Here is a 457,208-nt window from a genome sequence, read left to right as displayed (position 1 = left end):
CGCGGCCCGCATCGCAGCCTGACGACGCTGATGGACGACGCGCACGCGGCGCTGCATCCGACGCGAGGCGCGGCGGCCGCGCTCGCGCGCTTCGACCTCGCGCGCTCGACCGTATCGTTCTGCGGCACCGGCAACATCTCGGCGGTCGCGCTGCGCACCGGCGCACCGGCCAGCGCGGGCAGTCCGCCGAACCGCAGCGGCACGCCGCGCGACAGCTATCAACTGGTATCGCGCAACGGCATCGTCGGCCACACGATGCGCGGCACCCAGGAATTCGAACTCGCGTGGCGGACCGACTCGCTGCTCGTCCTGCATTCGGACGGCATCGGCACGCGCTGGGACCTGTCCCACTACCCCGGACTCCAGCAGCAGCCGGCCGCGATCATCGCGGCGGTGCTCTACCGGGATTTTTCGCGGCGGCGCGACGATGCGACGGTGGTCGTCGTGAAGGCGCGGCCAGGTGTGCGGTTAAGCCATGATGACGCGACTGTTGCGGCTGCGCGTTGAACGCGAGCGGGACGTGGTCGGCGCGCGCCGGCAAGCGCGCGCCCTCGCGGCCGCGCTCGGCTTCTCCGCGCTCGACCAGGCCCGCATTGCCAGCGCGGTGTCCGAGATCGCGCGCAATGCGCTCGACTACGCGGGCCGCGGCGACGTCGCGTTCGGCTTCGACGAGCGCGACGCCGCGCAGGCGCTCGTCGTCGAAATCGCGGACCGCGGCCCCGGCATCCGCGACCTCGACGCGGCGTCCGGCGGCCGGCTCCGCTCGCCGCACGGAATGGGCGTCGGCATCGCCGGCAGCCGGCGGCTGATGGACCGCTTCGAGATCCGCTCGGCGGCGGGCGATGGCACGACGGTGACGATGGCGCGCGCGCTGCCGCCGGACCGGCCGGCCGTGTCCGCGAGCCAGTTGAACCAGGTCGTCCGCGAGATGGCCGCGCTGCAGAACGACGACGCGTCGCTCGGCGAAATGCGGCAGCAGAACCGCGAACTGATCGCCGCACTCGACGAACTGCGCAACCGCCAGGAGGAACTCGCGCGGCTCACGCAGGAACTGGAGGCGACGAATCGCGGCGTCGTCGCGCTGTACGGCGAACTCGACGAGCGCGCGGAGGAACTGCGCCGGGCCGACCAGATGAAGACGCGTTTCCTGTCGAACGTGAGCCACGAACTGCGCACGCCGCTCAGTTCGATCCGCGCGCTCGCGAACCTGCTGCTGAACCGGCTCGACGGCAGCCTGACCGGCGAGCAGGATCACCAGGTCCGGCTGATCCTGTCGGCCGCCGAAGGGCTCGGCGAAGCGGTGGACGACCTGCTCGACCTCGCGAAGATCGAGGCCGGCAAGGCCGACGTGCAGCTATCGCGGTTCGAGCCGGACGCGCTGTTTGCCGCGCTGCGCACGACGCTGTCGCCGCTGCTCGCGACGCCGGACGTGTCGCTCGAATTCGAGCCGGTCGCGCACCTGCCGGCGCTGGTGAGCGACGAGCCGAAGCTCACGCAGATCCTGCGCAATTTCGTGTCGAACGCGCTGAAGTACACGGAGCGCGGCACGATCCGCGTCGGCGCGCGGCTCGAAGCAGGAAACAAAGCGAGGAACGAACGGATCACGTTCTTCGTCGCGGACACGGGCATCGGGATTGCGCAGGAAGATCATCCGATCATCTTCGAAGAGTTTGGCCAGGTGCAAAACCCTCTCCAGCAACGCGTCAAGGGCACCGGACTCGGGCTGCCGCTGTGCCGCAAGCTTGCGGCGCTGCTCGGGGGAGGTGTCGGCGTCGAAAGCGAACCCGGCCGCGGCTCGACGTTCCACGTCACGCTGCCCGTGCGGCTCGACGAGCCGGACGACGCCGACCGCGAGGCAACGGACATGCCGACGGACGACGCGCTGCGCAGAGGGCTTGCACCGTGACCGCCGCCCTGCTGATCCTGAACGTCGACGACAACGAGGGCGCGCGCTACGTGAAGACGCGCGTGCTGCGCCACGCCGGCTACGACGTGATCGAGGCCGCGACCGGCGCGGCCGCGCTGGAAGCGGTGCGTCGCGACGCGCCCGCGCTGGTGCTGCTCGACGTGCGGCTGCCGGACATCAGCGGCATCGACGTGTGCCGGCAGATCAAGGAGGACACGGCGACCAGCACGACGCTGGTGCTGCAGACATCGGCCGCGGCCGTGCAGTCGTACGACAAGATCCGCGCGCTCGACGGCGGCGCGGACAGTTACCTGGTCGAGCCGGTCAAGCCGGCCGAACTGGTCGCGAACGTGCGCGCGCTGCTGCGGCTGTACAAGGCCGAAGCGGCGTTGCGCGAGGCCGACGGCCGCAAGGACCGGTTTCTCGCGACGCTCGCGCACGAACTGCGCAACCCGCTCGCGCCGATCCGCAACGCGATCGAACTGCTCGACCCGAAGTACGGCGCGAGCGAAACCGCGTGCGCGGACGCGCGGCTGATCGCGAACCGCCAGCTTGCCCACCTGGGCCGGCTGGTGGACGACCTGCTCGACGTGTCGCGGATCTCGCACGGCAAGATCGCGCTGCGGATGACGGCGCTCGATCTGCGCACGATCGTCGACGCGGCGGTCGAGACGAGCCGGCACCTGATCGACGCGAAGCGGCAGACGCTGACGATCGTGCTGCCGGACACGCCGTGCAGCGTGCTGGGCGACGGCATCCGGCTCGCGCAGGTGACCGGCAACCTGCTGTCGAACGCGGCCCGCTACACGCCGGAACACGGCCACATCGAGCTGCGGCTCGACTGCGGCGACGACCACGTGACCATCTGCATTCGCGACGACGGCAGCGGCATCGCGCCGGACGAGCTGCCGCGCGTGTTCGACCTGTTCATGCAATCGCGCGCGGCGGCCGGGCACGCGGACGGCGGGCTCGGCATCGGCCTCGCGCTGGTGCGCGAACTCGCGGAACTGCACGGCGGTTCGGTCGATGCGCAGTCGGACGGGGTCGATTGCGGGTCGGCGTTCACCGTCACGCTGCCGGTGCTGCGCACGCTCGCGGACGACGGCGCGAGCGCCGCGCCCGACGCGCTGGCGGGCGACGGCACGCATGCGGTGCGGCGCGTGCTGATCGCGGACGACAACGCCGATGCGGCGGCGTCGCTGCTGACGCTGCTCGAACTCGCGGGCCACGAAGTGAGGATGGCGCACGACGGCGCGGCGGCGCTCGCGCTGGCGGAGTCGTTCCGGCCCGACGTCGCGATCCTCGACATCGGGCTGCCGCAGATGGACGGTTACGAAGTTGCGCGCGCGCTGCGGACGCTCCCGGCGACCGCGCATACGCTGCTGATCGCGCTGACCGGTTTCGGGCTCGACAGCGACCGCCAGGCGGCGTCCGACGCCGGGTTCGACCGGCATTTCGTCAAACCGGCGAAGTTCGACGAGATGCTGCGCGAGATCGAGGGAGCGCCCAGCGTGTAGGTTTCCGGCGCGGCCCCTGCCGCCGTCGAACGCCATCCGCGCGAACGCCGGACCACGCTCTGCCCCACGCTTGCCCCCCAGCACGACCCGCGCCGTGTTGCAAAAAGCATAGCGTCAGGTTATAAATGCAAATAATTCTTATTTGCGCCGAACCGCATCGGCGTTGCCAAGGGAAAGGGATGCTTTGATGGCCGCCGTGCCTTCAGACGTGCGACAGGACGTGCACGCGCTTTACCGGGAGCACCACGGCTGGCTGCAGTCCTGGCTGCGCAGAAAACTCGAAAACACGTTCGACGCGCCCGATCTCGCGCAGGACACGTTCGTGCGCGTGCTCACCGCGTGGGGCCGCGGCCGGCCGCCCGAACTGCGCGAGCCGCGCGCGTACCTGACGACGGTCGCGCGCCACGTGCTGCTCAATCACTACCGGCGGCTGTCGCTCGAAAAGGCGTTCCTCGCGACGCTCGCCAGCCTGCCGGAAGCCGAAACGCCGTCCGTGGAGGATCGGCTCGTGATCCTCGAAACGCTGCACGACATCGATGCGATGCTCGACCGGCTCGCGCCGAAGGTCCGCACCGCGTTCCTGCTCGCGCAGCTCGAAGGCCTCCCCTACGCCGACATCGCGCTGCGGATGCAGGTGAACGTGCGCACGGTGAAACGCTACATGGCGACCGCCTACGAAGAATGCCTGCTGCTGACACCGTGACGCCGGCCCGCGCGGCCGACGACGCGCGTCCGCTCGAACGCGCGGTCGCGCGCGAGGCGGCCGCGTGGCTCGTGCGCCTGCACGACAGCCCGACCCGCGAGGACCTCGCCGCGTGCGAACGCTGGCGCGCGGCCGATCCCGAGCACGAGCGCGCATGGCAGCGCGCGCAGCAGCTCAACGCGAAGTTCGGCGTGGTGCCGGCGCACGTCGGCCTGCCGGTGCTCGGCCGCAAGGTCCGCGCGGGCCGCCGCACGGCGACGAAGACGCTGACGCTGCTGCTCGTCGCCGGGCCGGCCGGTTATCTCGCGTATCGAACGACGCCGTGGCGCGAATGGGCCGCCGACCAGCGCACCGCGACCGGCGAGCGCCGCTCGGTCACGCTCGCGGACGGCACGCGCGTCGACCTGAACACGTCCACCGCGTTCGACGTCGTGTTCAGCCGCGACGAACGCCGGCTCGTGCTGCATGCCGGCGAAATCCTCGTCGAGACCGGGCCGGACCTGCATCGCGACGGCGGCTATCGCCCGTTCGTCGTGCAGACCGGCCAGGGGCGCGTGCGCGCGCTCGGCACGCGCTTCGTCGTGCGCAGCGACGACGGCGGCGACCGCACGCGGGTCGCGGTGCTGCAAAGCGCGGTCGAGATCACGCCGGCGTCGGCCGCGCGGCTCGCGCGCGTGGTGGTCGCCGGGCAGCAGGCGTGTTTCACCGCGACCTCGGTCGGTCCGACGCGCGCCGCCGATCCGCACGTCGCCGACTGGACGCGCGGGATGCTGTTCGCCGAACACATGCGCCTCGGCGACTTTCTCGCGGAACTCGGCCGTTATCGCCGCGGGCTGCTGCGCTGCGATCCGGCGGTCGCGGACCTCGCGATCTCCGGCGCGTTCCAGATCGACCGCGCGGACGACATCCTCGCCGCACTGCCGCAGACGCTGCCGGTGCGCGTCGTCGCGCGCACGCGCTACTGGATCACCGTGATTCCGGCGGGGGCATAAGCCGCGCAGCGGCCGCCCTTTTCGCCCGTCTCCGTAATTTTTTTCGCTTCGGCTGTCCCCTTTGCCCGGCTCGCGTGTCATGTCCAGTGGAAAGACGTTCGCCACATTGACCAAGGAGCCACCGATGACCCGACGGCACTCTCGCCGCCACCCCGCCGCGCTGCGCGACGACCGCCGCCCGCCCCAGCCTCCGAAGCGCCGCATGCCGCCGTCACGGCCGCGCAAGATCGCGCTCGCGTCGCTCGGCGCAAGCCTCGCGCTCGCGGCCGCCGTCGCGCCGACCGCCCTCGCGTTCGCGGCGGACGCCGGCTCGAACCCGGCGAGCGCCGCCGCCAGGCAGACCTGGCGCGTGCCGGCCGGTCCGCTCGACGCCGCGCTGTCCGACTTCGCGAGCCAGGCCGGCGTCAGCATCCAGATGGACGCGCGGCTCGTCGAAGGGTTGAGGAGCCCCGGCCTGAACGGCGCGTTCACGGTGAACGAAGGCTTCGCGGCGCTCGTCGCGGGCACCGGCGTCGAAGTGGTCGAGAGCAGCAGCGGCGTCCATCTGGTGCGGACCCGCACCGCCGCGCCGCGCGCACAGCCTGACTCGCAGTCGGGCCAGCAACTGCCGACCGTGCACGTGTCCGCGCAGTCGAACCCGTATGGCGACACCGACGGTTACGTCGCGTTCTCCGGCCGCGCCGCCGCGAAAACCGATACGCCGCTGATCGAAACGCCGCAATCGATCTCGGTCGTCACGCGCGATCAGTTGACCCAGCAGAACGCGCAGACGCTGAACGCGGCGGTGCGCTACACGTCCGGCGTCACGGCGGAGTCGCGCGGCGGCACCGCGACCCGCTACGACCTGCTGAAGATACGCGGCTTCGACGCGGACACGTACTGGAACGGTCTCAAGCTGATCGGCAACGGCATGTATTCGGTGCCGCAGCTCGATCCGTACCTGATGGAGCGCATCGAGGTGCTGAAGGGGCCGGTCTCCGTGCTGTACGGCCAGGCGGCCGCCGGCGGCGTGATCGACCAGGAAAGCCGGCTGCCGACACCGCAGGCGCAGCACGAGATCGGCGTGCAGTTCGGCAACTACGGACACAAGCAGACGACGTTCGATTTCTCCGGACCGCTCGACGCCGACGCGCACTACCTGTACCGGCTGACCGGACTCGCGCGCAGCGAGGACGGCCAGGTCAACACGACGCGCAACGAGCGCATCGCGATCGCGCCGTCGTTCACGTGGCGGCCGGACGAGCGCACGTCGCTGACGCTGTACGCGCTGTTCCAGCGCGATCCGCGCAGCACGTCGTACGGCAGCGTGCCGCCGGAAGGCACGGTGCTGTTCGATCCGTACGGCAAGCTGCCCGCCGACTTCTACGACGGCGACACCGCGTTCGAACGCTTCAGCCGCACCCAGGCGTCGGTCGGCTATCAGTTCGAGCACAAGCTCGACCGCAACTGGACAGTGCGCACCAACGGCCGCTTTTTCCACATCGGCCAGGATTATGCGAGCGTATACGGCAGCGGCGTCGAAAGCGACTACCGCACGCTGGACCGCTATTCGATCGCGTCGACGGACAACATGAACACCGTCGCGCTCGACAACCAGGTCGAAGGCAAATTCGCGACCGGGCCGCTCGCGCATACGCTGCTCGCGGGTTTCGACTATCAGCACATGGCGAGTTCGTATCGGCTCGGCTACGGTTCCGCGCCGCCGCTCGACCTGTACGCGCCCGACTACGACCAGCCGATCGCCGACCCGGCGCGCACGCTGACCCAGGTGAGCAGCAACCAGTACGGCGTGTACGCGCAGGACCAGATGCGCCTCGGCCGCTTCGTGTTCACGCTCGGCGGACGCGAGGACTGGACCAGCACGACGACGCGCGTGGAGGGCTCGGGGCCGACCGACCAGTCCGCGCGCGCGTTCACGAAACGCGCGGGCCTGACCTACGTGTTCGACAACGGGATCGCGCCGTATGCGAGCTACACCGAATCGTTCTCGCCGCAGTCCGGCACCGACGCGAGCGGCCATCCGTTCGACCCGGAGCGCGCGCGGCAATACGAAGTCGGCGTCAAGTACCAGCCGACCCGTTGGGACGCGCTGTTCACGCTCGCGTGGTTCGACCTGAAGCGCAAGAACCTGTTGACGCCCGATGCGAACAATCCGGCGTTCCAGTCGCAGGTCGGCGAAGCGCGCTCGCGCGGCGTCGAACTCGAAGCGAAAGCGAGCGTCACCGATGCGGTGAACGTCGCGGCGAGCTACACGTATCTCGACACGAAATACATCCGCGACAACAGCGGCTTGCAAGGCAAGTTCATCGCCGGGGTGCCGCAGAACCAGGCGTCGCTGTGGGCGTATTACACGCAGCAGCGCGGGCCGCTCGCGGGGCTGTCGTTCGGCGCGGGCGCGCGCTACACCGGGCAGACGTACAGCTACGACAACACGTACAAGCTCAGCAGCTTCCTGCTGGTCGACGCGACGCTGCGTTACGACCTCGGCCGCGTGTCGTCGCGGCTGAAGGGCTCGGACCTCTACGTGAACGCGCAGAACCTGCTGAACAAACGCTACGTCGCGTCGTGCTATTACACGACGTGGTGCGCGTTCGGTTATGGGCGGCAGGTGTTCGCCGGCGCGAATTACCGGTGGTGATGGAGTGCGGCGACGGATGGGCTAATTCGTTCATCCGTCGCCGTCGCGCTCGTTCACCGGGGTCGTCCCGGTTGGTCAAGCCGTCTTCGGCGCGAGCAGATCCTGCAAGCCCATCGCGTGATAGATCTCGCGGCGCATCCGGTCCGCGACGCCGTTGACGACTTCCGCGCCGTCCTGTGACGGATCGATGTGCGTGCGGAACGGCCGCTTGCCGAACGGCAGATCGACGACGCGCGCAATCTCGCGCGCGACCGCTTCCGGGTCAGCATCCGCGGGTTCGAGACGCGCGAGTCCCTGCAACGCCTGCCCGGCTACACCCGCATACGGGCCGTTTTCGTATTCGGCCGCGATGTTCGCGTCGGCCGGCCGGCCCGCGTGCGCGAAGTGGTTCGTGCCTTTCGTGAACGCACCCGGCACGACGATCGTCGTCTCGATCCCCCAGCGCGCCAGTTCGGTCGAATACGACACCGCGAGCGCATCCATCGCCGCCTTCGCCGCGAAATACGGCGCCAGGAACGGCGGCGTGCCGCCGCGCGTCGACGACGAGCCGACCCACACCATCAGCCCGCGCCCCTTGCCGCGCAGATGCGGCAGCACCGCGCGGTTTACCCGCTGCGCGCCGAGCACGTTCACGTCGTACTGCTGGATCATCTGCCCGGGCGTGAACGCCTCGGCCGGGCCGAACATCATATGGCCCGCGTTGTGGACGATCACGTCGAGGCCGCCGGCTTCGTTCAGCATGTGCGCGATCGCGGCCGCCACCGACGCGTCGGACAGCACGTCGAGTTCGACCGTGCGCAGATCGACGGACGCGTCCTTCGACCACTGCGCGAGTTCCGCGACGCGCGGCGCGTTGCGCCCTTCCGTATCGCGCATCGACGCATAAACCGCATGGCCGGCCTGCGCCAGCGCGCGGGCCGTCATCAGGCCGAAGCCCGACGATGCCCCGGTGACGAGTATCGTGTGTTTCATTGCCCTGCTCCTCAGTTCGGTCGTTTCGATCGTTTCATTCGTTCGTTGGCCCCGAAAAAACGGACCGGTAATACGCGATGCCGCTGTCCAGATGCGCGCGAAAGCCGAAGCCGCGATCCAGCATCTGCCGCATGTCCTTGCGCTCTATGCGCATCACGTAGCTGTGCTCGTTCGTGACGAGCGCGCATGGCTCCCCGCGCGCGTCGGCTGCGTTGAACCATTTGCCGGGGTCCGCGTGGCCGCTGCGGAACACGCGGCCGTCATGCTCGACCTGCCAGCCGCCGTCGAGCAGGACCCAGTACGGTTCGTCCGAACCGCTGTCGTCACTCTCACCGCCGCCGCACTTCGCGACGACCGCGCCGGCCTCCGCTTCCCATTCGCGCGAATGGTCGATCACCCATTGCAGTTGCGCGGTGGACAGCGCGGTAAAGAACGGCGTATGCCGCAGCAGATGCAGGTACGTCACCGAAGGTTTCATCGTCATGTTCCGCGCGGCGTCCGGCTCCCGCTTCGCGCCGCATGCCGCCAGCCCGAGCGCCGCGATCAACGCCATGACCGGAATCGACAGACGCCGGCGCCAGCGCGCCGCGCGTTTGCAAACCGGTTCGATCGCCGCGTGAGTATTCACGCCCGGCGCGTCCATCGTTCAGGCGAGGCCGCCGTTCGCGCGCAGCACCTGGCCGTTGATCCACGCGCCGTCCGGGCCGGCGAGAAACGCCACCGCGTTTGCGATGTCGTCGGGCTGGCCGAGCCGTTCGAGCGGTGACATCTTCGAGAACTGCGCGATCTGCTCGTCGGTCTTGCCGTTCAGGAACAGGTCGGTCGCGACCGGCCCCGGCGCGACGCAGTTCACCGTGACCCGGCGGCCGCGCAGTTCCTTCGCGAACACGCGCGTGAACGCCTCCACCGCCGCCTTCGTGCCGTTGTAGATCGAATAACCCGGCAGGTTCAGCGCGAGCGTCGTGCTCGACAGGTTGATGATGCGGCCGCCGTCGCTGATGCGCGCCGCCGCCTCGCGCAGCATGTTGAACACGCCGCCGACGTTGATCGCGAACGTCTGCGCGAACAGTTCGTCGCTCGTCTGCGCGAGCGGCACGGTCTTCAGGATGCCCGCGTTGTTGACCACCACGTCCACCTTGCCGAGCTGCTGTTCGGCCGCTTCGTAGAGGCCGCGCACGTCGTCGGCCTTCGACACGTCGCCGCGCACGGCAATCGCGCGGCCGCCCTGCTGCACGAGTTCGGCGACGAGCGCATCCGCTTCGGCCGAACTGGACGCATAATTCACCGCGACGGCGAAACCGTCGCGAACGAGGCGGCGCGCGATTGCCGCGCCGATGCCGCGGGATGCGCCGGTCACGATCGCGACGCTGGATTGTTTTGCTGAAGTCATCGAGTTTCTCCTTGTCGATCCAGGTTGGCGCTTTAGCGCTTACCTGGAGCCCATAAAAACGGTTGCCGGGTTGTCGTACCGCTGGAACACAGTCACGATGATGGACGACGTCGAATCGAAGATAATTAGCGGCATTTCCGCATCACTATTCCGTTCACTTCAACTATCGGACATTTTTCTCGCCCATGGACCGCTTTCAGGAAATGCAGGCCTTCGTCCGGGTCGCCGAGCGCAGCAGCTTTTCGCAGGCCGCCGATGACCTCAACATTCCGCGCGCGACGATTACGAACCTCATCAAACGGATGGAGCTGCGGCTCGGCGCGCGGCTACTGGAGCGCACCACGCGTCAGGTTCGCCTCACGCACGACGGCGAAGCGTATTACCACCGCTGCGTGCGCCTGCTCGCCGATATCGAGGAAGCCGAAGGAACGTTCCGCAACGCGATGCCGAAGGGGCTGCTCGTCGTGAACCTGCAAGGCACGCTCGCGCGCAACTTCGTGATGCCGCGGCTGCCCACGTTCCTGGGGCGTTATCCGGAGTTGCGGCTGCACATCAGCGAGGACGACCGGCTGGTCGATCTGGTGCGCGAGGGCGTCGATTGCGTGCTGCGCGCGGGCGTGCTGCGCGATTCGTCGCTGATCGGCCGCCCGATCGCGGCGCTGGAGCAGGTGACCGTCGCGAGCCCGGACTATCTCGCGCGCTTTGGCGAGCCGGCGAGTCTCGATGACCTGTACGCGCATTTCGCGGTGGACTACGTATCGAGCGCGACGGGCAAGCCGGTGCCGCTCAGCTTTGTCGTCGCGGGGCACAACGAGGACGTTGCGCTGCGCTCGACCATCTCGGTGACCGGCGCGGACCTTTACACGGGCGCGGCGCTCGCCGGAGCCGGGCTGATCCAGGTACCGCGTTACCGGATCGCGGACGAACTCGCGAACGGGCACCTGAGGGCCGTGCTGGAAAATTTTCCGCCGCCGCCGATGCCGGTGTCGGTGCTGTATCTGCACAACCGGCAACTGTCGCCGCGCGTGCGGATCTTCACGCAATGGCTCGAAGAGATATTCAGGACGGTGCCTTACCGCGTGGAAGGGCTGCGCCGCTGAAGGTGGACGACTACTGCCCTTCGCCGGTCGCCGCCCAGCGCAGTTCGCTCAGATAGTCGTGTGCGTCGGTCGCCATCCACGAACGGCGGTATTCGACCGGCACGCCTTGCAGGTCGTAGCCGATCCGCATGGTCAGCAGCACCGGATGCCCGGCCGGCAGGCCGAAATCGCCGGCGATGTCGGCGGGCAGCAAACACGCCTGCAACCGGTCCTCGACCCGGCTGATCGACACGCTGCACTGCTGTTCGAGGAACGAGTACACGAGATGCGCGGGCGCGTCGTCGCTGCCCCACTCCTTGTCGCCGATGCGCGCATACGGGAAAGCGATCGTCTCGAACACCAGCGGCGCGTCGTCGAGCGTGCGGCGGCGGCGCAGCCGGTACACGAGTTCGCCCGCATCGAGCCGCAACGCCGCGCGCTCGGCAGCGTCCGCGGTCGCGCGCTCGCGCAGCAGGATCGTATCGACCGGCAGGCGGCGCATGCCGTCGTGCCGGTCCACGAGCCGGAAGAAGCTGGTGAACGCCCGCTCGTTGGTCGCGCGCGCGACGAACGTGCCGCGGCCTCGATGCCGCGTGACGAGCCCTTGCCCGCTCAACACGTCGAACGCCTTGCGGACCGTGCCGACGCTCACCTTCATTTCTTTCGCGATCGCCTCCTCGCCGGGCAGCAACTGCCCCGGCAGCCATTCGCCGCCGATGATGCGCTCGCGGATATGTCGTGCAAGCCGAACGAAAGCCGGGCTGAGGTCGAGTGGGGAGGTCATTTTTTAATTCTATATAGAATACAGAAATATCACTATAGAAATTGATTCCCTTCATCCCGCACTCCTCCTAAAGTTCGACCTCGACACTCGCCGAATGCCCGCCAACGCTTCGGTACCCGAAGAATTCATCGCAGTCGAGATTGCCCATGCCCCAGAACACTCATCGCATCACGTCGGTCGAAGCCCTGCACGTCGGCCAGTTCCTTTATGCCCGCATCCGCACCGAGGCCGGCCTGACCGGCTACGGCGAAGCCGGCTCGTGGGGGCACATCGAGGCCGCGAAGGCCGCGCTCGAAAAATTCGGCCGCTACCTCGTCGGCCAGGACGCGAACCAGATCGAACTGCACTGGAACGTGATGCAGCGTTTCTCGCACTTCCGCGGCGCAGCCGTGAACGCGGCCGTGTCCGCGATCGACATCGCGCTGTGGGACCTGCTCGGCAAGCGCCTTCAGGTGCCGGTCTGGCAACTGCTCGGGGGCGCATATCGCGACCGGCTGCGCGTGTACGGCCACGTGTACGCGGAAACGCTCGACGAAGTGCTCGCCGAATGCCGCCGTCTGCGCGAGGAAGGTTTCACCGCGGTCGGCCACATCAACCCGTTCCTCGACGAGCCGGAAGGCGAAGCGTATTTCCGCTCGCACGCCGGCAAGGTTCGCGATGCGAAGGAGCGCGTGATGGCGTTCCGCGAGGCGGTCGGCCCCGACGTCGATCTGCTGATCGAGATGCACCGGCGCCTGAGCCCGGCCGAAGCAATCGCGATCGGCCAGGTGCTCGAACCGCTGACGCCGATGTGGCTCGAAGACCCGCTGCGCCCCGAGTTCTACGCGCAGATGACGACGGTCGGCAACGCGATCCGGATTCCGGTCGCGACCGGCGAACGCTTCTGCTCGCCGGCCGAATTCCAGACGCAGCTCGCGGGCGGCGGCGTGCGGTTCGCACGCGCGTCGGTCTGCGTGTGCGGCGGCATCACCGGCGCGAAGAAGATCGCCGCGCTCGCGGAGGCGCAGAACGTCGATATCGCGCCGCATAATCCTCTGTCGCCGATCAGTCTCGCCGCGTGCATGCAGGTCGCCGCCGCGGTGCCGAACTTCGCGATCCAGGAATACCCGACCGGCTTCGAGAACCTCGTGCTGAAGTCCGGCCAGAAGCTGCTCGGCTCCGATCTCGTGAAGAGCCATCCCGTGCCGAAGGCCGGCTTCATCACCGTGCCGGACGCGCCGGGCATCGGCGTGGAGCTGGTCGACGACGTCGAGCATCGCCGCGAGCCGCTCTATCGCCCCGTTTCGATGCGCCGCACGATCGACGGCGCGCCGCTCGACCAGTAACGCACCGGACCACCGCCATGCCGCATCTGATCATCGAATATTCGCCGGGCCTGTTCCAGCCGGACGACCTCGCGCCGACGCTCGCCGAAGCCAATGCCGCGCTCGTCGCGAGCGGCGCGATCCAGAAGGAAGCCGACCTGAAATCGCGGATGATCGCGCTCGATACGATCCGCGTCGGCACCGAAGACGCCTTGCGCGGTTTCGTGTACGCGCAGTTGCGCGTGCTGCCGGGACGCAGCGAAGAGACGCGCGCCGCGATGACCGCATGCGTCGCGGATGTGCTGAGGAAACGCTGCGGGCGTCCGCCGGGCATGCAGGTGCAGTTGAGCGTCGAGATCGTCGAGATGGAGCGCGCGTCGTATGTGAAGGAAGTGTTGTGACGGCGCTTCCGTCACGCTGAAAGACCGGAGCGGGCCGGCGACACGCGGCCCGCGACACGAGAATAAAGATTATCAGGGAGACTGATCGTGAACGAGACCGTATCCGGCATCGACGGAGTCGGCAGGAACCGCTGGCTGATCGTGCTGCCGATGGTGTTCGCGGTGTACATGCTGTCGTACTTCGACCGCGTGAACATCGCGATGGCGCTGCCCCACATGACGAAGGAACTGGGGCTCACGCCGGTGCAGGCCGGCTGGATCGGCGGCGCGTTCGCGTGGGGCTACGCGCTCACGCAACTGCTCGCCGGTTATCTCGCGCTGAAGTTCGGGTCGAGACGGCTCGTCGCGATCTGCCTGCTGCTGTTCGGCGCGGCCGCGATGCTGACCGGCATCGCCACGACGTTCTGGCAGATCGTCGCCGTGCGGGTGCTGCTCGGCGGCGCGGAAGGCCCGGTCTACGCGGCGACGTCGATGCTGCTCGCGCAGTGGTTCATGAAGCCCGAGCGCGGCCGCGCGTTCGGCATCTGGAATCTCGGCGCGCCGCTCGGCGGCTTTCTCGCGGGACCGATTTCCGGCGCGCTGATCTCGCACTACGACTGGCGCGTGATGCTGATCGCGGAAGGTCTGCCCGCGTGGATCTTCTGCCTGGCGTGGTTCAAGGCGATTCCGAAGAGCCTCGACGTCGCGCGCTGGCTGTCCGATCCCGACCGCGACCTCATCAAACGCGACCTCGCGGCGGAACAGGCGTCGTACACGAAACCGGAAGTCGATCCGTGGTGGACCATCTTCAGCGAACCGGCCGTGTGGCTGCTGACGATCGGCTTCGGCCTGAACACGGTGCTGCTGTACGGCACGACGCTGTGGCTGCCGACCGTGATGAAGTCGTATGGCCAGTTGAGCGAAACGACGATCGGCTTTCTCGCGGGCGCGCCGTTCGTGATGTCGATGCTCGGCATCTACTACATCAGCCGCCGCTCGGACCGGCACGGCCAGGAGCGCCGCTGGCACGCGGCGATCCCGACGATGCTGACCGGCGTGCTGATGATCGCCGCCGCGTTCGTGCCGGCGCCGCTGTTCTACGTGCAGATCGCGCTGTTCATCGCGCTCGGCTTCACGTTGAAGATGCTGATGCCGCTCGTGTTCGCGCGGATCACCGAGATCCTGCCGATGCGCAAGGCGATGCCGGCCGTCGCGTTCGTCAGCGGGGTCGGCAATCTGATCGGGCAGTTCTTCGGGCCGCTGCTGGTCGGCTACGTGCGGGCCGCGTCGTCCGACTACAAGCTGTCGCTGCTCGCGCTCGGCGTGTCGGCGCTCATCGGCGGCGTCGCGATTGCGATGTCGAAGACGAAGGCGGAGCGGACCGCGCAGGCGCAGCGGGTCGTGCAGCGGGAAGGGGCGCGCTGAAGCGGGCGCGCCGGCAATGCGTTTCCTTCTTGTGTGGATCGCGGATGCGCGGCGCAGCGATCTTCCTCGCAACGATACGTGCAATGGCAAACGGCGACACCCGGCGGTAGGCCGGCCGCCGCCGCGTACGGCAGCCTGGTAACGGCGTCACCTTCTCCGTCAGAAGGCTGACGAAAACCCCACATGGTCGATGACTTGTGGGGTTTTTGCTTTTCTGGGCCATCACGCAGCGCATCATCGGGCAAGGTTTCATGGCGACGCCGCTGCTGCCGGATGCTCACCGTGTGTTCATCATGCTCCGCTGAAATCCGGCCGCGTCCGGCGCACGGCCCGGTCGCTGCGGCAACGTCAGCCATCGGGATGGCAGCGCGCGATACGGGTGCGAACGCTGCGGACAATGATGCGAACACCGTGCGAGATTCGCGCCCCACGACCAGCGGCATTGCGCCCTGACAATAAATTGACGAATCCTGGGACGGGCGCTGATTGTGGCCCGGGTCGTGTGCGGCGTAAAAATCCGCACCACACCGCGAACGGGTCCCCGTCGCGGCCTTCCCTTCTCCATGCACGCCTGACGTACCGGACCGCGCCTCTCAAAACAGCCTGCATGGAGCCGTGCCCGGCGCGAAAACCATGCAAGGAGTCGTCACCGCGTGATTATCAGCCCCCCGCTTCTACCCCAACTGGACCCCGCAGCGCTCGATCCAGCCCGGACCGATCCGATGATGGACGCCGTTGACAAATTTGAACTTCCACACGGTATGTATCCGATTGCCTTCGACCGGCGCTGGCATTGCGGACTGCATCTGTCGCCCGATTCTCATGGTCCTGTCCATGCGATTGCGGACGGTGAGGTGGTGGCGTACCGGGTTTGCCAGCACGCGATGGATTCCGGTCGCGGCAATGCGGGCTTCGTGCTGCTCAGGCACACCTCAGAGACCGGCGTGGGCCGGACGCTAACGTTCTACTCGCTCTACATGCATCTGCTGCCGCTGGCGGAATATCACATGTTTGGGCGCGACGGGAAACAGTTACCCGAATTCCTCCGCATGCCTTCGGGGCACGCCCCCAAAGGGGCGGTAACGACTGCGGTTTCGGGGAGCAAAAATCTGAAGGTGAGGCGCAAGAGCATTCTGGGCTTTCTCGGACGCCACGAGGACCGGCCACATCTGCACTTCGAAATCTTCATGACGCAGCGGGACTTCGAGACCTGGTTCGGGCATACGCAGCTTGGCAACATCGCGCCCGCCACACTCGACAGGTCTGAGTGGTGGGGACACACCTGTTTCACCATTCCGGCGGGCTGCGATTTTCACAGCCTGCCGCCGGGAACAGGCAACGACAACAAACTGCACGGAGTTGAATTTGAGCCGGGGCAGGAAGGCCGGAATCCCCTGCCGCTGCACGTTGAAACGTATTTCAGCAACGGCACGAAGTACACCAATGTCTGGAGCGAGGCGGCGGATGGCACCCACACGCTGCTGACGCCCCAGCCGGTGCCCGAAGCAGGCTACGAGTATGGCCTGTACGACCGCGCCACAGCGCTCTACCCAGCGTGCCCGAGTGACGGCTATGAACTCCTGCGCGTTGGCCGTATCGTATCTCCGACAAAAACGCTGCCCGCCAATGCACGCGCCACGTGGATGAAGGTCGCGTGGGCATCGGACAGGCAAGGGTACATCGATATCAACGCACAGAACATCACCAGGCTGTCGGATGCGGATTTCCCGTTTTTCATGGGATGGCAGACGGTGAGCGACGCCAACACCCCATTTGACAAGGACGGGTTGTGTGACATCGAAGTGCTGAAGAAGATGCTCAGGGACGTGAGCGATCACGAGTCCCTGGTCAGTCCGCAATTTACGGGACTCCGCGAGAAGGAAGAAACTCTGAGGCGTTATCTGCTCCTGACGCCAGGTGTCCGCGAGAAACTTCGCAGGTTCGTCTGTCTCGCGCCGAGCGAATGGGACAGCAGCCACAACGACACGCGCTATGCACAGCTGCTTGACGAGGGCGAGTTCTATCATGGCAACCGGAAGGGATACGACGATTTTCAGAAATACCTGAACGAGATCCAGTTCTGGGACGTGACCGGGTTGCCCACTGGCAAAAAACTCTGGTTCTTCCATCCGCTCGGTTTCATCCGGCACTTCAGGAAGTGCGGATGGCTCAGCGAAAACGAACTGCTTGGCATGCTGCCAACATCCGCGCTGCGCAACGCCAGGGCTGCGGACGGTCACAAGTATTGGGTTTCGGAGAAAATAAATATTACACAAGCAACGAAGAACCTCATTCGAAATAATCTGGTTTCTCTTAACGAAACGATGCAAAAATTTGGCATTTCTCCTAATCCGCTGCGAATGGCAGCGTTTCTCGCCAATGCGATGGAAGAAACGCAATGGTTTACCAGGCTTCACGAAGCCAATCCTGATGCCAAATATTGGCCATGGGATGGTCGTGGTTTTCTGCAACTGACGTGGCCCGATAACTACATAAAGTATTGGGAATTCCTCGGCCGCACCATTCCCGCAACATTGAAGCGTGAACTAAGTACCTCAGCCAGGACGGCCAGCAAAGAAGGAAAGAATATAACCGTCCAGGACAGCAGGCATCCGGCGCTCACTGCACAGATGACTCAGTGGCGTGCGGATGTTTCAGATGGTCGCCTTGATCCGGGCAAGAGTGCCGGTACATATTGGGCCTGGACGAAAGCCGCTGTTTACGCAGATAAATTTCCAGCTTTGCAGCGTCAATTTCAAAATATCACCAAACCAGACTTTCGCCCTGTTACCTACTACAGTTGCCTGAGCTATGGGCAGGTCGCGGCGACGGTGAATTTTGGCAGCCCGCAAAAAGACACCTCGAAAATTGCGCGTGTCAATGGAATTCTGGCGCGATATCAGGCTTATACGAGTGCGTTAATGATGCTGGCTGATGGCACGCTGTTTCCGAACTCGGAGGGCCAGGGCTGGGACAGCCCCGAGGGCTTTGAGCGGAGGGAGAATAATGATTTTTAAATTATTGATATTGATCCCGCTGTCCTTTGTGGCTGCTTCGATTTGGGCCAACGAAGGGAAAGGCGGGAACGTGATTGTCCACGAAATGAATCTGGATGGCTGCCACTTTAGGTTGACCGACCCCTACGGGGGAACACTTACACAACCTGGCGACGGCGGACCTCCGGTCGCAAATTACGAAGCTGAAATAAATCCTGAAGCTCGACGCCGATTCAGGACTGGGATTCAATTTGAATGCCATAACAACGTCAGCACGAAAGACCTTTCCAGTCTTGCGGGAATTGGGAAACGGGATGGTAGATGGATAATTGATTTTGACGGAGACGCAGAGGCAGCGAATACAAGGCTATATTCACTTCACGGCAAAGGATGGGAGGGAGCCGGTATCACTCAAGATCAAGCGGGAGAAGATGGGGCTCGGCGTGCATTTACATTTTGCATTATGCATGGGTCTCAAGCACTATGCGGCCAGGATGATGCTGTAATGTATCTGGACTATCCTGAAGAGAGTGTGCTGCCGCAACTCATTCGCCTGTTGGATAGTATTGAATTTGTGAACTGACAGGATGGCTCAGCGCCCCCCATACATGCGCCGCCTACGCATCCATCATCGCTCGCCGGGAATGGTCCAGATACCGGCGTCGTGGTCGAACTCTCCCCACGTCGTGCCGCACACCTCGCCCGCTTCGATGCCGCGAAGCCGCGCCTTCATGAACGCGGACATGTCACGCCTGCGCATCGCCGGTCGATGCTCTTTCTTCGCGTTCTATTTCGGCAACTGGCGGTTGCCCCCCGCTAACCGGATTCGCGGAGACAGCCACGTGCGCCCACGCCCTCCACCCGATACCGCCCCGGCGTGGTCCCCGTCGCGCGCCGGAACATGTCGATGAACGCGCTGATGTTGTCATACCCGAGTTCGAGCGCGATCGCCGTCACGCTCACGCCGTCGGCCACGAGTTCGAGCGCGCGCAGCAGCCGCGCCTGCTGACGCCATTGCGCGAAGCTCATCCCGGTCTGCGCGACGAACTGCCGGCTCAACGTGCGCGGCGACAGCCCGGCCCACGCGGCCCACTCCTCCAGACGGCGCGCATCCGCGAGATTCGCGGCCAGCGCGTCGGTGATCCGCGCGAGCCGCGCATCGTCCGGCGCCGGCAGTCCGAGCGATTCGGCTTTCGACGCCGCCAACTCGTCGAGGATCACTTCGGCGATGCGAACCTGCTGCGGATCGAGCGCGGTCCCCGGCCAGCCCGCCGCGCGATGGACGGCCTCGCGCAGCAGCGACGTGGTGCGGATCGCGCGCGGCTCGGCGGGCAGCGCCGCGCACCGGTCCTCGGCGATGAACACGCTCCAGCCGGAAAACGGGCCGTGCGAGCGCACCGAATGCTCGTAATGCGGCGGAATCCAGATCGCGTGAATCGCCGGCACGACCCATTGCTGCCGGTTCACGCCGACCGACACGAGCCCGTTCAGCGCGCCCATCAACTGCCCGCGCGGATGGCTGTGCAACGACGTCTCTCGCGACTCGCGCTGCGTGAGTTCGGCGGCGGCGACGAACGGGCCGTCGGACGACGTGACGAGATCGGCGCGGATGATCGGCGTATTCATGGCTCGAAAAGCGTATCGAATGGCCTTTATACCGGAGACGGGCCGACTCTGCACGCCTAGACTGAAGCCACTTCAACTTCATTCGGAGGCCCGCCGATGCGAGCAAACCAGATGCTGCCCGATCACGTAAACGAGGTCGACGTTCATGGCACGACCGTCCGCAAGGGGACCGTCGCGGCGTTTCTCGCCAATGCACGCGTATGGAGCGATCCGCGCGCGAGCGAACCGGCGCGCGCCGATGCCGCCGCCGATATCGTCGATGCGTTGCCGGCGCTGCGCGCGCTCGGCCTGTTCGACGTGTTCGACATCCGCGATGACGCGCTGCGCGCATGGATCGATGCGCAGCCGGCGACGTCGTCTGCCCGCGAGGTGCGGACATGAAGGCCGCCGTCGTCAACGGGCCGGGCGCGACACCCGTCTATGCGGATTTCGAAGCGCCCGCCGCAGCCGACGGTTACGCGCTGATCGACGTGAACGCGGCCGCGTTGAGCCACGTGACGCGCGCGAAGGCGGCCGGCACGCACTATTCGTCGTCGGGCGCGTTTCCGTTCGTCGCGGGCATCGATGGCGTGGGCCGGCGCGACGACGGCACGCGCGTGTACTTCTTCGCGCCGAAAGCGCCGTTCGGCTCGCTCGCGCAGCGCACGCTCGCGCCGGCCGCGAACTGCGTGCCGCTGCCGGATGCGCTCGACGCATCGGTCGCGGCGGCGATCGCGATTCCGGGGATGTCGTCGTGGGCGGCGCTCGTCGAGCGCGCGAAGTTCGTCGCCGGCGAGACGGTGCTGGTCAACGGCGCGACCGGCGCGTCGGGACAACTCGCGGTGCAGATCGCGAAGCATCTGGGCGCGGCGAAGGTGATCGCCACCGGGCGTCACGCGGAAACGCTGGCCGCGCTCGAAACGCTCGGCGCCGATTGCGTGATCCCGCTCGATCAGGACGAACGCGCATTGAGTCGCGCGTTCGAACCGCATCTGCGCGACGGGGTCGACGTGGTGCTCGATTATCTGTGGGGGAGCAGCGCCCGCACGCTGCTGGTCGGCGCGGCGACCCATCTCCCCGAAGGCCATCCGCTGCGCTTCGTGCAGATCGGCTCGATCGGCGGCGGCACGCTCGAACTGCCCGCCGCGGTGTTGAGGGCGTCGGCGATCGCGCTGCTCGGCAGCGGCATCGGCAGCGTTCCGCTGGACCGGCTGCTGAACGCGGTGCGCGAGGTGCTGCATGCCGCGCTGCCCGCGGGCTTGCGGATCGACACGCGGACGGTGCCGCTGGCCGACGTCGGCGCGCATTGGGACGATACCGGGAGTCGGGCGCGGACGGTTTTCACCGTGGCGGGGTAGCGGGACGGTCGGCGGTAATCGACGGTTGCGCCGTGGCGCCGAAACATCGAACGCCGAGGTCGGGACCCCGCGCTTCCGAAGATGCGCCCAAGCGGCGCCGAAAGTTCGAAGGGCCGCCGCACTCATCCCACGCATTTCGCGGGCCGTTCGCCTCGCCTCGCCCGTTGCTTCGGTTCCCGAAGCAACGGCATCACCCGAACGCCGCCGTCGCGTCCCGCACCGACTGGCCGGTAATCTCGGCCAGCCGGCACACGGTCGGCGTCGCCGACGACGCGCGTCGCAGCAGCACGAGCGGCAGGCTCGGCAATTCCGGCAGCCCGAGCGGCGCGCCGTCGAACTGGCGAAGCGACGCGGGCAGCCCGTAGCGCGAGCGCACCGTCAACCCGAGGCCGGCCGCCGCCGCGGCCCACAATCCGGCGAGGCTCGGCGTCGTGAACGCGACGCGCCACGGCACGCCCGCGCGATCCAGCGCGGCCGTCGCCGCGCCGAAGAAGCGGCACGGCCGGTCGAACGCGACGAGCGGCAGCGGCTCGTCCGACACCCGGACGAACGGCGTCGCCCCCTCGTCCGGCTGCGCCGCGCCGATCCAGCGCATCGGTGCATGCGCGATCTCCTCGCTGACGATGCCGTCACGCGCCGCGAGCGCCGCCGACGCCGCATCGCCCCACAGCAACGCGAGATCGAGCCGGTTCGCGTCGAGCCCTTCGAGCAGTTCCGCATTACGCGCGACGCGCGCCTCGATCCTCACCTTCGGATGCGCGCGTGCGAACCGGCCCAGCACGCCCGGCAGAATCGCCTCGCCGAAGTCCTCCTGCAAACCGATCCGCACCCAGCCGTCGAGATTCGCGCCGCGCACGGCGGTCGCGGCCTCGTCGTTCAGTTCGATGATCCGCTTCGCGTAACGCAGCATCGTGTGGCCGGCGTCGGTCAGCGCGAGTCCGCGCCCGGACTTCACGAACAGCGGCAGGCCGGCCTGCTCTTCGAGCTTGCGGATCTGCGCGCTCACCGCCGACGACGACCGCGCGACCCGGTCCGCCGCCTTCGCGAAGCTGCCGAGGTCGATGCCGGCGGCGAGGCTGCGCAACGCGGCGATGTCGAAGTTCGGCTGATTGAAAACCGGCTGCGCGGCGGCGTCGGGCTGCGACAACGGCGGTTGGCTCATACGGGGCACGGACATGGCCAATCATCCTGTTTTATCGAACGGTCGATGAAAAACTTTTCGATTTTCAGGATGAATGTACGGCGCGAGACTACGGCCGTCAATGTCCCTTTCCGTGGCCCTCAATGAACGTCTCCGTCAGCCTCCCCTCGTCGTCGGCCCGTCTCGGCCCCGCTCATCGCTGGCGCGTACTCGCGGCCGGCGTCGCCGCGAACCTGAGTTTTTCCGCCGCCGCGGCCGGCATCCCGACCACCGCCGTGTGGCTGCGCGCCGCGTACCGCCTCGACAATCACGCGCTCGGCGTCGTGCTCGGCGCGCTCGGGCTGGGCGTCGCGTTGCTCGAATTGCCGTGGGGCATCGCGGCCGACCGCTTCGGCGACCGCCGCGTGCTGCTGACCGGACTCGTCGCGACGGCGGCGCTGCTCGCGGCGATGGCGCTCGCGATCGTCCCGTCCGCGAACGGCGTGCCGCCGCTCGCGCGCGTCGCCGCCGCGATGATGGCGGTCGGGCTGTTCGGCGGCAGCGTGAACGGCTCCAGCGGACGCGCGGTGATGCGCTGGTTCGGCGAGCGCGAGCGCGGTCTCGCGATGAGCATCCGGCAGACGGCGGTGCCGCTCGGCGGCGGGGTCGGCGCGGCGCTGCTGCCGTGGCTCGCGTCGCACGCGGGGTTCGCCGCCGTCTACGCAGCGCTCGCGCTGCTGTGCGCCGCGTCGGCCGGACTCACGTGGCGCTGGCTGCACGAGCCGCCCGCCAGCGAAGCCGTCGCCGCGCCGGCGCATCCGCACGGGCCGCGCCGCGCGGCCGGACAAGGGCCGCTGACGCGCGTCGAAGTGTGGAAAATCGTGTTCGGCATCGGCCTGCTGTGCGCGCCGCAATTCGCGGTGCTCACGTTCGCGACGGTGTTCCTGCACGACGTCGGCCGGCTCGGCATCGCGGGCATCAGCGCGACGATGGTCGTCATCCAGCTCGGCGCGATGGTCATGCGGGTGTGGAGCGGACGGCGCACCGACCGGCTCGGCAACCGGCGCGGCTGGCTGCGCCGCGCGGTGTTGATCGCGGCGGCCTCGTTCACGCTGCTCGCGGCGGCGACCGCGGCGAGCCGCTACCTGCCGTTCGCGTCGATCGTAGTGCTGCTGGCGGTCGCGGGCATCTGCGTGTCCGCATGGCACGGCGTCGCGTACACCGAACTCGCGACGCTCGCCGGCACCGATCACGCCGGCACCGCGCTCGGGATGGCGAACACCGTCGTTTATCTCGGCCTGTTCGCGACGCCGATCGCGATTCCGTTCATGCTCGCGCATGCGCAATGGAGCGTGGTGTGGTTCGCGGCGGCCGTCTGCGCATGGGCGACGTGGCCGCTGTTTCCGCGCCCGCAGGCTACCGGCCGGAAGCCGATGGCATGACGCGCTCGACGGCCGCCGACGAACGAACCGGCTGCATTTCGCGGACCACGCCCGCCTGCCCGTTCGACGCGACGATGCCGCCCGCGCCCGACCTCATGCTGTCATTGCCCGCGTTGTGCGCCTTCCTGCATCCGGCCGCGCCGAACGCGAGCGCCGCCACGACGGCGACGTAGACGAACCGCTTCATCTGTCCTCCTTCATCGATGCGGGTTGCGCGGACCTCGGCCGCGCGCCCCGCACGCCCCGCACGCCCAATACCGCGCTGTGTTCGCAGCAGCCTCCGTTCCCGACGTTCGCCGACACCCGCTTCGCCCGCACGCAGATGACAGCCAACTGAATGCGTCGGGCATGTGACGTGCGTACCGCTCGACGCTCGCCCCGATGCTTTGGGCGCAACGAGTCCGAAAGACGATGCGGCCCGCATCGTCCATCGCATCCTTACCTTCAGAAAGGGATTTATTCATGACTCCCGCCACCCCGACCTATCGATCGAGATTCGCCACCGCGGTTTTCGATCTGCTCAATCCGATCCCGTATGGCCTCTTCGTCGGCACGCTGATCTTCGACATCCTCTATGCGGTCACCCGCAACGTGTTCTGGGGAAAAGGCGCGGCGTGGCTCGTCACGACGGGCCTGCTGTTCGCGATCGTGCCGCGCATCATCAACCTGTGTCATGTATGGCTGCCGTCGCGTTATCCGGTCACGCGCATCGAGCGATTCGATTTCTGGCTGAACCTGCTCGGCATCGTCGCGGCGATCGTCAACGCGTTCGTGCATAGCCGCGATGCTTACGCGATGGTCCCGCTGAACGCGATCCTGTCCGCCGTCACCGTCGCGCTGCTGAGCATCGGACGCATCGCGCACGCGCTCGACAAGTTCGGCTACACGGAGGCGGTCCATGAATAAGACCATCCTGAACGGCGCGCTCGCGATCGCAGGGGCGGCCGCACTGGCCGCCGCGCTCGGCGGCTGCCACGAGCAGGCGTCGTGCGCCGGCTGCACGTCGGTTTTCCAGAACCACTGCGCGATGCTCGACTCGATCAGCGAGGTCGGCGTGTCCGCGTTGTACTCGTACATCTTCGGGACGCCAGACTCGTCGAGCGTCAGGTCGAAGCGGCCGTACACGGAGGGATCGCGACGCTCCCACGACGCGCGGATCAGCGGCTCGAATGCAGCCGGAATCGCCATCCGCGAGAAGAGCCGCGCGCGGATCACGTAGTCCACCGCTTCGAGGCAGCGCGCATGCAGTTCCCGCGTCGCCCCCCATAGCGCGTCGATCTCGTTCTCGGTAAAGACGTAGGCCGCGTTTTCGACCCAGTACGGGAAGCGGCTCGGATCCGGCGTCTGCACGACGCCGTGTTCGTCGATCGAATGGAAGCGGAAACCGACCTCGTCCAGCCGTTTCGGCCAGTCGGCGCGTGGCCGCTGTGTTGTTCTTTGCATGGGCGACGCGGGTAGCGGGTTCGAATGTTTTGCCGCTATCGTACACCGCTGCTGTTTGCCGCGCGTCCAGTGGAGCACGCCCGTCTGGCCTGCATCACCGCATCCTGCTCCGGCGCGGACTGGAACGACGCTTCCATCAACGCGTGCCCCTCGTTCATCGCTTTCCGGAAACACGCGGGGTCCACGTCGTGCACCGCGCTCCGTGCAGATAGAGCGGCGACCAGCATCATCGTCATCAGCAAACCGGTGAGCGTCAGTGCGGCGACCCACCGTTCGGCATCGGCTTCTTCATTCGATAAGCGACCGCTTTCGTCATCTCCCACGCATTCATCCGTATCGAACATGCTTCGTCTCCGCCGAACTTCCACATGCCCATCTTCGTGCCGCGGCTAGAATATGAAAAGTTGAATTTCCTGACAATAACGTTCAGATTTTTCTAACCCGATCCGCCATGAGAGAGATAAGCCTCGACCGCCTGCGCACGCTGGTCACGATCGCGGATCACGGTTCGTTCGCGGAAGCAGCACGCGTGCTGCATCTGGCCGCGCCGACGGTCACGCTTCACATTCAGGAACTGGAGGAACGCGTCGGCGCGCCGCTGCTGTCACGCAAGCGTGGAGAGGTCGTCCCCACCGCGATCGGGGAGACACTGCTGGCAAAGGCCCGCCGCCTGCTGACGGACGCCGGACAGGCGCTGGACGACGTTCAGCGGCAGGTGCAGGGACTCGAAGGGCGCGTGCGGCTCGGCGCATCGACGGGCGCGATCGCGCATCTGCTGCCGAAGGCGCTCGAAGTGCTCGGACGGGACCATCCGGCCATCGACGTGCAGGTCGCGGTGCTGACGTCGCAGGACACGCTCGTCCGCCTCGCGCAAGGGTCGCTCGACGTCGGGCTGGTCGCATTGCCCCAATCCGCTATCGCCGGGCTCGTCATCAAGCCGTGGCGGCGCGACCCGGTCGTCGCGCTGATGCCCGCGTCATGGCCATGCCCGGCCGTCGTGACGCCCAGATGGCTCGCTGGCAGGCCGCTCATCCTCAACGACGCATCGACGCGGCTCTCGCGGTTGACGTCCGAATGGTTCGCGGCCGCCGGGCAACAACCGGTGCCGCGGATCGAACTCAACTACAACGACGCGATCCGGAGTCTGGTCGCGGCCGGTTACGGGGCCGCGCTGTTGCCGAACGAAGGCGATGCGTCCGCGACGCAGGAGCCGCGCACCGTCGTTCGGCCGCTTCGGCCCGCGTTGTGGCGGCGGCTTGGGATCGCGCATGCGAAACAGGTTGCGCGGGCCACGCAGCATGTGCTCGATGTGCTGGGGGAACTGAATGGCCGGCGAGAAAACGGGTAGCGTAATGCGCGATCTGTTTCGATAAGCGCCCAACCGTAACAACGCGCTTCGCCAACCCCGCAACGGAATACCTGAACCAGACTCAACTGCCGGGCTTTCAGAGCAGCCGTTGTGCGATCAACGTGGCTTCCCTCGTCCGGCAAGAAGTAGCCTCCTGCGAACCGCTCTGCACGGTTCGCAGGAGGCGGCGCAATCCTTCAGAGGATTGAATGCGCTTTCAACCAAATCCTTCAACGCTTTCACCATTGCGCACACCGCCGGCCTCTGCGCGTTTTCACCGATAAAAATTCTCGCACGATCGTGCGAAATTATCCCCGTACCGAACAGCAACCCGGCTATCCCGCTCGGCGCTGCGGTTAATGCCCGATGCCTCCCGCCCGCTCGACGCCGCCCTTGCAGCTTGCCAAGCCGATTTTTACTTACGGGTTCCTCAATAAATTCATGGGTAACGAATCCAGCTTAACTGGCCGCTCATAACGGTCTTGGGCCGATATCGGTCGCCCGCATTACACCCGGGCAAAACAGCCAATAGCACTGAATAACCGACGAAAAAATCGAAGTTTCAAACGTGCTCGTGACGGCCGCCGCCGATCCATCGAACACGTCGAAACAGCATCCGCACAACACCGATATCGCTTCACACATCGCACCACGTCAGCAGGACAGGGAGACTAGGGACCATGCAGGCAACGAAGAAAAACCACGCGGCAGCAGTCATCGGAATGATCGGCGCGTGCACGCTCGGCGTCGCGTCGGGCGCGCACGCGCAGAGCAGCGTCACGCTGTACGGCATCGTCGACGCATCCATCATGTACACGAGCAAGACGCAGAACCCGCTGACCGGCGGAAACGCGGGCCATCAGTTCTCGCTCACCGACAGCGGCCTGACCGGTTCCCGCTTCGGCCTGAAAGGCTCCGAGGACCTCGGCGGCGGACTGCGCGCGGAGTTCAACCTCGAAAGCGGCATCAGCGTCGCCAACGGCGGGCTCAACAATTCGAACGGCAACCTGTTCGGCCGCGAAGCGTGGGTGGGGCTGAGCGGCGGCTTCGGTTCCGTGAAGGCCGGCCTGCAATATTCGCCGTTCTTCCTGTCGCTGTACGACTCCGATCCGCGCGGCATGTCGTACTTCGGCAGCGGCCTCGTGAACTACGTCGACAACGTGCTGGTGACGGGCCTGTTCAATTCGAACGCGATCTCGTACACGTCACCCGAGTTCGCCGGCCTGCAAGGCAGCGCGATGCTCGCGCTCGGCGGCGCCGCGGGCGACTTCCAGGCGGGCCGGCAGTATTCGGCCGGCCTTCGTTATCGCGCGGGGTCGCTGACGCTCGACGCGGCGCTCTACAGCGGCAACGCGGGCGGCAGCGCGGCGACGACTCCGATCCCGAGCACGGTCGCGTTCACCGGCCGCACGATCGGCGCGAGCTACCGCTTCGACCGGCTCACGCTGAAGGCCGCGTTCGTGCTGTACAAGGTGGCCGGTTCGTTCGACAACCGCGTCTATTCCGGCGGCCTGAGTTATGCGGTCACGCCGGGACTCGTCGTGGACGCCGGCGTGTACGTGACCCGCGACGGAAACAACTCGAACAACCATTCGGTGATGGCGTCGTCGGGCTTGCAGTATTTTCTGTCGAAGCGGACCACGGTGTACGGGCAGGTCGGCGTCGTGAACAACCACGGCGCGATGGATACCGGGCTGTCGATCAACAACGCGCTGTATGCAGCCACCGGCTCGGGCACGACGGTCGGCGCGAACGTCGGGATCCGGCATATGTTCTAGCGTTCCGACCGCGCGATGTGCAATGCAGTCGCCGCCCGGCGCAGAGACGGGCGGCGGCTGAAATCTAGCCGTGTTGCATGACGGTCTGATCGTGCGTCGAATCTTGAGATGCGTTGGGCGATTTGACTTCGAGCACGGCGGCGAGGAAGCTGGTGAACGCGACCTGCAGCCCGATTACGACGGCAGTTCCCGATGCGATCAATGTTCGAATGAACTGACCGTAGGGCAACGGTCCGAGATCGACCCTCCACCACTGATAGATGCAATAGCCGATTCCCACCAGTCCCGCCAGCAGCAAAATTCCCGAGAAAATGAGCGCGCGCTCCAGCGTGATGGCTTCGGCCAGCCCGCTCATCCGGTAGCCTGGCGGAAGAAAACCTCTCGACGTCGCATATCGCCTGGCAACCAGTGAAAAGGTAATGCACTGGGTCCCGATGATGATCGTCATGCACCCGAGTACCGCGGTATGGACATCGAGCGCGATGTTCGGCGCGATATGAAACTGCCCCGGAAGCGCAATGACGGCCAGCAGAAACCCGATGGCAAAGATCGCGAGGCCGGGATAGAAGAACAGCCACTTGGGACTGAACAGCAGCAGGAACCGGAGGTGTCTCCACCCGTCCCGCCAGGTGCGCAGATGCGGAGGCCGCGACCGCCCGTCTTTTCGAAGGACGGTCGGGACTTCGCTCACGCGGTAGCCGGCCAGCGCGGACCTCACGACCATTTCGCTGGCGAACTCCATTCCCGTGCTTTGCAGATCCAGTTCCAGCATCTTTCTCCGGCTGAATCCGCGCAGACCGCAGTGGAAATCGCCGATACGAATATGGAAAAACAGGCGGCCGATGAAACTGAGAACAGGATTCCCCAGATACTTATGAAGAAACGGCATCGCGCCGGCTTCGATACCGCCCGCGAACCGGTTCCCCATCACGAGATCGCTTCCGGACCTCAGCGCATCGACGAACCCCGTTAAATCGCTGAAGTCGTAACTGTCGTCGGAGTCGCCCATGATGACGTACACGCCTTTTGCCTCGCGGATTCCGTGGATGAGCGCAGCGCCATACCCCCTCATGGGTACGTGCACGACGCGCGCGCCGTGCTGCTGGGCAATCGTTATGGATCCGTCCGTGCTGCCGTTGTCGGCAATGAGCACTTCCCCGGCTATGCCGCTTCTTTCAAGAAAGGCCTGCGCCTTGTCGATACAGACTGCGAGGGTTTCCCGCTCGTTGAGGCACGGCATAAGAATCGTGAGTTCCATGGTGCTCCTCAGTTGTCTGAGGAGGACTATGGTACACGCCCAGCGGGCCCATGGTGTTCTCTGTGTTCCCGATTGTGGCGGATGGCGGCATGAGCCGAGGCGCAAAGCACACCGGAATGCCTCGCGACGACCAGCGCCGGTGGGCATTGCGACCGATGGTCACCCGTTGGGCCGCCGTTGCGTAGGCTGGCCAGGGTTTCCCGACGACGTCCGTGAATGTTGGGAATGCTCGATAGATCGACTCGACGATCCCCATTCGACGGCAACCGCCTGCGCCAGACGCCGCGCCTACCCCTCCGCCACCCGAAACACCGCCACCGACTCGCGCAACTCGTTCGCCTGATCGGCGAGCGAAGCCGCGCTCGCCGCCGCCTGCTCGACGAGCGCCGCGTTCTGCTGCGTGACCGTATCCATCTGCGTGATCGCGATGCCGACCTGCCCGATCCCCTTGCTCTGCTCGGCCGACGCGATCGAAATCTCGTTCATGATCTCCGTGACCCGCGTGACCGATTGCAGGATCTTCTGCATCGAGTCGCCCGCATCGCCGGCGCGCACCCGGCCGCGATCCACCTCCGCGACCGCGCCGTTGATGAGCGCCTTGATCTCGCGCGCGGCCGCCGCCGACCGCTGCGCGAGCGACCGGACCTCGGACGCGACCACCGCGAAACCGCGTCCCTGCTCGCCGGCGCGCGCCGCCTCGACCGCCGCATTCAACGCAAGAATGTTGGTCTGGAACGCGATGCCGTCGATCACGCCGATGATCTGCCCGATCTTGCCCGAGCTTTCCGCGATGGTCGCCATCGATTCCACCACGTCGCTGACGACCTTGTTGCCCTCGCTGACCGTCGCCGACGCGGTGCGCGCCAGTTCGCTCGCCTGCTGCGCGCTCTGCGCGTTCTGCTTCACGGTCGCGGTCAACTGATCCATCGACGACGCCGACTCCGCCAGCGCCGCGGCCTGCTGCTCGGTGCGCTGCGACAGATCGTGATTGCCGGCCGCGATCTCCCGCGTGCCGACGGTGATCGACTCGGCCGTCTGCTTGATGCTGCGGACCATCCGCGTCAGGTTGTGCTGCATGTCGCGCATCGCCGACAGCAGGCTGTGTTTGTCCGCGGCGCGAATGTCGAACGCGATGTTCAGGTCGCCGTCCGCGATGCGCCGGCACAGTTGCGCGGCGAATTCGGGATCGCCGCCGAGGCTGCCGCGTATGCTGCGGATCGTCCACAGGATCCCGGCGGTCACGACGCCGCCGACGACGAGCGTCAGCACGAGGCTCCGCCACAGCATCGCGAAGAACGTCGCGTCGATGTCGTCGACATACGCGCCGGTGTAGATCACCCAGTTCCACTCCGGTATTTCGACGCTGTACGTGAGCTTGCGCGTCGGCTTCTTCTCCCCCGGCTTGATCCAGTGATACTCGCTGACGTGATCCGATCCCGCGCGCGCATGCGTGATGATCTGCTGCGTGATGTCGACGCCCTTCACGTCGCGCACCGTCACCCCTTCGGTCGAGTTCTCCAGCTTCGGCGCCGACGGCAGCAGCACGAGCATCAGCGGCGACAGTTTATAGATTCCGTAATAGCCGCTGTGATCGTCGCCATAACGGACGGGGCGCAGCTGGGCGATCACGTCGCGCTGCGCATCGGCGAGCGGCACTGCGCCGTTCGCAACCTTCGCGCGATAGCCGTCGATGATCCCGACCGCGACGTCGAGATGCTGGGCCAGCAGCCGCTCCCGCTCGTGGATCAGGTCGCTGCGGTAAAACCATGCGTCCGCAACGACGATCGCCACGATGCCGAGCCACATCAGCACGACGATCCCGAACAGCTTCTTCCCCAAGGTCAATACTTTCACGTCGTATCATCCGGTCGTTGTCGCCGCCATGAGCGGAGGCGCTTCATACAGACCCATCTACGGAACAACGCGGCAAAACTTTAAGACCGGAGCGACGGGGAAATCCCCGATTCCGTTTTTGGACGATACGCGCTGGCGCGCGTCGCGCGCCACGTCAACAGGTTGCGGGCAAGAACGGGGGTTCCGCCGGGCGGACGAAATGTCGCTAATGCGTTCGGCGCCGATCGCCATGAATTTAAGCAGGCGCACCATTAATTCATTGATTGACGATGCACCCTTCGCCATAGCGTTGAGGCGACCCGGCAACGACACGCCGACACGCGAAAACGTTTGCGCGCGCAGCGACCCCATCAACAGAGGCCACCGTTCATGCGGAAATAAAAAAGCGACGCACACCGCCCTGGCGCCGCCGCTCGAATCCAGCATCGCCCGCACGAAGCGCGCGGGAACGTTCGCCCTGTTGACCGCTCACTGCCGCATCGAAATAGCGAGCCGGTTCAGCGCATTCATCAACGCCACGACAAACGTCAGATCGGCGATTTCCGCCTCGCTGAAATTCGCCTTCAGCACGTCGAACACGTCGTCGGGCGCATGCGTGCGCGAGATGTCCGTCACCGACTCCGACCAGCCCAGCGCCGCGCGCTCGCGCGCGTCGTAAAGCGGGCTCGCGTGCCAGCCGGCGAGGCTGTCGAGTTTGTCGAGCGGATATCCGCCGTCGCGCAGCAGACGCGTGTGCATCTCCAGGCAAAACGCGCAGCCGTTGATCTGCGAGATCCGCAGATTCACCAGTTCGATCAACGGCTTGCCCAGCGTGCTGCGCGACAGCGCCTTCTTCGTTGCGATCAGCCCCTGGTATGCTTCCGGGGAAAGACGGGAATATTCGAGTCGAAGTGTGCTCATACCGATTCTCCATGGAAAGACCGAAGGGCGCGCGACGCCGCCACCGACCGGCGAAACGCCGCCAGTTGGCCGGCGTCCGGCGCGACGCCCTCCAGATAATGAAAGTCCGTGTCCGCGATGCCGATCGTGGCGAGCGCGTGGCGCAGATAAGGCGTCAGGAAATCCGGCTGGCGCGCAAACGGCCCCGTGCAGACGCCGCCCGAGCGGACCAGCACGAGCGCCGGGCGATCCTTCAGAAGCCCGACCTTGCCTTCGGGCGTGCCCGCGAAGGTGCGTCCGATCCGAAGCACGTAGTCGATCCACAGCTTCAGTGCGGCCGGAACCGTGAAGTTGTGCATCGGCGTGCCGACCAGCAGGAAATCGCAGCGCTCCAGTTCCGCGATCAGCGTTTCCGAACACGAGAACGCGGGGTCGTCGAACGCGCGCGAACCGGTGATCGCCATCGCGTAGTCGCCGGCGATCGGCGCAAGCGGCTCGGCCGCAAGGTCCCGCACCACGACGGACACGCCCGGATATGCGTCCCGCAGCCGCTCGATGACTTCGCGGGCGACCTGGGTTCCGAGCGACGTTTCGCCGTGCGGGCTGCATTGGAGGAAAAGAATGTTCTTCATCGTCGTTGCGTGAATCGCCTGAACCGTTCAAGCCGCCTGGATCGGCTGGCAGAAATGCAGGCCTTTCGAAAGAAGTCCGCTGCGAAAGTAGAAACGCTGCGCCATTGCGTTCGCGAGCCCGGTGTCGAGCACGAGGTACGCGCAGTCCGCACGGACCGCTTCGTCGCGAACCGCATCGAGCAGGCGCTGCCCGATGCCGTGGCTGCGCAGTCCATCGGCCACGACGAGGTCGTCGACGTACGCGAAGCGCCCATACAGCAGGTTCTCCAGCAGCCTGTAACCGGCGAGCCCGACGACTTCGGCGTCCTGTCGCGCGGCCAGCAGCCGGTAGCCGGCCGCCGCCTGACGTTGCACCTGCGCCGCGAACGCCGGCGCGTCGGCCAGATGCGGACGCAGCGCCCGCATCAGGTCGAAACACGCGAGCCGTTCCGGCTGGCTCTCCGCATGGCGAAACTGGATGACTGACATGACCTGGCTTCCCGGCTCCCGTTGACACGTTGCCACTTTAAGAAAAACATGGCATACCGGACAGGTGCAAGAATCGACAAAAGGACCAGGCCATGGCGATCGACACCCGCCTGCTCAAACCGAGCCGGAATCAGCAGGAGCCGATCTATCTTCAGTTGTATCACCGCGTGCGCGACGCGATTGCGAACGGCCAGCTCGGGCCGGGCGATCGCGTGCCGTCGGTCAGAAGTCTCGCGAGCGAACTGAACGTCGCGCGCGGCACGGTGGAAGCGGCCTGGCAGATGCTGATCGGCGAGGGTTATCTGATCGCGCGCGGCCCCGCGGGCACGGTCGTGTCGCCGCAACTCGACGGACGCACCGACGCGGGCCAACCCGCGACGCCCGCGCATACGCCATCGCCGCGCGCCGCGACGCGCAGCGCGTTGCTGCCGTTCCAGTTGGGCATGCCGGCGCTCGACGCGTTTCCGCGCAAGTCGTGGGTTCGGCTGGCCGGCCGCCGACTGCGGTCGATGCAGGTCGCCGACCTGACCTACCCGGACGCGGCCGGATACGAACCGCTGCGGCGCGCCATCGCATCGTATCTCGGCATCTCGCGCGGCATCGCGTGCTCGCCGCAGCAGGTGTTCATCACGGCCGGTTATCGCGGCGCGCTGGACCTGATCTGCCGCACGCTGTTCCGGCCCGGCGACGCGGGCTGGTTCGAGGATCCCGGTTATATCCATGCGCGCGAGTTCCTCCAGCGCGCCGGCATGAAACTCGTGCCGGTGCCGGTGGACGACGACGGATTAAACGTCGAAGCCGGACGGCGCCGCGCGCCGCGCGCCCGTTTCGCGGTCGTCACGCCGACCCATCAGAGCCCGCTCGGCGTCGCGCTGTCGCTGCCGCGACGGCTCGCGCTGCTGGCGTGGGCGCGTTCGCGCGACGCGTGGATCGTCGAGGACGACTACGACAGCGAGTTCCGCTATCACGGCCGGCCGCTGCCCGCGCTGAAGAGCCTCGATCGCGACGGACGCGTGCTGTACACCGGCACGTTCAGCAAGGTGCTGTATCCGGGGCTGCGGCTCGCCTACCTGGTCGTGCCGGAAGCGCGGATCGCGGACTTCGCGGACACGGCGGCCTGGACCGGCGGCGGCGGTTCGCTGCTGCTGCAATCGGTGGCGGCGGATTTCATCGAGCAGGGCCACTTCGTTCGCCACCTGAAGAAGATGCGCGGCCTTTACGCGACCCGCCGGACCTGGCTGGTCGATGCGCTGACGCAGGGGTTCGGCGACGCGCTGCTGCACGTGCCGCCGCGAGCGGGCGGCATCCACGTGCTCGCGCACTGGACGACGCCGCGCGACGACCGGCGGCTCGCGCAGGCGGCGAACTCGCAGGGGCTGGCGATCCAGCCGCTGACCGCGTGGTGCATGCGCGAGTCCGCTACACCGGGCATGATGCTCGGCTTCGCGAACCTGGAATCGGCCCGCCAGGCGCATGCGCAGGTGCGGCGGTTGCATCGGGCGGTTGCGGATCTGCTGTGAGAGCGAACCCGCTCGCCTGCTCGCTCCCGGCCTCGTCCGCCCCGGCGGACGACGACGGCCATTGGGGTCCGGCCGCCGCCAACACCGTCGTCAGTCAGCCCACGGGCGACCGCAATTGCAGGCGCGGCGCCCGTTCACCGCATCTGCACGACGATGCACGCGGCAATCCGGAGGTCTGATGCGAACCCGCCGCAATGTCGCTGCCGGAGATCCCACGCGTGCCGCCGGGGCGTCGAAAATCGAAGTCCGCGCGGCGACGACGCTCAAAGCTTCGCGCCGCCGTCGACGCGCAGCGTGTCGCCCGTCACCCAGTGCGAATCGTCAGACGCGAGGAATACGGCCGCGCCCGCGATGTCGTCCGGCTGCGCGATGCGCTTGAGCGCCTGCATGCCCAGCGTGAAATTGCGGCCGGCGTCCGTCTTCGCGAAGTTCGACATGTCGGTCTCGACGACGCCCGGCGCAATCGCGTTCACGCGAATCCCGCGCTCGCCGAGCGCGAACGCGAAGTGCCGCACGAGCGTATCGACCGCGCCCTTCGTCGCCGCATACGCGGACAGGTTGTTCACCGCCGAGCGCGCGGCGAGCGACGACAGCAACACGACGCTGCTGCCTTCGCCGAGCACCGGCAGCAGTTGCTGCACGAGGAAAAACGGCGCGCGCACGTTGACGGCGAACAGCCTGTCGAAGTCCTCGACGGTCGTTTCCTCGATCAGGGCGGCCTTCGACACGCCCGCGTTCGCGACGAGGATGTCGAGCCGTTCGCCGGCCAGTTCGCGCACGCGCTTCGCGAGTTCGTGCGGGCCGTCCGCGGCGCGCAGGTCGGCGGCGACCTTGTCGGCCCGACCGCCCGCCGCGCGGATCGCCTCGACCACCGCGTCGGCGGCCGCTCCGGCGCTGCCGTAGTGAACCAGCACGCGCGCGCCCTCGCCGGCCAGCGCGAGCGCGATGGAGCGGCCGATGCCGCGCGATGCGCCGGTCACGAGCGCGGTCTTGCCTGTCAAACGGGTCATGGTGAAGTTCTCTCGAATGTCGTCGATAAAAGAGTCAAGCGCGTGCGGTTACAGGTTCCGCGAGGAACTGCGCGACGTGCCGGACGAACCGCTCCGGGTACTGGTAAAGCGAGCCGTGGTTGGCGTCCGGATAGATGATCAGTTGCGCATCCGGAATGTGCTGCTGCAGGATCCACGAGTTGATCGAATAGATGATCACGTCGTGGTCGCCGTTGACGACGAGCGTCGGCTGCGCGATCGCGTGCAGGTAGTCGTATGGGTTGTCGCGCGGCGCGCCCCACTTCGCGAGCGCGGCGATCTGCGCGGGCGCGACCTTGTCGTCGACTTCGGGGTCGCGATCGTCGGCGCGCAGGCGAAAGCGTTTCAGGAACGCGCGGCCCGCCGCCTGGCTCGCGTCCGATGGCGCGAAGTGAATGCGCAGCCACAGGTCGTCCGGATGCGCGTACGACGCACCCAGGATCTCCTGCGCCTCGGGCGTCAGCGACACCATCCCTTCGCCGCTGCGCGGCCCGGTCCCGACGAGAATCAGCTTGCGCACCCGTTGCGGTTTCGTGAGCGCCAGTTGCTGCGCGATCAGGCCGCCCATCGAGAAGCCGAGCACGTCGACCTGTGCGAGGCCCAGCGCGTCGATGAACGCGCCGGCATTCGCGGCCATTTCCTCGATCGATTCGGGCACCGCGCCCGAACTGCTGGAAATCCCGGCGTTGTTGAACAGGATCACTTCGCGGCCCTGCGCGAGACCGTCGGTGACGGCCGGGTCCCAGTGGTCCATCGTGCCCGTGAAGTGGATGTTCATCACGAGCGGCACGCCGTCCGGATGGCCGAAGCGGCGATACGCAAACCGGATGCCGTTCGCTTCGACGTAGCGGGTCGGCGCGGTCTGGTGAGTCGGGGTGGTCATGGCTGTTTCCTTTCAGGAATCCGTTGAAAAGCGAATGCGGCGGCAGTTCAATCCGGGAACCGCGCGCCGAACATCGGCAGGCCGCTCGCGGACTGCGCGCGCGTCGCCTCGTCCTGCAGCACGTCCCAGTGCTCGGCCAGCCTGCCGTTCTCGAAGCGCACGATGTCGGCGGCGATCCACGCGGCGGCCCGGCCGTTTCCGGAGAAGCGGCCGTGCGCGATCACGTAGTCGCCGTCCGCGACGATCAACTGGTTCTCGTAGCGCAACGTGTCCGGCAGCGTGCGGATCAGGTCGAACAGCCCTGACCTTCCGGGCGCGATGTGCGCGCTGTGCTGGATGTAACTGTCCGACCAGAAACGCTCGGCGGCCGCATAGTCGCGCCGGTTGAACAGCGTGTCGAACGCTTCGAGCAGCAACGCCTTGTTCTGCCCGGGAGTTGTCGTGGCCATCTGGATCTCCATCGGCGCAAGACGCCGGTCAGGGGTGCAGCGGACGGGACCTTCGCGCGGCGGCGCTACGCATCTTCGCCGATCGAATCGACGCGGTCGGGGTAGAACGCCAGGTGATCGCGGATCTCCGCGACGGCCGGATACGGCGCTTCGTATGTCCAGATCGCGTTGACGGATCGTTCGCCACCCGAAGGAATCGAGTAGTACGCGGCGTCGCCCTTGTACGGGCAATACGTCGTGAGATCCGTTCGTTCGAGCGCGTGCATGACGACATCCTTGCGCGGGATGTAGAACACGGCCGGATAACGCGCTTCGCGCAGCGTGAGCGCGTCGCGCGTGTCGGCGATCACCTGGCCCGCGACGGTGACGACAACGCGCGACGGATTGCGCTCGATCGTGATCGGATGGTCGGGGCCGGGGATCTTCACGATTTTCCCGGTGGAAACAGGGCTTTCGGACATGGCTTGGCTCCTTTCTTCAAGCGGCTTCATGGGCCGGCGGATTCGTTTCTTGCGCCGGCAGGTCGTCGTAGGCGGGGAAATCGATGTACGCGCGTTCGTCGCCGCCCCAGAACGCATCGCGCCGATACGGCGCGAGCGGCAGATCGCGGCGCAGGCGCGCGGGCAGGTCGGGGTTCGAAGAGAACCACCGGCCGAACGCAACGAGGTCGGCGTCGCCGCGTTGCAGGATCTGCTCCGCGCTGTCGCGGCCGAAACCGCCGGCGGCGATGATCGGCCCGTCGAACACGCGGCGCAGAAACGCCGACGCAACCGGCGCCTGATCTTCGACCAGCGTTTCGGTGCCCATCACGCGCGGCTCGATCACGTGCAGATAAGCGAGGCCATACGCGTTCAGACGCCCGGCGAAATAACCGAACGTCGCTTCCGGGTCGCTATCGGAGACCGCGCCCCAGCGCCCGCTCGGCGACACGCGCACGCCGACGCGATCGGCGCCCCACACCGAAGCCAGCGCGTCCACCGCTTCCAGCGAAAAACGCGCGCGTTTTTCGATCGTTCCGCCGTATGCGTCCGTGCGCCGGTTCGTGCCGTCCTGCAAAAACGTGTCGGCCAGGTAGCCGTTCGCGTTGTGCAGTTCGACGCCGTCGAAGCCAGCCGCCTTCGCGCGTTCCGCCGCGCGCCGGAACGACTCGACCAGCGCCGGAATCTCGTCGATTTCGAGCGCGCGATGCGGCGAGTTCGGCACCCAGCCGTCCTGCGTGAACACGGTGGTTTCATACGGCACGACGGACGGCGCGATCGGCGCATTGCCCCAGCTCAGATCGACGTGAGACTGCCGGCCGTCGTGCGCGATCTGCATGAAGATGCGCGCGCCCTTCGCGTGAACCGCGTCGGCGACCTGTTTCCAGCCCTCGACGTGGGCGTCGGTATAGATACCGGGCGCGCCGAGATAACCGCGGCTGTCGTACGACGGATGCGCGCTCTCGGTAATCAGCAGCCCGCCTTGCGATGCGCGCTGCCGGTAGTACTCGACCATCATCGCGCCGGGGCTGTCGCCGGCGTCCGAGCGCAGCCGCGTCATCGGCGCGTGGACGACGCGATGCGACAACCGGAACGGCCCCACGGCCACCGGAGAAAACAGCTTCATGTCTTCGTCGGTCATTTCGGATACCCCTTTGCAGGGCCCATAAGCCCTGATCGATGCGCGTCGGCGAATGCCGGCGGACAACCAATCTAGCGGCCGCCGGCGCAAAGAAAAAAGACTTTCCAGGCTGGCCCGCATGCCTGGAAAGCATGGGGGGTTGTCGGGTCGGCTAAAGCCTCGATACGGGTTCGCTGCATGACGCTCATCCTTCCCCGCCCGGCGCGCGTTTTTCCCGCAACGCCGTCACGCGCCCGGCTCCTTCCCGCGTTCGCAGCGCGCCGAGCGCGGTCAGGAACGTCCGCAGATCGAGGCCGTTGCGGTAGTCGACGTCGATGTATGCGAGCGCGATCGCGCCGTCGCGATCGAGCAGATAGGTCGCGGGAATCGGCACGAGCCACGTTGCACGGCCCCGGCTGACCGGCGGTTCGTAGCCCAGCGACGCATAACGCGGGCGCAGCGCGGCGGGCAGCTCGAACGCCAGCCCGAACGCGCGTGTCACCCTCATGTCCGCGTCGACCAGCGTGCGGATCGGCATCGCGTCGTCGAACGGGCTTCCCGCGCACGGCACGATCGCGACGGCGCTCGCGCCGAGTGTCGCCATTTCGCGCTCATGCGCGGCAAGGCTCGCGAGATCGCGTTCGCCGAAACTGCACCACGCGCCGCGGGCGAAATGCAGCACGACCGGCCCGCGTCCCAGCAGCCGCTCAAGCGACAGCCTGCGCCCCTGCGTGTCGCCGAGCGAAAACAGCGGCGCATGTTTGCCCGCGCGCAGCGCGCCCGCTGCGGCGGCGGAGGCCGCCGTCATCGCCAGTTGCGCATCGGGGTCCGCCGCAACGCCGGACACTCCGCTAGAATCCGCTTGAACTATCGACATGGGCTTCACAAGGTATGCCGCGTGTTTCGACCGGCTTCGGGCTTCGGCTCATCCACCGCGGAACGAATCGGACCGGCTAGCCGACCCTCCACCGGAGAATCGCAATGGACCGCCTCGCGGCGATCGAAATCTTCATTCGCGTCGTCGATACCGGCTCGTTTTCGGCGGCGGCGAGGCACTTCGACATCGGACAGCCGGCCGTATCGAAGGCGGTCGCGCAGCTCGAAGACTGGCTCGGCGTCAAACTGCTGCTGCGCTCGACGCGCGCGCTCACGCCGACGGAAGCGGGACAGAGCTTCTATCAACGCGCGCGGCGCGCGGTCGAGGAAACGGACGAAGCGGTGCTCGCCGCGCGCGGCACGGCGGCCGGCCTCACGGGCAAGCTGCGGGTGTCGGCCGCGGTGTGCTTCGCGCGGCTGCACATCGTGCCGCGCCTGCCGGCGTTTCTCGACCAGCATCCCGCGCTCGACCTCGAACTCGTGCTCGACGACCGCAACATCGACCTCGTCGAAGAAGGCATCGACGTCGCGCTGCGCATGGGCGAGCTGGCCGATTCGAACATGACCGCGCGCCGCATCGGCGAAGCGCGGCGGCGGGTGCTGGCGACGCCCGCGTATTTCGGGCGGCATGGCGTGCCGGGCGCACCCGCCGACCTGCTCGCGCATCGCGCGGTCATCTACACGCGCGATGCGGGTGGCGAGGACTGGACGTTCCGCAAGGACACCGCCGAAGTGTCGGTGCGGCTGCAAGGCCGCGTGAAAATCTCCGCGACCGAAGGGCTGCGCGCCGCCGTGTTCGCGGACATGGGGCTGGCCATCGCGTCGGAATGGGCGTTCTCGCCGGAGCTGAAATCGGGCGCGGTCGTGTCCGTGATGGACGACTGGATGCTGCCGACGGTCCCGTTGTCCGCCGTCTATCCGACCGGCCGGATGGCGAGCACGAAGGCGCGCCAGTTCACCGCTTTCGTCGAGGAATGCCTCGCGCCCGAGTTCGCACCGGAACGGCTGGGCGGGCGCAGCGGACCGCGCGCCGCGTGACGGCGGGTGCCGGGCGGCACCGCGCATGGCTGCACCGCCCGGCACGTCGTCGTCGCCCGGAGCCATCCTTCGCCTCATCTGCAAACCCGTGTTCCCGAAGCGGTTGCGCATGATGGTCCCCGTCACGATCGGCGCCGGTCAGGCGGACTCGGTTTCGTCCAGCGCGGCATCGGCTCCCGCCGGCGCTGACGCAGGCGACGCGTCGTAAGCGGGAAAGTCCGAGTAGTGCTGCTCGGTGCCGCCCCAGAACGCGGCGCGCACATATGGCGTCAACGGCAGGTCGTGTTGCAGGCGATACGGCAGATCCGGATTCGACGAGAAGTGACGCCCGAACGCGACGAGATCCGCGTGGCCTGCTTCGACGATCGCCATCGCGCTGTCTCGATCGAAACCGCCCGCCGCGATGATCGGCCGCGTGAAATGCGGGCGCAGATACGCGGCGGCCACGGCCGGGTGTCCGGCGTGCAGCGTGTCGTCGCCTTTCACGCGAGGTTCGATCACGTGCAGATACGCGATGCCGTAGTCGTTCAGCACCTTCGCGACATGGCTGAACGTCGCTTCCGGATCGCTGTCCGAAATGCTGCCCCATTCGCCCGACGGCGAAATGCGCACGCCCACGCGATCCGCGCCGAACACCGAGATTAGCGCCTCGACCGCTTCGCGCAGGAACCGCGCGCGGTTTTCGATCGGGCCGCCGTATGCGTCCGTGCGCCGGTTCGTGCCGTCCTGGATGAACTGGTCGACGAGATAGCCGTTCGCGGCATGCAGTTCGACGCCGTCGAAACCGGCCTTTTTAGCGCGCGCCGCCGCGGCGCGAAAGTCCTCGACGATGCCCGGAATCTCCTCGATGCCGAGCGCGCGATGCGGCGACACCGGCACGAAACCGTCCTTCGTGAGCGCGACGCCGTCGAACGGCACGACCGACGGCGCGACCGGATCGGCGCCGCCCGTCACCTCGACGTGACTCTGCCGGCCGCCGTGGATCAGTTGCAGGAACACGCGGCCGCCCTTCGCGTGTACGGCATCGGTGATCGCCTGCCAGCCCGCGTGCTGGCCGTCGTGATAGAAACTCGCCGCGCCGAGGTACGAGCGCGCGTGAGCCGAGATGCTCGCCGCCTCGACGATCACCAGACCGCCTTCCGACGCGCGCTGACCGTAGAAGTCGGCCATCATCGGGCTAGGAATGTCGTTCGGCTGGAGCGTGCGCAGGCGGGTCATCGGCGCGAGCACGACGCGATGGTCGAGGTCGTATGCGCCGACCTTGATGGAGTTGAACAGCGTGGCCATGAGGTTGTCCTTCGAGAATGGATCGGGCGGCGGAGGGTTCCGGCGCTCACGCGATGCGTTGGGATCGAATGTAGAAGCTCGCGCCGGCTTCGGATAGCCGTTCGCGGGGATAGCGTTCATTCCGGATCCGGATGAATCGGCGCGCGGGACACCGTCCGCCGACTTCGATTCGCCCCCCCGTGGCCGCCTGCGCGGGCGGCCCGTCCACTCCGTTGCCGAATACCGCAGCGGCGGCGTCTAGACCGTCACGACGATCTTGCCGAACTGGCTGTTCTGCTCCAGATAACGGTGCACGTCGGCCATCTCGTCGAACTTGAACACGCGGTCGATGACCGGCTTCAGCGCGCCGCTCGCGAGCCCGCTCACGATGAATTCGACTGCCGCCTTGCGGCGCGTTTCGTCGCCGCTCGTCAGCCAGATGTTGTGCCCCTTGATGGTCAGCATGCGGGCGATCATCGGCAGCACCGGCAGCGGCGTCGGATCTTCGTCGAGCGCGCCGTACAGGTACACCGTGCCCTGGAACGACAGCGCCGCGATCAGCTTCGTGAAGGTCGGGCCGCCGACCGGATCGAACACGACGCGCGCGCCCTTGCCGTCCGTGATGCGCATGACCTCGGCCACCATGTCCTCTTCCCCGGTCGCGATCACGTGGGCCGCACCCGCTTCGAGCAGCGGCGCGCGCTTGGCCGACGTGCGCGTCAACGCGATCGAAGTCGCGCCGGCGAGATTGGCGATCTGGATGGCCGCGAGCCCGACGCTGCTGGACGCCGCCGGGATGATCACGAAGTCGCCTTTGCCCACCCGGGCGTCCTCGATCAGCGCGCCGTAGGGCGTCATGAACATCATCCAGACCGACGCCGCCTCGGTGAACGAAAGCGATGGCGGATGCTTCACGACCGCGTAAGCCGGCAGCGTGACGACCTCGCCATACGTGAAGTATTGATTCATCGAGAACGACGGGATCACGCTGACCGCGTCTCCGACGGCGATGCCGGTCACGTCCTGGCCGACCGCATCGACGATGCCGGCCGCCTCATAGCCGAGGCCCGCCGGAAACTGCACCGGCTCGATATAGAGATCGTTCCGCCACATCGATTCGGCGCGATTGATGCCGATCGCCTTCACCTCGATGCGGACTTCGCTGGGCGCGGGCGCGCGGACCGGCGTATCGACGAATTCGAGCACTTCCGGACCGCCGGCTTTCGAGAACTGGATGATGCGTGACATGCGAATCTCCTGAACGTGGTGAAATGAACGAGAACGACTCAAGCGTTCCGTCCCGCGTCGCAGGCCGGAAAACCGGAGTCGTGCCGCTCCGGAACGCCGCGCGCATGAATGGCGCAAGCGCGACCCGATGCGCGAGCGTTTGCGCACCGGCCAGCTTCGGCGTGAATGCAGCGTACTACGCGGCTGCATTCGCGTCCCGGCACCCAGCCTGCTGCGGCCAGTTGCGACCTGCTGCCCACTGCGACGAGTCTCGCCATTTCCGGATTCCCGCGATCAATCCGGCGCAACGAGCCGGAACACCGCAACGTGCGGCTCGGGACTGAGCCAATGCTGGTCGATCGCCCACCCGCCGAGCCGGCCAGCAATCCGAACGATTCGACGGTGAACTTGTGCGAGCTTTCGGTATGGAGCCGCTCGCCGGCCTTGAACGCGAAACCGCGGCCGGCAACGTGAACGAGCTGGTCGATCCGGCTGACGAGATGCATCTCGATCCGCTGCAACGGCGCGTTCCAGATCGCGCGGTGATCGAACGCGTCCAGGTCGAAATCGCCGCTCAATTCGCGGTTGATCCGCGCCAGCAGGTTCTTGTTGAAGCGTGCGGTGACGCCGGCCGCATCGTCGTACGCGGTGACGAGCGTTGCCGGATCCTTCACCATGTCCACTCCGATGATCAGGCTGCCGCCGGGTCCCAGCAGACTGCGCACCGTGCGCAGAAGCTGGACGGCTTCGGGCGGCGTGAAGTTGCCGATCGTCGAGCCCGGAAAGAAACCCACGCGCGGCGCATGGCCGACCGGCGAAGGAAGCGCGACGGCGCGCGTGAAGTCCACCGTCACCGGCAACACCCGCAGCGACGGATAATCGCGCGCGATGCGCGCGGCCGCCTGCTGCAACGCGTCCGGGCTGATGTCGATCGGCACATATGCGCCGACCTGCGGCGCCGCGTCGAGAATCAGCCGGGTCTTCTCGCTGGCCCCGCTGCCGAATTCGACCAGCACCGCGCCGCTTTCGATCGTCGCCGCGATCTGCGGCGCGCGGCTGCGCAGCAGCGCCGTCTCCGTGCGCGTCACATAGTATTCGGGCGTCGCGCAGATTTCCTCGAACAACGCCGAGCCGCGCTCGTCGTAGAAGTATTTCGGCGGCGTCGCCTTCTGCGGCATCGACAGGCCCGCGACGATATCCGCTTCGAAGCGGCCCCGGTCGTTGTCGTCGCCGGGTGAGCGCCGCGAGCCGGCATCGCGGGACGCATCGCGAGCCGCGTCCCGAACAAGCCGCAGCCCCGCGAACATCCAGCGTTGCTCCGGCCGGAAGAAGTTGCGGTAGCTGCACCGCGCATGCTCCGGCGACGTCACGCTCGCGCTGCCGCGCAGCACCATCTGCCCGACCATGAACTTGCCGTTGTACTCGCCGACTGCGTCGTCCGTCGCGCGAAAACCCGGATACGCGCCATACGCGCTTTGGGTCCATTGCCAGGCGACGCCGTCGGCCTGCTCCAGCAGGCCGGCGTTCGCCGCCGTCTCCCATTCCGCCTCGGTCGGCAGGCGCGCGCCCGCCCAGTTCGCGAACGCCGCCGCCTCGTAATAGCTGACGTGCGTGACCGGCGCATCGGGGTCCAGCGGGCGCAGCCCGGCGAGCGTCATCACGCTCCAGTCCACACCGTTCGCCGCGCGCTCCCAGTAGAGCGGCGCGCTCCAGCCCTCGGCCTGCACGAGCGCCCAGCCGTCGGACAGCCAGAGCCCCGCGCGCCGATAACCGCCGTCGTCGATGAACTGTAGCCACTCGCGGTGGGTGACGAGACGGTCGCCGATCTCGAACGGCTCGATCCAGGTTCGGTGACGCGGACGTTCGTTGTCGAACGCGAAAGCCGTTCCATCGTCGCCGATGTCGAGCAGACCGCCCGCATGGAACCGGAATCGCGCGGGCCGTCCGCCGCGATCGGCCGGCCAGTCCGATCGATAGGCCGGCTTGAGCGGCGACTGGGCGAACAGATGCAGCACGTCCATCAGCAGCAGTTCCTGGTGCTGCTCCTCGTGCGCGATACCGAGTTCGATCAGCGCAACCAGCGCGTCGGGCAGCGCGGCGTCGAACATCTGCGCCATCTGTGCATCGACGTAGCGCCGGTACGCGTCGATCTGCGCGCCGGTCGGCCGGGTCAGCAGGCCGCGCTGGCGGCGTGGCTGCCTCGGACCGAGCACTTCGTAATAGGAGTTGAACAGATACGCGAAACCCGCATCGAATACGCGATAACCGGGCAGATGCCCGCTCAGCACGAACGTTTCGAAAAACCACGTCGTATGCGCGAGATGCCAGTTCGCGGGGCTCGCATCGGCCATCGACTGCACCACCCGGTCCTCGGCCGCGAGCGGGGCCGCAAGGCTCGCCGTATAAAGACGCACGCGGCTGAAACGTTCGTGCAGATTTTCAACGGCGGAAGATTTCCGATCGTTCGTGCTTGCGGAAACCCGCGGATAGCGGCTTGTGTCTTCGGCGGAGTGATTCAGGCTCATACGGGTTCCCACGTGCGATCGGTTGATGGCCGGCCGCAGGGTCGCGCGCCGGTCCGCAGGAATTTATCCACTGACTTGATGACAAAGAAGGCTCGAATCGGGAATATCCGTCATTCCAGATCGGGATGAATGAGCTGGATGGCGACGCGACGGGGCTAACGACAACGCCGGCGAACCGCAGGACCGGGGCTGACGAATTGAAATTGAATGTATCGCCGCGCCGAAGCCCTGTCCTTTGGGATGCCTGATATAAGCTGATGCGGTCTGCGGGATGCTGTGGGCGTGCGACGCGATCCTGGAAACGGGCTTGCACGCGTGCAGAAAAAACGATCGAAAGCGCGCTAGCTGTAACGCCATCGCCCCGTTCGCGGCCAGCGGTTATGCGATACTTCAAAACCAGTGTGAACCGGCCACCCTATAACTGCACAGCGGGTCTGCGATGGAAACGCAAGCGCTGCAATCCGACGGCTTCTCGTTCGGCGCGACCGTCGTCGTGCCGCGCAGACGCGAGCTGCTGCACCACGGCATCCGCATCGACCTCGGCGACCGCGCGTTCGACCTGCTGCTCGTGCTCGTCGAAAGCCGCGGCTCGGTGTTGAGCAAAGATCGGATCATTGCGCAGGTCTGGCCGAACCGCATCGTCGAAGAGAACACGCTCGAAGGGCAGATCTCGATACTGCGCCGCGCGCTCGGCGACGATCGCTCTGCAATCCACACCGTCACCGGCCGCGGTTATCAGTTCGTTGGAGAACTCACGGGGACGGCGCCTGCCGCGAACGGCGCGCCGGTCGCGCCGACACGGGCGCCAACGCCGGCGCCGACGCCCGCGGGCATCCGCCTGCCGGCCGCCATCTCGCCGCTCATCGGCCGCGCCCAGGCGTTGCGCGACGTCGGCGACGCAATGCAACGGCATCGGCTGGTCACGCTCGTCGGCTCGGGGGGCGTCGGCAAGACGCGGCTCGCGATCGAGGCCGCGCGCCAGCTTGCGCCGCAGTTCGCGGACGGCGTCTATCTCGCGGAACTGGCGGCAACGTCGTCGGCCGATTACCTGCCGACGACGCTCGCGGTCGCGCTCGGTTTCCCGTCCGGCGACGGCACCGCGTCGCTCGACCGGCTCGCGGCCACGCTGCACACCCGGCACCTGCTGCTTCTGCTCGACAACTGCGAGCATCTGATCGAAAGCGCCGCGCAGATCGCGGAACGGCTGTTGCAGATCGCCCCGCGCGCGACGATCGTGGCCACGAGCCGCGAACCGCTGCGGATCGCGGGCGAATCCGTCTATCGCGTGCCGTCGCTTGAAGTCCCCGCCGACGAGCATGCCGCCGACGCGCGCGAATTCGGCGCGATCCGGCTGTTCGAGGAACGCGCCGGCCCCGACGTTTTTGCGTGCAGCGCGTCGAGCGACGCGTTGCAACTCGCGGTGCGCATCTGCCGCCAGCTGGACGGCATTCCGCTCGCGATCGAACTGGCCGCCGCGTGCGTGCCGACGATCGGTCTGCAAGGCGTCGCGGAACGCCTCGACGACCGCTTCCAGTTGCTCACGCGCGGCGCGCGAACCGCGCTGCCGCGGCAGCAGACGTTGCGGGCCACGCTGGACTGGAGCTACGGCCTGCTGCCCGCGACGCAGCGCACCGTGCTCGACCGGTTGAGCGTATTCGCCGGCCCGTTCTCGATGGAGTCGGCGCAGGCGGTCGCGAGCTGCGACGACCTTGCGCCGGACGCCGTCGTCGGCGCGCTGATCGAACTGGTCAACAAGTCGCTCGTGTCGACGATCGCGGGTCCGGAACGGCTGCGCTACCGGCTGCTCGAAACGACGCGTGCGTATGCGCGCGAACGGCTGGCCGCGAGCGGCTCGCTGGACGAATGGTCGAACCGCCACGCGCGCCACTTCCTGCGGGTTTTCGAACGCGCCGAACAGCAGGCGGCACAACGCATCGACATCGACTGGAACGCGTGTTACGCGCCGCATCTCGCGGACCTTCGCGCAGCGGTCAAATGGGGGTTCTCCGATCGAGGCGATCCGCAACTCGCGGTCGATCTGACGATCGCGAGCATCCCGCTGTCGATGCAGCTCGCGCTGCTGGAGGAGTGCCTCGCGCGCGCCGATCGCGCGCTCGAATGGCTCGCGGCAAAAGGCGACCCCGCCGGCGAGCGGGAAATGAAGCTCTATGCGGCGCGCGGGATGTGTCTGCTGTGCCATACCGTGGGTCCGCAGACGAGCGCCGCATTCAGCGCCGCGCTCGACATCGCGACCGGCACCGGCAATGCGGCGTATCAACTGCTCGGCCTCTGGGGACGCTGGATGTGCGTCTATCTGAACGGCCAGTATGCGGACGCGCTGCCGCTGTCGCGGCAGTTCGACGCCGTCGCCGGCGCATCGGCATGGACCTGCGACCGGCTGGCCGCGTACCGGCTGGCGGGCATGTCGCATCTGCTCCATGGCGGACTCGACGAAGCGCACGTGAACCTCGCGCGCGCCGCCAGTTCGCGCATCCAGCTTCCGCGCGCGCAGCGCATCCGCTTCCTGTACGACGAACGGATGCTGTCGCACGCGTCGCTCGCGCTGGTGCTGTGGCTCATCGGACGTCCCGGCGAAGCGATGCTCGCGGCCCGGCAATCGCTGGACGACGCGCGCGAACTCGATCATCCGGTATCGCTGTGCTATGCGTTGAGCGAAGCGGTCTGCACGCTCGCGGTGCTGACCGGCGACGAAGCGATGCTCGCGGACGCGGTCGCGGCGATGACGGTCGAAACGCGCCGCCATGGCATCTCCACATGGAAGGCCCGTGCGCAGATGTGGCGAGGGTTCGTCGAACTGCTCGCCGGGTCCGCGTCGGCGTGGAGCGAGCAGATCTATCCGGCGATGATCGGCATCGGCTCGAAGCGTTTTTATCTGTCGCTGACACCGTTTCTGTGCGCGACCGCCGGCCTGCTCGCGCGGCATGGCCAGGTCGCGCAGGCGCTGGACCTGATCGGTCCGGCCGTCGAGCGCGCGACCGAAACCGGCGACGTGTGCTCGCTGCCCGAGTTGCTGCGCACGCAAGCCGAACTGCTGCTCACGGCGTCGGGATCGGCTGTTGGGCCGGTAGCCGAAGCGATGCTCGACGATGCGCTCTCTCGCGCGCGCCGCCATCGCTTCGTTGCTTGGGAATTGCGCTGCGCAACGAGCCTCGCCGCGCTGAAGCAACGCCAGGGCCAAATCCAGGCGGCCCGCGAACTGATCGTGCCGGTGTATCGACGGTTCGCGCCGGATCTGAACAACCGCGATCTCGACGCCGCGCGGGCGCTGATCGCGTCTCTCGACAGCGGCGCGTAACAACAGGCACCGCGCGAATCCGGTTTCAGCCCAACGCGGCAAACGCCGGCTGATGCTGTACGCCCGGCCGCTCGCGCATCCTCGCATACCACTCGCGCAGCGCGTCGCATTCGTCCGGCACCGGCAGCTTCACGATCGCCGCGAAGATCAGGCCGGCGATCACCGTGATGTCGGCCATAGAGAACGCGCCCCCGGCGACGAACGGCTGCCGCTTCAGCACGTCGTCGAAGTAATGCATGCCCCTCACCGCCTTGTCGCGCTGCCGGAAGCCCCATTCGGCGTTCTGGTAAATCTCGACGTCCGGTCCGAGCCCCGGCGTGCCGTGATGGAAATACACGCTGATCGCATCGAGCAGTTCCAGTTCCGCGCGCTTGCTCATCATGTGGATCAGACCTTTTTCGAGCGGCGTCGTGCCGGTCAGCGTGGGCGCGCCGTCTAGCGTATCGAGGTATTCGGTGATCGCCGTGCATTCGGCGATCAGCGTGCCGTCATGGAGTTCGAGCACCGGCAGCGTGCCCGAGTAATTCTTTTGCGCGATGAATTCGGGTTGCTTATGTTCGCCCTTGTAGAGATCGACCATCACGAACTGGACGCGCGATTCCAGCCGCTTCTCGGCCAGCGCAATGCGCACGCGGGTCGGATACGGCCCGCGCGGGAAATCGTAGATCGTCATCATGGGAAGTTGTGTCGCGTCGAAATGGGCGATGCGGGAAGTCATAGGCCTGCCTCTCTGTCGATGGTCGTTGCACCGGGCCGGGCGACGTGGAACTACGCCGCCCACAAACCTACCTAACGTTTGTTAGGTTAACCATAGAGGGTATAATGCCGGGTGTCAACAGCCCTGTCCTGGTTGCGGAGGCGAAAGCAGTGAAGAACGATGCGGGTTCGAATTCGAAAGAGAAAATCCTCGCGGCCGCCACGACGATCGCGCAGGCGCACGGTTATGGCGGGCTGAACTTTCGCGACCTCGCGGACGCGGTCGGCATCAAGGCCGCGAGCATCTACCATCACTTCACGAACAAGGCCGATCTCGGCGCGGCGGTCGCGCGGCGCTACTGGCAGGACTCGGCGGCTGCGCTGGACGCGCGGCGGGCCGAATCGGCAGACCCGCTGCGCTGCCTGCGCGACTATCCGGACACGTTCCGCAAGGCGCTGCAAACCGGCAATCGCATTTGCCTGTGCAGCTTCATGGCCGCCGAATCCGACGACCTGCCGGAAGAAGTGTTGAAAGAAGTGCGGACCTTCGCGGACGTGAACGTCGCGTGGCTTGCGAAAGTGCTGTCCGAAGCAGGCGTGGTCGAGGCCGGACAAAGTGAAGCGCGGGCAGGCGCGATCTTCGCGGCCGTCGCCGGCGCGCAGCTCGTCGCGAGAAGCCGCTCGGACCTGGCGCTGTACGACATGCTGATCGACGGCTATCGCGCGGCGGGCCTGCTGCCGTCGTAGCGGCGTGCCCGTCCGCGCGGCGTCATCGCGCGAGATCGAAAAACGCGCGCGCGACGACCCCGCCGTTGACGATCAACTCGATCTCGTGCCTCCCCGCGTAATGCGTGCGCGTCGTGAAATCGCGGATCCGCTGGCTGCGGCTCAGTGCGACGTGCTGACCGGGAGCCAGCGTCAGTTCCTTCAGCTTGAACACCTTGCCCGCCGTCGCGCCGTTCTGCTTCACGTAGCCGATCCGGTAATCGACGACCAGGCGTTGCGCGATTTCCGCCGTCGAATGCAGTTCGCACGCGAGCGTGATCGTGTCGCCAAGGACGATCGTCGCCGGCGTCACGTCGAACGGCCCGACGCGGAGGAAGGGCGCATCCCCCGCGCCGAGCATCGCCAGCGCCTGCGCGTTGCCCTGCTTCACCAGCGTGCGCAACGCGTGGCGCACGATCCAGCGCGTGGACGCGTCGTCGATGCCCCATTGCTTCGCGCGCGCCAGCACCCACGCCGGATCGGTCTTCGTCACGTCGTTCAGATGGTTCGCCACCGACCGCCGCACATAGGGGCTCGGGTCCGCGCGCAGGTTGTCGAGAATCCGCGCGGCCAGCGACGGGTCGGCCTCGATCCCGCGCAGCCTGAACGACCACGGCAGGCGCGGCCGGCTGCCTTCGCTCGCGAGCCGGCGCACCGCGTCGTCCGCGTCCCGCGACCAGACCTCCATGATCGCGAGCGCGCGGTGCACGTCGTCGCGCAGAAATTCGCGCACGCCGAACTCGGAAGAGCCGAACGTCGTGAAGTATTTCAGCGCGTCCATCGAACGGTCGAATGCGTGGCGGCCATACTGGCCGACATAGTCGGGCGCGACGAGCGACACGAAGCCGTTGCCTAGCCGCGGCGCCGCTTCGGTCAGCATAATCAGCACCGCGTCGTAACCGCCCGGCAGCGCATGCGCGCCCGCGTCGATCGCGACACTCGCGCGGCGCACGCGCTCCATCAGCGTCAACGAGTCGAGATCGTCGAGCGCGGTCGATAAAAAAGCCTCGGCGTCGAAAGCCGGTTCGATCGACTTCAATACGGACGACAGGCTGCGGAACTGTCGCTCGCCCATCGACTGCTTGAGCGGAACGGCAACGGGAGTGGTCATCGTGATGGCGTATCCGGCGTCCGCACAGGGACACCGTCGGGCAAGGAAACAAGCAGTATCGCCGAAGCCGCTGTCAATTCCTGTCAGCAGCCGGCGCGCGAGCGGACAGCGCAAGCTGCTCGTGCAGCCCGCGCAGCAGATCGGCGCGGCGGGCCGGATAACGCGCGCCCTCGGTCGCGGCGAGAATCCGGTCGGTCCGGAACGTGCGGAACGCCTCGCGCAGTTCGCACCATGCGGCGAGCACGCGCGCGCTGTCCATGAAACCGATCTGCACCGGCCACACCACGCGCCGCGAGCGCCGCCCGGCCGCGTCCGCATAGACGATTTCGAGGCGGCGCTGCGCGCGGATCGCGTCGCGCAGCCGCGCCAGTTCGACCACGTTGTCGGGGAAGGACGGCGCAGGCGGCCCCGGCATCGCGAGCGGCGCATCGAGCGTCGCGCCCGCCTGCGGCGGCAGCACCGCCGCGATCTTCGTCAGCGCTGCCGCGGCGGCGGTTTTCAGCACGTCGTCGCCGCGCTGATCGACGTAGCGCAGGCCGAGCACGATCGCCTCCAGTTCGTCGCGCGAGAACATCAGCGGCGGCAGGAAGTGGCCCGGCTTCAGCACGTAACCGACGCCCGCGCCGCCCTCGACCGGCACGCCCTGCGCGGCCAGTTCGGCGACATCGCGATAGACCGTCCGCTCCGAGACCGACAGGTCGGCCGCGAGCTGCGCGGCCGTCACGGGCCGCCGCTTCGTGCGCAGGATTTCCATCAGGCTCAACAGCCGCCCCGAACGTGACATGCATGGCTCCGGTTCAACGACGATCTCGCGCCGCCGGCGCGACGGATCGCGCGGCAGCGTCCCGATGATTGTATGTCGTCGCGGACGGGTCTCGTTACGCAGCGCCGCGCGGCATTCGCGCTGCTGACAGGAACTGACAGCCGCGCCGCCTACGATCGGTTCAGGACAACCCGGACAACCTGGAGAATGCGATGCAAGACCTCACCCATGCACTGCCTGACGTAATCGCCGCTCACATCGCCGCGCACAACCGCCCCGATCCCGATGCGTTCATCGCGACGTTCGCCGCCGATGCGCTGCTGAACGACGCGCAGCGCGAATTCGTCGGCCACGATGCGATCCGCGCGTGGGCCGACAAGGAAATTTTCGGCGACCACGTGACGATGCAGGTCGAAAGCGCGTTCCGCCATCATGCGGACATCGTGGTCCATGCGCGGGTCGACGGCGACTTCGACAAATCGAAGCTGCCCGATCCGGTGATCCTCAGCTACTACTTCTCGCTCGACGCCGGCAAGATCGCGCAGTTAATCATCCTGCTGAACAAGTCGCGGTGGCATGGATAACGTTTCATTCGCGGGGAATTCGCGGGCCGCGCATCGACCGCGCGCGAACGCGTGCGGCGCTGCGCCGGCCTAACCCCGCGACGCCAGCAGCCTGATCCCGGCGACGCCGAACACGACCGCAAGGCATCCTTCCATCGCGCGACGCGTCCGCCGCCCACGATCATGTCGGTCTCCGGAATGAAGTCAGCCGACATTCCCGACGGAGGCCCGGCCCGCGAACAGAGACAGTTTTCGCGCGCGCCGCTGGGCCAGTCACGCCGGCCGCGTCCGGATGAAATCGATGAACGCGCGCAGCGGCGCGGGCACCAGACGGCGGCCCGGATAGTACAGAAACGGCCCGGAGAACGGCCGCCACCAGCCGTCGAGGATCGGTTCGAGCGCGCCGCGCTCGATGTGCGGACGCAGCCAGTCCTCGTATAGATGGACGATGCCCGCGCCGCCCAGCGCCGCGTCGATCACGAGGTCGACCGCGCCGCCGATCTGCACCAGCAGCGGACCGGACGGCTCGATCCGCACCACTTCGCCGCCCTGCTCGAACTCCCACGCCGGCATCGCGCCGCTCGGAAAGCGGCCGCGCAGACACGCGTGGCCCAACAGTTCGCGCGGATGCGCGGGCCTGCCGCGCCGCGCGAGATACGCGGGCGACGCGGCGGTCGCGAAACGCTGGATGCGCGGGCCGATCGGCACCGCGATCATGTCCTGCTCCAGCCGCTCGTCGTAGCGAATGCCCGCGTCGCAGCCGGCCGCGAGCACGTCGACGAAATTTTCGTCGGCGACGACTTCCAGCTGAATGTCCGGGTACGCGTCGAGGAACGGCGCGACGATCGACGGCAGGATCAGCCGCGCCGCGCTGACCGGCACGTTGAGGCGCAGCGTCCCCGCCGGCCGGTCGCGAAAGCCGTTGACCACGTCGAGCGCCGCTTCGACCTCGCTCAGCGCGGGGCCGAGTCGCGCGAGCAACCGTTCGCCCGCTTCGGTCGGCACGACGCTGCGGGTCGTCCGGTGCAGCAGCCGCACGCCGAGCCGCGCTTCGAGCCGGCGCACCGCTTCGCTGAGCCCGGACGCGCTGACGCCGGCCAGACGCGCGCCGTCGCGAAAGCCCTTCGCGCGCGCGACGGCCACGAACGCGTTCAGGTCCGACAGGTCGATCTGCATTGTGCGCCCCTCCGTACAGCCCGTGCGGATTATGACGGCTTATCGCGCAATGGCACAAGCTCTAAGCTGGCGTCATTCCCGTTACGGAGATCACCCATGTCCAGCAATCAACCGTCCGCCACCTTCAGGCTCGGCGACCGCGCCGTCAAACGGCTCGGTTATGGCGCGATGCAGCTCGCCGGCCCCGGCGTGTTCGGGCCGCCGAAGGATCACGCGGCGGCGCTGGCCGTGCTGCGCGACGCGGTCGCGTCCGGCGTCAATCACATCGACACCAGCGATTTTTACGGCCCGCACATCACCAACCAGTTGATCCGCGAGGCGCTGCATCCGTATCCGGACGACCTCGTGATCGTGACGAAGATCGGCGCGCGACGCGGCGCGGACGCATCGTGGCAGCCCGCGTTCTCGCCCGAAGCGTTGACCGGGGCCGTGCACGACAACCTGCGCAACCTCGCGCTCGACGCGCTGGAGGTCGTCAATCTGCGGATCATGTTCGACGTGCACCGGCCGGCGGAAGGGTCGATCGAAGCGCCGCTCACCGCGCTCGCGGAACTGCAGCGCCAGGGCCTCGTGCGCCATATCGGCCTGAGCAACGTGACGCCCGCGCAGATCGCGGAAGGGCGGCGGATCTGCGAGATCGTCTGCGTGCAGAATCACTACAACCTCGCGCATCGGGCCGACGACGTGCTGATCGACGATCTCGCGCGCGACGGCATCGCCTACGTGCCGTATTTTCCGCTCGGCGGCTTCACGCCGTTGCAGTCGTCGACGTTGTCGGCCGTCGCGGAACGCGTCGGCGCGACACCGATGCAGGTCGCGCTCGCATGGCTGCTGCGCCGCGCGCCGAATATCCTGCTGATTCCGGGTACGTCGTCGGTCGGACACCTGCGGGAGAATCTCGCGGCCGCATCGCTCGACCTGCCGACGGACGCGGTCGAGGAACTGGACAGGATCGGCAACGCCAATGCCTGATCGGGGGGCTACGTTCAATCGTTAAAGGTGAGGCAATGCAAGAGGAGCGGTCCTCCTGCATTCGTCCTTCAACGCGCCGCCATGCCGGCAGCGTGCATCACGAGCACGCGATATCGTGATACTTCCGGTTGTAATAGATCAGGATCCCGCTGTGCGGATTCGCATCGATCCGGTCCACCTCGCACAGCAGGATGTCGTGCGTGCCGACCGACACCGTGCTCGCGATCCGGCAATGCAGCGACATGATCGCGTCGCGCAGCGCGGGCGCGCGCCCCGCTTCCTCGATCCACTCGCCCGACTCGAACCGCACGTCCATCGGCGCCTTCGCGGAAAACGCGGCCGACAGCGGCTGCTGGCTCGCGCTCAACGTGTTGATGCAGACCGTGCGATTGCCGAGCGTCGCCGCATACGCGGACGAGTTGCGATTGATGCAGACGAGCACGCTCGGCGGCGAATCGGTCACGCTGCACACCGCCGACGCGGTGAATCCCGCGCGGCCCACCGCGCCGTCGGTCGTGATGATATGCACCGCGGCGCCCAGCCTGGCCATCGCGTCGCGGAAGTCCGTCACGCAGGGTTCGCCCTGCTGCGATTGCGCGGCCTTGCTGGCCGCGCTCAATACCGTGTCGATCGACATCGGAAATCTCCTCGTGCTGAAGAACCGGACGCGCGTCAGCGCGCGTGCCGGCTCACGGGGCGTTCGAGCCCCAGGTTGTCGCGCAGCGTCGTGCCGGTGTATTCCTTGCGCAGCCGGCCGCGCCGCTGCATCTCGGGCACCACCTTGCGCACGAAGTCCTCGGTGTCGTTCGGCACGACGTGGAACGCGAGCATGAAGCCGTCGGCCGCGCCGCCGTCGACCCACTCTTCCATGTAATCGACGATCTGCTCCGGCGTGCCGCAGACCGTCACCTTGCCGCGGTCGTAGCTCGTGTACAGCTGGCGCAGCGTCAGGTTCTGCTCGCGGATCAGCGTCGTGATCTGGCGGAAGTACGCCTGATGCAGATTCGCCTTCTTCGGAATCAGATGCTCGGGGATCGGCTCGTCGACCGGCAGACCGGTCAGATCCGCCTCCAGGTCCATCCCGAGCCGCATGCGGCCGACGTCCGGATGGATCAGGTTTTGCAGTTCGCGGTACTTGTCCTCGGCTTCGGCCTTGCTGCTGCCGACCATCACCGACAGTCCCGGCAGGATCTTCAACTGGCTCGTATCGCGGTTGAACGCGGACATCCGGCCTTTCACGTCCGCATAAAAGCGCTTCGCTTCGTCGAAGGTCGGATCGGACGCGAACACGACCTCGGCCGCCTCCGCCGCGAACGACTTGCCCTCTTCCGACGAACCCGCCTGGATGATGACCGGCCGCCCCTGCGGCGTGCGCCGGATGTTCAGCGCGCCGTGCACGCGCACGTGCTCGCCCTGGAAGTCGGTCACGTGGAATTTCTCGGGCTCGAACATCCGGCACGCGGCTTTGTCCGCGATGAATGCGTCGTCATCCCAGGTATCCCACAGGCGCATCACGACCTCGAAGAACTCGCGCGCGCGGGCATAACGCTGCCCGTGCGGCGGCAGCCGGTCGAGCCCGAAGTTGCGCGCCGCATAGTCGCTCGCGGTGGTCACGACGTTCCAGCCCGCGCGTCCCTGCGACAGATGATCGAGCGACGCGAACAGCCGCGCGAGGTTGTACGGCTCGTAGAAGCTCGTCGAGCCGGTCGCGCCGAGCCCGATGTGCTTCGTGCTGCCGGCGAGCGCGGACAGCAGCGTGACCGGCTCGAACATGTTCATCATGTACGGAAAGCGCGAGAAGTCGTTCAGCTTCTCGGTGCGCGCGCCGGGGCTGTCGGCGAGGAAAAACAGGTCGAAGCGGCCTTCCTCGGCGAGGCTGGCGAGACGCCGCCAGTAGCCGATGTTGGTCGTGGCGTCGGCGGGCGCCGTCGACTGGAGCCACGACGCAACGTGCTGGCCCGTCGCGTACGCGAGCATGCCCAGCACCATGTTGCGATTGTCCGTATTGCTCATGGCGTTACGTATCCTTGGTCGTTGGTCTGTGAATGTGGCCCGGCGCGATGCGTCGGGAAGAAAGCGGAACCGGCCGCCGCGCGAAGCGCATGCGGCGCATGGGGTGCATGCGGCCCGCGAGCGTCACGTGGGCCGCTCATGCCGCGCATTCGGCCACGACCGCGCGCACCGGCGCGTCGTCGATCCCGATGAAGCGCCGCACGCGCGCGGCGTCCGGCGAGCGGCGAATCTCGTCCGGCGACGCGAGCAGTTGCACGACGCCGCCTTCCATGAACGCGATGCGGTTCGACACCGACATCGCGAAGTCCATTTCGTGCGTGACGACCACCATCGTCATTCCTTCGTTCGCGAGATCGCGGATCACGTTCAGCACGTCGTCGACCAGTTCGGGGTCGAGCGCGGACGTCGGTTCGTCGAACAACATCACGTCCGGCTCCATCGCGAGCGCGCGGGCGATCGCGACGCGCTGCTGCTGGCCGCCCGACAACTGGTGCGGATACTTGTGCGCATGCGCGAGCAGGCCGACCTTGTCGAGCAGCGTCAGCGCGCGCGCGTCGAGTTCCGCGCGGCTGCCGCGCCGGTGATAGCGCGGCGCAAGCGTGACGTTCTCCAGGATCGTCCGGTGCGGAAACAGGTTGAAGCTCTGGAACACCATGCCGATGTGCTTGACGCCATGGCGCACGGTGCGGTTGCCGGGGCGATCGCGCGCCGACAGGTAAGCGCGGCCGAACAGCACGATCTCGCCGCCGTCCGGCCATTCGAGCGCGTTGACCGTGCGGATCAGCGACGTCTTGCCCGAACCCGACGGCCCGATGATCGACAGCACCTCGCCGGCCTTCACGTCCAGATCGACGCCCTTCAGCACGAGATGCTCGCCGTAGCGCTTCTGCACGCCGTTGAGCAGCAGCGCGGGCGCCGCGCCGCGAGCGTTCTGCTGAACCGCTACCCGCGCAGGGTGCGCCGCCTGCGCGCGGCGCAGCGCGCTGGTTTCGTCGTCGGACAGCGTGCCGGGCTTGCGCGCGGCGAGATTCATGTGCCGCTCGCCCAGTTGCATCAGCCACGTGAACAGCGACACGATCAGCACGTAGTAGATCGCGCACGCGAGCAGCGTTTCCATCACGAGGAAGTTCTGCGCGTACAGGCGCTCGCCGACGAGCAGCAGTTCGCTCAGCGAGATCGCGGACGCGAGCGACGTCAGCTTCACGCACGAGATGAACTGGTTGCCGAGCGTCGGCAGCGCGATGCGCAGCGCCTGCGGAATGATTACGAGCCGCTGCGCGCCGACCCAGCGGATGCCAAGCGCGGTCGCCGCCTCGTACTGCCCCTTCGCGACCGACATCAGCGCGCCGCGATGGATCTCCGCCATATACGCGGTCTCGGTCAGCACCAGCGCGATCAGCGCCGAATTGAACGGGTTCGACAGCACGCCGCCGGTGTGCGGCAGCAGTTGCGGCAGGTTGTACACGAACACGATCAGCACCATCAGCGGCAGGCTGCGGAACAGCCAGATGTAGACCGATGCGAAAACGGACAGCGTGCGCCAGCCGGACAGCCGCGCGGTCGCGAGCAGGAAGCCCGCGGCGGCGGCGATCAGCCACGCGAGCGCGCTCAGCTCGACGACCGTGAGGCTCGCGCGCCAGAACTCCGGCATCGCGAACAGCGACAGCATGTAGCGGAAATCGAAGTGCATGTAGGTCTCGCTGGATCAGGGCACCGGCAGCGGCGCGGGGCCGGATATCGCGGCCCGGACAGGGCCGCGCCGCTTACGACGCGCTCGCCGCGGGCGGCGGCTTCAGCCCGTAGCGTTGCAGCAGCGTGTCGTACTCGCCGGACTTCTTCAGTTCCGCGAGCGCCCTCACAACGGCGTCGTGCAGCGGCTTGTTGTCCTTGCGCACGAAGATGCCGATCGTCTGCGGGTTGATGAGATCCGTCGACGTGACGACCACACGGCCGCCCGACTTGTCCGCGAGCGCCTTCGCGGTCGCCGCGACCTGCATGCCGGCCTGCACGTTGTTCGACAGCATCGCCTGCAGCACGTACGACGTGGAGCCGAACTCGCTGACGACGATCGGCGGCTTGCCGTTCGGCGTGCAGTAGTGATCCGAAACGTCGTGCAGCTGGCCGACCCACGCGGTCCCCTGCACGATGCCGAGGTGCATCCCGCACAGGTCCTGCATCGTGCGCGGCTTCAGCCCCGTCGACGCGGCGACCATGATCGCGGAGCCGGTCTGCGCGTACGGAATCGGCGTGGCCTGCGACGCGCGCTCCGGCGTCACGTACATCGCCGACATGATGATGTCGAAGCGGCTCGCGTTCAGCCCGAGGATCAGTTGCGGCAGCGGCGTGTCTACGAACGCCGCGCTGCCGCCGAGCTGTTTCGCGATCGCACGCGCGAGTTCGGGGTCCGCGCCTTCGATCTTGTCGCCGTCGTAATACTCGAAAGGCGGATAGGTCGCCTGCATGCCGACCTTCAGCGTGCCGGGCGTGAGCGTCGGCGCGGGGTCCGCCGACGCGCCCGCCGCCGCGAATCCGGCGGCCGCGACGAGCGCGGAAACGATCCATTGCCGGCCTTTACTGATTTTTTTGTCCATGGTGGAGAGCCCTGCTGCGATGAGTGACGACGGCGAAAAGACACGCTCTGCGGCGCGAACGTGTGGTGTACCGCAAAGTCTGTGCCAGTAGGCTGTTATTTCGGGCGATCCTCGCGGCCCGCACCGAACCCCTTATGCGGCGTCCCGCCGCAGACTCTTTCGGGCTGCAAAGCGGTCGGCTGCCCGGCGCGCGCAGGCACCAACCTGGGTGCGACGACGCCGATCGTGCACAGCGCATGTGCGGGCCGCGTCTTTTTGGTGATATACGTGGCATACCACGCAGATCGTCCGAAAGCGTGACCGGGACTGGACGGCAAAAAAATGACTGTCGCCCTGCGAGCCTCTGCCGAAGCCGGCGCCAGGCCGCGCGCACCGCCGTCGGGCGCGTTCGCCGGACGCATCGCTTCTTCCTCAAATAATAAATGGCATACCACGCATACTGATATAGTGGCGACGCGACGCCGGGCCTCGATCCGCCCCGGCACACAACTTGCGGTACACCACGCATTGCAACAGGGAACCGGACCATCCATGCCCAAACTTCTTCTCAAACAAGGTCGCGTGATCGATCCCGCAGCCGGTGTCGACGCCACGCTGGACATTCTCGTAGACGGCAACACCATCGCCGCGATCGGCGCGGATCTGTCTCCGCAGGCCGTCGGCGCGGAAATCGTCGACTGCCGCGGCCGCCTCGTGCTGCCCGGCCTGATCGACACCCATGCGCACGTGTACCAGTACGTGACCGGCCGCTTCGGCCTGAACGCCGACCTGTGCGGCGTGCGCTCCGGCGTGACGACGCTCGTCGATCAGGGCGGCGCAAGCTGCATCACGGTGCCGGGTTTCCGGCACTACGTTGCGGAGCCGTCCGCCACCCGCGTGCTGTCGTATCTGTCCGCGTATCTGGTCGGCGGGCTCGAAGGACACTACTACCCGGACCTGTACCGCCCCGAATGCCTCGACGCGGACGCGTCGGTGAAGTCCGCGCTCGCGAATCCCGATCTCGTGAAAGGCATCAAGGCGCACGCGGAAATCGGCGGCTTCGCGCGCTGGGGCGTGGACGTGATGAAGATCGCGTCGAAGATCGGCCGCGACGCGAACCTGCCGGTCTACATCCACTTCGGCCAGTTGTGGCCGAAGCCGGAATCCGGCGGCCGCGCGGTCGATCCCGATTCGATCTTCAACCAGGTCGTCGACATGCTGAAGCCGGGCGACATCCTCGCGCATCCGTTCAGCCGCCATCCGGGCGGCTTCGTCGAGCAGAACGGCAAGCTGCATCCGCTCGTGCCGGAAGCGGTCCAGCGCGGGCTGCGCGTGGACGTCGGGCATGGCTCGCATTTCAGCTTCCGCACCGCGCAGCTCGTGCTCGAACAGGGCGTCATGCCGGACACCCTCGGCGCCGACATGCACGGCTACAACACGGTGGTCCCCGCGCCGCCCGGCACGCCTGATTCGCACCCGGACGAAGAGCACTCGTTCCTCGGCAAGACGCAGTTCAGCCTCGTGAGCGCGATGACGAGCATGCTCGCGCTCGGCCTGTCGCTCGACCACGTCGTGAAGATGGTCAGCGTGAACGCCGCGCAGATGATCGGCATGGATGGCACGCTCGGCACGCTGAAAGTCGGCGGCGTCGCGGACATCTCGGTGCTCAACGACGAGCGCGGCCGCTGGACGCTCGAAGACAACGAAGGCACCCGCCTCGTCACCGACCGGATGCTGACCCCCGCGTTCTGCGTGCGCGACGGCGTGCGCTACGACGCCGATGCGCCCAGCCTGCCGCTGCCGATGGCGGCCTGACCGTGACACCCTGACTGTTACACCGTCACAGAGCAATCAGGCGATGACGAAACGCCCGCCCCACCCCAACGGCCCCGACCGCCCGCAAGGCATCGGCGCGTCGCCCACGCGCAGGGAGGACGACCGCTTCATGCGCGGCCGCGGCGAATACGTCGGCAACGTCCGGATGGTCGGGACGCCCGACGTCGCGTTCGTGCGCAGCCCGGTCGCGCACGGCCACATCGTCGGCATCGGGAAACCCGCCGGTTTCGAGCACGCGGTCGGTACGCTCGCCGATCTGAACGGCGTGAAGCCGATCGTCGCGAATTCCGGACTGCCCGGCTTCAAGTCGTCGGAACAGCCGGCGTTCGCCGGCCCGAAAGTGCGGCCAGTCGGCCGCATCCTGCCGGGGCCGCACAAGGTGCGGCCGCATCCCGTCGCCTGTGATTACGAAAAGCCGTCCGCGTTCGACGACGCGATCCGCTTCGCCGCCGCATCGGACGGCAGGGGCAGACTCATGCCCGGCAACCAGTCGCGCGGGCCGATGATGAACCTGCGTCTCGCACAGCCGGACCGGCTGATCGATCTGCACGGCATCGGCGCGCTGCGCGAATGCCCCGCCTCCTTCTCCGCTTGCGCTGACCGCCGGCGCCAGACTTCTCTTTTCGACCGCCCATGAAAATCGAACAAAGCTTTATCGTGCCGTACCCGCGCGACGACGGATGGCAAATTCCCGGCGCCGTCGCGTGCCTGCCCGGCGCGTCGCTCGCGGCGCTGCCGCAGGACGGCGCGCTGAAACGCGCGATGATCGTCGCAACTTTCGCGGGCGACGGCCCGATGCAGCTGGACGACGACACGCGGCGCGGCAGCGTGAGCGGCGCGGGCGTCGACCGCAACAGCGCGTCGCGCGTGGACGTGAGGGTCGATCATTCGATCCGCGGCGTCGCGAAGGAACTGGCGACGCGCCTGACCAATGCGTTTGCGACCAACCTGAAGGCGAAGCTCGATGCGACGGCGGAACGCACGGCGGCCGCCGCGCAACCGGTGGCCGATGCGTTCGGCGCAACGGTTGCGGACGCACCCGGGTCATCGCCCACGGCGACCCCGGCCTCAGCGCCGCCGCCCGATCTCGGCAAGCTGTTCTGGAAGGTGCTGTGGGCGCGTCTGCTCGGCGGGTTCGGTGTCGCGCGAGGCTCGCGATGAGCGCCGGCGCACTGGCCGAAACCCGTGCCGCCGCGAACCGGGCCGCGCTTGCGCGGCTGCACGCGGTCCGACCGCAATGGAGCGCGGTCGTCCGCGCGCGCGACGCAGTCGGCCTCCCCGACTTCACGCTGCTGCACGCGGGGCCGCCGTTCGAAGACCCGGTCGGACCGCCGCCGCCAGTGCTGTCGTCGGCCGTGCTCGCGTGCCTGCACGAAGGCTGGGCGTCGACGGAAGCCGACGCCCAGCGGCTGATCGCGAGCGGCAAGGTGCGGCTCGTGGATGCGCAGTCGTATCGGGTGGTCGTGCCGCTCGCGGCGATCGTGTCGCCCGGCACGCCGCTGATCGAGGTGACGGACGCGGCCGCGCCGAACGATCCGCGCCGCCGCGCATGGTCGATGTTCGGCAGCGGCGCGGGCGCGCAGATCCGCTTCGGCACGCGCGAGCCGGCCGTGCTCGAACGGCTGCGCTGGCGCGACAACGTGTTCGTGCCGCTGCTGTCCGACGCGCTCGCCAACGGCCCGATCGAACTGTTCCCGCTCGCGGCGGCCGGTCTCGCCGGCGGCGACGACCTGCACGCCCGCACCACGGCCGCGACGGCCGCGCTCGCCGACCGGCTCGCGCTGCCGGCCGCGCACAGCATCCTGAGCCAGTCGCCGCTATTCTTCCTGACGCTATGGATGGCCGCGTGCCATCTGATGATGGACGCCGCCGCGAACGACGGCTCCGATCCCGACGCGACGCTGGTCGTCGCGCTGGCCGGCAACGGACGCGAAGTCGGCGTGCGGCTCGCGGGCGATCCGTCGCGCTGGGTCACGCTGCCCGCCGCCGCGCCGCGCGGGCCGCGCATCAAGCCGGGATCGACCGAGAGCGCGTCGCCGCTCGTCGGCGACAGCGGCGTGATCGACGCGGCCGGCTTCGGCGCGCAGGCGCTGCGCTTCGCGCCCGAGCCGGCCGACGCGCTCGCGCCGTGGCTGCCCGCCGGCTGGCAGAGCGCGCAACCCGCATTGCTCGCGGACGACTGGCCGGCGTTCGCGGGGCTGCGCTGCGCGCTCGACGCGGCGGCGGTCGCCGCGCACGGCACCGCCCCGCTCGCCGCGATCGCGATGATCGACGCGGCCGGCCGCGCGGGCCTGCTCGGCCGCGGGCTCTATACCGCGCCGGTCGCGTTGTTTCTGGCGGCGCTGAACCGGCGCTGACGCGGCCTCGGATTACGCGCGGCCCCGGCCGCGCCCTCCTTTAACGCGGACGCGCCTCCGGCGATCGACCGGAAGCGCGTCCGCCCACGAACCACTGCCATGCACATCAACGAACCCGGCCCGTATGCCGAAGTGGAACGCGCGTCGTCGGCCTATGAACTCGCGCTGACGACGAACGACGTCGCGCAGCTCGACGCGCTGTTCTGGGACAGCCCGCACACGCTGCGCTTCGGCGCGACCGAAAACCTGGCCGGCTACGACGAGATCCGCGCGTTCCGCTTGCAGCGCCCGTCGAAGGGCTTGATGCGGACCGTGACCGGCCGCTGGATCACGACGTTTGGCGACGGCTTCGCGGTCGCGAACATCACGTTCGCGCGCGACGGCGAACCGCGCGTCGGCCGCCAGTCGCAGACGTGGGTGAAGATCGGCGGCGACTGGAAGGTCGTCGCCGCGCACGTAAGCTGGATGGACGAACCGAAGCCGCAACGATGAACCACGCCGATCTGCTTCAACCGGGCCTGCATCGCGCGTTCGTGCGCGATGGTTTCGGCGCATTGCCGCCTGCCGCGTTGCCCTCTGCGGATACACGGTCGTCGTCGTTGTCGGGCGCGCGCCTCGCGGTCAAGGACGTGTTCGACGTCGCGGGCCTGCGCACCGGCGGCGGCAATCCGGCATGGCGCGACGCGCAGCCGCTCGCCGCAGCGACGGCGCCGGCCGTGAGACTGCTGCTCGAACGCGGCATGCGATGGGTCGGCAAGACCGTCACCGACGAACTGACGTACAGCCTCGCCGGCATCAACGCGCATTACGGCACGCCGGAAAACCCCGCCGATCCGGCGCGGCTGCCGGGCGGCTCGTCGTCGGGATCAGCAGTCGCGGTCGCGGCCGGCGACGCAGACGTCGGTCTCGGCACCGACTGCGGCGGCTCGATCCGCCTGCCGGCGAGCTACTGCGGCATCTGGGGCATCCGGCCGACGCACGGCCGCATCGCCGGCAACGGCTGCGTGACGCTCGCGCACAGTTTCGACACGGTCGGCTGGTTCGCGCGCGACGCCGCGCTGCTCGCGGACGTGCTCGGCGCGCTCACGCACGGCGAGCCGGCCGCGCCGTCGAACGACGTGCGCCGCGCGCGCATCGTCGTGCCGAACGAGCTGCTCGCGCTGCTGCATCCGGCCGCGCGCGCCGCGTTCGACGCGACGTGCGCGCGGCTGCGGGCGTCGTGGTCCATCGACGTGCGCGACGCGGGATTCTCGCCGCCGGCGTGGGCCGATGCGTTCCGCGTGTTGCAGGCGGCGGAGGTCGCGGCGCAGCACGGGCCGTGGGCGACCGCGCATCTGGATACGTTCGGCGCGGACGTGCGCGCGCGCTTCGCCGCCGCGCTCGCGATCGCGCCCGACCAGGCGGCGGCCGCGCAGCGGGTCCGGGTGGACGCGTTGCGCTCCGTCGCGCGGCTGTTCGCCGACGCGGACACGTTCGTCGTGATGCCGACGCTGCCGTGGGTCGCGCCGCGCGTGGATGCGTCCGGCGCGGAGATCGACGACATTCGCCGCCGCTCGCAGCAGATGCTGTGCATCGCGGGGCTGGCGGGCTTGCCTCAGGTGAGCTTGCCGTGGACTGCGTTCGACGGCGCGCCGCTCGGACTATCGGTCACCGGCGCGCGCGGCGACGACGAAGCCGTGCTCGCGCTGGCCCGCGCACTGCACGCGGCGTTGATGGATTGACAGGCTGACGGGCCGCCGCCGAAGCGGCGAGACGCAAGAAGACGCACGAAGACGGGCGCGGCATCGGCCGCGCCCGTTTCACATGAGCCGAAGCACCACGATGGCGATCCGCCGCGTCAGCGGATTTTCAGCGGCACGACGCTCGTGTCGTTGTTCGCCTCGACGAGGCGGATCAATTGCAGCATGAACAGATCGCGCTCGCCCGGCGGCAGATGTTCGAGCGTGCGGTCGTGCGCGCGCTGCACGGCGGGCCGCATCTTCTTCACGAGCGCGCTGCCCTTGCGCGTGAGCTTCACCAGCTTCATCCGGCGATCCTGCTCGGACTGGCGGCGGCTCAACAGGCCGCGCAACTCCAGCCGCGGCAACACCTCCGCGACGCTGCTGCGTTCGAGCCCGATGTCCGACGCGAGCGTGTTCTGATCGGTTTCGCCGTGCTCCGCGAGCGCGGTCAACAGGCTGTACTGGACCGGCGTGATGTCGAATTCGCTGGTTTCCTGCAGGAACAGCCCGCCATGAATCTGATGCAGGCGGCGGATCAGGAATCCCGGCCGCGAAAAGAGGAGCGTGCGCTCGTAGTACTGTTGCAGCGACGCCTGGACCGCCGCAGAAGAGTCGTTATCCAACATGGGTCACCGGGTTGATTGTGTATGCACGGCGGGATCATGCCAGCCCGCGGCCATCGCGGGTCCGGTCGATTATATAGACGCGATACCGATATCGCCAATCGACCTGCCGCCGCCCTCCCGGGCGGACACCGCACCGTGCCGTTCCGTCGTCCGTGGCATACCGCTTTTTCGGGCGGCCGGCCGACCGGCCCGCCTCGCCCTTCTGCACTGGAGACGTGCCGCCGCACGACGATGGAACGGCGGTCACGCCGTTTTCGCATACATGTGGTGCACCACGGGTTTGCGGATCATAGCATGACGTTGCGGACGCTCCGGATTCGCAACGCCGCAAACATGCGCTGCGACAGGCTTTGCCGATCTTTATATGTGGCATACCACTTATTGGCACGGCTATTGCGTAATGGGGTTGGGCCGTGACCACGCCGGCACATTATCCAAAACAGAATCCAATTCGCCCATGCATCTCATCTTGTCGATAGCCGGATACGGCCATCACCCCGCTGCCTGGGGCCTGTCCGGGCTCGCCGCGTCGCCGCAGGGCTTTCCGCAGCACGCGGGCGTCGTCGCGCGCGCGCAGTCCGGCGCGCTCGACTGCGCGCTGTTCACCCGTCCGCGCGCCGCCGGCCCGAACGGCGAACGCATCGACCTCGCGCCGGACACCACGCCGCTAGTCGGCTCGCTCGTCGCCAAGACGTCCGCGATCGGACTCGGCGCGACGGTGCGCGTCGCCTATACGGAGCCGTTCCACACCGCGCGCGCGCTCGCGGTGCTCGACGGCCTGTCGTCCGGCCGCACCGCGCTGCGCCTCGACCTGCGCCACAGCGCGGGCGGCGACCCGGCGTTCGCGCACGCCCGCGTGCTGTCGGCCGACGAGCACTACGCGCGCGCGGCCGAATACATCGACATCCTGATAAAGCTGTGGGATAGCTGGGAAGACGGCGCGATCGTCGCGGACAAGGCGAGCGGCATCTTCGCGGACTCCGACCGCATCCATCCGATCCACCATCAAGGCCCGTGGTTCAGCGTGCGCGGACCGTTGACCGCGGTGCGTCCGGTGCAGGGCCATCCGGTGCTCGTGTTCGACGACGCCACGCCGGCCGGGCTGCAACTGGCCGCGCGTTTCGCGGACCTGTTCATTACCGACTCGGACTCGCCGCAAGCCGTCCAGCGGCTTCGCGCTGAACTGCGCACGCTCGCGCAGCGCGCGGGCCGGCCGGCGGACGCGGTCCAGGTGCTCGCGACCGTGTCGTTCGTGCTCGCGGATTCCGACGCCGAAGCCGCCGCGCGCGCGCGCCATCTCGACGAACTCGCGCCGGAAGGCGCCGGCCTGCCCGGCCATCGTTTCGTCGGCACCGCCGACGGCCTCGCCGCGCTGCTCGACGCGTGGGACGCGGACAGCGTCTGCGACGGCTTCGACCTCGCGCCGGCCGTGTTGCCGGACGACCTCGACCGCTTCGTGACCGGCGTCGTGCCGAAGCTGCTGCGCCGCAGACCGGCCGCCCCGACCGCCACGCTGCGCGAACGCCTCGCGCTCGCGCGCCCGACGAACCGCTTTTCGGAATCCCGCTCATGACCCGGCAACTCCACCTGGGCCTCTTCATCTATCCGGGCGCGCACCACATCGCCGGCTGGCGCCATCCGTCGACGCCCGCCGCGTCCGTGACCGGGCTCGACTTCTATCGCGACGTCGCGCAGCTCGCGGAGCGCGGCAAGTTCGACCTGTTCTTCGTCGGCGACACGCTGTTCACGCGCGAGAAGGACGGCCGCTTTTTCGGCCGGCAGACGACGTCGAATCTCGACCCGGTGTCGCTGCTGTCCGTGCTGTCGTCGGTGACGACGAAACTCGGGCTGGTCGGCACGCTGTCCACCACCTATCACGAGCCGTATGAGATCGCCGCGAAATACGCGACGCTCGATCACCTGAGCGGCGGCCGCGCGGGCTGGAACGTGGTGACGACGTGGGAAGACAAGGCGTCGCTGAACTTCAGCCGCGAGCAAGCGATGGCGAAGGCGGACCGCTATGTGCGCGGCCGCGAGTTCATCGACGTCTGCACGTCGCTGTGGGACAGCATCGACGACGGCGCGGCCGGCTTCCTGCGCGACCCCGCGCACGTGCATCCGGTCGCGCATCACGGCGACAGCTTCGCGGTGTCCGGCGCGCTGCCGGTGCCGCGCCCAGTGCAGGGCTGGCCGGTGCTCGTGCAGGCCGGCGGCTCGCCGCCGGGGCTCGAATTCGCGGCGCTGGTCGCGGAAGCCGTGTTCACCGCGCAGACCGACTTCGAGATCGCGCGCGCGTTCCGCGCGTCGACCCACGATCGGATGGCCCGCTACGGCCGCCGGCCCGACGAAGTCGTCATCATGCCGGGCCTGTCGCCGCTGCTCGGCTCGACCGAGGCGGAAGCGCAGCGCCTCGAACAGGAACTCGGCGACCTCGTGCATCCGGAAGTCGGCATCTGGATGCTCAGCGAGAACCTTGGCTTTTCGCTGTACGACCGCGATCCGGACGACCTGCTGCCGGTCGACGAAATCCGCGCGGCGAAGAAGCCGACCGCGAACGCCGACATGCTGCTGACGAACGCGGCGCGCCAGAAGCTGACGATCTCCGGCAGCGCGCGGCTGATCGCCCGTTCGCGCGCGCATCACAGCTTCGTTGGCACCCCGGAACAACTGGCGGATCTGATGGAACGCTGGCTGCTCGGCGGCGCGTGCGACGGCTTCAACGTGATGCCGCCGTATTTCCCGCAGCAACTTAGCGTGTTCGTCGAACAGGTGGTGCCGGAACTCCAGCGCCGCGGCCTGTTCCGCGAGGACTACGAGGGCAATACGCTGCGCGAGCACCTCGGGCTCGCGCGTCCCGAACCGGGGCGTTTCCAGCGGATGCTCAAGCACGTGCCGGCCTGAAGCCCGACGCCTGGCGCGAACAAGGTTCGCGTCTCGTGCGTCTCGTACGTTGCCTGCTGTTACCCGCTGTTGCCTGCTCCGCACGCGTCGTCGCACCAGGCGTGCGGAGCGTCCGCAACACCCGTTCGCGCTTTCCCAGTTTCGCAGTGGAGACCCACGTATGACCGTATCCCCGCCGTACGCCGCCTCGCGGACGCAGCCATGAGGGGCGCGCATCCTCGCGTCGCGTCCGCGTCGCAGGCCGGCTTGACCGCCGCGCCGCCGCTCGCGGCGACGGCGGACGCGCCGATCCTGCGCATTCGCGGGCTCGGCGTCGAATTCGCCGGCGAGCACGGCGCGGCGCCGGCGCTGCGCGGCGTCGATCTCGACGTCGCGGCGGGCCGCTGCGTCGGCGTCGTCGGCGAGTCGGGCAGCGGCAAGAGCGTGACGTCGCTCGCCGTGATGGGGCTGCTGCCGCAGCCCGGCGCGCGCATCACCAGCGGCAGCATCAAATTCGAAGGACGCGACCTGCTCGCGATGTCCGCCGCGCGCCGCCGGATGCAGCGCGGCCGCGCGATCGCGATGATCTTCCAGGACCCGCTGTCGTCGCTGAACCCGGTGTTCACGATCGGCGACCAGATCGCCGAGGCGATCGTCGCGCACGAAGCCGTGGACCGTCGCGCCGCGCGGCGCCGCGCGATCGAACTGCTGGACCAGGTGCGCATTCCGTCGGCCGCGCGGCGCGTCGACGACTATCCGCACCGCCTGTCCGGCGGCATGCGCCAGCGCGTGATGATCGCGATGGCGCTCGCGTGCAATCCGCGCCTGCTGATCGCGGACGAGCCGACCACCGCGCTCGACGTGACCGTGCAGGCGCAGATCGTCGAGCTGCTCGACGAGATTCGCCGCGAACGCGGCACCGCGATCGTGCTGATCTCGCACAATCTCGGCCTCGTCGCCGGGCTCGCGGACGAGATCGCGGTGATGTACGCAGGCCGCATCGTCGAACACGGGCCGGCCGAACGCGTGATCTCGCATCCCGAGCATCCGTACACGGTCGGCCTGCTCGGCGCGGTGCCGCGCGCGGAGCCCGGCGACGCGCCGCTCATCGCGATCCCCGGCAGCGTGCCCGACCTGCGCATGCTGCCCGCGGGTTGCGCGTTCGCGCCGCGCTGCCCGTTCCGCCTCGACGCGTGCCAGTCAATCGAACCCGCGCTGAATCCGCTCGCGGCCGGTCATGCCGCCGCCTGTCACGCCGCGCCGCTGGAGCCGAACACATGAACCCGAACCCGACTCCGACCCGCGCGGCCGCGCACCACGAAGCGCCGCTGCTGCGCGTGCGCGACCTGAAGAAACACTATGCGGCCGGCGGCCTGTTCGGCCGGCGCGCGCGCGTATCGGCGGTCGACGGCGTGTCGTTCGACATCGCCGCCGGCGAAACGCTCGGCCTCGTCGGCGAAAGCGGCTGCGGAAAATCGACCGTCAGCCGGCTGCTGCTGCGGCTGCTCGATCCGGACGAAGGCCGCATCGAGTTTCGCGGCATCGACCTCGCGCGCCTGAAGCGCCATGCGCTGCTCGACTTCCGCAGCGATCTTCAGATGGTGTTCCAGGACCCGTTCAGTTCGCTGAACCCGTCGATGACCGTGCGCGAGCTGATCGCGGAGCCGCTAATCGTCCATCACGCGGACCTTCACGCGGGCATCGAGCGGCGCGTCGCCGAACTGCTCGAACGCGTCGGTCTGCACGCGGCGCAGATGCATCGTTATCCGCACGAATTCTCCGGCGGGCAACGGCAGCGGATCGGCATTGCGCGCGCGCTGGCGCTGGAGCCGCAACTGATCGTCTGCGACGAGCCGGTGTCCGCGCTCGACGTGTCGGTGCAGGCGCAGGTGCTGAACCTGCTGCGCGCGCTGCAGCGGCAGACCGGCGTCCGCATGCTGTTCATCTCGCACGACCTGATGGCGGTGCGCTACGTCGCGCACCGGATCGCGGTGATGTATCTCGGCCGGCTCGTCGAGACCGCGCCGACCCGCGCGATCTTCGCGACGCCGCGCCATCCGTACACGCGCGCGCTGCTCGGCGCGGTGCCGGCGCTCGAAGCGGGTCAACGCGCGCGCGTGGTGCTCGGCGGCGACCTGCCGAGCCCGCTCGATCCGCCGTCCGGATGCCGCTTTCATCCGCGCTGCGGGTTCGCGACCGACCGCTGCCGCAGCGAGACGCCCGAACTCGTCGCCGACGACGCCGGCCACGCGTGCGCATGTCATCACTGGCGCGACCTGCCGCGCTGGGAAGGACTGAGCCCGTCGCTGACCGAACCGCCTCCGCCGCGCGTCGCGCGGCTGATCGAGCGGTTCCGCCAGCCGGCCGCGCCGCTGCCGTTGCCGCTGCCGTCGTCTTCGTTGCCCGCGCGATCCGCGTAGGCCCGCTGCATCCGTTTGCGATCTCATTCAACAACAGGAAACCAGAACTTCATGCGCAAGCTTTCTTCGCTGCTTCTCGCCACGCTGCTCGCCTGCGTCGCCGGCCATGCGGCCGCGCAGGGCGTGCTGCGGATCGGCCTCGTCGAGGACCCCGACACGCTCGACCCGACGCTGAACCGTCTCGCGACCGGCCGCCAGCCGATGACCGCGCTGTGCGACAAGCTGTTCGACGTGAAGGCCGACGACCTGTCGCTGGTCCCGCAGCTCGCGACCGGCTACGAGGTCGCGAAGGACGGCAAGTCGGTCACGATCCGGCTGCGCCCCGGCGTGAAGTTTCAGGATGGCGAAACGTTCGACGCGAACGCGCTCGCGTACAACGTCAAGCGTCACATGACGCTGCCGGGCTCGCTGCGGCGCACCGAACTGAGCATGGTCGATCACGTCGACGTCGTCGATCCGTCGAGCGTGCGTTTCGTGCTGAACGCGCCGCAGGCGAACCTGCTGCTGTACAGCCTCGCGGAACGCGCGGGGATGATGGTCGCGCCCGACGCCGCGCAGAAGCTCGGCGACCGCTTCGGCTCGCAGCCGGTCTGCGCGGGCGAATACCGGTTCGTCGAGCGCGTGCCGCAGGGGCGCATCGTCGTCGAGAAGTTCGCCGGCTACTGGGATGCCGCGCACACGGCCGGCGACCCGGACCGGATCGAGTACCTGCCGATCGGGGATTCGACGGTGCGGCTGTCGTCGCTGCGCTCCGGGCAGATCCAGATCGCCGAGCGACTGACGCCGACCGACCTGCCGCAACTGGCGAACGATCCCCGCGTGAAGGTCGTGTCCGCGCCCGACCTCGGTTATCACTACATCCGCTACAACAGCGGCAACGGCCCGCGCGCCGCGATCTTCCACGACGTACGCGTGCGGCATGCCGTCGATCTCGCGATCGACCGGCGCGTGCTCGTGAAGGCGCTGTTCAACGATCAGTATCAGCCGGGCAACCAGTTCGTCGGCCCGACGAGCCGCTATTACGATCCCGCGCATCCGGTGCCGGCGCGCGACGTCGCCGCGTCGCGCCAGTTGTTGCAGCAGGCCGGCGTCGCGCATCTCACGTTCACGCTGCTGGTGCCGCCCGAGCGCGAGCGCCAGGAGGCCGCGCAGATGGTGCAGGCGATGCTCGCGGAAGCGGGCATCACGATGAAGATCGAAACGCAGGACGACGCGGTGATGCTGCAAAACGCGCGGCGCGGCAACTTCGACGCGATCTTCAACTTCTGGAGCGGCCGCCCGCATCCGGACGGCAACGTCTACGCGCAGTATTCGTGCAACGGGCCGACGAACGATTCGAAGTTCTGCGACCCGGCCATCGACAAGCTGATGGTCGCCGCGCGCGAGGCCACGACCGACGACGAACGCCAGCGCCTGTACCGCGAAGTCAACGGAATGCTCGCGCAGGCGTATCCGTCGTCCGTGCTGTGGCACCGCCGCACGTTCACCGGTGTCAGCGCGAAGCTGACCGGCTTCGTCCCGCACCCGGACAGCACGATCCGCGTGAAGGGCCTGCATTTGCAGCCATGACGAGGAGCCGCCCGTGATCCGCTTTATCGCGTTCGTCGGCCGCCGTCTCGCGCTCGCGCTGCCGACAGTGCTGATCCTGTCCGTGCTGATCTTCCTGTTGCAGCGGATGCTGCCCGGCGATCCCGCGCTCGCGCTGGCGGGCGGCGAGAACGTCGACGCGCAGATGCTCGGCGAACTGCGCCACAAGTACGGCCTCGACCTGCCGGTCTACGTGCAGTATCTGCACTGGATCGGCGGCGCGCTGCACGGCTACCTCGGCGTGTCGATGCGCGACGACATCGGCGTCACGCAGTTGCTCGTCGGCAAGCTCGCCATCACGCTGCAACTGGCGCTCGCGTCGATGACGCTCGCGCTGCTGATCGGCATTCCGCTCGGCATCGTCGCCGCGACGCATCGCGGCCGTCTCGCGGATCTGCTCGCGACGGCGGTCGCGCTGACCGGCATCTCGATTCCGCACTTCTGGCTCGGCATCCTGCTGGTGCTCGCGTTCTGCGTGCATCTCAACTGGTTTCCGGCGTCCGGCTACGTGCCGTTCTCCGAGAACCCGGTGCGCTGCGTGATGGGTTTCGTGCTGCCGTCGATCGTGCTCGGCACCGGCATCGCCGGCGTGCTGATGCGGCACATGCGCAGCGCGATGCTCGACGCGCTGCGCGCCGACTACGTGCGGACCGCGCGCGCGAAGGGGCTGACCGAACTGCGCGTCGTGCTGCGCCACGCGCTGCGCAACGCGCTGATGCCGGTCGTCACGCTCGGCGCGATCGAGTTCGGCCAGTTGCTCGCCGGCGCGGTGCTGACCGAGCAGGTGTTCTCGATTCCCGGCTTCGGCAAGCTGATGGTCGACAGCGTGCTCAATCGCGACTACCAGGTCGTGCAGGGGCTGGTGCTCGTGTCGTCGGTGATGTTCGTGCTCGCGAGCCTCGCGGCCGACATGCTGTATTTCCTGATCAACCCGCGTTTGAGGAGCTGACGATGGCTGTCGTCGTCCCGTTGCCGTCCGCCGCCATGCCGCGCGCGAAAAGCCGCCTGCGCGCCGCCGCCGAACGGCTGCTGCGCCGCCCCGCGAGCGTGACCGCAGGCGTCGTGATCCTGCTGTTCGTCGCGCTCGCGGTGTTCGCGCCGTGGTTCGCACCGCTCGATCCGCTGCATTCGGACTTCCTGATGGTGCGCAAGGGGCCGTCCGCGCTGCACTGGCTCGGCACCGACGAAGTGGGCCGCGACGTGCTGTCCCGACTGATCTGGGGCACGCGCGCGTCGCTGCTCGCGGGGATCGTGCCGGTGCTCGTCGCGTGCGCGGTCAGCGTGCCGCTCGGCGTGATCTGCGGTTATGCGGGCGGCTGGATCGACGCGGTCGTGATGCGCGTGACCGACGCCGTGCTCGCGGTGCCGTTCCTGATCGTCGCGATCGCGATGGCCGCGTTCCTCGGCCCGAGCCTGCACAACTCGATCCTCGCGATCGGCGTGGCGGCGCTGCCGACGTTCCTGCGCCTCGCGCGCGCAGCGGCGATGGCGATCCGCACCGAGGACTACGTCGATGCGGCGCGCGTCGTCGGCGCGTCGCCGCTGCGCATCGTGTTCCGCCACGTGCTGCCGAACATGCTGCCGCCGCTGTTCGTACAGGCGAGCATCACCGCGGCCGCGGCGGTGATCGCCGAGGCGTCGCTGTCGTTCCTCGGTCTCGGCCAGCAGCCGCCGTCGCCGTCGTGGGGCAGCATGCTGAACGCCGCGCAGCAGTACATGGTCGACGCGCCGTGGATGGCGGTTGCGCCCGGCGCGATGATCTTCGTGCTGGTCGTCGCGCTGAACGTGTTCGGCGACGGCGTGCGCGACGCGCTCGACACGAGGCAGCGTCGCTGAGCGCCGCCCTCTTCCCTTATCGACACACCAAAAAACGAAACCCGGAGAACCGATCATGCAACAGACCGTCTGGCGCCAGCCGATCACCACGCCGCACGCGTGGCGACGCGCCGACCTGCTCGACCACGACCGCTGGAAGCGCCGCATCACGGCCGCCGAGCAGCGCGAGGTGATCGCCGCGCTGCGCCACGCGCAGGCCGCGAACGTGCCGATGCTGCACTGGCAGACCGACGATTTCCCGCTCGACACGCTGCGCGGCACGCTGGACGAGATCGCGTCCGAAGTGCGCGACGGCGCGGGCCTCGTGCTGCTGCAAGGCCTCGACATCGCCGGGCTCACCGACGAAGAAGTCTGCATGATCTACTGGGGCCTCGGCGTCTATCTGGGCGAACCGCTCGGCCAGAATCCGAAGGGGGACCTGCTCGGCCACGTGTTCGATCAGGGCCGCGAATACGGCAAGATCGACGTGCGCGGCTACGAGACGAGCGCGTATCTGCCGTATCACACCGACCGCGCGGAACTGCTCGGCCTGATGTGCCTGCGCCAGGGGCTGGCGGGCGGCCTGAGCAGCTACGTGAGCGCGGCCCAGATCTACAACATCATCCTCGCGGAGCATCCGGAATATCTCGGGCTGCTGTACAACGGCTTCTACTACATCCGCCGCGAGGAGGCGCTGAGCGGCAACGGCGTATCGGCGCAGCCGCTGCCGGTGTTCGGCCACCAGGACGGCGTCGTGCGCTGCCGCTACATCCGCAACCAGATCAACGCGGGCGCGGACAAGCGCGGCATTCCGCTGACGCCGCTTGAGCGCGAAGCCCTCGACTACCTCGACTCGCTGACGCAACGCGACGACCTGCGGCTCGACTTCATGATGGCGCCCGGCGAGATCGCGTTCTGCAACAACCTGACGACGCTGCACTCGCGCACGAGTTTCGTGAACGGCCCCGAGCATCAGCAGCAGCGGCACATGCTGCGGCTGTGGCTGCGCTTCGCGAATCCGTGGCCGATCTCGGCGCTGTTCGGCGAGGACGGCAACTACGTGCTGCATGGCCGCACGGTCGTATCGACCGCCACGACCTGAGCGACTGGATGGACCCGGGCGCGGCGGCTGGTGGCAAGGCCGCGCCCGGTTGACTGACTGACGCAGCATCGACGACGACGAGCTGAATTTCCTGTCCACGATCGATTCCATATTAATACGGAATCCGAATCGACTCGATGCGCAATTGGAATGAAGCCGGCGAAGAGAACCGCGCGAACGCGCGGCGCTTCTCGCCGCACCGGTTCGAAGTGCATACGGCGCAGCCGCGCCGACAATCCAGTCGTCCTTCCGGACGCTTATTACCTTGGGGAACCCACGATGAAAAAGATCATGATGATCGCCGCGACGTCCACCACGCTCGGATGTCTGTCGACCGCGCACGCGCAAAGCTCGGTCACGCTGTACGGCGTCGTCGATGCGGGTCTGACGTTCAATAGCAACGCGAAGGGAGAAAAACAGTATGCGATGACGAGCGGCAACGCGTCCGGATCGCGCTGGGGTTTCCGCGGCAACGAGGACCTCGGCGGCGGCCTCAGCACGTTCTTCCGGCTGGAAGGCGGCTTCAGCACCACCAACGGCACGATCGGCCAGGGCGGCACGCTGTTCGGCCGCGGCGCCTACGTCGGGCTGGCGAGCAAGACGTACGGCGCGGTGTCGGCCGGCCGCCAGGCGACGATCCAGTACGACTTCATCAGCCCGTATCCGTCCGGCGGCACGTGGGCGGCGTCGGGCATCGGCTACGGCACCCACCTCGGCGATCTCGACGGCCTCGACAACTTCAACCGGATCAACAGCTCGCTCAAATACGTGAGCCCATCGCTGCACGGCCTTCAGTTCGGCGCCGACTACAGCTTCGGCGGCGTGCCGGGCCAGTTCTCGCAGAAGCAGACGTGGGGCCTCGGCGCGCAGTACCTGAACGGGCCGCTCGCGCTCGCGGTCGCGTTCAACGACGCGTATCAGCCGAACTTCTCGTTCTTCGGCAGCAAGGCAAACGACAGCGCGACCGCCAACAACATGACGAACCCGGCGTTCAGCGGCTACGCGACGGCCCGGACCCAGCAGATCTTCGCGGCGGCCGGCCAGTACGTGTTCGGCAAGACGACCTTCGCGCTCACCTACACGAACACGCGCTTCACCGACCTCGGCAGCGTGAACATCGCGGGTCTCGCCGCGCGTCCGGCCGGCTTCCGCGGCACCGCCGTGTTCAACATCGCCGAAGGCAACCTGATGTACCAGCTGACCCCGGCGCTGCAGCTCGCGCTCGCGTACACGTACACGCACAACGGCAACGCGGACGGCGTCGGCCCGGCGATCTACCACCAGGTGAACGTCGGCGCGGACTACTTCCTGTCGAAGCGCACCGACCTGTTCATCGACGCGTTCTATCAGCGCGCATCCGGCACCGATTCGACCGGCGGCCCGGCCGTGGCGGCGATCACCGGCGCAACCGCGTCCGATTCGAACCACCAGTTGCTCGGCCTCGTCGGCATCCGCCACAAGTTCTGAGCCGCTGCCCGGCGCGACGCCTGATCGGAGTGCAGCCTTGCCCCACCGCGAGGCATCGTTCCGGACTTCGAACGCACCCGCGTCGGGCATCGCGAATCGCCGGCACCCCGCGCGCATCGCCCGCTTTTTACGTGGTACACCACACACATGGGCGATGCGCGGTTATTTGATGCCCCTCAAGGTTTGTATGGCATACCCCTTGCTTTTAACCGATACAGCCTTGCTTGACGTCTCCCACCTCAACCGGAAATCGTGATGTCGAACTCCACCACGAACAACGACAAACCTGCCGCCGCCGTCGATACGCAACGCCGCAACGTGCTGCGCGCGGGCGCGGCCGCCGCGACCGCGCTCGCGATGCCCGCGATCGTGCGGGCCGACCCGAAAGTGCTGTATGTGAATTCGCAGGGCGGCACGTGGGAAGCCGCCGCGCGCAAGAACCTGTTCGATCCGTTCACGAAGGCGACCGGCATCGAGATCAAGACCGCCACCGGCGCGTCGTTCGCGAAACTCGCGTTGCAGGCGCGCACCGGCGTCTACGAGTTCGACATCGAAACGGTCGGCGCGCCGAACGTGATCCAGGCGATGAACGCGAACCTGCTCGAACCGATCAACTATTCGGTGCTCGGCCACGGCTCGGTGCCGTCGAACCTGATCCTCGAAAACGCCGTCTGCAATCACGCTTACTCGACGAACATCTGCTTCAACACGAAGAAATACGCGCCCGGCTCGATCAAGACGTGGAAAGACTTCTGGGACCAGCAGCGGTTCCCCGGCCCGCGCTCGCTCGGCCGCGAACTGTCGCAGACGATCGTGTTCGCGCTGCTCGCGGACGGCGTGCCGCGCGACAAGCTCTATCCGATCGACCTCGACCGCGTGTTCCACAGCCTCGACAAGATCAAGAACAGCGTGCGCGTCTGGTGGACCACCGGCCCGCAGATCCGCGAACTCCTCGGCGGCGGCGAAGTGGACATGGGCTCGGTCTGGCACGCGCACGGCGTCGCGCTGCGCAACAGCGGCGCGCCGGTCGAGATCGTCTGGAACGAGTTCACCATGGACCGCACGTACTGGATCGTGTCGAAGGGCACGCCGCGCGCCGACTACGCGTGGGAGTTCATCAAGTTCGCGCTGCAGCCGAAGAACAACGCCGGTTTCTGCGTGGACGGCGCATACGGGCCGGTCAATCCCGCCGCGTTCCAGTACCTGACGCCCGAGCAGACCATGAACATGCCGACCAATCCGAAGTATGCGAGCGGCGCGATCGAATACGACGGCCGGCAGATGGGCGAGGTGATGACCCAGGCGGAGCGGCGCTTCCAGCGCTGGCTGCAGCAATGACGATGCGCGCGAACGCCCTCGAACGCCCCAGCGGCGCGCACGCGGTCATCGCGGTCTGCGTGGCCGTGTTCATCCTCGCGCCGATGCTGATCGTCGTGCCGATGTCGTTCAGCTCCGCCCGCTCGTTCGACTTCCCGCCGCCCGGCTACTGGCTGGGCCACTATCGCGCGTATTTCACCGCCGACTGGCTGAAGCCGACCTTCAACAGCATCGCGATCGCGATCGCGTCGAGCATCGTCACGCTGCTCGTCGCGACGCCGGCCGCGTTCGCGGTGAACCGGCGCGACTTCCCGGGCCGCCGCGCGCTGCAGATCGTGCTGCTGCTGCCGATGCTCGTGCCGAGCATCGTGATGGCGATCAGCTACTACACGGTGTTCGGCCGCGTCGGGCTGAACCAGACGTATCTCGGCGTCGTGCTCGCGCACTCGTGCATCTCGATTCCGGTCGTGCTGATCGCGATGGCCGCGCCGCTGCGCCACCTGGACCGCAACCTCGAACGCGCGGCGCTGATCTGCGGCGCGACGCCGGTGCAGATGTTCCGCTACGTGACGCTGCCGCTGCTGCGCCCGGCGTTCGCGGTCGCCGCGTTTTTCGCGTTCATCCATTCGTTCGACGAAGCGACGATCTCGCTCTTCATCTCCAGCCGCGAGGTGTCGACGCTGCCGAAACGGATGTTCTCCAGCATCAATCTCGACGCCGATCCGGTGATCGCCGTCGCGTCCACGTTCCTGATCGCCGCCGCGCTGACCGTGATGGTCGCGATGGCGACGATTTCGCGCCGCCGCCAGGCGGCAGAGGGTCGCTCATGACTGCCCCTAATGCCCACACGGCCCACACGGCCCACACCGCCGCCGCGGTGCCGACCGCCGCTCCGTCGTCGCCGCGCCGCGCGAACACGCGCCGCTCGCGCGCGATGCAGGCCATCCCGACGTGGCTGCTGCTGTTGCCCGCGCTCGTCTATCTGCTCGCGACGTTCGGCGTGCCGCTCGCGAACACGTTCTGGACCAGCATCTCCGATCCGACGCTGTCGCTCGACAACTACCGCGCGGTGTTCACCGATCCGATCTACCTGACCGTCTACCTGCGCACGGTCGCGGTCGCGCTGGCGGTCACGGCGCTGTGCCTGCTGCTCGGTTATCCGCTCGCGTACTACATGGCGCGCAAGGGCGGGCTCGCCGCGACGGTGCTGCTCGCCATCACCGGGCTGTGCTTCTGGATCAGCTTCCTCGTGCGCACCTACGCATGGACCGTGATCCTCGGCAACCACGGGCCGTACACCGAGATCGCGCGCGCGTTCGGCCTCAATCCGCCGCCGGTGCTGCTGTTCACGACCGCCGCGTCGCTGATCGCGCTCACCCACATCCTGCTGCCGTACATGGTGCTGACGCTGTACGTCGTGCTCGCGAAGATCGACACGCGCCTGATCCGCGCCGCGCACAGCCTCGGCGCGAGCCGCCATCAGACGTTCTGGCGCGTGATCGCGCCGCTGTCGCTGCCGGGCGTCGTCAGCGGCTCGCTGCTGGTGTTCATCTTCTGCATCGGCTTCTACGTGACGCCGACGCTGCTCGGCTCGCCGCGCGACATGATGATTTCGAGCCTGATCGCGAACGAGATCGAGTCGCTGCTCGACTTCGGCACCGCGTCCGCGCTGTCGATGGTGCTGCTCGCCGCGATCATGCTGATGCTGTTCGTGTACGACCGCGTGGTCGGACTGCAACGGATCGCCGAATGAACGCGCCGGCTCCTTTCGATTCTCCGTTCGCTACGCCGCCCGGTCTGCGCGCGCTGTTCGCGCCGCGCAGCATCGCGATCGTCGGCGCGACCGACCGCCCCGGCCCCGCGTTGCGCATCCGCGCGTCGCTCGACGCGCTGGGTTTCACCGGCGAACTGCATGCGGTGAACCCCGCGCGCGCCGAGGCGCTCGGCCGGCCGTGCGCGCCGTCGCTGTCCGCGCTCGCGGCCCGCAGCGGCGCGCCGGACGTCGCGCTGCTGTGCGTCGGCCCCGAACGCGTCGCGGCCGCCGTGCTCGACGCGGCGCAGGCCGGCGTGAAAGGCGTCGTCGCGTATGCGAGCGGCGTCGGCGCGACGTCGCACGACGGGCGCGCGTCGCTCGACGTGATCCGCGCCGCGTGCGCGGAAAACGGCATCGCGTTCTGCGGCCCGGACTGCATGGGCATCCTGAATCCGGCCACGCGCTCGACGCTCTACATGGGCGAGATCCAGGACGCGACGTCGATCGGCGGCGACGTCGCGCTGATCACGCAAAGCGGGTCGATGGCGATCGGCCTGCTGACCGACGTGCGCCGCTTCGGCTACAGCCACGTGATCTCGACCGGCGCGGAAGCGGTGCTGACCGCCGCCGACTATCTGGCCGCCCTCGCGGACGACCCGGCGACGCGCGTGATCGTGCTGTTCCTCGAAGCGGTGCGCGACATCGGCCGCTTCGTCGCGGCGGCGGACCGCGCGCGCGAACGCGGCAAGCCGGTCGTCGTGCTGAAGGTCGGCAAGACCGCGTTGAGCCAGCAGGCCGCGCTCGGCCACACCGGCGGCATCGCGGGCGACGCGCGGGTGTTCTCGGCGCTGCTCGCGCGGCACGGCTGCATCGAAGTCTCGACGCTCGAAGAACTGACCGAAACGGTCGTCTGCCTGCGCGCCGCGCGGCGTCCGGCGCAGGCGGGCATCGGCATCGTCAGCCCGTCGGGCGGACACGTCGAATATGCGCTCGACACGGCCGCGCGCGCCGGCATCGACCTGCCCGCGCTGCCCGACGCGCAGCGCGCCGCGCTCGCGGCGACGATCGGCACCGTGTCCGCCCACGGCAACCCGGTCGATGCGTGGGGCAACGGCGATTACGAAACGAATCTGCGCGCGGGGCTCGACGCGTTCGCGGCGTCGCCCGCTCACGGCGCGGTCGTGCTCGTCACCGACACGATGGACGGCCAGCCGACGCGGCCGACCCGTTACGTCGATGCGCTGCTCGACGTGGCGTCGCGCTCCGACAAGCCGTTTTATCTGCTCAGTTCGCGCGCCGGGCTGTTCCGCCGCGAGTACGCGGACCGCCTGGCCGAACACGGCGCGAGCCAGTTGGCCGGCGTCGAACCGGCGCTGCGCGCGATCGCGAACGCAGCCGCATGGCGCGCGGCGAAGCCGCAACCGCCGCGCGCGCCGCAGATGTCGCCCGCGTTCATCGACGCGCTGCCGCGCGGCAAACACTGGCTCGACGAAGCGAAGGCAAAAGCGTGGCTGCGCGCGTGCGGACTCACGACGCCGGCCGGCGCGCTCGCGGGCGCAACCGACGACCCGTCGAAGCTCGCCGCCGAACTCGGCTTTCCGGTCGCGCTGAAGGTGATCGACGAGCGCATTCCGCACCGCACGCCGTATGGCCTCGTGCAGCTCGATCTCGACAGCGCGGACGCGGTGACGCGCGCGGCCGGCACGATCCGCGCGCGCCTCGCGACGCATTTTCCCGCGTGCGAGAACGTGCCTTTGCTGGTCGAGCGGATGACCGGCCCCGGCCTCGACCTGTTCGTCGGCGCGAGCACCGACCCCGAATGCGGACCGATGCTGATGATCGGCCTCGGCGGCTTCCTGCTCGAAACCGTGCGCGACGTCGTGGCGATCCCGCTGCCGCCGCGCGCCGGCGAAGTGGCCGCGCGGCTCGCGCAAAGCGGCCTCGGCCGCTTCCTCGCGAGCCGTTCCGGCGCGCTGTTCGGCGGCGTCGAGCCGCTCGTGCGGTTCGCGGAAACGATCGGCGACCTGTACGTCGCCGCGAACGGCCGCCTCGCGCTGATCGAACTGAATCCGGTCCGCGTCACCGACCGCGCGGCCGCGCCGGTCGTGCTCGACGCGCTGATCGCCACCGCGGAGGGACCCGCAGCATGATCGACACCCTGCTCGCCGAACAGCACGGACCGATTCTCGTGCTCACGCTGAACAAGCCGCAGAAGCTGAACGCGATCGACGCGGACATGCTCATCGAACTGGCCTTGCAGATCGAGGCGGCCGACATGGACGACACGATCGCCGTCACAGTGATCCGCGGCGCCGGCCGCGCGTTCTCGACCGGCTTCGACATGAGCGCCGGCGGCTCGACCGAGCCGGCCGGCCCGCGCCTGCGCGCGAATCTCGAACGCTTTCTCACGATCTGGCGCGCGCGCAAGCCGGTCGTCGCGGCCGTCGACGGCTACGCGCTCGGCGCGGGCTTCATCCTCGCGAATCTGTGCGACTTCGTGTACGCGTCCGAGCGCGCGACGTTCGGCGAACCGGAGATCCGCTACTGGAATCCCGCGTCGATCACGATCCTGCCGTGGCTCGTCGGCGTGCGCCGCGCGAAGCAGTTGCTGTTCTTCGGACGTCCGCTCGACGCGCGCACCGCGCTCGACTGGGGCCTCGTGAACGACGTGCTGCCCGACGCGAATTTCTTCGAGACCGTGCTCGACGCCGCGCGCCCGCTCACGCATCTGCATCCGGACGGCGTCGCCGCGCTGAAGCGCTCGATCAACGGCGGCTTCGACATCGCCGGTTTCGTCGATGCGCTGCGCGCGGGCGTCGATGCGATCGCACCGCTTTACGAACCGGATGCGCCGGCGAAAAACGCCGCGCGCGCCGAAGTCGAACGGCTCGGCTTCAAGGCGTATATCCGTCATCGAGACTCACTGCTGGGGAACTGAACCGATGTCACATTTGCAGCTAGTAGGCGTATCGAAGCATTACGGCGCGGTGCAGGCCGTGATCGACGCGGTGCTCGACGTGCAGGACGGCGAATTCGTCAGCCTGCTCGGACCGAGCGGATCGGGCAAGACTTCGACGCTGATGATGATCGCCGGCTTCGAGGAGCCGACCGCGGGCAGCATCCTGCTGGGCGGCAGGCGCGTCGAGAACGTGCCGCCGAACCAGCGGGACATCGGCATGGTGTTTCAGAGTTATGCGCTGTTCCCGCATCTGTCGATCGCGGACAACGTCGCGTTCCCGCTGAAGGTGCGCAAGTGGAAACGCGCGGACATCGACGCGGCCGTGCGGCGCGTGCTCGCGCTGGTCGGCCTCGAAGACAAGGCCGAGCGCCTGCCGAAACAGCTTTCCGGCGGCCAGCAGCAGCGCGTCGCGCTGGCGCGCGCGCTCGTCTACGAGCCGAAGCTGCTGCTGCTCGACGAACCGCTCAGCGCGCTCGACAAGAACATGCGCGAGCAGATGCAGATCGAACTGCGCCGCATCCACCGGCAGGTCGGCATCACGACGCTGTACGTGACGCACGACCAGAGCGAGGCGATGACGCTGTCCGACCGCATCGTCGTGTTCAACCACGGCCGCATCGAGCAGGTCGGCACGCCGCTCGACGTTTATGCGCGGCCGGTCAGCCGCTTCGCGGCGAGCTTCATCGGCGACAGCAACCTGTTCGACGGCCGGCGCGGCGCGCAGCCCGACGAACTGATCGCGGACGGCGGCCTCACGCTGCGCACGTCGTGCGCGCTGCCGTCCGGCGCGGCCGATGCGGCCTGCGCGCTGGTGCGCCCCGAGGACATCCGGATCGGCGCGGCGCCGGACGGCGCAAGCGTCAACGCGGCGTCCGCGCAGATCAGCAGCGTGCTGAACATGGGATCGAGCGTGCTCGTGATCGCGCGGCAGCCCGGCCATCCGGCGCGCGAACTGCGCATTCAGACCTCGGTCGCGGCGCTCGCGGGCGCGGGCGAAGGCGCGACGATTCCGCTGTGGTGGACGAGCGCGAGCACGTGGCCGATTCCCGCCGATGCGGCGCGTCATTGAGGGGCATTGAGCGCCATCGAGCGTCGCTGAACGTCACGGAACGTCGCTGAGCGCCGTCCCGCCGTTACCCGTTTCCGGCCTCGCCAGACTGACGAGGCCTCATAAGACCAAGGAGCTTCACATGCACGCGAACCGACGCCCGGACAAGATGAAACTGGGTGCCTTCTTCCATCCGACCGGCCATCACGTGGCCGCGTGGATGCACCCGGGCTCGCAGATCGACGCGGGCACCAACTTCCAGCACTACGTGAGCCTCGCGCAGACCGCCGAGGCGGGCAAGTTCGACCTGATGTTCCTCGCGGACAGCCTGTCGGTGCGCGAAGCGCCGCTCGACGCGCTGAGCCGCTGGCCGCAGTACACCGCGTACTTCGAGCCGATCACGCTGCTTTCGGGCATCGCCGCGAACACGAAGCATCTCGGGCTCGTCGCGACCGCATCGACGAGTTACAACGCGCCGTACAACGTCGCGCGCTCGTACGCGTCGCTCGATCACATCAGCGGCGGCCGCGCCGGCTGGAACGTGGTGACGTCGGGCGGCGCGTCGGTCGCCGCGAACTTCGACAACGTGTCCTATCCGCACGACGACCGCTACGACCGCGCGGTCGAATTCGCGGAAGTCGTGCGCGGCCTGTGGGACAGCTGGGACGACGACGCGTTCGTGCGCGACCGCGAGAGCGGCCGCTACTTCGATCCGGCGAAGGTCCACACGCTCGACCACGTCGGCGTGCATTTCTCGGTGAAGGGTCCGCTGAACGCGGCGCGGCCGCCGCAGGGGCATCCGGTGCTGTTCCAGGCGGGCGGCTCGCCGCCGGGACGCGAACTGGCCGCGCGGCTGTGCGAGGCGGTGTTCACGCCGCTGCATACGCTCGATGCGGCGCAGTCGTTCTATTCGGACGTGAAGGCGCGGATGGAACGCTACGGCCGCCGCCCGGACCAGTTGAAGATCATGCCGGGGCTGAATCCGGTGGTCGGCCGCACGCGCCAGGAGGCGCTCGACAAACACCAGTATCTGCAATCGCTGATCCATCCGGACGTCGGCCTCGAACTGCTGTCGAACGCGCTCGGCGGCTACGACCTGTCGGGCTGCGATCCGGACGGCCCGCTGCCGGACGAACTCGACTCGATGCACACCGAGGGCGGCCAGACGCAGTTCCGCAACGTGCTCGGCTGGGCGCGCAACGAGAAGCTGACGATCCGCCAGCTTTACGAGCGTTTCGCGGGCGCGCGCGGCCAGCGCACGGTGATCGGCACCGGCGAGGAGATCGCGGACCAGATGCAGTCGTGGTTCGAATCGTACGGCGTCGATGGTTATCTGATCCAGCCGCCGTATCTGCCGGGCGGTCTCGACGAATTCGTGGCCGACGTGATTCCGGTGTTGCAGGACCGCGGGCTGTTCCGCACCGAATACGAAGGCAGCACGCTGCGCGAGAACCTCGGGCTGGATCGGCCGAAGAGCCGTTACGCGCGGTCGGTCTGATCGCGCGGGCGCATCGAAGGAAAAGGTGATTCCGACCTGAAACCGGACCGGAGCGAGACTGCTCCGGTCCGGGGAGGAATTACCACATAAGAGCGTCTGGTTAGTCGATCAAGCTGTCCAGGTCGTGACGCCGGCCCCTGCTCCGCGGTTCGGATCGTTTGTCCACGATCATCTCCGGACAACGGGTTACGCCCTATCGGGGCCCTCCCGGAAATTCCTCCCTCCTTCTTCGGCCCAGGTCGGCCACCGCGTTACTTGCCGGGACAACCGATCCCGGACGCCATGCCTGCATCGGGTTCGGCGTGACCAGCCATTACCCGAACCTATCTTGAGCCGCTAAAGGGCCCGACCGGGCCGCCATCGTCGCGTGCGTCGTTGCTGCGTGCGCGGGGCGATCTGCGTCGTCCGTCGTGTCCCGGCCCCTTGCGGCGCGGAACGACGATTGCTCCACCTGTGCGCATCAGACCGGGGGAGCCAGCGACGACGACGGTGGGTGAATCGCAGCGACAGACGCATGAAGGTCTGCGGCCGCCTCGGAACCCTGGCCGTCGCCGCCTTTTCGCTGCGGGCCTTCGCGCCGATCGGCGCTTTTGTCGCGGGCTTCACGATCGCACCCAGGCCATCGCCAACGATCGCTCATTGATACTCAGGCTCGAACGCGCCGACGTCCCGCCCGCATGGATGGCCCGTCCGTTCAAGTTGTTCCGACCCATCATCCCAAGGAGCCGCACATGGCAACCCGCAAACGTCAGCCATCGAAAGACACGCAGCAGCCTGCACTGGACACGGCCTACCTGAACTCGGACAGCGGTCCGGCATTGCCGCCGGCGGCCGGCGCGACGCATCCGGCGTTGAGACAGGCGCGCGCCGTCGGGGAGACGGTGAGCGGCCAGCCCGCCAACCAGAACAAGGCGGCGGAATACGGCGAAAAGGCGGCCCGCCCGCCGGCCGGCGCGACGGTCGAACCCACGGATGAGACCGCCACCGCCAGCACGTTGTCGGAGAAGAACCGCTCCGGCAAGACCGGCGCGCGGGCCAGTTCCGGCGTGAACGCCGCCGGCGGCGAGCTGGTGCGCGTGCGCGCGGACAGCGGCGGTCAGGCGATGACCACCAACCAGGGCGTCCCGGTCGCGGACAACCAGAGTTCCCTGAAGGCCGGACTGCGCGGCCCCGCGTTGCTGAAGGACTTCATCCTGCGCGAGAAAATCACCCACTTCGACCACGAACGCATTCCCGAGCGGATCGTCCACGCGCGCGGCTCCGCCGCGCATGGCTACTTCGAATGCTACGAACCGCTGGCCGAACTGACGTCCGCGTCGCTCTTCGCGGAAGCGGGCAAACGCACGCCGGTCTTCGTGCGCTTCTCCACCGTGGCTGGCGAGCGCGGCTCGAAGGATACGGCCCGCGACGTGCGCGGCTTCGCGGTGAAGTTCTACACCGACCAGGGCAACTGGGATCTGGTGGGCAACAACATGCCGGTGTTCTTCATCCAGGACGCGATGAAGTTTCCCGACCTGATCCACGCAGTGAAGCCGGAACCGCATCACGGCATGCCGCAGGCGGCATCCGCGCACGATACGCTGTGGGACTTCATTTCGCTGATGCCCGAATCGACCCACATGATGATGTGGCTGATGTCGGACCGCGGCATCCCGAGGAGCTATCGCATGATGCAGGGCTTCGGCGTCCATACGTTCCGGTTCGTCACCGCCGAAGGCCTCTCCAGGCTGGTCAAGTTCCACTGGAACCCGAAGCTGGGGACGCATTCCCACGTGTGGGACGAGGCCGTCAAGATTTCCGGCGCCGATCCGGACTACCATCGGCGCGACCTGTGGGAAGCCATCGAGGCGGGCGAGTATCCGGAATGGGAACTCGGCGTGCAGATTTTCGACGAGGCGCAGGCGGACACATTCAGTTTCGACGTGCTGGACGCGACCAAGATCGTGCCCGAAGAACTGGTGCCGATCACGCCGATCGGCCGCATGGTGCTCGATCGCAACCCGGACAACTTCTTCGCCGAGACCGAGCAGGTCGCGTTCTGCACGGCCCACGTGGTGCCGGGCATCGACTTCACCAACGACCCGCTGCTGGCCGGCCGCATCCACTCGTACGTGGATACGCAGATCACGCGGCTGGGCGGCCCGAACTTCCACGAGTTGCCGATCAACACGCCGCTTGCGCCGGTCCACAACAATCAGCGCGACGGCATGCACCGCCAGGCCGTGCATCGCGGCCGCGTGGCCTACGAGCCCAACTCGCTCGCGGGCGGCTGCCCGTTCCAGGCGGGCGCGGCCGGTTTCGTTCCGTTTCCGGAGCCGGTGGCCGCCGACGAACTGCGCGGCAAGCCGGAGAAATTCGCGGAGCACTACAACCAGGCCACGCTCTTCTACGAAAGCCAGGCCGACCATGAGAAGCAGCACATCATCGAAGCGTTCTCGTTCGAACTGAGCAAGGTGGGCGTGCCGGGCATCCGGCAGCGTACGGTGGCGACGCTGCGCAACGTCTCGGAGGAACTCGCGCAGGCGGTGGCGGCGAACCTCGGGATGCCCGAACTGCCCGCGCCGTTGCCGAAGGCGACGACGGAGACGATCGAACCCGAAGTCACCCAGTCGGCGTTCCTGTCGCTGCTGGCCCGGCCGGGCGAAGGCGGCATCCGCACCCGCAAGATCGCCATCATGGTCACCGACGGCGTCAACGCGAAGACAATCAGCCAGGCGGCGCAGGCGCTGATCGCCGCGGGCGCGGTCGTTCGTCTGGTGGGTCAGCACATCGGGCTGATTCAGGCCGCGGACGGCGAAACCCTCGACGCGGATGCGTCGTTCAAGAACAGCCCGGCGGTCCTGTTCGATGCGGTGGTCGTCCCGGACGGCGAAACGGCCGTCGCGGCGTTATGTGCGGACGGGCTGGCGCTGGAATTCGTGCGGGAGCCGTTCAGGCACGGCAAGGCGCTGCTCGTCGTCGGCGAGGGCAGCCGGTTGCTGGAACAGGCGGGGATTCCGTTCGACAGTTCCGACCCGGGGCTCATCACCGCCGACGCCGCCGGGAAAGAAGGCCTCGCGCAGTTCATCGAGGCGGTGGAAAAACACCGCCATCCCGCTCGCGAATCGGACCCGCCGGCGGTGTAGGCGCGCGCCGCGCCGGTCATGCCGGCGCGGACGCCTCGGCGGAACCCGCGCCGAGCTGGCCGCGCGCCATCACGTAGCGGACGGCGCCTGCTCTCCTGCGTGCCCTGCATGCCCATCCGGCGCATCGCCGCCGGCCGGGTGGGCAACCAGTTCGCGCTGGTCCGGCGCGACGCGCGACGCGGCCACCACGTCGTGCACGAAATGCAGCTTGTCCACGATGCCGGACGCGAGCGCGAACGGATACGCGTCCGGCATCCCCATGCTCCGGTTCAGGCTGTTGAGCGCGTAGGTCAACGGAAACCAGCGGCCGATGAGATTCGCAAAACTCGCCTCGTCCACCGACGTCTGATCGGAGAGCTGCGGCAGCGACGTATCGGCGGGCGCGAGCACGAGACCGCAGGCCGTCGCGGTGTCGAGCGTATCGACGATGTGCAGATAGTGCGCCCAGGTTTCCGCCCAGTCCTCCCACGGGTGCATCGTCGCGTATTCGCTGATGTAGCGGGTTTCCCAGCCGTCCGGAGGGCCGTTTTCGTAATGCGCGTCGAGCGCCGCCTGATAGTCGGCCCGCTCGTCGCCGAACAGCCGGCGAAACGGTTCGTTCCATGCGGTGCCGTTCACCAGCCGGTCGAAGTAATAGTGGCCGATCTCGTGACGAAAATGCCCGAGCAGCGTCCGGTACGGCTCGCCGAGATCGGCGCGCACGCGTTCGCGCGTCGCGTCGTCGGCTTCGGCGAGATTGACGGTGATGACGCCCTGCGCGTGGCCGGTCATCACGGGCTCGGCGTCGGTCGACTGCTTGAACACGAAGCTCATGCCGCGCCCAGGCTGCTGCCCTTCCGGCTCGACCGGCAGCCCGAGCATCAGCAGCGTGTACAGCAGCCGTCGCTTTGCCGTTTCCAGCTTGTACCACAGCGAACGATTGGCCGGCTCGGTCAAATCGGGAATGATCCGGGTCAGCACGCATGCGGCGCACAGCGGCGAACCGGAGTCCGCCGGAATCATCCAGTTGCAGACATTCTCGACCGCATAGTTGTGGCATTGCCGCCAGGCGCCGTCGGCCGCCGCCGCGCCGAGGCTGCGCCACACCCCGTCGCCGGCTGGCTCGAACGCGCTCATTTCGCCGCTCTCAGGCAGGTAACCGAGCAGCGACCCGCAACGCTCGCATGTCACGTTTTCGAAGAACACCAGCTGCGAACACTTCGTGCAACGGAACGTTTTCATCGCGCAGGCCCTCACTGATCGCGGGTTGGCAATCGACGCCCGCCCCGGCCGCCATTCCACGCTTTCAAGGCCAACCTCAGCCGGACCGATCCGCAACGCGCGGCTTTTTTCAGTGGTCGGCCAGCCACGCGTCGCTGATGGCCGCGAAGATCGGCGGCACTACGTCGTGCCCTTCGAACGAAACGGGTGTGTCGTTCTTCGGGTAGTGCAGCAACGGCGATGCCCGCAAGGTTCGCAGCACGCGGCTGCTGTGCTGACCGGTTTCGGCCACGGCGTCGAGCGCCTCGCGCTCCATCCGGTGCAGCAGCGCCCACGTCAGCGTGCCGGCTGACCGGTGTTTCGCGACGATGGCGGGTATCGCGTTCCGGATTGCCGTTTCGGCGGCGAAAAATTCGTTCATGGGGGCGGTTTCCTGGCGGCTCCTGGTCCCGGATGGGATGGGGCGGGCGCTTGACGTCGGCGCGCGTCGCGCCGGCGAACGACGGGATATCGCGTTCGCGGCTGCGAGCATTCCAGACGTGTTCGCGCAGGATGCATTATGGACGACCTGCGGCGGCTGAACCTCCTTCTGGGCCAAGGCCGCGAGGCCCGCGCCCGTTTTCGTCATCCCGGATAGCGCGCGCCGCAATCAGAACGCCGCCACCCCGCCATCGGAGCGCAGATCGAACCCGCCTTCGAGGCTGCCGTCCGCATGCCGGATCAGGCAGCCCGCATGGCCGCACGCCTCGTCGTACGCGCCGAGCAGTTCGACCGTATGCCCACGTCGGCGCAATTCCTCGACGGTCTCCGCCGGAAAGCGGCTTTCGAGCTTCAGCGTGTCCGACGACTGCCCCCACGTGCGCCCGAGCAGCCAGCGCGGCGCGTTGACCGCATCCTGCGGATTCAGCCCGTGCACCGCGGTCCGCGTGAACACCGCCGACTGACTCTGCGGCTGGCCGTCGCCGCCCATGTTGCCGTACACGACGAGCCGGCCGTCGCGCAGTTCGGCGAGCGCCGGATTCAGCGTATGGAACGGCTTTTTCAGCGGTTCGAGCGTGTTGATGTGGTCCGCGCGCAGCGAGAACGACGCGCCGCGGTTCTGCCACGTGATCCCGCTTTGCGGCAGCACTATGCCCGAGCCGAACTCGTGATAGATGCTCTGGATCATCGACACCGCGTTGCCGTCCGCGTCGACGACGCCGAGCCACACCGTGTCGGCCGGCCCCTTGCCCTCGCCCCACGGCGCGGCCTGCTGCATGTCGATCGTCGCGGCCATCGCGTCGAGCGCGGCCGGTTCGAGGAACGAGACCGGATCGACGCGCATGTGCGCGGGGTCGGTCAGGTGCGCGTCGCGCGTGCCGAACGCGCGCTTCACCGACTCCACCGCCGCGTGCACGTAGTCCGCGCCGAGATGGTCGGTGCGCGACGCGTCGAGCCGGTCCATCAGCCCGAGGATCATCAGCGACACGAGCCCCTGGGTCGGCGGCGGCATGTTGTACACGGTGCCGAGACTGTGCGCGAGCGCGAGCGGCGTGCGGTCCTCCGCGCGATGGCGGCGCAGGTCGTCGAGCGCGAGCGGGCTGCCGGCCTGCTGAAGATCCGCCGCGATCTGCTGCGCGAGTTCGCCGGTGTAGAAGTCCGCGAGGCCCGCGCGCGCGAGATGGTCGAGCGTCGCCGCGAGGCGCGGCTGGCGAAACAGCGAGCCGATCGCCGGCGCGTGGCCGTCGGCGGTCAGGAACGTCTGCGCGAAACCCGCCACCGGCGCGAGGCCGGCGAGCTTGCCGTGCGTGTTCCGGTACTGGCTTTCGGTGACCGGCACGCCGTAACGCGCGTAGTCGATCGCGTCCGCGAGCAGGCGCGACAGCGGCAGACGCCCGCCGAGCCGCTCGCGCGAGATCGCAAGACTGCGCTCCCACGCGCTGATCGTGCCGGCGACCGTCAGCGCCGCGTCCGGTCCGCGAAACGGGATCGCGGCGACCCCCGCGTACCGGTCGCGGGTCGCGGCGGCCGCGGCCGCGCCGCAACCTTCGACGCCGACGAAGGCGCGCGATCCCGCGCCGCCGTTCGCGAGCGACAGCAGCCAGAAGCTGTCGCCGCCGATGCTGTTCATGTGCGGATAAACGACGGCGATGGTCGCGGCGGCGGCAACCATCGCCTCGACGGCGTTGCCGCCTTCACGAAGGATCGCGAGCGCGGACTGCGACGCGAGCGAGTGCGGCGCGACGGCGATGCCGCGTCGGCCGCGGGCGGGGTTCATCATGGCGAGCCCTGATCGATGAGTGAAAGTGAACCGGCCGGCACGCGAGCGTTCCGCATACCGTGGTATGCCACGCATCATACCGGTTTCGCGGGGCGCTCGCCAGAGAACGAAATGCTAGTGCCCCAGCGTCGCCCTCATCGCCGCCGCGTAACGGTCGCCGGCCGCTGCGCCGAACGACGCGGCTTCGTCGAGCGCCCGCCGTTCGGCGCGGGTCAGCACGATGTTCGCGGCCGCGACGTTCTCTTCCAGATACTTCACGCGGCGCGTGCCCGGAATCGGCACGGCCCCGGCCTCGATCGTCCACGCGATCGCAAGCTGCGAAGGCGTGACCTGCTTCGCGTGCGCGATCTGCACGATCTGCGCGATGCGTTCGATGATGCGCAGATTAACCCGAATGTTGCCGTCCTGGAAGCGCGGATCGAACCGGCGGAAATCGGTCGGCGCGAGCGTGTCGATGTCGTCCAGCTTGCCGGACAGAAACGCGCGCCCGAGCGGCGAATATGACACGGAGCCGATGCGGAGTTCGCGCACTGCGTCGCGCACGCCGTCGCGCTCGACGCCCCGCTCGAACAGCGAATATTCGACCTGCATCGCGATCATCGGCGCGTAACCGCGGAAATGCGCGATCGTCTGCGCCTGCGCGGCCTTCCACGCCGGCAGGCCGGACACGCCGAGATAACGCACCTTGCCGGACGCGACGAAATCGTCCATCGCGCGCAGCGTCTCCTCGATCGGCGCGGCGCGGTCCCAGTTGTGCAGCCAGTCCTACGCGCAGCTGCTGCGCATCGACGATCTGGCGGACATGGCCGGCATGAGCGCGTCGACGTTCCATCGGCATTCCCGCGCGATCACGACGACGACGCCGGTTCAGTACCAGAAGCAGGTCCGGTTGCAGGAGGCGCGCGTGCGGCTGCTGTCGCAGCAGGAGGACGTCGCGGCAGTGGGGTTTTCGGTCGGGTACAACAGCCCGTCGCAATTCAGCCGCGAATACAGCCAGTTTTTCGGCGTGCCGCCGGGAAAGGATGCGGCGCGGCTGAGGGACGTCGCGCGAGCGAACGGCGAGTGATCTCCGGATCCCGAAGCATCGGAACCGGTCACGCGTCACGCCGCATTCGCTTTCAGGATCTCGCTGACGAAATCGACGAACGCCCGCACCTTCGCCGCGCGATGCAGCCGTGACGGAAAGATCGCGTACAACGGAAACCGTTCGTCGGACCAGCCCGGAAACAGTTCGACCAGCCGGCCGCTTCGCAACAGTGCCTCGCAGCCGATCTCGATGATCTGCGCGATGCCGAAACCCGCCTCGCATGCGCCGAGCAGCGTGCCGGAATCCGACGTCAGCAATCGCCCCTTCACGCGCAGCGACAGCACCTCGCCCTTGCGGTGCAGTTCCCACGGATACGGCCGCCCGTTCGTCGCGTCGTAGAAGTCGATGCAGTCGCGCGTCTCGATGTCCCGCGGATGGGCGGGCTTGCCGTGCGCCTTGAGGTAGCCCGGCGACGCGACGGTGACGACGCGCGTTTGCGCCAGCTTGCGCGCGACGAACGAACCGGTCGGCGGCTCGCCGAAACGCAGCGCGAGGTCGAAGCCGTCCGCGACCAGGTCGCCCACCGAATCGCGCATGATCAATTCGACGAACAACTCCGGGTAACGCGCGAGGAATTTCGCCATGTGCTTCGACAACACGACCCGCGAGAAATACGGATCGATGTTCACGCGCAGCCGTCCGCGCACCCGGTCCGCCGACCCGGCCGCCTCGATCGCCGCTTCTTCGATCGCGTCGAGGTGCGGCCCCACCTGCTCGTAGAAACGCCGCCCTTCGTCGGTCAGCGACAGCGTGCGCGTCGTGCGCGCCAGCAGACGCGCGCCGACGCGCTGTTCGAGACGCGCGAGCGCGCGGCTCACGCCGGACGGCGACAACCCCAGCGCCTCGGCCGCGCGCGCGATCGTGCCCGCCTCCACCACCGCGAACAGAACGGAGACCCCGGAGAACAGTTTGCCGTCGATCGTCATCGTCTATTCCTGAGTAAAGATCACGAGTGAAATTACATAGGCGATATTGAATCACGAACCGGGCGGGACGATAGTGCAGCCATGTCGCCAGCCGGCGACGCCACGATGAAGGAGATCCCGCCATGCCGCTCAATCTCACGCGCCGCGCTTTTCTGTCGGCGTCCGCCAGCACCGTCGCCGCCGCCGCGCTGGGCGGCCTTTCCGTTCGCGCCCTGGCTGCGTCGGGGCAACCGGCCTCGGCGGCCGGCAACCCGGCGTTCGCCGCCATCGACAACGCATTGCAGCGCGCCGTCGCGAACCGGACCGTCGCCGGCGTCGTCGCGATGGGCGCGACGCGCGAAGGCGTCGTGTACGAAGGATCGTTCGGCAGCGCGAATCTCGACACCGGCGCGCCGATGTCGCCGGACACCGTGTTCTGGCTGCTGTCGATGACCAAGGCGGTCACCGCCGCCGCGTGCATGCAGTTGATCGAACAAGGCAAGCTCCGGCTCGACCAGCCGGCCAGCGACATCCTGCCGGAACTGAAGACGCCGATGGTGCTCGAAGGCTTCGACGCCGCCGGCCAGCCGCGCCTGCGGCCGGCGAAACGCGCGATCACGGTGCGCCACCTGCTGACCCACACGTCGGGTTACACCTATCCGATCTGGAGCGACAACATCGTCCGCTACGAGAAGGCGACCGGCATGCCGGACATCGCGCTGTCGAAGAACGCGTCGTTCACCGCGCCGCTCGAATTCGACCCGGGCGAGCGCTGGCAGTACGGCATCAGCATGGACTGGGTCGGCAAGCTGATCGAGGCGGTCAGCGACCAGTCGCTCGAAGTCTATTTCCGCGAGAACCTGTTCGCGCCGCTCGGCATGCGCGACTCCGGGTTCCTGATCGGCAGCGCGCAGAAGCGCCGCGTCGCGACGATGTACAACCGCGAGGCCGACGGCGCGTTGAAACCCGCGCCGTTCGAGATGAACCAGCGGCCCGAGTTCTTCATGGGCGGCGGCGGACTGTTCAGCACGCCGCGCGATTATCTGGCCTTCCTGCAGGCGCTCGTGCGCGGCGGCGAATACGGCGGCGCGCGTATCCTGCGGCCCGACACGGTCGCGGCGATGTTCCAGAACCAGATCGGCGCGCTCGACGTCGTCGAGATGAAAACGGCCGAACCCGCATATTCGCGCAGCTTCGACCAGTTCCCCGGCATGGCGCACAAGTGGGGGCTGTCGTTCGACCTCAACACGCAGCCCGGACCGCACGGCCGCAGCGCCGGCAGCGCGAGCTGGGCAGGCCTGCTCAACTGCTATTTCTGGATCGATCCGGTGCGGCACGTCACTGGCGCGCTGTTCACGCAGATCCTGCCGTTCTACGACCCGCGCGTCGTCGAGTTGTACGGCCAGTTCGAGGAACGACTGTACGGCGGGCTCGCCCGCGCGTGACGCTAAACCGGCGGACGTCAATGGGATGTGCGCCGCGACTCAACCCTTGATGGAGGAAACGATCATGTATGCAATTACTGGCATCACCGGACAGGTCGGCGGCGCACTCGCCCGCACGCTGCTCGCCGCAGGACAACCCGTGCGCGCCGTCGTGCGCGACGCCGGCAAGGCTCGCCAATGGACGGAACGGGGCTGCGAAATCGCGACCGCCGCCATGGACGACGCGGACGCGCTGACCGCCGCGTTCGAGGGCGCGGAAGGCGTGTTCATCCTGCCGCCGTCGGAGTTCGATCCCGCGCCCGGTTTTCCGGAGGCTCGCGCGGTCATCGACGCGGTGGCGAACGCGATCGAACGGGCGCAGCCGCGCAAGGTGGTCTGCCTGTCGACGATAGGCGCGCAGGCGACGCAGACGAACCTGCTCACGCAACGCACGCTGATGGAAGCGGCGCTGTCGAAGCTGACGATTCCTGTCGCGTTTCTGCGTCCGGCCTGGTTCATGGAGAACTTCGCGTGGGACGTGGAGCGGGCTCGCACGGACGGCGTGATCGACAGCTTCCTGTTGCCGCTCGACAAGCCGGTGCCGATGATCGCGACCGCGGACGTCGGCCGCGTCGCGGCCGGGCTGCTTCAGCAGCAATGGGAAGGTCTGCGCATCGTCGAACTCGAAGCCGCGCAGCGCATTTCACCGGACGACGCGGCCGCCGCATTCGCGAAGGTGCTCGGCCGCCCGGTAAAAGCGCGGGCCGTGCCGCGCGAAACGTGGGCGACGCTGTTCGCATCGCAGGGCATGAAGGATCCGCAACCGCGCATCCGCATGCTCGACGGGTTCAACGAAGGCTGGATCGAATTCGACGGCGACCGGGCCGATATCGTCAAGGGCGAGGTTCAGCTTGAAACGGTGCTGCGCGGACTCGTTCGGAAGGCGGCCTGAACTCGCCTCACGCGGCCCGGGGACGTGGCTTATCATGACAACGCAGGCGATGGCGACGCACTCGATCCGTCGAGCCGCCATCGCGAACGCTGCGCCCGCGCAGCATCGTTCCCGTCCGTCGTCATCCCGCCATGGAATCCGAACAACGCCGCCCGTCAACCGTCATCGTCAGCGAACGCTCCGTGCGAGTGTGGGACGTGCCGACGCGGCTCTTTCACTGGCTGACCGTCGTGCTCGTGATCGGCGCTTACGTCACGCAGCGGCTCAACTGGATCGACCTGCACGTGCGCATCGGCGAAACGCTGCTCGCGCTGGTGCTGTTCCGCCTGCTGTGGGGCTGCTTCGGCAGCGAGACTGCGCGGTTCCGCAGTTTCGTCGCGTCGCCGGCCGCCGCGCTCGCGCACCTGCGGCGCGTGCTGCGCCGCGAGCCGGACGTGCAGGTCGGCCACAACGCGGCCGGCGGCTGGATGGTGCTGCTGCTGATCGCGCTGCTGCTCGTCGAAACGCTGAGCGGGATTTACGTGTACAACGACGTCGCCGACGAAGGGCCGTTGAGCGAGATCGTCCCCGCCCCGGTCGCGAACGCGATCTCCTCGCTGCACGCGCTCGGCTGGGATCTGCTGCTCGCGGCAGTCGTGCTGCACGTCTGCGCGATCGCGGTTTATGCGATCGCGAAAGGCCACCACCTGGTCGGCCCGATGATCTCCGGCCGCAAGCGCCTGCCGTCCACAGTGCGGGCGCCGTCGCGCGCGCCGTTGTGGCTCGCGGCGCTGCTGCTCGGCTGCGCGGCGCTCGTGGTCGCCGCGCTTGCAACCTGGCTGTAAGCCGACGCCGTTCAACCCCGCCTCACCCGACACGCCGCTTACACAGACGATCGTTCCATACGAACGCCCATAACGAAGCGCGCGCAACGAGTTTCACCCGCGCGGCCATGCGCGCCGCATCTGGCATCGCGCGGCTTCCCACCGCCGTATCGCATGCCCGCTTACGGTTCGCGCGATGTCATCGCCGGGTCATGTAATCAAGCCATCGTTTCGCCAACACCCACCACGCGACGCTTGCGGCTGCGCCCCCGCGCACGCTTCACGCACGGCGGCTGCACATGCTTCGTCCCACTCATCCCGCGAGGCGATTCGACATGACGAAGAAGATCATCCCCGACGCATCCCCGAACGAAACAGCGCCCGGCGTATCGCGCCGCGGCTTCCTGAAGCTCGCCGGCGCATCCGGCTTCGCGAGCGCGGCCGGCGCGCTCGCCGGCGCGGCGAAAGCCGACCCGGCAACGTCCGACGGCACGCCCGAACAGATCCACCTGACGTGGGGCGAAGACCCGACGAGCGAAGTCGTCGTGTCGTGGGCGTCGCTCGCGGCGGCGTCGAATCCGCGCGTGACGATCAGCGCCGATCACGGCCATCGCGACACGCAGCATGCGGTGCAGCGCACGTACACGGACGGGTTGAACGGCGTCGTGGTGTTCACCTATCATGCGCGGCTGCGCAACCTGAAGCCGGGCACGACGTATCGCTACGAAGTCACTTCGGACAACGACAGTCAGGCCGGCTCGCCGTTCAGCTCGACGTTCACGACCGCGCCGCGCGGGCTCGCGCCGTTCCGCTTCACGAGCTACGGCGACCTCGCGACGCCGAACACCGGCTGGGTGCTGTCGTCGCCGCAGAGCCGCTTCGCCGTCGAGGCAGTCGAACGGTTCCAGCCGCTCTTTCACCTGCTGAACGGCGACCTCTGCTACGCGAACCTGAACCCCGCGCATCAGACCGACGTGTGGCGCGACTTCGCGAACAACAACCAGACGTCGGCCGCGAACCGTCCGTGGATGCCGTGTCCCGGCAATCACGAGATCGAATTCAACAACGGTCCGCAGGGACTCGATTCGTACCTGACGCGCTACACGCTGCCGGACAACGGCTCGCGTTTTCCGGGCCGCTGGTACAGCTTCCGCGTGAGCAACGTGATGTTCATCTCGCTCGACGCGGACGACGTCGTCTATCAGGACGCGGCCGCGTTCGTCGCCGGCCCCGCGCCGCTCGTGCCAGCCGCGAGCACGGGCCGTGCGCCGATCCCCGCGGGTTCGTCGTTCTACGTGCGCGGCTACAGCAACGGCGAGCAGACGCGCTGGCTCGAAAAGACGCTGCGCAGCGCATCCGGCGACCGCGACGTCGACTGGATCGTCGTGCAGATGCACCAGGACGCGCTCAGTTCGTCGAAGACCGGCAACGGCTCCGACAAGGGCATCCGCGAAGCGTGGCTGCCGCTGTTCGACCGGTACGGCGTCGACCTCGTCGTCTGCGGCCACGATCACGACTACGAACGCAGCTATCCGGTGCGCGGCTGCAACCGTCATGCGGGCATCGACGCGAAAACCGGCGAGCCGGTCGATACGCTGCAGCCGCGTCCGGTCACGCACACGCATTCGAGTGGCAACACGTTCGACACGAGCCACGGCACGATCCACCTGATTCTCGGCGGCGGCGGCACCAGCGCGCCGCTCGACGTGTACGGCGTCGACATCGGCAACGGCAATCCGCAGGCGCAGGTGTTCACGAAGCCGAACCGGCCGGTGCCGGGCACGGCCGCCGGCACGTTCGTGCGTCCGACCGCCGATGCGCTCGAAGACGCGATCTGGTCCGCGCAGCGCGATACCGGCACCGGCTACGGGATCGCGGTGTTCGACGTCGATCCGGGCCAGCACCACGGCCGCACGACGATCACGATGAACTACTATCACGCGCCCGGCGCGGACCAGACGCCGACCGCCAATTACGAACTGTTCGAGACGATCACGCTCGCGAAAGACCGGCGTTGAATGCCGAGACGGCCCGCGCCGGATCGTGGATCGGTGCGGGCCGTGGACGGCGAATGCTCCGGCAGGGGTGCCCGGGACTGATCGGATAAGATACGGCTCGCCAGTCATTCACCGGATAGATAAACGGAGTGTTTTCAGTGATCCAGCCGAGCAACGTATTCAAGGACAACCTCGCCCAACTGCCGGCGATCGACAGCATCGAACGCATCGACCTGGTCGACGGCCGCGGCGCGGTGGTCGCGAGCATCGAGAACAAGCCGGGCAAGCAGGGCTCGCTCGCGGTGTATCACTATCTGCGACAGGCGTTCGGCGCGCTGGACGCGAAGGCAGCGGAGCATGGTCTCGCGGTGTTCGCGGAGCATACGGCCGACGCGCGCAACCGTCCGGGCGCGCATCCGAATGTGGACCGGCTGCTGGAGATCGTCGCGGGGGCGGAGGGGTTGCGGATTGAGGTGGTGGCGAGGGGATAAAACGCGGCTACGGGGATGCGGAAGCTTGAATTCCAGTTTGTCCCGCTGAAGGCGCCGGGGCAGTACGCTGAGTCAGATCGGGCCAGAAGAATTGGTGGAGATCAGTCGAACTTGACCAGGTCCTTGAAGATCAGTTGACCCCAGCTATTGCCGCGCGCCTGCACAAGCAGACCACCTTCCGAAAGCCCACCAAGTTTGATCGGAGCGAAACCGAGTTTTTCTGCAAGCGCACCGATCTCCGTTGCGGCACTGTCATCGTCGCTCGCCAGGAACACGACTCTCCTGCCGCCATGCACGGCCGGGTCCTGGGCAAGGGTCGCCGCGACCAGATGGTTGAAACCCTTGACCAGCCGGCCGCCCCTGAAACCCTGCGCGATGAACCTGGACGAAGGTTGCCCTCCCAGTTCCTCGGGGGACACCCCATAGGCATTGGTCACATCGATGATGATTTTCCCTTGCCAATTGGGCAGCGCCTTCGCGACTTCCTGATGCGACTCGAAACGGACGGCCAAAAAGAGGATGTCCGCCTTGAGGGCTTCGGCCAGGGTCCTGGCAATGACCGTGGACCCGATCGCAGCCGCATCGGACGCAAAGCTTGCCGGGTCGCGCGTGGTGGCAATGGACACTTCGATGCCGTTGCGGGCAAACGCCTTGGCGAGCGCCTGACCAATCTTGCCGAAGCCGATGATGGCGTAGCTCATGTGCCCCCTCTTCCGCGTCAGAGTTGCGCCAAGCCGCCGTCAACGGCGACCTCGCTGGCGGTCATGAAGCTGCTGTCCGACGACGCGAGGAAGGCAGCCACCGCTCCGATCTCTGCCGGATCGGCCATGCGCTGGAGCGGAGTCATTGCGCCGTAGGCCTTCTGGCCCTCCTCGCCCAACGCCTCCTTGGCAAGTTCGGTCGCCGTCGCACCGGGCGACAGCACGTTGACCCGGATGCCGGTGCCCTTCAGGTCTTCCGCCCAGGTCCGCGCGAGGTTGCGCACTGCCGCCTTGCTCGCGCTGTAGGCCGTGAATCCGGGGGCACCCGTGGTGCCGGCGCTCGATCCGGTCAGGATGATCGAACCGCCCTCGCTCATCAGCGGCAGCGCCTTCTGGACGGTGAAGATCGTGCCTTTCACATTGGTATCGAAGGTTTCGTCAATATGTTCGGCGGTGATCTGGCCGAGCGGAAGCGGGCTTCCCGCCCCGGCGTTGGCAAAGACGATATCGAGGGTTCCGCGCTCCGTCTTCACCGCCGCGTAGAGACGGTCGAGGTCGGTCTCGTCGGAAACCGAACCCTTCACTGCGCGGGAACTGGAACCGAGATCGGCCACGGCGGCGTCGAGCGCTTCCTGCCGGCGGCCGAAGATGAAGACGAAAGCGCCTTCCTCGATGAAACGCTTTGCTGCGGCAAACCCGATGCCGGTAGCGCCGCCGGTAATCACGGCGGTCTTTCCATTCAGTCTGGTCATGTCATGCATCCTTCGTTGAGATGTACAGAAGCAGGAACCTGCTTGCTTGAAGTCAGTATGCTGCTCTGGTAACCTAACGACAAGTATGCACTTTTAGGTAAGTATAAAAATGACGACGCCCCCTGAAATCTGCGACACCGGCTGCGGGCTCAACGCCACGCTCCGCATCATCTCGGGCAAATGGAAACCGCTGATCCTCTTTTTCCTGCGCGGCAGCCCGAAGCGCTATGGCGAACTCAAGCGCTTGATCCCGGACGTCAGCGACAAGGTGCTGATCCAGCAGTTGAAGGATCTGGAAGCCGATCGCGTGCTGGCGCGAAATGACTACAAGGAGGTGCCGCCTCGCGTGGACTACGCGCTGACCCCGCTTGGCCGCAGCCTGGCCGAGGCGATCATCCCGCTGTGCACTTGGGGAACCGAACACGCGGTGGAAATGGCAAGCATCTTCGCCGCGCGTGATGCGTTGCCCTAGCAGGAGCTCAATCAGCCAATCGCGGGGCCTCGTTGTCTTTCAATCTCCCAAGACACCTCGACTCCTGGCGTTAGCAATCCAAGCTGGTGCGCGCCCGTGGCCGGTCCAGGTCGCCCTACTCTTCGGGTCAAAATACTTCGCAGCACCATTTCGCTTGCTGGCAGCTTTAGCTCCAGCCTTTTGCCGGCCACGTCGTCGCACACCAAGATGCGATTCAAGGTCGGCCAATGTCGGGCCATGCTTTTCCATCAACTCGCCGATCCTGGCAATGGCTGACAGCGCCTGCTTTTTTGACGATTGCATCCGCTTCTGCCTGCAACCGAAAAATTTTTGCCTGAATGTTCTCTAGCGTTACCATTAACCCTCCCGTCTTGGTAACGTGCCACACCGCTGTTAGTCGCCGCAGCAACATCGCACATGACGTTAGATCGCTCGGTGCCTCAACGGAGCGAACTTCAAGATATTGTCTACGCCCACTCGATTGCCAATCCACCGGCTGCGACCTTATCTGGATGAGAACGCAGCTGTTATCTGATTGGGCCTGACGTTTGACTGTCCGACGAAGCGCTCACGCAGACGGCTGGAGATGGCCAACTACCGACGGACGCGGAGAACCGAAGAATCGGTCATCGAATTGAGAAAAAATACCCGCCGCCCAATCTGCAAACACCTTGAGCTTTTCGGGCACGTGGCGATTCGATGGATAAAGCAGATGAACTGGATGCCGCGGACGAGTCCATTCCCGCAATAGCGGCACCAGCGCGCCACGCTCGATGTGAGGCCGCGCCAGGAACTCATAGGTCTGGCTGACGCCCAATCCCGCCAGAAGCGCCGTCAGACGAGCCGTACTCTCGTTGACGGCCAGCATGGCACTGTGGCCAATCTCGAACGTTTCCCGGCGCCGCCGGAACAACAGCGGATTCGGTTTCCCAGTCAGCGACGAGAAATAGGTGATCAGGCCATGTCCTTGCGCCAGTTGTTCCGGATGTGCCGGAACGCCATGTACCGTGAGATAGGCCGGGCTCGCGCACGTCACGTAATCGAATTCGGCGATCCGTTTCGCAACCAGAGACGTATCGGCAAGCACGCCGCTGCGGATTACGCAATCGACGCCCTCACCGATCAGATCGACCGGCCGGTCGCCCACGCCGAGATGAATCTGGATGTCCGGGTAACGGGCATGGAAATCGGGTAGCGCGGGAATCAGGATCGCGTTCGCTAGCGACGAGCCGATATCGATGCGCAGACGTCCGCGCAGTTGCGCATGGCTGCGCGCGACGAGCGCATCCATTTCCTCGACTTCCCCGAGCAGATGGAGCGCGCGCTCGTAGTATGCGGCGCCTTCCGCGGTGACCGTGACGCGCCGCGTCGTGCGCTGCAGCAGTTTGACGCCCAGATGCTTCTCGAGCTCCTGCATCAGCTTGGTGACGGTCGGCCGCGGCATGTCCAGCGAATCCGCCGCCCGGGAAAAGGATCGCGCTTCCGCGATCCGGACGAATACCCGCAGCGCAAGCAACTGATCGATCTTCATAAGGATCGTTTCTGCCGGTGAATGATGAATTAGGGAAGCCGGTCTTTATCCACCGTGCCATGCGCCCTATCGTGTCGAATCTTCATCCACGTTTCATTCAGCACGGAGCACGACATGAGCAGAACCATGGACGGCAAGATCGCCGTTGTCACGGGCGGCAGCACCGGCATCGGCCTGGCGACAGCCAGGGCATTCGCGCAAGCAGGCGCGCGCGTTTTCATCACGGGCCGCCGCCAGGCGGAGCTGGACGCGGCGGTCGCGGACATCGGCGCGTCGGCCACCGGGATCCGGGCGGACTCGGCCAGTCTGGCCGACCTGGAACGTGTGTTCGCGACGGTCAAGTCCGAAGCCGGCCGCGTCGACGCATTGTTCGCGAACGCCGGCGGCGGCTCCTTCCTGCCGCTGGGCGCGATCACCGAGGAGCAATACGAGGACACGTTCGACCGCAACGTGAAGGGCGTGATATTCACGGTGCAGGCCGCGCTGCCGCTGCTCGGCCAGGGCTCGTCCGTCATCGTCACGGGTTCCAATACGGGCATCATGGGCACTCCCGCGTTCAGCGTGTACAGCGCCACCAAGGCCGCTGTGCGCAATCTCGTGCGTAGCTGGATCCTCGATCTGAAAGGGCGCGGCATCCGCGTCAACACGGTCAGTCCCGGTCCGATCCGCACGCCGGGCCTGGTCGGTCTCGTCGGCCAGGACGCCGCGGCCCAGCAAGGCCTGCTCGACTACCTCGCGGACCAGATCCCGCTCGGCCGTGTCGGCGATCCGGAAGAAGTCGCGAAGGTCGTGCTGTTCCTCGCCTCAAGCGACGCCAGCTTCATCAACGGCGCGGAAATCTTCGTCGACGGCGGGCTCGCGCAGGTCTGAAGCCGGTCCGGACCGATGCGCTGCGCGGGCCCAGCCGCCGGTTTCCCGTGACCGGGCCCGCGCACGCATCCTCGCGCGTCAGGCAGTAAAGCCGCCGTTCACGTCGAGCACCGACCCGGTGATGTACCCGGCATCCGGGCCGGCCAGGAACACGATCGCGGCTGCCACTTCCTCGACGGTCGCGATGCGGTCGATCGCATGCGAAGCCATCACGATCGGCGGCAGGCTGCCGGCCGAGCCGGCGGCCATGTCGGTCGCCATGATGCCGGGCTGCACCACGTTGGCCGTGATCCGGCGCGGCCCGAGGTCGCGCGCGGCGCCCTTCGTATAGCCGATGACGGCTGCCTTGCTCGCGGCATAGTCGGCCGTGCCGGGGAAACCCACGCGCGTGCCGAGTCCCGAGCCGACCGAGATGATCCGGCCTTCGTCGCTGATCACTGGCGCGGCGGCCCGAATAGTTGCGACCACCCCCATCACGTTGACCTGCCACTGACGGTCGAGCGCCGCGTTGTCGATCTCGGGATCGTCGATCAGCTTGCCTTGAATCGCGAGCGCCGCATTATTGACGAGAATGTCGAGCCGCCCGAAATGGGCGACGACGCGCTCGATCAACGCCTTCGCCGCGGCCGGATCGCCCTGGTCACTCTGGATCGCGAGCGCGCGCACGCCTTTCGCTTCGAGTGCGGCAACCACTGCCGCGGCCTTCTGCGCCGACGCAACGTAGCTGATCGCCACGTCGGCGCCCTGTTCCGCCAACGCGGCGGCCGTCGCCGCGCCGAGGCCGCGCGAACCGCCTGTGACCAATGCCACCTTTCCTGCCAAACGCTTGTTCATGTGAGACTTTCCTTGTCTTGTGCCTGAAAATGGAACGGCGCCCTTCACCAGGGCAGCCGTTCGTCCTGGAAAAAGAATCCGCCGGTCGGCCCGTCCTCGCCCAGCGTCGCGTAGCGGATCGCCGTGCGCGCGCCGTCCTCAAGGCCGAGATCGGCATGCTTGCTGCCCATTTCGGTGCGCACCCAGCCCGGGTGGATCGCATTGATCTTGATCGGGCTGCCGCGCAACTGCTCGGCCAGCAGGATCGTGAACGCGTTCAACGCCGCCTTCGACGTGTCGTAGCCGAGCGCCTTGACCGGATACACCGGCGACGCCGGATCGGATAGATGCGCGAGCGAGCCGCGGATGCTCGACACGTTGACGACGCGCGCAGCCGGCGCCTGCTTCAGCAGCGGCAGCAGGGTCTGCGTGAGCAGCAGCGGCGCGAAGAAATTGACCTCGAAGGTCCGACGCACGACCGACTCGGGCACCTCGTCGATCGGACGATCGGGAGGCGTGGCCGCATCCGCGCTGTCGAGCCAGATGCCGGCGTTGTTGATCAGAATGTCGAGCTTGCCGAAGCGGCTGTCGAGCTCGCGAAACACTGCCGCACGATCGGCCTCGGACGTGACGTCGAGCTTGAGCGCCAGCGCCTCGCGGCCGTCGTCGCGCAACGCCTGCGCGACGGCTTCGGCGCGCGCCAGATCGCGCGCCGCGACGATCACATACGCACCGAGCGCCGCAAGCTGGCGGCACGTCTCGAGCCCGATGCCGCGCGTGGCGCCGGTGACCAGCGCGTGCTTGCCGCGCAGCGGCAGGTTGTTGGATGAGGTGTCGACCATGGTTTAGCCTCGTACGGTCTTGAATGCGCGGCGCAGTTCGTCGGTGAAGATCGCCGGCTGCTCGAACGCGGCGAAGTGGCCGCCGTGGTCGACTTCGTTCCAGTAGTACAGATTCGGCCACCACGCCTGCGCCCAATGCTTCGGCGCGCGCCAGATCTCGTGCGGGAAGACCGTCGCGGCCATCGGCAGCTCGATGCGGCCCGCGTTGAAGTTCGCGCCGTGACGCGCGTTTTCCCAGTAGATGCGCGCGGACGAGGCCGCCGTGTTCGTGAACCAGTACAGCGAAATGTTGTCGAGCATCTCCTCGGTGCTCAGCGCGTCCTCGGGATTGCCGTGGTTGTCCGTCCAGGCCTGGAACTTCTCGTAGATGTACATGGCCAGCCCGACCGGCGAATCGGCCAGCGCATAACCGATCGTCTGCGGCCGCGTGCCCTGCTGCTTGAAGTAGCCGTAACCGTCGTCCATAAACTTCTCGACCGATTCGATCGCTGAGGCCTCCGCCGCCGTCGGATGCTCGGGCAATGGCTCGGGGTACACGAACTGCCAGTTCACATGCGCCGCCTGCAAGCCGGCCGGGCGCACGTGGCCGAGCGCATGCGTAACGGCCGAGCCCCAGTCGCCGCCCTGGGCCACCCAGCGCGTATAGCCGAGCCGCTGCATGAGCGTGCCCCATGCCGTCGCTGTCCGCACGACGTCCCAGCCTTCCTCCGCGGGCTTGTCAGAAAAACCGAAGCCCGGCTGTGACGGGATGACCAGGTGGAAAGCATCGTCCGCGCTGCTGCCATAAGCCGTCGGGTTCGTCAGCGGCCCGATCACCTTCATGAACTCGACGATCGAACCCGGCCAGCCGTGCGTCATGATCATCGGCAGCGCATTCGCGTGCGGCGAGCGCACGTGCAGGAAATGGATACCGAGGCCGTCGATCTCGGTGCGGAACTGCGGATACGCATTGACCTTGCGCTCGAATTTTCGCCAGTCGTAGCGGTCGCGCCAGTATTCGACCAGCGTGCGCGCCTTGTCCAGCGGCACGCCCTGCGCCCAGCCGGCCGCGGTCGCGGCTTCGGGCAGGCGCGCGCTCGACAGGCGCAACTTCAGCGCGTCGATATCCGACTGGGGCACGGCAATGCGGAACGGCGCGATCTCGGTCGTCGCCGGCGGCAGGCTGAATGCAGCATGCGACTCGGCGATCCTGCCGCCAAGCGCGAGACCGACCGACGCGCCGGCCGTATGTTTCAGGAAGGTGCGGCGCGACGTAGAGGCCGCCGGATTCTTGTTTTCAACAGGAATACTCATGGATTTCACTGGTTCTGTGCTGCGTTTCGTCACTCAGGCGCCGACATTTCCCGCTTCCGTAATCCGCGGCGCCTGACGGCGCCGGGCTACGTCGACGAGATAGTCGAGCTTGCCGATGTCGAGGCCCATGTGGCGCAGGATCGCGTAGGCCGTCGTGACGTGGAAAAAGAAATTCGGCAGGGCAAACTCCAGCAGGTAGGCGCGCCCGTCGAAGGACACCCAGCGCCGACGGAGGTTGACCTTGATGACCCGGTCTCCACTGCCGATAAGGTCTGCTCGCGATACAAGATCCAGCAGCGCTTCCGTGCGGGCGATGCGCTCGCGGAGTTCGGACAGCGTGCGCTCGTTGTCCTCGATGCGCGGCACGCTGCGGCCGGCGAGCCGCATCGCGCAGGCCTTGGCCGCGTCGCTCGCATGCTGGATCTGGCGGCGCAGCGGATCCATGTCGTCGGCCAGCCGGGCTTCGAGCAGTGCCGTTTCCTCGAAGCGGCCGGCGGCCACATCGGCCTCGGCTTTTGCAAGCAACGCCGCAAGCGTGCGGAAACCGCCGCGGAACGTGGAGATGGACACGTCGTACATGTCGATCGATGCATCGTTCATGCGCGTACCTCGCGGCCGATCGGCGTCAACAACTCGAATCCGCTGAACGGTCCGCCGACTTCCATGCGACGGCCGCCATCGGCCAGGGAACCGAGCCCGAGCGGATGCAGGCCCATTGCCTCGATCAGCCCCGCGACGACCGACACGGCCACGTCGTCGTCGCCCGCTACAGGGATCACCCGCTGCAGGCCACTCGGTGCCGGCGCGAACATCTTCGCGAACGGCAGCGTGTTGAACGCTTTCACGACACGCGCCGATGGCGCCAGTCGGGCCACGATCTCGCTGCCCGACTCGCCATGCAGATCGTCTACACGGAAATCCGGCGCGTAGCTCAGGAAAATGTTCGTTGTGTCCACCAGGATGCGGCCGCCCCATGCGATGCCGGGCGTCAGCACGTCGCGCACCCGCGTCCACGGCACGGCGAGAAACACCACGTCCGCTTCCATCGCCTGACCGGTCGTGGCCGGCGTCAACGGCACGCCCGAATCCGCGAGCAAGGTCGAAAGATTTTGCGGACCACGCCGGCTTGCCACCGACACTTCATGACCGGCCGCAGCTAACCGGACGGCGAGCGTCATGCCCACCGTGGCCGCGCCGATGACTCCGATCTTCATTGCTGGTTCTCCAATACGACGGTTGAACGATGTGTCGCCGCCGGCGCCGCGCGACACATCAGAGCGATCACGACACCCGCGGCCGACACGAAACCACTGACGAGAAACGCCGCGTCGAGCCCCGAGTTATCGACCAGCACGCCGCCGATCGCCGCGCCGGCCGCGAGCGATATCTGGAATGCGCTGACCATCAGCGCTGAACCCGCCTCGTAGAGCGCCGGGGAAGCGTTGAACATCCACATCTGGACGCAGACCGGCACCGCGCCGAACGCGGCGCCCCACAGCATCACGACGGCGATGGCCCATGCCGGCGAGCCTTTGGCGGCCACGGCCAGCAGCACGGACGCCGCCAGCAGCGCCGCGGCGGCGGCAAATGCACCGCGCACGTCGGATCCCGCCAGACGCTCGCCGACGAACGAGCCGACGACGCCGGTCGCCGCATAGCCGGCCAGCGTCAGCGTCACACCGGTGGCGCCGAGGGCGAGCGTGTTGCGCAGATAGGGTTCGAGGAACGTGTAGGCGACGAAATGGCCGGCCGCGACGAAACCGCTGGCCAGCAGCCCGACCGCCGCCATCGGAATGCGCGCGAACGCGGACAACTGGCTCGCGCGAATCGCCGTGCGCATGACCAGACGCGGCAGATAGCGCAGTTGAACCAGCACGACCAGCAGGCCCAGCGCCGCGTTCGCTGCGAACACCATGCGCCAGCCGATCAAGCCGCCGAGACTTGCACCCACGGGCATGCCGAACACCGTTCCCGCCGAAATGCCGGCCGAGATGATCGAGGTCGCCCTTGCGCCGGCGCTTTCCGCCACCAGCCGGCGGCCGGCCGCGACCGCGAACGACCAGAGCCCGGCCACCGCCAGCCCGAGCATCAGACGGCTCGCGAGAAAGACCGGAAAATCCGGCGCCAGCGCGGCCATGACGTTCGACGCGACGATCGTGGCCGTCAGCGCGACGATGATCGCGCGCCGGTCCATCGCGCCGGCCAGCACGACCAGCAGGGGCGCCGCGAACGCCGCGACGAAACCGGGCGCAGTCACGGACAGGCCGGCCCGCCCTTCCGACACATGCAGGTCGAGCGCCAGCCGCGACAGCAGCCCGATCGGTAGAAATTCCGTCGCCACCAGCAGAAACGTGCCCGCCGCGATCGAAGCGACGCCCAGCCAGCCGTGCCTCGTATGTCCCTCGCCAGGCGCCTGCTGCCGGCACATCGATTCGCCCATGAAAATAAAGTATCAATCGTTACGATAACGAACGGTACTTTATTTGCCGCGAAGCCGTCAAGCGTTTTATAATGATCGGTATTGAAATCAGGCAGGCTTGCAAGACACAGTCATGGGTCGTCACAGAGAGTTCGATATCGACGAGGCACTAGGTGCCGCGTTGACCGTTTTCTGGCAGAAGGGATACGAGGGCACGTCGTTCGAGAACCTGACGCAGGCAACCGGCGTGGCCCGGCCGGGGCTCTATGCCGCATTCGGCAACAAGGAAGCCTTGTTCCGCCGCGCGCTGGACCGTTACGAAAGGGATTACCTGGGCTTCATGCAGGAAGCGTTGAGCGCACCGACCGCCCGGCAGGTTGTGGAGCGCACCCTGATGGGCTGCGCCGAACTGCACACGCGGTACGAGGCCACGCGCGGCTGTCTCGGCATCAACGGCGCGATGGCGTGTTCGGACGACAGCGAATCGATCCGGCACGAGCTGGCCGTGCGCAGGAGCGCCTCACAGGACGCGCTGCGGAAGCGGCTCGAACGCGCGAAAAAGGACAAGGATCTGCCAGCCTCGGCGGATTGCGCCGCGCTGGCGGCCTTCGTGATGGCCGTCTCGCAAGGCATGGCGGTACAGGCCAAGGCAGGCGCGTCGAGGAAATTGCTCGAGGGAATCGCCAGGCACGTCGTCAGCACCTGGCCGACGGGCGACAAATAAATTCGGTCCGGCCCGACGGACCGGACCCGGACCGCTCGCGTCAGATCTGGGCGAAACCGCCATCGACAAAAAGCTCGCCGCCAGTCATGAAACTGCTGTCGTCTGACGCGAGAAACGCGACGACCTTGGCGACCTCATCGTCCTCCCCGACCCGATTCAGCGGCGTGATGCCGGCGGCGTAAGTGTAGAACTGCTCCAGTTCTCCGCTCGGAAGGCCAGTTTTTCCATGGCCAGGCGTCAGGATCACACCGGGGCTGACCGCATTGACACGGATGGCTCTGCCCTTGAGATCGGACGACCAGGTGCGTGCGAATGAACGAACGGCCGCCTTGGTTGCGCTGTAGACACTCCAGTTGGCCCAGCCTTTCGATGCGACGATCGAAGCGTTCAGGATCACCGACGCGCCCGGCCCCATCAGAGGGAGCGCCTTCTGGACGGTCCAGATCACACCTTTCACGTTCACATCGAACTGGTAATCAACGTCTTCTTCCGCCAGGCTGCCAAGCGGTGCCAAGGTGGCGAGGCCCGCATTCGCAAAGACAATGTCAACCCGTCCGGCCTCCTCGCCAATCCGGGCATATAGCCGATCGAGATCGGCCGGCCGGGAAACATCGGTTTGTACCGCCGTCACCGTCGGCCCCAGCAGCGCGGCGGCCGAATCGAGCTCGGCCTGTCTACGGCCCGCGATATACACGCGCGCGCCTTCCTTCACGAAAACCTTGGCTGTCGCCAGACCGATTCCGGAGTTTCCCCCGGTGATGACCGCGATCTTTCCTTCGAGCTTGAGCATTGCTTCCTCCAGAGGTGGATAGAACCATCACGTTTCGGGACGCAACGCATTCGACCGCGCCCCATCATTCAATTCAAGTCCAATGATTGAACCGATTATGACCAACCCAGTCCAATCATGCAACCAGATTAAGCCCAGGAAGGACCGGCGCCGTCTGGACCGTATCTATCCGTGAAGATCCCGCACGCGCCGACCATCCCTGCGGTTTGATGATGAAACCAGATCACGTATCATCGTGGTATGCAATGCGCGGCACCGCAATTCGCACGTGCCGCGACGAAACAGGCATTGGAGGGAATCAGGTGAAACGCAAAAGTTTGGCCGATGAAAAATGTCCGATGGCGCGGAGCCTCGACATCATTGGCGACTGGTGGACGCTTCTGATCGTCCGCGATGCGCTTGCCGGCGTGAGCCGATTCAACGACTTCCAGCGCAGTCTCGGTGCCGCGAAAAGCAGCCTCAGTACCCGGCTCAAGGTGTTGGTGGATCAGGGAATATTCGATATCCAGCCGGCATCCGATGGCAGCGCCTATCAGGAATACGTGCTGACCGACAAGGGGCTGGCGCTCGCCCCTGTCCTGACAAGCCTGGCGCAGTGGGGTCTCGCCCATGCCTTCAAACCGGGGGAGCAGGCGTCCCAGTTGGTCGACAAAAAAACAAACCGCCCGCTAAAAGACATAGAACTGAGATCGTCTGATGGCCGGCGATTGCATGCCAGTGACATTCGGTTCTTATCTGGTCTTACCGAAATCCCCGCTTGATGCATCGGACATGAATGGTATGGATCGACCGCGGCCGGCAGACCCCGTCTCGATCCGTCACACCGATCATTCATTGTCTCTGCGCGCATGACCCATGACCGTGTCGCATCAGTATGAGCAGGAGAAGGATGCGTTTGCACGGATCGACACGACCTACGGCAGTGCAACCGGCGCAAGCGAGATGTTCCAGTGATACGTCCGCGATACCAAAGCTGTGCCCGCATGGGTCAACGTCGAACTGACGAAACAGGATGGCAGTACCGCGCGCCAGGACTGAGGGTGGCAGCAGACCCAATGGGACGTGCTCAGCCACCGGGGCGACGATCACGTTCATGCCGTGCTCAACGTGCTGGACAACGGCGTCACTCCAGACAGTCTCAAACGCGTCGCCGACGCGCCGACCTCGCATACGGTCGTAGTGCCGTACTGGCATGAAAACAGGGGACATCTTGTGGGTTTTCGTGCCTCATGCCGCCAGGCACTGAGCCAACCAGGCGGCGATATCGGCGCGACCGAGGTAGTGCGAGCGTTGCGCAGCACGGGACAGGTTTCGACCTGCTACTCGATGACGAAGGCATTCAACTCGACGTTGATACCGTTGAGGATTTGGCGCGCGCGGCGGCCCTTCTTGAGTTGCGTCGCAGTACAGGCTGAAATCAAAGCCTGCGCCTCAGCTATCTTTCAGCCCCTGGACGCACGGCCTTTCATCGTGAAGCAATCGCCCTCGGCAGACGGTCGATCTTTAGCGGCCGGCTGCATATCCTAATCAGGAAACCCGCGAGCCAATGCACCGGTCTCCGCCCTCCCAAGATCCGCGATCCCCTCCTGCAAAAACTCGACGAGCGTCCGTTGTGCCGCATTCAACACTCCGCCCGCGGTCACCAAAGCGAGCTCGGTCGGCGGCAAAGATGGCAGTCCCTCGCACAAACGATGCTCAGGAAGAACCGCCGTCGTCGGCAGCACTGAAATTCCCAGGCCCGACGAAACGGCAGCCTGGATGCCAGTCAGGCTTTGGCTCCCGAACGCAATACGCCAACGCCTGTGCGACTTGTCGAGACTGCGAATCGCACGCTGCCGGTACACGCAACCGTGCGGAAATAGCGCCAGAGGGATAGGTTCGTCACCCGCTTCTGCCTGCCACCCGGCCTCCGCGCTCTGAACCCAGACCAGAGATTCCGGCCACGCTGCGAGGCACTCGCCGCTGCCCGGCTCGCGCTTGATCAGTGCGATCTCGATTTCTCCGGCCGCCAACTTACGCTGCAGGTCAGCGCTCATTCCCGCCACCGTCTCCAGCCGCGCGCCCGGTTGTGCCTTGACGAAACCCGACAGCATGGCCGACATGCGGCGTGCGTCGAAGTCCTCCGGCACGCCGATCCGCACCGGCGTCAGTTTCACGTCGCTGGCCAGCGCGTCCTGCGCCTCCTGCGACAACGCCAGTAAGCGCCGCGCATATTGCGTCAGCATTGCGCCGTGCTCGGTCGTCGTCACCTGGGTGCCAGCACGATCGCGCAGCAGCAAAGGCCGTCCGACCAGCTCCTCCAGCTTGCGCACCTGTTGGCTGACCGTCGACTGCGTGCGATGCACACGCTCGCCTGCGCGCGTGAAGCTCCCTTCGTCGACAACGCAAACCAGCGTGTTCAGCAGTTCAAGATCCAACATGGCCAATCCACCCCGATATTTGAAATTCAACTTAACCACATATTTTAATTTAATTTCCAAATACCCATGAACCTCGCTAATCTCGGCGCCCATGACCTGATTATTTACCCTGGGAACGCACTTCCATGTCACTTCAGAACACCGCTCGCCCCCTGTGGCTCACGTTCGACTGTTACGGCACACTGATCCAGTGGGACGAAGGTTTGCAGGCCGCTGCTCGCCAGATCCTCGAGGCGAAGCCGGGCCATACCGTCGATCCCCAAAAACTCATCGGCGTCTACGACCACCACGAACACGCGCTGGAACAAACGCCGCCGCATCGCTCGTTCCGCGAGGTCGCGGGCGCCGGGCTGCGCCTCGCGCTGGAAGAACTAGGTTTGCAGAGCGACAGCAGCGACGCCGAAGTGCTGACCGGGCGCATTTCCGCCATGCCGCCGTTTCCCGAAGTGGTGAATACGCTACAGCAGCTCAAGGCAGGCGGTTATCGTCTGTGCATCGTGTCGAATACCGACGACGACATCATCGCGGGCAACGTCGCGCAACTCGGCGGCCATATTGACCGCGTGATCACCGCGCAACAGGCTGGCGCCTATAAACCCGCGCGACGCCTGTTCGATTACGCTCACGAACAACTGGGCGTCACGCGGGACGAGGTCGTGCATATCTGCGCGAGTCCGCATCTGGATCATGCGGCGGCGCGCGATATCGGTTTTCGCTGTGTCTGGATCGACCGCGGAACCGGGCGCGCGCTACTGCCCGACTACACGCCCGACGCCACGCTCGCGACACTCGATCAGGTGCCGGCGCTGTTCACGACACTCGGCTGGTAACACTTAAAGGCAACGCTAATGGCACACACACTTTTGTCCCCGGAATCCGTGACGCCGACGCGCCGCGTGGCGCTCGATTCCGACGCGATCAACGAGGCGCGCGTCGAACTGGCGGCCTGTTTTCAGCTCGCGGCGCAATACGGTTTCGAGGAAGGTGTCTGCAATCATTTCTCGGCGGTGGTACCGGGTCACGACGATCTGTTTTTCGTGAATCCGTATGGTTATGCGTTCTCCGAAATTACGGCGTCGAGGCTGTTGATCTGCGATTTCGATGGGCATGTCGTGGACGGTGAAGGCAAACCGGAAGCGACGGCGTTTTATATCCACGCACGGCTGCATCGGTTGATGCCGCGTGTGAAGGCGGCGTTTCACACCCACATGCCGAACGCCACCGCGCTTTGCCTGCTGCAAGGGCCGCCGCTCCTGTGGCTCGGGCAGACGGCGTTGAAATTTTATGGACGCACGGCTGTCGACGAACATTACAACGGTCTGGCGCTGGACGTGTCGGAAGGCGACCGTATCGCTCAGGCGATCGGCGACGCGGATGTCCTGTTCCTGAAAAACCACGGCGTGATGGTGGCCGGCGCCAGCATCGCGGAAGCTTGGGACGACTTGTATTACCTGGAGCGCGCAGCGGAAGTGCAGCTCAAGGCGATGAGCAGCAACCGGCCGCTGAAGCCCGTGCCGCACGATGTAGCGCAACGTGCCTACGAGCAGATGCGCCTGGGCGACAAGGAGAGCGCTCGCGCGCATCTCGACAGCGCGATGCGGGAACTCCGCAGACGCGGGATCCCGTTCGACAAGTAAACTGCAGGACCTGAAACTTCATCGAATAACCGTAGCAAGAATTGCCCGCCGAATTGTTTCGGCGGTATCGTCTTGCCGTTCAACCAAGCTGCATGGGAGAGATCGTCGAACCGCGACGGCGAGGGGAAAAACATCGCCTCAAGTCGGCGCTCCAGCATGTCCCGTCGACGGTACGCTCTTACTGTTTGCGATTTGACCGTACGCGCCAATGCCTGTTCCGCGAGCGAGTCTGGATAGTCAGTGCAGTCGGCAATCCAGTCGCGGAACGTGGAGCGGATTCCATGCACCGTGATATCGGTGCGGCCCAATATCTCCAGCGGCTTTAACATCGCCATATTTGATAACGGCTTTCCCTCCTTGAAACCGGGGAATAGCCAGCCACCCTTCGACTTCGCAGTTGCTTCGCGAACGATCTTCACGGCGTCATCCGGCAGTGGCTCGCGGTGTTCAATCTTCATCTTCATTCGCTCGGCGGGAATCGTCCAGACTTTCGCAGTCAGATCGAATTCCTCGGTGCGCGCAAACATGACTTCGTTGGTTCGCGTAGCGGTCAGGATCAATAGATGAAGCATTCGGGCAGCACGGCGCGGCCAGTGTTTCAGATCCCGGATAAATGCCGGCACATCCTCCGATGCCAACGCTGGATGATGCTGGACCTGTTGTCGCTTCTTCGTCCGCGGCAACACCCTATCTAGATGATCGACGTAACGCGCTGGATTCTCGCCAACACGATGACCTGGCTCAGCGATGAACTGTTCTGCCGCATCACGGAATGTGACCATTGGCGCAGCGTCGATCAGGTTCTTCCGGATAATTCCCTTTCGCGCCTCGATGGGGTCCGCTTCTGTTTCAGCAGGTCCCGGCATTCAACCGCTTCCTTGCGTGCCGCCGCAAGTGAAATCTGTGACAGTAGGCCAAGTCCCATCTCGCGACGACACCCAAATAGCGTGTACATGAAGATCCATGAGCGTGCGCCACTCCTGGCTATCTGCAAGTACAGCCCCCCACCATCGGCGTAATCGCCCGGCTCGACCTCTTTTGCAATGCGCATAGCCGTTAGTCTGTGCAATTGTCCCCTCTCTACCCCACTCTTACCCCACCTGGATGGCCAGATTGTGCGAAAACCGGCGAGAGCAGGCAAGCGACTCATTACCCCACAAAGCCCGGAAAATCATGGGTTCGCGGTGTCAATAGAGAGTCAATGGGAATGAACGGGAGCGCGATCTGGCGGAAGGCAGCAGACTACAACTGCCGCCCGGAAAGTGCCGCCAGGTTTGACTCCCGCTGTTACGGATTACCGCCCACGCACAATCGTACCCATACTTCACGCGACGTCACTGCGTCAGAATAGAACCCTAATTTTTCGAGCCGCCACCCAGAACTGCATTCCCTGTTTGTCCCCGCGCCCAGGCAGCGACCGGCGCACAGCACTCAAGTACTTGCACTTGCCCCAACGCAAGCCGCACGACGGCATGCTGCCCAGGTCGAGTGTTTAGCATTCTGCCAAAAGCGACCAACCTCTCCTTCATGACGGGCTATAACGCCCGGTTTGACAAGCCGCCGAAGAGCGACTTCGACGCGCACCGGCCACTGAGGGCTGACGGGAATCTGGATCAGCCGATAACGTGGCGCGGGACGCGCCGGGTGACAAAGTCGTTGACGGTGCAGTACGACCGGGTGATGTACCTGTTGGACGATACGTCGGAGAACCGGAAACTGATTCACCGCTACATTGACGTGTGGGAGTACCCGGACGGGCGCATCGAAATCCGCGCTAATGGCCAGGTACTGCCCTGTCCTCAATACGACCGGCTGACGCCAGCATCGTATGTCGGCAAGACGACTGAACGGGCGAAGAAGATCGCGTAACGGCCGCTGACCGTTATGGATGCAGGTCGACGCAAGGGACACTGCCGGGTATCAGCGAGGCGCCTAACACGAGGGCGCCCGCCGATCAGGCGAATCTAGAACCGCGTGACAATACCAAACTGCACACCGGTATCGTTCCCGCCTGCTTCGGGTGTCAGCGCACCCGAAGTCTGTGACATCGCATAGGCCGCCTTGCTATGGTTCGCCATGAAGGCCGCAGTGCCATACAGGGAGGTGCGCTTGGACAGGTTGTAGATATAACCCACTGCAAACAGCATCGCGTCCCGCGACGAATCACCGTGCTCATGCAGACGATTTACTGAGAAGCGAATCGCGTCCGGGCCGACCGGAATCATCCCGCCGAGCAGGTAAGTGCTCTGAATGCGCCCCGATGAGCCCACCCGTACGTTCTGATACAAGCCGTAGGCTTTGATGATCTTGAAATCGTACGTGCCGCCGACATTGATTTCGCGAATGTCGCCGACTTTGTAGGTGACGTTCGACATCGCTGCGGCGACACGCAGATCGTGCCCTTCATAGCCGAGACGCAGGCCCGCGAAATTGCCGTCGTGTCCGGTACCGTCTGCCAGATCGTATGGCTTGTTGCCGAATGCGTAATCGCCCTCGGCGAAAAATCCGCCGAGTGTATCCGGCGTCAGGTAAAAGACGCTGTTCGATGTGCGTGCCGCCGTCACGCCCGCTGATGCGAGCGTGAAAACACTGGAGCTGCCGACACCAAGCAACACGAAAGGATCAAACAGGAACAGGTTCCAGTAGGTCGGCGAAAAATCACGTCCGAGGCGGATTTCCCCATATTGCTTCGATTTGAGGCTGACGAACGAACGACGCCCGAAAAGCGATGAGGTCGCTGCCGCGGTGTTATCCACGCTGGCCGTCCCGCCCGTACCGTTGGTTGGATAGATGTCCCCTTCCAGGGTGAAGCCGGCCGACAGTCCCCCGCCGAGATCCTCTGTGCCAATAAGGCCAAATTTCGAAGAACTCAAACCGCTCGAATCCATCGAAAACTTGCTGCCGGCCCCACTCGCATGCGCATAGGTCACAGCCGCATCGAGAACCCCGTAGATCGTTACCGAACTCTGGGCGTACGTGACAGATGTAGCACTGCCAAGTAGTGCGGCAGAAACAAAAATTTTCCTTTTTTTCATCATGGTTCCCGTTCAAGATAGTTATTTAGCACTACTACGTTAGTAGTTCGATTTCGGGGCCAACAAACCCCTGACAAGAGGGGACAGCAACACTATCGGCACCAACGCCGATAGCGCAATCGCAAAGAAGACTACTTTGTTACAGGATGACGCAGCCAGAAGTCCATGTCTTCGTAGCGATCCTTGAAGAACGGAGGAATTTCCTTGTAATACGGCGTGCAAAGCCAGAGTCGCAGCAGATGCCGCTTTAGCTCGGGCTGGGCGAAATCTTCGAACGTGGTGCGCGAGTGCAGCACCAGATGATTGTTGAGAAACTGAAGGTCGCCCGGACGGAAATCCATATCCACCCGGAATTCTTCGCTCGCCGCCAGCGTATCGATCATGTCCATTGCTTCCAGTTGCTGGCCGGTGAGTCGCGGCACTTCGGGAAAGCGTTGCGCCGACCGAATATACGTCGGTCCATGCTGGGCGTAGAAGCGACCATTGAAGACCGCGAAACGCGGCTCGACGTAGTACGGCTTCCTGCCGGCAGGCTCTTCGCCGCGAACGTCTGCGTAGAAAGGACCGTACAACGCCTCGACCAGATCCGGCCGCGTATCCAGCATTTTGTCGTGGATCGCCGCTGCACTACAGATACAACTCAAACCACCGGCTTTCGCTGAACGGAAGCACAGCAGTCCGACCACGTCGCCCTGGTCGTTGTGGAACGGCAAACGCTGTGCGGTGTGATAGCCGCGTTGGGTTGGGTCCAGATACGGATCGCCGCCCTCGTCACGAACGTTCACAAGTAGATCGCCACGCGGGTTTTGTGCGAGGCCGACGCCCAGATGCGCACCGATGCCCCAATAGACCGTACGTGTGCCTTCAAGGCCGTAGTCGTCGATTTCGAGGCCGCGCAAAAACATGACGCCGCTCCCCTCTTCGAGTTCGACGCGCAATCGTTTCAGCTGCTCGCCGAAAGCGCCCAAGGGAAACTGCCCGGCGCCGAAAGGAATCGTTAACCCTGATGTACAGGCATTTTTCAATGCCCACTTAATATCGACCCGATCGGATTGCGTCAATTCATAGGACCACTCGCGATCCTGTTGAAAATCCTCGGTGCGCCATGCGTTAGGCGCTGCGATGCGGCTGCGTGACATTCTTCCTCCTTAGCGATTTTTTTTATTTAAGCACACAACCCCGAGAAAACCGATACAATTTTCAAAAATCGATTCTTTCCCTGGGGCGCCCCCGTGACCCGGGATGCATGAGCCTCGATGGACACGCAGGCCGCAATTGCGGCCTTTCTTGCGGGCACGATCGTCCGGACATGATTACCTTTTGGTCGCCGCATTTGACAGGAGTAGACATGAAGAAAGTGGTTCTGAGATTTGCACCCAAACTGGTCTTGCTGCTCGCAGGCATCGGCGTGTTGGGCATCGACAGTGCCTGGTCAGCGGACAAGGTGCGTGTTGGTGCGTATGCATCCATTGCGGATGCACCCTTCTATATCGCCTTGGACAAGGGGTTCTTCGCAGAACAGAATCTCGATGTTCAGGTCGAACAGGTCGATTCGGGCGCGGCGATGATGACCGAACTCGCGAGTGGCGGCCTCGACGCGTCGGGTGGGCCGCCGAGCGCCGGCGTGTACAACGCAATCCGTCAGGGCATCGACTTCAAGATTGTCGCGGACAAGGGGAGTTCTTCACCGGGTCACGGCTATTTTGCATTCGTTGTCCGTGAAGATTTGACGGACAAGATCAAGGCCCCCGCCGACCTCAAGGGTCGCGTGCTCGCCCTCACCGGCTTCAAAGACGGCGTCAGCAGCGAAGTCACCCTGCATCATCTGCTCGCATCATCCGGTATCAAGGAATCGGATATCAATCTGATCAACATGAACTTCGGTGATGTCGCTGCCGGATTGGGCACGAAGAACGTCGAAGTCGGCGTGCTGATCGAACCGCTGGTCAGTCAGGTCCAGGCGCAAGGTATTGCGACCGTCTGGAGGCGCGTAGACACCATCTACCCGAACCAGCAATACGGTGCGCTGCTGTACGGTCCCGGCATCATCAAACGGCCCGACGTCGCGAAGCGGTTCATGGTTGCGTACCTGAAAGCCGCGCGCTACTACACCGACGCAATCGACAACAAGATTCCGCGCGACGAACTGGTTTCGATTCTTACCCGGCATACATCGGTGAAAAATCCCACCGTTTACAAAACCATGGCATTCCCTGGCATCAATCCTAACGGCACACTGAATGTGCCCGGGATGAAGGAAGACATGCTGTGGTGGGTTTCGGCCGGGTACATGAAGCAACCGGTCGACATCTCGAAGATCGTCGATACGTCCTACGCAGAATACGCTGTCAAGAAACTCGGTGCGTACAAGTAACTTACTAACCGCGGCTCCATGGACCGGCGCATCGGGCGTCGGAATGTAGAGCCCAATTCTCGCCCTGAAATGAATCCGAAAATCTCTATCAACGGGCTGCGAAAAGAGTTCCATACGGGGCACGCGCCGGTCGTCGCACTTGAACGATGCAATCTCGATGTCCAAGAGGGCGAATTTATCTGCATAGTCGGACCTTCCGGCTGTGGCAAGACCACGCTGCTACGCATTCTGGCCGGCCTTGAAACGCCGTCCGAAGGCAACGTAACGGTTCGTCAAACCGATCCGACGAAGCCGCTCGCTACCATGATGTTTCAGGAAACCTCGGTGTTTCCGTGGATGAACGTGCGTGCGAACGTTGCGTATGGCCTGCGTCTGCGCGGCGTCGATCCGGCGCAGACGGAAAGCAAGGTGAATCACTTTCTGTCGCTGACCGGTCTTGAGCGTTTTGCCAATGCTTATCCACATCAACTGTCCGGCGGCATGAAGCAGCGCGTCAGTGTCGCGCGAGCGTTCGCCAACGATCCTGAAATTCTGTTGATGGACGAGCCGTTTGCGGCGCTCGACGAACAGAACAAGATTGTGCTGCAAGAGGAATTGCTGCGCCTGTGGAGCGAAACCCGCAAGACCGTCCTCTTCATCACGCACTCGATCGACGAAGCCCTGGTGCTCAGCGACCGGGTGATCGTGATGAGCGGGCGTCCGGCCCGGTTAAAGGCGGATTTGCGTATCAATTTTCCCCGGCCGCGCGCGGTGTACGACCTGAAAGACAACCCCGAGTACGCGAGCTTGAGCCGCGAGATATGGATGATGCTGCGAGAAGAGGTAGTCGGAAAATGAGCACCTTGAATTCGATTGAAGTAAAGATCGTCGCGGACAAAGACAGAAAAAAGTCGTTTTTGCACGGACTGATTGGGCGCGGCTGGTTCATGGCGATTGCGTCGCCCGTGCTCCTGCTGCTGATCTGGGAAGTACTAGTGCGTGTCGGTCTGCTCGACCCGCGGTTTTTTCCGTCGCCATCGTCGATCATCGAAGAGTTCTTCGCGATGAGCACAACGCCGGATCTTTGGATCGACATCGGGTACACGATCAGCCGGATGATGATCGGCTTCTTTCTCGGCGCGATCCCCGGGGTGTTTTTCGGCGTTGTAATGGGGATTTCGAAAACCCTGCGCAACGTCCTGCAACCAATCATCTCTGCGATTTACCCGATTCCAAAGATCGCGCTTTTCCCACTGGTAATGCTTATCTTCGGTCTGGGCGATCCGTCGAAATGGGTCATCGTCGCAATTGCCGTTTTCTTTCAGGTATTCATGAGCACACTCGCCGGCGTCGTAAATATCGACCGTATCTATCTCGATGTGGCGAAGAACTTCCACGCGACCCGCTGGCAAACGTACCGGACGATTGCGTTGCCCGCATCCGTTCCGTACATTTTCACTGGCTTTCAACTCGGCATGGGGATGGCGCTGATCGTCGTGATCATTGCGGAGAACTTCGGCACGAACCACGGACTCGGTTACGTCATCTGGCATTCCTGGCAGATCTTCGAGGTTCGGGACATGTTCGTCGCGTTGATTCTCGTTTCCCTGATCGGTTATCTGCTTCAACTCGGCATCGTGAAACTCGAACAAATGCTGATTCCGTGGAAGCGTCCGGCAAGGACAACGCGCTGATTTCTGGTTACGTTTGGAGTGACTCCTATGACAGCCCTCACTTTCCGCCCCATTTCCAGCCCGCTCCTGCGGCCGCCGCCCGGTCCGTGGAGCCACGCCATTGAGGTGCAGCCCGGTGCGCGTTTCGTCTACACCTGCGGCCTGGTCGGGACTCAGGCTGACGGCACGATCGAGCAAGGTATCGAAGCGCAGACGAAGCGCATCTATGACAACCTCGTCATCCTGTTGCAGGCGGCTGGCATGACAATGGCCGATGTCATCAAGATCAATACCTACATGCTCGACCTGAGCGAGCAACCCGCTTACGCACGCGTGCGCAATCCCTATCTTGGCGATGCACGCCCCGCAATGACGCTGCTCGGCGTCGCGCAACTCGCTCAGCGCGATTTGCGCGTGGAAGTCGAAGTTATCGCGGCAAAGCGCGACGTCACCGAATAACGCACGCTTCACTGTGGAGCCCTCAGCATGATTTCTAGCACACTGCCGAACCAGGATTTCGCGCAGCGGCCGTATTGGTGGGACGAAGCGCCGCCGCAGAACGAAGTGCGTCCTTCGTTGTCGAGTTCGTACGATGTCGCGGTAGTTGGTGGTGGATTTTCCGGGCTGGCGACGGCATTGGAGCTCGCGCGCAACGGCGTCAAGGTGGTTGTATTCGAAGCTGACCAGTTTGGCTTTAACGCGAGCGCACGCAATAGCGGCGGCGTCAGTTTCGGTATCGATTTTGCCGCCGTCACGCGCTGGCGAAAATGGGCGGGCGACAAAGGCCCCAGCGTCCCCGAACTCGCGCACGGCGCGCTCCAATCGCTGATTCACATGCAGGATTTCATCGCGAAGCATGCAATCGATTGTGACTTCCGCATGAATGGCCGCCTCACCTGCGCGACGACGCCGGAACACTATGGAATTCTGGAAAAGCGGATGGAAGCGACGAACCGATTGTTTGACGCGAACGCCTATATGGTGACACGTGGCGATCAGCACGAGGAAATCGGTTCTGATCGCTTTCATGGTGTGATGGTCATTCCACGTTCCGGTCAACTGCAACCTGCGCGTTATCTGCAAGCGCTATTGAAGTTGTGCCGTGAAGCAGGTGTGCATCTTGTAGACCGTACCACGGTTCGCCGTATGGATCGGCAAGGACCATCGCAGTTCACCGTGGTGACCGATGATGCAGCGATTCAGGCAACGTCTGTCGCGGTCACGACAAACGCGCAAGCGATGCGTCTGAAAGGGTCGCCACTCGGAAACCGCGTGATCCCTGTTGCGAGCCATATCATCGTTACCGAGCGTCTGCCGCAGGAACTTGCCAATCAGGTCGTGCCATTCCACCGCACGGGCGCCGATAGCCGGCGCTTGATGGCGTATTTCCGTCGGACGCCGGACGGTTCGCGTTTTTTGTACGGCGGGCGCGCGGCGCCGTCGGAGGTTTCCCCCGAGGAAGCCGCCGAAAAACTCTACGGCCGGATGATCGGGAGCTTCCCGTTGCTCGCAGGTAAGCGAATCGACTACGCGTGGGGCTGCAAGGTTGCGTTCACATTTGACCGCCTGCCCCACATCGGCCAGATAGACGGTCTGTATTACGTTGCAGGGTGCAACGGCAACGGCGTCGCGATGATGAACTATCTGGGTTTTCATCTTGCTCGTAAGATCATTGGTGGCGGCAACGAATCCTCCTGTGTGTTCGAGCAGGGTAATTTCCCGACTTTGCCGTTCTATACCGGTAAGCCGTGGTTTTTGCCTCTCATGACGATGGGCTTTGGTGCGCTTGATCGCCGTGAAGAACGCAAAGTGCAATGAAATTCATAAGGGAGTAGCGATGCAGACCTGGCTTATTGGAACGACCACTGTTACGCGCATTGAAGAGCAAATCGGGCCGAACGATACTCCGGCTGGAAGCTTCCTGCCTGCACTGGATCGTGAGCGCTTCGCGCAGCATTTTCCGTGGATGGTGCCGACGCACTACGACCCGGTCAACGACAAGCTGATCACCAGCAATCATTCGTGGTTGATCCGTACCGGAACGCACACGATCCTGCTCGATAGCTGCGCCGGAAATCACAAGGAACGGCCGTGGTTGCCCCGCTTCCATCAACTCGACGTGCCGTTTCTGGAACGATTGCGAGCGGCCGGTTCCTCGCCCGATGACATAGACATCGTGCTGTGCACGCACTTGCATACCGACCACGTGGGCTGGAATACCCAACTGGTCGACGGTCGCTGGGTGCCCACGTTTCCGAATGCGAAGTATCTGTTTTCCCGCATCGAGAACGAACACTGGGATTCGTCTATCGGTGAGCGGCGTACGCAGAATCCGGGCCGTGTGGCAGTGTACGACGACAGTGTGCTACCGGTGATCCAGAGCGGCCAGGCGGTGCTGCTGGACGGGGCACATGCAATCGACGACAAGCTGCTGGTCGAACCGGCGCCGGGCCATACACCTGGCCATATCATCCTGAAATTGAGCGACGCGGGCAAGTCCGGCGTATTTTGCGGCGATGTGATTCATCACCCGATTCAGTTGTACGAGCCGACATGGAATACCCGTTTCTGCGAGCGGCCAGAAGAGGCCCTGGTGACCCGCCGCAGAGTGCTCGAAGGCTGCGTGGAAAAACGTTCGCTGCTGTTTCCCACGCACTTCGCTGCGCCGCACGTTGCAGAAGTAGAAGCGGAAGGCGCGGCGTTCCGTCCGAAATTCGTATGTTGCAGTAACTGCTGATCAGCTCGTAGCAGTTCTGTTTCTACGGGACGGGCCGCCCGAATGACCGGGCGGCGCTTTCACGCCACCCGGATCGGGCAGCGGTCGACTTACGATGTTCAGACGTTCCAGTCCGGCAGATATCCGCCGTTAGCGTGGTGTCCGGCGATGCGGCAGCAGAAAGGCGCTGCAAAGTGCGTTGGCATCAGCAGGGACCCGCGTTCCGCGCAATCGTTCAGCATCCGGATACGAGTCTGGAGGGCGACGCCTGGATCCTCGTCGAAATGCGAGCATAGATCCGGATAGTGAAGTTGCAGTGGATGGTGAATTGTGTCGCCAGCAAACATCCCTTCGCTTCCTCCCGAGCGCACACGAATCTTCACGTTGCCTGCCGTATGGCCGGGCGCGGATTCCACGGTCAGAATATCGTCGACGCTATAACCGTCCTCGACGAATTGGACCTGACCGGCTTCGAGCACGGGCAAAAGACTGTCCTCGAACGCATTGTCGTTGATAGGTCTGGCCGCATAATCCGGGCGGCGTGAATCCCAACGGTCGAATTCCCGGCGGTTAAAAAGATATTTCGCATTTGGAAACGTGGGTATCCAGCGACCATCCTTCAACTGCGTATTCCAGCCGATGTGATCGGCGTGCAAGTGCGTGCACATCACGAAATCTACATCTCCGGGGTGAACGCTGGCGGCACGCAGACGTTCGAGCCATGGCACATCGCGCATGTGAAAATGCGGAATCGACGGACGCTGTTTGTGGTTGCCAATGCAACTGTCGATCAATATCGTATGATGCGGCGTACGCACGAGCCAGCTATGGATGCTGGTCAGCAGGCGATTTTCCGGTAAATCGACAAAGCGACGGGCCCATTCAGGCGAATCGTGCCACATCTGCTTCTGGATCGCCGGAAACATGAACTCCGGAGCGAGACCCGGCCCGTGATAGTCTTCGATTCGCGTAATTCGAGCGGAACCCAGTTGCATGTCCATTTTGTTTCAGCCTGTATAAAGAGACGTGCTCCCGATGCGCATACCGGGAGCGAAATGCCGCGATTACAGCTTCACACAAACATTGCGCAGTTCGGTATAGAACTCCAAGGAATGCAAACCGCCCTCGCGGCCGATGCCCGACATCTTCGCGCCACCGAACGGCGTACGCAGATCGCGCAGGAACCATGCGTTGATCCAGCAGGTACCGACCTCGAGCTGCGCAGCAATCCGATGTGCACGCTGCAAATTGCGCGTGTGTACTGCAGCAGCGAGCCCGTAACGTGTGTCGTTAGCAAGCGCAACGACTTCCTCTTCGGTGTCAAATGGAGCGATATGGCAGCAGGGGCCGAAAATTTCCTCTCGGACGACGGCGCTGCTTTCCGGCAGTCCGGTCCATACGGTCGGCTCGATCCACGCGCCTTCCGCCAGTTCCGCAGGCATAACTGGAATCCCGCCGCCGGCCACGATCATCGCACCTTCTTCTTTCGCGCGTGTGTAGTACGACAGCACCTTTTCGCGGTGACCCAGCGAAATCAGCGGCCCCATCTTGCCATTCGCATCGTCAGGGTGACCCGGCTTCGTGGTACGTGCGATTTCGCCGAAGCGCTGGACGAATTCGTCGAACAACGGACGTTCGACGTACACACGTTCGGTGCCGAGGCACACCTGCCCGCAGTTGGCGAACACCGCGCGGCTGGTGACTTCAAGTGCATTTTCGAGGTCGCAATCCGCGAACACAATCGACGGATTTTTGCCGCCGAGCTCCATCGACGTGGCCTTGATGCCGCTCGCGGCCGTTTCCAGGATCTTCGCTCCAGTTCCTGTCTCACCGGTAAAGGTAATCGCGTTGACACCCGCATGTTTTGTCAGGAATTCGCCTGCGGAGTCGGGACCGAAACCATGCACAACGTTGTATACGCCCGCCGGTACGCCGACCTTGTTCATCACTTCGCCGAGAAGCGTTGCGGTCGATGGCGTTTCCTCGGACGGTTTGACGACCACCGTATTGCCGCACGCGATCGCCGGGGCAACCTTCCACGTCATCAGCAGCAGTGGCAGATTCCAGGGGCACACCACGGCGATCACCCCCTTCGGACGGCGTAGCACATAGTTCAGCGCTGTCCCACCATCCGGCGTCGACATTTCGAAAAACTCTGCGCCAGCGCTCTTCACTGTATCGGCAAAAACCTTGAAGTTTGCGGCACCGCGCGGGATATCGAGGTGTGACGCGAGAGACCTCGGCTTCCCGGTATCGGCAACTTCCGCCTGCAGGAAGTCGTCGAAACGCAGATTGATTTCTTCCGCCACCGCATAGAGCATGTCCGCGCGGTTCTGTACCGACATGCTCCCCCAAGGGCCGTGCAGCGCAGCTCTGGCTGCTGCAACTGCCGCATCGACTTCAGCCTGACCGGCTTCGTGCACACGCGAAATCAGCGAGTTGTCGACAGGGCTACGATTGTCGAACAAGCGTCCGGATGCGGCAGGAACGAATTCACCGCCGATGAAGTTAAGCGTCTCAATCGCCATCAAACTCTCCACGTCTCAAATAAGGTACAACGAAATATAATCGATTATCCAAATTTAGTCGATTTTTGGTCTATAATCCCGAAGACTAAATTTGTATCCAGGAGTGGACCTTTATGGCGGAAATGCTTAATTCAGGCGCAGGCGCGGGTCAGACGCTGTCCTCGGCGGTTGCCAACACGCTGCGTATGCAGATCACCAGTGGCGCGATGCCGCCGGGCAAAAAGATCAACCTGGAAGATCTGCGTGCCGATCTCGGCGTTTCGCTGAGTCCGTTGCGGGAGGCGCTGTCGCGCCTCGCTGCCGAAGGGTTCGTTAGCCTCGAGAGCAATCGTGGGTATCGTGTCGCACCGGTTTCCGAACCGAATCTGGTTGAAGTGACGCGTTTGCGCACGATGCTCGAAACGTTCGCGCTGCGCGAATCGATAAGGCTCGGCGATAACGCATGGGAAAGCTCGATCGTCGCCGGCATCTACCAGCTCAACAAACGTATTGGTGCGAAGAACGTCGATCTCGACGACTGGGAAATCACGCACCGTACGCTTCATCATGACTTGTTGGCGGCATGCGGCATGCCGCTGGTATTGCATTTCTGCTCGATCCTGCACGATTTGAATGATCGTTATCGGCGCATGTTCCTTGAAGGCAACTCCCTCGATCCGTCGGTCGCTGATGAACATGCGAATATCTGCTCTGCCGCGCTTGCGCGTGATGCCGACAAGGCTTGTGCTTTGCTCAAGGAGCATATCGAACGTACCGGTATGAATGTGGCGGCAGCGTTGCGCAAGCGGAAACCTTCGGTGCCCGCCACCTGAAAACATCGGTAGTCAGCGCGCTATCCGGTACGCCGCGTTGCGTGGTCCCGCACCGCGGGCAGAGCCAGCCGGTCTTGCGCCTGACGTCCATGTCATTCCGCACCGGCGCTCTTTTGCTCTGCAGCTTCTGCTTCGGCCAGCGCATTCGGCATCACGTAACCGCAGCCTTTGCAGGTGCGATACGCTACATTGTCGTAGAAGTTGCGATAGGCTTGCGCGACCGGATCGACACCGTAGTTGCCGACCGTAAAGTGTTCTTCGTGCAGCAGGTGATCGCACTCCGGGCAATACCACTGGAATATATCCACCTCGCCTTCCCTGCGCGCCCGTTCGAGAATCATCGCGTAGGCGTCGGGCGGGAAACGCGGCGAATGCGGAATGCCTGCCGGCGTGTGAATGGCCGAGCCTTCTGGAATGATTGCGATCTCTTCCTTGCCCTCGGGCGTGCGATAGTGCAGATGCATTTCGCCCTTGATCTGGACCATCACTTCGTCGGTTGGATTGATATGGAATTCGCTGCGATAAGCGCGGCCACGAGCGACGAATACCAGCGATTCTGGCTGTTGCCACATCACGCTGACGTACTTGCCGCTTTCATTCAGGCTATCGACGCGATCCTTAATGCTGACGATGGGCATCTTGTACATATTGCCTCCGATCAGCCGAGGTAGGCGACACAATCGATCTCAACCAGCACGCCCGCGCGATGCGGTGTGCCCCCCGTGCAAGTACGCGTCACTTTTTCGCCGTTCAGCACTTCACGGAACGTCTCGTTGAACACCGGAAAATCCGAAGTGTTGCGCAAGCAAACGCGCATGTTAACCACGTGTGCGATAGTCGCGCCGCCGGCTTCGAGCACGGCAGCGAGATTCGCGAGCACTTGACGCGTTTGTGTCGCGATATCGTCCGCTGTGACCTTACGGGTTACCGGGTCGAGCGGACCCTGCCCCGATACGTACAGAAAATCACCCGCACGAATGGCTTGGGCGAGCGGCGACGGCTTGCTTGCGTCGGTGAACCCGGTAACGGGGGCCTGGGATGACTGAACGAGAATCTTGGGCATTGCTCAACTCCATTAGATTATTCGAGTGATCACTGGGCCGCGCGTTTGAGAAGATCGAGCGCGACATCCACGATCATATCTTCCTGCCCGCCGACCATGCGGCGCTTACCCAGTTCGACGAGAATGTCCACCGTCTTGAGGCCGTACTTCTTCGCCGCCACCTCCGAGTGCCGCAGGAAGCTCGAATACACGCCCGCATAACCGAGCGCCAGCGTCTCGCGATCCACCCGCACCGGCCGGTCCTGCAACGGACGCACGATGTCGTCGGCCGCGTCCATCAGCGTGTACAGATCGGTGCCGTGATTCCAGCCGAGGCGCTCCGCCGCCGCGATGAACACTTCGAGCGGCGCGTTGCCCGCGCCCGCGCCCATCCCCGCCAGCGACGCGTCGATCCGGTCGCAACCCTCTTCCACCGCGACGATCGAGTTCGCCACGCCCAGCGACAGGTTGTGGTGCGCGTGCATGCCGGTTTCGGTCTCGGGCTTGAGCACGCTCTTGAACGCGCGGAACCGGTCGCGCACGTCGTTCATGCTCAGCGCGCCGCCCGAGTCCACCACGTAGATGCAGGTCGCGCCGTAGCTCTCCATCTTCTTCGCCTCGACCGCCAGCTTCTCCGGCGTCGTCATGTGGCTCATCATCAGGAAACCGACGGTATCCATCCCAAGTTCGCGCGCGTACTCGATGTGCTGCTTCGAGATGTCCGCTTCGGTGCAGTGCGTCGCCACCCGCACCACGCGCGCGCCCGCGTCGTACGCGGCCTTCAGGTCGTGGATCGTGCCGATGCCCGGCAGCAGCAGCGTCGCGATCTTCGCGTGCTTCACCACGTCAGCCACCGCGCCGATCCATTCCAGGTCGCTGTGCGCGCCAAAGCCGTAGTTGAAGCTCGACCCCTGCAGGCCGTCGCCGTGCGCGACCTCGATGCTGTCCACCTTCGCGGCGTCGAGCGCGCGCGCGATGTCCTGCACGTTCTTGATCGAGTACTGATGGCGGATCGCGTGGCTGCCGTCGCGCAGCGTCACGTCGGAAATATAGAGTTTTTTACTCATGCCTAAACTCCAACGCCAAGCGACGTCCGCGCCATGCGCTCGGCTGTCGCGAGCGCGGCGGAAGTCATGATGTCGAGATTACCTGCGTACGCGGGCAGATAATGCGCGGCACCTTCGACTTCGAGGAACACAGAGGTTTTCGTGCCGCTGAACTCGCCAAGGCCTGGAATGATCAGCGGTGCGTGTTCGGTAATCACATCGAACTGGACATTCTGTTTCAGGCGATAACCCGGAACGTACGCGCTTACCGCACGCACCATCGCATCGATCGACGCTTCGACTTTTGCCTGATCGGCGAGCTCCGACAATACATAAACCGTGTCGCGCATGATCAGCGGGGGCTCGGCCGGATTCAGCACGATGACCGCTTTGCCCTTCGCCGCGCCACCGACCGTCTCGATCGCCTTTGAAGTCGTTTCGGTAAACTCGTCAATATTGGCGCGTGTGCCCGGACCCGCGGATTTGCTGCTGATCGACGCGACGATTTCCGCGTAGTGGACTTTCGCGACCGCCGACACTGCCGCGACCATCGGAATGGTTGCCTGACCACCGCACGTGACCATGTTGACGTTCCGTTCGGCAACGGTCTTATCCAGGTTCACGACCGGTACGCAATACGGGCCGATTGCAGCAGGCGTGAGATCGATCATGCGTATATCGGGCTTGTACTGCCGCAGGAGCGCGTCGTTTTTTATGTGGGCTCCCGCGGAAGTCGCATCGAATACGACTTCGATGTCCTCGAATACCGGCAGGTCGATGAGACCTTGCACACCTTCATGCGTCGTCGCGACGCCGAGACGCGCCGCTCGCGCGAGACCATCTGAATCTGGATCGATGCCGACCATTGCCCCCATTTCGAGGTACTCGCTGTTGCGCATGATCTTGATCATCAGATCGGTGCCGATATTGCCGGAACCGATAATCGCCACCTTCGTTTTTCGACTGTGTTTCACTAGCACTCCAGCGTTTCTATACGTCGCTTAGCCGCCGATCTCAGTGTCTGTCGAGTTCATGCGCGGTCTTGCCGGCGATCCCCCACTGCGTGCGGGGAACTTCGTCGAGCAAAACGCGAATGTTTTCGCGGGGTGCACCGACGCTCCGATGAATCGCTTCGGTGACAGCAGCAATCAACGCTGCTTTCTGTTCATCGGTTCGGCCATCCATGATCGAAATACGGGCGATAGGCATCTTTTGAATTCCTGATGGGACGCAGTTAAACGAGCTTCAATTCGGCGGTGCCGACACCTTGTACCGTGACATGCACCGTGTCGCCAGCATCGACGCGAAATGCTTCTGTTACGCCGCCGGTCATCACGAGCGTGCCGGCCGGCAGGGACTGGTTTTCCGCTGCGAGCATATTGACCAGCGCCGCGAGGCTTGCCGCCGGATGGCCCAGCACCGCAGCGCCGGCACCGGTGGCGAGCACTTCGCCGTTCCGTTCGAGCACCACACCGAGATTGCGCAGATCGAGCAGCGCCGCAGGCGCGCCTTTCGCACCGATTACGTAGCGGGCGGCCGACGTGTTGTCTGCGATCACGCTCACAAGGTCGAAACGAAAATCGCGATAGCGCGAGTCGATAACTTCAATCGACGCATACACCATATCGATTGCCGCCAGCGCTTCGGTTGCCGTACAGCCGGGGCCGCGCAGTTCGTGCGACGTGATGACCGAAATTTCGGCTTCGACCTTGGGATGGATCAGGTCTCGCATCGGCAACTCCGCACCGTCGACGAGGCAACTGCGGTCGGTCAGAAAGCCATAAATTGGGCGTTCTACGCCCATCTGCTTCATTTTCGCGAATGAGGTCAGCCCCATTTTCCGGCCCGACAGCCGCTCGCCGTTGGCCAGACGAATACGCAGAATTTCGTGTTGAATCGCGTAGGCGTCTTCCTGTGTGAGATCCGGCAAAGCGTCAGTGATTTTCGTAACTTCGCGCGCGTTCGTTTCGGCGTCGTGGAGCAACGCGGCGAGTCGTCCGACACTTGTCTCATCGAGAGTCGTGGATTGATTCATGATGAAATCCTCATTCGACAAAGCGGGCCCGGCACGAACCGAGCCCGCTGATTGTCATCGCGATGCTGTCGCCGGCAGCGACCGGAAACATGATCGACAGCGAGCCGGATAAAACGACTTCGCCCGCCTTCAGGCCGATGCCGAGTTCACCGAGTTGATTAGCGAGCCACGTTATGCTGGCGAGCGGGTCGCCAAGCGCGGCAGCGCCTGCGCCGGTGCCGATGATCTGGCCGTTCTTTTCGAGCACCATGCCGGCGCAGCGCAAATCGAGCGCGTTGAGTGGCGCAATCGCGTCGCCCAGAACAAATGCGCCGGACGATCCGTTGTCGGCAATCGTGTCCGCGATCCTGATCTTCCAGTCGCGAATCCGCGAGTCGACGATCTCGAAACACGGTACCGCGTAGGCGATGCTCGCGAGCAGATCGGCTGGCGTGAGACCGGGACCATGGATGTCATCCGCGATAACAAACGCAATTTCGCCTTCCGCACGCGGCGCGATGAAACGGCTGGCGGAAATCGACGCGCCGTCGTCGTACGACATGCTGGAAAGCAGCACGCCGAAATCGGGCTGGTCGACATCTAGCATGTCCATGACGACTTTGCTGGTAATGCCGATTTTTTTTCCGACCACCCTATCGCCCCGCGCCGTGCGGTGAGCGATCATCGCATGCTGGATGGCGTACGCATCACTCACCGACAACTGCGGAAATTCGACGGTCAGCGGATCGATGGCGCAGGCGGTTTCGAGCGCGTGATGTAATCGCGCGCCGAGCGCCTCGATATTGAACGGTTGGATCGTCATGACGGAGTGCCGGGTCAAGCCGAAGCGCCGTTTTTCGTTGCCGCCTCGGTGACCTCGCGGTGGGCGATATTGCCCATGATTTCGGCTCCCTTGTTGGCTGCGGACATACCGCGAAACAGGAAACAGAGATTAACCGTATCCTGCATTTCTCCCCAGCTCGCCCCAGCACGACGCGCCGCGATCGCGTGCAGCACCGCCGCATCGCTGCCGTCCATCAGCAGCATGCCGAACAGCATCAACTGTGCGGTTTTCACATCGAAGTTCTTCGGATACATCGCGTGCGTTCGCACTTTTTCTTGAAGATCGACGATGGCCGGATCAAGCGCGCCGGTGACGGCGAAGCGAGCTTCGATACGTGGCGGCACAAAGCCGATGAGTTCGCGATAGATGTCGGAACGCTCGTCGAAAGTTGCGGCGGGATCAGCATATTCGCCGATCGCCTCACGTACCGATTCACGGTTGATTCTTGCTGGAAGCATGCTGGTTCGGGTCGAAGCCGTATGGGTACCGTAGAGCACGCTCGCCTTCCGGCGCCGACGAGCGAAGGTCCTATCGATTAATGAAAAAATAATCGATGGACAATCTTAGGCGAGCACCTTGGCGTAAGTCAACAGGAAAATCGATTTTTGTAAACTAATCGGTTTTTGGTCGACTATCCGTCGGTCGTTGCGATGTGTGCCGGGGACACGAGACGACGCAATACAGCGACGCGCGTCGCACCATCGCCAGCTTTACCTCACTTGTGCCGCTGCGTGTTCAATTGACGCAGCGCGTCGTCGAAGATCTGCTCGGGCATCAGTTCGATGCTGACTTCGGTCGCCTCACCCGCACCTGGCTCTTCGAGTGTCTACAGTTAGTTCCGCGGCAGCGACGGATCGAAGAGGTGCCGGCACTGGCGACCGGGCATTTCTCAATATCACTGCGATGAACGAGAAGTTCCATATGCGCATGAGCCAGGCGGTGGGAAACAGCTTCTTCTATGACTTTGCCCGGTCCACGCATCGACATGTCCGCCGCCTGCTCGTCCATTTGTACAAGCTGGAGGCCGAGTCGACCCCGGAAGAACTGGATATCCAGTTCGAGAGGAATCTGGCTGAACACGACACGATCATCGAGATTGTGAAACGCAAGGATCGGCAAGCGCTCGTCGAGTTCCTACCGAAACATGCGAAGGTTACCTAAGACCGGTTTGTCGAGCTAATGAAAACCCGGAATGCGCCGGATTTCAAGCTGCGGGTCGGAAATTCACTGGTATAGCTATTCAGGCAGCAGACTCACACTGCCGCCCACAACGCCCCGCCAAGTTTGACTCCCACCGTTACGGACCGCTTCCTACCCATACTTCGCGCCGAACCGGCTCCGGGCGCTCCATTTGCAGGCTACAGAAATTTGCAGCACGGATGCTAGCCGTGAGCGAACGGATAGCTTGCCTGGACCAGTTCGGCGAGAGACAGTGACCAGCAATACCTCCCGTGACCTGCGGCGCTCCGTACCTAAGCATCTCGCTAAGCGACGCAGACATTGGCCATTAACGTGTGTCACGAACTTCGACTTAGGGATCGAGCCGAGCGTCGCAAACCTGAACGGACCACCAAACCATGAAATGGCGTAATAGCCTTCAGATACGAATGACCGAGGCCGTTATGGCAATGCACGACGGTAGTCGCTATGACCTCACGCTCAGCCTCGCGCACCAGGATCGATATCCTGAAGTCGAGGTGTTTATCATCTTCACCCAGGATGATTTCCCGTTCCGAACGTTTTAGTATGCGAAAGAAAGCGATAGCGTCGCCTCCTCGATCGAGTATTTCCTTTCTTAACTTTCGCGACGTCTTCAACCCAAACCGGCCCACTATCGCGTCGCGTAAGGCCAGCAGCATCCGTACCCATCGCGGTGACTGTCCAAGAATAGTCTCCGCCATGTCGGCCACATCGCAAACTTGGTTCGAAGTAAGTTTCACCGCAAAGGCATCGGCGAGATCTGCTCCGCAATATAAGGGCGCAATGGCACTTTCGCCAGGCAAATCGACTCGCACGATCTCGCGAAGACACGATGCAGGAATCATGGATTTGTCGATTTCAAACGGACGGCATCAACTGCTTGTCGAATACCACTTCGAGCGGTAACCAGGGGCCGAGCTGAACTACGCGACGATCAAGCAAGCCAGCCTTGATCATCGGCAGCAGATCGAGCTCTGCGTCGACCGCCGCGGCATTTTCCGCTTCGTAAACCAAGCTGACTACCGGTGGGCTCGGCTGGAAGTAGAACTCGCGCAAACTGCCCGTGCGATACGACTCCCAAACTACCTGCTCCTCCTCAACCAGATAGGGGCCAAACTCCGCAAGCGTTCGTTGAGCGGTCGGCGTCAAGAGTGCAAGAAATTTCATCATCTTCTCCATGGGAAGCCATCATTCTCATTGGACATTCAATACATGTGTAGTGACTTCTAATTCATGTTAGTGTTGACTTCATGTCAATACCGCCACTCCCCCCTGGTCTGATTCAACTTCTGTGGTTTGTACGCATTGTCGACGCTGGGTCTTTCGCCGAAGCGGCTCGCCAGGCCGGAACCACGACCTCGGCAATGTCGAAGGCACTCAGTCGTTTCGAGCAAACGTACGGTGTACGTCTGTTGCATCGGAGTACGCACTCGTTATCCTTGACCGATGAGGGCGAGCGCCTTCTTAGCGAAGGGCGCAGCTTGTTGAATGATTTGGAGCGCACGGAAAGCCTACTTGCCGAACTCGGTAGCGCCGGTGCTGCGGGACGTGTGCGGATCGTCGCGTCGACTGCTTTCGCGCGTACCTGCCTGATGCCCGAATTACCGGTCTTTTTGCGCGCGCATCCGGAAATCCAGATCGAGTTGCAATTCAGTGACGAGATGACAGATCTTGCTGCGCACGGCATCGACATCGCGATTCGCTCCGGCAAGCTCGATGGCTGGCCGGGTTATGTTTCCCGCGAACTTTTCAAGTTTCCATGGGTTGCCTGTGCGGCGCCGGAATATCTGCGTACCCACGGCATACCAGAAACCCCGGCGGTACTAGGCGAGCACTCGCTTATCGGTTTCAGAAACAAGGCGACGGGCCAGGTCGACAACTGGAACTTCAAATCACCGGTCGACCGTAAAGAACTGCGTTATGTACCCCGCGCGAAGCACGTATTCGATGACGGCGAATCGGCTTGGAAGATGGTTCGGGATGGATTCGGCATTGCCTGGGCACCTGCCTGGCTTGGTCTGGACGACTTGCGTGCGGGCCGCGTGGTCGAAGTGTTGAAGGATTGGCGCTGTGCGGCCGCCCCGCTCTACTCCGTCCGTCTTCAAAGACGGCTGACGCCGAGAAGAACGCATCTTGTTATGGACTTCATTGCGGCTTTACCCTCGCAGTGGCACATGTGATTGAAATGTACGGCTTAGCTGCATTCAAAGCCTTGTTCCTGTCACGCGCGCCATTCTCTGCCGAGCACAGCGTATAGGTTCGTCCTGCCCATCCTGCCGATCAACCAACTTCTCGCATCCTGCCTGGATGCACGCACGAACGCTCCATCGGCCAGGTAGAAGCCGCATTTTGTACGCGCACGTAACCAGAAATCCAAACTCGCCGTGCCGTTAGCAGCAGGATGCGCCACTTAAAAGCATTCTTGATCTTGTCAGTGTTGATTAGATCCACCAGTGTTTGGAAGATGGCGTAAGGTCCACTGGTAGTCCCCCCGAGAATTAACGGGTGTTCAAGGTAGAATTTTCTAGCAGCAGGATCGACAGGAAATTTTGCATGAAGACGTCCAGATTCACGGAAAGCCAGATCATCGGAATTTTGAAGCAGGCCGAAGCCGGCACACCCGTGCCAGAGTTGTGCCGCGAGCACGGGATGAGCAGCGCGAGCTTCTACAAATGGCGCTCGAAATACGGCGGCATGGACGCGGCTTTGATGACCCGGATGAAGGAGCTTGAGACCGAAAACGCAAGGCTCAAGAAGATGTACGCCGAAGAGCGATTCAAGGCGGAGGTGGTACGTGAGGCGCTCGAAAAAGAGTGGTGAGGCCATCTCGTCGACGCGAGATGGCCATCCGCGCAGTCAAGGAGCGGGCGATGAGCGTACGGGCGGCCTGAGGCGTTTGGCGTAAGTGAAACCTGCTACCGCTACCAGGCAAAGCGTTGCGCGGAAAACAGTGTGATCGCCCAGTGGCTTGTGAAACTCACGCACAATCAGCGCAACTGGGGCTTTGGGCTGTGCTTCCTGTATCGCATCTATCGCGAACTGGAGCTGAATCTGCGGATCAAAAATGGCCGGGAAGGCCCATATGGCGGAAGGCAGCAGGAGTCGAACCTACCTGGGAGCGGCTGACGCCCCCAACTGAGTTTGAAGCTCAGCCGCACCACCGGATACGGATGCCTTCCTTCGTGAAGAGATGCTGACGACCGGCAGCGATTCAAAGCAGTTCGTGCAATCGGGTGTCAGTGCGCAACAGGTGTAAATCGCGCTGGAAGCGAGTATATCCAACGCGATCGAAGAACTCCAGAATCTGGATCGCGCGCTTGCGGCCCAACCCCGTCGCATCACGGAACGCCGCGGCCCCCACCGCGCCGCCCTGCTCCCGCGCGATCCGCTCGACCACGCGCGCCAGTTCGCGCACGACGTCCGGATCGTAGAACAGATCGCGCACGACCTGATACACGCCACCGAGTCGCGCGAGCTTGCGCAGCAGCGCACGCACGCTGTCCTCCGGCTGCCGCGTCTCGCGCGCGAGGTCGCGCACCCACGGCGGATCGAAACGCCCCGCCGCGATCAGCGGACGCAACGCGGCCGCCAACGCCTCCTCCTTCGCATCGAGCGACACCGAATGCGACGGCAGATGCAGCCACGGCCCACTGCGCACCACGCGACCTTCCGCGACCAGCGCGTCGATCGCCGCGCGCCACACCGCGTCGCCCGCGAGCGGCGCCGCGATGCGCCGCAGGCGCGCGACGTCCGGCCCCTGCTCATCGGGCGAACGCGCATGAAAACCCGTCAACGCATCGACGATGCCGCTTCGCAACCGCTCCCAGTTGTTCCGCGCGATCACCATGCCGTCTTCGGCACGGCCCTGCGGCGCAATCGCGATCGCGTCGTCGGGCAGCGCGAGCGCGTCGGACGGCAGGCCGGTCAACTGCATCAGCGTCGCGCGCGCGAGGCCGCGCGGCGCCTGTTCGATCAGCGGTTCGATGCGCGCCTCGTCGAGCCACACGCGCAGCGCATCGAGCCACGCGCGGCGCTCCGGCGTGCGGCGACGCCGCGCGGGACCGAACGGATCGAGCACGCGGCCGCCGCCGATCGTGCGGCTCGCCTGCGCATTGCGCACGATGAAGCGGTCGCCCGGCAGCGCGGCGACCGGCGCGTCGAACACGAGTTGCACGCGTCCGCTTTGTCCCGGCGCGAGCGTCTCGCCTTCGAGCAGCGCGACGTTCGCGACGCGATGCGTGGTGCCGAGATGCACGTGCAGCGGCGACCAGTGCTGCAACGTGACGCCGCCGTCATCGAGCAATTGCAGTTCGACGTCGATGCGCGGCGACGTCTGCGCGAGCCTCGCATCGACGATCCAGTCGCCGCGCGTTATCTGGTCCTTGTCGATGCCGGCGAGATTCAGCGCGCACCGCTGCCCCGCATGACCGTGCTCCGTCGCGCGGTTCTGCGCGTGGATGCTGCGCACGCGCACCGGCAGTCCGGCCGGCGTGAGCGTCAACGCATCGCCGACGCTCACGCGCCCGGCGAACACGGTGCCGGTCACGACGGTGCCTTGCCCGGTCAGCGTGAACACGCGATCCACCGCGAGCCGGAACAGTCCGTCGTCGCGGCGCGCGTGCCACGCGATCGCCCGCTCGCGCACATACGCGTCGAGCCGCGCGACGCCTGCGTCGCCCGGCTGCATCGCGTTGGTCTCGAAGACCGGCGCGTTCGCGAGCATCGTCGTCGCGAGCCACGCGCGGATTTCGTCCGTCACCTGCGCGACGCGTTCCGCGCCGACGCGGTCGCACTTGGTCAACGCGATCGCGCCGGCCTGCACGCCGAGCAATTGCAGGATCGCGAGGTGCTCGCGCGTTTGCGGCATCACGCCGTCGTCGGCCGCGATCACGAGCAGCGCGAAGTCGATCCCGCACGCGCCGGCGGCCATCGTATGCACGAGCTTCTCGTGACCGGGCACGTCGATGTAGCCGAGCACGTCGCCGTTCGCGAGCGGCGTGTACGCGTAACCGAGTTCGATCGAGATGCCGCGCGCCTTCTCTTCCTTCAGGCGATCGGTGTCGACGCCGGTGAGCGCGCGCACCAGCGTGGTCTTGCCATGGTCGATGTGGCCCGCGGTGCCGACGATCACAGGCGCAACTCCGCAAGTTGCGCGACGAACGCCGCCTCGTCCGCGCTTTCGACGCAGCGCAGGTCGAGCCGCAGCGCGTCGTCTGCGATGCGGCCGATCACCGGCCGCGGCAGCGCGCGCAACGCGCGTTCGAGCTTCATCAGCGCGCGGCCGCTGCCGCCCTTGCCCGCATGGCGCACGACGAGGCCGAAGCTCGGCAGCACGTCCGCCGGCAGCGCGCCGCTGCCGATCTGGCTGAACATCGGCTCGGCGCTCGCCGCATACGCGTCGCCGAGCGCCTGTTGCAGCGCCGGCAGCGCGCGCGCCGCAGCGGCCTGCATGCCGGCGGCGGGACGCGTCAGCAAACGCAGCGTCGTCAGCCGCTCGCGCAGGAATTCCGGCGCGCGATACAGGCGCAGCACCGGTTCGAGCGCCGCGAGCGTCAGCTTGCCGACGCGCAGCGCGCGCTTCAGCGGATGCTTCTTGATCTTCGCGATCAGGTCCTTGCGGCCGACGATCAGCCCGGCCTGCGGGCCGCCGAGCAGCTTGTCGCCGCTGAACGTCACGAGGTCCGCGCCGGCCTCGACGGTCGCGCGCACGGTCGGCTCGGCGGGCAGCCCCCATTGCGTGAGATCGGTCAGCGTGCCGCTGCCGAGATCGACCGCAACCGGCAGGCCGTGGCGCTTCGCGAGCGGCGCAAGCTCGTCGAGTTCGACGCTCTTCGTGAAGCCGCTGATCGCGTAGTTGCTGCAATGCACTTTCATCAGCAGCGCGGTGCGCGCGTCGATCGCCGCTTCGTAGTCGCGCAGATGCGTGCGGTTCGTCGTGCCGACTTCGCGCAACCGCGCGCCGGCGCGGCCCATGATGTCCGGAATCCTGAACGCGCCGCCGATCTCGACGAGTTCGCCGCGCGACACGATCACGTCCTTCCTCGTCGCGAGCGCGGACAGCGACAGCAGCACGGCGGCCGCGTTGTTGTTCACGACGGTCGCGGCCTCGGCGCCGGTCAGTTCGCAGATCAGGTCGTCGATCAGGTCGTCGCGGTCGCCGCGCTTGCCGGTCGCGAGGTCGAATTCGAGGTTCGCCGGCTGCGTGAGCGCCTGCACAACCGCGCGCACCGCTTCGTCCGGCAGCAGCGCGCGGCCGAGGTTCGTGTGCAGCACGGTGCCGGTCAGGTTGAACACGGTCCGCAGCCGGCTCTGCGCACGCGCGTCGAGCGAGCGGGTCGCGTTGGCCAGCGCGTCGTCGATCGCGAACGGCTCTGGCCCGCCCGCGGAAACGGTCAGCGCGCCGGCCTGCGCATCGCGCCGCCAGCCGTCGAGCGTCGCGCGGATCGCGGCGAGCACCTGGGTGCGCCCGTGCAGTTCGATCAGCGGCTGCGCGCCGGCCGACGCGATCACGCGTTCGACCGACGGCATCCGCGCGAGCAGCGTGTTCAGCGGGCGCGCAGCGCCGCTCGCCGCAGGAATCGCGGCGTCGCTCACGTCGTGGTCGTCGCGCATGTCACTCTTCCGCGGGCGCTTCCGGCCACAGCAGCGGATTCGGGCTCGCGCGCCGATAACCCGCTTCGCCCATCAGCAGATCGAGCGTGAGGCTCGCGAGATCGTCCGCGAGCGGCTCGAACTCCATGTCCTTCTCCATGTAGCCGATCTTGCGGTACGTATGGCACTCGTCGCACGACTCGGCCTTCAGTGCCTCGTTGCCGCCCTCGATGCCGTGGTACGCGATGCCCTTCGTCGAATCGCAGTTCGTGCACTTCACGCGCACGACGTGCGTCTCGGTCGAGCACAGCCCGCACTGCACGTAGCGATACCCCTGGAACGCGCCGCCGATCCGCACGACGCTCGCAACCGGCGCGCCGCCGCACACCGGACACACGCCCGGCGCATCGACATAAGGCACGTCGCGCGCGTCGAGCCGGCTCGCGAGGTCGGTCCACACGACCTGCAACGCGGCCATGATGAACGGCGCGGTCGACGGCACGATCTCCGCGTAGCGCAGCGCGAGCACCGCGTCGGCCTGCGCGTCGAGCGCCGCGTCGTCCATCGCGCGCAGCGCGTCGAGCACGTTCGCGAGCGCGGGCGTCACCGCGCCGGCCGCCTCGACGCGATCCGCGAGACGGCGCAGCACGGCGCGCCACTGCGGGTCGCGCTCATTGGACAGCGCCGGCAGGATCGGCATCGAATGCTGCTGTGCGGCGGCGATCGCGTCGCGCGACGGCATCCGTGCGCTCAGGTGTTCGAGCGCCTGCTGCTGCGCGTCGGCGAGCGCCGCCATCAGCCGCACATAACCGCCGATCGGATTGTGGCCGGCGAGCTGGCGCAGCCGCTCGGCGCGCGTGCGGAACACGTCCGCGCGCTGCGGCAGGCGGATGCGCGGAATCGCGGACGGGTCGAGCGACTGGATCTGCTCGGGTTCGAGAATGCGTTGGGTCACGACAGGGCTACTCCAAACAGAAAGGCCGCCTCCCGAAAACGGGCGGCGGCCTGCATTGCACGCGCGAGCGCGTGCGTTGTATTACTTGATGCTTTCGCGGAACCAGCGCGGATGATGCTTCCTCGCCCAGCCCCACGTGACGGTGCCGCGCACCATCGCGCCGATGGAGCCCTTCACCCAGATCGCCGCATACACGTGGACGATGATGCCGAGGATCAGCACGAAGGCCGCTGCCGCATGCACGACCGCCGCGAGGCGGATCACTTCGATCGGGAAGTAGAACGAGAAATAGCGCCGCCAGATCACGATGCCGGAGAGCAGCAACAGCACCAGACAGGTCACCATCACGAAGAATAGCAGCTTCTGTCCGGCGTTGTAGCGGCCGATCTCCGGCAGGCGGTCCTCGCGGTTCGCGAGCACGTCGTCGATCTGCTTGAGCCACTGCACGTCGTTGCTGTCCAGATAGTTGTGATGCCAGAAGCGCAGCACGAGGATCAGGAACGACACGAACATCACCACGCCGACGAACGGATGCAGGATCCGCGTCCACTGGCCGCCGCCGAACAGCGCGGACAGCCAGAACATCGCCGGATGGAACATCGCGAGCCCGGACAGCGCGAGCAGCACGAAGCTGATCGCGGTGACCCAGTGGTTGCTGCGCTCGTTCGCCGTATAACGGACGATCAGTCTCGGTTCATCGCGTTGCATCGTCGTGCTCCTCCTTCTCGCCACGAATGCGGCGCCCTTCTTCGAGCGCCTCCCGTTCGTCCGCCGCCGTCGTTTCCATCGGGCCGACCCGCGTGTAGTGGAAGAAACCCGCGACCGCCGCGAGCGCCATGCCGGCGAGCGCGAGCGGTTTCGCCATGCCCTTCCACAACTGCACCATCGGGCTGATGCGCGGGTTGTCCGGCAGCCCGTGATACAGCGACGGCCGGTCCGCGTGATGCAGCACGTACATCACGTGCGTGCCGCCGACGCCCTGCGGGTCGTACAACCCGGCGTTCTCGAAGCCGCGCTCCTTCAGGTCGACGATCCGCTCTTCCGCGTGCTGCTTCATGTCCTCCTTGGTGCCGAACACGATCGCGCCGGTCGGGCAGGTCTTCACGCACGCGGGTTCCTGGCCGACGGCGACGCGGTCCGAGCACAGCGTGCACTTGTACACCTTGTGCTCGGTCTTCGACAGCCGAGGAATGTTGAACGGGCAGCCGGTGACGCAGTAGCCGCAGCCGATGCAGTTTTCCTCGTGGAAGTCGACGATGCCGTTCGTGTACTGCACGATCGCGCCCGGCGACGGACACGCCTTCAGGCAGCCCGGGTCCGCGCAGTGCATGCAGCCGTCCTTGCGGATCAGCCACGACAGGTCGCCTTCCTGATTCTCGTACTCGGAGAACCGCATCACGGTCCACGAATGCTCGGTCAGGTCGTGCGGGTTGTCGTACACGCCGGTGTTGAAGCCGACTTCATCGCGCAGGTCGTTCCACTCCATGCACGCGGTCTGACACGCCTTGCAGCCGATGCACTTGGTGACGTCGATCAGCTTCGCGACGGTGCCCGTGACCGGCTCGCGCACGCCAGGCGGCGGCGTCGTGGTGGCCGACAGGCGCAGGATATCCAGAGATTGCAATGCCATGTCGTCTCCCTTACGCCTTCTCGACCTTCACGAGGAAGGACTTGAACTCGGGCGTCTGCGAATTGCCGTCGCCGACCGGCGGCGTCAACGTGTTCGTCAGATAACCGGGTTGAGTCTGCCCCTTGAAGCCCCAATGCAGCGGCACGCCGACGTGCTGCACCTTCCTGCCGTCGATCGTCAGCGGCTTGATCCGCTTCGTGACCACCGCCACGGCAACCAGATAACCGCGGTTGCTCGACACCTTCACCTTGTCGCCGGCGACGACGCCGATTTCCTTCGCGAGGTCCTCCCCGATTTCGACGAACTGCTGCGGCTGGATGATCGCATTCAGCTTCGCGTGCTTGGTCCAGAAGTGGAAGTGCTCGGTCAGCCGGTACGTGGTCCCGACGTGCGGGAACGCCTCCGCGGTGCCGAACGTCTTGCGGTCGTCCGGGAACACGCGCGCGGCCGGGTTGTTGGTCGCGAGCGGGTTTTTCGGGTGCATCGGGTTGTGCCCGATCGGCGTCTCGAACGGCTCGTAGTGCTCCGGGAACGGCCCTTCGGCCATCCCGTCGCGCGCGAAGAAACGCGCGACGCCTTCCGGATTCATGATGAACGGCCCCATCCCGTGCTCGGGCGGCTCGTCCGCCTTGAAGTCGGGGATGTCCGGACCGGTCCACGCGCTGCCGTTCCAGCCGATCAGCTTGCGGGTCGGGTCGAACGGCTTGCCGCTCACGTCGCAAGACGCGCGGTTGTACAGCACGCGCCGGTTCGCCGGCCACGCCCACGCCCAGTTCAGCGTCTGGCCGATGCCGGTCGGGTCCGAGTTGTCGCGCCGGCCCATCTGGTTGCCGGCCTGGGTCCACGAACCGCAGAAGATCCAGCAGCCGCTCGCGGTCGAGCCGTCGTCCTTCAGTTGCGCGAAGCCGGACAGCTGATCGCCCTTCTTCACGAGCACCCTGGTCGGGTCCTTCGGATCGGTCTGGTCCGCCAACGCCTTGCCGTTGTACTCCTTCGCGAGTTCCTCGGGGGTCGGGCTCGCCGGATTCGCATACGGCCAGCTCAGCTTGACGATCGGGTCCGGGAACTTGCCGCCGTCCTTCTGGTACGCGGCGCGCATCCGCAGGAAGAGGCCCGACATGATCTCCAGGTCGCTCTTCGCCTCGCCCGGCGCCTCGACGCCCTGCCAGTGCCATTGCAGCACGCGGCTCGAACTGACGAGCGAGCCGTTTTCCTCCGCGAAGCAGGTGGTCGGCAGACGGAACACCTCGGTCTGGATCGTGGACGGATCGACGTCGTTGAACTCGCCGTAGTTCTTCCAGAACTCGGACGTTTCGGTCGCGAGCGGGTCCATGATGACGAGCCACTTCAGCTTGCCGAGCGCCTCCACCGTCTTGCGCTTGTCCGGCGCGGACGCGATCACGTTGAAGCCCTGGCAGATGTAGCCGGTCATCTTGCCCTGGTGCATCAGCTCGATCGCCTGCATCAGGTCATACGGCTTGTCGAGCTTCGGCAGGTAGTCGTAGCCCCAGTTGTTGTCGGCGGTCGCCGCATCGCCCCACCACGCCTTCATGAAGCTGACGAAGAACGCGCCGTAGTGCTGCCAGTAGCTCAACTGGTTCGGCCGCAATTGCTGGGTCGCGCGCTTCCTGATGTAGTCCGCGTAGTTCTGCTCGCCCTCGTTCGGCAGCGTCATGTAGCCCGGCAGCAGGTTCGACATCAGCCCGAGGTCGGTCAACCCCTGGATGTTCGAGTGGCCGCGCAGCGCGTTCATGCCGCCGCCCGCGATGCCGATGTTGCCGAGCAGCAGCTGCACCATCGCGCCGGTGCGGATCATCTGCGAGCCGACCGAGTGATGGGTCCAGCCGAGCGCGTACAGGATCGTGCCCGCGCGGCCCGGCACCGCCGTGCTCGCGAGCATCTCGCAGACCTTCAGGAACTTGTCCTTCGGCGTGCCGCAGATGTTCTCGACCACTTCGGGCGTGTAGCGCGAGTAGTGCTGCTTCATCAGGTTGTACACGCAGCGCGGGTGCTGCAGCGTGTCGTCGATCTTGACGAAGCCGTCCTCGCCCATCTCGTAGTTCCACGACGACTTGTCCGGATAACCGTGCTTCTGCGGGTCGTAGCCCGAGAAGATGCCGTCGTTGAACGCAAAGTCCTCGCGCACGATGAACGGGAAGTCCGTGTAGTTCTTCACGTACTCGTGCTGGATCTTGTCGTTCGTCAGCAGGTAATTGATGACCCCGCCAAGGAACGCAATGTCCGAGCCGCTGCGAATCGGCGCGTAGAAGTCCGCGACCGATGCGGTGCGGTTGAAGCGCGGATCGACCACGATCAGACGGGCCTTGCGGTGCGCCTTCGCCTCCGTGACCCACTTGAAGCCGCACGGATGCGCTTCGGCTGCATTGCCGCCCATCACCAGGATCACGTCCGCATTGCGGATGTCGACCCAATGGTTCGTCATCGATCCACGGCCAAACGTCGGGGCAAGACCTGCCACCGTCGGGCCGTGTCAGACACGCGCCTGGTTGTCGAACGCGAGCATGCCCGCGCTGCGGGCCACTTTATGGGTCAGGTAACCGACTTCGTTGCTGCCCGCCGACGCGGCCAGCATGCCGGTGGTCAGCCAGCGGTTGACGGTCTTGCCGTCGTCGGTCTTCTCGACGAAGTTCGCGTCGCGGTCTTCCTTCATCAGCGTCGCGATGCGGTCGAGCGCGTCGTCCCACGAGATCCGCTTCCACTCGTTCGAGCCCGCCGCGCGGTACTCGGGATAGTGGAGTCGGCTCGGGCTGTGGACGAAGTCGATCAGGCTCGCGCCCTTCGGGCACAGCGTGCCGCGATTGACCGGGTGGTCGGGGTCGCCTTCGATGTGGATGATGCTCGCGACGGCGTTCTTCGCGCCGTCGCCGAGACCGTACATCAGGATCCCGCAGCCGACCGAGCAGTACGGACAGGTGTTGCGGGTTTCAGTTGCGCGCGCCAGTTTGTACTGCCGGACCTCGGCCAACGCGGCATCGGGCGCGAAGCCCATCAGCGCGAGGCTGGAACCCGCCAGCGAGGTCGCAGAGACCTTGAGGAACTGACGCCGGGACATTTGCAGCATGATCGTCCTCGGCTATTTTGAGAGTTGTGGGTGGCGAAAGTATACGTCGTTTAAAAGAACCAGGTCGAAAACCCAACGAGACCGGGAGCGGTCATCTTCCCGTCGCCCGGACGCCGGCCCGATGCGGCGGCGCGGCATCGGCCGGCCGCCGCGGCACCGCAATTGCTATAGTCACGGGCAGAAGACGCCGCATCCGCGGCGGCCGGCCGGCTCCCGTCGGCCGGCCGCCGCGCCGCGCACGCCAACTCGACACGGGACGGGCATCATGGCGACGCTATCTCCGGAACGACTGCAGTCCGCCGCGCGCAAGGAAGCGTCGTGGGTCGTCGGCGCCTGCCGGCAGTTCTTCGACAACCGCTGCCCGTCGCTCGCCGCCAGCATCGCGTTCTACTCGGCGTTCTCGCTCGCGCCGACGCTTGTGATGGTGATCGCGGTCGCCGGCTGGTTCTTCGGCGACGACGCCGCGCGCGGCGAGCTGTTCCGCCAGGTCCACAGCGTCCTCGGCAACGACGCGGCCGCCGGCATCACGACGATCGTGCAGAACGCGCACCATGCGGGCAACGCGGGCAGTGTCGCCACGATGATCTCCATTTCGATGCTGGTAATCGGCGCGTCGGCGACGTTCTCGTCGCTGAACAGCGCGCTGAACATCGTGTGGCCGCCGACCGGCCCGCGCGCGTCGACGGTGTTCGCGCTGGTGCGGGTGCGGCTGATCTCGTTCAGCCTCGTGCTCGGCGTCGCGTTCCTGCTGATCGTGTCGCTCGTGCTCGACACCGCGATCACGTTCGTCGGCCACTGGCTGCTAGGCGACTCCCCCTATCTGATCGTCGGCAACCTGCTGCAGCTCGCGGTCGGGCTGCTGGTGCTGGCCGTCGCGTTCGCCGGACTGCTGAAGTTCCTGCCCGACGCGGACGTGCGCTGGCGCGACTCGCTGGTCGGCGGGATCGTCGCGGCCGTGCTGTTCTCGGCCGGCAAAAAGCTGTTCGCGCTGTATCTGACGCACGCGGGGCTCGCGAGCGCGTTCGGCGCGGCCGGCTCGTTCGCGGTGCTGCTGATGTGGCTGTACTTCTCGGCGGCGGTGCTGCTGCTCGGCGCGGAGTCCGCAGCGGCGCGCGGGCGGATGCACGATCCGCGCGGCATCTGGGGCGCGCGCAACGCGCCGCCCGGGAGCCGCGCGAAACTCGCGTCGGTGCTGGCGGCGTCGACGATCCCGGCGGCTGCGGCACACAAGGAAAGCAGCACAGGCACGACGCTGACAACCCAGGGTTTACACCGCGCGACGACAACGGACCACGCAGCGTCGGTTGCCACAACGGCAGCAGAAGGCGCCGATTCGGCGCGGCGGCCGGTCGGTTCGGGCAGCGAATCGTTGGCGGCGGCGACCTCGCGCGCGCGGATGGCGGGCGGCCTGTTCGGCTGGCGCCCGGGCGCCGGGCTGCGGATCGGCCGGACGATCGTCCGCGTCGAGCACCGCGCGACGCATGCGGCCGCGACGACGCTGATGCGCGCGGGCCGCACCGCGGTAGCGACGGACCGCTACGTGAAGCGCCATCCGTGGGGTTCGGTGCTGCTGGCGGCCGGCGCCGCGCTCGCGGTAACGGCGGCCGCGAATCACCGGCACGGCGCGACGAATGGATCGGGCGAAGGCGATATTGATGGACCCGGCAACCCGCGTCGGGATGGTTCCGCGCGCGCGGAAAAGCCGAAGCGATGACAGCTAACGATGTCCGACTTTTATTGAAAGCGACAATAATGCTGCGTCAACCATCCAATATTGGGCGTTTGACATCCTGCGCTGAGCCCTTGTATCGCAAGGGATTTCAGCGGGTGTCACCTTTTTGCGACAGTTCTTTTTTTTCAGTTCCGGAGTTTTAAGGGGGTACGTTATTCTCCACCGCGCAACAACTAGATTACCTATCTGCGTGGAGAAACTGATGAAAAAAATCACACTGTCTACCCTCTCGCTGGCCCTCCTGGCGGCCGCCGGCGCAGCGCAGGCACAGAGCTCGGTCACGCTCTACGGCGCGATCGACAACGGCATCCAGTACGTGAACAACAACGGTGGCCACAGCCAGGTCGGCCTCGCTGACAGCACGGTCGTGAGCGACCGCTGGGGCCTGAAGGGCTCGGAAGACCTGGGCAACGGCCTGAAGGCGATCTTCCAGCTGGAAAGCGGCTTCAGCGCAAACAACGGCAAGCTGGGTCAGAACAACTCGCTGTTCGGTCGCCAGGCCTATGTCGGCCTCGCGTCGGATCAGTACGGCACGCTGACGCTCGGTCGCCAGTACGACGCCGTGACCGACATGGTCCAGGGTCTGACGGGTGACGCATGGACGTACCTGTTCGCAACGCCGGGCGACGTCGACAACAACGACAACTCCTCGCGCTTCAACAACTCGGTCAAGTACCTGTCGCCGACCTTCGGCGGCCTGCAGGGCGAAGCCACGTATTCGTTCGGCGGCACGCCGGGTTCGGTCGGTGCGAGCCAAAGCTGGTCGGCCGCTGCAACGTACGGCATCGGCCAGTTGAGCCTTGCCGCCGGCTACCTCAGCATGCGCAACTCCAGCACCACGGATCCGGTGCGCAGCGGCTGGAACTCGGCAACGTCCAGCCAGGCTGGCACGGGCACGGTGTTCAACAGCAGCATCAACAGCGCGTTCGCGACCGCAGCTTCGATCGACATCGCGCAGGTCGGCGCTCAATACGTGTGGGGTCCGTTCACGGGCAGCATCCGCTACAGCAACGCGCTGTATCGTCCGGACGGCCAATCGGCGTTCACGAGCATCCAGCGTTACAACGTCGGTTCGGCACTGCTCCAGTATCAGGTCACGCCGGCCCTGTCGCTCGCGCTCGACTACGCCTACGTGAACGGCAGCGGCAACGAGTTTGCGAACGGCAGCAGCAGCCAGTCGTACAACCAGATCGGCGCAGGCGCTCAATACGGCATCTCGAAGCGCACGTCGTTCTACGTGGTCGGCGCGTACCAGCACGCCAGCAGCGGCCATACCGCATCGATCTCGTCGTCGGGCATCGACTCGTCGACGCAGAACCAGGTCATCGGCGTTGCCGGCCTGGTCCACAAGTTCTAATCGATCGGACATCCAGCTTCGGGTCTCGGCCCGAAGCGTCCGACACTTACAGCGCGCTTTGCGCGCTGTCTCGAACCAGCCTTCGGCGCAAGCCCTGGCTGGTTTTTTTATGGCCGGACCATACGCGTCGACAACCTCGAACATCGCGGATCAAGCACATAAAAAACGCACCGCCCAAACAAAAACCCCCGCGGACACAGGCCTGTGTCCGCGGGGGTTTTTCTTCATGACGGCCGCCGGCCGCGTCACGGCCAGCCGGCAACGACCGTCATCGATCAGCCAGCCGCTGCGTCCTTCAGCTTCTTCAGCGCGCGCGCCTTCACGCGGACCGACGCCGGCTTCGCCGGGAACCAGCGTTCTTCGCCGGTGAACGGGTCCTTGCCGAAGCGCTTTTTCTTCGCCGGCACGGCTTGCACGACGATCTTCAGAAGACCCGACAGCGTGAATTCGCCGGCACCCTTCTTGTGGACCGAACCAAGGATCGTGTCTTCCAGTGCGGCGAGCACGGCCTTCGCTGCCTTCGGCTCGACGCCTGCACGCTCTGCGACGTGCGTAGCCAGCGAGGCCTTCGTGAAGGTGTCCTTGATCGGCGACGGAACGCCGGACGCCTTCACGGCGACCTTCTTAGCTGCGGCAGCCTGCTTGGCGGGCGCTTTCTTGGCGGCAACCTTCTTGGCCGGTGCGGCAACCTTCTTGGCCACTTTCTTTGCGGAAGTCGGCATGTTTCTCCTACCAGTGTTGGTCATTGATCCATGAAGCACCTGCGGGATGCACGGGCTTCAACGGCGGATTCTACAAGCGCCAAAGCATTTTGCGTGACTCTTTTGCGCGCAGGACGCCAATTTGTTGCTCTGCGCAGACTGCCGATGCGTTTCGCAGCCTGTTTACAGGGGTAAACGTGACGGCGATGCCGTTCAGGCCTTCCATCACGCGGTATTACAGAGGCGCGGGAGCGCCGTCTGTTTCGCCGCGACGCGCCGCATCGCGACGGCGTTTCGTCGCGCGCACCGATCGCGCACCTGTCGCGTACCTTCCGCGCCCGCCTCCGCCGCAGCGACCCGCGCGCATTCCGAAGCATTCACGAAGCACGCAACTGCGCCGCGAGCGACGTCAGCGCGGCGTCGATCTGATCGACGCCGACCGCGCCATAACCGAACAGAAAACCCTGTCGCACGCGCGCTTTCAGATGAAACGGCTTCAGCGAATGCAGCCCGACCGATGCGCGGCGCGCCGCTTCGACGATCGCGGTTTCATCCAGCGGACCGACGACGCGCGTCGCGAGATGCAGCCCCGCCGTGTTCGGCGTCACCGGCGCGAGCCATTGCGCGAGCGGTCCGCGCAGATGCGCGAGCAGCGCATCGCGCCGCGCCGAATACGTCTGATGCATCCGCCGCAGATGCCGCGCGAAGTGGCCGTCCGTCATGAAGCGCGCGAGCGCGGCCTGGGTGAGCAGGCAGCCGTGACCGTCGCCGATCTGCCGCGCGCACACCAGCGCGCCGGCGAGCGTCGCGGGCGGCACCAGGTAACCGACGCGCAGATCCGGAAACATCGTCTTCGAGAACGTGCCGACGTACGCGACGAGGCCCGCGCGATCGAGGCTCTTCAGCGGCTCCATCGGCCGCCCTTCGAAGCGGTACTCGCAGTCGTAGTCGTCTTCGATCACGAGCGCGCCGCGCGCCTGCGCCCATTCGAGCAGTTCGACGCGGCGCGCGAGGCTCATCGGCATTCCGAGCGGGAACTGATGCGACGGCGTCACGTATACGATCCGCGCCGCCTTCGGCAGCTTCGCGACGATCAATCCTTCGTCGTCCACCGGCACCGGCACGACCTTCGCGCCGAGCGCGGCGAACGCCGCGCGAGCAGGCGGATAACCGGGGTCCTCGATCGCGGCGACATCGCCGGGCTTCAGCATCACGCGCGCGAGCAGGTCGAGCGCCTGCTGCGCGCCCTGCGTGACGATCACGTCGTTCCATTCGCTCGCGACCGCGCGGCTGAACGCGAGGTAACGCGACACCGCGAGCCGCAGTTCCTGCTCGCCGGCCGGATCGCGATAACGGCCTTCGCCGCGCGCCTGCACGCGCAGCGCGTCGTTCACGCAGCGCCGCCACACGTCGAACGGAAAACGCGACTTGTCGGTCACGCCGCCGACGAAATCGCACGCGACGCGCGCATCGGGCCGCGGCATCGGCACGCCTCCCGCATTCGCGCGCCACCACGGCTGCGCGAGCACCCCGCGCGGCGCACGGCGCGCATCGGTCGCCGCGCGGATCTGCGCGTTCGGATGACCGGCGCGCTGCGCGGGCAGCCGGTGCAAGCCGTCGGCGACGAACGTGCCCGCGCCGTGACGCGCGTGCAGGAAGCCTTCCGCGAGCAGCCGCTCGAACACGTCGAGCGTCGTCTTGCGCGACACGCCCAGTTGCTGCGCGAGATCGCGCGTCGAAGGCAGCCGCATGCCGCCCGCGAGCCGTCCGTCGACGATGCCCGCGCGCAGTTGCCGGTAGATCTGGCCGGCCAGATCGTGGCGGCCCGAAACGGTCACGTGAAGGTCCATCGGCGTCGATCGGCCGGCGCGCGGTGCGCCGGCGGCTCCAGAAAGTGGTTACCTGAAATACCCCCGCAGTGGCTATATGAACAGGCCAGTTGCGCGCCTAAGCTTACACCCGTGGTCTCCCGAAACGAATGCCCGACACCGGAGGTGATGCATGGAAACCCGTCTCGACTTCTACAAGGCGTGCCCCGAAGGCACGAAAGCGATGATCGCGCTCGAAGAGCACGTCAGCAAAAACTCGATCGAAAAGCCGCTCGCGGAACTGGTGCGGCTGCGCGCGTCGCAGCTCAACGGCTGCGCGTTCTGCGTCGACATGCACGCCACCGACGCACGCAAGGGCGGCGAAACCGACCGCCGGCTCGCGACCGTCAGCGTGTGGCGCGAAGCGCCGTTCTTCACCGAACGCGAACGCGCGGCGCTCGAATGGACCGAGTCGGTCACGCTGCTGGCGCAGACGCACGTGCCGGACGACGTGTGGGAACGGGTGAAGCCGCACTTCACCGAACGCGAGATCGCGGATCTGACGATGCTGATCGTCGCGATCAACGGCTGGAACCGCATCGCGGTCACGTTCCGCAAGATACCGGCTTGACCGGGCCTCCCAGACCTTCCCACGACCCGCGCGGCACGCGCAACCGTCCACCGACGATCCCGCCGCACTGGCAGTTTTTGCGACGATTCTGGCCGTCGCGCCGCGCGCGGCAACGCTACATTGGAGACCATTCGATCACCGGCCCTTCCAGTCGCGGCCACTTTCCTCGGGGGTTCGTCATGGCGCTTCAAATCGGCTTTCTTCTGTTTCCGCGCGTGCAGCAACTCGACCTGACCGGTCCGTACGACGTGCTCGCGTCGCTGCCCGATACGACCGTGCAGCTCGTCGGCAAGACGCTCGCGAGCGTCGCGTCGAGCACCGGCATGATATTGACGCCCGACACCACGTTCGACGACTGTCCGCCGCTCGACGTGATCTGCATTCCCGGCGGCGCGGGCGTCGGCGATCTGATGGAGGACGCGCAGACGCTCGCGTTCATTCGCGCGCAGGCCGCCCACGCGCGTTACGTGACGTCGGTATGCACCGGCTCGCTCGTGCTCGGCGCGGCGGGCCTGCTGCGCGGCCGCCGCGCGACCACGCACTGGGCGTTCCACGACCTGCTCGCGCCGTTCGGCGCGACGCCGGTCCGCGAACGCGTGGTCCGCGACGGCAACCTGTTTACCGGCGGCGGCATCACGGCCGGAATCGATTTCGCGCTGACGCTCGCGGCGGAACTCGCCGGCGAGTCCGCCGCGCAGGCAATCCAGTTGCAGCTCGAATACGCGCCCGCGCCGCCGTTCGACGCAGGCAGCCCCGATACCGCGCCGCAGGCAATCGTCGAGCTGGTGCGCTCGCGCTCGGCGGCGGCGCTGGCCGAACGCGCGCGGATCGTCGAACGCGCGGCCGCCGCGCTCTGAACCGCGCGGTCCGGCCCGGCGTGAACCGGCCCGGCGAGCCGCACCCTGCCGCGTCGCCCGCGCCGGTACCGGTTGCTTTCGCAACGGCCAGGGTTCTCCCTGTACTCCCACGACGCCGAGGATCGTATACATTGAGTGGCGAATGCGGCATTGCCGCATTCTTCTACAAGCCGTGAACAAACCCGCTCAACTATCAAGAGGGAAACTCGATGCGCTCCTCCGTCAGCAAGCTGACCATCGCCGCGGCCACCGCCGCCTTCCTGCTCGGCTCGGCGCTGCCCGCCGTCGCGCAGACCGCCGCACCCGCGCCGGACGCCACCACGCAGGCCGCCCCGGATGCACAGCCGACCACCAAGGCCGAGCAGAAAAAAGCGGCGCGCGCGCAGCGCAAGGCGGTCCGCAAGGCCGCCCGCGCGAAGAAAAACGCTGAACTGAAGAAGCTGGAAGACGCCGGCTACCGCCCGGCGACGAACGATCCGAACTACCCGGAAAGCATCCAGAACGCGCAGAAGAAGCTGAACGCACCGGCTGGCGCGAGCCAGTAACGGGCGCCTGGCGCGCCGGACCCTGGCGCGCTGTTGCCAGCGAACAGAGAACGGGCCGCATGCGGCCCGTTCTTTTTTGCGCGAGCGTGTCGGCCTATGCGCGATTCACGACGCCGTCACACTGACCCACCGATCTGCAACACGACTTCATGCTGCCACGATAACAAGCCCCGCGCACGCGCGATGTGCACGCCCGGCCACTTCGCATCGCGCCATGCGCGGGCATGGCTACTTCGCCGGCACCGGCGCAAGCGCCTCGTGCTGCGATTCGGTGCGCTGCTTCGCCTTGTGCACCATCGTGTACGCGTAGTCGACGCCCATCCCGTATGCGCCCGAATGCTCCTTCACGATCGCCATCACCGCGTCGTAGGTCTCGCGATGCGCCCAGTCGCGCTGCCATTCGAGCATCACCTGCTGCCACGTGACCGGCACCGCGCCGGCCTGCACCATCCGCTGCATCGCATAGTCGTGCGCCTCCTTCGACGTGCCGCCCGACGCATCCGCGACCATGTAGATCTCGTAGCCGCCCTCGTCCATCGCGCACAGCGCGAACGAGTTGTTGCACACCTCGGTCCACAGCCCCGCGACCACCACCTTCTTTTTCCCGTTCTTCGCGAGCGCGTCGCGCACCTTCTGGTCGTCCCACGAGTTCATCGACGTGCGTTCGAGCAGCGGATGCCCGGGAAACACGTCGAGCAGCTCCGGATACGTGAAGCCGGAAAAACTCTCTGACTCGACGGTCGTGATGATCGTCGGAATGTTGAACACCTTCGCGGCCTTCGCGAGCCCGACCACGTTGTTCTTCAGCACCTGGCGGTCGATCGACTGCACGCCGAACGCCATCTGCGGCTGATGGTCGATGAAGATGATCTGGCAGTTCGACGGCGTAAGCACTTCAAGCTTGGGATTGCTCATTGAGTGACCCTTCCGTGGTTCGTTGAGGGAGAACGGGTTCGACAGAAGCGGCATGCGTCGCGCGGAACCGCGCGCCATCCAGTCTAGGACACCGGCGCGCACAAGGAAAAAACGATTGACGGCGGCGACCCGAAAATTTCACGGGAAAGCCGGCTCGCGTTCATGCGCGCGTCATCGATTGCGGCTCTCCGCGCGTACGTCACGGGTTCTGGAAACGCCATCGTTTCTCATACCGGATCGAAGCGCCGAAAAAGGTTCGAAAACATCAGCAATGCGAATCTCATCATCTGCGCGACGAACGGGGTTCCCCCTTTTCTTCGCGAATCAAAACCGATACTCTTGCCCGTGTCGTCATTCGCTGGCCTGCACCTGCGGTAGATCCCGAGGCAATGGAACACGCATGCCGATTGCACCGGATCGCCACCGCATGGCTCACGCGACGCGGTCCGGCTGCCCACGCCGCACCGCTCGCCCGCATCCCGGCTCGCAGCACGCAGTCGCCTCACGCCGTCCCGGTCGGCCGCTTTCGCCGGACCGACCTTTCCCGCGACAACCCGAGGTCGAGCCGATGAAAATCTATCTGCTTTCGCTGCTCGCCGGCCTGCTGGTCGGCGTCATCTACAGCCTGCTTCACGTGCGCTCGCCCGCGCCGCCGCTCGTCGCGCTGGTCGGGCTGCTCGGCATTCTCGCGGGCGAACAGGTCGTGCCGGTCGCGAAGCAGATGCTGTCCGGCATCGGCTTTCACACCGCATGGCAGGAGTCGAAGTGCAATCAGCACATGTTCGGCGCGCTGCCCGGCCGCAACGCGCCGGACCCGACGGCGAAGACCTCGCGCGTCGCCGCGTCGGACTCACCGGAGAACCGCTCATGACCGCCGCATCCGCGAACGCCCCCGATCTGATCCTGCATCACGGCCGCTTCACGACGCTCGACCCGGGCGAGCCGGAAGCCACCGCCGTCGCGATCTCGCAAGGCCGCTTCAGCGCGGTCGGCAGCGACGCCGAGATCATGCCGCTCGCCGGCGGCGCGACGCAGTCGATCGACCTGCAAGGCCAGCGCGTGCTGCCCGGCCTGATCGACAATCATCTGCACATCATCCGCGGCGGGCTGAACTTCAACATGGAACTGCGCTGGGACGGCATGCGCTCGCTCGCGACCGCGATGGACATGCTGCGCGCGCAGGTCGCGATCACGCCGCCGCCGCAATGGGTGCGCGTGGTCGGCGGCTTCACCGAGCATCAGTTCGACGAGAAGCGGCTGCCGTCGATCGAGGAGCTGAACGCGGTCGCGCCGGACACGCCGGTGTTCATCCTGCATCTGTACGACCGCGCGATGCTGAACGCGGCCGCGCTGCGCGTCGTCGGCTACACGAAGGACACGCCGGAGCCGCCGGGAGGCGAGATCGTCCGCGACGGCCAGGGCAACCCGACCGGCCTGCTGCTCGCGAAGCCGAACGCGGCCATCCTGTACGCGACGCTCGCGAAGGGGCCGAAGCTGCCGCCCGACTATCAGCTGAATTCGACGCGCCATTTCATGCGCGAGCTGAACCGGCTCGGCGTGACCGGCGCGATCGACGCGGGCGGCGGCTTCCAGAACTATCCCGAAGACTATGAGGTGATCCGCAAGCTCGCGGACGCCGGCCAGTTGACGATCCGTCTCGCGTACAACCTGTTCACCCAGAAGCCGAAGGCCGAAAAAGACGACTTCCTGAACTGGACGAAGACGTCGAAGTACCACGACGGCACCGACTACTTCCGGCACAACGGCGCGGGCGAGATGCTCGTGTTCTCGGCCGCGGACTTCGAGGACTTCCGCGTCGCGCGGCCCGATCTGCCGGCGGAGATGGAGAGCGAACTCGAAGCGGTCGTGCGCGTGCTCGCGGAAAACCGCTGGCCGTGGCGTCTTCATGCGACCTACGACGAAACGATCAGCCGCGCGCTCGACGTGTTCGAGAAAGTGAATCGCGACGTGCCGCTCGCCGGGCTGCACTGGTTCTTCGATCACGCGGAGACGATCAGCGACCGTTCGATCGACCGCATCGCGGCGCTCGGCGGCGGCATCGCGGTGCAGCACCGGATGGCGTATCAGGGCGAATACTTCGTCGAACGCTACGGCGCGCAGGCAGCCGAAGCGACGCCGCCGGTCAGGCGCATCCTCGAAAAAGGCGTGAAGGTGTCCGCCGGCACCGATGCGACGCGCGTCGCGTCGTACAACCCGTGGGTCTCGCTTGCATGGCTGGTCGGCGGCAGGACGGTCGGCGGGCTGCGCCTCTATCCGCAGCGCAACTGTCTCAACCGCGAAACCGCGCTGCGGATGTGGACCGAGCACGTCACGTGGTTCTCGAACGAGGAAGGCAGGAAAGGCCGCATCGCGACGGGCCAGCTCGCGGACCTGATCGTGCCGGACCGCGATTACCTGACCTGCGCGGAGTCGGACATCGCCGATACGACGTCGCTGCTGACGGTCGTCGGCGGCAAGGTCGTTTATGCGGCGGGGCCGTTCGCGCCGCTCGACGCGCCGCTGCCGCCCGCGATGCCGGACTGGTCGCCGGTGCGCGCCTATGGCGGTTACGCGGGCTGGGGCGCGGCGCAGCGCGAGCGCGGCGCGCCGTTGCAGCGCGCGGCCGCGGCTTCATGCGGCTGTGCGAACGCGTGCGGCGTGCACGGCCACGCGCATGCGCGCGCGTGGTCGCGCGACGTGCCCGCGTCGGACCTGAAAAGCTTCTGGGGCGCGCTCGGCTGCGCGTGCTGGGCCGTCTAGCCGCACACGGGGTCTATGCGGGCATCGCAAGGCCGCGCCGGCGCGGCGCGGCCTTGCCCGTGCGCGGGCCAACGCCGGTTCACTCTGACAACAGGACTCGAACAATGCGCATCTCCTCCGCTTTCGCCGCGGCGCTCGCGAGCGCCAGCCTGCTAGCCGCATCGGGCGCACTCCCCCTTGCTGCGTTCGCGCGCCCCGCCGCCGCGCTGCCCGCCGTCGCGGTCGCGCCGCAGTACGGCACCACGCACGTGTATGTCGCACCCGACGACGTCGACCGTTTCGCGGCCGCGTTCGTCGCGACGTTCGGCGGCCAGAGTACGAAACAGGTCGTCGCGACGGTCACGCCGACGCCGAGCAGCACCACGTCGCAACTGTTGCAGACGCCGGTCGGCACCGTGTCGCTGTTCGGCTTCAAGACGCCCATTCCGTGGCCGTTCGGCGCGGAGCGCAACGGTTATCTCGTGACCGACATGGACGTCGCGGTGCGCGCCGCGCGCGCGGCCGGCGCGAGCGTGATCGTCGAGCCGTTCCCCGATCCGATCGGCCGCGACGCGGTCATTCAGTGGCCGGGCGGCGTGAACATGCAGATCTACTGGCACACGACGAAACCCGCGTATGCGGCGTTCGAGACGATCCCGGAGAACCGCGTGTACGTGGCCGCCGATCGCGTCACCGCGTTCGTCCATGACTTCGTCGCGTTCTCGCACGGCAAGGTCGAGTCGGACGACGCGCATGCGCCCGGCGTCGAGATCGGCCGGCCCGACGACACGTACCGGCGCGTGCGCATCGGGTCGCCGTTCGGCCGCGTGACGGTGCTCGTCACCGACGGGCATCTGCCCTACCCGTACGGTCACGAGATGACCGGCTACGAAGTCGCGAACCTGAACGACACGCTCGCGAAAGCGAACGCGGCCGGCGTGACCGTGCTCGTCGCGCCGTATCGCAGCGACGGCCGCGATGCCGCGATGGTGCAGTTTCCCGGAGGCTACATCGCCGAGATCCATGCGCGCGCGGCCAATCCGTAACGTCGCGCGACGCACCCGCGCGGCACACACGGCATGACGCCGCAACCACGATGCCGGCGCGCGGCGGCGCGCGGCCGGAGCGGCGCGCGATGACGGGCCGCGCGCATGCACGCCGCGCCGCGCGTTATGCGCGTTCGCTCGGCCCCGGCTGCGCGCTGCTGCTGTGCGCGGCCGCGCCGCTCCACGCGGAAGAAACCGACACGGTGCCGGTCGTGTCCGGGGTGCCGCAAACGCGCCCCGCGATCATGGCGAACCGCTGGCAGGAGAACTGGGCCGCGTTGTCGAACCCGGCGCTGCGCACGCAGCCGTTCGACTGGCTCAAGTACATTCCGCTGTCCGCGACCGATCCGTACAGCTACCTCTCGCTCGGCGCGACGCTGCGCGAGCGCTTCGAATCGTCGGATGCGTCGGGTTTCGGCGTCGGCGGCGTCGCGGGCGACTCCTATCTGCTGCAACGCTTCCAGTTCCATGTGGACGTGCATGTCGACCGCAACTGGGAACTCTTCACGCAGTTCGAGGACGTGCGCGCGTTCGGCAAGAACGTCGTCACGCCGGTGGACAAGAACCCGCTCGATCTTCGGCTCGCGTTCCTGTCGTACGTGAAGCCGCTCGACGCCGGCACGTTCAAGGCGCGCATCGGGCGGCAGGACTTCCTGTTCGATCTGCAACGCTTTGTATCGTCGCGCGACGGACCGAACGTGCGGCAATCGTTCGACGCGATCTGGGCCGACTGGGAATCGGGACCGTGGCGCTTCATCGGCTTCGTGAGCCAGCCCGTCGAATACCGCGACGTGACCGCGTTCGACGACACGTCGAGCGGCCGCATGCGTTTCCATACGTTGCGCGTCGAGCGCCACGTGTTCGGCTCGAACGAGTGGTCCGCGTACTACTCGCTGTACGAGCGCGGCAACGCGCGTTATCCGGACGCGAGCGGCAGCGAGCTCCGCAACGTGTACGACATGCGCTTCGCGGGCGCGGCGCACGGCGTCGACTGGGACCTCGAAGCGATGGGGCAGACCGGCGCGGTCGGCGGCAAGGACGTGCGCGCATGGGCCGGCGGCTCGCGCGTCGGCTATACGTTCGGCACTGCCGCATGGAAGCCGCGCATCGCCGTCCAGTTCGATGCGGCATCGGGCGACCGCCATGCGGGCGACGGCACGCTCGGCACCTTCAACCCGCTGTTCCCGAACGGCTACTACTTCACGCTCGGCGGCTTCACCGGCTATGCGAACCTGATCCACCTGAAGCCGTCGATCACCGTGAAGCCCGCGCCGAAGCTCTCGCTGATGGCCGCGGTCGGTTTCCAGTGGCGCGAGACAACCGGCGACGCGGTGTACACGCAACCGGCGGTCGCGGTGAACGGCACCGCGGGGCGCGGCAGCCTGTGGACCGGCGCGTACGGGCAGCTGCGCGCGGACTACGCCTTCAATGCGAACCTCACCGGCGCGGTCGAGGCGGTGTATTACCAGGTCGGCAGCACGATCCGCGATGCGGGCGGGCACAACAGTGAATATCTCGGCATCGAACTCAAATTCGGCTGGTAATTTCGCATCTGTAAATGCCGGGGCCGCATGGACTCAACGGGTCGCACCGCCTTGACTTTTCGATGCCTGCCATCTGAAATAGATGCGTTGTTCCATGATGATTAACTATGCAGATCAAATCGCGGGGTCATGCGATCGCACAGCAACAACGATCTGTTCGCTCGTCAGGGAGTCCACGCATGAACGTACCGAGGCAGGACACGCCCCCCCACCAGGCCGCCCCTTCTCCCGACAAACCACGCAAGACCGCCATCCCGATCGGACTCATTGCAGGCATCATCGCCCTCATCGTCGTACTGCTCCTCCCGCTGCCCGCCACGCTGCCCCCCGCCGGGCAACGGATGCTGGCAATCCTCGCGTTCGCGGTCGTCGTATGGCTCACCGAAGCGGTTTCGTATGAAGCGAGCGCGATCATCATCACGTCGCTGATGGCGTTCCTCGTCGGCACCGCGCCGAGCATCGACGACCCGAGCGTGATGTACGGCACGTCGCGCGCGATCACGATGGCGCTCTCGGGTTTCGCGAACTCCGCGCTCGCGCTCGTCACCGGCGCGCTGTTCATCTCCGCCGCGATGACGGTGACCGGGCTCGACAAGCGCATCGCGCTCGTCACGCTGTCGCTGATCGGCACGACGACGCGCCGCATCCTGATCGGCGCGGTCGCGGTGACGATCGTGCTGTCGTTCGTCGTGCCGAGCGCGACCGCGCGCAGCGCGTGCGTGGTGCCGATCATGATCGGCGTGATCTCCGCGTTCGGCGTGGACAAGCGTTCGAACATCGCGGCCGGCATCATGATCGTCGTCGCGCAGGGAACCAGCATCTGGAACGTCGGCATCCAGACGGCCGCCGCGCAGAACCTGCTGACCGTCGGGTTCATGGACAAGATGCTCGGCGGACGCGTCACGTGGCTCGACTGGCTGATCGCGGGCGCGCCGTGGTCGATCATCATGTCGGCGATCCTGATCGTGGTCGTGCTGAAGATGCTGCCGCCGGAAGCCGACTCGATCGCGGGCGGCAAGGAGGCGGTCGAGAAGTCGCTGCGCGACCTCGGCCCGATGACGGGACCGCAGAAGCGGCTGCTCGGCGTGTCGATCGGCCTGCTGGTGTTCTGGGCGACCGAAGGCAAGCTGCATCCGTTCGACACCACGTCGGTCGCCTACGTCGGCCTCGTGCTGCTGCTGTTGCCGCGCTTCGGCGTGATGGACTGGAAGACGGTGCAGAACCGCATTCCGTGGGGCACGGTGATCGTGTTCGGCGTCGGCATCAGCCTCGGCATCGCGCTGCTGTCGACGAAGGCGGGCCAATGGCTCGGCGACCTCGTCGCGCATCACACGGGGCTCGACAGCGCGTCGCCGTTCACCGCGTTCGCGATCCTGTCCGCGTTCCTGATCCTGATCCACCTCGGCTTCGCGAGCGCGACCGCGCTCACGTCCGCGATGCTGCCGATCCTGATCGCGGTGCTTCAGTCGATGCAGGGCGACTTCAGCCGGCTCGGCATGACGATGCTGCTCGGCTTCGTCGTCAGCTTCGGCTTCGTCCTGCCGATCAACGCGCCGCAAAACATGGTGTGTCTCGCGACCGATACGTTCACCGCGAAACAGTTCTCACGCGTCGGGATCGTGCTGACCATCATCGGCTACCTGCTGTTGATGCTGTTCAGCGCGACGTGGTGGCGCTGGCTCGGGTGGATCTGAACCTGCCGCATCGATAAGCACAGGGAGCTGCAATGGAAGTCACCATCGACGACGCGCGCCGTTTCGCGGCGGGCGCCCTCATGAAGCTGGCGGTGCCGGCCGACATCGCGGACGACGTCGCCGAGCATCTGATCGAATCCGATCGCGTCGGCTACGCGAGCCACGGCATGTCGATCCTGCCGCACTACCGGCGCGTGCTGACCGAAGGTTACGTCGCGTTCGACGGCCGGCCGGAACGCATCGTCGACAACGGCGCGCTGATCGGCTACGACGGGCACAACGGCTTTGGCCAGCACGTCGGCAAGGTCGTGATCGAAGACGCGATCGCGCGCACCCAGCAACGCGGGCAATGCATCGTCACGCTGCGGCGCAGCCACCATCTCGGCCGCATGGGCCACTACGGCGAACTGGTCGCGCAGCACGGCCTGGTGCTGCTCGCGTTCAGCAACGTGACGAACCGCTCGCCGACGGTCGCGCCGTTCGGCGGCACCGAGCCGCGGCTGACGACGAATCCGCTGTGCTTCGCCGGACCGCTGCCGGGCGGGCGGCCGCCGTTCGTCGTCGATATCGCGACGAGCGCGATGGCGGTGAACAAGGCGCGCGTGCTCTCGGAAAACAACCTGCCCGCGCCGCCCGGTTCGCTGATCGACGCCAACGGCCAGCCGACCACCGACCCCGGCGTGCTGTTCGCGGACCCGCCCGGCGCGCTGCTGCCGTTCGGCGGCCACAAGGGTTATGCGCTCGGCCTCGTCGCGGAACTGCTCGCGGGCGTGCTGTCCGGCGGCGGCACGATCCAGCCGGACAATCCGCGCCACGGCGTCGCGACGAACAACCTGTTCGCGCTGGTGCTCGACCCGCAACTGGACTTCAACCAGACGTGGCGCTCGCAGGAAGTCGAGTCGTTCCTCGCGTATCTGCTGAACTGCCCGCCGCAAGACCCCGCGCATCCGGTTCAATACCCGGGCGAATACGAAGCGGCGAACCGCGCGCGGCACGAGAAGACGATCGAGTTGCCGGAGTCGGTCAGGAAGCCGTTCGCCGACCTCGCCGCCGAACTGGGCATCGCGCCGCTCGCAGCGGTCTGAACAGCGAGGCGGAACGGCAACGCTCAACGACGAAGCCGACGGCGACTCCGAACGACGACGCGCTAGACGGCCACCGAGCCGACGTAGTTCTCGGCCATCGCGGTGGCCGCCGCGCGCGACGTCGTCACGTGTTCGAGTTCGGCCACCTGCAGGCGCTGCTCGAACGGCGACGCGTCGTCGAGCCGGTGCATCATCCGCGTCATCCAGTACGAGAAGTGCTCCGCGCGCCAGATGCGGCGCAGCGCGGTTGCGCTGTATGCGTCGAGCAGGTCGGTGCGGCGCTCCTTGTAGAACGCATCGAGCGCGCGGCTCAGCACGCGCACGTCGGACACCGCGAGGTTCAGCCCCTTCGCGCCGGTAGGCGGCACGATATGGGCGGCGTCGCCCGCGAGAAACAGGCGGCCGTGCTGCATCGTCGCCGATACGAAACTGCGCATCCCGACGATGTTCTTCTGGAAAATTCTGCCTTCGACCACATGGCGGCCGTCGCTCGAATCGACGCGCGCATGCAGCTCGGCCCAGATGCGGTCATCGGACCACTGATCGGCCGAGTCCTTCGGATCGCACTGGAAATACATCCGCTGTACGTTCGGCGAGCGCGTGCTGACGAGCGCGAAACCGCGCTCGTGGCGCGCATAGATCAGCTCGTCGGACGACGGCGGCGCTTCGACGAGAATGCCGAACCAGCCGAACGGAAACACGCGCTCGTAGTCGTTGCGCAGCGCGGCCGGAATCGCCGCGCGCGACACGCCCTGCGAGCCGTCGCAGCCGATCACGAAGTCGCAATGCAGCACCTGCGCTTCGCCGTCGTGCGTGAAGCGGATCGACGGCGTGTCGGTATCGACGCCGTGCAGCGACGTACCGGACACGTTGAAATACAGCGCGCCGTTCGCGGCGAGGCGCGCGGCGACGAGATCCTTCAGCACCTCGTGCTGCGCATAGACGGTGATCGACTTGCCGGTCAGGCCGGTCAGGTCGATGCGGCGGCGCTGGCCTTCGAACGCCAGTTCGAAGCCGTGATGCACCGCGCCTTCGGCCCTCATCCGTGCGCCGACGCCGGTTTCGGTCAGCAGGTCCATCGTGCCCTGCTCCAGCACGCCTGCGCGGATCGTCGATTCGATCTGGTCGCGGCCGCGCGCTTCGAGTACGACCGACTCGATCCCGCGCAGATGAAGAAGATGGGAAAGCAGCAGGCCCGCGGGACCTGCGCCGACGATGCCGACTTGCGTGCGCATTGCGATGTCTCCTATGCGAAATTGATTTTGCGCAAGTGTCGCTGCGAGCCGCCGTATCGCGCAACGCGATATCTCGAATAGGCATTATCCCGATCGCGAATAGCTGGTTGACGCGGGAATGCAGGCCTCGAAGCCTTCCACTCCCATGTCCCAAAATTTCCATGTAGTTGCAGAATTTGCGAGTGCCGACCGGAAACCGGGATAACGGCAACGGCCACGCGGCAGCCCTTGCGGAAACGCGCGGCGACCAGGGCAACGGAACGCGGCTTGCTATCGCGACGCGGTTTCCGATCCGACCGCTTTGCTTTCTCTCCGCTTTCTTGCCACGATGCCCATGCCGAATTTCCCGATGCCACGCCTCGAAACGACACGCCGCGTATCGCGCGCCCTGCTTGCGCTGATCGCCGCCGCATGCGTCGCCGCGCTGCCGCCGACGTCCGCCGCGCAGACGACGCAAGCGCCGGCCGCCGCCACGACGCCGCAGCAACAACAGGCCACACCGCAGCCGCCGTCCGACCTGTACGGCCAGCTTTATCGCGACGTCGAACTCGCGCAGGTCTTCGCGGACAGCAAGACCTTCGCGGACATGCTGCCGAACGTGCCGCCCGCGCAGATCGTCGCCGCCTATGACGACTTCCGGCAACAGAACCCGAATGCCGCCGATCCCGCCGCGCAGCAGGCCGCGCTCACGCAGTTCGTGAACCGCTACTTCTCGCCGCCGACGCACGCGGACGACCACTATGTTTCCGATCCGAACCAGGACGTCGTCGCGCACATCGACACGCTATGGAACGTGCTGATGCGCAACCCGGACGCGAACGCGAATCCGTATTCGTCGCTGCTGCCGCTGCCGCGACCGTACGTCGTACCCGGCGGCCGCTTCGACGAGATCTATTACTGGGACACGTGGTTCATCATGCTCGGCCTCGAAGCGAGCGGACGGCCCGAACTCGCGCGCGACGCGCTCGCGAACTTCGCGACGCTGATCGACCGCTACGGCCACATTCCGAACGGCAACCGCACGTATTACCTGAGCCGTTCGCAGCCGCCGTTCTTCGCGCAGATGGTGAGCCTCGTCGCGGAGCACGACGGCGACGCCGTCTATCTTCAGTATCTGCCGCAGTTACAGAAGGAATACGCGTACTGGATGCAAGGCAGCGAAGGACTGAAGCCGGGCGACGCCGCGCGCCACGTCGTCCGGCTCGCGGACGGCACGCTGATGAACCGCTACTGGGACGAACGCGGCACGCCCCGCGACGAGTCGTATCGCGAGGACGTGCTGACGTCGCAGGCGATGCCGCAACGCGATCCCGCCGACCTGTGGCGCAACCTGCGCGCGGGCGCGGAAACCGGCTGGGACTACAGCTCGCGCTGGTTCGCGGACAACCGGACGCTCGCGACGATCGACGTGACGTCGCTGGTTCCGGTCGATCTGAACTGCCTGCTCGTCGGACTCGAACGCACGCTCGCGAAAGCGTACGGCATCCAGGGCAACGCGCGCGCCGCCGCGCGGATGACGGAGCACGCGCAGCGGCGCGTCGCCGCGATCGACCGCGTGCTGTGGGACCCGCAGCTTCATGCGTTCGGCGACTACGACTTCGAGCATCGCACGCTCACGCACCGGCTCACCGCGGCGACGCTCTATCCGCTGTTCCTCGGCGTCGCGACGCGCGCGCAGGCGCGCGAAGTCGCCGCGTCGGTCCGCGCCGGACTGCTGCGTCCGGGCGGCCTCGCGACCACCCAGACGTCGAGCGGCCAGCAATGGGACGAGCCGAACGGCTGGGCGCCGCTGCAATACATCGCGGTGGCCGGGCTGCGCCGTTACGGCGACAGCGAACTCGCGCGGACCATCGCGACGCGCTGGATCGACACCAACCTCGTCTATTACCAGCGCACGCACAAGCTCGTCGAGAAATACGACGTGAGCGCGGCGGCCGCGAAGGCGTCGTCGGCGGGCGGCGGCGAGTATCCGTTGCAGGACGGTTTCGGCTGGACCAACGGCGTGCTGCGCGCGCTGCTCGCGATGTATCCGCAGACCGCGCCGGCCGTGCAGACGCAGCACTAGCGCGGCCGCGCCGCAGCCGCTGCGTCGAACCGCACGGCGGCCGCGCACGCAGCGGCGCGCGGGCCGGCGTACACTTTTCGGGCGCGGGCCGCGAGCGGCGCTGCGCTTCCCCGCAGCGTCACGCCATTGCCGGAGCCCTTCATGCGCCACGAAACGACCTTTCTGTTCGACCTCGACGGCACGCTCGTGGACAGCGTGTATCAACACGTGCTCGCATGGAAGGAGGCGCTCGACGCCGACGGCCTCGCGTTGTCCGTGTGGCGCATTCATCGCCGGATCGGCATGAGCGGCGGCCTGTTCCTGAACCAGTTGCTGCGCGAGACGCAGACCGAGATGAACGCCGAGCGCATCGAACGGCTTCAGCAGATGCACGCGGACGCGTACCGCCGCCTGAGCCATCAGGTGCGGCCGCTGCCCGGCGCGCGCGAACTGCTCGACGCGCTCACGCAGTCCGGCACGCGCTGGGCGATCGCGACGAGCGGCCGGCTCGCGACCGCGTCCGTGAACCTCGCGGCGCTGGGCGTCGATCCGGCCGTCACGACCGTCGTCACGCGCGACGAGGTGCGCCACGCGAAGCCGGACCCCGACCTGTTCATCGGCGCGGCGCTGCGGCTCGGCGTGCCGGTCGAAGAGACGGTCGTGGTCGGCGACAGCGTATGGGACATGCTCGCCGCGCGACGCTGCCGCGCGCTCGGCGTCGGCCTGCTGTCCGGCGGCTATGGGGCGGAGGAACTGGAGCGCGCGGGCGCGCTGCGCGTGTACGAAGACCCGGCCGACCTGCTGTGGCATCTCGACGAGGTGGCCGCGCGGCCCTGAACCAGTCAGCCGCGTCGGCCGCGCCGAACCGCCGGCGGCACGCCGCGCCAGGCACGCCGCTTGCTGCGGGACCGGGTTCGGACGGTCATGCGTCGCGGCCGTCCGACCCGCTGCAATGGCCGCGCCCCGTGCCACCCCCGTCCGGTGCACGGCACGCGCCATCGGCGTATGCTGACTGCGACCGCTTAAAAGAGACGGCCGGCTCGCGCCGCCGATCCGCGATGAACGCCTCTGCTCCCGCTCCCCGTGCGCAACCCGCGCCGCGCATCACCGTGGTCGTGCTGTCGCGCAATCACGTCCGGCAAACTGTCGATACGGTCGCGCGCCTCACCGCGCTGCCCGAAGCGCCTCGCGTGATCGTCGCGGACAACGGCTCGGGCGACGCCACCATCAGCCTGCTCGGCTCGCTGTTTCCGCAGGTGCGGATCATCCAGGGACTGCGCGACCTCGGCACCGCCGGTTTCAATCGCGCGATCGCGCTCGTCTCGACCGACTACGTCGCGTGCTGCGACGACTCCACCTGGTGGGCGCCCGGCGCGCTCGCGCGCGCGGTCCAGCTGCTCGACGCGAACCCGCAGGTCGCGGTGCTGAATGCGCGGGTCGTCGGCGACGACGAGCGCGAGATCCATCCCGGCTGCCTGATGCTCGGTGCGACGTCGCCGGGCGCGGACGGCCTGCCCGGCCCCGCGCTCGCGAACTACATGGCCGGCGCATGCATCCTGCGCACCCGCGTGTTCCGCGCGGTCGGCGGTTACGAGGAACGGCTCGCGGCCGGCGCGGCGGAAGAACTCGCGGCGCTCGACGTGCTGTCGGCCGGTCATTCGATCGTCTACTGCGAACAGGCGCTCGCGCATCGGCAGCCGCTCACGCGCTGGTTCACGCGCGCGCAGCACTGCGCGCTCGCGCGCAACTCCGCATGGGTCGCGTGGATGCGCCTGCCGGTGCGCGACGCGCTGCGCGCGACCGGCCACGCGCTGGCGGTGTTCGCGCGCCAGCATTCGCTCGGGCCGGCCGGCTTTTCGCTCTTTCGCGGCGCGTTCTGGACACTGTCGCGGCGGCGCGTCGTGCCGCCCGAAGTCGCGCTGCTGACACGCCAGGTGCGCCGCGCGGAGCGCAACGTCCGCACCGGCATCCCGGCGATGGCCGAGAAGCCCGACCGCTCGGGCCAGCGCGCGTGGTAGAGGCGGCCGCCCGCCGGCACTCGCGGCACGGCCATGCGTCGGGTACCATTGAATACCCCGATCGCGGCGCCCGCCCTCGCGCGCCGGCTTCGACCGGCAGTCACGGCGTCCCCCGCCGGCCCCGCAGACCATGACGACGCCCGAATCCGCCCTCGAATCGCGTAAGAGCCGCACGTCCGCGCCCGCCGGCACGGCCGGCACGCTCGCGACCGAGCGCCGTTTCGAGGCGCTCGTGCAGCCGATCGAGGACTACGCGATCTTCCTGCTCGACCCGACCGGCCACGTGCTCACGTGGAACGCCGGCGCGCAGCGCATCAAGGGCTACGAAGCACACGAGATCATCAGCCAGCATTTCTCGCTTTTCTACACGCCCGACGCGGTGCAGCGCGGCTGGCCCGATCACGAACTCGAACAGGCGGCGCTGCACGGGCGCTTCAAGGACGAAGGCTGGCGCGTGCGCAAGGACGGCGGCACGTTCTGGGCGAACGTTGTGATCACCGCGCTGCGCGAGCGCGACGGCACGCTGTCCGGGTTCGCGAAGATCACCCGCGACCTGACCGCCGAGCGCCGCCAGATGGAGGCGCTGCGTCTCAGCGAGGAACGCTTCCGGCTGCTGGTCGAGAGCGTCAGCGACCACGCGATCTTCATGCTCGATCCGAACGGCTTCGTCGTGAGCTGGAACAGCGGCGCGACGAACCTGAAGGGCTATCGGCCGGCGGAAATCGTCGGCCAGCATTTTTCGGCGTTTTATCCGCCGGAGGACGTCGCGTCCGGCAAGCCGGAGCGCGAACTGAAGGCGGCGGCCGCGCAGGGCCGCTGCCTGCACGAGGGCTGGCGCGTGCGCAAGGACGGCTCGATGTTCTGGGCGGCCGTCACGCTGACCGCCGTGCACGACGGCCACGGCCGGCTGAACGGCTTCGCGAAGGTCACGCGCGACATGACCGAAAGCCGCCGCAACGCGGAACTCGAACGTTCGAGCGAGCAGATGAAGCAGTTCCTCGCGATGCTCGCGCATGAACTCCGCAACCCGCTCGCGCCGGTGCGCAACGCCATCGCGATGATGCAGCTGGCGGGCGACGTGAGCCCCGACATCGCGCGGGCGCGCGACCTGATCGACCGGCAGATCGGCCATCTGACGCGGCTCGTCGACGACCTGCTCGACGTCGGCCGCATCACGTCCGGCAAGATCGAGCTGCGCGACGCGCGGCTCGACCTGCGCGACGTCGTGACCCGCGCGGTCGAAGCCGCGCAGCCGTTCACCGCCGCGCGCCGCCAGCGGATCGACGTGCAGATGCCCACCGCGCCGATCATGATGACCGGCGACGAAACCCGTCTCATGCAGGTGCTGCAGAACCTGCTGCACAACGCATCGAAGTTCTCGCCGGACGGCGGCCAGGTCGCGGTCGACGTGACGCCGGGCGCGCGCGCGGTGCAGATCCAGGTGCGCGACCACGGCCGCGGCATCCGCGCCGAGGCGCTCGAAACGATCTTCGGGCTGTTCAGCCAGGACAGCGTGATTCCCGGCCTCAACGACGGCGGCCTCGGCATCGGGCTGATGCTGTGCCGCTCGCTCGTCGAGCTGCACGGCGGCACGATCGACGCGGCGAGCGCGGGGCCGGGGCGCGGCAGCGTGTTCACGATCCGCCTGCCGCTCGTGCGCGACGGCGCGACGATGCCGGCGGCCGCCGCGCATCACGGCGCGCCGGCCGCGCTCGGCGAGTTGCCGCCGCTGCGCGTGCTCGTCGTCGACGACAACCGCGATTCGGCCGACAGCCTCGCGATGCTGCTCGAACTGAAGGGCCACGACGTGCGCGTCGCGTACAGCGCCGCGCAGGCGCGCGAGCAGGTCGAAGGCTTCACGCCGGACGCCGCGCTGATCGACATCGCGATGCCCGAGATCGACGGCTACGACGCGCTGCGCGAGTTGCGCACGCTGCCCCATCTCGCCGACACCGTGTTCGCCGCGATGACCGGCTTCGGCCAGGCCGGCGACATCGAACTCACGCGCGCGGCCGGCTTCGAGATGCATCTGGTGAAACCGGTGGACGTCGCGCTGTTCGACGAGGTGCTGACGCGCGCCGCGCAGCGCCGTTTCGCGCGCAGCATCGCGCATCTGCGGCCGTAGCGCCGCCGCGGCCGGCGCGTCAGTCCACGCGCGGCGTGAACGGCAGATAGTCGATCCGCGCGCCGCGCACGACGATCGCCGTCGCTTCCGGCACCTCCGCCCACGCATCCGGCAAACTGACGAGCGGCTCGGACACGATCAGATACGCGTCGTCGCCGACCGCCGCGATGCGCGGGTCGTCCGGATACAGTTCGTGCAGATGCCGGAACGACGTGCTGTGAAAGAGCGAGCGCGACTGCCGCTCGCTCGAATAACGCACCGCGATCAACTGCTCGCCGTCGCTCGCGCACACCGTCATGTTCAGCGGCTCGCGGACGCCGTGCGCGCGCCCGGTCGCCTCGACGAAACCGGCCATCCGTTCGAGCGCGGGCACCGGCGCATGTTCGAGGCCGAACGTCATCGCGAGGCAGAACATCACCTCGGAGTCGGTCGAGCCTTCGATCGTATTGAAGCGCCCCGGGTCGATCGCGACGACGAGGTCGCGCCGCATCAGCGGAAAGTCGCGGATCAGCCCGTTGTGCGCGAACAGCCAGCGGCGATGCCGGAACGGATGGCAGTTCGTTTCCTGCACCGGCGTATGCGTCGCGGCCCGCACGTGGGCGACGACCATCGGCGCGCTGACCGCGCGCGCGAGTTCGCGCAGGTTGCGGTCGTTCCAGGCGGGATGCACGCTGCGGTAGCGATACGGGATGTCGTGCGGATGCTGATACCAGCCGAGCCCGAAGCCGTCGCCGTTCGTCGTGGTCACGCCGAGCGTCGAATGCAGGCTCTGGTCGATCAGCGAATGCCGCGCGCGAAACAGCACGGTTTCGAGCGGCACGGCATTGCCGGAGTATGCGAGCCAGCGGCACATGATGCGGGTTCTCCTGTCGATGCGAAACGCGGACCATGAGGCCATCGGGCCCGCGGTTCGCTCATTGCCCGGCGCGCAGCGTGGCGATCGGGGTGAGGAAGCCTTCGAGGCCGGTCAGGATGATCTGCACGCCGATGCACAGCAGCAGGAACGACGACACGCGCAGCGCGACGCGCGTGCCGTCCACGCCGAGATACTGCGCGAGCCGCGCGGCCCGCGCATAGACGAAATAGACGACCAGCACGACGAGCACCGAGATCACGATCGACGCGACGCTCGACAGCAGGAACGCGGACAGCTTGTGCGTTCGGTTCGCGTTCAGCGCGATCGCGGTCGCGATGGTGCCGGGGCCGGTCGTGAACGGGATCGTCAGCGGGAAAAACGCCTTCGCATTCGCGAGGTGCGGGTCGAACTGCTCGACGGTCTGCGGCGCGTCCGGCTGCCGGTCCGGCGCATACAGCATCTGCCAGCCGGCGACCGCGACCGCGAGGCCGCCGCCGATCCGCAGCGCCTCGATCGAGATGCCGAAGAAATGCAGGATCGGCGTGCCGACGAAAAACGCGACGAGCAGCACGCAGAACGAATTCATCGCGACGCGCTTCGCGAGCATCCGCCGCTGCCCGTCGTTGAACGACGAGGTGCGGTCGAAGAACACGAACGCGCCGCTGACGGGGTTGATGATGCTGATGAGTCCGGTGAAGCCGAACAGGATGTCTGAAATCAGGCTGTCGATCATTGAGTCGGTCCGGTGATCCGGCGGTCGGGCGGTCCAGTTAAAGGGCGTGCGGTGGCGACGGCCCGGCTGCCCGCAAGTTTAATGGATCGGCCACGGCCGCGGCTCGCGCGGCACCATGCTTTCAAACGACATTCATTATTATTGGTTTCTTTACGGCACGCGCAGGACAGGCATAGAGTCATCCGGTCATAATCCGGCGATGACGCCCACAGTCCAGGGAGAGGTCCATGTCACTGAGGTTGCTTGCTGTGCTGCCCTTCATCGGCATCCTGTTCGGCGTGCCGTTCGTGAACCGCACCGAGCCGTTGATACTCGGCATGCCGCTCGTGCTCGCGTGGATCGTGATGTGGGTCGTGCTGACGTCCGTCATCATGGGCATCGTCTATCTGCTCGATCCGGCAAACCGCGTGCCGCCCGACGCAACCGACGCGGAGGCGCGCCCATGAGCAGCGCACTCGTCATCATCGCGGCGGTCACGCTCGCCGCGCTATGGCTCGGCATGCGCGCGCGCCGCGGCCACGACATGAACCTCGAACAGTGGTCGGTCGGCGGACGCAGCTTCGGCACCGTGTTCGTGTTCCTGCTGATGGCCGGCGAGATCTACACGACGTTCACGTTCCTCGGCGGCAGCGGCTTCGCGTACGGCAAGGGCGCGCCGGTCTACTACATCCTCGCGTATGCGACGCTCGCGTACATCCTGTCGTACTGGATGCTGCCGCCGATCTGGCGCTACGCGAAAACGCACCGGCTGATGTCGCAGCCGCACTTCTTCACGCGCAAGTATTCGAGCCCGTCGCTCGGCGTGCTCGTCGCGCTGGTGGACGTCGCCGCGCTCGTCCCCTACCTCGTGCTGCAGTTCAAGGGGCTCGGGATCATCGTCGCGACCGCGTCGTACGGCGCGATCTCGTCGACGACCGCGATCTGGATCGGCGCGGTCGTCGTCACCGCGTACGTGATCGTGTCCGGCGTGCGCGGCTGCGCGTGGAACTCGGCGGTCAAGGACGTGATGATCCTCGCGATCGCGCTGTTCCTCGGCATCTATCTGCCGATCCATCACTACGGCAGCCTGAGCGAGATGTTCCGCGCGATCGACGCCGCGAAACCCGGCTTCCTGACGTTCCCGCCGCGCGGCCAGGGCATCACGTGGTTCCAGTCGACGGTGCTGCTGACCGCGCTCGGCTTCTTCATGTGGCCGCACACGTTCGGCTCGGCGTTCACCGCGAAGAACGACCGTATCTTCCGCCGCAACGCGATCCTGCTGCCGCTCTATCAGCTGATCCTGCTGTTCGTGTTCTTCTGCGGCTTCGCGGCGGTGCTGAAGGTGCCGGGCCTGACCGGCGGCGACATCGACCTGTCGCTGTTCCTGCTCTCGCTGAAGACGTTCGACCCGTGGTTCGTCGGCGTGATCGGCGCGGCCGGCGTGCTGACCGCGCTGGTGCCGGGCTCGATGATCCTCACGTCCGCGTCGACGCTGCTCGCGAACGACGTGTATCGCGGCGCGCTGAACCGCGACGCGGACGACGCGAAGGTCGCGCGGCTCGCGCGTTTCTTCGTGCCGGTGCTCGCGCTGGTTGCGGTCGCGTTCACGCTGCACGGCGGCGAAACGATCGTCTCGCTGCTGCTGATGGGCTACAACTTCGTCACGCAGTTGTTCCCGGCGCTGATCTGCAGCCTCGCGACGCGCAATCGCGCGACGAAGCAGGGGGCGTTCTGCGGGATCGTCGCCGGCGTCGCGGTGGTGGTCGCGACGACGACGATGCACACGAGCATCGGCCAGTTGATGCCGTTCCTGCCCGATGCGCTGAAGGACGTGAACATCGGCTTCCTCGCGCTCGCGGTGAACGTCGTCGTGCTCGCGATCGTCAGCGCGATCACGCAACCGCGCACGCACGAAGAGCCCACGCACGCGGGCGCGCATTGAGCCGCGCGCAGCGCGGCCGTACCGCCGCTGACGAATACAGCCAACGACACGGCTGATAACCACGCAAGCGGCCGCGCAGCAAAACGCGCGGCCGCCTCGACGACGCGGCGCATCACACTGCATCGCGTGTCCCATCGCCCACGCGGTGCGGCCACAGGCATTCCCGCAGTCGCATGAAGGACTTCGCGCGAGAGACTTCATGTTTTGCATCAAGGGGCCGTAAAATGAACCGCCCTTTTCACAGTCTGTTCGCCATGAGCGCCTCCGCCGAGTCCACGCCTTCTTCTTCCGATATCGCGTCGGCCGTCCTCACCCCGGATGCGCTGCCGGTCGGCACGCCGCTCGCATGGCCGGTCGTCGACCGCGACGGCACGCTGCTGTTCGAACGCGGCGCGATGCTCGTCAACGACAGCGAGCGCGCGTTCCTGTTCGAGCATTTCGCGCCGTGCCGCGGCGACGCGTTGCCCGCCTCGGCCGAGGCCGCCGGGCCGCACGCGGACGCCGCGAACGAACCGCCGCCGGCGCCGGCCAGCGTGCGCGACATGCACCTGACGATCGGCGCGTCGATGGGGCTGCGCACCCAGGTGAACGGCGGCTCGCCGATGCAGCCGTGCAGGCTGATCGGCTTCGCGCCGAACGGCGCGCTGTTCGTCACGCCGCCGCATATCGACGGACATCCGATGCCGCTGTTGCCCGGCGAAAACGTCGAGATGGTCGCGATCGCCAGCCAGGCCGTGTTTCGTTTCGTCTGCACCGTGCTGACGCTCCACCAGGCGCCGCTCGATTACGTGGTGCTATCCGCGCCGGCCGCCATCCGCCGGCTGCGGCAACGCAAGTCGATCCGCGTGAACGCGCGGATTCCGGTGCGCTACGGGATCGGCGACGAAGGCATCGGCTACGACGGCATCGGGCTCGCGAAGGGCATCAGCGCGGTCGGGCTGTCGTTGACCGCGTCGCTGCAGCTCGGCGCGGTCGGCGACCGCGTGCGGATCGCGTTCCGGCTGCGCTCGGCGGCGCTGGATGCGCCGGTCGAAACCACCGCGATCATCCGCAACGTGCAGCCGGCGCGCGGCGACGACCCGTCGATCGCGCACGGCCTCGAACTCGACCACCTGACGCCGGCCGAGCAGATCGCGATGAAGGCCTACGTGTTCGACCGCCAGGAGGACCTGATGTACTGGTCCGGCGGCGTGAAATAACGCGGGTCACGCCCGCGCCGCCGAACCCCGGCACATGCGCCGGTTCGTCCATCGTGGCTAACGGGCCGCGTGGTACGATCGGCGCGACTTCCACTTCGCTGCGCGACCCGCCGGCTTGCGCGGTTTCATCCATCATGGTTTTACCCTTCGACGAAGCGGAACGCGCGGCCGTCTATCGCGCGATCTACGAGCGCCGCGACATGCGGCACTTCATGCCCGGCGCGGTCGATCCGGCGACGCTCGAACGCCTGCTCGACGCCGCGCATCATGCGCCGAGCGTCGGTTTCATGCAGCCGTGGCGCATCGTGCGGATCACCGACCGCGCGCTGCGCGAGCGGCTTCACGCGACCGTCGAACGCGAGCGGCTCGCGACCGCCGATGCGCTCGGCGAACGCGGCGACGCGTTCATGAAGCTGAAGGTCGAAGGCATCCGCGAATGCGGCGAACTGCTCGTCGTCGCGCTGATGGACCGGCGCGAAGCGCACGTGTTCGGCCGCCGCACGCTGCCGGAGATGGACCTTGCGTCCGTCGCGTGCGCGATCCAGAACATGTGGCTCGCGGCGCGCGCGGAAGGGCTCGGGATGGGCTGGGTGTCGCTGTTCGACGTGGACGAAGTGCGCGCGATGCTCGCGATGCCGGCCGGCGCGAAGCCGGTCGCGATCCTGTGCATCGGGCAGGTGGCCGACTATTATCCGGAGCCGATGCTGGAGACCGAGCGATGGGCGCGGCGGCGTCCGCTGCGCGAGTGCGTGCACGAGAACCGCTGGCCGGACGATGCGCGGTTCGATGCGGCCGGGCGGATCAACGGAGACGATGCGCCGGCCGGTCCGGCTGCCACACCCGGCGACTAGCCGTTACGCGGTTCGTTGCGGATTGCCCGACGCCGCGATCGCCGCACCCGCGATGCGAGCGAGCGTGCCGATACGACCGGCACGCACGATGCGTCTTTCCACTCCCGCGAATACCCGTTCAACGCTCGACCGGCGCCACCGACACGACCGCCGGCAACGCACCGGCCGCGGCCTTGCCGTCGAGCTTCACGCGCCACTGCGGCGCGTCCCCATACGGCAGCCGCGCAAGCGCGCCCGACACCAGATACGGCAGCGCCTGCTGCGCGTCCGCATGGCGGTCGCGCTTCACGGTCGTCACCTTGTACACCGCGTTGCCGTCCGGCAGCGAAAAGAAGCGCAGCGTCAGTTCGTGCAGATACGTCTGCCCGAACCACGGAAACGCCGGGCCGGTCGACGGCAGGCAGTCATGCGCGCAATCGGCGGAGCCGACGCCGATGTCGTCCGGCCGCGTCGCCCATGCGACCGACACCAGATACTTCGCGCCGTCGTCGCGCTGCACGAAGCCGTATTTCGCGAGGCCGTCGCGCAGCATCGCCTCGTACGGCGGATCGTCCGACAACGCCTGTTGCGCCGGCGTGCGCACGAGGCGATACGCCGTTGCCTCCTGCGCGTGCGACGCGCCGCCATTGGTGCGCGACGCGACAGGCAACCCGCCGTGCGTCTGCACCGCGGTCGTCACGCCCGCGCATCCGGCAAGCAGCGCCATCGCCAACGCGATGCCGGTCATCGACACAATCTTCACTGAATGACTCCGTTGGAATGTTCGGCGGCGGCGCGGCGTCCGCGCGGCTGCCCGTTCTTGCGCGTTTCGATGAAAAGGGAGCGCCGCCTCATGGCGGCGCATCGAGCGCGGGCAGCGACAGCGTGATCGTCGTCCCCCTGCCCGGCTCGCTTTCGACGCCGACGTCGCCGCCATGACGCGTGACGACGGTCCACACGAACGCCATCCCGAGCCCCGCGCCGCTGATCTCCGGCCGCTGTCCCGCATGGAAGCGGCGGAACGGCTCGAACAGCCGCGTCTGGTCCTCGGCCGCGATCCCGTAACCCTGGTCGCTGATCGCGCAGATCACGCGCGACGCCCCGCCGGTCGCCCCGCCCGTCGCCATGCGTATCGTACACACGATCCGCGTATCTTCCGGGCTGTACTTCACCGCGTTGTTCAGCAGGTTCACGAGCGCGCGCGTCATCAGCGAGCGGTCCGCGCTGATCCAGCCCATCTCGTCGCCGTCGCACTGCGTGTCGATCTGGATGCGCTTCGCGCGCGCCTGCGGCCACACTTCGTCGCTTGCGTCGATCAGCAAGTCCGCGAGGCTCGCCGGTTCGAGCGTGTAGGTCTGCGACTCCGCGCGCGCGAGCTGCACGAAGTCGTCCGCGAGCTTCAGCGCGCGGCGCGCATAACGCTCGATGCGCTCCATCACCGCGCGCGCCGGCTCCGATTCGATCGACCCGCGCTTGCGCTCGGTCTCGACCAGCGCGACGATCGACGCCTGCGGCGAGCGCATGTCGTGCGACAGGAGCCGCAACGCATCCTCGCGCTGACGCTCCGCGTCGTGCAGCGGCGTCACGTCGACGAGGCCCGCAATCCAGCCGACCGCCTGCCCCTGCGCATCGGTGCAACGCGCGTAGCGCAGCAGGTAGTCGCGGCCGTCGCGCGCGCGCACTTCGACGCCGGACGCCATCAATGCGGCGAACTCCGCGCGCGCCGGATCGAGCGGCGCGGGCCAGTTCGCGCGCGCGAGCGACGTCGCATCCGCGCCGCTGTCGATCGTCTTCACGAACTCGACGTCGCCGAACGCGTCGCTCATCAGCCGGCCTTCGGTCGCGCGTGCGCCGAGCCGCTCGAAATACGCGCGCGCCGCGTGGTTCGCGATCAGCACGACGCCGCGCAGATCGGCGACGAGAATCGGCTCCGGCACGGCGTCGAGGCTGTCCCACACGAAGCGGCGCATGTCCTGCAGCCGCTGCGCGGCCTGCGCCATCAGCGCCATCTGCTGCGCGAGCGCATCGCCGCCGAACTCGCCGCGCACCGCGGGCGTCTGCGCCTCGGGCAGCAGATACGGTTCGTCCGCGAGCCGGCGCAGTTCCTTGCGCAGATACGCCATCGTCATTTCGAGACGCCGCCAGCTCCACGCGGGATAAACGACGAGCAGCGCGACGATCGCCGGCACCGGCGACAGCCACAGCCGCGCGCCGTACAGCAGCGCGGCGCTGCCGCCGAGCGATGCCGCGACCAGCCCGACGAGCAGCAACAGCGTGCGCCACGGCGACAGCACGAGGAAACCGGCGACCAGCAGCGCGAGCGGCACGAGCGAGACCGCGACGACCCACGCGGACGACACCGGCTGGATCGCGGTGCCGGTCAGCAGCGTATCGAGCACGTTCGCGTGGATGTAGACGCCGGGCAGCGGACCCAGTTCGCCGGACAGCGGCGTCGCGAAGCGGTCGTACAGGCCGGACGCGGTGACGCCGACCAGCACCACGCGGCCGCGCAGCAGGTCGGGCGGCACCTGGCCGGCCAGCACCTGCGCGAACGACACCTTCCGGTACGCGTTCGCGCCTGCGCCGAACGGGATCAGGAAACGCGCCTCGCTGTCCGCGCCGGCGGCATGCGACGGATCGGCGGCGTCGCGCGTCGCGGCCGCGCGGTCCGCGAGTTTCACGTCGCCGTCGCGGATCTTGCGCCACAGCGGCACCATCAACTGCGGCCAGCGCGAATCCGCGTCGCCCTCGAACAGCGCGACGCTGCGCACGATGCCGTCGCTGTCCACTTCGAGATTGATGTGGCCGAGGCCGGCCGCCGCCTGCGCGAGCGGTCCGACCGGCCGCACCGCGACGCGGCGGCCGCTGTCGTCGGCGGGGTTCAGCAGGATCGGCAGGAACGACGGCACGCGCGACAGCGCGCGCGCGAAGCGCTCATCGTCGGGCGAACGCTCGGTGAACAACACGTCGTAGACGACCGCCGCCGCGCCGGCGTCCGCGAGCCGGTCGACCAGTTGCGCGTGCACGCTGCGCGGCCACGGCCAGCGGCCGAACGCGTCGATGCTCGCGTTGTCGATCTCGACAAGCACGATGTCCTGCGACGCGGGCCGCGAGCGCAGGTTCAGATAACGGTCGTAGACCAGATGATCGATGCCGGACGTCAGATGCCACAGCACGCCGAGCAGCACGACCACGATGCCGGCGCAGGCGGTGCCCGCCCATTCGAACAGGAACCGGCGTCCGATCGAGCGGCCAAGACGCGAGCCCGGCTGGACGCCCATGCGGGGCTCCGTCACCGGTCGAGCCGGAACGACTGGACCGGGGTGGCCTTCTCGTAGTAGCGGCCCCGGTCGAACTGTCCGGCGACGACCGACCAGTAATAGACACCGGCCGGCAGGTTGCTGACGACGACGTGGCCGCCGCCGACGTCTGGGCGATCGACGAGCGGCGTGCGCAGGTCGGGATTAGCGGCAAGCACGAAGCGGAAGCTGGTGCTCTCCGCGCGGCGGTCGACGAACCAGCGGAACTGGTAGCTGTGCACGCCGTCGGCCGGACCGCCGGACGCGCCGATGCCCATATGGCGGCGCTCGAACGCATAGGTGCCGGGCATCCCTTCGAGACCGTCCGCGCTGATCGCGGTGACGCGCACGAAGTACGTGCCGTCGTCGAGCGCGCCGACCGGGATGTGCGGACCGTCGGTGCGCACGTCGCGGATCGTGTCGAGCAGGCCCGCGTCGCGGCCGATCAGCGCGCGATAGCCGCGCGCGCCTTCGACCGGCGCCGCGTCGAACGCCACGTCGTCGCCGTCCTGGACCTTCGACGCGTTCAGGAGCGTCGGCGCGGCGAGCAGCGGCACCGGCGCGCCGATCGCGCCGCCGCGCGCGGTCACGCTGCCGTAGTTCGCGGCGACGAGCTGGGTGGACGCGCGCAGCGGCACGCCGGCCGCCGGCGCCTGCGACGACGCATCGACGCCGACCGCGCCTTCGATCACCTCGACCGCGGTCGAGCCGCTGTCGCGGTCGTAGTTCACGCGAAAGCGCGTGCCGCGCACGCCGGCGACCACCGACGGCGAACGGATCTGGAAGCGGTCGTCCTTCTTCGTCGCGTGCGTGACCTCGCTTTCGACCCGCCCGCGCCGCAGGCTCACGACGCGGTCGGTCGTGCCGGTCAGCACGGTCTGCCGCAGCGTCGACAGATCGAGTTCGGTGTCCGGCGGAATCATCAGATGCGAGCCGTCCGTCAGTTCGAGCGTGACGAAACCTTCGGAACCAGTGCGCACGCGATCGCCTTCGACCAGTTGCGTGCCTTCGATCAGCGGCAGATACGGGCCGTCGCGGAACGCGTGCTGCGCGGGGCCGCTCGTCGCGAGCACGTTCGCGCCGGGCATGTCCTGGCGCAGCAGCGCGACCGGCAGCAGCAGCTTGACGCCGGCCGGCAGCCGGCGCGGCGCGTCCACGCGGTTGATCTGCGCGAGCCGCGCCCAGTCGGCCGGATTGCGCAGATAACGCGCGGCGATGTCGTACAGCGTATCGCCCTTGCTCGTCACGTAGGTGACCGTCGCCGGCTTCGGCGGCGCGACGCGCGCGGCGGGCTCGCGGGCGTCGGCCGCGCCCGCGGCGAATGCGACTGCGGAGGCGACGAACCACAAGCCGAGCGACGACGCCCGCAGGCCGAACGCATCCGCGAACGGCCGGGTGACGCGGAGCGCGGTCACGCGTCGTCTCCGTCCACGCGTTCGAGACGGTAGCCGTAGCCGTAGATCGGCGTCAGCCGGTAGCCGTTTTCCGGCCGCAGGCCGAGCTTCGAGCGCAGCATCGACACGTGCGTGTCCATCGTCCGCGACGGAATGTCGGTGGACTGCTTCCAGATCACGTCGAGGATGTGCGCGCGCGACAGCGGGCGGCTCAGGTGCTGGAACAGCAGCAGCGCGAGGTCGAACTCCTTCTGCGTGAGCGCGACCGGCCGGCCGCTGACCGACGCCTGGCGCATCTTCAGATCGAACTCGTAGGTGCCGAACGTTTCCTTCAGTGTCGGCGGCTGCAACTGGTACGCGCGGCGCAGCAGCGAGCCGACGCGCGCGATCAGCACCGGCGCGGACACCGGCTTCACGACGTAGTCGTCGGCGCCGCTGTTCAGCATCGCGGCGATGTCGGTCTCGCGGCTGCGGCTCGTCATGAACAGCACCGGCAGACGCGTCGACAGGCTCTGACGCACCCAGTGCAACACCTGGTCGCCGGCCATGTCCGGCACGTTCCAGTCGAGCACCAGCAGATCGAATGTCTGCCGGCGCAACTGTTTGACCAGTTCGCCGCCCTTCGCGAACGCATGGCAGGCATGCCCCGCCGCCGTCAAGGTCTGACAGATGAAGTCGGTCTGGGCCGGATCGTCGTCCAGTACTGCGATTCTCATAGTGCCCCGCACGCAAGCTCGTTATTGATTGAATAGATGGTCCGGTCTCGACGACGGACGGCGTCGCCCGCCAGCCGCGTGCCGGCCGACGGCGAAACCGCTGTCGATGCGCATCGCTGCGTCGCGGAGGAGGACCCTGCGCGCAACCTTAGCGCCGCCGCTTGTCTCGAAATTGACCGGCGTACGTGATGGTCGGGAGCGCCTGTACACGGGACCTTGATCATAGTCGAAAACATCGTCGCTCCGTGACTGCGCACGGCGGACGCCGTGTGTCGCGGGGCGCTACGCATGCAGCCTGGCGACATGCTTCTCGGGGTCTGTCGAGGCCGCGTCGCCGACCGGCGGCGGCGCCAGCACCGCGGCCAGTTGCGCGCGCACGTGTTCCCACGCGGCGTGCGAATAGTCGGACTGCTGAGCAGCCCTCGCCTGCGCCAGCCGGAACACGCGCAATACGGTGGGCGCGGCTTGCGTCAGCCGGTCCGAGCGGCCGTGACGCGATTCGCGCAGCGCCTCGCCGAGCCACGGCATCTCGGCTTCGCACGAGTCGGCATATGCCTCCATCGCGGCCCGCGCATGCCGGTCGTTAGCGAGATCCAGTTCGACGCGCTCGAAGCCCGCTCCGCCGACCCGGTCGCGCTCGCGCGAATCGGGCGGAAACTGGATGATGCTGGATCGAAAAAACAGCATGGAATCTCTCTCGTTCGGGATACGCGACGCAGGTCCGCCGTCCGGCGCGACCGGGCCGGCGCGGCGCGCGCGGCCCGCTGCGCGACGAACCGCGCAGCGCCGGGTAGCCGATCCTGCGCACCCGCTTCTCCCTTTGATCCGCCGCCCGTGTGCCGGGCAAAAAAAGGCGGCGACAGTCCGGCCCGCCGGCCCGAATGCCGCGCGCCGGCGGATCCGTGAACCGGTCCGCCGGCGCGGCTGTCGCATCGGCCTGCGCGGCGGACGGGACCGGACGCCACCGCCCGGCATCCGCCACCCGCCCGCCGTTTTGCCTCGTTACACGCGAGACAACCGCGACTGTCGCCATTCCTCCCTGAAGCGCTGACTTTCCCAGCGTTGTCCGGCGAACTGCGGTTCGCTCTAGCTTCCTCGTTCCAGCACCGCCAGACGACGTCCGGCACCGAACCCCCGTAGCACAATTCCGGCTCGCAGCGGACTCGATGCGGACCTGTGTTCTTTCGTTGCGCGACGCGAAACGGCGCCGGGCAGACGCGGCCATTGTCTCGCGAAGTGTGCGGAGGAATTGTCAGAGATTGTCAAATCCGACGGGAATCGGTTAAAAAACGACAACGATAAGTGTCGCTCTGACAGAATTTTGATATTTCTATGCGGCGGGGGGGGTGCGCGCGAGGAATGATGCGCGGAGGAGAAGGATTACAAAACCCTGCGGCCAGGGATGGAGTGCCAGGCCATCCGATATCGCCTGAACGGGCGACGGTCGCCGTGCATAAGCCGCGCTGAAGGCGGTGTCCCACAGACGGGAAGCTGTGCCGGCCGAAACGCCGCGCGACTTATGTTGAACGCGATGGCCGGCACGCGGCCATCGCGGATGAAACCATCATCAACCTGGCTGCCGCCCCTCGCCCCGATTGCCTCCACCCTCGCCTGACGGATGACCGCCGCCCTGCGGCGGAGGCCCCGCGGGCCGGCCCGGTGCGGGCATCGGCGCCGGCGCGCGCATCGCGGGCGCGCCACCGTGCTCGAAACCGCCGCCCGGACCGCCGGGATGGAAACCGCGATCCGGCTGCGGCGCGGGCGGGCGTCCGCCCCCTTCAGGCGACATCGGATGCGGCTGGCCGTAGTTGCCGCCGGGCGCGGGCCGCGGCGCGCCGCCATCGCCGCGCGTGTTGCCGGCAAACCCCGGCGGCTGCCCCCATTGATGACCGCCCGCCGGCGGCTGGCCAGGACGCTCGGGCTCCGGCGGACGCATGCCGCCCTGCGGCGGCGCGGGCGGACGGCCTCCTTCCGGCGGACGCCCATACGATCCCGGCGCATACCCGCCTTCCGGCGGACGCATGCGCGGCGGCGACCCCGACGGACGGCCGCCATAACCCGGCGACGGCACGTGCGCCCAGCGGTCGCGCTCGCCGTACCACGGCCGGTCGCGATAGAAGCTGCCCCAATACGTGCCGAGCGAGAAGCCGATGATCGGCAGCCCGATCACCGAGCCGTATCCCTCCAGCGGCACGTATTCGCCCTGATACGGATATGACAGATACGCGGCATAGACCCAGCCGCGCAGGTCGGGCAGCGCGACGTCGCACCACGAATAGTCGCTGACGCAGCCCATCACCGTAACCGGCACCCCGGCCCCGATCCCCGACACGACCGGATAGTCGCCGGACGGTCCCGCATAAAGATTGACCGGGCTGCTCGTGTACGCGGACACCTGAGCGAACGCCTGCGCCGAAGGCCAGGCAAGGCCGGCGAGCGCGGCCATCGCCACGAGGACGCGCGCCGTATCGCGCTTCTGCATCGTTGATTTCTCCATCCGGCGGCACGCGGGCGCCGGCTTATTCGTTTTCTTCGAAGTAGTAATGGCCGAACTTGGCCTGTTTGGTGCGGATGTAGCGCTCGTTTTCCTCGCGCACCGGGATCGCGAGCGCAACCCGCTCCTGCACCGGAATGCCGTGCTTCGCCAGCGTGTCGAATTTCTTCGGATTATTGCTCATCAGCCGCACCGACGACACGTTCAGCAGACGCAGGATCGCAGCCGCCGAATCGTATTCGCGCGCGTCGTCCGGCAATCCGAGATCGAGATTCGCTTCGACAGTGTCGCGGCCCTGCTCCTGCAGCGCATACGCGCGAATCTTGTTCGACAGTCCGATGCCGCGGCCCTCGTGGCCGCGCAGGTACAGCAGCACGCCGCGCCCTTCGGCCGCGATGTAGTGCAGCGCGAGATCGAGCTGTTCGCCGCAATCGCAGCGATACGAGCCGAGCACGTCGCCGGTCAGGCATTCGGAGTGGAGCCGGGTCAACACGGGTTCGCCGTTCCCGACGTCGCCCATCACGAGCGCGAGATGCTCGGCGCCGCCGTCCTTCACGCGATAGACACAGGACGTGAACGTGCCGTAGCGGGTCGGCAGCGACGCGGTGGCGTCGAGCACGACGCATTCGTTGGCATTCTCGCCGCTGGCGCAAGGCGACTCGGGAAGCGTAGGCATGGTTCTGAAGCGGATGACTGGCGTAGTGCCGGCGCTCGGCCGGGTGAAGTTAGGAACCGGAGTTTAACGCCATTTGACGACGGCCGCCCCTGCCGGCAACAGTGCGTTCCATTTTCGGGCGAACGCTTCCGACGGCCGATACGCCGCCCCCGCATATACCCCGACAACCCGATTACAGCGTGCCGCCTATACTGAAAATCGCCTTCCCATGGCGCGGGCGGCGCCGCGCCCGCGATGCTGCGCCGCGCCAGCACACCGACCACCACGACGAACCATGGAGTCGCCCAATGACTAGCGTCGCACAGATATTGAAATCGAAGCAGGATCAGGTGGTGTTCACGATCGCCGCGTCCGATTCCGTCTACAACGCGATCAGGTTGATGGCCGAGAAGCAGATCGGCGCGCTGGTCGTGACGGACGGGAATGCGATCGTCGGCATCGTCACGGAGCGCGACTACGCGCGCAAGGTGGTGCTGATGGATCGCGCGTCGAAATCGACCCCGGTGAGCGAGATCATGAGCCCGCACGTGCGCTTCGTTCAACTCGACCAGACGACCTACGACTGCATGGCGCTGATGACCGAACGGCGGATGCGGCACCTGCCGGTGCTGGAAGGCGGGAAGCTGATAGGGATGGTGTCGATCGGCGACCTCGTGAAGGAAATCATCGCCGAGCAGCAGTTCACGATCGAACAGCTGGAGCACTACATCACGGGGAGCCCGGCTGCCTGACGGCAACCGTAAAAAAAGGCCCAATCCGGTGGGTTGGGCGAAGCCGCCAACCGGCGGCGGAGGTTCCAGATAAGGAAATCGTTGAACCGGTCCTGCTGCCGCGGAGTTGCCGTTGCGGCCGCAGACCGGTTTGCGCGGGGCGGCGGCCTACAACCGCCGCCGGTACATCAGTTGCCGAAGTAGACCGAGTTACGCGGGTTCGTCGCTTGGGACGCCTTGCCGGACTGCGTCGTACCGGCGGTAGCCGGACCGTAGCCGGTCGCATCCGCGCCCTGAGCCTGCGCGACGGCGTTTTCGTGCGCGACGCGCGCTTCGGCGGCCTGGATGTCGGCCGGGTAGGTAGCGTCGTTCGAGGTCGCCGGGTTGTAGCCAGCCTGTTCGAGCTGGATCAGTTCAGCGCGAACTTCGGCGCGGGTCTTCGGCGCCTGGTTGTCTTGAGCAAACGAGAGCGCCGGTGCGATAGCGACGGCGGCGACGAGGGCAGCTTGAATCAGGGTACGGGTCTTCATGATTTACCTCCAATGACTTGTTCTTGGCCGGCTCAGGTGCAGGACGCACCCGAGCAACAACTCCAGTGTATAAACACAAGGCACCAGGGCAAATACCTAATTGATACAAATACCGTTTCATGGCAGGCAACAATTTGGAGATGCCCGCCGGGAAAGCCTCGGCGCGGAACGGCGTCATCAAAAGCGCGCGAGTTCCCGCTTTTTTCATAAGGGGGACGAATCGAGATCGGCGGACAACAGCCGACGCGGACCGCTGACGAACGGGCTGCCCGCTTCGTAAAACCGGAGCGGCCGGTGCATCTCGCGCGACAGGCCGATCCGCGTCGTCACGCCGACCCGCCGCGCCCGCTCATCCACGCGACCGATCCACAACCCGTGTCCCGAGCACAGATCGACGCCGTCGAACGCCGCGCCGATCCCGAACGCCATCGTCAGCCGCCCCGGCCCGCGGGCAAGATCGCGCGGCGGCACGCCGGGTCGCCGCGCGGACATCGCGTCGAGCCCTTCGAGCGGCTCGACCGCGCGGATCAGCACGCCCGCGCCGACGTCCGCCTCCTCCGCCGACATGTTCAGCATGTACGACGACCCGTAAGTGAGCCGCACATACGCATGTCCGCGTTCGAGGAACATCGAGCGGTTGTACAGCCGCCGCCCGATGTACGCGTGACTCGTCGGATCGCCGACCGGGTATGCCTCCATCTCGACGATCCGGCCGGCCATGCGCCCGGTTGCGAGGTCGTGCACCAGGTACCGGCCGACCATGAAGCGCGCGAGTTCGACGGCATCGACCGGCAGTTCGTCGCGCCGCAGCGGCACGATCAGCAGCGGACCGGATGCCGCCGGGCCGCCGCCCGTATCGCGCGTCCGCCGCGCGCCGGCCCGCGCCGCGCCACCCTGCGCGGCAACGGCGGCAGGCCTAGCCCGACGCGACCCGCCCGCCCCCACGACTACCGCGCCGCCGACTGCGTCGCGCTACGCAGCTTCGCGACCTGCGCCGCGTTCACCGCATCGGCCCGGTTGTTCCAGCCCGCGCGGATGAACGTCAGCACGTCGGCGATCTGCCTGTCGTCGAGCGTGCCCGCGTACGCCGGCATCGGATACGGCGCCGGAATCCCACCGATCACGAGATCGCCGGTGCCGTTCAGCGTCACGTTGATCAGCGACACCGGGTCCTTGCCGAGCACGTTCGGGTTGCCCGCCAGCGGCGCGAGCATCGGCGCGAACCCACGGCCATCCACGCCATGGCAGTGCATGCAGTACGCCGCATAGACCCGCGCGCCCGCGTCGTTCGCCGGCCGCGCGAGCGACGCCTTCGTCGCCTGCGGGTCGTACGCATACGCCGGCCCGCCGTCGCCGCCCGCCGCCGGCAGCGACTTCAGGTAGGCTGCGATCGCGTTCACGTCCGAGTCCGTCATCGCCTGGGTGCTGTTGTTGATCACGCTCGTCATCGAGCCGAACGCCGACGCATGCGCGTTCGCGCCGGTCTTCAGGAACTGCGCGAGTTCGGCCTCGCTCCAGCGCCCGAGCCCGGTGTTGTGCTCGCCGGTCAGGTTCGTCGCGAACCAGCCGTCCAGCGACGCTCCGGTCAGGAACGCGCTGCCGCTTTCGTCGAGCGCCTGCTCGTTGAAGCCGACGCCGCGCGGCGTATGGCACGACCCGCAGTGGCCGAGCCCCTGCACGAGATACGCGCCGCGATTCCACGCGACGTCCTTGCCCGGCTTGTCCCGATAGACGCCCTTGTCGAGGAACACCGCGTTCCAGATCTTCAGCGGCCAGCGCATGTTGAGCGGCCAGCGGATGTCGGTGTCGCGGTTGGCCTGCTGCACCGGCTCGACGCCGTGCAGGAAGTACGCATACAGCGCCTTCACGTCGTCGTCGTTCACCTTCGTGTATGACGGATACGGCATCGCCGGATACAGGTTGTGGCCGTCGCGCGCGACGCCCTCGCGCAGCGCGCGGGCAAAGTCCTCCTCGGAGTAATGGCCGATCCCGGTGTCCGGGTCCGGCGTGATGTTGGTCGTGTAGATCGTGCCGAGCGGCGAGTTCATCGGCAGGCCGCCCGCGAACGGCTTGCCGTGCGGCGCCGTATGGCACGCCGCGCAGTCGCCGAGCTGCGCGAGGTACGCGCCGCGCTGCACCAGCGCCGCATCGGCGGACGCAGGCGCGGGCGCCGCGACGGCCGCCGACGCGCACAGCGCGGACACGGCCGCGAACGCCGCTGCGGCGAACCCGCGAGCGAGCCCGCGAACCGTCGGCCGTGCGGCATGCGCCGCACGGGCTTGTTCGAGTGCGTTGAGCATCGTCATCGTTGGGTTCTCCGCTTAAGCCGTCGTCTGCAGTTGCCGACCGACCGGAAGCTGCCGCAGCCGCTTGCCGGTGGCCGCGTAGATCGCGTTCGCGAGCGCCGGCGCAAGCGCCGCCGTACCCGGCTCGCCGATCCCTCCCGGCGCTTCCGCGCTCTTCACGATGTGCACCTCGATCTGCGGAGACTGATCGATGCGCAGGATCCGGTAATCGGTGAAGTTCGTCTGCTGGACGCGGCCGCGGTCGATCGTGATCTCGCCGTACAGCGCGGCCGTGATCCCGAAGATGATCCCCCCTTCGATCTGCGCCTCGATCGTCTCGGGATTCACGACCATCCCGCAATCGACCGCGCACACGACGCGGTTCACGCGCACCTCGCCGTCGTCCACCGACACGTCCGCGACCATGCTGAAGAAGCTGCCGAACGCGTGCATCACCGACACGCCGCGCCCCTGCCCCTTCGGCAGCGGCGGCCCCCAGTTCGCGGCGCGCGTCGCGACGTCCAGCACGTTCAGCGCGCGCGGCGACTTGCCGAGCAGGTTGCGCCGGTAGATGACCGGATCGGTCTTCGCGGACGCCGCGAGTTCGTCGACGAAGCTCTCGACGACGAACGTGCCGCGCGTCGGCCCGACGCCGCGCCAGAACGCGGTCGGCACCGTGCGCGGCTCCTCGCGCACGTAGTCGATCAACTGGTTCGGCAGGTCGTACGGCAGGTCCGCCGACACCTCGACCGCGTCCGGATCGACGCCGTTCTTGAACGCCGGCGGCGCGAAGCGCGCGATCACCGACGACCCGACGATCCGGTGCTGCCACGCGACCGGCTTGCCGTTCGCGTCGAGCCCGGCGGAGATGCGGTCGTAGTAATACGGCCGGTACATGTCGTGCTGGATGTCCTCCTCGCGCGTCCAGAACACCTTGACCGGCGTGCCCACCTGCTTGCCGACCTTCAGCGCCTGGGTGATCGCATCGACTTCGAGCCGCCTACCGAAGCCGCCGCCGAGCAGGAAGTTGTGCAGCGTGATCTGCTCGGGCTTGAGTCCCGTGACCGTCACGCCGGCGTCGATCGCGCGCGTCGGCACCTGGGTGCCGACCCAGATGTCGCACGCGTCGGCGCGCACGTGCACCGTGCAGTTGATCGGCTCCATCGTCGCGTGCGCGAGGAACGGCTGCTGATAGACCGCATCGACGCGCGTCTTCGCGGACCCGAACGCCTGCTGCACGTCGCCGTCCTTGCGGGCGACCGCGCCGTCGCGCTGCGCGGCGTTCGCAAGGTCGCCGACGATCTGCTGCATCGTCAGGTTCGCGCCCGCGCCTTCGTTCCACTTGATCGCGAGCGCCGCCGCGCCGCGCTTCGCGGCCCACGTATGCGCGCCGATCACCGCGACCGCGTTGTCCACCTTCACCACCTGCAGCACGCCGGGAATCTGCTTCGCATGCGTATCGTCGACGCTCGCGAGCGTGCCGCCGAACACCGGGCAGTTCACGATCGCCGCGTACACCATGCCGGGCAGCCGGACGTCGAGGCCGAACGTGGCCGTGCCGTCCACCTTCTCCGGCGAGTCGAGCCGCTTCGTGCGCTTGCCGATCAGCGTGAAGTCCTTCGGGTCTTTCAGCGTGACGGTCTGCGGCACCGGCAGACGCGCGGCCGCATCGACGAGGTCGCCGTACGCCGCATGACGGCCGCTCGCGTCGTGGAACACCTGGCCCTGGCGCGCATGGCAGGTCGCCGGGTCCACCTGCCATTGCTGCGCGGCCGCCGCGATCAGCACCACGCGCGCGGTCGCGCCCGCACGGCGCATCGGCTCCCATGCGTAGCGGATCGACGTCGAGCCGCCGGTCAACTGACCGCCGAGCAGCGGGTCGCTGAACAGCTTCGCGTTCGGCGGCGCGTGATCGACGGTCACGCTGTCGAGCGGCACTTCGAGTTCTTCGGCGATCAGCATCGGGATCGACGTATAGACGCCCTGCCCCATTTCGACCTTCGGGATGATGAGCGTGACCTTCCCCGCAGGGTCGATCTGCACGAACGCGTTCGGCTCGAACACGCCGCCTTGCGGCGACTCGTTGCCGTCGCCGCCGACCACCGAGCGGCGCGCCGCGCCGTCGCCCTGCGCGAGCGCCGGAATGCCGAAGCCGATCAGCAGCCCGCCGCCCGCGGCCACGCCAAGCGTCGCGCCGTATTTGAGGAACGAGCGCCGCGACAGCCCCGCGCCGCTGCCGTTGTTGTCGTCGGCCGTGCGGCCGTTCTGCGCGTCGAGGAGACCTTGTGACATCTCAGGCCTCCTTCGCGGCTTGCTTGATCGCCGCGCGAATCCGGTTGTAGGTGCCGCAGCGGCAGATGTTGCCGGCCATCGCGGCATCGATGTCCGCGTCGGACGGATTCGGGTTCGACGCGATCAGCGCCGTCGCCGACATCACCTGCCCGGACTGACAGTAGCCGCACTGCACGACGTCGAGCTCGCGCCATGCGTGCTGGACCTTCGCGCCGGCCGGCGTCGCGCCGACGGCCTCGATCGTCGTGACCTTGCGGTCGCCGACCGCCGCGACCGGCAGCACGCACGAGCGCACCGCCGCGCCGTCGAGATGTACCGTGCATGCGCCGCATTGCGCGATGCCGCAACCGAACTTCGTGCCGGTCAGCCCGACGATGTCGCGCAGCACCCAGAGCAGCGGCATGTCGGGCGGCGCATCGACCGTGTGGGTCTCGCCATTGATGTTAAGCGTCGTCGTCATGAAACGGCTCCGAGTGTGGGGGTTATTGTCGGTGTTGGACGACCAATGGAGCATCGGTCGCATGGGTTGTTTCGCACTGGATGCCAAATGCGCCGGCCGTGCGCGGGTTGCACGCACGGCCGGCCGGTTCGAGGCCGGAAAATTGTAGCGCCGCATTCCGCAACGCGCTGACGACTGCGCAGGCTGGCAATCTGCACATCGTTCGCCAGGATTTCTCACGCAGTACGACGCGACTGCGGCGATAGCCGGATCGATGCGCTACCATCGTCCGGACAGGCCGCCGGCGCACGACGCGCACGCCAGGACAGAAACCGCAAGCGGCCGCCAGGAACCAGGCCGAAGCGCCCCGCGCTTTCCCGCCACCCACGGAGCCGCACGATGAAAGAAGCACGCGCGAAGCAATTCCTGAACGACGTCCGCCGTCCGCTCCTCACGCTGCATAAGGCGATCCTCGATCACGAGCGCGCGTCGTATGAACGCGAGTTCGGGCCGGTGACGGCCGCCGGCTTTCTGCAGGTGCTGATCAACGGGTCGGGGTTTCGCTGGCTGATGCCGCTGTCAACGGTGATCGCGAACGTCGACGAGGCGCTCGACGCGAAAAATTCGACGGCCGAGGACCGCATCGGCGCGGTGCAAAGCGTGATCGCGCTGTTCGAGACGAACGGGCAGCCGTCGACGTTCCTCGAACGTTATCAGGCGCTGCTGCAGGCGAGCCCCGACGTGCTGCATCTGCATGCGCAGCTCGTGCCGATCCTGCAGGGCGTGAAAGCGGACTGAAGGTTTGCCGTGGGATGAGCAGCAGGCTTGCGCATCGCTAACCGCGCTGCGCGTCGCGCGGGCGGCGGACGGAACGGGGAGCGCCGTCGTCCGCCGCGCTCAACCGCCGCCACAACGTCGTCTTGCTGATCCCGAGCAGTTCGCAGACGCGCTCGCGATCGCCGTCGCACGCGTCGAGCGCCGCGCGGATCTCGTCCGCGTCGGCGTGACGGCGGCGCTCGCGCAGCGTCAACGCCCGCTGCGCGGACACCCGCGGCGACTCGAACAGTTCCGGCGCGATCGACAGCAGCACGTCCGGCGTCATCTGCCGCGCATCGGCATCGGCCAGTTCCACCGCCATCCGCTCGATCACGTTCTGCAACTCGCGCACGTTGCCCGGCCAGTCGTGCGAGCGCAGCGGCTCGCCGACCGGATCGAGCACGCGCGCCGCGTCGTCCACGGTCCGCACGCGCGCGGCCACGCGCGGCTCGCGGCGCGCGGCCTGGACCAGCAGTTCGGCCGCGAGCGGCAGGATGTCCGCGCCGCGTTCGCGCAGCGGCGGAATCGCGAGGTTCAGGATGTTCAGCCGGTAATACAGGTCCGCGCGAAACTCGCCGGCGGCGATCGCGTCGGTCAGCGCGCGATGCGTCGCCGCGACGACCCGCACGTCCACGCGCGTCGGCTCGGTCGCGCCGAGCCGCACCACCTCGCGCTCCTGCAGCACGCGCAGCAGCCGGCTTTGCAGCGGCAGCGGCATCTCGCCGATCTCGTCGAGAAACAGCGTGCCGCGATGCGCGGCCTCGATCAGCCCCGCCTTGCCGCCGCGCCGCGCGCCGGTGAACGCGCCTTCCTCGTAGCCGAACAGTTCGCTCTCCAGCAGCGTCTCCGGAAACGCGCCGCAGTTGATCGCGACGAACGGGAAATCGCGGCGCGCGCTTTCCTGATGGATGCCCTGCGCGACCATCTCCTTGCCGGTGCCGCTTTCGCCGCGAATCAGCACGGTCGCGTCGGACTTCGCGTAGCGCCGCGCCAGCTGCCGCACGCGCACGATCTCCGGACATGCGCCGATCAGGTCGTCGAGCCGGTAGCGCGCGACGAACTGCTGCGCGCGCTGACGCGAGCGCAGCGTGCGGTCGAGCCGTTCGACCGCGCGCGACTCCTGGAACGTCAGCACCGCGCCGGTCGTTTCGCCGTTGTCGACGAGCGGCCCGCGATGCACGACATAGCTGACGCCGCGCACCGTCTCCAGCGATTCGCCGTCGGCCGCCGGCATGCTGACCGCGATGTCCGGCGCAAGCTCGGCGAGCGGCCGGCCGGCGGCCGACGACGGATCGACGCCGAGCACCGCCGCGAGCCGCTGGTTGATCGCCTCGACGCGGCCGGCCGCATCGAGCGCGACGACGCCGTCGCGCAGATGCTGGATCACGCTGTCGAGCCGCTGGCGGCGCTGCGTCTCGCGCCACGTCGCCTGCACGATTTCGAGCGCGTTGTCGAACGCGGCGCGCACCGACGGCCGCGAATAGACGAACACCGACGCGAGCCCGAAGCGCGCCGCCAGATCGGTGACGAGGCCCGGCCCGACGATCGCGCGCACGCCGCGGTCGCGCAGGTCGAGCACGCACGCCTCGGCGTCCTGCGCGGTCTGGTACGACGCGAACACGATGTCGAGCCCGTACGCGCTGACGAAACGGCGCATCTCGACCGGCGTGTCGCCGTGCGTGACGAGCGCGACGGAGTCCGCGTCGCGGCGCGCGCGGGCAAGCGCCTGCATCACGTCGAAGCCGGTCGGCGCGACGAGGATCACCGGCACGTCCACGCGCGCCTTCAGATACGCGCCGTTCGAGCCGGCCGCGACGACGACGTCCGGCCGCGTGGGGCCGGCGGCGGCGATCTCGGCGACCGCCTGTTCGTAGCCGCGCGACACGAGCCGCAGGTCGGCGCGGTCGTCGTATTCGGCGGCGATGTCGCGAAACAGGTCGCGCAGGCGGCTGATGCCGATGGCCCACACGCGCGGACGCGGGCCGGTGGCGGGCAGGCGGTTCATGGCGAACGTCCCCGGTCGAAGCGGAAAACGCCATTATCCGCGCGTGATTTCATTTTTGAAATCGTAATTTCCTCAATGAAACAAAAATGCAATTTCACAGGATCCCTCCCCGCCGCGATCCGATGCGAAATCAACGCGTTAGCGCCGCCGTCCGCAACTGGCACGCTCCCTGCAAAAGACGTCCCGACTTCATCGGAGACACACGCATGAACAGCAAAACCCCCGCAAGCGCCGGCGCGAAATTCCGCGCGGCCGTCGCCGCCGAGCAGCCGTTGCAGGTCGTCGGCGCGATCACCGCCTACGCGGCGAAACTCGCCGAAGCCACCGGCTTCAAGGCCGTTTATCTGTCGGGCGGCGGCGTCGCCGCGAACTCGCTCGGCATCCCCGACCTCGGCATCAGCACGATGGACGACGTGCTGACCGACGCGCGCCGCATCACCGACGCGACCGGCCTGCCGCTCCTCGTCGACATCGATACCGGCTGGGGCGGCGCATTCAACATCGCGCGCACGATCCGCTCGTTCATCAAGGCCGGCGTCGCGGCGGTCCACCTCGAAGACCAGGTCGGCCAGAAACGCTGCGGCCACCGGCCGGGCAAGGAAGTCGTGCCAGCGGACGAGATGGTCGATCGCGTGAAGGCCGCCGTCGATGCACGCACCGACGATCAGTTCGTTATCATGGCTCGCACCGACGCGGCGGCGTCCGAAGGGCTGGACGCGGCGATCGAACGCGCGGTCGCGTATGTCGAGGCCGGCGCGGACATGATCTTCCCGGAAGCGATGAAATCGCTCGACGACTATCGCCGCTTCAAGGCGGCGGTGAAGGTGCCGATCCTCGCGAACCTGACCGAGTTCGGCTCGACGCCGTTCTTCACCGTCGACGAGCTGCGCGACGCGAACGTGGACATCGCGCTGTATTGCTGCGGCGCGTATCGCGCGATGAACGCGGCGGCGCTGAACTTCTACGAGACGGTGCGGCGCGACGGCACGCAGAAGGCGGCGGTCCCGACGATGCAGACGCGCGAGGATCTGTACCGGTACCTCGGCTATCACGCGTACGAAGACAAGCTCGACGCGCTGTTCGCCGCGAAGAAATAAACCAGAGAGATAAAGAGGACGACAACATCATGAGCGAAGCAGACAACAGCACCCCGGCCGCAGGCGCGTTCAAACCGAAAAAATCGGTCGCGCTGTCCGGCGTGACCGCCGGCAACACCGCGCTGTGCACGGTCGGGCGCACCGGCAACGACCTGCACTACCGCGGCTACGACATCCTCGATCTCGCCGGCAACTGCGAATTCGAGGAAATCGCCCACCTGCTGGTGCACGGCAAGCTGCCGAACGCCGCCGAACTCGCCGCCTACAAGATCAAGCTCAAGGCTTTGCGCGGCCTGCCCGCCAACGTGAAGGCCGCGCTCGAATGGGTGCCCGCGTCCGCGCATCCGATGGACGTGATGCGCACCGGCGTGTCCGTCCTCGGCACCGTGCTGCCCGAGAAGGACGATCACAACCTGCCCGGCGCGCGCGACATCGCCGACCGCCTGATGGCCTCGCTCGGCTCGATGCTGCTCTACTGGTATCACTACTCGCACAACGGCAGACGCATCGAAGTCGAGACCGACGACGACTCGATCGGCGGCCATTTCCTGCATCTGCTGCACGGCGAAACACCGTCGAAGTCGTGGGTCGATGCGATGCACGTGTCGCTGAACCTGTACGCGGAACACGAGTTCAACGCATCGACGTTCACCGCGCGCGTGATCGCCGGCACGGGTTCGGACCTGTATTCCGCGATCACCGGCGCGATCGGCGCGCTGCGCGGCCCGAAGCACGGCGGCGCGAACGAGGTCGCGTTCGAGGTGCAGTCGCGCTACGAAACGCCCGACGACGCCGAGGCGGACATCCGCGCGCGCGTCGAGCGCAAGGAAGTGGTGATCGGCTTCGGCCACCCGGTCTACACGATCTCGGACCCGCGCAACAAGGTCATCAAGGACGTCGCGAAGAAGCTGTCGAAGGAGCAGTCGAACACGAAGCTGTTCGACGTCGCGGAACGCCTCGAAGCGGTGATGTGGGACGCGAAGAAGATGTTCCCGAATCTGGACTGGTTCAGCGCGGTGTCGTACCACATGATGGGCGTGCCGACCGCGATGTTCACGCCGATCTTCGTGATCTCGCGCACCGCCGGCTGGGCCGCGCACATCATCGAGCAGCGTGTCGACAACAAGATCATCCGGCCCAGCGCAAACTACACCGGACCGGAAAACCTGAAGTTCGTGCCGATCGGGAAGCGTTGACGGCAACCGGGGCGCGCCCGATGCCGCGCGCGTCCCGTTGACCGTATCATTACGCGATCCCTATCCGCTCCGCCCCATGAATACCCAATACCGCAAACCTCTTCCCGGCACGCGTCTCGACTATTTCGACGCGCGTGCCGCCGTCGATGCGATCCGCCCCGGCGCATACGACACGCTGCCGTACACGTCCCGCGTGCTGGCCGAAAACCTCGTGCGCCGCTGCGATCCGCAGACGCTGACCGCGTCGCTCACGCAACTGATCGAGCGCCGCCGCGACCTCGACTTTCCGTGGTTCCCCGCGCGCGTCGTCTGCCACGACATCCTCGGCCAGACCGCGCTCGTCGATCTCGCCGGCCTGCGCGACGCGATCGCGTCGCAGGGCGGCGATCCCGCGAAGGTGAACCCGGTCGTGCCGGTGCAACTGATCGTCGATCACTCGCTCGCCGTCGAATGCGGCGGCTTCGACCCGGACGCATTCGCGAAGAACCGCGCGATCGAGGACCGCCGCAACGAGGACCGCTTCGACTTCATCAACTGGACGAAGAAGGCATTCCGCAACGTGGACGTGATCCCGCCGGGCAACGGGATCATGCATCAGATCAATCTGGAGAAGATGTCGCCGGTGATCCAGGTCGGCGATGGCGTCGCGTATCCGGACACCTGCGTCGGCACCGACAGCCACACGCCGCACGTCGATGCGCTCGGCGTGATCGCGGTGGGCGTCGGCGGCCTCGAAGCGGAGAACGTGATGCTCGGCCGCGCGTCGTGGATGCGCCTGCCGGACATCGTCGGCGTCGAGCTGACCGGCCGCCGCCAGCCCGGCATCACCGCGACCGACGTCGTGCTCGCGCTGACCGAGTTTTTGCGCAAGGAAAAAGTCGTCGGCGCGTACCTCGAATTTCGCGGCGTTGGCGCGTCGAGCCTCACGCTCGGCGACCGCGCGACGATCTCGAACATGGCGCCGGAATACGGCGCGACCGCCGCGATGTTCTTCATCGACGGCCAGACGATCGACTATCTGCGCCTGACCGGCCGCGACGACGAACAGGTGAAGCTCGTCGAGACCTACGCGAAAGCGGCGGGCCTGTGGGCCGATTCGCTTGCCGACGCGCAATACGAGCGCACGCTGACGTTCGACCTGTCGAGCGTCGTGCGCAACATGGCCGGTCCGTCGAACCCGCATCGCCGGCTGCCGACGTCGGACCTCGCCGCGCGCGGCATCGCCGGCCCGTGGGACGACGTGCCGGGCCAGATGCCCGACGGCGCGGTCATCATCGCGGCGATCACCAGTTGCACGAACACCAGCAACCCGCGCAACGTGATCGCGGCGGCGCTGCTCGCGCGCAACGCGAACGCGCGCGGCCTGACGCGCAAGCCGTGGGTGAAGTCATCGCTCGCGCCGGGATCGAAGGCCGTGGAGCTGTACCTCGAAGACGCGAAACTGCTGCCCGAACTCGAACAGCTCGGCTTCGGCATCGTCGCGTTCGCGTGCACGACCTGCAACGGCATGTCCGGCGCGCTCGATCCGGTCATCCAGAAGGAGATCGTCGAGCGCGACCTGTACGCGACCGCCGTGCTGTCCGGCAACCGCAACTTCGACGGCCGCATCCATCCGTATGCGAAACAGGCGTTCCTCGCGTCGCCGCCGCTCGTCGTCGCGTATGCGATCGCCGGCACGATCCGCTTCGACATCGAGCGCGACGCGCTCGGCACCGACGCGAACGGCCAGCCGGTCTATCTGAAGGACATCTGGCCGGGCGACGACGAAATCGACGCGATCGTCGCGCAGAGCGTGAAGCCCGAGCAGTTCCGCCGCGTCTACGAGCCGATGTTCGCGGCCAGCGCGGCAAGCGGCGAGACCACGACGCCGCTGTACGACTGGCGTCCGCAGAGCACGTACATTCGCCGTCCGCCGTACTGGGAAGGCGCGCTCGCCGGCGAGCGCACGCTGTCCGGGCTGCGGCCGCTCGCGGTGCTCGGCGACAACATCACGACCGACCACCTGTCGCCGTCGAACGCGATCCTGCTGGACAGCGCGGCCGGCGAATATCTCGCGAAAATGGGCCTGCCGGAAGAGGACTTCAATTCGTACGCGACGCACCGCGGCGACCATCTGACCGCGCAGCGCGCGACGTTCGCGAACCCGACGCTCGTGAACGAGATGGCGGTCGTGGACGGCGAGGTGAAAAAAGGCTCGCTCGCGCGGATCGAACCGGAAGGCAAGGTCACGCGGATGTGGGAGGCGATCGAGACGTACATGGAGCGCCGCCAGCCGCTCATCATCGTCGCGGGCGCGGACTACGGCCAGGGGTCGTCGCGCGACTGGGCCGCGAAGGGCGTGCGGCTCGCGGGCGTCGAGGCGATCGTCGCGGAAGGCTTCGAGCGGATTCACCGCACGAACCTGATCGGCATGGGCGTGCTGCCGCTCGAATTCAAGCCCGGCACGAACCGGCTGACGCTCGGCCTCGACGGCACCGAAACCTACGACGTCGCCGGCGAGCGCAAGCCGCGCGCGGACCTGACGCTCGTGATCCACCGGCGCAACGGCGAGCGTCTGGAAGTGCCGGTCACGTGCCGGCTCGACACGGCCGAGGAAGTGTCGATCTACGAAGCGGGCGGCGTGCTGCAACGCTTCGCGCAGGACTTCCTCGAATCGTCGAAGTCCGCCGCCTGAACGCGCCGGATTATCGTTAGCTCCATGCGGGCGGCGTCGAGAGAGGCCGCCCGCGCTCCATCAGGACACACCGCTCATCATGGCCCACGTACCGCAAATCAGGATTCCCGCCACGTACATGCGCGGCGGCACCAGCAAAGGCGTGTTCTTCCGCCTCCAGGACCTGCCCGAAGCCGCGAGGCAACCGGGCGCCGCGCGCGACGCGCTGCTGCTGCGCGTGATCGGCAGCCCCGACCCGTACGGCAAGCAGACCGACGGCATGGGCGGCGCGACGTCGAGCACCAGCAAGACCGTGATCGTCGCGAAGAGCAGCCGGCCCGGCCACGACGTCGATTACCTGTTCGGCCAGGTGTCGATCGACAAGGCGTTCGTCGACTGGAGCGGCAACTGCGGCAACCTCTCCGCCGCGGTCGGGCCGTTCGCGATTTCGGGCGGCCTCGTCGATCCGGAGCGCGTGCCGGACAACGGCATCGCCACCGTGCGGATCTGGCAGGCGAACATCGGCAAGACGATCGTCGCGCACGTGCCGGTCACGAACGGCGCGGTGCAGGAAACCGGCGACTTCGAGCTGGACGGCGTCACGTTCCCGGCCGCCGAAGTGCAACTGGAATTCATGGACCCGGCCGCCGAGGAGGAAGGCGCGGGCGGCTCGATGTTCCCGACCGGCCACCTCGTCGACGATCTCGAAGTGCCGGGCGTCGGCACGCTGAAGGCGACGATGATCAACGCGGGCATCCCGACGATCTTCGTGAACGCGGACGCGATCGGCTACACCGGCACCGAGTTGCAGGACGCGATCAACGGCGATCCGGCCGCGCTGAAGAAGTTCGAGACGATCCGCGCACACGGCGCGCTGCGGATGGGGCTGATCGCGAAGCTCGAAGAGATCGAGACGCGCCAGCACACGCCGAAGGTCGCGTTCGTCGCGCGGCCGGCCGATTACGTCGCGTCGAGCGGCAAGGCCATCGGCGCGGGCGACGTGGACGTGCTGGTGCGCGCGATGTCGATGGGCAAGCTGCACCACGCGATGATGGGGACGGCGGCCGTCGCGATCGCGACGGCGGCGGCCGTGCCGGACACGCTGGTGAACCTCGCGGCCGGCGGCGGCGAGCGCAACGCAGTGCGTTTCGGCCATCCGTCGGGCACGCTGCGGGTCGGCGCAGAGGCGCGCAACGTCGACGGCGAATGGACCGTCACGAAGGCGATCATGAGCCGCAGCGCGCGCGTGCTGATGGAAGGCTGGATTCGCGTGCCGGGCGATTCGTTCTGATTCCGCGGGCGGCGCACGGCGAGGTGTGCCGCCCGCCGCCCCCTCATCCGGTCGCCGGCCCCGCACGCAACGACGCCTCCCGGCGCGATGTCTGTCGCGCGGGAGGCTTTTTTACGTCGGGAATCAGGCCGGTGCAGCCGGTCCGGTCAACCGTTGGGCTGCGGCAGGTACGGCATCGGATCGATCGGCTTGCCGTCGCGGCGCAGTTCGAACAGCACCGCGACGCGCGAGTTGTTCTCGCTGCCCATCTCGGCGATCTGCTGCCCCTGGCGGACGACGTCGCCGGTCTTCACCAGCAGCCGCCGGTTGTGCGAATACGCGGTCAGGAAGTCCTTGTTGTGCTGGACGATGATCAGACTGCCGTACTCGTTGAGCCCGGTGCCGGCGTACATCACGCGGCCGTCGGCGGCCGCGAGCACCGGGTCGCCTTCCTTGCCGGCGATCTCGATGCCGCGCGTCTCGCCCGGCTGGAACGGCTCGATCACATGGCCCTGCGCGGGCCAGGCAAGCTGCACGCTGTTCGCATGGCGCGCGACGCCCGCCTTGACCTCGCGGGTCTCGGACGCGCTCTCGCTGGACGACTGCGCAGCGCCCGGCTCCGAGGCCGTGACCGTAACCGTCTGCTTCGACACGATCTTCAGCGACTGGCCGTTGCGCAGCCGGCTCGACGGCTTCAGCCGGTTCCACGCCTGCAGATCCTTCACCGAGCAGCCGTGCTTCTGCGCGATCCGCGCGAGCGTGTCGCCGCGCCGCACGCGATACCACACCGTTTTCGTAACCACCTTCGTGACCGGCCGGGCCGGCTGCGCAGCCGCGTCCGTCGCCGGCTGTGCGGCGGTTGCGCCGCTGGCGGCCGTGGCCGAAGCGGCCTGCGAACCCGCCGCCGCGTTCCCGGACGCGACGGTGTCGGGAAGCGGGTCCTGCTGGCCAACGTTTGCGCAGCCGCCTAAAAACACCACCAGACCCAGGCCGGCCCACCAGCCGGCCAGACCGTTCGCGCGCGCGCTGAAACGATCGTTGAACATTCATCACCTCCTGCAGATCGGGACGCGCGTCGCGCGATACCTGGCCACGGTGGGGTCTGCCGCGTTCGTACGCGCTCCCGCCCTTCGTGCACCGGTTGCAGCCCTGAGCCGCCCCGCATGAATTCCGCTCTCATCTTCAGAGAAAAAGAGCCCTTCGCATCACAACGCCGGCAAAACCGGCTGACACAATCTCGAAATAAAGACCGCATTGTATCGGTGTCACGGCGCGAGCGGCCCCAGCCGAACACTCTGATACAAATGTTAAATAACGGTAGTCTACCGTCCGAAGCCCTGTCAGCAATACAGGCGATCTATGTCAGATAACGGCAAGGGCTACCGGAAACTTGAAGGTCACTGCGTAACGCCGATGAAAGCTTTTTGAAATTCGGCTACCATCGGCAGCAGCCAGCGACACCGGCGCGCATGTCCGAGGAACTCCGACATCCACCGCCGGTCTCTTTCCGCTGTCTGCGCAGCCCGCCGCTCCGGCTGCTTCGCGGCTTGCACGCGCCTAACACACGGCGGCACTGCGAGCCTTCCGGAATTCCGTCACCGAGCCCGCCCGCCGCCCCACCGCCGCGGACCAGCCCGTTCACCCAGCCCATGCAACAGTCACCTTCCGGCCGCCTGGTCGAACTGGACTTTTTCCGCGGCCTCGTGCTGCTCGTCATCGTCGTCGATCACATCGGCGGCAGCATCCTGTCGCGCATGACGCTGCATGCGTTCGCGCTGTGCGACGCCGCCGAAGTATTCGTGTTTCTCGGCGGTTTCGCGACCGCGATCGCGTGGACCGCGCTGTGCGCGCGCCGCACCGAGGCCGCGGCCCGGCAGCGGTTCGTGCGGCGGGCGTTCGAGATCTATCGGGCATTCGTCGTCACCGCGCTGCTGATGCTGCTGGTGTCCGCGATCCTGCTCGCGTGCAACGTCGACGCGCCGAACCTGACGATCGCCGACCTCGACGACCTGACCAGCGCGCCGGCCGGCGCGCTGCGCGACATCGTGCTGCTGCGCCGCCAGCCGTATCTCGCCGGCGTGCTGCCGATGTACGTGCTGTTCGCGCTCGCCGCGCCGCTGGCGCTGCCGCTCGCGCGCACGCGGCCGTGGCTGCTGCTCGCCGGCAGCGTCGCGTTGTGGGCCGCCGCGCCGTTCGCGCGGCCGCTGCTGCCGCACGCACAGGACGCGCAGTGGGACTTCAATCCGCTCGCGTGGCAGCTCGTGTTCGTGCTCGGCGTGCTGGCGCGCGCGCAGCCCGTGTTCCAGCGCGTCAGCGCGCACCGCCTCGGCTGGATCGCGACGGCGGCGGCGCTCGTCGTCGTCGCGGCGGCCGCGTACTACCGGATCGAGCACACGCACCTGACGCTCGACGGCAACCTGAAGCGCAACCTCGCATGGTTCCGCGTGCTGAACTTCATCGGGAACGCATGGCTCGTCGCGCACCTGATCCAGCTCGGCTGGACGAGGCGGCTCGCCCGCGCGCTGCCATGGGTCGGCCTCGTCGGCCGCAACGGGATGCTGTGCTTCGTCGCGGGCGCGGTGATCTCGCTCGTCACCGACTCGGTGCTGTACTGGTACACGGACGGCTACCTGAACGTGCCGCTCGGTCTCGCCGCCGACGCGTTCGCGATCGGCGCGCTGCTGTTCGTCGCGTGGGCGTCGGACCCGGTCCGGCGGCGGCTGCCGTCGCGCGTGAAGCTGTCCGCCTGATCCGCGCAAACCGGGCTGTCGGGGACGGTGGCGATCCTGCTAGCATGTTGGCCCGCGCCGACCGCGCCCCGTTCCGATCTTCCGACGCCTGCCGCCATGCGCAGACTCCTCCGCCCGCTGCTCTTGCTTGCGTTCATCGCCGCCGCGATGCCGGCCGTGGCCAGCACGATCGTCGTGCGCACGTTCCATTCGGCCGCGCTGGAGCGCGACTGGCCGTACCTCGTTTATCTGCCGGCCGGCTATCGCGCCGACGCGGCCCGTTACCCGGTGCTCTACCTGCTGCACGGGAACAACGGCAACGCGATGGACTGGGTCACGCAGGGCCAGTTGCAGGCGACCGCCGACGCGCTGATCGCGCAGCGCGAGATTCCGCCGGTCGTGATCGTGATGCCGCAAGGCGGCACCGACTGGTACGTGGATCGCAAGGAACGGATGGAGACGGCGTTTTTCCGCGACCTGCTGCCGGACGTCGAAACGCATTTCGCGGTCGAGAACGAGCGCGGCGGACGCGCGATCGGCGGCGTGTCGATGGGCGGCTTCGGCGCCCTGCGTTATGCGATGCTGCATCCGGACGAGTTCTGCGGCGCGCTGCTGCTGTCGCCGGCGATCTATTCGGGCGACCCGCCGGTGAGTTCGGCCGCGCGGCGTGTCGGCGTGTTCGGCGACCGGCAGTACGATCCGCACGTGTGGCGCGCGCTGAACTATCCGGCGTTGTGGAGCGCGTACTTCGGGCAGCCGCGGCGCGTGCCGCTCTTCATCGCGTCCGGCGACGACGATCTGGCGATCCAGGCGGAATCGTCGCTGCTGTACACGCGGCTGCGCGACGCCGGCAACCCGGCCGCGCTGCGGATCGTGGACGGCGGCCATGTGTGGCCGGTGTGGCGCGGGCTGCTGCCCGCCGCGTTGAAGTACACGTTGGGGTGCGTGCGATAAGGGGTTTCTGCGACGCTGGCAGGCCGGTCATCCGGCGGCCAGCGCCTGCCGTTCGCTGCTGTTCACTGCTGGTCGCGACCGAAGGATTCCGCGATTTCGACATGGCATCGAGCCATGTCACCGCTGCATGCGGCGACGGTTTCGGCCATCGGCACGCCCGCCGTCGCCACCCTGCCCGCACAGGCTCCGCGGCCCACGCGGTTCGCTCGACGACACCGGTCGCGCGGGCTTCCTGCCCGTTTACCTGTTCAATCGGATCAATCCCGTCAATCGATCCAGTCGTTCCACAACACCATCAGCACCGTCATCAGCGCCGGACCGATGAAGATGCCGAGCAGCCCGAACGTCGTCGCGCCGCCGAGTATCCCGAACAGCACGAGCAGGAACGGCAGCCGCGTCGAGTTGCCGATCAGCACCGGCCGCACGAAGTGCTCCGCGACGAACACGACGACGAAACCCCACACGACGAGCCCGATCGCCTGCGCGACGTCGCCCTGCACCAGCAGCCACAGCGCCGCGCCGCAGAACACGATCGGCGCGCAGAACGGCAGCATCGCGGCAACCGCCGTCACCGTGCCGAGCAGCGCCGCGTGCGGCACGCCGGTCACGAGGTACGCGCCGCCGAGCAGCAGCCCCTCGCCGAGACCGACGACGACGAGCCCCGTCACCGTGCCGCGCACCGCGGCGGCCATCCGCTGCAGCAGCTGCGCGCCGTCCGCGCCGAACGCGCGGCGCGCGCCTTGCAGCACCGTGCCGGACAACCTCGGCCCCGCCTGCAGGATCACGAACAGCGTGACGAGCATGAAGCCGAACAGCATCGCCGCGTGCACGGCCCGCACGCCGAACTGCCGCCCGAACGACACGACCGCGTCCGAATGCAGCCCTTTCATCGCGGACGACGTATTGAGCGGCCGCCCGAGGTTCGCCTGCCACCATTCGGCGACCTGGCGGCTGCCGAACGGCAGATGCGCGACGAAGTCCGGCACCGGCAGCCCGTTCTGCTGCGCCGAGCGCAGCCACAGCGCCAGGTCGTGCGCCTCGCCGGCCGCCTGCACGACGGTCACCGCGATCGGCAGCACGACCAGTAGCGCGACCGCGAGCGTCAGCAGCGTCGCGATCACCGTCGTGCGGCCGCGAAACGCGCGATGGCTCTCGATCGCCTGATACGCGGGCCACAGCACGATCGCGATCACGCAGGCCCACGCGACGGCGGGGATGAATTCGCGCACGACCCACAGCGCAAGCAGCACGAGCACCGCGTAGAGCACGGCGGACGCGGCGCGCTGGAATTTCGGGTCGTTTGCGGGATTCGGAGCAGACGGACGACGGATCATGTAACCTCGTGAAAATTCGAATGGCGGCCCGGTTCGTTCGTGCCGGCGCGGAACCGTACCACAGCGCGCCGGCCATCTGCGACCGGCCGACGGCGGCGCCGGTCCCCGCCACGCCGCCCGTTCAGGATAAGATCAGCCCGCTCCGGAACCGTTCCGTCCCCGAACCGCCCCCTCCCGCCTGTCGCGTTCCGTACAACACTGCGTTGCACAAATTCGAGATGTGGACGCGGACGCCCGCCAAAGCCGCATTCCTTCGTGCACCGCAGCGAACCGTACCCGATTGTTGCGGAGACTGGAACAGTGTTTCAACCGCGACACAATGGCACTCGACCGCGGGCAGGTCTACATTTCGGCACACCTCATCTACGGAGCCGACAATGAAGACCAAACAATGCGTGGCGCTTGAGGGAGTCAACGGGGTGCGCATCGAGATACTCGAACGCTCCGACACCGCCCTGGTGATCCGCTGGGTCGAGCCGGGGCGCTGCCACTACGGCGAGCAACGCTGGCGACGCCGCTCCGCGCACACGTCGGGAACCTGCGCGGTGACGCGCCGCAAAATCCGCCGTGGCGACGCCGTGTTCAAGCCGGCCGAGCGCCCCGCCCCGCTGAACGCGTCCGTGATGATCGCCGCCGAAGTGTTCGGCAACCTCGGCGGCGAGTGATCCGGCAGACCGACTGCCTCACATCGTCTCCCCGCCTGACCGCTTCCGCTTCTCCCTCCTCGCTTCACCCGCCTTCGCCGGCGTTTCCGCCGGCGAAGGGACAGGCCGGCAAGCCTTCCGCGCTCCGCTCCATTCAGGCAGGCCGCTCCCCCCCGTCGTCGCGCCGGTTACCCAGTCCGATCACCCGCCCGATATACGCGTCCGCCGGCACATCTTCCGCCTCGCGCAACCGCACGACGCGCGCGAGGGTGTCCGCATCGAACGGCGCCGCGCGCGGCCCCGACGTATCGACGTGCAGCAGCATCTGCTCGCTCGCCGCGACCGGCTCCGGCCGGTCGTCCGCGAACATCTGCAGATACAGGTGCACGCGCCGCGCGTCGTGATCGATGACCGACACCCGCACCGTCACCCGCGCGCCTTCCCTGATTTCGTGCAGATAGTTCAGATGCGCTTCGAGCGTGTACATCGACCGGCCGCGCGCGGTCCGCTGCGTCGCGTCGAGTCCGATCGCATCGAGCAGCGCGTCGGTCGCGAAGCTGAAGATCAGCATGTAGAACGCGTCGCGCAGATGGCCGTTGTAATCGACCCATTCGCGGCGCACCTCGTCGCGATACACGACGCCTGACGATACGTTGACCACGCTTCCCCCTCTTGCGCCATGGAGGCAGCAGTTTAACCGCCGCGCCGCGAACACGAACGCAAACGCAAACGCCAGCCGCCGATGATTCGTGAGCCTTAACGTCGAACGCCGCGTCCGTCCACGCGACCACGCCGATAAATTGCGCGCGTCCGATCCGTGCGGTAAGGTGGGTCCGTTGCGCCGACGTGTCGCCCCGATGCCGCGCCGGCCGCCGCTATATTGAGCGAGCCCCGCAACCCCGCGCCCGCCGCGGCGCCCAACCGGATCACGCCCATGGCCGTCACCGCGCCTCCGCTTCAGCTTGCCCCCCAGCAGTTCTCGATCGACGTGATGCTCGAAAAATACGCGAAGGGCGACGAGCGGACCGCCGACGACGTCTATCGCCGCGTCGCGCGCGGCGTCGCGGCGGCCGAGCCGTCCGGGCTGCGCGACGAAATCGAGGCCCGCTTCTTCGACAACCTGCGCCACGGCGCGCTCGGCGCGGGCCGCATCATGAGCGCGGCCGGCAGCGGCATCGCGGCGACGCTGATCAACTGTTTCGTGCAGCCGGTCGGCGACAGCATCCAGGGCGTCGACGACGAAGGCCGCCCCGGCATCTACGTCGCGCTGCTGCAGGCCGCCGAAACGATGCGGCGCGGCGGCGGCGTCGGCTACAACTTCTCCGCGATCCGCCCGCACGGCGCGTACGTGCGCTCGACCGGATCGAGCGCGTCCGGCCCGTGCAGCTACATCGACGTGTTCGACGCGTCGTGCCGCACGGTCGAAAGCGCCGGCGCGCGGCGCGGCGCGCAGATGGCCGTGCTGGACTGCGATCATCCCGACCTGCCCGAATTCATCGAGGCGAAGCATTCGAAGGGGCGCTGGAACAACTTCAACGTGTCGGTCGCCGTCACCGACGCGTTCATGCACGCGGTCGAACAGGACCTCGCCTGGCAGCTCGTGCATCGCGCGGAGCCGTCGCCCGCGCTGCGCGCGGCGTCCGACGTGCGCCAGCGCGAAGACGGCCTGTGGGTCTACGCGGAAAAGCGCGCGCGCGCGATCTGGGATGCGATCATGCGCTCGACCTACGACATCGCGGAACCGGGCGTCGTGTTCATCTCGAAGATGAACGCGGACAACAACCTGCGCGCGCTCGAATCGATCCGCGCAACCAATCCCTGCGGCGAGCAGCCGTTGCCGCCCTACGGCTGCTGCAACCTCGGGCCGCTCGATCTCACGCGCTTCGTCGCCGACCCGTTCGCGCAGCTCGACGGCGGCGAGCCGTCGTTCGACTGGGACGCGCTCGCGCAGCGCACGCGCACCCAGGTGCGTTTTCTCGACGACGTGCTCGACGTTACGCTGTGGCCGCTCGACGAGCAGCGCGCGGAAGCCGCCGCGAAACGGCGCATCGGCGTCGGCTTCACCGGGCTCGGCGACACGCTGATCTTGCTCGGCCTGCGCTACAACGCGGAAGAAGGCCGCGAATTCGCCGCGCGCGTCGGCCGCGTGATGCGCGACGCCGCGTATCGCGCGTCGGTCGAACTCGCGCGCGAACGCGGCGCGTTCCCGCTGTTCGACGCGAAAACCTATCTGGAAGAAGGCACGTTCGCGTCGCGCCTGCCGGACGACCTGAAGGACGCGATCCGCGAGCACGGCATCCGCAACAGCCATCTGCTGTCGATCGCGCCGACCGGCACCGTGAGCCTCGCGTTCGCCGACAACGTGTCGAACGGCATCGAACCCGCGTTCTCGTGGACCTACCAGCGCACGAAGGTGATGGCCGACGGCACGCGCCAGACGTTCTCCGTCGAGGACCGCGCGTGGCGGCTGTATCGCGAGATGGGCGGCGACGTGAGCGCGCTGCCCGACTACTTCGTCAGCGCGCTCGACATGACCGCGCAGGAACACGTCGCGATGATGGCCGCGGTGCAGCCGTTCGTGGATACGTCGATCTCGAAGACCGTGAACGTGCCGGCCGACTATCCGTTCGACGCGTTCGAAGGGTTGTATCTGGATGCGTGGCGGCGCGGCCTGAAGGGGCTCGCGACGTACCGGCCGAACGAAACGCTCGGCGCGGTGTTGCAGGTCGCGCGTCCGCCCGAGGAAACGAATGGGGACAACCTGCACGATCCGCTGCGCGTCGCGATCGACCACCGGCCGAAGGGCGAGTTGCCGGCGGTCATCGAGAAGATCGAGTACCTCACACAGGCCGGCAAGGTATCGCTGTACGTCGCGGTGTCGTTCATGGAAGTGACCGGCGTGGTCGGCGGCGAGCAGATGACGATCGAGCGGCCGATCGAGTTCTTCATCCCGGTCGGCCAGCGCGACGAGTCGCAGCAATGGATCACCGCGACGATGCGCTCGCTGTCGCTCGCCGCGCGCGGCGGCTTCGTCGCGCGCGCGTTGCAGGACATGCGCAAGGTGTCGTGGGATCGCGGCCAGGTGCGGCTCGGCGAAACGCAGCGGCTCGACGGCAAGCGGATTCCGCTGTGGCACGACTCCGAGGTCGCGGCGATCGCGTATGCGATCCAGCAGATCCTGCATCGGCGCGGTTTTCTCGATGCGGAAGGCCATCAGGTGCCGACGCGCCTGCTCGCGCGGCATTTCGGGCAGCCGATGCCGGATGAGGTACTCGACGGTCCCGCTCACGCGGCGATCGCGATGTCCGGCGAACAGGTGCTCGACGGGCCGAACGCGCTGCCGCCCGACACGACGTTCGCGGCCCCGCACGCGATGCTCGGCCGCAAATGCGGATCGTGCGGCGCGAACGCGGTGATCCGCAAGGACGGATGCGATTTCTGCACCGCGTGCGGGGAGATCGGTTCGTGCGGATGAGGCGGGCGGCGGATCGGGGAATCGCTTTCTGCACGTTGGCGCGTCAGTTGGAACATCGCGTTTTGTGCAAGTCCCTATCGGGCATCTGGCGCCCGCCGTTTACCGGGCGGGCGCTTTCGACTTGACTGGCATCGCAGCGGGTTGTCGCTGCTGATGCCTGTTCATCCCTGCGAAATCAGGCGATGAAGATCGACCGGACTCCGCCGTCACCACATGGCGGCCCCATGACCCCAGCGTTGAGGACTAGACATCCTTTTCCCCTACCTCCTCTGCGCGATGGCACGATACCTGACGCCCATCCACTTCGCGAAGCTGCGGCACGTCCTGACGGCAGCGTTCAATCGCATACGGGCAGCGCTGATGGAAGGTGCAGCCCGACGGCGGATTCAGCGGCGACGGCAATTCGCCTTCAAGCTTGATCTTCACGCGGCGGTCCGCCTCGAAGATCGCGGGCGTCGCCGACAGCAGCGAGCGCGTGTACGGATGGCGCGGCCGCCCGATCACAGTCTTTTTGTCGCCAAGCTCCGCTACACCGCCCAGATACATCACCATCACGTCGTCGGCGACATGCTCGACCACGGCGAGGTTGTGCGAGATGAACACGTAGCTCGTGCGGAACTGCTCTTGCAGATCCATGAACAGATTGAGGATCTGCGCCTGGATCGACACGTCGAGCGCCGACACCGGCTCGTCGGCCACCACGATCTGCGGATCGAGAATCATCGCACGCGCAATCGCCACGCGCTGACGCTGGCCGCCCGAGAACATATGCGGATAGCGCTTCGCATGCTCGGGCCGCAGGCCGACGGTGCGCATCATGTGCGCGATGTGAGCCGCGCGCTCGCTGGCCGTGAGCCTGGTGTTGATGGCAAGCGGTTCGCCCAGGGTCTGCTCGACGGTCTTGCGCGGATTGAGCGAAGCGAACGGGTTCTGGAACACCATCTGCACGCGGCGGCGCAGTGCGGCGATCTCGTCGCGGTTAGCGCTTGCGACATCTTCGCCGTCGATGGTGAGCGTGCCCGAGGTGGGCGGCTCGATCATCGTCAGCTGGCGTGCGAGCGTGGACTTGCCACAGCCCGACTCGCCCACCACGGCGAGCGTGCGCCCACGCGTGAGCGCGAACGACACGCCGTTGAGCGCCTTCACGGCGCCCGTGCCGAACATGCCGCGCTTCACGCTGTAATGCTTCGTCAGATCATGCGCGACGAGCACCTTGTCGTCGTCATGCCGGGCCGCGGATTGCTGGACTGCGTTCATCGCGCGCCTCCATTCAGGGTTTCGGAAGCCACGTTCAGCGGCTTGATGCAGCGCACGAGCGCATGGCCGCCCGCATCCGCGACCGGGTCGAGCGTGGGCCGCGCGCGGCTGCAATCGTCCGCGACGTATTTGCAGCGCGGCGCGAAGAGACAGCCGCCCGGACGGTCGTCACGCCCCGGCACCATGCCCGGCAGCGCGGCGAGACGCGCGGCGCCCTTGTTGTGCTCGGGGATAGCCGCGAGCAGCGCCTCCGCGTACGGATGATGCGGTTTCGAGAAGATAGCGGGCACGCGGTTCGTTTCGATGACCTCGCCCGCATACATCACCGCGACGCGCTGCGCGACCTCGGACACCACGGCCAGATCGTGCGAAATCAGCACGAGCGCCATGCCGCGTTCCCGCTGCATGCGCACGAGCAACGCCATGATCTGCGCCTGAATTGTCACGTCGAGCGCCGTGGTGGGCTCGTCGGCAATCAGCAGCTTCGGGTTGCAGGCCACGGCCATCGCGATCATCACGCGCTGGTTCATGCCGCCCGACATCTGGTGCGGAAAATTGTCGATGCGGTTCTTCGCGTCGGGAATCCCCACCTGGTCGAGCAGTTCGAGCGCCCGAGCGTGCAGCGCGGACCCACGCAGCCCTTCGTGCAGCCTGAGCACTTCCTTGATCTGATAGCCGACCGTGTAGCTCGGGTTCAGACTCGTGAGCGCATCCTGGAACACCATCGCGATGTCCTTGCCCACGATGCGACGACGCTCCTTGCCCGTGGCGTTGAGCAGATCGCGGCCGTCGAAGGTGATCGAGTCGGCGGTGACCTTGCCGGGCGCGTCGACGAGACCCATCAACGCCATCATCGTCACGCTCTTGCCCGAACCCGATTCGCCGACGATGCCGAGCACTTCGCCCGGCGCCACCGAGAGATTCACGCGGTCCACGGCGGGCAGGCCGTTGAAGTTCACCGCCAGGTTGCGGATGGTAAGTAGATCGTTCATGTTCAGGCCATCCGTTTCAGCTTGGGATCGAGCGCGTCGCGCAGCCCGTCGCCGAGCAGGTTGATCGCGAGCACCGAGATCAGGATCGACAGGCCCGGCATCGTGACGATCCACCACGCGCTGTCGATGTAGTCGCGCGCCGACGCGAGCATCGCGCCCCACTCGGCGGCGGGCGGCTGCACGCCGAGGCCGAGGAAACCGAGCGCGGCCGCGTCGAGAATCGCCGAGCTGAAGCCCAACGTGGCCTGCACGATCAGCGGCGCCGTGCAATTGGGCAGCACCTGCGAAAACATCAGCCGCAGCGTGCCCGCGCCCGCCACGCGCGAAGCCGTCACATATTCCTTGTGCAGTTCGCCGAGCGCCGAGCCGCGCGCGAGCCGCACGTAACCCGGCAGCGCGACGATCGCGATGGCGAGCATCGTGTTCGCGAGACCCGGCCCGATGATCGCGACGACCGCGACCGCGAGCAGCAGCGACGGCAGCGCGAGCAGCACGTCCATGAGACGCATGATCGGCGTGTCGGCCCATTTCTCGAAGAACGCGGCGACGAGGCCGAGCACGATGCCCGGAATCAGCGCGAGCACGACCGACACGCAGCCGATCCACAGCGACAGCCGCGCGCCGTACATCAGCCGCGAGAGGATGTCGCGACCTGCTTCGTCGGTGCCGAGAATGAACTTCCAGTTGCCGCCGTCGAGCCACGCGGGCGGGATCTTCACGTAGTCGCGGTATTGCTCGATCGGACTGTGCGGCGCGATCACCGGCGCGAAAATCGCCACGACGATCAGCAGCAGCACGATCACGCCGGCGCCCACGGCGCCTTTGTTGCGGGAAAAGTTCGCCCAGAATTCGCGCAGCACGAGCGCACGGCCCGAAGGCGGCGTTACGGCGCGGGGCGCTGTGTTTTGAATGTCAGTCATCACGCCTCCTCGTTTTGAATGTTGTGTGGAGTGATCTTGTTCATGATGCGTGTTATCTCGTGTGCCGGATGCGCGGATTGAGCACGCCGTACAGCAAGTCGACGAACAGGTTCACGAGGATCACGAAAGTTGCGATCATCAGGATGCCGCCCTGCACCACCGGATAGTCGCGGCGGCTGATCGCATCGATCAGCCACTTGCCGATGCCGGGCCACGAAAAGAGCGTTTCGGTGAGCACGGCGCCTGCGAGCAGCGTGCCGACCTGAAGGCCGATCACCGTCACCACGGGAATGAGCGCGTTGCGCAGCGCGTGTACGACGATCACGCGCGCGGGCGAGAGACCCTTCGCGCGCGCGGTGCGGATGTAATCCTCTCGCAACACTTCGAGCATGGATGAGCGCGTCATGCGCGCGACCACGGCAAGCGGAATCGTGCCGAGCACGATCGCGGGCAGGATCAGGTGCGAGAGTGCGGACTTGAACGAGCCTTCGTCGGTGCCCGGCAGCAACGAGTCGATCAGCATGAAACCAGTCACGCGCGGAATGTCGAACTCCACGGCGATGCGGCCCGACACCGGCGTCCAGCCGAGTTGCGCCGAGAACACCATGATGAGGATGAGCCCCCACCAGAAGATCGGCATGGAGTAGCCGGTGAGCGCCGCGCCCATGACGCCGTGATCGACCACGGTGCCGCGCCGCAGCGCCGCGAACACGCCTGAGGGCAGGCCGACCGCCAGCGCGAAGATGAGCGCGCAGATCGACAGTTCAACAGTGGCGGGCAGGCGCGCGAGGAATTCGCCCATCACGCTCGTGTTCGTGATGATCGAGGTGCCGAGATTGCCTTGCAGCGCATGACTGACGTAGTGCAGATACTGCATCGGCAACGGCTCGTCGAGCCCGAGGCGATGCAGCGCTTCTGCGTGCATCTGCGGATCGACGCCGCGCTCGCCCATCATCACTTCGATGGGGTCGCCAGGAATCAGGTGGATGAGCGCGAACGCGAGGATCGTGATACCGATGAACGTGGGTATCACCATGCCGATGCGGCGCAATACGAAGCGGAACATGTCGTGTTCCCCCGAAAGCTTGAATTGAAACGCAACCGGCGACAGGGGCTCGTGACCCCGGTCGCCGGACCTTATCCGAACAGTTTTCCGTGTAAGTTGCTAACCGAACGAACGATGACCTGCTACGGCATTACTGCATGCTCACGCCGTCGAAGCGCGCGTAACCGAGCGGTTCGATGCGCATGTCCACCACCTTCTTGCTGACCGGCTGATAGACCGTCGAGTGCGCGATCGGCGAGAACGGCAGTTGCTGCGCGAAGATCTGCTGCGCCTGCGTGTAAAGCCTGGTGCGCTGTGCCTGATCCGAAGTCTGACGCGCCTTCTGGATCAGATCGTCGAACGGCTTGTAGCACCACTTGCCGAAGTTGTTGCCGTTCACGGCCTCGCAGCCGAGCAGCGTGCCGAGCCAGTTGTCCGGATCGCCATTGTCGCCGGTCCAGCCGATCAGCATCGTGTCGTCCTCGCCCGCGTGCGCGCGCTTGATGTATTCGCCCCACTCGTACGTGACGATCTTCGCGTTCACGCCGATCTTCGCCCAGTCGGCCTGGATCATTTCAGCCATCAGACGCGCGTTCGGGTTGTAGGCGCGCTGCACGGGCATCGCCCACAACGTGATCTCGAAGCCGTTCGGGAAGCCTGCCTTCGCGAGCAGGGCCTTGGCCTTCGCGGCGTCGTAAGGCTGCCCCGCGAGGCTCTTGTCGTAGGACCATTGCGTCGGCGGCATCGGGTTGGTCGCGGCCTGGCCCGCCCCCTGGTACACGGACTCGATGATCGCCTTCTTGTTGATCGCCATGTCCAGCGCCTCGCGCACTTCGAGCTTGTCGAGCGGCTTGCGCGTCACGGTGTACGAGAGATAACCGAGGTTGAAGCCCGGCTGCGACGGCATCGAGAGGTTCGCATCGGCCTTCAGCGGCGCGATGTCAGCGGGACGCGGATAACTCATCACCTGGCATTCGTCGCGCTTGAGCTTCTGCACGCGCACGCTTGCATCGGGCGTGATTGAGAAGATCAGCTTCGAGAGCTTCACCGCACCCGGCTTCCAGTAGTCCGGATTGCCGTCGAAGCGGATCGTCGCGTCCTTCGTATAGCTCTTGAAGACGAACGGCCCGGTGCCGACCGGGTTCTGGTTGATGTCGGCGGCCTTGCCGGCCTTGAGCAACTGGTCCGCGTATTCGGCCGAAAGAATCGACGCGAATTCCATCGCCATGTTCTGGATGAACGGCGCGTTCGGCTCGTTGAGCGTGAACTTCACCGTGTACGGATCGACCTTTTCCACCTTCGCGATGAGCTTGTCGAGGCCCATGTCGGTGAAGTACGGGAACAACACCGGGTAGGCCTTGCGGAACGTGTTGTCCGGATCGAGCATGCGGTCGAACGTGAACACGACGTCGTCGGCGTTGAATTCGCGCGTGGGCTTGAAGAACGGGGTGGTCTGGAACTTCACGCCGTGGCGCAGATGGAACGTGTAGACCTTGCCGTCAGCGGAAACATCCCACGACTGGGCGAGGCCCGGTTCCACCCTGGTGCCGCCGCGCTCGAATTCGACGAGGCGGTTGTAGACGGTGAACGTGTTCGCGGTGAAGTCGGTGCCCGTGGTGTATTGCGCCGGATCGAAACCGGCGGGGCTGCCTTCCGAGCAGTAGACGAGCGTCTTGTTCGGAAGGCTGCTGGCTGCGTGTGCGAGCGGGGCGCCAGCAATCGACACCGCGGCGACTGCGGCGAGCGAGGTCAGCCGCGCAACGCGCGACAGTTTGTTTTGTTTCATGTTTTCTCCAATTCGGTGCCGGCCGGAGCCGGCGTACAGCGATCTTGCAAGAGCCCGGGTGTGCCACAACAACCCACTGCTCCGGTGCGCCAAACGGCCCCGTGGACGGTCGGAATACTTTTATCGGCACACGGATTACGAGACGATATTCAGAGTCGCCCACATCCGGGTAATGCCTTGAGCCGTGGTGAAACAGGGCAATAAAAGTAACCTTGCCGTCCTGAATTGACCACTTCGTAGCGTATGGGACGGCACACAGCTGGATGCTCGGTAAGTGCCGCGCATTGACTGGCCGTTCTTCCAGTAGAGGTCGGGGAGGGGGCTTGCCGTCGACGCGTTAATCGACGCATCAACCGCCCCCGCCCCGTCAGATACCAGAACATCGCCTTTGCATCGGATAGACCCGCATACGTGCCATCGAGGTGTAGCGCGCCCGAAACGACTGCTCGTGGGCGCGTTGCAGTCCACGTCCATCGAATGGACGACAAAAATACCGTTCGTCCCATTGAAATAGTCGAAGGCGAGGCTTTGCTCAGGTCATGCGTCCACTACCCCGGGCTTCTGAACCTGCGATTAGAAGCTGTGGTACATGCCAACGTTGGCCTGAACCTGGTTGCCGCCCGATGCGGTATTGCCGAAGTCGGCAGCCGAAGCCTGAGCGCCCAGAGCATGGACGTAGGCGCCGATGGCGTAAAGCGAGGTGCTCTTCGACAGCGAGTACGTGGCACCCAGCGACACCTGGTTGACCGATGCCATCGTGCGCCCCCTGGCGGTTTGCTCAGGCGTGGCAGCCGAACCATAGACGTACGTGTACTCAGCAGCCAGCGACAGCGCCGGGGTTGCCTGATATTGCAGAAGACCGGCCAGCACGTTGAAGTGGACCGACGGTTGGCCATCGAAGCCCTGGTACTGAGCGTTCGAGTACCGCAGGCCAGCCGTGTACGAACCAAATTGGTATTGACCGGCGACTTGAGCGATGCCTGCGCTCCTGAACGCATTGCCGCCGTTGTAACCCGAACTCGGATAGCCCAGGGCACCGCCGAACGACGGTTGTGCCGTTGCGTTCTCCCAGCCGTTCTCACCTTGATTTGCAGCATGGAAGTAGCCGCCCGCGGCCGTCAGACCACCTTGAGCGTAGTCCGCGGCCACCGACCACGATTGCCCCGAACCCGTAGCACCGGCAACGCCGCCGAACGAGTACGCGCCTTCAACCTGGAAGCCTCTGAAGATCGGCGAAATATACTTCACCGCGTTATTCTGGTTCGTTGTGTTGTCGTTGTTGTCGACGTCGCCCGGGGTCGAGAATGCCGACGCCGAAACGGCGTCGCCCGTCAGGCCTTGAACCATTTCCGTCACGGCGTCGAGCTGGCGGCCCAAACGCAGGGTACCGTACCGGTCCGAAGCGAGGCCTACGTAGGCCTGGCGATTGAACAGCGAACGTGTGGAGCCAATGGGACCCTGGCCGCCGATGCCGCCGGTGGCAATGTTGAAACCATTTTCGAGCTTGAAGACTGCCGCGAGGCCGCCGCCGAGGTCTTCCTGACCCTTGAGGCCCCACTTGTTCGAACCTGCGGCGCCGCTATCGAGGCTGACCTTCTGATGGCCGCCGACGTTCGAGGTATAGCCGATACTTGAGTCGAGCATGCCATAGAGGGTGACCGACGACTGCGCCATTGCTGCCGAGGATGCTGCGAAAGCCGCAACAGAGATAACGCTGACCTTGATTTTGCTGTTTTTCATTGTTATTTCACTGACCAGGAGTAATTTTTAGTTTGGTTGAAACGGGTTTTTTTATTCGAATGCAGATGACGGCGCACGGCCTGCGCGTCGTCTCAAGCAGGAATGGCTAGCGTCACATTTGCGCGCAGCAGCAGATCGAGGTCATTTACTTCGTTATCCTTTCAATTTGACATAGGGAAGCACCGGATGTCTCGGCCAATCCGGTACTTCCCTGACTAGAACAGCCGCGGCGTCCCTACCCAGACGACTACCGCTTCCTTGCTTCCGTTGTTGCTCCAGCTATGCGGCACCGTGGACTGGTAATGCGCCGAGTCTCCCGTATGCAGCACAAACTCCTTACCCTCCAGCGCCAGCGACAGTTCACCGTCGAGCACGTAGAGGAACTCCTCTCCTGCGTGCGTGGTGACTTCCGAGCGCGTCTGGCCCACAGGCAGACGCACAAGGATTGATTCGAGCTGGCGTCCTCCGGCCGTATTCGTGAGCCGGGCGAACAGATTCGCCGAATCCGCGAAGCCGAAAAACTCAAGCTGATCGCCGCGCTTGACCGAACGTTCCTCCGATGGTGTTTCGACGAAGTACTGCATCGTCACGCCCAACGCCCGCGCAATACCCGAGAGCGAAGTCAGCGACGGCGAAGCCAGACCACGTTCCACCTGCGATAAAAACGGCTTGGAAATACCAGCCGCCGTTGCCGTCTGATCGAGCGTCTGGTTCAGCCGCTGGCGCAGTGCGCGGATCTTTTCGCCGAGCGCCAACGCAGCCGGGTCCTGCTTTCCATTTGTAGAAACCATATCAGGAACGAAAATTGTCGTCAAAAAATGTTTGATATAAGTAAATATCGTTTGATGCCCTTGCGACGTGCCGAACTTTCCCTTAGGGGAGCCGGCACCGAAGCAGCGCGTCAGCGAGGTCCGCGCCGTCACCGTGATGGACGATCAGACAGAAATGAAACTGTAAACCTGGTGCCCGCGATCCGCAGACCATCCGGGGAGGAGATACGACATCGCCTGGCGTCATAAGCGCGGCCCATGCCCAGCGGCACAATGAAACTCCCCGCGAATTCCGTATCCGCTAACCGAGCGCTCGTCATGCCGCCTGCTGTCCTGCGCGGCATACCGACTTCTTTCGAATTGCATAGGACGGGCGTAGCTCAACGTCGAGTGCGGACGCCCATGATTGTAGAAGCTCAACCAGTCGAGCGCCGCGTCCATCGCCTCGCGACGCGTCGCAAAGCGCCGCCCGTGAATACGGCGGTCTGCTGCCAGACCTGCAAATCGTGCGGTGAGCCCCAGTACGACCGCCATCCTGACTGACTGCTCGATTGCGTACTTGATACTCAATAGTGGCAAGCGACTCTTCGGGGCGCAGCGATGAAGAGCCTCGCGTGGCGGTTGGTCGAGTTGCTGCAGGGAGCGGATTATCGCCCCCTGTACGGCCGGCCGTGAACCGGGCCGTTCCGCAATTCAGGCTTCCCGACCTTCCCTTACGCTCCGGCGGCCTTCAAACGCAGCATCGTCCGCGGATGGACGTTGAACTGATTTGCGACCTCCGTGGCGGACTGAACGCGAAGTAACTCCAGCGCCTCCTGGCGTTGTGCCGGCGAAAGGGCTCGCCGTCTTCCCAACTGGCTGCCGCGGGCACGCGCGGCCGCTATCCCGGCGCGGGTTCGCTCGCTGATCAGGTTCCGCTCGAACTCGGCCAGCGCGGCCATCATGTGAAAGATCAGCACGCCACCAGAGGAACTCGTATTGATGGATTCGTTTAGCGAGACGAATTCGACGCCCCGCTTTTCCAGGCGGCCAATGAGGTCGACCAGTTTGCTCAACGACCTCCCCAGCCTGTCGAGACGCCATACGACCAGCGTGTCGCCTTTCTTCGCCTGGGCGAGAGCGCCATCCAGCCCACGCCGGCAGAACTCCGTGCCCGATACCCCGTGATCGGTGAAGAACTTGCTACAGCCTGCCGCGCGCAGCGCGTCGAGTTGCAGTGCCAGGCTTTGTTCATGAGTTGAAACGCGTGCATAACCGATTTTCATGATGTTTTCCGGGAAAGGGTTGGCCCTTTGCCTAACTGATGGTGATTGAAGCGGCATGTTGTTGTATTCCCCCGGCTATGCCGACACCATCTCGTTGACAAAAACGGTCCTTTTTGCCAATATGCTCTGATGAATAGGTAATCTTGGCGGGCGGCCGAAGGCCAGAGCCTTAGCCATCGAAATTGCCGGAGACAGAAAGGACCCATTTTGTGCCGCGGAGTTGTGGTAGAGGCCTGAGCTAATTGTAAAAATTTGTGCGCAATGCGACGGGTGACCGTGTGCTTTTGCCCGTCCCTGGAGCCGGAATGCGAGCAATCGAAAGCATGGCCATGGAAGTTCTGAACCACGACGAACTGGCGGCGATCCTGGGCGATCTGGCTATCGAAACGCACAGCAATGCAATGACGACGCAGTCCCCCGACTGGCAGATCGCCAAAGACGTTTTCGTCTCTCTCGCGGAAAACCGGCTGTTTTTCCGGCACGAAATGATCTGCGCCGTCGACGCGCCCACGGACATCCTCTATAGCGAGATGCTGGTGCGGATGAAGGTGGATGACCAGGTCCTGCTGCCCGGCCGCTTCATTCCCGCGCTGGAAAGACTTTCGCTGATGCGCCCGTTCGACCGTTTCGTGCTGGGCCGCACGCTCGATGCGCTCCGGGCCATTCCCGGCAAGCATCTCGGCTGCAATGTCTCGGCACAGAGCGTGCGGGACGATCACTGGTGGAAATCGCTCTTTCTCGAACTGGCCGCCGAACCCGAAGTCGCGTCCCGGCTGGTGGTGGAGATCACGGAGTCGGCGCCGGTGTCGCCGGTCGACGGACGCGCGTTCGTCCAGCGCCTGAGACGGCTGGGCGTGCGCGTCGCCATCGACGACTTCGGCGCGGGATTTTCCGCCGATGCCGCTCGGATGTGCGAACCCGACATCATCAAGATAGACCGCTCGTTTCTGCGGCATGTTCGACTGGGCACCCTTTGCATCCCTGAATTCGACCGTCTGGTCAGGGTGGCTCAGGACATCGCGCCGATCGTCGTTGTCGAGGGCGTCGAAACGCCCGACGATGTCCGGATCGCCCGCGATGCCGGCGCGCCCTGGATTCAGGGTTATTACATCAACGCTCCCGATGCGCCGGCTTCAATAGAGGCGGATTAACGACGCCGGGTTTCCCCTGATCGCCGATTCCCGCCCGAAGCCTCCGTCGAAGCGCTCGACCTTCGCGTTGTCGGTCGGCGTGCGTCGCCGTCTGAAAGCCCATTCGACATCGTTTTTCATGCCCGCGATTCACATCGCTTTCTACAATTATTGAATAAGATCAATAACGCGGCATGTGCAATTCATTCCCGATTTATTTATTTCCTGTTAAAAACCGGATCTAAATCTCTTCTCTATTGACGAGAGAAATTTCAGGATCAATGTTCGCGTCCGGTTGACGTCAAGCACTTCCACGCATCACGAACGCCCGTACGGAATAGCGGGCAAGCCACGCCCGTGCCACGCAAGCGTCACTAACACTTTGGTATCGTGCTAATACTTTGGTATTAGGCGGGCCTTGCCAAAATCCGGCATTCGGTGTTCCATACCGTCCATGCATCAGAACTCGCCCGTCTGGAATTCCGCGAGCGATCCGCCCGATGCCCAACCGGTCGCCCCGGGCATCGGGGCGGGGCCAATCGCGCGGCGTTCAAGCCAACCTGGGAAGAGCGACAAAAACAGTCCGCAGAATCATCCGTGACGCCATGCTCCGCAAGAAGTTTTCGCCTCCGACGCCACTCCCGCACCGCTCCGCCCGTCTGCGGGCGATCGACCAGTCGCCGCTGCCGAAAGAAGAGCTTTTGCGGCTCGCCCTGCGCTATCACTTCGCGCTTCGCTGGCTCGACTCGGACGACGGACAACTCGAACACTTCGTGCTGCTCGCGCAGCATTTCATGATCGCCCGCTCGTTGTGCAGGCTCGGTTGCCAGCAGATACCGGAAACCACGCTCGCCGACGCCGACGCGGCTATTTCCGCCTGGACCAACAAGGGAATTCAAACGGGCGTGTTCCGCGTAGACCGCGCCGCGTTCGACGCCATCCAGGCGTTTCTGCTCGCCCATGACGAACAACTGCGTACCGCGTCGCGCGCAGCGGTGTCCGTTGCGCTCGCGGACCTCGCGGAAATGAGGCAAAAAGCGGTGGAGAATAACGCCCAGCCGCACTCGCCGCTGCCGGCGAAGATGCCGGAAATCTCCGCGGCCGGGCGAAGCTGATTCGCTCCGTCGCCATGCCCGCTTGATCCGCGGCGATCGACATCAGCCGATACGGCGAGAACCCCCGAGCCGCGCACGATCACCGCAACAAAAAAAACGGGCCACCGCCGAAGGCGTGGCCCGTGTGAAGTGCGGCGGCAGTGACAGCGAACGGAGAAGCCAGCTCCGCTGATGCGCGCCGCAGCCGGGTACCGCCGGCTTTCCTGTACCGGGAACCGCGCGCGTGTGGCCCGTGTGCTTACTTCGTGCCCACGGTCTGCGACGGCACCCACTTGCCGTTGACGACCTTGTACACCGTCACGCCGCCATACTTCAGGTCGCCGTACTGGTCGTACGAAAGCTCGTTGGTCGTGATGCCCTTCATGTTCGTGGCCTTCAGCGCGGCGAGATAGACGTGCGGGTCGGTCGAGCCCGCTTTCTTCATCGCGTTGAACACGGCCATCGTGCCGTCGTACGCATACGGCGCGTACAGTTCCACCGGCTGCCCGAAGCGCTTCGAGTAGTGCTCCGCGAACTCCTTGCCGTTCGGCATCTGCGCGAGCGGGCTGCCCTCCGACGCGGCAAGGGTGCCTTCGGCCGCCGGGCCGGCGACCTTGATCAGGTTGTCGGACTGGAGCATGTCGGGGCCGATCAGCGTCGCGTTGATCGCGAGCGTGCGCATCTGCTTCAGCATCGGCGCGGCCTGGGTATCCGCGCCGCCGTAGAACACCGCATCGACGTTCGCCGCCTTGATCTTCGTGAGAATCGCACGGAAATCCACGGCCTTGTCGTTCGTGTATTCCTGATCGACCACGGTCGCGCCCGCCGCCTTCACGGCCTTCGAGAACTCTTCCGCCACGCCCTGCCCGTAGGCGGTGCGATCGTCGACGACCGCAAAACGCTTGAACTTGAGGTCCTTCGCGACGTAGTCGCCGAGCACGCTGCCCAGTTGCGTATCCGAGGTCAGCAGGCGGAACGTGGTCGGCAGGCCGAGGCGCGTATAGGTCGGCGCGGTAGCCATCGCGATTTCGGGGACGCCCGCCTTCGCGTAGATCGGCGCGGCCGGAATGCTCGTGCCCGAGTTGTAGTGGCCGATGACCGCGACCACGCCGTCGTCCACCAGCTTTTGCGCGACCGTCGTGCCGACCCGCGGATCGGCCTGGTCGTCCTGCGCGTCGAGCACGAAGTGCACCGGCTTGCCGCCGATCACCGGGTTGGTCGCGTTCATGTCCTCGATCGCCAGTTCGACGCCGCTCCTGAAGTCGGCGCCGTAGTGGGCCTGGCCGCCGGTCAGCGGCGCGGCGAAGCCGATCTTGACGTCGGCGGCCTGGGCGAAGGCCGCGGTGCTGCCCAGCGCGGCGGCAGCGTACGCCACCGCGGCGACGGCGGTGGCAAGGGTGCTCGCGCGCAGCGGCAGAAGGGATTCGGAATAGCTCATCAGATCTTCTTTCCTCACATTTTCACGTTGTTCATGGACACCGCTTTATCCTCCTTCACATGCTCGATGCGCAAGCCGCTCCGCTCAACGAACGGCGCGGCTCATAAAACACTTTGCATGGCTAACCATACGCATCGTCCCCGGCATGAATTACCGCACCAGAAGGATCGCATCCCATTCTTGCAGTCCAAAAAAATTGCGGACAACATTTTTCGTCGGCTGGCATTCCACACGCGTCGAAAAGCCACGGACGACCTGCAAAACACACGCTCACAACGCGAGCACGTCGCGGTATAGCGCGCCCGGAATACGCACGCCGTCCCGTTCGCTGCGCGCCCGCGCTTCGAACCTGCGCTGCGACGGCAGCCGCGCGCCCTGCCCGGTCACCGCGTCGAAAAGACGTTCGGCGCGCGCGTGTCCGTCAGCCGCGTCGTCGCCCAGGAAACGCCGCGGATCGATCGCGATCACGAGTTCGCCGTGGCACGGACTCGCGCCCGCGCCCGCATCGAACGCCTGCGACTCCATGCTGGTCAGATCGCCGATCAACGCGCCCGCGAGCAATTCCACCATCGCGGCCAACGCCGAACCCTTGTGCCCGCCGAAGGTTCGCATCGCGCCGTCGAGCGCCGCGCGCGCATCGGTCGTCGGCGCGCCGTCGCGATCGAACGCCCAGTGCTCCGGTATCGGCTTGCCTTCGCGCGCATGCAGTTCGATGTCGCCGCGCGCAATCGCGCTGGTCGCGAAATCGAAAACGAACGGATCACCGTCCGGACGCGGCCACGCGAATGCAATCGGATTGGTGCCGAACACCGGCCGCTTGCCGCCTTCGGGCGCGACCCAGCTATGACTCGGATTCATCGCGAGGCCGACGAGGCCCAGCGCCGCGATCGCCTCGACTTCGGGCCACAACGCGGAGAAATGAAAACACCGCTTGATCGCCATCGCCGCGAGGCCCTGCGAACGCGCCTTTTCGGCAAGCCGCGGCAAGCCCGTCTCGAACGCCAGCAGCGAAAAACCATAGTTCGCATCGACGGAAAGAACGCCCGGCGCGAGGTCGCGCAACGTCGGCTCGGCGCGCGGATCGACCTTGCCGCTCCTGATGGATCGCACGCAGCCGAGCAGCCGGTACAGACCGTGCGAATGGCACTCGTCGCGCTGTCCCTGCACGATCACGCGCGAGATCGCATCCGCATGAGCGGGCGACGCGCCGTGACGCATCAGCACGTCGCGAGACAGCGAAAAAAGTTCGTCCAGTGAAAGAACGACCTCCGTGCTCTCGTCACTCATCGCGTCCTCCGCTGTCGTATCCCGAGCCGTCGATGCATCGCGTATCAGAGGCCGACGTCCGGCAACGCCGGACGCGTGTCGAGCGCCTGTTTGACGATCGCCTTCACGTGCGCGAGCGCGTCGCCTTCGAGCGCGAGACGCGGCGGACGCGTGAGTGCGCTGCCGCGACCGACCAGTTCCTCGCACAACTTGATGCACTGCACGAGGTCCGGACGCGCGTCGAGGTGCAGCAGCGGCATGAACCACCGATACAGCGCGAGCGCCTCGTCGAAACGCTTCTGCTTCGCAAGCCGGAACAGCGTCTCGCCTTCTTTCGGGAACACGTTGGACATGCCCGACACCCAGCCCTCCGCGCCCACGGCGATGCTTTCGACCACCACGTCGTCCAGCCCCGCGAACAGCACGAAGCGATCGCCGACCGCGTTGCGCAGGTCGATGAAACGGCGCGTGTCGCCCGACGAATCCTTGAAGCAGACGATGTTCTCGCAATCCTGCAACGCGATCAGCACGTCGGGCGTCACGTCGTTCTTGTAGACCGGCGGATTGTTGTAGACCATCACCGGCAGGTCGGTGCTCGACGCGACGGCGCGGAAATGCGCGGCCGTCTCGTGCGGCTTCGCGGAATACACGAGCGCCGGCATCACCATCACGCCGTCCACGCCGACGCGCGCCGCCTCGCGCACGGTCTGCCGCGCGAACTCGGTCGTGAACTCCGCGACGCCCGCGATCACCGGCACCTTGCCGCCGGCGGCGTCGCGCGCCGCTTCGATCACGGCGATCTTTTCGGCAGTCGCGAGCGACGTGTTCTCGCCCACGGTGCCGCACACCACGAGGCCCGACACGCCGTCCTTCACGAGGTTGCTGACGACGCGATGGGTGGCGTCGAGGTCGACCGAGAAGTCCGGCTTCAACTGGGTGCTGACAGCAGGAAAGACCCCGCTCCACTGGATTGCGTTGCCGCTCACGATTCCTCTCTCCTTCGTTGAAAGTTGTGCCGACAGGGGGTCAGCGATTCGAAGAAGTATGGCTATCCGTAATACCGGTAGCTTGGAGGATTTTGCGGCTCAACGTGACGAAATCGGCATAGTGCCGCCGCGCGAACGCGCGCCGCCCGTCAGTGAAAACCCGCGGTAGGGATGGCCGCGACGCGCGCGGCGAGGAGACGTCAGGCAGCGGCTTCGCCAGCGGCCGGACCGGCCGAACCGCCCTGCGCGTGCGGATGCAGCAGCACGCGATACTCGCTCGGCGTCACGCCCACGGTGGCCTTGAACTGGCGCGTGAACGCGCTGTGATCGGTGTAACCGCAGCGCACCGCGATATCGGTGATGCTGAGGTCGCTCGCCAGCAGTTCGGACGCGGCGTCGAGGCGCGTCTTCAGCAGCATCTGCCTCGGCGTCAGGTGAAACACCTTGTGGAAGTACCGCTCGATCTGCGCGACGGACATGTTGGCGAGCGTCGCGAGATGGCTGAGCTTGAGCGGCTGCGCATAGTGCTCCTGGATGTGGCGCGCGGCGGCGGCGAGACGGCGGTACGCGGGATGCGTGCCTTCGGCGGCCTGCAGATCGCGCGAAATGCCGGCGACGCCGAGCACGCGCCCCTGCGCGTCGTGCAGCGGCACCTTCGAGGTCAGGCACCAGCCCGGCTGCCGGCCCGGATAAAGATGCAGTTCGAGCTGGTCGATGAGCTTGCTGTCGAGCCGCAGCACGGCCTCGTCCTGGGCCGTGTATACGCGCCCGAAACGCGCGGGAAACACGTCGGCGGCGATCTTGCCGATCAGCGCGCGCTTATCCTTGAAGCCGCAGCGCGCGGCCAGCGTGGTGTTCACGAGCACGTAACGCGCCTCGTGGTCCTTCACGAAAAAGACCACGTCGGGCATCGCGTCGAACACCGGTTCGAGCACGGAAAAATGCGCGACCATCTGGGCCAGCGTCGCATTCTCGATGATGGGCAAGGCCAGATCGACCATGGTGGTGAAGGCGTCCGGGAGAAGACACGCATTGTGCCGTCTCCGTCACCGCCGCGCATCTCCTTCTATGCCTTATCGAACCTGCGTTACTCTTCGAGACCGGCTTGCAGCAGCGTGCCGATGCGGGCCGGCGCGAGCGGCGGCCGCGGCGCGCCCTGGGTCCAGCCGAAGCAGAACGACGCCGCCGCGCCGCAGATCGCGCCCTGGCACGGCCCCATTCCGCAGCGGGTCTGAAGTTTCGCGTCGCGCCACGAACGATGCTGCGCGACGTCGCCGAACGCCACGTCCTCGCAGCGGCAGAACGTCGTTTGCGGCGTCGCCAGTTCGCACAGACGCGGATCGGGCGCGAACGCCGCGTGCAGGCGCGCGGCGAAACGCCGATACCGGTCGCGCTCCGCGAAATGCGCGTGCGCCCGTTCGCGTGCGCCGACTGCCGCATGAGCCGCGATGCGTCCTTCGACGGCCGCGAGTTCCATGCCGCCCACTCCCGTGCATTCGCCGGCCGCGTGGACGTGCTCGACCGACGTGGCCTGGTAAGCGTCCACGACGATAGCCGACGCATGGACATCGCCCGTGGACGCGCGATCGATCCGGCAGCCGAGCGCCGCGCCGAGCGACGTATTCGGCACGAGCCCGTACGCGCATGCAAGGCGATCGCAATCCACGCGGACTTCATCGCGGCCGCGCCTGATCCGCACGTGGGTCAGTTGCGCGTCGCCGCCCGCCTCGATCACGTTGGCGTCGAGCCAGTACGGCGTCGCGCGCAGGTCGTAACGCAGCCGCAGCGCCTGCGCGAGCTTCGCGGGCGTAGGGATCAACTGCATCGCGAACCGCCGCACGGCATCCGCGCCCGCCTGCTCGACCAGCGCGACGACGCGCGCGCCCTGGGCGCGCGCGGTCGCCGCAGCGGCGAACAACAGCGGACCGGTGCCCGCGATCACGATGCGCTGCCCCGCTACGTCCATCCCCCCCTTGATGAGCGCCTGCAAGCCGCCCGCCCCGGTCACGCCGGGCAGCGTCCAGCCGGGATACGGCAGGAACCGCTCACGCGCGCCGCTCGCGACGATCAACCGGTCGTAACCGAGCACGCTGCCCCCCTGCGCCGTTTCGGCAAGCAGTTGCCGGCCGGGCAGCGCCTGCACGATGCGCGTGCCGGCAAGCACCTGCAAAGCGCCGCGCTGCACCTGCGCATCGAGACGGTCGAGCAGCGCGCGCGCCGGTCCGCTGGCGCGATGCCTCGGACCCTGACGCCAGATCTGGCCGCCTGGCAGCGGGTTGTCGTCCACGAGCCCAACCCGCGCGCCCGACCCCGCGGCTACGTGCGCGGCGTGCAGCCCGGCCGGCCCCGCGCCGACGATCAGAACGTCGAATTTCATGCTCGCTCGTCCCCCGTGGCTATCGCCATGCCTTGCGCGCACAGCGTCTGACACGCGAGCCGATGCGGCACGCCGTCTATCGTCACGCGGCACTCCTGGCACACGCCCATTCCGCAAAGCGGGCCGCGCAACCCGCCGGTCACCGAGCGGCGGGTGACAACGCCGCCGCCATGCACCGTCTTGATGGCTTGCGCGATAGCCGCGACCACCGAACTGCCCTGCACCACTTCCACGGTCTGTCCGTCCACCGTTACGGCAACGCGCGGCTCAGCCATGGCTGGACTCCCGTCGGGCAAAGCGGCTGGGCAGGTACGGCGCCGCATCGATCGGCGCGGCCACCCCCGCGAACTGCGCGGCGATCAGCTTCCCCGTCGCGAGCGCGGTGGTTACGCCGAGTCCTTCGTGACCGGTCGCAAGCCATGTCGAACGATGCATGCTGTCGTCGGCGAAATGATCCGCCGGGCCGATCAACGGCAGGCCGTCAGCCGTCGAGGGACGAAACCCTGTCCACGCGCGAATCGCGTTGAGTGCGGGCAACCCCGGCATGTAGTGCGCGGCCCGCGCGAGCATCCGCGCGAGCACGGCCGCGTCGATCTGCGGGTCCACGCTGTCGAACTGGCGCGACGAACCGATCAGCAGTTGCCCGGTCGGGCGCGGCTGCACGTTGAACGCGACCGACGTGCCGCTCGCGTTGTGCGCGCTCTTGATGTAGCCGAGTTCGAGGATCTGATGGCGCACGGTCCCCGGATAACGGTCGGTGATGAGCAGATGGCCTTTTTTCGCCTGCAACGGCAGCCCCGGCAACAGCGCGGCGGCTTCGAGGCCGTTCGCGACCAGCACGGCGGCGGCGTCGATCGTGTCGCCGCCGGCCAGTTGCACGCCGGTGCGCGTGACCCGTTCGACGTGCGCGTCGAGCCGCGTCGTAATACGCCCGGCAACCGGTTGCGCAAGCAGCCACGCGGCGACGGCCGGCGCATAGACCACGCCGTCGTCGGGCACCCGCATCCCGCCTCGCAACCCTGCGCGCAGCGCCGGTTCGGCCGCGCGCAGTTGCTGCGCGTCGAGCATCGCGCATGCGATGCCGTCGCGTTCGAGCGACTGCTGGCGGGTCTGCGCGAGCGCGTACTCTTCGTCGTCCTCGGCTACCCAGAGCGTGCCGCAGCGGACGAACGCATGGCGCGCGTCGAGGCGCGGCGCGAGGTCGTTCCACAACTGCCGCGACCATGCGGAAAGCGCGAACTCGGCGCGGGTGTCGTCCATCACGACCAGATGCCCCATGCCCGCCGCGGTCACGCCGCCGCCGACCACCGCGCGTTCGAGCACGAGCACGTCCGCGCCCGCTGCGGCCAGCTCGTACGCACACGCCGCGCCGACGATGCCCGCGCCCACCACGATCACGTCCGGAGACGCCGACGCCACGCCCATTATTGGCGAATGCCCCACGCAAACGGATCGGCTTCGGAGAAGATCAGCCGCGCCTCGGCGTTCACGTGCGCGGTGCCGCGAATGCTCGGGCGCACGTGGCCGGCGGGCAGGCCCGGCTCGACCGCATAACTCGCGTCGAACACGCTGCCGATGATGCTCGCCTGCCGCCATACCGCACCCGGCGCGAGCACGCCGTCGGCCGCGAGGCACGCGATCTTCGCGCTGGTGCCGGTGCCGCACGGCGAGCGGTCATACGCCTTGCCCGGACACAGCACGAAGTTGCGGCTGTCGAAATCGGCGCTGTCCGGCTCCGCGAACAGTTCGATGTGATCGATCAGCGCGCCGCCTTCGCCGGTGATGCCGTTATCTTCCAGCGCGCGCCGGATGGCCCACGACGCGTCGGTCAGCGCCTCGACGTTCGCGAATTCGAGCGACTGGCCGTGATCGGCGACGAGGAAAAACCAGTTGCCGCCCCACGCGATGTCGCCATGCACGCGGCCGTAACCCGGCACGTCGACCGGCACTCCAGTGCGATAGCGATACGCCGGCACGTTGTGCACGGTGACGCGCCCGTCGTCGTGCAGTTCGGCCTCGACGACGCCCACCGGCGTCTCGATCCGATGCACGCCAGGCGCGATGCGGCCGAGGTGTGCCAGCGACACGATCAGACCGATCGTGCCGTGGCCGCACATGCCGAGAAAACCGACGTTGTTGAAGAAGATCACCCCTGCCGAACAGGCCGGATCGTGCGGCTCGCACAACAGCGCGCCGACCATCACGTCCGAGCCGCGCGGCTCGTTGACGAGCGCCGCGCGCACGTGGTCGAAGTCGCGCCGGAAGATTGCGAGGCGTTCGGCCAGCGGGCCGCGCCCGAGGTCCGGGCCGCCCGAGATCACGAGGCGGGTGGGCTCGCCCCCGGTGTGGGAGTCGATTACGTCGATGTGGGATGAGGTGTTCATGGCACGCATCGTAAGACGGGGCATTACCCGCGTCTTGTGCCAATCGTCCCGCCGGAATGACGATTTCGGCATATCGCCGGCGGTGGCTCGCACCGCCTTCGCGCGGGCCTCGCGAGCCCGCGCTGCGCCGCTTCAAAACTCGACGTCCAGTTCGTCGATGTCCTCCGTCTCCGCCTGCGCGGCCGCGATCCACTCGGCGACGAACGGCTGCTTCAGCACCTGCACGCAATACGCGCCGATATCCGGATCGACCTTCACGTCATAGGTCAGCAGCCGCGTGGCGACCGGCGCATACATCGCGTCGGCCGCGCTGATCTCGCCGAACAGCCACGGCCCGCCGTAACGCGACAGGCACTCGCGCCAGATCGTCACGATCCGCTCGATGTCGTCCTGCGCGCGCGACCAGATCCGGAAATTCGGGAAGTGTCCGCGCAGGTTCATCGGCAGCGCGGAACGCAATGCGCTGAACCCCGAATGCATCTCGCCGCAGATCGACCGGCAATGCGCGCGCGCCTTCCGGTCGGCCGGCAGCAGATGCGCGTCGGGCCGGATCTCGTTCAGGTACTCGCAGATCGCGAGCGTGTCCCAGATCTCGATGCCGTCGTGCCGCAGGCACGGCACGAGAATCGACGGCGACAGCAGCAGCAGTTCCGCGCGCGCCGCCGCGTCGTCGACCGGCACCACGACGGTTTCGAATTCGAGTCCAACGAGTTTTGCGAGCAGCCATCCCCGCAACGACCACGACGAGTAGTTGCGGCTGCTGATCGTCAAGGTCGTCTTCATCTGGCTCATGCGCGCCTCCGGGTGCCGTTGCCGTAAGCGGATCGTCGGGCGGAACCGCGCACCGGCTGGTGCGCGGCGCACCTCGAACGTCATCCGGTGCACTACTTTGCGGCGGTCCGCTGCGCTGCCGTGCGCTCTGTTGCGCGCTCATGGGCAAACGAACCGCGCGCCGCGCCGCATGAAGCTGCGCGGCACGGCCTGCCGGCGCGCTGTGCGCGTTCGCGCGTTGGCATCGCCGGCATGGGCGAAAGGTGCAAGCACCGTGCCAATCGCGCGCGCCGCCGCATGGCGCGTGCGGCGCCGTGCGGCGCTCTGGCATACGTATTGCCTTGCTCCTGTCGCCCCTAGCCGAAGTCCAGCCCGCCCCGCGACCATGAACCTGTTCTCGTATCCCGCCTATCAGGCGTGCGCCGACTTCACGCGCCCGTGGCGCACCGCCGCGTCGTCGATGCGCGCGGCGATCGCCGCGTGGCCCGCGTTCGCGGCGACTTCGCACGGCCGTTATCTCGACGCGTGCTGCGAAACGGTCGAGATGACCGGCCTCACGCACAAACGGCCGCCGTTCGGCATCGGCACGGTGCAGGTGGACGGCGACACGGTCGCCGTCACCGAGGAATTCGTGAAGCGCACGCCGTTCGGCTCGCTGCTGCATTTCCGCAAGCACACCGCCACGCCGCAGCCGCGCGTGCTGATCGTCGCGCCGATGTCCGGCCACTTCGCGACGCTGCTGCGCGGCACGGTCCGCACGATGCTCGCGGATCACGACGTGTACATCACCGACTGGCACAACCCGCGCGACGTGCCGCTGTCCGCGGGCCGCTTCGGCTTCGCCGAATACGTCGAGCACGTGATGTCGTTCATCCGCCGCATCGGCCCGGACTCGCATCTGGTCGCGATCTGCCAGCCGACCGTCGCGGCGCTCGCGGCGGTGTCGCTGATGGCCGCCGACAACGATCCCGCGCAGCCCGCCAGCATGACGCTGATGGCCGGCCCGATCGACTGCCGCGTGAACCCGACGAAGGTGAACGATCTCGCGAACAGCAAGCCGATCGACTGGTTCGAGAAGAACCTGATCAGCGCGGTGCCGCCCGGTTTCGCGGGCGCGCATCGGCGCGTGTATCCGGGGTTCGTGCAACTGGGCGCGTTCATGTCGATGAATCTTGGCCGGCACATGGCGTCGTTCGCGGACGCGCACTACGAGCGCGCGAAGGGCGACCCCGCGAAGGCCGATGCGATCCGCACGTTCTACGACGAATATTTCGCAACCACCGACCTGACCGCCGAGTTTTATCTGGAAACGGTGAGTTCGGTGTTCCAGGAATACGCGCTGCCGCTCGGCAAGCTGAAGGTGCGCGACCGGCTGGTCGAGCCGCATGCGATCCGCCGCACCGCGCTGCTGACGATCGAAGGCGAGAAGGACGACATCTGCGCGGTCGGGCAGACCGTCGCCGCGCAGGAGCTGTGTTCGGGCCTGCGGCCGTACATGAAGACGCATCACGTGCAGACCGGCGTCGGCCACTATGGCGTGTTCAACGGCCGCAAGTGGGACTCGCAGATTTATCCGATGGTGCGCGCGACGATCCACGACCACGAACCGCGCGCGCGACGTTTCGCGAACACGGCAGGCGAGCACGAAGGAGAAGGACTCGTCAGCCTGCGCGCGCTGCTCGACGCGCACGACCACGCGTCGGCGATCATCGCGAAGGCGTCCGAGGCATAGCGCGCGGCGCGCTATGCCGGCTCGGCCGGCCGCTGCGGGCTACGACGTGCTTTCGACCGGCCACGGCGTCGGCGCGGGGACCGCGCACGGCGCTTCGATGTCGATCGACTTGAAGTCGGCGGGGCCGACGATTTCGAGGTATTCCATGTCCGGCGAGTAATCGAACAGATAGTGCGGAATGCCGGGCGCCTGATGCACGCAGTCGCCGGCCTCGACGAGCGTTTCCTTTTCTCCGTACATGAAGCGCGCCCAGCCCTTCAGCATGATGACGATGTGGAACTCGGCCTCGTGACGGTGCCAGCCGGTGCCTTGTTCCGGTGCGAGATTTGCCCTGACAAGCTGCGCGACCACCTTGCCGTGCGTCGCGTCCGCGATGCCCAGATCGCGATAGAGGAAGAAGTCTCGCAGGCCGCCGCCCGCGAAAGACGTGTCCTGCGGCTTCACATGCGAAAAACGGGTGGCGAGTTCGGTAGACATGGCAACACTCCGTGGCGAAGGTGGGCCTGGACTCAAGCATTTCGCGTTCCATTCCGCGCTTCGTCCGGTTCTTCGTTCCCCGGAAGCTTCGCAGGCGGTTTCGTGTGAGGGTTTTTTGCGCCGCTGAGGTCGGCCGCGCACGTGTGCGTTCGCGTTTTCGATGGACAATGGACGGCCCGGCACGATGCCGACCTGTCGTCGCCCGATCGTCTGCCGGATCCACAGGGAAACGCAAGCGCATGAAAACCGACTGGAATCTGATCCGCGAAGCCCTCGGCACGGTGATCGACAGTTGCGAACGGCTCGAAGCGCTGGGCTACCGCGAAACGCATCGCAACCTGACCGTCGACGTCGGCGACCGGCCGGTCAGCGTATGGGAGTTCCTGACGAGCGCCGCGACGCTCGCCGAGAACGCGCGTTATCAGGTGATCCGCGAGCGGCACGACCAGCAGATGGACCTGCGCTACGTGCCCGAAACCGCGCGCATGCTGGTCGCGACGACCGCCGCGTGCGCGGAGCTGATCGGCGCGGGCAGGCATCCGCCCGCCGAGCGCTGCGTGAAGGACATGATCGACTGGTATCGGAACTACTTCGACCCGCACGTCGCCGACGCGATCAATTCCGCGGCGGCCGACGACGCATCGTCGTGACCGGTGCGCGGCCGCATCACGCCTGCGCGGTGCGGATGCCGGCCGCGAAGCCGTGGCGCCGGAACGACGTCGAGAAGAACAGCACCTGGTACTGGATCGCGTTCGACCAGTAGGCCCACGTGTGTCCGCCCGGCCGCTCCGCGTAGTCGTGCGGCACGCCGAGCGCGACGAGCCGCTCGTGCAGCGTGCGGTTCGATTCGACCAGCGAGTCGTTCACGCCGCAGTCGATCGTCAGGTCGATGTGCGCGGTCTTGAAACTCTGCGCGCTCGCGACGATCGCCTTGCTGTCCCAGAACGCCTGGTGCCGCGCCGGGTCGCCGAACACGCCGTCGATGCCCGGCTCGTCCTCGCAGTTGCGCGGATCGACCGCGCCGCTGATGCTGCCGACCGCGCCGAACTCGTTCGGCCGGTCGAGCGCGATGCTGAGCGCGCCGAAGCCGCCCATGCTGAGGCCGGTGATCGCGCGGCCCTCCTTCGTCGCGATCGTGTGGAAATGCGCGTCGACGTAGGCGACCACTTCCTTGCCGACATAGGTCTCGTAACGGCTGCGCGGATCGACCGGGCTGTCGATGTACCAGCTTTCGTGGCCGCCGTCCGGCATCACGAGGATCACGTGATAGCGGTCCGCGAGCCGGCCGATGTGCGCGTTCGCGGTCCAGTCCGTGTAGTCGCCGCCGGAGCCGTGCAGCAGATAGACGACCGGGAACCGTTGACCGGGCCGCGCGTGCGCGTACTGCTCGGGCAGCACGACGGTCGCGTCGAACGATTGATGCATCGCGGCGCTCGGAATCGACACGACCTTCGTCTGAAACGCCCAGACGGGGTTCGTGAAGAGCAGCGCCAGTATCAGCCAGAGTGCACGAGCCGGATTCATGAGTTGTCGCTGTTGTCCATCCGCCGGTCCGCGAGATCGTGCGGGGCGGGTCGATACGTATGAACTGCGTACGACGACTGTAGCAACGACGACTTTCAGCCAAATTTCAGTGCGCGCGCACGCGATGCGCGGTTATGCCGGGTACATCGGCGGAGTGGGAAAAACGGCGCGGGGCGTGATAGCGTGTGGTAATCCCCGTCACGCGTGGAATGCAATGGATACTGCGTTGTCGTTTGCCGCAAGGCTCGCCTGGCAATTTATCGGCGGCTTCGTTTTTTACTGGATCGGCTGGGTGGTGCTGAAGGTTGCGTCCGCCGGACGGTATCCGGCGTCGCTGCGGCGCGCGCAAGGTTGGGAAGAATTTGACGCGGTCACCATCGTGGGCGCGCTGACCGTCCTGCTGACCGTCGTCGCGCTGGTTGCGCGGGCGGCGGCGCACTAACACTTGCGCCGCCCCCTTCCGCGCATCAAACAAGGCTCAAGCCGGCACCGCGACCAGCCCACCGTCCGCCTCCGGCTCCTCGACCGCCTCCTGCCCCCCCTTCCCGTTCTGCAACAGCTTGAACGTCGCGACGGCCGCGACCATCTCGGTCGCCTGCTGTTCCAGCGACCCAGCCGCAGCAGCCGCCTCCTCGACCAGCGCCGCGTTCTGCTGCGTGACCTGATCCATCTGGCTCACCGCCTGCTCCATCTGCTGGATGCCGGTGCTCTGCGCGATCGTCGACGTCGCGATCTCCTTCATCAGCCCCGACACCTTCTGCACCGACTCGACGACCTCGCGCATCGTCGCCCCCGCTTCCGCGACGAGGTCGCTGCCGTCGTGCACGTCCTTCGCGGACGAGTCGATCAGTTCCTTGATCTCGCGCGCCGCGACGGCGCTGCGCTGCGCAAGCGTGCGCACCTCGCCCGCGACCACCGCGAAGCCGCGCCCCTGCTCGCCCGCGCGCGCCGCCTCGACCGCCGCGTTCAGCGCGAGGATGTTGGTCTGGAACGCGATGCCGTCGATCATCCCGGTGATGTCCGAAATCTTGCGCGAACTGTTGCTGATCGCATCCATCGTCGCGACCACGCGTTCGACCACGATGCCGCCGCGCTGCGCGACGTCGGTGGTCGCCGCCGCGAGTTCGCTCGCCTCGCGCGCATGGTCGGCAGTCCGCTTCACGGTCGAGGTCAGATGCTCCATGTTCGCGGCCGTCTGTTCGAGCGACGCGGACTGCTGCTCGGTGCGGCTCGACAGATCGAGGTTGCCGGCCGCGATTTCCTTCGCGCCGGTGTTGATCATGTCGCAGCAGCGGCGCACGTTCATCACCGTGCCGCTCAGCCCGCGCTGCATCCGGCGCATCGCGTTGAACAACTGGCCGATCTCGTTGCTGCCGCCTTCCGGCACGAACGCGACGAGGTCGTTCGACGCGATCTGGTTCAGCGACGCGACCGCCGCGCGCAGCGGCCCGGTCAGCAGTCGGCTCAACGCCAGATGCGTCGCGACGATCAGCGCGAGCGCGCCGAACAGCCCGACGACGACCATCCCCATCACCCAGCGATGCTCGCGCCGGCCGCGCGCGAGCGTGTCGTCGGTCGCCTCGTCGATGTGCGCATGGAACGCGGCCGCGTCCGTCGCATAACGGTTCGCGGCGGCGGCGATGTCCGCCGGATTCACGGGGTTCGCCGCGCCGGACGCATCGGGCGCACTCACGCCCTGGCCGAGCAGTCCGGCGAGCGCGGTCCACGACGCATCGAGCGAACTGCGCAGCGTCGTGCCGGCCGCATCGAACGCGGCACTCTTCTGCAACGCGTCGTGTTTCGCCTTCGCGTGGTCGAGCGCCTCGCGCGCGGTGCCGAGCGCCGCCTCGCGCGCGGCCGCGTCGCCGCCGTCCTTCGGCGCGGATGCAAGCGCGATCCGCGCTCGGTCGGCTTCCTCGCGCACCTCGTGCACCAGCGCATCCTGCGCGGCCATCTCGTGGATGACCTGCGCGGACGCGTTCGCGCGGCCGATCATGTACACGCCGACGGCGGCCCCCACCACCAGCATCAGCGCAAACGTAAGGAGGACGAGCATCAGCCCGGTCCGGATAGTCAGGTTTCTCATCGGGTCTTCCTCGGTCTGCCGGTCCGCGTGGTCCGCGTCCGGTTACGGCCGCGCGCTGTCGCGCGTGCCGTGGCCGACCTGCATGTTGTGCACCAGCAGGTCGATCTGTTCGAGCATCGTCTCGCGGAATTCGCGCGGCATCGTCGCGTCTTCCGCGTACTGCATCGACGCGCCGACGCGCGCCCTGAACGATGCGAGCAGGCTCTCGATCTGGGCCGCCGTCAAAAGCGGCAGCACCGCCTCGATGAACTTGCTCATCACGACGACCGACGCGCCGAAGCGCGACACCGCCTTGCTGTGCGAGTTCACCAGCGTCGTCATCGACTGAAGCAGCAGTTCGTCGTTGGTAGGCAAGCTATCTCTCCAGAGGGATTCGTAAAGGGCATCCGCAAACACCGCGCGTCACGCCGCGAGACGCCACGCCGCGCGCCGCATCTCGCGGGCGGGCATCGGGCGCGCAAGCAGGAAACCCTGCGCGCGGTCGCAGCCGGTGGCGGCGAGAAAGCGCATCTGCTGCTCGGTCTCGACGCCCTCGGCGACCACCGCGAGGCCGAGCGACTTCGCCATCGCGACGATCGCGCGCACAATGGTGCCGCCGCTCGATCCGTTGCCGTCGTCCGAGCCGATGCCGGCGACGAACGAGCGGTCGACCTTCAGCGTATCGACCGGCAGCGCCTGCAGATACGTGAACGACGAATACCCGGTGCCGAAGTCGTCGATCGCGAGGCTGATGCCGCGCGCAGCCAGCTCGTGCAGCAGCGTTTCGATGCCGCCGCCGCCCGTCATCATCGCCATGCTTTCGACGAGTTCGAATTGCAGCCGGCTCGCCGGCAGGCCGGTCTCGCTCAGGATGTTCGACAGTTCGAGCAGGAAGCCGTCGTGGCGGCACTGGCGGCCGGACAGGTTCACCGACATCCGGCCGAAGTCGAAGCCCTCGTCGAGCCACGCGCGCGCCTGACGGCACGCCTCGCGCAGCACCCATGCGCCGATCGGCACGATCAGCGCGGACTCCTCCGCGATCGGGATGAACTGGTCCGGCGCGACGAGCCCGCGCTGCGGATGCTGCCAGCGCACCAGCGCCTCGACGCCGACGATTTCGCCGGTCTTCACGTCGAACTCCGGCTGGTAATACAGCACCAGTTCGTTCGACAGCAGCGCGTTGTGCAGCTCGCTTTCGAGCCGGATGCGCTCCATCGCGGACGACGTCATCGGCGCGGTGAAGAAGCGGAAGCTGTTCTTGCCCGCGTCCTTCGCCTCGTACATCGCGTGGTCCGCCTGCATCAGCAGCCGGCGGCCGTCGAGCGCGTCGTCCGGATACATGCTGATGCCGATGCTCGGCGTGACGAACAGCAGATGCTCGCCGCGATGGATCGCGGCGCCGACCTGCTCCATCAGCGACTGCGCGATCTGGCCGACGTGGCGGATGTCGTCGATGTCCTCGATCAGCAGCGTGAACTCGTCGCCGCCGAGCCGCGCGACGGTGTCCGTCTCGCGCACCGCGTGCTTCAGCCGCGACGCGATCACGGCGAGCGCCTCGTCGCCGACGCTGTGGCCCATCGTGTCGTTGATCAGCTTGAAACGGTCGAGATCGACGAACATCACGGCGACGCGCTTGCCGGAGCGCCGCGCGCGCGCGATCGACTGATCGAGCCGCTCGGTGAACAGCGTGCGGTTCGGCAGGCCGGTCAACGCGTCGTGCGTCGCGAGCCACGCGAGGCGTTCCTCCGCCTGGCGGCGTTGCGTGATGTCGGTGAAGATCGCGGCGTAGTGCGTGCAGTTGCCGTCCGGGTCGCGGATCGTCGAGATCGACAGGTACTCCAGATACAGCGCGCCGTCCTTGCGGCGATTCCAGATCTCGCCCTTCCAGTGGCCCTTCTCGCGCAGTTCGTGCCACATGTCGCGATAGAACGTCGCCGACTGCCGGCCCGAACTGAGCAGCCGCGCGTTCGCGCCGACCGCCTCCTCGGCCGCGTAGCCGGTGAGCCGCGTGAACGCCGGGTTCACGCGCAGGATGCCGCCTTCGAGGTCGGTAATCATCACCGCGTCGTGCGTCGATTCGAGCACGCGGTCCGCGAGCCGCAGGTTCGCGCGCGACTGCACCAGCGCCTCGTCGCGTTCGCGCAGCGCGGTCTGCAACTCGCGCACGTATTCGTATTCGATGTTGCTGAGAATCCCGGACAGATCGAGCAGCCCGACCAGACGGCCATCCTCGTCGTGCACGCCGACATGGCGCAGCCGGTTTTCGAGCAGATACTGGCGCGCCGCGTAGAGGCTCTGCTGGCGCGGCAGCGCGCGCAGCGGACGGCTCGCATGCTCGCCGACCGGCCCGTGCAACTGCCCCGCCGCGACGAGACGGATCACGTCGCGTTCGGTCAGGATCCCGTATTCGCCCGGCCCGTACGCGACGACGATCGCGCTCATCTGCTGCTCGCGCATCAGCCGCAGCGCGTCGGCAGTCGGCAGCGCGGCGTCGATCACCGAAGGGATCGACAGCGTCGCCGATTCGATCCGCTTCATCCGCAGGAAGAATTCCGGCCCCTGGCTCATCACGAGGTCGGTTTGCGTGAGGATGCCGAGCGATTTCCCTTCGTCGTCGACGACGAGGCAATGACGCACGCGTTCGCTGCGAAAGTGGACCGCGGCGTCGCCGAGCCGGGTGCTCGCGGGCAGCGTGCGGACCGGGCGGCTCATCACCGTCTCGATCGGACGATGCGACGCCGCCTGGTCGTCGTCGACCGCGAGCGCGTCATGCTCGGTCCAGATGCCGACCGGGCGTCCGCCGTCGGTGACGACGATCGCGCTGCAACGGCGTTCGGCCATCCGGCGCGCGGCATCGCGGATCGGCGTGGAGGGGGGACAGTCGAGCAACGGCCCCGATATCAGTCGCCCGATTTCAACGTCTAACGTATGGTGATGCATCGCTTTGGCCACGCCTGCGACTGGTTTTTTAAGATGGGTGGAGCGTAACAGTCCGTTGATGCCGCTCAATTGATTTGAATCAAGGTGCGGGACGTGGCGCGGGAGCGGTGGAGGCGGCGGAAAGGCTTGCTGGAAAGGCTTCGGCGCGAAGAGTTTGCGCGCGGGATCGGGCACGAAAACGTTGTCGTGTGCGCGGTAATCGCCAGTCGAAGCGCAACCACGAAAACCGGCAACCGGAAACGCTGGTCACCGGTTGAAAATAAAAATGGCTTGCGGCACATGCCGCAAGCCATTTCCACAAACAAACCCGACTGCCCGCCGACAAGCGGCGCGACCCGAAGGTCAGCCTCCCAGCGCCGGATCGCTATACCCCGGCCGCCCGGTCTCGACGTGCCCCGCGAAGCGCCGCACGAAGCCCGAATCGCCATCGACGGAGACCGTCAGGTCATACCAGCCATACGCGTTGCGCAGGTCGAGATACAGGTTCTGCGTGCGCCCGCCGATCACCGTCTGCTTCATCGCGCGGGCCGGCTCGTACGCATTGACGATCGTGAACTGGCACCGCGCCGAGCCGAGGTTTTCGAGCCACAGTTGCAGGTTGCCGTTCGCGACGTCGTAACCCTCGGTCACGTCGGGCCGCGCGACGTCGTGGCGGGTCCACAGGTTGCCAAAGCCGCCGCTCCCCGCCTTGCCCGCGAAGCGCCGCAGATAACCGTTCGGCCCGTGCACCGTGTAGTCGTACGCGCCGTCCGTATCGAGCGGCAACTGGTCTTCGAGGCGCTTGCCCGCTTCGACCGTGTAGGTGCGCGGCGTGGCGCCGTCCGCCGGATACACGAGGAACACCGCGCCGCGACGGCCGGTGTTGATGAAGCGCATCGACAGCTTGCCGTGCGCGCCTTCGGTGCTCGCGCGCACGAACAGTTCGTACGGCAGCGCCCGCGCGGGACGCAGCCCCGGCTCCTGTTTCGGCGCCGCCTGCGTCTGCGGCACGGCCGGCACGTAATCCGGATGACGGTCGCGGTCCGGCGGCGCGTAGCGGGTCGTGGGCGGCAGGTTCGGCAGCGAATCGTTCGGATTCACGAAGTTGAACGCGGACGTGAGGTCGCCGCACACCGCGCGCCGCCACGGCGTGATGTTCGACTCGCCGAGATTGCCGCGGATGCCGAAACGCCGCTCGATGAAGCGGATCACCGACGTATGGTCGAACACCTCGGAACACACCCAGCCGCCGCGCGACCACGGCGACACGACGAGCATCGGCACGCGCGGCCCGAGCCCGTATGCGCCGGACTCGTACTTGCCGGACGGATACTCGCCGGTGCCGGTCGTGTAGTACTCGTTGACGGTATCGACGGTCGATTTGCCCGGCGTGCCGGACGTCGCCGGGAACGGCGGCACGATGTGATCGAAGAAACCGTCGTTCTCGTCGTAGTTGATGAGGAACACGGTCTTGCTCCACACCTCGGGGTTCGACGTGAGGATCTGCAACACCTGGTCGACGTACCACGCGCCGTAGTTCGCCGGCCAGTTCGGATGCTCCGAATACGCTTCGGGCGCGACGACCCACGACACCTGCGGCAGCGCGTTGTTCGCGACGTCGCGCTTCAGGATGTCGAAGTAGCCGTCGCCGGCCGCCGCGTTCGTGCCGGTCCGCGCGTTGTCGTACAGCGGCGAGCCCGGCTGCGCGTTCTGATACTGGTGGAAGTACAGCAGCGACGTGTCGCCGTAGTTGCCGATGTACGGGTTCTGCGTCCAGCCCCACGAGCCGGCCGCATCGAGGCCGATGCCGATGTCCTGGTAGATCTTCCACGAGATGCCCGCCGCCTGCAGCACCTCCGGATAGGTGGACCAGCCGTAACCCGCCTCCGAGTTGTCGATCACCGGGCCGCCGCCGCTGCCGTCGTTGCCGACCCAGCCGGTCCACAGGTAATAGCGGTTCGGGTCGGTCGCGCCGAGGATCGAGCAGTGATACGAGTCGCAGATCGTGAACGCGTCCGCGAGCTGGTAGTGGAACGGAATGTCGTCGCGCGTCAGGTACGCCATCGTCGTGCTGCCCTTCGACGGCACCCACTGGTTGTTCAGCCCGCCGTTCATCGCCGCATGCGTGCTGCTCCAGTCGTGCGGCAGGTCCTGCAGGAACGTGAGGCCGAGCGACTGGCCCGCGCTCTGCTGCGCGGGGCGGAACGGCAGCACGGCGCTGGCGCTGCCGGCCGCGGCTGGCTGATACCAGACCGGCTGGCCGCCGGGCAGCGTGACGGTGCGCGTGTCGCCGAAGCCGCGCACGCCGCGCAGCGTGCCGAAATAATGGTCGAACGAGCGGTTCTCCTGCATCAGGATCACGATGTGTTCGACGTCCTCGATGCTGCCCTTCGCGTTGTGCGCGGGGATCGCGAGCGCGTTGCGGATCCCGGCGGGGAGCACGCCCATCGCGGTGGCGGAGCCGGCCATCTGCGCGGCGGCGCGCAGGAAATCACGACGACTTTTGAGGGTCATTTTTTCGTCTTCGGTCGTTGGGGGTGGGGAAAAAAGCCTCGCAACGGAGACGGCGGAAAGCGCGGCAAAGCCGCTTCGTCCGATGCGCGGCCGGTGCCTGGTTCAGTCCACGGTGTGAATCACCGGCGTCGCGAGCGGCGCGGCGGCATGGATCGATGCGTTCGCGTCAGTCTGCGCCAACGGACGCGCGGGCGTCTCGACGGCGGCCGGCGACGCGGTCACGGCCTGCGCGAGCGGCGCGTCGGACGGTTGCGCGCGCGGCGCATCGTCGGCCTGCTGCGACGCGGTCGTCGCGTCGTCGTCGCCGCACCCGGCGAGCGCGCACGCGACGGCGAGCGCCGGCAGCAGCCGCGCGGCCCACGTTCTGGATGACGAAAGACTTCGGCGCGAACGCGCGACGACGCGCGCGCGAGGTGGGGATCCGGCGGTCATGGTCACCTGCTGAAGAATGACGGGCCGCACTCGCACGACGCTGCGCGGCGTTTCGGATGACCAGGATATAGGGCGCCTATGTAAGAATGATGACTCTCTTTGTGTAGGAATATGTCCTACGCATATCGGTGAATGAGCCGGCACGGATGCGTGGACGAAAGAACCAACCGGCCGGACGCAGGTGAACCCGCTCGATTCCCTGCCCCTCTTGCCCGATCCTGCCGCCGGTCCGAACCGGCCGGATACCGCGCCGGGATTGACCCTGGCCGCGCGCCGCCCCACGCGACGCGCAGCCAGCAGCCCCTCCGCCTAGATCACCATCCCGCCCGACACCTCGATGCGCTGCGCGTTGACCCAGCGGTTGTCGTCCGCCAGCAGCGCGGCGATCATCGGGCCGACGTCGTCCGGCACACCGGCGCGGCCGAGCGCGGTCATCTCCGCGACGCGCCGGTTCAATTCCGGGTTGTCGCGCACCATCCCGCCGCTGAAGTCGGTTTCGATCGCGCCCGGCGCGACCGTGTTCACCGCGATCCGGCGCGGCCCGAGTTCCTTCGCGAGATAACGCGCGAGCACTTCGACCGCGCCCTTCATCGACGCATACGGCGCGCTGCCCGGCACGGCGATCCGCGTGAGGCCCGACGAGATCATCACGATGCGGCCGCCGTCGCGGATCAGCGGCAACAGCTTCTGCGTCAGGAAGAACACGCCCTTGAAATGGACGTTGTACAGGCTGTCCAGTTCGTCCTCGGTCGTCGCGTCGAACGCCGCGTGGTGCGAAATGCCCGCGTTGTTGACCAGATAATCGAAGCGGTCCGCGCCCCACTGCGCGAGCGCATCCCGCGCCTGCTGTGCGAACGCGTCGAACGCGCGCGTGTCGCCGGTGTCGAGTTGCAGCGCGACCGCGCGCCGCCCGGCCTGCGCGACGAGTTCGACCACCGCGTCCGCTTCCACGCGGTTCGCGCGATACGTGAAGATCGTATCGACGCCGCGCTTCGCGAGATTGAGCACGGTGTTGCGCCCGAGGCCGCGGCTGCCGCCCGTCACGATTGCAATCCTTGCTGTCGATGCCGCGGCGCTGCCCGCGCCGGCTGTGCTGGTTACCTTGGTTGCCGTCATTCGGCGCTCCTGGTTGTGTTGTAGAACGCCAGCAAGGCTAGCGCCGCGCGCCGTCCGGATGAATGCCGGAAGCTGCCCGCTTCTTGCCCGATCCTGCCGCGGACGGTCGTGCGCGGCGCAAACGCCTGTAACATGCGGAGCATCAGCATGGAGGAAACCCGCTCATGTCGGACGCGCTGCTCGACCTCGTCAGACGCCACACCCGCGCCGGCGCGGCGGCCAGCCCGTTCGTGACGCCGGTTGCGGGGCTGACGCTGCTTCGTTCGGATCACGAAAAACTCGCGTCGCACGCGATCTTCAAGCCGGCGCTGTGCGTCGTCGCGCAGGGCGCGAAGTGGACGACGTTCGGCGGCCGGCGCGTCGATTACCGCGCGGGCGACGCGCTCGTCGTCAGCGTCGAGATGCCCGCGTTCAGCCGGATCGTCGAGGCGAGCCCGACCGAGCCGTTCCTCGGCGTCGTGATCGAGTTCGACGTGACCGCGATGCGCGACGTACTGAACGCGCTCGACGACCCGCCGCAGCCCGCGGACGGCGCCGGGCGCGGCGTGTTCGTGACCGGCTTCGACGGGCCGCTCGCGGACTGCGTGCTGCGGATGGTGCGGCTGCTCGATACGCCGCACGCGATTCCCGTGCTCGCGCCGATGATCATGCGCGAGCTGTGCTACTGGCTGCTGACCGGGCCGCACGGCGGCGACGTCGTCGCGCTCGCGCTCGCGGGCAGCCACGTGCCGCGCGTCGTCAGCGCGATCCACGCGCTGCGCGACCGGTTCGCGCAGACGATCCGCGTCGAGGACCTCGCGACGATCGCGCAGATGAGTCCGTCCGCGTTCCACCGCCAGTTCAAGGCGCTCACGTCGATGACGCCGATGCAGTACCAGAAGCAGTTGCGTCTGCTCGAAGCGCGGCACCTGATGGTGACCGGCGCGGCCAACGCGGAAACCGCCGCGTTCCAGGTCGGCTACGAAAGCCCGTCGCAGTTCAGCCGCGAATACGCGCGGATGTTCGGCTCGTCGCCGCGCCGCGACATTGCCGCGTTGCGCGCCGCCGCGACGCCGTAAACGCAACGCGGCAATGGCCGCCATGGTCGCCACGGCCGCCGCGCGCCGACGTTGCGCGCGAAGCGGTTGCGCGTCCCCGTCGCCCGCTTCGTCATGCGATCAACGCGCGGGCCGCTGCACGCGGTAGGTCTGCAACGCGGATTCGATCTGCGCGGACTCGGTCGTGTCCGGGTACAACCGATAGCGCGGCGCGACGATCGGCTCGACCGACTTCACCGCGACGACGAACACGCTCGCGAACGGAAACGACGCGCCGGCCATCCGCGCGAGCGGTTCCGCCGCGGCGTCGAACGCCGGTTCGCCGGCAACGATCGCGCGCGCGACGCCCTTCAGCTTGAAGCCCTTCTGCACGAATACGTCGACGAAACTCGCGCAGACCAGCGGACGCTGCCGGATGTTGCGCAGGCTGCCCGGCGACGCGATGTTCGCGATCAGCAGTTCGTCGCGGCCGCGCGCGCAGAAGATCTCCTTCGGCGACACGTTCGGGCCGCCGTCGTCGTCCACCGTCGCGAGCCAGCACAGCACGCTCTGGTCGATGTAGTGCAGCACCGTGTCGTTCATCATCGTCGTGTCTCCGCCGGTTGCCGGTTCGAATGGGTATCGAGGGTGTCGCGCATTATCGCCGACGCGGCGGCACGCGCGTTGCTTCGTGACCGGCACGACGGGCAGGACGGAAGCGTGATCGACCGCGGACCGTCCGCGATCCGCCACACTACGGCACATTTTTTTGCGGCACGCAGCGCACGCCCGACGCGTTGCACCGATAATCGTCCCAACTTCGCATCCACCCGAGCAAGCAAGTGAAAGACCGAGCCACCATCCTGTGCAGAAGGCGCGACAAGATTCTTCTCGTCACGCGCCGCTGGTCGCGGTGGGCGCTCCCCGGCGGCACGATCCGGCGCACCGAGTCGCCGCACGACGCGGCGCTGCGCGAACTCGCGGAAGAGACGACGCTCGTCGTCAATGGACTCACGTACCTGTTCCAGTTCCGCGGCCTCGGCAAGCGCCATCACATCTTCGTGACCGACCTGCCCGACCACCTGACGCCGAAGCCGCACAACGAGATTTCCGCGTGCGACTGGTTCCGTCCCGAAGAAACGCCGACGCTCGTCACAAGCGTATCGACGCGCGAGATCGTGCGGCTCGCGTTCCGGCACCCGGACGCGATCATGCAACAGGCGCCGTTCGGTGACGGTTCGATGACGGACGACGATGATGATGACGATGACGACGAAGACGACGACCGTCAGGAAGACACGAGCGACCACATCGCGACGTGATCGCTCGCAGGGGGCGGCCCGCGCCTTCGCATCGTGCGAGGCCGCGGCGCAGGCCGGCGTTGCGTTGACGACGCTCCGTTAACGCCGCTCGCCGCCGCCCGGGCCGCTTTCCTTTTCGTCGTCGGGTTTCGTGGGGGTCGGGATCGGGCCGTGCCGGGACGAATCGCCTCCGCCGCCCGGCGGCTCGGGACGCTCGCCGGAGCCGAGCGGCACCTCGCCGGTCTGATGCGTTTCCTTTCGTTGCGCGTCGGGCGCCGGCTGATCGTCCGGTGTCCGCGCGCGGTCGTTTCCGTGGCCGGTTGCAGTGTTCATCGCATGCCCCTGTAAAAGACGGTACATACGACGATGCGCAAGCGGCGTTCCGCGAGCGGCCAGCGACGGCCGCCGCCCGCGCGCTCAATACGTCTTGTACGGCAGGAACTTGCCGGACAGCACGACGTTCACGCGGTCGCCCTTCGGATCGGCCTCGCGCTGGATGTCCATCGAGAAATCGATCGCGCTCATGATGCCGTCGCCGAACTCCTCGTGAATCAGTTCCTTGATCGTCGTGCCGTACACGCTGACGATCTCGTACCAGCGGTAGATCAGCGGATCGGTCGGCACCGCGCCCGGCAGCGAGCCCTTGTACGGCACGATCTGCAACCACGCGACAGCTTCGTCCGGCAGCTCGAAAATCGCGCCGACCGTCTCCGCCTGCTGCTTGTTCAGCGTCATCTGGCCGAGGCACGCGGCGGTCGTCCATTCCTTCGACAGACCGACCTTCGCGGCGACGTCCGCCCATTTGATGCCTTTGCGAACCTTCGCGGCGACGATCATTTCCGTCACCTGGGTACGGCTTGAAATCATGTGCGGCCTCCTCTGAAAAAGGACTTGCAGCCCGCGAGCGCGGTCGGATGAAGAATTTCCGCTACATGATGGCATTGTTTGCCATGGCGGGCGCGCCGCAAAAAAATCCGTCCGGGAAACGCGCCGCGAGTTCGGCCACGCATGCCGCCACAAGCGCGGCGACGAAACAACCGCAACGCCGCCGCATGCGCGCCTCAGGGCAGCGCATCGAAGCGCCGCGTCCAGCGCGACGCGAGCGCCAACACCGCGCCGCTGATCGCGAGCATCAGCGTGCCTATCGCCATCCCGTCGCCGATCGAGCCCTGCTCGAACTGCTGCCAGATGAACACCGACGCGGTCTGCGCGCCGCTCGGCGACAGCAGCAGCGACGTGACCAGCTCGCGCGACGCGACCGCGACCGCGATCATCATCGACGCGGCGAGCGGCGGCGCGACGAGCGGCAGCACGATACGCGACAGAACCCGCGCGCCGCGCGCGCCATGCACGCGCGCCGCCGCTTCGAGGCTGCCGCCGATCTGCCGCAGCGCGGCGCTCGCGTAGCGCACCGGGTACGGCAGCAGCAGGATCACCCACGTGTTGTACGGCGTGACCGGCCACACCGGCAGATTCCCCGCGAGTATCAGCCCGACGCCGATCACGATGCCCGGCATCGCGTGCGGCAGCAGCGTGAGGCCGTCGAGCGCCGCGCGTCGAGTGATCGCTCATGACTTCCGATGGCGCGATCCACCCGATTGATCCGGATGGCGAATCAAATCGACGCAGGGCTTTTTAGCGTGGCGCGGCGCCCGCTAGAACCGCCACCGCAACCCCGCCTGAAACGTCTGGCTCCTTGTGTTCGCAACGGGCAGGATCGCGTCGTAGTTCGCGTAGAACGACAGGTTCGGCCCGGCGCTCATCGTGACGCCGATGCCGGCGGTCAACTGGTTGCGCGACGGCGGCACGCCGGTCACCGGGAAGGCCGTGCCGTCCGCCGCGATCACGGTCATGCGGCGCGCGTTCGACAGCGTTTCATACGCATAACCGACGCGCAGTTCGGGCGTGATGTCGGTGCCGCCGCGGGTCGTGAACCGCTGCCCGAGGGCGAACCCGAAATACGGCTGGAAGCTGTCCGCGCTGCGGCTGTCCGCGCCGAGGTCGAAGCCGCCCGCGCCGGTATCGGTGAAGCCGCCTTCGGACAGGTGAACGTACTGGATGCCAACCTTCGGCGTCAGCGTCGCGCTGCCGCCCGCGAGGCCCGGAATCGCGAGCGGCATGCTCCACTGGCCCGCGAACGTCGCCTCGTCGCCGCCGTGGCTTTCGCGCGCGGTGCCGATCCCGGCGATGCCGCGTTCGGTGCGCATCCAGTCGTGCGCGTAACCCGCCGTCGCGGTGAAGAGGCTCGGGCCGAGCACGACGCCGCCGTACAGCGAGATTCGCGCGCTCTCGATCGAGCCGCTCGACGTCGAATGCTCGTCGACGCTGCTGTTCAGATAACCGCCCGCGACGCCGAGATACGCGTTGTCCGCAAACGGCTGGTCGTAACCGAGCAGGAACCCGCCGGTCGAGCCGGTGAAACCCGGCGCGCCGGCGCGGCCGCTCAATGACGTGAAGTTGCCGATGCCGCGAAACCATGCGCCGCGCGCGGCCGTGGGCAACGACTGCACCGCCGGCAACGGGCCGAACGCGCTGGCGTATTGCAGTTGGGGCGCGGGGTCTCCGAGTCCCGCGACCGGGCCGTCCGCGATGCCGGCGCGACGCTGGCCGATCCGGTCGAGCAGAATGCCGTTGATCTGCTGCGCGTTCAGCACCGCGATGCTGGTCAGCGCGGTATAGATCGTGTCGTTGTCCGGCGCGACGACGAGCGGCGGCGGCGGAAGGCTCGGCGACGACGGCGACGGCGTGCTGAGCCGCAGCGTCACGTCGGCGGGGTGGTAGTCGATCGACTGGGTGAGCCCGCCCGGGTTGCTGCCGCTCACGGCGGAAAACGTGCCGCCGACGCTCTGCGCGGTCAGCAGCTTGTAGCTCGTCGGGTTATAGGTGCCGGGCGCGAACAGCAGCGCGAGTTTGCCGTCGAGACTCGCCGCGCCGCCGACCTTCAGTTGCGACGCGCTCGCCGGATTCACCTCGATGGCCAGCGTGCCGCCCGCGTTCTGCGTGTAGTTGCCCGACACCGTCAGCGTGCCGATCGATCCGCCGGGCGCGACGGTGCCGCTCCGGTTCGCGAGATTGCCGCCGATCGTGCCGAAGCCCTTCAGCGTGCCGCCCGACACGACGACGTCGCCGCCGAGGCTCGCATCCGGCGCGGCATCCGTGCCGATCGCGAAGGTGCCGGCGGCCACGGTCGTCGTGCCGCCGAAGCGGCTGCTGTCGCCGGTCAGCGAGAACGTGCCGCCGCCCTGCCACACCAGCGCGCCGCTGCCGGTGAACGAACCGGCGAACGTCGTCGAGTTGCCGGTGCCGAAGTTCAGCGTGCTCGCGCCGACGTCCACCGTCGAGCCGGCGACGCCCGCCAGATCCTTCACGGTCTGGTTGCCGCCGGCGGTGACGTCGAACACCGCGCCGGCGGCGGTCAGCGTCACGCCGCTGCTCGCCGCGATCGAACCGCCGCTGCCGATCGCGAGCGTGCCGGCGTCGATCGTCGTCGCGCCGGTGTACGTGTTCGCGCCGGTCAGCGTCACGGTGCCCGCCGTGGTCTTGTCGAGCGCGCCGCTGCCCGCCAGCGACGCGCTCGCGGAACCGGACTGCAACGCAAAACCCGTCGAAGAAAACAGCGTGCCGTTGTTCACTTCGCCGCTGACGAGCGTGAGGCCCGCGTCCTGCGTCTGCGTGGTGCCGCCGAGGTCGAGCAGGCCGCCCGACACCGTCGTCGCGCCGCCGGCCGCGCCGAGCGTCCCCCCGCCGGCAAGCCGCAGCGTGCCGGCGCTGACCGTCGTGCCGCCGGTGTACGTGTTCGCGCCGCTCAACACCAGCGTGCCGAGATCGTCCTTGTCGATCCCGCCGCTGCCGGTCAGTTCCGATGCGATCGTCGCGACATAACCTGCCCCGTCCTCGGTGCCGTCGCCGACGCGGATCAGGTCGGTGCCGGCCGCGAGCGTGATCGGGCCGCCCTGAATCCGGTAGCCGTCGCTCGCGAACTGCATGCCGCCGGACACGACCGGACCAACGCTGGTGTCGACGGTCACCGTGCCGGGCGCGGCCGCGAAGATCGCGAACGCGCCGTTCGTGTACGGCACGTTGAGCGCGCCGTCGCTTGCGACCCAGTTGTCGTTGCCGGCCGCCGACTGCCAGACGCCGTCGCCGCCGTCGACCGCGCCGTTGTTGCGCGGGCTGCTCGCGCCGTCCCAGAAGTCCGCGGTGATGCCGGTCGTGTTCAGCAGGTTGACCTCGTTCGCGATCGACGTCTGGACCGCCGCCGTCGTGCCGGCGGGCAGCGCGCCGATCGAGAGGCCGTTGTTGGTCAACCCGCCGCCGTAGCCGATGATCCGGTAGATGCCGGGGTCGAAGCTGCCGACGGACGACGTGACGTTCAGCGTGCCGGCGAGCGTGAGATTGCCGCCGACGTCGGTCAGGTCGTTGAACGGGCCGCCGATCACGTTCGCCTGGCCGAAGTGATAGTCGAGCGTGGACGCGCCGGTCAGCGCGAGGTCGCCGCCGATCGTCAGCGTGCCGGGGCCGCCGCCGAGCCGCGCGTCGCCCGGCGCGAGCGTGCCGTCCGCGACGCTGACGTTGCCGCCGAGCGTCCCGCCGCCGCCGAGCGTGCCGCCCGACGAGGCAGTGGTCGTGCTGCCCGCGCCGCCGAGCGCGCCGCTCACCAGCAGCGCGCCGCCGGTCACGTTCGTCACGCCCGAGAAGGCGCTGCTGTCGCCGGTCAGGTTCGTCGTGCCGACGCCTGTCTGCTGGACCAGGCCCGCGCCCGAGATCGCGACGGCGCTGGTCAGCGTCGTGCCGGCGGCCGGGTCGAATGCCAGCGTTGCGTTATTGGTCACGTTGCCGGTGATCACGCCGTTCGTCGTGCCGTCGCCGAGTTGCAGCGTGCCGCCGCTGATCGTCGTGCCGCCTGCATAGGTGTTCGTGCCGGTCAGCACCAGCGTGCCGGTATCGGTTTTCGTGAGCCCACCCGCGCCGGATAGCGCGCCGCTCATCGTCAACGTCGTGGCCGCATCGACGTCGAACGTGCCGCCGTTCGCGTTCAGTGTGGTCGCGCGCGACGATGCAAAACTCGCGGTCGTGTTCAACGCGCCGCCGTTGAACGTCAGCGCGCCCGCTGCGCCGCCGAGATTGTTGTCGGCCGCGACCTGCAACGTACCCGCGTTGATCGCGGTGCCGCCGGTGTACGCATTCGCGCCGCCCAACACCGTGACGCCCGCGCCGATCTGCTGCACCTGACCCGTGCCTGAAATCACACTGGAATTCGTGGTCGTCGTGCTGGCGGCCGGGTCGAACGCGAGCGTTGCGTCGTTCGTCACGTTGCCGGCGAGCGCGCCGTTCGTCGTGCCGTCGCCGAGTTGCAGCACGCCCGCGCCGATCGTCGTGCCGCCGGTATAGGTCTGCGTGCCGGTGAACACCGTGGTCCCCGCGCCGATCTGCTGGACCTGACCGGTGCCGGAAATCAGACCGGGATTCGTCATCGTCGTACCGGAGGCGGGATCGAATGCGAGCGTCGCGTTGTTCGTCACGTTGCCGGTGATCGAACCGTTCGTCGTGCCGTCGCCGAGTTGCAGCACGCCGCCGCTGATCGTCGTGCCGCCGGTGTAGCTGTTCGCGCCGGTGAGTATCAATGTGCCGAGATCGTCCTTGTCGATCCCGCCGCTGCCGGTCAGCGCGGACGCGATCGTCGCGACATAACCAGTTCCGTCCTCGGTGCCGTCGCCGACGCGAATGAAGTGACCGCCCGCGGCCATCGTGATCGGACCGCCTTCGACCCGATAGCCGCCGATGGCGAACTGCATGCCGCCGGACACCACCGGACCGGCGCTGTTGTCGACGGTGACGGTCCCCGGCGTCGCCGCGAAGATCGCGAACGCGCCGCTCGTGTACGGCACGTTGAGCGCGCCGTCGCTTGCGACCCAGTTGTCGTTGCCGGCCGCCGACTGCCAGACGCCGTCGCCGCCGTCGACCGCGCCGTTGTTGCGCGGGCTGCTCGCGCCGTCCCAGAAGTTCGCGGTCACGCCGGTCGTGTTCAGCAGGTTCACCTCGGTCGCGATCGACGTCTGCACCGTCGCGGACGTGCCGGACGGCAACGCGCCGACCGTAAGGCCGTTGTCGGTCAGCGCGCCGCCGTAGCTGATGATCCGGTAGATGCCGGGGTCGAAGCTGCCGACGGACGACGTGACGTTCAGCGTGCCGGCGAGCGTCAGGTTGCCGCCGACTTCGGTCAGGTCGTTGAACGGGCCGCCGACCACGTTCGCCTGGCCGAAGTGATAGTTGAGCGTGGACGCGCCGGTCAGCGCGAGGTCGCCGCCGATCGTCAGCGTGCCGGGGCTGCCGCTGACGCTCGTGGTGCCGGGCGCGAGCGTGCCGTCCGCGACGCTGACGCTGCCGCCGAGCGTCCCGCCGCCGCCGAGCGTGCCGCCCGACGACACGCTCGCCGTGCTGCCCGCGTCGCCGAGCGCGCCGCTCACCAGCAGCGTGCCGCTGGTGACGCTCGTTGCACCAGCGAACGTGCTGCTGTCGCCGGTCAGGTTCGTCGTGCCCGTGCCGATCTGCTGGACCTGGCCCGCGCCGGAAATCGCGACGGCGCTGGTCAGCGTCGTGCTCGCGGCCGGGTCGAACGCGAGCGTCGCGTTATCCGTCACGTTGCCGGTGATCGCGCCATTGGTGGTGCCGTCGCCGAGTTGCAGCACGCCCGCGCTGATCGTCGTGCCGCCGGTGTAGCTGCTCGCGCCGGTCAGCACCGTCGTGCCGGTGCCGATCTGTTGCACCTGGCCCGCGCCGGCAATGACGCTGGCGTTGGCCATCGTCGTGCCGGCGGCCGGATCGAACGCAAGCGTTGCGTTGTTCGTCACGTTGCCGGCGACCGAACCGTTCGTCGTGCCGTTGCCGAGTTGCAGCGTGCCGACGCTGATCGTCGTGCCGCCTGTGTAGCTGTTCGTGCCGGTCAGCACCAGCGAACCGGCATCGGTTTTCGTCAGCGCACCCGCCCCGGAAATCACGCCGCCCATCGTCAACGTGGTAGCTGAGCCGACGCCGAACGTGCCGCCGCCGGCATTCAGCGTCGTCGCGCGCGACGACGCGAAACTCGCGGTCGTGTTCAACGTGCCGCCGTTGAACGTCAGCGCGCCCGCTGCGCCGCCGAGGTTGTCGTCGGCCGCGACCTGCAACGTGCCTGCGTTTAGCGTCGTGCCGCCGGTATAGGCATTCGCGCCGCTCAACACCGTGATGCCCGCGCCGATCTGCTGCACGTCGCCCGAGCCGGAAATCATGCCGGCATTCGTGGTCGTCGTGCCTGCGGCCGGATCGAAGGCGAGCGTCGCGTCGTTCGTCACGCTGCCGGCGATCGAACCGTTCGTCGTGCCGTCGCCGAGCTGCAGCACGCCACTGCTGATCGTCGTGCCGCCCGTGTAGGTGTTCGCGCCGGTCAGCACGGTCGTCCCCGCGCCGATCTGCTGGACCACGCCCAGGCCGGAAATCACGCCGGCATGGGACGTCGTCGTGCCGGTCGCGGGATCGAAGGCGAGCGTCGCGTTGTCGGTCACGCTGCCGGCGATCGCGCCGTTCGTCGTGCCGTCGCCGAGTTGCAGCACGCCCGCGCTGATCGTCGTGCCGCCCGTATAGGTCTGCGTGCCGGTGAACACCGTCGTCCCCGCGCCCATCTGCTGCACCTGGCCGCTGCCGGAAATCAGTCCGGGATTCGTCATCGTGGTGGCCGCGGCCGGGTCGAAGGCGAGCGTCGCGTCGTTCGTCACGTTGCCGGTGATCGAACCGTTCGTCGTGCCGTCGCCCAGTTGCAGCGTGCCGCCGCTGATCGTCGTGCCGCCCGTGTACGTGTTCGCGCCGGTCAGGACCTCGGTGCCGCTCGCCTGCACCAGACTGCCGGCGCCGCCGATCACGCCGGCGAACGTGTTCGGGCTCGCGCCGCCGTTCAGCGTCAGCGTGTCGTTGCCGGACAACGCGATGCTCGCGGCGGCCGTGCCGGTCAGGTTGTTCAGCGACTGCGAGAAGCCGTTCGTGTCGAACGTGCTCTCGACGTCGACCGCGCCCGACGACGCGATCACGTTCGCCGCATTCGCCTGCAACGTGCCGCTTTGCACGAGCGTCGTGCCGGTGAACGTGTTGCCCGCGTTCGACAGCGACACGACGTCGTTCGCCGCGATCACGAGATTGCCGGTCCCGGTGAGTTGCGCCGCGAGGTCGGCGTCCGCGCCGGTCGCGCCGGGGTCCTCGGTCAACGTCAGGCTCTGGCCGGCCTGCAGCGCGAGCTGGTTCAACTGGTAGCCGACATAGAGACCGTCATCGCTGGCGCCGGTCCCCAGCGCATAGTCGTATGTGCCGATCGCGACCACGTTGCCGTTCTGCTGCACGTTCACGTTCTGCGCGGCGCTCACGGCATTGCCGTTCTGATCCTCCAGCGCCAGGCCGCTGCCGGTGCCGGTCACGCTCGCGGCCGCGATCAGTTTCAGCCCGTTGTTCATCTGGCTCTGCTGGAACAGCGACAGGTCGCCCGACGGCGTCGGCACGGGCGGCTCGTACGGGTTCGGCACGTTGATCCGCACCGCGCCGCTGCCGCTGATGTCGAGCGCGCCGGTGGTGACGAGACTCGTCGCGACCTGCTGCGCGGGCGCGGTGCCGTCGAACACCGCGGTGCCGCCGTCGAACGTCAGCGCGCCGATGGTGTGGTTGCCGTCGCCGACCGTAGTCACGTTGCCCGCGCCGAGCACCAGCGTCGCGTTCGTCAGCGCGGTGGTATTGGCGCCCGCCAGCGCGAACGTATCGTTCGACAGCGTGGCCGTCCCCTGGAACGCGCTGCCGGCGGCGCTGCCGAACGAAAACGCCTGGCCGCCGCTGGACGCGGACAGCGCGCCCGATCCGGTCAGCGCATTGTTGAACGCAAACGCGCCACTGGTCGCGACGGTCAGGCCGCCGCCCGCCGCGACGTTGACCGTGCCGGTGCCGAGATTGGCCGTCGACGTCGTGCTCGCCGGTGCAACGGCCGCGTTGCCGGCGATCTGCCAGTTGCCCGCATAGGACGCGTTGCTGCCGGTGATCGTCGCGAGCGCCGATCCGGCCGCGACCGTGGTCACGCCGCTGCCGGACAGCGTGTTGGCGAAATTGCCGGCGCTGGAAAACGCGAGGCTCAGGCCTTGCGCGGTGTTGCCCGCCGCGGTGTCGACCGTCACGGTTCCCGTGCCGGCGGCGCTTGCGTTCGCCAGTTGCAGCGTGCCGGCGTCGATCGTCGTGCCGCCGGTGTACGCGTTCGTGCCGGACAGCACCGTCGTGCCGGCGCCGATCTGCTGGACCTGGCCCGCGCCGGAGATCAGACCGGAATTCGTCATCGTCGTGCCGGTTGCCGGGTCGAACGCAAGCGTCGCGTCGTTCGTCACGTTGCCGGTGATCGAACCGTTGGTGGTGCCGTCTCCGAGTTGCAGCACGCCCGCGCTGATCGTCGTGCCGCCGGTGTAGCTGCTCGCGCCGGTCAGCACCGTCGTGCCGATGCCGATCTGTTGCACCTGGCCCGTGCCGGAGATCGCGCTAGCGTTCGTCAGCGTCGTGCTCGCTGCCGGATCGAACGCGAGCGTCGCGTTGTTCGTCACGTTGCCGGTGATCGAACCGTTCGTCGTGCCGTTGCCCAGTTGCAGCGTGCCCGCGCTGATCGTCGTGCCGCCGGTGTAGCCGTTCGTGCCGGTCAGCACAAGAACGCCCGTATCGGTTTTCGTGAGCAGTCCCGCGCCGGAGATCGTGCCGCCCATCGTCAGCGTCGTGCCGGAGCCGACGTCGAATGTGCCGCCGCCCGCATCGAGCGTCGTCGCGCGCGACGACGCGAAACTCGCGGTCGTGTTCAGCGTGCCGCCGTTGAACGTCAGCGCGCCCGCTGCGCCGCCGAGGTTGTCGTCGGCCGCGACCTGCAACGTGCCGGCATCGATCGTCGTGCCGCCGGTGTAGGTATTCGCGCCGCTCAACATCGTGATGCCCGCGCCGATCTGCTGCACGTCGCCGGAACCGGAAATCACGCCGGCATTCGTGATCGTCGTGCCGGACGCGGGATCGAACGCGAGCGTCGCGTTGTTGGTCACGCTGCCGGTAATCGATCCGTTCGTCGTGCCGTCGCCCAGTTGCAGCACACCGCCGCTGATCGTCGTACCGCCGGTGTACGTGTTCACGCCGGTCAGCACGGTTGTTCCCGCGCCGATCTGCTGGACCTGGCCGGTACCGGAGATCGCGCCGGGGTTCGTCATCGTCGTGCCGGACGCGGGATCGAACGCGAACGTCGCGTCGTTCGTCACGTTGCCGGTGATCGAACCGTTCGTCGTGCCGTCGCCGAGTTGCAGCACACCCGCGCTGATCGTCGTGCCGCCGGTGTAGGTGCTCGCGCCGGTCAGCACCGTTGTGCCCGAGCCGATCTGTTGCGCCTGGCCGGTACCGGAGATCGCGCTGGTGTTCGTCAGCGTCGTGCTCGCGGCCGGGTCGAACGCGAGCGTCGCGTTGTTCGTCACGTTGCCGGTGATCGAGCCGTTCGTCGTGCCGTCGCCCAGTTGCAGCGTGCCCGCGCTGATCGTCGTGCCGCCTGCGTAGCTGTTCGTGCCGGTCAGCACCAGCGAGCCCGTATCGGTTTTCGTGAGCAGACCCGCGCCGGAAATCGCGCCGCCCATCGTCAGCGTCGTGCCGGAGCCGACGTCGAATGTGCCGCCGCCGGCATCGAGCGTCGTTGCGCGCGACGACGCGAAACTCGCCGTCGTGTTCAGCGTGCCGCCGTTGAACGCGAGCGTACCGGCAGCCGCGCCGAGGTTCGCGTCGGCCGCGACCTGCAACGTGCCGGCGTTGATCGCCGTCCCGCCCGCATAGCTGTTCACGCCGCTCAACACGGTGATGCCCGCGCCGATCTGCTGGACCTGGCCGGTGCCGGAGATCTCGCTCGCGTTCGTCAGCGTCGTGCCGGACGCGGGGTCGAACGCCAGCGTCGCGTTGTTGGTCACGTTGCCGGTGATCGAGCCGTTCGTCGTGCCGTTGCCCAGTTGCAGCACGCCGGCCGAAATGGTCCACGGCGTCGAGTCGGACGTGGAGCCGATCAACTGCCATGTGCTCGCGCCGGTTTTCTGGAAGCCCGAAAACCCCTGAAACACCGTACCGATCTGCGACAGCGCGAACACCGTCGACACCGACGTGCCGGCCTGATTCGCGGACACGTTCGTCGCGTCGCCGCCGAGGATCAGCGTGCTGGTGCCGCCGGTGCTGACGACGTTGCCGACGAAGCTCCAGCCCAGTTGCAACTGGAGGCTGTTGGCGCCGCCGGTGAAAGCGATCGCGTTAGCGCGCGTGCTGCTGTCTCCGGCTGTGCCGCCGGAGATCGTGCCGCCGTTGACGATCTGCAGATTCGCACCCTGCACGCCGACACCGCCGGCCCCGAGCACGCCCGTGCCGGTCCCGCTGCCGTTGCCGCCGGTGGCGCCGCCGTTGCCGCCTTGCACGATGCCGGTATTGGTCAACGTGAACGACGAGCCGGTGACGCCCGCGCCGCCGTTCCCGCCGCTTCGGCCGGTGCCGGCCTGGGCTCCGCTGCCGCCCGCGCCGCCGTTGCCGCCGGTGATGGAAAAGCTGTTCGTGACGTTGACGCCGCTATCGACGAGACCCGAGCCGCCGCCGCCGCCGAAACCCGCCCCGCCCGACGACAATGCCGTGCCCCCGCTGCCGCCAGCCCCGCCGCTGACGTTGGCCGCAGTGCTCGTGCTGCCGCTGCCCGATAGCACCGCACCGGCTCCGCCGCCGCCGCCGCTGCCGCCATCCGCGCCGGCCAGCAGCGAGTTGCTGGTGGCGTTGCCGCCGTTTCCGCCCGCGCCGCCGGTCATCACGCCGGTTACGCCGTTCAGCGTGGCGCCGACGAAACCGTCACCGCCGCCGCCCCCGCCGCCCCCGCCGAGACCCGCGACGCACAGGCCGCATGACGCGTTGCCGCCCGCGCCGCCGCCAACGCCGGCCGGGTTCGCGGCGGTGCCGGCGGCCCCGCCCGAGCCGCCGCCGCCCGGACTGCCGCCGCCGGTCGCGGTGCCGCTGCTCCCCGCGCCGCCGGTGCCGGTCGCGCTGCCATTCCCGCCGGCGCCGACGTTCGCGCCCGTGTTCGCGCCGCCGACCCCGCCCACGCCGCCGCCGCCGCCCGCGCCGCCGTTGATGCCGCTCGATCCGCCGAGCGCGGCGCTGTTGGGGCCGCCCGCGCCATCCGCATACGCAGGGCCGGCGGCGAGCATGAACGGAAAGGCAGCGGTCGTCGCGACCAGCAGCCGGCACGAAAACGAAAACGGCCTGCCGGTTGCGGGCGACTTGTGATCGACGGGATACCGGCAGTGGACGGCGTCGGATTCTTCCTGCGTGGAGGGGTTCGAGTCGATGCAGGATCGGGATTGACGAGACTCGTCTAACCGATAGGACAGCAAACATTTACCGGCGCTCGCCAGGGCCATTTCTTGTCCGCCTTGTCTCTTCACCACCTGACCGGCGCCCGACGGGGACCGGGCCGAATGTGAACGAGCCTTCGCGTGCGCGGCCTCGCTTGACTCCGCTTTCGTTTTTCCTCGCGCCGCTCAAAAAAGCCAAACGAAATGGCGGAATGCCCGCTGACCTGTTCGCCGTTATCGAACCAGCCAGAACGTCTGATAACTACGCTACGCACGCAAACCCGTCACGCATATCAAGTCCTTTTTTCACGCACCATTATGTATAGCACGCAAAACAGGAAACGCTTTTCTGGCTGCGAATCAAGCGTTAAAGCGATTTACCGCTGCTTCAGGTTTTCGAACGTTAATTTAGTAATTCCGCCAATACAATTATTGTCGGAATAATAGACTGCTGGTTATGCGGGAAATGGCGGGCGCCGACAGGAATTCGGCGCAGAGGCGCTGCGGATATTTTTTATTGCATGAATGCGCGAAGGAAATCGAAGCGACCCGTTCGCGCATGGCCGTGCGCATCGGCACGGCCATGCGTGAGTCACACCATCGTCAACCGCTTCAGATCGGCGTCGACACCGCCTCGCCGGCGAAATGCCTCGCCGCGTTGTCGAGGAAGTTGCGCACCGAAGCGTCCATCGACTGCGGCGACATCCCGCCGACGTGCGGCGTCAGCACCACGTTGTCGAGCGCGAGCAGCGCCTGCGGCGGATGCGGCTCGCCCTCGTACACGTCGAGCGCCGCGCCGCCGAGCGTCCCCTCGCGCAGCGCGTGAGCGAGCGCGGCCGTATCGACGACGCTGCCGCGCGCGACGTTCACGACGAACCCGTCGGGGCCGAGCGCATCGAGCACCGCGCGATCGACCATGTGCCGCGTCTCCGGTCCGCCCGGCGTCGCGATGACGAGAAAGTCGCACCACCGCGCGAGTGCCAGCACCGAATCAAAGTAGCGGCTCGTCACGCCTTCGCGCGGCTTGCGGTTGTGATAACCGGTCTCGATGTCGAACCCCGCCGCGCGCCGCGCGACCTTGCGCCCGATGTTGCCGAGTCCGAGCACGCCGAGCCGCCGACCGCAAACGATCGGCCGCATCGGCAGACGGTCGCGCCAGATGCCGTCGCGGCACGCGGCGTCGAAGCGCGGCACCGAACGCACGGCCGACAGCAGCAGCGCGAACGCGTGATCGGCCACGCAGTCGTCGTTGGTGCCCGCGCCGTTCGACAACACGATCCCGCGCGCGCGCGCCGCGTCGCGCGCGATGTTCTCGTAGCCGGCGCCGAACGCGCTGACGAGTTCGAGCGCCGGCATCCGGTCGATCTCGTCGGCAGTCAGCCCGGTCGTGCCGTTGGTCAGCACCACCCGCACCGCGTCGCCGCGCGCGGCGATAGTCTGCGCGCGCGAGGCCGCATCGGGCGCATACAACACGTCGAATTGCTCCGCGAGCGCCGCCCGGTAGGGGTCGGCAAGCGGAATCAACAATAGCAGCAACGGCTTCATGCGGGGCGGTCCTCGATGGTCGGGTTGGAATATGAAGCTTTTATACGGCGGTCACGTAGCGCCGCGCCGGCGGTTCGGGCCGCGGCGCGGGCGGCTCGTTGATCGCGCGCACGCGCCGCAGCTCGTCGGTCGGGCTCAGGCCGAACAGCCGCTTGAACTCGCGGCTGAACTGCGATGCGCTTTCATAACCGACGCGCGTCGCCGCCGCGCTCACGTTGAGTCCGTCGTGCGTGATCAGCAGGCGCGCGTGATGCAGCCGCGTCGTCTTGACATACTGCATCGGCGACGTGGACGTGACGGCCTTGAAATGCGCATGGAACACCGCGAGGCTCATGCCCGCCTCGCGCGCAAGTGTATCGACGTCGAGGTCGCCGCGATAGTCCGCGTGGATGCGGCGCAGCGCCTTGGCGATGCGGCCGAAGTGATGCTGGTGCGTGAGCGCCGCGCGGATCGCGTCGCCCTGCACGCCTGTCAGCACGCGGTAACAGATCTCACGTACGATCGAAGGTCCGAGGATCGGTGCGTCGCACGGCGACGCCAGCGCCTCCAGCAGACGCAGCACCGCGTTGCCCAGTTGCGCGTCGAGCGGCGTCGCGTAGATGCCGCTCGGTTCGGACACCGCACTGCCGCGCGTGTCGTTCAGCGCCATCAGCAGTTCGGCGACCATCGTCAGATCGACGCGGATCGAGATCGCGAGCAGCGGCTTCTCCGGGCTCGCCTCGGTCTCGCACTCGAACGGCAGCGGCACCGACAGCACCAGGTACTGCTGCGCATCGTAGATATACACGTCGTCGCCGAGAAAGCCGCGCTTGCGCCCCTGGCAGACGATCACGATGCTCGGCTCGTACATCACCGGCGTGCGCGGATACGCGCGGCTCGACCGCAGCAACTGCACGCTGTCGAGCGCGGACGGCGTCACGCCGTCCTGCAGCGTCAGCGCCGTCAGCAGTTCGACCATGCGCTGCTGCGCGGCGGCGTCGGGGTCGGCGGCAGCGGGCGGCGCCGCAGTCGCGACGGCGGCGGCGAAGGAAACGGAGGTCATGACGTTGGCATTCCGATTGCAGAGAATCAGGCTCGAAATCTAACACCGTTCCCGTATGGCCGCTCGACGCCAGGAGAAACAGGCAAACCTTCGATAGCTTCAGGTATTCCCTGGGTCAACGGCGATCCTTACGATGGGAACCCTGCCGCAACACCGTTTTTTCACTCCAGCTTTCAGGAGCCTTCATGTACCAGACTTACGGATATGCCGCGCAAGACGCCGGCTCGCCGCTCGCCCCGTTCGAATTCCAGCGCCGCGACCTGCGCGAACACGACGTGCGTATCGACGTGCTGTACTGCGGGGTCTGCCACTCCGACCTCCATCAGGCTCGCAACGAATGGCGCAACACGCTGTATCCGGTCGTGCCGGGCCATGAGATCGTCGGCCGCGTCGTCGAGACCGGCTCCGGCGTCACGCGCTTCAAGACTGGCGAACTGGTCGGCGTCGGCTGCCTCGTCGATTCGTGCCGCAGCTGCCCGAGTTGCGCGGAAGGCCTCGAACAGTATTGCGAAAACGGCTTCGTCGGCACGTACAACGGCGTGGACCGCGTGAGCGGCGACGTGACGTTCGGCGGCTACTCGACGATGCTGGTCGTCGACGAGGCGTTCGTGCTGCGCGTGCCGGAGAACCTCGATCCGGCCGCCGCCGCGCCGCTGCTGTGCGCGGGCATCACCACCTATTCGCCGCTGCGCACGTGGGGCGCCGGCCCCGGCAAGAAGGTCGGCATCGTCGGCCTGGGCGGCCTCGGCCACATGGGCGTGAAGATCGCGGCCGCGATGGGCGCGCACGTCGTGCTGTTCACGACGTCGGCGTCGAAGATCGAGGACGCGAAGCGCCTCGGCGCACACGAAGTCGTGATCTCGAAGGACCCGGAGCAGATGCAGGCGCACGCCAACAGCTTCGACCTGATCGTGAACACGGTCGCCGCGCAACACGACCTGAACCCGTTCATCGAACTGCTGCGCCGCGACGGCACGATGGCGCTGGTCGGCGCGCCGGAGCACGATCACCCGTCGCCGCAGGTGTTCAACCTCATCATGAAGCGCCGCCGCCTCGCGGGGTCGCTGATCGGCGGCATCGCGGAAACGCAGGAGATGCTGGATTTCTGCGGCAAGCATGGGCTCACGTCCGACATCGAGATGATCAAGATGCAGGACATCAACGGCGCCTATGAGCGGATGCTGAAAAGCGACGTGAAATACCGCTTCGTGATCGACATCGCGACGCTGAAGCAGTAAGCCGAACGGCAACGACGAGACCCTGACCCACCGGGCCGTCCGTTCCGGACGGCCCACCTGCCCCGCATCCCGCCGCCGGCGCCCCGACGCGCCCAAGGCTCTCCGGTTGTTCCCCGGCCGCCCGCCCCGCGAGCGCCGGCGCCGCGCTCCCCCTGCCATCCCGCGCGGCCACCGTATTGCAGCAAGCAGTTATTCCGGCTTTGACACAGGAGTTTGCCCGTGATCGACCGTATCCAGGCGATGCGCACGTTCGTGCGGATCGTCGACACCAACAGTTTCACGAAAGCCGCGCAATCGCTCGACATGCCGCGAGCGAGCGCGACGACGCTGGTTCAGAACCTCGAAGCGCTGCTGAACACGCAGCTGCTCGTGCGCACCACGCGGCGCTTGTCCGTCACGCCCGAGGGCGCCGCATATTACGAGCATTGCGCGCAGATTCTCGCGGAGATCGACGAGATGGAAGCGAGCATGCGGCAGACGACCGGCCTCGTCAGCGGCCGGCTGCGCGTCGAAATGCCCGGCGTGATCGCGAATGCGATCGTGCTGCCCGCGCTCGACGACTTCCATGCGCGCCATCCGCACATCGATCTGGCGATCGGCGTGAGCCTGCGCAACGTCGATCTCGTCGGCGAGGCGGTGGATTGCAGCATCCAGTTGGGCGAGTTGCCCGACTCGGGGCTCGTCGCGCGCCGGCTCGGCGTGCTCGACCACGTGACGTGCGCGAGCCCCGCGTATCTCGAACGCAACGGCATGCCGCAGACCGTCGACGACCTCGCGCATCACACGGCGGTGAACTGCCTGTCGCCGGTGAACGGGCGGCCGGTCGATTTCGACTTCGAGATCGACGGCGGCGCGACGTCGGTGAGGGTCGACGGCTTCGTGCACGTCGCGGACGAGATCGCGTATCTGACCTGCGGGCTGCAAGGCTACGGGCTGATCCAGCCGGCGCGGCTCGCCGCGCAGCCGTATCTCGACAGCGGCGAGCTTCGCGAGGTGCTGCCGAGGTGGAAGCCGCTGCCGACGCCGGTATCGGTCGCGTTCGTGAAGACGCCGCGCGTCGCGCCTCGCGTGCGCGTGTTCGTCGACTGGCTCGCGGAACTGTTCGACGACGCGAGCCAGTTGAATCGCGATCTTTCGCGCGTGCGGCAGTTGTTGAGCGGGTTGCAGCCGGCGTGACGGGCGGCGGCGGTTTTCCGCCGCCCGAATCCGGCGTTGAAGTGCAAAACGGATTCGCGCCGCGCGCGTTATCCGATGGATTTAAATTCCGATTGAAATAACGGCGAACGGGACATCAAGCCTAATTAAACCGGCCACGCGACAAGCGGTTTAAAGCGGCTATATCGGAGAAAGAAATGACGCATTCCCACTGGTTGTTCACGCTATTGCAAAGCGATTACCCGCCCCGCTGCGACTGAATCACCAGCAGCATGTCCCCCGCTTCGACCAGCGTCGGCGGATCCTCGTAAAACGACAGCATGTGCCCATTGCGCACCAGCGAGACGACGATCGCGTTCGGCACCGCATTGCTCCAGCGTCCGACCTCGTGCGGCTGCGCCGGCCGCTCGACCAGATCGACGCGGCCGCGCGTCGAAAGCAGGTCGTTCACGAACGACACGATGTAGCTGCTCTCGACCGCGTCCGCGAGCAGCAGCCCGCCGATCTTCGTCGACGACACGATCACGTCCGCCCCCGCCTGGCGCAGTTGACGCTGGTACGTCTGCTCCTGGATGCGCACGACGATCTTCGTCTCCGGCGCGACGCTGCGCACCGACAGCGTCAGCAGGATCGCCGTCGAGTCGTCCGGCACCGTGACGATCACCGCCTTCGCGTCGCGCACGCGCGCCTGCTGCAACAGGTCGTCGCGGCTCGGGTCGCCGAGCAGGCCCGTCACGCCCAGTTCGGCCGCCTGTTCGAGCGCGGACTGCTGCGGGTCCATCACGACGATCTGCTCGGGATCGAAGCCGCTTTCGAGCAGTTCGCGCACCGCGACCGCGCCGCTCAGCCCGAATCCGCAGACGACGACGTGATCGGTCAACTCCTTTTGCAGACGTTTCATGCGGAATTCCTCGATGACCCGTTGAATGACGAACTGATACGCGGTGCCGAGAAACACGAACCAGATGACGATGCGGATCGGCATCAGCAGCAGCGCATCGATCAGCCGCGCGCGCTCGGTGATCGGCACGATGTCGCCGTAGCCGACCGTCGCGACGGTCGCCATCGTGAAGTACAGCAGATCGACGAGGCCGAGCGACTCGCGCGACGGGTCGTGCAGGCCGCCGCGATCCAGATAGAGCACGACGAACGCGAGCGCGCACAGCCCGACGACGATCGCGATGCGCGTCGCGAGCACGCGTTTCGGCGACGCGCTCGGCCGCGTGAACAGCATCCGCGAGCGCGGCGGCCGCCACTGCGAGCGCATGCGCGGCAGGCGCAACCGGTACGGCTTGTGGCGGGAGGCGGGCATCGGCGGGTTCCCTCGGACGGCGGCGCGGGCGGCGGGCCGGCTGCGCTCGCGATCGTGCGGCGGCGGACGGCCACGACGGATTCTACGACGGCGCGCGCGGATTGCCGCCGGCCGGGGCCAGATCGAGCGAGCGCCGGGAAAAGCGCGTCGGATCACGCGGCGTCGTTCAGCGCGCGCCGAACGTCAACGCCATCCCCCGACGCGCATGAAAACGCGCGACCGTCGCGTACGGCAGCCACGCATCCGCCTGATACGGCGCGACGCCCGACGGATTGTGAAACCACACGCCGCCGTCGCCGCGTCCGTGCAGCAGCACCAGATGCCCGCCCTGGCGCTCGTTCGGATGCGCCGGATAACGGATCTCCGGGCTCACCGACACGATCGCGAGCGTATCCGGACCGACGCGCGCGGCGGTTGCCTCGATGTCCTCGTCGGTCAGCACGTCCACGTGGATGCCGAACGCGGCGGCGACCCACTCCGCGAACGGCCGGTAGATCAGCCCGTCGACGCCGCCGTCGTCGCGCATCCGGTACGCGCCGTGGTCCAGCGCGCCGTCGAGCAACGCGGCGCGCGGGCCGTGCGCGATGCGCCAGTAGTCCAGCGCCGACTCGAAACACGCGAGGCCGCACAGCCGCTTCGCCCAGAACCGGTAGTCGTCGCCGGTCGCGAAGCCGCTACGCCGCCAGTCCGGGTCGTCGCACGGATCGGCGTCGTCCGCGACGATCCGCGCGACCCACTCCGGGCTGCCCCACTGGCTGCGATACGGCACGCCGCGATGCCGGAACCCACCGCCGCTCACAGCATGCTCCGCGGCCGCTGCATCGTGCCGTCGAAGAAACGCTGAAGCCGAAACGCCGACACGTCGAGCGACGGCACTCCGTCGTCGAGCCATTCCGCGATCAGCCGGCCGACGATCGGCCCCATCGCGAAACCGTGTCCGCAGAAGCCGGTCGCGATCACGAGACCGCGCGTGCCGGCGGGCGCGTCGAGCACCGGGATGCCGTCCGGCAGCACGTCGATCAGCCCGGCCCACGCTTCGACGATCTGCGCGTCGCGCAGCGCCGGAAACAGCGCGCGCAGCTTCGCGAGCGCGCGCGGCGCATGCGCCGGGTTCGGCCGCGGATCGGGGTCGCGCGGATGCAGCACGCGCTCGCCGGCCGGCACGACACCCGGCAGACGGTCGCGCAGATCGCGCCACAGCGCGCCATTCAGGTGGAAGCTGAACTTGTCCCGTTGCGCCCACAACTCGGGCATGAACCATTTCAACGCGCGCAGATGGCCGAGCGTCATGTCGACGTCCACCTGCATGTCGTCCGCGAGATTGATCGCGCCGTTCGCGCGCTGCCGGATGCCGAGGCCGTGTCCCCAGAACGTCGACGCGGTGACCGCCGGCAGCGCGTTGGTCCGCATGCAGGTGCCGCGCACGCTCTGCTGCGGCAGCGTCAGCCCGAGTTCGCGCAGCAGCCGCCAGCTCGACGCGCCGGCCGTGCAGATGAGCCGGCGCGTGCGGATCGATCCGCGCTCGGTGACGACCCCGGCGATCGCGCCCGCTTCCCGCTCGACGCCGATCACGCCGCACCCCTCGAAAAACCGCGCGCCGGCCTCGCGCGAGCGCGCCGCGAACGCGGCGGCGACGCGGCGCGGTTCGGCCTGGCCGTCGCTCGCCGTGTACAGGCCGCCGACCACGCGCCCGACGAGGCCCGGCGCGATCGCGTCGACCTGCGCGCGATCGAGCGCGCGCGTATCGAGCCCATGCTGCTTCGCGACGTCGAGCCATTGAGTGAACGACGCCCAGTCTGCGTCGTTGTCGGCGACGTACAGGCAGCCGCCCTGACGCCATTCGAGATCGAAGTTCAGCTCCGTTTCGAGCCCTTCCCAGATCCGCATCCCGGCCATCATCAGCGGCACTTCGGCCGTCTCGCGGCCCTGCTGGCGCACGAAGCCCCACGCGCGCGTCGACTGCTGGCCGGCGATCCGCGACTTGTCGAGCACGACGGCGCGCACGCCGCGTTTCGCGAGGTAATAAGCCGCCGCGCAGCCCATGATGCCCGCGCCCGCGATCACGACGTCGGCTTCTACGGGAAACGGATCGTCGGTGGACGCGAAATTCGCATGCAGCGGATAAGTGGTCATCATCGGAAAAATAAGTGTCGGAAGGCAAACGCGCATCTTCGCAGCCGGTGCGTCAGGCTGCAACCAGGCCGCAATCGTCGTCATGTCACGGGGCCAACGATGCATCAGGCATTTCGCATGCCATAATCCGCGTCGGCGCACGAGGACTGTCTCAAATCCTCACACGATTTCGGATCAAACTGGCTTTTTGCGCCAACGTTCCGTTTAGAATAAGGGCCGTTTGCGCGCAACCGGGTCGTTCGGCGCACCGTTGCCACGCCGCCCGGCATGCAAAAAGAGCGCCTGAGCCGACACCGTCCGGACCCCGACAAGATTCCCAAGCAGCATGCAAAACGACGCTCGAACCACCGATTCCGTCACGGTCGCGGAACGCGTGCGCGAACTGATGACCCGCCACGGCATCGGCAAGCGCCAGCAGACAACCGAGCTGTGCCGGATTCTCCATCTGAGCTTCTCGCAGGGACACCGCAAGCTGCGCGGCAACAGTCCCTGGACGCTCGCGCAGATCAAGAAGGTCGCCGAGGCGTTCGGCGAGCCGGCCGCGCAGTTATTCGGCGCGCAGTTGCTCGACCCCGGGATGGTCGGCGCGACCGCGCACGACGCGGTGCTATGCGTGAGCGCGGTCGAACTCGCGTGCACCGCGTGGATCGGCGCGCCGGTCGAGCCGGGCGGCCGCCCCGATTTCGTCGCCTATGAGAGAAACGGTCAGTGGCGCGTCGCGCGCCACGACGGCGCGCTGTATCAGAACGCGCACGAAGTCCACAAGATCGAGATCTATCCGCGCCGCGCGGAGTCGGACAAGCCGCTGATCGCGGTCGTCGACGACGACCGCGCGTCCGCCGACAACCTGCGCGACTATCTTCAGCACGCGGGTTACGCGGCGCAGTCGCTGTACGGCCTCGCGGCGTTCAACGAAGCGTTGCAGCAGCAACTGTTCGACGGCGTCGTGATCGACTGGCTGTTCGGCAACCAGACGTCCGCCGACGCGATCCGCGCGGTGCGCTCGTCCGAGAATCCGGACGCGCCGATCTTCGTGCTGACCGGCGAACTGCTGACCGGCAAGGCGAGCGAATCGGAGATCAGCCAGATCGTGCGGCAGTACAACGTCGCGTGCTACGAAAAACCCGCGCGGATGGCGATCCTCGTCGCCGACCTGTCGAAGCGGCTCAATCGCGGCTGACCGCGAAACCGCGGTCCGTCACGCGCTCAACGGCTGCGACAAAACCAGCGCGCGCTGCAACGCGGCGCGCAACACCTCGTAGTGCACCGGTTTCGCGAGACAGTCGAAGAACGGCGTCGACGCATCACAGGCCGTCGCATCCGGCAGATCCGCGCTGACCGCAATCAGCCGCGGGCGATGCAGCGCGCGGCCCTTCAGCGCCGCGTCCAGTCCCGCGACGAACCCGTAACCGTCGCGCCCCGGCATGTTCAGGTCGAGCAGCACGACGTCGCACGGCGTGCTGCCGACGATCGCGAGCGCCGCGTCCGCGTCGCAGGCCGCGAGCGCATCGCAGCCCATCAGCGCCACCATTTCGCACAACGATTCGCGCACCGGCCGGTTGTCGTCGACGACCAGCACGCGCGGACGCTCGCCGTCGCCGCGCCCCGGCGTCCGTGCGTCGGCGGCCAGCGGGCCGGCCACGGGCGTGACCGGAATCGTCACCGTGAACGTCGTGCCCTCGCCGACCCGGCTGTCGGTCGCGATCGCGCCGCCGAACAGATCGACGAGTCCGCGCACGATCGCGAGCCCCATCCCCGCGCCTTCGTAGCGCCGCGACCGCGACGCGTCGAGTTGCGTGAACTCGCGGAAGATCAGCGGAATCTGCTCGGGCGGCACGCCGGGGCCGGTATCGCTGACGACCATCGACAGCGCGCGCGCTGACGCGACGAACTCGATGCGCACGACGCCGCGCTCGGTATAGCGGATCGCGTTCGTCACGAGGTTGTTCGCGATCTGGCGAATCCGGTGCGGGTCCGACTCGACGAGCCCATGCACGCCGCGCAGCGCGCTTTCGAATGCGAGGCCGCGCGCGCGCGCCGCCGCCTCGTTCTGGTCGACGATCGACTGCAACAGCTCGCGCGGATCGAACTGCTCGTGCCGCAATTCGAGCTTGCCCGCGCCGAGCCGCGCGTAGTCGGTCAGGTCCTTCATCTGCGCTTCGAGCTGGCGCGCGGCCGTGTCCAGACGCTGGATCACCTTGCGGTCCTCGTCCGGCAGCGGCTTCAGGCCGAGCAGTTCGATCGACGACACGATCGCGTGCAGCGGCGTGCGCAGTTCGTGGCTGATCATGCCGAGAAACGTGTCCTTCGCCGTGCTCGCCTCGCGCGCCGCGCGGCTCGCCTGCAATTCGGCCTTGAGCAGGGCGTGCTGCTGGCGGATCAGCCGCGTGCGCCGGTAGCCGTTCAGCACCAGCAGCACCGCGGCGGCCGCGCACAGCACGATCAAAACGAGGCCCGCTGCGAACAGTTCGCGCCGCTTCGCGATGAAGTCGCGGCGAATCTCCTCGCGCTCGGTGATGTCCGCGAAGCGCCGGCTCAGCGCGAGGTCGTTGATCTCGGTCCAGTGCTCGCGCAGGGCGGCGACCATCTGGTGCGCGAGCGCCGGGCTGTTCGCGACGCGGTCGAGCTGCGGCCCGAACGACGCGACCGTGGCCGACAGCCGGTCGAGATCGTCGCGTTGCCGCTTCAGCCGAGCGGGCGATCCGGACAGGCCGCGCGCCGAGCCGTTCATCACGTTCAGCTTCGATTGCAGCACTTCGTAGCGCAGCCGCAACTGGTCGGGATCGTGGTCGAGCCCGTCCGCGTAACGCAGCAACTGGTTCTCGAAGCGCCCATACGCGATCTGTAGTTGCGCCGCGTCCCAGTACAGCCCGTCGTAGTTGCCGGTGAGCCGCTGGATCACGCGCGGGTTGATCAGATTCGCGTACATCAGATAACCGACCGCAACCACCGGCGGCGCGAGCGCGACGAACCAGATCAGCAGGTGAACGAAGCGGTGCAGCGGACGTCGCATCGAACGGCGCCCGCTCACTCGATGACGGTCAGCGACGTGATCTGCCATGCGAACTTCGCGTCGCCGGCCGCGCCTTCGAGTTCCTGCGGATAGTCGTCGCGCGGATAGATCAGGAACAGCGGGCCGAAATCGCTCACTTCGAGCCGCCGGCCGTTCATCCGGTACGCGAGCAGCACGCCGTAGCGGTCCGCGTCGCTGACCGGCACGATGCACGTGTAGTCGTCGAGCGTGTGGATCTTGACGCGCTTGCCGTACGCGCCGACCGTCTTCAGCACGTCGGACAGCAGCGGCCCCTCGAACGTCGAACGCGGCGTCCACGTGGTCGACGTCGAGATCTGATGCACCGGCAGCTTCTGCAACTGGGCGTCGTCGAAGTGATACGCGTTGCGCGCGGCGTTGTTGGTCACCCGGATCTCGCCGCTCACGTCGAGCGACAACGCCGGCGCCGCGCAGACCGCCGTGGCCGCGAGCAGCGTCGCCATGCCGGCCACCCCTTGCCAGCCGAATCGGTACTGCATGTTCGTCGCCTCTCGCTTCGTCATCGTTGCCATGGACGCGCGCGATCCGCGCGCCGCCGCCCTGCGCCCGCCGGCGGCCCCATGCATAATATCGCCAATCACCGCCTGTACAATAGCCGTCGCCGCACGGTTCCCGCATGGTTCCTCTTCCCGCGCGATGCGCGCCCGACCGATGAACAAGCCGATCGTCCCGCTTACCTACGAACAGCTCGATCAATGGATCGAATCGCTGCAGCCGTTGCTGGCCGCCGAGAACTTCGCGGCCGTCGTCGGCATCCTGCGCGGCGGCGCGCCGCTCGCGCTGATGGTTTCGCACGCGACCGGCGCCCCGGTGGCGTTCCTGCGCTACGAGCGCGCGACCCGCGAAGTGCGCTGGGACTCCGCGCTGCCGCTGCCCGAACCCGGCTCGAAGGTGCTGCTGTGCGAGGACATCGCGGGGCGCGGCTTCACGCTGACCGACTCGATCGCATTCCTGCGCGAGCACGGGCTCGCGGTGCGCACGCTGACCGGCGCATACGACGACCTGAGCCGGCTGCGGCCCGACTACTCGATCGATGCGAGCGGTTATTTCGCGCTGTTTCCGTGGGAGCGCCAGGCGTACACGGACCGCTATCGCGCGGACTGGGCGCGTGACGGCGCGCACGAAGGCGCGCTGATGGCCGGCGATCACGAATACGCGGTTTATGCCATCGACCTCGACGGCATCCTGCTGCCGGACATTCCGCTCACGCGCTACGACGAGGATCTCGACGCCGCGCTGACCGAACGCGACGCGCTGCTGCCGTTCGACAAGTTTCCGGGCATCGACCTTCAGCACACCCGCGCGATCATCACGGGCCGGCCCGAGATGGACCGCGCGCGCACGCAGCTATGGCTGGAACGGTTCGGCTTCGGGCAGTTGGAACTTGTCATGCGCACGCCGGGCGAGCACGACGAGACGCCGGCCGGCGCGGCCGCGCACAAGGCCGCGGCCGCGCTGCGCTGCGGCGTCACCCATTTCATCGAAAGCGATCCGGTGCAGGCGATCTTCATCGCGCAGCGCGCGCCGCTGCTGCGCGTGATCTGGTGGAACGCGCACACGCGCACCGGCACGCTGATCGGCGCATCGGCCTGGAGTTGACCGACCACGACCGGGCCGCGGCTTCCGTCACGCGTTGGCGCGCGCCGCGTCTAACGCGTGCGCCGCGCGCTGCGACGCGACGAGGATCAGCTTCATCGTCGCGCGCGTCGCGCCGACGAACAGCTTGCGCGCCGCGCGCTCGTCGAACGTGTCGAAATCGATCTCGGTGAAAATCACGCACGGCGCGGACTGCCCCTTGAAACGATAGATCGAATCGACGAGCACGTCGCCGTCGCGATACTGCGGATTCCCGAACAGGTCGTACTGGCCGGTGAAGCTGCGCAGCCGGTGCGGGCCGAGATGATCGAGCGGCGTCAGCAGCGAGCCCTCGCGGCCGCGAAACGACAGCACGACGATGTCCTGCTTGCGAAAACCGAGCGACAGCGCCTGCGTGATCGCACGCTTGGTCGCCGCGATCGCGGGCGGCTCGCCGTCCGTCGCGGCGGCCTTTTCCTTTTCGTCGTAGGTCGACAGCGCGACGTCCGAGCCGTCGAACGGACTGCCCGCGGTCAACTCCGCAAGCGCCGGCACCGGCCGGCTCGCGACGTCGCGCATGAAGTCGAGGATGTCGCGCGGGCTGCGATAGTTCGTCGTCTCGCGCAGCACCGTCCAGCCCGGCAGCGCAACCGGCTCGCGCATGTACAGGTTCTGCAGCGGGTCTTCCAGCCACCACCACGCGCCGCCCGGACGCACCAGCCGTTCGAGCGCCGCGACCCACGCCTGCTGGAAGTCCTGCCCCTCGTCGACGATCAACACGTCGAACTGCCAGCGCGCATCGATCGGCGTCGCCGCGAAACGCTGCTCCAGTCCGCCGAACACGTCCGGGCCGCCGAAGTCCGGCACGTGGCCGCCGTCGCGCGAAACCCAGTCGCATAGCTGGTGATAGTTCGCGACCTTCGCCTCGGGCGGCGCGACCTTCACGATGTGATCGGCGAGCGGCCGGTTGAAGCACACGTACAGCGTGCGCTGGCCGCGTGCGACCGCGTCCTTCATCACCTGCACCGCAAGCTGGGTCTTGCCGGAACCGGCGGTGCCGATCACGCGCAGCCGGAACGGCGCGAATTCGAGCCGCCGCGCCCACGTCGCGAGGCCGCCCGCAAGCCGCGTGACGAGCGTGCCGGCCGCGCCGACGAGCGCGCCCGCATCCGGCGTCAGCGCCAGTTCGTCCGCGAGGAAGTGGTGGATCTTCGCCGCGCACGGCAGACGCGGTTCGTCGGCGGGCAGCGCGTCGAGCACGATCGACACCAGTTGGCCCTTGCGCGCCGCATCCACGATCCGCGCGGGGTTCACGCCCGCGATCGCCGCGTCCTTCACGACGTGATCGGGGCAATACAGCAGCTCTTCGAGAAAGTACGTGCCCGCGCCGAACGCGGCGGTGAAACGCCGGTGCAATCCCTCGACCGTGCGCGCGAGCGCGATCGACACATTGCGCTCGGTCTGCATGTACACCTTCACGAGCCCCTTCGGCGTCTCGCGCAGGAAACCGGTTTTCTGCTCGACGATCATCACGCGGCCGGCCGGGCTCACGATCACGAAGTCCGCTTCGCCGAACACCGAGAAGCCTTCGGACAGGCGCGTCCAGTGCACGCCGTGATAAACGGTGTAGCCGTCCGGCAACCCCTTCTCGAACAGCGCCAGCGTTTCGCGCTCGCGCGCGGCGGCGCCGGCCGCCTCCAGATGCTGCCAGTCGTCAGGGACAATGCGTGCCATGGGCGTTTGCCTCGATGCAGATGATGCGGATGGTGCAGATAGCAGGGATGAACCGCGTCCGGTAGCGGCTATTCTACGAGAAGCCTGGTCCCGCGCCCGGCGCGGGCCGGCTGTTCAGGGGCTTGTCAAAAAAGACCTGCGACATCGTGTATCGTTTCGGCTTGCCCGTTCGTGCGCGGGCCTGCGCATGAACGCGCAAGCCTCGCGTATCCGCCGACCGATTCCGCTGCAAGGAGATTCACCAGATGATCACGATCTGGGGACGCGCCAATTCGGCCAACGTCCAGAAAGTTTTATGGTGTTGCGACGAACTGGTGCTGCCATTCGAGCGCATCGACGCCGGCATGCAGTTCGGCCGCAACGACGAGCCGGACTATCTCGCGATGAACCCGACGGGCCGCGTGCCGACGCTCGTCGACGGCGACTTCGTGCTGTGGGAATCGAACTCGATCCTGCGTTATCTCGCGATGCAGTATGGTCCGTCGAGCCTGCTGTATCCGGCCGATCCGAAGGTCCGCGCGAGCATCGAACGCTGGCTCGACTGGTCGCTCGCGACGCTGGTGCCGGCCGAGCGGCCGGTGTTCGTCGCGGCGGTTCGCACGCCGCCCGAGAAACGCGACACCGCGAAACTCGCGGCCGACGTCGAGACCGTCGCCGAATGCTGGAAGCTGCTCGACCGCCATCTGCAAGGCCGCTTCTTCCTCGAAAACGAGCGTTTTTCGCTCGCGGACATCGTGATCGGCACGTTCGCGAAACGCTGGTTCGGGCTCGAAGGCGTCGAACGCCCGCCGCTGCCCAACCTCGAACGCTGGTATTCGCGGCTCGCGACGCGTCAGGGCTTCCGCAAGTACATCGACCTGCCGCTCACCTGAGCCCGCCTTCCTTTCATTCCTGTTTCCATCCATGACGATCCAGCTTTACGCATGGGGCACGCCGAACGGTCGCAAGATCAGCGTCGCGCTCGAAGAGATGGCGCTGCCCTACGAGGTAGTGCCGGTCAACATCGGCCAGGGCGAGCAGTTCGCGCCGGAATTCCTGCGCATCAGCCCGAACAACAAGATCCCGGCGATCGTCGATCCCGACGGTCCCGGCGGCGAGCCGATCAGCGTGTTCGAGTCGGGCGCGATCCTGCTGTATCTCGGCGAAAAGACCGGCCAGTTCCTGCCGCGCGACCTGCGCGCGCGGGTGCCGGTGCTCGAATGGCTGATGTGGCAGATGGGCGGCTTCGGGCCGATGCCGGGCCAGGTCCACCACTTCGCGGCGCTGGAGTCCGAAGAGGATCGCCGCTACGGGCTCAAACGGTTTTCGGACGAGACGCACCGGCTGTACCGCGTGCTCGACGCGCGGCTCGCGGGTCACGAATTCGTGGCCGGCGAACTGTCCGTCGCGGACTTCGCGATTCTCGGCTGGGCGTGGCGGCACGAGCGCCACAAGGTGAACCTCGCCGACTATCCGAACGTGAAGCGCTGGTACGACGCGCTGTTCGCGCGGCCCGGCGTGCAGCGCGGCTTCGCGGCGAAACTCGACTGATCGCGCGCGGCGCGCTGCCGGCCACGGGATCGCCGGGCCGCCGGTTCGGCGGATTCCGGCGCGGCGGCCCGTGCCGACGCCGCGCGCGACCGCCCCGTATAATCGCGGAATGAAGATCGCCAAACCGACCGTGCCCGCCTCCGACGACCATGACCACGATCATCACGATCACGGGCATGAGCACGGACACGCGCCGGCCGCGTCGATCGAAGCGGCGCTGTCGATGGCCGACGCGTACTGCCGCGAACGCGGCGAGAAGCTGACGCCGATCCGCCGCAAGGTGCTCGAACTGCTGCTGACGTCGGGCCGCGCGACGAAGGCGTACTCGCTGCTCGACGAAATGCGCCAGATCCATCCGGGTTCCGCGCCGCCGACCGTGTATCGCGCGCTCGACTTCCTGCTGTCGGCGGGGCTCATCCACCGGATCGAATCGATCAACGCGTTCGCGGTCTGCCACGACCTGACGCAGTGCCAGCACGGCATCCTCGTGGTCTGCCAGCAATGCGGGAACGTAACCGAACTGCACGAGCCGAAGCTGCGCCAGGCGCTCGTCGCGCAGATCGAGGCGGCCGGCTACCGGCTCTCCGGCGACGGGATCGAACTGAAGGGACTGTGCGCGCAATGCCAGGCGGATGCCGCGCAGAGCGGCAGCGAAGCCCCCGCGCGTCACGCGAAGGCCGCCGCCGCGCCGCATTAAAACGGCGGTCGACGCGGGCTCGTCAGCCGGCTGTCGCTCCATCCATCGCGAAGGTCACGCCACCACGGCGTTTCACGAAGAGCGCACCGCCGTCACGCAGCACGCCCCGTCACGATGCATTTCCGCCGCGGATTCGCGCATTCACAGCGCATGCCGCGCGTCGATCGCGTCGCGCAGCAGCGTCACGAGTTCGTCCGGCTGCGCCGGTTTCGTCATGAAATGCTGGAATCCCTCGCCGATGCTGCGCAGCCGCCAGCTTTCGCCGGTATGGCCGGTCAGCGCGACCGCGACGGCCGGCGCATGATCGCCGCGGATTTCGTGATCGCGCAAACGCTGGATCAGATAGAAGCCGTCCATCGCGGGCAGGTCCAGATCGCACACCACCGCGTCCGGCAACAGCCTGATCGCTTCTTCGACGCCCGTTTCCGCGTCGCCGACGGCGATCACGCTCGCCCCTTCCGCCGCCAGCAACGACGCCAGCGACGCCCGGCTCTCCGGGTCGTCTTCGACCAGGACGATGGTCGTCCGGTCGAGCCTGTTTACTGCATTCATCTTCGTGGGTTGAATCCCGTTCTGTCTGAGGGGCCGGCCGTCTCGCGCCGCGCGCGGATGCGGTTTCGTCCGCTCGCGCGACACCGCGCCGGACAGCGGCGGTCCGCAACCAGCAAATTCGATGCCGTGATCCCGCCATTCCGACCTGAGCCGGCCTGTCTCGCGAAGCGCACGATATCGGCGCGAAGCGACAGTTCGATGAAAGCCGGCCCGGTCCGCGTCCGCCCTGCCGCTTCACGCAAATTCACGCGCTAACCACTGGAAAAAACGCCGAAAAGGGCCGAACCGTCACGCTGTCCGCGCGCGCACCGCACACCCCAAATCCTGCCTCGATGTCCGATGCATCACCCCGCACCGAACGAATGCGCGCAGCGTATCACGCATGCCGGCGGACCTGCAGGTTCCCGCGCCCGCGTCAGATGCGCTCGCGGCGCGACCCGCTGCCGACGGCGTTACCGGTACGTCACGCGCCGACCGGCGCGACGCCGTGCGCGATCATCGCGACCGCGTGCCGGGCGATCTCCTGCGCGCCGATCCGCCGCCGCGCCGGGTCGCTGCGCCACATCTGCGACGTCGCGAGCGGCAAGATCGTCAGCCCGAGCAGCGACACGAACACCAGCGACGGTTCGAGCCCCGGATTCAGCCTGCCCTCCTTCTGCCACCGCTCGATGTGCTTCAGCGTCGCCAGTTGCTGCGCGTGGCCGAACCGCTCGTGCATCCGCTGCCGCAGCAGCCCGCCTTCGCTGATGACCTCGCGCACCCACAGCGGCGGGAACCACGGATGCTCGTCTCCCAGCCGGACAAAGCGCAACGCCAGTTCGGTGAGCGCGGCGACCGGGTCGTCCGGATGCGCGTCGAACACGCCGGCCAGCGCCGCGCGCAGCGGCAGGAAACGCTCGTCGATCAGCACGTCGAGCAACTGGTCGCGGGTCTTGAAGTAGTAATGGACCATCGCCGGCGTGACGCCGGCCTCGCGCGCGATCGCGCCGAGCGTCGTATCGACGATCCCCTGGCGCGCGAACAGCGCGAGCGCGGTGTCGAGGAGCTTCGCGCGCGGGCCGCCGCCCTGCGCGCCGCCGCTCGGGCGTCCCGGTCGACGCGCGGTCGGCGCCGACGGAGGAGAATCGGACTCTTTCATCTGGTTACCGTTTCGGCTTTGACCGGTGTGGCGGATTCGCCTATATTAATTTTCACATTAATTAATATCAAGCAGGAATTGCCCGATGGAACCCGCTTCAACTTCGCGCCCGCCGCTGCCGTCCGCGTCGCCCGAACCGTCCGGCCCCGTCGAGGCGGAGAATCATCCGCCGGTCCGGCTGCTGTTTCCCGCGCTGCTGCTCGTGATGCTGCTCGCCGCGCTCGACCAGACGATCGTGTCGACGGCGCTGCCGACGATCGTCGGCGAACTGGGCGGGCTCGACCGGCTGTCGTGGGTCGTCACCGCGTACCTGCTGACGTCGACGATCGTCGTGCCGCTGTACGGCAAGTTCGGCGACCTGTTCGGCCGCAAGATCGTGCTGCAGGCGGCGATCGTGCTGTTCCTCGTCGGCTCCGCGCTGTGCGGCGTCGCGCAGAACATGATGCAGCTGATCGTGCTGCGCGCGTTGCAGGGGCTCGGCGGCGGCGGGCTGATGGTCATCACGATGGCGGCGATCGGCGACGTGATTCCGCCCGCGCAGCGGGGCCGCTATCAGGGGATGTTCGGCGGCGTGTTCGGCGTTGCGACCGTGATCGGCCCGCTGCTCGGCGGCTTCCTCGTCGAGCATCTGTCGTGGCGCTGGATCTTCTACATCAACCTGCCGCTCGGCGCGGCCGCGCTCGCCGTGATCGGCGCGGTGTTCAAGCCGCGCGTCGCGCACGTGAAGCACGTGATCGACTACATGGGCGCGGGGTTCCTCGCGTCCGCGCTCACCTGCGTGATCCTGTTCACGAGCCAGGGCGGCACGATCCTGCCGTGGACTTCCGTGCAGTTGTGGCTCACGCTGCTGTTCGGCATCGTGTCGATCGCCGGCTTCATTCACGAGGAACGGCACGCGGTCGAGCCGATCATGCCGCTCGAACTGTTCCGCGAGCGCACGTTCGTGCTGTCGAGCCTGATCGGCTTCATCGTCGGCGTGTCGCTGTTCGGGTCGGTCACGTTCCTGCCGCTCTATTTGCAGATCGTAAAGGGATCGAGCCCGTCCGAAGCCGGCATGCAACTGCTGCCGATGATGGGCGGCGTGCTCGTGATGTCGGTGATCACCGGCCGCCTCATCAGCCGGATCGGCAAATACCGGATGTTTCCGATCGCCGGCACGTTCCTCGTCGCCGTCGCGATGATCCTGCTCGCGCGCCTGAGCCTCGATACGCCGATCCACGTGATGTACCTGTACATGGGCCTGCTCGGCTGCGGCCTCGGGATGGTGATGCAGGTGCTGATCCTCGCGGTGCAGAACGCGGTCGAGTTCCGCCACATGGGCGTCGCGACGTCCGGCGCGACGCTGTTCCGCTCGATCGGCGGCTCGGTCGGCGTCGCCGCGTTCGGCGCGGTGTTCTCGCACGGCTTGAACGCGCGGCTCGCGACGGTCATCACGCCGGACGTGCATCTGCCGCAGCCGCTGACACCGGCCGCGATCCACGCGCTGCCGGCCGCGTTGCGCGACGGTTATCTGCACGCGTTCGCGGGCGCGCTGCACACCGTGTACTTCGTCGCCGCGTGCGTGGTCGTGCTGTCGTTCGCGCTGTCGTGGCTGCTGCAGGACGTGCCGCTGCGCACGCAGCAGTGATGCGCGCGCGTCACGCCGGCTGCGCGGCGCGCTCCATCGCGCGCAACAACGTCTCGTAGACCTTCGGACGGTTGCACTGCGAAACGTTGAAGCGCAGGAAGTCGCCCGCGCTGCGCGACGCGCTGAACACGTTGCCCGGCGCGAACACGACGCCGTCCGCGAGCGCGTCGCGCGCGACGCGCGCCGCGTCCATCCCGTCGGGCAACCGCGCCCACACGAACATCCCCGCCTGCGGCCGCGTCCATATTTCGAGGCCCGCCGCGCCGAGCCGGCGCAGCGTGTCGCTCATCGCGTCCGCGAGCTTCGCGCGCAGCGCGTCGAGATGGCGGCGGTAGGTGCCGTCCACCAGCAGCCGGTGCACGAGGTCCGCCGCGACTTCGCCGTTGCCGAACGACACCGCGAGCTTCAGGTCGACGAGCGGCTCGACCCAGTCCGCGCGCGCCGCGATGTAACCGCAGCGCACGGCGGCCGACATCGTCTTCGAGAAGCTGCCGATGGTGACGACGCGCGCGAGCCCGTCGAACGCGGCGAGCCGCGGCGCGGGCGTGGTTTCGAAGTCCGCGAAGATGTCGTCCTCGACGATCAGCAGGCCGTGCGTCTCCGCGAGCTTCAGCAGCCGGTGCGCGAGCGCCGGCGCGAGGGTCGCGCCGGTCGGGTTGTGGATCGCGGAGTTCGTCACGTAGAGGCGCGGCCGGTGTTCGACCAGCGCGCGCTCGAACGCCGCGAGGTCCGGACCGGACGGCGTGAACGGCACGCCGACGATGCGGGCGCGATGCGCGCGCAGCAGCGCCTGGAAGTTGAAGTAACACGGGTCGTCGACGAGCACCGTGTCGCCCGGTTCGAGCAGGAACCGGCACACGAGGTCGAGCGCATGCGTGCCGCCGTCGGTCAGCACGATCTGTTCGGGCGCGGCTTCGACGCCGTGCTGCGCGAGCCGCCATGACAGCTGCTGCCGCAGCGCGGGCAGGCCGAGTGGCGACGCATAGTCGGACAGTTGCGCGCGCGGGTCGCGGGCCGCCGCGCGCAATGCGCGGCGCACCGCGTCCTGCGGCAGCCACGACGACGGCAGCCAGCCGCAGCCGGGCTTCAGCGCGCGCGAACCGGTTTCGAGCGACTGGCGCGTGAGCCACAGCGGATCGATGTCGCGATCGATGCGCGGCCCGAGTTCCGCGAGCGCGAGCGGCGGCGCATGGCCGGCGACGAAGAAGCCGGCTCCGCGCCGCGCGACCAGCGCGCCCTCGGCGACGAGCCGCTCGTACGCATCGACGACCGTCGATTTCGACACCCCGAGGCTGTCGCTCATCGAACGGATCGACGGCACGCGCGCGCCGGGCAGCAGCGAACGCGCGGCGATCCGCTCGCGCAGCGTGTCCATCACGAGGCCGACGCGGGTGCCCGGCAGTCCGGCGGTGTCGTTCGGTTCAGCAGTGTCCGTCATCTGTACTGCCCTTTGTCCAATACAGTTTTGAAGAATTGTACCGATCTGTAGCTTACCGTTTCGGGTCGCCGCGCGCACCATCGGCCGAATCTCATCGCCCCGTCCGAACCATGCGCAAACCTCTCGACCCGACCACCGACGGCTGGCTCTGCGGCTTCGCCGGCATGCTGATCTTCAGCGGCTCGCTGCCCGCGACGCGGCTCGCCGTGCAAACCCTCGACCCGCTGTTCCTGACCACGCTGCGCGCGACCATCGCCGGCGCGCTCGCGATCGCGCTGCTGCTCGCGTTCCGCGAAGCGCGGCCCGCGCGCCGCGAACTGCTGCCGCTCGCGATCGTCGCGCTCGGCGTGGTGGTCGGCTTTCCGCTGCTCACCGCGCTCGCGCTGCGCCACGTGAACGCCGCGCACGCGACCGTGTTCATCGGCCTCCTGCCGCTGTCGACCGCGCTGTTCGGCGTGCTGCGCGGCGGCGAGCGTCCGCAGCCGATGTTCTGGGTGTTCTCGGCGGCCGGCAGCCTCGCGGTCGTCGCGTTCGCGCTGCGGCACGGCGTCGATGCGTCGCCGCTCGGCGACGCGCTGATGCTCGGCTCGATCGTCGTCTGCGGGCTCGGTTATGCGGAAGGCGCGCGACTGTCGAAGCGGCTCGGCGGCTGGCAGGTCATCTCGTGGGCGCTGGTGCTGTCGCTGCCGGTGATGGCGCCGCTCGCGTGGTGGCTGCGGCCGGCGTCGTTCGCGACGGTCAGCGCCGCGTCGTGGTGGGGGCTCGGTTACGTGTCGCTGTTCAGCATGCTGATCGGCTTCGTGTTCTGGTATCGCGGACTCGCGCTCGGCGGCATCGCGGGCGTCGGGCAGTTGCAGCTGCTGCAACCGTTCTTCGCGTTCGTTCTGGCAGCGGTGCTGCTGCACGAGCAGGTGCCGGTCGCGATGATCGGCGTGACGGCGGCCGTGATCGGCTGCGTGGCCGGCGCGCGGCGATTCGGGAGGAGTCCGGCGCCAGTCGTCGCGCAGCGCATGTAGCGGCGGCGATGAGCGCGTGCTTCCCCGGCGGCCCGGCTTTCATCGTTGCCGTCGATGCGATGCTGATCGCAGCCGGGCGACACGCGTAGCGGCGCGAGCATCGCATGCGGCCCCGCGTTTCCATCGGCGTCGAGCCATGAACGCGCCCACGCACGATGCTTCGCCGCGCACGTCGCACGCCCACTCCCCCTTTTGAAATCCTTCAAATTCGCGCGCGGCGAAGGCATAGTGGCGCATGCGGCGCGGCTCGCGCGCCACGCCAGAACGGACCAGGACCCCGCATCATGCACACCGCCGACATGCCCACCGCCGCGCCCGGCCTCGACACGCCGCTCGTCGTCCGCGACGCGACGCCCGCCGACTTCCCGGCGATCGCCGCGATCTACGCGCATCACGTGCTGCACAGCACCGCATCGTTCGAGGAGACGCCGCCGGACGCCGCCGAACTGCTGACCCGCCACGCAGCGGTGCTTGACCACGGCCTGCCGTGGATCGTCGCGGAACTCGACGGCCGCGTCGCCGGCTATAGCTACGCGACGCCTTACCGGCCGCGCGCCGCGTACCGTCACACGATCGAGGATTCGATCTACGTGGACACGACGCTGCGCGCACGCGGCATCGGCCGCACGCTGCTGCGCGCGCTGATCGAACGCTGCGAGTCGGGTCCGTGGCGTCAGATGGTGGCGGTGATCGCGGACCCGCAAGGCGGTTCGCCCGCGTTGCATCGAAGCGTCGGCTTCGAACTCGTCGGCACGCTGCGCGCGGTCGGCTTCAAGCACGGCCAATGGCGCGACACGCTGCTGATGCAGCGCATGCTCGGCGCGGGGTCGACGACGCTGCCCGACGCGTGAACGCTGCGCGCGCCACGGCGGCGCGGCGTCATATCCAAATCTCGTTTGCTTGGTTTGCGCACGCATAACGCCGTGCGACGATCCGTTGACCCGCCGGAGCCGCGTCTGCGATCGCAGCGCGCCGCGCCGGCATCCACGTTACGGAGCGTCGCATGATCCCGTCATCCCGATTCACGCTGCGGCGCGCGTTCGCGCTCGCCGCTTTCCTGACGTTCGCGGCCGGCGCTGTGCACGCGCAGCAGCCCGCCGCGCACACGGTCCGAATCGGCTACCAGAAAGCCGGCCTGCTCGCGGTGCTGAAGGCGCAAGGCTCGCTCGAACGCGCGCTGTCGCCGCTCGGCTACGACGTGAAGTGGTTCGAGTTCCCGGCCGGCCCGCAACTGCTCGAAGCGTTGAACGCCAACAGCATCGACTTCGGCTATACCGGCGCGCCGCCGCCGGTGTTCGCGCAAGCCGCGGGCATCCGCTTCGTGTACGTCGGCGCGGAACCCGGCGGACGCCACAACGAGGCGCTGATCGTGAAGCCCGACTCGCCGGTCCGCACGCTCGCGGACCTGCGCGGCAAGCGCATCGCGTTGCAGAAGGGATCGAGTTCGAACTATCTGCTGCTCGAACTCGTGTCGAAGGCGGGGCTGCGCTACGAGGACATTCACCCGGTCTATCTCGCGCCCGCCGACGCGCGCGCCGCGTTCGAAAGCGGCAGCGTCGACGCGTGGGTGATATGGGATCCATACTATGCGGCCGCGCAGCAGGCGCTGCATGCGCGCACGGTCGCCGACTACACGTCGCTCGACACCGCGTTCAACTTCTACGAGGCGACGCGCGACTTCGCGCAGCAACAGCCGGCCGCGGTGAACGCGATCCTCGCGCAACTGCGCACGACCGGCCTCTGGGTCAACGCGCATCCGGCCGAAACGGCCGCGCTGCTCGCGCCGAAGGTCGGCCTCGACGCGGCGCTCGTCGAGACGTGGGTGCGCCGCGTGCCGTATGGCGCGACCACGATCGACGACGAAGTGATCCGCTCGCAGCAGAGCGTCGCCGATGCGTTTTATGGCGCGAAGCTGATTCCGCAGAAGCTCGTCGTGCGCGACGTCGTGTGGCACGACGCGGAAAACGGCGCGAAGGTCGCCGGGAAGTAACCGGCTTTCGGCCGCCTGAAACGGCGGCCGGCGCGGCTCTCGCGTCGAACGCGGCGCGAACGGCCGCGCATCCCGAAACGACGGCCCGACCACCCGTCGCCCCCCTCGCCGCACCGCAACACGCCGGATTCCCCGCTCCGGTCTACGCCCTCCCGCCCCACCCCGCCGAAACGCCCCGCAGCCACCACCGGGCGAATTGTCGCAACCGGGGCCATATCGCGGTGTATTGCCGCACCACGCGCCCCTCTGCGCGCTCGGGCAACCACACAAGCCGCGCCGCAAAATTGATTCATATCAACGCATTAACGTTGCACCCGGCGTTTTCCCCCCGCGCAACTGCGACACGCTGGCGCACGCCGCACCGCAGCAAAGCCGCGCCCTTTCTCTTACGATGCGCCCATCTGCCCCAAGTGCAGTGCGCCGCGGCAACGGCCGTCGCGCGAAGCCATCCGTATCCCACACGCATATGGAAACCTCCTCACTCTCGGCCTTCGATCTGGCCCGCCTGCAATTCGCATTCACCGTTTCGTTCCACATCGTCTTCCCCGCGCTGTCGATCGGCCTCGCGAGTTTCATCGCCGTGCTCGAAGGCTGCTGGCTCAAGACCGGCAAGGGCTGGTACAAGGACCTGTGCCTGTTCTGGTCGAAGATCTTCGCCGTCGCGTTCGGCATGGGCGTCGTCTCCGGCGTCGTGATGAGCTACGAGTTCGGCACCAACTGGTCCGGCTTCTCCGCGTTCGCCGGCCCGGTCACCGGCCCGCTGCTGATGTACGAGGTGATGACCGCGTTTTTCCTCGAAGCCGGCTTCCTCGGCATCATGCTGTTCGGCTGGAACCGCGTGAGCCCGCGCGCGCACTTCGGCGCGACGCTGATGGTCGCGATCGGCACGCTGATCTCGACGTTCTGGATCCTCGCGTCGAATAGCTGGATGCAGACGCCGCAGGGCTTCGAGATCGTGAACGGCCGCGTCGTGCCGACCGACTGGTTCAAGATCGTCTTCAATCCGTCGTTCCCGTACCGCCTCGCGCACATGGCGATTGCCGCGTTCATCGTCGCGGCGCTCGTCGTCGCGGGCACCGGCGCGTGGCATCTGCTGAAGGGCCGCCGCGATCCCGCCGTGAAGAAGATGTTCTCGATGGCGCTCGGCCTGCTGCTCGTGCTCGCGCCGGTGCAGGCGTTCGTCGGCGACCAGCACGGGCTGAACACGCGCGAATACCAGCCCGCGAAGATCGCCGCGATCGAAGGGCTGTGGGACACCGAAAAGGGCGGCACCGCGCTGAACCTGTTCGGCATCCCGGACATGAAGGCCGAGACGACCCGCTATCGCGTCGCGGTCCCGCACCTCGGCAGCCTGATCCTCACGCATAGCTGGAACGGCGAGATTCGCGGCCTGAAGGAATTCCCGCCCGACGAACGGCCGAACTCGACGCTCGTGTTCTGGAGCTTCCGCGTGATGGTCGGCCTCGGCCTGCTGATGATCGCGCTCGCGGTCGCCGGCTGGGTGCTGCGCCGGCGCGGCACGCTGTACGAAGCGCGCTGGTTCCAGCGTTTCGCGCTCGCGATGGGGCCGACCGGCTTCGTCACGCTGCTCGCGGGCTGGGTCACGACCGAAGCGGGCCGCCAGCCGTGGGTCGTGTACGGCGTGATGCGGACCGCGCAAGCCGTGTCGCCGCTGTCCGCGCAGCAGGTCGGCGTGTCGCTGATGGCGTTCGTGATGGTCTATTTCCTCGTGTTCGGCACCGGCGTCTATTACCTGCTGAAGCTGATGCGCACCGGCCCCGCGCTGCCGGGCAAGACGCCGGACGGCGTGCCGCCGCACGGCGCGCAGCCGATGCCGGCCCTGCCCGCCGACAAGACCGCGCGCCGTCCGCTGTCCGCCGCCGATCAGTTGATCGACGCCTGATCCACGCCCTACTTCCGACGAGGCCAAAATGGATGTCACCGTAATCTGGGCTGCGATCATCGCGCTCGGCGTGTTCATGTATGTCGTGCTGGACGGCTTCGACCTCGGCATCGGCATCGTCTTTCCGTTCTTCCCCGACGAGCGCGAGCGCGACCTGATGATGAACACCGTCGCGCCGGTCTGGGACGGCAACGAAACGTGGCTCGTACTCGGCGGCGCGGGACTGTTCGCGGTGTTTCCGGTCGTCTACGCGACCGTGCTGTCCGCGCTGTATCTGCCGCTCGTGTTCATGCTCATGTGCCTGATCTTCCGCGGCGTGTCGTTCGAACTGCGCGCGAAGTCGAACCGCACGAAGTATCTGTGGGACCTCGCGTTCATCGGCGGCTCGACAGGCGCGTCGTTCTTCCAGGGCGTCGCGCTCGGCGCGTATCTGCAAGGCATCCCGGTCGAGAACGGCCGCTTCGCCGGCGACTCGTTCGGCTGGTTCACGCCGTTCACGCTGCTGACGGGCCTAGGCGTCGTCGCGACCTATGCGCTGCTCGGCTGCTGCTGGCTCGTCGCGAAGACCGAAGGCGACCTGCAGCGGCGTCTGCACCGGATCGTGTGGCCGCTGACCGTCGTGCTGCTCGGCTTCATCGCGGTCGTCAGCCTGTGGACGCCGCTGCAGGAGCCGGACATCGCCGGCCGCTGGTTCGATTCGGGCCTGTTCTGGCGGCTCGCGCCGGTGCCGTTCCTCGTGATTGCGTGCGCGGGGTGGATGTGGCGCGCGGTGCGCAACCGTCATCACGCGACGCCGTTCATCGCCGCGCTCGGCCTCGTGCTGCTCGGCTACATCGGACTGCTGGTGAGCCTGTGGCCGTATGCGATTCCGCAAAGCGTCACGTTATGGGAAGCGGCCGCGCCGCGTTCGAGCCAGATCTTCACACTGATCGGCGCAGCGGTTATCCTGCCGATCATCATCGCCTATACGACGATGGGTTACTGGGTATTCCGTGGAAAGGTGAGCCATGCAGACCAACACTACCACTGAGCGTCGCCGGCTGCCCGGCTGGTTATGGTTCGTGCTGCTGTGGTGCGCGGGCGTCGCGGCGGCGATGAGCCTCGGGTTCGCGTTCAAGGTGCTGATGAACCTGACGCTGTTCGCGGTGAAGTGATCGAGGCCGACGCGTTTCCGGTTTCCCTTTGAATTGCGCGGCGCTCATCGCGGGCGGCCGCGCTTTTTCGAGGGCGGCTGCTGCGTGCGCGCGAAGTCCAGCGCAACTGCCAGCAGCTCACGAGCCGCATCGTCGGGATCGCTCGCGGACGTGACGCCGAACACGATCCATCCGTTCATCGCGGCCCTGCCGTAAGGCTGGAACGGCTGCGCACGATGCGAATCCAGCCGCTCCTGCGCAACGTGCGCCGGCAGCTTCAGCGCAAGCCCGTCGCCGTATGCGCACGCGAACATCCGGCCGTCCGCGAACCACGCGGGACAACCGAACAGCGTGCGGCCCGCGACGTCCGGCTGCGCGGCCAGCACCGCATCGACCGCCGATCAGTCCGAACCAGGCGCAAAAGCCGATCGCGACACAGACCATGAACACGCGATCCCACGGACGCTGCGAACGCGACACGAACGGCGCCATCCGTTCCGCGAGCAGCGCCGGATCGACGCGCGCGAGCCACAACCCGACCCACAATCCCGCGGCGCCGAGTTCGAGCAGATAGAGCCATGCAGCCGGCCACGCCAACGTGCCGGCCGCCGCGAACAGCAATGCGCTCATCGTCGCGAGCCAGCCCAGCGTCTGCACGAACAATCGGGCGATCATCGCGGGTTCCGTGCGGTGCTCAGAGGCTCGCGCCGCGTCCCGCCACCCGCGCGTAAAGCGCATCGACGTCGAAACCTGCCGTATCGATGCCGAAGCGTTCGCGCAGACACGTTTCGAGTTCCCGCGCGCTGCCGAGCGTGCGCTCGGTGCGCCGCCATTGCGGGTCGCATTCGCTGTAGCGATCGTTGAACAGGATCGCGCGGCCCTCGGGCAACGGCCGGCACGCGAGCAGGTTGCCGGTGAACAGCACGTCCGGCGACGTGGACGTGTACCAGTTCGCGACTTCGTAATCGACGGACTCCGCACGCGCAAGATCGAAGCGATAGATCGGCTTCCAGGCGTCGCCCATCTGCACGGACAGCGTATATGCGCCATCTGGTGCTTCGTCGATGCGCGCGGGTTCGTGCGGCGTCGGCTGCGCGTCGCGCGAGGCGAGCGCCAGCGGCGCGCACAGCGTGACGCCGCCGAAGCCGACGTCCGCGATCCACGCGTCGCCGTCGATATCGACTCGCAGCAGCATATGCGTGCGCGGCGTAATCGCGTCCGGGCCGCCGCCGATCAGCACGCGCGCGGCGAGCGGCGTCACGCGAAAACCGAACTGCGTCAGCGCATGCGCGAACAGCGTGTTGTGCTCGAAGCAGTAGCCGCCGCGCCGGCGGTCCACGAGTTTCGCGGCGATCGAATCGAGGTCGATCGCCACCGGGCGGCCCGCGAGCGGATCGAGGTTTTCGAAAGGGATCGCGGGCGGATGCAGGCGATGCAGTTCGCGCAGCGCGGCGAGCGTCGCGGCGCGCTCGCCGTGGTAGCCGATGCGGGACAGGTAACGGTCGAGGAGGCGGGTGTCGGACATGGGGAGCGAGATCGAGGCGTCAAGGGCATGCAGGAGCACGCGGGTGATGATAGGCGTATCGCGCCCACGACGCCATCGCGACAACGCGCGCCCTCACTCCGGCAGCACTTCCCCCTTCGTTTCCGGCGCGAACGGAATCACCAGCAAGCCGATGACGAACGCGAGCGCCGTCAACGCGACCGGCACGCCGAGCGTATGCATGCGCAGCACCGCCGCGCCGAGCAGGAAGTTCACCCCCGCGCCGACGAAGCGGCCGAACGACGTGCAGAACGCGAACGCGGTCGCGCGCACGCGCGTCTCGAACTGTTCCGGCAGCCACAGGCTGAACAGCGCGAAGTTGCCGCCGAAGAAGCCGAGCACGAACAGCCATGCGACGAACGGCACCAGTCCATTCGGCAAATAAAAAGCCCAGCCGAAGCTGGCCGCGATCGACACCGCCATCCCCGCGAAATACACCGCGAGCGTCCACTTGCGGCCGATCCGTTCCGCGAGCGGCGGCAGCGCGAGACAGCCGAGGATCGTGCCGATCGACAGGATGCCGGTCGCGATCGACGCGCTGCGGATCGCTTCGGCCTTGTTCGCGCCGGCGCGCGTCGCAAGCTGGATCACCGCGGACGGCTCGTACACCGCGCCCGCCCACAGCCCGATGATCGCGATCGTCAGCAGCGCGCACGCCACCCACGTGCGCCGCCGATAACCCGGGCCGAGAATCTCGCGCAGTGGCCGCGTATGCACGACGCGCGCCTCGGCGTTGCGCCACTTGTCGGTCTCCTTCACACGCAGCAGGATCAGGATCGCGACGACGACCGGCACCGCGCCGGTCAGGAACATCGCGCGCCAGCCGAAATGCACGCCGACCGTATAGTTCAGCGCGGCCGCGAGAAAAAAGCCCGCGTAATAGCCGGTTTGCAGATAACCGGCGCCCATCTTGCGCCGGTCCTCGGGCCACGCCTCCGCGACGTAGGTACCGGCGAGCGCCCATTCGCCGCCGATGCCGACGCCCGCGAGAAACCGGTAGATGCCGAGCTGCCACACGTTCTGCGAGGTCGCCGCGAGGCCGGTGAAGATCGCGAACATGAAGATCGTCGCCGCGAGCACGCGCGTGCGGCCGAAGCGGTCCGCGAGCGGCCCCCAGACGAACGACAGCCCCCAGCCGACGAGGAACAACGCGAACAGGATCGAGCCCGCCAGGCCGATATTGCTCGCGGTCGCCGCGTAGCCGGACCTCGGCAGCAGTTCGGCGAGCGCCGGCGTGAGCACCAGCGCGTAGATGAACGAGTCCATGCCGTCGAGCGTCCAGCCCGCCCACGCGCCCCAGAAACCGGCGATCTGCGAGCGGTTCAGCGGCGTGCGTTTGCGCGCGCCGCGCGCGGTATCGGTGATCGAATTCATGATGCGTGTCTCCGGTGCTCCAGCGATATCAGGAATGCCCCGACGCGCCGCCGGTCCTGCGCGACGCGCGATGAAGCGCATCCGCCATGCCCGTCCGGCGCGACGACGCCCGTCTTCGAGCGGGTTATTTGCGGCTGGCGCCGACGTCGTTTTATATATAATATTCAATCTCACGCCCGACGCAACGAATGGTTTTCCCCTGGAACGCACGAGCCCAACCATGAGTACGACCACCGGCCTGCCGGCCGCCGAGACGCCGCGCACCAGCACTTCGCGGATGATTGCCGACGCGCTGCGCACGGCGATCGTCGACGGTTCGCTCGCGCCCGACGCGCCGCTGCGCCAGGACGCGATCGCGCGCCACTTCTCGGTCAGCGCGATTCCGGTTCGCGAGGCGCTGCGCCAGCTCGCGAGCGAGGGCTGGGCGAAGATCGAGGTAAACAAGGGCGCGTCGGTCGCGTCGCTGTCCGCCGACGAGGCGCGCGAAATCTACGAGATCCGCTCCGCGCTGGAAAGCCTCGCGCTCGGCATCGCGATTCCGCGGCACACCGCGGCGACGCTGCGCGAGGCGACTTCGCTGTACAACGCGGCGAAGCGCGAGCGCGATCCGTCGCTGTACGTCGCGCGCAACGAGGCGTTCCACAAGAGCCTGTACGCGCCGGCCGCGCGCGCGCAGTTGCTGGAGATGATCGCGACGCTGCATCGGCGCGGCGAACGTTATCTGCGGCTCAAGCTCGACTTTCCGCAATACAAGGGCGAGTCCGATGCGGAGCACGCGGAGATTCTTGCGGCGGTGAAACGCGGCGAGACCGCGGCTGCGCAGTCGCTCGTGGCCGCGCATCTGCTCGGCACCGGCGAATTGATCTATCGTTTCCTGACCACGAACACGCCGGCCGACGAAGCCGCCGCGCCGCGCGTGCGCCGGCCCCGTCCGTCGTCTTCCCGCACGAGGAGTTGAACCTCCGATGAACCCTTCCGCCGAAACGCCGACCTCGCCCGCCGCCCGCTCGTGGACCACGCGGCGCGACGAGAAGGCCCGCCGCCTCGCCGCCGTCGCCGGCTGGCTCGAAGACGGCGTGCTGCCCGCCGCCCGTCTGACCGACGCGCTCGAACGGCTGATCCGCCCCGGCGACCGCGTCGCGCTGGAAGGCGACAACCAGAAACAGGCCGACTTCCTGTCGCGCTCGCTGGCGCAGGTCGATCCCGCCACCGTGAACGGCGTGCATCTGCTGATATCGAGCATCAGCCGCCCCGAGCATCTGACGCTGTTCGAGCGCGGCATCGCGCATCGCGTCGACTTCTCGTATGCGGGCGCGCAGAGCCTGCGCGTCGCGCAACTGCTCGAAGACGGGCAGCTCGAAGTCGGCGCGATTCATACGTATGTCGAACTGTATGCGCGGATGTTCGTCGACCTGACGCCGCAGGTCGCGCTGCTGTGCGCGGAGAAAGCGGACCGTCACGGCAACCTGTACACCGGCCCGAACACCGAAGACACGCCGACGATCGCGGAGGCCGCCGCTTTCAGCCAGGGCATCGTGATCGTGCAGGTGAACGAGATCGTCGACGAACTGCCGCGCGTCGACATTCCCGGCTCGTGGGTCGACGTCGTCGTGCAGGCGGACCGGCCGTATGCGGTCGAGCCGCTGTTCACGCGCGATCCGCGTCACATCGGCGACCTTCAGGTGCTGACCGCGATGATGGTCATCAAGGGCATCTACGCGCCGTATGGCATCACCGCGCTGAATCACGGGATCGGCTTCGATACCGCCGCGATCGAACTGCTGCTGCCGACCTACGGCGAATCGCTCGGCCTCCGGGGCAAAATCTGCCGCAACTGGACGCTGAACCCGCACCCGACGCTGATCCCCGCGATCGAGTCCGGCTGGGTGGACAGCGTGCACTGCTTCGGCAGCGAGGTAGGGATGGAAGCGTACATCGCCGCGCGGCCCGACGTGTTCTTTACCGGCCCGGACGGCAGCCTGCGGTCGAACCGCGTGCTGTGCCAGCTGGCCGGGCAATACGGCGTCGATCTGTTCATCGGCTCCACGTTGCAGATCGACGCCGACGCGAATTCGTCCACCGTCACGCGCGGGCGACTCGCGGGCTTCGGCGGCGCGCCGAACATGGGCCACGATCCGCGCGGCCGGCGGCACGCGAGCGAAGCGTGGCTCAAGCTGCTGAAAGATACCGGGCCGGTGTCGCGCGGCCACAAGCTCGTCGTGCAACTGGTGGAGACGTGGAAAAAAGGCGGCGAGCCGACCTTCGTCGATGAACTCGATGCGATCGCGGTCGGCCGCGCGAGCGGGATGCCCGTCGCGCCGGTGATGATCTACGGCGACGACGTGAGCCACGTCGTCACCGAGGAAGGGATCGCGCATCTGCATCGCGCGGAAGGCATCGACGAGCGGCGCGCGACGCTCGCGGCCGTCGCCGGCGTCACGCCGATCGGACTGCGCGCGAAACCCGAAAAGACCGACGAACTGCGGCGACGCGGGATCGTTCAGTATCCTGAGGATCTCGGCATCCGGCGCGGCGACGCGAAACGCTCGCTGCTCGCGGCGCGCAGCATCGACGATCTCGTCACGTGGTCCGGCGGCCTGTATGCGCCGCCCGCGCGGTTCCGTAGCTGGTGAGCGCGGCAATGCGCACGCACCACGGCTATCCGGCGGCCACCGGCGACGCAGCGCACGGCGGCATCGGGCCTTTTGCACCGGACGCCGCCCCGCTCCCGCCGTTCGCGACGCTCGCGCCCGATGCATGGCTCGCGCGCTTCGCGCACGATGCGCTCGTCGACGAAGCACGGTTGACGCCGAAACCCGCGCTCGTCGATGCGCGCGGCAGCGGCGCGCACCGCGACCTCGATCTCGCGACGATGCTGCGCTCCGCGCACGCGCTCGAACCGACGTTCGCCGCGCTCGCTCGCAGCGCGCGCGGCGCGCGCCCCGGCATCGCGCTGCGCACCGAGCTTGCGCGCATCGGCCGCGCGGGCGAAGCCGCGATGCTGCACGCGACGAACGGCAGCAACGCGCATCGCGGCGCGATCTGGATCGTCGGGCTGCTGGTCGCCGGCGCGGCGATCTGCGATGCGTCGCCGTCCGCCGATGCGCATACGGACGCCGAGCGCATCTGCACGACCGGCGCGCAGATCGCGCGCCACGACGACCTGCGCGCGACGCCGATCGACAGCCATGGCGAACGGGTCCGCGTTCAATACAACGTCGGCGGCGCGCGGCGCGAAGCGCAGGACGGCTTTCCTCACGTGCTGCACATCGGCCTGCCCGCGCTGCATGAAGCACGCGCGAACGGACACGACGAAAGCATCGCGCGCATCGACGCGCTGCTCGCGATCATCGCGTCGCTCGACGACACCTGCTTGCTGCATCGCGCGGGCCTCGCCGGCCGCGACGCCGCGCAGCAAGGCGCGCGCCGCGTGCGGGCGCTCGGCGGCGTCGCGACCCGCGCGGGCCGCGCCGCGTTCGACGCGCTAGAACGCGCGCTGCTCGCGCTCAACGCGTCGCCGGGCGGCGCGGCCGACCTGCTCGCCGCGACGCTCTTCATCGACAGACTGCTTCAGCACCGCACCCGCGGAAGGACGGCTTCATGGAACAACTGACATTCGAGTATCCGGCGCAGCGCGCGGTGACGACGCGCGCACACGTCGGCGTGGTCGGCTCGGGCGACCTCGAAGTGCTGCTGCAACCGGCCGGCGCGATGCGGGCGCGTGTCGTCGTGCACACGAGCGTCGATGGCTACAGCCACATCTGGAAGAGCGTGCTCGACCGCTTCTTCACGCGCTACGACGGCGCGGCGCTCATCGAGATCAACGACTTCGGCGCGACGCCGGGCGTCGTCGCGCTGCGGCTCGCGGAAGCGGTCGAGGCCGCGCAGGACGACGCGCAAGGAGCACGGTCATGAGCACGGTTGTTTCCCCTTCCCCGCACGCGCTGCTGCACGACAGCTTCATCGAACTGACCGCGCGTGAACGCGCGCGCGCATTGCTCGACGCCGGCACGTTCCGCGAACTGCTCGGCCCGTTCGACCGGCTCGAATCGCCGTGGCTGCCGTTGCAGGGCATCGTGTGCCAGGCCGACGACGGCGTCGTGATCGCGCGCGGCACGATCGACGGCGAGCCGGCCGTCGTCGCCGCGATCGAGTCCGCGTTTCAGGGCGGCAGCATCGGCGAAGTCGCGGGCAGCAAGATCGCGGCCGCGCTCGAACTCGCGCTGGCGGACTGCGAACGCGGCCGCATCGTGCGGCCGGTCGTGCTGTTCGAGACCGGCGGCGTGCGCCTTCAGGAAGCAAACCTCGGCCTCGCGGTGATCGCGGAGATCCAGGCGGCGATCGTCGCACTGCGCCGGCACGTGCCGGTGGTCGGCGTGATCGCCGGGATGGTCGGCTGCTTCGGCGGGATGTCGCTCGCGGCCGCGCTGTGCTCGTATCTCGTGATGACGAAGCAGGGCCGGCTCGGCATGAACGGCCCCGAAGTGATCGAACAGGAAGCGGGCATCGACGAACTCGATGCGAGCGACCGGCGTCGCATCTGGCAACTGATCGGCGGCGAGCAGCGCGCGCGGACCGGCTTCGCGGACGCGCTGGTCGACGACGCGACCGATGCGATGCGCTCGGCCGTCCGCGACGCGTTCGCACGCGGCGTACGGCCCGCGCATCGCAGCGAACAGGTGGACGTCTATCTCGCGCAACTCGCACAGGTCGATCCGCAAACCATCACGCCCGAAACGATGCGCGCGATCTTCGCCGCACAGTCTTCGGGTTCGCAGCCATCGAACGGAGGTGCGGCATGAGCAAGACGACGACTCGCGGCGCGCAATGGCTGCAAGCCCTCGCCGGCGACAGCGCCGGCGCCGCGCCGGTCTGGTACGCGGACGCGCCGCTCGGCGGCGACACCGCGCGCTTCATCACGGTCGTGCCCGATGCGTCGAACCGTTTTCCGCGCGCGCGGGACAACGTGGTCGGCCTCGAACAGGGCTGGCGGCTCGCGCACGCGGTGCGCGATACGATCGCCGCCGATGCGGCGCGCGACGTGCGCCGGCCAATCGTCGCGATCGTCGACGTGAAGAGCCAGGCATACGGCTATCGCGAAGAGATGCTCGGCATTCACCTCGCGTGCGCGGCGGCCGTCGATGCGTATGCGAGCGCGCGGCTCGCCGGGCATCCGGTGGTCGCGCTGATCGTCGGGCCGGCGATGTCCGGCGCGTTCCTCGCGCACGGTTATCAGGCGAACCGGATCGTCGCGCTCGATGCACCCGGCACGATGGTTCACGCGATGGGGAAGGAAGCGGCCGCGCGCGTCACGCGCCGCAGCGTCGAGGAACTCGAAACGCTCGGTGAAACGATTGTTCCGATGTCGTATTCGATGGCGTCGTTCGCGAAGCTCGGGCTGCTTGATCGACTGATCGAAGGTATCGACGCGGAAACGCCGGACGCCGCGCAGATCGAGCGCGTGCGCGCGGTACTCGTGGAGATGGTCGGCGACGCGCGCGCGGATGCGACGCGCGACCTGTCGCGCCGATTGCGCAACGACGCGGCGCAACGCACGCGCGCGGCCTCGATCGAGGTGCGGCGGCGGCTCGCGCAGCAGTGGGACGCCGCGTGATGCACGCGCGGACCACGCCGCCGTTCGATGCCGACGCGCCACTGTCGTGCGATCCGCGCTGGCGCGCGCACGATCTGCTGCGCGTCGCGCGATGGCCGCACGAGGTCGATACACCGGACTGGCTGCATGAAGCGTTCGCGCGTGCGCCATTCGCCGTCGTGCGGCGCGAACGGGCCGCGAGCGGATTCGTCGCCGTGGGCTTTCGCGGCGCGACGCGCGCACAACGCTTCGGTACGTGGGTCGCGGCCGATGCGATCGAGGCCGCCTGGTCGCCGGAAGACCTCGTTACAGTCGAGGCGCTCGATGGACGCATTGCGCTGCCCGCTTTCGCTGCGCTGGTGAAGCTGCGCGATACGCGTTCGGCACTGCACGAGTTCGCGTGGGGACCCACGGGCAGCGCGGGCTTCGAACTCGCGGCGCGGGTTCACACGGCGACCGGATCCAGCGACCTCGATCTGCTGATCCGGATGCCTCAACGCTGCGAAACGGCGACGCTGCGTGCATTGGCCGATACGCTGACCCAAACGTCCTCGCTCGTGCAGACGCGCATCGACGCACAACTCGAAACACCCTCGGGTGGCGTCGCGCTAGCGGAACTGGCCGCCGGCAAGCCGCGCGTGCTCGCCCGCGCCGCCGACGGCGCGCGGCTCGTTGCCGATCCGTGGCAAACGGCATGACGCTCGCGCTCGTGTTTCCCGGTCAGGGCGCGCAAAACCCGGGTTTCCTGCATCGGCTGCCCGAACACGACGCGGTGCGTGAAACGCTCGACGAAGCGTCGTCGGCCTTGGGCCTCGATGCGTTGACGCTCGACACGACCGACGCGCTACGCTCGACTGTCGCCGTGCAGGTCGCGATGACGATTGCGGGCGTCGCCGTCGCGCGCGCGCTCGCCAGCGAAGGATTGAACGCGCAGTTTTATGCGGGACTATCGGTCGGCGCGTATCCGGCGGCGGTGAGTTGCGGCGCGGTCTCGTTCAGTGACGCGTTGCGGATGGTCCGCAAGCGCGCGGAACTGATGGAGTCCGCGTGGCCGTCCGGTTATGGACTGGCGGCGATCAGCGGCCTGAACGAAACGCAGATCGAAACGCTGGCCGCCGCGCACGCCGACGACGGCCACGGACGCGTGTACGTCGCGAACGTCAACGCGCCGCGCCAGATCGTCGTCGCGGGATCGGACGCGGCGCTCGACGCGTTCTCAACGCGCGCGCTTAAAACCGGCGCACGCAAGGCGCAACGCCTCGCGGTCACCGTCCCTTCGCATTGCAAACTATTGGACGACGCGGCCGAACAGTTGATCGCAGGATCGAAGGACATGCCGTTTCATGCGCCGCGAGGCGTGTACGTGGACAATCGCGGCGGACGGCCGCTACGCACCGGCGACGCGATCCGCGACGATCTCGCGACCAACATGCGTCACACGGTCCGCTGGTTCGATGCGCTGACGCTGATGGTCGAATCGGACGCGACGGTGTTCGTCGAAGCGCCCCCCGGCGAGGTGCTGACCGACATCACCCGCGATCACTATCCGGATGTGACCGCGCTCGCCGCCGCATCGCTGGCGCCGGATCGGCTGGCGTCGATCGTGAAGCGGCGGCTCGGCGACGGCGCGTAACGTTATCGCGTCGATACAAATCGCCGGTTTATGCGCATAAACGATATTTCTCGAAGTTGAGATATACGCGCAAAGACATTCGCTTCACCCGCGCAACAGCGGGTAAGCGCCAGCAGCCGACCCCGCGCCGATTATCCCGAAATTGAGCACAGTCACCGCTCGCGCGGCGTGACGATCCGAAACGTCAGGTTCACCCGCTCGCCGCCGACTTTCGGCTCCTTCGGCACCCGATGCCGCCACTGCGCCTGCGACTGGCCGCGCATCACGAGCAGGCTGCCGCCCGTCAACTGGAACGAACGCGTAACGCCGGTCGCGTTGTGCCGGAAATCGAAGCGCCGCGTCGCGCCGAGGCTCACCGACGCGATCACCGGCTCCGCGCCCAGCTCCGGTTCGTCGTCGGAATGCCAGCCCATGCCGTCCGCGCCGCTTCGATAGCGGTTCAGCAACACGCTGTTGAAACGCACGCCGCACATCGCGTCGACGGCGTCGCGCAGTTCCGCGACCGCCGGCGACCACGGCTGCGGCACGTTGCGGATGCCCGAATAGACATAGACGGCATCCGGATCGCCCTGCCACGCCGTCAGGCGCGGCAGCGGATTCCAGCCAGCCGGCGTGCGGATGCGGTCCTGCTGCCACGCGGTTTCCGCGACGACACGCGCGAACATCGCGGCCGCCGCGTCGGGCGCGAGCCAGCCGGGAAACCAGTCCACTTCGGGCTGCGGGGTGTCGTCGAACAGATCGAACATCGTGAAGGCGCATCGGCTGAAACAGATCGGACCCGCAGTTTCGCACGACGCCGCGCGAGACACGCGACGCGTCTCTGTCTCGACAGAGGCCAAAACAACGCATCAGGTCAGCAGCGCGACGTAGAACACCACCGCGCCGATCAACGCGCCGATGAAGCAGAAGCCTTCCGGCGCGGCGTCGGTCGTGCGCGAATGCAGCCATGCGCCGACGAAGCCGAACAGCCCGGCGATGCCGAGCGTGACGAACACCATCACCACATAGAACAGGGCCGTGCGGCCGAGATCGGAGATATCGATGCGTCTGACGCCGAGATACAGCGCGAGCGCCATGATCGACAGGACCACCAGCGGCAGCATCACGTGACTCGATTCATGGCCGATGCTGCGGCCATGGTCATGATGCTCGCCGTGCGTGACAGGCTTCATCGTTTTCATGATCCGTCTCCCCCAATGTGCGCGTTCGCGCAACCGGCTGCCGCCGTTCGCGCTGTCTGTTTCGCGGCGCGAGGACGAGCCTTGAATCGAGCATAGTTCATCCGTTGCGCCGGTTCAATGGACGTTTAATAGTCCGCCGCCATGGCCGAAGCAACGCGCGTGCCGCGGCTTTCAGCACCAGCAGATGCGCATTCAAAAACGAGGTTTCGTGCTGCATCGCGCGATGTCGGCAAGGTCGCGCCGCAGGGTCGAGCGGCCTGCAACCACGCGCATGACAAGGCGCATTGCAGCAATGCCGAAACGCATCGCAACGCGCCCCCGCCCGCCGCCCCCATCACGTCAGGCACGCCGTTCGCGCTGCCGGTAGAATGCTCCGCAGCCCTACCCCCGCTCCCTCTCTCATCATCCGGCCAACATGCCCCGTCTTTCGTTTCTGGTCCGCTTCATCATCGTCGGCGTGCTGCTGCACGTTTATGTCGGCTTCCGGCTGATCCCCGACCTGCCGGTCCCGGCGGCCGGCAAATGGATCGCCGTGCTGTGGCTCGTGCTGTCGTGCATCGTGATTCCACCCGGCATGCTCGCGCGGATGATCGAGCGCCAGCCGCTCGGCGACCGCATCGCGTGGAGCGGCCTGCTCGCGATGGGCTTCTTCTCGTCGCTGTTGATGCTGACCGTGCTGCGCGACGTGGTGCTCGCGTCGATGATGACCGTCGACGCGATCTGGCCGCGCGCGATCGATCTGACCGACGCGCGCGTCGGCAGCGCGGCGGCGGTCGTCGTGCTCGCGGTGCTGTCGAGCGTGGTCGGTTTCGTGAACGCGCGGCGGCGCGCGCGCATCCTGTCCGTCGACGTGCCGATTGCCGGCCTGCCCGCCGCGCTCGAAGGCTTCACGATCGCGCAGATCAGCGACGTGCACGTCGGCCCGACGATCAAAAGCAACTACGTGGACGCCATCGTCGATGCGGTGAACCAGCTCGACGCGGACGTCGTCGCGATCACCGGCGACGTCGTCGACGGCAGCGTCGCGCAACTCGCGCGCCACACCGCGCCGCTCGGCCGGCTGCGCGCGCGGCACGGCGTCTATCTGGTCACCGGCAATCACGAGTATTACTCGGGCGCGGACGCATGGATCGCGGAGTTCCGGCGCATCGGCCTCACGGTGCTGATGAACGAGCACGTGGTGATCGGCCATGGCGACGCGCAACTGGTGCTCGCCGGCGTCACCGACTACACGGCCGGGCACTTCGATCCCGCGCATCGCAGCGACCCGGCCGCCGCGCTCGACGGCGCGCCGCGCGACGTCGCGACACGCGTGCTGCTCGCGCACCAGCCGCGCACCGCGCACGCGGCCGCCGACGCGGGCTTCACGCTGCAACTGTCCGGCCATACGCACGGCGGCCAGATTTTCCCGTGGAATTTCCTCGTGCGGCTTCAGCAGCCGTTCACCGCCGGGCTCGCGAAACTCGGCGGTCTGTGGGTCTATACGAGCCGCGGCACCGGCTACTGGGGACCGCCGAAGCGTCTCGGCGCGCCGTCCGAGATCACGAAGCTGCGGCTCGTCGGCGGCGGCGCGCACGCGGGCTGATGCACGCACGCGCCAAATCAGCCTTCGGGAATCGAAAACCACCGACTCGCGCCCCGTCGCGGCGCCGCCTGTCGCGATGCCGCGACAACCCGCGCGCAGAGCCCCATCCCACTGCCGTTATCATGGGGGGCCGCGCGCGGCGCTCCCGGCCTGCCGCGCCGCGTTCCGCACACTGCCCGGCCCCGACAGGACTCCCCAGCCCATGGACGGCAATCACACGCTTCACCGGATCTCGTTTTATCTGCTGCTGTTCGCGGTGTCCGTCGCGCTGTGCTTCGTGCTCGCGCCGTTCTTCAGCACCGTGCTGTGGGGCTCGATACTCGCGCTGATCTTCCAGCCGGTGCAACGCTGGCTCGTCGTGCGCTTCAAGCGGCGCCGCAACCTCGCCGCGCTGACCACGCTGCTGCTGTGCCTCGTCATCGTGATCCTGCCGGCGATTTTCGTCGCGGGCACGCTGATCCAGCAGATCGCGTCCGCGTATGCGCAGATCCGCTCCGGCAGCATGGACATCGGCTCGTACTTCAGCCAGGTCGTGCATGCGCTGCCGCAGTCGCTGCAAAACGTGCTGGCGCGCTACGACCTGATGGACCTGCCGGGGCTCCAGGAGCGGCTGTCGGCGGGCGCGGCGCAGATCAGCCAGTTCGTCGCGCACCAGGCGCTGAACCTCGGGCAGAACACGATCCAGTTCGTCGTCAGCTTCGGCGTGATGCTGTATCTGTTCTTCTTCCTCGTGCGCGACGCGCGCGAAATCTCGCTGCTCGTGCGCGACGCGATCCCGCTCGACGAGCAGCACAAGCAGCATCTGCTGCGCAAGTTCGCGACCGTGATCCGCGCGACCGTGAAGGGCAACGTGGTCGTCGCGCTCGTGCAGGGTACGCTCGGCGGGCTCGCGCTGTGGGTGCTCAACGTCCAGGGCGCGCTGCTGTGGGGTGTCGTGATGGCGCTGCTGTCGCTATTGCCGGCGGTCGGCGCGGCGCTGGTGTGGGCGCCGGTCGCGATCTACTTCATCGCGACCGGCGCGCTGGTGAAAGGCATCGGCCTCGCGCTGTTCGGCACGCTCGTGATCGGCACCGTCGACAACGTGCTGCGCCCGGTGCTGGTCGGCAAGGACACGCGGCTGCCGGACTGGGTCGTGCTGATCTCGACGCTCGGCGGGATGTCGCTGTTCGGCATCAACGGCTTCGTGATCGGGCCGCTGATCGCCGCGCTGTTCATCAGTTGCTGGGACCTGTTCCGCCGCGACCAGCACAGCGAGGAACACAGCGACGACTGAACCGCGCGGCGCGCCAACGGCATCACATCGACACGTGCAGCGGAATGCCCGCGCGGCTCGTGCGCGGCGCGTCCGGTTCCGGCTGCGGACGCGGCGGGCCGCCGTCCACCGCGACCGAGAAGCCGAACGTGTTCACGCCGCCCGCGCTGCGCGCGAACACCGTGCCGCCGTGCATCTCCGCGACGGCCTTCACGATCGACAGCCCGAGCCCGTGGTTTTCGTGGCTGTTCGAGCGCGCCTCCTGCAACCGGTAGAAGCGGTCGAAGATGTGCTCGCGCGCGACCGGGTCGATCGGCTCGCCCGGGTTCGACACCGCGATCTCCACAAGCCGGCGCTGCGGCACGATCGTCACCTGCAACGCGGTGCCGGGCGACGAATGCTGGATCGCGTTGACGAGCAGGTTGCTCATCGCGCGGCCGAACAGCGACGTGTTCACCCACGCGGACGCGTCGCCGTGCACCGCGACCGTCAGTTGCGCCTCTTCGAGCGGCATTTCGAGGAATTCGAGCATCCGCGACACCTCGGCGCGCAGCGATACTTCGGTCAGCTCGGTCGCGCGCTCGCCGCGATCGCTGCGCGACAGGAACAGCATGTCGTTGACGATCACGCGCAGCCGCTCGAATTCTTCGAGGTTCGATTGCAGCGTCTGCCGCAGTTGCAGCACCGAGCGATCGCGCGTCAGCGCCACCTGGGTCTGGCCGATCAGGATGCTGACCGGCGTGCGCAACTCGTGCGCGACGTCCGCGTTGAACGATTCGAGCCGCTCGTACGCGCGGTCGAGCCGCTCCAGCGCGCCGTTGAACGACGTCGCGAGTTCGTGCAGTTCCTCGGGCAGTTCGTCCGAATGCAGCCGCTGCCGCCGGTTCGACGGACTCAACTGCGCGGCCTCCTTCGACAGCCGCGTGAGCGGCGCAAGGCCGAAGCGCGTGACCGCGCGGCTCAGCGCGGCGACCGCGATGGTCGACGCGGCGATCAGCACGCCGAGCGCGATGCCGAAGCGCCGCAGCATCAACTGCGTGCGCTCGCAGTCGCTGCCGACGACGAGCTTCACCTCGGGACGATCGCCGCCGGCCGGCACCGTGTAGGTCGTCAGGATCACGTCGTAATTGCGGCCCGGCTGGCGTATCAGTTGATCGTCCGGCCCGACCGAGCCGGACACCGAGCCGACGATCGGCGTGCCGAACCGGAACCGCGGGTCCGGGCCTTCGACGTAGTAGTGCATCCGGCTGTCCGCCGGCGACAGATCGCGCAGCTTTTCCTGCACGAACGCCCACTTCTCGACGGTCGGCGCGTGGCTGACGATCAGGCTCGCGATCCGCGCGCGGGTGTCGAGCGTCTCGCGCAGTTCGTTGAACAGTTGCCGCTTCATCAGCATGAAGAGGCCGGTGCCGGTCAGCGTGAACACCACGAGCGACACCGCGGCGAACATCGCGGACAGCCGCAGCGAGATCGACCGCTTCATGACGGCTGGCCTCCGTCCTCGCGCACTTCGAGCACGTAGCCCATCCCGCGGATCGTGTGCAGCAGCTTCGCCGCGTGCGGGCCGTCGAGCTTCGCGCGCAGCCGCTTGATCGCGGTCTCGACCACGTTCGCATTGCTCTCGAAGTTCACGTCCCACACCAGTTCGGTAATCAGCGTTTTCGACAGGATCTCGCCGCGCCGCCGCGCGAGCACGGACAGCAACTGGAACTCCTTCGCGGTCAGGTCGAGCCGCACGCCGTCGCGCATCGCGCGGCGGCTGATCAGATCGACCTGAAGGTCGCCGACGGTAATCAGCGTCGACTCCTGCGTGCGCGCGCGGCGCGTCAGCGCGCGCAGGCGTTCCACCAGTTCGAGGAACGAGAACGGCTTCGTCAGATAGTCGTCCGCGCCGTCGCGCAGCCCGTGCACGCGGTCATCGACGCGATCGCGCGCGGTCAGCATGATGACCGGCGTGTCCTTGCGCGCGCGCAGCGCCCGCAGCACGCCGAAGCCGTCGAGCTTCGGCAGCATCACGTCGAGCACGATCACGTCGAAGTCGTATTCGGTCGCCATCCACGCGCCTTCCTCGCCGTCCATCGCGACGTCGACGATCCATCCCTGCTCGGTCAGCCCGCTGCGCAGGTAGTCCACTACCTTGCGTTCATCTTCGATCACCAGCACCTTCATGCCCGTCTCTCCGCTTGTGCGCGGTCCGGATTCGTGCCGGCCGCGTCGTCTGTCGTGCGCGCCGCCGGTCCCGCGCCTGCCCGGCCGGCCGTCGAACGCCGAAGGCTGCATCAACCGTTGCCGGCCGCTGCAACCGCCCCTGTGCGCCCGCTGTCGCCGCGCTGCGCGGCCCCGGCCGCGCCGCCGCGCGCGAGCGCGTCTTCGTTTGCGCTCCAGCCACCGCCGAGCGCCTTTGCCAGAAATACCACCGTCGCCGCCTGCTGTCCGTGAATCTGCACCTGCTGGCGCTCGCTGGCAAGCAATTGCTGTTGCGCGTTGATGACGTCGATGAACGCAACGAGGCCGCCCTGATAGCGGTCGTTCGCGAGATCGAACGACTTGCGCGCGTCGTCCACCGCCGCCTGCGCGTCCGCCGACGCGCCCGCGAGCACCGACAGCCCGGTCACCGCATTCTGCACCTCCTGGAACGCGGTCAGCACCGTCTGCCGGTAGCTCGCCTGGGCGGACTCGTAACCGGCCTTCGCGAACGCGACGCCGGCTTCGCGCTTGCCGCCGTCGAACAGCACCTCGCCCGCCGCGCCGCCGAGCGACCACACGAGGCTCGGCACCGAGAACAGGGTCGAGAACCGCGTCGATTCCCAGCCGAGCGTCGGCGACAGCGTCAGGTCCGGAAAATACGCGGCGCGCGCAACGCCGATCTGCGCGTTCGCGGCCGCCATCGCGCGCTCGGCCGACGCGACGTCCGGGCGACGCTGCAACAGTTCGCTCGGCATGCCGGGCGGCAGGACCGGCACCGGCAGCGGACCGACCTTCGGCGCGAGCGCGAACCCGGGCGCGGCCTGGCCGGTCAGCGTCGCGACCGCGTGTTCGTACTGCGCGCGCTGGTTCACAAGCAGATGCACCTGGGTGCGCGTCGCGTCCAGTTGCGCCTTCTGCTGAAGCACGTTCAGCCCCGACACCGCGCCGAGGTCGTGCTGCGCGTTCACGAAGTCGAGCGCCTTCTGTTGCAGATCGACCGAGCGGTTCACGACGTCGATCTCGTTGTCGAGTTCGCGCAACGCGTAGTAGTCCGTCGCGAGTTCGGCGGTCAGCACGAGGCGCGCGTTCGCGAGGTCGTCGCCGGCCTGCTGCGCCGACGCCTGCGCGGATTCGACGGTGCGCCGGATGCGTCCGAACAGGTCCAGCTCATAGCTGACGGTCGGGCCGATCGCGAGGTCGTTCTGCACGGTCGACATGTTCGGCGTCGCGTAGCTCAACTGCGGCCGGTTCGCTGACACGCGCTCGCGTGCCGCGCTGGCATCGAGCGAGACTTGCGGCGCCTGCGCGGACGACACCGACGCGAGCGTCGCGCGCGCCTGTTCGTAATGCGCGGCCGCGACGCGCAGCGTCTGGTTGTCCGCGAGCGCCGCCTGTTCGAGACCGTCGAGGTCCGCGTCGCCGAACACCTTCCACCACTGCGGATCGAGCGGCGCATGCGCGGGCTGCGCGACGCGCCAGAACGAATCCGCCGGATCGACGCGCCACGCGGCCGGCGCGTCCGTCTGCGGCGCGCGGTAGTCGGGGCCGACCGTGCACGCGGCGAGCGCGGCCGCGGCGGCGAACGTCGCCGCGCTCCGCGCGAGCGTCGCGCTGCTGCGTTTCGCGCGCACGCCGGTCACGTCGCGCTCCGTGACGGCGACGATTGCGCCGGCTGGGGCGGCTGCGGCTCCGGCCGGCTATGCGCGGCCGGACTGCCCGCGCCCGCGGTCACGACGACGCTGTCGCCTTCCGCGATCGAGTCGCCCGGATTCAGGATCACGCGGTCGGTCCGCAGCAGGCCATGGCTGATTTCGAGCGTCTGGCCGAGATCGCGCGCGATCTCGATCTTCTTCAGATGCACCTTGCCGTCGGTGCCGGCGACCGCGACCTGCGGCCCCTGCGCGCGGAACAGCAGCGTGTTGCCGGGCACCGTCATCGTGCCGGCCGGGTCCATCTGCAACGCCGCCTGCACGTAGGTGCCGGGCAGCAGGCGGCCGTCGTGGTTCGGCAGCGTGATCTCGATCTGCAACGTGCGCGTCGCGACGCTGATCGCCTGCGACGTGCGCGTGATCCGGCCGTCGAACGCGACGCCCGGCAGTTCCGGCTGCGCGACGCTCACGTGCTGGCCGACCGCGACCTGGTTCGCGTAGGTCTGCGGCACGTCCACGTACAGCCGCAGCGAATCGGCCTGCGCGATCGTGAACAGCGCGCGGCCCGCGCCGTCGTTGCCCGCGTTCACCAGGTCGCCGATGTCGATGTTCCGCTGCGTGACCACGCCGTCGATCGGCGCGACGATCCGCTGGAACGACTTCGTCTGCGCGAGGCGGCGCACGTTCGCGTCGGCGGCCGCCACGTTCGCGATGTCCTGGCTGTACGCCCCCTGACGGTCGTCCAGCTCCTGCTGCGAGACGGCGTCGCGCAGGCGCAGTTGCTGCGCGCGTTCGAACGAGGTCCGCGCGAGCGCGAGCGTCGATTCGGCCTGCTGGCGCTGCGCCTGTGCCTGCGAAAGCTCCTGGTCGATCTCGGGCGTGTCGAGTTCCGCGAGCAGTTGCCCCTGCTTCACGTGCGCGCCGATGTCCGCGTACCAGTGCAGCACGTAGCCGTTCGCGCGCGAGTAGATCGGCGCCTCGACGTAACCGCGCAGCGTGCCGGGCAGCACGAGCCGGCCGTTGTCGCCGGCCGGCGACGGCTGCACGACGCTCACGTACTGCTTTGCGTTCTGCTTCGTCGTGTCGGCGAGGCGATGCGCGTTCATCAGGTTCGACACGATCGTGCGAGCCGCGCCCGCCGCGAGCAGCAGCGCGATCACGAGCAGCGCGATGCGCGCGCGGCGGCCGGCCTGGCCGCGCGCCGGCAGGTCCAGCCCCTCTTCGCCGCTGACGGCGATGTCGAGAGACGAGTGGCGGTGAGGATCGTTCATGTCGTCGACCATGAATAGCTGAATCGGTTGGAACGGCGCGTCATGGATGCGGCGCCTCGCGCTCGCGCTGCGCGGCCGCGCGCCGCGCGAGCCGGCTGTGCACGCCGGCGAACATCAGCGGCACGAACAGCAGCGTCGATACCGTCGCGAACAGCAGGCCGCCGATCACCGCGCGGCCGAGCGGCGCGTTCTGCTCCGCGCCTTCGCCGAGGCCGAGCGCCATCGGGACCATGCCGATCATCATCGCGAACGCGGTCATCAGCACCGGGCGAATCCGCGTCGCGCCCGCTTCGAGCGCGGCGGCGAGCGGCGGCACGCCCTGCGCGAGCCGCTGCCGCGCGAACGCGACGACGAGAATGCTGTTCGCGGTCGCGACGCCGACGGTCATGATCGCGCCGGTCAACGCCGGCACGCTCAGATGGGTGCCGGTGATGAACAGCATCCACGCGATGCCGGCGAGCGCGGCGGGCAACGCGCTGATGATGATGAGCGGATCGGCCCACGACTGGAAGTTCACGACGATCAGCAGATAAACCAGCACGATCGCCATCGCGATGCCGACGCCGAGCCCGATGAACGACGAGCGCATCGTGCCGATCTGGCCGCGCATCGTGATCGTCGTGCCGCGCGGCGCGTGCGCCTGCGCGTGGCGGATCACATTGTCGATTGCCGAGCCGACCGAGCCCAGATCGCTGCCCTCGACGCTGACCAGCAGATCGACGACCGGCCGGATGTTGTAATGCGTGACGATCGCGGGGCCGTCGTGCGGCTCCAGCCGCACGAGGTTGCTGACGAGTTGCAGCGGCGTATCCGGACGCGCGGACACCGGCGTGTTCATCAGGTCGCCGACCGACGTTTCCGCGTACTGCGGCGTCTGCACCGCGAGCGGATACTCGACGCCGTTCTGCGGGCTCACCCAGTACGCGGGCGACGTCTGCGTGCTGCCGGACAACGCGATCAGCACGTTCTGCGAGACGTTCTGCGCGCTCAGGTTCAACTGCTGCATCCGCGTGCGGTCCATCGCGAGCCGCAGCGCGGGCTCGTCGTTGCGCTGCTCGACGTGCGCATCGACCGCGCCCGGCAACTGGCGCACCTGCTTCAGCAGACTGCTCGCGAGCGTCATGTCCTGATCGAGGTTCGCGCCCGCGACCTGTACGTCGATGGCGGCGGGCTGCCCGAAGTTCAGGATCTGCGTGATGATGTCGGCCGGCTGAAAGAAGAACTCGACGCCCGGGAAACGCTGCGGCAGCAGTGTGCGCAATTTGTCGACGTAGATCCGCGACGGCGCGTGCCCTTCGTTCAGCGCGATCTGGATTTCGCCGTCGAGCGTGCCGATCGTGCCCGCGTTGCTGTACGACAGATTGATCCCGCTGTACGGCAGACCGAGGTTATCGACGATCGTTTCCAACTGGTCCGGCGGCACGACCTGGCGGATCACCTGCTCGACTTCGTCCGCGAGCCGCGCGGTCTCCTCGATCCGGTAGCCGGTCGGCGCGCGCATGTGCAGGCGGATGTCGCCCGCATCGACGCTCGGGAAGAAGTCGCGGCCGAGAAAAAACACGAGGCCGAGCGACGCGATGCAGAACGCGAGGAACGCGCTCGCGAACAGCTTGCGGCGCGCAAGCAGCAGGCTCAGCAGCGAGATATATGTTGCGCGCACGCGCTCGAACCCGGCGTTGAAACGCAGATGCACGCGCGCGAGCAGCGATGGCGGCGCGGCGTCGTTCGACGCGTGGCCCGCGTGCGGGCCGGCGTTCGACAGCAGCATCATCGCGAGCGTCGGCACCAGGGTGCGCGACAGGATGTACGACGCGACCATCGCGAACACGACCGCCTCCGCGAGCGGCACGAACAGGAACCGCGCGACGCCGGTCAGGAAGAACATCGGCACGAACACGATGCAGATGCACAGCGTCGACACGAGCGCCGGCACCGCGATCTCGCCCGCGCCTTCGAGAATGCCGTCGTGCAGCTTCGCGCCGAGGTGCAGATGCCGCTCGATGTTCTCGATCGTCACGGTCGCGTCGTCGACCAGAATGCCGACCGCGAGCGCGAGGCCGCCGAGCGTCATGATGTTGATCGTCTCGCCTAGCGCATACAGCGCGAGCAGCGACGCGAGAATCGACAGCGGAATCGACACCGCGATGATCAGCGTGCTGCGCCAGTTGCCGAGGAACAGCAGGATCATCAGCGCGGTCAGGCACGCGGCGATCAGCGCCTCGCGCACGACGCCCTGCACCGCCGCGCTGACGAAGATCGACTGGTCGAACAGCGGCTGGATCTGCATTTCGGCGGGCAGCGTGTCGCGCGCCTTCGGCAACAGGTCCTTCAACGCGCCGACCACCTGCAAGGTCGACGCATCGCCGCTCTTCAGGATCGACAGCAGCACGCCGCGCTGGCCGTCCTGGCGCACGATGTTGGTCTGCGGCGAGAAACCGTCGCGCACGTTCGCGACGTCGCCGAGATAGGTCGTCGCGCCGTCGAGCGTCTGCACCGGAATGCGGTTCAGGCCCGCGATCGTCTCGGGCGACGCGTTCGTGTCGATCCGGTATTCGGTCTGCCCGAGTTTCGCGGTGCCGGTCGGCAGGATCAGGTTCTGCGCGTTCACCGCGTTCACGATGTCCGCGGGCGTCAGGCCCTTCGCGATCAGCGAGCGCGTGTTCAGATCGACCGAGATCACGCGCGTCTTGCCGCCGTATGGGTACGGCACCTGCGCGCCCGGAATCGTGATCAGTTGCGGGCGCAGGAAGTTCATCGCGATGTCCGCGAGCGCCTGCTCGCTCATCGTCTTGCTCGACAGGCCGAGCTGGATCACCGGAATGCTCGACGCCGAATAGCTGATGACGAGCGGCGGCGTCGCGCCGGGCGGCATCTGCCGCAACTGTGCCTGCTCGGACGCGACGGTCTGCGCGATCGTGGTCTGCAGGCTCGCGCCCGGTTGCAGGAACAGCTTGATGATGGCGATGCCGGGCAGCGACTGCGACTCGATGTGCTCGATGTTGCTGACGGTCGTGGTCAGCCCGCGCTCGTTGACCGACGTGATGCGGTCGGCGACGTCCTTCGCGGACAGGCCCGTGTAGGTCCAGATGATGCTGATGACCGGGATGTTGATCGACGGCAGCACGTCGGTCGCCATCGACATCAGCGCGAACGGCGTCGCCAGCAGGATCATGAGGGCCATTACGATGAACGTGTAAGGCCGCTTCAGCGCGAGGTTGACAATCCACATGTGACTGTTTCGGACAGAGCTTCGGGCAAGCGGGCGACGCTGCGGACCGCGCGGTCACGCATCACAGGAAATGGCGCTGGCACGCTGCGGTCGCCAACAGGGCGAAACCGGCAGACCACGCAAAGCAGCGTTAAGCGCGCTGCGAATAACGGCTGACGCAGGGCCATCCGGTGCGCCGCGCCGTTCGGGTGGGCGAGCGCGGCGCGGATTCGTGCCTGTCGTGCCTAGTTCACGAGCCGCAGGCGCTCGGCCTCGCGGCTCTCGCGCGAGCGCACGTGCGGGACCACGCCCGGCAGCGACGCGTTGCACGCGCTCAGCGCCTCTTCCTGCTCCGCGAGCGTGACCGGCACGCTGTCGCGCAGGAACTCGACGAACGTTCGGATCTTCGCGTCGAGGTAACGGCGCGACGCATACAGCGCGTAGATGTTCAGCGTTTGCAGACGAAGCGTCGGCAGCACGCGCACGAGCGAGCCGTCCGCGAGGCCCGGCAGCGCGACCGGCACCGGCAGCGGTCCGATGCCCATGCCTTCGCGGATCGCGAGCGCAAGCGCCTCGGGATTGTTCACCTGGAACGGCGTGACGCCGGTATGACGGAACGTTTCGCCGTGCGGCCCCTCGGACACCCACTGGCCGGCGGGCAGGCTCGCGTCGGTCAGATGCAGGCAGGTATGGTGGTCGAGATCGTCGAACGATTCGGGCGCGCCGCGCGTGCGCAGATACTCGGGCGACGCGCACAGGATCGCGGCGGTGCTGCCGAGATGCTGCGAGATCAGCGCGGAATCCTCAAGCTGCGCCGCGATCACGACCGCGACGTCGAAGCCTTCCTCGATGATGTCGGGCATCTGCTGCGCGATGGTCAGATCGACGGCGACCTCGGGCTGATGCTGCTGGTAGCGCGCGATCAGCGGCATCACGTAGTGCTGGCCGAAGCTCGTGCCGCCGTACACGCGCAGCTTGCCGACCGGATTCGCATGCGCGGCCGCGGCTTCCGCCTCGGCCTGCTCGACGTCCGCGAGGATGCGCCGGCAGCTTTGCAGATAACGCTCGCCTGCCTCGGTCAGCGACATGCGCCGCGTGGTCCGGTTCAACAGCCGTGTGCGCAGCCGCGATTCGAGGTCGGTGATCGCGCGCGACACCTGCGCCGTCGTCATCGACTCGTGCGCGGCCGCGCGCGTGAAACTGCCGGACTCGACGACCCGGACGAAGATTCGCATGTTTCGCAGCGTATCCATCAGTTGCTCCTGTCCATCGTGACTGCCTCATTACCATGACCAACGATGGCGCCAGTCTGGCGGAACGGTCGTGGCTGGATGCTGACCCGCACATGACAGGCCAGACAGCTTGGCGGGCACGGCCCATCCGCGTATGATCCACCGCGTTTCGCCGCGCCGGCCGGTTCGCGCGGCGCACGGCGGTCGCGCCTGCATGCGGCCGGTTTCCGCCGCACCCGCGTCGCGGTTCGCACCCGGCTTTGCGCGCGACGTGTTGCGGCCGGTTCCCGCCCTGCCCCAGATGAAAGAACGATGACTTTCGACCTTGCGCTGCGACTCGCGGCCGCTTTCGCATGCGGCGTCGCGATCGGACTCGAACGCCAGATACGCCAGCGCACGGCTGGCCTGCGCACGATCACGCTCGTCGCAAGCGGCGCGAGCCTGTTCGTCACGCTCGGCGTGCTGACCGGCAACGGCACCGCCGGCGTCACGCAGATTTCGGCGTATGTGGTGTCCGGCGTCGGTTTCCTCGGCGGCGGCGTGATCATGCGCGACAAGGGCTCGATCCAGGGAATCAACACCGCCGCGACGCTATGGTGCTCGGCGGCGGTCGGCGTGCTGTGCGGCGCGGGCCATTACGGCCCGGCGGTCGCCGGCACCGCGATCGTGCTGCTGACGAACACGGTGCTGCGCGAAGTGAGCCGCTTCATCAACGCGACGCCGGTGTCGAATGCGGATCTCGTGCGCGAATACATGCTGACCGTCGTGTGCCGCGAGGAGGACGAGATTCATATTCGCACGGTGCTGACGAATTCGATGTATTCGACGCCGCTGTCGTTCCAGAGCCTGACGAGCGAGGACCTGGCGGACCGTCCGCAACAGGTGCGCGTAACCGCGACACTAAAGCTGCATCCGAAGGACCAGCCCAAGCTCGAACAGATGGCGAGCCGGCTCGCGATGGAAAAAAGCGTGTCCAGCGTCACGTGGACAGCCGCGGAAGTGGAAGCGGCGCCTGAATGAGCGGGAGGGTCCGTGATGCGCGGCGCCCGGCGCGCCGTTGCTGCGACGTTAGCTAATCAACGCACAATGCATGCGATCGGCATGTAAAAAAGCGTATGCAAATGTTAACTGGGCCTCACAGTCATGGACGCGCCCGATTCGTTCGATTAATCTGCCCTCACCGTGGGCTCGCTCACGTCAACAATGGGGGAAATCATATGGAACACGGCATCATCGCCTGGCTCATCATCGGCGCAATCGCAGGCTGGCTCGCCGGCATCCTCGTGAAGGGCGGCGGCTTCGGATTGATCGTCGATATCATCGTCGGGATCGTGGGCGCGTTCATCGGCGGATGGCTCGCGGGCCTGCTCGGCATCTCGATCGGCGGCGGCATGATCAGCTCGATCATCACGGCCATCATCGGCGCGGTCATCCTGCTGTTCATCATCCGGCTCTTCCGGCGAGCGTAGCCGCGCCGTCGCACGAAAAAAACGGGAGTGCCGTTGTCCGGCACTCCCGTTTTTGTTTTGGCGGCTTGTGTTTCGCCATGCGGCGGCGCTCGGGCCGCCCACAAGCTCAGACGTTCGCCGCGAGGCCCTGCGCGACGGCCGGCAGCATCGAACCGGTGTCGTTGAAGCGCAGATGCATTTCGAACGCCTTGTCCAGCCTGTGCGGCGTCTGGCCGCCGCCCTTCAGCGCGTCGCGATAGTAGTCGCGCAGCAGGTCGCGATACAGCGGATGCGCGCAGTGCTCGATGATCTGCAACGCGCGCTCGCGCGGCGCGAGCCCGCGCAGGTCGGCCAACCCCTGCTCGGTGACGATCACGTCGACGTCGTGTTCGTTGTGGTCGCAATGCGGGACCATCGGCACGATGCTCGAAATGCGGCCGTCCTTCGCTATCGACTTCGTCGCGAAGATCGCGCACGACGCGTTGCGCGCGAAGTCGCCGGAGCCGCCGATGCCGTTCATCATGTGCGTGCCGCCGACGTGCGTCGAGTTCACGTTGCCGTAGATGTCGCATTCGAGCGCGGTGTTCAGCGCGATCAGGCCGAGCCGGCGAATCACTTCCGGATGGTTGCTGACCTCCTGCGGACGCAGCACGAGACGGTCGCGATAGCGGTCGAGTTCGGCCAGCACCTGCGCCTGGCGCGTCGCGGACAGCGTCATCGACGCGCCCGACGCGAACACCATCTTGCCCGCGTCGAGCAGGTCGAACGTCGAGTCCTGCAACACCTCGGAGTACATCGTCAGCGCCTCGAACGGCGACGACACGAAACCGGACAGCACCGCGTTCGCGATCGTGCCGATGCCGGCCTGGATCGGCGGCAGTTGCGCGGGCATCCGGCCATGCGTGACCTCGTGCTGCATGAATTCGATCAGATGGCCGGCGATGCGCGCGGTTTCGTCGTCGGCGGGCAGCACGGTGGACGGGCTGTCGGCCTCGTTCGTGATGACGATCGCCGCGATCTTTTCCGGCGGAATCTCGATGGCCGTAACGCCGACGCGGTCGCTCGGGCTCACGACCGGCAACGGGTCGCGATGCGGGCGGCGGCCCGGAATCCAGATGTCGTGCAGCCCTTCGAGCGCGAGCGGCTGCGCGAGATTCACCTCGACGATGACCTTGTCCGCGAGGATCGCGAAGCTGGCCGAGTTGCCGACCGACGTGGTCGGCACGATGCCGCCGGTTTCGGTGATCGCGACCGCCTCGATGATCGCGAGATCGAGCTTGCCGAGCAGGTTCGCGCGCAGCATCTCGACCGTCTCGGACAGATGCTGGTCGATGAACATCACCTCGCCGCGATTGATCGCGTTGCGCAGCGTGGTGTCCACCTGGAACGGCAGCCGGCGTTCGAGCACGCCGGCCTCGGTCAGCATGCGGTCGACGTCGTGGCCGAGCGATGCGCCGGTCATCAGCGTGATGCGCAGCGGCTCTTTTTCCTCGCGCGCGCGGCGCGCCAGTTCGAGCGGCACGGCTTTCGTGTCGCCGGCCCGCGTGAAACCGCTCGCGCCGACGCGCATGCCGTTGCGCACGAGCTGCGCCGCCTCGGCGGCCGAAGTGATCTTCCCGCGCAACGCGGCACAACGAATACGGTCTTCGTACATCAAAGTCTCCACAGTTATCCTTTCCACCAATGCCGTTCGCGAGTCCCGCTCCGGTGGCTTCCTTCAACGTCGCGCATGGGCGCGGCCCCTCAAACGCACAATGCCGCGGCACCCGGATTGCGGTGTCGCGGCATGTCGTCGGCATGCGGTTGCATGGCCGTTCTGCGATGGATTAGCTACCGAAGTAGATGTTGCAGAAGCTGACGGGACCGACGCAGTCATCGACTTTCTTCGCCGGCTTGGCAGCGTCGCGGCGGGCCGAGGCGTCGGCTGCGGACGTGCCGGGTTGTGCAACCTGCTGCGGAGCGTTCGCCGTGGGCGCTTCCGTCTGTGCATACGCAGCGGCGGCGGCGGCAAACAACGAACAGGCGACAACGGCGACTTTCAGGGACTTCATTTTACTCTCCAGTGCTATGGGGTACTGCGTGGCAGTGGTGTGACTATATGATCCAGGTCGTCATTGATTAAGAAGCCGCGCTGGAATGCATTTTTCCGTCCGATAGCAAGATCGCCTGCCTTGACACCGGTACGCATCGGTCAACGCGCGCGCGATCTCGGGCCGCTCCGCGAAATCGCGCCGAGCGGCGCGTCGCGGTCCAGCAGCGCGCTGCGGATGAAATGCAGATAACTGAGCAGCCGTTGCAGGTCGTGGCGCCGCCCGCGGTCCGTATGCACGGCGTCGAGCACCTGTTGCGCGACCCACGTGGCCGCGCGCACCGACACCAGCGCGCGGTCGAGCTGGCGTCGATCGGGGCGGGAGAACAGCGTCGCGATGTCGGCGAGCACGCGTTCGACGCACGCGGGCCAGCGGTCGTCGAGCGTGCCGATATACCGCGCGTGCGCCGCCTCGCGGCGCAGGTCGATCACGGCATGCCCGACTTCGAGCGCGACCAGCATCCAGCGCAGCGCGCGCCGATGCGCGCTTATCCGGCCGCTCAACAAGAGCCGCAGTTGATGCATCAGATCGTGCGTGCCGGACTGGAACCGCTGGCCGAGTCCGTCGAGCTTGCCGGTGCACGCGAGCACGACCTGGCCGCGCAGGTCCACGCACATCCGCTCGATCAGCCATCCCATGTGCGGCGGAAACACGATCGCGAACGCGAGCGCGGCGACCAGCATCGCCGCGACGATCGCGATGCCGTTGTTGATCAGCAGGTCCGGCGCGTAGACGATCACGTTGTCCGGCCCCGCGAGCAGGCAGAAGAACACCGAAAAGCCGATGCCGTAGCCGGACACGCCGCGTCGGGCGGCGAGAAACGCGCCGGGCGCGAGCACCGGCACGAGCACCGCGCAGAGCAGCAGGAAACCGTCCACGTTCGGATACACATAACAACTGAACAGATAACCGACCGACGAACCGAATATCGCGCCGACGGCCATCTGCACGGCCATCCGCGTCGCGTTCGGCGTGGACGACGTCAGCGCGCAGGTCAGCGCGGCGGCGATCATCGCGAGGCCGCCGCTCGGCCAGTCCGTCTCGATCCAGAACCAGCCGATCGCGGCCATCACGACCGCCGTGCGCACGAACGTGAACGCAACGACGTACCAGTTCGTCCTGGCGACATAGCGCGTGGCACGCGATGCGCGCGCGACCGTCGGCAATGTCAGCGCCGCGTAAGTCTCGCTGTACTGGATCACTTCCGTCGTGAAGCGGTACAGCAGTTCCGCCAACGTATCGAAGTCCTGCAACGCGTCGGGTGATGCGTTTTCGAGCGGACGCCGCGTCTCGCGCACGCTGCGCGGCAGCGTGCACTGAAACGTATGCAGCGCGCGGGCGATGCGGGTCGCGTACGCGCGGTCCGTTTCGTCCGGATACGGCCGTTGCGCGAGCAAGGTCGAAAGCGCGTTGAAATACGGGGCGAGCGGCTGGATCGCGGCGTTGTCCCAGCGCAGCCGCTTCAGCAACTGCCGCAGCGCGTGCAGCCGCGCGCACACGTGCATGAATTCGTCGTTCAGGCGCGCGAGATGCTGGCTGCGCGAGCGCAGTATCGGGTCCTCGAAAAACGAATACGCGCGGGTCGCCTCGAAACTGACGATTTCGTCGACGAGGCTCGCAAAACGGCCTTCGAATGCACGCCGCTCGACCCCGCCTGCCAGCACGCCCGCTGCGAAAGCAGTAAAATCGCGGAACCGCATGCGCAGCGTCTGGGTCAGCAACGAACCCGACTGCCGCGGCATGATCACCGCGCTCACGATCCCCGAGCACAGAATGCCGATCGCGACTTCCGCGCCTCGTCCGAGCGCCGCGAGAAACAGCCCGTTGGGCTGCGTGACGACCGGTATCCCGATCAGCGCCGCCGTATAGCCTGCGAGCACGAAGCCGTACCAGCGAAAATGTCTATTCCGCATTGCCGCCGCAGTACAGGCGGCAACCCACGCCGTGATCCCGAGGATGTACAACTCGGGCTGCTGCACGAACACCGCGCCCAGCACCACGGCCGCCACCATCCCGACTCCGGTGCCGACGATCCGGTACACGCTCTTCGCGAACACCATGCCCGACAGCGGCTGCATCAGCACGAACACGGTGGTCATCGCGATGCGCGGCTGGGGCAGATCGAGCAGCATCGCGATGCCCATCGCCATCAGGCAGGCGGTGACCGTCTTCAGCAGATGCAGCCAGACTGCGCCGTCGGTGCCCTGCCAGTCGCGCACGGCCCGCCGGGTCGCGCGCCATAGGGATTCGACGCGCCGACGCGAGTCGAACGTCCGGTTGATCGCTTGCTGGCGGTTCATGAAAAGCGCACTACGGCGGGCTGTTACGGAAAGACCGGAGGCGGGTCGCCAAAGGTAGAGGGGCCGATTGTAGGAGCGCCGATCAGGCGAATTAACGCGACGGACAGTGAACGTCCGTTCCATATCACTCAACAATGAAGCGGCCCGGGAGGCGGACAATAGCGCCTCCGTGCCGAATATGAAGAATTGATGGATACGCTACAAAATATGCGGGTCTTCGTCCGCGTGGTCGAAGCCGGCAGTTTCACTGCCGCTGCGCAGTCGCTCGATTCGACGACGGGTGCGATGTCGCGCGCCGTGTCGGAACTCGAAGCGCATCTGCGCACGCGCCTGCTGAATCGCTCGACGCGCCGGCTCGCGCTGACGCCCGCGGGCGAGCGGTATCTGAAACGCTGCACGCAGATACTCGCCGACGTCGACAGCGCCGAAGAGGAAGCGAGCTGCGCACACGAACGCCCTGCCGGCGCGTTGCGCATGCATAGTTTCGCGAGCATCGGACAGCAATACGTGCTGCCGGCGATCTCGCGCTACCGCGCGTTGCATCCGGAAGTGACGGTAGAGCTGACGCTGTCGCAGCGGATGCCGGATCTGTTCGAGGGCAGCAGCGACGTGTCGATCGTGACGGCGTCGTCGCTGCCGAATTCGGATCTCGTCTCGCATCAACTCGGATCGAGCTGCAGCATCCTGTGCGCGTCGCCAGCGTATCTGCGAGCGCACGGTGCGCCGCGCGTGCCGGCCGATCTCGCGCATCACGACTGCCTGATCCTGAAGACGCCCGCGTTTCCGGCCCACGAGTGGGTGTTGGAAGGTCCGGAAGGCAGCGTCGAGATGGAAGTGGATGGACCGGTGCAGGTGAATATCGCGGAATCGCTTGCTGTCGCGATCCGGGAGGGGATGGGTATCGGCACGCTGCCGGTGTATGCGGCGGTCGAAGGACTAAGCAATGGAACGCTGATGCGCGTGCTGCCCCATCACACGCTGCAGAAGACCAACGTGTATGCGCTTTATCCGTCGCGCAAGTTCGTCGATGCGAAAACGAAGACGTGGGTGGAGTTTTTGCGGGCGCACCTGCCGGAGGTGATTGCCCGCGATCAGGCGCTGCTCGATGAGCTTACGCAGGAACAGCTGGCTGGTGAAGCGTTAGCGGCTGTCGAGGATGAAGACGTCGTGCATGCGGTGAAAAGCACGAACTGACGGTTTGGGAAAGGAGTGGATCGGCCTGCTGCGATGTTTCGGCAGGCCGTTTTCGTTGTTGTGCTGCCGTGGTTCTGCTTTGAGCAAAGCGATTCGTCTGTACAGCAGGGATGCCGATGGTGCCGGGGCGTTATAGTTTTTCAGTGCCGTAAACGCCGAACCCCGACCCTCCGTTGGATGGAGAGGCCGGGGTATCGGGGACAGCATGAGGAGCCTGACGATTACCTACTTTCACACGGGCAATCCGCACTATCATCGGCGTGGAGTCGTTTCACGGTCCTGTTCGGGATGGGAAGGGGTGGGACCGACTCGCTATGGTCATCAGGCATGACGGGTTGCTGCGTCGCGGTTTGGGGTCGCGCCACAGCCAATCTGGAAGAAGCGTAAAGAGTGGGGGTTGTGATGTTCTGCACAACACGTTCTCAACTTGCGGCGCATCCCGCTGGGGGATGGGTCCGGCCGGGTGCTGAGGCACCGGCCATGACCGACACACCTGTTATAGGATCAAGCCTTACGGGCAATTAGTATCAGTTAGCTTAACGCATTACTGCGCTTCCACACCTGACCTATCAACGTCCTGGTCTTGAACGACCCTTCAAGGGGCTCGAAGCCCCGGGGAAGTCTCATCTTGAGGCGAGTTTCCCGCTTAGATGCTTTCAGCGGTTATCTCTTCCGAACATAGCTACCCGGCGATGCCACTGGCGTGACAACCGGTACACCAGAGGTTCGTCCACTCCGGTCCTCTCGTACTAGGAGCAGGCCCCCTCAAACTTCCAGCGCCCACGGCAGATAGGGACCAAACTGTCTCACGACGTTTTAAACCCAGCTCACGTACCTCTTTAAATGGCGAACAGCCATACCCTTGGGACCGGCTACAGCCCCAGGATGAGATGAGCCGACATCGAGGTGCCAAACACCGCCGTCGATATGAACTCTTGGGCGGTATCAGCCTGTTATCCCCAGAGTACCTTTTATCCGTTGAGCGATGGCCCTTCCATACAGAACCACCGGATCACTATGACCTGCTTTCGCACCTGCTCGACTTGTCAGTCTCGCAGTCAAGCACGCTTATGCCATTGCACTATCAGCACGATTTCCGACCGTACCTAGCGTACCTTCGTACTCCTCCGTTACCCTTTGGGAGGAGACCGCCCCAGTCAAACTGCCTGCCATGCACTGTCCCCGATCCGGATAACGGACCAAGGTTAGAACCTCAAACAGATCAGGGTGGTATTTCAAGGACGGCTCCACGACAACTGGCGTTGCCGCTTCACAGCCTCCCACCTATCCTACACAAACCGGTTCAAAGTCCAATGCAAAGCTGCAGTAAAGGTTCATGGGGTCTTTCCGTCTAGCCGCGGGGAGATTGCATCATCACAAACACTTCAACTTCGCTGAGTCTCGGGAGGAGACAGTGTGGCCATCGTTACGCCATTCGTGCAGGTCGGAACTTACCCGACAAGGAATTTCGCTACCTTAGGACCGTTATAGTTACGGCCGCCGTTTACCGGGACTTCAATCAAGAGCTTGCACCCCATCATTTAATCTTCCGGCACCGGGCAGGCGTCACACCCTATACGTCCACTTTCGTGTTTGCAGAGTGCTGTGTTTTTATTAAACAGTCGCAGCCACCAGTTTATTGCAACCCCTTCACCCTCACGGCGCGAGCCGCTCAAGCTACAGGGGCGTACCTTATCCCGAAGTTACGGTACCAATTTGCCGAGTTCCTTCTCCCGAGTTCTCTCAAGCGCCTTAGAATACTCATCTCGCCCACCTGTGTCGGTTTGCGGTACGGTCACTGTGAAACTGAAGCTTAGAGGCTTTTCCTGGAACCCCTTCCGATTGCTTCGCTCCCGAAGGAGCTCGCGCCACACCCTTGAATTCCGTACCCGGATTTGCCAGGGTACCTTCTCCAATGCAGCGACCGGGACTTCCAACACCCGGACAACCTTCCGCGATCCGTCCCCCCATCGCATTTCACAATGGTGCAGAAATATTAATCTGCTTCCCATCAGCTACGCATTTCTGCCTCGCCTTAGGGGCCGACTCACCCTACGCCGATGAACGTTGCGTAGGAAACCTTGGGCTTACGGCGAGGGGGCCTTTCACCCCCTTTATCGCTACTCATGTCAGCATTCGCACTTCCGATACCTCCAGCACACTTTCCAGTGCACCTTCGCAGGCTTACGGAACGCTCTCCTACCATGCGTGCAAGCACGCATCCGCAGCTTCGGTAACTGGCTTAGCCCCGTTACATCTTCCGCGCAGGACGACTCGATCAGTGAGCTATTACGCTTTCTTTAAAGGGTGGCTGCTTCTAAGCCAACCTCCTGACTGTTTTTGCCTTCCCACTTCGTTTCCCACTTAGCCAATTTTAGGGACCTTAGCTGGCGGTCTGGGTTGTTTCCCTCTTGACACCGGACGTTAGCACCCGATGTCTGTCTCCCGTGATTGCACTCTTCGGTATTCGGAGTTTGCTATGGCGAAGTAATCCGCAATGGACCCTTCAACCATGACAGTGCTCTACCCCGAAGGTGATACACGAGGCACTACCTAAATAGTTTTCGGAGAGAACCAGCTATTTCCAGGTTTGTTTAGCCTTTCACCCCTATCCACAGCTCATCCCCTAACTTTTCAACGTTAGTGGGTTCGGCCCTCCAGCACGTGTTACCGTGCCTTCAGCCTGGCCATGGATAGATCACCTGGTTTCGGGTCTACACCCAGCGACTGGACGCCCTGTTCGGACTCGCTTTCGCTACGCCTGCCCTATACGGTTAAGCTCGCCACTGAATGTAAGTCGCTGACCCATTATACAAAAGGTACGCCGTCACCCCTTGCGAGGCTCCGACTGTTTGTATGCATGCGGTTTCAGGATCTGTTTCACTCCCCTCCCGGGGTTCTTTTCGCCTTTCCCTCACGGTACTGGTTCACTATCGGTCGATCACGAGTATTTAGCCTTGGAGGATGGTCCCCCCATCTTCAGACAGGATTTCACGTGTCCCGCCCTACTTGTCGCATACCTAGTTCTTCCATGCCGTTTTCGTCTACAGGGCTATCACCTGCTATGGCCGCACTTTCCAGAGCGTTCGACTAACGGTACAGATAAAGAATGCAGGCTGATCCCATTTCGCTCGCCACTACTCTGGGAATCTCGGTTGATTTCTGTTCCTGCGGCTACTTAGATGTTTCAGTTCGCCGCGTTCGCTTCACATGGCCTATGTATTCAGCCATGGATACTCCATTCGGAGTGGGTTTCCCCATTCGGACATCTCCGGATCAAAGCTTGTTTGCCAGCTCCCCGGAGCTTTTCGCAGGCTACCGCGTCCTTCATCGCCTGTGATCGCCAAGGCATCCACCACATGCACTTGTTCGCTTGACCCTATAACGGGTGGGCCTCTTTCGAAGCCGCTCCGCTACAGGTTGAGTTTTAGCGTTGTGCCGTATTCCAATCCGTCTTGCGACGGCCTTGAGATACATCGATACAATCACAACCCTGATTCTCTACTCACACCCATCTCTAAGTGCTTTCGATGAATCTCTTTACTACTTCTTCCTGATTGTTAAAGAACGACAGCCGATAATCAGCTGACTGGCTCAGTCGCCAATGCGCAATGCCCTGAACAGGACACTGTGCACTGATGACTGATGGACAGACCTTGGTGGAGGCAGACGGGATCGAACCGACGACCCCCTGCTTGCAAAGCAGGTGCTCTCCCAGCTGAGCTATGCCCCCCCGTGTCTTGCGTACACACGCGGGAGACTGTGGCTCGCACCCTCCGGACCAGGATGGTGGGTCTGGCTGGATTCGAACCAGCGACCCCCGCCTTATCAAGACGGTGCTCTAACCGACTGAGCTACAGACCCCCGGGTCTGTCCTTCTCTCTACAGCCGACAAGTGTGAGCGCTCTGACACGGAAACCGCGCATAGCTCTGGAAAGGAGGTGATCCAGCCGCACCTTCCGATACGGCTACCTTGTTACGACTTCACCCCAGTCATGAATCCTGCCGTGGTGACCGTCCTCCTTGCGGTTAGACTAGCCACTTCTGGCAAAACCCACTCCCATGGTGTGACGGGCGGTGTGTACAAGACCCGGGAACGTATTCACCGCGGCATGCTGATCCGCGATTACTAGCGATTCCAGCTTCACGCAGTCGAGTTGCAGACTGCGATCCGGACTACGATCGGTTTTCTGGGATTGGCTCCCCCTCGCGGGTTGGCGACCCTCTGTTCCGACCATTGTATGACGTGTGAAGCCCTACCCATAAGGGCCATGAGGACTTGACGTCATCCCCACCTTCCTCCGGTTTGTCACCGGCAGTCTCCCTGGAGTGCTCTTGCGTAGCAACTAGGGACAAGGGTTGCGCTCGTTGCGGGACTTAACCCAACATCTCACGACACGAGCTGACGACAGCCATGCAGCACCTGTGTTACGGCTCCCTTTCGGGCACCCCCGGCTCTCACCAGGGTTCCGTACATGTCAAGGGTAGGTAAGGTTTTTCGCGTTGCATCGAATTAATCCACATCATCCACCGCTTGTGCGGGTCCCCGTCAATTCCTTTGAGTTTTAATCTTGCGACCGTACTCCCCAGGCGGTCAACTTCACGCGTTAGCTACGTTACTAAGGAAATGAATCCCCAACAACCAGTTGACATCGTTTAGGGCGTGGACTACCAGGGTATCTAATCCTGTTTGCTCCCCACGCTTTCGTGCATGAGCGTCAGTATTGGCCCAGGGGGCTGCCTTCGCCATCGGTGTTCCTCCACATCTCTACGCATTTCACTGCTACACGTGGAATTCCACCCCCCTCTGCCATACTCCAGCGATGCAGTCACCAATGCAGTTCCCAGGTTAAGCCCGGGGATTTCACATCGGTCTTACATCACCGCCTGCGCACGCTTTACGCCCAGTAATTCCGATTAACGCTCGCACCCTACGTATTACCGCGGCTGCTGGCACGTAGTTAGCCGGTGCTTATTCTTCCGGTACCGTCATCCACCCCCGGTATTAGCAGGGATGATTTCTTTCCGGACAAAAGTGCTTTACAACCCGAAGGCCTTCTTCACACACGCGGCATTGCTGGATCAGGGTTGCCCCCATTGTCCAAAATTCCCCACTGCTGCCTCCCGTAGGAGTCTGGGCCGTGTCTCAGTCCCAGTGTGGCTGGTCGTCCTCTCAGACCAGCTACGGATCGTCGGCTTGGTAGGCCTTTACCCCACCAACTACCTAATCCGCCATCGGCCGCCCCGTTAGCGCGAGGCCTTTCGGTCCCCCGCTTTCATCCACAGATCGTATGCGGTATTAATCCGGCTTTCGCCGGGCTATCCCCCACTAATGGACACGTTCCGATGTATTACTCACCCGTTCGCCACTCGCCGCCAGGGTTGCCCCCGCGCTGCCGTTCGACTTGCATGTGTAAGGCATGCCGCCAGCGTTCAATCTGAGCCAGGATCAAACTCTTCAGTTCAAACCTGTTACTGTCTTTCGGTTCCAGTGATCTCTCACCGGAGCCGGTCGCTCACTCAAAGTGCTGACAGATTCCACCCCCGTTTCTCAACGGACGTGAAACCCACCTTTACTTTCGTGCGAGCGCCTTGCTGCTGATACTTTTGCTGCACCCTCTCCCGAAGGAGAAGATGTCGCGCAGTCCGCATCGAGCGCCCACACTTATCGGCTGTAAATTTTTAAAGATCGCGTCACACTCAACCCCGGAAAACCACTCACTACCCGGCGTTTCGTGCGTTGCTGCGTCAGCAGCAGAGAAACGAGATTATGCAGACCGTTCAGCTATCCGTCAACAGGTTTTTTTACTTCCCTCAACCCGTCACGCTCACCGCTCCTGCGCCCGCAAAGGCCTCTACATAAGCCTTCCCGTTTCCCCACATCCCCTTGCGGAAATGCGAAAGACCGCGATTCTAGACACCACCGCCCCTTCACGCAAGCGGTTTTTGAACGGCCCCAAAAGACACATGCGCGCATGCAATTCACGCCAGCGCATGCTTCGTCATCACGCGATCGACAACGGATAAAAAGTAATCGAGATCCGGCGTCGCCTTGCCTGCCTCTTTCGCGCAATCGTCCCAGCGACGCAGCAGCACCGCATCGGACGCATAAGGTCGCGCGGCAAATTCCGCCGCTTCCGCTTCGTCGAACACCCCGCCCTGCAATTTCAGGCTTCGAACCGAATCCGCGGACAAGCGACCGTAATACGCGGAGTCCACAGCACATAGATACCGCTTCGCATCCACATGCAGCCGGATCGGTTCGAGCACGCTATCCGGCAGCACCGGCCGCAGGAACGGCAGCGCATAGTACTGGTGCAGATCATCGACGCCGCGCGCGGTCGGCGTCTCGCCCTGCCGATTCAACAGATGCCCGAGATCGTGCAGAAATGCCGCGGCGATCAGTTCGTCGCTCGCGCCCGCCTCCTGCGCCAGCGCGCCGCTCTGCAACGCGTGCTCCAGTTGCGTGACCGGCTCGCCGCTATACGCGAGCGAACCCCACGCAGCGAACAGATTCCGGATATCTTCCAAGTTCAGTGCCATACGCCATGACTCCCATTCGATAACAGCCATCATCGCGACTCACGCGCGCACGTCGTCCGCATAGGCGCGCATCAGCGCGACCGCCTCGTCGGCATCGCGCGACGCCAGCGCATTCAGCACCGCACGATGCTCCGCATACGAACGCGTCATCGTTTCGTCGCCGGCCGCCGCGCGCGCATCCTGCGCGCCACGACGCGACAACCGAAGCTCGCCTGCGAGCCGTCGATACGTATCGTGCAGCCTGCCGTTGCCGGCCGCCGCGACGATCGCATCGCGAAACTCGCCGCTCGCGCGCGCATAAGCATCGCGATCGCAAATGCCCAGCGCGTCGCGCATCCTCGCGAGCCGGTCGTGCAGCACCGCGACCAGCGCCGCATCGATACGCGCCGCGACCAGCCGGCACGCGGTCTCCTCCAGCGCGGCGAGCACGACGTCCAGTTCGCCCGCCTCGACCGCCGACACCGTCCGCACGAACACACCCCGATGCTTCTCGTTGCGCACGAGCCCCGCCTGCTCCAGCGCGCGAAACGCCTCGCGCACTGGCCCGCGCGACACCTGCAATCGAGCCGCCCATTCGGCCTCGTTCAGCTTGTCGCCCGGCCTCAGCGCGCCGGCCGCGATATGCCGCTCGATCTCGTCGCGCACGAGCGTCGTCAGCGAGTGCTGACGCACCATGTCGATCGGCGTGACGGAATCGGGCTGCGTGAGATCGGTCATCGTCGCGTGATCCGGTCAGTATCGGCGCAGCCGGCGACGCAGGACGCGCTTTGCATCGCCGCGTCCGCGAAGCCGGTCAGTCCGCGGGACGGCGCGGCGCGCGCGCCGCGATCAGCACCAGCGCCGCGAGCGACACGAGCAGCAGGATCAGCGACAGCGCGGACGCCGGCAGGTAATAACCGCGCTCGACCTGGCCCACGACCACGATCGGCACCGTCGCGAAGCCGGGCGGATAGACGGTCAGCGTCGCGCCCAGCTCGCCGAGCGACAGCGCGAAACCGAGCGCGAGACTCGCGCGGATCGCCGGCACGAGTTGCGGCAGCACGACCCGCCGCAGCACCATCGAAGGCGGCGCGCCGAGGCTCGCGGCCGCTTCGCGCAGCACGGTCAGTTCGGGCCGCAGCGCGGCCGACGCGCATCGATAGCAGAACGGCAGCACCAGCGCGAGCTGCACGAGCACGACAATCGCGGCCGAACCCGACAGGTCGAGCGGCGCCTTGTGATACGCGATCAGCACCGCGAGGCCGAGCACCACGCTCGGCACGCCGTTCGGCACCATCGCGAGCAGATCGACGAGCGCGCCGAGGCCGCGCCGGTCGCGACCTTCTAGCGCCAGCGCGAGCCACAGCCCGACCGCGGTGCCGAGCACCGCGACGCCGAAGCCGACCTCGATGCTGGTGACGACCGCGTCGAAGTCGCTCGAACCGAGACGCTCGAACCAGCGCGTGCTGAAGCCGTCCGGGAAGATCGTCCCCGACCAGTGCGACGCGACGCTCGACAGCGCGACGACGGCGACCGGCAGCACGAACAGCCACACGCACAGCAACGCGGCGAACGCGAGCAGCACGCCGCTTGCAACGCGCGCCGCGAACCGGCGCGTCACGGGCCGCGCGCGCAGATGCTTCGGCAACGCAATGCGACCGGGATCAGCGGCCATTACGATTCCCCCGCCCCGCGCGGCGATCGACCCGCCGGTACAGCGCATACAGCGACAGCGACATCGCGAGCATCACGACCGCGCCCGCGGCGGCGGTCGGCAGGTCGAGATCGACGGTCGCCGCGCTGTAGATCGCGACCGGCAGCGTGATGAGATGCGCGCTGCCGAGCACGAGCAGGATGCCGAACTCGTTGAACGTCAGCAGGAAACACAGCAGCGTGCCGGCCGCGATGCCTGGCCACGCGAGCGGCAGGATCACGCGCGCGGCGACCATCGCGCTGTTCGCGCCTAGACTGCGCGCGGCCTCGACGAGCCGCATGTCGAGCAGCGCGAACGCGGCGAGCGTCGGCCGCACGACGAACGGCGCATAAAACACGACCTCCGCCAGAACCACGCCGCCGATGCCGAACAGGAAATCGAGCGGCGGCGTCTCGCGATGCAGCAGCCGTTGCAGCGCGATGCTGAACGAGCCTTGCGAGCCGTACAGAAAGATCAGCGTGAACGCGACAAGGAACGACGGGAACGCGACGAACAGTTCGAGGAAGCGCGTCACGAGCCGCGCGCCCGGAAACGGCCTGAAAAACAGGATCGCCGCGAGGCAGACGCCGAGCACCGACGCGAGGCCCGCGCTGACGAACAGGATCCACAGCGTCGTGCCGATCACGCCGCGCGACTCCGGATTGCCGAAGAACGCGATATACGCGTGCAGGCTCAAGCCATGCGCATCGGTGAGGCTCAACAGCACGAGCCGGCTCAGCGGATAGACGACGAGCGGCCCGAGCACGAACACGACGATGAACGCCAGGTGCCATTGCGCGCGCCGTTCGCGGCGACGCACCGCGGCCGCGTGCGCGGCGGCGCTTTCGGCGCGGCGCGCGGCGGACAGGCCGCCGGCCGCGTCAGGGGTGGACAAGGACGACATCGTCCGCCTCATAGCGCAGCGACACGCGCATCCCCTTCTCCGGCTTCATGCGCTGGCTGCGCTGCATCGTCACGAGCGTCGGCTCGTCCGGCATCGCATCGAGCACGACCTGCACCGACAGCACCGCGCCATACCATTCGACCGACGTTACCGTGCCGTGCAGCGAGCCGTCGCCGAGCGGCGCGATCGTCAACTGCTCGGGCCGGATGCACGCGAGACGGTCGCGTTCGTCGTGGCGCGGATCGCCGAGCGCGAACGCGACGTGCGGCGGCAGCAGGTTCGCCGCGCCCAGATAACGCGCGACGTACGCATCGCGCGGCGTGTCGTACAACTGCTGCGGCGTGCCCAGCTGCGCGATGCGCCCGTCGCGCATCAGCAGCGTGCGGTCGGACAGCACCAGCGCATCGTCCTGGTCGTGCGTCACGCAGACGATCGTCAGGTTCGGCAGCCGCTCGTGCAGCGCCTTCAATTCGGAACGCACCGACGCGCGCAGGTTCGCATCGAGCGCGGACAGCGGCTCGTCGAGCAGCAGCACGTCCGGCTCGATCACCAGTGCGCGCGCGAGCGCGACGCGCTGCTGCATCCCGCCCGACAGTTGCGCCGGCATCACGTGGCCCGAGTCGCCGAGCTGCACGAGCTTCAGCGCATCGGCAACCCGCCGAGCGACGTCGCGGGACGGCACGCGCCGCGCGCGCAGCCCGAACGCGACGTTCTCGAACACCGACAGATGAGGGAACAGCGCATAACTCTGGAACAGCAGCCCCAGATTGCGCCGATGCGGCGGCACGTGCGTGAGGTCGCGGCCCGCGACGGTCAGCGAGCCGGACAGACCGTCCGCTTCGATGAAACCCGCGATGAAGCGCAGCAGCGTGGTCTTGCCGCAGCCGCTGCGGCCGAGCACGGTCAGCAACTCGCCGCGGCGGATCGTCAGCGAAAGATCGTCGAGCACCGTGCGCGCGCCGAAGCGCACGCTCAGATGCCCGATCTGCACGCCCGCCTGCGCGGCGGCGTCGCCCGCGTCATCGCCCGCGTCGGGCAGCGCGCGGGCAAGCCCCGCCGGAGAAAGCGCTGCGGTGTTCACCTGGTTCATCTGCTGCCCGTCACGCTGCGTCGAGAGTCACTGCGGGATCACTACGGTATGCGCTTACTGCGGCTTCACGACTTCGGTCTGCTTGCCCGACGAGCCGATCACCTCGTTCTTCCAGCGCGTCGTCCAGTCGGCCTTCTTCGCCATCACCTGGTTCCAGTCCACCGGAATCAGCTTCACGCCCGCGATCGCCTGCTTCACCGCCTCGCCGTTCTTGCCGGCGAGCGGCACGTCGGTGCGGCCCGGGATGCCGTAGATGTCCGGCACCTTCGACTGCACGTCCGTCGACATCAGATAGTCGATCAGCTTCTTGCCCTCGGCCTGGTTCGGACCGTTCTTGATCAGGCCGATCGCATACGGCAGCTGGAACGTCGTCGGACGGCCGCTCGCATCCGCCGCGAGGAAGATCGGCTTCAGCGACAGCCCGCCGTTCGCCGCGTCGTCGAGGTCCATCTGCAGGTCGCCGTTCGCGACCGAGATCTCGTTGCGCGACAGCAGCACGTCGAGGTAGCCGGTGCCCTTCGTATGGAACTTCGCGCTCTGCTCCAGCTTCTTCAGGTAGTCGAACGCCTTGTCCTCGCCCATCAGCGACGTCGTCAGGATGATGACCGCCATCCCGTCGCCGGCGGTCGCCGGGTTCGAATACGCGACCTTGCCGCTGTAGTCCGGATGCAGCAGGTCCGCGAAGGTCTTCGGCTGGCTCTTCACGACTTCCGGATTGATCGCAAACGAGAAATAGTTGTTCACGAACGTCGCCCACGCGCCGTCCGACGCCTTCGCGATCGCCGGCACGTTGCGGTAGTTCGCGCTCTGATAGCTTTGCAGCAGGCCGCTCTGGCTCGCCTGCTGAATGAACGGCGGCAGCGTGACCAGCACGTCCGCCTTCGGCGAATCCTTCTCGACGTTCGCGCGGTTCACCACTTCGCCGCTGCCGGCGGTGACGATGTTGACCTTCACGCCTTCCTTCTTCTCGAACGCCGGCAGCACGTCGCGGTACAGGTTTTCGAGGCCGTCGGCCGTGTACAGCACGACCGCGTCGGCGGCGTGCGCACAGGCCGCGCCGCCCAGCATCATCGCGGCGGCCGCGATCGGCAGCAGCTTGCGCACGAGGCCCGCGCGATGGGAATTCGAGGTGTTCATGTCGCTCTCCGAAGGCAATACGCTGTCGCTCGGGAAATCCGATGCGGGTGGGATCGAACGTCGGCGGACTGCGCGGCGCGCGTGTTCCGGTGCGCGGCGCCGTCGATTGCAGATTGCCTGCAATCCGGCGCGCGGCGGGCCGGGCACGGCGCGCGCAATGGCGGGAAAAACCTGCGCGTTCGCCTGACGAGCCCGTCTGGTCGGGCTTCGCAAGAATCACTTTTTTTCGTGACAGCGCCGTGACGATCGCAACGATCGGCAAGCAACGACACAAAACGCCAACTTGCGCGTCAACGCGCGGGCACGGGAAACAGCGGAATACAGCGAAATACAGCGGAAATGAGCCGGTGCGAGCCGGCCGGCAGGACGACGAAAGCGCGCCGCTTACGCGATCAGAAGTTCCGGCCCGCGCGCCTCGATCGCGCGCGCGACCGCCTTCTCCGGCGCCAGTTCGGTAATCACGAAGCGCACGCGCTCGAAGCCGTTGATCCGCACCGGCGTCAGACGGCCGAACTTCGAATGGTCCGCGACGACGACCGCGCAACCCGCGGCCGCGAGCATCCGGCCGCGCACCTCGGCGACCATCCGCGAGTAGTCGGTCAGATAACCGTCCGGCGTGATGCCGCCCGCGCCGACGAACGCATAATCCGCGTGGTACTGCGCAAGCTGCTGCACGGTGTCGAGGCCGAACGTGGCGTCCTCCTGGTCGGACAGTTCGCCGCCGAGCAGCGTCACGCGATTGTCGTTGCGCCGGCCGAGCAGCAGCGCGATGCGCCAGTCGTTCGTATAGACGGTCAGCCGGTGCCGGCCGGTCAGCGCCCGCGCGAGCGCATGCGTGGTGCTGCCAGAATCGACGATCACCGACGCGCCGTCCGGCACGAGTTCGGCCGCGCGCTCGCCGATCGCGCGTTTCGCGCTCGCGTTCGCCGCCTCGCGCACGTCGAGGTCCGGCTCGCGCCGGTCGCTCGACAGCGCGCCCCCATGGGTGGTGACGAGCAGCCCGCGCGCGGCGAGCATGTTCAGGTCGCGGCGGATCGTTTCGCGCGACACGCGCAGCTCGCGCACGAGTTCGGCCACCGACAGCGCCCCGTTTCGCGTGACCTGCGAAAGGATGTAGTGGTGGCGTTGTTCGGCAAGCATCGGCGTCGGCATGGGGAAACGAAGGGCCGGCGTATTGTATTACTTGTGACAGGCGACCCGCGAGCGGACACCTGTGCGTCGCCGCCCGCATTCCCTGATACTCTCCCTCTTCGCCGTCCGGACACCGGCCGACGATGCACGTCATCGCCGGCCTGACTGCCTGCTTACATGCGTTCAAGACTTCGCCGACTTCGCCTGTTCTTCTGTGCCTTGCGCTACGGCTTCCGGCTGATCTGGCTTGCGTCGCCGAAGCATCACCGGCTGCACTGGTTCCTGTCGCTCGCGTCGCGCATGCGCGACGACGCCCGCCTGTCCGCGCAGTTGCACGGCGTATTGCCGCAACTCGCGCCGCTCGCCGGCGCGTTCGCGCGGACGCTCGCGACGCGTCCGCAACTGGCCGTCGCGACGCTGCACGACGCGGTCAACGCGATCGGGCATTTCGAGGCGCCGCTCGCGCCGGACGAACTCGATGCGGTGCTCCATGCCGCGTTCGGCGAGCCGCCGTCCGCGCGCTTCGCGTGGGTCGACCCGCAGCCGGTATCGAACGGCTGGTGCGAACAGACCCACGTCGCGCGGCTCGCGCAGCCGGTCAACGGCCATCCGGCCGTGACGATCCGCGTGCTGCGGACCGCGCAGGTCCAGCAGGTCGACGACGACGCGGCGTTGCTGTGCGCGGTCGCGCGCTGGCTCGAACGCGTGTCGCGCGGCGCGCGGCGGCTGCGGCTGCGCGCGCTCGCCGACGCATTGCGCGACGACCTGCACCGCCGCTTCGACCTGCGCGCGCAGGCCGCGAACCTGAGCCAGAGCGGCCATCATTTCGACGACGATCCGCGCGTCATCGTGCCGGACGTGATCTGGGACCTGTGCACCGCACGGACGCTGACGGTCCAGCACATCGACACGGTCCGCGCGACCGACGTCGCGGCACTCGCCGCGCATCGGATCAGCGTCGCGGGCGTCGCCGCGCATCTCGTCGAGGTGATTGCGCGGCAGGCATTCGAGCACGGGTTCTTTCACGCGGCGCTCGATGCGCGGCACGTCGCGGTGAGCATCGAGCCGCCGACCGCCGGCCGGCTCGTGCTCGCCGGCGCCGCGCTGATGTCGAGCCTGTCGTCGCCGGAGCGCGAGTTCTTCGTGCATGGCGCGACCGCGCTGTTCGAGCAGGACTACGGGCGGCTCGCGACGCTACATCAGGTTGCGGGGCACGTGCCGCCGCAGACGCGGCCCGAGCGGCTCGAAGCGGAACTGCGGACCCGCAGCGAGGCGCATTTCGCGGCGGAGCCGGGCGAGCGCAGCGCGGGCGCGCTGCTCCATCAACTGCTGCATGCGGTGCAGCCGTTCGACGGCCAGGTGTCGCCGCGGCTCGCCGCCGCGCAGCGCGCGTTCGGCGAGGCCGAGGCGCTCGCGCGCGCGATCCATCCGGACGTGGACGCGTGGGGCATCGCGCAACGCACGTTCGCGGACATCGCGCGCCGCGAACTCGGGCATCGCGGCTGGCTGCGCAGCCTGTCGAAAGAACTGCCGAATCTCGCGCAGATCGTGCCGCGCATGCCGCGTCTCGTGATCCACTCGCTGCAACACCAGCTCGCGGCCGCCCCCGCCCATGCGCCACATGCGCAGCAAACGGCGCTCGTCGCCGCGTTCCGCCGCGAGCAGCGCCGCACGCGCGCGCTGCTGATCGCGTGCGCGGTATGCGGCGGACTGATCGGCGCGGGCGCGATGCTGTTCGTGCTTTGAGCATCGACCGTCGACGGCCGGGGTCACGGGCAGTGCAGTCCTGAACAAGACCGGCCCGACGGCGCGGGCGATACTGCCGCCCGTTCCCACCGTCCGCCGTCACCGATGTTCGCCTCGCTCGCTCCCGCCGTTTTTGTCGTCCTGTGGTCGACCGGCTTCGTCGTCGCCCGCGCGATCGCGCCGTATGCCGACCCGAACCTGTACCTGCTCGCGCGCTTCGTCGGCACCGCGCTGCTGTTCGCGGCCGCCGCGCTCGTCGCACGCGCGAAGTGGCCGACCGGACGCGAACTCGGCAAGCACCTGCTCGCGGGCGCGCTGCTGCAAGGCGTGTATCTCGGCGCGGGCTACTGGGCGGTCGCGCAGGGCTTGAGCGCGGGCGTGATGGCGCTGCTCGGCGCGTTGCAGCCGCTGTTGACGGCCGCGTTCGCCGCGCGCCTGTTCGGCGAGACGCTGACGCCGCGCCGCTGGACCGGCATGGGGCTCGGCCTCGCGGGCGTCGTGCTGGTGCTCGCGCCGAAGCTCGGCGCGGCGGCGAAAGCGAGCGCCGGCGCAGCCGCGCCGGCGAACGGCGGACATGCGCCCGGCTGGCTCGTCGTGACGGTCGCGATCGTCGCGATCTGCTCGATCACGGCCGGCACGCTGTACCAGAAGACGTCGCTCGCACAGGCCGACATCCGCAGCGCGAGCGCCGTGCAGAACCTCGGCGCGGCGTTCGTCGCCGCGCTGCTGGCCGGCGCGCTCGGCGAGCACCGCTGGATCGCGTCGCCGACGCTGTGGATCTCGCTCGCGTGGGGCGTGCTGATGCTGTCCGGCGCGGGCGTCACGCTGCTCGTGTGGATGGTGAGACGCGGCGACGCCGCGCGCGCGACCGCGCTGTTTTTCCTCGCGCCGCCGCTTGCGGCGCTCGAAGGTTACGTCGGGTTCGGGGAAACGCTGCTGCCGGTGCAGATCGCGGGGTTCGCGGTCGCGCTGATCGGGGTTTCGGTCGCGCGGCGGGGATAGGGTTGTGGGCCGGCGGCGGCAAGATCGACGCGGGCCGATGATGGACGCGAAGGCTGGCCGCGCGCGGAGGGTCGCCAGGCAGTTGTCGATGACCGCGGCGGCATAAGCCGGAGGGTCCCGGCGGATTGCCGCCGCGTTATCGGCCGATCAGAGATCGGTCGCGGATCGCAGTGAGTTTGTCACTAAGGTCTGGCGACAGGCTGTCGATCGATACCGATGGGCCGCCCTAACCCGGACGGACCCCTCAGCGGTTACCGACAGGTCGGCACGCAGCCGGGTCGTCGCAGCGGCTTGCCGCTGCGTTGCCGCTCGGCGCCCGCGGGCCGCCCTCCGCCCGCACGAATGGCGAAGCAGTTGTTCAATGGGGCGGGACGCGCCCGGTTCGTCGCAACGATCTGCCGCCGCGTTACAGGTCGGCGCAAGCGGTCTACCGCTACGCTCCGCGCTCCTGGCCTGCCCGCCCGACCACTCGCACCGCAACGCCCCACACCGCGTCAGTCGGCCGTATCGCCACCCGGCGGCAGCTTCGCATGCGCCTTGCTGCCCGGCGCCGGCGACCACGCGGGACGCGTCTTGCGCGCCGAATCGACGACCACGACAAAGCGCCCGGCCCACCGCGTGGGCTGCCGGTCGGTGTGCAGCACCCACAGCGACTTGCCGGACGCGACGAGCGCCTCGTACTCGGCGTCGATGATCCCGTGATGGTCGAGGAACACGTTCAGCGATGCCGGAATCCGCACGCAGCCTTTCGAATGGCGGATGCCGAGCAGCGGCTCCAGCCGGTCCGGATCGGTCGCGTGCATCTGGAAGCGCATCGGCGAATAACCGCCTTTGCCCCAACCGCGCTCGCCGTCGATCCAGCCGAAATCGTAGATCCGCATGTCGCGCTTGCCATAGCCGCGGATGCCGTTCTGGTTCATCGTCCCTTCCGCGCGGAAGTCCATGTTCGCCGGCGAGTGCAGGAACACGCCGAGCGGCGTCAGGAAATGATCGAACTCGCCCGGACGCCCGGTCGCGACCGGCGACGCGCCGACCATCTGCCACGGATCGTCAACGGTCGCGCGGAAATAGACGAACAGCGCCTGCACGTTCGGCGCGCGATCGACGAGAATCACGTACTCGCCGGCCAGCGCGCCGACGTTCTTCTCGTCTAGCGCCTGTTGCAGCAACTGGCCGTATGCGCGCTGCCCGGCGGCCGGCACACGCAGACGACGCGTGACCTCGCGCGCGTACACGTCGCGCAGAGCGAGCGCGGCACGGGTTTCGTCGGCGGCTTCTTCGGGCGTCAGCGGCGGATGCTGCGGGACGACGAGCGGCAACGGGACGGGAATCGCAGCGGAGGCCGCCGATGGAGTCGATGCGGCGGAAGCCACGGCCGGCGCGGACGCGCCGCTGGCGGCCGACGCCGACGATGCGTGCTGTGCCGACGCCGCTACCGGCGCGCGATGTACGGGAGCGGAAGCCGTCGAAGCGGGTGCGGACGCGCTCGACGCCGGCGCATTGTCGGCCGCCCACGCGACACCTGCCGACGCCCCCAGACACCCGGCCACCCACAAAACGCCGCGCGCGAACGACGCAAATCGCGCAAAACCGGCCGCAACGCCGCGCTGCGTGCGCTCGCGCAGCGCAGATCCGCGCGCATGGGAATCGATGCGACGCGATACTTCTTTGTTCTTCATCGGATTGCAGGCAGACGCGTAAAGAGGAGTTGGCTTGCCGGATGCTGCGTCAGGGCCGCATCGTCGCTGACCGACGGCATCCGGTTTCATCGACCGCGAACCGCGATCCTTCGCCATTAAACCAGACAACCCGCTCCCCACGCGCTTGAGTCACGGCGCGGCGCGTTACGCCTGTGGACAAAACCGCCCCACCGCAGCCGGGACCGGCCGTGCGAGCCATTCAGGAAACAGCGGATGCGCCGGACATGACGACGCTCCGCGTGCGAAGCGACGACACGGGAAACGGCGACAGAAAGGGGAAAAGCGGGGAAAAACGGAGAAAAGCGGGAGGAAAAAACGCGGATCAGCCGCGCGGCGACTCTTCTTCGTCGAACGGCGCGGCGCTGACGCGCAACGCGACACCGGCCAGCCTGCGGCCCTGCAGTTCGCGCGCGACCGCGTCGGCGACGTACGGCACATCCGAATCCAGTTCCAGGTCCGCATGCGCGTTCGACGTGCCCGCGTCGTACACGGTCACGCCCTTCGCGTAGTGGCCTAGTTCACGCTCGAAAAACTCCCGCACGTCCTGTTCGCTACAGGATTCGGGGACATTCCAGACGGTGAGATGCATGGCGCATCAACGGAAGCGACGCGGGCGATCGGCTCGTACGCGCACGGGTTGCAGACTCGCGCGCAGCTTCGCACGCGTCATCGCGGTATGACCGAGAAATCCGGCCGCGACCACCAGCAAGAGAAAGGAAGCAATCATTTCAACGCCCTCCCGTTTTTATTGATCGCAATCAGAATAATCCTAATTTAATAATCGTGCGATGTGGCATTTTGCCATCAGACGATTTGCGCAACACCGGCGGCAATGAACGGGACGAAAAAGGCTTGGCGATGAGGTGACGGAACGCGTCGCCCATGTCACGGTGCGCCCAGGATCGGCACGGTTGGGCGCTTTCCATGAGGCCGCCGGCGTACCGCCGAAACGACATCAGGAACCGTCATCGTCGCGCCCCGCCGTGTCGGTGTCCGTCGCGCCGCCGTCGCACGACATGCGCGCGATCTGCCCGTACTGGCTCGTCCAGTTGCCGACGATCGCCGCCTGCGCGTCGGCGAGACTCATCCGCCCCGCGCACACGCAACGCTTCAGACGCGCGGTCACCAGTTCCTTGCGCCGCTCGCCGTTGCGGCCCGCCCACGGCAGCAGGTCGAAGTTCGCGAGCGCGTTCGGCGAGCCGCCGAGCACGATCGGCACGCGCCGGTCCAGCGCATACGACATCCCGTCGTCCGGATCGATCCCGCGCGCGGCGAGCAGCCGGCTCTTGTGCGCCATGATCTCGTCGAGCGACGGCGATACCGTGTCCGCATAACCCGGGCGACAGATCGTGTCGGCCACCGACTGCTGCGTGACGCGCGTGTCGAGCAGTTGCCTTTCCTGCGCCTTCGCCGGCGCGCGCTGCATCGCGCCGCCGGCGACGAGCACCAGCACGGCGATATGCAATGCACGAGCGACACGCGCCCGTGCGTCACGGCGATGCTCGAAGCGTTCGACGGCGCAACGGACGATGCCGCGCCTGCGTGTGTTTCTTGCCTTCATACCTCGGTGCACCTTGCGATGCGGACTGGATGATCTTCGCGAGGCAATTAAAACACATTCAAAACAGATAATGAAAACTAGATTCGCATAGGCATCACATAATATTCCGTTACATCTGATCGAATGGCCGTGCTTCATGGGCGAATTACCGGCCGATATTTCGCCATCCCGATCTTTTAATCCAAGACCGGATAGCGGCTGGCGAGAAACCCGCCGATCCGCGACTGCCCGTTCCAGTCATCATGCCGATGCGTACGCGTTGCGAACACCATGCCGTTCGGCCGATGGCGACCCGCGACCCGATAGCGGATAATGGCTCGCCCGCCGGACTCCGTCGTGGACCGGCGCGAGCCCATTCGAAGAAACGAGGAATTCCCATGTCCATTTCCATGTTCCAGGCATCGGTGCCGGTGCTGATTCGCGGCCTCGGCAACCTGCAACACATCATCGGCAAGGCGCAGGCGCATGCGGCCGAGAAGCAGATCGACCCGACCGCGCTGACCGGCGCGCGGCTCTTCCCCGACATGCTGCCGTTTGCGCGCCAGATCCACATCGCGACCGACACCGCGAAGGGCTGCGCCGCGCGGCTCGCGGATGTGGAAGCGCCGAAATTCGACGACGTCGAAGTGACGTTCGACGAACTGCATGCGCGCATCCAGAAGACGATCGACTTCCTGAAAACGTTCTCGGCCGCGCAGATCGACGGCTCCGAGGAACGCAGCATCACGCTGAAGATGCGCAGCGGCCCGATCGAGTTCACCGGCCAGAACTATCTGCTGTATTTCGCGCTGCCCAACTTCTATTTCCACCTGACCACCGCGTACGACATCCTGCGTCACAACGGTGTGGAAGTGGGCAAGCTCGACTACCTCGGCAAGCCCAACGCCTGACGCGGACACGGTTTCGTTCAGCGTCGGCGGCGCGCGCGATGGCGCGCCGCCGCCAGCCGCCGTCCGGCCTCCCGCTTCAGTCGAGCGAGAGGCGCACCGCGAACGCGACCAGCGCCGACGAGAAAAGCCAGCGCTGCGCGTTCTGCGCGAACGGATGGGCGCGCAGCCAGCCGGCGATCCGCGCGGCGCCGATCACGTACAGCGCATCGAATGTCGCGCAGACGATCACGAGAATCACGCCCAGTTCGAGCATCTGCGTTCCGATCCGCCCCGCCTCGGGACGCAGGAACTGCGGCAGCAGCACCGAGCAGAACAGCAGCGCCTTCGGGTTCAGCAGGTTCGTCAGCAGACCTTTCACGAAACACACGCGGCGCAGCCGGGCCACCGCGTCCGCGTTCGCGGCCGGCGGCGTGAACATCGGCGCGCGGAATATCTGCACCGCGATCCACGCGAGGTACACCGCGCCGCCATAACGCACGGCCTCGTAAAGCCACGGCGCGCTGCGCAGCAGCGCGGCCATCCCGCACGCGGACAGCGTCACGTGGATCGCGCGCGACACGCCGAGACCGGCCGCCGCCGCGAACCCGCTTGCGGCGCCGCGGCTCAGGCTCGTCTGCATCACGAGCGCCATGTCCGCGCCTGGCAGCGCGCAAACGACGATCAGGGCGACGACGAACATCAGCAGCAGGTGAACGGAGATCATGGGTAGCCTCTTGTTGTTAAGGGCTCCATGTTGCCGCTGTCGACGGAGGGAATATTGGCGATTTTCGTGGCTGTCTCGCCATGAATTGGCGGATTGCGCTAACATCTGTTCACACGACGCGACAATTCCCCTTCCCCAATGAACGACATCGACAAGATCGACCGCGCAATCCTGAACGCGCTGCAAGCGGACGGGCGACTGTCCAACGCACGGCTCGCGGAACTCGTCGGGCTCAGCGAAACGCCTTGCGCACGCCGCTTGCGGCGGCTCGAACAGGACGGCTACATCGAACGGTATCGCGCGATGCTGTCGCGGCAGTCGCTCGGCTTCGGCGTGGTCGCGTTCGTGCTCGTGCGCTTCGCGGTTCACGACCGCACGCTCGCGGACCGCTTCGAGCGCGAAGTCTGCGCGATCGAGCGTATCCTGTCGTGCCACAACGTATCCGGTAGCGCGGACTATCTGTTGCAGATCGTCGCGCGCGATCTCGACGACTACGGCACGTTCCTGCGCGACCAGCTGCGCAGCCTGCCTGGCGTGACGGCGGTGGAGTCGTCGCTGTCGCTTCGCGAGGTCAAGGCCGACGGACGGCTGCCGGTGTCGTGAGCCCCGGCCGTCCACCCTCCGCTTCCTTTCTATTCACCTCTTCAACCGGAGCCTCCCATGAATCCCGCCGACGCACGTGCCGAGGAAACGCTCGCGATGGAGCGCGTGCTGACCGCGACGCAACGGGTCAAGACCGCATTCACGTCGCTGCAGTCGCAATTCCCGCCCGACGGCGACGGCCGGCCGTCGCAATTCGCGCTTCAGACCTTCGACGCCGCATTGCAGGAACTCGAAGACGCGCAGGCCGCGTTCGACGACCTGCTGAACGATCTGCTCGACGGGAATCGTTGAGCGGAGCTGCAACTGAACGCGCGTTGACCTGGCGGGTCGCTTCCCCCACAGGCTGTTGACCAGCCAGGCGAACTGTCGACGCTTCAATCCCGGCAATTTCGAGGGTCTCGCCGGGCTTGACCGTTAGTTGCGACGCGTCGCCCATCCAATGAAGATGCGTCGATGCAATACGTCTGAAAGTCCTATTCGCACCGCCGGGAAATGCCATCAAAAAGAGAGCCGGGAGCGCAGCGTTATGTAGGTGTATGCGCAATTAACTCGCCGCATTCCACCAGCCTCGAAACCCCAACGCCCCCGCCGCATCGAACGCCAGCAAACCACCGCACCGCCACGAACCCCGTTTTTACGGATTCTGGTAATAAGTGAAGCTCCTCACCTGAACCACGGAGAATCTAAATGATATTTACCGGAGGCTTCTCGTTTGCGAACTTCATCGTCGACGTCTTTTCCGTCTTCATGTTCATCTTGTGGTTCTGGCTTTTCATCACGATTTCGAGCGACCTGTTCCGCCGCAGCGACGTATCCGGCATCGGCAAAGTGTTGTGGGTGATCCTGCTGATCGTGCTGCCGTATATCGGCATATTCGCGTACCTGCTCACGCAGGGCCGCGGCATGGCCGGGCGCAATCAGGAACGGGCGCAGCAGGCGCGCGACGAACTGCGCCAGGTCGTCGGGTTCAGCGTCGCGGACGAACTCGAAAAACTCGACCGGCTGAAATCGGGCGGATCGATCAGCGAAGACGAATACCGGCGTCTGCGGGCCAAGCTCGTGGAATGAGTGTCGCCGCCGGCAGGCAGTCAGGCTGATCCCGAAACACCCATGCAGAAACGGGCCTGCCCGCTCCGGCAGGCCCGCGTCCGACCCGAACCGCTACAGCACGAACACCCCGACCACCTGCCTGAGCGTCTGCGTCGACTCGTGCAGCGAAGCCGACGCCGCCGCGGCCTCTTCGACCAGCGCCGCATTGCGCCGGGTCGCATCGTCCATCTGCTCGATCACGCGATGCACCTGCTCGATGCCCTGCGCCTGATCCTGGCTCGCGGCGGTGATCTCGCCCATCAGGTCCGCCAGACGCCGGATGCTGTTCACGACGCTCTGCGTCGTCGCACCGGCTTCGTCGACGAGACGCGTGCCCGCATCCACGTTGCCCGCCGCCTCCTCGATCAACTGCTTGATTTCCTTCGCGGCGGTCGCCGAGCGTTGCGCGAGGCTGCGCACTTCGGACGCGACCACCGCGAAACCGCGCCCCTGTTCGCCCGCGCGCGCCGCCTCGACCGCAGCGTTCAACGCGAGGATGTTGGTCTGGAACGCGATGCCTTCGATCACGCCGATGATGTCGACCACCTTGCCCGAGCTGGCCGCGATCGCCTGCATCGTCTGCACGACCTGCGCGACGACCGCGCCGCCGTCGCGAGCCACGACCGACGCGTCATCGGCGAGACGGCTCGCCTGCTCCGCATGCTCCGCGTTCTGCTTGACGGTCCCCGCGAACGCCTGCATCGACGCCGCGGTCTGCTGAAGGTCGTGCGCGCCGCTTTCGGTGCGCCGGCTCAGATCCGCGTTGCCGTTCGCGATCTCCATCGCCGCCTGCTCGACGTGCGACGTGCTCGTGCTCACGTCGTGCATCGACGCCTGCATCTTCTCGATCGTCGTCTTCAGCGCGACGGCGGTCGGCGCGCTGACGTCGAAGTCGCCGAGCGCGAGACACACCTTGCCGTCGCGATCGATGCGGCGCACGACCGTCGCCAGTTCGGCCGCCTCGACCGCCGCCGCATGCAGCTGCCGCGCGAGCACGATCTCGATCGCGGTCTGCACGACCACGTAGGTCGCGTGCAGCAGCATCCGCGGGAAATTCGCGTGCTCGGTGCAGAACACCGCGAAGTCGAGCGCCTGAAGCCGGTCGAACGCAACGTGATGGACCGCGAAGAACCCGGCCGCCAGCACGAGCGGACGCCAGTCGCGATAGACGAGCAGCAGGCCGAGCAGCACGAACACGCCGAAGTGGAACTCGGTCGTGCCGTGCGACACCTGGATGTGCAGCGCGACCGCGGCCGCATTGCACAGCGTGAGCACCGCGCACGACAGCGCGGTGCCGCGCGCGCCGAAGAACGCGGCGCTGCCGGCCGCCACGAGCACCAGGCTGCCGACGACGGCGAGTTGCGTCTCGAAGTAGTGTTGGCCGATCAGCACCGCGGCGAGCGCGGAACAGACCAGCGTGAAATACGTGACGACGTCGGCCTGTTTCGCGATGTCGCGCAACGCGCCGCCGGCAGCGGTCCTGGTTGCGCGCGTCGTCGGCTGCGGCTCGGCGCGGCCCGGCATATCGGCTAGCATGGAGGGTTCCCCGGATGGATTCGACGCGGCGCTGCCCGGTTCGCAGCGTGGCGCTCGAAGATGATCGTTATTGTTCAATCCCGCTGGCCGGAGCGCGGCGGCATGCCCGTCGCGCTCGATCGAAACCGATCGCCAGTTCGATCGCGGAGTCTACGCCATAACGCATTCAGTTTTCATTTAATTGAAAAACCTGCGGCGAATTGACCACATTGATCTGGCTTAAAGTTTTATCAAGAAATGCCGTTAGCGAAGGCGAGGAGTCAATGGCGGCTTTTGAGCCTGCCGATTAATGCCGGCGATAGAACCGAAATGGGACAATCCGATGTGAAAAACAGCGCGCGCCCGCGTGGACAGGCTGCAGGGTCGCGTCGCCGCGCGGGCGTCCCGCCCAGCCGGCGCGGCGGTTCTGCGGCGGTCGCATTATTTTTCCGTTCAACCCGCCTGCGGCAGATTTACGAATTGTCTTCAAAACGACAATCCGGTTTCCGCGAATATCGGCAATAACCCGAATTGAAGCGACACTGCATTTTCTCCGGACAAAAACATATCGGAATCGAATGCGGCGCGCGCAAAGCATGAAACCAGCAAACCCCATGAAATTCACTCGACCGTGAACCGCACCACGACTCGCGCGCCACGGCGGGAACGCGTAGCCATGCGGGCATCGTCGCGGCCCGAACGCCTGACGGCCGTCGGCACGCTCCGATGGGCGCCGCAATGATCCACGGCCCGCGCACCGGAAACGCCGCCGACCGCCGTCGTCCGATGCCGCTGACGAGGCTCGCCGGCGTTTTCATCACGCGGCCGTTCCTGTTCGCGATCGCGGGCATCGTCGGCGCGCTCGCCACCGCGTGCGTCGTCGCCGTGTCGCTGTACGAGATGCGCGAGGACGCGCTCGCGCGGGCGCGCGACACGACCGAAAGCCTGTCGGTGATCCTGGAGCGCGACATCGAGCGGAACGTCGAATTCTACGAACTCTCGATTCAGGAAGTGCTCGACGGCGCGACGAATCCGGCGGTGCTCCAGTCGCCGCCCGAGGTCCGCCATCTCGCCCTGTTCGACCGCTCGACCAACGCGCGCGACATGGGCTCGGTGCTGGTCACCGACGCGGACGGCAACGTCGTGCTCGATTCGCGCTCGGTGCGGCCGGGCGCGATCGACCTCAGCGACAACGACTACTTCAAGGTCCAGCAGCAGACGGCCGACGCGGGGCTGTACATCAGCAAGCCGTTCCTGTCGCGGCTCGCGGGCGAAGGGCAGGCGATCGGCCTGAGCCGGCGCATCGACGATCCGCGCGGACAGTTCGCCGGCATCGTGGTCGGCACGCTGCGGCTGAACTACTTCCGGCGGTTATTCGCCGGCATGACGCTCGGCCCGCACGGCTCCATCACGCTGCTGCGCACGGACGGCACCGTGCTGATGCGGCGGCCGTATCGCGAAGCGGACATCGGCCGCAACATCTCGGCCGCCGCGTCGGTGCGGCCGCTCCTTCGCGACACGCCGGGCAGCGGCTCGTTCATCGGCTTCGCGGCGCTCGACGGCGCGCAGCGCCTGTACAGCTTCTCGCACGTCGGCAAATATCCGCTGGTCGTCGTCGTCGCGCTGGCGACGCGCGACATCTACGCCGAATGGACGCAGCGCGCGTGGATCATCGGCAGCGTGATGGGCGTGCTCGACCTGCTGCTCGTCGCGATGTCGATCCTGCTCGCGAAGCAGTTCCGCAGACGGCTGGAGATGGAGCGGCAACTGAAGCGGCTGGCCGACACCGACGGGCTCACCGGCCTCGGCACGCGGCGCGCGCTCGATACGACGCTCGACATCGCGTGGCGCGTCGCGCAGCGCACCCGGCAGCCGCTTGCGGTGCTGATGGTCGACGTCGACAACTTCAAGTCGTACAACGACCTCTATGGGCATCCGGCCGGCGATGACGCGCTGAAGCTGATCGCGCGCTGCGTCGCGGACAGTCTGCACCGCCCGGGCGACTTCGCGGGGCGCTACGGCGGCGAGGAATTCTGCGTGCTGCTGCCGGACACCGCGCTGGCCGGCGCAATCGAGGTCGCGGAGAGAATCCGCGCGGCCGTGCTCGCGAAACGCCATCCGCATGACCGCAGTCCGGGCGGCGTGTTGAGCATCAGCATCGGCGTCGGTTCGTTCGACGGCGCGGCCGGCGCGCACGCCGACACGGGACCGGAGCGGCTGATTCGCGAAGCCGACCAGTGGCTGTACGAGGCGAAGGCGGCCGGCCGCAACCGCGTGATGCCGCCGCCGCCGGTCGGCGTCAGCGCGGGCGATCCAGCCCCGGAGATGGCGCGCCGGTCCGTGACGCTGTAGAACCGCCCGCCGGCTCGCTACTTCGTCAACAGATCCTCTTCAAGCTCGCGCAGACGCTCCGGAGCACGCGCGCGCAGCACGACGAACCACGCGAGCCCGACCGCAAGCAGCGCGAGGAACACGTACGGCAACCGCGCATACACGCCGTCCGGCGCCGGGTACACGCTGCCGATCAGCGGAATCGCAAGCAGCGCAACGGCGACGACGCTCACCACCACGTGCGCCGCCTTCAACCGGCCCTGGCGGCGCAGATACAGCGGCGCGCCGATCGCGACCAGCACGTACGCGAGCAGCCAGCCGTAGGTCGCGATCGAACTCAGATACCCATACGAATCGAGCAGCGCGGTGCCGTGCGCGGTGAACACGAGCGCGGTCACGAGCGACAGCAGCGCGACGAGCGCGACGGCGACGTGCGGCGTCGCATTCGTCTCGTGCGCGCGGCCGGTCAGTTCGTGCAGCAGCCCCTGGCGGCCGAACGTGTAGACGATGCGCGCCGCCGCGTTGATCGACGAGAAAAACGCGGCGAAGAAACTCAGCGACACGCCCGCGTCGATCAACACGCCGACCCAGCCCGCGCCGAGCCGATGCGCGAGCACCGCGAGCGGACCATCGACGTGATCGAGCGCCGGCGTCTGCCCCTGGAACGCGCTGACGAGCCCATACGCGCCGATCACGAAAAAGACCGCCGGCCCGACGACGCTGATCACCACCGCGCGCGGAATCGCCCGGAACGGGTCCTTCGCTTCCGCGCCGAGCACGGTCGCGCTCTCGAATCCGGTGAAGCTGAAGAACGCCAGCACCATGCCCAGTTGCAGCTGCGTCGGCTTCACGCCGTCCAGCGCGATCTGCGCGCGATCGACCGGATGCCCGCCGAACGCGATCGTGCCGATCACGACGATCGCGATCAGCAGCAGCGTCGCCAGTTCGACCAGCAGCGTGAAGCGCGTGGACAGGCGGATGTCGCGAAACGCGATGTACCACGCGGCAAACGCGGTGACGACGGTGAGGCCGAGCGTGACACTCGTCGACACCGTGCCGCCGAGCAGGCCGACTTCGCGCCCGAGCACGAGGAACGTGCTGAGCGTGCCTTGCAGGATGCCCGCCGCCGCGAGCGCATAGGCGATCAGCAGCGACCATCCGCAGATCGCCCCCCAGAGCGGGCCGATGCCGGCGGACACATACGAATACAGCGCGCCCGGCGAAGCGGAGTCGCGCGCGAAGATCGAAATGCTCCACGACGAGAACAGCAGCGCGACGATCGCGAACACATACGCGAGCCACGTGCCGTTGCCCGCCGTCGCGAAGACGGCCGGAATCAGCACGCCGATGCCGCCCGATACGCCGACGAGGCCGATCGACTGCGCGATCAGTTCGGGCAGGTTCAGATAATTGCGCCGCAGTCCGCCCGTATGCGGCGCGTCGGCCGGCGCGGCCAGCGCCGATGCGTTGCTCGACTCGTAAGTCATGCGTGTTTCCTCTGGTCTGGATGGCGTCGAACGAAGGTTCAGACGCGAAAGCGCGTGCCGTAGTGCGCGGGCGGCAAGCCCGCGCCATGGCCGAACAATTTCTCGCGCAGCGTGCCGTCGCGATACGCGCGCTTGTAGACGCCGCGCCGCTGCAACTCCGGCACGAGCCACTCGACGATGTCCGCGAAACTGCCCGGATTGACGACCGCGCCAATGTTGAAACCGTCGACGCCGGTCTCGTCGATCCACGCCTGCAACGCGTCCGCGACCGTCACGGGCGAGCCGACGATCACCGGGCCGTCGCCGCCGATGCCGCAGTAGTCGGCGATCTCGCCCACGGTCCACTTGCGCTCCGGGTCCGCCGACGTGAACGCCTCGACCGCCGACTGGATCGCGTTGCTGTCCGCGTGTTCGAGCGTGTCGTCCGGATCGAAGCGGCTGAAGTCGATGCCGGTCCAGCCGGACATCAGCGCGAGCGAACCGTCGCGGCTGACGTAGCGGCGATAGTCGTCGAATTTCGCGCGTGCGGCGGCGTCGGTCGGCGCGACCACGATGGTGATCTGGTTGAAGATCAGGAGGTCGTCCGCGCGGCGGCCCTGCTTCACGGCTTCCGCGCGCAACGCGTCGACCTGGCGGCGCAGGATGCCGCGCGTCGGCGCGGCGACGAAGATGCACTCGCCATGCCGCGCCGCGAACTGCCGCCCGCGCGACGACGCGCCCGCCTGGTACAGCACCGGCGTGCGCTGCGGCGACGGCTCGCTCAGATGGAAACCCGGCACCGTGAAGAACTTGCCGCGGTGGCCGATCTCGTGCACCTGCCGCGGATCCGCATACACGCCGCGCGCCGCATCCCGCTTCACCGCGCCGGCCTCCCAGCTGCCTTCCCACAGCTTGTAGCAGACCTCCAGGTATTCGTCCGCGAGTTCGTAGCGGTTGTCGTGCGTGAGTTGCGCAGCGTGGCCGAGATTGCGCGCGCCGCTTTCCAGATACGACGTGACGATGTTCCAGCCGATGCGTCCGCCGCTCAGATGGTCGGCGGTCGACAGCCGGCGCGCGAACGGATACGGATGCTCGAACGACACCGACGCGGTCACGCCGAAGCCGAGATGACGGGTCGCGGCCGCCATCGCGGACACCAGTTGCAGCGGATCGTTGATCGGCACCTGGGCCGCGTTGCGCAGCGCGGCGTCCGCGCTGTGTCCGTACACGTCGTAGACGCCCAGCACGTCGGCAATGAAGAGGCCGTCGAACAATCCGCGTTCGAGCGTGACCGCGAGATCGGTCCAGTAGCGCAGATCGGTGTACCGGTGCGACTGGTCGTCCGGATGCCGCCACAGCCCGGCGGACAGATGCCCCGGACTGTTGATCGTAAACGCGTTGAGCCTGATTTCGTTGCTCATGCGCGTCAGTTCCACGAGTGGCGCGCGGGTTTGACGCCGTTCAGGTAGTAGTTGCCGATCGCGTGATACTTCCAGCGCACCGGGTCGTGCAGCGTATGCACGCGCGCGTTGCGCCAGTGCCGGTCGAAGTTGTATTTCGCGAGCGTCGACTTGCTGCCGCCGAGTTCGAACAGCTTGCTCGCCGCGAGCAGCGCGACTTCGGTCGTCGCGATCTTCGCCTCGCCGACCGCGATCGCCGCGTGCGCAACCGATTCCTCGGTCGGCTCGCGTTTTGCGACATCGACGAAGCGCCCCGAGCGTTCGAGCAACGCTTCGGCCGCATGGATGCGGTACGCGAGGTCGCCGATCTGCGCGATCGTCAACGGGTCCTGCGCGGCGCGCTCGACGCCGCTGTCGATCCACGGACGCGCATGCTGCTGCACGAATTCGATCGTGTCATGCAGCGCAGCGCGCGCGATGCCGAGGTCGATCGCGGCCGTCGTGATCTGCGCGAACGGGCCGGCGAACGTGGGCCGGTCGTACGAACGCTGCGTATGGAAAATCTCGAACGGGCCGACGCGCACGTTCTGCGCGACCACCGTGCCGCTCGCCGTCGTGCGCTGGCCGAAGCCGCTCCAGTCGTCGATCACCGCAAGGCCCGGCGTCCCCTGTTTGACGAACGCGAGCACCGCCTCATCCTGCTCGTCGAGGGCGAGCACCGGGATCCAGTGCGCGAACAGCGTGCCGGTCGAATAGAACTTGCGGCCGTTCAGCACGAAACCGTCGCCGTCGCGGCGGATGCGCGTCTGGATGTCGAGCACGTTCTTGCCGCCCGCCTCGGAAAACGCATTGCCGTAGCGCGTGCCCTTCAGCACCAGGTCGAAGAAAAAGCGCTTCTGCTCTTCGGTGCCTTCAAGGCGAATGTCCTCGATCAGGCAGTAGTGGTTCTGCGGAATCTGGCCGATCAACGGATCGGCTTCGGACACGATCGCGATCACCTCCGCGAGCGTGACGTTCGACACTTCCGCGCCGCCGTATTCCTTCGGCACGGTGATCCCCCACAGACCGCTCGACGAGAACAGTTCGATTTCGTCGTGCGGCAGCTTGCGCTCGCGATCGCGCAACGCGGCGTGTTCCTTCAGCCTGGCCGCGACTTCACGCGCGACGGTCAATGCGTGCGCATCGGAGCCGATGATCGGGACGGACTTGCGGGCTTCCGTTTCCGGAACGAGTTCGATATTTTCGGTAGCTTCGGTTGCCATTGAATGCTTGCCTGGATGCCGCTTTACCGACGGGTAAAGCCTTGGAGAAATTCGCCTGGGCAACCGGCCGGGCCAGCCAATGGACGATCGATACGCGCTGCGCATCCGTCACGACAAAGTGTGCGATAAAACCCGCGATGAACGTTGCATCGACAACCTGCCCGGCGACGATTGCATGCGGGCAAGTTTAAAAAGTCTCGACGGCGGCACCTACCATCGAGTGCTTCGTTGCTTATGTGGAATTATTCTTTCACTGCAAACGATTGTTTTATCGTGGTTTATTTCGAATCGTCGCAATGGGAAAACCGTCGACGTGTTTCGACGGCAACGAGCTTCCTGTTCTATCGGAAAAGCAGGTGCGCAGTCCGTTTCCGCTGAAACAGACTTACCGGATGTTTTAGCCATCGCAATCGCGCGGATTGCCGAAACCCGTTCGGCAATGACGGCGCGCTATTGCGACGCGGGCTCCACGTGCTGCGCGACCCTCACGATCCGGCGGCGCTTCCGGTGCTTGACCGTATGCGGGCGGGGCGGCGTCTTGACCGTGTTGTACGACGCGAAGTCGTGCGCCGCGTTGAGTTCGACCGATGCGCGTCTCAGCAGCTTTTCCGCCTTCGCCTCGTGACCGCCGAAGCCGTCCGGGCTTTGCCGGTGCGCGTCCCGCACGAGGCGGCGGCTCTGCCCGACCAGTTGCTGCGCATGGGCGAGATCGGATGCGGGATGGGGCGGTTGAGCGGCAGCGGCAGCCACAGTGGCGACCAGCACGAGGCTGGCGACAGACAGACTGCAGGCAATACGGACCATTCTTTTTTATCGTTGATTGATCGTCACACTACGGCCATAACCCCGGCGCGCACAATTGCGGCAAGCATGGAACGGACAAGCGGCTCATTCCGTCCGGATAAATCGCGCGAAATCCGGCTGAATAGCGCCGAATGCCGGAATAACCGCGAATGCAAAACGGATTGAACCTGAGCCGGTATCGTGCCATCGCCAAAGAATCCTGGCAACTAATTCGCCAATGGGATCGTTTTCGATGTCGCATTCAGCGCACGCGGCCGGATTCGACCGCTTTTCTATCCGCCGCATGGCCGGCCATGCTATTTTCGGTTTTCGACCACGGACCGACCACCCCCGCCCAGGAGCCGCCGATGAGCGCATCAGCCAGCATCGCAGGAATTCTCGCCGCACTGCTACTGGGTGCGATGAGCCCCGGGCCGAGTTTCGTGATGGTCGCGCGCAACGCGATCGGGCTGTCGCGCGGCGACGGCATCGCGACCGCACTCGGGATGGGAGTCGGCGGCATCTTCTTCAGCGGCATCGCGCTTGCCGGGCTGTATACGCTGCTCGCGAGCGTCGCATGGCTGTACGTCGCGCTGAAAGTCGCGGGCGGCGCTTATCTGGTCTATCTGGCGGTCCGGATCTGGCGCGGCGCGGCCGAGCCGATCGTTTTCGACCGCGCCGGCGGCACGGGGCGGCACGGCCTGTCGCGCTCGTTCTGGCTCGGGCTGACCACGCAGTTGAGCAATCCGAAAACGGCCGTCGTTTACGGCAGCATCTTCGTCGCGCTGCTGCCGCAGCATCCGCCGGTCTGGTGCTACGTCGCGCTGCCGCCGCTGGTCTTTGCGATCGAAGCGGGCTGGTACACGGTCGTCGCATGGTGTTTTTCCGGGCAGCGGCCGCGCGACATGTATCTGCGTGCGAAGAAGTGGATCGATCGGGCCGCGAGCGGCGTGATTGCGGCGCTCGGGTTGCGGTTGATTCTGGTGGCGAACCGGAACACGCTGTAACAGGCGCGAACCCTTCGCAGGTCGCATCGAAGATCGGCCGGACCCGGAACAGCACCGGCGTGCGCTGCGGACGATACACATAAGCGGTCGAAGGCTCCAGCCGCAGACGGTCGAGCAGCGACGCCAGGCGGCCTTCGCGCATCAGCGGCAACGCCAGATGCCAGGGCAACAGCCCGACACCGATCCTGCGGCCAGCAGGGCTTCGCACGCGGTCTCCGGGTCGTCGGTGATGAAGGCCGGCTGCGCGGGACGACCCGATCGCCGTCGTTGAATCCCACGGCCATGGGCGGCCGGTATTCTGAACGCGTGGCCGCTCGCCGACGCGATGCGAAGCCGCCCAGCCATCGCCCCCGATCGCAATCCGATACCAAATCGCACAACACCGTGCAATCTTCGGCCCACGCCGCTTCCGTATTCTGAGCGTGCGGTGACGTAGCAGTTCATCGTCGGCATACCGCCGCGAACCGCGTCGCCGCATTGATTCCCTTCCGACGCTCGAACACCGTCGTGTCGAACGCCGTCACGCTCACTCAATCCGGAGAAATCCCATGGCCGATCACAAAATGACCACGTTCGTTGCCGGCGCGTTCGCGGCTGCGCTTGCCGCAGTCTGCGCCACGCCGGCCAGCGCGCAGGAGTTCACCGAAGCCCAGAAGAAGATCCAGGCCGAGCACACGGCCCTCGTCAAGGCCGGCAAGGTCGAACCGTGTTTCGGCACCGCGCTGAAAGGCCAGAACGACTGTTACGCGGGCGCCGGCACGACCTGCGCCGGAACGAGCACGGCCGACTATCAGGGCAACGCGTTCAAGCTGGTGCCGACCGGCACCTGCAAGAGCATTTCCACGCCGAAGGGACCCGGCAGCCTGTCTCCGAAGGTCTGAAACCCATCGGCGGCCGGGTCGGCGACACGACCCGGCCCGCTCATCCACTCTGCGACCGCGACCGCCCATGTCCGACTCATCGTTCGTCGACGCCCGTCTGAGCGTGCCTCTTCGCGCCGGCGTCGGGCTCAAGGCGGAACACTACCGCACGATTCTCGAATCGTCGCCCGACGTCGGGTTCTTCGAGGTCCACGCGGAAAACTACATGGGCGCGGGCGGCCCGCCTCACCGTTTCCTGTCGGCCATCAGGGCGAGTTATCCGCTGTCGGTTCACGGCGTCGGCCTGTCGATCGGCGCGGACCGCCCGCTCGACCAGGACCATCTCCGGCGGCTGAAGGCGCTCGTCGCCCGTTATGAGCCGGGGCTTTTTTCCGAGCATCTCGCGTGGTCCAGCCACGATTGCGGGTTCCTCGACGATCTGCTGCCGATCCCGTACACCGACGCAAGCCTCGCCCGCGTCGTGCAGCACGTCGATCAGGTGCAGGAGGCGCTCGGCCGGCGGATGCTGCTGGAGAATCCATCCACCTATCTGGCCTTCGACGAAAACACGTACGCGGAAGTCGATTTCATCGCCGCGGTCGCGAGACGGACCGGATGCGGCCTGCTGCTCGACGTCAACAACGCCTATGTGGCGTCCGTGAATCAACAGTGGGATCCTGTCGCGTATCTCGACGCGTATCCGCTCGCGGCCGTGCAGGAAATCCATCTGGCCGGCCACGCGCGGGAAGCGGACGAAGCTGGCCGTCCGCTTCTGATCGATACGCACGACCGGCACGTCGCGGACTTCGTATGGGAGCTGTTCGCACGCGTGATCCGTCGAACCGGTCCGGTGCCGACCCTCGTCGAATGGGACGCGAACCTGCCCGGCTGGCTCACGCTCGCAGCGGAAGCCGAGCGCGCCGAAGCCATCATGCGGGCCACCGCGCGCGCCGAACCGCGAACCGCCGTCCCGCACCGGCGCGCAGAGGAGCATGCGACATGAGCAAACGAAACGTCCTTGTCTATTACGCGTGGAGCCGGCCCGGCGAAACCGGCGCGCCGCTGCACGTGATCGACGACCGGTTCCCGGCGCTGTTCGAAAGCCGCCGGATGGGTTTCCCGCGCTTTCACGAATTCGCGGACCCGCAGCGGTTCGACCAGGGCATCGCGGGTTTTCTCGATCACATCATGAAGCACAACTTCACCGCGTTCGTCGATCTGGCGACCACGCTGACGGGCCAGCCGGTGATCGAAATCGAGCGCGTCGCGGACGACGGCACGCTGACGCCGCTCGACGCCCGCCTGCTCGATGGCGTCGATACGCTCATCGTCATCAGCTTCGATTCGATTCGAACGTCGCAACACGCGGAAAGCGGCGAGATAAACGCTGTCCGCGCGTTTCTCGGCCAGCCCGATCATCTCGCGTTCGTTTGCCCGCATCACGACATAGGAGCCGCGGATGAACTCGCGGAAGACGCTGCGTTGCAGCGGCGAATCGCGGAATTCCAGCATCACGGCGACAGAACGATTCCGCCCCGGCAACGCTTCGGCGGCTTCGCCCGCTCGCTCCTCGCGGGACTCGGCCTCCCCGTGGAGAACCGCTTCGGACTCCGGCCCGCAGCCGGGCCGGACGGATCTCCCGCGCCGCTCGAAATCGAGACGACGCTGGACCGGTTAGGCATGCTCGACCATGTCGATACCTTCAATCTGCATCCGCATCTGCCCCAACTGGAACGTATCGGCGACGCAATGGAAAAACTAGACGTCCTTGCGCGTCAACGCATCGACGTCACCGCTGCGCCGCATCCGTTCGCCGTCGGGCGCGACACGTTCGACGCGCTGCTGCAATCCCGCGCGGATACGTTCGCCGGCAGCCTGTTCGTCAGCGATACGACGCTGTGGAGTTCGACGGCCGGCGGCGTCGATAGTCTTCGCCGGCTATGGACGAACGTCGTGCAACGGCCGTTCCGGTCGTGAGGCGGCCATGATTCGCGTTTCGTCGTCTCAAGCGGCCGCCAACGGGCGCTCTCTATACGAACGGCAGAAGCACTTCGCCGCCGCGCTGCTGAACCCCGATATGCCGATGCCCGACGGACTGGTCGGCCCCGACCGCGAGCCGTCGGTCCGGCGCTTCAACGTCTACCGGAACAATGTCGTGACGAGCCTCGTCGATACGCTCAAGGCCACGTTTCCCGCCGTGCGCCGCATCGTCGGCGACGAATTCTTCGCGGCGATGGCCCGCCTCTACGTCGCGTCCGAGCCGCCGCGTACTCCGGTGATGCTGGACTATGGCGCGACGTTCGCTGACTTCGTCGGTACCTTCGAACCCGCGCGAAGCGTGCCGTATCTGGCCGACGTCGCGCGGCTCGAACGCGCGTGGATGGACGCCTATCACGCCGCCGAGTCGCGGCCTGTCGATCTCGCGCGGCTCGGCGCGATCGATTCGCGTCGTCTCTCACAGATCGCGCTGACGCTGCATCCATCGGTGCGCATCGTGCGCTCGGCTTTTCCGGTGGTCGCAATCTGGCTGATGAACGTCAGCGAAAACGCGCCCGTTGCAATCGACCTCTTTCGCGGCGGCGAGCACGCCATCGTCATGCGTCCGGTCGCCGACGTCGAAGTTCGCCGCGTGACTGTCGGCGCGGCCACCTTCATTCAGGGCCTCGCCGACGGCGCGACGATAGCGGAAGCGACGGCGCTCGCACTCGATGACGATTCCACATTCGACCTCACAAACGCGCTGGCAAACCTCTTCGCCACCGATGCGATAGCCGGATGGAGCGAGCGCGACGACTGCGATTCGACAACGATGGCGAGGCCCGCATGAATCCGTTCGTCCGCCCGGCGAAAAGCCGTGTCGAATCGCTGCTCCGCCCGGCGCTGGAGCGCATCCAGTCGGTTGCCTGGCTCGTCGCGCCGCCGCTGCTGCGGCTCGCGCTTGCGCTGCCGTTCCTTCGGTCGGGCCGCACGCGATGGGACGGATTCCTGTCGATCTCGCCCGCCACGCTCTATCTGTTCGAGAACCAGTTCAAGGTCCACGTGTTCGGCGCGGCATACGGCTTTCCCGCGCCGGATACGATTGCGTTCATCGTCGCCGTGGCGGAAATCGCGCTTCCGGTTTTACTGCTGCTGGGACTCGCCACGAGGCTGGCCGCGCTCGCGCTGCTGCTGATGACCGGCGTGATTCAACTGGTGTTTCCCGATGGCTGGGCGAATTTCCACCTCTACTGGGCATCGCTTGCGGTCGGCATCATGGCGCTCGGACCCGGCCCGCTGTCGCTGGATCGCCTGATCGACCGCGGGCAGCACCGGCGCGATATCGAAACCCGGCGCTGATCAGCTACGCCCGCCGCCCGCCGACCTCCGTCGCCCATGCTCGCGAGCGAACGTCGCGGGCGTGCAGCCGACGTGGCGATGGAAACGCCTCGTGAAGTGGCTCTGATCCGCGAAACCCGTCATCAGCGCGATCTCCGAAAGCGGAATGACGGTCTCCAGGATCAGCGTCTGGGCGCGCCGAATCCGGCATTGCTCGACATAGCTGATCGCCGTCATTCCCATGCTTCGCTTGAACAGACGGCTGAAGTGGAAGCGGCTCACGTTCACGACGCCCGCCAGTTCGCCGAGCCCGATCGGACGGTCCAGATTGTCCTCGATGTATTCGGTCAGCCGGGCCAGTTCGACCCGGCTCAACGCGGGCAACGCCTGCTCCGCGACCGGCTCGAAGCCGTTGTAGCTGCGCAGCAGATGCGCGGCCAGCGCGGCCGACACGCAATCGACGAGCAGCGCCTGCGCGGGATGCGGCTTGCGTTCGAGTTCCGCGATCAGGATCTGCGCGATGTGGCCGATCACGGCGTCGCGCGTTTCGAACACGTTGCGGATCTCGACCTGCGACGTGCTGCGGCGTCCCAACTGTTCGCCGGCCGCCGCGATCAGCCCGGTCGGGATGCGCAGCCGCGCCGTCGCGGACGCATGCCCTTCCCACAGCGAGTCGTAGCCGGCCGGCATCAGCATCGACACGCCGGCGCACACGACGCCTTCGTGGACGATCCCGCCCCGCCCCTGAACGAGACGCGCGGTTCCGGTCGGGCAATAGCAGATCAGATGATGATCGAGCGGCGGATAACGCTCCGATATGTTGGAGAGCGGCGCGTACATGTCGACCGTGACGCCGGCCCAGTTGCGCTCGCGCGTCGTCGCGGTAGGGCGATGCGACAGCACGTGCATGATCTCGTCGATCGAGACGAGCTTCGGCGCTTCGGCACCGTCATGCTGTAGCCCGGTCATCATCGGCTCCGCTCGGCAGATAAATCGAATGCATGGCAATCCGCGTGACACGAATTCTGGAATCCGAATTTACCACGACGACATTTTCCACTCTCGATATATCAGCGTATGGCGGCGCAATGCGCCGATGAAAGCTATCGTCCCGTCATTCGACCGGAATCGCGAATAACCCTTGCATACGCGGTCAAATATCGACCACCACGCGCATGAGCGTTCAATCCGGCGCGCGTTCGCGCTGTTATGTTCGGCATACGTCCCTGCTTCGCCGCCCCGTTTCCGTGGCCGCGAGGACGAATGTTTCCCCCATTCATCGCTCCTCGCCGACGGAATTCCACGGGACAGGCCGGATGAATCGATACGACGTGATTGTCATCGGATGCGGCGCGGGCGGATACAACACCGCGATTCGCGCGAGCCAGCTCGGCCTCCAGGTCGCGTGCGTCGAACGCGGACCGGATATCGGCGGAGCGGGCCTCCGCACCGGCTGCGTTCCGTCGCGGCTGCTGCTTCACGCGTCCGCGCTCTACGACGCGGGCCGCAGACGAAAACACGCCGCGCTGGGAATCGACGGTCCGCCGACCCTCGACCTCGCGCGGCTGATGGCCCATAAAACGGCGACGGTGCAGAAGCTGTCCGCGCAGGTCCGCCAACGGCTTCGCGCGCAGCACGTCACGCTCGCCGGCGGACATGCGCGGCTCGACGGCGCGGGCAGGGTCATCGTCACGTCGATGAACGGCGCACAGCAGACGTTGTCCGCGCCGGCCATCGTGATCGCGACCGGCTCCGAGCCGATTCCGCTCGCGGCTGCCGCATTCGATCACGCGCGGATTCTCGATTCCACCGACGCGTTGTCGCTCGACCGGATCCCCCGGCATCTCGCCATCGTCGGCGCCGGCGCGGCCGGCGTCGAACTCGGGTCCCTCTGGCGTCGTCTCGGCGCCCGCGTGACGCTCGTCGAGCGCCGCGAGCGCATCTGCCACTGGCTCGATCACGAAATCGCGGCCGCGCTCGACCGCGCGCTAAGGCGGCAGGGCATCGGCATCCGGCTATCGACCGAGGTCGTGCGCATCGACACGCGCGCCGACGGCGTGTCGCTCGCGCTGCGCGTCCCGCAGGACAACGCGCCAGCCACGCTCGATGCGGACGCGGTGCTGATCGCGATCGGCCGCCGCGCATCGACCGCGGGGCTGAACCTCGCGAGCGTCGGCATGTGGCCGGACCGCGACGGCGCATTGCCTCAACGACACGCTTCGACCGGAATCTGGACCGTCGGCGACGCCGCCATCGGCCCGATGTCGATGACGAAGGCGGAAGAAGAAGCGATCGCGTGCGCGGAACAGATCGCGGGCCTGCCCGGTTTCGTCGACTATTCGTCCATGCCGGCCGTGCTCTACACGAGCCCCGAGGTCGCGACGATCGGCAAGACCGAGGACGAGCTTCGGTTCGGCGGCGTGCCGTACAAGGTCGGCCGCTGCGCGCTCGCCGCGAACGCGCATGCCGCGATCCATCGCGCGCCGGAAGGCTTCGTGAAGCTGCTGGTCGATGCCCGCACGAACCTGATCGCCGGCGCGCATCTGATCGGCGCGGGCGCGGCCGAACTGGTTTCGCAGGTCGCCGTCGCGATGGAGGCGTCGATGATCTGCGAGGACTTCGCGCGAGTCTGCCATCCGTATCCCGCGTGGTCGGAAGCGTTGCGCCAGGCGGCCATGGCGGCGGGCGGATGGATGATGCACGGTTAGCGAGAGGCGCGATCGCACACCATCGACGCTGCGCGGCGGCCGCGAAGTTTCAGTCGCGCGGACGATGGACACTGAACCGCGACTCCTGCAAGTCGATCTCCCGCACCAGATGGCGGGTCTGTTCGTCCGTCAGGCGGCCGAGGCGGGCGAACCGATAAAGCTCTTCGCGCTCCGCGCCGAGCGCGAGCAGACGCAACTCGCGCTCGCTCGCGTCGATCTTCAGGCCGCGCGCCGAGTCCGCGCCCGAACGCACGTGCAGTTCGATCTGCTCGCGATAATGCGCGATGAGCCGCGCGCCGGCCTGGGCGAAAAAATCGGCCTCGTCCGCGTCCTTCTCCGCTTCGCCGAGCGCGCGCGTCACCGCTTCGATCGCCGCGCGCGCGGCCGCGCAGCGCGCTTCGTCCTCCTGCCGCTGCTCGCGCGTGCCGGGCGACACGTCGATGCCGCGCAACGCATGGGGCAAACCGACGTTCGCCGCGATCAGCGTCACGATGATGACGCCCGCGGCGATCAGGATCGCCAGATCGCGCGCCGGAAACGGCGAGCCGTCCGCGAGAAACAGCGGCAGCGCCATCGCGCCGGACAGCGTCACCGCGCCCCGCACGCCGGCCAGCGACGTCACCGCGACCACGCGCCAGCCCGGCGCGCGAATCGTCATCGGAGCGCCACGGCCGGCGCGAAACGCGATCAGCCGCAGCGTGGTCCATGCCCACAGCGAACGCAGCACGAACAGCACGCCGCTGACCGCCGCGACGTACACGAGCAGCCATCCTTCCGCGTGCCGGCCGGTCTGCTCGACCGCCTGACCGGCGCGGGCGATCACGCCCGTCAACTGCTGCCCGAGCAGCACGAACACCACGCCGTTGCCGGCGAACTGCAACGCATCCCACACGGCGGCGCGGCGAATGCGCGTCCCCGCGAGCGCCCTGCCCGCCAGTTCCTCGTAGCTCATCACGATGCCGGCGGTCACGGCGGCGAGGATGCCCGACGCCGCGAGCCGGTCGGCCACGACGTACGACGCAAACGGCAGCAGCAGGCTGATCAGGATCTGCGTGCCGGTGTCCTCGCCGAAGCGGGTCGCGGCCCAGTCCTTCGCCGCGTTCGCGACGAGCGTCACGACCACGCCCGCGGCGACGCCGCCCGCGACCAGCCACAGAAACGTCCCGCCCGCTTCGACCAGCGAGAACGAGCCGGTTACGGCCGCCGCGATCGCGAAACGAAGGCAGACGAGCCCCGACGCATCGTTCAGCAGCGCCTCGCCTTCCAGCACGCGCATCAACCGCTGCGGCACCGGCACGCGCGCCGCGATGGCCGACACCGCGACCGCGTCGGTCGGCGAAAGCGTGGCCGCGAGCGCGAACGCGACGGGCAGCGGCATCAGCGGAATCAGCCAGTGAATGAAGCAGCCCGCGCCGACGACGGTGAACACGACGAGGCCGAGCGCGAGCGCGCCGATCGTCCACCTGTCGCGAAACAGCCCCTCCTTCGAGATCCGCCAGCCGTCGAGGAACAGCAGCGGCGCGACGAACAGCAGCAGAAACACATCGGGGGCGACGGTAACCCGGAAGTCGAACACCTCCGCGACCAGCGCGCCGGTCGCGATCTGCACCAGCGCGACGGGCAGCGGAATCCGGGCGGCGCGCTTGATGAAGCTGCCCGCGATGACGCATCCGAGCAGCACGAGCGTGACGGTGATCGTTTTCAAGGTCTGTCTCCGGGCTTGCGCGCCGTGCATGGCCGATGGATGGCCGACGCGCGCCGTGTGCGTGGGCCGGTCGTTTCTTCTTCGATCCGCGAGCATGGGGATCATAGTCCACAACCCGCTCGCCTGGACACGGCGGGCGGGGCTGTTCTTTTGCGGTGCTCGCGATGCGTAAAAGCACGGCGACCACAAAAGCATCCATCGTCAAATTCGAGCAAGAAGCGGCAATCGTTCGCGCGCCGATCCACGTATCGTTTTTTCGCGACGCCGCACGACCCCGGAGAGCAAAGATGATCCGCTACGCGCTATACGCAAGGTTCGAAGCAAAACCCGGCCACGAAGAGGCCGTAGCGGCATTTCTCGCGCAGGCGCTGGAGATGGCGAACCGGGAAACGACCACGCCGATCTGGTTCGCGCTGCGGCTCTCCGACTCGACGTTCGGCATCTTCGACGCGTTCGCATCCGCCGCCGACCGCGACGCGCATCTGTCCGGCCCGATCGGGCAGGCGTTGATGGCGCGCGCGGCCGAACTGTTCGCCGCCGCGCCGGCGATCGAACTCGTCGACGTGCTGGGCCTGAAGAACGACGCGTAGGCAGGCATGCGGGTTTTGGAAACGCGGCGCATCGCGCGGGCGGCCAGCGCCGCCATCGCAGCGGGACTGCTGGAGACGGGCTGCGCGCCGTCCGTCAACGTGCTCGGCGCGTATTTCCCCGACTGGCTGTTCTGCATCGTCGCGGGCGTCGCGCTGGCCGTGGCCGCGTATCGGGTTCTCGCGCGTCTGCCCGGTCCTGAAAACCGCCGCGTCGTCGCGCCCGCACTGGTCTATCCCGCGCTCGCCACGCTGTTCGCATCGATCGCATGGCTGATCTTCTTTCGACAATGAGCGCGGGCAACGGGGATGCGATGGCGACGCGGAACACGGGCCTCGCCCGCTATGGGAAGTATTTCGCGATCCTGCTCGTCGCGGCGACGCTGCTCGTGCTCGTGTTCGTGATCCGCCTGCTCGACGCCGCGCCGCGCACCGACGACGCGTATGTCTATGCCGACACGATCGACGTGGTGCCCGAGGTCAGCGGACGCATCGCCGAACTGGCGGTCCGCGACAACCAGGCGGTCCGGCGCGGCGACCTGTTGCTCCAGATCGATCCGCGTCCTTACGAGGCCGCGCTGACGCGCGCGAAGGCGAGCCTCGTCGCGCTCGACCGGCAGATCGGGCTGACCCGGCGCACCGTCGACGCGCAGCAGTACAACGCGCAGTCCGTGCGCGCGGCCGTCGAACGCGCGCGCGCCGCCGCCACGCAGGCGACCGACACGCTGCATCGCACCGCGCCGCTGCTGTCCGGCGGGTACGTGTCCGCACAGGACGTCGATGTCGCGCGCACCGCACAGCGCGCGACGCAGGCCGAGCTTGCGGCGGCCGAGTTGCAGGCGCAGCAGGCCGCCGCGGCGGTCAGCGGCGTCGATGCGCTCGTCGCGCAGCGGGCGGTCGTCGAAGCCGAGATCGCGATCGCCGCGCTGAACCTGGAATTCGCGACCGTGCGCGCGCCGTTCGACGGGCGGGTCGTGTCGTTGAAAACGTCGGCGGGACAATTCGCGTCCGCGCTCAAACCGGTGTTCACGCTGATCGACACGCGGCAGTGGTACGTGGTCGCCAATTTTCGCGAGACCGAACTGAAGGGGATCGCGGCCGGCACGCCGGCCACCGTCTATCTGTTGAGCGACAGCGGCCGGCGCTTTCGCGGCACCGTCGATTCCATCAGCTACGGCGTGCTGCCGAACGAAGGCGGCCTCGCGTTGCCCGGCGGCCTGCCGCACATCGAGCGCACGCTCAACTGGGTCCACGTCGCGCAACGCTTTCCGGTCAAGATCCGGATCGAGCAGCCGGACCCGGTTCTGTTTCGCGTCGGCACGTCCGCGGTCGCCGTGCTGCATCCAGCGCGCGGCGACGACGCCGGCCGCCGCTGAGGCCGACCCATGCGCCTGACCGATGTCCTGCCGGACCCGCTGCGCCGCGGCTTTGCATTCCTGCGCGCCGAACTCGCGCCATTTCCGGGCCGCACGAACGTGATGCTGCGCGCGCTGCTGACAAGCGCGATCGTGATCGTCGTTTCGCTCGCGCTCGAAGTGCCGGAACTGCCGCTGTCGCTGCTGGTGGTGTTCTACGTCACGCAGTCGAACGTGGTAATTACGCGGCTCGTCGGCCTGATGTTCATCGTCGGTTCGACGCTCGCCATCGGCAGTTCGATCCTGTTGCTGAAGTTCACGTTCGACTATCCGCTGATCCGCATCGTCGTCGCCAGCGCGCTGTTCTTCGCGAGCGTGTACCTGATGCGCGTGCTGAAGATCGGCATCGTGTTCTTCATCGTCGCGATCGTCATTATCTACGTGCAGAGCTTCGTCGATCAGACCGACGAAGCCGAACTGCTGATCCGCGCGGTGCTGTGGGTCTGGGTCGCGGTGAACTACCCGATCGCGCTGGCGCTCGCCGTCAATTCGCTGCTGCTGCCCGCCGAGCCGCAACTCCAGTTGCATGCGGAAATCCGGCGGCAGTTATCCACTGTCGACGCGCAACTGACGCACCTGATCGACGGCGGCCCCGGACCCGCGCCGGTCACGCCGCAGGCCGTCGAGCAAGGCGCGCTGACGTTGCAGAAGCTGCTGCGGTTCGCGGCGATGCGCGATGCCCGCTATCGCGACACGCGGGCGTGGCAGCTTGCGTCGGTCGCGACGGTGTCGCGTCTGTATCTGGCTGCCGCAACGTTATCGGCAAGCGCGTTTCGGCCGAACGACGCGCAACGGCCGGCGCTGCTCGCATTGCGCTCGAACTGCCGCGCGCTGGCTACGGCGCTCGCCGCGGACCAGCCGTACCGTATCGACCCGACGTTGCCGCCGTCCGCCGGCGACACATCCGATACCGTGATGGACATGCAACGCGCACTGCACGCGTTGAGCGATTTGTCCGCGCGCGGCGTGCCGGCCGGCCAATCGAGCGCACAGGAGCCGATGCTCGCGCCCGACGCATGGACCAACCCGGCCTATGCGCGCTTCTCGCTGAAGACGCTGCTCGCGGTGCTGGTGTCGTACACGTTCTACAACGCGACGGACTGGCAGGGCGTGCACACGATCATGCTGACCTGTCTGATCATCGCGCTGCCGAGCCTTGGCGCATCGACGCAACGCGCGTTGCTGCGCATGGCCGGCGCGCTCGGCGGCAGCGCGCTCGCGCTGTTCGCGATCGTATTCGTGATCCCGCAACTCGACAGCGTCGTCGGCCTGCTGCTGCTCGTGCTGCCGATCGCGGCGGCGGCCGCGTGGATCGCCGCCGGCTCCGAGCGCATCGGTTATGCGGGCGTGCAACTGCTGTTCACGTTTTCGCTCGCGGTGCTCGGACAGTTCGGGCCGACCACGAATCTCACCGAGATCCGCGACCGCATGGTCGGCATCGTGCTCGGCGTCGCGGTCGCGACGTTCGTCCAGATCGCGTTCTGGCGCGAAGGCGAAAGCGACGCGCTGCGGCTCAAGCTGGCGTCGATGCTGCGGTCGGTGTCCGCGCTGCTGCATGCGCCGGCGGCAGACCCGCCTATGGCCGAACCCGTGTCGTACGCGCAGCGGCAGTTGCAAAGCTGGACCGCGTTGGCCGACTGCGAAGCCATGCTCGCGCGCGTCGCGATCGAGCCGAACTGGGAAGAAGGCGAGCAGCCTCGCCTGACGATGCGCGCGCAAACCATTCTCGCGCAAGGCCGCGAAATCATGCTGGCCGCCGATGCGCTTCGCGTCGCGCTCGACGCCAGAACGCCCGGCGAAGCGGTCGATGCGGTGCGCACGGTTCAACGACAGGCCGCCGCGTGCATCGACCGGTATGCGGACGAACTGTGCGCGAGCCCGCCGCTCGCGGACCGCCCGCGCCTCGTCATCGACGTACCCGCGCCGCCCGACGGCTCGCCCGACGCACCGCTCTGGTCGGCCGCGCGCCACCTGACGCGCGAAATCACCGGCCTGCCGTCCTGGCACCCGGCGACGCCGCACGCCGACGCGCTGCGCCGGCCGGGCGAACACGACCCGGCGACGTGACGATGCGCACCCGCCTTCGTCCGGCTACACCGTTGCGCCGCCTGCTCGTCGGTCCGCTCGCATGGGTCCTGTCCGGCTGCGCGCTGATCCATCACGACAGCGCACCCCGCGCGCCGATCGCCGCCGAAAACATCCGTCTCGCGGACGATATCCACCTCGCGCGCGACGGCTGGCCGTCCGCGCGCTGGTGGACCGTGTACGGCGATGCGCAACTCGACGCGCTGATCGGCCGCGCGCTCGCCGGCGCGCCGACGATGGCGATCGCGCGCACGCGCGTCGCCCAGGCGCGATCGGACGTCGAACTGGTCAAGGCCGGCACGGACCTGCAGGTCGTCGCGCTCGGCCTGCTCGACCGCCAGCACGTTTCAGCGAACGGATTTCTCGGCCCCTATGCACTCGACGATCCCGCGCTAGGCGTCTCCGGCCCGTGGTACACGTCGGGCATCGTCGGCCTCGGCGCGAGCCTGAACGTCGATCTGTGGGGCAAACAGCGCGCGCAGGTCGCGGCGGCGCTCGGCGTGCGGAACGCGCGGCTGGCGGAAACGGCGGCGGTCGAACTGGAGTTGTCCGCGGACGTCGCGCAGATTTATTACGGAATCCAGACACGTTACGCGCTGCTCGATCTCCTCGGGCAGTCGCAACAGATCGCCGCATTCGCGATCGATGCACACGACGCGCGCGCCGCGCGCGGCCTCGAACCGCAGACGGCCGTCGAGACCGCGCGCGGCCGGCAACTGGCCGTCGCGCAGCAAATCGTCCACACGCGCGGACAGGTCACGCAGTTGCGCGAGTCGCTGCGCGCGCTGATCGGAGCCGGCGCGGACGATCTTCCCCACATCGAGCCGACGAGTTTGCCGGCATCGCGCGCCGCGCTGCCGTCCACGCTGTCTTATGAACTGCTCGCGCGCCGCCCCGACCTCCAGGCGCTGCGCTGGTACGTGCAGGCGTCGTTCGACCGGATCGACGCCGCCAAAGCCGCGTTTTATCCGAGCTTCGACATCAAGGCTTTTTTCGGTGTCAACGCGCTGCACCTCGGCGAGTTGTTCACGCACGCGAGCCAGCAGATCAATGTCATCCCCGGGCTGTATCTGCCGGTCTTCGACGGCGGCCGCCTGAACGCGAATCTCGGCGGCGCGCGCACGGCGAGCAACATGCTGATCGAGCAGTACAACCAGGCGGTGCTCGACGCCGTGCGCGACGTCGCGATCACCGGCAGCCGCCTGCAGGACCTCGACGCCGATGCGCAATTACAGGCGGAAAAGATAGGGGCGGTCTCGTTCGCGCGCGACAGCGCCGAAGCGCATTATCGACGCGGGCTCGCCAGCCAGTTGGCCGCGCTGGAGGCGCGGGAGCCGGTGATCGCGGAACAGGTGGCGCTGCTGGAGATCGACGGGCAGCGCATCAGCCAGGAAATCGCGCTGGCGAAGGCGCTAGGCGGCGGTTATCGCGCCGATTCGCCGGTTGCGCTGACGCCTCGTTAGCGGACGCGCCGGCGCAAGGAGGCCGCCGTCACGCCGTTGCACAGGTTCGCGACGTCTCATGCGTTCTCCCGCTCGACCGCCGCTTCTTCGCCACCGCCGCCATCCCGTGTTTCAGGCGCGTTTCGCACGGAAACGACGCTCGCCGCCAAGTCGGGCGGCACGTCCCCGGTCGTCAGCCAGCGCAGCGCGACCGGCCACAGGCTCGACTCATAGCGGCTGTTGAAAAACGCGAAATGCCCGATGCGCTGCTCGCCGATCGACGCGGGCGCAAGCCGCAGATGCACCGTCCGGCTCTGCGTGAAATACCGCAGCGCCCGTTCGATCGCGGGCGTCGTCCCGAACGGATCGTCGGTGACGCTGACCGCGAGGATCGGCGCGGTGAGTCCGGCGAAGCGGGCAACGAGTCCGGCCCGCTGTTCGGCCGGACGCGCGAACGGTCCTCGAATAAAACCGTCCTCGAAGCGCGCGCGGCTGCGGCTCCACGCCTGCACGACGCCGCGCGGCGTGTCCTCCATCCATCCCAGCCGCGACGCCGGAAAATAGCCGTATAAACGCGTGAGCGCCGGCATCACGACATGCCATTTCCATAGCATCGACGGCAGGCTCGATCGCGCATAGTCGCGCCAGTACGCGTACTGCGCCCCCATCGTGAAGACGCGGCGAATCAGCGGGTTCGACGGCGAGAGCCCGATCAGAAAGCCGCCGATGCTATGCCCGACCACGTCGATCGGCTGCGCGGGAAACCGGGCGCGCACGTAGCGCAGCACCGCGTCGAAATCGCGCTCGCCCCAGTCGAGCCAGCTTGCGTCGAGCGTCGCTAGATCGGCGGGACGCGACACGCCGATGCCGCGATAGTCGTAGACCAGCGCGTCATACCCGTGACGATGCAGCCACGCCGCGAAGCGGAAATAGTAGCGGCAGCGCACCGACGTCGCCGCGTTGACGATCGCCACCGGGCGAACGCCTCCGCTCTCCGGCGGCGAGTCATGCCGCCACACGTAACCGCGGATCGGATACCCGTCGGCGGCGGCCACGGCGATTTCGGCCGGCTGCGGTTCGTCCGGACCGGACACTGACATGAACGCGTTCCTCATGGGGGTCGACATACCGCGATTTCACTTGACCGCGCCGCGCGGCTCAATCAATCTTTTCGCCACATTCCCATGAGTCACACGCATGCCAGCACCGCTCGCGAAGCTGCCTTCGCTCGATTTCATCCGCGGGTTCGTCGCGGTTTGCCGCCGCATGAGCATCACGCGCGCCGCCGAGGACCTTTGCCTCACGCAGTCCGCGGTGAGCCGCCAGATTTATACGCTGGAGACGATGCTCGGCGTGCGCCTGCTGAACCGCGGTTATCGCTCGATCTCGCTGACGCCCGAGGGCGAGCGTCTGCTGCGGGTCGCGGACGGCGCGATTCAACAGCTTCAGGAGATCGTGGGCTCGCTCGGTGAGCCGCAGACGCGGCAGCCGGTGACGATCACAGCGAGCATCGGCGTGGCGGGGTTGTGGCTGCTGCCGCGGCTCGGCGCGCTACAGCGCCTGCATCCGGACATCGATCTGCGCGTCGCGGCGTCCGACAAGGTGCTCGACCTGCACGCGGAAGGCGTCGATCTGGCGCTGCGTTATGCGCCCGCCGGCGGCGCGTCGTTCGCGCCCGGCGCGGCCGTGCGCCTGTACGACGAATACGTGGTGCCGGTCGCGCATCCGTCGCTCGCCGTGAAGACGCTCGATGCAAAGACGCTCGCGCGGCACGCGCTGATCGAATTCGACGGCCCGCGCCGCCCGCTGCTGCACTGGTCCGATCAGCTGCGCGCATACGGGCTCGATGCCGTGCGGCCGCGCGGCGTGCTGCGCTTCAATCAATACGATCAGGTGATTCAGGCGGCGCTCGCCGGACGCGGCATCGCGCTCGGCCGCGTCGCGCTGGTTCAGCCGATGCTCGCGGACGGCCGCCTGATCGCAATCGGCGAGGCCGGCGCAGGACGGCCGACCGGTTACGCGTACTGGCTTCATCAGGCGGACGCGGAGCCGCGCGACGACGTGCGCGCGGTGGTCGGCTGGATACTCGATGAAGCGCGCGCGGACAGTGCCGGTCGATTCGGTCTGCCCGCATAGTTCGTCTCGCATGCGTCCACGCTCGCATGAGTCATGCGCATGCGAATCGCGCAAAAAGCTCGCTTGATCGGGATCGGCTGCCCGCGCTTTAATGACCCGATGATGCGTCTCCGGTTTGCGCTCGCGGGAAACCGCGCGAGCCGCCACGCACGCCGTCTCGACTTCGCGGGTCGTACGAACCCGCCGATCGCTCGCAAAGACGGGCGCGATACCTTCGATCTCTCCAGGAGACACGACATGCAGGTGAAAACGGGCTTCATCGGGCTGGGCGTGATGGGTACGCCGATGGCGCTCAATCTCGCGCGGGCCGGCACGCCGCTCGTCGTCTGGAGCCGTTCGAAGGACAGCTACGATGCGTTGCGCGCGGCCGGCGCGCACGCGGCCGACGAACTCGACGACGTGTTCGCGCAATGCCGCACGGTGATCCTGATGCTCGCCAGCGAGCGCGCCAACGACGACGTGCTCGGACGCGGCACGCCCGCCTTCGCCGCGCGCATGAAGGACCACACGATCGTGCACATGGGCACGACGTCGGCCGAACACTCGCGCGCGCTTGCCAACGACATCGAAGCCGCCGGCGGCCGCTACGTCGAAGCGCCCGTTTCCGGCTCGCGCAAGCCCGCGGAAGCCGGCCAGCTCGTCGTCATGCTGGCCGGCGAGCCCGAGGACGTCGATGCGGTGCGCGCGCTCGTCAAGCCGGTCTACCGCGACAGCTTCGTGTGCGGCGCGGTGCCGTCCGCGTTGACGATGAAACTCGCGGTGAATCTGTTCCTCATCACGATGGTCACTGGCCTCACCGAGGCCACGCATTTCGCGCAGCGCCACGGCATCGATCTCGCGCTGTTCGCGAAGGTGCTCAACGCCGGACCGATGGCGAGCGACGTCTCGCGCATCAAGATCGACAAGCTCGCCACGCAGGACTTCAACGTGCAGGCGGCAATTTCCGACGTACTGAAGAACAGCCGCCTCGTGGCCGAGGCGGCGCGCGGCGTCGCGATCGCTTCGCCGCTGCTCGACGTCTGTTTCGCGCTGTACGGCGAGACCGAAAGACTCGGCCATGGGCACGAGGACATGGTCGCGGTGCTGCGCGCGATCGAGGCGCGTACGGCCGCTGTCCGCGACAGTGCGTAGCGGATCGGGCGAGCCTGCGGCGGCAAGCGGTTCTGGAGAACGAACATCCGCTTCGATTCGGACCGCACCGGCGAGCGTCGACGGCATCTCGCGTTGCCGGGTTTCGCCGGGGCCGTGGAGTTGGCGCTGAGCGTCGTGTTCGCGCGCCCGCCTGCGATGGCGTTCTTCGCGGCGGCGGCGCCGCTACACCATATCGAGGAAAGTTTGCAGGCACGGGTTCCGGTTCGCTGACGACCATAACAGCACCTGATCGACCAGCGGCGCATTCTCCAGCTTCCTGAACACGACGCCCTCAAGCTGCACCTTGCTCATCGACGCGGGAACCAGCGCCACGCCCACCCCTTCGTTTACGAGGCTCAACACCGTCTGCTGCAACTGAACCTCGAAGCGGATGTCCGGCTCGAAGCCGCTGCTTCGACAGTGCTCCATGATCGCCGCGCGCAGCGTCGGCGCGACCTCGGTCGCCGCCAGCACGAACGGCTGCCCGGCCAGCCTGGCGATCTTCAGCGTGCGCGAGCGCGCCATCGGATGCTCGCGCGAAAGCGCCACGCACAGCGGTTCGCTGATCAGCATCCGCGAAGCCAGCCCTCGTTCGTTCGTCCCGGGAAACAGGATCGCCGCATCGATCTGGCCATTGAGCACCTGCGCCGACAGGTCGTTCGACACCACCTCGCGCAGATTCAACGTGACTTCCGGGAATTTCGAGCCGAACCTCCTGGCATAACCCGGCACCACGCTGTACGCCGCGCACATCGTGAAGCCGATCGTCAGCGTGCCGGCCACGCCGGAAGCGACGGCGCGCGCGTTGCTCCTCGCCTGGTCGAGCGCGGCGAGAATCGCCCGCGCATCGCCATAGAACCGCTCGCCCGCCGCGGTGAGCGTCACGCTATGCGGGCTGCGCTCGACCAGCCGGACGCCGAGATCGGCTTCCAGTGCCGCGAGTTGCCTGCTGAGCGGCGGCTGCGAAATATGCAGCAGGGCCGCGGCCCGTCCGAAGTGGCGGGTTTGGGCGAGCGTAACGAAGTAGCGCAGCGGCTTGATGTCCATGACGATGCAAAAAACGTATTGCCAGATGCCTTAAACGGTATTGGATTATATCGTTCGCAGACCCTATCCTTGCGGCCTGCCTGTCGATTCGGTGTTACCCGATGTTATCCACCCTTGAAATCCTCATTCCGATCTTCGCCTTGATTCTCGCCGGCTTCGTCTGCCGGCGCCGCGCCGTGCTCGGCCCCACTGCCGCGTCCGAGTTGAACCGCTTCGTCGTATGGCTCGCGCTGCCCGCGCTGCTGTTCGACACGATGGCGCACGCCACCTGGCAGCAACTCGATCAACCGGCGTTTATCGCCACGTTCTGGATCGCGGGCGCCGGCGTGTTCGTACTGATTCTCGCGCTGCGCATGGCGGGCGGACTCCACCTCGCCGACGCCAGCATCGACGCCATCGCCGCCGCCTACCCCAATACCGGCTACATCGGCTTTCCGCTGTGCCTGATTGCATTCGGCTCAAGCAGCCTGACGCCGACCACGATCGCGACCATCCTGATCGCCTGCGCGCTGTTTGCGATCGCCATCGTGCTCATCGAGATCAGCCTGCAGTCGGAGCGCAGACCGCACAAGCTCGGGCTGAAGGTGCTGACGTCGCTCGCCCGCAACCCGCTGATCGTTTCGCCGATAGCCGGCGTGCTGGTCTCCGCCGCCCAGTTCAGGCTGCCGGGCAGCGCGGAGACCTTCCTGAAGCTGCTGAGCGGCGCGGCCAGTCCGTGTGCGCTCATCAGCCTGGGGCTGTTTCTCGCGGAACGCCGCCCCGCCGGCGGCGTGGCGCGCAGTTCGCTGCTCCTTGCCGGGGCCAAACTGATCGTGCAGCCGTTGCTCGCATGGTGGCTCGCGGCGCGGGTGTTTGCGTTGCCGGTCTCGCTGGTCCAGATGACCGTCGTGCTCGCCGCGCTGCCCACCGGGACCGGCCCGTTCATGCTCGCGGAGTTCTATCGACGGGAAGCCGGCGTCGCATCCCGTACCATCCTGCTGTCGACGCTCGGGTCGCTCGTATCGTTGTCGCTGCTGCTTCTGTATATGCGGCATGGGCAATAGGCGCTTATCGACAGCCGGCTTCGCATGCTGTCCGCGCCGATATGCAGGATGCCTTTGAAATCCTCGACGAAGCTATCAGCCGATCTTCTCCCGCATTTCGATTTCCAGGCAATCCATTCCGTGACCGTGCGTGCGCCGGCCAAAGTCATTCTGGACTGTGCGGCGCGTCAGCGGACGAGGCCGTCGAAACTGTCGACATCCGCGACAGCCGGCTCCCGGCCGAACCCCGGATAAGCGAGGATCGTCTTCCCGGCTCGCTCCGTCAGTCGATCCGCCAGTGGTTGCCAGAACGCCGTGTGACCGGATGCGCCGGGCAGGAAAAGCAGCTTCGATGGCCGGGCCGCACGCATCAGGCGACGCCCCCTGGCCGCGAGCCGTGGCGCGCAAGAAAGCGGTCCAGTTGACCGGCGAACGCCTTGCTGTCCTGCGGGGTGTACGGTGCGGGGCCGCCGGTATCGACGCCCGAAGTGCGTAGCTGATCCAGCACGTCGCGCATCGTCAGGCGCTCCTGGATGTTCTCGCGAGTGAACCAGTTGCCGCGCGGATCGAGCACATGAGCGCCCTTGTCGAGCGCGGCGGCGGCAAGCGGGATGTCCGCCGTAATCACGAGGTCGCCGCTCGCGACCAGTTCGACGATGCGGTTATCGGCGGCGTCGAAACCCGCTGGCACCTGCAACGCCTTGATGAAACGCGACGGCGGCGTGCGCAGATACTGGTTCGCGACCAGCGTTACGCTTATTTCGACGCGCCGCGCGGCCCGAAACAGTATGTCCTTGACGGCGACCGGGCAGGCGTCCGCATCAACCAGCACTTGCATCGCGGCATTTCCAGCAGAAAGAGGGAGTGGCCTTATTATCGCCGACGCTCGTTTCCGGTAGTGGCCAATCGGTAGTGGCCAATCGTTGCCCGGCTGGCTCGCCGCCAGTGACGCGATCGGCACAACGCCGCTCGTTTTACCGCCAGACCCAATCCCCGATCACCCCCGAAAAAACCGGCTCGACTAGTCCGGTCAGCACAACGCCGCCAACCCCGTCCCATCGCACCGTCACCGTTGCGCCATCGCATTCCATCTCGACGGTATCGTCCAGAAGACCGCGCCGGATTCCGCCGACGACAGCACCGCAACAACACGAGCCCGACCCGAGCGGTACGCCGCCGCCCCGCTCCCAGATGCGCAGCCGGATACGGCCGCGATGAACGACGCGGACAAAATGGACGTTCGTCCTGTTGCGGAAAAGCGGAGGGGTTTCGATTCCCGGCCCGATAGCGGCAATATCGATGGCATCGAGATCGTCGACGAAAAACGTGCAATGCGGATTGCCCATGCTGCACGCAGCCGGATGGCCGGGAAGCGGCAGCGCAGGGGTATCGGCCGCTTCGGCAAGGGGGATATCCCGCCCGCAGCTCAGCCTGCCGCGCGCGGTTCTCAGCGTGACCGACGACGCCCCCGCTTCTCGCATCAGCAGATCCGCGACGCCACGGGTCGCGCTGCCGCACGTATCGAGCGGCGTGCCGTCCGGATTCCAGAACAGCAGCCGCGCGGCGGCATCGTCGCAGTCGAGCACGACCGCAAGCTGATCGAATCCGATTCCCCGATTCCCCGATTCCCCGATTCCGATCGCCGAGGCGACGGGCCACGCCGCTCGTGATCGGGTCGATCTTGCCGCGCGCATCGACGGGGACGAAGTCATCGCCATTTGCCTGCATCTTGATGAAATGGAGGGTCATGGGCTGTTGTTCTGCTGCCGATCTTCATCGGCAGGGGAAACTCGTCGAAGCCATCGCGTGATGCCGCACCGCTACACCGGATGCGTCGCGACGCGCCGCTGGTGCCGGAAGAAATTCCACATCATCGCGGTCGCCTCGGGACCCTTGCCCGAATGAAACGCTTCGCGCGGATCGCCGCCGCTCCACGCGTGGCCCAGGCCTCGAACGATGCACACCCTGACGACGAGCCGCCCGGCCTTCAGATAATCCACGTAGTCGGCCGCATCGCGGCTGTAGGTCCGCCGCTCGCCGACGCGCAACGCGCCTTCCGCATCGATCAGCCGGTTGAGCCGCGCGAACTCGATGCTGAGCTGCTCGGCGTTGCGCTTCGCGACGACCGCATCGAGTTCGCCGTGGACGATGATCGCGGGCATGCCCGGATAGCGGGCGACATCGACGGACGTTTCGATCAGGTGCAGCGGGTCTTCGCGGCTGCCGCCGCGCATCACGTGCATCGCGGTGAACGTCGAATGGGCCGCGCCGAACACCGGCCCCGAATGCAGGCCCACGGCGGCGAACAGCGCCGGATAGTGAACGCCGAGCACGGCGGCAAGACCGGCCCCCGCCGAGATGCCCGCGAGATACACGCGCTCGTGGTCGAAACCGTGCTCCGCGACGATCGACACCACGAGCGACGCGACGGCAGGCGCCTCGGACTGCGCCGGAGGCTCGTGCCAGTTCCAGCATCGATGCGCGTGCGCGGCCTTCGCCTGTTCCGGCAGCAGCACCGCGAATCCCGCGCGCTCCGCGAGCCGGCAGATGCGCGTGCCGGCGGCGAACGACTCGGCGGTCTGCTTGCAGCCATGCAGCATCACGACGAGCGGCATGGCCGCCTGCGACGTCGCCGCAGACGGCAGGTACAACGCATACGCGAGATGGTTGACGAGTTTCCCGGCGAGCGGCGGCGCGGAGTGGAACGAGCGCGTCCATCGGCCCATGGTCCGCGTCGACGACGGACGCGGGCCGCGCGCCGGGCCGGCGCGCTTCGTCGCGGGCGCGCGCGTCGTCTTGACCGTCGCCGTCTTGCGCACGACCGCTTTCTTTTTCGGCCGGATTCCCGTCAGGCTGGCAAACAGGTTGAGGCCTCTGAACCAGACGCTGGTCTTTTTCCTGGGCATGGGCAGGCACGAAGGCAGTGACGCGTCGATGACAGGTGCGCGGTGCGCCGAAACGCGCGGCGTAACATGCGCAAGCCGCAGACCCGCGCCGCCGCGTCGCGCGAACGGGAATGATAACCCTCAAGCCTGCCAGGCGACCGCATGAGCGGGCCAACATGCCGATGCGCCGAAACGCGCGCTATGGACTCGGGTGACGAACGCACTCGCCCAGTTCCGCCTGTTCACGAACCCTCCGCGCACCAGGTCCGAACGCGGCGGCGCTGCACAGCGCCAGCATCCACGCGCCGACCATCCCGTACAGCATCACGAGTCCGAAGCCGTGCGCGAGCGCCGCATGCACGATCGCGCCGTGCGGATCGACCGCCGCCAGTTCCGCGCTGCTCTGCCCAGGAGGCGCGATCGAACCCGCCGCGACCTGTTCCGCGAGTCGACGCAGCGGCAGGTCTGCGGACCAGCCGGCAAGCGCGCGCGCAAGATGGGACAACACGCCTTCCACGAGGATGAAACCCATCACCGCGATATTGATCGCGAGGCTGATCAGCCGCGCGCTCATGTCGATGCCCGAAGCCATGCCCGCGCGGTTCGGCGACACCGAACCCGTGGCCGTATTCGTGACCGGCGTATTCGTGAGCCCCAGCCCGATGCCGCACGACAGGCAGCCCGGCAGCATCGTGAGCCAACTGGGGTGCGCGCCGCCCGCGCCGAACTTCATCAGCATGAAACCGACGCCGATCGTGAACAGGCCGAGCGGAATCACCCGGCGCGCGCCGAACCGGAACGCGAGCCGTTCGGCAAGCGGCGGCACGACGAGCGTCGGCAGCGTATAGGCGAGCAGCGACAGCCCGGCGTTCACGCTCGTGTAGCCGAGCGCGCCCTGAAAATAGATCGGCAGATAGATCATGAACGGCCAGTAGCTGAAGTTCATGCCCATCGAGCCGGACATCGCGCCCGAAAACGGCCGGATCCGGAACACCGAAAAGTCGAACATCGGGCGGGGGCTGCGCTTCTCGACGAAGACAAACGCGACGAAGCTGACCGCCGTCGCCGCCGCGATGCCCAACGCCGCGCGACTGTCCAGCCCGAGGTCCGGCCCCTGCGTGATGAAGTAGACGAGGCCGAAACACGCTGCGGACAGCGTAACGATGCCCGGCAGGTCCAGCTGCTGCGCATGCGGGTCGCGGGACTCCTGCACGCCGGCGAACGCAAGGCCCAGCGCCACGATCGAAAGCAGCGTGTGGACGAGGAACACCCATTGCCAGTTGGCGACGGCGACGATCAAACCGCCGACGATCGGCCCGAAGCCGAGGCCGATGCCGAAGATGATTCCCCACGCGCCGAACGCGTTGCTGCGCTCGCGCCCCGCCTGAAACTGATGCGAAAGCACGGCCACCTGGCAGATCAGCATCGCGCCGCCGCCCATCCCCTGAAGAAACCGGCTGACGATCAGCACGGGCGCGCTCTGCGCGAGCCCGCAGATCAGCGACGTCACCGCGAACGTCACGATGCTGGCCACGTAGACGCGTTTGCGTCCGAAACGGTCCGCCAGCGCCCCGGTCGCCATCAGCACCGTGGTGCAGGCGAGCGTGTACGCGTTCATGATCCATTGAATCTCCCTGAAATCCGCGTGCAGCACGCTTTCGAGGGTGGCAAGCACCGCCGGCACGCTGGAGATTTCGAGGCCGAACATCAGCGAGGTCAGACACACCGCGGCAAGCGCGAGCGCGTTCTTTCGAAGGGGAAGTAGCGTCATGGGTCGCGTGAAAAAGGCGTTCGTGAATACGCATCCGGCATGCGTGGGGGGCGGCTCGATCGGCGACACGTCGGGGTACTATATCGGGAAGCAGATTCCCGATTGACGCGCTTTTTTCCCATTACTTATTCCTTCGTGGACCCAATATGGCGGACAAACTCGATGGGGTGGCCGTCTTCGTTCAGGTGATCGAAGCGGGCAGCTTCACGCTGGCGGCCGAGCGCATGCACCTCACGCGCTCGGCCGTCGGCAAGGTGATTGCGAGGCTGGAGGAGCGCCTCGGCGCGCGCCTGCTTCATCGCACGACGCGCAGCCAGACGCTGACCGAGGCGGGGCGGGCCTATTACGACCGATGCGTGCGCGCGCTGGCCGAACTCGATGCCGCCGAAACCGAACTGGAAAGCGGACACACCAGGCCGCGCGGCCGTCTGCGGGTCAGCGCGCCGCTCGCATTCGGCCACCATTGCGTCGCGCCGGTGCTGTTCGGACTCGCCCACAGGCACCCCGAACTTCAGATCGACATTTCGTTTTCTGACCGGACCGTGGATCTCGTCGAGGAACACATCGACCTCGCGGTGCGCATCGGCGAACTGCGCGACAGCACGGTCCTCGCGGCACGGCGCCTCGGCGTACAGGACCAGAGCATCGGGGCCGCGCCGTCGTATCTGGCGCGGCACGGCACGCCCGCCGACATCGACGACTTCGAAGGGCATGTGGGGATCGCCTATTCGCGCGCGGGGGTGGTGTCGCCATGGCGCGTGCTCGACGCGAACGGCGTCGAGCGCGAATTGCGGATCGAGCCGAAGCTGAGCCTCGACGACATCCAGGCGATTGCCGGCGCGGGCGTCGCCGGGCTCGGGCTCGTGCAGTTGCCGTGCTGGTTGATGACGCGTTATGTGGCGACGGGCGAACTCGTCGCGGTGCGGGAGCGTTGCGGCGTGCGACCGCAGGGTATCCACGCGGTGTGGCCGAAAACGCCGTATCTGCCGTCGAAAACCCGCTGTGCAATCGATGCGCTCGTGACGGAAATTCCGCTGCTGAATCTCGATTGACGTGGGACCCGTTGGTGCGGCCGAATCATGCGCGGCCGGCCGCGCACCGCAACGCTGTCGCTAGTCGCCAGCCACTCCGCGCGCGTTTGCTGCGGACTTGCACAGCAAAACGCAGGACTCGCGAGGATGCAGCAACGCGTCCATAATGTCGTCGCGGAAAACAAGCGGGAATACGCAACGGTCGAAAGGATAGCGATGCTATCCAATGGCAATACCCTTGCCGCCGGGCTGTCCCGCGATTCCGCAACAATTTGCCGGTAGTCAACGGGCGTGGAAGAATTCGCCCCGTATCACGGCCGGCACGGTAATGAAGACATGTTGGAAAATACGCGGTCCGATTGATGGTCCGATGAACGATCGATGAACAACCGCGCGACCCGCCACCGGCGTTATACCCGTTCGCCAGAAATTCGCAGGACCAACGAACGGGAGCACGGGGTCGCAACCACTCGCACGGGAAAGAGATCGCTCTTGTTGTCCGCTGCGAATCCATCCATTGGCTACGCGGGCGGCGCCCGGGCGGCCGCCGCAGAGGAACGGAGATGCCCAAGCACAAACCCGCGCCGCGAGTCGTCAAGCGGCGCGCGCCCGAGAAGCCCGATCAGCCGGTCGGCGCATGGAAACTCGCCTACGCGGATTTCATGACCGCGCTGATGGCGTTTTTCCTGCTGCTGTGGATCGTCAGTTCGGCGTCGAACACCCAGCGCGCGGGCATCGCGGCCTATTTCAGCGAGCCGGTGCGGATCCCGCTGTGGGGCGGCGACCGGGACGCGATCGATACGTCCGCCATCAAGGGCGCGGGCGGCGGCCTCTCGACCGACGGAACGGGCGTCACCCATTTATCGACCAGCGCGACGGATCGCGCCGGCCAATCGGTTCCGCGCCGCGGCGACGCCGCCACCGCCGCTTCGGAAAGTCCGGAAAGTATCGAGCAGGCGCGGCTGCGCAGCCTGCAGCTCAGCGTGCTCGCCGCCATCGAGGCGAACCCCGAACTGCGCCCGTTTCGCCAGCAGATCCGGATCGACTCCACGCAGCAGGGGTTGCGCATCGAGATCCGCGACGCGCAGAACCGTCCGATGTTCGCGACGGCAAGCGACGCCGTCGAACCGTATATGCGGGACATCTTGCAGGCGATCGGCAGATCGGTGAATTCGGTGCCGAACCGGATCATCATCCAGGGGCACACCGATGCGGTGCCGTACTCCGGCGGCGAGAAGAATTACAGCAACTGGGAACTGTCCACCGCGCGCGCGAATGCTTCGCGGCGCGAACTGATCGCGGCCGGCATGGATCAATCGCGAGTGCTGCGCATCGCGGGCCTGGCGTCATCGCAGAGCCTGAGCGGCGTCGATCCGCTTGCGGCCGGGAACCGGCGCATCAGCATCATCGTGTTGAGCGCGCGCGCCGAAGCGGCGCTGGTCCACGACGACACGTCGGCGACGACGATCACCAACGACGCGGCCGGAACCAGCGACGAGAACGAGAACGCGAAAAAAGCACCCGTAGCCGCCTCCAGCATGCAACCGGCGTCGCCCTGAAATTCGCGGCCGGCCTGTGAAAAGGCACCGTCGTCAAGCGTCGATCACCCGGTTCCCGCACTCGCCTCCGTCAACGAAACACCGCACGTTATCCAGCGTGACGTGCGCGATCTCGCGCATCGCCTCGACCGTGAAAAAACCCTGATGCCCGGTGACGAGCACGTTCGGGAACGTCAGCAGCAACTGGAACATGTCGTCGTCGATGATGCTCGACGACCGGTCGTGGAAGAACAGGTTTTCCTCCTGCTCGTACACGTCGATCGCCAGAAAACCGAGATGCCGCGACTTCAGCGCGTCGACGACCGCCCGCGTATCGACCAGCGCGCCGCGCGACGTGTTGACCAGCATCGCGCCGCGTTTCATCCGCGCGAGCGTGTCGCGGTTGATCATGTGGTGCGTGTCGTCCGCCAGCGGACAATGCAGCGACACGATATCGGACTCGCGCAACAGCGCGTCGAGCGTGACCTGCTCGCCGAGCCGCGCCAGTTCCGGCACGGGCGTCGGGTTGTAGCCGAGCACGCGGCACCCTATCCCGTGAAAGATCCGCGCGGTCGCGAGGCCGATCCGCCCGGCGCCGACGATGCCGACAGTCTTGCCGCATAACGTGATGCCGAGCAGTCCGTCGAGCGCGAAGTTGCCGTCGCGCACCCGCAGCCACGCGCGATGCGTGTGGCGGTTGAGCGTCATCACCAGCGCGAGCGTGTGTTCCGCGACGGCTTCCGGCGAATACGCGGGCACGCGCGCGACGAAGAACCCGAGCCGCGTCGCGGCCGCGACGTCGACGTTGTTGAAACCCGCGCAGCGCAGGAATATCGCGCGCACGCGCAGCGCCGCGAGTCGTTCGAGGACCGGCGCATCGAGCCGGTCGTTGACGAACACGCACACCGCATCCGAGCCCTGCGCGAGCACGGCCGTCTGCGGCGACAGCGTGGCCTGCTGGTAGATCAGTTCGACCGTCGTCAGGCGATCCCCGGCGCGTTCGAGCGCGTCGTCGAGGAAGGTCCGGTCGTAAGGCTGCGCGCTGAATACCGTGATTTTCATTCGCTCTCCTGCTCCCCGGCGCGGGCGTTCATACGCTGCGATGCGAGCGCGTCCATGTCTGAAGCGCGTCGATGTAGTGGCCGCGCGCATACGCGCCCGGGTCCTTCAGCCGCGCGAAGCTCATCGCGCCGCGAATGCGGTCCGGCGAGCCGAGGTCGCGCGCATCGAGCCATTCGCACAGGCCGTCGAGCAATCGGCGGAAACAGTCGGGGCCGTCGCGCAGCACCTCGGACGTCGTCATCACCACGTCTGCGCCCGCGTACAGATACTTGACCACCTGCTCCGCCGTCTCGACGCCGGTCGACGCCGCGAGCGACACCGGCACGCGGCCCGCGAGCAGCGCGACCCATTGCATGGGCAGGCGCATGTCGGCGGCCTGGCTCAGCGCGATGTCGCTCGACAGCGAAAGCGTGCGCAGGTCGATGTCGGGTTGCAGATAACGATTGAAGATCACCAGCCCGTTCGCGCCGACCTCGGCGAACCGCAGCGCCATGTTGCCGACGGCGGTGAAATACGGGCTCATCTTCACGGCCAGCGGGATGTCGAGTTGCGTGCGCAGTTCGTGCACGACGCGCAGGCAGCGCGCCTCGATCTGCTCGCCCGATTCGTCGAGATCGGTCGGCACCGAATACAGGTTCAGCTCCAGCGCGTGCGCGCCCGCCTGCTGGAGCCGCTGGCCATAGTCCGCCCAGCCGTCCGGCGTCGCGCCGTTCAGGCTCGCGATCACCGGGATCGACAGGCTTTCCCGCGCGCGCCGCACCCGCTCCAGATAACGGTCCGGCAGCAGGCCGTATGGCCCGTGCGTGACGCGTCCCGGCGGCAGGTAGTGCTGATGCGCCTCCGGATTGTTGTCCGCGCCCGCCGCGAGAATCGCGTCGAAGTGGCCGCCCGCGGACGCAATCTGCTCCTCGAACAGCGAAGGCAGCACGACGGCCGCCGCGCCGGCGTCCTCCAGCCGGTGCAGATGGCCGAGGTCCGCGTTCGACGGCGCCGCCGACGCGACGAGCGGATTCTTCAGCGTGAGACCCAGATACTGTGTCGCCAGATTCATTTGATTCCCTCCGTCATCATCGCCAATGCCAGTCCGTGCCGGATCACGAATCCGCGCGCCGCCCGTCGGCCAGGGCCGGCGCGCTGCTCCAGAAGCGGCCGCCGTCGCGCGCGGCGAGATCCTCGTACTGGCGGAATTTCTCGTCCACCCAGCGTTGCGCGGCGTCGAGCAGTTGCGCGGCCGTGTCCTCGTCGCTGACGGCGAGCGAGCTATAGCGGATCTCGTTGTACGCGTAGTCCTTCAGCGGCAGGCTCGGCCGCAGCGAGTCGAGCTGAAACGGGTTCGCGCCGACCCGCCGCATCGACGGGTTGTAGCGGAACAGCGGCCAGTAGCCGCTCGCGGTGGCGAGCGCCTGCTGGTGCATGCCCTGGCGCATGTCGATGCCGTGCGCGATGCAGTGGCTGTACGCGAGGATCAGCGACGGGCCGTCGTAGGCCTCGGCCTCGCGAAACGCCTGCAAGGTCTGCTGCGGATTCGCGCCCATCGCGACCTGCGCGACGTAGACGTTGCCGTACGCGATCGCCTGCAACGCGAGGTCCTTGCGCGGCACGCGCTTGCCGGCCGCCGCGAACTTCGCGACCGCCGCGAGCGGCGTCGCCTTCGACGACTGGCCGCCGGTGTTCGAATAAACCTCGGTGTCCAGCACCAGCACGTTCACGTCGCGGCCCTGCGCGAGCACGTGATCGAGCCCGCCGTAGCCGATGTCGTATGCCCAGCCGTCGCCGCCGACGAGCCAGATGCTGCGGCGGACCAGATGGTCCACGACCGACAGCAGATCGGTCGCGCGCGCGTCGTCGCCGAGCGCCAGCAAGCGGGTCTTGAGCAGCGCCACCCGCTCGCGCTGCGCACGAATTTCCGACTCCTGCGCCTGCGGCGCGTCGAGAAGCGCGCTCACCAGATCCGCGCCGACCTGCGGCGCGAGTTCGGTCAGCCGCCGGTGCGCGAGCGCCAGTTGCTGGTCCGCCGCGAGCCGGAAGCCGAAGCCGAATTCCGCGTTGTCCTCGAACAGCGAGTTCGACCAGGCGGGGCCGCGCCCTTCGTGGTTCTTCGACCACGGCGTGACCGGCAGATTGCCGCCGTAGATCGACGAGCAGCCGGTGGCGTTCGCGACCTGCAGGCGGTCGCCGAACAACTGGCTCAACAGCCGCAGATACGGCGTCTCGCCGCAACCGGCGCACGCGCCTGGAAACTCGAACAGCGGCTGCAGGAACTGCACGCCGCGCACGTTCGCGAAGTCGACGCGCGCGCGGTCGTTGACCGGCAGCGCCTCGAAGAAGCGGATGTGCTCGCGCTCCTGCTCCAGCACCGGCAGCTTGTCGACGATGTTCAGCGCCTTCGTCTGCGGCTCCACGGCGCTGTGCGCCGGGCAGGCCTCGACGCACAGGCCGCAGCCGGTGCAGTCCTCGACGTAGATCTGCAATGAGAAACGCGCCTCCGGATAACCGCGCGCGTTGACCGGCGCGGACGGGAACGACGCGGGCGCGCCGTCGAGACGGTCCTCGTGGTAGTACCGCGAGCGGATCACGCCATGCGGGCAGACGAAGCCGCATTGTCCGCACTGGATGCACAGGTCGCTGCGCCACTGCGGCACGGTATCGGACACGTTGCGCTTCTCGTAGGCGCTGGTGCCGGACGGGAACGTGCCGTCCACCGGCATCGCGCTCACCGGAATCGCGTCGCCGCGGCCGGCGAACATCTTCGCGGTGACTTCGCGCACGAACGCGGGCGCATCGGCCGGCACGAGCGGCGGCAACTCGCCGCCGCCCGCCGTCGCCGGCACCGTCACCGGCTGCATCCGCGCGAGCGCGCCGTCGACTGCCGCATCGTTCATCTGCACGACGCGCTCGCCCTGGCGTCCATAGGTCTTGCGGATCGCCTGCTTGATCGCCGCGATCGCCTCGTCGCGCGGCAGCACGCCGGACAGCGCGAAAAAACACGTCTGCAACAGCGTGTTCACGCGAAAACCGAGCCCCAGCTCGCGCGCGGCCGACGACGCGTCGATCACGTAGAAGCGCAGCTTGCGGTCGATGATCGTCTGCTGCACCGCGCGCGGCAGATGCGTCCACACCTGCTCGGCCGGGTACGGCGCGTTCAGCAGGAAGGTCGCGCCCGCCGCCGCGTATTGCAGCACGTCGACGCGCTCCAGGAAGTCGAAGCGATGGCACGCGACGAAACCCGCGCGGCTGATCAGATACGGCGCATGGATCGGGCGCGGGCCGAAGCGCAGATGCGACACGGTCTGCGCGCCCGACTTGTGCGAGTCGTACACGAAGTAGCCCTGCGCGAAGTTGCCGGTGTCCTCGCCGATGATCTTCACGCTGTTCTTGTTCGCGCCGACCGTGCCGTCCGCGCCGAGGCCGTAGAACACCGCGCGCGTCACGTCGTCCGGCTCGATGTCGAACGCCGGGTCGTAGTCGAGGCTCAGGTGCGTGACGTCGTCTTCGATGCCGACGCTGAAGCTGTGGCGCGGCTGCGCGCGTTCCAGTTCGTCGAACACGGCCTTGACCATCGCGGGCGTGAAGTCCTTGCTCGATATCCCGTAGCGGCCGCCGACCACGAACGGCAACGTGGCCCGCTCGCCGCGGCTGAACGCGCTCGCGAGCGTCGACAGCACGTCCTGATACAGCGGCTCGCCGGACGCGCCCGGCTCCTTGGTCTGTTCGAGCACGGCGATGCGCGTGACCGACGCGGGCAGTTCGGCCAGCAGATGCGCGGCGGAAAACGGCCGGTAGAGCCGCACCTGCAACACGCCGACCTTGCGCCCCTGCGCCGCGAGCGCCTTCACGGTTTCCTGCACGGTCTGCGCGCCGGAGCCCATCAGCACGATCACGTGCTCCGCATCCGGCGCGCCGTTGTACTCGAACAGCCGGTAATGGCGGCCGGTCAGATCGCCGAAGCGGCGCATCAGCTTCTCGACGATGCCCGGCACCGCGTCGTAATACGGATTCACCGCCTCGCGCGCCTGGAAATAGGTGTCCGGGTTGTGCGCGGTGCCGCGCACGAACGGCCGCTCGGGGCTCAACGCGCGGCCGCGATGCGCGCGGATCAGCCCGTCGTCGATCATCGCGTGCAGCACGTCGTCGTCCAGCAGTTCCAGCGTGTTCAGTTCGTGCGACGTGCGAAAGCCGTCGAAGAAATGCAGGAACGGCACCCGCGCTTCGAGCGTCGCGGCCTGCGCGATCAGCGCGCTGTCGTGCGCCTCCTGCACCGACGCCGCGCTGAGCAGCGCGAAGCCGGTCATCCGCGCGGCCATCACGTCCGAGTGGTCGCCGAAGATCGACAGCGCCGACGTCGCGAGCGAACGCGCCGCGACATGAAAGACCGCCGACGTCAGTTCGCCCGCGATCTTGTACATGTTCGGCAGCATCAGCATCAGCCCCTGCGACGCGGTGAAGGTCGTCGTCAGCGCGCCCGACTGCAGCGCGCCGTGCACCGCGCCCGCCGCGCCGCCTTCGGCCTGCATCTCCTGCACGACCGGCAGGTTGCCCCACAGGTTCAGCCGCCCTTCCGACGTCCATTGATCGGCCAGTTCGGCCATCGTCGACGACGGCGTGATCGGGAAGATCGCGCACACTTCGTTCAGCTTGTACGCGACGGTCGCGACCGCCGTATTGCCATCCATCGTGCTGCGGGTCATCGCGCGGCCTCCGTGATCGGGTTCGCTGTAGCGTTCGCCTCGGGCGCCATGTCGATTGCATGGCACGGGCATTGTTCGAAGCAGACGGCGCAGCCGGTGCAGCGTTCGAGGTTCACCTCGTAGCCGCGCGTCGGGCCGAGCCGTTCGATCGCGCCGGTCGGGCACGCCGCATAACAGTTGTCGCATTCGTAGCAGTTGCCGCACGACAGGCAGCGGCTCGCTTCGTGACGCGCGGCCCGCTCGTCGAGACTGCCGAGCACCTCGTCGAAGCCGCCGCGCGCCGCGACCGGCAGCATCGGCTGCGCGGACTGCAACGCGTCGCTGTAGAGCGGCAGATGCAGCGCGTCGAAGCCGACGATCGCATGGCGCGGCGGCGGCGCGAACGACGCGCCGTTCAGCCACGCGTCGATGTGGCGGGCCGCGCGCTTGCCGTGGCCGGTCGCGGTCGTCACCGTGCGGTTGGCGGGCGTCATGTCGCCGCCCGCGAACAGGCCCGCGCAGCCGGTCTGGAAATCGTCGCCGACGATCACCGTGCCGTCCGGCGCGAACTCGACGCCCGGCACGTCGCGCAGGAACCCCGTGTCGGTCTGCTGGCCGAGCGCGAGGATCAGCGAATCGGCCTCCAGCGTTTCGTATTCGCCGGTCGGATGCGGCCGGCCGGCGTCGTCGAGGCGCATCTTCTCGACGCGGATCGACTGCCCGTCGACGTCCTTGATGCTCGACAGCCAGCGGATCCGCACGCCCTCTTCCAGCGCCTCCTCCGCCTCGAACGGCAGCGCGCCCAGGTGCTCGCGGTCGCGGTAATAGACGATCAGCGCCTCCTCCGCGCCGAGCCGCCGCGCGGTGCGCGCGGCGTCCATCGCGGTATTGCCGCCGCCGTACACGATCACGCGGCGGCCGAGTTCCGGACGCGCGCCGGTGCCGGTCGCGCGCAACAGGCTCACCGCGTCGAACACCTGCGCCGCGTCGCGCGCGGGAATGTCGATGTGGCGCGCGGTCTGCGCGCCGATCGCGAGCAGCACCGCGTCGAAGCCGCCTGCGGTTTTCTCGACGAGCACGTCGCCGACCTTGTGGTTCAGCACGATGCGGATGCCGAGCGTTTCGAGCCGTCCGATTTCGCGGTTCAGCACGTCGCGCGGCAGCCGGTACGCGGGAATGCCGAAGTGCAGCATGCCGCCCGCCACCGGCCCCGCCTCGCGAATCTCGACCGCATGGCCGCGCTGCGCGAGATGCCACGCGGCGGACAGGCCGCACGGCCCCGCGCCGACGATCAGCACGCGCTTGCCGGTCGCGGGCGCGGGCGAAACGGCCCAGCCGTGTTCGATCGCGAGGTCGCCGAGAAAGCGTTCGACCGCGTGCACGGATACGGCGCTGTCGAGCGAGCCGCGATTGCATGCGGTCTCGCACGGGTGATAACAGACGCGCCCGTGAATCGCGGGGAACGGGTTGTCCGCGACGAGGCGACGCCACGCGGCCTCGTAGCGGCCCGCCTGCGCGAGCGCGAGCCAGCCCTGGATGTCCTCGCCGGCCGGACACGCGTCGTTGCACGGCGGCAGCAGGTGATGCCAGACCGGATGCTGGGTGCGAACCGGCCCGACGGCCTGACGCCGCGTCAGGTCCACCGCCGGGCTGAGATTCTCGATTCGGATGTTCATCGGACCTCCGGAAAACGTATTGGGGGGTGGCTTCGGCTGCGTTCCGGCTCAGCGGCCGGATGGGGATGCGGCCGCATCCGAAGCGGACAGCCTGCGCGTCTAGGCCTTCGCCTGTGCGCGCGAGCCGGTCTCGCGCAGAAACAGCGCGAGCACCATCGCGACCACGATCGCGCCGAGCAGCCACGCGCCGGCTTCGCGGAACACCGGCAGCGTCAGCGGGCCGCCGTGCGCGAAGTGCGCGAGCAGCCGGCCGAACACCGGCGTGAGCCATGCGCTGAACGTGAACACGAGGAAGTTGATCGCACCGGTCGCGCTGCCCTTCACGTTGTCCGGATTGACCTCCTTGATGACCGAGTACGGCAGCATCGCCGCGCCGGAGCCGATGCCGAGCAGCAGGCCCAGCACGTAATGCGGCGCGACGCCGTCGGGCAGGTACAGGATGCCCGCGCCCGACACCAGCATCAGCAGCGCGCCCGCGAGCAGCACCGGCTTGCGGCGGCCGACGTGGTCGGACAGATAACCGAGCAGCGGGCAGCCGATCACCCAGCCGAGCGGCACCATGCTCGCGCGGTTCACCGCCTCCGCGTAGCTCGCGTCGAAACCGCCGCGCAGGAACGGCACGCCCCAGATCATGTCGCCGATCGTCGTCGGCAGGAACAGCAGGCCCGCGCAGAAGCCGCACAGATACGACTGCGGGTTGGTCAGCACCACCTTGTACGGCGCGAACATCTTCGTCCACGAACCCTGGCTCGCGGGACCGTCGTCATGTCCGGCCGGCGTCGCGAGCAGCACGAGCACCGCGATCACGAACAGGCCGATGCCCGAGAGCCACCAGAACTGCTGCCACGAGATCACGCCATGAATCAGCGGTCCGACCGCGAACTGGCCCGCCGAGCCGCCGAGCATCCCGAAGCACTGCGTGAAGCCCACCGCCGTCGCGAGATAACGCGGCGGAAAGCCGTGCGTCGCGAGATACACCGCGCCGGTGAACGCGCATGCGGAGCCCGCGCCCTGCAACAGGCGGCCGATCTGCGCGGTCTCCACGTGGCCGAGCCCGAACAGTGCCGCGCCGATGGCGACGAGCACGATGCCGATGGGAATCACGAACTTGCCGCCGAGCCGGTCGAGCGCCGCGCCGGCGACGATCGAGAACAGCGAATACGTGTAGTAGTACAGCCCGACCAGCGCGCTGACGCCGACCGCATCGCGCGCGAACGCCGCGGTGAGTTCGGGCATCATCACGCCGGGCGCGGAGCGCAGCGCGTACTGCATGAAATAGAACACGATGCAGAACAGCCATGCGATCACGAAGCCGATGTGCATCGGTTCGCGCTGCGTGGCGCTCGGAGAGGTGCTGATAACGTTGCCTGACATGACGCGGGTTCCTCTAACGGAAACGGCTGGAGGGCGGATGCGTCCGGCGATCAGGCTGCCGTCCGCGCGGTGGGTTCGGATGAATCGGTATCGGGGCGGCGTCCGCTCAACCGGCGCGCACGGCCTGCGCGCGCGGCCGGCGGTCGAGCACGCGCCGCGTGTGCCGCGCGATCATCTGGTTCTCGTCGGTCGGGATCACCCACACCGACACGCGCGAGCCGTCCGTCGAGATGCGCGGACCGTGACGCCGGTTCGCCGCATCGTCGATCTCGACGCCGAGCCAGCGCGCCTGTGCGCCGATGCGCCGGCGGATCTCGTCCGCGTGCTCGCCGATGCCCGCGGTGAACACCAGCGCGTCGAGCCCGCCGAGCGCGGCCGCGAGCGAGCCGAGTTCGCGGCCCGCGCGATAGACGAACAGATCGACGGCGTCGCGCGCGGCCGGCGCATCGCTGTCGAGCAGCGTGCGCATGTCGGCCGACAGCCCGGACACGCCGAGCAACCCCGAGCGTTCGTACAGCAGGTGTTCGATTTCGTCGGCCGTCATCCGCTCCTGCTGCAGCAGATAAAGCAGGACCCCGGGGTCCAGCGCGCCGGCGCGGGTGCCCATCGGCAGACCGTCGAGCGCGGTGAAGCCCATCGTCGTCGCGACGCTGCGGCCGCGCTGCATCGCGCACAGGCTCGCGCCGTTGCCGAGATGCGCGACGACGACGTTGCGCTGCGCGAGTTCCGGCGCGAGTTCGCTGAACGCCGTCGCGATGAACTCGTACGACAGCCCGTGAAAGCCATAGCGATGCACGCCCTTCGCGGTCAGTTCGCGCGGCAAGGCGAACGCCTGCGCGACGGCCGGCTGCGTGTGATGGAACGACGTGTCGAAACACGCGATCTGCGGCACGTGCGGCGCGACGGCGGCGACCGCGCGAATCGCGGCGACGTGATGCGGCTGATGCAGCGGCGCGAGCGGCACCAGCGCCTCGATGCCGGCGAGCACGTCCGCGTCGATTTCGATCGGCTCGGTGTAACGGCTGCCGCCGTGCACGATCCGATGGCCGACGCCGTCGAAGCCGTCCTCCGAGCCGACGTGCGCAGCAAACCAGTCGTGAATCGCGCGGATCGCGCCGTCGTGGCCGCGCTGCTCGACCGGGCCGTCGGCCAGCACCCGGCCATCGGCATCGCTGACCCGCAGATGCGGCGTGGTGTCGATGCGTTCGACCTGGCCGTGAACGCCCGCTGCGAGCGTGCGGTCGGCGCGCGTTTCATACACCGAGAACTTCACGCTGGAAGAACCGGCGTTCAGAATCAAAAGTGGATCGAGCATGGTGGCCGTGCCGTGTCGTGGGGGGATAACCGTCAGCGGGTCTGCGCGGGCTTTCGTCTGCGCGATTGCGTCGATGCCGCTTCGGTGTCGTCGATCCTTTTCGGATCATTCCGACGTCAACCTGGGGACAGTCTGTAGGGAACGCTGAATTCGCGATTGACGTCGATCAACGATTGCAAGGGCAGCGTCGAAGCGGCTGCGATATCGCCGCCAGCGACAGGGATGCTTACGATTTGTCAGGTGCAGGAGAGGGGTCGCAGCTTCGCTCGCCGTTGCCCGGCCGGTGAAAGCCTTTCGCAGGAATCCTCATTCCACGTTTCAGTTCGACGCGAAACATTCACGCTCCCATGTCGGGCATATTTCAATGCGAGAAGTAGCCACTCGCCTGGCTGCGCCCCATCACCTTCCTGCGGATAAATGCAATGGACCGGGAAATCATTCGCGTCGAACCTCTGTCCACCTGGCTGGAACGCCGGAACGCACCGGTTTCCGCCGTCACTCGCCATGGCGATACGCTTTATGTGTCCGGCTTTCCGCCGTTCGATCCCAAGACAGGCGAGATCATCGATGCGACGATCGAGACGCAGACGCAGCGCGTGCTGGAGCAGTTGAAGTTATGCGTGGAGACTGCGGGTTCGTCGCTCGACCGGGTGCTCAAGTGCAACGTCTATTGCACGTCGGTCGATGCGTTCGCTGCCGTGAATGACGTATATCGGCGCTTCTTCGGCCTGAATCCGCCGGCGAGGATTTTCATCAACGTGCCGGCGTGGCCGGGACGCTTCGATATCGAGATCGATTGTGTGGCGGCGATGTAGCCGACGCTCGAAGCTGGCGGTCAAAAAAACGCGCCGGTGGGCGGCAACTGCCCGGTCAGCAGGTTCTCGCCGAGCAGCCGTTCCTTGTAAAGCCGCGGGTTGTGCGAAGCGATGACCTTGATATTGCGCCAGTGCCGGTCCAGCGCGCCGGCCCGCGACACGACGGAGCCGGACCCGAGGTCGATCAGCCAGCTGGCGATCTGCGGCGCCAGATCGTCGATCACGACCTTGGCTTCCGCCGCCGAATGCGTCGCAGTCAGCGTGGCCTCGTATTCGGCAGAAGTGCCGTAGCTGTCCCACGCGCGTTGCAGCGCATCGACGGCGCGGTCCGCTGTCGCGTCAACGCACGCCGCGTAGGCCCGGATACGGCCCAGCAGCGCCTGCAACACGGCCTCCCCGGCGGGATGGTCGGCTTCGCCGTGATAGAAATTGCGCCGTCTCGCGCGCAGCACTTCGACGGCGTCCAGCGCCACGCGCCGGACGATGCCCGCGATGCAGTTCGTCAGGTAGACCTGGTGAAACGTGTATCCCCACGGCGCGGCTTCGGCGGACTTCGGCGGATCGGGCGGATAGACGTGCGCGGCCGGCACCGTCACGGCGCGGAATCTCGCGGTGCCGGACCCGGTCAGGCGCTGGCCGAACCCCTGCCAGTCGTCCTCGTCGCTGACGCCGTCGCCGCGTTCGAGCACGTACTGCACGGTCTCCCCGTGGCGGCTTTCGACCGCGAGGCCGACGAACGCGTCGTTGTACAGGTTGCCCGTCGCGTAGACCTTGTCTCCCGAGCCGACATACGCGTGCCGGCGTTCGTCCCATTCGAGCCGGCTCAACACCTTGCTTGAGCGCGCGCCCGCCGCGACCGCATCGCTTTGCGCAAAACCCAGCCCGACCGTCTTGTGCTGCTTCGTCAGATCGAGAACGTGCGCATGGAACGGGTGGCCCCGCTGCCGCAACGCGGCTTCGACCTGCCACAGATGGTTGCGGAACGCATGTGCGACGTTCGAATCCGCGGCCGCGACGTCGCGGGCCACGCCGAACAGTTCGCGCAACGACACGCCGCGCCCGCCCGCATCGGCCGCCAGGCGCAGCGCGCCGAAGCCGAGCGCCTTGAGGCGCGCGATCTCTTCGCGCGGCAGACGATGCGCGACTTCGCGCTCCGCCGCCGTCGATCCGATATCGGTGATGGCGTCCGCGAAACCCAGCGCCGCGGACAACGGAGAAACGAGCCGAAGCCCGGCGTCATGAGCGACCGTTGCGTCAGAAGACATGTCTGTGTCCCTTCGAAATCGCGGCGCAACCGCCCGCGTCGATGCCGGCGTGAATGGAACGTGCAATCATCGCCGGCCTCGTCAAACCTTGATGCTGTAGTCCGCGACCTTGATGCGCGAATTGATGATCCTGCGTTCCGCGAGCCAGTCGGCGGCCCGCTGAAGCTGCGCGACGAACGCGGCGTCGTCCGGCTCGTGGAATTGATTCACGCGTTTCAGGCTCGTCAGATAGTCACGCACCGGGTCCGGATATCTGGCCTCCTTCTGCGCGAGCAATTCGGCTTCCGTCGAATGCGCGGACTGCCATGCGCCTTCGACGTAATACGCGTCGATCACCGCGCGAATCAGTTCGGAGTTTTCTTCGGTGAACTTCCGGCGCGTCACGAGCGAGCTATAGTCGATCAGGAAGTCGAGATCGCGGCCTTCGTTGAAGATGTCCACGGCGTCGTTCGAAAACCGCGCGATGTCCACGGCCGGCGACCACATCGACCACGCGTCGACCCGGCCTTGCGCGAACGCGGGAGCGGCATCGGGCGGATTCAGGTAGACGAACTCGACCTTGTCACGATCGATGTGATTCTTTTCCAGCGCGGCGATGAGCAGGAACTCGCCCAGCCCCGAACGGTTGACGGCGACCTTGCGGCCCGCCAGATCGGCAACCGAGCGAATGCCGCTCGATTTCTTCACGATGATGGCGGTCGAACGCGGCGAATAAACGTCGAACGCATTGAACACGATGGGCGAGCCCGCCAGCATCGCGGCGAGCGCGGGGGTCGTCGAGCCCCAGAAGCCGAAATCCGCGCTGCCGCCGACGACCGCCTGGATCGACGGCGCATGGTTCGGAAACGGGCCGACCCATTCGACCTTGATGCCCTTCGCGGCGAGGGTCTTTTCGAACACGCCGCGCTGCCTGGCGATGTCGGGAAGGTTGCCGTATCCCCAGCCGATACGGACCGTATCGGTGTTGCGGGTCAGCTTGCGCGGCTCGGCCGCGCGAACAGGAAGCAGGCTGCTGGCGGCGACGCCGGCCAGCAGGCCACCCGCCGCGCGCAACAACTGGCGGCGGCTCAGCGAAGAATCGTTCATCCTTATCGGGTCCCGGGTGTGGTGCGATCAGTGAGTGTCCACGCCGAGTTCTGCGAGCAGCGTGAGACGCAGTGCCTGCGGCGGGTGTTTTCTGGGTTCGAACGAAGCGGCGATGCGGCCGGACCGCATGACCAGAATCCGGTCGGCGAGCGTGAGCGCCTCGTCGACGTCGTGCGTGACGATCAGCACGCCGGGCTGGTGACGGACGACGAGTTCCTTCACGAGCCCGTGCATCTTGATCCGCGTGAGCGCGTCGAGCGCCGCGAACGGTTCGTCGAGCAGCAGCAGTCCGGGATCGCGTACCAGCGCCCGCGCCAGCGCGACCCGCTGCGCCTGGCCGCCCGACAGGTTGCGCGGCCAGTCGTCCTCCCGGCCGGCGAGACCGACTTCGGTCAGCGCGCGGGACGCGCCCGCGCGGCCGACGCTGGTCTCGTGACCGAGCGCGACGTTCGCCCACAACGTGGCCCACGGCAGCAGCCGATGCTCCTGAAACACGACGGAAGCGCGTTCCGGCGCGCGGATCTGTCCGGCGTCGGGCCGGTCGAGTCCGGCCAGCGCGCGCAGCAGCGTGGTCTTGCCGCATCCGCTTTCGCCGAGCAGCGCCACGAATTCGCCCTCGCGAATGTCGAGATCCAGCGAGTCGATCACGACGCGCGCCCCGTAGCGCCGTCGCAGGCCGCGTACCGAGACGGCCAGCGCGCGGCCGCTATCGTTCCCGCTGCGGGCCTGCACATCGGCACCGTCGAACTGGGCGACACTCGCGCTCATGGCTGCTCTCCTTTCGCGTAATTCGCGTGCCACGACAGGAACCGGCCTTCGAGCGCGCGCACCAGCGCGTCCGCCGCGACGCCGATGATCGCGTAGATAATCATGGTCAACAGGATGACGTTGGTCTGCAGGAATTCGCGCGCATCCATCGCGAGAAAGCCGATGCCTTTTGTCGTCGCGAGCGTTTCGGCGATGACCAGCGCGAGCCATGCGTGCGCGAGCGCGTAACGCACACCGGTGAGGATCGACGGCATCGCGCCCGGCAGAATGATCCGGCGCACGATCGCCGCGCGGTCCAGCCCGATCACCTTCGCCAGTTCCATCAGCTTCGGGTCGATCTGGCGGATGCCGAGCATCGTGTTGATGTAGACGGGGAACAGCACCGCGAGCGCGACGAGGAAAATTTTCGCGACCTCGCCGACGCCGAACCAGACGATCACGAGCGGCAGCATCGCAAGGAACGGTATCGCGCGCACCATCTGGATCGAACGGTCGAACAGCGCCTGCGCCAGCGGCGAGAACCCGACGATCACGCCGAGCGCGAGGCCGGCCGTTCCGCCGATGACGAAACCCGTGGCGGCCCGCAGCAGCGAAACGCCGAGGTGAACGAACAGATCGCCGTTTTTCGCGAGCCCCCATGCGGTTTCGACGACGCTGCTCGGCGCCGGCAGAACCTGCGGAGCGATGAGACCCGCGCGCGCGGCGGCTTCCCAAAGCACGACGACCACGGCGGGGATCAGCCACGACAGCCACTGATAGAACCAGCGCTTCGAAACACCCGCGCGCAGACGTTTCGAAGCGACATAGCTGCGGCGGGAAGAAGTTACGTCAGCCATGTCGACTCCATAGTTGCCGTGATGAAAAACGCTCCGCGACGGAGCGGGTGCGAATCGCGCCGCTCCGACGCAGCGTGACTTCGCCTGGGATACCGGATCTTTCCCGCGGGATCTTCGCGGCGCATGGGCTCGATGCGGGCCTGTCGTCGCACGGGCGCATCGTTTTTTTCGCCATGCTTGAGCGGCAACCGCTGCGTCTGCGTGAACGAACGCATGCCGGTTCCGGCGATCACGCCATGCGGACCCGCGTCGGAAAACATCGGCGCGTGGCGAACGCGAGCTTTCGATTAGAACCGCCCGATACCGCAACCACAAACCGTTTTTTTATGCTTTGCTTTTCAGTTTCCGCGGGTTGAGGTTGGTCCTGGCCGGGTTCATCCCGCGGTCGCGCCGATCGCATCGAGCCGCTCCAGCAACTCGCCGCGCAAGCCCGCAAGCAAGGGATCGCGCCGATCCCTCGGGCGCGGACGCTCGATCGCGATTTCACGGTCGATGCGTCCCGGCGCAGGCGCCATCAACAGCACCCGGTCGCTCAGGTACAGCGCCTCGTCCAGATCGTGCGTGACGATCAGCGCGCCGGTCCCATGCGCGTTCACCAGCGCAAGCAGCAGCGCCTGGAGCCGCATGCGCGTCATCGCATCGACCGCGCTGAACGGTTCGTCGAGCAGCAGCAGCCCCGGCTGCGAGAACAGCCCGCGCGCGAGCGCAACCCGCTGCGCCATGCCGCCCGACAACGCGCGCGGCAACGCACGTTCGGATCCGGCGAGTCCGACTTCGGCGAGCAACGGCGCGACGCGCGGATCGCGTCCGCCGTGACGGCCCAGTTCGAAGCCGACGTTGTCCGCGACCGTCAGCCAGGGCAGCAGCCGAGGCTCCTGGAAGATCACGCCGATGCGCGGCGACGGCCCGTGCTGAACCTCGCCGTCGAGCCGGACCTCGCCGCGAAACGCCCGGTCGAGCCCGGCGACGATGCGCAGCAACGTGCTCTTCCCGCAACCGCTCGGGCCGATGAGGCTGACGATCTCGCCACGGCCGACGCGCAGCGCGACGCGCGCCAGCACGGAACGCTCCGCGTAGCGTTTTTCGTCGATGCGCACGTCGAGCAGCGGCGCGCGGTCCGGCTCGCGCGGATTCGTCGCGATATCCGTCACGATGCCGCTCCGTCGCGCGCATGCGCGTCGAACGCGTCGCGCCAGTTCAGCAGCCGGTGTTCGAGCCACCGCATCGCGCCGTCGGTCAGCTTGCCGAGCACGGCGAGCAGGAAAATCGCGCCGAACACGATGTCCGGCCTTCCGGTTTCGCGTCCGTCGCTCAGCATGTAGCCGAGCCCGCGCGTCGCGGCGATCAGTTCGGCCGCGACCATGAACATCCACGCGAGGCTCAGACCGGTGCGCAGCCCGGTGAAAATCTGCGGCAGCGCGGCCGGCAGCAGGATGCGCCGGAACAGCGCGAACGGGCTCAACTGGTAGATCGCGCCCAGTTCGAGCAGCTTGCGATCGACGCCGCGTATGCCCGCCACGACCGCGAGATGCACCGGAAAAAACGCGCCGATCGCGACGAGCGTGATCTTCGGCGCTTCGTCGATGCCCATCCACAGCAGCAGCACCGGCACCCATGCGAGCGACGGAATCGCGCGCAGTCCCTGGAACGTCGGTTCGAGCAGCGCGTCGATACGCCGGCTCAGGCCCATCGCCGCGCCGAGCGCGAACGCCAGGACCGCGCCGATCGCGAAGCCGGCGAACACGCGCAGCGTGCTCGCCGCGATGTGGCGCGCGAGCCGCCCGGGTCCCATCTGCGCGAGCGTTTCGGCAATCGTCGTCGGCGCCGGCAGCAGATGGTCGGGAACGACCTGCGTGCGAACGAGCACCTCGATCAGCGCCAGCACAGCGACCGGCAGCGCGAACCCCAGCACGGTCCAGCGACGCGCACGGCTTCGCACCGGCGCTTCGCCGCGCTCGCCCTCGTCACTCTTGCCAGCGGCGTCGGGCAGCGCGAGCGTCAGCCGGTCGTCGGTCGGCATTGCGATCCCCGCCTACTGCCCGCGCGACGCGGTCACGACCGGCTGCGCGATCTGCGTATCGATCAGCGCGTCGATCACCTTCGGCAAGTCGGTGCCGGGCTTCACCAGGTCCTCGGCCGACAGGATCGGCGCGGCGCTCTTCAGCGCGGCGATCTGCTGTTCGCCCGGCACCGGATGGCTGAAGTCGGTCCGTTGCAGTTGCAGTTTCGCGACCGGCAGCGACACCTTCGATTCCTCCGCGACAATCTTCGCGGCGTCGTCCGGATGCGCGACGATCCACACGCGCGCTTTCTCGTACACCTTCAGCACGCGCGCCACCGCCTGCGGGTATTGCTGGATGAATGCCTCGCGCGCGTCGAGGAAACCGTACGTGTTGAAGTCGACGTTGCGGTACAGCAGCCGCGCGCCGTCGTCCACCTGCGCGGCGGCCATGTGCGGATCGAGGCCGGCCCACGCATCGACCTGGCCGTTCGCGAGCGCGGTGCGGCCGTCCGGATGCTGGAGGTTCACGATCTCGACGTCGTCGCGCGTCAGGCCGACCGTGTGCAGCGCGCGCAGCGTGAACAGATACGGATCGGTGCCGCGCGTCGCGGCGATCTTCTTGCCTTTCAGGTCGGCGAGCGACTTGATGGCCGAGTCCTTGCGCACGACGAGCGCGGTCCACTCGGGACGGGAGAACACGTACACCGCGCGGATCGGATTGCCGTTCGCCTTGCCGAGCACGGCGGCAAGCCCGGCCGTCGAGCCGAAGTCCACCGCGCCGCTGTTCAGATATTCGAGCGCGCGGTTGCTGCCGAGGCTCAGCACCCATTTGATCTGCGTGTTGTCGGGCTTGAACTCGTCTTCGAGCCACCCATAGCGTTTGATCACGAGACTCTCGGGCGAGTAGTACGCGTAATCGACGCGGATTTCGGCGGGCGTCGCCGTCGCCGCATGGACGGCGCCGGCCGTCGCGACGCTCGCTCCGAGCAGCGTGAGCGCGCGCAGCGCGTGGTTCCATATCCGCTTCATACAGGTCTCCTGGCAGTGTCGAACGCGTTGGGGCAGGCGAAACAGCGTAATGAAAGACGCGCGCTTACCGAACCAACGAAAGATCACAAGGAATCCGGCGGTAGCGATATCGGGGAGGCGCTGCGCGGCGCGAGGGCCGGCGTACACCGGAGACCCGCGCTTTTCCCATCCGTTAGAATGCGTGTGCGAGACCACCAACGGACTGGGACGGCACAGCTTGAAACAGAAGACGACTGAAATCAGCACCCTCGACCGGGTCATCGACGCAGACGATGAAAGCGAGCGGATGCTCCAGGTTCTCGCCAGCGTTCTGGAGGGACTGGGCGGGATCGTATCGCCCAATACCGAGCTGATTCTTCACGACATGCGCAATCCGTCCCACTCGACGATTGCGCTCGTCAACGGACACGTCACGGGACGCCAGATCGGCGATCCGATCATCGCGGCCCCGGTGGACGACAAGGGTTTCGAATTGCTGCTGGAGAAACGCCCGTCGCAGAAAGGGATGAGCGCGTCGATCAGCCGTTACCGTTCGCGAACGAAAGACGGGCGGGAACTGTTGTCGGCCACCGTCCTGCTTCGCAACCGCAAAGGGCTTCCGTTCGCGTCGGTCTGTGCGAACGCGGACCTGACCGACTATCAGCTTCTGCATGCCGCGTTGGGCCGCCTGATTGCGCCGTCGTCGGAAGCGAGAGAAACGACCGCGGACAGCCGCCCGAACCTCGACGAGATGATCGAGGAAATCGTCTCCGAGGCGATCCAGCGCGCGGGCATTCCGGTTTCGCTGATGGACAAGGCGGAAAAGCTGAAGGTCGTGTCCGAGCTGACGAAGCGGGGCGTCTTCATGATCAAGGGCGCCGTCGAGCGCGTCGCCCAGGCGCTCGGCGTGACGCGCTTCACGGTCTACAACTACCTTGAGGCGCTGGGCTTCCCGCGCAACGGCAAGGCGGGCGCGGCCGGGAAGGAAGCCGAACCCGTCAAGGCCGCCCGCAAGACCACCCGCCGCCGGGCCGGCTAGAAACGGGTGCGCAGCCCGAGGCCCACGCCGGTACGCGTACTGCGGCTGGCAAACGTCAACGGCGGGTTGTTCGGATCGGTCACCGATGCCCCGCTGAGCCAGTTCCGGTCGACCTCCGCATAAATGTCGGTCCGCTTCGAGAGCAGATAGTCGACGTTCACCAGCGCAGTGCGGATTTTCCCGCTCTGGTCGTTCACGACGTGGCCGACGTTGTCCTGGAAGTAACCGCCGGTGATCGACAATGCCGGCGTGATCCGGTAGCCCGCGCCGAACGACATGTACGAATCGATACGCTGGGCGGTCTGGGTGTTGGCACCGAGCACCGTGGTGCTGTTGCCGATGAGGCTCGTGTTGGCCAGCGCGCCGCCGGTCGCCGACGACACCGTGAAACCAGCGTCGCGGCGGGCGTTGAGATACATCGCATACAGGGTGACCGGCCCGATCGTGTAGTGACTGCCGCCGCCGAAAATGATCAGCTTCTTCTCGTTTGCATCGCGCGACTCCTGCGCGACGCCGCCAATCTCCAGCCCGTTCTGGTTGTACGAAAGACCCATGGCGGTGGTGCTGCCCTGAACGGCGCTACCCGCCTGCCCGCCGATGCCCCGCTGCAACTCCAGCGTGAACGGTCCGCGGGAAATCGAGTAATCGACGGTGTTGTCGTAACGGCACCCGACGATGCGCGGGATATACGCATTTTCGAGGTAATTGCCGATCCCGAGCGGGTCGAAGTCGCTCAGCAAGCCGAACGGAATGCCGTAGATGCGGCCGGCAAGCAGACGGCCGAACACCGGATTGCTCAGGCCTACCCACGCCTGACGGCCGAAGAGCTGTCCCTGCTGGTCGAACGTGCCGTTGTTGAGCAGAAAACCGCTTTCCAGATCGAACAATGCGCGGGTTCCGCCGCCGAGGTCCTCCGACCCGCGCAACCCCCACCGGCTGCCCTGGATCGCGCCCTGGGTCAGTTGGAGTACGCTCCCCGGCCCATTCGCGCCCTTGTTGTTCGTCGTATATCGCAGACTTGTATCGATTGCGCCGTACAGCGTGACGCTCGACTGTGCCTGCGCCAGTCCAGTTGCAAGCATGCAGGACACCCCGATCATGGCGGACTTCAGTTTCATTCCGGATTCCTATATTTAGAGTTTTCAGAGCGAGAAGGGTTAGGGAAGCAGCGCGCAGGCTCGCTGCGCATGCGGCTGGTCAGCGCAGCGCCGCCGTGAGTTCGATCTCGACGGGAATGTTGAACGGAAGCGCGGTGACGCCCAACGCGCAGCGGGTATGAATGCCGTTATCGCCAAAGAGCGCGATGAGCAGATCCGAAGCGCCGTCCACCACGACATGCTGACGGTAGAAGTTCGCCGCGCTGCTGACCCAGCCAGTCAGCTTGACGATACGGGAGATGCTGCCCAACCCGACTTCCGCGTGAAGCGCCGCCAGCGCATTCAGCACGGCAAGGCGCGCGGCTTCGTACCCCTGCTCTTCCGTCACGGTGTCTCCGACGCGCCCCGTAATCACCGGGTCGGGACCGACCATCGGCCCCTGTCCGGACACGAACACAAAACTCGCTTCCCGAACCACGGTGGTGTAGGAGGCGGCTGGCTTCGGAGGGGGCGGAAGTTCGTAGCCCAGTTCCTTCAGGCGATTCAGGATGCTCACAGGTGTTCCAAAAATGAGTAACGGGTCCAAAGCGAATTCAGGCGTTTCGCGAGCAGGTCGTTGCGTCAGCGAACCGGCAGTCCGAACTATTCAACTTCAATTTCCGTATGTCAACATTTTGTTTAACAAAGAACGGAATGTTGAAGCGGCGTCGTGGACCGTGTTCTGGAACGCGGCGTGGAAGTGTCGGTGCAGGTCGCCGGCTAACCCATCGGCGGTTGCCTGGGGATGCCGCGTCCCGAACGAAAGGTAATCGTTACTTCAATCGGGACGCGAGCGGCTGCCCGGGTCGGCGCGCGAGACAAAGCATCTACCCGGACGCCACGGTGAATTTTGATAATTTGTTGAATGATTCAACACTGTGTTTATAATCAGCCGCCGAGGCATGCCGGGTCCCGGACGTCCCTCGCCCGATCGCCCCGCCGACGCAACCGTCGTCATGTTGCAAAGGCCCCAATCAAGCGCCGGCACGACGCCGGCCACCAGAGAGAGTCATGACTACCACGCGAAGAAATTTTCTCAAGTGCAGCGGTATCTCGATCGCGGCGGCGCTCGGCACGACGTCCGGCGCATTCGCCGCGACTGAAGATCGACCGCTCGCCGGTTCCGCCAGTCTCGGGCTGCCGGCCCGAGCCGTGTTCCCCGGCGTCGAGGGCCGGGTTTTCCTCAATTCCGCGGCGACCCATCCCTGGGGCGTGCATGCTGCGGATGCAATGAAGAAGTACACGGACGAGCGCCTCGCGGGCCGCGACGTTTTCGCCAATGCCGCTGGAAAATTCGCGCAGCTCGTCAACGCGGATCCGGAGAACGTAACCTATGTGCCGTCGACGTCGATGGGCGAATACCTGGTGACCCGCGCGCTTGGCCTGCCGGAATCGGGGGGACGGGTGGTGACCGACGCGCTGCATTTCGTCGGTTCGTTCTACATGTACGAGCAGTACCGCAAGCAGGGGCTCGACGTGGTCACCATCCCCATGGACGAGCACTATCGCATCACGCCGGAGAGCCTCGACCACGCCATTGTTTCGGGAACCAGACTGGTTGCGATTTCCCACGTCTCCCTTTACAACGGATTCACCCACGACCTGAAGGCGGTCTGCGATCTTGCACATTCGCGCGGGGCGCTGGTGTACGTGGACCTGATTCAGTCCGCCGGGGCAATCCCTGTCGATCTCAAGGCTTCGGGCGTCGATTTCGCGGCGTGCGGCACGTACAAGTGGCTCATGGGCGACTTCGGCTTCGCGTTCCTGTATGTCCGCAAGGAATTGCTGCCGAGACTCCGACGTCCGTGGCTCGGGTATTTCCAGACGAACAATTTTGCAGCCCCGCTGCTGCACGTCTACCCGATGGACCCGCCGGGACCGACGCCGTACGAGAGTTCGCAGAAGAACACAGTCGGGGGTTATTTTTCAGGCGCGCTGCCGGCGCTCGGGCCGCAGAACGCATGCGCCGCATCGCTCGACTGGATTCAGTCCATCGGCGTTCCGGCAATCGACGCGTACCGTCAGCCCATGCTCTCCGCGTTGCAGAGTGGCTTGCGCGAGAAGGGCTTCCAGGTGGTTACGCCGCCGGAAACCCGCGCCCCTATCGTGACCTTTGCATATAAGGACGCGTCGAGACTCGCTCCGCGTCTGTCCGCCGCCAAGGTCGAGATAACCCTGCGCGCGAATCACGCCCGCATATCGCCATCGGTCTTCAACACGATGTCCGATATCGACACCTTTCTCGCCGCGATCGGCACGCCGTAAAAAGAGCCGATCGATGCCTGGGTGAAGCCGCGTGCGCGCGAGTTCCACGACGCGCGGCTCATACTGCAAGAGGTGGTAGCGCTGTGCATCGCCACGATCGTGATCGATGTGATGCCGCTTTCGCGCGCGGCGGTCAGCACCTGACCGGCCGCGGTTTCATCCGGCCGCGCGGAATCGCACCCTGTGCATCGTGTTAGCCCGATTGTCTGCACTCCAGTGAAGTTAAGTCGAGAAAAAAAATAAATACGCGGCATAAGAAAATTTTATCCGCCGGCAGCGTCGTTGCATCGCCCGAATCGCGACGACGTTCAACGCAGAAAACAGCATCAGCGGAGCCGCCACGCCGCATCCAGACGATTTCGGGAACCGAATTGGCAGACGACCCTAAAGGACATGCGGAATACATCCGTTATCCGAATTGTTCCGCCCGCCAGTCGCTTCCCGCTCACTCATAAAAAATCGTTGCCATGAACCATCTGACGCTGAAGCAAAAACTGTGGATACCGATGCTTCTGTGCTGGCTCGTGCTGCTGATCGTCACGGTCGTCAATGCCGTGCAGGCGCGCAGCGCGCAACTGGCCGCGCGTTATGCGGCGCTCGCGGACGTCGTCGACATGTCGGTGTCGATCGCCGCCGACTACGCGAAACAGGTCGACGCCGGCAAGCTGTCGGCCGACGACGCGAAGCAGCAGGCCATCGCGCGCATCGACGCGCAGCGGTATGGTACGTCGGGTTATGTGTCGATCGTGCGCGACGACAAGGTGCTCGTCGACAATCCAATGAGCCCGAAGCTCAACGGCAAGGACATGAGCCAGTTCCGCGACGCGAAAGGCAACGCGCTCTACCAGGAAATCGTCGACGCGGGCAACTCCACGGGCGGCGCCGGCTATCTGCGCTACTGGTGGCCCAAGCCGGGCGAAACCGCGCCGAGCGAAAAAGTCAGCTACGTAAAGCGTTTTGCGCCGTGGAACTGGAACTTCATCGCAGGCGCCTACATGGACGACATCCAGGCGCAGTTCTACTCGGTGCTCGAACGCTCGGCGGTGCTGCTGATCCTGCTCGGCGGGCTCGCTTCGCTGGTCGCGGCGCGAGTCGTGCGCAGCGTGATCCGCTCGATCGGCGGCGAGCCGGCCAACGCGGCGGCCGTCGCGATACGGATCGCCCAGGGCGATCTCTCGACGAACATCGAACTGGCGAACGGCGACCAGTCGAGCCTGCTGTTTTCGCTGCGCGAGATGCGCAACCAGCTGGCGGCCGCGATCGGGCACATCAAGACCTCGGCCGAGACGATCACGGTCGCGTCGAAGCAGATCGCGGCCGGCAATCTGGACCTGTCGAGCCGCACCGAGGAACAGGCGGCGTCGCTACAGGAAACCGCCGCCAGCATGGACGCGTTGACCCAGACCGTCACGAAAAATGCCGAGAACGCGGAAACGGCGTCGGGGCTCGCGGTCGACGCATCGGACATCGCGACCCGCAGCGGTCAGGTGGTCAGTGACGTGGCCGGAAAAATGGCCGACATCTCCGACAGCTCGCGCAAGATGAGCGAGATCATCGGCGTGATCGAAAGCATCGCCTTCCAGACCAACATCCTGGCGCTCAACGCGGCGGTGGAAGCCGCGCGGGCGGGCGAAGAGGGGCGGGGTTTCGCGGTCGTCGCCGGCGAAGTGCGCCAGCTCGCGCAACGCTGCGCGAGCGCGGCGAAGGAAATCAAGGCGCTGATCGACCAGTCGGTCTCGCAGGTGAACGAAGGATCGAGTCTCGCCACCCGGGCCGGCCAAACGATGAGCGAGGCGGTCACCGCGGTGCGACGCGTCGCGGCGATCATGGGCGAGATCTCGGCGGCGTCGAAGCAGCAGAGCGACGGCATCGGCGAGGTCAATCTCGCGATCCGCCAGATGGACGACGTCACGCAGCGCAACGCGGCGCTCGTCGAACAGGCCGCGGCCGCGGCCGGCTCGCTCGACGAGCAGACCGAACTGCTGCGGCGGACGGTGTCCGCGTTTCGTGTCGACGCGCAGGTACAGGCTTGAATGGACGCGACGGGGTGGGCGGGTTGACTCACAGTCCTGCAAAAGACAGGACAGGCGGCCGCCCCGCGCAAACGTTCAACGGCGACGCATACCCGGTCGCGGTTGGCCGCCGCCGGACGATGCACGCTCGTCCTTGTGGCGAAAGTTGATACGCCCTTTCGTCAGATCGTAGACCGACAATTCCAGCGTGACCCGATCGCCGGCCAGAATGCGGATGTGGTTCTTGCGCATGCGACCCGACGCATAGGCATTCACCACGACGCCGTTTTCGAGCGTCACGCGGTATTTGCTGTCCGGCAGCACTTCGTCGACGACTCCGTCGAGTTCCAGCAGTTCTTCTTTTGCCAAACCAATTCCTCCAGTGAGCGTAATGCCGCGTCAATGCGGAGCATCGACCAATGCCGCCAATCACTACATCGCTTGTACGCGGGAGATGTTGCAACAGGTTTTTTCAGCGCAATCCACTCATGCGAAGAAGGGGTATCTGCGCGAACAACCTGGACCTGACAGCCACGCGCCACTCTCAGCGCGCTGGAACCGGGGCCCCTGCGTTTCCGGGAACCGCGCTCTACAGCGCTACACGGCGCAGTCGGCCGGCAAGCGCGAATGAGCCTGCAGACAGGGAAAGACGACGGACAACGCGTGGCGTACGGCTGCCACGGTTCAAGGCGGGAGAATCGCGCCGCCCCAACGGGCGGACGCGATCCGATAGCGTTACTGCGGCGTGATGTTCGAAGCCTGGAGGCCCTTCGGGCCGCGCTTCGTTTCGTAGCTGACCTTCTGGCCCTCGGCGAGCGTCTTGAAGCCCGTGCCGCGCACTTCCGAGAAGTGGGCAAACAGGTCGTCGCCGCCCTTGTCCGGGGTGATGAAGCCAAAGCCCTTGCTATCGTTGAACCACTTGACAGTACCGGTTTCCACTAGATGTTCCTTAAACAGACAAATAAATACGCACCTTGGACAGGAGCGAATGACAAAACAAGATGGAGAAGCCAACGAAAGCCGCCAACGGCGGCAAATGATGTGCGATCAAGCGTCTTGGAAAGTTCGGGTCTCGACACTACGCGATCGGCGGCGTTACGTCAAGAAAAGAGATTTCCCGACCCGAAGTTTGACCTCATTTTTTGTCAGCGGCCTGTTCGTTCCCCTTTCCCTGAATCCGGTCCAGCGCACGGCTCCCGTGTGTCAGATAGCCGCTTCTCCCCCATATCGCCAATTTCCGATATAAGATTCTTATTGTAACGATGCAGCCGAGCCGGCACATGTCCCAGTCCATCAACCCGAACACCGCCGAAGTCGATGTCGATGCGATCCACAAGGCGCTCGCGAATCCCGTTCGCCGCGAGATTCTCGCGTGGCTGCGCGATCCGCGGGCACATTTCGCCGATCAGGAGCTTTCGCTCGATCACGGCGTCTGCGCGGGGCGCATCGATGCTCAGTGCGGTCTGTCGCAATCGACCGTGTCCGCGCATCTCGCCGCGCTGCAGAAGGCGGGCCTCGTCACGTCGAAGCGCGTCGGTCAGTGGGTGTTCTTCAAGCGCAACGAACCGGTGATCCAGGCGTTTCTCGCGCGCGTGAACGCCGAGCTGTAGGCGTGCGTCCGACCCGGCCGCATCAAACGTTTTTCCCGTACTGCTTTTTTATTGCCGCGGGCGCCGCCCGCCGAAGAGGTGAACACATGGCTAATCTATTCGACCCGATCCAGATCGGCGATCTCACGCTGCCGAACCGCATCTTCATGGCGCCGCTCACGCGCCAGCGCGCCGGCGACGAGCGCGTGCCGAACGCGCTGATGGCGAAGTACTACGCGGAGCGCGCGTCGGCGGGGCTGATCCTCAGCGAAGCGACGTCGGTGACGCCGCAAGGCGTCGGCTACGCGGCGACGCCCGGCATCTGGTCGCAGGAGCAGGTCGAAGGCTGGAAGCTCGTGACGGACGCCGTGCACAAGGCCGGCGGCCACATCTTCCTGCAACTGTGGCACGTCGGCCGCGTGTCGGATCCGGTGTTCCTCGACGGCCAGTTGCCGGTCGCGCCGAGCGCGATCGCGCCGCAGGGCCATGTGAGCCTCGTGCGTCCGCAGCGCGGGTACGTGACGCCGCGCGCGCTCGAACTCGACGAGATTCCGGGCATCGTCGCCGCATACCGCCAGGGTGCGATCAACGCGAAGGCGGCGGGCTTCGACGGCGTCGAGATCCACGGCGCGAACGGCTACCTGCTCGACCAGTTCCTGCAGGACAGCACGAACCATCGCACCGACGCATACGGCGGCTCGATCGAGAACCGCGCGCGCCTGCTGCTCGAAGTCGCCGACGCGTGCATCGACGTGTGGGGCGCGAACCGGGTCGGCATGCACCTCGCGCCGCGCGGCGACGCGCACACGATGGGCGATTCGAACCCGGCCGCGACGTTCGGTTATGTCGCGCGCGAACTCGGCAAGCGCAAGATCGCGTTCATCTGCGCGCGCGAGTCGCTCGGCGACGGCCGCCTCGGCCCGCAACTGAAGGAAGCGTTCGGCGGCCCGTACATCGCGAACGAGAAATTCACGGTCGAAACCGCGCAGCAGGTGCTCGACGCGGGCGAAGCCGACGCGGTCGCATGGGGCCAGTTGTTCATCGCGAACCCGGACCTGCCGCGCCGCTTCAAGCTCAACGCGCCGCTCAACGCGCCGGACCCGAAGACGTACTACGCGGAAGGCGAAACGGGCTACACCGACTACCCGGCGCTCGAAAACGTCGCGTGACAACGGCATAACCGGCCTTCAGCGCCGCGTCGTTGCGACGAAGGCCGAACGCTGCGGACCCGCCAGGGTCCGCAGCGTTTTTTGTTTGCGCATCCCGTTGCGTTCCAGAAACCGTGGCGCACAACCTGCGTGAGCATCGCGAACATCGTCGGACGATTCGCCGCACGCACGGGCGGACGCCAAAGAACGTCAAATGAGACCCTCGATGCCGCTATCGTCCCTGCTCGCTTTCGCCATCACGCTGATGATCGCCGCCGGCTCGCCCGGCCCGAGCATCGCGGCGCTCGTCGCGCGCGTGCTGACTCACGGCATGCGCGACGTGCTGCCGTTCCTCGCCGCGATGTGGATCGGCGAGGCGCTGTGGCTCACGTGCGCGGTCAGCGGGCTCGCGGTGCTCGCGCACACGTTCGGCACGGTGTTCCTCGTGCTCCGGTACGTCGGCGTTGCGTATCTGCTGTATCTCGCGTGGAAGATGTGGCGCGCGCCGGCCACGGTGCGCGACGACGCGCTGGCCGCGCGGCCAGCCGGCCAGTCCGGCTGGCGCATGTTCGGCGCGGGCCTGCTGGTGACGCTCGGCAATCCGAAGATCATGGTGTTCTATCTGGCGCTCGTGCCGACGGTCGTCGATCTTTCGCACATCGGCGTGGCCGCATGGGCCGAACTGACCGCGACGATGCTCGCGGTGCTGATCGCGGTCGATTTCGGCTGGGCGGCGATCGCGACCCGCGCCCGCGCGCTGCTGAAGAACCGCCGCGCGGTGCGCGTCGCGAATCGCACCAGCGCGGTCGTGATGGCGGGCGCCGCCGCGGCGATCGCAACACGATAGGTCCTGGATTCGGCAGGTCGTTCGCGTACCGAATCGACCGCTTGCGTCATCCGGCACGCATCCGTGCACACCGCTTTCGATAGCGCGATTCAATTGGCGCGGACCGGGGCGGTGTTCTCTAATGCAAACTCCGCCGTTTCGCCACGCGTAAGCCTGCCGCTGTCCGGAGATCGCCATGCCCAAGCAAGACGTCCAACAGATCGTCCACGCCATCGCAGAAGAAACCAACACCCCCGAAGAAACCGTTGCGCAGTTCTATGCGGAGGCCGTCGACGGCTACCGCGCCGGCGCGCGCATCCTCGACTACGTGCCGCTGTTCGCCGCGAGGAAGGTCCGCGAGGCGCTGCGCCATCACGATGCGGGACGGAAGTAACCCTCCCCCGCCGTTCCCTCCGTCATTCCGCTCCGTTCAAGCCGCTGCCGCGACCCGCGGCCGCGATATCTTCGCGCGCCCGTTGCCGCGCGTGCGCGACCCCGCGCGCATTCCTCTTAAGGTTCGTTTAATTCTTCGCTGCAACCATACCCTTTACCCCTGTTGAGCCGCCGGAACATCGGCGGCGTTTTTTTGTGCGGCGGCATCGCGCGGCGCGTGGCGGTTCCCTATCAGCGAAGGAGGCAGGCGATGGTTGAAGACGACGTATTGAAGCATCTCCAGACCCTGCAGCGCGGCGACGCGCAGCCCGGCGTCGATAGCTGCCGGGTCTCGATGCCGGTCCAGCATCCGTGGGGCAAGCCGTACTGCCTCGTCGAATGGACCACGTGCCAGGACGCGGATGCGCGCCGTCAGGTCGTCCCCGCCGACAGCACCCCGCTCGAAATCGCCCGCGTGGTCGCCGCGCACGTGCCCGGCCGCCGGATCATGCTGAACGGCGAACCGATCCAGCCGCCCCGCGCAAACGCACGGCGGCGCAGCGCACGGGCCGCGTAACGCACTCGCGGCGCATCACCGCACCGCCCCTCTCACTCCACCAGTTCCACCAGTTCGTGCGCGAGACCGTCGCTGACGACGGTCATCGGCCCCCGCAGTTCGTTGCGGATCAAGCCGGTCCGCGCGAGCGCCGCCTTCACCGGCCCCGGATTCGGCTCCGCGAACATCGCCCGCACGAGCGGCACCAGCGTGTGCCAGATCGCACGCGCGTCAGCGAGATGCCCTTCGCGCAGCAGACGCTCCATCGCGACGAACCGCTCCGGCCGCACATGCGCGGACGCCGCAATCGCACCGCTGCCGCCCGCGCACAGCGCGCCGAACATCTCCAGATCCTCTCCGCACAGCACCCGCAGCCGGCCGTCCGCGATCAGCGCGAGCGTCTTGTCGAGCGAACCGCCGCAGTCCTTCACCGCGACAATGCGCTCGTGTCCGGCCAGTTCGAGCAACGTGCGCAGTTCGAGCCGCACGCCGGTCCGCTGCGGAATGTCGTACACGATCAGCGGCCTGCGGCTCGCGTCGGCCAGTGCGGCGAAATGCCCTACGAGGCCCGCCTGCGACGGCCGGATGTAATACGGCGCGGCCGCGAGCACGCCGGCGACCGGCTGGTCGTTCAGCGCGGCGATCCGCTCGCACACCGACGCGGTGTGATTGCCGCTGACGCCGACGACCACCGGCAACGCGCCGGCCGCTCCCAGCACGGTCGCGAGCACCGCGTCCTGCTCGTGTTCGTCGAGCGCGGCCGGCTCGCCGGTCGTGCCGAGCGCGACGAAACCGGCGACACCCGCCTGCGCGTAGCGGCGAACCAGCGCGTCGAGCGCGCGATGATCGACGGCGCCCCGGTCGAACGGCGTGACGAGCGGAATCCAGATTCCCGAAAAAAGAGACATGACTTCACCTTGAACGTGACCGTATCGAAAGTCCGTCCAGCGGTGCGCAGAAGAGGGTAAGGCCGGGAGTGAAAGAGGCAGGGCCGGCGCTGACTGGCTGTTCCGTCGCACATCTGACGGAACAGCAGGCTCCGGTCAGACGAGCGGCTGTTTTTTGGCTTTGGCTTTCACGCAGACCGGCGACGCGAACGCGCGCGACCCGGCCGCCTCCAGGGCGGCGGCATTCGGCAGATCGTGGCGATCGTGGCGGGCGGACATACGTGACATGACGCGCAGTGTACCGGGAGTCGCGCCGCGGTGGCAACGCGCCCCGCCACCCGGCGCGCGCCATGGCGGGAAAACGCTTGACTTCCCTCGCCGCCCCACTAATATACGCACCGCGTACATCAACCATCACCCATGGGGACTCGCATGAGCGTTCCGCAACAAGCCTTCCTCCGCGACGCGATGCGGCGTCTGAACATGACCCGCGACGCGTTCGCGAGCCGCATCGGCGTGTCGCGCCGGGCGCTGGACACGTGGCTGCTGCCCGACGACTCGCAGGAGTCGCGCGCGATGCCGGAGATTGTCGAGCGCTTCGTGTCGGAGATCGTCGGCAGCGGCGAGCCGCGCGAAGGCTATACGCAAAGCGTAGACTCCCAGCCGCTTGCGAATCAGATCCTGTTCGAAGGCCGGCCGCAGCTGCTGTCGGTCGATCAGTTCTCGCGCGAGTCGGTCGAGGCGCTGTTCCGCGTCGCGGACATCATGCAGCCGATCGCGCGCCGCCGGAAAATCTCGCGCGTGCTGGAAGGCGCGGTGCTCGGCAACCTGTTCTTCGAGGCGAGCACGCGCACCCGCGTGAGCTTCGGCGCGGCGTTCTGCCGGCTCGGCGGCTCGGTCTGCGACACGACCGGCTTCACGTTCTCGTCGATGGCGAAGGGCGAGTCGATCTACGACACGAGCCGCGTGATGTCCGGCTACGTCGATGCGCTGGTGATCCGCCATCCGGAACAAGGCTCGGTGGCCGAATTCGCGCGCGCGACCAACATCCCGGTGATCAACGGCGGCGACGGCCCGGGCGAGCACCCGAGCCAGGCGCTGCTCGACCTGTACACGATCCAGCGCGAGTTCTCGCGGCTCGGCAAGATCGTCGACGGCGCGCACATCGCGCTGGTCGGCGACCTGAAGTACGGCCGCACGGTGCATTCGCTGGTGAAGCTGCTCGCGCTGTACCGCGGCATCAAGTTCACGCTGATCTCGCCGCCGACGCTCGAAATGCCCGCCTACATCGTCGAGCAGATCTCGCGCAACGGTCACGTGGTCGAGCAGACTCACGACCTCACGACCGGCCTGCGCGGCGCGGACGTCGTGTACGCGACGCGGATCCAGAAGGAGCGTTTCACCGACGAATCGTTCGAAGGCTACACGCCGGACTTCCAGATCAACCAGGCGCTCGTCGATGCGGCCTGCGGCCCGGACACGCTGATCATGCACCCGCTGCCGCGCGACAGCCGCCCCGGCGCGAACGATCTGTCCACCGATCTGAACCACGACTCGCGGCTCGCGATCTTCCGTCAGACCGACAACGGCATCCCGGTGCGGATGGCGATCTTCGCGGTGCTGCTCGGCGTGGACAAGCTGGTTCAGCACTCGATGCGCGACGCCGCGTGGCGTCCGCCGGTTTATCTCGGCCCGGACGACGCGGTGTTCCACGGCATCGACTGACGCGCCCCACTTCCGCGAACGACGAACGACGACGGCCCCGGCGTATTCACGCGCCGGGGCCGTTCCGCTTTCCGGCCGCGTCGTCCTCGTCCGCCGGTTCGCCGCTCGCGCCGTCGTGCGTGTCGCTCTCCGTATCGCCCTCCGTCTGCCGCCGCGACGCGAGTTCCAGCCAGGTCGCCGCGAGCCGCCGCAACTCCTCCTCGCTCGCGTTCTCGATCCCGATCAGCGCGTTGCTCGCCGCGTGCTGCGACGACAGCAGTTCGTCCAGCTTCAGGTGCATCGCGACGCTGTCCTTGTTCTGGCTTTGCTGAAGCAGGAAAACCATCAGGAACGTGATGATCGTCGTGCCGGTGTTGACGACCAGTTGCCACGCGTCCGAATAGTGAAACAGCGGCCCGGAGACCAGCCACACGACGATCGCGACGACCGCGCCGCCGAACGCATACGGCGACCCGGCCGCGCGCGTCGCGGCGGTCGCGAAACGGTCGAATACGCGCGTCAGCGGACGCCGGCGCTCGCTGCGGCCATCGTCGCCGGACCGGCCGGGGCCGCGGCCCGGCGACTCCTTCGTGGTCACGCTCATCGCTCGCTCCGTGGGGCGTTGGGTTGCGCTTACGACAGCAAAAGCCGCGCCCAATCCCGTTTTCCTCGCCGGAGTAGGCGCAAATATTTACGTTTAGCTATCAGATAGAAGACAGTAGCCGCTCGACACCGTCCACCTCGCCCATTCGATTACGGCTGCCCTCCCCTCCCAGCCAATCGAATTTCGTTGGCTGCACATCGTTTTTCGATCCGACAGCATTCCCCCAATTTCCCCCATCTTCACGCATTCATCCCTCTATAAGACGTCAACAACATTCATTCCCCCCACCCCACCAGCATCCCCCATCACCCTCGAAAGCTCGAATTGAATGCGAACGCTTCTCAATTACTAATTTCTTCAATAGAATGCTGTTCGAAATAAATTCGTAAACACAACGCAATGCGATGGAAAGGCTCGCGCCGCTCCGTCCAGCGCGGATAACGTAGAGGAACCAGGATGAAGTCGCGCGCCGACGAGCTGAAGCTCGGCAAACTCAGCACCACGTTATGCAGCGTCCTCGCGGCCGGCCCTGCGCTCGCGCAGACCACCGGCACCCCGCCGCCCTCGCCCGACGGCGAGAGCCAGCTTGCGCCGATCCAGGTCTCCGGGCAGACCGAAAACGGCTTCAAGACCGATCATTCGTCCGACATCCGGTTCACCGCGCCGCTGATCGACACTCCGAAGTCGGTCAGCGTGATCCCGCAGGAACTGATCCAGAGCACCGGCGCGGCGACGCTGACCGAGGCGCTGCGCACGGTGCCCGGCATCACGTTCGGCGCGGGCGAAGGCGGCAACCCGCTCGGCGACCGCCCGTTCCTGCGCGGCTACGACACCCAGGGCAGCATCTTCGTGGACGGCATGCGCGACATCGGCGCGACCACGCGCGAAGTGTTCAACACCGAGCGCATCGAGGTCATCAAGGGCTCGGACGGCGCGTTCGGCGGACGCGGCGGCCCCGGCGGCAGCATCAACATCACGAGCAAGACGCCGCATCTCGGCAACAGCGCGGAAGGCAACGTCGGGCTCGGCAGCGACAGCTATCGCCGCTTCACCGCAGACGGCAACTGGCAGTTCGCCGACCACGCCGCATTCCGGCTCAACGTACTGAGCCACAACAACGACGTCGCCGGCCGCGACGAGGTGAACAACTCGCGCTGGGGCGTCGCGCCGTCGATCGCGTTCGGCCTCGGCACGCCGACCCGCGTGACCGCGAGCTACTACCACCTGGACACCGACGACCTGCCCGACAGCGGCATCCCGTACTTCTACACGACGACCAACAAACCGGCCGGCGTGAACACGCTGTATCCGGCCGACGTGAACCGCCACAACTTCTACGGCCTCGTCGATCGCGACTTCCGCAAGACGCAGTCGGACATCGGCACGGTGCGCATCGAGCACGACATCACGCCGGCGCTGACGATCCGCAACACGACGCGCTACACGAAAGCGAGCCAGGATTACATCGTCACGCAGCCGGACGACAGCCAGGGCAACGTCGCGAACGGCATGGTGTGGCGTCGCGCGAACACGCGCGCGAGCGACGTGTGGAGCCTCGCGAACCAGACCGAACTGTACGGCGAGTTCCACACCGGCTTCCTGAAGCACAACTTCGCGACCGGCCTCGAACTGTCGCGCGAGACCGCCGCAAACGACTCGTATGCGGTCGCGGCCGCCACCGGCGCGATCTGCCGCACGGCAGGCATCGGCGCGCCGTCCGGCTACAACTGCACGAGCCTGTGGAACCCGAATCCGAACGACCCGTGGGCCGGCACGGTCCGGCGCAACGAGGACCCGAGCCGCCAGCGCACGACGACGAAGGCGCTGTACGCATTCGACACGATCGAGATCACGCCGCGCTGGCTCGCGAACGTCGGCCTGCGCGTGGACGATTACTCGACGCGCTTCACGAACACCGCCGCGAACGGCGGCACGCAGATCGACCGCGACGACACGCTGTTCAACTACCAGTTCGGCCTCGTGTTCAAGCCGGCGAGCAACGGCAGCGTGTATGCGTCGATCGCGACGTCGTCCACGCCGGCCGGCGCATTGCTCGGCCAGGGCAGCGAAACGCAGTCGCTCACGCCGGGTCGCGGCGGCGTCGGCGTGAACGCGGCGCAGCTCGGACCGGAGAAGAACCGCAGCATCGAGGTCGGCACGAAGTGGGACGTGCTGGACAAGCGTCTGTCGCTGACCGGCGCGCTGTTCCAGATCGATACGACGAACGCGCGCGTCACGCTGCCGAACAACGAATACGCGATGGTCGGCGGCAAACGCGTGCAGGGTCTCGAACTCGGCGTCGCGGGCAAGCTGACGAACAAGTGGCAGGTGTTCGGCGGCTACACGTATCTGCACAGCGAACTGCGCGACAACGGCAAGACGACCACGGACAACGGCCACGAATTTCCGAACACGCCGCGCAACAGCCTGAGCCTGTGGACGACCTACGACGTGCTGCCGCAATTCACGATCGGCGGCGGCGCGTTCTACATGTCGCAGGTGTTCGGCGACACGGCGAACGTGCATGCGGTGCCGTCGTACTGGCGCTTCGACGCGACCGCGCGATACCGGATCAACAAGCACTTCGACGTGCAGCTGAACGTGCAGAACCTGTTCAACCGCACCTACTTCGACCAGGCCTATCCGACTCACTACGCGTCGATCGCGCCGGGACGCTCGGCGTTCGTCACGATGACCGCGCGTTATTGAGGCGTTCGCGATGCACGACCCGAAGCATCGCGACGACGATGACCGGCCATTGCACGAGCGCGTGCCGTTGCGCGCGCTCGCGTCGGTGTCCGCGGAGCAGTTCGCCGCGATCCTCGCCGGCCCGCCCGAACGGGCGGCCGCGTGGGTCGCGGCGGCCGCGCACAACGGCATCGTCGACGCGCAGGCCGTGTACGGCCAGTACCTGCTCGACGGACACGGCGTCGAGCGCGACCCGCACGCGGCGTTCACGTGGTTCCGGCACGCGGCGCGGCGCGATCATCCGATGGCGATGAACATGCTCGGCCGCTGCTACGAGAACGGCTGGGGCACGGCCCCGTGCGCGGACGTCGCCGTGTACTGGTATCGGCTCGCCGCGCGCGCGGGCCTCGACTGGGGGATGTACAACTACGCGTCCGCGCTCGCGCTCGGACGCGGCATCGCGCAGGACCGCGCCGAGGCGCTCGACTGGTTCCGCCGCGCGGCCGCGCTCGGCCACGCGAAGTCGCTGAACTTCATCGGCAGCTTCTACGAGGACGGCTGGGTCGTCGAAGCGGATGAAGCCATAGCGCGCGACTACTACCGGCAGGCCGCCGAAGGCGGCGACTTTCGCGGCCAGTTCAACTACGCGCGGATGCTCGCAGCGCAAGGCGAGATCGACGCCGCGCTCGCATGGCTCGCGCGCGTGCCGCGCACCGCGACGCCCGCGTTCGTCGCGCAACTGCAGGGGTGGCTCGCGAACTCGCCGGTCGATGCGTTCCGCCGCTTCGCCGCCGCGCTCGCGCTCATGCACACCAACGCGGATGCGGATGCGCCCGCAGCAACACGGAGAACGACAGCATGATGTTGCAGATACCGCGGGTGCTGACCCGCGACCAGGTCGCGCAATGCCGCGACGCGCTCGACGCCGCGCCGTGGGTCGACGGCAACGCGACGGCCGGCATGCAGTCCGCGCAGGTGAAGCAGAACCAGCAGTTGCCCGAAGGATCGCCGGTCGCGCGCGCAGTCGGCGACGCGATCCAGGACGCGCTCGCGCACAACCCGACGTTCTTCTCGGCCGCGCTGCCGCTGAAGGTGTTCCCGCCGCTCTTCAACCGCTACGCGGGCGGCGACGGCTTCGGCACGCACGTCGACAACGCGATCCGGCTGTTGCGCGGCACCGACTTCCGCATTCGCAGCGACCTGTCCGCGACGCTGTTCCTCTCGGACCCGGAGAGCTACGACGGCGGCGAGCTGTGCGTCGAGGACACCTACGGCACGCATCGCGTGAAGCTGCCGGCCGGCGACATGGTGCTGTATCCGGCGTCGAGCCTGCATCACGTGACGCCGGTCACGCGCGGCATGCGCGTCGCGTCGTTCTTCTGGATTCAGAGCATGGTCCGCGACGACACCGAACGCTCGCTGCTCTATCACCTCGATCACGACGTGCAGCGTCTGTCAGCCGAACGCGGCTCGAACGACTCGACCGTCGTGAGCCTCACCGGCCTCTATCACAACCTGCTGCGCCGCTGGGCCGACGCGTGACCGCCATGCGGGCGGCGCCCCGCCGCCCCGCTTTCTGACTGTCGCGCCAGCTTCGCGCCGGGCTGACGACAGGTCCACGACAGTGCCGCGCCATGCTGCGATCCGCACGCGCGAATCGCACACGCGGCCCTTTACATGCGCGTCGGGACAGTGCAACGTGCTGGTCTGACGCGTGGCGCACGGCACGGCTTTCGTGACGCCTGCGTGTCGCGCGGGTCCGCCCTTTCCCCTGTGCATCGACGTCGATGCGCGGCGGCGGAGCCGCGGCACTGGAATTGCTGCAAGCTGTGGTCCGCACGTCGTTGCCGGCTGCATCGCACGGCAGCGCGTGCGGGTGTCCGTCACCGATGGAGCCCGCCGAACGCCATGTCCAACGAACGTCCCCTCGATCCTCGCACCCCGTCCGCCGACGCGGCAGCGTCCACGCCCGCCGATACGTCGCGCCGGCGCTTTCTTCAATCGGCCGCTGCCGCAGCGGCGCTCGGCGCGACGCCGCATCTGCACGCGCAGAACGCGCCGTCCGCCGATTCCGCCGATTCCGCCGCGCCTCTCCCTCCACCGGCGCCCGCGCAACCGGTGCGGCTCGACATCAACGGCCGCGAATATGCGTTGCAACTCGAACCGCGCGTCACGCTGCTCGACGCGCTGCGCGAATACGCCGGGCTGATGGGTACAAAGAAGGGCTGCGACCGCGGGCAATGCGGCGCATGCACGGTGCTCGTCGAAGGGCGGCGCATCAACTCGTGCCTCACGCTCGCGGTGATGCACGAAGGCGAGCGGATCACGACGGTCGAAGGTCTGGCCGGCGCGACATCGCTGAGTCCGATGCAACGCGCGTTCATCGAGCACGACGCGTTTCAGTGCGGCTACTGCACGCCGGGCCAGTTGTGCTCGGCGACCGCGTGTCTGACCGAGTTCGATGCCGGGACAGCGAGCGCGGTCACTGTGGACGTGCGCGCGCGTCCCGCGCAACTGACGGATGCCGAGATACGCGAGCGGATGAGCGGCAACATCTGCCGCTGCGGTGCGTACACGAACATCGTGGCCGCGGTGCGCGACGCGCACGCGGCCAAAGCGTGAAAGGAGACGCGTCATGCAAGCGATCTCCTATCGACGCGCGGCCGACGTGAACGCTGCGATCCAGGCCGCGCAGCAGCCGGGCGCCGCGTTCATCGGCGGCGGCACGAACCTGCTCGACCTGATGAAAGGCGGCGTCGCGCAACCGGTCACGCTGATCGACATCACGCGCATCGATGCGTTGAACCGCGTCGATGCGCTGCCCGATGGCGGCCTGCGGATCGGCGCGCTCGTGCGCAACAGCGACGCCGCGAATCACGCACTCGTGCGCGCGCGTTATCCGCTGCTCACGCAGGCGCTGCTGTCCGGCGCATCCGCGCAGCTACGCAACATGGCGACCGTCGGCGGCAACCTGATGCAGCGCACGCGCTGCGGCTACTTCTACGACACCGCGTTCGTCCAGTGCAACAAGCGCTCGCCCGGCAGCGGCTGCGCGGCGCTCGACGGCCATAACCGGATGCACGCGATTCTCGGCGCGAGCGCGCAGTGCGTCGCGGTGAATCCATCGGACATGAGCGTCGCGCTCGCGGCGCTCGACGCGACCGTGCAGGTCAGCGGCCCGCGCGGCGCGCGCTCGATCCCGTTCGCGCAGTTCCACCGGCTGCCCGGCGACCGGCCCGATCTCGACACGACGCTGCAGGCCGGCGAACTGATCACGTCGGTCGATCTGCCGCCGTCCGCGTTCAGCGAGCACGCGCATTACCTGAAGGTCCGCGACCGCGCGAGTTATGCGTTCGCGCTGGTGTCCGTGGCCGCCGCGTTGCAGATGGACGGCCGCCGCGTGCAAACCGCGCGCATCGCACTGGGCGGCGTCGCGCATCGGCCGTGGCGCGCGGAGGCGGCCGAGCAGCATCTCGCCGGCCGCACGTTGAGCGCCGCGACGCTGCGCGAAGCGGCGTCCGCCGCGCTCGCCGACGCCCGGCCGCTCGACGGCAACGCATTCAAGATCCCGCTCGCGCAACGCGCGATCGTCCGCTCGGTGATGCTGGCCGCGGGCCAGACCGGAGACTTCGCATGAGCAATCTGACTGGCCAGCCGCTCGACCGGATCGACGGCATCCTGAAAGTGACCGGCGACGCGCGTTACGCGGCCGAGTTTCCCGAAGCGCGGCTCGCGCATGCGGTGCTCGTGACGAGCACGATCGCGAGCGGCACGGTCGCGTCGATCGACACGGCCCGCGCGCAGGCGATGCCCGGCGTGCTGCTGGTGATGACGTCGCAGAACGCGCTGCGGCTGCCGAACGGCGGCCGCTCGCCGCTGTCGCCGCCGGCCGGACGCCGGCTCACGCTGTTGCAGGACAACGCGATCCGCTACAGCAACGAGCCGGTCGCGGTGGTCGTCGCGGACACGCTCGAACACGCGGCCGACGCCGCGCGCCAGTTGCGCATCGCATACGGCGCGACGGCCGCGACGCTCGACTTCGAACGCGCGAAGGCGAACGCGTACGACCCGGCGAGCCAGCAGGGACGCCCGATGGCGACGCAGCGCGGCAACCTCGAAGCGGGTATCGCGGACGGCCCGGTGAAGGTCGATGCGGTCTATTCGACGCCGCTGCAGTTTCACAACGCGATGGAACCGCACGCGACGATGGCCCGCTGGGACGGCCCGCAACTGACGCTGTACGACTCGACCCAGGGCGTCAGCGGCACGCGCACCGCGGTCGCGGCGATCTTCGGCATGCCGGCCGACAACGTGCGCGTGATCTCGCCGTTCATCGGCGGCGGCTTCGGCAGCAAAGGCTCCGCGTGGTCGCACGTCGCGCTGTGCGCGATGGCCGCGAAGCAGACCGGCCGCCCGGTGCGGCTCGCGCTCGAACGGCCGCAGATGTTCGGGCCGGTCGGCGGACGGCCGCGCACCGAGCAGCACCTGACGCTCGCCGCGCGCGAGGACGGCACGCTGACCGGCATCGTGCACGACACGACGTCGAACACGTCGACGTTCGAGGACTGGACCGAGATGTCCGCGCTCGTCACGCGGATGATGTACGCGGTGCCGAACCAGAGCACGCGGCATCGTCTCGTGAAGCTGAACGTCGGCACGCCGACCTTCATGCGCGCGCCCGGCGAGACGACCGGTTCGTTCGCGCTCGAATCCGCGATGGACGAACTCGCGTGGCAACTCAAGATGGACCCGGTCGCATTGCGGATGAAGAACTTCGCGGCGATCGAGCCGCAGGAGAACAAGCCGTGGTCGTCGAACGCGCTGCGCGAATGTTATGCGGAGGCCGCGCAGCGCTTCGGCTGGTCGCGCCGCGTGGCCGTGCCGCGCGCCATGCGCGACGGCAACACGCTGATCGGCTACGGGATGGCGAGCGCGACCTATCCGGCGAACCGCAGCGAAGCGGCGGCGCTCGCGCGGATCCTGCCGGACGGCACCGCGATGGTCGCATCCGGTACGCAGGACATCGGCACCGGCACGTACACGGTGATGACCCAGGTCGCCGCCGACGCGCTCGGCTTTCCGCCCGAGCGCATCCACTTCGCGCTCGGCGATTCGACGCTGCCGCGCGCGCCGGTGTCGGGCGGCTCGCAGTCGGCGGCGAGCGTCGCGCCGGCGGTGCAGGCCGCCGCGCGCGGCGCGCGCGACCAGTTGATCGCGCTCGCGATCGCCGATCGCGGCTCGCCGGTTTATGGCGTATCCGCGAACGACGCGACCGTCGACAACGGCTGGGTCGTCAGCCGCGGCGATCCGTCGAAACGCGACCCGGCCGCCGCGATCATCGCGCGCGCGGGCGGCCAGCCGATCGAGGTGCAGTCGTCGACGAAACCCGGTGACGAGAAGCAGCGTTACGCGTTCCATTCGTTCGGCGCGGTGTTCGCGGAGGTGCACGTCGACGCGGACCTCGGCACGATCCGCGTCGCGCGGCTCGTGTCCGCCTACGACGTCGGCGGGCGGCTGAACGAAAAGACCGCGCGCAGCCAGTTGCTCGGCGGCATGGTGTGGGGCGTCGGCACCGCGCTCGAAGAGGAAGGGCTGCTCGATCTGCGCTACGGCCGCATCATGAACGGCAACCTCGCCGAGTATCACGTGCCGGTCAATGCGGACATCGGCGAGCTGGACGTGATGTTCGTCGGCGACGCGGACACGCGCTTCAATCCGCTCGGCATTCGCGGGATCGGCGAGATCGGCATCACCGGCGTGCCGGCCGCGATCGCGAACGCGGTCTATCACGCAACCGGCGTGCGCGTGCGCGACCTGCCGATCACGCTCGACAAGGTGATGCCGCGCGCGATGGGGACGACAACCACGTGAGCGTTCGCGCGTGCCTGACGATGGCGAGGCTCGGTCCGTTGCGAAGCGCGTCGCGCGTCGTCCGGCACGTGCAACCGCGTTCGACTGCCTGCGCCGATGCCGCGGCGACCCTTGCCTCGCCGACCGTTGCGCCGCACAATCGGCGTGTCCCCGTTCTTGCGCGCCCACCATGTCCTATGCCTCGCTTGCCACCGGCGTGCTGCTCGCCGCCGGCACCGGCTCGCGCTTCGATCCCGACGGCCTGCGCAACAAGCTGCTCGCGCCGCTGCCCGGCGGCGGCACCGTCGCACAGGAATCCGCGCATCGTCTGCTGCTCGTCGTGCCGAAGGTCGTCGCGGTCTTGCGGCCCGGCGCGGAAATGCTCGCGCGGATGCTGAACGACGTCGGCTGCGATGTGGTGTTCTCCGCCGACGCGGTGCGGGGGATGGGCGCGAGTCTCGCGGCGGGCGTCGCCGCGACCGACGACGCGGAAAGCTGGATCGTCGCGCTCGCGGACATGCCGCGGATCTCGGTGGACACGATCGGCGCGGTCGCGCGCGCGGTGGACGAAGGCGCGTCGCTCGTCGCTCCGTACTACCAGGGGACGCGCGGACATCCGGCCGGTTTCGGCGCCGAGCATCGCGCGGCGCTGCTCGCGCTCGACGGCGACGCGGGCGCGCGCGCGCTGTTCGGCTCGCAGACGGTCACCCGCCTCGACGTCGATGACCCCGGCATCCTGCGCGACATCGACACGCCGGCCGATCTGGCCGGCATCTAACGGCTGCCGGCCTCTGCTGCGTTCAGGGATGACTGGACGGCGCTTCGGCGTCGGCCCGCTGCGCGGCGGAAGGCGGCGCCTGGGTGGCGCTCGCGACCTGCTGCGGACCGGCGTGTGCGCCGGTATGACCGAAAAGCGACGGCGCGCCGATCAGCCCCGCCACGAACACCACCGCAATGACCACCGCACCCATCGCCCGCTCCCGCCGTGAGCCGGACGCATGCACGACGCCCGGCGTTTGAGAAAGGCAGAAGTCTAAGGGCGCTCGCAGGGACTGCGAAACGGCGAAAGCCCATAAACAGCGTTGCCTCGGCCGCAACAATGCGCGCCGAAAACCGCCTTCGCACCTGCGACTGGGACGCGAATCCCGACTAATCCCCGTCCATCGTTCGCCACAGCGAACCAATCGCCCACCCGCTACGTTCACACAATTGTCCTAAGCTGTTGGGGCACTGCGAAACACGTCGTTCGGCCGGACATCCACCATGAGTGAAACCCATCCGCGTCTTCTGATCCTGTCGCCGCATTTCGGCGATGCCGTGTTCGGTTGCGGCTCGCTGCTCGCGACGTATCCGGACACCGCGGTCTGCACCGTGTTCGCGGCCGCGCCCGAATACGACGTGCACACGGACGCCGACGCGCTGTGCGGCTTCGACACGGCGCACGAGGCATTGCGTGCGCGAATGCTGGAGGACGACGCGGCGCTCGCGATGTTCGACGCGATCCCGATCCGCATGCCGTTTCGCGACCGGCAGTATCTCGATCCGCCGTCGCTCTCGACGCTGACCGCCGCGCTCGAAGAGGCGATCTACGGCTCGACCGCGAACACGCTGCTGATGCCACTCGGCCTGTACGACGCGGACCACGCGCTGGTGTTCGACGCGTGCTGCGAACTGCTGCCGCGCCTGGCGCATCTCACGTGGTTCGGCTACGAGGAGGCGTTCCACCGCGCGCGGCCGGGGCTCGTGCAGACGCGGCTCGTCGATCTCGCCGGGCGCGGCATCGTCGCGACGCCCGCGCGGCCCGACATCCGCCACACGCTCGACCCGGCACGCCAGGTGCTCGCGAAACACGACGCGGTGTGCGTCTACGCGAGCCGGCTGCACAGCTACGAAGCGGACGGCGGCGACCTGCTCGCGCCGGAACGCTACTGGCGGCTCGACGTGACGCGGCACGCGGGCGCGCGGCGGGTCGATGGGCCGCATGCGGCGCGCCGATCGCCTACGCTATGAAGGCGTGTCCCGCCGCCGGCCCGCGATGGCCGGCGAGACGACGCGCACCGCCCGCCCGATGCAAGAGGTGACCTGATGATCTGCTCGCATACGAATCCGCTTCCCGATCCGCTCGCCGACCCGACGCGCGACCCGGACCACGACCCGCTGTCGCCGCCGTCGCCGGGTCATCACAACGACGAGCCGCAGCGTCCGGAAGGACCGCCGGACAAAGACCCGGTCTAGCATGCCGGACGCGGATGCCGGCGCGGCGGATGCGGCATCCCGTCGGCTTGCGGGCCTGGGCGCACCTCGGCGCGAGGCTTTCGTCGGGCGCGCCCCAACCGTTCCCTTCCGCCGTCCCGCGCCTCTGAACAGGTCCGACAACAGGTCCGACTTCAGGCCGCGGCGACGCGGCTAAAAGTATCGATCCACCCCGCTCCGTCCCCGCGTAACGCACCCGCAGGCTTTCCGAACGCTTGCGCCGGCACCGTTCGCCGCATAGAATGCGAACGATTCCCATTTGCAGACCTGTAGTACGACCGTGACCCCCGCCGTGACCGCGAGCCCGCGCGCCCGCCCTTCGACCTGCGCGCGCCGCCGCGCGCCGCGGTCCGCCGCATGAGGCCGCTGCTGGTCCGCCTGCACCGGTGGTTCGGTCTCGCCACCGCCGGTTTCCTGTGCCTCGCCGGCCTCACCGGCGCGGTGATCGCGTGGGACCACGAACTCGACGAGGCGCTGAATCCGTCGTATTTCCACGGCAGGACCCCCGGCCAGCCGCTGCCCGCGACCGAACTCGCGACCCGCCTCGAAGCCGCCGACCCGCGCGTGCAGGTCACCTATCTGCCGCTGTCGACCGATCCCGGCGAAACGCTCGTCGTGCGCGTGCAGCCGCGCCTCGATCCGCAGACCGGCAGGCGTTACGAACTCGACTTCAACGAGGTGTCGCTCGATCCGGTCACCGGCGCGATCCAGGGACGCCGCCAGTGGGGCGCGCCGTCGCTCGCGCGGCTGAACCTGATTCCGTTCCTGTATCAACTCCACTACACGCTGTTCCTGCCGACGAAGGTCGGCATCAACTTCGGCGCGTGGACGATGGGCGTGGTCGGCATCGTGTGGCTGGCCGACGGCCTGATCGCGATCGTGCTCGCGTTCCCGAGCCTCAAAAGCTGGCGCAAGTCGTTCGCGTTCCGCGTGCGGCGCGGCGGTTACGCGCTGACGTTCGACCTGCACCGTTCCGGCGGCGCGTGGCTGTGGGGGCTGCTGACGGTCGTCGCATTCACGTCGATCTCGATGAACCTGAGCCGCCCGGTGGTCGAGCCGGTCGTGTCGCTGTTCTCGACGCTGACGCCGAGCCCGTTCTTCCAGCACGCGGACGGCAAGCCGCTGACGCAGGACGAACTCGCGGCCTCGCGCACGCGGATCGTCGCCGCGGCCGCCGACGCCGCGCGCCGCGAAGGACTGTCCGCGCCGCCCGGCGCGCTGCTGTTCATGCCGGCTGCCGGCACGTATGGCGTCGGCCTGTTCGAGCCCGGCAACGACCATGGCGGCGTCGGCCTCGGCAACCCGTGGCTCGTGATGGACGCGCGCACCGGCAAGCTGCTCGGCGCGCAGGTGCCGGGGCGCGGCTCGGCCGGCGACGTGTTCTTGCAGGCGCAGTTCCCGCTGCACTCGGGGCGGATCGTCGGTTTGCCCGGCCGCATCGCGATCAGCTTCACCGGTCTCGCCGTCGCGATCCTCAGCGTGACCGGCCTGCTGATCTGGCTGAAGAAGGCGCGCGCGCGGCGGCGCGCCGCGAAAGCGCCTTCGAAAACCGTGCGCTCGCGCGAACGCACCACCGGCTGAAAAACGGCTGGAAAGACAACGGGCCTCGCGGCAGTGACATGCCGCGAGGCCCGTTCTTCACATCGGCTTCAAGCGTCGGTTCGGGCGTTCAGCGCACGATCCCGTCGAACGCGGCGAGCAGCCGCTCGATGTCCGGCGCGTGGATGTCGCCCATCGTCGAGATGCGGAACAACTGCGACGACAGCCCGCCCTGGCCTGCGTAGATCACGAAGCCGCGCGCCTTCAGCCCGTCGTGCAGCGTCGGGTAATCGACGCCGGCCGGCAGCCGGAACGCGCGCAGCACGACCGACGACTCGTCGGCCGGCAGCACGCTGTCGATCCCGCGCGCGGCGAGCCCCGAACGCACCTGCCCGGACAACGCCGCATACCGCGCATGACGCGCGGTCCAGCCGCCTTCGTCGGCCAGCTCGCGCAGCGCCTCGACGAGCGCGTAATACGCGTGCACCGACGGCGTGAACGGCGTGTTGCGCTGATCCTGAAGCTTGGCGAGACGCGCGAGGTCGAGGTAGTACGTGCGGCTCGCGGCCTGTTGCAGCGCGGCCCGGCGCACGACGACGAACGCCGCGCCCGGCACGCCGTGCAGGCACTTGTTCGCGGTCGCGGCGACCGCCGCGATGCTCGTGTCGTCGAAGTCGATCGCCTCGGACCCGAAACTGCTGACGCCGTCCACCAGCATCTGCACGCCGCGCTCGCGGCATGCCGCACCCAGCGCGCGCAGGTCGTTCAGGCGGCCGGTCGTCGTCTCGTGATGGATGATCGCGACGTGCGTGATCGCGCGGTCCGCGTCGAGCCGCGCGACGATGCCCGCGATGTCCGGCGCCTGCATCCAGTCGTGCTTCGCGACTTCGTGCGCGATCCCGTACTGCGTCGCGATCTGCGTGATCCGCTCGCCGTAGACCCCGTTTTCGACGATCAGCAGCTTGCCGTTCGCGGGCACCAGCGACGCGATCATGCTCTCGACCGCCGCCGTGCCGGAGCCGGTCATCAGCACCGCCTGCCATTGCGCGGGATCGAGCCCGTACACGCCGACGAGCCGCGTGCGCGCCTCTTCCTGCACGTCGAAGAACTCGCTTTCGCGATGGCACAGGTCCGTTTGCAGCAGACTGCGCCGCACACGTTCGGTCAGCGTGACCGGGCCGGGATTCAGCAGCAGCATCAGTGCGCTCCTTGCTCGGCGCCGATGTGGCGCATCAGGCGCGTCTTCACATCGGGCGGGGTGATGGTCGGGCGCGGCAGGCCGTCCGGCGTGCCGCGGCGGATCGCGATCCGCACGAAGCGCGTGCCCGCGAAGCCGGACGCACCCGCGCGGCGTTCGCGCGCGGCGGCCAGCACGTCGTCGAGCACCGCGAGGTCGTCGCTTTCGATCGCGTCCGCGTAGCCGCACGCGGCCGCGACGCCCGCGAACGACACCTGCGGCGACACCGTCGCCTGGCCGCCGGTCGAGTCGTGCGCGCCGTTGTCGAGCAGCACGTGCGTGAGGTTCGACGGGCCGTATGCGCCGAGCGTCGCGAACGCGCCCATCCGCATCAGCGCCGCGCCGTCGCCGTCGAGCGCGACCACGTTCAGGTCCGGCCGCGCGAGCGCGAAACCGAGCGCGAACGGCGTCACGCAGCCCATCGAGCCGACCATGTACAACTGGTTCGCGCGGTCGTCGAGCGCGTACAGTTCGCGGCCGCAGAAGCCGGTCGATGCGAGCACGACCGTCGAATCCGCCGGCGTCGCCGCGATCACGCGTTCGAGCGCGTCGCGGCGCGACGGCAGCTCGTTCGCCTCGACGCCGACACCGCCGCCAAAGCGCGTCTGCGCGGCGACGTGCGCGTGCCGCGCGGGCGCCGCGCCGTCCTTCAGTTCATACGGCGCGACGCTGCCCTTCTGCATCACGAGCGCATACGGACGGCCGGTGCTGTCCATGTGCGCGAGCGCGCGGTCGAGCGCCGGACCGATCGCATCCGCTTCGGTCGGGAACGTCTCCCACGGAATTTCCATCGTGTCGAGCATCTGCGGCGTGACCGGCCCCATCAGCGCGTGCTGCGGCTCGTCGGACACGCCCGGCTGGCCGCGCCACGTGACGATCAGCAACTGCGGCAGACGGAACGTCCACGTGAGCGACGTGAGCGGGCTCACCGCGTTGCCGAGGCCCGAGTTCTGCATCATCGTGATGCCGCGCTTGCCCGCGAGCGCAATGCCCGCGGTCAGCGCGACCGCGTCGCCCTCGTTCGCCGCCGACACGTAGTGCAGCGACGGGTCCTGCAGCACGTAGTTGATGAACGGCGTCAGGTACGAACACGGCACGCCCGCATACCAGTCGAAGCCGCGCGCGCGCGCCGCCTCGACGAATTGCGACGCGTCGATCATGCGGCGCTCCCGTTCTGCGCGCCGGCCGCATCCGTGCCGAGCGGCGTCTGCGCATGCGCGAAGTCGCCCGCGCGGCGGAAGTCTTCGAGGTCGTTCACGCCGCGCCAGTGGCCGTGCACGTATTGCACTTCGATCTGTTCGCCCGACTCGATCAGCGCGTTCAGCAGCGCCGGCATGTCGAGGCGGTCGAAGTCCGGACGCTCGCGCAGTTCCGCGAGCTTCGCGGCGAGCTTCGCGCGGCCCGCGCCGCGCACGTTCAACAGGCCGATCCAGCGGCCGTGCGGCGCGTCGCCGCCCGCCTGCTCGCTCGACACGCGGCGCAGCAGCACCTTGTTGCCGAACAGGTCGCGGTCGTCGCCCGCCGAGCACCATGCGAAGTCGCGCACGCTGCTGTTCTCGGTCGCCGGCGACGAATCGACGACGACGCTGAAGTCCGCCTCGCTCTCGACGAGGTCGCGCAGGATGTAGCTGCGGAACAGCAGGTCGCCGTACGAGATCACCGTGTCGTTCTTCAGCGCGTCGGCCGCGCATGCGAGCGACGCGAGTTCGCCGGTTTCCGCGTGACGGTCGTTGACGACGAGCTTGATGCCGGCCGTGTCGATCGCATCGGCGCGATAGCCGCCGACCACCGTGACGTCGTTGACCGACTGCTTCTTGAACGCGTCGAGCAGCCAGCGCAGCAGCGGCTTGCCCGCGACCGGCAGCATCACCTTCGGCTTGTCGGTCGTCACCGCGTCGAGGCCCGAGCCGCGGCTCGCGGCCAGCACGATCGCCGAACCCGCGTTGCGCGACGCGGACAGATAGCGGTTCTCCGCTTCCGAGTATTCGTCGGCGTCCTGCAGACGGAAGATTTCGTTGACCGACGCGATGCGGTCCTCGACGTCCACCAGCGTCTCGCTGTCGTGGATCTGCTTCGCGACCGCCTGCATCGCGGACGCCGACGCGCGCACCAGATGGTTCGCCCAGATCACGACGCTGATGCCGGCCTTGCGGAACACGTCGGTCGGCGTGCTGTAGTACTTCGTCGGCACGATCACGAGCGGGCCGCGACCGGCCCATTCGCGCGCGAACGTGAGGATCTCGTCCGGCTTCGACAGCTTGCTGTGAATCAGGATCGCGTCCGCGCCGGCGAGGCGGTAGGCTTCCGCGCGCTTGAGCGCCTCGTCCATCCCCCAGCCCGCGATCAGCGCCTCGACGCGCGCGACGATCGAGAAGTTCTCGTCCGTCTGCGAATCCTTGCCCGCCTTGATCTTGCCGCAGAACTCGTCCATGTCCGCGAGCGGCTGCGCTTCGCCCTTGATGAAGCTGTTCGTCTTCGGGAACTGCTTGTCCTCGATGCAGACGCCCGCGATGCCGCGCTGCTCCAGCTTGCGCACGAGGCGGCGCACGTTGTTGAAGTTGCCGTAGCCGGTGTCGCCGTCGAGCAGGATCGGCAGATCGCTCGCGTCGGCCATGAATTCGAGGTTGTCGACCACCTGGGTCCAGCTCGCCTCGTTGTTGTCGCGCACGCCGAACTGCGCGGAGATCGACAGGCCCGAGCCCCAGATCGCCTTGAAGCCGGCTTCGCGCGCGATCCGCGCGGACAGGCCGTTGTGCGCTTCCATCAGGAATTCCAGCTCGTTGCTGATCAGCATCTGGCGCAGCCGTGCGCTGCGCGATGCGGGAACCAATGCGGGTTCGCGTGCGTTCATCGTGTCACTCCTCACGGACGGCGCGGCCGCGACAGTCCTGCTGCGCCGCGCGCGTCACATCGTTGGGAAAATCCATCTGTTTTCGCGGCGCGCCATCCGTATCGACGATCGCGATCTCGAACGGCGTGCCGCGGTCCGGCAGCAGAGCGAGCGGGGCGGGGGCTTGCGCGACGGTTTCGCGACGGCTCGCATGAGCGCCGCGCGGGTCCGTCCGGTGCGCGCACCGTGGGCCATGCGCATGCGGATCTCGTCCCTCCGATCCGCGCTCGCCGGCGCTAGTCGAAGCCGGTTGTGATGCTGGCCGCCGCCGGCAAAAACGGCGAAGCCATGCGTCGGCACACGGGTCGCGAAAACGGGTCGCCTGTTCTGCTCCGCTTGTTCTGCTTTTTTCTGTCCGGCTACCCTGCGCCGCCTTGTCCGGCAGTCCTGCCGGGCGACACAGCCCGTAGCGCATTCGCCGGGCCGAATTCGCGACTATAGCCGAAATGAAACCGCATTGCCTCTGGCTCCGGCGGCGGCGTGGCAAATCATGGAGTTGCGCGGAGATTTGTGGAGCAACGCCCATTGGCCGCCAGTAAAAAGCCCGGTTATCCGTTCTGGGACATGGCGAGTTTGGCGACTGATGGGACCCTGTATGATTCTCCTGCGGGAAAAGACTGGACGAGCGCACAGCAGTTCCATCACGTAGCCGATCTGGACGATGTGCAACATATACGAGACAGGGATATAAGTTCCCCAGCGCAAAGGTGTGGAAATGCAGATTAAGCGGCTCAAGCTGAAAAACTGGCGAAACTTTCGGGAGGTCGACGTCCCCCTGGGACCACGGACGTTTGTCATAGGGGCTAATGCGTCAGGAAAGTCAAATCTGCTCGATGTATTTCGCTTTCTGCGCCTGCTCGCACAACCCGAGGGCGGTGGCCTGCAAAAAGCCTTGCGTGATCGCGGTGGACTGACCAAGCTGAGAAGCCTGCACGCTCGCCGTGACCCCGAGGTCCGTATAGAACTTGACTTGCTGGATGAAACGGCAGAAAGCAGTGACGCCTGGCGATATGTCCTTGCGCTGAAGGCCGAGGGCAAGGGACAACAGCGTGTGGTGGTCTCTGAGGAACGCGTCGAACGAAACGGCCTGGAGGTAATAAGTCGACCCGATACGCACGACATGGAAGATCCGGAGCGCCTGACGCAGACCCATCTCGAACAGATCGCCAGCAATACGGATTTTCGTGTCCTGGTCAATTTTTTTGCCAGCACGACCTACCTGCATCTGGTCCCTCAGTTGTTGAAGTTTGGCGACGAGATTGGCGCTCGCATTCCCGAGAGCGACCCCTTCGGTCAAGGGTTAATGCAGCGTATTGCAAAGACACCAAAGAAAACTAGAGATGCGCGCCTCAAACGGATTCAGCAAGCACTATCCAAAGCTGTTCCGTTGTTCTCTGAATTGAGGTTTGACCAAGATTCAATCACCGGACTGTGGCATCTGGAAGCAAATTTCACGCATTGGCGTATCAACGGTGCATGGCAGCGCGAAAATCAATTCTCGGATGGCACGTTACGGCTCATCGGCCTTTTGTGGGCTTTACAGGAGGGAGAGGGCCTTCTCTTGCTGGAAGAGCCGGAACTGTCGCTGAATGACGGTATCGTGGAGCACATACCGCTGTTAATTGAAAGGGTGCTCCGGGATCGAAAAAAGCGCAAATCGTCGCGGCAGGTCTTGCTAAGTACGCATAGCGAGACATTGCTAGCTCACGTCCCAGGCGACGCCCAGATACTGCTGATTGAACCCGGTCCGAACGGTTCGACGGTCCGGCCGCCGAACGCTGATGAAGAAAGACAAACCAGACATGGACTAACTCCGGCGGAGGTGTTGCTACCTAAGACCCGACCGCAATCGGTAGATCAATTGGGTCTTTGGGAATGAGCCGTATTCTTGTCGTTGGAGAAGATGCACTTTGCTGCGCGCTGGGCGAAAAGCTCGTAGCCGCGGCTTTGCCGGACTGGCGCTTCGCAGCCCCGTCGATTGATGCGAAAGGCATCACCAAGTTGGTTCCGAACCTGCCGCGTTACGCCGAACAGGCAGCCCACGTGCAACCGGTCCTATGTATCGCCGATACCGACGGCAGATGCGCTCTCGACCTGATGGCCGCGTGGCGGCCAGAAAATGCACGGCAGCATTTCATCCTTCGCCTGGCAGTAGCGGAGGCAGAGAGTTGGGTGCTCGCTGATCGGCCTGGATTTGCAGAAGCATTTCAGGTGACGATGAACAAGCTGCCGGCCATTCTGGATGATGAGCCGGATCCAAAACGCTTGCTGCTGACTTTGATGGCAAAATCCAGGAAGCGGATTTTCCGCGATGAGATAGTTTCGCAGACTGACCGCAACAAGCAGGGAGCCGGATACAACGTTCATCTTGGAAAATTCGTGCGTTCCAGTTGGAACATCCGGCGCGCATGCGACCATTCACCGAGCCTGAACAGGGCACTTCGATCTCTTCAGAGTCTCGACGCCAATAAACGCTGAGTAGATTTAGCAAAACAAAAAACTCGACGACACTGCGTACTTTAGACGCGTACGCAGTGTCGGTGTCTGGACGCCTCATCACACGCTGTCTGAATGTTCTATCGGTAAACGATAGGACATTGACCGAAAGACACAGTGCGTGGCCATCGGCTCCGCACATGTGTCCCGCGCCTAGAACCCATGAATGATCGCGACGCGATACAGCATCTGGTTGCGTCCCGACGACAGGTCCGCCGCGCCGAGGATGTTCGCGTAGTCGAAGTCGGTGCCGGTATGCGCGCTGATCGCCCGTTGATACGCGCCTTCCAGATAGACCGACGTGCGCGGCGACAGGTCGTAGTTCAGCTTCATGCTCAGTTGATGCCACTTCGGATTGAAGCTGCCGACCGTCGACGTGAGCCGCGCCTGCGTGTACGTATAAGCCGCGCCGAGATACAGCGCATGCGTGAAGTGATACAGGCCGCTCAGTTCGAAGTTGTCGAATTTCCACGCGTCCCACGTGCCGCCGGCCGGCTGCGTCACGCCGGTGAAGTACGCGTTCGCGGTCGGGTCGTACACGTCGACGTGCGAATACGCGAAGCCGACCAGCACGTTCGAGAACGAATAGTTCACGCCGATGCCGATGTTCTGCTGCGAGCGCGCGTTGAACGTGTTGTCGCTCGTCACCGCGCCGGAACTGTTCGCGGTCGCGGCCGCGCTCGCATTGTTGATCTTCAGGTACGACGCGCCGATCTGCAGGCCGCCGTTCTGGTACTGCGCGCCGAAGCCGTACAACCGGTTGTTCGCGAAGCCGCCGGCCTGGTTGCTGAACGCATACATCGCCTCGCCGGTGAACCCGGCGATCGTCGGCGACACGTACTTGACCGCGTTGTTCACGCGAAACGAGTAGTCGGTGTTGTCGTTGTCGTACGGATGCGAAAAAATGTAACCGGTCCAGTTACCATTCGCGGTGAGCGGCGAGAACATGTCCACGCTCGGGTCGTACTGGCGGCCGAGCGTCAGCGTGCCGAAGCGGTCCGACGCGAGGCCGACGAACGCCTGCCGGCCGAACTCGCGTCCGCCCTGGCCGTTCTTGCCGGTGTTCACGTCGAAGCCGTTCTCCAGCTGGAACACGGCCTTCGTGCCCCCGCCCAGGTCCTCGGTGCCTTTCAGGCCCCAGCGGCTGCCGTAGTCGTAGCCGCTTTCGAGCTGATACGCATCGTTGCCGCGCGCGTTGCTCGTGTAGTTGAAGCCGTCCTCGATCTTGCCGTACAGCATCACGCTGCTCTGCGCGTGCGCCGCCCCCGCTGCGACGAGCGCCGGCAGCAGCATCCCCCACTTTCCTGCATTCACTTGTGATTCCCCCGCTTCTTCAGTCAACCCTTGTTCGGTTCTTGATCGGCCCGGTATGTCCGGTTCGTTCGATGCCGCATGCCGCGTGCGGCAGCGACCGGCGAAGTGTCCGGCACCGAAATTCGCGGACTAAGGGGCCAGCATGGAAGGGACCGTTGTGCGGACACGGGGGAATCGGCGCGCGACGATTCGAAGCGCCGTTTCGCGGTCAAAAAACTGCTTCATAGTCCGCAGGGTCAAGGTAACTGATTGATTTCATTCGACCACCGACGCAACCGTCGGCAGGCCCGCAGGCCAAGGCGCGATTCGTCAGCGGAAAACGCGGCATTCACCGAGGGTTTACCTCGGGTAACGCGTGCGTGGGCTGTCGCCGTAAACCGATTCAGGACCGGCTCATTCGCCGGGGCCGACACGACAACGGACACTCCTCATCTCGCGCGGACCTATGACCCTGAACAGAAAACTCGGCTCGATGATCGTGATCCTGTGGATCGGACTGCTGCTGATCGGCGCGTATGGCGCGTGGCAATCCCGGCAGACGATGACCCGCGACCGCCAGGCGCAGCTCACGTCGCTCGTCGAGCAGGCCGCCAGCATCGCGAGCCGCTACTACGCGCTCACGCAGAACCACACACTTCCCGAGGCGGACGCGAAGCGCCAGGCGCTCGAACTGATCGGCATGCTGCGCTACGGCGCCGACGGCTACCTGAGCGTGAACGACTCGCAGCCGGTGATGCTGATGCACCCGATGAAACCCGAACTGAACGGCAAGGCGCTCGGCAACTTCACGGACCCGAACGGCAACCATCTGTTCGTCGACATCGTGAACGCCGGCAACCAGAACGGCGGCGGGTTCATCAACTACCTGTGGCCGAAGCCGGGCGAGCAGCAGCCGGTCGCGAAGACCAGCTATTCGAAGCACTTCGCGCCGTGGGACTGGTACATCGTGACCGGCATGTACATGGACGACGTGCGGCACGAGTTCGTCGACAGCCTGCTGCAATGGCTCGCGATCACCGCGGGGCTCGGCATTGCGGCGAGCGTGGTGATGGTGCTCGTGCTGCGCAGCGTGCGCTTCAGCCTCGGCGGCGATCTCGAAGCCGCGATCGACACCGCGAACCGCATCGCGCGCGGCGACCTGACGGATCACGTCCGCGTCGACGACCGCCATCCGGGCAGCCTGATGCATGCGCTCGGCACGATGCAGTCGGGGCTGTTGCAGACGATCACGCGCGTGCGCAGCGGCGCGGAGAACATCAACGTCGGCGCGAACGAGATCGCGGCCGGCAACACGGACCTGTCGCAGCGGACCGAGGAGCAGGCGGCCGCGCTCGTGCAGACCGCGTCGAGCATGGACCAGATGACGACCAACGTGCGCCAGAATGCGGACAGCGCGCAGCAGGCCGCGCAGCTCGCGAACGATGCGGAGCAGATCGCGTCGCGCGGCAGCGCGGTCGTCAACGAGGTCGTGCAGACGATGGGCGCGATCACGTCCAGCTCGCAGCAGATCGGCGACATCATCAGCGTGATTGACGGCATCGCGTTCCAGACCAACATCCTCGCGCTGAACGCGGCGGTCGAGGCAGCGCGCGCGGGCGAACAGGGACGCGGCTTCGCGGTGGTGGCGTCCGAGGTGCGCAGTCTCGCGCAGCGGTCGGCGACGGCCGCGAAGGAGATCAAGGGGTTGATCGAGAAATCGACCGAGACCGTCGAACAGGGCGCGTCGCTCGTGACGAACGCGGGCGCGACGATGACCGAGATCGTGCAGTCGGTGCGGCGCGTCCACGAGATTCTCGAAGAGATCAGCCACGCGTCGCGCGAACAGAGCGCGGGCATCGAGCAGGTGAATCGCGCGGTCGGCGAAATGGATCAGGTCACGCAGCAGAACGCGGCGCTCGTGGAAGAGGCTGCGGCAGCCGCGCATTCGTTGAAGGATCAGGTGACCGGGCTGCGCGATGCGATCGCGAGTTTCCGGTTGCCGGAGCAGCGGGTGGCGTGACGTTCGCCCAGGCCGGGGCGTCGGCAACACGCGTCCGGCTCGACCCATGCGGGGACAACCGCCGTCCCCGCACCTTTCCGTTTTGACAGCGGATCGCTCGCGGCAAGCAGGATCGACCAGGCATGAGCGGGCGACACGCGCGCTCCATTGATCCGCGCGGTACCCAGCGGCATCCGCACCTTCCCGCAGTCCACCCCTCCCCGCAAAGCTGATTTCCCGTCCCGGCGATTCTGCCGCCGCGCGCCGAAACCTATAGTCGGTCCATGTCGCCGCCACGATCGCGCGGCGACGGGCAGGCCGGCGCTTCCACGCGGCGGCCGTTTCAGGATCCCCCATACGGAAGACAGCCATGCTGCAGAAAACCACCGAGCCCAGTCTCGAATCGAACGCATCCGCCACCGACGACGCGCAGTACTTCGAATACACGTCGTCGGCCAATCCGATCGGCGCGAAGCTGATCTCACGCGTGCCATACCACGCGTTCCCCGCGACGCTGTATGCCGACGGCCCGACGCGCGTCGTGCCGCTCGACCTGTCGAGCGAACTGCGCTGCGACGGTCCCGCGACCGGCCCCGGCCTGTGCGCGAGTTTCGTGCGCATCGTCGGCGGCGAAAGCGTGACGCTGTCGCCGGTCGCGACGTCCCAGGTGTTCTACGTGATCGACGGCGAAGGCGCCGCATCGCAGCGCGACGCCGGGTTCCGCTTCGCGAAGGGCGACTTCTTCACATTCCCCGGCGGCGCGGAACTGACGCTGCGCGCCGACGCGACCGCGCGGCTTTACATGGTGAACGACGCGCCGCTGCTGACATATCTCGGCGCGAGCTTCGGCCATCCGCGCTTTCGTCCGACGCTGTACCCGGCAAGCCGCGCGCAAGAAGAACTGCGCAAGGTGTCGGGCGCGGCCGCCGCAAGCGTGCGCAACCGCGTGAGCATCCTGCTCGGCAACGCGAACTTCCCGCAGACGCGCACCGTCACGCATTCGCTGTGGGCGATGTTCGGCGTGATCGCGCCGGGCGCGGTGCAGAAGCCGCACCGCCATCAGTCGATTGCGCTCGACTTCATCTCCGACTGCGCGCCCGGCTGCTATACGCTCGTCGGCACCGAACTCGACGAACACGGCAACATCCGCAATCCGCAGCGCGTGGACTGGACGCCCGGCATGGCGTTCGTCACGCCGCCCGGCTACTGGCACGCGCACTTCAACGAGTCGGATGCGAACGGCTACGTGATCCCGATCCAGGACGCGGGGCTGCAAACGTATCTGCGCTCGCTCGACATCCAGTTCGCGCGCTGACCAGTCGCGTTCAGGATGACGGCAGGCGTTGCGCCTGCCGTTCCCGCTTACGCTTCGCCGCGCTTCACGCGCCCCAGTCGCCGTGCTCGCGATACAGGTCCGCATAGAAGTCGATGAACGCGCGCACCTTCGACGACACCGTCCTCTTCCGTGCATACACCGCCCACACCGCCGGGTTGCCGCTGCCGGGCTGCGCCTCCCAGCGCGGCAGCACGCGCACGAGACGGCCGTCGCGCAGCGGCTCGCCGACGCTCCACGTCGGCAGCAGCGCGATCCCGCAGCCGGCGATCGCGAGTTCGACTAGCGCATCGGTGTTGTCCGCGCGCACGCGGCCGCTGAGGCGCACCTGGACTTCCTTCGGCGCGCGGCCCTTCGCGGCCGGCTGCACGAGCAGCCAGCGGTCGCCGGACGCGATCGGAAAGCACAGCGCCGCGTGATCCGCGAGGTCTTCGGGTTTCGACGGCGTGCCGTGACGGGTCAGGTATTCGGGACTCGCGCACACGATGCGCCGGTGCGGCGCGAGCTGCCGCGCCATCAGTTGCGAATCGGCGAGCGCGCCGATGCGGATCGCGAGGTCGATGCCGCTGTCGATCAGGTTCAGCACCTCGTCGGTGATGACCGCATCGACGGAGATGCCGGGATGCGCGTCGAGGAACGCGGGCAGATGCGGAATCACGTGACGGCGCGCGAACGACGTCGGCATCGTCACGCGCAGCAGCCCCTGCGGCGAGCGGTTCAGCGACGACGCGGCGTCGCGCGCGTCGTCCAGTGCGGCGATCGCGGCGGACGCGTGCTCGCGGAACACGGTGCCGCCTTCGGTCAGCTTGAGGCCGCGCGTCGAGCGGTTGAACAGCGCGATGCCGAGATCGCTTTCGAGTTCGTTGATGTAGCGCGAGACAGTCGAGGTTTTCACGTCCAGTTGCTGCGCGGCCTTGCTGAAGCTCTTCAGTTCGGCCGCGTGCAGGAACGCGCGTACCGCCGAGTAATAATCCATGGGACGTTCCGGTGACCGAAGGACGGCGGCGGAGAGCCGCCAAGTTCGCGATGGTAGCAGGAAGGCGACGGCACACGGCGCGGACGTTATCGCGCAGACCGGCCGCCGATGCCGGCTTCGCGCGCCGCATTCCGCGGCTCGCGTTTTCGCGGCTCGTGCGCTCGGGCCAGGGACACGGCCGGACCCTGCGTCAGCGTCGATCAAACCCGAAAGACCGCGACCGCCTCCCGCAATACGCCGGCCTGATCGTCGAGCGCCGTCGCGGCCGCTGCGGCCTGTTCGACAAGCGCCGCGTTCTGTTGCGACACCTGGTCCATCTGCGAGATCGCGCGGCTCATCTGCTCGATACCCTGGCGCTGCTCGTCGGACGCGTGCGCAATTTCCTCCATCAGCGCCGTGACGCGCGCGATCGACTCGCGCGTCTCCTCCATCGTCGCGCCCGCGTCGCCGACGAGCCGCGCGCCCGCGCCGACCCGCTCGACCGACGCATCGATCAGCGTCTTGATCTCCCTGGCGGCCGTCGCGGAACGCTGCGCCAGGCTGCGCACCTCGGACGCCACCACCGCGAAGCCGCGCCCCTGTTCGCCCGCGCGCGCCGCTTCGACCGCCGCGTTCAGCGCGAGGATGCTGGTCTGAAACGCGATCCCTTCGATCACGCCGGTGATGTCCGCGATCTGCCGCGAGCTTGCGTCGATGTCGCCCATCGTGCGCACCGCGTCGCCGGCCACCTGCGCGCCGCGCCGGGCCACGCCGTGCGCGCGATCGGCCAGGGCCCGCGCGGCGAGCGCGTGCTCGGCGTTCTGCCGGACCGTCGCGCTCAACTGCGCCATGCTCGCCGCGCCCTCCTCCAGCGACGCGGCCTGCTCCTCCGTCCGCTGCGACAGATCGCGGTTGCCCGCCGCGATCTCGCGGGTCGCCGTCGCGATCGACTCCGCGCTGTGCGCGACTTTGCGGACGGTTCCCGCCAGACCATGCTGCATCGTCCGCAAGCCCTCGACGACACGCCCCACTTCGTCGCTCGAACGCACGGCGAGCGGCACGGTCAGGTCGCCGGCCGCGATCCGCTGCATCGCGTCGCCCGCCTCCGTCAGCGGCAGCGCAATCGAGCGCCGCAGCCCGACCGCGCAAAACCCGCAGACCGCGAGACCGAACACGATCAACGCGACCGCCGCCACGCGCAGCATCTGGAAGCGCCGCCCGGCTTCGTCATAGGCCTGCCGGCCGTGCGTGGCGAGCCAGCCGTCCAGCGCGTCGGACTGCTTCGTCAATGCGACCGACAGCGGCAACATCCGCTCCATCACGAGGTCGTCGGCCGTCTGCCGGTCGCCGTGCCGAAGCGCATCGACGAGCGGCGTCAAGCCCTGCTGAAGCAATGCGGCCCGCGCGGCCGCGACGGCGTCGGCCAGCTTCTGCTCGGCCGGCGCGTGCGGCAATGCGGCGTAGTCGTCCCATGCGCGCTGCGAGATCGCCAGATAATCGAGCGCCCTGTCGGTCAGCGCCGACGCGCGTGGCGAGTCGGGATGCAGCACGACGCGGTCCAGCGTCGTGCGGACGATCGTCAGGTTCAACGTGGTCTTGCCGAGCGCGATCGACGATGCAAGCTGATTCGAGTACGCATAACCGAGCGCATCGTTCGAACGCTGCATGCCGAACAGGCCGAGCCAGCCGGTAACGACGAGCAGCGCGCCGAGCGCGGCGACCGTCGCCCACAGGCGGGCGGAAATGGAGACGCGTGCGAGTATCCGGTTCATGAACTGAAGCAGGTCGGGTTGGACGGAATCGGGTGCGTGCCGCGCGGACGTCGCTGCCGCCGCTGCCACGGTCGATGTCTGCGTTCGTGCAATCGCGTCAACGGCGGCGGCACTGCGGATGACCGGCTCGACGCTCTGCTCCGCGTCCGCTGCACGGCATGCGCGACTTCATAGGGAATCGCCTGGGCGATGCGCGACGACACGGCCGAAGTCCGGCATGGCCGGCGAGCATCGCGCCACCATCGGTTACCCGGGCCGCCCGTTTCCGCGTGCGCCGGGCCGTCAACGCATTACGCCGCCCCGCCAAACAAAGCCGCCATCCCCGCCGGCGAGCCGAACACCGCATCCGCATCGTGTCCCGCCCCAGCGACTTCATACGTGCGATGCACGAGCCCTTCCGGATGCCGCTCGCGCATGTACCTGGCGTACGCCTGCCCGCGCCCGAGCCGATGCTCGCCCTGCGCCATCGCCGCACACGAACGGTCGAGCGCGGGGTGCGCCGGATCGCAGTCGTCGGAACCGAGCAGCACGGTCACGTCGCGCCGCGCATACGCGTCTTCGAGCGCGTGCGCGGACGGCGCGACGCCATCCACCGACGCGTACTCGGGCAGATCCTCCAGCCCGTACTTCCAGCGATTGAAGTGCTCGCAACGCGCCGCGTCGTATTCGGAGAATCCGCCGTCGGCATCGGGCCGCCGCGCATCGAAATACACATACGACGACGGATTCGCGATCACATAACGCAGCGCGATCCCGCGCGCGACGAGCGGCGCTTCCCCGCGCGCGAGCACCGCATAACGCTGCGCCACCTGGCCGCCGCCCGAATGCCCGGCGATCACCACTTCGTTCAGCGCCGGGAAGCGCACCGGGTCGGCGAGCACCGCGAGCAGCGCATCGACGACGTCGAACGAACTGAATGGCGCGGGGCCAAGCGCATCGCCGCCGCCCATCCAGTTCGTCCATTCCCAGCGCAGCGTCGAAGCGGGCAGCCGGTGCGCATCGACGTCCGCCTGCGCGAGAAACTGCGGGACGATCAGCAGCGTGTCCGTCGAGTCGTGGCCCGCGCGCGCGCGGGCGCGATGCGCAAGCTGGTAATACGCGTCCGCGTTGCGCAGGCGGCCGTGAATCAGGATCACCGCGCGGCCCACGCCGGGCTGCGGCTCGTTCCATTCGCCGGTCGCGAACAGCGGCACGGTCCCGCGGCCGCGCGCGGTCGCGACGGTCAGGTGCTGCGGCGCGACGGTCGCGACGGGTCGTTCGTTCGGCGCGCGTTCGTCGTTCGCGCGGAAAAGCTCGGTCATGCGGTGGAACTCCTGGCGGTAGCCGGGTCGTCGGCGCCCGCGCGGCCGCGACGCGTCCCGTACACGAGCGCGAGCGACACGAACCCGGCGAAGATCAGATAAAACGCGGGCGTGAGGCTGCTGCCGGTGAGCCTCGTCAGCCCGGTGATGGTGAACGGCGCGAGCCCGCCGAACAGCGTGACCGCGACGTTGTACGACAGCGCGACGCCGGACGAACGGCTGCGCACCGGAAACAGCGTAGCGAGCATGCCCGGATGCGCACCGGACATCGCCGCGAGGAACACGGTCGAGATCACCTGCGCGACGAACAGCCGTTCGGCGGACGGCGCGGACACGACATACGCGAAGAGCGGATACGCGCAGATCATCCATGCGATCGTGACCGGATAGAACAGCCGGTACGCGCCGTAGCGGTCCGCGAGCCGGCCCGACAGCGGGAACAGGAACAGATTCAGCGCGCCGCAAAAGAACGCGCCGCGCAGCGCGACCGCGAGCGGCAGATGCAACTGGCGCTCGACGTACACCGCGAGGTACGAGTGCCACACGTAGTTGGTCGCCGCGCCGACCGCGATCACGCCCATCGCGCACAGCGCCGCGCGGCCGTTCGTGCGGAAGAACTGCCGGATCGACGCACGCGGCGGCGCATCGCCGTGGTCGCGCAGTTGCTGGAACTCCGGCGACTCGGCCACGCGATGGCGGATATAGAAGCCGAGCGGCCCCGCGAGCGCGCCGCACAGGAACGGCACGCGCCAGCCCCACGACGCGAGTTGCTCGTGCGTCAGATGCGTGGTCAGCAGATAACCCGCGCCCGACGACAGCAGCAGCGCGAACGACTGCGCGGTCATGTTGAAGCTGCCGTAGAACATCTTGCGGCCCGGCGGCGCGTACTCGACGAGCATCGCGGACGCGGTCGCGAACTGGCCGCCGACCGACAGCCCCTGCAACAGCCGCGCGAGCACGACGAGCGCGGGCGCGGCGAGGCCGATGTGCGCGTAACCGGGCGTGAGGCCCATCAGCAGCGTGCTCGCGGCCATCGAGATGATGAGCAGCGACAGCGCGCGGCTGCGGCCGGCGCGATCCGCGTACAGGCCGACCAGGATGCCGCCGAGCGGCCGCACGAAGAAGCCGATCGCGAACGTCGCGAAGGTCAGCATGATCGACAGGAAGCCGTTGTCGGCCGGAAAGAACACCTGCGCGATCGTCTTCGAGAAATAACCGTAGATCAGGAAGTCGAACCATTCGAGCCCGTTGCCGAGCACCGATGCGAAGATCGCGCGGCGCACCATCGCGGGCGACAGGCGCGCGGCGTCAGCGACGTTGCCGCCGTCGGCGGCGCGCGCCGTCGCGTCGCGAGTCGCGGTCGTCGGCTGGCTCATGGCGCGCACCCCGGCGTGTCGTACATGGCGGCGAGCGCGCACGTGGACGTGAGCATCCGCGCGCCGTTGTGGCCGACGCCCGGCACTTCGTGCAGGCTCTGGTTCAGCCCCTGCGGATGGCGGCCCTGCATATAGCGGAAATACGCGTGCGCGCGCGCGACCCGCTGCGGCCCCTGCGCCTCGGCCGGGCAGCTTTGATCGAGCGCCTTCTGCTGCGGATCGTCGTCGTCGCCGCCGACGAGGTAATACACGCGCCGCGCCGCATACGCGGCTTCGAGCTGCGCGGGCGTGCGGTCGTTCAGGTACGCGGGCCGCTGCTGCATCCCGTACTTCCAGTCGTCGAAACCGGCGCACGACGCGGCGTCGAACGGCGCGGCGTTGCCGTGCTCGTCGGGCCGCAACGCGTCGAAATACGCATACGACGACGGGCTCGACACCACATAACGCACGTCGATGCCTTCGCTCGCCAGCGCGCCGAGATCGCGCGCGGCCACCGCATAACGCTGCACGACCTGGCCGCCGCCCGAATGCCCGGCGAACACGACGTGCCGCAGGTTCGGGAAGCGCGTGCGATCCGCGAGCCGCGCGACGATCGCGTCGAGCACCGCATACGAGCTGATCCGCGCGGGCGCGACCGCGTCGTCGCCGGCCATCCAGCCGTTCGCGTCCCAGCGCAGCAGGTCGGCCGGCTCGGAACGCAGGCTGAAATCGAGCGTCGCGAGGAACTGCGGCGCGATCAGCAGCGTGCCGTTCACGTCCGCGCCCTGCGCCTGCGCCGCGTCGCGCGCCTTCTCCGCGCTGTGGAAATACGTGTCCGCGTTGCGCAGCTTGCCGTGAATCACGATCACCGCGCGCGTGACGTCCGGCTGCGGGGCGTTCCAGTCGCGCGACACGTACAGCGGAAACTCGGCGCTGCCGGCCGGCGTGTCGAGCATCATCCGCGTATCCGAGATGTGCGACACCGGTTTCAGATGCGGGTTGTACACGTGCGCGGCGTCGGTTCCGGCCGCGGCGGACGGCGCCGCCTGGGCGGCGACGAAGGCCGCCGCGGACAGCGCGGCCGCGACGGAGACGGCGCGGCGAAGCGGAAAACGGATCATGCAGACTGCTCCTTCGGCGCGCCCGCCCGAGGCGGGCGCGATTCGTACGTTGAGTGACGTCCGGCTCAGAACTTGTGGAACATGCCGATCGTCACGCCGGTCTGGTTCGACCCGAACGCGGTGTCGTCGGTCGTGCCGACCGGCGTGAACTGGCCGTTCGCATAACGCGTCGCCTGCGCATACGCGACCGTCGCATACAGCGACGTGCGCTTCGACAGCGCGTATTGCGCGCTCAGCACGCTCATCCATGCGTTCGACGTGTCGGCGGTCTTGTTCTGCTCGTAGTAATACGCGGCGGTCACCTTCAGGTTCTTCAGCACCGGATAACGGACGCCGCCGAACCACAACTGCTGCGCCTCGGCCGCGCTGCGCGTCGGGTTGTACAGGTAGTGCTCGTAACCCGCAAGCAGTTCGCCGCGGCCCACGTCCTGGCGGACCGTGACGCTCACGTTGCGCGACTTCGTCCACGTGCCGCTCGAATTGATCGCGCCGTTGCGATAGTCGTACGCAACCGCCGCGCCGAACGTGCCGCCGTCGTAATCGAGGCCGCCGCCGTACGCGGCGCTGCTCTGGAACGAAGCGGCGTCGCCGCCGAAGCTGTACTCGGCGATCGCGGTCAGCCCGCGGAAGCGGCCCACGTACTTCACCGAGTTGTTGTTGCGCGCGCGGAACGCGAAGCTGTCGGCCGAGCCGGTCGTCGGGAACCACGTGTACTGCTGCGCGAACGTCATCGGATCGTAGCGCAGCAGGATGTCGTACATCGCCGTGTATTGCAGGCCGAACGACAGCGAGCCCAGGCGGTCGTTCGCGAGGCCGACCGCGGCGGTACGGTTGAACAGCGTGCCGGCGGTCGCCTGGGTGCCGTCGTTGCTGTTGAAGCCCGCTTCGAGCACGAACCACGCGGACGTGCCGCCGCCGAGCGATTCGGTGCCGCGCACGCCGAAGCGCGAGTTGTGGATGCCGCCCGAGTTTTCGCGCACGAGCGAGCCGCCGGTGGCGCTCGCGTGGGACAGGTATTCGATGTTTGCGTCGATCACGCCGTACAGCATGACCGAGCTGCCGCCGGGCGCGCGGCCCGTGGCGAGGTCCAGCGCCGCGTCGGTTTCGTCCTGCGCGTGCGCGCCGGCGGACCATCCGGCGAGGGCGACGAGGGTGGCAGCGGCGGCGTAGTGCTTGTTCAAAGCGGTCTCCTTGACGTTGTTGTCGGACGCCGCGGCGGCGAGCCGGTCGGCGATTCAAAAATTTTGCGTAATCCTAGGGGCCGGCCAGGCAGATGTAAAATACATAATTCAACAGGCTGCCATATATGTTCGATATGGCAGATTTTCGTCTTCGTTCGGGGATGCTTCAATGGAGCTTCGTCACCTGCGCTACTTCCTCGCGGTCGCGGAGGAAGGCCAGTTCACGCGCGCAGCCGAGCGGCTCGCGATGCAGCAGCCGCCGCTGTCACAGCAGATCCGGCTGCTCGAAGAAGAGGTGGGATTCGACCTGTTCGTGCGGCTGCCGCGCGGCGTCGAGCTGACGGCGGCGGGCAAGGCGTTCGCGCAGCACGCGGAGCTGGTGCTGGACACGCTGCAACAGGGGCTCGCACACGCGCGGCGTATCGCGCGCGGCGAGCTGGGAACGATCTCGATCGGCCTCACGAGTTCGGCCGGCTTCCATCCGGTGACGACCGACGCGATCCGCGCGTTTCGCGCCGCGCAGCCGGACGTGGACATCGAACTGGCCGAACTGAACGCGGCGGAGATCATCGAGCGGCTGTCGGCCGACCAGCTACAGGCGGCGTTCCTGCGCAAGCCGGTCGACACGCCGCCCGACGTCGCGTTCGAGCAGTTGCTGAACGAGCCGATGGTGGTGGTGCTGCCGGTCGATCATCCGCTGCTCGCCGGGATGGGGGACACGCCGCCCGCGCTGCCGCTGCGGGCGCTGGAGCACGAGGACTTCATCCTGGTCCGGCGGCCCGGCGCGCCGGGCATGTACGCGGACATCCTCGCCGCGTGCCGGCATGCGGGTTTCGTGCCGCGCATCGCGCGCGAGGTGCCGCGGATGCTGACCGGCATCCACATGGTCGCGGCGGGGCTCGGGGTGACGCTCGTGCCCGCGTCGATGCAGCGTTATCAGCACGTGAGCACTGTGTTTTGCACGCTCAACGACGCGGCGAACCTCACCGCGCCGCTGCACCTCGCGTACCCGACCGTGATGCGCAATCCGGCCGCGCAATGCTTCGTCGAGTTCGTCGCGGCGTTTCATGCGCGCTCAGGCGTCGATCCGGCTGGCGGCGGATGACGCCCGCGCTTCGGCGCTGCGTCAGGCCGACCTCGAATGACTCGCCGGATGCAGCGACTGCAGCGCCTTCAGGCGGTCGAGGAACGTGAGGAGCCGTCCAGGATCGAGCGCCTTGCACAGGAAGAAACCCTGCGCGAGCCCGATCTGCGCGCGGCCGGCCGCGTGATACTGGCCGACGGCCTCGATCCCGTCCGCGATGATCGGGATGCCGGATTCGTGGCCCCATGCGGAAAATCCCTTCAGCGTCTGACTGCGCAGCGCGTCGCCGAGCGTCATGATCTCGCGATGCAGCTTCGCGAACCGCAACGACCCGCCCGATGCGACGCCGACGGTGTCGGCCGGCGAGCGCACGTCGCATAACGAAATCGCGACGCCGTCGTTCTGCAGATGGCGGACGTTGTCGCGCGCGTGCTGCAACGCATCGCACGACACCTGCAACACGATGCGCTGCGCGCCGAGCGACTTCGCGAGTTGCCCGGCCAGCGCCGCGTGCGCGTTGTCCGCGACGCACGCGCCCGGCAGGTTCACGATGATCTGCAACGAGCGGCCGGCTTCCGTCACGCCGAGGTCGGCGGCGGCCGTCTCGATCATGAAGCGCAGCAGCTGCGCGACGATCGGATCGTTCTCCAGTTGCGCCATGAACCAGTCCGCGCCGCGCCGCCCGTGCGCCGAATCGCGCCAGCGCAGCAGCACCTCGGCGCCGTAGCACTGCCGGCTGCGCACGTGGAACACCGGCTGATATTCGAGGTAGAACTGCTTGCGCCTGAGGCCCCTCGCGGCCGCGCGCGAGACCACCGCGCGCGACGAGAAGTAGTGCCGGCGCAGCACGATCGCGATCACGACGACGAACACCGCGAGCGATATCGCGATCACCGCGACGAGCAACGCGAGCACCGCGTTCTGCACCGCATGCGGACTCATGCGGACCGACAGCGCGCTCGCCAGCATGGACAGCAGCGACGGCCCGGCGCGCTGCGTGCCGGCTGTGTCGTCGGACGTCTGCCGCACATACTGCACGGAGGTCGCGGGCGGCGCGGCATCCGAAGGCGCTTCGCCCTGCACGTAACCGGACTCGCCGGTCGCGGAGGTGACGGGCGCTTCTTCGAAGCGCGAGCCATCTGCTTCGGAATCCGTGATAACGGATGAAGCGGCAACGAATTGCTGCTGTGATGCAGCATCGCCGCCGCTCGCGCTGGCCGCCGCCAACGCGGTGTCGGCCAGATTCGGGATCGTGAGGTCGATGCCGTCGAGCGACAGCGCGCACCCGGACGACGCGGGCGCGGGATCGACGATGTCGCCAGTGCCGCCGCTGCCGCCCAGCGCGGCAGGCAGCCTGATGACGATCGCGTCGCCGCATCCGGACGCCGTATAGGACGTGCCGGACGTCGCCGCGGCTTCGAGGCCGGGCGCAGCAAACGCGAACATCGGTGGCTGGGTGCCGGCGGGATCAGCATGGCAGGCCTGGCAGATGACGAAAAGCGCGGCTGCGCTCATCCGTATCGCGTTGGCTTCCATGACTTGGTCTTTTCGTTGTGACAGGCCGCTTTCGATGAGGTCGAACGTGGCGCGGAGCAATGACCAGCAGATCCGCGCCCGGCGGCTGCCTCCCCGTATGACTCGTTCTGACTGGACGCCAGTTTAGGAAAGCTGGATATTTCTTTCCCGGCGCAGTTAGTCAATAACCGTTCCCGTGCGACGATTCTTCATCGAAAGACGCTACCGGCATCGAAGCCTGCACGCGATAGGGAACCGCTCGCCCACCGGGCGCAGCACGTGCGTATCGTCAGGGCCGGCGCGGTCCCGCCGAACCGCTGAGGACCCCGTATCGCGGCGCAGCACGCCGCTTCGGCAAGCGGCGCGACGCATGCGCTACGGCCAGCATGTCGAGGCTCCGCGCGGCACCCATGCCGGGGGATGACAACGACCGTTCGTGCCTGTCTCACGGGCAACCACGCGAACAACGCGGCCGGCACGCGGCGCGTGGACAGACAGTTATCGCATAACCGTTACCCTCAAACGCCGCAAACGTTAGCCGTTACTGCGTCAGGTACGTTGTCGTTCAACTTTTGATGGAGAGTTCCGATGGACCAGACTGATGCCGATCTCTAACGCCGAGAAACAACGTCGATACCGGATGCGGCACCTCGGTCCGGGCGGCGGGTACGAACGACTCTCGGTGCTGGTAAGGATTGCGACGAAACGCAATCTGGAGCGGCTTGCCGGCCATTACGGCTACACGATCACGGGTATGGTCGAGGCGCTCATCACCGAACGGACCCAGCAGGTTCTCGCCAATCTGAGCGAGCGCGAGCAAAACGACTTCTACATCGGCTGACGCGTTCGCCCGGCGAAACCGCCCCTGCACCGCTTGCCGCTGGACATCACGATCCGGTCGCAGAGCCTTGCGCGTCCACGCACGATCATCTTCACATGCCGACATACAAAGAACTCAAAGTACAGATCGCATCGTTGGCCGCTCAGGCCGAGGCCGCGCGCACCGCGGAAATCAACGCGATCGTCCGCGCCATCCGGGCCACGATCGCAGAATACGGCCTCACGGAGAAGGACATTTTCGGTGGTCGGCGCGGCCGGCCAAAAAAGAAAAAGGCGCAAACCGTCGCGCCGAAGTATCTCGACCCGGCGACCGGCGCCACATGGTCGGGCCGCGGCCGCGCTCCGCGCTGGATCGCGAACGCCGCCAGCCGCGACCAGTTCCTGATCGGCAGTTGACGCGCGCGGCATGCGCCGCCCCGCGACGACGCAACGACGCGACGACGTTCGCCGCGCGGGAAGCACCCGGCCGCGTCTCGCGACGACCGGCCGCCGTGCGCGGCCGCTCATGTCGTCGGTCTGGTGGACCCGCACAGCGGGAGCGGAACCACCCAGGCCATACCCTGGCCCGGCAGCGCTCGAATCCGCGAAAAAGCGGCGCGAACACAACAACCCCGGCCACAATCCTCGCGTCGACATTACACAATCATTACAATCGGTCGATCCGCACTACCCAGCCGACCGATGACCCTGTTCCGGAAACCGTTCCGCCGCATCGCGCCGCGCGATCCGCATGCCGCCGCCACCCGCCATCCGATGCTCGCGCCGCGCCTGCCGGTGTGGCGCTCGAAGCTCGTCATCCTCGTGATGTTCGCCGCGTTCGCGACGCTCGCCGGCCGCGCGCTGTGGATCCAGGTCGTCGATCACGCGTTCTACGTCGGGCAGGGGCAGAAACGCTATCAGCGCACGCTCGCGCTCGACGCGATGCGCGGCCGCATCGTCGACCGCAACGGCGCGCTGCTCGCGGTCAGCCTCGAAACGTTCGAGATCTGGGCGAACCCGAAGCTCGTGGACGCCGCGACGCACGCGCCGCTCGCGAAGCTGCTCGGCCTGCCGCGCGCGGAACTCGCGCGCCGGCTGGCCGGCGAGCGCTCGTTCGTGCTGCTGCGCCGCCAGGTCGATGCCCAGACCGCCGCGCATATCGACCGGATGTCGCCGGCCGGCATCACGCTGGTCGCCGATTCGAAGCGTTTTTATCCGGAAGGCGAGTCGGCCGCGCACGTGGTCGGCTTTACCGACGTCGAGGACGACGGCCAGGAAGGCGTCGAACTCGCGGTGAACGACCGGCTGCGCGGCACGCCGGGGCAGCGCGAGGTGATCCGCGACCGGCTCGGCCGCGTGGTGTCCGAACCCGGCCCGCGCGTGCCGCCGCGCCACGGCGACACCGTGCAGTTGACCATCGACCGCCGCATCCAGCAGCTTGCGTATGCGCAGCTGAAGGCGGCGGTCGCGAAGCACAACGCGCAGGCCGGCAGCGTCGTCGTGCTCGACGCGCGCAACGGCGAGATCCTCGCGCTCGCGAACTGGCCGTCGTTCGACCCGAACGACCGCGCGCGGCTGACCGGCCGCGAGTTGCGCAACCGCGCGGTGGTCGATACGTTCGAGCCGGGCTCGACGATCAAGCCGGTGGTCGTCGCGCTGTCGCTCGACGAGCGCAAGGTGCGGCCGCAGACGATCATCGACACGTCGCCGGGCACGCTGCGGATCGGCACCGCGACGATCCACGACACGTCGAACCACGGCCGGATGACGGTCGCCGAGGCGATCCAGAAGTCGAGCAACATCGCGCTCGCGAAACTCGCGCTGAGCCTGCCCGCGCAGACCATCTGGGACAAGTACCAGCAATACGGGCTCGGCCAGAAGCCGGACCTGACGTTCCCGGGCGCGGCCGCCGGCCGGCTGCGACCGTATGCGCGCTGGCGGCCGATCGAGCAGGCGACGATGGCCTATGGCTACGGGCTGTCCGCGTCGCTGCTGCAGATCGCGCAGGTCTATACCGCGTATGCGGGCGACGGCACGCTGCATCCGGTGAAGCTGCTCGGCAACCCGGCGCCGGACGAAAGCCCGCCGGCCGCGCGCCGCGTGGCGACGCCGGCCACCGCGTCGCAGATCCGCGCGATGCTCGAAATGGCGACCGGCGAAGGCGGCACTGGCCGCGCGGCGACGGTCGAAGGCTACCGGATCGGCGGCAAGACCGGCACCGCGCGCAAGCAGGTCGGCGCGGGTTACGCGAAGAACCGCTACCGGTCGCTGTTCGTCGGGATGGCGCCGATGAGCGATCCGCGCGTGATCGTCGCGGTGATGATCGACGACCCGGGCGGGCGCGCGTTTTATGGCGGCACGGTTGCGGGGCCGGTGTTCTCGGGCGTGACGGCCGGCACGCTGCAACTGCTCGGCGTACCGCCGGATGTGTGACAGGCGTTCGCGGGTCTGCGGTTCGCGGTTCGCGGTTCGCGGTTCGCGGTTCGCGGTTCGCGGTTCGCGGTTCGCGGTTCGCGGTTCGCGGTTCGCGGTTCGCGGTTCGCGGTTCGCGGCATACAGGCCGTAGCTCACGAGTCATGCAGCGCGCCGCCTCGCTCCCAAGGCCTGCGCTTCGCGACCCCGATGCTTTCACGGTATCCTCGACGCTTCCGCCAACGCACCGTCACCCTCGCTCTCACGATGAACTACACCGCCCAACTCGCCGCAATCGCCGGTGTCATGCTGCTTGCCTGCGTCAGCCCCGGCCCCGACATGCTGGCCGTCACGTCCCACGCATTCGCGCGCCGGCGCGCGGGCGTATTCGCGGCGGCGGGCATCGCGACTTCGCATGCGATCTGGGCGACGCTTGCCGTGTTCGGACTCGGACTGATCCTCGCGCAACTCGCATGGCTGTACGAGGCGATCCGGATCGCGGGCGGCGTTTATCTGCTGTATCTCGGCGGCAAGACGCTGATGGGTCTGCGCCGCTCGGCCGGCGTTTCGGAACCGGCCGCGCCGGTCGCCGCCGCCGCGAAGTCCGCGAGCGGCGCGCACGCGTATCGCCGCGGACTGCTCGTCGGCCTCACGAACCCGAAGGCCGCCGCGTTCTTCGGCAGCCTGTTCGTCACGCTGCTGCCCGCACACGCGCCGCTGTGGGTGCATGGCGCGACCATCGCGACGGTCGCGGGCGTGTCGATCGCGTGGTTCACGTCGATCGCGCTGCTGTTCTCGACCGGCGGCGTACAGCGCGGTTATGCGAAACTGCGCCGGCCGGTCGATGCGCTGATGGGCGCGGCGCTCGTCGCGCTCGGCGCGCGGCTCGCGCTCGATCACTAAAGCACGGCGCAGCGCCGGACGCGCATCGAGCGCCTGTGCGCGCTCGCGCCATCGCATCCTCGATCAATGATGCCCATACAGACTGCGGTCGATCTGCTGCGCGCGAACTGCCGGCGTTGCCGGACCGCCTGAAGCGGACGCCGTCGGCGGCTGCTCGCCATAACCGGACTGCTCGGCCTGCGCGCCGTTCTGCGGTTGCGCGCCGTTCTGCTGCTGTTGCGCGACCCGCGCTTCGTTCGCGCGCTTCTGCGCGAGCCGCTGCATCGCGGCCTGCACGTCCTGCGGATACGTGACGTCGTTCGCCGACGCCGGGTTATAGCCGACCGACTCCAGATCGACCAGTTCCTGCCGGACCTGTGCCCGCGTCAGCGAGCCATTGCCCGCCTGCTGGGCAAACGATACGGCCGGGGCAAGCACGAGCATCGAAACCAGCGCCGTGCGCAGCATTGCGTTCTTCACCAGACTCTCCTTTGAAGGACCCGGTTCGCGGACGCGGCCGGATCGACAGGCTGGAGTCTAGGGAACGCGGCATCGCGCAAAAACCGGCCGCGCGGGGACACACCCTTCCATTCCGGGCAAGACTGGCAAGGACCTTCGCAGGCCGCTCAAATCTGCTCGCGGCCGAACATGCGCAACCGGTTCAGGTCGAGCACGGTCACGCGGTTGTACGACAGTGCAACCAGCCCGTGCCGTTCGAGGCCCTGCAACGCCTGGTTGATCCGCTGCCGCGACACGCCGGTCAGCATCCCGAGTTCCTCCTGCGAGATGTCGAGTTCGTGGCTCGTCTCCGGATAGAGGTCGGGATTGAACATCTGCGCGAGCGACTGCGCGACGCGCGCGTCGACGCCGAGCAGACGGCTGTTCTGGATCAGCGCGATGAACTCGCCCATCCGGTTGTTCAACTGGTGGATCACGAAGCGGTTGAACGGCAGGCTGTGATCCATCAGCCGGTGGAACACGACGGACGGCACGCACATCATCAGCGACGGTTGCAACGCGATCACCGCGTAGCGGCGCGGTTCGCGCTTGATTACACTGCCCTCGCCGAACCAGCCGCCGTGCGGCACGCCGGAAAAGGTGCAACCGCGTCCCGACGTGTTGTAGATCGCGAGCTTCACGAGGCCCGAGCTGACGCCGAGCCAGTACGCGGACGGTGCGTCGCGCGCGGCGACCGTTGCCCCCGCAGCAAACGGCTGCGCGTACGAGTCGTCGAGCACCCACGCCTGCTGTGCCGGCAATAGCGCATGGAACCACGCGAAGCGGGAAAACAGCGCGGCCAGCCGCGCGCGGTCGGTCGCATCGATGCGGCCGGCGTCGGTTAAGTCCCCGACCAACGTCGGCTCGTCCATAGTCGAAATGGTCTGCGTCATTGCGCTTACCTTGAGTTGAATCAGTTCAGCTTGACTGCTCTGTCACGTAGACGACAGACTGCCATAAGCGGCGCTGCTACGGTAGCGCGATCTAACGGCAATAACAGATTGGGCATTGCCCACCACAACCAGCCTGGATGGGATTGGGGTAAGTGCTGAAACGCTAACCCGGATCGACAGCCTTGCATGGGATCGGGGTAAGTGCTGAAACGCCAACCCGGATCGACAGCCTTGCATGGGATTGGGGTAAGTGCTGAAGCGCTAACCCGGATCGACAGCCTTGCATGGGACCGGAGTAAGCGCTAAAGCGCTAACCCCGATCGACAGCTTTGCATGGGATCGGAATAAGCGCTAAAGCGCTAACTCCGATCGACAGCTTTGCATGGGATCGGAGTAAGCGCTAAAGCGCTAACTCCGATCGACACAGGAGACACAGCCATGTTGCACCCGTACGAAGAAGGGCTCGCGCAACGCGAAGCCAATTACGTGCCGCTCACCCCGATCGATTTCATCGCGCGCGCCGCCGAGGTCTACGGCGACCGGCTCGCCGTCGTCCACGGCGACGTGCGGCGCAACTGGCGCGACACCTACGCGCGCACCCGGCGGCTCGCAAGCGCGCTGTCAAAGGCCGGCATCGGCCGCGGCGACACCGTCGCCGCGCTGCTGCCGAACATCCCGGCGATGGTCGAGGCCCACTTCGGCGTGCCGATGCTCGGCGCGGTGCTCAACACGCTGAACACGCGCCTCGACGTGCCGACGATGCTGTTCATGCTGCGCCATGGCGAAGCAAAGGCGCTGATCGTCGACACCGAGTTCGCGCAACTCGCGCAACGCGCGGCGCTGACGTTCCCGGACCTGAAGATCATCACGGTCGCGGACGTCGCACCGGCCGATCCCGATTATTTCCCGCGCGCAACCGACTACGAGGCATTCCTCGAACAGGGCGACCCCGGCTTCGAATGGACGCCGCCGCCGGACGAATGGGACGCGATCGCGCTGAACTACACGTCCGGCACGACCGGCGACCCCAAGGGCGTCGTCTATCACCATCGCGGCGCGTATCTGAACGCGGTCAGCAACGTGCTCGAATGGGACATGCCGAAGCACGCGGTTTATCTATGGACGCTGCCGCTCTTTCACTGCAACGGCTGGTGTTTTCCATGGACCGTCGCGGCGCGCGCGGGCGTGAACGTCTGCCTGCGCAAGTTCGACGCGAAACTCGTGTATGACCTGATCCGCAACGAACGCGTCACGCATTACTGCGGCGCACCGGTCGTGCAGAGCGCGCTCGCGGACGCGCCGGCCGAATACCGCGAGGGCATCTCGCACACGGTCCATACGATGGTCGCGGGCGCGGCGCCCGCGCCGGCCGTGATCGCGAAGATGAAGGCGATCGGCTTCGAGCTGACCCACGTGTACGGGCTGACCGAGGTGTACGGCCCCGCGTCGGTGTGCGCGGTGCAGGAAAGCTGGAAGACGCTCGACGCGGACGAGCAGGCGCGGCTCGCCGCGCGCCAGGGCGTCCGTTATCACCTGCAGGCGGCGGTCACCGTGCTCAATCCAGCGACGCTCGAACCGGTGCCGGCCGACGGCGAGACGCTCGGCGAAATCATGTTCCGCGGCAACATCTGTATGAAGGGCTACCTTAAGAACGAGCGCGCGACCGAGGAAGCGTTCCGCGGCGGCTGGTTCCATACCGGCGACCTCGGCGTGATGACGCCCGACGGCTACGTGCGGATCAAGGATCGCAGCAAGGACATCATCATCTCGGGCGGCGAGAACATTTCGAGCATCGAGGTCGAGGACACGCTGTACCGGCATCCGGCCGTCGCGCTCGCGGCAGTCGTCGCGCTGCCCGATCCGAAGTGGGGCGAGGTGCCGTGTGCGTTCGTCGAACTGCGGCCGGGCGCGAGCGCGACCGAGGCGGAGATCATCGCGCATTGCCGGCTGTTCCTCGCGCATTACAAGGTGCCGCGCGTGGTCCGCTTCGGCGAGCTGCCGCGCACCGCGACCGGCAAGATCCAGAAGTACGAGCTGCGCGCGCAGGTCGGCTCGCAAAGCGCGATCGATCTGGGCGCCACGCCACCCGCCACGCCGGCATCAGGGTCGTGAAGCCGCTTCGACGCAGCGTGTGTCGTCCGTGAGGGCGTCGCACGTCGCGTCGAATGTCACGGCTCGAATGTAACTGCAATTGACAGCCGGCAAGCCGGCCCCTTCCGTTGCGAAACGTCCGCCAGGGCGCATCGTTCCTTGCTGTCGCCCTCCCGAAGTCGCCGGAATCGGGGGTCCAGCCGCACCGACGATATGAAACGTGCGCTTACAAGTGCTCACGTATTCGCGCAATCGCGGCCGCTAAGCTGAGGGCGTTGGTCGGATACGAAGGTCGGCGACGCCGGCCCCGATACGACGGACTCGAACAGGAGGACATCGCATGAATACGAAGAACCGGACTACCCCGATGCGGACGCTGATCGCTGCGCTGCTCGCGGGCGGCGCGCTGATCGGCGCGACGAACGCATCCGCGCAGCAGGCCGCGCCGTTCGCGCTGCGCGCCGACATGAACTCGGCCGACTACGGCAACGCGCATCTGATGCCGGTCGGCCTGCAACTGTCGATCGGCTGGCACAACGACCGCTACTGGGATGGCCACCGCTACTGGGCGCACGACGAGTGGATGCACCGTCACCCGCACGATCCGGGTCCGCCGCACTACCGCGATCATCGTCCGCCGCCGCGCTACTGAGCGCGTGACGGCTGACGGAACGGCCGGCCTTCCCTCGGGGAGGCCGGTTTTTTTTGCGTCCGGATGCGGCCACGGCAAACGGACCGGCCAATTGGTTCGGGTCCCGAATCATCGGGCGACCCGGTCGGAATGAAAGCGAATTGCAAGTAATGGCGCGTAACCGCTGATGCGTTGATTCGCGTGCGCCCCGCAGGTAACGTTGACGCTGCGTTTCGTTCCCCGGAACGCACGGTGTATTCTCACTCGCCCGGTCTGTCATGGCCGGGTTTTTTTTAGCCGTTTTTGGGCCATGTTCCGATGGGTGGTCAGGTGGGAAGCGAGCGGAGAGGCCGTGCGCGCGGATTCGAACGCAGGTTTTTTTTTCGCGTTGCCAGCGGATTTTGGCAAGCGTAAGGTTGAGTTGCCTCTTGAGAACAGGCGAGCTTTGAATCTGCCCCGGTTCCCGGACGCATCCGGGACCGGGCGTTTTTTTGGCGCAATGTTGTGGTGCGGGCAAACGGCGGTTGGGGAACCGCCGCCCGTGCTTAGACCGCGCCCGGATTCACATATGAGGTCTTCACCGTCGTGTAGAATTCGCGCGCGTAACTGCCTTGCTCGCGCGGACCGTAGCTCGACCCCTTGCGACCGCCGAACGGCACGTGATAGTCCACGCCCGCCGTCGCCGTGTTCACCATCACCATCCCCGCCTGCGCGTTGCGCTTGAAGTGGTTCGCGTACTTCAGCGACGTCGTGCAGATGCCCGCCGACAGACCGAACGGCGTGTCGTTCGCGACGTCCAGCGCCTCGGCATAATCCTTCACCTTGATGACCGACGCGACTGGGCCGAACACTTCCTCCTGGTTGATCCGCATCGCCGGCGTCGTGTTCGTCACCAGCGCCGGAGCAAGGAAGAAGCCGCGCGTCGCGCGCTCCACCCGCTCGCCGCCGAACACGGTGCCGCCTTCTTCACGCGCGATCGCGATGTAGCGTTCGTCCTGCTCCAGTTGCCGTTCGTCCACGACCGGGCCGATCTGGGTCTTCTCGTCGAGCGCGTCGCCGACGCGGATCGTTGCGAGCCGCGCCTTCACCGCCTCGACAAAGCGGTCATGGATGCCTTCGGTCACGATCAGCCGGCTCGACGCGGTGCAGCGCTGGCCGGTCGAATAGAACGAACCGTTCACGCACGCCTCGACCGCGACGTCGAGGTCCGCGTCGTCGAGCACGACCATCGGGTTCTTGCCGCCCATCTCCAGCTGGAACTTCTTGCCGTGCTGCACGCACTTCGCGCCGATCGCGCGGCCGGTCGCGACCGAACCGGTGAAGCTGATCGCGTCGATACCCTGCGATTCGACCAGCACTTCGCCGACGACCGACCCACGCCCCATCACGAGATTGATGACGCCGGCCGGCGCACCCGCTTCCGCGATGATCCGCACCAGTTCCCACGTCGACGCCGGCACGAGGTCGGCCGGCTTGATGACGACGCAGTTGCCGTAGGCGAGCGCCGGCGCGATCTTCCATGCCGGAATCGCAATCGGGAAATTCCACGGCGTGATGAGGCCGATCACGCCGAGCGGTTCGCGGGTGATCTCGACGGTCATCCCCGGACGCACCGACGGCACGATCTCGCCGCCGACGCGCAGCGTTTCGCCCGCGAAAAACTTGAAGATCTGCGCGGCGCGGCCGACTTCGCCGATCGCTTCGGGCAGCGTCTTGCCCTCTTCGCGCGCGAGCAGCTTGCCGAGTTCGGCCTTGCGTTCGAGGATCACGGTACCGACGCGGTCGAGCAGGTCGAAGCGCTGCTGCGGCGTCGACAACGACCACTTCGGGAACGCGGCGCGCGCCGCGGCGATCGCGTGATGGGTCTGCGCGGCGTCGGCCTGCGCGAATTCGCCGATCACGTCGTCGAGATTCGACGGGTTCACGTTGCGCGAAACCTTGTCGCTCTCGACCCACTGTCCGTCGATGTAATTTGCAAACTGGCTCATATCGGTGCCTCAAATAAGTCGGGTTCGTTCGAATCGTGGCCGTCGGCGCGGCACGGCGTTCAACGCGCGTTCAGCAGTCCGCGCGCGGCGAGGTTCGCGTACAGCGCGCGCACGCCGAACGTCCACGGCGTGATTTCCGTGCACAGCCGCACGGTGTTGACGAGCGCGCCGAGTTGCGGCGCCGAGATCGTCACCACGTCGCCGAGATGGTGCGTGAAGCCGGCGCCGGGCGCGTCGCGGTCGAGAATCGGCGAGAACATCGTCCCGAGGAACAGCATGAACCCATCCGGATACTGATGATGCTTGCCGTGCGTCTGCGCCACGAGGTCCGCCGGATCGCGGCTGATCTCGCGCATGTGGCTCACGCCGTCGAGCACGAAACCGTCGTCCGCGCCCTCGACGCGCAGCGACACGCTCGCGTCGCGCACCGAGTCGAGCGTGAAGCGCCCGTCGAACAGCCGCACGAACGGACCGATCGAGCACGACGCGTTGTTGTCCTTGCACTTGCCGAGCAGCAGCGCCGAGCGGCCTTCGATGTCGCGCAGGTTCACGTCGTTGCCGAGCGTCGCGCCGACGATCCCGCCGCGGCCGTTGACGGCCAGCACGATTTCCGGCTCGGGATTGTTCCAGACCGACGCGGGCAACAGGCCGATGTCCGCGCCGAAGCCGACCGACGACATCGGCTGCGACTTCGAGAACACTTCCGCGTCCGGGCCGATGCCGACTTCGAGGTACTGCGACCACGCTCCGCGGCGTTGCAGTTCGGTCTTCAGCCGCATCGCGGCATCCGAGCCCGGCTCGATCTTCGACAGGTCCGCGCCGATCACGCCGGTGATCGTCTCGCGCACCTCGCGCGCCTTCGCCGGATCGCCGCCCGCCTGCTCCTCGATCACGCGTTCGATCAGGCTCACCGCGAACGTGACGCCGCACGCCTTGATCGCCTGCACGTCGCACGGCGCGAGCAGGCGCACTGGCGCGTCGTCGGGCGCGCCGGCCGCGCTCGCGGCGACGAGCGCCTCGACCGGGCCGAGCGCGTCGCCGGGCGCGCTGCGCACGATCTCGACCGCGTCGTCGCGATCGAACAGATCGGCCGTGGTCGGCACCGTGCCGGTGATGTCGAATGCGTGGCCGCCGCGCACGGCGACGACGCTCGGGCCTTCGTGCGCGCCGTCGCGGCGCCATACGCGGCCCACGAGCAACGCATCGGCGACATCGACGGGCAGGCAGGCGGAAGCGGGAATGTTGGCCATGGAAAGGTCCGGGTTCGGTGAGATGAAGGTGCATCATCGTAGGAGCCGCCCCGGCCGTTGTCCAACCTGGTGTTACTATTTCCAACCTGTTGGAAGCACCGACCCGCCGGCCGCGCCGCCTCGACACTCATCGATCCAATGAACGCTCCGTACGAAGTCCCCGCGCTGAAGCGCATCCACGACATCCTCGACGTGCTGTCGCGCGCGAGCGCGCCCGTGAAACCGGCCGCGCTCGCCGACGCCACCGGGCTGTCGCGCAGCACGCTCTACCTGATGCTCGATTCGCTGGAGCGCCGGCACTGGATCGAGAAGCGGCCGGACGGCTACATCATCGGGCTCACGCTGTTCGAACTCGGCAGCGCGTATGTGCGGCACGACCGGCTGCAGGAGATTTTCCGCAAGGAGGCGGCATCGTTCGTCGCCGCGCACAACGAGGTTGCGCAGCTTGCGGTGCTCGACGGCGAGCAGGTCGTCTACATCGCGCGCGAGGATGCGGCGCGACCGGTGCGGCTCGTGTCCGATCTCGGCTCGCGGCTGCCCGCGCATTGCTGCGCGCTCGGCAAGGCGCTGCTCGCGAGCATGACCGACGACGAAGTGTGCGCGCTGCTGCCGAAGCGCCTCGCGCCGGTGACCAGCCGGACCGTCACGCGGCGCGCGGACCTGCTGGACGCGCTCGCCGCGATCCGCCGCTCGGGCCTCGCGCACGAGCGCGAGGAAGTGAGCGCGGGACTCACGTGCTTCGCGGCGTTCGTCGGCGTGACCGCGCTCGGCAAGCGCGTGGCGGTCAGCACGAGCCTGCCGCTCGAACGGATCGACGCGAAACGCGAGAAGCGCATTGCGATCGCGATCGTCGAGATGGCGCATCGCATCGGCAAGGCGTTATGAGCGGAACGACAGGAAGAAGTGGATTGGATAAAGCGTGAGGGGGAAGAATGACGGATCACCGAATGAGGAGTTCGGCATCGCTCCAGCCAGAGCTAGATCCGTCACGCCGTGCATTATCCGGACTCGCGGCCGTTACGTCAGCCGCCTCGCGCGCAAGAAACCGTTACTGAAACTGTCACTATTAAGGGCGGCATTCGTGGTAAATAGCGGGCTTTTCGAACGACGCATCACTGCGACCGCGACGACCGCCCGCTGAGTTCGAGCCCCGCGTGCGAACTGAGCCACCAGCAGAACGGCACGGCCAGCAACGCGACGACGCCGACCAGCATGAACGCAGACGCGAAGTCGCCGGCGGCGGGCTGCGCGCGCGACGCAAGACGGCTGGAAAAGTCCACCACCATCACCGCGACCGAGATGCCGACCATCACGGCCAGTTGCTGTGCGGCGGTATTGAGCGTCGTGGCCGGCGACACCTTGTGCGGCGGAAGATCCGCATACGCGATCGCAGCCAGCGCGTTGAACTGGACCGAGCGTGCGAATCCACCCGCCGCCACGACGCCCGCGATCGCGCCGATGCCCCAGCCCGAGCGAAACGCCGCGCAGACGATCAACGCAACCGCGCAAAGCAGCCCGTTGACGATCAGCACCGACCGGAAGCCGAAGCGCCGCAGCAATGTCGTGGTCTGCGTCTTGGTCACCAATGCGACGGCGCCGCTGACCAGCATCACCGCGCCGCTGCCGATCGCGCTGAATCCAAGCCCGACCTGAAGCATCAGCGGAAGCAGGAACGGCACCGCGCCATAACCGACCCGCACGAGGCTGCCGGCGACGAACGAGACGCGAAACGTTTCGACCTTCAACAGCCCGAAGTCGAGCAGCGGCACGGCGCTGCGCCGCGCGGCCCGCGCGTATAGCCACGCCGCCCCGGCAAGGACGACGACCGCCAGCGCGACTAGCGAAACCGGCAGCGTGGGGCGGCGAACCAGTTCGAGCAGCGCGATCAGCGCCGTGAGCGCGACGCTCAGGCTCAGCCATTCTTGAACCGCGACACGCGTTTCGTCGCGATCGACCACTTGCGGCATCAGCCGCTTCGCCAGCGCATAACCCGCGAGTCCGATCGGCACGTTCAGCCAGAAGATCCAGCGCCACGACACGATCGTCGAGATCACCCCGCCGAGCGGCGGACCCAGCAGCGGCCCAAGCATCGCGGGCGTGATCATCCACGCGAGCGCGTCGACGAGCGCGGCGCGCGGCGTCGTGCGCACGATCGCAATGCGGCCGACCGGCACCATCAGCGCGCCGCTGAAGCCCTGCACCGCGCGCGCCGCGACGAGCACCCCCATGCTGCCGGCGAACCCGCACAGCGCGGAGCTGGCGACGAACAGCAGCAGCGCCGCGCGGAAGATCGTCCGCGTTCCGTAGCGGCCGGCCAGGATGCCGCTGACCGGAATGAACACGACGCTGCACAGCAGATAGACCGTCATGCTGAGATCGAGGCTCAACGGACTGACGCGCAACGATCGGGCGATCTCCGGCACCGCGGGCGCGATGATCGTGGAGTCCAGTTGCTCCATGAAAAACGCCGCGCCGACGATCAGCGATAGCGCAAAAGAACTGGCTTTCGTTTTCATCGTATCGGCGGGTGCATGCGTTGAGGAGTCGGGTGGGAGTAAACCGGGCGCGCATCCGCGCGCGCCCGGACCTGCATCGTCAGAAACGATGCCGCAGCGAGAACCGGAGCGCGACCTGGTTCGGCGTCGTGGACGGCCCGATCGACGAGATCGCCGCGACCGCCGGCTTGCCCGTCGAGTCGATGCCGCTCGCGTGCTGCCACACGGTCACGAAGTTCAGGTCCGTGCGCTTCGTCAGCACGTAGTCGGCGCCGACGTCGAACTGACCGTAGTGCGCGGACTGCGCGTCCGTATAGTCGTACGACATCGCGAAGCGCCACACCGGCGTCAGGTCATAGCGCACGTTCGCCTCGTAGCTGTTGAACGTAACGCTGCCGCCGCGAAACGGCGTGGTCGCCGTCGGCAGCACGTCCATGAAGCGCGTGTTGGTGTAGACGAGCCCGAACGTCGCGTGCCCCAGCTCGTAGGCGCCGCCGGTCGCGAGCACGTGCACCGCGCGGGCCGACGCGTAGCCGCTATAGACCGGACTCGTGACCGGCGACGTGTAGCCGGATACACCGGGCGTCACCGTGCCGTCGTAACCGGACTCGGACGGATTGTTCAGGTTGAGGAACGCGACGGCGGCCGAGAACGGCCCGTGCGCATAGTTCGCGCCGACGCTGTAGACGCGGTTCGTGCCGAAGTTGCCCGCCGTGCCGCCAGGCGCGAACACGCCTTCGACGCGGAAGCCGGAAAATGCCGGGCTCGCGTACTTGATCGCGTTGTTGACCCGCGCGGTCGAGTTCATGTTGTCGAAGTCGCCCGGGTGCGTGCCGAACCAGCTCCATTCGTGGACCGCCGACTTCGTGCCGACGAAGTCGTACACCGGCTCGTATTGCCGGCCGAGCGTCACGGTGCCGTAGCCGCTGGAGATGCCGACCCACGCCTCGCGGCCGAACAGCCGTCCGCCTTGCAGGAACTTGCCGGTGCTCGGATCGAAGCCGTTCTCCAGTTTGAAGATCGCCTTCGTGCCGCCGCCGAGGTCCTCCGCGCCCTGCAGGCCGAACCGGCTGGTGTTGTTCTGTCCGGTGATCGTCTGCACCGTCGACCCGCCCCGCTGGTTGTTCGTGTATACGAGCCCCTCGTCGACGAACCCGTACAGCGTGACCGAGCTTTGCGCATAAGCCGACCCGGCCGACGTGGCCAGCGCCAGCAGCGCAACGTGTTTTGCTTTCATGGAATCTCCTCCGTTTATGGCGATAAAGCTGCTTTTCTGTGTTCGCGCGGACACGACGAGACCCCGCCGCCCGTCCGGCGAGCGGGCGTGGTCCGTCGTTCCACGAGGTGGGTGATGCGGGGTGATGCGAGGGGCAGCTGGTGCGCCGCGTGGCTCGCGTGATGGCCGCGCGTCGTTGCCGCGCGGCCGTCACGTCGTCAGGCGCGCGGGTCGACCGGATCAGCTTCGTCGATCGACGCGCCGTCCCTCACCCACAGCAGCGCGATCGCCGAAACGATCGGGCCGGCCGCAAGCAGATAGAACGGCGCATGGAACGCGTGCGTCCACTGGAAGACGAGCCCGGCGGCGGCCGGCGACCAGACTCCGGCGAACTGCCAGAGGCCGTTCGCGATGCCGGTGGACAACCCGGCGCCGCGCTTGCCGCCCGCCTCGGCGACGGTCGCCGTCATCAGCGGCGACCACGCGAGCGACACGAAGCCGAGCGCGGCCGCGCCGATCGTCAGTTGGCGTGTGCCGTCAAGGAAGCCGAACGTGACCGTCAACACACCGAAGATCACCATGATCACGAGCATGATCGACTTGCGGACGCCGCCGAGCGCGTCGGACAGGTAGCCGACGACCGGCTTCGAGATCAGCGACGTCGCGCCGAACCACACGACGATCGCGCCGGCCGCCGCCGGCGACAGCCCATACCGCTTGACCATCAGCGCATTGACGAGGAACGTGAAGCCCCACATGCCCCAGTAGCCGCCGAAGCCGGCGACGAGCAGCAGCAGATACTGCGGATGACGCAGCAGCGGCCCGAGACGCACCTTGCCGGCGCGCTGCGCGACCGCGCGAACCGGCGCGTCGCGCACCGCCCAGAAGCAGACCAGGCCGAACGCGGCGGTGCCGACGCCCAGGATCTGATAGACCGCCTGCCAGCCGAGACTGTGCATCAGCAGCGGCACGAGCGCGTTGGTGATCATCACGCTGCAAGGCAGTGCGGTCAGCAGGAAGCCGAT

The 457,208-nt window shown here is 66.9% G+C and carries 402 protein-coding genes, 3 tRNA genes, 3 rRNA genes and 8 pseudogenes (2 of these 416 only partly in view); 195 read left to right on the top strand and 221 right to left on the bottom strand.

Annotated features, from left to right (window positions below):
- The 6 genes from BLV92_RS25180 to BLV92_RS25155 form a co-directional block, all read left to right on the top strand.
- Positions 1-507: the 3' portion of an ATP-binding protein gene (locus BLV92_RS25180; protein ID WP_090550362.1), read on the top strand. 624 nt of this gene lie to the left of the window's left edge; only the last 507 of its 1,131 coding nucleotides appear in the window; its start codon lies off the left edge, out of view; the stop codon is at positions 505-507.
- Positions 476-1,906, top strand: coding sequence for an ATP-binding protein (locus tag BLV92_RS25175; protein ID WP_090550360.1), 1,431 nt, complete (start codon positions 476-478; stop codon positions 1,904-1,906). Before BLV92_RS25180 ends, BLV92_RS25175 begins: the two co-directional genes overlap by 32 nt.
- The gene (locus BLV92_RS25170) at positions 1,903-3,423 is read left to right on the top strand and encodes an ATP-binding response regulator (protein WP_090550357.1); all 1,521 of its coding nucleotides are present in this window, start codon (positions 1,903-1,905) and stop codon (positions 3,421-3,423) included. The genes BLV92_RS25175 and BLV92_RS25170 overlap by 4 nt, the downstream gene beginning before the upstream one ends.
- A gap of 187 nt (positions 3,424-3,610) precedes the next feature.
- Positions 3,611-4,126, top strand: a complete 516-nt coding sequence (locus BLV92_RS25165) for a sigma-70 family RNA polymerase sigma factor (RefSeq protein WP_090550356.1) — start codon at positions 3,611-3,613, stop codon at positions 4,124-4,126.
- Positions 4,105-5,118 carry a FecR domain-containing protein gene (locus BLV92_RS25160; protein ID WP_090550353.1) on the top strand — a complete coding sequence of 338 codons (1,014 nt, stop codon included), beginning with the start codon at positions 4,105-4,107 and terminating at the stop codon, positions 5,116-5,118. The genes BLV92_RS25165 and BLV92_RS25160 overlap by 22 nt, the downstream gene beginning before the upstream one ends.
- A 124-nt stretch (positions 5,119-5,242) precedes the next feature.
- On the top strand, positions 5,243-7,756 hold the full coding sequence (locus BLV92_RS25155) for a TonB-dependent siderophore receptor (protein WP_244283916.1): 2,514 nt from the start codon (positions 5,243-5,245) through the stop codon (positions 7,754-7,756).
- A 75-nt stretch (positions 7,757-7,831) separates the two neighbouring features.
- Here BLV92_RS25155 and BLV92_RS25150 read toward each other — a convergent pair whose 3' ends face one another.
- From BLV92_RS25150 to BLV92_RS25140, 3 genes are read right to left on the bottom strand one after another with little or no spacing between them, the layout of a single operon-like run.
- Entirely contained in the window at positions 7,832-8,728 is an 897-nt protein-coding gene (locus BLV92_RS25150) for an SDR family oxidoreductase (RefSeq protein WP_090550352.1), read from the bottom strand.
- Positions 8,729-8,762: 34 nt separating this feature from the next.
- The gene (locus tag BLV92_RS25145) at positions 8,763-9,356 is read right to left on the bottom strand and encodes a cyclic nucleotide-binding domain-containing protein (protein WP_309147622.1); all 594 of its coding nucleotides are present in this window, start codon (positions 9,354-9,356) and stop codon (positions 8,763-8,765) included.
- An 18-nt stretch (positions 9,357-9,374) separates the two neighbouring features.
- On the bottom strand, positions 9,375-10,118 hold the full coding sequence (locus tag BLV92_RS25140) for an SDR family oxidoreductase (RefSeq protein ID WP_090550349.1): 744 nt from the start codon (positions 10,116-10,118) through the stop codon (positions 9,375-9,377).
- Between the two features lie 185 nt (positions 10,119-10,303).
- Between BLV92_RS25140 and BLV92_RS25135 the strand changes: the two genes are divergently transcribed.
- Positions 10,304-11,218 carry a LysR family transcriptional regulator gene (locus BLV92_RS25135; protein WP_090550347.1) on the top strand — a complete coding sequence of 305 codons (915 nt, stop codon included), beginning with the start codon at positions 10,304-10,306 and terminating at the stop codon, positions 11,216-11,218.
- Between the two features lie 10 nt (positions 11,219-11,228).
- Here the strand turns inward: BLV92_RS25135 and BLV92_RS25130 are convergent, their stop codons facing one another.
- Positions 11,229-11,981 (bottom strand): GntR family transcriptional regulator, encoded by a 753-nt coding sequence (locus tag BLV92_RS25130; RefSeq protein WP_090550344.1) that lies wholly within the window; start codon positions 11,979-11,981, stop codon positions 11,229-11,231.
- 146 nt (positions 11,982-12,127) lie between these two features.
- Here BLV92_RS25130 and BLV92_RS25125 point away from each other — a divergent pair, with 146 nt between their 5' ends.
- From BLV92_RS25125 to BLV92_RS31790, 5 genes are all read left to right on the top strand, one after another.
- Positions 12,128-13,306: a mandelate racemase/muconate lactonizing enzyme family protein gene (locus tag BLV92_RS25125; protein ID WP_090550341.1), complete on the top strand. Its 1,179-nt coding sequence runs from the start codon at positions 12,128-12,130 to the stop codon at positions 13,304-13,306.
- Positions 13,307-13,323: 17 nt separating this feature from the next.
- Positions 13,324-13,686 carry a 5-carboxymethyl-2-hydroxymuconate Delta-isomerase gene (locus BLV92_RS25120; protein ID WP_090550340.1) on the top strand — a complete coding sequence of 121 codons (363 nt, stop codon included), beginning with the start codon at positions 13,324-13,326 and terminating at the stop codon, positions 13,684-13,686.
- Between the two features lie 87 nt (positions 13,687-13,773).
- Complete coding sequence (locus tag BLV92_RS25115) at positions 13,774-15,090, top strand: MFS transporter (protein ID WP_244283915.1); 1,317 nt, start codon at positions 13,774-13,776, stop codon at positions 15,088-15,090.
- A gap of 653 nt (positions 15,091-15,743) precedes the next feature.
- Entirely contained in the window at positions 15,744-18,107 is a 2,364-nt protein-coding gene (locus BLV92_RS25110) for a M23 family metallopeptidase (protein WP_143040727.1), read from the top strand.
- Positions 18,097-18,669, top strand: coding sequence for a hypothetical protein (locus BLV92_RS31790; protein ID WP_143040726.1), 573 nt, complete (start codon positions 18,097-18,099; stop codon positions 18,667-18,669). Before BLV92_RS25110 ends, BLV92_RS31790 begins: the two co-directional genes overlap by 11 nt.
- A gap of 233 nt (positions 18,670-18,902) precedes the next feature.
- Here the strand turns inward: BLV92_RS31790 and BLV92_RS25105 are convergent, their stop codons facing one another.
- The gene (locus tag BLV92_RS25105; RefSeq protein WP_090550335.1) at positions 18,903-19,712 is read right to left on the bottom strand and encodes an AraC family transcriptional regulator; all 810 of its coding nucleotides are present in this window, start codon (positions 19,710-19,712) and stop codon (positions 18,903-18,905) included.
- Between the two features lie 96 nt (positions 19,713-19,808).
- Here BLV92_RS25105 and BLV92_RS25100 point away from each other — a divergent pair, with 96 nt between their 5' ends.
- Together BLV92_RS25100 and BLV92_RS25095 are read left to right on the top strand one after the other, a co-directional pair.
- On the top strand, positions 19,809-20,093 hold the full coding sequence (locus tag BLV92_RS25100) for a hypothetical protein (protein ID WP_090550332.1): 285 nt from the start codon (positions 19,809-19,811) through the stop codon (positions 20,091-20,093).
- Positions 20,090-21,049, top strand: coding sequence for a quinone oxidoreductase family protein (locus BLV92_RS25095; RefSeq protein ID WP_090550330.1), 960 nt, complete (start codon positions 20,090-20,092; stop codon positions 21,047-21,049). Before BLV92_RS25100 ends, BLV92_RS25095 begins: the two co-directional genes overlap by 4 nt.
- A gap of 190 nt (positions 21,050-21,239) precedes the next feature.
- Here BLV92_RS25095 and BLV92_RS25090 read toward each other — a convergent pair whose 3' ends face one another.
- The gene (locus BLV92_RS25090; protein ID WP_090550327.1) at positions 21,240-22,211 is read right to left on the bottom strand and encodes a LysR substrate-binding domain-containing protein; all 972 of its coding nucleotides are present in this window, start codon (positions 22,209-22,211) and stop codon (positions 21,240-21,242) included.
- Between the two features lie 122 nt (positions 22,212-22,333).
- On the opposite strand from BLV92_RS25090, the gene BLV92_RS25085 reads away from it, so the two are divergent.
- A complete protein-coding gene (locus BLV92_RS25085; protein ID WP_090550326.1) occupies positions 22,334-23,611 on the top strand; it encodes an MFS transporter in 1,278 nt (425 codons plus the stop codon).
- On the opposite strand, the gene BLV92_RS25080 is transcribed toward BLV92_RS25085, so the two are convergent.
- Complete coding sequence (locus BLV92_RS25080) at positions 23,586-23,798, bottom strand: hypothetical protein (protein ID WP_090550323.1); 213 nt, start codon at positions 23,796-23,798, stop codon at positions 23,586-23,588. The two genes, BLV92_RS25085 and BLV92_RS25080, sit on opposite strands and share 26 nt — an antisense overlap.
- A gap of 275 nt (positions 23,799-24,073) precedes the next feature.
- On the opposite strand from BLV92_RS25080, the gene BLV92_RS25075 reads away from it, so the two are divergent.
- The gene (locus BLV92_RS25075; protein ID WP_090550322.1) at positions 24,074-24,517 is read left to right on the top strand and encodes a DUF2231 domain-containing protein; all 444 of its coding nucleotides are present in this window, start codon (positions 24,074-24,076) and stop codon (positions 24,515-24,517) included.
- A gap of 141 nt (positions 24,518-24,658) precedes the next feature.
- Here the strand turns inward: BLV92_RS25075 and BLV92_RS25070 are convergent.
- Positions 24,659-25,054 (bottom strand): annotated as a pseudogene (locus tag BLV92_RS25070) (glutathionylspermidine synthase family protein); the annotation flags it as partial.
- Between the two features lie 35 nt (positions 25,055-25,089).
- Entirely contained in the window at positions 25,090-25,398 is a 309-nt protein-coding gene (locus BLV92_RS25065) for a hypothetical protein (RefSeq protein ID WP_090550320.1), read from the bottom strand.
- A gap of 107 nt (positions 25,399-25,505) precedes the next feature.
- Here BLV92_RS25065 and BLV92_RS25060 point away from each other — a divergent pair, with 107 nt between their 5' ends.
- The gene (locus BLV92_RS25060; protein ID WP_090550317.1) at positions 25,506-26,402 is read left to right on the top strand and encodes a LysR family transcriptional regulator; all 897 of its coding nucleotides are present in this window, start codon (positions 25,506-25,508) and stop codon (positions 26,400-26,402) included.
- A gap of 680 nt (positions 26,403-27,082) precedes the next feature.
- Positions 27,083-28,180 carry a porin gene (locus BLV92_RS25055; protein WP_373681842.1) on the top strand — a complete coding sequence of 366 codons (1,098 nt, stop codon included), beginning with the start codon at positions 27,083-27,085 and terminating at the stop codon, positions 28,178-28,180.
- A 64-nt stretch (positions 28,181-28,244) separates the two neighbouring features.
- Here BLV92_RS25055 and BLV92_RS25050 read toward each other — a convergent pair whose 3' ends face one another.
- The 6 genes from BLV92_RS25050 to BLV92_RS25030 all read right to left on the bottom strand — a co-directional run bounded on the left by BLV92_RS25050 (position 28,245) and on the right by BLV92_RS25030 (position 33,271).
- Positions 28,245-29,438 carry a glycosyltransferase family 2 protein gene (locus BLV92_RS25050; RefSeq protein WP_090550311.1) on the bottom strand — a complete coding sequence of 398 codons (1,194 nt, stop codon included), beginning with the start codon at positions 29,436-29,438 and terminating at the stop codon, positions 28,245-28,247.
- Positions 29,439-29,726: 288 nt separating this feature from the next.
- A complete protein-coding gene (locus BLV92_RS25045) occupies positions 29,727-31,244 on the bottom strand; it encodes a methyl-accepting chemotaxis protein (RefSeq protein WP_441339235.1) in 1,518 nt (505 codons plus the stop codon).
- Positions 31,245-31,349: 105 nt separating this feature from the next.
- The gene (locus tag BLV92_RS31785) at positions 31,350-31,718 is read right to left on the bottom strand and encodes a hypothetical protein (RefSeq protein ID WP_143040725.1); all 369 of its coding nucleotides are present in this window, start codon (positions 31,716-31,718) and stop codon (positions 31,350-31,352) included.
- Between the two features lie 42 nt (positions 31,719-31,760).
- Positions 31,761-32,192, bottom strand: a complete 432-nt coding sequence (locus BLV92_RS25040) for a carboxymuconolactone decarboxylase family protein (RefSeq protein ID WP_090550306.1) — start codon at positions 32,190-32,192, stop codon at positions 31,761-31,763.
- On the bottom strand, positions 32,189-32,803 hold the full coding sequence (locus BLV92_RS25035; protein ID WP_090550305.1) for an FMN-dependent NADH-azoreductase: 615 nt from the start codon (positions 32,801-32,803) through the stop codon (positions 32,189-32,191). Before BLV92_RS25035 ends, BLV92_RS25040 begins: the two co-directional genes overlap by 4 nt.
- Positions 32,804-32,830: 27 nt before the next feature.
- Complete coding sequence (locus BLV92_RS25030; protein ID WP_090550302.1) at positions 32,831-33,271, bottom strand: GNAT family N-acetyltransferase; 441 nt, start codon at positions 33,269-33,271, stop codon at positions 32,831-32,833.
- A 98-nt stretch (positions 33,272-33,369) separates the two neighbouring features.
- Here BLV92_RS25030 and pdxR (BLV92_RS25025) point away from each other — a divergent pair, with 98 nt between their 5' ends.
- Entirely contained in the window at positions 33,370-34,791 is a 1,422-nt protein-coding gene (gene pdxR, locus BLV92_RS25025; RefSeq protein ID WP_090551432.1) for a MocR-like pyridoxine biosynthesis transcription factor PdxR, read from the top strand.
- Positions 34,792-35,054: 263 nt separating this feature from the next.
- On the opposite strand, the gene BLV92_RS25020 is transcribed toward pdxR (BLV92_RS25025), so the two are convergent.
- From BLV92_RS25020 to BLV92_RS24995, 6 genes are all read right to left on the bottom strand, one after another.
- The gene (locus tag BLV92_RS25020) at positions 35,055-35,801 is read right to left on the bottom strand and encodes an SDR family NAD(P)-dependent oxidoreductase (RefSeq protein WP_090550300.1); all 747 of its coding nucleotides are present in this window, start codon (positions 35,799-35,801) and stop codon (positions 35,055-35,057) included.
- A gap of 34 nt (positions 35,802-35,835) precedes the next feature.
- Positions 35,836-36,702, bottom strand: a complete 867-nt coding sequence (locus BLV92_RS25015; RefSeq protein WP_090550297.1) for an alpha/beta fold hydrolase — start codon at positions 36,700-36,702, stop codon at positions 35,836-35,838.
- A gap of 47 nt (positions 36,703-36,749) precedes the next feature.
- The gene (locus tag BLV92_RS25010) at positions 36,750-37,151 is read right to left on the bottom strand and encodes a nuclear transport factor 2 family protein (RefSeq protein ID WP_090550295.1); all 402 of its coding nucleotides are present in this window, start codon (positions 37,149-37,151) and stop codon (positions 36,750-36,752) included.
- A gap of 65 nt (positions 37,152-37,216) precedes the next feature.
- Positions 37,217-37,612: a DUF427 domain-containing protein gene (locus BLV92_RS25005; RefSeq protein ID WP_090550292.1), complete on the bottom strand. Its 396-nt coding sequence runs from the start codon at positions 37,610-37,612 to the stop codon at positions 37,217-37,219.
- Between the two features lie 16 nt (positions 37,613-37,628).
- Positions 37,629-38,771: an alkene reductase gene (locus tag BLV92_RS25000; RefSeq protein ID WP_090550289.1), complete on the bottom strand. Its 1,143-nt coding sequence runs from the start codon at positions 38,769-38,771 to the stop codon at positions 37,629-37,631.
- Positions 38,772-38,955: 184 nt separating this feature from the next.
- Positions 38,956-39,597 carry a peroxiredoxin-like family protein gene (locus BLV92_RS24995; RefSeq protein ID WP_167627141.1) on the bottom strand — a complete coding sequence of 214 codons (642 nt, stop codon included), beginning with the start codon at positions 39,595-39,597 and terminating at the stop codon, positions 38,956-38,958.
- A 134-nt stretch (positions 39,598-39,731) separates the two neighbouring features.
- On the opposite strand from BLV92_RS24995, the gene BLV92_RS24990 reads away from it, so the two are divergent.
- Entirely contained in the window at positions 39,732-40,664 is a 933-nt protein-coding gene (locus BLV92_RS24990) for a LysR family transcriptional regulator (RefSeq protein ID WP_090550284.1), read from the top strand.
- A gap of 138 nt (positions 40,665-40,802) precedes the next feature.
- Here BLV92_RS24990 and BLV92_RS24985 read toward each other — a convergent pair whose 3' ends face one another.
- The 4 genes and pseudogenes from BLV92_RS24985 to egtB all read right to left on the bottom strand — a co-directional run.
- Positions 40,803-41,951 carry an alkene reductase gene (locus BLV92_RS24985; RefSeq protein WP_090550281.1) on the bottom strand — a complete coding sequence of 383 codons (1,149 nt, stop codon included), beginning with the start codon at positions 41,949-41,951 and terminating at the stop codon, positions 40,803-40,805.
- Between the two features lie 237 nt (positions 41,952-42,188).
- Positions 42,189-43,178 carry a zinc-dependent alcohol dehydrogenase family protein gene (locus BLV92_RS24980; protein WP_090550278.1) on the bottom strand — a complete coding sequence of 330 codons (990 nt, stop codon included), beginning with the start codon at positions 43,176-43,178 and terminating at the stop codon, positions 42,189-42,191.
- Positions 43,179-43,216: 38 nt separating this feature from the next.
- Complete coding sequence (gene egtD, locus BLV92_RS32730) at positions 43,217-44,335, bottom strand: L-histidine N(alpha)-methyltransferase (RefSeq protein WP_244283947.1); 1,119 nt, start codon at positions 44,333-44,335, stop codon at positions 43,217-43,219.
- A gap of 99 nt (positions 44,336-44,434) precedes the next feature.
- A pseudogene (gene egtB, locus BLV92_RS32725) lies at positions 44,435-45,682 on the bottom strand (ergothioneine biosynthesis protein EgtB); the annotation flags it as partial.
- Positions 45,683-46,121: 439 nt separating this feature from the next.
- Between egtB and BLV92_RS24970 the strand changes: the two are divergent.
- Complete coding sequence (locus tag BLV92_RS24970) at positions 46,122-48,998, top strand: ATP-binding protein (protein ID WP_090550273.1); 2,877 nt, start codon at positions 46,122-46,124, stop codon at positions 48,996-48,998.
- A gap of 25 nt (positions 48,999-49,023) precedes the next feature.
- Here the strand turns inward: BLV92_RS24970 and BLV92_RS24965 are convergent, their stop codons facing one another.
- Positions 49,024-49,716: a glutathione S-transferase gene (locus BLV92_RS24965; RefSeq protein ID WP_090550270.1), complete on the bottom strand. Its 693-nt coding sequence runs from the start codon at positions 49,714-49,716 to the stop codon at positions 49,024-49,026.
- Between the two features lie 149 nt (positions 49,717-49,865).
- On the opposite strand from BLV92_RS24965, the gene BLV92_RS24960 reads away from it, so the two are divergent.
- Positions 49,866-50,441, top strand: coding sequence for a TetR/AcrR family transcriptional regulator (locus tag BLV92_RS24960; protein WP_090550268.1), 576 nt, complete (start codon positions 49,866-49,868; stop codon positions 50,439-50,441).
- A gap of 22 nt (positions 50,442-50,463) precedes the next feature.
- On the opposite strand, the gene BLV92_RS24955 is transcribed toward BLV92_RS24960, so the two are convergent.
- Both BLV92_RS24955 and BLV92_RS24950 read right to left on the bottom strand, forming a co-directional pair.
- On the bottom strand, positions 50,464-51,570 hold the full coding sequence (locus BLV92_RS24955; RefSeq protein WP_090550266.1) for a DNA alkylation repair protein: 1,107 nt from the start codon (positions 51,568-51,570) through the stop codon (positions 50,464-50,466).
- 73 nt (positions 51,571-51,643) lie between these two features.
- Complete coding sequence (locus tag BLV92_RS24950; RefSeq protein ID WP_090550263.1) at positions 51,644-52,354, bottom strand: helix-turn-helix transcriptional regulator; 711 nt, start codon at positions 52,352-52,354, stop codon at positions 51,644-51,646.
- A gap of 191 nt (positions 52,355-52,545) precedes the next feature.
- Between BLV92_RS24950 and BLV92_RS24945 the strand changes: the two genes are divergently transcribed.
- The gene (locus tag BLV92_RS24945; protein WP_090550261.1) at positions 52,546-52,917 is read left to right on the top strand and encodes a nuclear transport factor 2 family protein; all 372 of its coding nucleotides are present in this window, start codon (positions 52,546-52,548) and stop codon (positions 52,915-52,917) included.
- A 252-nt stretch (positions 52,918-53,169) separates the two neighbouring features.
- Here the strand turns inward: BLV92_RS24945 and BLV92_RS24940 are convergent, their stop codons facing one another.
- The gene (locus tag BLV92_RS24940; protein ID WP_090550258.1) at positions 53,170-54,072 is read right to left on the bottom strand and encodes a LysR family transcriptional regulator; all 903 of its coding nucleotides are present in this window, start codon (positions 54,070-54,072) and stop codon (positions 53,170-53,172) included.
- A 96-nt stretch (positions 54,073-54,168) separates the two neighbouring features.
- Between BLV92_RS24940 and BLV92_RS24935 the strand changes: the two genes are divergently transcribed.
- Complete coding sequence (locus BLV92_RS24935) at positions 54,169-55,044, top strand: aldo/keto reductase family oxidoreductase (RefSeq protein ID WP_090550255.1); 876 nt, start codon at positions 54,169-54,171, stop codon at positions 55,042-55,044.
- A 97-nt stretch (positions 55,045-55,141) separates the two neighbouring features.
- Here BLV92_RS24935 and BLV92_RS24930 read toward each other — a convergent pair whose 3' ends face one another.
- The 4 genes from BLV92_RS24930 to BLV92_RS24915 form a co-directional block, all read right to left on the bottom strand.
- Complete coding sequence (locus BLV92_RS24930; RefSeq protein WP_090550253.1) at positions 55,142-55,681, bottom strand: flavin reductase; 540 nt, start codon at positions 55,679-55,681, stop codon at positions 55,142-55,144.
- Positions 55,682-55,716: 35 nt separating this feature from the next.
- Positions 55,717-57,057, bottom strand: a complete 1,341-nt coding sequence (locus tag BLV92_RS24925; protein ID WP_244283914.1) for an LLM class flavin-dependent oxidoreductase — start codon at positions 57,055-57,057, stop codon at positions 55,717-55,719.
- Between the two features lie 136 nt (positions 57,058-57,193).
- Entirely contained in the window at positions 57,194-58,747 is a 1,554-nt protein-coding gene (locus BLV92_RS24920) for an amino acid ABC transporter permease/ATP-binding protein (protein WP_090550250.1), read from the bottom strand.
- Positions 58,748-58,820: 73 nt separating this feature from the next.
- Positions 58,821-59,648, bottom strand: coding sequence for an ABC transporter substrate-binding protein (locus BLV92_RS24915; protein ID WP_090550248.1), 828 nt, complete (start codon positions 59,646-59,648; stop codon positions 58,821-58,823).
- Between the two features lie 531 nt (positions 59,649-60,179).
- On the opposite strand from BLV92_RS24915, the gene BLV92_RS24910 reads away from it, so the two are divergent.
- The 6 genes from BLV92_RS24910 to BLV92_RS24880 all read left to right on the top strand — a co-directional run bounded on the left by BLV92_RS24910 (position 60,180) and on the right by BLV92_RS24880 (position 65,541).
- Positions 60,180-61,442 (top strand): amidohydrolase/deacetylase family metallohydrolase, encoded by a 1,263-nt coding sequence (locus tag BLV92_RS24910; RefSeq protein ID WP_090550246.1) that lies wholly within the window; start codon positions 60,180-60,182, stop codon positions 61,440-61,442.
- A 43-nt stretch (positions 61,443-61,485) separates the two neighbouring features.
- On the top strand, positions 61,486-62,100 hold the full coding sequence (locus BLV92_RS32720) for an FAD binding domain-containing protein (protein ID WP_244283913.1): 615 nt from the start codon (positions 61,486-61,488) through the stop codon (positions 62,098-62,100).
- Positions 62,097-62,624 carry an SRPBCC family protein gene (locus BLV92_RS24895; protein ID WP_090550243.1) on the top strand — a complete coding sequence of 176 codons (528 nt, stop codon included), beginning with the start codon at positions 62,097-62,099 and terminating at the stop codon, positions 62,622-62,624. Before BLV92_RS32720 ends, BLV92_RS24895 begins: the two co-directional genes overlap by 4 nt.
- Positions 62,621-63,820 (top strand): oxamate carbamoyltransferase subunit AllG family protein, encoded by a 1,200-nt coding sequence (locus tag BLV92_RS24890; RefSeq protein WP_090550241.1) that lies wholly within the window; start codon positions 62,621-62,623, stop codon positions 63,818-63,820. Before BLV92_RS24895 ends, BLV92_RS24890 begins: the two co-directional genes overlap by 4 nt.
- A 99-nt stretch (positions 63,821-63,919) precedes the next feature.
- A complete protein-coding gene (gene hpxZ, locus BLV92_RS24885; protein ID WP_090550239.1) occupies positions 63,920-64,312 on the top strand; it encodes an oxalurate catabolism protein HpxZ in 393 nt (130 codons plus the stop codon).
- A complete protein-coding gene (locus BLV92_RS24880; RefSeq protein ID WP_090550236.1) occupies positions 64,309-65,541 on the top strand; it encodes an amidase in 1,233 nt (410 codons plus the stop codon). Before hpxZ ends, BLV92_RS24880 begins: the two co-directional genes overlap by 4 nt.
- A 116-nt stretch (positions 65,542-65,657) precedes the next feature.
- Here the strand turns inward: BLV92_RS24880 and BLV92_RS24875 are convergent, their stop codons facing one another.
- Positions 65,658-66,167, bottom strand: a complete 510-nt coding sequence (locus BLV92_RS24875; protein WP_090550235.1) for a MarR family winged helix-turn-helix transcriptional regulator — start codon at positions 66,165-66,167, stop codon at positions 65,658-65,660.
- A 457-nt stretch (positions 66,168-66,624) separates the two neighbouring features.
- Here BLV92_RS24875 and BLV92_RS24870 point away from each other — a divergent pair, with 457 nt between their 5' ends.
- The 17 genes from BLV92_RS24870 (at position 66,625) to BLV92_RS24790 (ending at position 89,138) form a co-directional block, all read left to right on the top strand.
- Positions 66,625-67,740, top strand: coding sequence for an LLM class flavin-dependent oxidoreductase (locus tag BLV92_RS24870; RefSeq protein WP_167627140.1), 1,116 nt, complete (start codon positions 66,625-66,627; stop codon positions 67,738-67,740).
- A complete protein-coding gene (locus BLV92_RS24865; protein ID WP_090550229.1) occupies positions 67,737-69,068 on the top strand; it encodes an NtaA/DmoA family FMN-dependent monooxygenase in 1,332 nt (443 codons plus the stop codon). The genes BLV92_RS24870 and BLV92_RS24865 overlap by 4 nt, the downstream gene beginning before the upstream one ends.
- Positions 69,069-69,269: 201 nt before the next feature.
- On the top strand, positions 69,270-70,328 hold the full coding sequence (locus tag BLV92_RS24860) for an ABC transporter ATP-binding protein (RefSeq protein WP_090550227.1): 1,059 nt from the start codon (positions 69,270-69,272) through the stop codon (positions 70,326-70,328).
- A complete protein-coding gene (locus tag BLV92_RS24855) occupies positions 70,325-71,467 on the top strand; it encodes an ABC transporter ATP-binding protein (protein ID WP_090550225.1) in 1,143 nt (380 codons plus the stop codon). The genes BLV92_RS24860 and BLV92_RS24855 overlap by 4 nt, the downstream gene beginning before the upstream one ends.
- A gap of 51 nt (positions 71,468-71,518) precedes the next feature.
- Positions 71,519-73,036, top strand: coding sequence for an ABC transporter substrate-binding protein (locus BLV92_RS24850; protein WP_090550222.1), 1,518 nt, complete (start codon positions 71,519-71,521; stop codon positions 73,034-73,036).
- Between the two features lie 16 nt (positions 73,037-73,052).
- The gene (locus BLV92_RS24845) at positions 73,053-74,003 is read left to right on the top strand and encodes an ABC transporter permease (RefSeq protein ID WP_090551424.1); all 951 of its coding nucleotides are present in this window, start codon (positions 73,053-73,055) and stop codon (positions 74,001-74,003) included.
- Positions 74,004-74,005: 2 nt separating this feature from the next.
- A complete protein-coding gene (locus BLV92_RS24840) occupies positions 74,006-74,890 on the top strand; it encodes an ABC transporter permease (RefSeq protein ID WP_090550220.1) in 885 nt (294 codons plus the stop codon).
- A 55-nt stretch (positions 74,891-74,945) separates the two neighbouring features.
- A complete protein-coding gene (locus BLV92_RS24835; protein WP_090550217.1) occupies positions 74,946-75,971 on the top strand; it encodes a TauD/TfdA family dioxygenase in 1,026 nt (341 codons plus the stop codon).
- 279 nt (positions 75,972-76,250) lie between these two features.
- Positions 76,251-77,438 carry a porin gene (locus BLV92_RS24830; RefSeq protein ID WP_090550214.1) on the top strand — a complete coding sequence of 396 codons (1,188 nt, stop codon included), beginning with the start codon at positions 76,251-76,253 and terminating at the stop codon, positions 77,436-77,438.
- A 255-nt stretch (positions 77,439-77,693) separates the two neighbouring features.
- The gene (locus BLV92_RS24825; protein WP_090550212.1) at positions 77,694-78,776 is read left to right on the top strand and encodes a polyamine ABC transporter substrate-binding protein; all 1,083 of its coding nucleotides are present in this window, start codon (positions 77,694-77,696) and stop codon (positions 78,774-78,776) included.
- Positions 78,777-78,778: 2 nt separating this feature from the next.
- On the top strand, positions 78,779-79,585 hold the full coding sequence (locus BLV92_RS24820; protein WP_090551421.1) for an ABC transporter permease: 807 nt from the start codon (positions 78,779-78,781) through the stop codon (positions 79,583-79,585).
- Positions 79,582-80,508, top strand: a complete 927-nt coding sequence (locus BLV92_RS24815) for an ABC transporter permease (RefSeq protein ID WP_090550210.1) — start codon at positions 79,582-79,584, stop codon at positions 80,506-80,508. Before BLV92_RS24820 ends, BLV92_RS24815 begins: the two co-directional genes overlap by 4 nt.
- The gene (locus BLV92_RS24810; RefSeq protein ID WP_090550208.1) at positions 80,505-82,658 is read left to right on the top strand and encodes an acetate--CoA ligase family protein; all 2,154 of its coding nucleotides are present in this window, start codon (positions 80,505-80,507) and stop codon (positions 82,656-82,658) included. The genes BLV92_RS24815 and BLV92_RS24810 overlap by 4 nt, the downstream gene beginning before the upstream one ends.
- Positions 82,655-83,446 carry an enoyl-CoA hydratase/isomerase family protein gene (locus BLV92_RS24805; protein ID WP_090550205.1) on the top strand — a complete coding sequence of 264 codons (792 nt, stop codon included), beginning with the start codon at positions 82,655-82,657 and terminating at the stop codon, positions 83,444-83,446. The genes BLV92_RS24810 and BLV92_RS24805 overlap by 4 nt, the downstream gene beginning before the upstream one ends.
- A gap of 4 nt (positions 83,447-83,450) precedes the next feature.
- Positions 83,451-84,536 carry an ABC transporter ATP-binding protein gene (locus BLV92_RS24800; RefSeq protein ID WP_244283912.1) on the top strand — a complete coding sequence of 362 codons (1,086 nt, stop codon included), beginning with the start codon at positions 83,451-83,453 and terminating at the stop codon, positions 84,534-84,536.
- A gap of 121 nt (positions 84,537-84,657) precedes the next feature.
- Positions 84,658-86,013 (top strand): LLM class flavin-dependent oxidoreductase, encoded by a 1,356-nt coding sequence (locus BLV92_RS24795; RefSeq protein ID WP_244283911.1) that lies wholly within the window; start codon positions 84,658-84,660, stop codon positions 86,011-86,013.
- A gap of 731 nt (positions 86,014-86,744) precedes the next feature.
- Positions 86,745-89,138: a catalase gene (locus BLV92_RS24790; protein WP_090550200.1), complete on the top strand. Its 2,394-nt coding sequence runs from the start codon at positions 86,745-86,747 to the stop codon at positions 89,136-89,138.
- A gap of 69 nt (positions 89,139-89,207) precedes the next feature.
- Here BLV92_RS24790 and BLV92_RS24785 read toward each other — a convergent pair whose 3' ends face one another.
- The 4 genes from BLV92_RS24785 to BLV92_RS24770 all read right to left on the bottom strand — a co-directional run bounded on the left by BLV92_RS24785 (position 89,208) and on the right by BLV92_RS24770 (position 93,309).
- Positions 89,208-90,359 (bottom strand): zinc-binding metallopeptidase family protein, encoded by a 1,152-nt coding sequence (locus BLV92_RS24785; RefSeq protein WP_090550197.1) that lies wholly within the window; start codon positions 90,357-90,359, stop codon positions 89,208-89,210.
- A gap of 109 nt (positions 90,360-90,468) precedes the next feature.
- Complete coding sequence (locus BLV92_RS24780) at positions 90,469-90,759, bottom strand: DUF2471 family protein (RefSeq protein ID WP_090550195.1); 291 nt, start codon at positions 90,757-90,759, stop codon at positions 90,469-90,471.
- Between the two features lie 228 nt (positions 90,760-90,987).
- Positions 90,988-92,598 carry a gamma-glutamyltransferase family protein gene (locus tag BLV92_RS24775; RefSeq protein ID WP_177197967.1) on the bottom strand — a complete coding sequence of 537 codons (1,611 nt, stop codon included), beginning with the start codon at positions 92,596-92,598 and terminating at the stop codon, positions 90,988-90,990.
- Between the two features lie 114 nt (positions 92,599-92,712).
- Positions 92,713-93,309: an aldo/keto reductase gene (locus BLV92_RS24770; protein ID WP_244283910.1), complete on the bottom strand. Its 597-nt coding sequence runs from the start codon at positions 93,307-93,309 to the stop codon at positions 92,713-92,715.
- A gap of 40 nt (positions 93,310-93,349) precedes the next feature.
- On the opposite strand from BLV92_RS24770, the gene BLV92_RS24765 reads away from it, so the two are divergent.
- Positions 93,350-93,664, top strand: coding sequence for a helix-turn-helix transcriptional regulator (locus BLV92_RS24765; RefSeq protein WP_208862133.1), 315 nt, complete (start codon positions 93,350-93,352; stop codon positions 93,662-93,664).
- Positions 93,665-93,699: 35 nt separating this feature from the next.
- Here the strand turns inward: BLV92_RS24765 and BLV92_RS24760 are convergent, their stop codons facing one another.
- On the bottom strand, positions 93,700-94,611 hold the full coding sequence (locus BLV92_RS24760) for a LysR family transcriptional regulator (protein WP_090550190.1): 912 nt from the start codon (positions 94,609-94,611) through the stop codon (positions 93,700-93,702).
- 122 nt (positions 94,612-94,733) lie between these two features.
- Between BLV92_RS24760 and BLV92_RS24755 the strand changes: the two genes are divergently transcribed.
- The 5 genes from BLV92_RS24755 (at position 94,734) to BLV92_RS24735 (ending at position 100,257) form a co-directional block, all read left to right on the top strand.
- On the top strand, positions 94,734-96,035 hold the full coding sequence (locus BLV92_RS24755; protein ID WP_090550187.1) for a serine hydrolase domain-containing protein: 1,302 nt from the start codon (positions 94,734-94,736) through the stop codon (positions 96,033-96,035).
- Positions 96,036-96,099: 64 nt separating this feature from the next.
- Positions 96,100-96,966 carry an NmrA family NAD(P)-binding protein gene (locus BLV92_RS24750; protein ID WP_090551413.1) on the top strand — a complete coding sequence of 289 codons (867 nt, stop codon included), beginning with the start codon at positions 96,100-96,102 and terminating at the stop codon, positions 96,964-96,966.
- 131 nt (positions 96,967-97,097) lie between these two features.
- Positions 97,098-97,790 carry a cytochrome b/b6 domain-containing protein gene (locus BLV92_RS24745; protein ID WP_090550184.1) on the top strand — a complete coding sequence of 231 codons (693 nt, stop codon included), beginning with the start codon at positions 97,098-97,100 and terminating at the stop codon, positions 97,788-97,790.
- A gap of 314 nt (positions 97,791-98,104) precedes the next feature.
- Positions 98,105-99,787: a purple acid phosphatase family protein gene (locus BLV92_RS24740; protein ID WP_090550181.1), complete on the top strand. Its 1,683-nt coding sequence runs from the start codon at positions 98,105-98,107 to the stop codon at positions 99,785-99,787.
- A gap of 137 nt (positions 99,788-99,924) precedes the next feature.
- Positions 99,925-100,257: a DUF2322 family protein gene (locus BLV92_RS24735; protein ID WP_090550179.1), complete on the top strand. Its 333-nt coding sequence runs from the start codon at positions 99,925-99,927 to the stop codon at positions 100,255-100,257.
- A gap of 101 nt (positions 100,258-100,358) precedes the next feature.
- Here BLV92_RS24735 and BLV92_RS24730 read toward each other — a convergent pair whose 3' ends face one another.
- Positions 100,359-100,958 carry an NADPH-dependent F420 reductase gene (locus BLV92_RS24730; RefSeq protein WP_090550176.1) on the bottom strand — a complete coding sequence of 200 codons (600 nt, stop codon included), beginning with the start codon at positions 100,956-100,958 and terminating at the stop codon, positions 100,359-100,361.
- A 17-nt stretch (positions 100,959-100,975) separates the two neighbouring features.
- Positions 100,976-101,710, bottom strand: a complete 735-nt coding sequence (locus BLV92_RS24725; RefSeq protein WP_090550174.1) for an SDR family NAD(P)-dependent oxidoreductase — start codon at positions 101,708-101,710, stop codon at positions 100,976-100,978.
- Between the two features lie 109 nt (positions 101,711-101,819).
- Between BLV92_RS24725 and BLV92_RS24720 the strand changes: the two genes are divergently transcribed.
- Positions 101,820-102,182, top strand: coding sequence for a winged helix-turn-helix transcriptional regulator (locus tag BLV92_RS24720; protein WP_090550171.1), 363 nt, complete (start codon positions 101,820-101,822; stop codon positions 102,180-102,182).
- 39 nt (positions 102,183-102,221) lie between these two features.
- Here the strand turns inward: BLV92_RS24720 and BLV92_RS24715 are convergent, their stop codons facing one another.
- Together BLV92_RS24715 and BLV92_RS24710 are read right to left on the bottom strand one after the other, a co-directional pair.
- The gene (locus BLV92_RS24715) at positions 102,222-102,431 is read right to left on the bottom strand and encodes an H-NS histone family protein (RefSeq protein ID WP_244283946.1); all 210 of its coding nucleotides are present in this window, start codon (positions 102,429-102,431) and stop codon (positions 102,222-102,224) included.
- A 319-nt stretch (positions 102,432-102,750) separates the two neighbouring features.
- The gene (locus BLV92_RS24710) at positions 102,751-103,713 is read right to left on the bottom strand and encodes a LysR family transcriptional regulator (RefSeq protein ID WP_309147447.1); all 963 of its coding nucleotides are present in this window, start codon (positions 103,711-103,713) and stop codon (positions 102,751-102,753) included.
- 114 nt (positions 103,714-103,827) lie between these two features.
- On the opposite strand from BLV92_RS24710, the gene BLV92_RS24705 reads away from it, so the two are divergent.
- Positions 103,828-104,583 (top strand): SDR family oxidoreductase, encoded by a 756-nt coding sequence (locus BLV92_RS24705; protein ID WP_090550169.1) that lies wholly within the window; start codon positions 103,828-103,830, stop codon positions 104,581-104,583.
- A gap of 78 nt (positions 104,584-104,661) precedes the next feature.
- Here BLV92_RS24705 and BLV92_RS24700 read toward each other — a convergent pair whose 3' ends face one another.
- The 6 genes from BLV92_RS24700 to BLV92_RS24675 are packed head-to-tail and all read right to left on the bottom strand — an operon-like array spanning position 104,662 to position 109,971.
- Entirely contained in the window at positions 104,662-105,417 is a 756-nt protein-coding gene (locus BLV92_RS24700) for an SDR family NAD(P)-dependent oxidoreductase (RefSeq protein ID WP_090550166.1), read from the bottom strand.
- Between the two features lie 44 nt (positions 105,418-105,461).
- Positions 105,462-106,238, bottom strand: a complete 777-nt coding sequence (locus BLV92_RS24695; protein WP_090550163.1) for an SDR family NAD(P)-dependent oxidoreductase — start codon at positions 106,236-106,238, stop codon at positions 105,462-105,464.
- Between the two features lie 3 nt (positions 106,239-106,241).
- On the bottom strand, positions 106,242-107,531 hold the full coding sequence (locus BLV92_RS24690; protein ID WP_090550161.1) for an epoxide hydrolase family protein: 1,290 nt from the start codon (positions 107,529-107,531) through the stop codon (positions 106,242-106,244).
- Between the two features lie 33 nt (positions 107,532-107,564).
- Positions 107,565-108,131: a DUF1993 domain-containing protein gene (locus BLV92_RS24685; protein WP_244283909.1), complete on the bottom strand. Its 567-nt coding sequence runs from the start codon at positions 108,129-108,131 to the stop codon at positions 107,565-107,567.
- Positions 108,128-108,745: an NADPH-dependent F420 reductase gene (locus BLV92_RS24680; RefSeq protein WP_090550159.1), complete on the bottom strand. Its 618-nt coding sequence runs from the start codon at positions 108,743-108,745 to the stop codon at positions 108,128-108,130. Before BLV92_RS24680 ends, BLV92_RS24685 begins: the two co-directional genes overlap by 4 nt.
- Complete coding sequence (locus BLV92_RS24675) at positions 108,742-109,971, bottom strand: MFS transporter (RefSeq protein WP_090550156.1); 1,230 nt, start codon at positions 109,969-109,971, stop codon at positions 108,742-108,744. The genes BLV92_RS24680 and BLV92_RS24675 overlap by 4 nt, the downstream gene beginning before the upstream one ends.
- Positions 109,972-110,083: 112 nt before the next feature.
- On the opposite strand from BLV92_RS24675, the gene BLV92_RS24670 reads away from it, so the two are divergent.
- Positions 110,084-110,674: a TetR/AcrR family transcriptional regulator gene (locus BLV92_RS24670; RefSeq protein ID WP_090550154.1), complete on the top strand. Its 591-nt coding sequence runs from the start codon at positions 110,084-110,086 to the stop codon at positions 110,672-110,674.
- Positions 110,675-110,714: 40 nt separating this feature from the next.
- Here the strand turns inward: BLV92_RS24670 and BLV92_RS24665 are convergent, their stop codons facing one another.
- The gene (locus BLV92_RS24665; RefSeq protein ID WP_090550152.1) at positions 110,715-111,464 is read right to left on the bottom strand and encodes an SDR family oxidoreductase; all 750 of its coding nucleotides are present in this window, start codon (positions 111,462-111,464) and stop codon (positions 110,715-110,717) included.
- A 245-nt stretch (positions 111,465-111,709) separates the two neighbouring features.
- On the opposite strand from BLV92_RS24665, the gene BLV92_RS24660 reads away from it, so the two are divergent.
- Together BLV92_RS24660 and BLV92_RS32380 are read left to right on the top strand one after the other, a co-directional pair.
- The gene (locus BLV92_RS24660) at positions 111,710-112,225 is read left to right on the top strand and encodes a winged helix-turn-helix transcriptional regulator (protein WP_090550150.1); all 516 of its coding nucleotides are present in this window, start codon (positions 111,710-111,712) and stop codon (positions 112,223-112,225) included.
- 337 nt (positions 112,226-112,562) lie between these two features.
- A complete protein-coding gene (locus BLV92_RS32380; RefSeq protein ID WP_177197968.1) occupies positions 112,563-112,991 on the top strand; it encodes a glycosyltransferase family protein in 429 nt (142 codons plus the stop codon).
- Here the strand turns inward: BLV92_RS32380 and BLV92_RS24650 are convergent.
- Entirely contained in the window at positions 112,988-113,884 is an 897-nt protein-coding gene (locus tag BLV92_RS24650; protein ID WP_090551406.1) for a LysR substrate-binding domain-containing protein, read from the bottom strand. The two genes, BLV92_RS32380 and BLV92_RS24650, sit on opposite strands and share 4 nt — an antisense overlap.
- Before the next feature lie 125 nt (positions 113,885-114,009).
- On the opposite strand from BLV92_RS24650, the gene BLV92_RS24645 reads away from it, so the two are divergent.
- Together BLV92_RS24645 and BLV92_RS24640 are read left to right on the top strand one after the other, a co-directional pair.
- Entirely contained in the window at positions 114,010-114,714 is a 705-nt protein-coding gene (locus BLV92_RS24645; RefSeq protein WP_090550147.1) for a haloacid dehalogenase type II, read from the top strand.
- Between the two features lie 18 nt (positions 114,715-114,732).
- Positions 114,733-115,521, top strand: coding sequence for an aldolase (locus BLV92_RS24640; protein ID WP_090550145.1), 789 nt, complete (start codon positions 114,733-114,735; stop codon positions 115,519-115,521).
- Here the strand turns inward: BLV92_RS24640 and BLV92_RS24635 are convergent.
- Both BLV92_RS24635 and BLV92_RS32715 read right to left on the bottom strand, forming a co-directional pair.
- On the bottom strand, positions 115,422-116,387 hold the full coding sequence (locus BLV92_RS24635; protein ID WP_244283908.1) for a tyrosine-type recombinase/integrase: 966 nt from the start codon (positions 116,385-116,387) through the stop codon (positions 115,422-115,424). The two genes, BLV92_RS24640 and BLV92_RS24635, sit on opposite strands and share 100 nt — an antisense overlap.
- Complete coding sequence (locus BLV92_RS32715; RefSeq protein WP_244283907.1) at positions 116,318-116,572, bottom strand: Arm DNA-binding domain-containing protein; 255 nt, start codon at positions 116,570-116,572, stop codon at positions 116,318-116,320. The genes BLV92_RS24635 and BLV92_RS32715 overlap by 70 nt, the downstream gene beginning before the upstream one ends.
- Before the next feature lie 470 nt (positions 116,573-117,042).
- On the opposite strand from BLV92_RS32715, the pseudogene BLV92_RS24630 reads away from it, so the two are divergent.
- Positions 117,043-117,336: pseudogene (locus tag BLV92_RS24630) on the top strand (ISNCY family transposase); the annotation flags it as partial.
- A 149-nt stretch (positions 117,337-117,485) separates the two neighbouring features.
- On the opposite strand, the gene BLV92_RS24625 reads toward BLV92_RS24630, so the two are convergent.
- Positions 117,486-118,559: a porin gene (locus BLV92_RS24625; RefSeq protein WP_090550142.1), complete on the bottom strand. Its 1,074-nt coding sequence runs from the start codon at positions 118,557-118,559 to the stop codon at positions 117,486-117,488.
- A gap of 128 nt (positions 118,560-118,687) precedes the next feature.
- A complete protein-coding gene (locus BLV92_RS24620) occupies positions 118,688-119,695 on the bottom strand; it encodes a TauD/TfdA family dioxygenase (RefSeq protein WP_090550140.1) in 1,008 nt (335 codons plus the stop codon).
- A 209-nt stretch (positions 119,696-119,904) separates the two neighbouring features.
- On the opposite strand from BLV92_RS24620, the gene BLV92_RS24615 reads away from it, so the two are divergent.
- Genes BLV92_RS24615 through BLV92_RS24590 form a run of 6 tightly spaced genes read left to right on the top strand, consistent with a single transcriptional unit; the run spans position 119,905 to position 125,319 of the window.
- On the top strand, positions 119,905-120,930 hold the full coding sequence (locus BLV92_RS24615; RefSeq protein WP_167627139.1) for an ABC transporter substrate-binding protein: 1,026 nt from the start codon (positions 119,905-119,907) through the stop codon (positions 120,928-120,930).
- A gap of 18 nt (positions 120,931-120,948) precedes the next feature.
- Positions 120,949-121,767: an ABC transporter ATP-binding protein gene (locus tag BLV92_RS24610; protein WP_244283906.1), complete on the top strand. Its 819-nt coding sequence runs from the start codon at positions 120,949-120,951 to the stop codon at positions 121,765-121,767.
- Positions 121,764-122,603: an ABC transporter permease gene (locus tag BLV92_RS24605; protein ID WP_167627138.1), complete on the top strand. Its 840-nt coding sequence runs from the start codon at positions 121,764-121,766 to the stop codon at positions 122,601-122,603. Before BLV92_RS24610 ends, BLV92_RS24605 begins: the two co-directional genes overlap by 4 nt.
- 27 nt (positions 122,604-122,630) lie before the next feature.
- A complete protein-coding gene (locus tag BLV92_RS24600) occupies positions 122,631-123,041 on the top strand; it encodes a RidA family protein (protein ID WP_090550133.1) in 411 nt (136 codons plus the stop codon).
- A gap of 27 nt (positions 123,042-123,068) precedes the next feature.
- On the top strand, positions 123,069-124,400 hold the full coding sequence (locus BLV92_RS24595) for an NAD(P)/FAD-dependent oxidoreductase (protein ID WP_090550132.1): 1,332 nt from the start codon (positions 123,069-123,071) through the stop codon (positions 124,398-124,400).
- Positions 124,401-124,419: 19 nt separating this feature from the next.
- Entirely contained in the window at positions 124,420-125,319 is a 900-nt protein-coding gene (locus BLV92_RS24590) for an MBL fold metallo-hydrolase (RefSeq protein WP_090550130.1), read from the top strand.
- Positions 125,320-125,417: 98 nt separating this feature from the next.
- Here BLV92_RS24590 and BLV92_RS24585 read toward each other — a convergent pair whose 3' ends face one another.
- Positions 125,418-126,293, bottom strand: coding sequence for an MBL fold metallo-hydrolase (locus tag BLV92_RS24585; protein ID WP_167627137.1), 876 nt, complete (start codon positions 126,291-126,293; stop codon positions 125,418-125,420).
- A gap of 69 nt (positions 126,294-126,362) precedes the next feature.
- The gene (locus BLV92_RS24580) at positions 126,363-127,826 is read right to left on the bottom strand and encodes a 2-hydroxymuconic semialdehyde dehydrogenase (RefSeq protein ID WP_090551403.1); all 1,464 of its coding nucleotides are present in this window, start codon (positions 127,824-127,826) and stop codon (positions 126,363-126,365) included.
- Between the two features lie 113 nt (positions 127,827-127,939).
- Between BLV92_RS24580 and BLV92_RS24575 the strand changes: the two genes are divergently transcribed.
- Positions 127,940-128,638 carry a GntR family transcriptional regulator gene (locus tag BLV92_RS24575; protein ID WP_244283905.1) on the top strand — a complete coding sequence of 233 codons (699 nt, stop codon included), beginning with the start codon at positions 127,940-127,942 and terminating at the stop codon, positions 128,636-128,638.
- Positions 128,639-128,730: 92 nt separating this feature from the next.
- On the opposite strand, the gene BLV92_RS24570 is transcribed toward BLV92_RS24575, so the two are convergent.
- From BLV92_RS24570 to BLV92_RS24535, 8 genes are read right to left on the bottom strand one after another with little or no spacing between them, the layout of a single operon-like run.
- Positions 128,731-129,285, bottom strand: a complete 555-nt coding sequence (locus BLV92_RS24570; RefSeq protein WP_090550126.1) for a 3-hydroxyanthranilate 3,4-dioxygenase — start codon at positions 129,283-129,285, stop codon at positions 128,731-128,733.
- A gap of 11 nt (positions 129,286-129,296) precedes the next feature.
- Complete coding sequence (locus BLV92_RS24565; RefSeq protein ID WP_090550125.1) at positions 129,297-129,701, bottom strand: RidA family protein; 405 nt, start codon at positions 129,699-129,701, stop codon at positions 129,297-129,299.
- A 29-nt stretch (positions 129,702-129,730) separates the two neighbouring features.
- Entirely contained in the window at positions 129,731-130,747 is a 1,017-nt protein-coding gene (gene dmpG / locus BLV92_RS24560; protein ID WP_090550123.1) for a 4-hydroxy-2-oxovalerate aldolase, read from the bottom strand.
- 2 nt (positions 130,748-130,749) lie between these two features.
- Positions 130,750-131,700, bottom strand: coding sequence for an acetaldehyde dehydrogenase (acetylating) (locus BLV92_RS24555; RefSeq protein ID WP_090550121.1), 951 nt, complete (start codon positions 131,698-131,700; stop codon positions 130,750-130,752).
- 40 nt (positions 131,701-131,740) lie between these two features.
- The gene (locus BLV92_RS24550; protein WP_090550120.1) at positions 131,741-131,935 is read right to left on the bottom strand and encodes a 2-hydroxymuconate tautomerase; all 195 of its coding nucleotides are present in this window, start codon (positions 131,933-131,935) and stop codon (positions 131,741-131,743) included.
- 25 nt (positions 131,936-131,960) lie between these two features.
- Complete coding sequence (dmpH, locus tag BLV92_RS24545) at positions 131,961-132,761, bottom strand: 2-oxo-3-hexenedioate decarboxylase (protein ID WP_090550118.1); 801 nt, start codon at positions 132,759-132,761, stop codon at positions 131,961-131,963.
- 10 nt (positions 132,762-132,771) lie between these two features.
- A complete protein-coding gene (locus tag BLV92_RS24540) occupies positions 132,772-133,557 on the bottom strand; it encodes a 2-keto-4-pentenoate hydratase (RefSeq protein WP_090551399.1) in 786 nt (261 codons plus the stop codon).
- A gap of 20 nt (positions 133,558-133,577) precedes the next feature.
- A complete protein-coding gene (locus BLV92_RS24535) occupies positions 133,578-134,081 on the bottom strand; it encodes a carboxymuconolactone decarboxylase family protein (protein WP_244283904.1) in 504 nt (167 codons plus the stop codon).
- A 325-nt stretch (positions 134,082-134,406) separates the two neighbouring features.
- Between BLV92_RS24535 and BLV92_RS24530 the strand changes: the two genes are divergently transcribed.
- Complete coding sequence (locus BLV92_RS24530) at positions 134,407-134,745, top strand: FCD domain-containing protein (RefSeq protein WP_220025070.1); 339 nt, start codon at positions 134,407-134,409, stop codon at positions 134,743-134,745.
- A 356-nt stretch (positions 134,746-135,101) separates the two neighbouring features.
- On the opposite strand, the gene BLV92_RS24525 is transcribed toward BLV92_RS24530, so the two are convergent.
- Both BLV92_RS24525 and BLV92_RS24520 read right to left on the bottom strand, forming a co-directional pair.
- Complete coding sequence (locus BLV92_RS24525) at positions 135,102-135,629, bottom strand: DUF2867 domain-containing protein (protein ID WP_177197997.1); 528 nt, start codon at positions 135,627-135,629, stop codon at positions 135,102-135,104.
- Positions 135,630-135,642: 13 nt separating this feature from the next.
- Positions 135,643-135,963, bottom strand: a complete 321-nt coding sequence (locus tag BLV92_RS24520) for a hypothetical protein (RefSeq protein ID WP_090550111.1) — start codon at positions 135,961-135,963, stop codon at positions 135,643-135,645.
- A 71-nt stretch (positions 135,964-136,034) separates the two neighbouring features.
- Between BLV92_RS24520 and BLV92_RS24515 the strand changes: the two genes are divergently transcribed.
- Positions 136,035-136,964 (top strand): LysR family transcriptional regulator, encoded by a 930-nt coding sequence (locus BLV92_RS24515; protein ID WP_090550109.1) that lies wholly within the window; start codon positions 136,035-136,037, stop codon positions 136,962-136,964.
- Positions 136,965-137,337: 373 nt separating this feature from the next.
- Positions 137,338-137,847: pseudogene (locus tag BLV92_RS24510) on the top strand (transposase); the annotation flags it as partial.
- Positions 137,848-137,867: 20 nt separating this feature from the next.
- Here BLV92_RS24510 and BLV92_RS32220 read toward each other — a convergent pair.
- The 7 genes from BLV92_RS32220 to fdnG all read right to left on the bottom strand — a co-directional run bounded on the left by BLV92_RS32220 (position 137,868) and on the right by fdnG (position 147,042).
- Positions 137,868-137,963: transfer RNA gene (locus BLV92_RS32220), tRNA-Sec, on the bottom strand.
- A gap of 32 nt (positions 137,964-137,995) precedes the next feature.
- Positions 137,996-139,915 (bottom strand): selenocysteine-specific translation elongation factor, encoded by a 1,920-nt coding sequence (gene selB / locus BLV92_RS24505; protein WP_090550108.1) that lies wholly within the window; start codon positions 139,913-139,915, stop codon positions 137,996-137,998.
- Positions 139,912-141,312 (bottom strand): L-seryl-tRNA(Sec) selenium transferase, encoded by a 1,401-nt coding sequence (gene selA, locus BLV92_RS24500; RefSeq protein ID WP_244283944.1) that lies wholly within the window; start codon positions 141,310-141,312, stop codon positions 139,912-139,914. The genes selB and selA overlap by 4 nt, the downstream gene beginning before the upstream one ends.
- An 85-nt stretch (positions 141,313-141,397) precedes the next feature.
- Entirely contained in the window at positions 141,398-142,330 is a 933-nt protein-coding gene (gene fdhE, locus BLV92_RS24495) for a formate dehydrogenase accessory protein FdhE (RefSeq protein WP_090550104.1), read from the bottom strand.
- An 81-nt stretch (positions 142,331-142,411) separates the two neighbouring features.
- Complete coding sequence (locus BLV92_RS24490; RefSeq protein WP_090550102.1) at positions 142,412-143,038, bottom strand: formate dehydrogenase subunit gamma; 627 nt, start codon at positions 143,036-143,038, stop codon at positions 142,412-142,414.
- The gene (gene fdxH / locus BLV92_RS24485; RefSeq protein ID WP_090550100.1) at positions 143,025-143,960 is read right to left on the bottom strand and encodes a formate dehydrogenase subunit beta; all 936 of its coding nucleotides are present in this window, start codon (positions 143,958-143,960) and stop codon (positions 143,025-143,027) included. Before fdxH ends, BLV92_RS24490 begins: the two co-directional genes overlap by 14 nt.
- A gap of 10 nt (positions 143,961-143,970) precedes the next feature.
- Positions 143,971-147,042 (bottom strand): formate dehydrogenase-N subunit alpha, encoded by a 3,072-nt coding sequence (gene fdnG / locus BLV92_RS24480; RefSeq protein WP_090730132.1) that lies wholly within the window; start codon positions 147,040-147,042, stop codon positions 143,971-143,973.
- 265 nt (positions 147,043-147,307) lie between these two features.
- Between fdnG and BLV92_RS24470 the strand changes: the two genes are divergently transcribed.
- Both BLV92_RS24470 and BLV92_RS24465 read left to right on the top strand, forming a co-directional pair.
- Positions 147,308-148,756 carry a YihY/virulence factor BrkB family protein gene (locus BLV92_RS24470; RefSeq protein ID WP_090550094.1) on the top strand — a complete coding sequence of 483 codons (1,449 nt, stop codon included), beginning with the start codon at positions 147,308-147,310 and terminating at the stop codon, positions 148,754-148,756.
- A 220-nt stretch (positions 148,757-148,976) separates the two neighbouring features.
- Positions 148,977-150,131: a porin gene (locus BLV92_RS24465; protein WP_090550093.1), complete on the top strand. Its 1,155-nt coding sequence runs from the start codon at positions 148,977-148,979 to the stop codon at positions 150,129-150,131.
- A 275-nt stretch (positions 150,132-150,406) separates the two neighbouring features.
- Here the strand turns inward: BLV92_RS24465 and BLV92_RS24460 are convergent, their stop codons facing one another.
- Entirely contained in the window at positions 150,407-150,853 is a 447-nt protein-coding gene (locus BLV92_RS24460; RefSeq protein ID WP_090550091.1) for an HU family DNA-binding protein, read from the bottom strand.
- Between the two features lie 356 nt (positions 150,854-151,209).
- Positions 151,210-152,682, bottom strand: coding sequence for a MocR-like pyridoxine biosynthesis transcription factor PdxR (gene pdxR / locus BLV92_RS24455; protein ID WP_090550089.1), 1,473 nt, complete (start codon positions 152,680-152,682; stop codon positions 151,210-151,212).
- 151 nt (positions 152,683-152,833) lie between these two features.
- Between pdxR (BLV92_RS24455) and BLV92_RS24450 the strand changes: the two genes are divergently transcribed.
- From BLV92_RS24450 to BLV92_RS24440, 3 genes are all read left to right on the top strand, one after another.
- On the top strand, positions 152,834-153,271 hold the full coding sequence (locus BLV92_RS24450) for a carboxymuconolactone decarboxylase family protein (protein ID WP_090550088.1): 438 nt from the start codon (positions 152,834-152,836) through the stop codon (positions 153,269-153,271).
- 179 nt (positions 153,272-153,450) lie between these two features.
- Positions 153,451-154,128: an isonitrile hydratase gene (inhA, locus tag BLV92_RS24445; RefSeq protein WP_090550086.1), complete on the top strand. Its 678-nt coding sequence runs from the start codon at positions 153,451-153,453 to the stop codon at positions 154,126-154,128.
- Between the two features lie 209 nt (positions 154,129-154,337).
- Positions 154,338-154,673 (top strand): hypothetical protein, encoded by a 336-nt coding sequence (locus BLV92_RS24440; RefSeq protein WP_090550084.1) that lies wholly within the window; start codon positions 154,338-154,340, stop codon positions 154,671-154,673.
- A gap of 228 nt (positions 154,674-154,901) precedes the next feature.
- On the opposite strand, the gene BLV92_RS24435 is transcribed toward BLV92_RS24440, so the two are convergent.
- The gene (locus BLV92_RS24435; RefSeq protein ID WP_090550081.1) at positions 154,902-155,588 is read right to left on the bottom strand and encodes a hydrolase; all 687 of its coding nucleotides are present in this window, start codon (positions 155,586-155,588) and stop codon (positions 154,902-154,904) included.
- A gap of 568 nt (positions 155,589-156,156) precedes the next feature.
- Between BLV92_RS24435 and BLV92_RS24430 the strand changes: the two genes are divergently transcribed.
- From BLV92_RS24430 to BLV92_RS24405, 6 genes are all read left to right on the top strand, one after another.
- Complete coding sequence (locus tag BLV92_RS24430; RefSeq protein ID WP_090550079.1) at positions 156,157-156,459, top strand: XapX domain-containing protein; 303 nt, start codon at positions 156,157-156,159, stop codon at positions 156,457-156,459.
- Entirely contained in the window at positions 156,456-158,348 is a 1,893-nt protein-coding gene (locus BLV92_RS24425; RefSeq protein WP_090550077.1) for an amidohydrolase, read from the top strand. The genes BLV92_RS24430 and BLV92_RS24425 overlap by 4 nt, the downstream gene beginning before the upstream one ends.
- 104 nt (positions 158,349-158,452) lie before the next feature.
- A complete protein-coding gene (locus BLV92_RS24420; RefSeq protein ID WP_090550074.1) occupies positions 158,453-159,373 on the top strand; it encodes a glyoxalase in 921 nt (306 codons plus the stop codon).
- Between the two features lie 89 nt (positions 159,374-159,462).
- Positions 159,463-160,917, top strand: a complete 1,455-nt coding sequence (locus tag BLV92_RS24415) for an alginate export family protein (protein ID WP_090551396.1) — start codon at positions 159,463-159,465, stop codon at positions 160,915-160,917.
- Between the two features lie 179 nt (positions 160,918-161,096).
- Complete coding sequence (locus BLV92_RS24410; RefSeq protein ID WP_090550072.1) at positions 161,097-162,611, top strand: DASS family sodium-coupled anion symporter; 1,515 nt, start codon at positions 161,097-161,099, stop codon at positions 162,609-162,611.
- A 32-nt stretch (positions 162,612-162,643) separates the two neighbouring features.
- The gene (locus BLV92_RS24405) at positions 162,644-163,696 is read left to right on the top strand and encodes an Ldh family oxidoreductase (protein ID WP_090550069.1); all 1,053 of its coding nucleotides are present in this window, start codon (positions 162,644-162,646) and stop codon (positions 163,694-163,696) included.
- Between the two features lie 62 nt (positions 163,697-163,758).
- Here BLV92_RS24405 and BLV92_RS24400 read toward each other — a convergent pair whose 3' ends face one another.
- Positions 163,759-164,931 carry a 4-hydroxybenzoate 3-monooxygenase gene (locus tag BLV92_RS24400; protein WP_090550066.1) on the bottom strand — a complete coding sequence of 391 codons (1,173 nt, stop codon included), beginning with the start codon at positions 164,929-164,931 and terminating at the stop codon, positions 163,759-163,761.
- 349 nt (positions 164,932-165,280) lie between these two features.
- On the opposite strand from BLV92_RS24400, the gene treF reads away from it, so the two are divergent.
- The 4 genes from treF to BLV92_RS24380 all read left to right on the top strand — a co-directional run bounded on the left by treF (position 165,281) and on the right by BLV92_RS24380 (position 171,118).
- Complete coding sequence (gene treF / locus BLV92_RS24395; RefSeq protein WP_090551393.1) at positions 165,281-166,996, top strand: alpha,alpha-trehalase TreF; 1,716 nt, start codon at positions 165,281-165,283, stop codon at positions 166,994-166,996.
- A 141-nt stretch (positions 166,997-167,137) separates the two neighbouring features.
- Complete coding sequence (locus BLV92_RS24390; protein ID WP_090550064.1) at positions 167,138-167,812, top strand: HAD family hydrolase; 675 nt, start codon at positions 167,138-167,140, stop codon at positions 167,810-167,812.
- 221 nt (positions 167,813-168,033) lie between these two features.
- Positions 168,034-168,993, top strand: a complete 960-nt coding sequence (locus tag BLV92_RS24385; RefSeq protein WP_090550061.1) for a glycosyltransferase — start codon at positions 168,034-168,036, stop codon at positions 168,991-168,993.
- A 130-nt stretch (positions 168,994-169,123) separates the two neighbouring features.
- Positions 169,124-171,118 carry a PAS domain-containing hybrid sensor histidine kinase/response regulator gene (locus BLV92_RS24380; protein ID WP_090550059.1) on the top strand — a complete coding sequence of 665 codons (1,995 nt, stop codon included), beginning with the start codon at positions 169,124-169,126 and terminating at the stop codon, positions 171,116-171,118.
- A gap of 19 nt (positions 171,119-171,137) precedes the next feature.
- On the opposite strand, the gene BLV92_RS24375 is transcribed toward BLV92_RS24380, so the two are convergent.
- Both BLV92_RS24375 and BLV92_RS24370 read right to left on the bottom strand, forming a co-directional pair.
- Positions 171,138-171,971 (bottom strand): class II glutamine amidotransferase, encoded by an 834-nt coding sequence (locus BLV92_RS24375; protein WP_090550056.1) that lies wholly within the window; start codon positions 171,969-171,971, stop codon positions 171,138-171,140.
- 61 nt (positions 171,972-172,032) lie between these two features.
- On the bottom strand, positions 172,033-172,707 hold the full coding sequence (locus tag BLV92_RS24370) for a MarC family protein (protein ID WP_090550054.1): 675 nt from the start codon (positions 172,705-172,707) through the stop codon (positions 172,033-172,035).
- 227 nt (positions 172,708-172,934) lie between these two features.
- Here BLV92_RS24370 and BLV92_RS24365 point away from each other — a divergent pair, with 227 nt between their 5' ends.
- From BLV92_RS24365 to bluB, 4 genes are all read left to right on the top strand, one after another.
- On the top strand, positions 172,935-173,153 hold the full coding sequence (locus tag BLV92_RS24365; RefSeq protein ID WP_090550052.1) for a DUF3311 domain-containing protein: 219 nt from the start codon (positions 172,935-172,937) through the stop codon (positions 173,151-173,153).
- On the top strand, positions 173,150-174,628 hold the full coding sequence (locus tag BLV92_RS24360; protein ID WP_090550049.1) for a sodium:solute symporter family protein: 1,479 nt from the start codon (positions 173,150-173,152) through the stop codon (positions 174,626-174,628). Before BLV92_RS24365 ends, BLV92_RS24360 begins: the two co-directional genes overlap by 4 nt.
- Before the next feature lie 224 nt (positions 174,629-174,852).
- Complete coding sequence (locus BLV92_RS24355) at positions 174,853-175,827, top strand: flagellar brake protein (RefSeq protein WP_244283903.1); 975 nt, start codon at positions 174,853-174,855, stop codon at positions 175,825-175,827.
- Positions 175,828-175,961: 134 nt separating this feature from the next.
- On the top strand, positions 175,962-176,678 hold the full coding sequence (bluB, locus tag BLV92_RS24350) for a 5,6-dimethylbenzimidazole synthase (RefSeq protein WP_090550044.1): 717 nt from the start codon (positions 175,962-175,964) through the stop codon (positions 176,676-176,678).
- Positions 176,679-176,796: 118 nt separating this feature from the next.
- Here the strand turns inward: bluB and BLV92_RS24345 are convergent, their stop codons facing one another.
- The 7 genes from BLV92_RS24345 to ribA all read right to left on the bottom strand — a co-directional run bounded on the left by BLV92_RS24345 (position 176,797) and on the right by ribA (position 185,236).
- Complete coding sequence (locus BLV92_RS24345) at positions 176,797-177,420, bottom strand: DUF4136 domain-containing protein (protein WP_167627136.1); 624 nt, start codon at positions 177,418-177,420, stop codon at positions 176,797-176,799.
- Between the two features lie 88 nt (positions 177,421-177,508).
- The gene (locus BLV92_RS24340) at positions 177,509-179,938 is read right to left on the bottom strand and encodes a CHASE2 domain-containing protein (protein WP_090550040.1); all 2,430 of its coding nucleotides are present in this window, start codon (positions 179,936-179,938) and stop codon (positions 177,509-177,511) included.
- An 11-nt stretch (positions 179,939-179,949) separates the two neighbouring features.
- Complete coding sequence (locus BLV92_RS24335) at positions 179,950-181,371, bottom strand: FecR family protein (RefSeq protein WP_090550037.1); 1,422 nt, start codon at positions 181,369-181,371, stop codon at positions 179,950-179,952.
- Entirely contained in the window at positions 181,368-182,066 is a 699-nt protein-coding gene (locus BLV92_RS24330) for a response regulator transcription factor (RefSeq protein WP_090550035.1), read from the bottom strand. The genes BLV92_RS24335 and BLV92_RS24330 overlap by 4 nt, the downstream gene beginning before the upstream one ends.
- A 282-nt stretch (positions 182,067-182,348) precedes the next feature.
- Complete coding sequence (locus BLV92_RS24325; protein ID WP_090550033.1) at positions 182,349-182,753, bottom strand: hypothetical protein; 405 nt, start codon at positions 182,751-182,753, stop codon at positions 182,349-182,351.
- An 880-nt stretch (positions 182,754-183,633) separates the two neighbouring features.
- Positions 183,634-184,548, bottom strand: a complete 915-nt coding sequence (locus tag BLV92_RS24320) for an SH3 domain-containing protein (RefSeq protein ID WP_218151647.1) — start codon at positions 184,546-184,548, stop codon at positions 183,634-183,636.
- A gap of 37 nt (positions 184,549-184,585) precedes the next feature.
- The gene (ribA, locus tag BLV92_RS24315; RefSeq protein WP_090550031.1) at positions 184,586-185,236 is read right to left on the bottom strand and encodes a GTP cyclohydrolase II; all 651 of its coding nucleotides are present in this window, start codon (positions 185,234-185,236) and stop codon (positions 184,586-184,588) included.
- Between the two features lie 287 nt (positions 185,237-185,523).
- On the opposite strand from ribA, the gene BLV92_RS24310 reads away from it, so the two are divergent.
- A complete protein-coding gene (locus tag BLV92_RS24310; protein WP_090550029.1) occupies positions 185,524-185,967 on the top strand; it encodes a CBS domain-containing protein in 444 nt (147 codons plus the stop codon).
- 167 nt (positions 185,968-186,134) lie between these two features.
- Here BLV92_RS24310 and BLV92_RS24305 read toward each other — a convergent pair whose 3' ends face one another.
- From BLV92_RS24305 to BLV92_RS24285, 5 genes are all read right to left on the bottom strand, one after another.
- Positions 186,135-186,476 carry a DUF4148 domain-containing protein gene (locus BLV92_RS24305; RefSeq protein WP_090550028.1) on the bottom strand — a complete coding sequence of 114 codons (342 nt, stop codon included), beginning with the start codon at positions 186,474-186,476 and terminating at the stop codon, positions 186,135-186,137.
- Between the two features lie 204 nt (positions 186,477-186,680).
- Positions 186,681-187,301: a DNA-3-methyladenine glycosylase gene (locus tag BLV92_RS24300; protein ID WP_244283943.1), complete on the bottom strand. Its 621-nt coding sequence runs from the start codon at positions 187,299-187,301 to the stop codon at positions 186,681-186,683.
- A gap of 122 nt (positions 187,302-187,423) precedes the next feature.
- Positions 187,424-188,776 (bottom strand): c-type cytochrome, encoded by a 1,353-nt coding sequence (locus tag BLV92_RS24295; protein ID WP_090550026.1) that lies wholly within the window; start codon positions 188,774-188,776, stop codon positions 187,424-187,426.
- Positions 188,777-188,797: 21 nt separating this feature from the next.
- Positions 188,798-191,053, bottom strand: a complete 2,256-nt coding sequence (locus BLV92_RS24290; RefSeq protein WP_090550024.1) for a xanthine dehydrogenase family protein molybdopterin-binding subunit — start codon at positions 191,051-191,053, stop codon at positions 188,798-188,800.
- A 1-nt stretch (position 191,054) separates the two neighbouring features.
- Positions 191,055-191,513: a (2Fe-2S)-binding protein gene (locus BLV92_RS24285; protein ID WP_090550022.1), complete on the bottom strand. Its 459-nt coding sequence runs from the start codon at positions 191,511-191,513 to the stop codon at positions 191,055-191,057.
- Between the two features lie 378 nt (positions 191,514-191,891).
- On the opposite strand from BLV92_RS24285, the gene BLV92_RS24280 reads away from it, so the two are divergent.
- A complete protein-coding gene (locus BLV92_RS24280) occupies positions 191,892-192,290 on the top strand; it encodes a hypothetical protein (protein WP_090550019.1) in 399 nt (132 codons plus the stop codon).
- Positions 192,291-192,327: 37 nt separating this feature from the next.
- On the opposite strand, the gene prpR is transcribed toward BLV92_RS24280, so the two are convergent.
- Positions 192,328-194,313 (bottom strand): propionate catabolism operon regulatory protein PrpR, encoded by a 1,986-nt coding sequence (prpR, locus tag BLV92_RS24275; protein ID WP_090550018.1) that lies wholly within the window; start codon positions 194,311-194,313, stop codon positions 192,328-192,330.
- A gap of 206 nt (positions 194,314-194,519) precedes the next feature.
- Here prpR and prpB point away from each other — a divergent pair, with 206 nt between their 5' ends.
- The 4 genes from prpB (at position 194,520) to prpF (ending at position 200,550) form a co-directional block, all read left to right on the top strand.
- Positions 194,520-195,410, top strand: a complete 891-nt coding sequence (prpB, locus tag BLV92_RS24270) for a methylisocitrate lyase (RefSeq protein ID WP_090550015.1) — start codon at positions 194,520-194,522, stop codon at positions 195,408-195,410.
- A gap of 29 nt (positions 195,411-195,439) precedes the next feature.
- Complete coding sequence (gene prpC, locus BLV92_RS24265; RefSeq protein ID WP_090550013.1) at positions 195,440-196,606, top strand: bifunctional 2-methylcitrate synthase/citrate synthase; 1,167 nt, start codon at positions 195,440-195,442, stop codon at positions 196,604-196,606.
- A 76-nt stretch (positions 196,607-196,682) separates the two neighbouring features.
- Positions 196,683-199,280 (top strand): Fe/S-dependent 2-methylisocitrate dehydratase AcnD, encoded by a 2,598-nt coding sequence (gene acnD / locus BLV92_RS24260; RefSeq protein WP_090550010.1) that lies wholly within the window; start codon positions 196,683-196,685, stop codon positions 199,278-199,280.
- A gap of 79 nt (positions 199,281-199,359) precedes the next feature.
- On the top strand, positions 199,360-200,550 hold the full coding sequence (gene prpF, locus BLV92_RS24255) for a 2-methylaconitate cis-trans isomerase PrpF (protein ID WP_090550007.1): 1,191 nt from the start codon (positions 199,360-199,362) through the stop codon (positions 200,548-200,550).
- A 146-nt stretch (positions 200,551-200,696) separates the two neighbouring features.
- Here prpF and BLV92_RS24250 read toward each other — a convergent pair whose 3' ends face one another.
- The gene (locus BLV92_RS24250) at positions 200,697-201,575 is read right to left on the bottom strand and encodes a peptidoglycan DD-metalloendopeptidase family protein (RefSeq protein ID WP_090550005.1); all 879 of its coding nucleotides are present in this window, start codon (positions 201,573-201,575) and stop codon (positions 200,697-200,699) included.
- A gap of 603 nt (positions 201,576-202,178) precedes the next feature.
- On the opposite strand from BLV92_RS24250, the gene BLV92_RS24245 reads away from it, so the two are divergent.
- Both BLV92_RS24245 and BLV92_RS24240 read left to right on the top strand, forming a co-directional pair.
- Positions 202,179-203,279, top strand: a complete 1,101-nt coding sequence (locus tag BLV92_RS24245) for an OpgC domain-containing protein (protein ID WP_090550002.1) — start codon at positions 202,179-202,181, stop codon at positions 203,277-203,279.
- A gap of 96 nt (positions 203,280-203,375) precedes the next feature.
- Positions 203,376-204,212 (top strand): alpha/beta hydrolase, encoded by an 837-nt coding sequence (locus tag BLV92_RS24240; protein ID WP_090550000.1) that lies wholly within the window; start codon positions 203,376-203,378, stop codon positions 204,210-204,212.
- A 266-nt stretch (positions 204,213-204,478) separates the two neighbouring features.
- Here the strand turns inward: BLV92_RS24240 and BLV92_RS24235 are convergent, their stop codons facing one another.
- Positions 204,479-205,546 carry an AI-2E family transporter gene (locus BLV92_RS24235; protein WP_090549998.1) on the bottom strand — a complete coding sequence of 356 codons (1,068 nt, stop codon included), beginning with the start codon at positions 205,544-205,546 and terminating at the stop codon, positions 204,479-204,481.
- Between the two features lie 377 nt (positions 205,547-205,923).
- On the opposite strand from BLV92_RS24235, the gene BLV92_RS24230 reads away from it, so the two are divergent.
- Positions 205,924-206,211, top strand: a complete 288-nt coding sequence (locus tag BLV92_RS24230) for a DUF3331 domain-containing protein (RefSeq protein ID WP_090549995.1) — start codon at positions 205,924-205,926, stop codon at positions 206,209-206,211.
- A 133-nt stretch (positions 206,212-206,344) separates the two neighbouring features.
- Here BLV92_RS24230 and BLV92_RS24225 read toward each other — a convergent pair whose 3' ends face one another.
- Positions 206,345-206,851: a thioesterase family protein gene (locus BLV92_RS24225; protein ID WP_090549992.1), complete on the bottom strand. Its 507-nt coding sequence runs from the start codon at positions 206,849-206,851 to the stop codon at positions 206,345-206,347.
- Positions 206,852-207,124: 273 nt separating this feature from the next.
- Here BLV92_RS24225 and BLV92_RS24220 point away from each other — a divergent pair.
- Positions 207,125-209,431, top strand: a pseudogene (locus BLV92_RS24220) (adenosylcobalamin-dependent ribonucleoside-diphosphate reductase); the annotation flags it as partial.
- A gap of 477 nt (positions 209,432-209,908) precedes the next feature.
- Here the strand turns inward: BLV92_RS24220 and BLV92_RS24215 are convergent.
- From BLV92_RS24215 to BLV92_RS24175, 9 genes and pseudogenes are all read right to left on the bottom strand, one after another.
- A complete protein-coding gene (locus BLV92_RS24215) occupies positions 209,909-210,922 on the bottom strand; it encodes a peptide ABC transporter ATP-binding protein (protein ID WP_090549986.1) in 1,014 nt (337 codons plus the stop codon).
- Complete coding sequence (locus BLV92_RS24210) at positions 210,919-211,914, bottom strand: ABC transporter ATP-binding protein (RefSeq protein ID WP_090549983.1); 996 nt, start codon at positions 211,912-211,914, stop codon at positions 210,919-210,921. The genes BLV92_RS24215 and BLV92_RS24210 overlap by 4 nt, the downstream gene beginning before the upstream one ends.
- A 2-nt stretch (positions 211,915-211,916) precedes the next feature.
- Positions 211,917-212,834, bottom strand: coding sequence for an ABC transporter permease subunit (locus BLV92_RS24205; protein WP_090549980.1), 918 nt, complete (start codon positions 212,832-212,834; stop codon positions 211,917-211,919).
- A gap of 52 nt (positions 212,835-212,886) precedes the next feature.
- Positions 212,887-213,900, bottom strand: coding sequence for an ABC transporter permease subunit (locus BLV92_RS24200; RefSeq protein ID WP_090549977.1), 1,014 nt, complete (start codon positions 213,898-213,900; stop codon positions 212,887-212,889).
- A 130-nt stretch (positions 213,901-214,030) separates the two neighbouring features.
- The gene (locus tag BLV92_RS24195; RefSeq protein ID WP_090549975.1) at positions 214,031-215,665 is read right to left on the bottom strand and encodes an ABC transporter substrate-binding protein; all 1,635 of its coding nucleotides are present in this window, start codon (positions 215,663-215,665) and stop codon (positions 214,031-214,033) included.
- A 573-nt stretch (positions 215,666-216,238) separates the two neighbouring features.
- Positions 216,239-217,405: a porin gene (locus tag BLV92_RS24190; RefSeq protein WP_090549972.1), complete on the bottom strand. Its 1,167-nt coding sequence runs from the start codon at positions 217,403-217,405 to the stop codon at positions 216,239-216,241.
- 215 nt (positions 217,406-217,620) lie between these two features.
- Complete coding sequence (locus BLV92_RS24185; RefSeq protein WP_090549971.1) at positions 217,621-218,196, bottom strand: helix-turn-helix domain-containing protein; 576 nt, start codon at positions 218,194-218,196, stop codon at positions 217,621-217,623.
- A 303-nt stretch (positions 218,197-218,499) separates the two neighbouring features.
- Positions 218,500-218,655, bottom strand: a pseudogene (locus BLV92_RS31775) (IS3 family transposase); the annotation flags it as partial.
- A 233-nt stretch (positions 218,656-218,888) separates the two neighbouring features.
- Positions 218,889-219,440, bottom strand: a complete 552-nt coding sequence (locus BLV92_RS24175; RefSeq protein ID WP_090549966.1) for a recombinase family protein — start codon at positions 219,438-219,440, stop codon at positions 218,889-218,891.
- Positions 219,441-219,769: 329 nt separating this feature from the next.
- On the opposite strand from BLV92_RS24175, the gene BLV92_RS24170 reads away from it, so the two are divergent.
- Together BLV92_RS24170 and BLV92_RS24165 are read left to right on the top strand one after the other, a co-directional pair.
- Positions 219,770-220,591: an EAL domain-containing protein gene (locus BLV92_RS24170; protein ID WP_090549963.1), complete on the top strand. Its 822-nt coding sequence runs from the start codon at positions 219,770-219,772 to the stop codon at positions 220,589-220,591.
- Between the two features lie 584 nt (positions 220,592-221,175).
- A complete protein-coding gene (locus tag BLV92_RS24165) occupies positions 221,176-221,685 on the top strand; it encodes a hypothetical protein (protein WP_090549960.1) in 510 nt (169 codons plus the stop codon).
- Positions 221,686-221,923: 238 nt separating this feature from the next.
- Here the strand turns inward: BLV92_RS24165 and BLV92_RS24160 are convergent, their stop codons facing one another.
- From BLV92_RS24160 to BLV92_RS24120, 9 genes are all read right to left on the bottom strand, one after another.
- Positions 221,924-223,102, bottom strand: a complete 1,179-nt coding sequence (locus BLV92_RS24160) for a branched-chain amino acid ABC transporter substrate-binding protein (RefSeq protein WP_090549957.1) — start codon at positions 223,100-223,102, stop codon at positions 221,924-221,926.
- 270 nt (positions 223,103-223,372) lie between these two features.
- The gene (locus BLV92_RS24155) at positions 223,373-224,389 is read right to left on the bottom strand and encodes an Ldh family oxidoreductase (RefSeq protein ID WP_090549954.1); all 1,017 of its coding nucleotides are present in this window, start codon (positions 224,387-224,389) and stop codon (positions 223,373-223,375) included.
- 44 nt (positions 224,390-224,433) lie between these two features.
- Positions 224,434-225,354, bottom strand: coding sequence for a dihydrodipicolinate synthase family protein (locus BLV92_RS24150; RefSeq protein WP_090549950.1), 921 nt, complete (start codon positions 225,352-225,354; stop codon positions 224,434-224,436).
- A gap of 200 nt (positions 225,355-225,554) precedes the next feature.
- The gene (locus BLV92_RS24145) at positions 225,555-226,355 is read right to left on the bottom strand and encodes an AraC family transcriptional regulator (protein ID WP_090549947.1); all 801 of its coding nucleotides are present in this window, start codon (positions 226,353-226,355) and stop codon (positions 225,555-225,557) included.
- Between the two features lie 86 nt (positions 226,356-226,441).
- Positions 226,442-227,731 (bottom strand): FAD-dependent oxidoreductase, encoded by a 1,290-nt coding sequence (locus tag BLV92_RS24140; RefSeq protein ID WP_090549944.1) that lies wholly within the window; start codon positions 227,729-227,731, stop codon positions 226,442-226,444.
- Entirely contained in the window at positions 227,728-228,006 is a 279-nt protein-coding gene (locus tag BLV92_RS24135) for a (2Fe-2S)-binding protein (RefSeq protein ID WP_090549941.1), read from the bottom strand. The genes BLV92_RS24140 and BLV92_RS24135 overlap by 4 nt, the downstream gene beginning before the upstream one ends.
- Positions 227,999-229,150 (bottom strand): NAD(P)/FAD-dependent oxidoreductase, encoded by a 1,152-nt coding sequence (locus BLV92_RS24130; protein WP_373681900.1) that lies wholly within the window; start codon positions 229,148-229,150, stop codon positions 227,999-228,001. The genes BLV92_RS24135 and BLV92_RS24130 overlap by 8 nt, the downstream gene beginning before the upstream one ends.
- Before the next feature lie 5 nt (positions 229,151-229,155).
- The gene (locus BLV92_RS24125; protein ID WP_090549933.1) at positions 229,156-230,115 is read right to left on the bottom strand and encodes a 4-hydroxyproline epimerase; all 960 of its coding nucleotides are present in this window, start codon (positions 230,113-230,115) and stop codon (positions 229,156-229,158) included.
- A 132-nt stretch (positions 230,116-230,247) separates the two neighbouring features.
- Entirely contained in the window at positions 230,248-230,907 is a 660-nt protein-coding gene (locus BLV92_RS24120) for a glutathione S-transferase family protein (protein ID WP_090549930.1), read from the bottom strand.
- A gap of 364 nt (positions 230,908-231,271) precedes the next feature.
- On the opposite strand from BLV92_RS24120, the gene BLV92_RS24115 reads away from it, so the two are divergent.
- Entirely contained in the window at positions 231,272-232,618 is a 1,347-nt protein-coding gene (locus tag BLV92_RS24115) for a polyhydroxyalkanoate depolymerase (RefSeq protein ID WP_090549927.1), read from the top strand.
- Between the two features lie 39 nt (positions 232,619-232,657).
- Here the strand turns inward: BLV92_RS24115 and BLV92_RS24110 are convergent, their stop codons facing one another.
- On the bottom strand, positions 232,658-233,095 hold the full coding sequence (locus tag BLV92_RS24110) for a cupin domain-containing protein (protein WP_090549924.1): 438 nt from the start codon (positions 233,093-233,095) through the stop codon (positions 232,658-232,660).
- A 239-nt stretch (positions 233,096-233,334) separates the two neighbouring features.
- Here BLV92_RS24110 and BLV92_RS24105 point away from each other — a divergent pair, with 239 nt between their 5' ends.
- A complete protein-coding gene (locus BLV92_RS24105) occupies positions 233,335-233,745 on the top strand; it encodes a hypothetical protein (protein WP_090549921.1) in 411 nt (136 codons plus the stop codon).
- Between the two features lie 16 nt (positions 233,746-233,761).
- On the opposite strand, the gene BLV92_RS24100 is transcribed toward BLV92_RS24105, so the two are convergent.
- Entirely contained in the window at positions 233,762-234,619 is an 858-nt protein-coding gene (locus tag BLV92_RS24100; protein ID WP_090549919.1) for an alpha/beta hydrolase, read from the bottom strand.
- A 214-nt stretch (positions 234,620-234,833) separates the two neighbouring features.
- Here BLV92_RS24100 and BLV92_RS24095 point away from each other — a divergent pair, with 214 nt between their 5' ends.
- On the top strand, positions 234,834-235,061 hold the full coding sequence (locus tag BLV92_RS24095) for a hypothetical protein (protein ID WP_090549916.1): 228 nt from the start codon (positions 234,834-234,836) through the stop codon (positions 235,059-235,061).
- A gap of 36 nt (positions 235,062-235,097) precedes the next feature.
- On the opposite strand, the gene BLV92_RS24090 is transcribed toward BLV92_RS24095, so the two are convergent.
- From BLV92_RS24090 to BLV92_RS24065, 6 genes are all read right to left on the bottom strand, one after another.
- The gene (locus BLV92_RS24090; protein WP_090549913.1) at positions 235,098-236,705 is read right to left on the bottom strand and encodes a methyl-accepting chemotaxis protein; all 1,608 of its coding nucleotides are present in this window, start codon (positions 236,703-236,705) and stop codon (positions 235,098-235,100) included.
- Between the two features lie 42 nt (positions 236,706-236,747).
- A complete protein-coding gene (locus tag BLV92_RS24085; protein WP_090549910.1) occupies positions 236,748-237,059 on the bottom strand; it encodes a hypothetical protein in 312 nt (103 codons plus the stop codon).
- Positions 237,060-237,107: 48 nt separating this feature from the next.
- The gene (locus BLV92_RS24080; RefSeq protein WP_342029118.1) at positions 237,108-239,573 is read right to left on the bottom strand and encodes an EAL domain-containing protein; all 2,466 of its coding nucleotides are present in this window, start codon (positions 239,571-239,573) and stop codon (positions 237,108-237,110) included.
- 393 nt (positions 239,574-239,966) lie between these two features.
- Positions 239,967-242,117: a phosphocholine-specific phospholipase C gene (locus BLV92_RS24075; protein WP_090549904.1), complete on the bottom strand. Its 2,151-nt coding sequence runs from the start codon at positions 242,115-242,117 to the stop codon at positions 239,967-239,969.
- A gap of 102 nt (positions 242,118-242,219) precedes the next feature.
- On the bottom strand, positions 242,220-242,549 hold the full coding sequence (locus tag BLV92_RS32215; RefSeq protein WP_090730106.1) for a hypothetical protein: 330 nt from the start codon (positions 242,547-242,549) through the stop codon (positions 242,220-242,222).
- 309 nt (positions 242,550-242,858) lie between these two features.
- Positions 242,859-243,665: an SDR family NAD(P)-dependent oxidoreductase gene (locus tag BLV92_RS24065; RefSeq protein ID WP_090549898.1), complete on the bottom strand. Its 807-nt coding sequence runs from the start codon at positions 243,663-243,665 to the stop codon at positions 242,859-242,861.
- 164 nt (positions 243,666-243,829) lie between these two features.
- Between BLV92_RS24065 and BLV92_RS24055 the strand changes: the two genes are divergently transcribed.
- Positions 243,830-244,723: an AraC family transcriptional regulator gene (locus BLV92_RS24055; protein ID WP_090549892.1), complete on the top strand. Its 894-nt coding sequence runs from the start codon at positions 243,830-243,832 to the stop codon at positions 244,721-244,723.
- Between the two features lie 99 nt (positions 244,724-244,822).
- Here BLV92_RS24055 and BLV92_RS24050 read toward each other — a convergent pair whose 3' ends face one another.
- On the bottom strand, positions 244,823-245,287 hold the full coding sequence (locus BLV92_RS24050; protein WP_090549889.1) for a pyridoxamine 5'-phosphate oxidase family protein: 465 nt from the start codon (positions 245,285-245,287) through the stop codon (positions 244,823-244,825).
- Positions 245,288-245,523: 236 nt separating this feature from the next.
- Between BLV92_RS24050 and BLV92_RS24045 the strand changes: the two genes are divergently transcribed.
- Positions 245,524-246,003 carry an NUDIX hydrolase gene (locus BLV92_RS24045; protein WP_090549886.1) on the top strand — a complete coding sequence of 160 codons (480 nt, stop codon included), beginning with the start codon at positions 245,524-245,526 and terminating at the stop codon, positions 246,001-246,003.
- Between the two features lie 78 nt (positions 246,004-246,081).
- Here the strand turns inward: BLV92_RS24045 and BLV92_RS24040 are convergent, their stop codons facing one another.
- From BLV92_RS24040 to BLV92_RS24015, 6 genes are all read right to left on the bottom strand, one after another.
- Positions 246,082-246,315 carry a hypothetical protein gene (locus BLV92_RS24040; RefSeq protein WP_090549883.1) on the bottom strand — a complete coding sequence of 78 codons (234 nt, stop codon included), beginning with the start codon at positions 246,313-246,315 and terminating at the stop codon, positions 246,082-246,084.
- 84 nt (positions 246,316-246,399) lie between these two features.
- Positions 246,400-246,849, bottom strand: a complete 450-nt coding sequence (gene cynS / locus BLV92_RS24035; RefSeq protein WP_090549880.1) for a cyanase — start codon at positions 246,847-246,849, stop codon at positions 246,400-246,402.
- Between the two features lie 194 nt (positions 246,850-247,043).
- Entirely contained in the window at positions 247,044-247,547 is a 504-nt protein-coding gene (locus BLV92_RS24030; RefSeq protein ID WP_373681901.1) for an ABC transporter permease, read from the bottom strand.
- A 90-nt stretch (positions 247,548-247,637) separates the two neighbouring features.
- A complete protein-coding gene (locus BLV92_RS24025; protein WP_244283901.1) occupies positions 247,638-258,224 on the bottom strand; it encodes an autotransporter-associated beta strand repeat-containing protein in 10,587 nt (3,528 codons plus the stop codon).
- A gap of 759 nt (positions 258,225-258,983) precedes the next feature.
- Positions 258,984-259,916, bottom strand: coding sequence for a 2-hydroxyacid dehydrogenase (locus BLV92_RS24020; RefSeq protein WP_090549875.1), 933 nt, complete (start codon positions 259,914-259,916; stop codon positions 258,984-258,986).
- A 40-nt stretch (positions 259,917-259,956) separates the two neighbouring features.
- The gene (locus BLV92_RS24015; protein ID WP_090549872.1) at positions 259,957-260,958 is read right to left on the bottom strand and encodes an AraC family transcriptional regulator; all 1,002 of its coding nucleotides are present in this window, start codon (positions 260,956-260,958) and stop codon (positions 259,957-259,959) included.
- Between the two features lie 185 nt (positions 260,959-261,143).
- Here BLV92_RS24015 and BLV92_RS24010 point away from each other — a divergent pair, with 185 nt between their 5' ends.
- The gene (locus tag BLV92_RS24010; RefSeq protein WP_090549870.1) at positions 261,144-262,196 is read left to right on the top strand and encodes an NAD(P)-dependent alcohol dehydrogenase; all 1,053 of its coding nucleotides are present in this window, start codon (positions 261,144-261,146) and stop codon (positions 262,194-262,196) included.
- A gap of 219 nt (positions 262,197-262,415) precedes the next feature.
- Entirely contained in the window at positions 262,416-263,372 is a 957-nt protein-coding gene (locus BLV92_RS24005; protein ID WP_090549867.1) for a LysR family transcriptional regulator, read from the top strand.
- A gap of 217 nt (positions 263,373-263,589) precedes the next feature.
- Here the strand turns inward: BLV92_RS24005 and BLV92_RS24000 are convergent, their stop codons facing one another.
- The 3 genes from BLV92_RS24000 to BLV92_RS23990 form a co-directional block, all read right to left on the bottom strand.
- Positions 263,590-264,663, bottom strand: coding sequence for a potassium channel family protein (locus BLV92_RS24000; RefSeq protein ID WP_090549865.1), 1,074 nt, complete (start codon positions 264,661-264,663; stop codon positions 263,590-263,592).
- A 166-nt stretch (positions 264,664-264,829) separates the two neighbouring features.
- Positions 264,830-265,462, bottom strand: a complete 633-nt coding sequence (locus BLV92_RS23995) for a C39 family peptidase (RefSeq protein ID WP_090549862.1) — start codon at positions 265,460-265,462, stop codon at positions 264,830-264,832.
- Complete coding sequence (locus BLV92_RS23990) at positions 265,459-266,799, bottom strand: NAD(P)/FAD-dependent oxidoreductase (protein WP_090549859.1); 1,341 nt, start codon at positions 266,797-266,799, stop codon at positions 265,459-265,461. The genes BLV92_RS23995 and BLV92_RS23990 overlap by 4 nt, the downstream gene beginning before the upstream one ends.
- Before the next feature lie 322 nt (positions 266,800-267,121).
- Between BLV92_RS23990 and BLV92_RS23985 the strand changes: the two genes are divergently transcribed.
- Positions 267,122-267,976, top strand: coding sequence for a helix-turn-helix domain-containing protein (locus tag BLV92_RS23985; protein ID WP_090549856.1), 855 nt, complete (start codon positions 267,122-267,124; stop codon positions 267,974-267,976).
- A gap of 18 nt (positions 267,977-267,994) precedes the next feature.
- Here the strand turns inward: BLV92_RS23985 and BLV92_RS23980 are convergent, their stop codons facing one another.
- Entirely contained in the window at positions 267,995-269,809 is a 1,815-nt protein-coding gene (locus BLV92_RS23980) for an ATP-binding response regulator (protein WP_090549854.1), read from the bottom strand.
- A 14-nt stretch (positions 269,810-269,823) separates the two neighbouring features.
- Positions 269,824-270,327, bottom strand: a complete 504-nt coding sequence (locus BLV92_RS23975) for a putative pterin-binding protein (RefSeq protein ID WP_373681899.1) — start codon at positions 270,325-270,327, stop codon at positions 269,824-269,826.
- Positions 270,328-270,499: 172 nt separating this feature from the next.
- On the opposite strand from BLV92_RS23975, the gene BLV92_RS23970 reads away from it, so the two are divergent.
- Positions 270,500-271,447 carry a phosphoribosyltransferase gene (locus BLV92_RS23970; RefSeq protein ID WP_090549851.1) on the top strand — a complete coding sequence of 316 codons (948 nt, stop codon included), beginning with the start codon at positions 270,500-270,502 and terminating at the stop codon, positions 271,445-271,447.
- Positions 271,448-271,474: 27 nt separating this feature from the next.
- Here BLV92_RS23970 and BLV92_RS23965 read toward each other — a convergent pair whose 3' ends face one another.
- The gene (locus tag BLV92_RS23965; RefSeq protein WP_090549848.1) at positions 271,475-273,157 is read right to left on the bottom strand and encodes an ATP-binding domain-containing protein; all 1,683 of its coding nucleotides are present in this window, start codon (positions 273,155-273,157) and stop codon (positions 271,475-271,477) included.
- A 245-nt stretch (positions 273,158-273,402) separates the two neighbouring features.
- Here BLV92_RS23965 and BLV92_RS23960 point away from each other — a divergent pair, with 245 nt between their 5' ends.
- The 3 genes from BLV92_RS23960 to BLV92_RS23950 all read left to right on the top strand — a co-directional run bounded on the left by BLV92_RS23960 (position 273,403) and on the right by BLV92_RS23950 (position 275,384).
- Positions 273,403-274,029: a glutathione S-transferase family protein gene (locus BLV92_RS23960; RefSeq protein ID WP_090549845.1), complete on the top strand. Its 627-nt coding sequence runs from the start codon at positions 273,403-273,405 to the stop codon at positions 274,027-274,029.
- Between the two features lie 31 nt (positions 274,030-274,060).
- A complete protein-coding gene (locus BLV92_RS23955; RefSeq protein ID WP_090549842.1) occupies positions 274,061-274,687 on the top strand; it encodes a glutathione S-transferase family protein in 627 nt (208 codons plus the stop codon).
- A gap of 109 nt (positions 274,688-274,796) precedes the next feature.
- Positions 274,797-275,384: a Fur family transcriptional regulator gene (locus BLV92_RS23950; RefSeq protein ID WP_090549839.1), complete on the top strand. Its 588-nt coding sequence runs from the start codon at positions 274,797-274,799 to the stop codon at positions 275,382-275,384.
- Between the two features lie 141 nt (positions 275,385-275,525).
- Here BLV92_RS23950 and BLV92_RS23945 read toward each other — a convergent pair whose 3' ends face one another.
- Together BLV92_RS23945 and BLV92_RS23940 are read right to left on the bottom strand one after the other, a co-directional pair.
- The gene (locus BLV92_RS23945; RefSeq protein WP_090549836.1) at positions 275,526-275,936 is read right to left on the bottom strand and encodes a response regulator; all 411 of its coding nucleotides are present in this window, start codon (positions 275,934-275,936) and stop codon (positions 275,526-275,528) included.
- A gap of 463 nt (positions 275,937-276,399) precedes the next feature.
- Complete coding sequence (locus BLV92_RS23940) at positions 276,400-277,074, bottom strand: TetR/AcrR family transcriptional regulator (protein ID WP_090549833.1); 675 nt, start codon at positions 277,072-277,074, stop codon at positions 276,400-276,402.
- Between the two features lie 85 nt (positions 277,075-277,159).
- Between BLV92_RS23940 and BLV92_RS23935 the strand changes: the two genes are divergently transcribed.
- Positions 277,160-278,701, top strand: coding sequence for an MDR family MFS transporter (locus tag BLV92_RS23935; RefSeq protein WP_090549829.1), 1,542 nt, complete (start codon positions 277,160-277,162; stop codon positions 278,699-278,701).
- 10 nt (positions 278,702-278,711) lie between these two features.
- Here BLV92_RS23935 and BLV92_RS23930 read toward each other — a convergent pair whose 3' ends face one another.
- Positions 278,712-280,139 (bottom strand): aminotransferase-like domain-containing protein, encoded by a 1,428-nt coding sequence (locus BLV92_RS23930; protein ID WP_090549826.1) that lies wholly within the window; start codon positions 280,137-280,139, stop codon positions 278,712-278,714.
- A 110-nt stretch (positions 280,140-280,249) separates the two neighbouring features.
- Here BLV92_RS23930 and BLV92_RS23925 point away from each other — a divergent pair, with 110 nt between their 5' ends.
- The 6 genes from BLV92_RS23925 to BLV92_RS32210 all read left to right on the top strand — a co-directional run bounded on the left by BLV92_RS23925 (position 280,250) and on the right by BLV92_RS32210 (position 286,202).
- A complete protein-coding gene (locus BLV92_RS23925) occupies positions 280,250-281,155 on the top strand; it encodes a DMT family transporter (RefSeq protein WP_090549823.1) in 906 nt (301 codons plus the stop codon).
- A 284-nt stretch (positions 281,156-281,439) separates the two neighbouring features.
- Positions 281,440-282,006 (top strand): GNAT family N-acetyltransferase, encoded by a 567-nt coding sequence (locus BLV92_RS23920; protein ID WP_243842701.1) that lies wholly within the window; start codon positions 281,440-281,442, stop codon positions 282,004-282,006.
- A gap of 152 nt (positions 282,007-282,158) precedes the next feature.
- A complete protein-coding gene (locus BLV92_RS23915; protein WP_090549821.1) occupies positions 282,159-283,145 on the top strand; it encodes a sulfonate ABC transporter substrate-binding protein in 987 nt (328 codons plus the stop codon).
- Positions 283,146-283,611: 466 nt separating this feature from the next.
- Positions 283,612-285,048 carry a cytochrome ubiquinol oxidase subunit I gene (locus tag BLV92_RS23910; RefSeq protein WP_090549818.1) on the top strand — a complete coding sequence of 479 codons (1,437 nt, stop codon included), beginning with the start codon at positions 283,612-283,614 and terminating at the stop codon, positions 285,046-285,048.
- Between the two features lie 28 nt (positions 285,049-285,076).
- Positions 285,077-286,078: a cytochrome d ubiquinol oxidase subunit II gene (cydB, locus tag BLV92_RS23905; protein ID WP_090549816.1), complete on the top strand. Its 1,002-nt coding sequence runs from the start codon at positions 285,077-285,079 to the stop codon at positions 286,076-286,078.
- Entirely contained in the window at positions 286,056-286,202 is a 147-nt protein-coding gene (locus BLV92_RS32210; RefSeq protein WP_166676711.1) for a hypothetical protein, read from the top strand. The genes cydB and BLV92_RS32210 overlap by 23 nt, the downstream gene beginning before the upstream one ends.
- A gap of 44 nt (positions 286,203-286,246) precedes the next feature.
- On the opposite strand, the gene BLV92_RS23900 is transcribed toward BLV92_RS32210, so the two are convergent.
- The 4 genes and pseudogenes from BLV92_RS23900 to BLV92_RS23890 form a co-directional block, all read right to left on the bottom strand.
- Positions 286,247-286,567, bottom strand: a complete 321-nt coding sequence (locus tag BLV92_RS23900; RefSeq protein WP_090549813.1) for a TfoX/Sxy family protein — start codon at positions 286,565-286,567, stop codon at positions 286,247-286,249.
- Between the two features lie 10 nt (positions 286,568-286,577).
- Positions 286,578-286,856, bottom strand: a pseudogene (locus BLV92_RS32710) (isoprenylcysteine carboxylmethyltransferase family protein); the annotation flags it as partial.
- A 19-nt stretch (positions 286,857-286,875) separates the two neighbouring features.
- Positions 286,876-287,706, bottom strand: coding sequence for an arylamine N-acetyltransferase family protein (locus tag BLV92_RS23895; RefSeq protein ID WP_090549810.1), 831 nt, complete (start codon positions 287,704-287,706; stop codon positions 286,876-286,878).
- A gap of 93 nt (positions 287,707-287,799) precedes the next feature.
- Complete coding sequence (locus BLV92_RS23890) at positions 287,800-289,098, bottom strand: MFS transporter (RefSeq protein WP_090549807.1); 1,299 nt, start codon at positions 289,096-289,098, stop codon at positions 287,800-287,802.
- Positions 289,099-289,318: 220 nt separating this feature from the next.
- Here BLV92_RS23890 and BLV92_RS23885 point away from each other — a divergent pair, with 220 nt between their 5' ends.
- From BLV92_RS23885 to mdcH, 8 genes are read left to right on the top strand one after another with little or no spacing between them, the layout of a single operon-like run.
- The gene (locus tag BLV92_RS23885) at positions 289,319-290,056 is read left to right on the top strand and encodes a GntR family transcriptional regulator (RefSeq protein ID WP_177197981.1); all 738 of its coding nucleotides are present in this window, start codon (positions 289,319-289,321) and stop codon (positions 290,054-290,056) included.
- A gap of 7 nt (positions 290,057-290,063) precedes the next feature.
- A complete protein-coding gene (gene mdcA / locus BLV92_RS23880) occupies positions 290,064-291,731 on the top strand; it encodes a malonate decarboxylase subunit alpha (RefSeq protein ID WP_090549801.1) in 1,668 nt (555 codons plus the stop codon).
- Between the two features lie 8 nt (positions 291,732-291,739).
- The gene (locus BLV92_RS23875) at positions 291,740-292,711 is read left to right on the top strand and encodes a triphosphoribosyl-dephospho-CoA synthase (RefSeq protein ID WP_090549796.1); all 972 of its coding nucleotides are present in this window, start codon (positions 291,740-291,742) and stop codon (positions 292,709-292,711) included.
- Complete coding sequence (locus tag BLV92_RS23870) at positions 292,699-293,013, top strand: malonate decarboxylase subunit delta (RefSeq protein ID WP_090549792.1); 315 nt, start codon at positions 292,699-292,701, stop codon at positions 293,011-293,013. The genes BLV92_RS23875 and BLV92_RS23870 overlap by 13 nt, the downstream gene beginning before the upstream one ends.
- On the top strand, positions 293,010-293,900 hold the full coding sequence (locus BLV92_RS23865; protein WP_090549790.1) for a biotin-independent malonate decarboxylase subunit beta: 891 nt from the start codon (positions 293,010-293,012) through the stop codon (positions 293,898-293,900). The genes BLV92_RS23870 and BLV92_RS23865 overlap by 4 nt, the downstream gene beginning before the upstream one ends.
- A complete protein-coding gene (gene mdcE / locus BLV92_RS23860; RefSeq protein ID WP_090549787.1) occupies positions 293,897-294,712 on the top strand; it encodes a biotin-independent malonate decarboxylase subunit gamma in 816 nt (271 codons plus the stop codon). Before BLV92_RS23865 ends, mdcE begins: the two co-directional genes overlap by 4 nt.
- A complete protein-coding gene (locus BLV92_RS23855) occupies positions 294,712-295,389 on the top strand; it encodes a malonate decarboxylase holo-ACP synthase (protein WP_090551382.1) in 678 nt (225 codons plus the stop codon). Before mdcE ends, BLV92_RS23855 begins: the two co-directional genes overlap by 1 nt.
- Entirely contained in the window at positions 295,386-296,324 is a 939-nt protein-coding gene (gene mdcH, locus BLV92_RS23850) for a malonate decarboxylase subunit epsilon (RefSeq protein ID WP_090549783.1), read from the top strand. The genes BLV92_RS23855 and mdcH overlap by 4 nt, the downstream gene beginning before the upstream one ends.
- Positions 296,325-296,476: 152 nt before the next feature.
- Here mdcH and BLV92_RS23845 read toward each other — a convergent pair whose 3' ends face one another.
- Positions 296,477-297,070, bottom strand: coding sequence for an alpha-ketoglutarate-dependent dioxygenase AlkB family protein (locus tag BLV92_RS23845; protein WP_090549780.1), 594 nt, complete (start codon positions 297,068-297,070; stop codon positions 296,477-296,479).
- A 102-nt stretch (positions 297,071-297,172) separates the two neighbouring features.
- Positions 297,173-297,505 (bottom strand): hypothetical protein, encoded by a 333-nt coding sequence (locus BLV92_RS23840; RefSeq protein ID WP_090549777.1) that lies wholly within the window; start codon positions 297,503-297,505, stop codon positions 297,173-297,175.
- Between the two features lie 415 nt (positions 297,506-297,920).
- On the opposite strand from BLV92_RS23840, the gene BLV92_RS23835 reads away from it, so the two are divergent.
- Both BLV92_RS23835 and BLV92_RS23830 read left to right on the top strand, forming a co-directional pair.
- Complete coding sequence (locus BLV92_RS23835) at positions 297,921-299,090, top strand: metallophosphoesterase (protein ID WP_090549775.1); 1,170 nt, start codon at positions 297,921-297,923, stop codon at positions 299,088-299,090.
- Between the two features lie 202 nt (positions 299,091-299,292).
- Positions 299,293-300,363: an AI-2E family transporter gene (locus BLV92_RS23830; protein WP_090549772.1), complete on the top strand. Its 1,071-nt coding sequence runs from the start codon at positions 299,293-299,295 to the stop codon at positions 300,361-300,363.
- A 22-nt stretch (positions 300,364-300,385) separates the two neighbouring features.
- On the opposite strand, the gene BLV92_RS23825 is transcribed toward BLV92_RS23830, so the two are convergent.
- The 6 genes from BLV92_RS23825 to BLV92_RS23800 all read right to left on the bottom strand — a co-directional run bounded on the left by BLV92_RS23825 (position 300,386) and on the right by BLV92_RS23800 (position 309,910).
- The gene (locus BLV92_RS23825) at positions 300,386-301,825 is read right to left on the bottom strand and encodes a heavy metal sensor histidine kinase (protein WP_090549769.1); all 1,440 of its coding nucleotides are present in this window, start codon (positions 301,823-301,825) and stop codon (positions 300,386-300,388) included.
- The gene (locus tag BLV92_RS23820; RefSeq protein WP_090549766.1) at positions 301,822-302,511 is read right to left on the bottom strand and encodes a heavy metal response regulator transcription factor; all 690 of its coding nucleotides are present in this window, start codon (positions 302,509-302,511) and stop codon (positions 301,822-301,824) included. Before BLV92_RS23820 ends, BLV92_RS23825 begins: the two co-directional genes overlap by 4 nt.
- Before the next feature lie 110 nt (positions 302,512-302,621).
- On the bottom strand, positions 302,622-304,160 hold the full coding sequence (locus BLV92_RS23815; protein WP_090551379.1) for an efflux transporter outer membrane subunit: 1,539 nt from the start codon (positions 304,158-304,160) through the stop codon (positions 302,622-302,624).
- Positions 304,161-304,165: 5 nt separating this feature from the next.
- Positions 304,166-305,449 (bottom strand): efflux RND transporter periplasmic adaptor subunit, encoded by a 1,284-nt coding sequence (locus BLV92_RS23810; protein WP_090551377.1) that lies wholly within the window; start codon positions 305,447-305,449, stop codon positions 304,166-304,168.
- Positions 305,450-305,489: 40 nt separating this feature from the next.
- On the bottom strand, positions 305,490-308,678 hold the full coding sequence (locus tag BLV92_RS23805) for an efflux RND transporter permease subunit (RefSeq protein ID WP_090549763.1): 3,189 nt from the start codon (positions 308,676-308,678) through the stop codon (positions 305,490-305,492).
- Between the two features lie 224 nt (positions 308,679-308,902).
- A complete protein-coding gene (locus BLV92_RS23800) occupies positions 308,903-309,910 on the bottom strand; it encodes a LysR family transcriptional regulator (protein WP_090549759.1) in 1,008 nt (335 codons plus the stop codon).
- Between the two features lie 291 nt (positions 309,911-310,201).
- On the opposite strand from BLV92_RS23800, the gene BLV92_RS23795 reads away from it, so the two are divergent.
- Positions 310,202-310,909, top strand: a complete 708-nt coding sequence (locus tag BLV92_RS23795) for an MgtC/SapB family protein (RefSeq protein WP_090549756.1) — start codon at positions 310,202-310,204, stop codon at positions 310,907-310,909.
- A 197-nt stretch (positions 310,910-311,106) separates the two neighbouring features.
- Positions 311,107-311,358 carry a GlsB/YeaQ/YmgE family stress response membrane protein gene (locus BLV92_RS23790; protein WP_090549753.1) on the top strand — a complete coding sequence of 84 codons (252 nt, stop codon included), beginning with the start codon at positions 311,107-311,109 and terminating at the stop codon, positions 311,356-311,358.
- 106 nt (positions 311,359-311,464) lie between these two features.
- On the opposite strand, the gene BLV92_RS23785 is transcribed toward BLV92_RS23790, so the two are convergent.
- From BLV92_RS23785 to BLV92_RS23775, 3 genes are all read right to left on the bottom strand, one after another.
- Complete coding sequence (locus BLV92_RS23785) at positions 311,465-312,991, bottom strand: succinyl-CoA:acetate CoA-transferase ScpC (protein ID WP_090549750.1); 1,527 nt, start codon at positions 312,989-312,991, stop codon at positions 311,465-311,467.
- 172 nt (positions 312,992-313,163) lie between these two features.
- Positions 313,164-313,388, bottom strand: a complete 225-nt coding sequence (locus tag BLV92_RS23780) for a hypothetical protein (protein ID WP_090549747.1) — start codon at positions 313,386-313,388, stop codon at positions 313,164-313,166.
- 140 nt (positions 313,389-313,528) lie between these two features.
- Entirely contained in the window at positions 313,529-315,727 is a 2,199-nt protein-coding gene (locus tag BLV92_RS23775; RefSeq protein WP_090549744.1) for an FUSC family protein, read from the bottom strand.
- A 189-nt stretch (positions 315,728-315,916) separates the two neighbouring features.
- Between BLV92_RS23775 and BLV92_RS23770 the strand changes: the two genes are divergently transcribed.
- Positions 315,917-316,921 carry a LysR family transcriptional regulator gene (locus tag BLV92_RS23770; RefSeq protein WP_090549741.1) on the top strand — a complete coding sequence of 335 codons (1,005 nt, stop codon included), beginning with the start codon at positions 315,917-315,919 and terminating at the stop codon, positions 316,919-316,921.
- 212 nt (positions 316,922-317,133) lie between these two features.
- On the opposite strand, the gene rrf is transcribed toward BLV92_RS23770, so the two are convergent.
- The 11 genes from rrf to phnS form a co-directional block, all read right to left on the bottom strand.
- Positions 317,134-317,247: ribosomal RNA gene (rrf, locus tag BLV92_RS23765) — 5S ribosomal RNA — on the bottom strand.
- Positions 317,248-317,421: 174 nt separating this feature from the next.
- Positions 317,422-320,300, bottom strand: a 23S ribosomal RNA gene (locus BLV92_RS23760).
- A gap of 278 nt (positions 320,301-320,578) precedes the next feature.
- A tRNA-Ala gene (locus tag BLV92_RS23755) sits at positions 320,579-320,654 on the bottom strand.
- A gap of 54 nt (positions 320,655-320,708) precedes the next feature.
- Positions 320,709-320,785, bottom strand: a tRNA-Ile gene (locus BLV92_RS23750).
- Positions 320,786-320,855: 70 nt separating this feature from the next.
- Positions 320,856-322,386: ribosomal RNA gene (locus tag BLV92_RS23745) — 16S ribosomal RNA — on the bottom strand.
- The 16S, 23S and 5S rRNA genes sit together here with 2 tRNA genes alongside, the layout of an rRNA operon.
- 517 nt (positions 322,387-322,903) lie before the next feature.
- Positions 322,904-323,464 (bottom strand): phosphonate degradation HD-domain oxygenase, encoded by a 561-nt coding sequence (locus tag BLV92_RS23740; RefSeq protein ID WP_090549738.1) that lies wholly within the window; start codon positions 323,462-323,464, stop codon positions 322,904-322,906.
- 39 nt (positions 323,465-323,503) lie between these two features.
- Entirely contained in the window at positions 323,504-324,181 is a 678-nt protein-coding gene (locus tag BLV92_RS23735; RefSeq protein WP_090549735.1) for a GntR family transcriptional regulator, read from the bottom strand.
- Between the two features lie 76 nt (positions 324,182-324,257).
- Complete coding sequence (phnV, locus tag BLV92_RS23730) at positions 324,258-325,118, bottom strand: 2-aminoethylphosphonate ABC transport system, membrane component PhnV (RefSeq protein ID WP_090549732.1); 861 nt, start codon at positions 325,116-325,118, stop codon at positions 324,258-324,260.
- Complete coding sequence (locus BLV92_RS23725) at positions 325,108-326,040, bottom strand: 2-aminoethylphosphonate ABC transporter permease subunit (RefSeq protein WP_090549729.1); 933 nt, start codon at positions 326,038-326,040, stop codon at positions 325,108-325,110. The genes phnV and BLV92_RS23725 overlap by 11 nt, the downstream gene beginning before the upstream one ends.
- On the bottom strand, positions 326,018-327,121 hold the full coding sequence (phnT, locus tag BLV92_RS23720) for a 2-aminoethylphosphonate ABC transport system ATP-binding subunit PhnT (RefSeq protein ID WP_244283900.1): 1,104 nt from the start codon (positions 327,119-327,121) through the stop codon (positions 326,018-326,020). The genes BLV92_RS23725 and phnT overlap by 23 nt, the downstream gene beginning before the upstream one ends.
- A gap of 63 nt (positions 327,122-327,184) precedes the next feature.
- A complete protein-coding gene (gene phnS, locus BLV92_RS23715; protein WP_090549723.1) occupies positions 327,185-328,267 on the bottom strand; it encodes a 2-aminoethylphosphonate ABC transporter substrate-binding protein in 1,083 nt (360 codons plus the stop codon).
- Between phnS and BLV92_RS31770 the strand changes: the two genes are divergently transcribed.
- Positions 328,266-328,454, top strand: a complete 189-nt coding sequence (locus tag BLV92_RS31770) for a hypothetical protein (protein WP_143040724.1) — start codon at positions 328,266-328,268, stop codon at positions 328,452-328,454. The genes phnS and BLV92_RS31770 overlap by 2 nt on opposite strands.
- 197 nt (positions 328,455-328,651) lie before the next feature.
- Here BLV92_RS31770 and BLV92_RS23710 read toward each other — a convergent pair whose 3' ends face one another.
- Positions 328,652-329,407, bottom strand: coding sequence for a DeoR/GlpR family DNA-binding transcription regulator (locus BLV92_RS23710; RefSeq protein WP_090551374.1), 756 nt, complete (start codon positions 329,405-329,407; stop codon positions 328,652-328,654).
- 168 nt (positions 329,408-329,575) lie between these two features.
- Between BLV92_RS23710 and BLV92_RS23705 the strand changes: the two genes are divergently transcribed.
- Positions 329,576-331,144: an ABC1 kinase family protein gene (locus BLV92_RS23705; protein ID WP_090549720.1), complete on the top strand. Its 1,569-nt coding sequence runs from the start codon at positions 329,576-329,578 to the stop codon at positions 331,142-331,144.
- A gap of 105 nt (positions 331,145-331,249) precedes the next feature.
- Positions 331,250-332,146 carry a DMT family transporter gene (locus BLV92_RS23700; RefSeq protein WP_090549718.1) on the top strand — a complete coding sequence of 299 codons (897 nt, stop codon included), beginning with the start codon at positions 331,250-331,252 and terminating at the stop codon, positions 332,144-332,146.
- Positions 332,147-332,640: 494 nt separating this feature from the next.
- Here BLV92_RS23700 and BLV92_RS23695 read toward each other — a convergent pair whose 3' ends face one another.
- The 3 genes from BLV92_RS23695 to BLV92_RS23685 all read right to left on the bottom strand — a co-directional run bounded on the left by BLV92_RS23695 (position 332,641) and on the right by BLV92_RS23685 (position 335,311).
- Positions 332,641-333,702: a L,D-transpeptidase gene (locus tag BLV92_RS23695; RefSeq protein WP_373681896.1), complete on the bottom strand. Its 1,062-nt coding sequence runs from the start codon at positions 333,700-333,702 to the stop codon at positions 332,641-332,643.
- A gap of 466 nt (positions 333,703-334,168) precedes the next feature.
- Complete coding sequence (locus BLV92_RS23690) at positions 334,169-334,435, bottom strand: RNA recognition motif domain-containing protein (RefSeq protein WP_090549715.1); 267 nt, start codon at positions 334,433-334,435, stop codon at positions 334,169-334,171.
- Positions 334,436-334,801: 366 nt separating this feature from the next.
- Entirely contained in the window at positions 334,802-335,311 is a 510-nt protein-coding gene (locus BLV92_RS23685; RefSeq protein ID WP_373681893.1) for a hypothetical protein, read from the bottom strand.
- A gap of 473 nt (positions 335,312-335,784) precedes the next feature.
- On the opposite strand from BLV92_RS23685, the gene BLV92_RS23680 reads away from it, so the two are divergent.
- Positions 335,785-336,297 carry a DUF1993 domain-containing protein gene (locus tag BLV92_RS23680; RefSeq protein ID WP_090549707.1) on the top strand — a complete coding sequence of 171 codons (513 nt, stop codon included), beginning with the start codon at positions 335,785-335,787 and terminating at the stop codon, positions 336,295-336,297.
- A gap of 76 nt (positions 336,298-336,373) precedes the next feature.
- Here the strand turns inward: BLV92_RS23680 and BLV92_RS23675 are convergent, their stop codons facing one another.
- Positions 336,374-337,000, bottom strand: a complete 627-nt coding sequence (locus tag BLV92_RS23675) for a LysE family translocator (RefSeq protein ID WP_090549703.1) — start codon at positions 336,998-337,000, stop codon at positions 336,374-336,376.
- Between the two features lie 138 nt (positions 337,001-337,138).
- Between BLV92_RS23675 and BLV92_RS23670 the strand changes: the two genes are divergently transcribed.
- From BLV92_RS23670 to BLV92_RS23660, 3 genes are all read left to right on the top strand, one after another.
- Positions 337,139-337,603, top strand: a complete 465-nt coding sequence (locus tag BLV92_RS23670) for an Lrp/AsnC family transcriptional regulator (protein WP_090549700.1) — start codon at positions 337,139-337,141, stop codon at positions 337,601-337,603.
- Positions 337,604-337,660: 57 nt separating this feature from the next.
- Entirely contained in the window at positions 337,661-337,894 is a 234-nt protein-coding gene (locus BLV92_RS23665; RefSeq protein WP_090549698.1) for a hypothetical protein, read from the top strand.
- 396 nt (positions 337,895-338,290) lie between these two features.
- Complete coding sequence (locus tag BLV92_RS23660; protein ID WP_090549695.1) at positions 338,291-338,671, top strand: SHOCT domain-containing protein; 381 nt, start codon at positions 338,291-338,293, stop codon at positions 338,669-338,671.
- Positions 338,672-338,764: 93 nt separating this feature from the next.
- Here BLV92_RS23660 and BLV92_RS32955 read toward each other — a convergent pair whose 3' ends face one another.
- Positions 338,765-340,228 carry a methyl-accepting chemotaxis protein gene (locus tag BLV92_RS32955; protein ID WP_090549693.1) on the bottom strand — a complete coding sequence of 488 codons (1,464 nt, stop codon included), beginning with the start codon at positions 340,226-340,228 and terminating at the stop codon, positions 338,765-338,767.
- A gap of 765 nt (positions 340,229-340,993) precedes the next feature.
- Between BLV92_RS32955 and BLV92_RS23650 the strand changes: the two genes are divergently transcribed.
- Complete coding sequence (locus BLV92_RS23650) at positions 340,994-342,559, top strand: sensor domain-containing diguanylate cyclase (RefSeq protein WP_090551369.1); 1,566 nt, start codon at positions 340,994-340,996, stop codon at positions 342,557-342,559.
- Positions 342,560-342,576: 17 nt separating this feature from the next.
- On the opposite strand, the gene BLV92_RS23645 is transcribed toward BLV92_RS23650, so the two are convergent.
- The 3 genes from BLV92_RS23645 to BLV92_RS23635 are packed head-to-tail and all read right to left on the bottom strand — an operon-like array spanning position 342,577 to position 346,666.
- Positions 342,577-344,025, bottom strand: a complete 1,449-nt coding sequence (locus BLV92_RS23645) for an APC family permease (RefSeq protein WP_090549690.1) — start codon at positions 344,023-344,025, stop codon at positions 342,577-342,579.
- A gap of 38 nt (positions 344,026-344,063) precedes the next feature.
- Positions 344,064-345,425: an LLM class flavin-dependent oxidoreductase gene (locus BLV92_RS23640; RefSeq protein ID WP_090551366.1), complete on the bottom strand. Its 1,362-nt coding sequence runs from the start codon at positions 345,423-345,425 to the stop codon at positions 344,064-344,066.
- Positions 345,426-345,430: 5 nt separating this feature from the next.
- Positions 345,431-346,666 carry an SfnB family sulfur acquisition oxidoreductase gene (locus BLV92_RS23635; RefSeq protein WP_090549687.1) on the bottom strand — a complete coding sequence of 412 codons (1,236 nt, stop codon included), beginning with the start codon at positions 346,664-346,666 and terminating at the stop codon, positions 345,431-345,433.
- Between the two features lie 79 nt (positions 346,667-346,745).
- On the opposite strand from BLV92_RS23635, the gene BLV92_RS31765 reads away from it, so the two are divergent.
- From BLV92_RS31765 to BLV92_RS23600, 8 genes are all read left to right on the top strand, one after another.
- The gene (locus BLV92_RS31765) at positions 346,746-347,291 is read left to right on the top strand and encodes a hypothetical protein (RefSeq protein ID WP_143040723.1); all 546 of its coding nucleotides are present in this window, start codon (positions 346,746-346,748) and stop codon (positions 347,289-347,291) included.
- Positions 347,288-347,635, top strand: coding sequence for a hypothetical protein (locus BLV92_RS31760; protein ID WP_143040722.1), 348 nt, complete (start codon positions 347,288-347,290; stop codon positions 347,633-347,635). Before BLV92_RS31765 ends, BLV92_RS31760 begins: the two co-directional genes overlap by 4 nt.
- Positions 347,636-347,817: 182 nt before the next feature.
- Positions 347,818-348,456 (top strand): LysE family translocator, encoded by a 639-nt coding sequence (locus BLV92_RS23625; protein WP_090549681.1) that lies wholly within the window; start codon positions 347,818-347,820, stop codon positions 348,454-348,456.
- A 548-nt stretch (positions 348,457-349,004) separates the two neighbouring features.
- Positions 349,005-349,337, top strand: coding sequence for a BufA1 family periplasmic bufferin-type metallophore (locus tag BLV92_RS23620; RefSeq protein WP_090549678.1), 333 nt, complete (start codon positions 349,005-349,007; stop codon positions 349,335-349,337).
- 67 nt (positions 349,338-349,404) lie between these two features.
- Complete coding sequence (gene bufB / locus BLV92_RS23615; RefSeq protein ID WP_090549675.1) at positions 349,405-350,319, top strand: MNIO family bufferin maturase; 915 nt, start codon at positions 349,405-349,407, stop codon at positions 350,317-350,319.
- Positions 350,316-351,293, top strand: a complete 978-nt coding sequence (locus BLV92_RS23610; RefSeq protein ID WP_090549673.1) for a hypothetical protein — start codon at positions 350,316-350,318, stop codon at positions 351,291-351,293. The genes bufB and BLV92_RS23610 overlap by 4 nt, the downstream gene beginning before the upstream one ends.
- 7 nt (positions 351,294-351,300) lie before the next feature.
- A complete protein-coding gene (locus BLV92_RS23605; RefSeq protein ID WP_090549670.1) occupies positions 351,301-352,143 on the top strand; it encodes an HvfC/BufC N-terminal domain-containing protein in 843 nt (280 codons plus the stop codon).
- Complete coding sequence (locus BLV92_RS23600; RefSeq protein ID WP_244283899.1) at positions 352,092-352,652, top strand: DoxX family membrane protein; 561 nt, start codon at positions 352,092-352,094, stop codon at positions 352,650-352,652. The genes BLV92_RS23605 and BLV92_RS23600 overlap by 52 nt, the downstream gene beginning before the upstream one ends.
- Here the strand turns inward: BLV92_RS23600 and BLV92_RS23595 are convergent, their stop codons facing one another.
- The gene (locus BLV92_RS23595; RefSeq protein WP_090551364.1) at positions 352,653-353,600 is read right to left on the bottom strand and encodes a helix-turn-helix transcriptional regulator; all 948 of its coding nucleotides are present in this window, start codon (positions 353,598-353,600) and stop codon (positions 352,653-352,655) included.
- A gap of 347 nt (positions 353,601-353,947) precedes the next feature.
- On the opposite strand from BLV92_RS23595, the gene BLV92_RS23590 reads away from it, so the two are divergent.
- Complete coding sequence (locus BLV92_RS23590; RefSeq protein ID WP_090549664.1) at positions 353,948-355,339, top strand: dihydrolipoyl dehydrogenase family protein; 1,392 nt, start codon at positions 353,948-353,950, stop codon at positions 355,337-355,339.
- Positions 355,340-355,388: 49 nt separating this feature from the next.
- Here the strand turns inward: BLV92_RS23590 and BLV92_RS23585 are convergent, their stop codons facing one another.
- Positions 355,389-357,044, bottom strand: coding sequence for a Na+/H+ antiporter (locus tag BLV92_RS23585; protein ID WP_090549661.1), 1,656 nt, complete (start codon positions 357,042-357,044; stop codon positions 355,389-355,391).
- A 287-nt stretch (positions 357,045-357,331) separates the two neighbouring features.
- Between BLV92_RS23585 and BLV92_RS23580 the strand changes: the two genes are divergently transcribed.
- Genes BLV92_RS23580 through BLV92_RS23560 form a run of 5 tightly spaced genes read left to right on the top strand, consistent with a single transcriptional unit; the run spans position 357,332 to position 362,594 of the window.
- Positions 357,332-357,634, top strand: a complete 303-nt coding sequence (locus tag BLV92_RS23580; RefSeq protein ID WP_090549658.1) for a putative quinol monooxygenase — start codon at positions 357,332-357,334, stop codon at positions 357,632-357,634.
- A gap of 6 nt (positions 357,635-357,640) precedes the next feature.
- Positions 357,641-357,925 carry a YtcA family lipoprotein gene (locus BLV92_RS23575; protein WP_090549656.1) on the top strand — a complete coding sequence of 95 codons (285 nt, stop codon included), beginning with the start codon at positions 357,641-357,643 and terminating at the stop codon, positions 357,923-357,925.
- A gap of 20 nt (positions 357,926-357,945) precedes the next feature.
- Positions 357,946-359,007 (top strand): multidrug transporter subunit MdtN, encoded by a 1,062-nt coding sequence (gene mdtN, locus BLV92_RS23570; RefSeq protein ID WP_090551362.1) that lies wholly within the window; start codon positions 357,946-357,948, stop codon positions 359,005-359,007.
- A 9-nt stretch (positions 359,008-359,016) separates the two neighbouring features.
- Positions 359,017-361,113, top strand: coding sequence for an FUSC family protein (locus BLV92_RS23565; protein ID WP_090549653.1), 2,097 nt, complete (start codon positions 359,017-359,019; stop codon positions 361,111-361,113).
- A 2-nt stretch (positions 361,114-361,115) separates the two neighbouring features.
- Complete coding sequence (locus BLV92_RS23560) at positions 361,116-362,594, top strand: MdtP family multidrug efflux transporter outer membrane subunit (RefSeq protein ID WP_090549650.1); 1,479 nt, start codon at positions 361,116-361,118, stop codon at positions 362,592-362,594.
- A 56-nt stretch (positions 362,595-362,650) separates the two neighbouring features.
- On the opposite strand, the gene BLV92_RS23555 is transcribed toward BLV92_RS23560, so the two are convergent.
- The gene (locus BLV92_RS23555; protein WP_177197974.1) at positions 362,651-363,673 is read right to left on the bottom strand and encodes an alpha/beta hydrolase family protein; all 1,023 of its coding nucleotides are present in this window, start codon (positions 363,671-363,673) and stop codon (positions 362,651-362,653) included.
- Between the two features lie 97 nt (positions 363,674-363,770).
- Here BLV92_RS23555 and BLV92_RS23550 point away from each other — a divergent pair, with 97 nt between their 5' ends.
- Together BLV92_RS23550 and BLV92_RS23545 are read left to right on the top strand one after the other, a co-directional pair.
- Entirely contained in the window at positions 363,771-364,709 is a 939-nt protein-coding gene (locus BLV92_RS23550; protein ID WP_090549644.1) for a LysR substrate-binding domain-containing protein, read from the top strand.
- A 237-nt stretch (positions 364,710-364,946) separates the two neighbouring features.
- Complete coding sequence (locus BLV92_RS23545) at positions 364,947-365,840, top strand: NAD(P)-dependent oxidoreductase (protein WP_090549641.1); 894 nt, start codon at positions 364,947-364,949, stop codon at positions 365,838-365,840.
- A 183-nt stretch (positions 365,841-366,023) separates the two neighbouring features.
- On the opposite strand, the gene BLV92_RS23540 is transcribed toward BLV92_RS23545, so the two are convergent.
- A complete protein-coding gene (locus tag BLV92_RS23540) occupies positions 366,024-366,887 on the bottom strand; it encodes a LysR family transcriptional regulator (RefSeq protein WP_090549638.1) in 864 nt (287 codons plus the stop codon).
- A 101-nt stretch (positions 366,888-366,988) separates the two neighbouring features.
- Here BLV92_RS23540 and BLV92_RS23535 point away from each other — a divergent pair, with 101 nt between their 5' ends.
- Positions 366,989-367,930, top strand: a complete 942-nt coding sequence (locus BLV92_RS23535; RefSeq protein WP_090549635.1) for an AEC family transporter — start codon at positions 366,989-366,991, stop codon at positions 367,928-367,930.
- Positions 367,931-368,103: 173 nt separating this feature from the next.
- Here the strand turns inward: BLV92_RS23535 and BLV92_RS32700 are convergent.
- The 5 genes and pseudogenes from BLV92_RS32700 to BLV92_RS23510 form a co-directional block, all read right to left on the bottom strand.
- Positions 368,104-368,280 (bottom strand): annotated as a pseudogene (locus tag BLV92_RS32700) (alpha/beta fold hydrolase); the annotation flags it as partial.
- Positions 368,280-368,747 carry a YaiI/YqxD family protein gene (locus BLV92_RS23525; RefSeq protein WP_090549632.1) on the bottom strand — a complete coding sequence of 156 codons (468 nt, stop codon included), beginning with the start codon at positions 368,745-368,747 and terminating at the stop codon, positions 368,280-368,282. The gene BLV92_RS23525 and the pseudogene BLV92_RS32700, both read right to left, overlap by 1 nt.
- A gap of 136 nt (positions 368,748-368,883) precedes the next feature.
- Complete coding sequence (locus BLV92_RS23520) at positions 368,884-369,621, bottom strand: diaminopimelate epimerase (protein WP_244283898.1); 738 nt, start codon at positions 369,619-369,621, stop codon at positions 368,884-368,886.
- A 108-nt stretch (positions 369,622-369,729) separates the two neighbouring features.
- Positions 369,730-370,815: an extracellular catalytic domain type 1 short-chain-length polyhydroxyalkanoate depolymerase gene (locus tag BLV92_RS23515; protein WP_090549627.1), complete on the bottom strand. Its 1,086-nt coding sequence runs from the start codon at positions 370,813-370,815 to the stop codon at positions 369,730-369,732.
- Positions 370,816-370,993: 178 nt separating this feature from the next.
- Positions 370,994-372,565, bottom strand: coding sequence for an MFS transporter (locus BLV92_RS23510; RefSeq protein ID WP_090549624.1), 1,572 nt, complete (start codon positions 372,563-372,565; stop codon positions 370,994-370,996).
- Between the two features lie 146 nt (positions 372,566-372,711).
- On the opposite strand from BLV92_RS23510, the gene BLV92_RS23505 reads away from it, so the two are divergent.
- Both BLV92_RS23505 and motB read left to right on the top strand, forming a co-directional pair.
- Complete coding sequence (locus BLV92_RS23505) at positions 372,712-373,617, top strand: LysR family transcriptional regulator (RefSeq protein ID WP_090549621.1); 906 nt, start codon at positions 372,712-372,714, stop codon at positions 373,615-373,617.
- Positions 373,618-374,159: 542 nt separating this feature from the next.
- Positions 374,160-375,155, top strand: coding sequence for a flagellar motor protein MotB (gene motB / locus BLV92_RS23500; RefSeq protein WP_090549618.1), 996 nt, complete (start codon positions 374,160-374,162; stop codon positions 375,153-375,155).
- 33 nt (positions 375,156-375,188) lie between these two features.
- On the opposite strand, the gene BLV92_RS23495 is transcribed toward motB, so the two are convergent.
- From BLV92_RS23495 to BLV92_RS23470, 6 genes are all read right to left on the bottom strand, one after another.
- Positions 375,189-376,196: a 2-hydroxyacid dehydrogenase gene (locus tag BLV92_RS23495; protein ID WP_090549615.1), complete on the bottom strand. Its 1,008-nt coding sequence runs from the start codon at positions 376,194-376,196 to the stop codon at positions 375,189-375,191.
- Between the two features lie 28 nt (positions 376,197-376,224).
- Positions 376,225-377,247 carry a dihydroorotate dehydrogenase-like protein gene (locus tag BLV92_RS23490; protein ID WP_090549612.1) on the bottom strand — a complete coding sequence of 341 codons (1,023 nt, stop codon included), beginning with the start codon at positions 377,245-377,247 and terminating at the stop codon, positions 376,225-376,227.
- A gap of 43 nt (positions 377,248-377,290) precedes the next feature.
- The gene (gene nifJ, locus BLV92_RS23485; protein WP_208862131.1) at positions 377,291-380,884 is read right to left on the bottom strand and encodes a pyruvate:ferredoxin (flavodoxin) oxidoreductase; all 3,594 of its coding nucleotides are present in this window, start codon (positions 380,882-380,884) and stop codon (positions 377,291-377,293) included.
- Positions 380,881-382,539, bottom strand: coding sequence for an NAD(P)-binding protein (locus BLV92_RS23480; RefSeq protein WP_090549609.1), 1,659 nt, complete (start codon positions 382,537-382,539; stop codon positions 380,881-380,883). The genes nifJ and BLV92_RS23480 overlap by 4 nt, the downstream gene beginning before the upstream one ends.
- Before the next feature lie 99 nt (positions 382,540-382,638).
- Positions 382,639-383,913, bottom strand: coding sequence for an MFS transporter (locus BLV92_RS23475; protein ID WP_090549606.1), 1,275 nt, complete (start codon positions 383,911-383,913; stop codon positions 382,639-382,641).
- 106 nt (positions 383,914-384,019) lie between these two features.
- A complete protein-coding gene (locus BLV92_RS23470) occupies positions 384,020-385,228 on the bottom strand; it encodes an acetate/propionate family kinase (protein ID WP_090549602.1) in 1,209 nt (402 codons plus the stop codon).
- Between the two features lie 422 nt (positions 385,229-385,650).
- On the opposite strand from BLV92_RS23470, the gene BLV92_RS23465 reads away from it, so the two are divergent.
- Positions 385,651-386,043 (top strand): RidA family protein, encoded by a 393-nt coding sequence (locus BLV92_RS23465; protein ID WP_090549599.1) that lies wholly within the window; start codon positions 385,651-385,653, stop codon positions 386,041-386,043.
- A 20-nt stretch (positions 386,044-386,063) separates the two neighbouring features.
- On the opposite strand, the gene BLV92_RS23460 is transcribed toward BLV92_RS23465, so the two are convergent.
- From BLV92_RS23460 to BLV92_RS23430, 7 genes are all read right to left on the bottom strand, one after another.
- Positions 386,064-387,308: an acyl-CoA dehydrogenase family protein gene (locus tag BLV92_RS23460; protein ID WP_090549596.1), complete on the bottom strand. Its 1,245-nt coding sequence runs from the start codon at positions 387,306-387,308 to the stop codon at positions 386,064-386,066.
- 81 nt (positions 387,309-387,389) lie between these two features.
- A complete protein-coding gene (locus BLV92_RS23455) occupies positions 387,390-388,394 on the bottom strand; it encodes an NrtA/SsuA/CpmA family ABC transporter substrate-binding protein (protein ID WP_090549593.1) in 1,005 nt (334 codons plus the stop codon).
- 27 nt (positions 388,395-388,421) lie between these two features.
- Positions 388,422-389,162: an ABC transporter ATP-binding protein gene (locus BLV92_RS23450; protein WP_090549590.1), complete on the bottom strand. Its 741-nt coding sequence runs from the start codon at positions 389,160-389,162 to the stop codon at positions 388,422-388,424.
- Positions 389,159-389,998: an ABC transporter permease subunit gene (locus BLV92_RS23445; RefSeq protein WP_090549587.1), complete on the bottom strand. Its 840-nt coding sequence runs from the start codon at positions 389,996-389,998 to the stop codon at positions 389,159-389,161. The genes BLV92_RS23450 and BLV92_RS23445 overlap by 4 nt, the downstream gene beginning before the upstream one ends.
- 374 nt (positions 389,999-390,372) lie before the next feature.
- Positions 390,373-391,140 (bottom strand): ABC transporter ATP-binding protein, encoded by a 768-nt coding sequence (locus BLV92_RS23440; RefSeq protein WP_090551358.1) that lies wholly within the window; start codon positions 391,138-391,140, stop codon positions 390,373-390,375.
- Positions 391,141-391,145: 5 nt separating this feature from the next.
- Positions 391,146-392,018, bottom strand: coding sequence for an ABC transporter permease (locus BLV92_RS23435; RefSeq protein ID WP_090549583.1), 873 nt, complete (start codon positions 392,016-392,018; stop codon positions 391,146-391,148).
- Between the two features lie 12 nt (positions 392,019-392,030).
- Positions 392,031-393,029: an aliphatic sulfonate ABC transporter substrate-binding protein gene (locus tag BLV92_RS23430; RefSeq protein ID WP_090549580.1), complete on the bottom strand. Its 999-nt coding sequence runs from the start codon at positions 393,027-393,029 to the stop codon at positions 392,031-392,033.
- A 217-nt stretch (positions 393,030-393,246) separates the two neighbouring features.
- Between BLV92_RS23430 and BLV92_RS23425 the strand changes: the two genes are divergently transcribed.
- Positions 393,247-394,047 (top strand): helix-turn-helix transcriptional regulator, encoded by an 801-nt coding sequence (locus BLV92_RS23425; RefSeq protein ID WP_166676695.1) that lies wholly within the window; start codon positions 393,247-393,249, stop codon positions 394,045-394,047.
- Here the strand turns inward: BLV92_RS23425 and BLV92_RS23420 are convergent.
- A complete protein-coding gene (locus BLV92_RS23420; protein WP_090549574.1) occupies positions 394,044-395,165 on the bottom strand; it encodes a porin in 1,122 nt (373 codons plus the stop codon). The genes BLV92_RS23425 and BLV92_RS23420 overlap by 4 nt on opposite strands.
- Positions 395,166-395,244: 79 nt before the next feature.
- Complete coding sequence (locus BLV92_RS23415) at positions 395,245-395,700, bottom strand: RidA family protein (RefSeq protein WP_090549572.1); 456 nt, start codon at positions 395,698-395,700, stop codon at positions 395,245-395,247.
- Between the two features lie 494 nt (positions 395,701-396,194).
- Between BLV92_RS23415 and BLV92_RS23410 the strand changes: the two genes are divergently transcribed.
- The 3 genes from BLV92_RS23410 (at position 396,195) to BLV92_RS23405 (ending at position 399,481) form a co-directional block, all read left to right on the top strand.
- Positions 396,195-397,448: an aminotransferase class V-fold PLP-dependent enzyme gene (locus BLV92_RS23410; protein WP_090549568.1), complete on the top strand. Its 1,254-nt coding sequence runs from the start codon at positions 396,195-396,197 to the stop codon at positions 397,446-397,448.
- Positions 397,449-397,469: 21 nt separating this feature from the next.
- Positions 397,470-397,592 carry a hypothetical protein gene (locus BLV92_RS32950; RefSeq protein WP_256216310.1) on the top strand — a complete coding sequence of 41 codons (123 nt, stop codon included), beginning with the start codon at positions 397,470-397,472 and terminating at the stop codon, positions 397,590-397,592.
- A gap of 323 nt (positions 397,593-397,915) precedes the next feature.
- A complete protein-coding gene (locus BLV92_RS23405; RefSeq protein WP_090549565.1) occupies positions 397,916-399,481 on the top strand; it encodes a methyl-accepting chemotaxis protein in 1,566 nt (521 codons plus the stop codon).
- 75 nt (positions 399,482-399,556) lie between these two features.
- Here the strand turns inward: BLV92_RS23405 and infA are convergent, their stop codons facing one another.
- Positions 399,557-399,829 (bottom strand): translation initiation factor IF-1, encoded by a 273-nt coding sequence (gene infA / locus BLV92_RS23400; protein ID WP_090549563.1) that lies wholly within the window; start codon positions 399,827-399,829, stop codon positions 399,557-399,559.
- Between the two features lie 366 nt (positions 399,830-400,195).
- On the bottom strand, positions 400,196-400,399 hold the full coding sequence (locus BLV92_RS23395) for a cold-shock protein (protein WP_090549560.1): 204 nt from the start codon (positions 400,397-400,399) through the stop codon (positions 400,196-400,198).
- A gap of 341 nt (positions 400,400-400,740) precedes the next feature.
- On the opposite strand from BLV92_RS23395, the gene BLV92_RS23390 reads away from it, so the two are divergent.
- The 5 genes from BLV92_RS23390 to BLV92_RS23370 all read left to right on the top strand — a co-directional run bounded on the left by BLV92_RS23390 (position 400,741) and on the right by BLV92_RS23370 (position 403,972).
- Complete coding sequence (locus BLV92_RS23390) at positions 400,741-401,070, top strand: ArsR/SmtB family transcription factor (protein ID WP_090549557.1); 330 nt, start codon at positions 400,741-400,743, stop codon at positions 401,068-401,070.
- A gap of 86 nt (positions 401,071-401,156) precedes the next feature.
- Positions 401,157-402,218 carry an alkene reductase gene (locus BLV92_RS23385; protein ID WP_090549554.1) on the top strand — a complete coding sequence of 354 codons (1,062 nt, stop codon included), beginning with the start codon at positions 401,157-401,159 and terminating at the stop codon, positions 402,216-402,218.
- 205 nt (positions 402,219-402,423) lie between these two features.
- Positions 402,424-403,044, top strand: a complete 621-nt coding sequence (locus tag BLV92_RS23380) for a LysE family translocator (protein WP_090549550.1) — start codon at positions 402,424-402,426, stop codon at positions 403,042-403,044.
- A gap of 175 nt (positions 403,045-403,219) precedes the next feature.
- Positions 403,220-403,417: a DUF3562 domain-containing protein gene (locus BLV92_RS23375; protein ID WP_090549548.1), complete on the top strand. Its 198-nt coding sequence runs from the start codon at positions 403,220-403,222 to the stop codon at positions 403,415-403,417.
- Positions 403,418-403,666: 249 nt separating this feature from the next.
- Positions 403,667-403,972, top strand: coding sequence for a DUF2866 domain-containing protein (locus BLV92_RS23370; protein WP_090549545.1), 306 nt, complete (start codon positions 403,667-403,669; stop codon positions 403,970-403,972).
- Positions 403,973-404,004: 32 nt separating this feature from the next.
- On the opposite strand, the gene dapA is transcribed toward BLV92_RS23370, so the two are convergent.
- Together dapA and BLV92_RS32945 are read right to left on the bottom strand one after the other, a co-directional pair.
- On the bottom strand, positions 404,005-404,859 hold the full coding sequence (gene dapA / locus BLV92_RS23365) for a 4-hydroxy-tetrahydrodipicolinate synthase (RefSeq protein WP_090549542.1): 855 nt from the start codon (positions 404,857-404,859) through the stop codon (positions 404,005-404,007).
- A gap of 135 nt (positions 404,860-404,994) precedes the next feature.
- Entirely contained in the window at positions 404,995-405,117 is a 123-nt protein-coding gene (locus BLV92_RS32945; RefSeq protein ID WP_256216311.1) for a hypothetical protein, read from the bottom strand.
- Positions 405,118-405,270: 153 nt separating this feature from the next.
- Here BLV92_RS32945 and BLV92_RS23360 point away from each other — a divergent pair, with 153 nt between their 5' ends.
- Entirely contained in the window at positions 405,271-406,563 is a 1,293-nt protein-coding gene (locus tag BLV92_RS23360) for an aspartate carbamoyltransferase (protein ID WP_090549540.1), read from the top strand.
- A gap of 46 nt (positions 406,564-406,609) precedes the next feature.
- Here the strand turns inward: BLV92_RS23360 and BLV92_RS23355 are convergent, their stop codons facing one another.
- On the bottom strand, positions 406,610-407,146 hold the full coding sequence (locus BLV92_RS23355) for a low affinity iron permease family protein (RefSeq protein ID WP_090549537.1): 537 nt from the start codon (positions 407,144-407,146) through the stop codon (positions 406,610-406,612).
- A 456-nt stretch (positions 407,147-407,602) separates the two neighbouring features.
- Here BLV92_RS23355 and BLV92_RS23350 point away from each other — a divergent pair, with 456 nt between their 5' ends.
- The 7 genes from BLV92_RS23350 to BLV92_RS23320 all read left to right on the top strand — a co-directional run bounded on the left by BLV92_RS23350 (position 407,603) and on the right by BLV92_RS23320 (position 416,462).
- Complete coding sequence (locus BLV92_RS23350) at positions 407,603-409,855, top strand: TonB-dependent receptor (RefSeq protein ID WP_090549534.1); 2,253 nt, start codon at positions 407,603-407,605, stop codon at positions 409,853-409,855.
- A 10-nt stretch (positions 409,856-409,865) separates the two neighbouring features.
- Positions 409,866-410,696: a tetratricopeptide repeat protein gene (locus BLV92_RS23345; protein WP_090549531.1), complete on the top strand. Its 831-nt coding sequence runs from the start codon at positions 409,866-409,868 to the stop codon at positions 410,694-410,696.
- Positions 410,693-411,376, top strand: coding sequence for a Fe2+-dependent dioxygenase (locus tag BLV92_RS23340; RefSeq protein ID WP_090549528.1), 684 nt, complete (start codon positions 410,693-410,695; stop codon positions 411,374-411,376). The genes BLV92_RS23345 and BLV92_RS23340 overlap by 4 nt, the downstream gene beginning before the upstream one ends.
- Before the next feature lie 366 nt (positions 411,377-411,742).
- Positions 411,743-412,456 carry a 2Fe-2S iron-sulfur cluster-binding protein gene (locus BLV92_RS23335; protein ID WP_090549526.1) on the top strand — a complete coding sequence of 238 codons (714 nt, stop codon included), beginning with the start codon at positions 411,743-411,745 and terminating at the stop codon, positions 412,454-412,456.
- A 13-nt stretch (positions 412,457-412,469) separates the two neighbouring features.
- A complete protein-coding gene (locus BLV92_RS23330; RefSeq protein ID WP_090549523.1) occupies positions 412,470-413,471 on the top strand; it encodes an FAD binding domain-containing protein in 1,002 nt (333 codons plus the stop codon).
- Positions 413,468-415,705: a xanthine dehydrogenase family protein molybdopterin-binding subunit gene (locus BLV92_RS23325; protein WP_090549517.1), complete on the top strand. Its 2,238-nt coding sequence runs from the start codon at positions 413,468-413,470 to the stop codon at positions 415,703-415,705. Before BLV92_RS23330 ends, BLV92_RS23325 begins: the two co-directional genes overlap by 4 nt.
- 169 nt (positions 415,706-415,874) lie before the next feature.
- Entirely contained in the window at positions 415,875-416,462 is a 588-nt protein-coding gene (locus BLV92_RS23320; RefSeq protein WP_090549514.1) for a nucleotidyltransferase family protein, read from the top strand.
- 22 nt (positions 416,463-416,484) lie between these two features.
- On the opposite strand, the gene BLV92_RS32205 is transcribed toward BLV92_RS23320, so the two are convergent.
- On the bottom strand, positions 416,485-416,655 hold the full coding sequence (locus BLV92_RS32205; RefSeq protein WP_167627135.1) for a hypothetical protein: 171 nt from the start codon (positions 416,653-416,655) through the stop codon (positions 416,485-416,487).
- A gap of 292 nt (positions 416,656-416,947) precedes the next feature.
- On the opposite strand from BLV92_RS32205, the gene BLV92_RS23315 reads away from it, so the two are divergent.
- From BLV92_RS23315 to BLV92_RS23310, 3 genes are all read left to right on the top strand, one after another.
- Positions 416,948-417,694 (top strand): PIG-L family deacetylase, encoded by a 747-nt coding sequence (locus BLV92_RS23315; protein WP_090549510.1) that lies wholly within the window; start codon positions 416,948-416,950, stop codon positions 417,692-417,694.
- 75 nt (positions 417,695-417,769) lie between these two features.
- Positions 417,770-417,919, top strand: a complete 150-nt coding sequence (locus BLV92_RS32200; protein ID WP_166676698.1) for a hypothetical protein — start codon at positions 417,770-417,772, stop codon at positions 417,917-417,919.
- A 375-nt stretch (positions 417,920-418,294) separates the two neighbouring features.
- Positions 418,295-419,518 (top strand): PepSY-associated TM helix domain-containing protein, encoded by a 1,224-nt coding sequence (locus BLV92_RS23310; protein ID WP_090549504.1) that lies wholly within the window; start codon positions 418,295-418,297, stop codon positions 419,516-419,518.
- Positions 419,519-419,606: 88 nt separating this feature from the next.
- Here the strand turns inward: BLV92_RS23310 and BLV92_RS23305 are convergent, their stop codons facing one another.
- The 3 genes from BLV92_RS23305 to aepX are packed head-to-tail and all read right to left on the bottom strand — an operon-like array spanning position 419,607 to position 423,564.
- Positions 419,607-420,674 (bottom strand): 2-aminoethylphosphonate aminotransferase, encoded by a 1,068-nt coding sequence (locus BLV92_RS23305; RefSeq protein WP_090549501.1) that lies wholly within the window; start codon positions 420,672-420,674, stop codon positions 419,607-419,609.
- Positions 420,674-421,873 (bottom strand): phosphonopyruvate decarboxylase, encoded by a 1,200-nt coding sequence (gene aepY, locus BLV92_RS23300; RefSeq protein ID WP_090549498.1) that lies wholly within the window; start codon positions 421,871-421,873, stop codon positions 420,674-420,676. Before aepY ends, BLV92_RS23305 begins: the two co-directional genes overlap by 1 nt.
- Positions 421,870-423,564 (bottom strand): phosphoenolpyruvate mutase, encoded by a 1,695-nt coding sequence (gene aepX, locus BLV92_RS23295; protein WP_090549494.1) that lies wholly within the window; start codon positions 423,562-423,564, stop codon positions 421,870-421,872. The genes aepY and aepX overlap by 4 nt, the downstream gene beginning before the upstream one ends.
- Between aepX and BLV92_RS23290 the strand changes: the two genes are divergently transcribed.
- The 3 genes from BLV92_RS23290 (at position 423,494) to BLV92_RS31755 (ending at position 426,081) form a co-directional block, all read left to right on the top strand.
- Positions 423,494-423,859, top strand: a complete 366-nt coding sequence (locus tag BLV92_RS23290) for a hypothetical protein (RefSeq protein ID WP_167627104.1) — start codon at positions 423,494-423,496, stop codon at positions 423,857-423,859. The genes aepX and BLV92_RS23290 overlap by 71 nt on opposite strands.
- A gap of 459 nt (positions 423,860-424,318) precedes the next feature.
- Positions 424,319-425,482 (top strand): AAA family ATPase, encoded by a 1,164-nt coding sequence (locus BLV92_RS23285; RefSeq protein WP_090549488.1) that lies wholly within the window; start codon positions 424,319-424,321, stop codon positions 425,480-425,482.
- Positions 425,479-426,081 (top strand): hypothetical protein, encoded by a 603-nt coding sequence (locus tag BLV92_RS31755; RefSeq protein ID WP_143040721.1) that lies wholly within the window; start codon positions 425,479-425,481, stop codon positions 426,079-426,081. Before BLV92_RS23285 ends, BLV92_RS31755 begins: the two co-directional genes overlap by 4 nt.
- Before the next feature lie 171 nt (positions 426,082-426,252).
- Here the strand turns inward: BLV92_RS31755 and BLV92_RS23280 are convergent, their stop codons facing one another.
- Positions 426,253-427,392 carry a porin gene (locus BLV92_RS23280; protein WP_373681897.1) on the bottom strand — a complete coding sequence of 380 codons (1,140 nt, stop codon included), beginning with the start codon at positions 427,390-427,392 and terminating at the stop codon, positions 426,253-426,255.
- 466 nt (positions 427,393-427,858) lie between these two features.
- On the opposite strand from BLV92_RS23280, the gene BLV92_RS23275 reads away from it, so the two are divergent.
- Positions 427,859-429,412, top strand: coding sequence for a methyl-accepting chemotaxis protein (locus BLV92_RS23275; RefSeq protein ID WP_090549480.1), 1,554 nt, complete (start codon positions 427,859-427,861; stop codon positions 429,410-429,412).
- Positions 429,413-429,761: 349 nt separating this feature from the next.
- Positions 429,762-430,706, top strand: a complete 945-nt coding sequence (locus BLV92_RS23270) for a cupin domain-containing protein (RefSeq protein WP_090549477.1) — start codon at positions 429,762-429,764, stop codon at positions 430,704-430,706.
- A 64-nt stretch (positions 430,707-430,770) separates the two neighbouring features.
- Here BLV92_RS23270 and BLV92_RS23265 read toward each other — a convergent pair whose 3' ends face one another.
- The 6 genes from BLV92_RS23265 to BLV92_RS23240 all read right to left on the bottom strand — a co-directional run bounded on the left by BLV92_RS23265 (position 430,771) and on the right by BLV92_RS23240 (position 438,409).
- The gene (locus BLV92_RS23265; protein ID WP_090549475.1) at positions 430,771-431,700 is read right to left on the bottom strand and encodes a LysR family transcriptional regulator; all 930 of its coding nucleotides are present in this window, start codon (positions 431,698-431,700) and stop codon (positions 430,771-430,773) included.
- A gap of 200 nt (positions 431,701-431,900) precedes the next feature.
- Positions 431,901-433,451: a methyl-accepting chemotaxis protein gene (locus tag BLV92_RS23260; protein WP_090549472.1), complete on the bottom strand. Its 1,551-nt coding sequence runs from the start codon at positions 433,449-433,451 to the stop codon at positions 431,901-431,903.
- A 290-nt stretch (positions 433,452-433,741) separates the two neighbouring features.
- Positions 433,742-434,752 carry an alpha/beta fold hydrolase gene (locus tag BLV92_RS23255; RefSeq protein ID WP_090549470.1) on the bottom strand — a complete coding sequence of 337 codons (1,011 nt, stop codon included), beginning with the start codon at positions 434,750-434,752 and terminating at the stop codon, positions 433,742-433,744.
- Entirely contained in the window at positions 434,749-436,128 is a 1,380-nt protein-coding gene (locus BLV92_RS23250) for an MFS transporter (protein ID WP_090549467.1), read from the bottom strand. Before BLV92_RS23250 ends, BLV92_RS23255 begins: the two co-directional genes overlap by 4 nt.
- Positions 436,125-437,228, bottom strand: coding sequence for an alpha/beta hydrolase (locus BLV92_RS23245; protein ID WP_167627134.1), 1,104 nt, complete (start codon positions 437,226-437,228; stop codon positions 436,125-436,127). Before BLV92_RS23245 ends, BLV92_RS23250 begins: the two co-directional genes overlap by 4 nt.
- A gap of 65 nt (positions 437,229-437,293) precedes the next feature.
- Positions 437,294-438,409: a porin gene (locus BLV92_RS23240; protein WP_090549463.1), complete on the bottom strand. Its 1,116-nt coding sequence runs from the start codon at positions 438,407-438,409 to the stop codon at positions 437,294-437,296.
- Positions 438,410-438,578: 169 nt separating this feature from the next.
- Here BLV92_RS23240 and BLV92_RS23235 point away from each other — a divergent pair, with 169 nt between their 5' ends.
- Positions 438,579-439,514, top strand: a complete 936-nt coding sequence (locus tag BLV92_RS23235) for a LysR family transcriptional regulator (protein WP_090549461.1) — start codon at positions 438,579-438,581, stop codon at positions 439,512-439,514.
- 21 nt (positions 439,515-439,535) lie between these two features.
- Here BLV92_RS23235 and BLV92_RS23230 read toward each other — a convergent pair whose 3' ends face one another.
- Positions 439,536-440,939, bottom strand: a complete 1,404-nt coding sequence (locus tag BLV92_RS23230; RefSeq protein WP_167627133.1) for an EAL domain-containing protein — start codon at positions 440,937-440,939, stop codon at positions 439,536-439,538.
- A 670-nt stretch (positions 440,940-441,609) separates the two neighbouring features.
- Here BLV92_RS23230 and BLV92_RS23225 point away from each other — a divergent pair.
- From BLV92_RS23225 to BLV92_RS23205, 4 genes are all read left to right on the top strand, one after another.
- On the top strand, positions 441,610-441,849 hold the full coding sequence (locus tag BLV92_RS23225; protein ID WP_090730087.1) for a hypothetical protein: 240 nt from the start codon (positions 441,610-441,612) through the stop codon (positions 441,847-441,849).
- Between the two features lie 95 nt (positions 441,850-441,944).
- Positions 441,945-442,244: an H-NS histone family protein gene (locus BLV92_RS23220; RefSeq protein WP_090549453.1), complete on the top strand. Its 300-nt coding sequence runs from the start codon at positions 441,945-441,947 to the stop codon at positions 442,242-442,244.
- Between the two features lie 357 nt (positions 442,245-442,601).
- Positions 442,602-444,260: a peptidoglycan D,D-transpeptidase FtsI family protein gene (locus BLV92_RS23215; RefSeq protein ID WP_373681898.1), complete on the top strand. Its 1,659-nt coding sequence runs from the start codon at positions 442,602-442,604 to the stop codon at positions 444,258-444,260.
- A gap of 246 nt (positions 444,261-444,506) precedes the next feature.
- A complete protein-coding gene (locus tag BLV92_RS23205; protein ID WP_090549444.1) occupies positions 444,507-445,142 on the top strand; it encodes a LysE family translocator in 636 nt (211 codons plus the stop codon).
- A 63-nt stretch (positions 445,143-445,205) separates the two neighbouring features.
- On the opposite strand, the gene BLV92_RS23200 is transcribed toward BLV92_RS23205, so the two are convergent.
- Positions 445,206-445,601: a DUF4148 domain-containing protein gene (locus tag BLV92_RS23200; protein ID WP_243842776.1), complete on the bottom strand. Its 396-nt coding sequence runs from the start codon at positions 445,599-445,601 to the stop codon at positions 445,206-445,208.
- 146 nt (positions 445,602-445,747) lie between these two features.
- Positions 445,748-446,512 (bottom strand): Crp/Fnr family transcriptional regulator, encoded by a 765-nt coding sequence (locus tag BLV92_RS23195; RefSeq protein WP_243842777.1) that lies wholly within the window; start codon positions 446,510-446,512, stop codon positions 445,748-445,750.
- A 438-nt stretch (positions 446,513-446,950) separates the two neighbouring features.
- Between BLV92_RS23195 and BLV92_RS23190 the strand changes: the two genes are divergently transcribed.
- Complete coding sequence (locus BLV92_RS23190; RefSeq protein ID WP_090549438.1) at positions 446,951-448,624, top strand: acyl-CoA synthetase; 1,674 nt, start codon at positions 446,951-446,953, stop codon at positions 448,622-448,624.
- A gap of 319 nt (positions 448,625-448,943) precedes the next feature.
- A complete protein-coding gene (locus tag BLV92_RS23185; RefSeq protein WP_090549436.1) occupies positions 448,944-449,255 on the top strand; it encodes an invasion associated locus B family protein in 312 nt (103 codons plus the stop codon).
- A 524-nt stretch (positions 449,256-449,779) separates the two neighbouring features.
- On the opposite strand, the gene BLV92_RS23180 is transcribed toward BLV92_RS23185, so the two are convergent.
- On the bottom strand, positions 449,780-451,222 hold the full coding sequence (locus BLV92_RS23180) for an aldehyde dehydrogenase family protein (protein ID WP_090549433.1): 1,443 nt from the start codon (positions 451,220-451,222) through the stop codon (positions 449,780-449,782).
- Positions 451,223-451,281: 59 nt separating this feature from the next.
- Positions 451,282-452,472, bottom strand: coding sequence for a fumarylacetoacetate hydrolase family protein (locus BLV92_RS23175; protein ID WP_090549431.1), 1,191 nt, complete (start codon positions 452,470-452,472; stop codon positions 451,282-451,284).
- A gap of 138 nt (positions 452,473-452,610) precedes the next feature.
- On the opposite strand from BLV92_RS23175, the gene BLV92_RS23170 reads away from it, so the two are divergent.
- Complete coding sequence (locus BLV92_RS23170) at positions 452,611-453,357, top strand: IclR family transcriptional regulator (protein WP_090549428.1); 747 nt, start codon at positions 452,611-452,613, stop codon at positions 453,355-453,357.
- Positions 453,358-453,584: 227 nt separating this feature from the next.
- Here BLV92_RS23170 and BLV92_RS23165 read toward each other — a convergent pair whose 3' ends face one another.
- The 3 genes from BLV92_RS23165 to BLV92_RS23155 form a co-directional block, all read right to left on the bottom strand.
- Positions 453,585-454,988 carry an MFS transporter gene (locus BLV92_RS23165; RefSeq protein ID WP_090549425.1) on the bottom strand — a complete coding sequence of 468 codons (1,404 nt, stop codon included), beginning with the start codon at positions 454,986-454,988 and terminating at the stop codon, positions 453,585-453,587.
- Between the two features lie 79 nt (positions 454,989-455,067).
- Positions 455,068-456,204, bottom strand: a complete 1,137-nt coding sequence (locus BLV92_RS23160; RefSeq protein WP_090549423.1) for a porin — start codon at positions 456,202-456,204, stop codon at positions 455,068-455,070.
- A gap of 197 nt (positions 456,205-456,401) precedes the next feature.
- On the bottom strand, positions 456,402-457,208 hold the 3' portion of the coding sequence (locus BLV92_RS23155) for an MFS transporter (RefSeq protein ID WP_166676629.1). Its footprint extends 372 nt past the window's final position; the window shows 807 of its 1,179 coding nt (coding positions 373-1,179); its start codon lies off the right edge, out of view; it ends in the stop codon at positions 456,402-456,404.

This window comes from Paraburkholderia caballeronis (assembly GCF_900104845.1).
GTDB lineage: Bacteria > Pseudomonadota > Gammaproteobacteria > Burkholderiales > Burkholderiaceae > Paraburkholderia > Paraburkholderia caballeronis.
Note: the sequence above shows the minus strand (reverse complement) of the source record. Positions and strands in the feature narration are given on the sequence as shown.

What these genes read in the sequence shown, in the direction of transcription:
- BLV92_RS23190 (WP_090549438.1), top strand. Translation starts at nt 446,951, where the DNA reads ATGTTGCACCCGTACGAAGAAGGGCTCGCGCAACGCGAAGCCAATTAC.
- BLV92_RS32215 (WP_090730106.1), bottom strand. Translation starts at nt 242,549, where the DNA reads ATGACCGCCGGATCCCCACCTCGCGCGCGCGTCGTCGCGCGTTCGCGC.
- BLV92_RS25060 (WP_090550317.1), top strand. Translation starts at nt 25,506, where the DNA reads ATGAGAGAGATAAGCCTCGACCGCCTGCGCACGCTGGTCACGATCGCG.
- BLV92_RS24330 (WP_090550035.1), bottom strand. Translation starts at nt 182,066, where the DNA reads ATGAGAATCGCAGTACTGGACGACGATCCGGCCCAGACCGACTTCATC.
- BLV92_RS23780 (WP_090549747.1), bottom strand. Translation starts at nt 313,388, where the DNA reads ATGAAGTCCCTGAAAGTCGCCGTTGTCGCCTGTTCGTTGTTTGCCGCC.
- BLV92_RS24065 (WP_090549898.1), bottom strand. Translation starts at nt 243,665, where the DNA reads ATGACGGCAACCAAGGTAACCAGCACAGCCGGCGCGGGCAGCGCCGCG.
- BLV92_RS23920 (WP_243842701.1), top strand. Translation starts at nt 281,440, where the DNA reads ATGCACACCGCCGACATGCCCACCGCCGCGCCCGGCCTCGACACGCCG.
- BLV92_RS23590 (WP_090549664.1), top strand. Translation starts at nt 353,948, where the DNA reads ATGAATCGATACGACGTGATTGTCATCGGATGCGGCGCGGGCGGATAC.
- BLV92_RS24590 (WP_090550130.1), top strand. Translation starts at nt 124,420, where the DNA reads ATGCAGACCTGGCTTATTGGAACGACCACTGTTACGCGCATTGAAGAG.
- BLV92_RS24015 (WP_090549872.1), bottom strand. Translation starts at nt 260,958, where the DNA reads ATGACCTCCGTTTCCTTCGCCGCCGCCGTCGCGACTGCGGCGCCGCCC.
- dmpH (WP_090550118.1), bottom strand. Translation starts at nt 132,761, where the DNA reads ATGAATCAATCCACGACTCTCGATGAGACAAGTGTCGGACGACTCGCC.
- BLV92_RS23515 (WP_090549627.1), bottom strand. Translation starts at nt 370,815, where the DNA reads ATGCCCAGGAAAAAGACCAGCGTCTGGTTCAGAGGCCTCAACCTGTTT.
- BLV92_RS24875 (WP_090550235.1), bottom strand. Translation starts at nt 66,167, where the DNA reads ATGTTGGATAACGACTCTTCTGCGGCGGTCCAGGCGTCGCTGCAACAG.
- BLV92_RS23245 (WP_167627134.1), bottom strand. Translation starts at nt 437,228, where the DNA reads ATGATCCGTTTTCCGCTTCGCCGCGCCGTCTCCGTCGCGGCCGCGCTG.
- BLV92_RS24750 (WP_090551413.1), top strand. Translation starts at nt 96,100, where the DNA reads ATGTATGCAATTACTGGCATCACCGGACAGGTCGGCGGCGCACTCGCC.
- BLV92_RS24195 (WP_090549975.1), bottom strand. Translation starts at nt 215,665, where the DNA reads ATGAAACAAAACAAACTGTCGCGCGTTGCGCGGCTGACCTCGCTCGCC.
- mdtN (WP_090551362.1), top strand. Translation starts at nt 357,946, where the DNA reads ATGGCGACGCGGAACACGGGCCTCGCCCGCTATGGGAAGTATTTCGCG.
- BLV92_RS23690 (WP_090549715.1), bottom strand. Translation starts at nt 334,435, where the DNA reads ATGCATCTCACCGTCTGGAATGTCCCCGAATCCTGTAGCGAACAGGAC.
- BLV92_RS24100 (WP_090549919.1), bottom strand. Translation starts at nt 234,619, where the DNA reads ATGAATCCGGCTCGTGCACTCTGGCTGATACTGGCGCTGCTCTTCACG.
- BLV92_RS25005 (WP_090550292.1), bottom strand. Translation starts at nt 37,612, where the DNA reads ATGTCCGAAAGCCCTGTTTCCACCGGGAAAATCGTGAAGATCCCCGGC.
- BLV92_RS24780 (WP_090550195.1), bottom strand. Translation starts at nt 90,759, where the DNA reads ATGAACGAATTTTTCGCCGCCGAAACGGCAATCCGGAACGCGATACCC.
- BLV92_RS23185 (WP_090549436.1), top strand. Translation starts at nt 448,944, where the DNA reads ATGAATACGAAGAACCGGACTACCCCGATGCGGACGCTGATCGCTGCG.
- BLV92_RS24870 (WP_167627140.1), top strand. Translation starts at nt 66,625, where the DNA reads ATGCATCTCATCTTGTCGATAGCCGGATACGGCCATCACCCCGCTGCC.
- BLV92_RS25125 (WP_090550341.1), top strand. Translation starts at nt 12,128, where the DNA reads ATGCCCCAGAACACTCATCGCATCACGTCGGTCGAAGCCCTGCACGTC.
- BLV92_RS23970 (WP_090549851.1), top strand. Translation starts at nt 270,500, where the DNA reads ATGAACAAGCCGATCGTCCCGCTTACCTACGAACAGCTCGATCAATGG.
- BLV92_RS24450 (WP_090550088.1), top strand. Translation starts at nt 152,834, where the DNA reads ATGGAAACCCGTCTCGACTTCTACAAGGCGTGCCCCGAAGGCACGAAA.
- BLV92_RS24110 (WP_090549924.1), bottom strand. Translation starts at nt 233,095, where the DNA reads ATGTCTACCGAACTCGCCACCCGTTTTTCGCATGTGAAGCCGCAGGAC.
- BLV92_RS24690 (WP_090550161.1), bottom strand. Translation starts at nt 107,531, where the DNA reads ATGAGTATTCCTGTTGAAAACAAGAATCCGGCGGCCTCTACGTCGCGC.
- BLV92_RS32720 (WP_244283913.1), top strand. Translation starts at nt 61,486, where the DNA reads ATGACGAAACGCCCGCCCCACCCCAACGGCCCCGACCGCCCGCAAGGC.
- acnD (WP_090550010.1), top strand. Translation starts at nt 196,683, where the DNA reads ATGAATACCCAATACCGCAAACCTCTTCCCGGCACGCGTCTCGACTAT.
- BLV92_RS24990 (WP_090550284.1), top strand. Translation starts at nt 39,732, where the DNA reads ATGGACCGCCTCGCGGCGATCGAAATCTTCATTCGCGTCGTCGATACC.
- BLV92_RS23495 (WP_090549615.1), bottom strand. Translation starts at nt 376,196, where the DNA reads ATGAAAATCACGGTATTCAGCGCGCAGCCTTACGACCGGACCTTCCTC.
- BLV92_RS24840 (WP_090550220.1), top strand. Translation starts at nt 74,006, where the DNA reads ATGGCTGTCGTCGTCCCGTTGCCGTCCGCCGCCATGCCGCGCGCGAAA.
- BLV92_RS24740 (WP_090550181.1), top strand. Translation starts at nt 98,105, where the DNA reads ATGACGAAGAAGATCATCCCCGACGCATCCCCGAACGAAACAGCGCCC.
- BLV92_RS24320 (WP_218151647.1), bottom strand. Translation starts at nt 184,548, where the DNA reads ATGCAGAAGCGCGATACGGCGCGCGTCCTCGTGGCGATGGCCGCGCTC.
- BLV92_RS24965 (WP_090550270.1), bottom strand. Translation starts at nt 49,716, where the DNA reads ATGACTTCCCGCATCGCCCATTTCGACGCGACACAACTTCCCATGATG.
- BLV92_RS24385 (WP_090550061.1), top strand. Translation starts at nt 168,034, where the DNA reads ATGAACGCCTCTGCTCCCGCTCCCCGTGCGCAACCCGCGCCGCGCATC.
- BLV92_RS24140 (WP_090549944.1), bottom strand. Translation starts at nt 227,731, where the DNA reads ATGAAATTCGACGTTCTGATCGTCGGCGCGGGGCCGGCCGGGCTGCAC.
- BLV92_RS23835 (WP_090549775.1), top strand. Translation starts at nt 297,921, where the DNA reads ATGCCCCGTCTTTCGTTTCTGGTCCGCTTCATCATCGTCGGCGTGCTG.
- BLV92_RS24605 (WP_167627138.1), top strand. Translation starts at nt 121,764, where the DNA reads ATGAGCACCTTGAATTCGATTGAAGTAAAGATCGTCGCGGACAAAGAC.
- BLV92_RS24650 (WP_090551406.1), bottom strand. Translation starts at nt 113,884, where the DNA reads ATGTTGGATCTTGAACTGCTGAACACGCTGGTTTGCGTTGTCGACGAA.
- BLV92_RS24720 (WP_090550171.1), top strand. Translation starts at nt 101,820, where the DNA reads ATGACGACGCCCCCTGAAATCTGCGACACCGGCTGCGGGCTCAACGCC.
- BLV92_RS24820 (WP_090551421.1), top strand. Translation starts at nt 78,779, where the DNA reads ATGCGCGCGAACGCCCTCGAACGCCCCAGCGGCGCGCACGCGGTCATC.
- BLV92_RS25045 (WP_441339235.1), bottom strand. Translation starts at nt 31,244, where the DNA reads ATGTGGCTCGGCATCGTGGCGATCGTCGTTGCGGACGCATGGTTTTAC.
- BLV92_RS24660 (WP_090550150.1), top strand. Translation starts at nt 111,710, where the DNA reads ATGCGCGGCACCGCAATTCGCACGTGCCGCGACGAAACAGGCATTGGA.
- BLV92_RS23510 (WP_090549624.1), bottom strand. Translation starts at nt 372,565, where the DNA reads ATGACGCTACTTCCCCTTCGAAAGAACGCGCTCGCGCTTGCCGCGGTG.
- dapA (WP_090549542.1), bottom strand. Translation starts at nt 404,859, where the DNA reads ATGTCTCTTTTTTCGGGAATCTGGATTCCGCTCGTCACGCCGTTCGAC.
- BLV92_RS23575 (WP_090549656.1), top strand. Translation starts at nt 357,641, where the DNA reads ATGCGGGTTTTGGAAACGCGGCGCATCGCGCGGGCGGCCAGCGCCGCC.
- BLV92_RS25075 (WP_090550322.1), top strand. Translation starts at nt 24,074, where the DNA reads ATGACTCCCGCCACCCCGACCTATCGATCGAGATTCGCCACCGCGGTT.
- BLV92_RS23250 (WP_090549467.1), bottom strand. Translation starts at nt 436,128, where the DNA reads ATGAGCCAGCCGACGACCGCGACTCGCGACGCGACGGCGCGCGCCGCC.
- BLV92_RS24190 (WP_090549972.1), bottom strand. Translation starts at nt 217,405, where the DNA reads ATGAAAAACAGCAAAATCAAGGTCAGCGTTATCTCTGTTGCGGCTTTC.
- hpxZ (WP_090550239.1), top strand. Translation starts at nt 63,920, where the DNA reads ATGCACATCAACGAACCCGGCCCGTATGCCGAAGTGGAACGCGCGTCG.
- BLV92_RS24170 (WP_090549963.1), top strand. Translation starts at nt 219,770, where the DNA reads ATGGAAGTTCTGAACCACGACGAACTGGCGGCGATCCTGGGCGATCTG.
- bluB (WP_090550044.1), top strand. Translation starts at nt 175,962, where the DNA reads ATGGTTTTACCCTTCGACGAAGCGGAACGCGCGGCCGTCTATCGCGCG.
- BLV92_RS23710 (WP_090551374.1), bottom strand. Translation starts at nt 329,407, where the DNA reads ATGCTTGCCGAACAACGCCACCACTACATCCTTTCGCAGGTCACGCGA.
- BLV92_RS24160 (WP_090549957.1), bottom strand. Translation starts at nt 223,102, where the DNA reads ATGAGCTATTCCGAATCCCTTCTGCCGCTGCGCGCGAGCACCCTTGCC.
- BLV92_RS24020 (WP_090549875.1), bottom strand. Translation starts at nt 259,916, where the DNA reads ATGAAGCCGTTGCTGCTATTGTTGATTCCGCTTGCCGACCCCTACCGG.
- BLV92_RS25095 (WP_090550330.1), top strand. Translation starts at nt 20,090, where the DNA reads ATGAAGGCCGCCGTCGTCAACGGGCCGGGCGCGACACCCGTCTATGCG.
- BLV92_RS23350 (WP_090549534.1), top strand. Translation starts at nt 407,603, where the DNA reads ATGAAGTCGCGCGCCGACGAGCTGAAGCTCGGCAAACTCAGCACCACG.
- BLV92_RS23335 (WP_090549526.1), top strand. Translation starts at nt 411,743, where the DNA reads ATGTCCAACGAACGTCCCCTCGATCCTCGCACCCCGTCCGCCGACGCG.
- BLV92_RS23265 (WP_090549475.1), bottom strand. Translation starts at nt 431,700, where the DNA reads ATGGATTATTACTCGGCGGTACGCGCGTTCCTGCACGCGGCCGAACTG.
- BLV92_RS25035 (WP_090550305.1), bottom strand. Translation starts at nt 32,803, where the DNA reads ATGAAGAACATTCTTTTCCTCCAATGCAGCCCGCACGGCGAAACGTCG.
- BLV92_RS31790 (WP_143040726.1), top strand. Translation starts at nt 18,097, where the DNA reads ATGATTTTTAAATTATTGATATTGATCCCGCTGTCCTTTGTGGCTGCT.
- BLV92_RS23960 (WP_090549845.1), top strand. Translation starts at nt 273,403, where the DNA reads ATGATCACGATCTGGGGACGCGCCAATTCGGCCAACGTCCAGAAAGTT.
- BLV92_RS24950 (WP_090550263.1), bottom strand. Translation starts at nt 52,354, where the DNA reads ATGTCACGTTCGGGGCGGCTGTTGAGCCTGATGGAAATCCTGCGCACG.
- BLV92_RS24050 (WP_090549889.1), bottom strand. Translation starts at nt 245,287, where the DNA reads ATGATGAACGACACGGTGCTGCACTACATCGACCAGAGCGTGCTGTGC.
- BLV92_RS23165 (WP_090549425.1), bottom strand. Translation starts at nt 454,988, where the DNA reads ATGAAAACGAAAGCCAGTTCTTTTGCGCTATCGCTGATCGTCGGCGCG.
- inhA (WP_090550086.1), top strand. Translation starts at nt 153,451, where the DNA reads ATGGCGCTTCAAATCGGCTTTCTTCTGTTTCCGCGCGTGCAGCAACTC.
- BLV92_RS24400 (WP_090550066.1), bottom strand. Translation starts at nt 164,931, where the DNA reads ATGCGCACGCAAGTCGGCATCGTCGGCGCAGGTCCCGCGGGCCTGCTG.
- BLV92_RS24935 (WP_090550255.1), top strand. Translation starts at nt 54,169, where the DNA reads ATGTCCAGCAATCAACCGTCCGCCACCTTCAGGCTCGGCGACCGCGCC.
- BLV92_RS24865 (WP_090550229.1), top strand. Translation starts at nt 67,737, where the DNA reads ATGACCCGGCAACTCCACCTGGGCCTCTTCATCTATCCGGGCGCGCAC.
- BLV92_RS23195 (WP_243842777.1), bottom strand. Translation starts at nt 446,512, where the DNA reads ATGACGCAGACCATTTCGACTATGGACGAGCCGACGTTGGTCGGGGAC.
- BLV92_RS24610 (WP_244283906.1), top strand. Translation starts at nt 120,949, where the DNA reads ATGGACCGGCGCATCGGGCGTCGGAATGTAGAGCCCAATTCTCGCCCT.
- BLV92_RS25090 (WP_090550327.1), bottom strand. Translation starts at nt 22,211, where the DNA reads ATGAGCCAACCGCCGTTGTCGCAGCCCGACGCCGCCGCGCAGCCGGTT.
- BLV92_RS23550 (WP_090549644.1), top strand. Translation starts at nt 363,771, where the DNA reads ATGCCAGCACCGCTCGCGAAGCTGCCTTCGCTCGATTTCATCCGCGGG.
- BLV92_RS24010 (WP_090549870.1), top strand. Translation starts at nt 261,144, where the DNA reads ATGTACCAGACTTACGGATATGCCGCGCAAGACGCCGGCTCGCCGCTC.
- BLV92_RS23175 (WP_090549431.1), bottom strand. Translation starts at nt 452,472, where the DNA reads ATGGCCAACATTCCCGCTTCCGCCTGCCTGCCCGTCGATGTCGCCGAT.
- BLV92_RS23670 (WP_090549700.1), top strand. Translation starts at nt 337,139, where the DNA reads ATGAACGACATCGACAAGATCGACCGCGCAATCCTGAACGCGCTGCAA.
- BLV92_RS24145 (WP_090549947.1), bottom strand. Translation starts at nt 226,355, where the DNA reads ATGGTCGATCTGGCCTTGCCCATCATCGAGAATGCGACGCTGGCCCAG.
- BLV92_RS23830 (WP_090549772.1), top strand. Translation starts at nt 299,293, where the DNA reads ATGGACGGCAATCACACGCTTCACCGGATCTCGTTTTATCTGCTGCTG.
- prpF (WP_090550007.1), top strand. Translation starts at nt 199,360, where the DNA reads ATGGCCCACGTACCGCAAATCAGGATTCCCGCCACGTACATGCGCGGC.
- BLV92_RS23855 (WP_090551382.1), top strand. Translation starts at nt 294,712, where the DNA reads ATGCACGCGCGGACCACGCCGCCGTTCGATGCCGACGCGCCACTGTCG.
- BLV92_RS24025 (WP_244283901.1), bottom strand. Translation starts at nt 258,224, where the DNA reads ATGCTCGCCGCCGGCCCTGCGTATGCGGATGGCGCGGGCGGCCCCAAC.
- BLV92_RS24805 (WP_090550205.1), top strand. Translation starts at nt 82,655, where the DNA reads ATGATCGACACCCTGCTCGCCGAACAGCACGGACCGATTCTCGTGCTC.
- BLV92_RS23990 (WP_090549859.1), bottom strand. Translation starts at nt 266,799, where the DNA reads ATGATGACCACTTATCCGCTGCATGCGAATTTCGCGTCCACCGACGAT.
- BLV92_RS25080 (WP_090550323.1), bottom strand. Translation starts at nt 23,798, where the DNA reads ATGAAGCGGTTCGTCTACGTCGCCGTCGTGGCGGCGCTCGCGTTCGGC.
- BLV92_RS24325 (WP_090550033.1), bottom strand. Translation starts at nt 182,753, where the DNA reads ATGCTGTTTTTTCGATCCAGCATCATCCAGTTTCCGCCCGATTCGCGC.
- BLV92_RS24940 (WP_090550258.1), bottom strand. Translation starts at nt 54,072, where the DNA reads ATGCAGATCGACCTGTCGGACCTGAACGCGTTCGTGGCCGTCGCGCGC.
- BLV92_RS23285 (WP_090549488.1), top strand. Translation starts at nt 424,319, where the DNA reads ATGCAGATTAAGCGGCTCAAGCTGAAAAACTGGCGAAACTTTCGGGAG.
- BLV92_RS24090 (WP_090549913.1), bottom strand. Translation starts at nt 236,705, where the DNA reads ATGAGAAACCTGACTATCCGGACCGGGCTGATGCTCGTCCTCCTTACG.
- BLV92_RS24670 (WP_090550154.1), top strand. Translation starts at nt 110,084, where the DNA reads ATGGGTCGTCACAGAGAGTTCGATATCGACGAGGCACTAGGTGCCGCG.
- BLV92_RS23890 (WP_090549807.1), bottom strand. Translation starts at nt 289,098, where the DNA reads ATGAATTCGATCACCGATACCGCGCGCGGCGCGCGCAAACGCACGCCG.
- BLV92_RS24370 (WP_090550054.1), bottom strand. Translation starts at nt 172,707, where the DNA reads ATGATCGACAGCCTGATTTCAGACATCCTGTTCGGCTTCACCGGACTC.
- BLV92_RS24880 (WP_090550236.1), top strand. Translation starts at nt 64,309, where the DNA reads ATGAACCACGCCGATCTGCTTCAACCGGGCCTGCATCGCGCGTTCGTG.
- BLV92_RS23790 (WP_090549753.1), top strand. Translation starts at nt 311,107, where the DNA reads ATGGAACACGGCATCATCGCCTGGCTCATCATCGGCGCAATCGCAGGC.
- BLV92_RS23595 (WP_090551364.1), bottom strand. Translation starts at nt 353,600, where the DNA reads ATGACCGGGCTACAGCATGACGGTGCCGAAGCGCCGAAGCTCGTCTCG.
- BLV92_RS23460 (WP_090549596.1), bottom strand. Translation starts at nt 387,308, where the DNA reads ATGTCTTCTGACGCAACGGTCGCTCATGACGCCGGGCTTCGGCTCGTT.
- BLV92_RS23925 (WP_090549823.1), top strand. Translation starts at nt 280,250, where the DNA reads ATGCGCAAACCTCTCGACCCGACCACCGACGGCTGGCTCTGCGGCTTC.
- fdxH (WP_090550100.1), bottom strand. Translation starts at nt 143,960, where the DNA reads ATGGCATTGCAATCTCTGGATATCCTGCGCCTGTCGGCCACCACGACG.
- BLV92_RS24695 (WP_090550163.1), bottom strand. Translation starts at nt 106,238, where the DNA reads ATGGTCGACACCTCATCCAACAACCTGCCGCTGCGCGGCAAGCACGCG.
- BLV92_RS23315 (WP_090549510.1), top strand. Translation starts at nt 416,948, where the DNA reads ATGAGTGAAACCCATCCGCGTCTTCTGATCCTGTCGCCGCATTTCGGC.
- BLV92_RS24460 (WP_090550091.1), bottom strand. Translation starts at nt 150,853, where the DNA reads ATGCCGACTTCCGCAAAGAAAGTGGCCAAGAAGGTTGCCGCACCGGCC.
- BLV92_RS24595 (WP_090550132.1), top strand. Translation starts at nt 123,069, where the DNA reads ATGATTTCTAGCACACTGCCGAACCAGGATTTCGCGCAGCGGCCGTAT.
- BLV92_RS24600 (WP_090550133.1), top strand. Translation starts at nt 122,631, where the DNA reads ATGACAGCCCTCACTTTCCGCCCCATTTCCAGCCCGCTCCTGCGGCCG.
- BLV92_RS23840 (WP_090549777.1), bottom strand. Translation starts at nt 297,505, where the DNA reads ATGAAAACGATGAAGCCTGTCACGCACGGCGAGCATCATGACCATGGC.
- BLV92_RS23865 (WP_090549790.1), top strand. Translation starts at nt 293,010, where the DNA reads ATGAGCACGGTTGTTTCCCCTTCCCCGCACGCGCTGCTGCACGACAGC.
- BLV92_RS23870 (WP_090549792.1), top strand. Translation starts at nt 292,699, where the DNA reads ATGGAACAACTGACATTCGAGTATCCGGCGCAGCGCGCGGTGACGACG.
- BLV92_RS23520 (WP_244283898.1), bottom strand. Translation starts at nt 369,621, where the DNA reads ATGACTTCGTCCCCGTCGATGCGCGCGGCAAGATCGACCCGATCACGA.
- BLV92_RS24635 (WP_244283908.1), bottom strand. Translation starts at nt 116,387, where the DNA reads ATGCCGGGACCTGCTGAAACAGAAGCGGACCCCATCGAGGCGCGAAAG.
- BLV92_RS24420 (WP_090550074.1), top strand. Translation starts at nt 158,453, where the DNA reads ATGCGCATCTCCTCCGCTTTCGCCGCGGCGCTCGCGAGCGCCAGCCTG.
- BLV92_RS23770 (WP_090549741.1), top strand. Translation starts at nt 315,917, where the DNA reads ATGGATACGCTACAAAATATGCGGGTCTTCGTCCGCGTGGTCGAAGCC.
- BLV92_RS24640 (WP_090550145.1), top strand. Translation starts at nt 114,733, where the DNA reads ATGGCACACACACTTTTGTCCCCGGAATCCGTGACGCCGACGCGCCGC.
- BLV92_RS23390 (WP_090549557.1), top strand. Translation starts at nt 400,741, where the DNA reads ATGTCCCAGTCCATCAACCCGAACACCGCCGAAGTCGATGTCGATGCG.
- BLV92_RS24550 (WP_090550120.1), bottom strand. Translation starts at nt 131,935, where the DNA reads ATGCCTATCGCCCGTATTTCGATCATGGATGGCCGAACCGATGAACAG.
- BLV92_RS23895 (WP_090549810.1), bottom strand. Translation starts at nt 287,706, where the DNA reads ATGTCCGACACCCGCCTCCTCGACCGTTACCTGTCCCGCATCGGCTAC.
- BLV92_RS24205 (WP_090549980.1), bottom strand. Translation starts at nt 212,834, where the DNA reads ATGACTGACATTCAAAACACAGCGCCCCGCGCCGTAACGCCGCCTTCG.
- BLV92_RS24970 (WP_090550273.1), top strand. Translation starts at nt 46,122, where the DNA reads ATGGAAACGCAAGCGCTGCAATCCGACGGCTTCTCGTTCGGCGCGACC.
- BLV92_RS24425 (WP_090550077.1), top strand. Translation starts at nt 156,456, where the DNA reads ATGACCGCCGCATCCGCGAACGCCCCCGATCTGATCCTGCATCACGGC.
- BLV92_RS23810 (WP_090551377.1), bottom strand. Translation starts at nt 305,449, where the DNA reads ATGAACGATCCTCACCGCCACTCGTCTCTCGACATCGCCGTCAGCGGC.
- BLV92_RS24075 (WP_090549904.1), bottom strand. Translation starts at nt 242,117, where the DNA reads ATGACCCTCAAAAGTCGTCGTGATTTCCTGCGCGCCGCCGCGCAGATG.
- BLV92_RS23420 (WP_090549574.1), bottom strand. Translation starts at nt 395,165, where the DNA reads ATGAAACTGAAGTCCGCCATGATCGGGGTGTCCTGCATGCTTGCAACT.
- BLV92_RS23560 (WP_090549650.1), top strand. Translation starts at nt 361,116, where the DNA reads ATGCGCACCCGCCTTCGTCCGGCTACACCGTTGCGCCGCCTGCTCGTC.
- BLV92_RS32715 (WP_244283907.1), bottom strand. Translation starts at nt 116,572, where the DNA reads ATGCGCATTGCAAAAGAGGTCGAGCCGGGCGATTACGCCGATGGTGGG.
- BLV92_RS24825 (WP_090550212.1), top strand. Translation starts at nt 77,694, where the DNA reads ATGTCGAACTCCACCACGAACAACGACAAACCTGCCGCCGCCGTCGAT.
- BLV92_RS24135 (WP_090549941.1), bottom strand. Translation starts at nt 228,006, where the DNA reads ATGGCTGAGCCGCGCGTTGCCGTAACGGTGGACGGACAGACCGTGGAA.
- BLV92_RS24115 (WP_090549927.1), top strand. Translation starts at nt 231,272, where the DNA reads ATGAACCTGTTCTCGTATCCCGCCTATCAGGCGTGCGCCGACTTCACG.
- BLV92_RS31755 (WP_143040721.1), top strand. Translation starts at nt 425,479, where the DNA reads ATGAGCCGTATTCTTGTCGTTGGAGAAGATGCACTTTGCTGCGCGCTG.
- BLV92_RS23220 (WP_090549453.1), top strand. Translation starts at nt 441,945, where the DNA reads ATGCCGACATACAAAGAACTCAAAGTACAGATCGCATCGTTGGCCGCT.
- BLV92_RS23725 (WP_090549729.1), bottom strand. Translation starts at nt 326,040, where the DNA reads ATGTCGTCCTTGTCCACCCCTGACGCGGCCGGCGGCCTGTCCGCCGCG.
- BLV92_RS31785 (WP_143040725.1), bottom strand. Translation starts at nt 31,718, where the DNA reads ATGCTGGATTCGAGCGGCGGCGCCAGGGCGGTGTGCGTCGCTTTTTTA.
- BLV92_RS24930 (WP_090550253.1), bottom strand. Translation starts at nt 55,681, where the DNA reads ATGTCGATCGACACGGTATTGAGCGCGGCCAGCAAGGCCGCGCAATCG.
- BLV92_RS23410 (WP_090549568.1), top strand. Translation starts at nt 396,195, where the DNA reads ATGACTACCACGCGAAGAAATTTTCTCAAGTGCAGCGGTATCTCGATC.
- BLV92_RS24790 (WP_090550200.1), top strand. Translation starts at nt 86,745, where the DNA reads ATGGCAACCCGCAAACGTCAGCCATCGAAAGACACGCAGCAGCCTGCA.
- BLV92_RS24105 (WP_090549921.1), top strand. Translation starts at nt 233,335, where the DNA reads ATGAAAACCGACTGGAATCTGATCCGCGAAGCCCTCGGCACGGTGATC.
- BLV92_RS23465 (WP_090549599.1), top strand. Translation starts at nt 385,651, where the DNA reads ATGGACCGGGAAATCATTCGCGTCGAACCTCTGTCCACCTGGCTGGAA.
- BLV92_RS23845 (WP_090549780.1), bottom strand. Translation starts at nt 297,070, where the DNA reads ATGTTCGATCTGTTCGACGACACCCCGCAGCCCGAAGTGGACTGGTTT.
- BLV92_RS25150 (WP_090550352.1), bottom strand. Translation starts at nt 8,728, where the DNA reads ATGAAACACACGATACTCGTCACCGGGGCATCGTCGGGCTTCGGCCTG.
- BLV92_RS24210 (WP_090549983.1), bottom strand. Translation starts at nt 211,914, where the DNA reads ATGAACGATCTACTTACCATCCGCAACCTGGCGGTGAACTTCAACGGC.
- BLV92_RS24515 (WP_090550109.1), top strand. Translation starts at nt 136,035, where the DNA reads ATGTCAATACCGCCACTCCCCCCTGGTCTGATTCAACTTCTGTGGTTT.
- BLV92_RS23455 (WP_090549593.1), bottom strand. Translation starts at nt 388,394, where the DNA reads ATGAACGATTCTTCGCTGAGCCGCCGCCAGTTGTTGCGCGCGGCGGGT.
- ribA (WP_090550031.1), bottom strand. Translation starts at nt 185,236, where the DNA reads ATGCCTACGCTTCCCGAGTCGCCTTGCGCCAGCGGCGAGAATGCCAAC.
- BLV92_RS23915 (WP_090549821.1), top strand. Translation starts at nt 282,159, where the DNA reads ATGATCCCGTCATCCCGATTCACGCTGCGGCGCGCGTTCGCGCTCGCC.
- BLV92_RS23215 (WP_373681898.1), top strand. Translation starts at nt 442,602, where the DNA reads ATGCTCGCGCCGCGCCTGCCGGTGTGGCGCTCGAAGCTCGTCATCCTC.
- BLV92_RS23675 (WP_090549703.1), bottom strand. Translation starts at nt 337,000, where the DNA reads ATGATCTCCGTTCACCTGCTGCTGATGTTCGTCGTCGCCCTGATCGTC.
- BLV92_RS24280 (WP_090550019.1), top strand. Translation starts at nt 191,892, where the DNA reads ATGAAAGAAGCACGCGCGAAGCAATTCCTGAACGACGTCCGCCGTCCG.
- BLV92_RS24405 (WP_090550069.1), top strand. Translation starts at nt 162,644, where the DNA reads ATGGAAGTCACCATCGACGACGCGCGCCGTTTCGCGGCGGGCGCCCTC.
- BLV92_RS23820 (WP_090549766.1), bottom strand. Translation starts at nt 302,511, where the DNA reads ATGAAGGTGCTGGTGATCGAAGATGAACGCAAGGTAGTGGACTACCTG.
- BLV92_RS24575 (WP_244283905.1), top strand. Translation starts at nt 127,940, where the DNA reads ATGGCGGAAATGCTTAATTCAGGCGCAGGCGCGGGTCAGACGCTGTCC.
- BLV92_RS23405 (WP_090549565.1), top strand. Translation starts at nt 397,916, where the DNA reads ATGAACCATCTGACGCTGAAGCAAAAACTGTGGATACCGATGCTTCTG.
- BLV92_RS23480 (WP_090549609.1), bottom strand. Translation starts at nt 382,539, where the DNA reads ATGAACATCCGAATCGAGAATCTCAGCCCGGCGGTGGACCTGACGCGG.
- BLV92_RS23945 (WP_090549836.1), bottom strand. Translation starts at nt 275,936, where the DNA reads ATGAATGCAGTAAACAGGCTCGACCGGACGACCATCGTCCTGGTCGAA.
- BLV92_RS24235 (WP_090549998.1), bottom strand. Translation starts at nt 205,546, where the DNA reads ATGATCCGTCGTCCGTCTGCTCCGAATCCCGCAAACGACCCGAAATTC.
- BLV92_RS25165 (WP_090550356.1), top strand. Translation starts at nt 3,611, where the DNA reads ATGGCCGCCGTGCCTTCAGACGTGCGACAGGACGTGCACGCGCTTTAC.
- BLV92_RS24980 (WP_090550278.1), bottom strand. Translation starts at nt 43,178, where the DNA reads ATGTCACGCATCATCCAGTTCTCGAAAGCCGGCGGTCCGGAAGTGCTC.
- BLV92_RS23600 (WP_244283899.1), top strand. Translation starts at nt 352,092, where the DNA reads ATGGAGCGAGCGCGACGACTGCGATTCGACAACGATGGCGAGGCCCGC.
- BLV92_RS23885 (WP_177197981.1), top strand. Translation starts at nt 289,319, where the DNA reads ATGAGTACGACCACCGGCCTGCCGGCCGCCGAGACGCCGCGCACCAGC.
- BLV92_RS24710 (WP_309147447.1), bottom strand. Translation starts at nt 103,713, where the DNA reads ATGAAGATCGATCAGTTGCTTGCGCTGCGGGTATTCGTCCGGATCGCG.
- BLV92_RS23785 (WP_090549750.1), bottom strand. Translation starts at nt 312,991, where the DNA reads ATGTACGAAGACCGTATTCGTTGTGCCGCGTTGCGCGGGAAGATCACT.
- BLV92_RS23555 (WP_177197974.1), bottom strand. Translation starts at nt 363,673, where the DNA reads ATGTCAGTGTCCGGTCCGGACGAACCGCAGCCGGCCGAAATCGCCGTG.
- BLV92_RS24755 (WP_090550187.1), top strand. Translation starts at nt 94,734, where the DNA reads ATGCCGCTCAATCTCACGCGCCGCGCTTTTCTGTCGGCGTCCGCCAGC.
- BLV92_RS23310 (WP_090549504.1), top strand. Translation starts at nt 418,295, where the DNA reads ATGAGGCCGCTGCTGGTCCGCCTGCACCGGTGGTTCGGTCTCGCCACC.
- BLV92_RS24295 (WP_090550026.1), bottom strand. Translation starts at nt 188,776, where the DNA reads ATGCTCAACGCACTCGAACAAGCCCGTGCGGCGCATGCCGCACGGCCG.
- BLV92_RS23825 (WP_090549769.1), bottom strand. Translation starts at nt 301,825, where the DNA reads ATGAAGCGGTCGATCTCGCTGCGGCTGTCCGCGATGTTCGCCGCGGTG.
- BLV92_RS23910 (WP_090549818.1), top strand. Translation starts at nt 283,612, where the DNA reads ATGGAAACCTCCTCACTCTCGGCCTTCGATCTGGCCCGCCTGCAATTC.
- BLV92_RS24155 (WP_090549954.1), bottom strand. Translation starts at nt 224,389, where the DNA reads ATGAGTGACGAGAGCACGGAGGTCGTTCTTTCACTGGACGAACTTTTT.
- BLV92_RS24440 (WP_090550084.1), top strand. Translation starts at nt 154,338, where the DNA reads ATGCGCTCCTCCGTCAGCAAGCTGACCATCGCCGCGGCCACCGCCGCC.
- BLV92_RS23955 (WP_090549842.1), top strand. Translation starts at nt 274,061, where the DNA reads ATGACGATCCAGCTTTACGCATGGGGCACGCCGAACGGTCGCAAGATC.
- BLV92_RS23975 (WP_373681899.1), bottom strand. Translation starts at nt 270,327, where the DNA reads ATGCAGTACCGATTCGGCTGGCAAGGGGTGGCCGGCATGGCGACGCTG.
- BLV92_RS24430 (WP_090550079.1), top strand. Translation starts at nt 156,157, where the DNA reads ATGAAAATCTATCTGCTTTCGCTGCTCGCCGGCCTGCTGGTCGGCGTC.
- BLV92_RS25160 (WP_090550353.1), top strand. Translation starts at nt 4,105, where the DNA reads ATGCCTGCTGCTGACACCGTGACGCCGGCCCGCGCGGCCGACGACGCG.
- BLV92_RS23545 (WP_090549641.1), top strand. Translation starts at nt 364,947, where the DNA reads ATGCAGGTGAAAACGGGCTTCATCGGGCTGGGCGTGATGGGTACGCCG.
- BLV92_RS23205 (WP_090549444.1), top strand. Translation starts at nt 444,507, where the DNA reads ATGAACTACACCGCCCAACTCGCCGCAATCGCCGGTGTCATGCTGCTT.
- nifJ (WP_208862131.1), bottom strand. Translation starts at nt 380,884, where the DNA reads ATGACCCGCAGCACGATGGATGGCAATACGGCGGTCGCGACCGTCGCG.
- BLV92_RS24815 (WP_090550210.1), top strand. Translation starts at nt 79,582, where the DNA reads ATGACTGCCCCTAATGCCCACACGGCCCACACGGCCCACACCGCCGCC.
- BLV92_RS23435 (WP_090549583.1), bottom strand. Translation starts at nt 392,018, where the DNA reads ATGCCGACCGACGACCGGCTGACGCTCGCGCTGCCCGACGCCGCTGGC.
- BLV92_RS24040 (WP_090549883.1), bottom strand. Translation starts at nt 246,315, where the DNA reads ATGAACACTGCAACCGGCCACGGAAACGACCGCGCGCGGACACCGGAC.
- BLV92_RS23525 (WP_090549632.1), bottom strand. Translation starts at nt 368,747, where the DNA reads ATGCAAGTGCTGGTTGATGCGGACGCCTGCCCGGTCGCCGTCAAGGAC.
- BLV92_RS24120 (WP_090549930.1), bottom strand. Translation starts at nt 230,907, where the DNA reads ATGAGCCAGATGAAGACGACCTTGACGATCAGCAGCCGCAACTACTCG.
- BLV92_RS24470 (WP_090550094.1), top strand. Translation starts at nt 147,308, where the DNA reads ATGGCGACGCTATCTCCGGAACGACTGCAGTCCGCCGCGCGCAAGGAA.
- BLV92_RS23565 (WP_090549653.1), top strand. Translation starts at nt 359,017, where the DNA reads ATGCGCCTGACCGATGTCCTGCCGGACCCGCTGCGCCGCGGCTTTGCA.
- BLV92_RS25050 (WP_090550311.1), bottom strand. Translation starts at nt 29,438, where the DNA reads ATGGAACTCACGATTCTTATGCCGTGCCTCAACGAGCGGGAAACCCTC.
- BLV92_RS24435 (WP_090550081.1), bottom strand. Translation starts at nt 155,588, where the DNA reads ATGAGCAATCCCAAGCTTGAAGTGCTTACGCCGTCGAACTGCCAGATC.
- BLV92_RS24355 (WP_244283903.1), top strand. Translation starts at nt 174,853, where the DNA reads ATGAACCGCCCTTTTCACAGTCTGTTCGCCATGAGCGCCTCCGCCGAG.
- BLV92_RS23650 (WP_090551369.1), top strand. Translation starts at nt 340,994, where the DNA reads ATGCCGCTGACGAGGCTCGCCGGCGTTTTCATCACGCGGCCGTTCCTG.
- BLV92_RS24360 (WP_090550049.1), top strand. Translation starts at nt 173,150, where the DNA reads ATGAGCAGCGCACTCGTCATCATCGCGGCGGTCACGCTCGCCGCGCTA.
- BLV92_RS23935 (WP_090549829.1), top strand. Translation starts at nt 277,160, where the DNA reads ATGGAACCCGCTTCAACTTCGCGCCCGCCGCTGCCGTCCGCGTCGCCC.
- BLV92_RS23620 (WP_090549678.1), top strand. Translation starts at nt 349,005, where the DNA reads ATGGCCGATCACAAAATGACCACGTTCGTTGCCGGCGCGTTCGCGGCT.
- BLV92_RS24715 (WP_244283946.1), bottom strand. Translation starts at nt 102,431, where the DNA reads ATGGAAAAGCATGGCCCGACATTGGCCGACCTTGAATCGCATCTTGGT.
- BLV92_RS24785 (WP_090550197.1), bottom strand. Translation starts at nt 90,359, where the DNA reads ATGAAAACGTTCCGTTGCACGAAGTGTTCGCAGCTGGTGTTCTTCGAA.
- BLV92_RS24890 (WP_090550241.1), top strand. Translation starts at nt 62,621, where the DNA reads ATGAGCGCCGGCGCACTGGCCGAAACCCGTGCCGCCGCGAACCGGGCC.
- BLV92_RS24175 (WP_090549966.1), bottom strand. Translation starts at nt 219,440, where the DNA reads ATGAAAATCGGTTATGCACGCGTTTCAACTCATGAACAAAGCCTGGCA.
- BLV92_RS23225 (WP_090730087.1), top strand. Translation starts at nt 441,610, where the DNA reads ATGCCGATCTCTAACGCCGAGAAACAACGTCGATACCGGATGCGGCAC.
- BLV92_RS23160 (WP_090549423.1), bottom strand. Translation starts at nt 456,204, where the DNA reads ATGAAAGCAAAACACGTTGCGCTGCTGGCGCTGGCCACGTCGGCCGGG.
- BLV92_RS24340 (WP_090550040.1), bottom strand. Translation starts at nt 179,938, where the DNA reads ATGGGCGTCCAGCCGGGCTCGCGTCTTGGCCGCTCGATCGGACGCCGG.
- BLV92_RS23740 (WP_090549738.1), bottom strand. Translation starts at nt 323,464, where the DNA reads ATGGCACTGAACTTGGAAGATATCCGGAATCTGTTCGCTGCGTGGGGT.
- BLV92_RS23625 (WP_090549681.1), top strand. Translation starts at nt 347,818, where the DNA reads ATGAGCGCATCAGCCAGCATCGCAGGAATTCTCGCCGCACTGCTACTG.
- mdcE (WP_090549787.1), top strand. Translation starts at nt 293,897, where the DNA reads ATGAGCAAGACGACGACTCGCGGCGCGCAATGGCTGCAAGCCCTCGCC.
- BLV92_RS24800 (WP_244283912.1), top strand. Translation starts at nt 83,451, where the DNA reads ATGTCACATTTGCAGCTAGTAGGCGTATCGAAGCATTACGGCGCGGTG.
- BLV92_RS23610 (WP_090549673.1), top strand. Translation starts at nt 350,316, where the DNA reads ATGAGCAAACGAAACGTCCTTGTCTATTACGCGTGGAGCCGGCCCGGC.
- BLV92_RS23260 (WP_090549472.1), bottom strand. Translation starts at nt 433,451, where the DNA reads ATGAACCGGATACTCGCACGCGTCTCCATTTCCGCCCGCCTGTGGGCG.
- BLV92_RS24305 (WP_090550028.1), bottom strand. Translation starts at nt 186,476, where the DNA reads ATGAAGACCCGTACCCTGATTCAAGCTGCCCTCGTCGCCGCCGTCGCT.
- BLV92_RS25105 (WP_090550335.1), bottom strand. Translation starts at nt 19,712, where the DNA reads ATGAATACGCCGATCATCCGCGCCGATCTCGTCACGTCGTCCGACGGC.
- BLV92_RS23635 (WP_090549687.1), bottom strand. Translation starts at nt 346,666, where the DNA reads ATGGCAACCGAAGCTACCGAAAATATCGAACTCGTTCCGGAAACGGAA.
- prpR (WP_090550018.1), bottom strand. Translation starts at nt 194,313, where the DNA reads ATGAACCGCCTGCCCGCCACCGGCCCGCGTCCGCGCGTGTGGGCCATC.
- BLV92_RS24665 (WP_090550152.1), bottom strand. Translation starts at nt 111,464, where the DNA reads ATGCTCAAGCTCGAAGGAAAGATCGCGGTCATCACCGGGGGAAACTCC.
- BLV92_RS24095 (WP_090549916.1), top strand. Translation starts at nt 234,834, where the DNA reads ATGGATACTGCGTTGTCGTTTGCCGCAAGGCTCGCCTGGCAATTTATC.
- phnS (WP_090549723.1), bottom strand. Translation starts at nt 328,267, where the DNA reads ATGAACACCTCGAATTCCCATCGCGCGGGCCTCGTGCGCAAGCTGCTG.
- BLV92_RS24700 (WP_090550166.1), bottom strand. Translation starts at nt 105,417, where the DNA reads ATGAACAAGCGTTTGGCAGGAAAGGTGGCATTGGTCACAGGCGGTTCG.
- BLV92_RS24125 (WP_090549933.1), bottom strand. Translation starts at nt 230,115, where the DNA reads ATGAACACCTCATCCCACATCGACGTAATCGACTCCCACACCGGGGGC.
- BLV92_RS24760 (WP_090550190.1), bottom strand. Translation starts at nt 94,611, where the DNA reads ATGACGATCGACGGCAAACTGTTCTCCGGGGTCTCCGTTCTGTTCGCG.
- BLV92_RS24830 (WP_090550214.1), top strand. Translation starts at nt 76,251, where the DNA reads ATGAAAAAGATCATGATGATCGCCGCGACGTCCACCACGCTCGGATGT.
- BLV92_RS24390 (WP_090550064.1), top strand. Translation starts at nt 167,138, where the DNA reads ATGCGCCACGAAACGACCTTTCTGTTCGACCTCGACGGCACGCTCGTG.
- BLV92_RS24185 (WP_090549971.1), bottom strand. Translation starts at nt 218,196, where the DNA reads ATGGTTTCTACAAATGGAAAGCAGGACCCGGCTGCGTTGGCGCTCGGC.
- BLV92_RS24835 (WP_090550217.1), top strand. Translation starts at nt 74,946, where the DNA reads ATGCAACAGACCGTCTGGCGCCAGCCGATCACCACGCCGCACGCGTGG.
- BLV92_RS24200 (WP_090549977.1), bottom strand. Translation starts at nt 213,900, where the DNA reads ATGTTCCGCTTCGTATTGCGCCGCATCGGCATGGTGATACCCACGTTC.
- BLV92_RS23370 (WP_090549545.1), top strand. Translation starts at nt 403,667, where the DNA reads ATGGTTGAAGACGACGTATTGAAGCATCTCCAGACCCTGCAGCGCGGC.
- BLV92_RS24745 (WP_090550184.1), top strand. Translation starts at nt 97,098, where the DNA reads ATGGAATCCGAACAACGCCGCCCGTCAACCGTCATCGTCAGCGAACGC.
- BLV92_RS24250 (WP_090550005.1), bottom strand. Translation starts at nt 201,575, where the DNA reads ATGTTCAACGATCGTTTCAGCGCGCGCGCGAACGGTCTGGCCGGCTGG.
- BLV92_RS23330 (WP_090549523.1), top strand. Translation starts at nt 412,470, where the DNA reads ATGCAAGCGATCTCCTATCGACGCGCGGCCGACGTGAACGCTGCGATC.
- BLV92_RS24465 (WP_090550093.1), top strand. Translation starts at nt 148,977, where the DNA reads ATGAAAAAAATCACACTGTCTACCCTCTCGCTGGCCCTCCTGGCGGCC.
- BLV92_RS24245 (WP_090550002.1), top strand. Translation starts at nt 202,179, where the DNA reads ATGCAACAGTCACCTTCCGGCCGCCTGGTCGAACTGGACTTTTTCCGC.
- BLV92_RS23875 (WP_090549796.1), top strand. Translation starts at nt 291,740, where the DNA reads ATGCGCACGCACCACGGCTATCCGGCGGCCACCGGCGACGCAGCGCAC.
- bufB (WP_090549675.1), top strand. Translation starts at nt 349,405, where the DNA reads ATGTCCGACTCATCGTTCGTCGACGCCCGTCTGAGCGTGCCTCTTCGC.
- BLV92_RS25055 (WP_373681842.1), top strand. Translation starts at nt 27,083, where the DNA reads ATGCAGGCAACGAAGAAAAACCACGCGGCAGCAGTCATCGGAATGATC.
- BLV92_RS24675 (WP_090550156.1), bottom strand. Translation starts at nt 109,971, where the DNA reads ATGGGCGAATCGATGTGCCGGCAGCAGGCGCCTGGCGAGGGACATACG.
- BLV92_RS25175 (WP_090550360.1), top strand. Translation starts at nt 476, where the DNA reads ATGATGACGCGACTGTTGCGGCTGCGCGTTGAACGCGAGCGGGACGTG.
- BLV92_RS23795 (WP_090549756.1), top strand. Translation starts at nt 310,202, where the DNA reads ATGACTTTCGACCTTGCGCTGCGACTCGCGGCCGCTTTCGCATGCGGC.
- BLV92_RS23940 (WP_090549833.1), bottom strand. Translation starts at nt 277,074, where the DNA reads ATGAAAGAGTCCGATTCTCCTCCGTCGGCGCCGACCGCGCGTCGACCG.
- BLV92_RS23475 (WP_090549606.1), bottom strand. Translation starts at nt 383,913, where the DNA reads ATGTCAGGCAACGTTATCAGCACCTCTCCGAGCGCCACGCAGCGCGAA.
- BLV92_RS32945 (WP_256216311.1), bottom strand. Translation starts at nt 405,117, where the DNA reads ATGTCCGCCCGCCACGATCGCCACGATCTGCCGAATGCCGCCGCCCTG.
- BLV92_RS23255 (WP_090549470.1), bottom strand. Translation starts at nt 434,752, where the DNA reads ATGACCGAGCTTTTCCGCGCGAACGACGAACGCGCGCCGAACGAACGA.
- BLV92_RS24380 (WP_090550059.1), top strand. Translation starts at nt 169,124, where the DNA reads ATGACGACGCCCGAATCCGCCCTCGAATCGCGTAAGAGCCGCACGTCC.
- BLV92_RS24895 (WP_090550243.1), top strand. Translation starts at nt 62,097, where the DNA reads ATGAAAATCGAACAAAGCTTTATCGTGCCGTACCCGCGCGACGACGGA.
- BLV92_RS24810 (WP_090550208.1), top strand. Translation starts at nt 80,505, where the DNA reads ATGAACGCGCCGGCTCCTTTCGATTCTCCGTTCGCTACGCCGCCCGGT.
- BLV92_RS24570 (WP_090550126.1), bottom strand. Translation starts at nt 129,285, where the DNA reads ATGTACAAGATGCCCATCGTCAGCATTAAGGATCGCGTCGATAGCCTG.
- BLV92_RS25135 (WP_090550347.1), top strand. Translation starts at nt 10,304, where the DNA reads ATGGACCGCTTTCAGGAAATGCAGGCCTTCGTCCGGGTCGCCGAGCGC.
- BLV92_RS24770 (WP_244283910.1), bottom strand. Translation starts at nt 93,309, where the DNA reads ATGGACGATTTCGTCGCGTCCGGCAAGGTGCGTTATCTCGGCGTGTCC.
- pdxR (WP_090550089.1), bottom strand. Translation starts at nt 152,682, where the DNA reads ATGGACCTTCACGTGACCGTTTCGGGCCGCCACGATCTGGCCGGCCAG.
- BLV92_RS24705 (WP_090550169.1), top strand. Translation starts at nt 103,828, where the DNA reads ATGAGCAGAACCATGGACGGCAAGATCGCCGTTGTCACGGGCGGCAGC.
- BLV92_RS23445 (WP_090549587.1), bottom strand. Translation starts at nt 389,998, where the DNA reads ATGGCTGACGTAACTTCTTCCCGCCGCAGCTATGTCGCTTCGAAACGT.
- BLV92_RS24910 (WP_090550246.1), top strand. Translation starts at nt 60,180, where the DNA reads ATGCCCAAACTTCTTCTCAAACAAGGTCGCGTGATCGATCCCGCAGCC.
- aepY (WP_090549498.1), bottom strand. Translation starts at nt 421,873, where the DNA reads ATGATCGACGCGTCGCAATTCGTCGAGGCGGCGCGCGCGCGCGGCTTC.
- BLV92_RS23950 (WP_090549839.1), top strand. Translation starts at nt 274,797, where the DNA reads ATGAAGATCGCCAAACCGACCGTGCCCGCCTCCGACGACCATGACCAC.
- BLV92_RS25015 (WP_090550297.1), bottom strand. Translation starts at nt 36,702, where the DNA reads ATGACCACCCCGACTCACCAGACCGCGCCGACCCGCTACGTCGAAGCG.
- BLV92_RS23275 (WP_090549480.1), top strand. Translation starts at nt 427,859, where the DNA reads ATGACCCTGAACAGAAAACTCGGCTCGATGATCGTGATCCTGTGGATC.
- BLV92_RS23665 (WP_090549698.1), top strand. Translation starts at nt 337,661, where the DNA reads ATGAATCCCGCCGACGCACGTGCCGAGGAAACGCTCGCGATGGAGCGC.
- BLV92_RS24240 (WP_090550000.1), top strand. Translation starts at nt 203,376, where the DNA reads ATGCGCAGACTCCTCCGCCCGCTGCTCTTGCTTGCGTTCATCGCCGCC.
- BLV92_RS24365 (WP_090550052.1), top strand. Translation starts at nt 172,935, where the DNA reads ATGTCACTGAGGTTGCTTGCTGTGCTGCCCTTCATCGGCATCCTGTTC.
- BLV92_RS25000 (WP_090550289.1), bottom strand. Translation starts at nt 38,771, where the DNA reads ATGACCGACGAAGACATGAAGCTGTTTTCTCCGGTGGCCGTGGGGCCG.
- BLV92_RS23380 (WP_090549550.1), top strand. Translation starts at nt 402,424, where the DNA reads ATGCCGCTATCGTCCCTGCTCGCTTTCGCCATCACGCTGATGATCGCC.
- BLV92_RS23170 (WP_090549428.1), top strand. Translation starts at nt 452,611, where the DNA reads ATGAACGCTCCGTACGAAGTCCCCGCGCTGAAGCGCATCCACGACATC.
- BLV92_RS24645 (WP_090550147.1), top strand. Translation starts at nt 114,010, where the DNA reads ATGTCACTTCAGAACACCGCTCGCCCCCTGTGGCTCACGTTCGACTGT.
- treF (WP_090551393.1), top strand. Translation starts at nt 165,281, where the DNA reads ATGCCACGCCTCGAAACGACACGCCGCGTATCGCGCGCCCTGCTTGCG.
- BLV92_RS24850 (WP_090550222.1), top strand. Translation starts at nt 71,519, where the DNA reads ATGCGCAAGCTTTCTTCGCTGCTTCTCGCCACGCTGCTCGCCTGCGTC.
- BLV92_RS23375 (WP_090549548.1), top strand. Translation starts at nt 403,220, where the DNA reads ATGCCCAAGCAAGACGTCCAACAGATCGTCCACGCCATCGCAGAAGAA.
- BLV92_RS24860 (WP_090550227.1), top strand. Translation starts at nt 69,270, where the DNA reads ATGAGGGGCGCGCATCCTCGCGTCGCGTCCGCGTCGCAGGCCGGCTTG.
- phnV (WP_090549732.1), bottom strand. Translation starts at nt 325,118, where the DNA reads ATGGCCGCTGATCCCGGTCGCATTGCGTTGCCGAAGCATCTGCGCGCG.
- BLV92_RS23645 (WP_090549690.1), bottom strand. Translation starts at nt 344,025, where the DNA reads ATGACTTACGAGTCGAGCAACGCATCGGCGCTGGCCGCGCCGGCCGAC.
- BLV92_RS23735 (WP_090549735.1), bottom strand. Translation starts at nt 324,181, where the DNA reads ATGACCGATCTCACGCAGCCCGATTCCGTCACGCCGATCGACATGGTG.
- BLV92_RS23700 (WP_090549718.1), top strand. Translation starts at nt 331,250, where the DNA reads ATGTTCGCCTCGCTCGCTCCCGCCGTTTTTGTCGTCCTGTGGTCGACC.
- BLV92_RS24585 (WP_167627137.1), bottom strand. Translation starts at nt 126,293, where the DNA reads ATGCAACTGGGTTCCGCTCGAATTACGCGAATCGAAGACTATCACGGG.
- BLV92_RS25020 (WP_090550300.1), bottom strand. Translation starts at nt 35,801, where the DNA reads ATGACCCGTTTGACAGGCAAGACCGCGCTCGTGACCGGCGCATCGCGC.
- BLV92_RS24775 (WP_177197967.1), bottom strand. Translation starts at nt 92,598, where the DNA reads ATGATGAACCCCGCCCGCGGCCGACGCGGCATCGCCGTCGCGCCGCAC.
- aepX (WP_090549494.1), bottom strand. Translation starts at nt 423,564, where the DNA reads ATGAACGCACGCGAACCCGCATTGGTTCCCGCATCGCGCAGCGCACGG.
- BLV92_RS23540 (WP_090549638.1), bottom strand. Translation starts at nt 366,887, where the DNA reads ATGGACATCAAGCCGCTGCGCTACTTCGTTACGCTCGCCCAAACCCGC.
- motB (WP_090549618.1), top strand. Translation starts at nt 374,160, where the DNA reads ATGCCCAAGCACAAACCCGCGCCGCGAGTCGTCAAGCGGCGCGCGCCC.
- cydB (WP_090549816.1), top strand. Translation starts at nt 285,077, where the DNA reads ATGGATGTCACCGTAATCTGGGCTGCGATCATCGCGCTCGGCGTGTTC.
- BLV92_RS24310 (WP_090550029.1), top strand. Translation starts at nt 185,524, where the DNA reads ATGACTAGCGTCGCACAGATATTGAAATCGAAGCAGGATCAGGTGGTG.
- BLV92_RS24410 (WP_090550072.1), top strand. Translation starts at nt 161,097, where the DNA reads ATGAACGTACCGAGGCAGGACACGCCCCCCCACCAGGCCGCCCCTTCT.
- BLV92_RS23230 (WP_167627133.1), bottom strand. Translation starts at nt 440,939, where the DNA reads ATGTTCGCGTTTGCTGCGCCCGGCCTCGAAGCCGCGGCGACGTCCGGC.
- BLV92_RS23450 (WP_090549590.1), bottom strand. Translation starts at nt 389,162, where the DNA reads ATGAGCGCGAGTGTCGCCCAGTTCGACGGTGCCGATGTGCAGGCCCGC.
- prpB (WP_090550015.1), top strand. Translation starts at nt 194,520, where the DNA reads ATGAACAGCAAAACCCCCGCAAGCGCCGGCGCGAAATTCCGCGCGGCC.
- BLV92_RS24525 (WP_177197997.1), bottom strand. Translation starts at nt 135,629, where the DNA reads ATGATTCCTGCATCGTGTCTTCGCGAGATCGTGCGAGTCGATTTGCCT.
- BLV92_RS24725 (WP_090550174.1), bottom strand. Translation starts at nt 101,710, where the DNA reads ATGACCAGACTGAATGGAAAGACCGCCGTGATTACCGGCGGCGCTACC.
- BLV92_RS24925 (WP_244283914.1), bottom strand. Translation starts at nt 57,057, where the DNA reads ATGAGCAATACGGACAATCGCAACATGGTGCTGGGCATGCTCGCGTAC.
- dmpG (WP_090550123.1), bottom strand. Translation starts at nt 130,747, where the DNA reads ATGAGTAAAAAACTCTATATTTCCGACGTGACGCTGCGCGACGGCAGC.
- BLV92_RS23980 (WP_090549854.1), bottom strand. Translation starts at nt 269,809, where the DNA reads ATGCGACGTCCGCTGCACCGCTTCGTTCACCTGCTGATCTGGTTCGTC.
- BLV92_RS23345 (WP_090549531.1), top strand. Translation starts at nt 409,866, where the DNA reads ATGCACGACCCGAAGCATCGCGACGACGATGACCGGCCATTGCACGAG.
- BLV92_RS23325 (WP_090549517.1), top strand. Translation starts at nt 413,468, where the DNA reads ATGAGCAATCTGACTGGCCAGCCGCTCGACCGGATCGACGGCATCCTG.
- BLV92_RS24920 (WP_090550250.1), bottom strand. Translation starts at nt 58,747, where the DNA reads ATGCACTTCGATTTCCGCTACATGCTGTCGCTGTTCGCGATGCCGGAG.
- BLV92_RS23270 (WP_090549477.1), top strand. Translation starts at nt 429,762, where the DNA reads ATGCTGCAGAAAACCACCGAGCCCAGTCTCGAATCGAACGCATCCGCC.
- BLV92_RS23535 (WP_090549635.1), top strand. Translation starts at nt 366,989, where the DNA reads ATGTTATCCACCCTTGAAATCCTCATTCCGATCTTCGCCTTGATTCTC.
- BLV92_RS25010 (WP_090550295.1), bottom strand. Translation starts at nt 37,151, where the DNA reads ATGGCCACGACAACTCCCGGGCAGAACAAGGCGTTGCTGCTCGAAGCG.
- BLV92_RS24615 (WP_167627139.1), top strand. Translation starts at nt 119,905, where the DNA reads ATGAAGAAAGTGGTTCTGAGATTTGCACCCAAACTGGTCTTGCTGCTC.
- BLV92_RS32205 (WP_167627135.1), bottom strand. Translation starts at nt 416,655, where the DNA reads ATGGGTGCGGTGGTCATTGCGGTGGTGTTCGTGGCGGGGCTGATCGGC.
- prpC (WP_090550013.1), top strand. Translation starts at nt 195,440, where the DNA reads ATGAGCGAAGCAGACAACAGCACCCCGGCCGCAGGCGCGTTCAAACCG.
- BLV92_RS23470 (WP_090549602.1), bottom strand. Translation starts at nt 385,228, where the DNA reads ATGCTCGATCCACTTTTGATTCTGAACGCCGGTTCTTCCAGCGTGAAG.
- BLV92_RS24625 (WP_090550142.1), bottom strand. Translation starts at nt 118,559, where the DNA reads ATGATGAAAAAAAGGAAAATTTTTGTTTCTGCCGCACTACTTGGCAGT.
- BLV92_RS24685 (WP_244283909.1), bottom strand. Translation starts at nt 108,131, where the DNA reads ATGAACGATGCATCGATCGACATGTACGACGTGTCCATCTCCACGTTC.
- BLV92_RS25100 (WP_090550332.1), top strand. Translation starts at nt 19,809, where the DNA reads ATGCGAGCAAACCAGATGCTGCCCGATCACGTAAACGAGGTCGACGTT.
- BLV92_RS23680 (WP_090549707.1), top strand. Translation starts at nt 335,785, where the DNA reads ATGTCCATTTCCATGTTCCAGGCATCGGTGCCGGTGCTGATTCGCGGC.
- BLV92_RS32955 (WP_090549693.1), bottom strand. Translation starts at nt 340,228, where the DNA reads ATGCTAGCCGATATGCCGGGCCGCGCCGAGCCGCAGCCGACGACGCGC.
- BLV92_RS23580 (WP_090549658.1), top strand. Translation starts at nt 357,332, where the DNA reads ATGATCCGCTACGCGCTATACGCAAGGTTCGAAGCAAAACCCGGCCAC.
- BLV92_RS23660 (WP_090549695.1), top strand. Translation starts at nt 338,291, where the DNA reads ATGATATTTACCGGAGGCTTCTCGTTTGCGAACTTCATCGTCGACGTC.
- BLV92_RS23385 (WP_090549554.1), top strand. Translation starts at nt 401,157, where the DNA reads ATGGCTAATCTATTCGACCCGATCCAGATCGGCGATCTCACGCTGCCG.
- BLV92_RS24730 (WP_090550176.1), bottom strand. Translation starts at nt 100,958, where the DNA reads ATGAGCTACGCCATCATCGGCTTCGGCAAGATTGGTCAGGCGCTCGCC.
- BLV92_RS23505 (WP_090549621.1), top strand. Translation starts at nt 372,712, where the DNA reads ATGGCGGACAAACTCGATGGGGTGGCCGTCTTCGTTCAGGTGATCGAA.
- BLV92_RS23985 (WP_090549856.1), top strand. Translation starts at nt 267,122, where the DNA reads ATGCAAAACGACGCTCGAACCACCGATTCCGTCACGGTCGCGGAACGC.
- BLV92_RS23930 (WP_090549826.1), bottom strand. Translation starts at nt 280,139, where the DNA reads ATGACGGACACTGCTGAACCGAACGACACCGCCGGACTGCCGGGCACC.
- BLV92_RS24915 (WP_090550248.1), bottom strand. Translation starts at nt 59,648, where the DNA reads ATGGACAAAAAAATCAGTAAAGGCCGGCAATGGATCGTTTCCGCGCTC.
- BLV92_RS31770 (WP_143040724.1), top strand. Translation starts at nt 328,266, where the DNA reads ATGTCGCTCTCCGAAGGCAATACGCTGTCGCTCGGGAAATCCGATGCG.
- BLV92_RS24945 (WP_090550261.1), top strand. Translation starts at nt 52,546, where the DNA reads ATGCAAGACCTCACCCATGCACTGCCTGACGTAATCGCCGCTCACATC.
- BLV92_RS24520 (WP_090550111.1), bottom strand. Translation starts at nt 135,963, where the DNA reads ATGGAGAAGATGATGAAATTTCTTGCACTCTTGACGCCGACCGCTCAA.
- BLV92_RS31765 (WP_143040723.1), top strand. Translation starts at nt 346,746, where the DNA reads ATGGACGATCGATACGCGCTGCGCATCCGTCACGACAAAGTGTGCGAT.
- BLV92_RS23305 (WP_090549501.1), bottom strand. Translation starts at nt 420,674, where the DNA reads ATGCTGCTGCTGAATCCCGGCCCGGTCACGCTGACCGAACGTGTGCGG.
- BLV92_RS23180 (WP_090549433.1), bottom strand. Translation starts at nt 451,222, where the DNA reads ATGAGCCAGTTTGCAAATTACATCGACGGACAGTGGGTCGAGAGCGAC.
- BLV92_RS23805 (WP_090549763.1), bottom strand. Translation starts at nt 308,678, where the DNA reads ATGTGGATTGTCAACCTCGCGCTGAAGCGGCCTTACACGTTCATCGTA.
- BLV92_RS24955 (WP_090550266.1), bottom strand. Translation starts at nt 51,570, where the DNA reads ATGACCACTCCCGTTGCCGTTCCGCTCAAGCAGTCGATGGGCGAGCGA.
- mdcA (WP_090549801.1), top strand. Translation starts at nt 290,064, where the DNA reads ATGAACCCTTCCGCCGAAACGCCGACCTCGCCCGCCGCCCGCTCGTGG.
- BLV92_RS24795 (WP_244283911.1), top strand. Translation starts at nt 84,658, where the DNA reads ATGCACGCGAACCGACGCCCGGACAAGATGAAACTGGGTGCCTTCTTC.
- BLV92_RS25030 (WP_090550302.1), bottom strand. Translation starts at nt 33,271, where the DNA reads ATGTCAGTCATCCAGTTTCGCCATGCGGAGAGCCAGCCGGAACGGCTC.
- BLV92_RS23430 (WP_090549580.1), bottom strand. Translation starts at nt 393,029, where the DNA reads ATGAAGCGGATATGGAACCACGCGCTGCGCGCGCTCACGCTGCTCGGA.
- BLV92_RS24055 (WP_090549892.1), top strand. Translation starts at nt 243,830, where the DNA reads ATGTCGGACGCGCTGCTCGACCTCGTCAGACGCCACACCCGCGCCGGC.
- BLV92_RS24620 (WP_090550140.1), bottom strand. Translation starts at nt 119,695, where the DNA reads ATGTCACGCAGCCGCATCGCAGCGCCTAACGCATGGCGCACCGAGGAT.
- BLV92_RS23320 (WP_090549514.1), top strand. Translation starts at nt 415,875, where the DNA reads ATGTCCTATGCCTCGCTTGCCACCGGCGTGCTGCTCGCCGCCGGCACC.
- BLV92_RS24165 (WP_090549960.1), top strand. Translation starts at nt 221,176, where the DNA reads ATGCTCCGCAAGAAGTTTTCGCCTCCGACGCCACTCCCGCACCGCTCC.
- BLV92_RS23355 (WP_090549537.1), bottom strand. Translation starts at nt 407,146, where the DNA reads ATGAGCGTGACCACGAAGGAGTCGCCGGGCCGCGGCCCCGGCCGGTCC.
- BLV92_RS23280 (WP_373681897.1), bottom strand. Translation starts at nt 427,392, where the DNA reads ATGCTGCTGCCGGCGCTCGTCGCAGCGGGGGCGGCGCACGCGCAGAGC.
- BLV92_RS23235 (WP_090549461.1), top strand. Translation starts at nt 438,579, where the DNA reads ATGGAGCTTCGTCACCTGCGCTACTTCCTCGCGGTCGCGGAGGAAGGC.
- BLV92_RS24415 (WP_090551396.1), top strand. Translation starts at nt 159,463, where the DNA reads ATGACGGGCCGCGCGCATGCACGCCGCGCCGCGCGTTATGCGCGTTCG.
- BLV92_RS23800 (WP_090549759.1), bottom strand. Translation starts at nt 309,910, where the DNA reads ATGGATACGCTGCGAAACATGCGAATCTTCGTCCGGGTCGTCGAGTCC.
- BLV92_RS23360 (WP_090549540.1), top strand. Translation starts at nt 405,271, where the DNA reads ATGAGCGTTCCGCAACAAGCCTTCCTCCGCGACGCGATGCGGCGTCTG.
- BLV92_RS24230 (WP_090549995.1), top strand. Translation starts at nt 205,924, where the DNA reads ATGAAGACCAAACAATGCGTGGCGCTTGAGGGAGTCAACGGGGTGCGC.
- BLV92_RS25130 (WP_090550344.1), bottom strand. Translation starts at nt 11,981, where the DNA reads ATGACCTCCCCACTCGACCTCAGCCCGGCTTTCGTTCGGCTTGCACGA.
- BLV92_RS24565 (WP_090550125.1), bottom strand. Translation starts at nt 129,701, where the DNA reads ATGCCCAAGATTCTCGTTCAGTCATCCCAGGCCCCCGTTACCGGGTTC.
- BLV92_RS23775 (WP_090549744.1), bottom strand. Translation starts at nt 315,727, where the DNA reads ATGAACCGCCAGCAAGCGATCAACCGGACGTTCGACTCGCGTCGGCGC.
- BLV92_RS23340 (WP_090549528.1), top strand. Translation starts at nt 410,693, where the DNA reads ATGATGTTGCAGATACCGCGGGTGCTGACCCGCGACCAGGTCGCGCAA.
- BLV92_RS25155 (WP_244283916.1), top strand. Translation starts at nt 5,243, where the DNA reads ATGACCCGACGGCACTCTCGCCGCCACCCCGCCGCGCTGCGCGACGAC.
- BLV92_RS24285 (WP_090550022.1), bottom strand. Translation starts at nt 191,513, where the DNA reads ATGACGACGACGCTTAACATCAATGGCGAGACCCACACGGTCGATGCG.
- BLV92_RS24855 (WP_090550225.1), top strand. Translation starts at nt 70,325, where the DNA reads ATGAACCCGAACCCGACTCCGACCCGCGCGGCCGCGCACCACGAAGCG.
- cynS (WP_090549880.1), bottom strand. Translation starts at nt 246,849, where the DNA reads ATGATTTCAAGCCGTACCCAGGTGACGGAAATGATCGTCGCCGCGAAG.
- BLV92_RS25085 (WP_090550326.1), top strand. Translation starts at nt 22,334, where the DNA reads ATGAACGTCTCCGTCAGCCTCCCCTCGTCGTCGGCCCGTCTCGGCCCC.
- BLV92_RS23605 (WP_090549670.1), top strand. Translation starts at nt 351,301, where the DNA reads ATGATTCGCGTTTCGTCGTCTCAAGCGGCCGCCAACGGGCGCTCTCTA.
- BLV92_RS23490 (WP_090549612.1), bottom strand. Translation starts at nt 377,247, where the DNA reads ATGAATCTGGCGACACAGTATCTGGGTCTCACGCTGAAGAATCCGCTC.
- BLV92_RS23640 (WP_090551366.1), bottom strand. Translation starts at nt 345,425, where the DNA reads ATGAGCAACGAAATCAGGCTCAACGCGTTTACGATCAACAGTCCGGGG.
- BLV92_RS24215 (WP_090549986.1), bottom strand. Translation starts at nt 210,922, where the DNA reads ATGAACGCAGTCCAGCAATCCGCGGCCCGGCATGACGACGACAAGGTG.
- BLV92_RS24985 (WP_090550281.1), bottom strand. Translation starts at nt 41,951, where the DNA reads ATGGCCACGCTGTTCAACTCCATCAAGGTCGGCGCATACGACCTCGAC.
- BLV92_RS24490 (WP_090550102.1), bottom strand. Translation starts at nt 143,038, where the DNA reads ATGCAACGCGATGAACCGAGACTGATCGTCCGTTATACGGCGAACGAG.
- BLV92_RS23965 (WP_090549848.1), bottom strand. Translation starts at nt 273,157, where the DNA reads ATGGCACGCATTGTCCCTGACGACTGGCAGCATCTGGAGGCGGCCGGC.
- BLV92_RS25040 (WP_090550306.1), bottom strand. Translation starts at nt 32,192, where the DNA reads ATGAGCACACTTCGACTCGAATATTCCCGTCTTTCCCCGGAAGCATAC.
- BLV92_RS32210 (WP_166676711.1), top strand. Translation starts at nt 286,056, where the DNA reads ATGCAGACCAACACTACCACTGAGCGTCGCCGGCTGCCCGGCTGGTTA.
- mdcH (WP_090549783.1), top strand. Translation starts at nt 295,386, where the DNA reads ATGACGCTCGCGCTCGTGTTTCCCGGTCAGGGCGCGCAAAACCCGGGT.
- egtD (WP_244283947.1), bottom strand. Translation starts at nt 44,335, where the DNA reads ATGCCGCAGAAGGCGACGCCGCCGAAATACTTCTACGACGAGCGCGGC.
- BLV92_RS25140 (WP_090550349.1), bottom strand. Translation starts at nt 10,118, where the DNA reads ATGACTTCAGCAAAACAATCCAGCGTCGCGATCGTGACCGGCGCATCC.
- BLV92_RS24680 (WP_090550159.1), bottom strand. Translation starts at nt 108,745, where the DNA reads ATGAAGATCGGAGTCATCGGCGCGGCCACGGTGGGCATGACGCTCGCC.
- BLV92_RS24375 (WP_090550056.1), bottom strand. Translation starts at nt 171,971, where the DNA reads ATGTGCCGCTGGCTCGCATACTCCGGCAATGCCGTGCCGCTCGAAACC.
- BLV92_RS32200 (WP_166676698.1), top strand. Translation starts at nt 417,770, where the DNA reads ATGATCTGCTCGCATACGAATCCGCTTCCCGATCCGCTCGCCGACCCG.
- BLV92_RS24290 (WP_090550024.1), bottom strand. Translation starts at nt 191,053, where the DNA reads ATGTCACAAGGTCTCCTCGACGCGCAGAACGGCCGCACGGCCGACGAC.
- BLV92_RS24000 (WP_090549865.1), bottom strand. Translation starts at nt 264,663, where the DNA reads ATGCCCGCCTCCCGCCACAAGCCGTACCGGTTGCGCCTGCCGCGCATG.
- BLV92_RS25065 (WP_090550320.1), bottom strand. Translation starts at nt 25,398, where the DNA reads ATGTTCGATACGGATGAATGCGTGGGAGATGACGAAAGCGGTCGCTTA.
- selA (WP_244283944.1), bottom strand. Translation starts at nt 141,312, where the DNA reads ATGCCGTCGGTCGAACGCGTGATCGCGTCGGCCGGCGCGCAGCCGCTG.
- BLV92_RS24580 (WP_090551403.1), bottom strand. Translation starts at nt 127,826, where the DNA reads ATGGCGATTGAGACGCTTAACTTCATCGGCGGTGAATTCGTTCCTGCC.
- BLV92_RS23705 (WP_090549720.1), top strand. Translation starts at nt 329,576, where the DNA reads ATGCGTTCAAGACTTCGCCGACTTCGCCTGTTCTTCTGTGCCTTGCGC.
- BLV92_RS25120 (WP_090550340.1), top strand. Translation starts at nt 13,324, where the DNA reads ATGCCGCATCTGATCATCGAATATTCGCCGGGCCTGTTCCAGCCGGAC.